Source organism: Haloprofundus salilacus, assembly GCF_020150815.1.
Taxonomy (GTDB): domain Archaea; phylum Halobacteriota; class Halobacteria; order Halobacteriales; family Haloferacaceae; genus Haloprofundus; species Haloprofundus salilacus.
This window is the reverse complement of the sequence record NZ_CP083723.1, coordinates 229,689-672,422: the sequence shown is the minus strand read 5'-3', so window position 1 is coordinate 672,422 and position 442,734 is coordinate 229,689. Positions and strand designations below refer to the sequence as shown.

Sequence of the window (442,734 nt, the reverse complement as noted above, 5' to 3'; positions counted from 1 at the left end):
CAGTCGAAGACGGCGAGATAGCACTCGCGACCGCTGTGGGGGCGCTCGAACGCGAAATCGACGACAGCGCGCTCTCCGTCGAACCCACGGAGTACCGTTGGAGTCGCGCGGAGTCGCCACCGCGGGATGCGCGACCCGATTCGATCGCCGAACCGCGCTCGCCGGTCGTCGTCGGGCGTGCACGACCACGGAAAGAATGGGAACAGTTCGTTCGCCCCCGAGTCAACCGCGAACTCGTACAGTCGCGTCTCGCTGCGTACCTCGACTTCGACGCGCGCGTCGAGCGACCACTCGGAGGCGGCGACAACACGGCCGACCCACTCGGCGACTCGCTTGCGATAGGTTCGGTATTTTCGACTCACAGCCGCCGGTCCGACGACGCGAAGGGCATTCGAGTCGTCCGTGTACTCGGCCATCACGCCGACTTCGGACGCGGCGGCGGCGAGTCGGTCGAGGTCGGTCGAACTCTCGACGGTGAGCGAGGCGGCGTCGCAGAGAAACGTCTGAGTGAGCGCGAGGTTGTACTGCCGCAGCAGGTCCGTGGGACCGACTTCCGGCGCGTCGTGGAGTCGCTGCTCGCGCTCTCTGTCCGCCCAGAGCGAGTCGGCCACATCGGCGGCGGAGATGCTGAACTCGTCGCCGACGGCCTCCATCACCGCCCGCCGCTCGCGGGCGTCGGTGACGAACCCCCGTTCGAACGCCGCCTCGCGGAGTGAGACGGGGTCGGCGGCCGGCTCGCGTTCGAACGCGAGTCTGTGATCGAGCAGTTTTCTGAGGCCGCGAACCAGCGTGTACGTCTCGTGGGTTTCCACGTCGCGGAGTGCCTCGTCGAGTTCCCCATGCGTCACGCCGGGCCGGTACGCGTCGAGGACGGCCCGCGCGACTTCGCGGTACTCCTCGGGCGGTCGGTAGACGGGCCAGATGTCGGGTTTTCGCCGTCGGGTTTCGAGCAGTTTCTTCGTGAGCATCGTCGGTGAGAACGTGAAGATCGGATCAGGAACGGCGTCGGTCGGCGGTGCGAGTCTCGCCGGTGTCGGCGGAGACGAGTTCGTAGAGGCGGGCGGATTTCTCCGAGGGGCGGAGGATGCGGCCGAGTCGCTGACGGTACTCCCGGTTGCTGCCGGTGCCGCTGAGGATGATGCCGACGTTCGCGTCGGGGACGTCGACGCCCTCGTCGAGCACCTGCGAACTGACGACGGCGTCGACGCGTCCGGATTTGAACCACGATAGAGTCGCGCGGCGCTCGTCGGTCGGCGTCTTGTAGGTGACGGCGGGAATCAGAAACCGGTCGGCGACGACGTGGACGAGGTCGTTGTAGCGGGTGAAGACAATGACCCGGTCGCCGTTCTCGCGGCACTCGCGCAGCAGCGAGGCGAGTTCGGCGAGTTTCGACTCGGCGTTGAACGCTATCTTTCGCGAGGTCTCGTGGGCGCGAATCGCCCGCCACGCCCGTGGGTCGTTGCCGCTTCTGACGACCAGATTCCGGTAGCCGTCCGGGCCGTCGAGCGAAACGTTGCTGAAGGCGACGTAGTTTCGGAAGACGGCCGCGTGTTCGTCGTACGCCTCGCGCTCGTCGGGCGTCAGGTCGACCGTGATTCGCTCAACGGTGTACGGCGAGAGATACTTGCCCGTGAGGTCGTCGGTGTCGATCTCGTACACCTTCCCGCCCAACAACCGTGCGAGTCGCGTGTGTCTGTCGTCGTCGCGCTCGTACGTCGCGGTCAGTCCCATCCGGGCGGGGGCGGCCATCCGCTCGGCGATGCGCTGGTACTTCTCGGCGGCGAGGTGGTGAACCTCGTCGAACAGGGCGAACTCGAAGCGGTCGCCGAAGCCGGCGGCGTGGGTGTACGCCGAATCGTACGTCGTTACCGTGATGGGGCCGAGGTCCTTCGCTCGCCCGGTGAACTCGCCGACCGGAACCTCGAAGCGCGCGAGTTCGTCGCGCCACTGGTCGACGAGTTCGAGCGTGGGAACTACGACGAGCGTCGGCCCCCCGACCGCGTCGATCGCCGCCATGCCGACGTACGTTTTCCCCGCGCCGGTCGGGAGGACGACGACACCCCGCTCGTCTCGCCGCCAGCTTCGAAGCGCCTCCGACTGATACGGACGGAGCGAGAGCGAACACGAGAGGTCCACGCCCGAAACGGCGTCGAGCACGTCGTCTTCGAACTCGACACCCGCCGCCCGAAGCGAGTCACGAATCGGCCGGTAGTGGAGCGCGTCCGCTCGCTTCGAGTCGAGTTCGAGCGCCGCGGCCGCCTTGTCGAACGCGTCCGACGAACCGTCGATTTCGATGGTTCCGTCGACGTACCGGAGTCGCATAACACGTACATGGGACCGAGACGCATGAACTCACGCATTGTACAAATTGTAGAAATTGTGTCTCTGTCAAAATGCTCAATATTTGATGGTTAGTCTGTGCCGTGCTGAATAGAAGACGTGTATCTCGCAAGGGAGTAGCCCAAAAGCGTGATTACTGGAATCGTTGAATCCAGAGAAAGTACTTAGCCCGCATTGTTAGTGCTATTACATGGATTCAACAAACACTTCAACACCACGCCCCCATCCCGACCCCGACCCATTTGCGAGATCCGTTGGAGATTTGGTGCAGTGAGGTGGGGAGCTACTCCCGTTTATTCTCTTGGTGTTGGTTGTTATCATGCTCGCTCGGTTCTTCTTCTACAGAGACGAATAGTTCACACGCGCTATTACGCTGTTAGTTCAACTGAGATGGAGAGAACTAAACGAGGGCCTCTTGAGAGATGTACCCTCTGAGCCGGTCACGCCACTCCTGACAGAAGTTGAGGTAGTCCGACATCTCCCTGCTGAACTCCCAGCGCGAATACAGCCGGGGGAATTCTCAAAAAGCGTTCACGTATCGGGGGCCGGAAGCGTAAACGAAAACGTCGATCCTTCTTCGGGTTCGGAGTTTACCCAAATCTCGCCCCCGTGGCGTTTGATGATTTGTCGACAGAGTGCGAGGCCGATCCCTGTCCCTTCGTACTCCTCGTGGCTGTGGAGTCGCTGGAACACCTCGAAAACCCGGTCTGCATCTTTTTGATCGATACCGATCCCCTTGTCACTGACCGAAATCATCCACTCGTCCTCGTCACGCGTTGCAGAGATTGACACTCGGGGTTTCTGCTCGCCGCTGTACTGGAGAGCGTTTTCCAGTAGGTTCTGGAAGAGTTGGCGGAGTTGGCTGGCGTCACCTCTGACAGTCGGTAGCGATTCAGCAGTGATTTCGGCACCAGCTTCGTCGATCCGGATACCGAGATCCGTCAAAACATCGTCCAGCACTGCCTCGAGATTGACCGAAACGAAGGATTGTCCCTGTGTTTCGACTCTGGAGTACGTAAGCAGCCCCTCGATCATTGCCTCCATCCTCTCGGCACCGTCAACTGCGAACTCGATGAATTCTTTGGCGTCTTCGTCGAGGTCATCGCTATACCGACGCTCTAGCAGCTGTAGGTAGCTCGTGACCATCCGTAACGGCTCTCGCAGGTCGTGGGAGGCTGCGTAGGCGAACTGCTGGAGGCGCTCGTTGGACTCTTCTAACTGACGCTGATACGTGTACCGATCAGTGATGTCGAAATGGGCAACAGCGACGTATCTCTGGTCACCGTTAGTGAACGATGCTGCCCGCATGAGAAACCAACGTTGTTTGTCGGGAGAGTGGCACGGATATTCGAACTCGAAGAGTTCTCGTTCGCCCGTTAGAATCTCGGATAACCCGGCGGCAGCCGTTTGTGCCGTCTCCGTCTCCGCTTGTCTGGTGATCGTAAGATAGTTGGTTCCGATTGTATCTGGTCGAAGTTCGATCTCATTCGCTTCGCCAAACTCCTGCCATGCGCGATTTGTATACAGGATCTTCCCTTCGTCATCGAGGATTGCAAAGTTGATCGGAAGTGTGTCTACGGCCGCTGGAATAAGAGCCTCTGGCTCCCGGCCATTCATATCCGTTTTCAGTTGACTGACAGAGATAAGCTTGTTCCCATTCTGGTTGCAGGCAACGAAACACTCTCTGTAGTCAACACGTGTTTTCTAACAAGCTCTCGGTAGTTCGTCGACTGCTACTAAATAGATAGCGCGAATGTAGCGCGAGGTTCTATTCGATTTGCGAAAGTTGTGACCACTTAAGTACAGGGGAAGCAGATACCGCACCCACCAACAGAAACAAGGTTAGAGGGACATCATGGGCAAGTATGGATGATTCTGACGAGCTACCGGGCTCTGACTCTGATCTGGCTATCGAGCGAGGTGAAAACTACGATCACGCTGAACACGGCCAAGTCAAAGTCACAGGGATTTGGAAAGGAGTCGAACAAATAGACAAGGCTCGTCACACCGATGAGAAGAACATCTTCATTGTCCGCTATTCCGCTGAAATCAACGGAGAACAGGTTGATGAACTCACCGATACGCTAGATGAGTTTCTCCAAGCGATTAACTGAGTTTTCAGCGGTCAATAAACAAATCTACTGAACGGTTGGTTCATTAACTTGGACGTGAAACGAACGAGACCGCCGCGCTGAACTCATCCTCTACATCTCGCACGTCGCCTCTGACAGTATCTGAGTAGGTTTCAGCGACTGAGCGGAATACAAGGTGCGTATTCGGGACGGAGACACCTCGAAACGGGAGTAAAGCAATCTTTTCAATAAATGAAACACACACCGCTCAAAATATACTGAACCGTAACGGTTTCTGCTCCGGTATCTGCTGCTGGATACTCTAAATATTTGAAAGTAGAATTATGTCCTCAGGAGGTGTTTTAGCACGGTAGAATACAAATGTCAACAAACGACGAAATTAAGACAGTCGGTCCCTCTGAACGGTATTTTTCGAACATTGGGGCCTTTGCGGCAATTTCGGGCCTTGTAGTCTATGGTGTTTCGTCATACATACACCCATGGACGCCGCCGCACCATACACACGCAGCCTTCTCGGACTATGCGGTCGAAGGAATCTGGGGGCTCTACCATCTAGGGGAGCTTCTCGGGATTCTGTTGATGTCTGCCGCAATCCTCGCGCTGGCCTGGCGGCTTCGCAGAGGCGTCGCCGGGGTGTGGGCTACCCTCGGTGGGGCTGCGATGGTGGTATGTGCAAGTGTCTACGCCGTCTTCATAGCGGTTGATGGCGTTGCCCTCGGAATTATGGTCGATCGGTGGGCAGCGGCAGGACCCGACCAACAGGAGCTGTTGTACGAGACGGCCTTCGCCGTTCGACAGATCGAAGGCGGGCTCTTTAGCCTCCAGTGGTTCATGTTCGGTGTCGCAGCGGGGCTCTTCGCGGGGCGTTTTTCGCTACCGCCGAGTCGCCGGTTCGCCCCAGCTGGTTCAGCGGCATGGGCTGGTTGAGCGTCGTCGCCAGTCTCGGAGCGCTCTCCTTCGGGATCGTCCAGGCGCAGACCGGGTACACTGACCTATCGATGGCCTTCCAAACTGGATAATCTCTAGGCGTAATTTGGGTTGTCGCCGTTGGAGTGTTCCTCTACCGGCATCCGGTACACATCGAAACCCTCGATGAGGTTTCCCACCGAGAGGGCGACGAGGAACGTCACGATCCGGCTAGCTGAAGGCGTCGAGACCGCTTTACGCCGCCTCAAATATGTGAAACCATCGTGATGACAACATCCTCTGTAATCAGCACGCTATATCTGTCACGTCCTGAGGATTTCAACAGAGCCGAAAGTGTATCTGGGGACAATCATCGCTCGAAACGATGTTGTTAACCGACGACCGTTGGCGACGCGAGGGAAAAAGAAACCGGACGCGTGCGATGACTGACGAGTAGACGACTACCGAGTTACTGGTACTCGGTGATGGTGAGCGTGTAGTCGCCGCTGCCGCTGTAGGAGTCGACGAGCACCGTCAGGTCCGCAGAGTCGTCGGGGTCGTCGATAGTGATGGTCTCCTGGCTGTCGGTCGTCCACGAGCGGTAGTCGTAGTCGCTCGTCGACGGGCACGACCCGGATCCTTCGTTGACGTAGAGGTCGAAGTCGGCGTCCGAGGGACCGGAGAGTTCGACGACGATCTTCGAGGGGCCGTCGTACTCGAAGCCGTAGCTCCAACACTTCGAGTCCCAGTAACCGCTGAGCGACCCGTCGACCGATGCCGACGTGGAGTCGCCGCTGCCGCCGTCGCTGCCACTGCCGGGTTCGGTCGTGACCGCGTTGCCGGCGTCGACGCGGCCGCTACCCTGTTCGTCGCTGGAGAGACCCACGTCGACGGCCGTGTTTTTGAGGTGTGTGCGGAGTTCCTCGTTCGTGAGCGAGAACTGTGCGAGCGTCAGCCCGGCGACACCGGAGACGACGGGCGTCGCCATCGACGTGCCGGAGATGCTGTCGTACTCGGTGCTCGTCGTCCACGTCGAGAGGACGTTCGAACCGGGCGCGGCGAGTTCGATCTCTGGGCCGACGTTCGAGTAACTGGCAAGCGACTCGTCCTCGTCGAGCGCCGAGACCGCGAGACACTCGCTGTACGCCGCCGGGTAGGAGACCGACGAGCCGTAGTCGTTGCCCGCGGCTGCGACGACGAGCGACCCGGCATCGTAGGCGTACGAGACGGCGTTTTTCATCGTGTCCGTGTAGCCGCCGCCGCCGAGCGAGAGGTTGATGACGTCCGCACCCTGGTCCGCGGCCCACTGGACGGCGTCGGCGATGTCGGCGGTCGACCCGCTGCCCTCCTCGGAGAGCGCGCGCCCCGACAGCAGCGTGGAGTTGCTGATGCCCGCGATGCCCTCGCCGTTGTCCGTCGTCGCTGCGGCGATACCGGCGACGTGGGTGCCGTGGTACTCGTCTTTGAGGACGTCCGGGTACGGGTCCGAGTCGTCGTCGACGAAGTCGTAGCCCTTGTTCGAGCCGAACTGGTCGGCGAGGTCCGGATGGTCGTACTTGACGCCCTGGTCGATGACGGCGACGGTGACATCGGAACTACCGAGCGTCGTATCCCACGCCACGTCGGCGTTGACCTGCTGCGGCGCGTACTGGTCGGAGTACCGCTCGTCCGACGGCGTATAAAGCGCTTCGAGCGTCTCGTTTTTCTCCGCGTACTTGACGTTCTCGCGATTCGTTACCGCCTCGACGAAGTTCTCTCGGGCGGCGTCGGACGCCTCCGACGGGAACTTCACGGCGACGTAGCTGAGCTGCTTGTTCTCGTGGACGATACGGGCGTTGCCCGGCACCGCGCTCTCGACCGCCGCGCGCGGACTGTCCGCCGTCTTCGAGACGCCGACGAGAATCTCGTCTTCCTTCGGACCGGGGTTGCGACCCGGCGTCGCCGCACCGACGCCGCTGAGGCCGACGAGACCGAGCGCACCGGTCGTCTTCAGGAATCCACGACGCTTCCACGAGGGAGTGTCTTTGTCTGACATAGCTGCGACTGAATGTAATGTCCAAATTACTTAATTATTTTCTTTACTATCAAATCTAGATAAACGTAATTTTTGAGAAACATTCTCGGCGAGTATGACCGTACAAACGGGGCTACGCGAATCAGCACGCCTATATTTTCCCGGAAAAATTCGAGCACATGGAGTTGCTCGGGCGGCTCACGGACGAGTCGGGGCGCGACAGAGGCGTCGCGCTGTTCGTCGACGGGCCGAACATTCTGCGCGACGAGTTCGACGTCGACTTGGACGACGTGCGGGAGGCGGCGGAGGGCGCGGGGCGTCTCGTCACGACCCGCCTGTATCTCGACGAACACGCGACACCGGGGCTGATTCAGGCGGCGGAGGCCCGCGGCTTCGAGGTGGTCGTCACGAGCGGCGACGTCGACGTGAAGCTCGCAGTCGACGCGACGCGCTTCGCCATCGAAGACGGCGTCGGAACGCTGGCCGTCGCCTCGCGCGACACGGATTTCAAGCCAGTCCTGGAGATAGCGAACTCGCAGGGCATCCGGACGCTCGCCATCGCGCCGGGGACGCACGGACGGTCGGACGCGCTCCGAAACGCGGCCACCGAGAGCATCACTCTCGGCGAGTAACGCCAGCGATGACGGTCGAATCAACTCGGACGAGCGTCTGCGACCACAGTCGAATCAACTCGGTCGAGGCGGCCAGATTTTTCCCGCTCTCGCACCGACAACGCCCATGGACGAACTCGGTACACCAGTTTTGGACAACCACCTACATCTCGACCCGCGGCACGGCCGGGGCGTCGAGGCCGTCGAGGAGTTCGCGCACCTCGGTGGGACCCACCTGCTCGTCGTCAACAAACCCTCGTGGCACCTCGGCGTCGAAACCGAGACGGGCGAGGACTTCCGCTCCGTGTTCGAGGAGACGCTCGGCGCAGTCGCCGAGGCGAACCAGGTGCTCGCCGGGCACGCGTGGCCGGTACTCGGCGTCCACCCCGGACTCATCACCCGCCTGACCGACGAACGCGACTTCGCGCCCGAGGCGGCGCGCGACCTGATGTGCGCCGGACTCGACGTCGCCGCCGAGTTCGTCGCGGAGGGCCGCGCGCTGGCGCTGAAATCGGGTCGCCCCCACTACGAGGTCTCGGATGTCGTCTGGGAGGCCTCCAACGACGTGCTGAAACACGCGCTCGCGCTCGGCGCGGAGCGCGACTGCGCGGTCCAGTTACACACCGAGGCGAGCGAGGACCTGACCGACATCGCCGAGTGGGCCGAGGCGCGGGGCCTCCCCGCCGAGCGCGTCGTCAAACACTACGCGGGCGGGACGCTCCGCGGCCTGACGCCGAGCGTGATGAGCGAGAAAGACCGCCTGCGCGTCGCCGTCGACGCCGACGAGCCGTTTCTGATGGAGACTGATTTCGTCGACGATCCGGACCGGCCGGGCGCGGTGCTCGGGCCGAAGACGGTTCCCCGCCGCGTCCGCTGGTTGCTCGACGAGGGTCACGAACGAGCGATGCGAAACGCGCACGTCGAGACGCCGAAGCACGTCTACGGCATCGACACCGAGTCGACGCTCGACTGACGCGACGCCGAACGGGGAACTGACGCGGCGTGGCGGGACTGATGAAGCGCGGCGTGACCAACAAAGCGCGCCGGGAGTGACGAGACGTGCCGGGGAGTAACGAAGCGAGGTGTGGAGTGAGACCGGCACGGGAACGCTGCGTTCAGACGAAAATGTCACTATATTTAATACTCTGTGGGCGGAGCGGCGCGTCAGACGCCGTCCAGTCGGCGAAATTCGCCGACGGTCACCCACCGGGTGAGGGGTTCACACGTTGCGTCCGCTGAGAAGAAAGGCATTTGAGTACTGCAGCGTTCGGGTGAGATATGGTTGACCCCGAGGAAACGTTCTACACGGAGGAACGCTGGCAGAACTGGCTCACCCGCGTCGAAGAGGAGGAGTTGGACCCGGAAAACGAGGACTCTGCGCGCCTGCTGTTGAACCTGCAGGACGACGCGGCTATCGCCGTCGCAAAAGTCGTCTCCGCCTACGAGGACGACGCCCTCGAAGAGGAGCGAGCGCTCGACGAAATCGCAAAGATTCGCGACATCGTCCTCGCCGAACCGTCGCTCGAGGACGAGGAGAAACTCATGCTTATCGACGGCGTCCAGACGAGTCTCGTCTGCGTCTTCTACGCCGCCGAGGAGTACGTCAACGGCGGCACCGTCGGCGACGCGCCCGTCGACGAGTACGTCCACGCCGCCGCCGACGCTGAGGCGGAGGACGATTTGGACGCCGCGCTGGGGTATCTCGTTCAGGCGGGCACGCACGTCATCGACGGCGCCGACCTCGACATGTCGGTCGCCGAGGAACTGGAGTACGGTCTCGTTTCCGAGTGGGTCAACGGTCTCGACAGTCTCCAGAGCGCGATGAGCGACCCCGAAGTCGTCGAAGACGACGAGTAACCGTCCGACGTACTGAAAGTCTTCGGAGCAGTAACCTTTACTGTCTCCACGACTTGTCCCGTCCATGAACTTTCGGGACGACCGACGCGCAGTCACCGTTCAGGTAGGCTCTATCCTCCTGTTCGGCATCCTGATACTCTCGATGTCGATGTATCAGGCGCAGGTCGTCCCGGCGGACAACGAGCGGGTCGAGTTCGACCACAACCAGCGCGTCCAGCAGGACATGCTGGACACGAGAAGCGCAATTCTGCGGAGCGCGGCGACCGACACGACACGACCGGTATCGATTTCTCTCGGGGTCAGATATCCCAACCGCGTTCTTTTCGTCAACCCGCCGCCCGTGAGCGGACGGCTTTCGACCACCGAGAGCGACGCCGACGGCATCGTCGTCGAAAACGCGAGAGCGCTCGACGGAGAGACCGCCGACTACTGGACAGGTGAGGACGTTCGTACGTTCGAGACGCGGTCGCTCGAATACGCCCCGGAGTACACCGAGTACCGCAACCCGCCGACGACGGTGTACGAGAACTCGGTGCTGTACAACGGCTTCGGCAACGGCGCGACGCTCCCGGAGAGCGAGCAGACGCTCGTGGACGGACGGCGCATCTCGCTCGTCGCGCTCGACGGGAAGGTATCGACAGCGCGCACAGGGAACGCGGCGCTGGACGCGCGACCGGTGAGCGCCTCGACGCGCACGACGACGGTGACGAGCGACGGCGACCCGATTCGAATCTCGCTCGCGACGGAACTCTCCGAGGAGAAGTGGCAGGAGTTGCTCGAGGACGAGGAGTACGTCACAGATCTCGGTGTCGCTGACGGCGTCCTGACGATTACGCTCGAAGCCGACCAGACGTACTCGCTCCGAATGGCGAAGATCGGCGTCGGGTCGGGCACGAACGAGGAGTCGGCCGCGTACGTGACCGACGTGGAAGGGAACGGCGCGACGGTTGACGCGGGAACGAGCCAGAATCTCGTCGTCGAGGTCCGCGACCGGTTTGGGAACCCGGTGAGCGGCGAGTCGGTGGACGCCGAGGTGACGACCGGCGACGGAACGGTCACGTTCCCGGAGGGGTCGACGACCGACGACGAGGGCCGCGTTCGCGTCGTCTACGAGGCGCCCGACAAATCTGCGCAGAACGAGGACGTCGAAGTCGAGGTCGGATACGGCGACGCCGAGGCGGAGTACGCGACGTTCGGGCTAACCGTGGCGAAAGGCAACGAAAAAGGCGGCGGTAACGGCGGTGGCGGCGGTTAACGCGGTGGCGGTGGGGAAGCTACAGGAACAGAACGGCGGACGGAACGAGGCCGGTCAGCACGAGATGTCTCTGGACACGGTGAACTCCAGTGACGATGTGGATATGCGGGGCGAGGGACTCACCGTCACTCTCCACTTCGCGGACGGGCCGAGTATGTCGACGACGTTCACCGTAGCGTCCAGAGTTCGACATCTGACGAACCCCCCATCGACAGGCCCATATACCGACGTTCAGTATCCCACACACATGACCGCAGTCGGAATCGACGCCGTCGAAATCTGGACGGGAAAGCTCGTGCTCGACCTCCCCGGTACGTTCGCCCCGGTGAAGGGCGAAGACCCCGAGAAGTACACGAAGGGAATCGGTCTCGAAGCCTCGTCGTTCCCCGACGTGTACGAAGACATCGTCACGATGGGCGCGAACGCGGCCAAGCGCCTGATGGATCGGCGCGGCCTCACGCCCGACGACATCGGCCGCATCGACGTCGCGACCGAGAGTTCCTTCGACAACTCCAAGCCGGTCTCGACGTATATCGCCGGCTGTCTCGAACAGCTGTACGAGGACGACTTCCACCACGCGAACAAAGGCGAGCGAAAGTTCGCCTGCATCGCCGGGACCCAGAGCTTAGACGACGCGTACAACTGGATTCGCGCGGGGCGCAACCGCGGACGGTCGGCGCTCGTCATCGCCACCGACACCGCGCTGTACGAACGCGGCGACCCCGGCGAAGCGACGCAGGGCGCAGGCGCGGTCGCGATGCTCATCTCCGAGGACCCCGACCTCGTCGAACTCTCCACCGAGCAGGGCTACGGCAGCGCCGACGAGACCGACTTCCTCAAACCGAACCAGCAGTTCCCGAGCGTCGACGGCAAGCGCTCGGTTCAAGTTTATCTCGCGCGCATGCGAGAGGCGCTCGAGGACTACGAGAGCGTCGCGGGCGACACCCACCCCGACGACTTCGAGTACATCCCGTTCCACACGCCGTTCCCCGGGATGGTCCGGAAGGCGGCGCTGCTCGGCTACCGCCACATGACCCGCGACACCGACGTCGAGGACGCGATGGCCGACGAAATCGGGCGCCAGCCCCGAGAGGCCGACTTCGGCTCGTGGGACGAGTACGAGGCGGCCATCCGCGACTACATGGACGCGCTGAAGCAGACCGACAGTTACCACGACTGGTACGCTGGGGCCATCGAACCGACGCTCGCCATCTCCGAGCAGGTCGGTAACTGGTACACCGGGTCGGTCCACATCGCCCGCGTCAGCGCGCTGAAAAACGCCGCCGAGGCGGGACGGTCCCTGTCGGGCGACCGGTTGCTCGTTGGCTCGTACGGCTCCGGCGCGCAGGCTGAAATTCACGCCGAGACCGTCCAAGACGGCTGGCTCGACGAGATTCGCGCGCTCAACGTCGACGACCTACTCGAACGTCGCTACGAACTCAGTTACAGCGAGTACGAGCAGATTCACGACGTTCACAACCACGTGAAAGAGATCGAAGTCGAGGAGTTCACCGCGCCGTCCGACGAGTTCGTCTTCACCGGATGGGGCCGGATGAACGAGCGCAAGTACGAGTACATCGAGTAGCTGCAAGTCGGATGGCTGCTCGACCCGTTTCAAAACCATTTGTATTCCTGCCCCGCGCCTATGCGAGTCGGTCCCGTACTTACACGTGGTGGGAGCAGATGTCTATTCACAACGAGACTGACGCCGACACGGACACCGGGAAGACAGATACCGACGCCGACGCGGGCACTGGGAGACTGGAGGACGACTCGAGGGACACCGGATTCGGCAGACGCCTCCTCGGCAAGTGGCGAATTTGGCTCGTCGTCCTCGTGAGCCTCGCCATCTTCGCGTGGTCGCTGCTCCCGAACCCGACGCCGCCGGGCTACACGGAGGTGTTCCTCGGCGTGGCCATTCTGGGGACCGCGTACGCCATCCAGAGCGCCCGAAACAAGTCGCTGTTTGGGTGAGCGGCGGCGAACCGGTGATTCCGTGCATCGGCGAGACGGTGAGTCGGTGAGCCCGAGCGGTCGGCGGTAGGAGCGCGGCGCGCTCAGAGTTCCCCGAACAACCGTGCGACCGGTCGACCGAACCGCGCAATCGCTTTTACCGCACGGCGGTACCGAAAGCCGTGACTGCCGACTCCGTAGACACCGACGCGCAGCGACGCAAACCGATTCGGCTCTCCTCCGGCGAGGAACTGGACCGCCTCGTGGCCGAGGAAGACTTCGTGCTCGCCGACCTCTACACGAAGGGCTGTACGCTCTGTCAGTCCATCGAACCGGTTGTCGGCAACGTCGCCCGCGCGACCGAGATCGCCGTCACAATGGTGAACCCGCGAGACGATCTCGGAGCTAATCGACTGCTTCGACGTGCGGAGCGTCCCGACGCTGCTGTTCGAGGATGGCGAGCTCGTCGGGCGACTCGCAGAGGGGGTTCCAAGGGACGGACGCGATACTCGAGTTCGTCGAGGTGCACAGCGAACGGGCGATTTCGGCCGAGTGAATCGGCCCTCACTCCGATAACCGAAGCAGTGAGCGCTACGCTTTTTGTTCAACCATCTATACACCGTCGCATGGTAGTGCCGACCAGTTCGCTGTGGGAGCTGTTCACTGAGTTGTTCGAGCGCGAGTACCGAGACGCCGTCGTCTACGGCGATTTCGAACAGGAAACGGTGTTGCACGAGGGGCGGATTCGCCTACTGGCGACCGGGTGGGTCGAACTCCCGAGCGGTCGCTTTCTCTCCCCGGAGTCGGTCCACCATATCGACACCAACCCGGCGGAGACGGGGTCGCGCCGGCGGTACTAAACTACTGAATGCGATAACGGGCGAAAACGGACGAAGGAGTCCGACTACGGCAACTCGCGCATCTCGTCGAGCATCTCGTCTAAGTCGCGGGTGGAAACGGCGAGCGAGAAGCCGTCGATGCGCGCGAGCGCCGGGGCGTGCTCCCAGAGGTCCTCCTGCTTGACGCCGTGGAGGACGACGGCGTTCGGTGTCGGATTGACGACGCGCATCGCGACCAGCGGCGACTCGCCGCGCGTCACGCCCGTGAACACCAGCGCGCGGTTCGTGCTCTGCCCGTAGAGGCGGTAGAACTCGTCGGAGGAGAGGCGCGTGATGGCCTGGATGCTGTCGATGACGGTGTGGCCGCTGACGGTGTCGTCGTCGCCGCGGACGAGTTCCGTCGCCTCCATCGCCTCGTAGAGGCGGTTCAGCGGTATCGACGTCGAGTACTCGCGCAGGTCATGGACGATGTCGCTCTCGAACCCCGCCGAGAGCACGCGGGCGTACTGGCGTATCCGGCCCCCGCCGCGCTGTTCGTCGATGTCGAGCAGCGAGTCGACCATCCGCCGGATGACGCCGATGCCCGGACTCTCGCGGCGGCCGCTCTCGTAGTCGGAGATGACCGACGACGACACCTCCAACTGCGCCGCCAGTTCGGTCTGGGAGACGTCGAAGTCGGTGCGCCACTTCCGGAGCGTAGCGCCCGGTTCGTCGCTGAGCGTCACCTCACCGGCGATGCGCCGGGCGAGGTCGTCTCTGGGTGTCTCGGTCACCGTCGCGGCCCTCCGGGGGCAGACTGCCACATACGCGGTGTGGGTCGGCGGCCGGGCAAAAGCTTATCGAAAGTGGGGTTCGACGAATGACGATATCCGGAGGCGACGCCGAAACCCCAGTCGACGGCGGCGCAACGTACATGGTCGCGCTGTACGACCTCAGTACGTGCCATCGACCGTCGTCCATCTCTCCGTCGGCGCGCTCGTCGGCGTCGCACTCCTCGGCGACGAGTTCGACCGCCGCGCGCTCGCCGTCGTTCTCGTCGCTGCCGCGGTGCCTGACCTCGACACGTTCTTCGGGTTCGCCCTCGCAGGCGCGCATCGCTCGTTGCTCCACACACTGCTGCTTCCGACGCTGCTGGGCGGCGCGCTGCTATACGACACCCGCGTTCGGGGTCGCTCGCGACTCCGCGACCGATTCGGCGGCCGCGGCGTCCGAGTCGGGTGGGCCGCGCTCGCGGCGCTCACGTTCGGCGGCATCTTTCCCGACCTGTTCACCAACGGCATCAACGCGTTCTACCCGCTCTACGACGGGTTCTACTCGATAAACGGACACCTCCACCTCTCGAATCGGCGCGGCGTCGTCCAGACGTTCGTCGAACTCGCGTCCGAGGAACCGCGGGCGACGACGGAGACGCGCCACTACCGGACGGGCGTCGACCCGTCGCCCGGCGCCGAACCCAAGAACGTCGAGCGAGTGTTTCCAGTCGTCTCCTCGGGAACGCAGTTAATGCTGGTGCTCGTGAGCGTCGTCGTGGTGGGTGCGCGCCTCCGTGAGAACGGGAGAACTCGGTGAGAGACTCCGAATCGGCGAAGTAGACGAATTCCCCGACTTCGAACCACTGATACCGCCGTTCGGTGATACGCCGTCATGGAGATTCGACCCTACGTGGCCGAGGAGTACGAGGCCCTCTGGGGACTGAAACGCGCCTTCGAACTCGGACTGGGCGACGGGACCGGCGGCGACGAGAAGCTCGAGACGTACGAGGCGAAACTCACCGACAAGTACCGCGAGAGGTATCGAGAGTGGGTCGACGACTGCGTCGCCGAAGACGAGCGGGCGGTTCACGTCGCCGAGGGCGACGAGGGAGAACTCGTCGGCTACGCGTTCGTCCTTCCGCCCTCGTTGTCGATGATCTGGGACGCGGCCGTGCTCAATGAAATCTACGTCGCGCCCGACCACCGCGGAACCGGCGTCGCCGACGAGTTACTGGAGGCGGCGCTGGACGCGGCGCGGGCGCAGGACCTCCCGCTCGACCGGATGGTGCTCGACGTCGACGGCGAGAACGAGCGCGCGCGGACGTTCTACGAGCGGTTCGGCTTCACTCACTGGGGCGAGATGGTCGCCCGCGAACTCTGAACGACACTGGCGACGACGCCTCCGAACGTCCCGAAGACGGCCGGGTAAACGACGCCGGCGACGAGGATGGCAGCGACGAAGTCGGGTTCGGCCGTCGCCGCCTCGCCGACGGGAACCGCGAAGAGAAACGCTCCGGCGACCGAGAGCGCGAAGTATCCGAGAAGCACCGACGCCCCCGCCTTCGCGCCCCCCGCGGCGTTTGCAGCGGCGTTCGACCGTGCGACGACTGCCCCGGCGAGAAAGAGCAGCACCGGCGGGAGCGCGTACAGAAGCGACGGGAACGCTTCGACTTCCGCAATGAAGTCGATTGCGCGCGACGCGCCGAGCAGACCCGGTATCTCCGCGTCGACGAAGTGGGCGTTGTAGAACACCCAGCCGACGGCTTTCCACGTCGCCGACTCGCCGCTGAAGACCTCCAGCAGTTGCTGTGCGGCGGAGTTCTGAATCTCCGAACTCGTGAGCGCGTACGTCAGCGCGTAGCCGAACACGTAGGCGACGGTCCCGGCGAGCGCGCCTACACCGGCAGTGAGAGCATCGAACCGGCCGCTGTTCGTCCCAGTCATATCCTCCTCGAACTGGTCGCATCAAAAGTGCTTTCTGGCCACGTGGTAGTTCGCCGAGATGTGTCGAATGAGCACACATAACGTAGAAAGACACGTTCAAGCCGTCGCCGACACTACGTCGCGACGATGATTCTTCGAGACGTGCTACTGTTCGACCGAGGTGAACTCCGCGAGGGGTCGATTCGCGTCGACGTCCCCGAACTGAGTCCGGAGGGGAGTCAGACGGCGTCTTCCGACGGCGACGCCGACACCGACCCCGGGACGATACTCGCCGTCGGCGACGCGGCGTCCGACGCCGACGGAGACGAGCGCGTGGTCTCGCTGCCGGGCCGAACAGTCCTCCCGGGTCTCGTCGACGCGCACGTCCACTTCTCGCTCTCCGGCGAGGCGAGCGTCGAAGACGTCGTCGACATGAGCGACGCGGAACTCGCGCTGGTCGAAGCCCGAAACGCCCGAAAGACGCTCGAATCGGGCGTGACCGGCGTCCGCGCGATGGGTGCGCGCGACGTGGACCCTACCCTGAAGCGCACAGTCGACGCCGGCTACGTGCCTGGCCCGCGGATGGTCGCCAACTGCCGCTCTATCACCATCACCGGTGGCCACGGTCACCACCTTGGCCGGGAGATAGACGGTCCCGCCGATGCACGGAAAGCGGTCCGCGAGCAGGTCAAACAGGGTGCAGAGTTCATCAAGTTCATGACCACCGGTGGGGTGACGACGCCCGGTAGCGACCCTAACGCGGTGGCGATGACCGACGAGGAACTGCACGCTGTCGTCGACGAGGCGCACCGCCGCGGCGTCCACGCGGCGACGCACGCCCACGGCGGCGAGGGCGTCAAAACCGCTGTCGCGGCGGGCGTCGACACTGTCGAACACGGGACGTTTCTGGACGACGAGGCCGTCGAGATGCTCGTGCGCGAGGACGTGACGCTCGTTCCGACGCTCTCCGCGCCGTACCACATCATCCGCAACACCGAGATAGCGACCGAGGAGAGCGCCAGGAAGACACGCGACGTGTACGAGCGCCACATCGACTCCTTCCGCCGGGCCGCTGAGGCGGGCGTCCGAATCGCCGGCGGCACCGACGCCGGGACGCCGTTCAACGCCCACGGGTCGAACGCGACCGAGATCTCGTTCATGGCTGAGTACGGGATGACCGAGTCGGAGGCGATTCGGGCGATGACCGAGACGGCCGCCGAAACCGTTGGTCTGGAGGGGTCGGGAACGCTCGAACCCGGTACTCATGCGGATTTGCTCGTCGTCGACGGCGACCCTACCGAGGACGTGACACTTTTGAACAACCCCGAAGCGGTGCTGAAAGGGGGCGAGGTCGTCGCCGGGTCCTTGCCGGACGGAAAGTGACGAGTCGGACGAAATTCAGCTGTCGTCCCACCGCATCCGGACCGTCGACTCGGCGTCGCAACCGGCCGCCCGCCACTGCTCCTGCGATATCGTGTAGTGCGTCTGGTCGACGACGTCACCGTCCGCCGTCGCCGCCGCGTTGCGGAACGTCCCGTCGCACTGACCGTCGAAGCACTCGACGTACCTCTCGATGGCGCGTCTGGAGTTTTCGTTCTCGAGGTCGTGCGCGACGCGGACGAGTTCGAGGTCCAGTTGCTCGAACGCGAGGTGCAACAGCGCCGCGGCGCGCTCGCCGGAGTAGCCGCGACCCCAGAATCGTTTTCTGAGCCAGAGACCGAGCGAAGCGCTGCGGCGGTCCCACTGAAGCGTCAATCCGCCGAATCCGGCGATTTCGCCCGCGCCGTCTTCACCCTCGCGCGGGCGGATGACGTAGTCGGCCTTCTTGTGTTTCTCGCGGTTCTCCTCGCCGCGGCGGAGGAACCCGAACGTCTCCTTCGGCGTCTCGTGCGGCGACCACGGCAAGTATCGGGTGACTTCCTCCATCTCCGGCGAGGATGACGAGCAGATGCGGTACAGTTCGTGCACGTCGACGTACTCCGGCGCTCTGGGTTCGAGTCGGAGGCGTTCCGTCTCGATGACCGTCGGGAAGAGGTCGCGCTCAGCCATACCGGACCTCCACGTCCGGCGTCTCGACCGTCTCGTCGTCGTCGGCAGCGCGCCACTCCTCCCGCGAGATGGAGTAGCGGTGGAGGTTCCACGCCTCTCCCGTCGTCGTCATCTCGGCGGGGACCCAGTTGCGGAGGATGCCCTCGTAGCGACCACCGAACCTGCCGACGTACTTTTCGATGGCGCGTTTCGACTGCTCGTTCTCCGGAGTGTGTTCGGGCGAAGCGAGTTCGAGGTCCAACTCCGCGAAGGCGAGTTCGAGCAGCGCCGCCGCGCGCTCGCCGGAGTAGCCGCGGCCCCAGAAGCGCGGCCGGAGCCACAGACCCATGATAGCCGTGCGCTTCTCCCACTGGAATCCGAGGCCGGTGACGCCAGCGAACTTCCCTGCGCCGTCTTCGTCCGCCTGCGGGCGGACGACGTACTGCGCCGCCTCACCGTTCTCCCACTGCTCGGCTTTCTCGTCGAGATAGTCGGCGCTCTCCTTCGGCGTCTCGTGCCGCGTCTGCGTGTGGTGACGCGTCACCTCGTCCATCTCCGCCGCCGACATCACGGCGTAGAAATCGTGCACGTCGACCGTGTCGGGACCGAGACGCTCCAGGCGGAGGCGTTCTGTCTCGACCGTCTCGGGGAACATACTCCGAGGTCACAGCGGGCGGGAAAAAGAGTTGCTCGGGTGTGACACAACGTCACGATGTCGGTATCGTCGTTCGAACGTTCGTTTCGGCGTCGACTGTCGTGTCAGGTTCGCGACGACCGCCACCGTTTTTCCCGTTCGCGTGATACACTCCACATGTCTAACCTCATTCGACTCCCGGACGTCCTTCGGTCCGGCACGAGACAGGGGAAACGATGGTAGACGTCGCCCTCTCGGTCGGGCGGATACTGCTCGCGCTGTTTCTCGTGGTTCTCAACGGCTTCTTCGTCGCCGCCGAGTTCGCCTTCGTGAAGATTCGCTCGACACAGGTCGAAGCGCTGGCCGAGGGAGGCGGTCGGTCCGCGAAAATCGTCAAGGAAGCGACCGACAACCTCGACGACTACCTCGCGGTCAGCCAACTCGGCATCACCATCGCCTCGCTCGGACTCGGCTGGATCGGCGAACCGGCGGTGGCGGCGCTCATCGACCCGATTCTGGAGCCGGTTCTTCCGCCGGAGACGCTCCACATCGTCACCGTCGGCATCGGCTTCGGCATCATCACGTTCCTGCACGTCGTCTTCGGCGAACTCGCACCCAAGACGCTCGGCATCCAGGAGGCCGAGCGCATCGCGCTGCTCGTCGCCGTACCGATGAAACTGTTCTACTACCTCTTCGTCCCGGGCATCGTGGTGTTCAACGGGACGGCGATCTTCTTCACCCGACTCGTCGGCGTCTCCCCGGCCTCCGAGACCGACGAGACGCACACCGAGGAGGAGATTCTTACCATCGTCACGCAGTCGGGTCGGAAAGGAGACGTGGAGATGGAGGAGGTGGAGATGATAGAGGCGGTATTCGACCTCGGCGACACCGTCGCGCGCGAAATAATGACGCCGCGTCCGGACGTGATGACGATCTCGGCAGAGACACCGCTGGACGAACTCCGGTCGACCGTCGCGAACGAGCGATACACCCGCTACCCTGTCGTCGAAACCGACGATCCCGGTCAAGTCGTCGGGTTCGTCCACGTCAAGGACGTGTTCCGGGCGGTCGAAGGCGGACGTCAAGAGACCGATCGACTCCGCGCCCGCGACATCGCCCGCGAGGCTATCGTCATTCCCGAGGACCGCGATATCGACGATATACTGGCGGAGTTCCGTCGGCGAAAAATCCAACTTGCCGTGGTTATCGACGAGTGGGGTGCCTTCGAGGGCATCGTCACTATCGAGGACGTCGTCGAGGAACTCGTCGGCGAGATTCACGACGAGTTCGACGCCGAGGCAACGGAGCCGACCATCGAACGACGCGACGACGGCGGCTACACCTTCGAGGGCCGCGTCGCCATCAACGAAGTCAACGAGGCGCTCGGCACAGCGTTCCAGAGCGAGGAGTTCGACACCATCGGCGGACTGGTGTTGAGCGAACTCGGGCGCGCGCCGAAATCCGGCGACCGAATACTCGTCGACGGGTACGCGCTGACGGTCGAATCAGTTGACGGTACCCGTATCTCGAACGTCGTCGTCCGAGAGCGTAGCGGGGACGAGACGCAGGGCGACGAACAGGACGAAGAGTAGCAGGCCGAAAACGACTGCTTCGGCGGTGGCGGCCGCTCACTTTCCCGTCTGCGCCTCCAGTTAGCCGGAGGCGACGAACGAGTCGACGTACTCCGCCGCCTGTACCTCGCCCTACTCGTCGGCCGACGACATCGACAGTTGAAAGAAAGTCGTCGTGCCTCGCGTCACGCTACCCGCGGACGCGAACGTCGAACGCCGTCGTAATCAACGCTCCCTCCGGCTTCGTCTGCAGGAACAGTCGGTACCGCCCCGGCGTCGGAAAGCGTGCGTCGAACGCGACGCGGCCGCTATCTGGCTCAGTCTCCTCCGGGTGGACGTGTAGATACGCGAGGTCGCCCTCGCGGAGCGCGACGAGGTGACCGAGCGCGCCGAGGTACTCTTCCAGTTTCCGGACCGGGTCGTCGCCGCGCCGAACCTCGAACGTCAACTGCGTCCGCTCTCGGGACGCGACTTCGTCGGCGAGCAGTTCGACCTCGTACTCACCCGCAGTCGCTCGGCGCGACGAGTCGGGCCGTTCGTCGGTCGGTTCCGGACCCGTTCCCGACGCGAAGAGGTCGAACCCGAGCGTCGTCGACTGTCCGTCCACGACGACGTCGACGAACGCGCGGTACACTCCCGGGGCCGGGAGCGCGAACCCGTCGACGCGCCACGTCCCTTCGGACTGGAGTTCCGGATGCAGATGCTGAAACCGGGTCAGATCCCGTCGGACGACGACGAGGTGGGACCGTCGTCCGTGCGTCTCCTCGAAGTCGGTGACGACCGATCCGTCGTCGTCGACGATGCGGAACGTCCAGTCGGTGCTCGATTCCGAGTCGAATCGGGTCTCGGAGGGTTTGAGGCGGAGCCCGTTCGCCGCGACGGCTAATCCGCCCGGCACGGCGTGTTCTCCCGACGCATAACCCCGCGTCTCGGTCGATGAGTCGTCGTAGTGGCCGCGGTCGCCGTGGTCGTCGTGGTCGTCGTGGTCGCCGTGTGTCGAGTGGTCATCCATGTCCGGACGGTCCAGAGAGAACAGTATACCGCTTCGCACTACCGTACAACAAAGTCCCAACGTCGGACTGTTCGACTTCGGAGTCGGTACACCGTCGTCGACGGCGAAGACCGAGACGCGACAGCCGCCGCTCCGCAACCACTAAACGCGCCACCTGCTTCTGTTCGAGTAATGGATTGGACGGAGAAGTATCGCCCCCGGTCGTTGTCGGCGATACGCGGCAACAACAAGGCCCGCGACCAGTTCCGCGAGTGGGCCGAGACGTGGGACGACCACGGCGACGCGGTCATCGTCTACGGCAGCCCCGGCGTCGGCAAGACCTCCGCGGCGCACGCGCTGGCCAACGACATGGGGTGGGAGACCGTCGAGTTGAACGCCTCCGACCAGCGGACCGCCGCCGTCATCGAGCGCTTCGCCGGTCGCGCGGCGATGAACGAGACGCTCGGCGGGTCGATCTCCGGCGGCTCCGGCCGACAGCTCATCGTCCTCGACGAGGCGGACAACATCCACGGCAACTACGACCGCGGCGGCGCGCGTGCCATCACGAAACTCGTCAAGGAGGCAGGCCAGCCGATGGTGCTCATCGCCAACGAGTTCTACGAGATGAGCCGCGGTCTGCGCAACGCCTGCGAGTCCATCGAGTTCCGCGACGTGAGCGCGCGCTCCATCGTCCCCGTGCTCCGCGACATCTGCCGACAGGAGGGCGTCGAGTACGACTCGGACGCGCTCCAGCGAATCGCCGACGCCAACAGCGGCGACCTGCGCGGTGCGGTCAACGACCTGCAAGCCGCCGCGGAGGGGCGCGACGAGATCACCGAGGAGTCCGTCGCGACGAGCGACCGCGATCGTTCGGTCGGCATCTTCGAGTTTCTGGACCAGGTGCTGAAAGAGGAGTCCCCGCAGCAGGCGCTGTACACCTCCTACGACGTGGACGAGACGCCCGACGACCTCACGAAGTGGGTCGAGGACAACATGCTCGACGTGTACGAGGGCGAGGAGGTCGCCCGCGCCTACGAGTTCCTCGCGAACGCCGACCGCTGGCTCGGCCGGGTCCGCGCGAGTCAGGACTACAGCTACTGGCGCTACGCGGGCGACAACCTCGCCGCGGGCGTCGCCGCCGGGCGCGACGACACCAAGGGCGGGTGGACGCGGTACGGCCGCCCGCAGTTCTGGCGCTCGAAGGACAAGACCGGCGACGACGTCGCCCGCCGCGTCGCCGAGTCGAGCGGCACGAGCATGAGCATCGCCCGGCGACGAATCGTCCCGTATCTCTCGGTGATGACCCACCACTGCAAGCCGCGGGACCTCACCGTCGCGATGGCGGCGTACTACGAGTTCGAGGAGAAACACGTCGCCCACGTCACCGGCAGCGGCGAGTCGACGAAGAAGGTGCAGTCCATCGTCGAGGACGCGCAGGAATTGCGCGAGAAGGCGATGGAGGCGCACTCCGGCGGCGCGTTCGCGGAATCGCCGAGCGACGCCGATGGGGACGCAGCGGGTACAGCCGACTCAACGCGGACCGCCGCGGACGACGAAGAGAAAACGGAAACGGACGAAGCGGCGGAGTCGGCCGACGACGACGCCGAAAGCGTACCCGCCGATGCCGACGTAGACGGCGAAGATGACCGCGACAGCGATGACGGTCAGGCCGGTCTCACCGACTTCTTCTGAGGCGGGCGGTCACCGTTCGTCCACCGGCCATCGACCGCCTATTCGACCACTCACCGATTCGTGGGACCCCCCGACTCCAGCGGGAGGTCGAAGTACCGGTTCTCGTCGACGGCCCGGAGGTCGGGGTCCGCCGCCAGCGCCTCGAGCGTCCGTCGAAACGCCGCCCGCGAGACGGCGACCTTGTGGTCGTAGTCGATGCTGTCGGCCTCGTCGGACTGCCCGGCGACTTCGTACAGCATTCCAGCGGCGTTGGTCTCCGGGGAGAGCGCGTCGAGGTACGACCCCCAGAGCGGTTCGTAGCCGTAGCGCGTCACCGTCCCGAACCGACCGTCTGCGGTGAGTTGGAGGGCGACGAGGGCGTTCAGCCGAAGCGAGCGCCGACTCGTCTCGGCGTCGAGAAACGGGTTGACGACGCTTTCGAGAGGCTCGTCCGGTTCGTACGACGGCGCGCGTTCGAGATACGACGGCCCGAACGCTCCCATGACGCTCAGGAGCGACGGGGTCTCCGTTCCCCGTCCGCGCGGCGCGACGCTCTTGTGGTGGTGCGTTATCGCCACGTCGGGGCGCGCATATCGGTAGGAGTCGACGACGGCGGCGACTTCCGGCGTGAGGCCGAGACCGCACCCGCGGAGGGGTACTCCCGGTACGTCCGGTCGTGTCGCCACCGGCGCTTGCCGTCCTCCTCGTACTGCGTCCACCCTCCGGACGCACGGTTTCGAGACGAACGACCCGCACCGGTGACTCCGGCGGTCGGGTCGAAGTCCCGGTTCAGGTCGTAGCCGGGAGCCCGGTCGCCGGTGTGGTAGTCGGGTTCGTGTCGGGAGTCGCGCTGTCGCCACGGTTGGACGTTCTCGCGGCGGGTCAGGCGTTCGGAGTCACCGTCGCCGTCGTCGTCGCGCGCGTACATCGCGCCGTCGGGGTTCGCCCGGGGGACGATGGTGAGCGTGAGTCCGTCGAGGATGCCGGCGTTGGCTTCGGGGTCGTCGACCAGTTCGCGAACGACCGCCAGTACCGCCTCGGTTCCGGCGGGTTCGTCGCCGTGTAACTGCGTCACGATGTGGACGTTCGTCCCGCCCTCGCCGATTCTGAGTTCCCACAGCGGGTCATCCCGACCGGCGGAGCGACCGATTCGCCGGAGTGCGACGAGTGACGACCGCTTGTCCAGCGACCGCAGTTCGGCCGCGAGTCGGTCGTTGGTGAGCGACGCGCGGTTGTTGGTTGTCTGTCTGGTCTCAACACACGTCGCGCCGACGACCGAGTTAGCGGCGCTCGTCGCCGAAGCGACGGTTGCTCCGACCGCCGCGAGGTACTGTCGCCGTCTCATGGCTCGAAATCCATCTCGGATGAATCGACTTTCGTAAGGAAGACGAATGTCCTAAACGTTTTTCGGGCTGAAGTAGAACGTACGCACTGCTGGAGTGTCGGTCGTGGCGGTATTCCGTCACGAAGCGAAGGAACCGACGCTCCAGCGTGCCGATTCGCGGGTCGTCGTGACGGGGCTTTAGGGCGAGCGCCGCGTCCGTGCTAGCGAGTCTTCGCCGCCGTTCGGCGTGCCGCTCGCGCGGCGTCGGGGGACGTTCCGGGCGGGTACGCGTCCTCGATTTCGTCGCCTGCCAGCGGAATCTGGAAGTAGGCGTTCTCGTTCACCTCGTCCAGCGTCGGATCGTCGGCCATCGCCTCGAACGACTCGACGAACCCCGCTCTCGACACCTCAACTTTCAGCCCGTACGCGCGCGAACCGACTTCGTCGGACTGCCCCGATACCTCGTAAAGCATTCCGGCGGCGTCGGTCTGCGGACACATCGCGTCGAGGTACGACCCCCACAGCGTCGTGTAGCCGTACCGTGTAACGGTGTCGAAGACGTCCCACGGCCCCTCCTCGGCGAGGCGGTCGGCCACGAGCGTGTTCAGCCTGAGCGACCGCTGGCTCGTCTCGCGGTCGATGAAGGGGTTGACGACGTCGGCGACCGGCTGGTCCTCCTTCGGGTCGTAGAACGGCGCGCGCTTCAGGTACGACGGGCCGAACGCGGCCATGACGCTCATCACCGACGGCTCCTTGCCCCTCTGTTCAGGGTCGCGCGGAATCCCCTGGTGGTGGTGCGTGATGGCGTAGTCTGGATCCGCCTCGAGGAACGACTCGGTGACCGCTCGAACCTCCGGCGTGAGCCTGAGACCGCTGGCTTTCAGCGTGTTGTCTCGATACGGCATGTCGAGTTGCCACTGGGGCTCTCCTTCACCGTCTTCTTCTTCTTCGATCTCCGTCCACCAGTCGGCCTCCGCGTCCTCCGGGGCGTCGAAGTCGGTCCGGATGTTGAAGTCGCGGTTCATGTCGTACCCCTCCGGCGGGTTCTCGGCGTTGTGGTAGTACGGCTCGTAGCGGGAGTCGTCGTCGTCCCACGACTGCGTGTTCTGTCGGCGGGTGATGCGCTCGGAATTACCGTCGCCGTCGTAGTCGCGCGCGTACATCGCGCCGTCGGGGTTGACCCGCGGCACGATGGTCAGCGACATGTTGTCGAGCACGTCCGCGAATCGGTCGGTGTTCGTGGTCAACTGCCTGAGGACGACGAGTATCGCCTCGGTTCCGGCGGGTTCGTCGCCGTGAATCTGGGTGATGAGGTGGACGTTCGTGTCGCCGTCGCCGAGTTGCACCTCCCAGAGCGGGTCGCTGCAGCCCGCCGACTTGCCGATCTGGCGGAGGTCGATGAGGTCGCTGTCCGCTTCGAGCTGCGCCAGTTCGTCGGCAAGTTGTTCGTTAGTGAGATACGCGCTGGGGTCGGGGACGTAGCCGTCGTCGCGCTGCTTTGCTCGGGTGGCGCCTGTGACGCCGGGCAGCGTCGCGGCCGCCGCGGCGAGTCCGGTCGATGTGAGGAACTGTCTTCGTTTCATGGTCGAATCGCGCACTTCGTATGTTCACACGATAAATGACTAAACATTTTGATTGAATCAGGGAAATTATCTTTGCGGAGAGTCTCGTCGACGGTACACACTCTCCGTCTGCAATCAGTGTCGGCGTACCGCCCTATCCGCCCGTCGAACGCGCAGGTTTTTGTGACGACTTCGCATACCTCGGCGCATGCGTGCCGCAGTCTTACGCGAGTACGGTGAACCGCTCGTCGTTGAAGAGGTAGACGCTCCCGACCCGAACCCGCACGGCGTCGTCGTCGACGTCGAGGCCTGCGGCATCTGCCGGAGCGACTGGCACGCGTGGCAGGGCCACGGCGAGTGGGCCGACGACCAAGTACCCGAAGGCCAGATTCTCGGCCACGAACCCGCGGGCCGCGTCGTCGCCGTCGGCGAGCGCGTCGACCACCTCCGCGAGGGCGACCGAATCGCCGTCCCGTTCAACCTCGGCGACGGCACCTGTCCGTACTGCCGGAACGGCCACGGGAACGTCTGCGAGGACGGGCTCTCGCTCGGCTTTCAGGCCGAGGCCCCCGGCGCGTTCGCCGAGCAGGTCCACGTCCCCTATGCCGACTACAACGCGATGCCGCTGCCAGACGGCGTCGCCGCTCGCGACGTGGCAGCCCTCGGCTGTCGGTTCATGACCGCCTTCCACGGACTCACGCACCGCGCCAACCTCCGAACGGGCGACTGGGTGGCGGTCCACGGCTGCGGTGGCGTCGGTCTCTCGGCGGTTCAAGTGGCGAACGCCGTCGGTGCGCGTGTGGTCGCCGTCGACATCGACGCCCGAAAGTTGGACCTCGCACGCGAGGTGGGCGCGGACGCCACCGTCGACGCGAGCGAACTCGACAGTCGCGGCGTGACGAGCGCGATTCGCGCCGAGACCGACGGTGGCGCGCACGTCTCCGTCGACGCGCTCGGCCTCGAAGAGACGTGCCGGAACTCGGTATTTTCGCTGCGCAAGCGTGGCACGCACGTCCAACTCGGGTTGACGACGGAGAAGGAGCGCGGCGAGGTGTCGCTGCCCACGGACAGAATGACGATGCAGGAGATCTCCTTCCTCGGCTCCCGCGGCATGCCGCCGACGCGCTACGAGGAACTGTTGGGTCTGTTGGCGACGGGCGACGTGGACCCCGGCGCGCTCGTGAGTCGCGAAGTGTCGCTCAACGAGGTGCCGGAGCGACTGGCGGCGATGACGAACTACGAGACGGAGGGTATCGAAGTCGTGATGGAGTTCTGAACGCCCGCTACCGCTTGCTTCCGGTTCCTAATCCCGGAATTGACGTCCGGTCCTCGACGTAGTTCATCAGCCGAGACGCCGTGATGACGAGCGCGAGGTAGAGCAGCGCGGTGATGGTGAACATCGCCGTGTAGCGGAAGTTCGAGGAGGCGATGTCGTTGGCGCGCTTGAACAGCTCGGGGACGGTGATGAACGCCGCCAGCGAGGAGTACTTGATGAGGTAGATGAGCTCGTTCGTCCACCCGGGGATGGCGAATCGGAGCCCCTGCGGGAGCACGACGTAGCGGATCGCCTGTATTTTCGAGAGACCGATGGCGCGCCCCGCCGTGAGCTGTCCGGTGTCGACGCTCTGCAGCGCCGAGCGGATGTACTCCGCCTGGTAGGCGGCGCTGTTGAGGATAAAGCCGACGAGCGCCGCCCACGCGGCGTTGTTGGCGAACACGCCGTCGAGGAAACCGGGGACGAGCCCCGAGAAGTTCAGCCCGTAGTAGAGCACGAACAACTGCGCGAGAAGTGGCGTCCCGCGCAGGAGTTCGGTGTAGACGAGCGAGACGTACTTCGTGAGGTTGCCGTAGACGCGGGCAACGCTCAGCGGCACGGCGATGAAGAAGCCGAAGAAGATGCCCACGACCGTGAGTACGAGCGTGAGCCACACCCCCTCTGAGAGTATCGGCAGATACTCGACGGCGAACGCGAGCGCGTCGAACGCCCCCGCGAGGCCCGGAACCCCCGCTCCGAGCGACTCGATCGTCGCCGGCGCGACGAACGGCTGGCCGACCGGCACGAGCAGGCCGCCGAGCCAGTCGTTGGCCCACCGAAGCAGGAGCCAGCCCCAGAAAACCACCCCGGCGGCGACGAGTAGCGCCCGCCCGACCGCGCCGGTCGAGAGGCGCGGTTCGCCTTCGCTCTCCCGGGTGGCGTCGACGACTGGTTCGCTCATGAGTGCATCTCGGTGATGCGCCGCAGGAACGACGCCGTGCGATCCTGTTCGGGGCGGTCGAACAGCTGTTCGGGCGGGCCGCGTTCGACGATGCGACCGCCGTCGAGAAACAGCATCTCGGAGGCGACAGAGCGCGCGAAGCTCATCTCGTGGGTGACGACGAGCATCGTCATGCCGCGCTCGGCGAGGTCGTGCATCACCTCCAGCACCTCCCCAATGAGTTCGGGGTCGAGCGCGCTCGTCGGCTCGTCGAACAGCATCAGTTTCGGCTCCATCGCGAGCGCGCGGGCGATGCCGACGCGCTGCTTCTGACCGCCGGAGAGCTCGCCGGGATACGAATCCGTCTGCGGCGCGAGTCCGACCATCTCCAGGTGTTCGTCAGCGCGCTTTCGTGCCTCCTCCTTGCTGAGGCCGAGGACGCGGCGCGGGCCGAGCGTGACGTTTTGTCTCGCCGTGAGGTGCGCAAAGAGGTTGAAGTCCTGAAACACCATCCCGACCTGCTTGCGGAGTTCGTTGACGTCCGCGTCCGGACCGGTCACCCGCTCGCCGTCAAGGTAGATGTCGCCGCTGTCGACTTCGGTGAGTCGGTTGACGCACCGGAGCATCGTCGACTTCCCCGACCCGCTCGGGCCGACGAGCACCGTCACGTCGCCCCGGTCCATCTCGAAACTGATGTCGCGGAGTACTTTCTCGGTCCCGTAGCTCTGGGAGACGCGGTCCACCTCCAGTAGATGTGTAGTATCGCTATCGCTCATCTGTGTCGACCTCCGTCTGACCGCTCGAAACGCGCGAAATCGCCGTCACGCCTGCTCACCGCCTGGTATCTCGTAGTACGACCCGACGAGATCCAGTCCCCGGTTCGTGACGAACGTCAGCACGAAGTAGATTGCGCTGACGAACAGCACGACTTCCAGCACGGCCGTCGTCTGCCGGACGAACAGGTCGTAGCTTCGCGTCAGCAGTTCGGCGAGACCGATGGCGAAGACGACGCTGGTGTCTTTGAGGACGATAGTCACCTCGTTCTGGAAGCCCGGAACCGACCGTCGGAGCGCCTGCGGGACGACGACGTAGCGGATGGCCTCGAGCTTGCTCATCCCAACCGAGCGCGCCGCCTCCAACTGTCCCTCGTCGACGCTCTGAATCGCGCCGCGGAAGATCTGCGACTGGTACGCCGCACTCCGCAGACCGAGACCCAACGCGCCCGCGATGAACGCGTCCGAGAGCGTCACGGTCACGTCGAACAGTCCGAGCGTGAGACTCGGTGTCGAGAAGACGAAGTACATGAAGATGAGGATGACGACGATGGGTGTCCCTCGAAGCACGATGCCGACGACTTCGACGACGAACCGACTCACCCGGCCGCCGTACACCTCCACGATACCCGCCGGGAACCCGACGAGAAAGCCGAGAAGCATGCTGACGACGGTGAGTGTCACTGTCAGCACTGCACCGACGAGGAGATACGGGGCGTTGTCGATGACGAACGCCCAGTCGCCCGTGGCCTGTGCGACGACCGTCGGGTCCATCCGTTACTCCCCGACGGCGGACGAGTTCGAGCTGTTCCCGGACTCGTTACCCGAGGACTCGTTGCCCGACGCTTCCTCGCCGGAGCCGCCGAACCACTCGTTGCGAATCTCCTCGTATCGGCCGCTGTCGCGGACCGCCTGCAGGCCCTCGTTGAGCGCGGAGACGACGTCGTCGTCGTTCTGTCGGAGACCGAAGCCGTAGCGCTCGCCCGTCTCGTAGACGAACGCGATTTCGACGTTGCGCTGGTCGGCGAACGTCTGCGCGACGGGCTGGTCGATGACAAGCGCGTCGACGTTGCCGTTTTCGAGGTCCTGCACCGCCAGCACGTAGTTGCCGTACGTGCGGAAGTTCGACTGCTGGATGTCGCCGTCGGCGACGAGTTCGTCTTCGACGACGCCCGCGCCGGTTGTCCCCTCCTGAGCACCGACGGTCTGCCCGGAGAGGTCGTCGAGCGACTGCGGACTGAAGTCGCCGTCGCCGCTGACCAGAATCGCCTGGTCGGCGTTGTAGTAGGGGTCCGAGAACGCGATCGTCTCCTGACGGTCCTCGGTGATGGTCATCGCGGCGGCGATGACGTCGATGCGGTCGTTCTGCAGCGCTGGGATGAGCGAGTCGAACTCGAACTCCTCCCAGGCGGCGAGCGTGTAGTCGGTCTCTTCGACGACCGCCGACAGCAGGTCGATGTCGAAGCCGACCAGTTCGCCCGACTCGTTTTTGAACTCGAACGGCGGGAATCCCGGCGCGGTTCCGGGGACGATCTCCATGTTTCCGCCGTCGCCGTTGCCGTTGCCGCCGTCGGTTCCGGTGTCGTTGCCGGATCCGCCGTCTCCGCCGCCACCGCCGTCGCCGCCGCTATCGACGGTGCATCCGGCGGTTGCGGTGATTCCCGCGACGCTGCTCGCCCCGACAAACTTCAGGTACGTCCGACGACTGACGCCAGACTGACCGTTCGACTTCATATCAATAGACGAGGCCGAGCAGACGTTTCAACTTTTCTTCCTGACGCGATACCACCACCCCGATTGATGTGTTTTTCAACCGAGAAAGTCACCGCACGAATAAAAATCATGGAATGTGGAGAGTCAGCGATTAGTCGCCGCTGACGCCGTGCGTCGGCGGCGTTCCGGCCGTCTCCGCCCGCCGAGCGAGCAACGTCGCCGCGGCGATGCTGACGAGTGCGAGACCAAGCAGCAACGCGTTGAGGTCGCGAACGAGCGCCGTGTACGCGACGAGGTCACGACCGAGGAGCGCGGAGACGACGACGAGGCCGAGCGCGGAGAGAACTAGCGGGCGGAGTCGCGCCACCGCCACCTGCGCGGCCGACGCCCGCGAGAGCCACAGCAGCGCCGCCAGCAGCGCCGCGACGACCGCCAGCGACGCGCCGATGAACACCGGTTGCGCCGTCGGTCCGTACGGAACGACGTCCCAGACGCGACTCGTCAGCGCCGCGAACGCGACGAGTATCAGCGCCGCCGGAAGCGCGAGGTTCACGCGTTCGAGTGCCGAGCGACGGAAGCGGCCCTCGTAGGCGCGCAGCGTGCCGTACGTCAGCGAGCCGAAGATGATCAGCGCGACGACGAAGTGGGCGGCCTGCGTCGGCACCGAGTAGCCGTTCGGAACGAGTCCGGACAGCGTCACCGTCACCGCGCCGATGCTCACCTGCAGCGGCAACACGGCGAGCGCGAGCGTCATCGACAGCTTGACGCTGCGGTTGCTCCCGCGCTTCCAGGCCCACGCGGCCGTCCCGAGAATCTGGAAGCCGACGACCATCGCGACGAGGCGGTGGAACCACTCGATGAAGCTCGGAACGGTCTGGGGTAGCAGGCCGTTGTCGCAGAGCGGCCACTGCGCGGAACAGGCGAGTCCTGAGCCGGTCGCGGCGGTGTAGATGCCCAACATCATGAGTAGTCCCGTCGACGCGGTGGTGAACGCCGCGAAGCGCCGGAACGAGAACCAGTCCGGGCGGGTGCGTGTTCTCAGCATAATTCCTAGCGCAGATTCGGGAACGAGCGTACTTAGACCTGTCCGAACGGTCATCTGGTCGGATCTTCGAACGCCCAGTCGTCGAGTCCGTCGGGTCGAGGACGAAGCCGGTGACCGCCTTCGACCGGTTGAAGTACGTGCCGCCGTTCAACTCGAACGTGACCGACCACACCGACGATACCGGGACCAACGAGAGCGGAAGCGTCGACGCGACCGATTCTGAGCGGCTGGCCGACCGGCGGCGGCGACTCGGCGAGTATCTCGACGAGACCGGTCTCGACGCCGTCTGGTTCGCCCGCCCGAACTCCTTCGCGTGGCTCACCGGCGGCGACAACGTCGTCAGCGCGACGGCCGACCTCGGCGTCGCCGCCGCAGGTTACGTCGTTGCGGAGAACGGAGACGCCGAAGACGGCGAGTTCCGCGTCGTCACCGACAACATCGAAGCGCCGCGCCTCGCCGACGAGGAACTCCCTGAGGAGTTTTCGGTAGAGTCGGGGCAGTGGTACGAGTCGTCGCTCGCGGAACTGGTCGCCGAACACTCGCCCGAGAGCGCCGCGGCGGACTTCGACGTCCCGGGGTTCGAGACGGTCGACGCCTCGGCGCTCCGGCAACCGCTCTCGCAAGGCGACATCGAAGCCTACCGGAAACTCGGCCGCGACACCGCCGCGGCCGTCGAGCAGGTCTGTCGCCAACTGGAACCCGAGGACACCGAGCACGAGGCGGCGTCGGCGCTGCGCGTGACCCTCTCGGCTCGCGGCATCAACGCGCCCGTCGTGCTCGTCGGCGGGGCCGAGCGCGCGCAGTCGTACCGCCACTACACGCCGAAACTCGAACCGCTCGGCGACTACGCGCTCGTCTCCGTGACCGCCGAACGCGGCGGTCTCCACGCGAGCATGACCCGGACCGTCGCGTTCGACCCGCCGGAGTGGCTCGCAGAGCGATTCCAGAACGCGGCGCGGGTCGAAACGACGGCGCTGGCGGCGACGCGCGACGTGGCGCGTGACGACGGTCAGGCGTCGGCGGTGTTCGAGGCGATTCAGAACGCGTACGAGCACGTCGACTACCCCGACGAGTGGCGAAACCACCACCAGGGCGGCGCGGCCGGCTACGCCGGGCGCGAGTGGTTCGGGAGTCCGACGGCCGACGACCTCGTCCGGACGCCGATGGCGTACGCGTGGAACCCGACGATTCAGGGCGCCAAGAGCGAGGACACGGTGCTCGTCACCGAGGACGGCTTCGAGGTGCTGACCAGGACCGGCGAGTGGCCGACGCAGGAGGTCGACGCCATCGACTCCGACGCCACTGTCGAGCGCCACGACGTACTGACGCTGTAGTCGTCGCCTCCCGGCCGTGCAGACGACCACGTAGACGACCGCGTGGTCGGTCGAATTCCGCCCTTTCGACGGCAACGTATTTGTCGTGTGGGTGAAATCATGCGACCGTGCCCTGGTACGCAATCGACGCAATCGACGACGCGATAGATTCGAGTCGTCGGTTTCTGTTCCCGTTCAGCCTCGGTCGGTGGCTCCGACTCGCAGTGATCGTCTTCTTCCTCGGCGCGCTGAGCACCGGCGGTAGTCCGCCGAACCTCGGCGGGTTCAGCAACGTCGGCGACGCGCCGACGCAACCGGGGCCGACGCCGGCGCCGCAGCCGACGCCGGACGTAGACCCCGGCACGCTCACCGAAATCGCCCTCCTCTTCGGTGGTCTCGTCGCGGTTCTCGTCCTCCTGAGTCTCCTGTTCGGACTCGTCGGCGACGTGATGCGCTTCGTCTTCCTCGACGCCCTCCGCACCGGAGACGTGCGCATCCGCAGTCCGTTCCGCCGTCGACTCGGCAAAGGCCTTCGACTGTTCGGTTTCAAGTTAATCCTCAACCTTCTCGTCGGTATCCCGATATTCGTCGGCGTCGCCCTCTTCGTGCTCGCGTTCGCCGCACCCGGACTCCTGTCCGGTTTCGGCATCGACCCCGGGATCTTCGCCGGACTCGGTGGCGCGGGCCTGCTGGCTGTGTTCGCCCTCGCCGCCCTCCTCGGCATCGTCGTCGGTCTGCTCGTCGGACTGACGGACACGTTCGTCACCGCGGTGATGCTCGTCGACGACGTCGGCGTCGTCGAGGGGTGGCGACGCTTCTGGCCGACGCTCCGCGACGAGTGGAAGCAGTACCTCGTCTACCTCGTCATGCGGGCCATCCTCGGCATCGGCGTCGGCATCGTCACCAGCATCGTCGTGGCGATCCCCGCACTCGTCATCGGCGCGGTAACCGTCATCGTCCTCATCGCCATCGCGAGTGCGTTCGGCGCGACGTTGTCGGTCGTGACCGCCGTGCTGGGTGCGCTGACGGTACTCGTCGCCCTGGTGGCGTTCCTCTTCGTCGCCCTCCCCGTCGGCATCGTGGTCCAGACGTACTTCCGAATGTACGAACTGATGGTGCTCGGGCGCTCGAACGAGGCGTTCGCGCTGGTGCCGCTTCCGGACGACGGCGACGGCGACCATGACGGAAACGACGGAGACGAGAACCGCGGGTACGGACCCGACGGCGACGACGGCGGCGCTGGCGGCGCTGGCGACGCTAGCGGATCTTCCAGCGACCGAACCGGCGACGGGAGACTCGGTAGCGACCGAAACGACGACCGGTCCGCCGACGAGCCGCCGTCGCGAGAATCGACGACCGACGACACGGCGCCCTCGGACGGTGACGACGCCGACGACGACGCCGAGCGGCGCGACGACCGCGATTCGGGTTTCTCGTTCGGCGGCGACGTCCGCTGAATTTCGTCGTTTGTCGAACTACGTTATCGACACTATTGCATAGCTTTTTGCCGACGGAGGGAGTCGCCGCAGCCATGGGGCTGGATGACGACGCACGGGAGTACCACCGACAAGCACCTCCCGGCAAAATCGAAATTTCGACGACAAAGCCGACGAACACCCAACGCGACCTGAGCCTGGCGTACTCGCCGGGCGTCGCCGCACCGTGTTTAGACATCGCCGACGACGCCGACGAAGCGTACAACTACACGGCAAAGGGGAACCTCGTCGGCGTCGTCTCGAACGGCTCGGCGGTTCTCGGTCTCGGCAACATCGGCGCGCAGGCGTCGAAACCCGTCATGGAGGGGAAGGGCGTACTGTTCAAGCGCTTCGCCGACATCGACGTGTTCGACATCGAACTCGACCGCGCCGAACCTGACGAAATAATCGAGTGCGTCTCCGCGATGGAGCCGACGTTCGGCGGCATCAACCTCGAAGACATCAAAGCGCCGGAGTGCTTCGAAATCGAGGAGCGCCTCCGCGAGCAGATGTCGATTCCCGTCTTCCACGACGACCAGCACGGGACGGCCATCATCTCGGGAGCGGCGCTGCTCAACGCCGCGGAGATCGTCGAGAAAGAGCTCTCCGAGCTCGACATCGTCTTCTCCGGTGCGGGCGCGAGCGCCATCGCCACCGCCCGCTTCTACGTCTCGCTCGGTGCGAAGCGCGAGAACATCACGATGTGTGACTCCTCGGGCATCATCACCGTCGACCGCTCCGACGAGGTCAACGAGTTCAAGCGCGAGTTCGCCGCCGACCGCCCGAACGGCAACCTCGCGGACGCGATGGAGGGCGCGGACGTGTTCGTCGGCCTCTCGGTCGCCGACATCGTCTCCCAGGAGATGGTGCGGTCGATGGCCGACAACCCAGTCATCTTCGCGATGGCGAACCCAGACCCCGAGATAACCTACGAGGCGGCCAAAGACGCCCGCGACGACACGGTCATCATGGCGACGGGTCGCTCCGACTACCCGAACCAGGTGAACAACGTGCTCGGCTTCCCGTTCATCTTCCGCGGCGCGCTCGACGTCCGCGCGACGGAGATAAACGAAGAGATGAAAGTCGCCGCGGCGAGGGCGCTCGCCGAACTGGCCCGGCAGGACGTGCCTGACGCCGTGGTGAAGGCGTACGGCGACCAGCCGCTGCAGTTCGGCTCGGAGTACATCATCCCGAAACCGCTCGATCCGCGCGTGCTGTTCGAGGTGGCTCCCGCCGTCGCACAGGCCGCGATGACCAGCGGCGCGGCGCGGAAGGACATCGACGTGACCGACTACGAGGAGCGTCTCGAAGCCCGTCTCGGCAAGTCCCGGGAGATGATGCGCGTCGTGCTCAACAAGGCAAAGTCGAACCCGAAGCGCGTCGCCCTCGCGGAGGGCACCGACGAGAAGATGATTCGCGCGGCGTACCAGATACAGGAGCAGGGCATCGCCGAACCCATCCTCCTCGGCGACGCGGACACCATCCGTACGACCGCCGCGGACCTCGGCTTGGAGTTCGACGCCACCATCGTCGACCCGGCAGGCGAGGACCACGAGCAGTACGGCGACCGACTCCACGAACTCCGCCGACGCAAGGGTATCACCCGGAGCGAGGCGGGCGAACTGATCAGCCGCGACAGCAACTACTTCGGCAGCGTGATGGTCGAACAGGGCGACGCCGACGCGCTCCTCACCGGTCTCACGCACCACTACCCGAGCGCGCTCCGGCCGCCGCTGCAGGTCATCGGCACCGCAGAGGACGCCGACTACGCCGCCGGCGTGTACATGCTCACGTTCAAGAACCGCGTCATTTTCGCCGCCGACACGACGGTGAACCTCGACCCGACGGCGGACGTGCTCGCGGAGGTTACGAAACACACCGCCGAACTCGCGCGCCGGTTCAACGTCGAACCGCGCGCGGCGATGCTGTCGTACTCGAACTTCGGCAGCGTCGACAACGAGGGGACCCAGAAGCCGCGCAACGCAGTAGACATGCTGCACGACGACCCCGAGGTCGACTTCCCCGTCGACGGCGAGATGCAGGCCGACACCGCCGTCGTGGAGGACATCCTCGAAGGCACCTACAACTTCACGGAACTCGACGAACCGGCGAACGTGCTCATCTTCCCGAACCTCGAAGCCGGGAACATCGGCTACAAACTGCTCCAGCGCCTCGGCGGCGCGGAGGCCATCGGCCCGATGCTTGTCGGCATGGACAAACCCGTCCACGTGCTCCAGCGCGGCGACGAGGTTAAGGATATCGTGAATCTGGCCGGCGTGGCGGTCGTCGACGCACAAGAGGAGTAGAGACTGATCGTCGGCGACGGCCGACTCTGGTTTTTCTTTTCATTGTCCTCGAAAATCATCGGAGAACACTAAGTACGAAACTGCTGAAGCGAGGCGGGACCTCCGAGTCTCGCAGACTACGCCCTCAAATTGTGGTCAGCAATGGCGGTATCATCGAGGACATAGCTTATAATCGAAGTTCTTAGAGATGGCTTTCTCTTCGATTGTAAAAGTCGCTATACCGCTATTGTTCTGTTCGCCTCCCCACTCCAGTTGCGTCTCCAGATTTCGAGTTGCGACAGTTATCGTAGGTTGCTGTCCATCTTCTATGATGTCTGCAGAGATCCAGCGCTCACCGCTGGGCAGTTCGGCCTCCCATTGCTCTTCGTCCACAGTGAGAGTGACCACTACCTCCGAATGGGTTGCATTAGAGATTACGACGTCCGCCGAACTGCCTGGGTGAAACCACGGTGGTGGCGCTCCACCTCCGGATTCATCAGTTCGTAGTTGACAGTACTGGTCTCGCCGAGTGCGTTCTTCACTTTCGACAGAAGTAGTACGTTCTTCGCTTCGATCCGTAGAACAACCTGCGAACGCGGCGATGGCACTTGCACACACGGATAACAGGTGACGCCGAGCGAGGGAGGGCATCGTATCATACTCTTTAAGCCGCGACATAAGCGCTTTCGCGGCGGCGAACGAAATGGCGACGAACACTCACGTATCGCTCTGCATCTCCAACCGCTTGCAGGTGTGGAAGAAGCGTCTTCGGTTTCACTTTTTTCTACTGTCTCACCCGAACGTCAACACCGCTAACCCGGCGACGTGGCCACCAATCAGCACGCCGCCGTAGACGACGAACGTCGCCGAGTCCGGCGGTGAGTACAGCGAGGCGTAGGTGAGGACGCCGAGAAGAGCGAAGCCCCAGTCGCGGTGTAGCACCGTCGACGAGACGACGCCGTCGCTCACGAGCGCGACCATCAGCGCCGGCAGCGAAACGGCGATACCGACGGCGACAGGGAGAAACAGCGCCACCTCCGCCAACCAGTACGGCCGATACGCCGGGACGAAGCCGCTCCGGAGGACGCCGAACTTGAGCAGTTCCAACAGCGCGGGGACGACGAGCGTTGCGCCGAGCGCGATGCCGACCGAACAGAGAACCGCCGAGAGTAGGTACAACCGACCCGTCCGCGCACCATGCGGACTCGTCTCGGAGCGGGCGTCCCAGAGCAGCGCCGCACCGGCGACGCAGACGCCGACGAGCGCCGCGACTTGCAGTTCGACGCCGAGCGAGACTAGCGGGTCGGTCGGGAGCGCGGTCCCCGCCGGAGCGTACGCGCTGAGCGCCGCGCGCTGGAGATCGATACCGGTCGCTCGAAACGCGAAGAGGGTCAGCGTGACGGCGGCCGAAAACAGGAGGGCCAGTTCGCGTGCCCGCGTACGAGCGGTCCGCAGAAGTACGCCACTACCTCTGGGACCCAGCTCCCGTACGCTATCTGTTTCGAGGACCATGCGAGCGGTATGCTCAACCTCGCTATCAATCTTCTCCCTCGGACAGCTCGTATCGGTGCGACGCGTCGTCAGAACCGATAGCGAGCTGAAATGGTCTCGAAAGCTCCCCGAGAGCGCAACCCCCTTCAGTCCGCCCGCACCGGTTCGCCGGTTCGCCGGTCCGCCGGTCCGCCGGTTCGTAAGCTGCTCGTCCGAACACGACTCGGATAGAGGTGTCGCCGTCAGTTTCCGCCGGCCTCGTCGGCGTCGACCTCGTCGGTGTCGGCGGCACTTCCCGTTCTGTCTGCGGAGTCGTCGGACGATTCGTCGACTGGTCGCGCAGGGTTGCCGACGACGGACGTTCCGGGAGGAACGTCGTCGACGACGACGGCTCCCGCCCCGACGCGAGCGCCTTCGCCGACAGTGATGGGGCCGACGAGCGTCGCGTTCGCGCCCAACACGACGTCGTCCTCGATGGTCGGGTGTCGCTTCGTCCGGCGCATCGAGTTGCCCCCGAGCGTGACGCCGTGGTAGAGAACCACGTCGTCGCCGATTTCGGCCGTCTCGCCGACGACGACGCCCATGCCGTGGTCGACGAACACCCGCCGACCCACCCTCGCCGCCGGGTGGAGTTCGACGCCGGTGAGAAACCGCGAGAGGTGCGAGAGCAGGCGGGCCGGGAGGTGGAGACCCGCGGTCCAGAGCGCGTGTGCGAGACGGTGTATCCAGAGCGCGTGGACTCCAGGATACGTGAGCAGTACTTCCGTGCGACTCAGCGCGGCGGGGTCGTTCTCCAGCGCAGCGCGGAGGTCTTCTCGGAGTCGCGTCCACGGTAGCGGCATCGCTCGAAGCGTCGTCGCTGCGGACGGATAGCTGTGTGCGTTTCGTCCGCGTCCGGCGCCGGCAACTCAGTCGCTTGCGGGGCGCTCCGCCCGCGACGGCGGGAGCACCCCGTCGCCGCCAACGTTCGGCGTTCCGAGCGGTTCGGGGAGGACGCATCGCTCGGGTTCGCGGTTCACGTGGGCGTACTCGGCGGGCGTGTTCGCCAGCACGTGCGCGGGGTTCTCGCGGCTGTCGATGCGCGCCGCCCGGAGGTCGTCGAATCCGGAGATGCGCGCGAGGATACCGCGCCAGTGGTTCTCGCTGCCGGCGGGGATCGGCGGCGTTCCAGCGGGGTTCCACGACGGGTCCGCCGCGGCGAGCGTCGCGGCGTTGACGTTCGCCGCAAGGTCGTCGTGGTCGATGAGGACGCCGACGCTCGCCGTCTTCGGAGCGCGAGCGGCCAGCACGTCCAGTCCGAGGTGGAGCGCGCGATACTCCGCGACGTTGTTGTTCGGGACCGCGTCCGGAAGCGAGACGCGGGCGACTCTGACGCCGTCGCGCGTCTCGATGACGGCCCCGAGTCCGCCGCCATCGGGACGGTACGACCCGTCGGTCGCGACGTAGAACTGGCGGTGGTGGGTCCGCGGCGGATGCGCGATGTGCGGAGTGGGCGACTGATCGAACAGATTCCTGAGCGATGACCGGCGGTGTGCGGCCATGTCGCACGCTTGGTAATTCCTATACTTAACTGTATTGCCGAAATGTCACGACAGGTGTAACTCACCGACGTATTGCGATTGGTCATACCATAGCATATATATCAGGGTAACACCCATCTATTTCCATGACTGAAGATAGGCAGTCACCTGTTAGCAGACGCCGTTACCTCCAGTTGGCAGGGGGCGCCGCAGCGACGGCCGCACTCGCCGGTTGTTCTGGCGACTCGGACGAACTTAACACCGACACCCCGGCAGACGGCGGTTCCGGCGGAAACCAGTCGGGCAACGACACGGGCAGCGACGGCGATGGGGACAACCAGAGCGACGGCGAGTTCGCCGTCACCATCACGCAAGGGCAGATGGACGCCGGTCTCGACCCGCACGACCACCGTGAGACGAACACTGACATCATCCTGATGCAGATTTACGAAGGCACGCTCGACCGTAACCGCGAGGGCCAGGTCGCGGAGGGCCTCGCGGAGAACTACGAGCAGGCGGAGCCGAACCGCGTCCGCCTCACGCTCCGCGAGGGAGTGACGTTCCACAACGGCGACGAGCTCACCCCCGAGGACGTCGCGTTCAGCATCAACCGTATCGTCAACAACGACGTCGGCGGATTAGCGAGCCCGCAGAGCGACCAGTTGGCCGGGATTACGGAGGCGCAGGTCGTCGACGGCGAACGCGCGGTCGACGTCATCTCCGACGGCGTCAACCCGATGGCCATCGGCCTGCTCGCCAGCTACGGCGACGTCATGCAGAAGTCGTGGGTGGAGTCCAACGACAGCAGCTACATCAACAGCCACGCCAACGGGACCGGTCCGTTCCAGTTGTCGAACTACACCCAAGACGAGAGCGTCGAGTACACGAAGTACGAGGATTACTGGCGCGAACCCGCCGAGGTCGACACGCTCACCATCAACGCGGCGTCGGAGTCGAGCACCCGCGTCAATCAGCTCGTCAGCGGCGAGACGGACATAGTCGAAAACGTGCCGCCACAGGAGGTCAGCCGCGTCAACAGTAACGACAACACGCGCATCGAGGCCGTCCCGAGTACGCGTATCATTTACAACGGGATGCGCTACGACGTCGAGCCGTTCTCGAACAGAAAGTTCCGGCGAGCGATGAACTACGCCATCGACCTCGAGACCATCGTCTCCGAAGTGCTGTCGGGCTTCTCGGACGCGACGGGCCAACCGACGCTCGAAGGGTTCACCGGCTACAACCCGGACATCGACCCGTACCCGTATGACGTCGAACAGGCCGAACAGCTGGTCGAAGAGAGCGGCTTCGCCGGTGCGACGCTCGAGCTGCACACGCCGGTCGGTCGCTACCTGAAGGACCTCGAGATCTCGCAGGCGGTCGTCGGCTACATCAACGAGCTCTCGAACGTCGAGGCGGAAGTGAACCAGCGCGACTTCGGTGAACTCGCCGCACAGCTCACGAGCGGCAACATCGAGGACATGCCCCACTGGTACCTCATCGGCTGGGGTAACGAGACGTTCGACGCGAGTCAGACGCTCATCCCGCTACTGACGACGGGCGGCGCGCTGTCGAGTTGGAGCAACGAGGAGTTCGACAACCTCGTGAACGAGGCGGGGAATACGGCCGATGCCGACCAGCGCGAACAGCTGCTTCGGGAGGCGAACCAATTGGCCCACGACGAGGCCCCGTGGATCTTCCTCAACCGACAGTACAGCGTCTACGGCGCGAGCTCTCGTATCGACTGGCAGGCACGCCGCGACGAGTCCATCAAAGCGTACGAGATTTCGCAGCCGCAGTAAGCGGCTACACGGACCTCTTTCGATCCAATCATGTCATTTGCACAATTCATAATCAAGCGGAGCCTACAGGGAATATTCGTCGTCTGGGGTGTCGTGACGGTGGTGTTTCTCTTGCGGTTCTCCACGCCGGGCGATCCCGTCAACTTCATCGCCCCCTTGGACGCCAGTCCGGAGCTTCGGCAACGCATCGCCGAGGAACTTGGACTGAACCAACCGCTGTACGTCCAGTATCTCGACTATCTCGCCGGTTTGCTCGCCGGTGACATGGGTTATTCGTACATCTCCGGGACGGAGGCGGCGACGCGCATCTTCGCTCGCGTCCCGGCGACAGTCGAACTTGCCGTCGCCGCGACGGTCGTCGCCATCGTCATCTCGATCCCGCTCGGCGTCGTCAGCGCGACGCGGCGAAACGAACCGGCCGACTACGTCGCGACGACGTTCTCGCTCACGGGAATCAGCACGCCGAACTTCTGGCTCGGCATCATGCTCGTCCTCGTGTTCGCGGTGCAGTTGAACTTCTTGCCGACGAGTCGCCGACCGATCGGGTTCGCTCCGGCGATGGGGTACCTGTTCAGCGGTAACTCTGCCGGAATCATCCTCTGGCTGCAGCACATCACGCTTCCGGCGATCACGCTCGGAACGTACTTCACGGCGCTCGTGACGCGCCTCACGCGGAGCGGGATGCTCGACGAACTCGGCAAGAGCTACGTTGACGCCGCCCGAGCGAAGGGCCTCCCCGAGACGCTCGTGCGCTACAAGCACGCACTCCGGAACACGCTCATCCCGGTCATCACCGTCCTCGGTCTCCAGCTGGGGACGCTCATCGGCGGCGCGGTCATCACCGAAGCGGTGTTCGCGTGGCCCGGACTCGGGACACTCGTCATCAACAGCATCAACACTCGCGACTGGCCGCTCATCCAGGGCTGTCTCATCGTCATCGGGTCGAGCTTCGTCCTCGTGAACATCGTCGTCGACGCGCTGTACGCGTACGTCAACCCACAGGTGGTGTACGACTGATGGTCGCTCCACGCACATGGCGGAACCTCCGCCGCGAACTCCGCAGCAGCATGCTTGCCAAAATCGGTATCGTGCTCGTCCTAGCCATCATCTTCGTGGCGATGTTTGCGCCGTTCATCGCGCCCTACGACCCGTATCAACAGGACTTGGCCAACTCGCAAGTGCCGCCGCTTGGGTTCAGCACGACCGAAAACGAGACGCGCTCGGAGATGGTCAACGGCAGCATCCAGGTCGTCGAAGAGGAGGTAACGGTGAACGCGACGATGGCTCACCCGCTCGGTACCGACGCGCTCGGCCGCGACATGCTCTCGCGGACTATCTACGGCGCGCGCACGTCGCTGCTCGTCGGCCTGTTCGGCACGCTGTTGGCGGTGCTCATCGGCGTCACCGTCGGTCTCGCCGCCGGCTACTACGGCGGCCGCGTCGACGACGGCCTGATGCGGATGTCGGACATCATGTTAGCGTTCCCGTCACTGGTGCTCGCCATCGCGCTCATCGGCCTGTTCGGCGGAGTGACGATGCGGATACCCGACCCGTTCGTCGCCGTCGGACTCGCCCCCGAGATGCCGCCGAACATCGTGTTGCCGGGGACCGTCGTCCTCGTCGTCGCGCTGGTGAACTGGGTGTGGTTCGCCCGCGTCGCCCGCGGCGAGGCGCTCAGCCTCCGCAGCGAGGAGTACGTAAAAGCCGCCCGCGCGCTCGGCGCGAGCGACCGCTCCATCGTGTTCCGTCACATCCTCCCCAACAGCATCACCCCCATTCTGGTGCTGGCAACGATCCAGGTCGCCGCCATCATCCTCCTGGAGAGTTCGCTGTCGTACCTCGGCTTCTCGGGGGCGAACCTCTCGTGGGGACTCGACATCGCACAGGGCCGTGACTACCTGGCGTCGGCGTGGTGGATCGCGTCGATTCCTGGCGTCGCCATAGTCTTCGCCGTCATCGGGGTCAACCTCGTTGGCGACTGGCTACGCGACGCGCTAGACCCCGGCATCGAAGGGGAAGGAGGCGTTTAGATGGACGAGATACTTAGAGTCAGAGATTTGAAGACGCGGTTCTTCACCGAGGAGGGACAGGTCAACGCCGTCGAGGGGGTCAGCTTCGACGTTCGCGACGGCGAGATATTCGGCATCGTCGGCGAGTCCGGCAGCGGCAAGTCCGTGACGGCGCTGTCGGTGATCGACCTCATCGAGTCGCCCGGCCGGGTTACCGGCGGCGAAGTGTGGTACCGAAACGCCAAGCTCGCAGACGAGTTCCGGGAGAAGAAACCCGACGCCGTTGACGGCAAGTTCGTCGACCTGCGGCGGTTGCCGAAAGGCGTCCGCCGGTCGCTCCGCGGCCCGTCGTTCAGCATGGTGTTTCAGGACCCGATGAGCAGCCTCAACCCCTCCATCACGGTGGGCGAGCAGATCGCGGAGGCCGTCGAGGTGCAGCGCCGCGCCCGCGCGAACCCGCGGAGCACTCGCTCGCGGACGCAGGGGTACGGTCTTGCGCAGTACCTCGTCGACAGCGTCGTCCCCGGCCGCGAGTACACGAGCGACGAGAGCAAGCGGCGAGCCATCGACCTGCTCGAGCAGGTCGGCATCCCCGACCCGGAGGCGCGCGCCGAGGAGTACCCCCACCAGTTCTCCGGCGGGATGCTCCAGCGGGCGATGATCGCACAGGCGCTCGCGGGCGAACCCGACATCCTCGTCGCCGACGAACCGACGACGGCACTGGACGTGACGATTCAGGCGCAGATTCTGAACCTGCTGCGCGACTTGCAGCGCGAGCAGGGCATGAGCATCATCATGATCACCCACGACCTCGGCGTCATCGCACGCATGTGCGACCGCGTCGGCGTGATGTACGCCGGGCAGATCGTCGAACGGGGGACGCTCGAAGATATCTTCGATGACCCGGTCCACCCGTACACCGAGGGACTGCTGGGGTCGATTCCGGACCTCGAAGATCCGTCGCCGCGGCTGTCGCCCATCGAGGGAAACGTCCCGAGTCTGCTCGACGCGGAGATGGGCGGCCGGTGTTACTTCGCTGACCGCTGTCCGAAGGCGATGGAGACGTGTCTCAACCCCATCCCCGAGTACGACACCGAAACCGGCGACGTCGTCGACGACGGGGCCGGTTCGGGGGCAGTCCACACCGCCCGCTGCGTGCTCGCGACCCGCGAGTTCGACCCCGGTGAGGCGCTCGCCGACGACTACTTCGGCGGGGAAGACGACGTCACAGAGCAGAAAACGCCTGAAGACGCCGCCGAACAGGAGGTGGTCGGCGATGACTGACGGGGAACCGTTGCTTCGCGTCACCGACCTGAAGAAGTACTACGGCGAGGGGAGTTCGCTGTTCCAGACGCTGCTCGGCCGCGAGTCCGAGAGCGTCAAAGCCGTCGACGGGATCAGCTTCGACGTCCACAAAGGCGAGACGCTGGGTCTCGTCGGCGAGTCCGGCTGCGGGAAGTCGACCACCGGCGAGACGCTGCTCCGCCTGCGAGAGGCGACCGACGGCCGCGTCGAGTTCGACGGAAAGAACGTCTACGAGATGGAGGGCGACGAGCGAACCGAGTTCCGCCGCCGCGCCCAGATCGTCTTCCAGGACCCGTTCTCGAGCCTCGACCCGCGGATGACCATCGGCGAGATAATCTCGGAGCCGTACCGCATCCACGACTTACCCGAGGAGTCGCCCGACGACGGGCGCTCGAAGCGCGAGTGGCGCATCGACCAGGCGGGCGAACTGCTCGAACGGGTCGGCCTCGCGGCGAACCACGTCGAGCGCTACCCCCACGAATTCTCCGGCGGCCAGCGCCAGCGCGTCGGCATCGCGCGGGCGCTAGCGCTCGAACCGGAGTTCATCGTCCTCGACGAACCCGTCTCCGCGCTCGACGTAAGCGTCCAGGCGCAGGTGCTGAACCTGCTCGACGACCTGCAGGACGAATTCGGCCTCACCTACCTCTTTATCGCGCACGACCTCTCGGTCGTCCGCCACATCTGCGACCGCGTTGCCGTCATGTATCTCGGCAACATCGTCGAACTGGGACCGACCGACGAACTGTTCGACGACCCGCAGCACCCCTACACACAGGCGCTGTTGGAGAGCGTCCCGCGGGCGACGACCGCCGAGAGCGGCCGACAGGTCGAACCGCTCGCGGGCGACGTGCCGAGTCCGCGGAACCCTCCGAGCGGCTGTCGGTTCCGCACGCGCTGCCCGCAGGTGATTCCGCCCGCGGACGTGACGCTCTCACAGAGAGCGTACCGCGAGGTGATGGACCTCAGAGATCGCCTCGAGCGCGGCGAGTTCGACGCCGAGGCGGCGTGGAGCGCCGCCGGCGACGACAGCGACAAACCGGGGTTCAAACGCCACCTCCGCGAGGAGTTCTTTGACCACGAACTGACCGGTGACGACGAAGCCGCCGTCGAGCAGGCGCTGGAGGCGCTGGCGACCGACGACACGGAGGAGGCTATCGCCATCCTCCGGGAGCGCTTCGAGAGCGTCTGCGAGACGACCCGGCCGCTGCTGCAGGAGCGCGACCACCCGTCGGCGTGTCACCTCTACGAGCAACCGGCGGACGCGCCCGTCGACCGCGAACCGGTGCGGGCACATCCTGAGACGGGCGTCGTCGGCGACGACGAGAGGGGTGCGGAAGCGGACTAACTCACGCGGCGGGGGCGGTACCGGTTCGCCGCGCCGCAAACGAAAACTACACACTGTCCGCCCGACCAGTTTCGTCGTGACCCAAACACGGAACGCGCTGCTGTTCTTGCTTCTGGCCGCCGTCTGGGGCTCCGCGTTCATGGCCATCAAGGCCGGTCTGGACGCGTTTCCGCCCGTACTCTTCGCCGCTCTCCGCTACGACATCGCGGGCGTGGTGATGCTGGCGTACGCGGCCTACGTCGTCGACGACCCGATTCCGCGAACCCGCGAGCAGTGGGCCGTCGTCGCAATTGGCGCGGTGTTTCTCATCGCTCTCTACCACATACTCCTGTTCGTCGGCGAGAACGGTCCCGTGACGAGCGCCGCCGCGGCGGTCATCGTCAGCCTCAGCCCCGTCCTGACGACGGTGTTCGCGCGGATGTTCCTCCCGAGCGAACGGCTGACCGCCGTCGGCGTCGTCGGCCTCCTGCTCGGACTCGTCGGCGTCGTCGTGCTCTCGAATCCCGACCCGGACGCGCTGCTGACGGGGGCGACGCTGTCGAAACTGCTCGTCTTCGGCGCGGCGACGGCGTTCGCGCTCGGGAGCGTCCTCACCCAGCGCATCGACGACGGCCTTCCGATCGAGACGATGGAGGCGTGGGCGATGCTCGGCGGCGCGGTGCTGATGCACGTCGTCTCGTTCGGAATGGGCGAGTCGCTCGGCGGAATCACGTGGACGACGCGGGGGGTCCTCGCGCTGCTGTACCTCTCGCTGGCGGCGAGCGCGCTCGGCTTCCTCGTCTACTTCGACCTGCTCGACCGACTCGGCGCGATAGAGATCAACCTCGTCTCCTACGTCGCACCCATCTTCGCGGCGATTTCGGGGTATGTCGTCCTCCGAGAGCCGCTGAACGCCGAGACGGCGCTGGGATTTCTGCTCATCTTCGTCGGGTTCGTGCTGCTGAAACGCGACGCGATTCGCGAGCAGTTGGTCGGCCGTCCGGTCGAAGCGTCGTAGCGCCCGTTCGCTGCGCAGTTATTCGGACGACTCCGCCCGCTCGGCTTCGGTCACTTCGCCAACCATCGACCAGCCGTCGTCCTCGGGACCCTTTCGCCCGAGCAGCACCGACTCGTTGTCCTCGCTCGTGATGAGTCGGTAGTCGGCGTCGTCGTCCACGCAGGTCCCTTCACCCTGAAACTCCCGCTGGAAGAACTGCGTTCCGGAGAACTGATAGACGGCGCTCGACCCGTCGGAGAGCGTCAGTCGAACCGGTTTCGGCGAGATGTTGTGGATACGCTTCGCGATGAGGTTGAGGTCGGCCATATCGCCCGAACGGTCGGGGTCGCGGGTAAAGAATCGGTCGGACGGGCGCGACGGACGGGGCGTCGGTCAGAGAGTCCGTGGAGAACTCAGTCGAACAACGCCGCGAGTTCGTCGCCCTCGATACCCGCCGAGAGCGCCAGTAAGAGCTTGATTCTGGCTTTCGAGGTCGGGAGGTCGCCGGAGAACAGCGCGCTGTGCTCGCGCAGCGTGACGCCGCCGCCGGGGGTGCCGTACACCTGGTCGGTCGGTCCGACGTGGCAGCGCGAACTGACGACGACGGGGAGGGTCTCGGTCGCACGCGCGATGGCATCGCCGAGCCTACAGGAGACGTTGCCGAGGCCGGTTCCCTCGACGACAACGCCGTCCGCTCCGGCGTCGACCGCTCTGTCGAGTTCGTCGCCGCCGACGCCGATACCGGAGTGGACGACCGGAACGGTCGCGGAGGCGTCGGCCGCCGCCGCCACCGGAAGCGACGCCGATCCCGGTCCCGAGGTGCTCTCGGCGGAGCGGTGGACGTGGGTCTCAGAGCGGGTGAACGTCGCGACTGGACCTTTCCCCGGCGACTTGAACGTCGACAGCGCGTTCGTGTGCGTCTTCTCTACGTCGCGGGCGGCGTGTAGTTCGTCGTCGAACGCGACGAACACGCCGGTGAACCGGGGCGAGGCGGCCGCCCTGACGGCCGTGAGGAGGTTCGCGGGCGCGTCGGTCCCGACCTCGTCGAAGCGACGCTGCGACCCGGTGACGACGACGGGAACGTCGGCGTCGACGAGAAGCGAGAGCGCGTACGCCGTGTCGGCGAGCGTGTCAGTGCCGTGCGTGACGACGAACCCGTCGGCGTCGGACGCGTCGACCGCCTCGGCGACGGCGGCGACGGCGGCGAACTGCATGTCGAAACCCGGATGTGAGGCGATTTCCTCGGCGGCGACCGTCGCGTACTCGTCGAGTTCGGGCACCGCCTCGACCAGTTCCGCGCCACGTTTCGCCGGCGCCGCTCCCGTCTCGCTCGGTTCGCTGGCAATCGTCCCGCCGCAACTCAGCACGCGTACGTCTGGCATAGTCGACTCTCGGAGGCCCGTCGGTTGACTGTTGTGCAGGCGGTGGTTTTTGTGGCTGCGTCGGGAGTGTGTCCGAATCTCCATCGTCGGAGGGCGATTCTCGACTGGGTTCGGGCGACTGGCGGGTATCTTCGCCGTGACGCTACTGGCCGTTGTCGTCGCGCGAGCCGCGGACAACATACGTCGGTCCTCTCGTCCGCGCTGGACGAGCCATTCAGTTCGTTCGATCGGCTGAAATGCTCGGTGAGAGAGACAGTCGTTTCCACGTGGAGAAAAAGGATGAGCGGCGGCGATAAACTTTTAAAACGCCTCTCAGGCCGTCGTGAAAGGTCAATTAGGAAACTGGTCAGCGCTAAAACTGACCGAACTGGCCTCAACGCTCTGTCCCCTATATGACCCCGTGAGCTATACGAAAAGGTGAGAGGCCCCATGTCGAACTCCTCCCCACTCAACACCGAACGCCCCCGCCAATCGGACAGCCTCGTCGACGAGTTTACGAACACCCTCGGCGGCCGCATCCTCACGCGACCAGTACAGTTCACGGCCTTCTGGGCCGCCATCGCCCTGCCGTTTTTCTACATCCCGCTCATCGCCGGAGAGACCTTCTTCGGCGTCGGGATGGAGCTACTTCCCCTGTTGTTCGTCGCCAACGCCGTCGCTCTCGTCGTCGGCCACGGACACAAGCAGTAATCTCCCGTCCCCGAACCCTCCTTCACCGCTTCGACCAGCTCGTCGTCCGTCGCAACGTCTCCTCTCTCGCCTTCTCCCCGTCTCCTCTCTCGCCTTCTCCCCGTCTCTCACCGTCCTCCCGCTCTCTCCTCTCTCGTCGGTTACGTTCGGTCCCATCCGAACGCGCGACTGCGGCCGAATCGGGGCGTTTTAACGCCCGCTCGTCGCACTGTTCTTCATGCCCCTCGACACGGTTTCGCTCGGTCGCACCGGGACGAAAGTGAGCGAACTCGCATTCGGCACGTGGCGTTTCGGCCGCGAAAACGACGACGGAGACCTCGAAGTCGGGCGCGACCGCGCCCACCGGTTGCTCGACGCCTACGCCGAGGCGGGCGGCAACTTCATCGACACCGCCGACATGTACGGCGAAGGTCGAAGCGAGGAGTACATCGGCGACTGGTTGGCCGACCGCGACCGCGAGGAGTTCGTCATCGCCTCGAAGATCTACTGGCCGACGCGCGAGGACCCCAACGGCCGCGGTCTGAACCGCAAACACCTTCGAAACAACGTCAACGAGATTCTCGAACGCCTCGGCACCGACTACGTCGACGTGCTCTACGTCCACCGCTGGGACGACGACACGCCCGCGCGGGAGTTCATGCGGACGCTCGACGAGTTCGTCCGCGACGGCAAAGTGAACTACCTCGGCGCGTCGACGCTCGAGCCGAACGCGTGGAAGATCGCGATGGCGAACGAACTCGCGGACAAGCGCGGCTACGAACCATTCTCGCTCTCGCAACCGCGGTACAACGTTGCGAACCGCGAGATCGAGGGGAACTACCTCGACATGTGCGACCACTACGACATCGGCGTCGTCCCGTGGTCGCCGCTCGCCGGCGGATTCCTCACGGGGAAATACGCTCGCGACGAGAAACCGCCGAAGGAGTCGCGGGCAGCCAACGACCAGCAGTTCGCCGACTCCTACCTGACGCCGGAGAACTTCGACGCGCTCGAAGCCGTCGAAGCCGTCGCCGAGGAAGTCGATGCGACGCACGCACAGGTGAGTCTCGCGTGGCTGATGCACCACGAACAGGTGACGGCGCCCATCGTCGGCGCGCGGACGACGAAGCAGTTGGAGGAGAACCTCGTCGCGGGCGACATCTCGCTCACCGACGCCCAGTTCCGGCGGCTCGCCGACGCGAAGTCCAACTGACGGCCGTCGCGACCCCGACGACCGCGGCGCGGTCCCAACCGATTTGTGTCGGCACCGGCAACCGACTACCATGAGCGAGAGCGAACCCGAGTCGGAACTCAACGCCGAGCAGTGGCGCGCGGAGGTCGAACGCCAGCGCGAACAGAAGAACGACTTCTTCGACGACCACCCGCAGTCGCCGATTCCGCCGGCGGAGCGGGAGTCGTTCGACGGGCTCGACTACTTCGACCCGGACCCCGAGTACCGCGTCGCGGCGACGGTGACGACCCACGACCGACCCGACCCCGTCGAGCTGGAGACGACGAACGGTCCGAACGTCCGCTACCTCCGCGTGGTGACGTTCGAGTTCGAAGCCAGCGCCGAGACGCAGACGCTCGCGGGCTACCGACAGGAGTCCGACGAGTCGAACTCGATTTTCGTCCCGTTCCGGGACAAGACGACGGGCCAGCAGACGTACCGCGGTGGCCGATACATGGAGTTCGAACCGAACCGGGAACTGGAGGACGGCGACGAAGTGGTTCTGGATTTCAACCTCGCGTACAGCCCCTTCTGCGCGTACAGCGAGACGTTCGCCTGCCCGCTCCCGCCCGAGGAGAACTGGCTCGACGTGGTGATTCCGGCGGGCGAGCGGTTCGAAGAATAAGTTGCGACGTTGAGAGCGTCGCTACGTGGAGAGAGTCGTCACGTGGAAAGCGTTGCCACGGAGTCGTTTCGAGGATACTACGTGACAGTTTCCGCGGCCGATGCGCCCGTACGGCGGTTCTCCTCGTCGAGTGCCGACGCGTAACCCCGGCCGTGGATTCGGGAGACGACGACGCCGACGTAGAAGCTGACCAACGGGGTTAGAAGCACTAGCGACCAGCCGATAACGGGTATCGCGGTGACGGCGCCGACGAGCGCGTTGATTCCGAGCGAGAGGACGAACGCGTACAGCCACTGGACTGCGTACCCCCGGTCGAACGCGACGCGTTTGACCCGTCCGAAGTCGAACCCCGCGCCGAGCGTCCCCTCGCGGGCGACGTTGAGCGTCCCGACGATGCCGAAGTAACCGAACGCGAGCGAGAGAAGCGTCGAGAGGAGCAGTCCGCCGACGATGCCGAGAACGCTCACGCCCATCGGCACGTTGCCGTCGGTCAACACCGGAATCAGCAGGAATGCCGACGTCAGTCCGAAGGCGAGCAACGGGACGAGCTGGTAGACCACGAGGACGACGGCCGCCTTCACGCCGTCGACGAACAGTGTCCCCCAGTCGGTGAGCGACGGGGGCGTCTCGTCGCCGCGCATGCTTCGGCGCGCGACGCGAAGGTAGTAGCCGAGGACGAAAAACAGCGGGATGAGAACAACCCCAGCGAGACTCAACACGCCGCCGACGAGGAGCGTCTTCACCCAGTCGTCAGCGTTCATCGGATAGCGGAGGTCGGCTTCGAGAGCTATGCTCATCGGTCCATCACGTCGGTTGCAGGCCGGCGGGATAATCGTTCCCCTCAGACGTAGAAACGTCGGAAACACCGGAAACGCCGAACGGAGGCGTGAGGGACCGACGGAACGAAAACGAAATTCATTATGTGCGTGACGAGAGAGTTGACGTATGGACGTAACACGCAATGGTACTCTCGGCCTCGGGATGATGGTCGCCGGAACGCTCGGCTTCGTGCCGACCGCACTCCCCTCGTCGACGTTCGCCGGCGTCGTCGGCGGCATCATCCTCGTCGTCGCGGCCGCACTGCTCACGGCCGGAACGTACCTCATCGGCACCGACGTGACCGGTCGGGCCGTCTAAGAGCGACTCCACCGTTTTTCCGCGACTCCGAACGGCGGAAGCCGTCGGTACTCAGTACGACCGCCGAGCGACGACCACCCCGGCGTCGTCGCGGACGACTACCTCGTCGCCGTCGTTGTTCCAGACCGGGCCGCTCGCCTCCCAGTAGAGTGTCTCGTCGGTGTTCACGCCGTCGCTGGTCCGGAGCGTCACCGTCTCGCCCGGGCCGAGCACGAATCCGTCGGGGAATCGGTACTCCTTGCCTGCCTCGTCCGTCACCGTCCACCCCGTCAGGTCGAGCGCCTCGTCGCCGGCGTTCCGGAAGACGACGTACTCGTCGTCGAGGTTCTGCCGGTCGTCGCCCGCCGCATCCTCGTGTATCTCGGCGACGACGAGTAGCGAGTCGCCGGAAGCGTCGGTACCACTGGAGTCCTCGCCGTCGGCAGTCTCCGACGAACCGCCGTCGGTCTCCGCGGGTGGACCACCGTCGTCGGTGGCGCACTCCCACAGCCCGCGTTGTACGCGCTGGGCGCTCGATTCGGCGTCGTAGTAGCGCTCGCGGGCGGTGAACTGGCTGTCGTAGACGCGGGCGTACCCTTCGGCGACGAGACCGTAGTTGAGGTCGACGCCGTCGACGACCACGTAGACGAGGAGGCGGTCGTAGTAGCCGCGTCGCGGTTCGTTCGCGTCGAACCGGAGCGTCACCTCGCGGTCGAGAAGCGCCTCCGTCGCGTAGTCGCTGGCGCGCTCGCCGTGGTCGTTCAGGCAGGCCCGACCGGCCGCAGTGTCGGGAACGCCTTCGAAATCAGCGGGGTCGCTCTCGCCGTACGTCTCGGGCGTGTCGACGCCGAGGAGGCGCGCGGTGTCGCGGGTGCCGTTCGGGTACGCGATTTTTATCGTATCGCCGTCAACGACGTCGACGACCGTCGCGGTTCGGTTCGGTCCCTTGCCGGGCAGCGGAACGTCGTCGGGGTCGGGAACGTCGCCAGAACTGGCGGCCTCGCCGCCGGTCGGTCCGGCCGGCGACTCCGATGGCGACGGAACGGACGGGGCGCCGACACAGCCCGAAGCGACGAGGACGAAACTCACTGCGAAGACGAGCAGTTGTCGGCGGAGCGAGGTCACGGCGGGGGTACGGAGCGGTTTCATATCACTCTCCCGCCCGGGAAGGCCGCGGGGTCCCACCGGGTCCGATTCTCACGAGAGCCGACTGTACCAGAATCGAAGCCACTCCGAGAGCGGTCCGCGCGTCCCCTCAACGTGGACGCGGACGGTACCGTCGAATCGCCACCGCGCGATTTCGGCGCCCGGTTCCATCCGCAGCGGAACGTCGATCTCCAGTTGTTCGAACCGGCATTCGAGGGTCTCCTGTCTATCGATTTCGGCGTCGATGACGTCCTCTATGATGTCGAACCACGTCTGCCCGGCCGCCGGGCGACGCGCAGGCGTTTGCTCGGCGTCCGTCGCGGTGTTCGAACCCATGAAGTACAGATACCCCGTACCGAGGCTTGTAACTTCGCCCGGAGAACGGGGCGGTCGACGCGAGCGCTGGTTCAGAGAGCGAGCAGAGAGACGACTCCCTAAAAAAAAAACCGCCAGATTTCTCCGGTCGAGCGAACGGTGTTCTCTCGAGGGCGGGGAAACGACGGGCTGACGTCGATTAGCGACCCCCAAAACGCGTTTAACAGGTAGTTCGACGAAACGCCGACGGCAGTATGCACATCGAAACTATGGGGGTAACGTCCCTACGAAGTATCAGAGTCGCCGTCGCGGCGCGGGTCCCCGCGCCCATCCGACGGCGCTCGTGGTGGCCTCGAACGGTCGCCATGGTGTGTCAGAGTCCGGGTTGTGTCACCCGGTCGTTTTGTGCAAGTGGGGGAACGGCTTCGTACGCCGTCTGCGCCTTTTTGTCGTACCCTGCCGAGGAGAGCGAGCGGCTCCTCGGCCCGCACGTCGACAGCGAATCCGGTTACGCTCGGCCGTCTCGATCGTCGTGACGACGTCGAGACGGAACTCGGAGGGAGCGCGACAGTGAATCACAGAATGCCCGGGGTGGGCTCCGAACCCACGATCTCCGCATATCCCAGGTTAGAGGCTCGGCAGGCCCCAAGGGGCGGAGGCTTCCAAGGCGATACCGCACCGAATCTCAGAACCCTATGAGTGCGGCGCTATGTCCAGCTAAGCCACCCGGGCTCGGTTTCACCTTGTCCGATGAGACTCTTGAAGCTTCCCATCTCGGTCCGGCGTGCGGCGGTTTCACACCGGGAGTTCCTGTTCGCCGTCGCACCCCCTGAATTTATCACGTGTGGCCGGGACACCCCTGCCATGAGTCTGCCGGAACTCGTCCAGACCGAACTGGGCGACGAACCAGTCGCTGCCCGGGTGAGCCTCGGCGGCGAGGACGGACTGTTCGTCACGCCGACGCGGACGCTCATCTACCGCTCGGAGGGACTGCTCTCCGACGAGTCCGTCGAACAGTACCCGCACAACGCCGAACGCATCTCCATCTCCGAGGGCGGTCGCACGTCGCGAAAGGCGAAAGTGACCCTCAACTACGGTCTCGACGGCGAGCGGTCGTTCGCGATTCCGTCAAAGCGCCTCCAGGACGCGCTACACCCCGTGCTCGCCGGAATTCTCAACGCCGCCGGAATCACCGACCCCGGCGAGACGGTGAAACAGACGTTCCGGTTCAGCGAACTCACGCTCGTCGTCACGAGCGACCGGGTCGTCAAACACATCGGCGCGCCCGTCTGGGACGAGGAGTTCGAGGAGTTCCACTACGACGACGTGACCGACCTCACGTTCGAGGACGGGAGCGTCGCCACCTCCGTCGTGCTCGCGCTCGGGACTCGCCAAGAGCGGTTCAAAGCGCCCAACGACGATGCGCGCGCCGTCCGCGAGACGCTGACCGACGCGCTCTGTACGTACCACGACGTGCCGACGCTCGACGCCTTCCGGAAGGCGAAGGCCCGAGAGTCCGAGACCGAACCGGCCGAGGATCGAAAGAACGTCTCCTTCGGTGATGGACCCGCGCCGTTGAAAGCCAACCCCTCGGAGTTGAGCGAGAAACCGAAGAACGCGACGCGGGCGGACGACCCGGTGGACCTTGACGACGGTAGCGTCGGCGTCGCAGACGGCGTCGCCGAGGCGACGGCGGAATCGCAGTCGGCCGCGCCGGCGAAGTCGACGGCGTCGACCGAGTCGGCGTCGACAGAGTCGGCGGAGACGACGACGTTCGAGGGGTCCGGTTTCGAATCGGCGAGCGACGAAACGACCGATACCGCCGAGGCAGCAACGCCAGCGCCAGCGTCGGCGGAAGCGAAGGCAACGGCGGCGACGAACGCCACGGCGGGCGCGTCGGCGACCGACGCCCGCGACGCCGACGGATTCGAAGAGCTGCAGGCGCAGATGGCGACGCTGACCAAGGCGGTCGAACGGCAGAACGAAGAACTACAGCGGCAAGCCGAACTGATTGAACGGCTCGTCGAAGAGCTCAGCCGCGGTCGGTAGCGAGGTCGGCTCGGAACGCCGACTGGTGGCCTCTCGCCCGCGTTCTCACTCACGCCCGGTGACTTTTCTGATGCACGACGAGCCGAACGGTCCGAGTTCTCCCGCCTCGAAGCGGATGAAGTAGCCCGTCGAAATCGTCGCCCGGCAGCGTCGGCAGTCGAACTCTCCCTCGCGCGTGACGACTTGACTCTCGAAACGAACGAACGTTCCACCTCGCCGCGTCAGAATCTTCGCCCCGTCGCGTTCGAGGATGCCGCGCTTCTCGGCCTCGTCGAGAATCTCGCGCGTCGTCGCCGGGTCCGTCGTCACCGTCTCGATGCGGTCGATAACCGCCGGGAGTTCCAACTCGTCGTGCTCGAGGTGCGCGAGCAACTCGAGAGCGAGTTCGATGCGCTCGCTTCGGGTGGCGGCGAGACCGTCTCCCGCATCCGCCGATCCGCCAGGCGCGTCGCCGTCGTCGGGCACGTCACCGGATTCCGGCGCGTGCGAGTTAACCGTTATCGTGTCGCGGTCGACGATGTCGACGACCGTCCCGCGTGCCCGTTCGGGACGCATTCGTCACTTCGTCTTCGCTTTGGAGCGCGTGCGTCACAGCGAGACAATCAACCGAGCCATAAGGAGTATGACCGCGGGCGGTGAAGCCGGCGTATGAACTGCGACGCGCACGCATCGTCTGCCGGAGCGAACACGGAGCGGTGTTGTTGAGTGTCGCGCCGAGCGTTTCTCGTCTCCACCGGCGCGGTGATCGCCCTCACGGCACTCGCCGCGTGGTTCGTCTCGCCCGAGACGCTGTTCGAGCGCCTCCGGTGGCTCGCGGCCGACCCGGTTCGGTTCGTCACCGTGCTGACGCTCGTCGCGCTCGTCCGACCGCTTCTGGCGTGGCCGACGACGCTTCTGGCCGTCGTCGTCGGCTACACGCACGGTCTCGTCTGGACGCCAATCGCACTTGCGCTCGTCGTCGTGAGCAGCGTCCCGCCGTACTTCTTCGGGCGTCACGTTCGCGGCGACAGCGGCCGGTTCGCGGCCGCAGGCGAACGGTTCGTCGACACGACCGGCAACGTCCGGAGCGTCGCCGCTAGCCGCCTCTTTCCGGCCCCGTCGGACATCGTCTCCGTCGGCGCGGGCATTGCCGACGTCCGACTCCGCTCGTATCTGCTCGGAACCGCACTCGGCGAAATCCCGTGGGTCGTCGGCGGCGTGTTCGTCGGCGGGTCGCTGGGCGCGTTGACGGCCGACTCGCTCACCGGACTGTTCGACGTTCGTCTCGTCGTCGCCGCGGCGGTCGTCAGCCTGTTACTGCTCGCGGGTCCGCTGTACCGCTACGCGTCGGAGCAGAACGTTAGGTTGCGATAATCGTCGCCCCGGACTTTATACCGGAGAAGGCGGCCAGACCCCGCGTGCGCTGAGAGCGGCCGTGAACCGGACGAGGCGGGTGTGCGACGACCCGGTCGCGGAGAAACGTATCCGTCGCCTGTTCGCTACAACCTACCCGACTCTAACAGCGACTCGCCCGTCATCTCCGGCGGTTGGTCGACACCGATGAGCGACAGCAGCGTCGGCGCGAGGTCGCAGAGCGACCCGCCGTCTCGAATCCGTTTGCCGCCGTCGTCGCCCGCCGGTGAGAGGTAGACGAGCGGAACCGGATTGTAGGTGTGCGCCGTGTGCGGCGCGCTCGGCGTCCCCATGTCGTCGGCGTTGCCGTGGTCGGCAGTGACGAGCGCGTGGCCACCGGCGGCGAGGACGCCGTCGAGGAGGCGGCCGAGCTGTTCGTCGACGGCTTCGACGGCTTCGACGGCGGCGGCGAAGTCGCCGGTGTGGCCGACCATGTCGGGGTTCGCGTAGTTGAGTACGAGCACGTCGGGGTCGTCGGACTCGATTATCGACAGCGCGGTGTCGGTCACCTCCTCGGCGCTCATCGCGGGCGTCGCGTCGTACGTCGGCACGTCGGGACTCTGGACGATGCGCCGAATTTCGCCGCCGAACTCCACCTCCCGACCGCCGTTGAGGAAGTAAGTGACGTGGGCGTACTTCTCGGACTCCGCGAGCCGTAGCTGCGTGAGACCGTTGCCCGCGAGCACCTCGCCGAGCGTGTTCCGCGGTTGCTCCGGCGGGAACGCTACCGGGAACTCGAACGTCTTGTCGTACTGGGTCATCGTCGCCAGGTGAATCGCCGGCGGCGTCGTCTCGAACGGCCACTCCGGGCGAACGTCGCCGAGCATCCGGACGAGTTGACGTGCGCGATCCGAGCGGAAGTTGAAGAAGAACACCGCATCGCCGTCTTCGAGCGCCGGACCGCCGCCGACGAGCGTCGGTTCGACGAACTCGTCGGTATCGCCGCGCTCGTATGACTGTTCGGCCGCTTCGACCGCCGTCGGCGCTACGCCGTCGGCCTCGCGGTTCACGATGGCGTCGTAGGCGCGCTTCGTCCGCTCCCAGTTCCGGTCGCGGTCCATCGCGTAGTAGCGCCCCGAGACCGTCGCCACGTCGCCGGTTCCGCAGTCTGCGACGACGGACTCCAGCGACGCGAGGTAGTCCGCGCCGCCCTTGGGGGCGGTGTCCCGACCGTCGGTGAACGCGTGGGTCACCGCGTCGACGCCGCGGTCAGCCGCCGCCTCGATGAGCGCGTACAGATGTTCCTGGTCGGAGTGGACGCCGCCGTTGCTGACGAGGCCCATGAAGTGGACGCGACCGCCGTGTTCCTCGGCGTAGTCGAACGCCTCGGTGATGACAGTGTTCTCGTAGAACGTTCCGTCGTCGACGCTGTCGTTGATTCGGGTGAACGCCTGTTTCACCACCCGGCCGGCGCCGATGTTGAGGTGGCCGACCTCGCTGTTGCCCATCTGTCCGTCGGGCAGTCCGACGCGCCGACCGCTCACGTCGAGCGTGCCGTACGCGCCGCTCTCCCGAAACCGGTCAAAATTCGGCGTCGCCGCGGCTTTCACGGCATCTCTCCGGTCGTGGTTGCCGAGTCCCCAGCCGTCGAGAACGACGAGTGCAGCCTGCATACGCACAGGTTCGCCGCCGACGCTAACTAGCCTTTGCATCCGGACGGTCCGCCGGCCAGTCTCCAGTGACCAACAAAGTCATAACGAGCGGTCTGAAAGGCCGACCGAATCGAGGGCTATGTCCGACGACGAACGTACCGACGACGACGCAGGTGAGGAACGGGCGACGAGTAACGACAGGCGAACGCGCTCGGACGCTGAGGGACGAACGGATACCGACGACCGGACGGACGCTGACGAGCGGGCACGCACCGACGAGCGAGAAAGCGCCGAGAGGCAGGCGGGCGGCGACCGAGCGATAGCCGACGAAGCGGTCGAAGACGGTGGCGTCGAGAGACGCGACCTGCTCAAACTCGGTGCGCTCACACTAGCCGTCGGCGGCGGAACCGCCGTCGGGGCGATGCTCTCGGCGGACCAGGACAGAGAAGGGTTAGGCCCGACGGAGTCGCCGCCGACCGCGTCGTCGAAAGAGTCGACCGCCGAATCCGAACATCGCGCGCTCGCAGAGCAGTTCGCGCCGGATCTGTACTTCGACGTCCGAGAGCTGTGGTATCCGACCGACCCGCGGCGGTACATCAGCGAGCGCGGCGGCGAAACCGTCGTCGACGGATTCGACGCTCTCGACGGCTACACGAAAGACCGCCGCGAGGCCGAGGCGCCGCCGGCGCCGACGGTGTTCTACAACGTCGTCGACTACCGGGATTCCTCGCTGTCGGTCGTCCAGTACTGGCTGTACTCCGCGTTCGACCAGTTCACGACCAACTTCCACTGGCACGACTGGGAGCTGTTTCAGGTGTTCGTCAACGGCGACACCGGCGACCCAGTCCTGTACACCGGGAGCGCCCACTCCAAATCCGTCCCGAACAACGAGTTCGTCGACCCCGAGGCCGACCGGCCGAGCGTCCTCTCGGAAGTTGGCTCCCACGCGAGCGCACTCGGCGTCAACGGGCGCCCGCGGACGTTTCAACGACTCGCGGGCGACGGGTTCATCGCCGACATCACGAACGAGGCGGTCGAGATCGGCGACCGGACCGTCCGCGTTCCGGCGGCGTACGGACTCCCCCGCGACGAGGGGCTTCGGATTCCGTACATCGTTCCGGAACTCGACGGCGCGCCGCTGTACGACCACGAGAGACTCCCGAACGTCTCCGCCGACGACCTGCTGTCCGGGTCGCTGGTCGTCCGCAACTTCGCCGAGTTGGCGAACCCGCCGGAGGATATCCCGCTGCGGGAGACCGGTCTCTCCTTCGGGTTCGACGCGGCGACCCGCGACGTGGAGGTCGAGTACGACCTCGTCTCCGCCGAGGACCTCCGCCACATCGACGGGTTCACCGGTCCGCAGCTGCGTTTCGAGTTCACCGTCCCGAAGTTCGTCGAGGATAGCTTCGCCCACCACCTCACTGCGACGACGGCTCCGCGGGAACAGCCGCGCTTTTCGGACCCGGTGGTCGACGTCACCGACCCCCAACACCGGGCAACGCTCGCCGAGCGCTACGGCGGCGTCGACTCCGACGAGACCGAGAATCGCGTCGTCGGCGTCGTCCGGGAGTTGACGACGCGGCCGTCGGCGGCCGAGGGCGAGACGAGCGGCGACGAGTCGACGGCGGACGACGAACCACCGACGGACGACGAGTTGACACCGACTAACGACGGAACGGTGACAACCGACGAAGAATCGACGCCGGCCGGTGACGGAGCACCGACGCCACCCTCGCTCCACGAATCGAACGTCGAGAGCGTCGCGCTCCTCGAAAGCGAGAACCCGACGGCCGTTCCGACGTGGAACGGCGTCGTCTCGTTCACGGGCGTCACCCGCGAGTCGCACCGACTCACCGTCAACGGGGCCGGGCGCGCGCCCTACGCCGAGACGTTCGAGTTCGACGGCGGGACGTACACCGCCGGCGTCGACGGCGTCGTCACCGTCGTCCCGAACGAGGAGGCGGTGAAAGTCCGCGCGGACGCCTCTCAGCAGTCGGGCATCACCAACGTCCGGTTCGAGGAGGACGTCGCCGGGCCGGTGTACGACGGGAGGCCCGACGGCGACGACCGCTTCGGCATCTACGTCAACCGCCACGGCACGTACACGGCAGAGGTCACCGACCGCGAGGGATCAGTCGGTGTGTTTCGCGTGACGCCGGGAACGAACGGGGCCTCCGGAGACGAACCGCTCACCATCGACGCTCCGGAGACGGGCAAGCGCTCGTTCGTCACGTTTCTGCAGTCGCTCTTAGACGAGATTCTGACGGGCGTTCGAGACGCCGTGGACGAACTCGGCCCGTTGCGGGAGCTTCTGCTAGCGCTCCTGCGACACGCCCGGCGACTCGTCGACGAAGCGCTCGAACTCGTCGACCGCGACGACATCGAGGAGGCGGGTGAGGAACTCGGTGTGCTCGCCGACGTGCTGAGGGTCACGGGGGAGAGCCTCGACGCGCTCGGGTGGGCACTCTCGGGGACGGCGGAGACGCGCCTCCGCAACCAGTTGGAGCAGGCGAGACGGCGCGCCGAGCAGGCCGTCGAGGTACCGGCCTGACGCAAGACACAGACGCTCCCACCGCAAGGCTTCGGGTCACCGTCGGCGTCTCGACAACTTTTACCGCGCACCGCCCATTCATCCGACGAATGGCGGGTGTGCGCCTCATCCCCGACCGATACGTCGAGTACTATCTCGGCAACGCCCCAAGTCTCGTCTGGTTGCTCGTCGTCAACGCGACGGCGTTTCTCGTCGGCGTGCGCTATTACGTCGAGACGATGCCCGCGGTATCGACGTTTCTGTGGCCGCTGTACGGCGATTCACCGACCGCACTGGCGCTAGGAACGCTCTCTCTGGCGACGCTGCTCCCTAACCTCGGCCGAGATATCGACGACGCGCCGCTGAACCGCCCGCTCGTCTACCTCCACACGCTGTCGTTCGTCTGGCTGGTGAAGTTCGGTCTCTGGACGTTCGTCGCGTTGAACCTCCGTCCCGACCTCTACTTCGGGTTTGGACTCTCGTCGCTGTGGAGTTACTGGGGCATCCTCCTCACACACCTCGGATTCGTCGTCGAGGCGGTGCTCATCGCCCGTATCGGGGCGACGACGCGGGGAGCGCTCGCGTTCGCGCTCGCGTTGGCGTTCGCGAACGACGCGTTCGATTACCTGTTCGGCTACCATCCGCCGCTTCGGTACGAACCGGGCGCGGGACTCGTCGTCGCTAGCGTGGCGATTTCGGTCGTCTCCGTCGCTCTCGCGGCTCGTTTCTTCGACAGGTTCCACGAGCCGACGGTCCGGAAGTAAGAGGAGATTACTGCCCAATTACACCGTCGCAGGCCAAGTCAGACTCTCGCTCGCTGATTCGAAACACACTGAACAGAACGAACCCGGAGTGAACGAAACGAACGGATATTCGTGTTTATGGGCGTACGCCCGGTAACGGAATTCGATGAAAGCCGTCTACGCCCTCCTCGTCACGGTGCTCGTCGTCGTCGCGACCGCTCCCGCTGCCGCGTCGGTCTCGACCGCCTCGTCAGCCTCGACCGCCGAGTCGACAGAACAGATCGAACCGGACGGCGAGAGCGAACTCGGCGACAACGTGACAGCGTTCGTCCAATCGACGACCGCAGAGACCCAAGGCGTCGTCGCAAACGAGAAGTGGGAAGCCGAGTTCGAGCGAAGCGGCGATCAGCGGGCCGTCGAACGACGAATCGACCGACTCGAAGCCGAACTCGTCGAACTGCGCGACCGCCGCGAGGCGCTGGCTGCGGCGGCCGAAAACGGGAGTATCCCCGAACCGATCTACTACGGTCGCCTCGGCCAACTGGACGGTGAACTGAGCGCCTTGGCCACCTCCATCGACGCGACCGAAGCGGCGGCCGACCGGGTCGGCGCGAACGCCAGTCGACTGTCGACGCTCCGCGCCGAAACGAGAGAGACCCACGCCAGCATCGCCGGACCGGGAGAGACGGTCGGACCGTCCGAACAGGCGCCGAATCGGGCCAACGGGACGGGCAACACCGACGGCACATCCGAGAGTCGGCAGTTGGTGGACACCGCTGTCGGGACGGCGGTTGACGGCCCCGAAACGCCGACTGACGACTCCGAGGCGCTCGGTCACGGCGCCGAAGACGGAGGAGACGCCGAAGACGCTACCAGAACGGAACGAAACGACGAGCAGAGACGGTCGCCAGGCGGCGAAACATCGCCCGTCGACTCGACAGCGCGCGTCGACGGAGAAGCGCTCGGGAAAGAAGACGTTCGGAGTCTCGATTCGTAACGACGGCGAACCGAGGAATCGACCGGAGCGGACGACGACGAGCGGAGGAAACAACGGTAGTCAGCCTTTTCAGTTCTCCCGGCTTATCTGTCGGCATGGACTCTGCGGTACTTCTGGATCTCCTCGGCAACGAGAACCGGCGACGCATCCTTCGCCTGCTCTCGCACAAGCCCTGCTACGTCACGGAGATATCCGAGTACCTCGGCGTCAGCCCCAAGGCCGTTATCGACCACCTGCGGAAACTCGAGGAGGCGGGTCTCGTCGAGAGCCGAACCGACGACCAGCGGCGGAAGTACTTCCACATCGCCCAGAACGTCCGCCTGGAGGTGAACGTCTCGCCGTACGGGTTCGGTACGAAAAGCGCGTATCCAGCGAGTCCGACCCTCGAACTGACCGGTCGCTGTTCGCATCTCAGCATCGACGCCGAACCCCGGCAGAACGGCGACGATCTCGAATCGCTAGCGCGGGAGTTCGGCCGCCTCGAAACCATCGAGAACGAGCTTTCGCTCGCGCAGCGCTGGGTTCACGGCCGGATGACCGACGTGCTCGACAGGCTGAACGAGCGCATCGGAACCGACGCCGACAGCCGATTCCACGCGAAGGTGCTCGCGGCTGTCGCCGGCGGTGCGACGAGCACGCTCGCCGTCGCCAAGGAGGTCGGCGCGCCCCCAGAGGTCGTCGAGCAGGTGCTGGACGCGCTGTCCGAGCGCGGCTTGCTCGCCCAGCGGAACGACAAGTGGACAGTTCAGTGAGCGCGGCGGCGAACGCGTCGTCGCGGCCTATATCTCCCGCGTGACGCCGTCGCGGAGGTCGCGCCCGAAGTAGTGGCCGACGAGCGTGACGAACGCGCCGACGGCAGCACCGACGCTGCCGAGCTCGACGCCGTGCTCCGAGAGGACGTTCACGGCGACGGGAAGAAACGCCCCGAGCGTCGAGAGCACGACGCTGAACACGCCGACGAGCGCCCCGGCGAGCGCGACTTCCACGTACCGCGGTCGCTCGGCGACGAGACCGACGACGAACGCGGCGGCGAACAGCCCGAGCGCGCGAAGCAGGAGGTTGACGCCGGGTATCGACCCGACGACGGGGACGAGACCGCCGAGGAACACGCCGACGAGCGAGAGCGCGAGCGCGAGAAGGAACGCTTTCGGCGCGAACAGTCGGCCGAGTCGGCTGGACGAGTCGCCGCTGTCGGAGGGGGACGGATTCGTGTGCGAGGACATACCGAGTGCTCGGTCCGCATCCGGTATCACTTTTGTGTTCGTTCTGATGAGCTGCGAGCGAAAGTCGGCGCCGCGTCGGTTCGGGTGCAGTCGATCGACGCGGGAGTCGTCCGCGAACGAGTGGATTCAAGTCCGCCGCGAGGGTATCCGCGATTATGAACGCAGGCGACCGCATCCGCGTCGAGCGCGGGGGCGTCACGAACGAGGGCGTGCTGATGCCGTCGACGACGGCCGACCACCTCGTCGTCAAACTCGACGGGGGGTACAACGTCGGTATCGAACGCGACGATGCCGAGGTCGAAGTACTCGAAAGCGGCGTCTACGACGTGGAGGACGCCCAGTCCAACGAGGGCGACAGCTCCGAGATCGAGTTCGACGACGACCTCCCGACGGTTTCGCTCATCTCCACCGGCGGCACCATCGCCTCCACCGTCGACTACCGCACCGGCGCGGTGACCGCGCAGTTCGACGCCGAGGACGTGCTCCGCGCGGTGCCGGACCTCGCGGGTCGGGCGAACTACCGCGGCCGCGTCGTCGCCAATATCCTCTCCGAAAACATGACACCCGAGGTCTGGCAGAAACTTGCGCGGGCGGTCCACGAGGAGATAGACGCGGGCGCGGACGGTGTCGTCGTCATGCACGGCACCGACACGATGCAGTTTTCGGCCTCGGCGCTGTCGTTCATGCTCGACACGCCGGTTCCAATCGTCTTCACCGGCAGCCAGCGCTCGGCGGACCGCCCCTCCTCGGACAACGTGATGAACGCGGTCTGCGCGGTTGAAGCGGCGAAGAGCGACTGCGCTGAAGTGCTCGTCTGCATGCACGCCACCGAGAGTGACGACGTCTGCGCGCTCCACCGCGGCACGCGCGTGCGCAAGAACCACACCTCGCGCCGCGACGCCTTCGAGACGGTCGGGGCGAAGCCGCTCGGCGTGGTCGACTACGAGAGCGAGGAAGTGACGTTCCGCCGCGAACACGCCGAACGCGGCGGGGTCGAACCCGACATCTCCCCCGACATCGACGGCGGGGTCGAACTCCTGAAGTTCACGCCCGGGATGGACCCCGCGGCGTTCGACTACCTCGACGGGAAATCCGGCGTGGTAATCGAGGGGACCGGTCTCGGCCACGTTCACACCGACCTCATTCCTCGTGTCCGTGAACTCGTCGACGAGGGGACGGTCGTCGCGATGACCAGCCAGTGCATCTCGGGTCGCGTCTGCGACCGCGTCTACGACACCGGCCGCGACCTGCTCGACGCCGGCGTCGTCGAGGCGGGCGATACGCTCCCCGGCACGGCGAAGGTGAAGCTGATGTGGGCGCTCGCGAACCTCGGCGATCCCGCCGACGCGATGGGACGGAACCTCGTCGGCGAACTGCAGGAGGAGTCCCGGCCGTGGACCTGACGGTCCGACAGGCACGACCCGAAGATTACGACGCGGTTGCGGCGTTCACGAGCGAGACGTGGGCAGAGCGCGGCGGGTCGGACTACATCCCGCGCATCTACCACGACTGGATCACGGGCGACAGCGAGCGCCAGCGGACGTTCGTTCTCGACGCCGAGGGCGACGCCGAGAGCCCGTCGGAGGAACTCGCGGGCATCTGTCAGGGCGTACTGCTCTCGGAGTACGAGGCGTGGGCGCAGGGGATGCGTGTCAACCCCGACTACCGAGGGCGGGGCGCGTCGATGCGCCTGTCGAAGGCACTGTTTGCGTGGGCGAAAGAGCGCGGCGCGACCGTCGCCCGGAACATGGTGTTTTCGTGGAACGTGGCGGGACTGGGCCAGTCGCGCGCGACCGGCTTTGCGCCCTGCGCCGAGTTCCGCTGGGGGATGCCGACGCCGGACGCCGACGCCGAACCCGCCCTCGCCGTCACGGCCGACGCCGACGCCGCGTGGTCGTTCTGGACCGGAAGCGACGCGCGCACGGACCTGAAGGGACTCACGCTCGACGCCGAGGAATCGTGGGCGGTGTCGGAACTCACCCGCGAGCGACTCCGAACAGCGGCCGACGACGACCGCCTGTTCGTCGTGAGCGAGGGCGGGACGCGCGGGTTCACGTTCCGGAACCGGACGTACGACCGACCGAACGACGAAGGCAGTTCAGAAAGATGGGCCGAGTACGCCGTCGGCGCGTGGGTGGATTCGGAGGCAGCGCGGGCACTGTATCGGGCGGTCGCCTGCGACGCTGCGAGCGTCGACGCCGAGAAGGTGCGTGTCCTGATTCCGGAGGGCGTACGCTGGGTGAGCGACACGGCGTACGCCCGCGTCGGCGTCTCCGACGAACCGGACTTCGTGATGGCGGCGGACCTGACGGACCCCGCCGTGGTCGACGACTGACGCGGCGGAGACGACGACCGACGAACCGCCGAGCGCAGAATAACGAGAACAGAAAGCGCGGTCATTCTTCGCTACGGTTAGCTGTTTCCGAACAGCCGTTCGCGCAGACTGCGCGTCCGCTTTTTCTCCGCGAGCAACACCGAGCAGTTCACCTCGTCGACGACGTTCAACACGAGGCTATCGGTGAACAACCGCGAGAGCAGGCCGCGCTCCGTCGCGCCGACGACGAGCATCGTCGCGTCCGCGGCGTGCTTGCCGATGGCCGCTTCGACGTCGCCCGCCTCGACGACCAGTTCGGCGTCTTCGAGACCGTGATCGGCCGCCCACTCTTCGAGGAACGCCCGTCCATCGGTCTCGTCGTCGGCGACGTGCAGGAGCGTCACCGTCGACACGTACTCCGTGCGAAGTAGTCTGGCGACGGCTGCCGAGAGGTCCGAATCCGGGCCGCCCGCCGTCGGCACGAGGATGCGCGACGCGTCGAAACCGCGGTCCCGGAGGACGAGGAAGTCGCAGGGAAGCGACCTCGCGAGTTCGTCGATCGCGCTCTCGGCGCGCCCCGGCGACCCGTGGGCGTCGGGTCCCCAGCCCATGACGGTCACGTCGGCGTCGTACGTTCGCGCGGCGTCGAACACCTCCTCGAACGTCCGGTGCGAGAGGATGGTGTGTGTCTCGACGGGGACGCCCAGTGTCTCGGCGTCGTCGCGGGCGCGTTCGAGAATGCGGTGGGCTGCGTCGTAGTCGCCTTGCCGCCGAGCGGCCTCCAGCGAGGTCTGGTCGGGAACCTGCTGGATGTTGACGGCGACGACGGTGCCGTTCTCCTGTTTGGCGATGGCGCTGGCGAGCGTGATGAGGTCGGTCTGGTGTTTGGGGTTCGCGAGCGGGACCATGACGCGGTAGTCGCCGCCGTCGGGTTTGACCGTGCTGGCAGCTGAGACGGCCGCGTCGGGCATTTCCTCCGAACGTGAGAGGATGTACCGACTGAGTAGCCCGCCCGTCTCGACTTTCTCACGCGCGTAGACGAAGTACCACACCACTGCGCCCAAGACGAACACCGCCGACAGCGCGATCTCGATGTCGTCCATGAACGCGACGAGTCCGAGTGACAGCAGCGCCCCTGCGATGGGCGTCACCGGGTAGAACGGCACGCGGAACTCCGGGTCGTAATCGACGGCGTCGGACTCGCGGAAGACGATGAGTGCGGCGTTCATCAGCGCGTAAACGATGAGGTGCAGTACGCTCGCCGCCTTCGCCAACACCGCAAGGTCCTGGCCCAAAGCCGAGATAAAGACGATGATGATGAGTCCGGTCACCAGAATCGAGCGGTACGGCGTCGCGAACCTCGGGTGAATCTTGTTGAGCCAGTTCGTGACGATTTTTTCGCGACCCATCGCGAAGTTGATGCGCGCAGACGCGAGAATCGAGGCGTTCGCCGATGACGCCGTCGCCAACAGCGCGCCGAGCGTCATCACCGTCGCCGCGGCGCCGGCGATACCAGCCGGGAACGCGACTTCGGCAGCTTGCGCGACCGGCGCATCCTGGCTCAAGTCGGTCCACGGGACGACGCCGAGCATCACCGTCACCAGGATGGCGTAGACGACGGTGACGAGCGCGACGCTGCCGATGATGGCGATAGGGAGATTACGGCCAGGGTTTTTGAGTTCCTCGGCGACGGTCGCGATTTTCGCGTAGCCGAGAAAGGAGACGAACACTAACGCGGTTCCCGGAAGGATGGCCCCGAAGCCGAAGGGGGCGAGACCGTCCTCGCCGGCGAGCGTCGCGTAGTCGAAGGAGCTCCACCCCGCAACGGCGAAGACGCCGAGAATCGCCAACAGAATGAGCACGATGACGGTCTGGACGCCGCCGGTCTCCTTCGCGCCGATGTAGTTGACGCCGACGAAGACAAACCCAGCGAGCAGCGCGCCCACCTGTATCGGCGAGAGAAACAGGACGCCGGGGAGGCCGACGAGTTCGGCGAGATACTGGCCGAAGCCGATACAGTAGAACGCGGAAGCGAACGCGAGGCCGACCCAGTCGCCGAGACCGGCGATAGACCCGAAAAGCGGGCCGAGCGCGCGGTTGACGTAGTAGTAGCCGCCGCCGGCTTTCGGCATCGCCGTGCCGAGTTCCGACACCGACAGCGCGTTCACCATCGCGATGAGACCGCCAACGACGAAGGAGACGACGACGATGGGACCCGCTTCCTGGGCGGCAACGCCCGGGAGGACGAAGATACCCGCGCCGATCATCGTCCCGATACCGATAGTCATCGCCGACAACAACCCGAGGTCCTTGGCTAACTCCTCGTCAGCCATCTTAGAACCACTCGGATAATACTTGCGGCGATGCTGTTCTCAGGAAAGACATGGCGAGTAGGTGGTTCTCGATCTGTTTAAATAGTTTGGAATGTCGTTCCCGCTTGGTTTTTAGGGACTGTCACGGTGTCGTGTTTCTCACAGCTACCGCCCCGGCTTAGGGTCGGGGAGCGAGACTACCGGTCGGTCCGCGTTCTCAACAAGCGACAGAGCCACATTCCCGGTCAGCCATTGAACTACTTTGCTGCCGCCGCGCGGGGTGAACACGACCGCGGACGCGTCTTCGTCGCTGGCGACGTCGAGGATGGTGTCCGCGATGTCCGTCCCGTAAGCGATACGTGTGGTCACGTCGACGCCGGCCTCGTCGGCCAGTTCGCGGACGACCGAGAACGCCTCGGCGGCGACTTCTTCGCGCTGTTCGACGGACGCTTTGTCCGGCGCGCCGCCGGCCTTCTCGACGACGTGGAGGGCCAGCAGCTCCCCGCCGACCGCCGCGATTCGAGGCAGTACGGCCCCCGCCGTCGTTTCGGCGTCGTCGACGCTGGCTACGGGGACGACCGGGCGGGCGAAAAGTGACGTGTTCCGGGACAAGTTGGACTCGCTCATAGCCGAGCGTACGAAGGAGAGTCGTATATGTTTCAGCATTCGAGTAGAGACGGACAGAAAGAAGGCATTCGGCGATCTGCAGACGACGAAGAATCTCAGACGGCGACGACCCACGCGCGGTAGTCCTCGCCATAGCCGTACACCTCGCGGATGGTCCGCTCGAAGAAGTCCGCGAGGCGGTTCGGGTCCGCGCGGGCGGTGATTCGGACGTTCGTCCCCTCAGCCTCCTCGGGTTGCTCCAGTTCGTCGATGCGGAACTCGGGGTAGTCGCCGACGAGCGTCTTCAGCCGGTCGAGTTCGGCGTCGGTGCAGTCGACGTTCACCGTCTGCTGGAAGAACTGCACCCACGGCGGCGTAGGGTCCGCGGTCTCGTCGAGTTCGGGTTCCTCGGCGGCGTCGACCTGAATCGTGAGAAAGTCGCTGGCGCGGGTTCGGTGCGCGGAGACGGCGTCGGCGAACAGCTTTCGGCGCTCAGACGGGTCGTCCGCGTCGAATCGGGTCATACGCGGACTGACGCGACCGAGCGGCAAAAATCCGGGCGATTCCGCGCTCCGTCGACGAGAATGGAGACGAGTTCGGGTGGTAAACTGCGCTTTCCGTTGGGGTGGTATCGGCGGCTATCTTCAGTTCTTTATCCCCGGAGGGAGATGGGGCAGATATGAGCGACAAGAAGGTGCTGTTACTCGGTGCCCCGGGCGCTGGCAAAGGAACGCAGAGCAAGCGACTCGCCGAGGAGTTCTCCCTCGAACACGTGACGACCGGCGATGCGCTCCGGGCGAACAAGGACATGGAGACCGAGTACGGCACGCCGCGGGAGTACATGGACGCGGGCGAACTCGTCCCCGACGGACTGGTCAACGAGATCGTCGAGGAGGCGCTCTCGAGCGCATCGGGGTTCGTCCTCGACGGCTATCCCCGGAACCTCTCGCAGGCGGAGTATCTCGACGAAATCACGAACCTCGACGCCGTCATCTACCTCGACGTGAGCGAGGACGAACTCGTCCGGCGCCTCACCGGCCGCCGCCTCGACCCCGAGACGGGCGACATCTACCACGTCGAATTCGACATGCCCGACGACGACGAGATCGCCGACCGTCTCGTCCAGCGCGACGACGACACCGAAGACGTGGTCCGCGAGCGCCTCCGCGTCTACGAGGAGAACACGGCCGAGGTCATCCAGTACTACCGCGACACCGGCGACCTCGTCGAAATCGACGGCGAGCAGACGCCCGACGAAGTGTTCGAGGACGTCACCGCCGCCGTCGACGACGCGTAGACGCCGGAGAGAACGGAACGCCGCACGAACGGCAGAAGACGGTTCGACCGACCGAGACGGCCCACGCCGCCGTCGTCGACGACCGCGATTCGAGCTTTCGACCGCGGAACGATACTAAAAGCTTCTTAACCGATGGTAGCCAATCTCCGGCAATGGCAAGAGTCGAATCGCGGGTTCGTTTGCTCGTCTCCGAGAACTCGGAGATGGAGCGGGCGATAGAGGTCGTCTTAGAGCGCGCCGACGCCGACGACGAGGTTCGGTGGGTCGACGTGCGCGACGACCTCTCGAGCGGCCAGTGGGGCCGCCTCATCGAGCAAGGTATCCTCATCGACGGCGACGAGGGGTTCCGCATCCAGGACCCCGACGCCGTTCGCGCAGGTCTCAACGGCAGCGCCGACTCGTCGGCGTCCTCGTCCTCGGCGTCTTCGTCGTCCGCATCGACGAGCGACGGTGACGAAATCGAGACGACGAAGTGGTCGAAGTGGGACAAAGGGGCGGCGGTCGTCACCGTCGGATTGTTCCTCGGCTACTCGGTCGCGGAGGTGCGTAACGTCGTCGGCGGGGCGTTCGACGTCTTCCTCGGACCGTTGGCCGAGATACTCCCCTTCTACGCCGTCGTGATGGTGCTCGCGATGGGCACCGGTCTCTACTCCACGATTTTGCAGGCGAACCTGATGGACATGGACAAGATGGGCCAGTACCAGTCGCGCATGAAGGACCTCCAGGACCGGCGCAAAGAGGCCCAGGAGAACGACGACGACGAGGCGCTGCAGGCGATTCAGGAGGAGCAGATGGAGGCAATGGGCGAGCAGATGGGGATGTTCAAAGAGCAGTTCCGCCCCATGGTGTGGATCATGTTCCTCACCATCCCGGTGTTCCTCTGGATGTACTGGGCGATCGGCATCGGCGGCAGCCCCGAACACGTGACGCTCGAGAACATCGTCATCCCGCTGGCCGGAGAGGTGTCGTGGAAGGAGGGCGTCGTCGGACCGATACAGACGTGGATCGTCTGGTACTTCCTCTGTTCGATGGCGTTCTCCCAGATCATCCGCAAAGGGCTGAACATCAGTACGACGCCGACCACGTCGTAACCGTTCGGCGTCCCGCTTTCGACTTTCAGTACCGGAACCGATCACCGAGCGACCGCTGCGATCGAATCGGCCCGCGAGCGACTGTGCGACGCGCTCGCGGTGTCGTCGCCAACGACAACACCTTTCAATTTCTCCTGCCGAGAGGGAGTATGTTGCTAACCGTCTCCGGCCCGCCGGGCAGTGGCAAGAGCACCACGGCGGTCGGACTCGCCGAGGCGTTCGGCTACGAACACATCTCCGGCGGCGACATCTTCCGCACGCTCGCCGAGGAGCGCGGGCTGTCGCCCGTCGAGTTCAACGAGCTCGCCGAGGAGGACGACCAGATAGACCGCGACCTGGACCGCCGCCTTTACGATATCGCCACCGAACGCGACGGGGTCGTCCTCGAATCCCGGCTCGCCGGGTGGCTGGCGGGCGACCACGCCGACTTCCGCATCTGGCTCGACGCGCCGCTATCGGTCCGCGCCGAGCGCATCGCCGACCGCGAGGAGAAATCCGTCGAAACCGCGCGAGCGGAGACCGAACGCCGCGAGGCCAGCGAGGCCAAGCGCTACATGGCGTACTACGACATCCCCATCGACGACCTCTCTATCTACGACCTCGTGCTCAACACCGCCCGCTGGGGACCGGAACCCGTCCTCGACACGCTCGTCGCCGCCGTCGAGGCGTACGACGCCGACGCCGACGAGGGAAAGTATCCGGTGACCGGCGTCCGCTACGAGTTCTGAGATGACGATGCGTGGCCCACCCGACGACCGCTCGGTCGACGAACTGCTCGAGTTCGGCGTCGTCAACCTCGATAAACCGCCCGGCCCCTCGGCCCACCAGGTCTCGGGCTGGGTCCGCGACCTCGCGGGCGTCGAGCGCGCCGCCCACGCCGGGACGCTCGACCCGAAGGTGACCGGCTGTCTCCCCATCCTCACCGGCGACGCGACGCGCCTCGCGCAGGTATTTCTCGAAGGATCGAAGGAGTACGTCTCGGTGCTCGAACTGCACAAACCCGCGCCGAGCGACCTCGAATCCGTCGTCGCCGAGTTCGAGGGCGAACTGTACCAGAAACCGCCGCGCAAGAGCGCTGTCTCGCGCCGCCTGCGCATGCGCGAGATATACAAGCTAGAAGTGCTCGAAGTGACAGAACGACAGGCGTTGCTCCGGATTCGCTGCGAGAGCGGGACCTACATCAGAAAGCTCTGTCACGACATCGGTCTGGCGCTCGGCACGGGCGCGCACATGGGTCACCTCCGCCGGACGGCGACCGACCCATTCGACGACACCGACCTTGCGAATCTGCACAACCTCGCCGACGCGCTGGCGTTCGCTGAAGAGGGCGACGAGTCGTTCCTCCGCGAGACCGTCGCGCCCGCCGAGCGAGCGCTCGACCATCTTCCGTCCGTCGTCATCGCCGACAGCGCTGCCGAACAGGTTGCCACCGGGGCACCCGTCTACGCGCCGGGCGTCCTCGACGCCGACGACGGCATCGAGCGTGACGAACTGCTCGCCTGCTACACGCCCGACGGGGCGGCGGTCTGTCTCGGACGGCTCGTCGGCGACCCCGACGCCGAACGGGGAACCGTCGTCGCGCTCGAACGCGTGCTCGTCTGAATCGTAATCACAGGAGACCTTCGTACCGCGAGAGAAGCAGCGGCAGCAGCGTCCAGTCGGTCACCGGTTGCCTCCGGGCCTCGTCGAGCGCGTCGTCGACCGGGAGCCGTCGAACCCGGGTGAACTCGTCGGCGTCTGTCTCTTTATCGCCAGGCGTGAGACCGGACGCGAAGACGATGCCGCGGCGTTTGCGGAGCCACGCGACGGGGTAACTCGTCTCCAGCAGTCGGAGCGAGTCGGCGCAGTAACCGGTCTCCTCACGGAGTTCCCGGGCGGCCGCCTCGGTGAGCGACTCCTCGCCTTCGACCGCTCCGACGGGACAGGAGAGCACCGTCTCGCCGAGCCGCGGTCGGTACTCCTCGACGAGGACGATTTTCGCCTCGTGTTCGGCGACGACACAGACCGAATCTCGGCTGTCTATCCAGAGTTGGCCCTCGATCTCGCCGTCAGGTCGGCGGAGGCGATCGTAGCCGACGCGGGCGTCGTCGCTCCCGACGGAGACCGTGCGAAGGAGGGACCACTCGTCCGAAGTCATCGAATGACGGTCGCCTCGTCGGCGTATAGTTAACCGGACCCTGACACCCGTCGGTACCGGACGGCACGGACACCGCGGCGAATCAGTGTGATGCTGCCGGTGACTCCGGGTTCCAGTGACTGGCTACCCGCCGGCAGCACGCCGAGAGAGTTTGGGACAGATGGTATTACTTTGGGTTTCGGAGATCGACATCGTACATTCGGGAAAAAGACCACAATTGCGACCGATCCCAGCACAGATTTGCAGTTATTGGACACTTTCATAGGGCTAGCCGCTGGTTCGCGCCGGGGAGGTGCTCGAAACAGGTTGGTCGACCGCTCCCGCGACGCGCGTCGAAGTAGGTGGTGCAGCGCCCCCGTCGCTTCTGCCGACGGACGCAGCCTTTTGTCGATACCGAGAGACGGGGCGCTATGAACGTCGGAACGGCCGAAGCGCGACCCGGAGAACTGACCCGTGGGTGGATGAACGCGACCGGACTGCCGACCGGCGGCGACGAGCGATTGCCAGTCGTCGTCGCCCGCGGCGAGAGCGACGGCCCGACGCTGTGGCTCACCGGGGGCGTCCACGGGGATGAGGCGACGGGCGTCGCCGTCGCGCACGACGCGATGCGCGAGGAACTTCCCCGGTTACTCTCGGGAACTGTCGTCTGCGTTCCGCTGGTCAACCCCGCCGGATTGCGTCGTAATGCTCGAACGTCGTACTACGCTGACGACGACCCGAACCGCTACTTCCCGGACCCCGAGAGCGACTCCACCCGACCGCCGAAGACGCAGGAGCGAATCGACCAACTGCTGTACGACGCGCTCGTCGACTCCGCGGACGCGCTCGTCGACCTGCACACCGCGCAGGTCGGGTCGGTTCCGTTCTCCATCCGCGATCGCGTGCTGTACGGCGAGAGACGGACGAAGGCCGAAGCCGAGTCGTTGGCCGACGAACTCGCCGGACTGGTCGACGCGTTCGGCCTGCCGGTTCTCACCGAATACCCCGCCGAGGAGTATCTCGACCAGGGGTTGCACCGCTCGACGGCGGGCGCGGCGCTGAACGCCGCCGGAGTTCCAGCGTTCACCGCGGAGTTAGGGGGACACAGCGTCGTCGAGGAGGACGTCCGCGCGGCGGGCGTCGCGGGCGTCTACGGCGTCCTCCGCGAACTCGGGATGGTAGAGGAGTTCCCCGACGGCGTCGACGAACTGGGAATCGGCGTCCCGCCCGCCCCGGTCGAGTATCCGGTCCGGCGCGCCGTCCACCCGCGGACGGAGACGGCCGGAGTAGTCCGCCACCGCGTCGACGCCGGGGACGTCGTCTCGGCGGGCGACGTCGTCGCCGACATCGTGACGCCGCACGGTGACCGGGTGGACACCGTCGAATCAGCGCACGACGGCTACGTTATCGGGCGATACGAAGGGTTAGCCGTCTACGAAGGCGACGCGGTGACGAGCATGGCCGTTCGCGACGACGACGAACTCGTGGTCCCGCGCGAGAGCGACGACTGAGGCGTAACGGTGGAGCGCGAAGCGCGTCGTCCGTCGCGTGTGAGACGCTACCGCGTCGCTGTCGGGCGATTTTCGCTGCCTCCGAAACGAAGGTATTAAACGAGGGTCGCCCGTTAGCCCAGATGCGGGACCGTAGGGTAGTGGTATCCTCTGCCGATGGGGTCGGTAGGACCTGAGTTCGAATCTCGGCGGTCCCACTTTTCCGACGACAACGTCGCGAGCATCGCGTAGCGACGAGACGGTGTTTCACGAGCAGAACTGGGTCAGATCCGACCGCGCAGGAGAAGCCGCAGGTCCGCAGCCAAACAGAGAACGCCGACGACGACGCCGAGAAGACCGAACCCCGACAGTTGCTCGTAGGTCGCGAGCACGTAGAGACCGCCGAGCGCGACGAAGACGTAGAGGCCGCGGAGGAACCAGCGCCAACCGATGTCGAGTGCGCCGGCGACGACGGCGAAGACGCCACTCAGAAGCTCTCCAACCAGCGACCCGAGCGCGTCGAAGAGTTCGTCAAAGAGTTCGTCGAAAATCATGCTAGATTTCACTGTGTCGAGTTCTGTCAGTTGAACGTTCCGGTCGGTTCCCGGCGGTTGCCCGCCGCATCTCTCCGTTCGGACGGTCGCCACCGCCGAGTGTGTCGACTGCCAACGCCGCGTTTCGACCGCTCTGTGGGCAAAATCCGGCGGTTATCTCCCCGCTAATCGACGGACGGGTCGGCGACGTGGCCGAGCGTCCAGTCGGAACCGGTAGGATTTTCAGAATGAAATTCTTAGGGACAGTATAAATTGAAGAACAGTCACTATTTCTTATCTATTTTCGCGTACCGAGCAAAATACCTATGAGACTGGGCGCCGGAAATTCCTCCGAGTCGGATAACTCGCGACAGCTAACCATCCCACAGGGGGGAAACTATCAATCAATGCGACAAGACACGAACGCCCACCACGCCCGCTCTCGACCATGAACAGGGACGGACTGCTCGCTATCGCCGTCGCGGTGTGCTGTCTCTTCTCGCTCGGGACGGCCGCCGGAACGCTCGACTCGTCGGTCCAGACGGACCCCGACGACGTAATCGACCTCGATTCGTCGATGCTCCCCATCGGGTCCGAACAGGCCGACGAACTGAAACAGCAGGTGGCAGACCCGTCACAGAGCGGCGACGCCGAGGCGTCGGCCGATAGCGAGTCGAGCGACTCCGACGCGGGTTGGGAGCAAGCCGAGGAGATCCTCGAGGCCGAGCGACAGGAGGCCCAACAGGAGCAGCAACAGCAGCAGGAGCAGCAGTCCCAGTCGCAGTCGGAGTCCGGCACCGGAGACAGTGTGCCCGAGGAGCCGTCGCTGTGGGAACGGCTGCTGGCGTTCTTGGAAGCGATGCTCCCGTTCGCCGTGCTGTTCGGGCTGCTCGTCGCCGCCTACACCTACCGCGACCGCCTCGCCGCCCTCGTCGGTCGCTGGTTCCCAACCTCCGACGACGGGTCGTCGACGACCGACGAACCGGTGGGCGACCCGAAGCCGAAAGACGACGTCTCCGCCGCCTGGTGTGAGATGCTCGCGTCCGTCGGACTCGAACGCGAGACGAAGCTCACGCCCCGCGAACGCGGCGAGAAGGTCGCCGAACGCGGCGAGGACGCCGAGGCCGTCTGGGGGCTCACCTCGCTGTACGAGAACGTCCGCTACGGCGGCGCGGCGGTGACCGACGAGCGTCGACAGCGCGCTCGCGACTACCTCCGCCGCTTCCGCGGCAACTCTGGAGGGGACCGATGAACGTCCGCCGTCTCCTCCTCGCGGGGACCGGTCTGGTCGTCCTCCTCGCCGGTGTCACCGGCGGGAGCGCGCTCCCCACGGACGGACTCGTCAAGTTGCTCGGCAACGACTATTTCCTGATGGCCGCGTTCGCGGTCGTCGGGCTGCTCGTCGCCGTCCCCGTACTCGTCTCCGGTCGGAGCGCCCGCCTCAAACAGGCGGAGATGCCCGAGGCCGAGCGACCCGTATCGGCCCCGTCGCCGGGCGAAGGGTTCGACGAGGCGCTGTCGGACTGGCGGCTCTCGATTCCCCTGATCGGACGCCGCCGGCGCGCGGCGCTCCGGGACCGCCTCCGCCGCGCCGCCGTGGAGACGCTCCGGACGACCGAAGGGTACGACCGAACCGAGGCCGAGCGACGCGTCGACGAAGGCACATGGACCGACGACGAGACGGCCGCCGCGTTCCTGCGAACCGAGTCGTCGCTGCGCGCCGATGGCGGCAATCCGTCGAAATCCCCACCGAGCGCGCGGAGTGCGCGAGGAGCCGCGCGTCGGACGGCCGAGGAAATCGCCCGAATCGCCGACGAGGGTCGACGGTGAGCGAGTACCAGACCCACAGGTGGCGGGGGGTCGTCGCGCTCTCGCTCGTCGCGGGCGCGGTCGGCTTGCTGGCGGATCGCCCGAACCTGCTCGTCCTCGCGGGCGTCGGCGTCGTGTTCGCGACGTACCCGCGACTCATCTCGGCACCGACGCCGGCGCTCGAACTCGACCGCCGGGTGAGCGACCGCTCGCCGAATCCCGGCGACGTGGTCGACGTGTCGGTCACGCTCCGAAACGTCGGCGAGAACACGCTCGCGGACCTCCGCATCGTCGACGGCGTGCCGGCGGCGCTGTCGGTCGTCGATGGGGCGCCCCGGCGTGGCGCAGCGCTCCGTCCGGGGTCGGCCGTCTCCTTCGAGTACAGCGTCGAAGCGAAGTCCGGCCAGCACAGTTTCGTCCCCGCGACGGTCGCTGCGCGCGACATCAGCGGCGAGCACGAGGTAGAAACGACGGTGAGCGACGAGACGGAACTCGCCTGTACGGGGCAGTCGGAGGCCCCGGCGGGTCGCGACGTGACGCTCGACACCGTCGGTCGGGTGCTCTCCTCGAACGAAGGGTCGGGGCTGGAGTTCACCCGAACCCGCGAGTACCGCCGCGGCGACTCGATGAGTCGGGTCGACTGGAAGCGGTTCGCCCGCTCGGGCGAACTGACGACCGTCGAATATCGAGAAGAACGGTCGATGTCGGTTGTGCTGCTCGTCGACGCGCGACCGGAGGCGTACCGCGCGCACGACGATGAACCGAACGCGGTCGTTCGCAGCGTCGCCGCTGCGAAACAGCTGCTCGAACCCCTATTCGGTGGGCGTAATCGGGTCGGCGTCGCCGCGTTCGGCCGCGAGTTCTGCTGGCAGGCGCCCGGCGGCGGCGCGAACCAGCGCGTCGAACTCCACCGCCTGTTCGAGACGCATCCGGCGTTCGCGCCGACGCCGCCGCGGGAGGCGCCGCCGCTGGACGAGCAGGTCGAACTGCTCCGACAGAGACTCGGCTCGAACACCCAGATATTCCTGTTCTCGCCGCTGTGCGACGACGACATCGTCACGGCGGCGCGGCGACTCGACGCCTACGGCCACGCCGTGACGGCGGTGAGTCCGGACGTGACCGACGAGACGACCGTCGGCGAACGCCTCGCGGCGACCGAACGGGCTGCGCGGGTGTCGACGCTCCGACGGACGGGCATCCCGACCGTCGACTGGGGACCGGACGCCCCGCTGGAGTCGGCGCTCGCGAACAACCGGAGGGCGATGGCGTGAGCGGCACCTTCGTCCGCAAACCCGCGCTGTTGAGTTCGACGCTGGCACTCCTCGTCGCCGCCGCGGCGACGTGGCACCTGACGGAGGGGACGTTCGGCGCGCTCGCGCTCATCGTCGCCGGATCCGTCGTCGTTGCCGTCGGGTCGGCGTTGCAGACGCGCCGCGAGACGGGCCTGCGCTGGGTTGTCGTCGGTGCGGGCGTCGTCGTCTCGCTCGTCGGCGTCGCGCTCGGCGCGACCGCTTCGAGCGAACCCGGCGCGCTCGTCCGCACGGTCCCGGGACTGCTCGGCGTCCTCGTCGTCGGACTGGCGCTCGCGCCGCTCCGGGGAGACGGCTCCCGCGGCCTCCTCAAGGCGGGCGCGGCGCTTTTGTTCCTCACCGTGCTGGTCAGCGGCCTGCTCGACCCCGAGACGCTCCAACCGTTACTCGTTGGGACGGTGGCAACGGTGCTCGTCTACGACCTCGGCGAACAGGCCATCAACGTCGGCGAGCAACTCGGCCGGGCCGCCGAGACGAAGAGCCTCGAAGCGACCCACGCGGTCGGGAGCGTCGGCGTCGGCGTCGCGACGGTGTTTCTTGGCGGCGAGGTGGCAACGCTCGGTTCCGGCGGGATGTCGCTGTCGGCGTTGGCGCTCGTCGTCGTCGCCGTGCTCCTGTTGGCGGCGGCGCTCCACGAGTGAACGGCGAGACTGAGTATCTACGGATACCGTCTCGTTTCCCTGAGATACGGTTTAGCGTATCCGCGGCGTAGTTCGAAGCAATTGACTCATTCCGACGTCCAGCGCATCGACGACGAACCATCGACCACAGCGAACTACTGATGGGAGAACTCTCACGACGAGGACTGTTAGCGTTAGTCGCGGCCGGAGCGACATCGACGCCGCACATCGAGAAGGCCCCCGACGGCGGATGGAACCAGTTTCGGCCGGGCGAGCGACTCCGCATCACGGGGGGCGAGACCGATGGCGACGGAGAGCCTCCCGCGTCGGCGTCGAAGTGGGACGTCTACCTCGGGACGACGCAGACCGACAACCTGCTCCCGTTCGTCTCGACGCAGGACGGGTGGCGACGGCACGGGCTGACGACGCCGTCGGTGAACACCGGCCGTATCCGCGGCGTCGCCGACCACGTCGTCCGCAACGACGACGAACTCGAACGCGCGTTCAAGAACCTCTCGGCCGGAGAGACCATCCGTATCGACCCGAAGAACGCGCCGTACCGGACGACGAGCTGGCTGGATGTCGACGCCGACGGCGTTACCGTCGTCGGGGCGGGCGTACCGACACTCGTCAAACCCGCCGACGAGGCGAACGTCGGCGGCATCCGCATCGGGCACAACTCCCGCTGCCACGACGTGACGGTTCGCGACGTGGGCTACCACGGCAACACCGAGAACCAGGACGACGCCGCGAAGAAACTCCACGGGATAATCGTCCGCGACGCGTCGAACGTCGTCCTCCGCGGGAACTCGGTGACGCGGACGCACCCGTACCGCGAACACGGCGACGGCGGCAGCGGCATCAGTGTCGAACGCGGCAGCCAGAACGTCAGAGTCGTCGACAACCGCATCCGCGAGTACGGCGACCGGGGCATCCAACTCGGCGGGCAGAACATCTTCGTCTCGGGCAACATCGTCACCGAGGGGACCGACCGCGCCATCGCCTGCGACCTCTGGTCGCCCGGCGGGACGAACGAAGTCGCAAACACGGTCATCATTACCAGCAACATCGTCGGCAACAGCCACCAAGGGAGTTTGACCGGCATCGCCACCGGCGCACCGGGCGCATCCGACGACGGCGCGCACGTCACCATCACCGACAACATCGGCTTCGGTTACCACAAGTCGTTCTGCCACGTCCGCGGCCCCGGCGCGGTTCACAACGTGACGATTCGGGGGAACGTGAGCGTCCACTCGACGGAGGGGCTCAGAACGAACCAAACGACGAAGTTCGCGGGCGTTGCCATCGACCCCGAGAAGGGCGGCCGCAACATCACCGTCGCCGGAAACAAACTGGTCGGCTACAGTCGTCACGGCGTCAACATCCAGAGTCCGGTCTCGGACTTCGAGGTGACGAACAACATCCTCACCGAACCCGCCGAAGTGGGCATTCGCATCAAGTGGGCGGAGAACGGGCGCGTCGACGGGAACACCGTCACCAGCCCGGGCGAGGACGGTATCCTCCTCGACGAGGCGAAGGCAGTGTCGGTCCGAAACAACCGAGTCCGCGGCGCGGTGCTGCCCGGCATCACCGTCGAAGGCGGTTCGGGCGGCGGTCACGAACTCGCGGACAACTACCTCCACCAGCGCGAAGACGCAGACCCCGAAGTCCCCGGCGTGTTGGTCGGCAGTTCCGAGACGGTGGTCTCCGGAAACACGATTCGACAGACCGGCGACGTAGCGCTACTCGAACTGCGCGGCGCGTCGCATAACCTCTATACGAACAACCGCGCTGTCAGAGACGAGGGGCAGGCTGGTTCGGTACGCGCGGCGCGCGCGTTACGCAGCGACGGCAGCCTGTGGCGAATCCAAAGCGCCAGCGCCCACGTTAGAGACCACACGCCCGCGTTCGACAGCCACCGGGGACTGACGCCGAGCGGTGGGACGCTCCGCGTCCAGTTCCAAAAACCGTACGTCCGCCGACCGAAACTCTCGTTCGGTCGGAGAGGCGGCGGTGTCGAGTCCGTGCGCTACCGCACGAACGACGCCGGGGCGTTCGTCGGCGCGACGCTCTCGGTGAGCGGCGACAGACCCGTCGACCTGTTCGTCGAGAGTCCGTGAGCCGACAGCGGCCTTTCCGAGGCCGTACGTTTACGTGGCTTCCTCGCGTATTCGGAGGCATGAACCTCGCGAACTACACCGACGACATCGGACCGGGGCTCCTCATCGTCGCCGGATTCGTGCTCTTTCTCATCCCCGAACCGGCAACGTCGACGCTCGGAATCGGGTTGATGCTGTTCGGTCTCGCCTACTGGTTCTACGAGTGGGGACGGCCGTAGCCGACGCAAAAATCTGGACCAAAAACTCAGTCGTCTCGCTTCACCGCCGGATTGGTGACGGCTCCGTTCGCCGCCGAGTCGAACGACTGGCCGTACTTCGCCAGCACGCCGGAGGTGTAGTTCGGCGGGTTTGGCTCCCAGTCGGTGCGGCGCTCGTCGAGTTCCCCGTCCGTCAGGTCGACGGCGAGCGTCCGGTTCGGGATGTCGACGGTCACCTCGTCGCCGTCTTCGAGTAGCGCGATTGCACCGCCGACGGCCGCCTCGGGCGCGACGTGGCCGACCATCGGTCCGCGCGTCGCTCCGGAGAACCGACCGTCAGTCAGCAGCGCCACGTCGTCCTCGTGGCCCTGCCCCACGACGGCGGCGGTGACGCCGAGCATCTCTCGCATGCCGGGGCCGCCCTGCGGTCCCTCGTTGCGGATGGCGATGACGTCGCCGGACTCGATTTCGCCCGACTGGACGTAGCGCATCGCGTCCTCCTCGTTTTCGAACACCCTCGCGGGACCGGTGTGGTGGAACGCGTCGTCGCCCGTCGCCTTGATGACCGCGCCGTCGGGCGCGAGGTTGCCCTTCAGAATTTTGATCGCCCCCTCGTCGTAGAACGGGTCCGACACTGGGCGGAGGAAGTCCGCGTCGATTCCGTCGTCGTCGATGTCGAGGTGGTCGAGTTCCTCGGCCATCGTCCGGCCGGTGACGGTCATCGCGTCACCGTGGAGCAGGTCGGCGTCGAGCAGCCGCCGGAGGACGACCGGTACGCCACCGACGTCGTGGAGGTCCTTCATCACGCGCGTGCCGCCGGGTTGCAGGTTCGCTATCTTGGGCGTGCGCCGGGAGATGTCGTCGAAGTCGTCGATGTCGAGGTCGATACCCGCCTCGGCGGCGAGTGCGAGGAGGTGCAGGACGGCGTTGGTCGACCCGCCCATCGCCACCTGCAGCGCGATGGCGTTCTCGAACGACTCCCGCGAGAGGATGTCGGAGGGGCGGCGCTCGTCCTCGACCGCTTCGAGCGCGAGTTCGCCGGCCCGTTCGGCGATCTCGTATCGCTCGTCGGACTCGGCGGGGGCGCTGGCGCTGCCGAGCGGCGCGAGCCCGAGCGCCTCGGAGATGGAGGCCATGGTGTTCGCGGTGAACATCCCGCCGCACGACCCCGCGCCGGGGCAGGCGTGGCGTTCGAGGTCGTCCAACTCGTCGGCGCTCATCTCGCCCTGCGCGTAGGTGCCGACGCCCTCGAAGACGTTCTGCACCGTCACGTCGCGGCCCTCGTGCTCGCCCGGGAGGATGGAGCCGCCGTAGAGGAACACAGTGGGGAGGTCGGTGCGGATGGCTGCCATCATCATCCCCGGGAGGTTCTTGTCGCATCCGGCGACGGTGACGAGCGCGTCCATCCGCTCGCCGAAGGCGACGAGTTCGACCGAGTCGGCGATGACCTCGCGGGAGATGAGCGAGGCTTTCATCCCCTCGGTCCCCATCGAAATGGCGTCGGAGATGGTGATGGTGCCGAACTCGATGGGCATTCCATCTGCACTTTCGACGCCGGCGATGGCGGCGTCGGCCACGTCGTCTAAGTGGACGTTACACGGCGTGATGTCGGCGGCGGGGTTGGCGACGCCGACCATCGGCGCCGAGAGGTCGTCGTCGTCGAAACCCATCGCGCGGAACATCGCTCGGTGCGGGGCGCGCTCGGCGCCCGACGTGACCGCCGAACTCGGCAGGTCAGGGTCTTTCTCGCCCGCGAAGCGGTCGGCATCGGCCCCTTCCTGACCCTCGTCCGGGTGCGGTTGCTGCTGGCTCATGTACCGCACTTACCGCGAGTGGGCTTAAATCGCCGCCACGAAACAATGCTTGCTGTCGGATTCGAGTCGGGTCGTCCGGTGACTCAGCTCCCGCCGCGACCGACTGCCCCGGCGACCCGTTCCGCGACCAGAACCGACATGTGTCGTGGTTGGGAGATGACCGCATGGCAGACCCGCTCGAGCTCGAAGATTTCTACGACCTCCGACGAATCCGGGACGTGGCCGTCTCGCCCATCGGCGACCGTGTCGCGTTCGTCGTCGCCGAGAGCGACCCCGACGCCAACGAGACGCGCAGATCGCTGTTCGTCGCGCCTACAGACGGGAGTCGGAAGCCGCACCGTCTCACCCGCGCCTCCGACGCCGGGTTGCCCGCGTGGGGACCGACGGGAGAACGACTCGCGTTTCTCGCGAGTCGCGACCGCGACGTGGCGCTCGAAGTCGGTCGAAGCGACGAATCGGGAGACGAAAGCGAGGTAGACGAGGACGGCGAAGAGAGCCGCGGCAGCGACGGTGATGAGGAGCCGAAACCACAGGTCTGGCTGTTCGACCTCGCGCTCGGCGGCGACGCCCGTCAAGTCACCGAGTTCGACGAGGGCGTCCGCGAGTTCGACTGGTCGCCCGAAGGGGACAGAGTGGTCGTCGCCGCGCGCGACCCGACCGAGGAGCAGCGCGAGTACCTCGACGACCGCCGCGACGGCGGCCCGGTCGAAATCACCCGCCTCCAGCACAAGCGCGACGGAATGGGCTTTTTGGACGACGTTCGGAGCTACCTGTTCGTCGTGGACGTGGCGACTAGGGAGTCACGACGACTCGACGACGCCTACGCCCGCGGGGCGATGAGCACTGGAGGCCTCCACCCGGCGTGGGGCGCGGACGACCGCATCGCCTTCCGGTCGTACCGCGGCGAGAAGCCCGACCACACGTTCGAGCAGGACCTCTACACCGTCGCGCCCGACGGCGGGAACCTCCGACGGCTCACCGACGGCGGCGTCGGCGTCTCGAACCCGCGGTGGAACGCGGCGGGCGAGCGACTCGCGTTCGACGGCGCGAACCCGACGAACACCTACCACCCGACCGAAGTGTACGTCGTCCGCGACGCCGAAGATTCGGAGCCGCGGTCGATTTCAGCCTCGCTGGACCGCACCCGGGCGCGGAGCGGTGCACCCGAGTGGGTGAGCGACGACGAGCTCCTCGCACCCGTCGGCGACGAGGCGCTGACCCGACTCGTCCGCCTTGACGCCGAGCGAGACGACCCAGAGCGCGCGTTCGAGAAGCAGGGGATCGACCGGACCGTCACCCGGTTCTCCGTCGGCGGCGACCGCGCCGTCGTCTGTCTGAGCCACCCGAGCGAGGGCGCGGACCTGTACGCGCTCGACACCGCCGACCTCGACGGGAGCGACCCGCTACGGCTGACGCGGTTGAACGACGACCTGCTGGCCGACGCCGCGCTGCCAACCTGCGAGCGAGTTCACTACGAAAACGGCGACGGAATCGAAGTGGAGGGACTCGCGTACCTCCCCGACGGGTTCGACCCGGAAGGGGAGAGTGAGGAGTCTCGACCGCTCATCGCTCACATCCACGGCGGTCCCACCGCCTACGACGCCCCCGGATTCAGCTTCGATTACAGCTACTGGACCGGCCGGGGCTACGTCGTCTTCAACGTCAACTACCGCGGCTCCACGTCGTACGGCCGCGCATTCAGCGAATCCATCCGCGGCGAGTGGGGACCGCGCGAGGCCGACGACATCGTCTCGGGCGTCGAGGAACTCGTCGAACGCGGGTGGGCCGACGCCGACCGCCTGTTCGTCTCCGGCTTCTCGCAAGGCGGCATCAACACCGCCTACGTCGTTACTCGGACGGATATGTTCGCCGCGGCCGCGCCCGAACACGGCATCTACGACTTCTACTCGCTGTTCGGTACCGCCGACTTACACCAGTGGTACGTCCACGACATCGGCCTGCCGTGGGAGAAATCCGAGGCGTACCGCGCCATCTCCAGTATCCACGACGTGGACGAAATCGACACGCCGCTTCTCGTCACCGCCGGCGGCGAGGACTGGCGCTGTCCGCCGTCGCAGGCCGAACAGCTGTACGTGAGCGTCCGTCGGCGCGGCGTCGACGCGAAACTCGTCGTCTACCCCGACGAGCACCACAACGTCGGCGCGCCCGAGCGGGCGACCCACCGCCTGCGCGAACTCACCGAGTGGTTCGAGAGCCACGACCCCGGCCGCGACGACGGCGACGGCGTCAAGAAAGGCGACGCGTAACGGCGCCGATTACTGCTCGTCGTCTCCGTTCCCCTCACCGTTCTCGCCGTTCGAACCGCTTTCGTCGCCCTCGTCGCGGGTCGCTAACCCAGCGAGGTGGCCCGCCTCGGGCACGATGATCTCCTCTGCGCCGAGGCGGGCAGCGTTCTCGCTCCCGGGCAGGCAGAACACCGGAACGCCGTCGGTGACACCCGCGGTGGTGCGGGTGCCGACGACGCGGGTACCGATTTCCTCGTACGACAACCGCCGAAACAGTTCGCCGAACCCCGGAAGTTCCTTCTCCAGAATCGGTTCGACGGCTCCGACGGTCACGTCGTCGGGTGTGACGCCGGTCCCGCCGGTGGTGACGACTACGTCGGTGTCGTCGCGGCTGACGAGTCGGTTGACCGTGCCCTGAACGCCGTCGTACTCGTCGGCGACGAGTTCGCGCGTGGCGAGTTCGTGACCCTCCGCCTCGAACGCGGCGGCGATGGCGTCGCCCGCCGGGTCGTCGTCGAGCGAGCGCGATGAGGAGACGGTGACGACGGCGAATCCGAGCGTCTCTACGTCGTGGTGGTGATGAGGGTCGTCGTCATGGTGGGGGTCGTCGTCATGGTGGGGGTCGTCGTCGCCGTCCGAGTCGTGGCTGTGGTGGTCACCGGTGTCTGACCTGTAGCCGAGCCGGTCGTCGGTATCCGACCTGTGACCGTCGCCGTGGCCGTGGTCGTCGTCGGGTTCGGTGCCGTGGTGCTGCTCGCCGAGGCCGCCTTCGTTTTCGCTCATGCGGGGTGGTTCGCACGGCGGCACCAAAACTCCGGGCGACGATCGGAGCGAGCGCGTCGCTGCGCCCGACGCCACGTATGTTTAATAGACGATGAACAACCGGCAAATCGTCGGACGGAAACACACAGTTTTGGCGCGCCGGGTGGTGGGACGCAGTATGAAGGCCGTCCAGTTCACGGAGCACGGCGACCGCGACGTAATCGAGTACGGCGACTTTTCCGACCCCGAACCCGACGCCGACGAGGTACTCGTCGACGTAAAGGCGGGCGCGTTAAACCACCTCGACATCTGGACGCGCAGAGGGATGCCCGGTATCGACCTGGAGATGCCGCACATCCCCGGCAGCGACGCCGCGGGCGTCGTCGAAGCCGTCGGCGAGGACGTCACTCGGTTCGAGGAGGGTGACCACGTCGCCGTCAGCGCGGGCGTCTGGTGCGGCCAGTGCGAGTTCTGCCGCGAGGGCGACGTCGCGCGCTGCGTCCGCTTCCACATCATCGGCGAACACGTGCGCGGCGTCCACGCCGAGAAAGCCGCCGTCCCCGAACAGAACCTCGTTCCCGTGCCGGACCACGTCGACTGGGAGGTCGCCGGGTCGGCGTCGCTCGTCTTCCAGACTGCGTGGCGCATGCTCCTCGACCGCGGCGGACTGGAGGCCGGCGAGAAGGTACTCGTCCTCGGGGCCTCGGGCGGCGTCGGCCACGCAGCGGTTCAGATAGCCGACTACGCGGGCGCGGAGGTGTACGCCACCGCCTCCAGCGAGGAGAAACTGAAGTACGCCGAGGAGTGCGGCGCCGAGCACGTCATCAACTACGAGGAGGACGACTTCGCGGCCGAGATTCGTGACCTGACCGGCAAGCGCGGCGTCGACATGGTCGTCGACCACGTCGGCGAGGCGACGTACCCCGACTCGCTGAAGAGTCTCGCGAAAGGCGGCCGCGTCGTCACCTGCGGGGCGACCACCGGCGGCAACCCCGGCGCGGGACTGAACCGCATCTTCTGGAACCAACTGTCGGTCATCGGGTCAACGATGGCGACGCCCGGACAGGTCGACGACGTGCTCGAACTCGTCTGGGACGGTACCTTCGAGCCGCGCATCCGAGAGACTCTGCCGATGAGCGAGGCCGAGCGCGCCCACGAGATGATAGAGAACCGTGAGGGCTTTGGCAAGGTGGTCGTAATACCCGACAGTGAGTACGAGTAGCGAGGAGTCTACGACGGGGCGGGAGACGGAGACGGACGGCGGGTATGTCCACCGACCCGACGGTGAACCGAACGCGGAACCGGAACCGTCGGGGTTCGGCGTCCGGGGGTGGGCGCTCGTCGCCGCCGTCGTGCTGTCGTTTCTCGTCGTCCCGGGCGTCATCTACCTCGTTCCCAGCGCGCCGGGCGAACTCGGGCTGTCGTTTTTCGCCGCCATGCTCGCATTACCGCTGGCTCCAGCGCTCATCCTCGGCCTGACGGCCGTGTGGTCGATGACGGCCGCCACTCGCGGTAACGAGTGACGAGAGTCGGCAATCAGCTATTTGGAGCCGTGCGGCGTACGAAAACCATGAACGAGCAGTATCGACGCCACGGATTGCCGCAACCGACGCCGCGACAGTCCCCGGAAGAAGTCGTCGAACTCCAGTTGGAGAGCCTCCGACACAACGACGAACCGTACCTCGACAGCGGAATCGAGACGACGTACGTGTTCGCCTCCGCGAAGCGCCGGCGCACGTCGGGGTCGCTCGAACGGTTCACCCGCACGGCGCGAAGCGACATCTACCGACCGCTGGTGGATCACGAGCGGGCGGCGACGACGCCGGTCGAGGTTGACGGCGACACCGCCAGACAGGAAGTCGTCGTCGTCGCGCCCGACGGGGAGGAGGTTCGCTATGAGTTTCAGCTATCGCGGCAGCGCGGCGGCGAGCACGACGGCTGCTGGCTGACCGACGACATCGCCCCCATGGAGTGAGGATGGCGAGTGATACAGACGCGGAGCGCGCACCGGTGACCGACGTTCCCGGCGAGTCCGTCTACGTCGAGACCAACGGCGTCCGGTTGCACACGATTCAAGCCGGTCCGGAAGACGGCCGGCTCGTCGTCTTACTCCACGGCTTCCCGGAGTTCTGGTACGGCTGGTGCGACCAGATTCGACCGCTCGCGAACGCCGGGTACCGTGTCGTCGTCCCCGACCAGCGCGGCTACAACCTCAGCGATAAACCCGACGACGTCTCGGCGTATCACATCGACGAACTCGCTGCCGACGTGGTCGGCATCCTCGACGCGCTCGACCGCGACACCGCCGCCGTCGTCGGCCACGACTGGGGGGCGGCCGTCGCGTGGTGGGTAGCGCTTCACTACCCCGACAGAGTCGACCACCTCGGAGTTCTCAACGTCCCGCACCCGACAGTGTTCCGACGGACGCTCAAACGGAGCTTCAGACAGAAGCTCCGGAGTGGCTACGTGGGCTTCTTCCAACTGCCGTTCGTTCCCGAGCGACTCGCGAAGGCGGGCGACTGGCGACTGGCCGTCCGGACGATGCGCGAGACGAGCGAACCGGGGACGTTCTCTTCCTCGGATTTCGAGCGCTACCGGCAGGCGTGGGGGCGCCCCGGCGCGTTCACCGGCATGCTGAACTGGTATCGCGCCGCCGCGCGCTCGCGGCCCGAACCAGAGAACGGCCACGTCAAACCGCCGACGCTCGTCATCTGGGGGGCGAAAGACCAGGCCCTCAAGAAGTCGATGGCCCGCGACAGCGTCGATATGTGCGAAAACGGCCGGTTGGTGATGCTCGAGGACGCGACCCACTGGGTCCAACACGAAGAATCCGTTCGAGTCAGCGAGCTGCTAAAGGAGTTTCTGGCGGAGTAGGTCGGGCCGTCTATTCTCGCGGTTCCGACCGCACCTCGCTCACCAGTCGACGACCTGTTTGTCGCGCCAGAACCTCCCGGCGGGACCCCCGGGGCGGAACCGGCAGAGCCACACCGGGGTCTCCGCGCCTTTTTCGACCGGCAGACTGGCGTTCTCGCCGCCCATGTCGGTTCGGACCCATCCGGGACAGACCGAGTTCGCCAGCAGTCCCTCGTCACCGTACTCGCCGTGGAGATACGCCGTCAGCCCGTTGAGTCCGGTCTTCGAGATTCGGTAGGCGGACGACCCGCCCGACTGCGGTTCCGTTATCGCGCCCATTCCCGACGAGACGTTGACGACGCGGCCGCCGAGGGCGGCGGTGAGCGCCGGGAGCGCGTACTTCGTGACGAGCACCGGCCCGCGGAGGTTCGTTGCGAGCGTCCGGTCGATTTCGGGCGTCCGCGCCGCCGCCAGCGACTCGCTCGGCCCGATGACTCCGGCGTTGTTCACGAGTACGTCGAGTCGGCCCTCGTCCTCGTCGATGGTCGCCATCGCCTCGTGCACGTCGCCCTCCTGCGTCACGTCCAGCAGCACGCGGCGCTGGTCGTCTGGAATGTCGTGGGTCGCGCTTCGAACGCCCGCGTACACCGTCGCGCCGAGGTTGGTCAGTTGCGCCGCGATTTCCCGGCCGATACCGCGGTTCGCGCCCGTCACGAGCGCCACCTGTCCGTCCAACGAGTCGTACAACTCGGGGTCGGGGGTCATCTACCGGCGCTTGGTCGCACGGAGGGATAGCTATTATCGAATCGCCGCTGCGTCTCCCGGCCGCTCGCCGAATCGTGCCGTCCCGACGGTCAGAGAGCCTCGACCTCGAGCGGCACGAACCGCTCGCCGGTCCAGCGCCACGCACCCATCTCGTCGCGCGTCGGCGAGACGACGAGGTAGACGTAGCCCTCCCACGTCGCCTCGCGGCGGTCCGTCTCGCTCGGTCGCGCCCGACTCTCGGGGTGAGAGTGGTAGAAGCCGACCACATCGTCGTCCGTCGCCTCGACCGATTCGATAGCTGAGAGCGTCGCCTCCGGGTCGAGTTCGTAGCGCGATCGCGGGTCGGCGGCGACGTTCGGCACCCGGCGAACGCCGGTCACGCGGTTCGGAGCGTCGCCGTCGGTTCGTTCGCCGCATAAGACGCCGCACACCTCCCGCGGTCCGCCGTCGGAACGCAGACCCTCGCGGGCGTGCGAGAAGATGGCGTCGGAGGCCGCCGTCGCCAGAAGCAGTCGTGTCGGCGGCATCGGCGCTCAGTCGAGGTCGCGACGCATCGCGATCTCGAACCACGGGCAGAGGCGCAGTTGGCGGTACCAGTCGGGGTGGTCGTGGAGGTGTTCGTAGTCGACCCACAGCAGGCCGGCGATCTCGTCCTCGTCGGGGTCGAGCGACACGTCGTCGAGCGTCAGCTTCAGCACCGAGCAGACCTCCCACTCGACGCCGTCGGCGCCGGAGACAGACGGATAATAGCGCTTGTACTCGAACTTGTCCGTCACGCGGAGGTCGGAGTACTGGTCGGGCGTGACGCCGAGTTCCTCTTCGAGACGCTGGCGGGTGGCCTCCTCCTGCGTCTGGCCGTCCTCGGGGTGGGAGGCGACGGTGCCGTCCCAGTGGGTGTCCCAGAGGCGCTTCGTGGGGGCGCGCTGGCCGAGGAGAATGCGGCCCCGGTGGTCGAAGACGAGCGCGGTGAACGCGCGGTGACGGATACCGTCGCCGGTGTGGGCGGTGAGCCGGTTAACGACCTCCTGCTTCTCGTCGTTCTCGTCGACGGCGACGACGTTCTGGCGGGCGTTCTTGTGGACCTCGTCTTCGTCGGCCGTGATCGATTCCGACCCCGTGCCGCTCGAATTCGCACTCATACGTGTTCCATCTGCGACAGGGGTCAAGGACTCTTCGATGCGACTTTCGCCGGGACCAGCACGGTTCGGTCGCCGGTGGCGAGCGTCGTCGGCGGTCGGTGGCGGTCAGCATCGGCGGTGGTCGTCGAGTATCGCCGACGGAGAGGAGACTCCTGTGGACGTACCGCGCGGTGACGAGAATCGGCGTATTCGGGGGAAGAACAAAGGGTTTGTAGCGACGTTATTCAGTGTGTTCTCCGTCGACCTGCACTCACACAGTCGGTTTTTCCACGGGTGGCGCGGACGCGCGACGCGCTACGACCCGCTCGGTCTGAAACTACACGCCGTCTTCGCCCGACTCCGGGGACTCGACGGGTTAGCCGTGACGAACCACGACTACACGTACTCCGCGGAGGGTGGGTTTCCGACCATACCCGGAACCGAGGTGACGACGACGGAGGGCCACGTCCTCGTCGTGGGACCGAACCCGCCGAGTCGGACCGAACCGAACGCGCTCACGCCGGGCGAATTGGTCGACCTCGCCCACGACCGCGGGTGCGCGACGATTCTGGCGCACCCGTTTCGAAACAGTTCCGCGCGCGACTCGGGGGCGGCCTTCGACGCGGTCGAACTCAACGGGAAGAACCCCGAACACATCGCGCGGACGCGGCGACTCGCCGAGGAACTCGACCTGCCGCTCGTCGGCGGCAGCGACGCGCACTACCCCATCGAAGTCGGGCGAGCGTACACCGAAATCGACGCCCCCGACCTCTCGCCGGAGTCGGTCGCCGACGCCATCCGCGAGGGGCGCGTCAACCCGGTCGTGAAGCTGAGTCCGGTCGACAAATTGCTGGCCGAGGCGTACACGCGCATCCACACGCACAAGAAGTGGCTCGAACCGATGCCGACGACGAGCGAACGACGAACCGACGACTGACCCGGTCCGCGGCTGCGAGAGCGGCAAATTCGGCTGTCCGGACGCTCAGTCGTCGTCCGGGTCCGGTTCGTACGCGTCGCCGACCGGCAGTTCGACGACGCCTTCTACTGTTTCGACCGTCAGCGACGACGTCTCGATCATCTCGCCGTCGAGGCTGAAGCGGAGCGACTCTCCGGAGAGGACGTCGAGATGCAGGGCGGGCGTCTTCAGACGGTCGATGTGTTCGGTCTCGTGGCCGAACAGACGGGAGGCGGCGGCCTGTCCGACGAGGTCGACGGTCGGCTGCTCCTCAACGACGGTCACGTCGAGCAGGCTGTCCTCCATGTCGGCCTGCGTGCGGCCCTCGACGGGGAAGCGACGACCGTTGCCGATGAGCACCGAGACGGCGTCGCCGGACCAGGATTCCTTCCGCCCGTGGGTGTCGATGTGCATGCGTATGCCGTCGAAATCGGTCATCACTCGGAGCGTGTTGACGACGTAGGCAGCGACGCCGAATCGCTCTTTCAGGTCCGAGGACGTCTCGCCGCTGGCCTCGGCGGTGAACCCACCGACGCAGGAGTTGAGAAACGCGCGAGTTCCGCTTGTCTCGTCGGCTTTGTCGGTCTCGTTGGTTTCGCCGGTCTCGTCGCCGTCTGCGGATTCGTTCCCCCGTCTCGCCCACGACGGTTCGTCCCCGCCCCACGTGACGACGCCGAGGTCAATTTGCCGTCGGTCGCCCGACTCGAACACCTCGAAGGCCTGTTCGACGCTCTCGACTCCGACGTTCTCGGCAAAGTTGTTCCCCGTTCCGCACGGGACGACGCCGAAGGTGACCTGGTCGAAGCCGTCCGCGCGGCGGATGCCCTCGATAACTTCGTTGAGCGTCCCGTCACCTCCGGCGGCCGCGACGAACTCAGCCCCGCTCTCGACGGCGTCGCGGGCGAACCGAATCGCGTCGCCGGCGGAGTCGGTTTCGTAAATCGAAAAGCCCTGTTCCGTGGCCAGACGGCGGACTTCGTGGCTGTGGTCACCGCTCCCGCTGTTCGGATGTAAGACGAGCGTCCGGTCGCTGTGCGCCGGGTGACCGCCATCGCTGCGCGTTGCTCGTGACGAGGTTCGCCTCACTCCGTTCGGCTCACTACCGTCACTTCGCTTCGTCTGCTCACGGGCCGAAGGCCCGCTTGACCTACCGCCGTCCGCACGGACGCACCGGTCGTCAGTCTCGGCCGTTGGCGTCGCCGAGGTGGAGTTCGCTGGGGACGGCATTGAGCTTGGTGACCGATACATCAGCGAGCGCGAAAACGTTGGGGGCCGTTATCCCTGGCCGAGACGCTCGTCGAGGATGAGTCGCGTCTTCGTGCTCTTGACCTCCTCCATCTCTCGGGCGCGCGTGATGAGGTCGTTCACCGCGCGCGTGTCGGCGGCGTCGACGACGAGGACGATGTCCTCCTCCCCAGAGACCTGCCAGACGAAATCGACCGTCTCCCAGTCGGCGAGTTGCTCCGACACCTCGCTCGTGTTGACGTTCATCTCGACCGAGATCTCGACCATCGCTTTGATGTTCCCCGTCCGGGTGGAGACGGTGAACCGTTCGATGACGCCCTCGGTGGTCATCCGTTCGACTCGGTTTCGAATCGTCCCCTCGGACGTACCGACGCGCTCGGCGATCTCCGTGTAGGGCGTTCGTGCATCCCGTCGGAGGACGTTCAGGATGCGGCGGTCTAGGTCGTCCATACACCGACGTGCACCGCGGGGCATATACCGATTACGAAATTCGTAACTTCGCTACGAAAGAAGCACTTATTACCCCCGGTCCCATGTGTTTCTCGTAATGTCGGACGCCTACATCGCGCTGGCTGACGGACGCGTCGTCGAAGGACGTGGCCGTGCGCCGGGACGCGCCCGCGGAGAACTGGTGTTCACGACCGCCTACACAGGATACGAAGAGAGCCTCACCGACCCCTCGTACGAAGAACAGGTTCTCACCTTTTCGTACCCCCTCATCGGAAACTACGGCGTCCGGCGAGAGCGATTCGAGTCCTCTCGCGTTCACCCGCGCGCAGCGCTCGCACGGGAGTTCACCGACGACGTCGCCCAGTGGCTCACCACCGAGGGCGTCCCCGCCATCGACCACCTCGACACGCGTGACCTCGTCACGACGGTCCGCGAAGAAGGGGCGATGAAGTGCGGTATCGCCGTCGGTCCCGACGTGACCCCCGAGGACGCGCGCGCGGAACTGGAGAAGTGCAAGGGGATGAGCGAGCACACCGACATCGGCTCACAGGTGACAGTTCCCGAGGCTCGCCACTACGAGGGCGACGGCCCGACCGTCGCGCTCGTCGACTGTGGGGCGAAAGGCTCCATCGTCTCCTCGCTGCGCGAACGCGGCGCGGACGTCCACGTCCTGCCGTACGACGTCTCCGAGAGCGACGTCGCCGCCGTCGATCCGGACGTCCTGTTCGTCTCGAACGGCCCAGGCGACCCGGCGAACTTCTCGAACGCCCAATCGCTGGTCGAAGCGTTCGTCGAGGACGACGACGTCGCCGTCGCCGGCATCTGCCTCGGCCAACAGATCGTCGCCCGCGCGCTCGGCGGCGACACCGAGAAGATGGCGTTCGGTCACCGCGGGGTCAACCAACCGGTCCGCGACCTCGATAGCGGCAAGGTCGTGATGACGACGCAGAACCACGGCTACACCGTCGCCGACCCCGGCGACCTCGACGTGACGCAGGTGAACGTCAACGACGACACCGCCGAGGGGCTGGCGAGCGAGGAACTGAACGTCATCACCCGTCAATACCACCCCGAGGCGAACCCCGGACCGCACGACTCGCTGGACTTCTTCGACGACGTGCTCGAACTCGGCGAGACAGCCGGCAAGCGTCGCCTCGTCGCGGACTGAGAGCCCCACGAGCGGTCACCGACGTTCCTTCTTTCGCGCTCGAACGCCGAGCGGTGTGTCTCGTACACGTGGATTCAGGCTTCCGTTTTACCCCACTTGTCGCAGTGGTTACTCTGATGGCTGACCCAACCGACGTTCAGACCGTCGAAGAGGGCGACGATTACTACCACGTTCGCTTCCGCGACCCCGACGAATTTGAGACGATTCGGACGCCCGACTGGGCCGCAAACGCCGCCCAGTCGGTGTCGGAGGGTAGTGAGGTTCGGACCGGAAAACGGGAGGGAAGCGACGACTGGGAGGTCGAGAGCGTGCTCATCAAGAAGCAAGCGGGTGAGGAGACAGCGCGAGACGAGGCGAAGAAAATCGTCGAGAAGATAGAGTCGTAGGGCAGTCCGGTCACTGGACTACCACGGTGCCGTCGCTGTTGACGGTCACCTCGTGTCCGAGGTACTCGAACGCGAGAGAGATTCCTCGGTCGCCGCCAGCGACGAGCGTGTCCAGCGCGTCGGGGTCGAGCACGTCGTACAGCGGGGTCTGTAACTCCAGTACCGGGAGGCCCTCGACCTCTGCTACCGCGCTGACGACTCCGACGCTCGGCAGTTCGTCGGTGTCGATTCGATACTCGTATATGTTTCCTGACGACACGAACGGAGTACGGTTCGGAACTGTATAAATAAATTGCCTCAAATCTCGATATGCGGATATTTGACCGCCAAGAAGTTCGTTTTTCGAAACCCAGTGTCCGGAAATCCGACGGAGTATATATACCGACACAGCTCAGTCTCGCTTTTCGAACTCGAAGTTTGCGAGCGGGCGGCGGTCCTCTCGTCTGATGAGATCCTCTTGAACGACCTCAAGACCGAGCTCGTCGAGTGCGAAGGCGATTCGAGTGATGTCGTCGTTGTCGACGCCGACGGCTTCGATGTGGACGTTTCGCTCGCCGGTCATCAGCGTCCGCACTTCGACGACGCCGGGGATATCGAGCGCCGCTTCGGCTAGCTCCTCGCGCTGAGTCACCCGCGCCGAACAGATGAAGATGTAGTGGTGCTGGCCGGGCGTCTGGTTGTAATCTATTTCAATCGTGTAGCCGTCGATAATGCCAACATCTTGGAGTCGGTCGATACGGTTCCGGACCGTGTTGTCGGAGACGCCGAGCGCCGCCGCCACGTCGGTGAACGACGTCCGGGCGTTTTTCTGGAGGAGATAGATGATTCCGCGGTCGAGCGTGTCGGTCCGCTCGTTCAGCGGGTCGGCGCCGGCGAAATCACCGGGGTCGGGAACGTCGTCGGAGTTCATCGGGGGTAGTCGCTCGTTCGACGGCACGGCCAATGAAGCTTCGGCGGCGACGGTGGCTGGTTTTACAGCGAACGTGACAGCGGCGAGAGGTTCGAGAGCAAACGCGCCCCCCGCGCCGCGCCGAGGGCGGCGTACCGTCCTCCGAGGGCGGCGCTCGTCTTCGCCGCCCGCCCGCCGAGTAACGCGCCAGTCTTGGCGGCTTTGCCGCTGAGCATCGCGCCCGCCTTCGCCGCCTTCCCGCTGCGGAGCGCGCCGAGTTTGGCGTAGTAGCCGCTCTGTCTGGCCGCGCCGATGGCGTAGTGGCGCGCGGAGACGGGGATGGGCGTTCGCCGGCCCTGTACCTCCGTCGAACCGCCGCAGATGGCGTCGAGAACCAGCGAGGCGTCGAGGTCCGCGCGCGTCGCGTCGGGAATCGTGAGTTCCGTGTACGCCCGCCCGACGAGCGACAGCGTGTGGGCGTCGCTGGCGGCGACGCCGGGGTAGCCGTGCGCGTCGGCGAAACGTCGCGCCCGTCGGTTCTTGTAACCCGTGAACAGCCACGAGTTGTACACCTCGACGGCGTCCGGCGTTCGGGAGGTGGCGGTCGGTTCGTCGGCGTCGGTACCGCCGTTGGTGTCGGCACGAGTATCGTCGCCGCCGTCAACGCCGTCCGCGGGGCTCGCCTCGGGCGTCTCGTTGCCGATGAGCGCGTCGAGCACCCGCCGTCTGACGCCGTGGCGACTCCGCTGGAACGGGTGCGGGACGATAGCGACGCCGCCGTGGTCGTGGACCCACTCGATCGTCTCGCCGTAGGGTCGTCGCGTCGGGGGCATCTCCTCGACGCCGATAGCGAGCAGATGGCCCTCGGCGGTCGAAACTTCGACGCCGGGAATGCCGACGAGACCGTACAGCGGCGCGAGATCGGCCGCGCGAAGCGACTCCTCGATGGCGTCGTGGTCGGTGATGACCACCGCGTCGAGACCGATTTCGGCCGCCTGCTCCAAGATGAGTTCGACCGGGTCGGTCCCGTCGTACGACGCCTCGGAGTGGACGTGCGGGTCGATGTGGAGGGTGAGCGACACTGTTATAGGAACTACGCGTGCTGCTATATAAATCATCTCGTCGCCGAACTGTCTCGACTACCGGACCGGTCTGCGGCGCGATAGCCGGTCTTTCGACAGGATGTAACCCGCCTCGATTTATAACAGAACAGTTACAAAAACGCGCTCCAGCGAACGGTTTTGTCTCTGGTACTCGTCACCGTCTCTTATGAGCACCGACACGCCGGACGCCGGGTCCGACCTCGTCGCAGTCGGCGACGAACGCGAACTGGCGGAAGCGGGCCGAAAACTCGTCAACGTCCGGGGGCGCGCGATAGCGCTGTTTCACCACGAGGGTGAGGTACGTGCAGTCGATAACCGCTGCCCACACATGGGCTTTCCGCTGACCGAGGGCAGCGTCGAGGACGGCATCCTCACCTGCCACTGGCACCACGCGCGGTTCGAACTCTCCTGCGGCGACACGTTCGACCCGTGGGCCGACGACGTGGAGAGCTACCCCGTCGAACTACGCGACGGAACCGTCTACGTCGATCCGCGACCGACGCGCGACGAACCGCCCGCTGACCACTGGGCGAACCGACTCGAGGACGGTCTCGAACAGAACCTCCGACTCGTCCTCGCGAAATCCGCAATCGGCCTCGTCGACGCGGGCGTCGACCCGAGCGAACAGGTGGAGACCGGAGTGCTGTTCGGCACGCGTTACCGCGAGGGCGGGTGGAGTTCGGGGCTGACTATCCTCACGGCGATGGCGAACGTCCTGCCGACGCTGCGCGACGAAGACGAGAAGCGCGCGCTGTACCAGGGCCTCGTCCACGTTGCCGCCGACTGCGCGGACCAACCGCCGAAGTTCGACCAGGAGTCGTTCGAGGCGCGCGACCTGCCGCATTCGCGCCTGAAATCGTGGTTCCGCGACTGCATCGAAGTTCGCGACGCCGACGGCGCCGAGCGCTGTCTGCGGACGGCTATCGCCTCCGGCGCCTCGCAGGCGGAGCTCACCGACATGCTTGTCTCCGCGGCGACGGACCACCGCTACCTCGACACGGGACACACGATGGACTTCGTCAACAAGTCCTGCGAGTCGCTCGATATCGTCGGGTGGGACCACGCCGAGCACGTCCTCCCGAGTCTCGTCGAGGGCCTCGCAACCGCCGCGCGGAGCGAAGAGCGCTCCTCGTGGCGACAGCCGCTAGACCTTGCCGCGATGCTCGACGACTCGTTCGACCGTCTCGCCGAGCTGCGCGCGGAAGGCGACGGGGAGGAGTGGACCGAACCCGACGACTTCACCGAGACGCTCCGCGACGACGACCCCGACCGCATCGTCGCCGCACTCGAAGGCGCCATCCGGCAGGGCGCGACCGTCGAGCAACTCGCCCGAGCGGTCGCTTACGCCGCCGCGACGCGCGTCGCGCAGTTCTCGACGGCCAACGAGTTCGCCGACTGGAACACTGTCCACCACACGTTCACCTACGCGAACGCCGTCCATCAGGCGAGTCAGCGAACCGACGCGCCGGAACTGTATAGAGGAGTTTTCGACGCGGCGGTCAACGTCTACCTCGACCGCTTCCTCAACACGCCCGCCGCGCCGATTCCCGAGCGGGGGGCAGAGAGCGCCGACTCCGACGAACTGCTCGGCGACCTCCGGATGACGTTCGAAATGGAGGGCGAGGTGAACGACGCCGGGCGCGCTGCCGCGCACTACCTCGACGCGGGCGGCGAGCTGTCGACGCTGAAGGCGCGGCTTGGCGAGGCGCTGCTCCGCGAGGACGCGGGGTTCCACACGTACCAGGCGCTGGAAGCCGGATTCGCGCAGATGGACGAACGCGAGGACTCCCCCGAGGAGGTTCGGACGCTCGCCGTCGCCGTCGCGCGCTACCTGTCGGCACACTTCCCGACGCGCCGCGAGCGCGAGCAGACGTTCACCATCGCCTCGCGGTTACAGCGCGGCGAGAAGATTCACGAAGAGGTCAGTGGAGACTGAACCGGTCGGCGAGAGCGCTCAGAACGACCCCGAAATCCGCTTACCGACCTTGACGCCGTTCCACAGCGCCAGGTGGACGCGCCCCTCGCCGGCGACCCAGTCGCCTGCGAAGAAGAGACCGTCGTCCTCGCCGCGGCGAAGAATCTCCTCGCTCGCGCCCGAGTTCGGTTGCGCGTAGCGCCAACCCTGGTCGTCAGTCCAGTCGAACTCGGCGAGTCGGTCGTCGTCCATCAGGTCGGCGACTTTCCCGGCGACGACGTCGGCCGTCTCCTCCAACGGTTCGTCGTAGTGTTCCTCGGACCACTGTGGAGCCATCTGAACGACCAACAGACTCTCGCCGTCGGGGACGTGGTCGCGCTTGCACTCCTCGCGCGAGAGCCACCCAATATCGTGTTTCTTGTCAGTGTTGACGAGCGCGTAGTACGGCACGTCCACCTCGAAGGGGTAGTGCAGCATCACCGAGCGAATCGTCCGATAGCGAACCGTGCCGACGGCCTCGCGCAGCGCCGGGAGATGTTCGCTGTGCCACTTCGTCTCCGCGAGGAGCGCGGCGGTCTGCGGGGCCGGCGGCGTCAGTACGAGCGCGTCGAAGGGACCGTACGACTCCCCGTCGGTGTCGACGAGGTACCACCGGTCGCCGTTGGCGTCCTCGTCGACGTGTTCGCGTCCGCTGCCGCGCTGGATGCGCTCAACGCGCGTCTCCCGGTGGACCGTCGCGTCCGTCCGCGCGAGGAGTCGCTTCGCGAGCTGCGTGATGCCCTCCTCCCACGTGTACTTCGTCTCCGGGTCGCGGTCGGACTCGGAGATCGTTCCGTCGGCGTCGAACGTCCACACCGGGTCGTCGAAGGCGACGAGTCCGTCGTCGCCAAGGGACTCTACGAGTTCGACGGTGTGCTCGTCGGCGTCTTTCAAGTAGTTCGCGCCGTGGTCGTAGCGGCAGTCGCTGCGGCGGCGCGTCGCCGCCCGGCCACAGACGCCGCGGCTCTTCTCGAGAACAGTTACGTCTGCCTCGGCGTCTCGGAGCGCGTACGCCGCGCCGACGCCCGCCGCACCCGCACCGACGATACAGACGGTTCGGGTCATCGTCCCTCCCAGTCGGTGTCGACCGTTGTGGACTTCGCCATTGGGAAAACGGTTGGCCGCGAGGCGCTAAAAGATTCGTTTGTCGGTGCGTTCGACGGCGGATGCTTTTTGGCATCTCGGTCGCCAGTACACGGCAGTGTACGATGCAATCATCTTCGACAACGACGGTGTGCTGGTGAGCCTCGTGGAGGTCGCCGTACTCGAACGCGCGGCCCGCGAAGCGTTCGTCGACTGCGGCGTTAACGACCCGCACGCAGACCACGTGGCGGCGATGACCCTCGGCGTCACGCCCGACGGTCTGACGGACGTCGCCGACGCCTACGGCCTCGACGCGGAGACGATCTTCGCCGCCCGCGACCGCTGTGCTTCGCGGGCACAGCAGGCGGAGATTCGCGCCGGACGGAAGGCGCTGTACGACGACTTCGACGTGGTTCGCTCGCTCGACCACCCGCTCGGCATCGTCTCCTCGAACCAGCAGGCGACGGTCGACTTCGTCCTCTCTCACTTCGACGTGGAACACCTCTTCGAGACGGCGTACGGCCGCGAACCCATCCCCGAGAGCGTCGCGCGAAAGAAGCCGAACACCTACTACGTCGACAGAGCCCTCGCGGACCTCGGCACCGAGAACGCGCTGTTCGTCGGCGACAGCGGCACCGACGTGCTCGCGGCGCACAACGCCGGACTCGACTCGGCGTTCATCCGTCGCGAACACCGCGCGGGCTACCCCCTCGACGTCGAGCCGACGTACGAGATCGAGTCGCTCGCCGGACTGCTCGACATCGACGGCGTGGCGGTCAGCGGCGACAGTGTCAGCGACGCACCGACGCCGTCTGTCGAAGCCGAGACGGAGACCACGGCCGACTCCGACGGAGGAACCGGCGCGTGAGCGGCCGCGAGACGACGCTCCCGCCGATCGGTCTCGGCACGATGGGACTCGACAGCGAGTCGGGCGTCGAGAGCGTCCGCACCGCGCTCGACGTGGGCTACCGACACCTCGACACGGCGCAGATTTACGACAACGAGGACGTGGTCGGAAAGGGACTCGCCGAGAGCGACGTCCCGCGCGAGGACGTCGTCGTCGCGACGAAAGTGTGGGCCGACAAACTCGGCTACGACGACGTGCTGTCGAGCACGACCGGAAGCCTCCAGCGTTTGGGTGTCGACTACGCGGACCTGCTGTACGTCCACCGACCTATCGACGCGTACGATCCCGAGCGGACGCTCGCCGCGTTCGACGAACTCCGCGACGCAGGCCGAATCCGACACGTCGGCGTGAGCAACTTCACTCTCTCTGAACTCGACGAGGCGCTCGACCTGCTGGATACGCCGCTTTTTGCCCACCAGACCGAGTTGCATCCGCTGTTCTACTCGCCCAAACTCGTTTCCCACGCGCAGGAAAACGACTACTATCTCGTCGCGTACTCGCCGCTGGCCGCCGGGAAAGTGTTCGAGGTGTCGGAACTCTCGGAGGTCGCCGAGAAGCACAATACCGACGAGGCAGCAGTCAGCATCGCGTGGCTGGCCGGGAAGGAGAACGTGGTTACGATTCCGAAGGCGAGCGGCGAAGAGCACATGCGGGCGAACCTCGCGGCCGTCGACCTCGATCTGGACGACGAGGACGTGGCGAAGATAAAGTCGATAGAGCGCGAGGAAGAGCTGTTTCCGGAGTGAGTCGATGGGCGACGAACGCGAGGAAACCGGTGCACCAACCCGCGAGTACGAGAAACTCGTTCGCGACGACATTCCCCGAATCATCCGCGAGAGCGGTGAGCGCCCGGTGACGAACGTCGCCGACGGTGAGGAGTATCGGCGTCGACTCGCCGAGAAGTTGGTCGAGGAGGCCGAAGAGTTCGCCGAAAGTCGCGATACCGAGGAACTGGCCGACGTATGCGAAGTCGTCGACGCGATTCGGGAGGCTCTGGGCGTCGACGACGCGGAACTCGACCGTCTCCGACGGGAGAAGCGCGACGCTCGCGGCGGATTCGGGAGAGGAATCGTGCTGGAACGGGTCGAACCCGTCGATGGCACTGAATTCGACACCGACGCCCGCGAGCAGAACCCCTAACCGGGTTCGGACCCTACTTCGAGCCATGAGCGAACAACAGACAGACCTCCCCAAATCGGACGACGAGTGGCGCGAGCGACTGACCGAGGAGGAGTACGAAATCCTCCGCGAGAGCGGTACCGAACCCCGGTTCAGCGGCGAGCACGTCGACCGCGACGACGACGGCGTCTACAAGTGCGCCGGCTGCGGCGAGGTGCTGTTCGACTCAAAGACGAAGTACGACTCCTCCTGCGGGTGGCCGAGTTTCTACGCCGCCGACGAGGAGAAGATAACCAAGTTGGAGGACACCAGCCACGGGATGCGCCGCATCGAGGTTCGCTGCGCGAACTGCGACGGCCACCTCGGCCACGTCTTCTCGGACGGTCCCGAACCGACCGGCAAGCGGTTCTGTATCAACTCGGTCGCGCTCGAGTTCGAAGAGAGCGACTGAGCGAACTCCGCCGAAGAATTAGTTTCCGCCGCCCGCACCGAACCCGCTCGGGGGTTTCTGTCGTTCGACCCACTCGACCGACTGGCCCTCCGTCTCTCCGCGCGACTCCGCCTCCGGGCGTTGGGCCAGTGCTGTCGCGTCGGCGGCGGAGAACACCGCGCCGTCGTCGTGAAACAGTCCGTTGATGCGGCCCCGCTCGCGCTGTTTTCGCATGTACGCCGGTTTGAGCATCAGCTGCCAGAAGAAGTCGCCGTCGAGCGCGCTCTGGCGGATTATTGGCGCGAGCGAGGCGTAGTTCGGGCGGAGCGGCGAGCGCGGACTCCGGCGGAGTCGCTGCCACTCGGTGAGCCACACCGGTTTGCCGTGTGCGCGGGCGAACGTCACCGCGTCGCGGATCTCCCGCCGCGCCTGTTTCTCGGTCGGCGGGAGATTCATGTGGAACTGGTACACGTCGGGCTCAGGGTCCGAGAACTGCTTGTTGTACCGGATGTCCTTACAGCCGACGGTCAGCGGGACCGACGGGGCCGCCTCGTTCGCGACCCGAAGCATCTCGCGGACGAAGCTTAGTCGCGGTCCCCACTCGCCGGGTTCGTTCATGATTTCGAGCGCGAGAACGACGTCGGGATCGGTACAGCGATTCATGACCCATCGCGTGAAGTTTCGCGGTCCGTCCCACTTCCACGGCTGCCGAACCGTCGCACCGGCGGGCGATTTCAGTGCGGGAGCGTCGCCGGTCGCCCGGCGTCGCGCTTTGGTCGGTTGTCTGCCGATGCTCTCGAACAGAACCGGGAGGACTCGGATGCCCCGGTTCTCCGCGTGAAGCAGGAAGTCGTCGAACGCGTCCGCGAAGGCGCGGCGGTTCTCGCGCCAGCGGTGGTAGCTGAGGATGACGCGAACGGCGTCGAGGTTCAGTCGGTTGGCGTAGTCGAGGTCGCTCGCCGCCCGCGCCGAGTCGTAGCCCGCCCACGTCTGGTAGTGGTTGTGCGCGCGCGTCGGAAAGTAGATCGCGCCACGAACGCCCGTCAACGATGCCATCGGCGGGTCGTTTGTGGCGCAAGAGTAAAACCTCACCCCCCACGGGTTTCACTCTCGGCGTCGTATTCCCCGGTATGTTCACCGACATCGATACGTCTCTCTCGCGGAACGTCGTCGGGTGGTGGGTGCTCACCCTCGCGCTCGGAGCGACGCTCCTGTTCGTCGCCTACTCGTTCGTCGGGACGCTCGCGCTCGGACTGTTCGCCTACTACGGGACGCGTCCGATATACCGCCGCGTCAGGAACTGGACGTCCTCAGACGGTATCGCGGCCATCTCGACGCTACTCGTCACGCTGTTACCGCTGTTTCTCGTCGTCGGGGCCGTTGCCCTCGTCGGACTCAACGAACTGAGTTCGCTCATCAACGGGCAGTTACAGGGACTGTTACAGTACCTCCCCGGTAATCGGAACCCCGCGCAGTTGGCGTCGGTCGTCGAGCAACCGGGACGCGTCTTCGACGCCCTCCGCGGCGGCCAGTTGCAAGGGGTGCTCTCCGCCGGCGTCGGCGTGCTGGGTGCCGTCGCGAACGGGCTTCTCCACCTCTCGCTGGCGTTCGCCATCGGCTACTTCCTGCTCCGCGACGGTGATCAGGTCGCCAACTGGTTCCGCTCGGACGTTGCCGAGCCCGGGAGCGCGGCGTACGGCTACGCGACGGCCGTCGACAAGGACCTGGAGACGCTCTACTTCGGCAACATCCTGCTCATCTTCGTCGTCGCGGTGCTGGCGACAGGGGTCTACTACGGGTACAACGCCGTCGCCCCGGACCCGGTGACCGTCCCGGTGGCGGCGCTTCTCGCGCTCCTGACCGGGTTGGCGACGCTCGTCCCCATCGTCGTCGGGAAAATCGTCTACGTGCCGCTCGTGCTGGCGCTTCTCGTTCGGGCGTTTCAGGCGCCAGGCGACCTGCTCGTCTACCCGCTCGGCCTTCTCGTCGTCTCGTTTCTCCTCCTCGACATCCTCCCGCAGACGGTCCTCCGGCCGTACATCTCCGGGCGGAAGATTCACACCGGTCTCGTGATGTTCTCGTACATCATGGGGACGATGCTGTTCGGCTGGTACGGGCTGTTTCTCGGACCGCTCGTGTTAGTGCTGTCGCTGCAACTCGTTCGCATCGCCTTCTCCGAACTGCTCCACGGCGAGTCAGTGACGCCGGAGACGACGATGGACGCGCTGGGGTCGACCCCGGAGACGGGTCCAGAGACGGACGCGGAGGCCAGCGGCGAGTGACTGCGGGGGAGAACGTCCGACCGTCGGGCGCGTACAGAGGTTCAAGCCCATCAATGACGTACGGTAACATATGACTGTAGGCCAACGCTCGGTGCGGCAGCGGACGGAACGGCGGCGCACGCACACCGCTCGTCGGTCAGAACGCCTACAGCAGGCGGAACTCGTCCGACTCCGCGAAGAGGTCGGGTGGTTGCGACGAGCGGTCGAGGCGTCCGACAGCCGTCTCGCCGGACAGTGCGTCCACTGCGACGGCGTCCTCCGAGTCGATTCCGACGTGCTCTCCTGCAGCGGCTGTAGCTACCGCCGGTATCTCTGACGGCGGCCCAGCTATTTCCGGATGCTCGCAGTATTCGCCGTATGGCTCTCGACCCCTACGTGGTCACGCTCACCATCCTCGGCGTCGCGATGCTCGGAGTCGCCGTCCTCCCGCGAATCATCTCCGAGCGCGCAATCTCGTTGCCGATGTTCTACGTCGCGCTGGGCGCGATAGTCTTCTCACTCCCGCTCGGCCTCCCGAACCCGAACCCGCTGGAGTACGGCACCGTCGCGGAGAAACTCGCCGAACTCGGCGTCATCCTCGCGTTGATGAGCGCCGGGCTGAAACTCGACCGCGCGCCGACTCTCAGGGGATGGGCGTCGACGTGGCGGCTGCTCGTCGTCACGATGCCGCTGTCTATCGCCGCCGCCGCGTTTCTCGGGTGGGGCGTCGCCGGCTTCGCAATCCCGACGGCCGCGCTGCTCGGGGCGGTGATCGCGCCGACAGACCCCGTACTCGCGTCGGAGGTGCAGGTCGAACCGCCGGGCGAGGGCGACGAGGCCGATATGGCCGAAGGGCAACCGGGGAAAGCCGACGAGGTTCGGTTCGCGCTCACCTCCGAGGCGGGCCTCAACGACAGCTTCGCCTTCCCCTTCACCTACCTCGCCATCGCTCTCGCTGCGAAGGGTCTCGCACCCGAGAACTGGTTCGGCGACTGGCTCGCCGTTGACGTCGCCTACCGAATCGTCGTGGGGCTGCTCGGCGGCGTAGTCGTCGGCTACCTCCTCGCGACGCTCGTCTTCCGCGTCACCGCCAAGACGCGACTCGCCCAGAGCGTCGAGGGTCTCGAAGCGCTCGGCGGGACGCTCGTCGCCTACGGCGTGACCGAGTTGGTCGACGGGTACGGCTTCCTCGCCGTCTTCGTCGCAGCGCTGGTGCTTCGGGGCGTCGAGCGGCGCCACGACTACAACGAGACGCTCCACAGCGTCGCCGAGAAGGGCGAACAGGCGCTGATGACGGTCGTCATGGTGCTGTTCGGCGGCGCGCTCGTTACGGGGCTGCTCGACCCGCTCACGCTCGTCGACGTCGCCGTCGCGCTGGCGATCGTCCTCGTCGTCCGCCCCGTCGCCGGCGTCGTCGGCCTCCTAGGCTTCAGCCGCGACTGGCGCGAGCGCGCCGCCATCGCGTTCTTCGGTATCCGCGGCATTGGGTCGTTCTACTACCTCGCGTACGCGCTGAACAGCGCCGCGTTCCCCGGGGCGCCGAGGCTGTGGGCACTCGTCGGCTGTATCGTCCTCTTCTCCGTCGTCGTCCACGGCGTGACGGCGACGCCGGCCGTCGATTGGGTTTCGGACCGCATCGACGAGCGCAATCATGATGCGCGCGCCGAGGAACAGGCGGCGTGACGAATCGCTCGAATTGACTGATTTCTGCCCTGTTACTTACGTATCTGGGAGCCGTATCTTGTCACATGGCATACAAAAACCCCTCCGATGGAAAGAAAGGCGGAAGCACACTCGGCCGACTCAATCTGCTGTCGCTCATCGCGCAGGCGGGACTGGCGTGGAAGCGCGGCAACATGAAACGCGCGGGACTACTCCTTGGCGCCGCCACCGTCGCGCGAAAGAGCAGAAAACTCTCGTACGCGATACAAGGGCTACTGACGCTCGACAGTCTCCGCAAGCGGATGAAGTAACCGAGCGTCGACCGTCGCCGCGGCATGATCCTCCTCGTCTGCGGGCCGCCGGGGGCCGGCAAAACGACCGTCGCGACGCGGGCCGCCGAGCGACTGGCGGCGGCGGGCGCGCCGTTCGAGGTGCTGCACTCGGACGACTTCTCGCGGCGGACGTACGAACGACTGTACGACCGCGTCGTCGAGCGCCCCGATGCGGATTGGCTACTCGACGGAACGTTCTATCACCGCGAGTGGGAGGAGCGGTTTCTGCAACTGCCAAACGCCCGTCTCGTCCACGTGACCGCGTCGCTGCAGACGTGTCTGGAGCGGAACTGCGCCCGCGAGAACGGCATCGACGAACGGGGTGTCTACGTCGTCCACGCCGAGTTCGACGAACCTGGGGCAGACGCCGACTTGACCCTCGACATCGACGAACTCGACGCCGACGAGGCGGCCGACGCGCTCGTCGATGCAGTCCGGCGGTGGCGCAGCGACGGCGACGGCTGACTCGGACGGGGTCAGTGACCGCCGACGGTCGGCGCCCGCGCGACACGACTCGGCGTTCGGGACGGGACCGTCGGCCACCCGTCCTCCCACACCATCCGGTCGAGCATCGGCACCCGGCGCGGCACCGCTCTCGACCACGCCCATGGGTTCGCCCGCTCGTACGCGTGGTAGAGCGTCCACCAGTCCCCGCTGTCGTCGACGACGACGGCGTTGTGGCCGGGCGCAGCGAAGGTGTCGTCGCCGCGGAGAATCGTCGTCCCCGGCGCTTCGAGCAGCGACTCCCCGACCCTGTTGCGGTACGGTCCCCGAAGCGAGTCCGCGCGGCTGACGACGACGTGATACGTGCTCTCGGCTCCGTCACAGCAGGTTCCGCGCGAGCCGAAGAAGTAGTACCGGCCGTTCCGCCGGACGACGTACGGCGCCTCAACGCCGTCGCCTGCAATATGAAACGGGTCGCCCGCGACCGACAGGCCGTTCGGCGTCAGCTGGACGCCGTAGATTCCGCGGTGGCTCCCGAAGAAGAGATACGGCGTACCATTCTCCACGTACGGGCAGGGGTCGATGGTGTTTGGGAGACCGATGTCGTCACTCTGCAGCACCTTTCCCCGGTCTTCGAACGGCCCGGCGGGTGTCTCGGAGGCGGAGGCGCCGATGGCCGGGTTTTCGTCGCCGAACCGCGTGAGCGAGTAGTAGAGAACGTACCGTCCGCCGATTCGCCTCACGTCCGGCGCCCAGAGACCGAAATTTTTCGACCTTCGCCACGCCGGAATCCGCCGGAGCGCCTCGCCGACGTACTCCCAACGGACGAGGTTACCGGAGCTGAGTATCGGAATCAGCCGCCGCGGTCGGGGACTGCTCCAGTCGTTGTACGTCCCGTAGGCGTAGAACGCCCCGTCGTCGTCGCGGACGACCGCCGGGTCGGCGAAGACGCGGTCGTAGACGGGGTTCCGGTACGTCGACCGCACGCCTCCGAAGGTGGCATCGGCGTCGACGGCATCGGCATTGACGTCGACACCGCCGATGTCGACCCCGCTCACCCCACAGAAACCGGCGAGCACCGAACCGCTCCGGTGAAGCAGCGTGCGTCGGAACACGTGTCAGCGAACGAGCGGCGGCAGCAAAGTTGTTCGGCGAACGGCCTCGACGCGAGACTGTCTCCGCGAACGGAATCGGTACTCGACACTCGGCTCAGGGTGCGTCCGCGCCGAGATTCTCGTACGATTCCAGCGTTTCGGGGTCGAGCGAGTAGTAGCGTTCCCACGCGGGCGCGAGGCTGACGACTCGCGTCTCGTCGACCGACCCCTCGGCGTGGCGGTGGTAGTGGCCGACGAGGCAGAGTTCCGGCGAGAGCGCCCGCAGCACCTCGTCGACCGGGTCGCAGCCGACGTCGCGGCCGCGTATTCGGAAGACGCCGTGCGGCGCCTGGTGGCAGAGCACCACGTCCGCGTCGCCGAGTGCCCTCGCGCACTCGATATCCTCGCTGACGAAGTGTCGGCGGCGCTCGCCGCGCAGTTCGACGCGCGGCCTGTCGTACTGCGTCGGTGCGTACGTCCCGGAGAGGCCGACGACGCGCAGGCCGTCGAGTTCGACCGCGGTGCTCGCCAGCAGGTGCGGCCGCGACGCGGTGAGCGAGGTGTCGCCGCGACGCATCGACTCGATGACGTCGAACGCCTCGTTGTTGCCGCCGACGAACCACGTCGGAACCGGGAGGTCGTAGTGGTGCAGGTCACCGAGCTGCAGCGCCGTTTCCGCCTCGACGGCCGGATTCTCTCGCGCGGCGCGGTAGGCAGCCAACAGCGCGCGGCGTTTCGCCGGGTCGTCGGCGTGGGCGTCTCCGAGAACGAGCATCGAAGTCGTGTCCTCCGGTGACCGTCGAAAATCCGTTTGCGGGGGCGCAGCATTCGGTCTCTACTCGCCGCCGTAGTCGGCGTGCAGGCGAATCTTCTCGTCGGTCACGCTGTCGATGGCGTCGCATCGGAGCGGGTACGTCTCCGCCTTCGACGGCCCCCATCCCAGTCGCCGTTTCGACTCGTCGTCGATGTCGCGGTCGGGTTCGACGTAGGCGGTTCCGTCCTCCACGTCGGCGACGAAGCCGACGTGCTCGCCAGTTCCGTCGAGGAGCGGTTTACCCTCGTCGTCGATCAGATCTGTAGACATGGCGTGGGAGGGAACGACGCCGAGTCGCGTATAGGTGTGGTCGGGTGAACCCGACGGCGGGCGCTCCCCTTCGGAGTCCCAGCTAACGCTGTTAGACCCCGAGACGAACCGTTCCTTCGGTGATGTCGCCGACGTGGCGGTCCCGAGGCGGTGTACCTCCTGGCTGACTGTGCCATCCCAGTTCAGTTCGTCGAGGATATTCGGGTCGGCGTCGGGTTCGATTTCGACGTACGGGTCGCCGTTCTCGACGCGTTCGGCCGTCCCGAGTTCGTTCCCGCTCTGCGAGAGCACGCGTTTTCCGACGTGCTTGTCGTGAAGTTCGCGACAATCGTGGCAGCGTTCGGCGGCCAGCCCCGAAGCTGTTGAGCCTACAAACTCGCAGTGGGTCGACGGGCGCGGCTCAGTTTGCGACGCGCCGCGCCCGGCTATTCGCGGCTCCGGAACGCCTCGTGGATGGCCCGTGCCCGCGTCTCGCCGACGCCTCCGATTCGCTGGAGGTCCGACACCGACGCTGAGAGGACGGCTTCGACCGTCGGGTAGGCGTCGTACAGCGCCGCCGCCGTCGTCGGGCCGACGCCCTCGATACAGCCGTACATCCGCTTCGTCACCGGTTCGTTCCGGTTCGGCACGGCGCCGGCGCGGAGCGACCGTGTCGACGGCGATTCAAGGTGCTTGCGGCCGATTCGAACCGCGACATCGACGAGGAGTCGTTGCGTGCCGCAGGGAATCACCGGCGTCGCGTCGCGGGCGGTGATGGAGGCCATCGACCCGCGGATCGCGCTCGCCCGCTCCTCGAACTCGTCCACGTCCGCGAGGTTCCCCTCCAGCAGGACGTAAGAGTGGGCGTAGGCGGCGTTCATCTTCTCGACCTGCTCGCCCAGCGTGGTTCCGGAGCGCCGAAACACTGAACTGGCGTAGTCGCGGACCGTCTTTCGCTCGAACGCCACACGAACCGAGTCGTCGGGCTCAGGCGTTCTGTCGCGTCGAACCGGCGTCTCGCGGACGTCGCCGACGACGATGTCGCCCGAGGCGAGTCGCGAGACGTTCACCGCCGCGACGTCCTCGTGGGCGCGGACCGCCGAGACGAGCGTCGACGGTTCTCTGTCGTCGACCGAGACCGAAATCTGCATCCGACGACGACTACTGCGACCACCGACACGAGTGTTCCGCCGACCGCGAACCGCTAGTCGCCGACCGCCAGCGTCAGCCACCGACCGCCGAGCGACGACTCCGCCACCTCCGCAGGCTGAACTCCCTACAGAATCCGTCGGTAGTCGTACTCGCCGCGGATGTGGTCGTGGAAGTACCGCCCGCGGGAAGACGCGTGGAGCAGTTCCTCGTACGTCTCCTCGGCGACGCCCTCGTATCGGTAGACCCCGCCGCTGTGAAACTCGAGTTCGAGCGCGCCCGCGTCCTCGTCGTAGCCGACGCTCCGCAGACTGCTCGAACTCACCGGCAGGCGGGTTGGCACGACGTGTTCGAGGCTGTCGTACGGGACGTACCCGACCTGTCGGTCGTCGCCGTCGTACAGCATCACCCCGTGGTCTCGCTCTCGGACCTCGGCGCACTCTACCTCACAGCCGTCCTTCGTCACCGCTTTCATAGTTCGGACGTCGGTGTCGAGACCCGTCAATCGTCGCCCTGACCACGAGTTCGGTCCGCCGCAGAGAATGTTAGAAAAGCGAGAGAACAGACAGGGGTATCTACCAGTACGTCCACCCTACGAGCATGAGTGTCAACGTCACGTTCACCGTCCCAACGAAGGACTGCGCGTTGGGGCGCTCGATCGGCGACGACCCGCAGACGCGCATCGAAATCGACAGGGTCGTCCCGACGGGAGACACGGTGATACCCTTCTTCTGGTTGCTCAACGGCGAGTCGGACGACTTCGCGTCGTCGGCCCAGTGCGAACCGGCCATCGACCAGATCAACATCGTCGACCGAGTAGATGACGGCGTCCTGCTTAGCGCGCGGTGGAACCACGAGGCTGCCGGAACGCTCCGCGGTATCGTGCAGAACGACGGAACCCTCCTCGAGGCGCGCGCCAACTCCGTCGAGTGGCACTTCTCAGTCCGGTTCGCCGACGGCGACAGAGCGACCGCGTTCACGCAGTTCTGCCGCGAGAACGAGATACCCATCTCGCTCACCCGCGTCTCCACCTCCGCGGACCGACGGCTCGACCCGCTCGGCGACATGACGCCCGAACAGCGGGAGGCGATGGCCGTCGCGTACCGTGCCGGTTACTTCGACGAGCCTCGTCGGATCACGCTCGACGAACTCGCGGCGAAGTTCGACATCTCCCCGCGCGCGGTCGCCGGACGGCTTCGACGCGGTCAAGCCAAACTCATCGAAGGCACCGGACTCGCCGACGGCAGTCGGCCGAAACAGGCGTAATCGGAGGATTGCGGGTCTCTCCCGGGGCCACGTATGAACGCCTTCATCCGTGAACGGCCAAGCCCAACCACGTTCGTCACGAACTATCGGCAACAATGGCGCCAACCGATGACGACCCCAGTATCACCCACCCGACCGGGGGACACGGCGAGAGCGACCGTCCCCTCGACGGGTCAGATCACCGCACGGCCGCGAACGACGTCGAACCGCCGACGATCGCCGTCGAGTACAGCGTAGACGACGACCAGTCGCTGAGCGAGGCGGTCGTTTTCGCCGTCGCCGAGGCCGAAGGCTGCACCGCGCTCGAACTCGACGAACCGCTGTACAACTGGATTGATCCGGACGCGCTTGACGCAGTTTTCAGACTTTCGAGAGAGGAGGTGACCGCCGACCGACTGTTTTCGTTCCGCGCCTACGGCCGCGAGGTGCTCGTCGTCGACAGACGGGCCGTGCACGTCTCGCATCCGGTGGACACCTGAGTTGTCCAATCTACGATGCCCGCAGCATCCACCGTATCGGCAACATTCACCGCAATAGCGGCGGCGACGAACATCGCCGAACATGATTCTGCAGGCCCACCGCCTTTGTCGCGTCCCGTTGCGTCGTCAGTATGGAGGAGCTTCTACAACGACTGACCGAGCGGTCGGGAGCCGACAAGGGGGACAACGGGAGAGTCGGCGTCGTCGCCGGGAGTATCGACTTCACGAACCAGCCCGCACTCGTCGGCGAGGCGGCGATGCGGAGCGGGTCTGACGTCGTTCGCGCGCTCACCCCGGAGGAGATATTTCCGATCGTCGCCGGCTACTCGAAGAACCTGCTCGTCAGTCGCTACGCCGACGACCGCCTCTCGGAGGAGTCGTTGGACGCCGCGCTGACGCTGGCCGACTGGAGCGACGCGCTCATCGTCGGTCCGGGGCTGTACGACCCCGAACCCGAGACGGTACAGCGTCTGATCTCCGAGGCCGACGTCCCCGTCGTCGTCGACGCCGACGCCATCCGTCCGGCGGTCGGGACGGACCTCGAAGGAACGATATTCACCCCCGACACCGACGAGACAGAACGCATCGAGGAGGAGTACGGCTCGCTTGACGATTTCGCGACGGAGACGGGCGCGACGGTCGTCCTGACGGGCGGCACGGACGAGGTGTTCGCGGAGGGCGTCCACTGGACGAACGAGACGGGGACGCCCGCGATGACCGTCGCGGGCACCGGCGACGTGCTCTGCGGTATCGTCGGCTCGCTCCTCGGACAGGGGTTCGACCACGTCGAGGCGGCGAAACTTGGCACGTGGCTCGTCGGTCAGGCGGGCGAACTCGCCGACGAGGAGTACGGAGACGGGCTGCTCGCGACCGACATCATCGAGCAAATTCCGGCGGCGATGAACTGACGAGACAGGCGGAAACGCGGTCGGCACGCGGGAGATTGCGGTCGATACGTCGAAGACGTCGTCGACGCGGTGGGGCACGGCGAAATCGGTCAAAATACGTAGTCTGAGAGATCGAACCGTCGGGTCCACAACGACTGGAGCGGGCCGATGAGAAACGGCGTGACATAGGCGAACGTGACGTCAACGGCAGCGACGCCGATGGAGAGCAAGAACACGGTCGGTGCGATGAGCGACCGGAGGACGATGAGTCGGGTCGTCCGGAGACCGAGTTCGGGTTCGAGGAGATCGTACGAGGCCGTATACCACCACAGAACCGTCGTGAGGATCCCGATTGTGGCCAGGTTGAGCGCGTAGAGCGTCCACGCAACCGCCCCGCCGTAGATGCCGAGTAGTTCCGTGGGGAACGGGAGAAACGAGACGAAAAGCAGGTAGACGAAATTCAAGTAGAGCAGGCGTCGGTCGTAGTCGACGACGTGGCGAAAGAGGTCGTGGTGGACGACCCAGTAGAGACTGACGCTGAAGAAACTCAGGAGGTAGCTGAAGACGAGTGAGCGCATCCCCCACAGGGCCGCCAACAGCTCCGCTCCGACCCGTCCATGAGGGAGGGACGGTACCTCGAACTGGAGGACGAGCAGTGTGAGGACGATGGCGAACAGGCCGTCGCTCAGCGCGTCGATTCGGCCCCTCGCGTCCGGTGCTTCGAGTTGACTCATCGCGAGGAGCGTCCACCGCGAGCGGTAAGCCACTACTGCCGAGGTCGGGAGTCGGCGGCGAGACACGAACATCAGTGTCTTGTGCCACTCGCTCGGAGAGAGACGTATGTCGTGGTTACTCCTCCTCATTGCGGGGGCGTTCGAGATGGTGTGGGCGCTCGGACTGAAGTACACCGACGGGTTCACCGAGTTCTGGCCGAGCGTCGGGACGCTCGCGGCGATGGCAGTGAGCGTCTACCTGCTCGCCCAAGCCGTCGAAAATCTCCCCGTGGGCACGGCGTACGCCGTCTGGACCGGTATCGGCGCGGCAGGAACCGCCATCGCAGGCATCTACCTGTTCGACGAACCGTTCACCGTCACCCGCATCGGATTCGTCGGTCTCATCGTCCTCGGCGTCGTCGGTCTGCAAGCGACCGGCGCGGGTCACTGACGGAAGAGCGTCGCCGGTAACCGGCGCCCGACGACTCGCCGACCGTCGACCTGTCGACCTGTCGACCGAACGCTCTTTTCGTCGGTCGTCGACTCCACCGTATGACCGGAGGTCGACTGTGGCCGTGACCGGGGTTCGACACGTCGTCCTCGTCGTCGCGGTCCTCTGTCTCTCGCAGACGTGTCTCGGCGTCGGGCCGACGCAGGTCGACGACGGCGGAGCGACGCCCATCGCCGAGTGTACCGAACTCACCGAACCCGGCCACTACGAACTGACGCGGAACCTCACGAGCGACACCGGGCGGTGTCTCGTCGTAAGTGCCAACGACGTCGTCGTCGAGGGCGACGGCCACGCGGTTCGCGGCGACGGACGCTTCGGCACTGCGGGCGTCGTCGTCGGGTCGTGGGAGCGCCCGACGAGAAACGTCACCGTCGAGAACCTCACCGTCTCGAACTGGGATGACTCGGTGCGAGCGACCCGCGTCGCGAACCTGCACGTCCAGGGCGTCGTGGCACGGGGGAGTCGAGTCGGGTTCTCGCTTCGAGCGGTCACGGAGAGCGTCGTCGCGAACACGACGGCGACGCGAAACAGCGTCTACGGCGTGTCGCTGTCGGACCGGAGTCGGTCGAACCGCCTCCGAAACGTCACGGCGACGGAGAACGCGCTGTTCGGCGTCCACCTCGTCGGCGACTCGACGAACACGACGCTCTCGGGCGTGTTGGCGGCGCGAAACGACCACGGCATTGCGCTCGTCGGGAGCCGAAACACGACGGTTCGGGACAGCCGTGTCGTCTCGAACCGTGTCGCGGGCGTCTGGAGTTCTTCGGCGCGCGGGACCCGGGTGACGAACACGACGCTGACGAACCGGCTGTACGGCGTCGCGCTGGCGGACGGCACCGCCGAGACGACGCTCGACGACAACACCGTCGTCGGCAACGCCGTCGGTGTCCGACTCCGCGACAGTGACCGAAACCGGATTCTCGACAATCGGGTCAGAAACAACCGCGACGGCGTCCTGCTCATCGAGAGCGACGGGGCACTCGTCACCCGCAACGTCCTGCGGAACAACAGCCGCGGCGTCACGCTGCTCGCGTCCGACGACGCGCGCGTCGTCGGGAACTCGTTCGTCGATAACGAGCGACGGGTCGTGGTTCGGCGCGGGAGCAAGAACGTCACGGTCGCGGACGACTGACCCCAACCGAACAGCGGCCGACCGTTTTCTCGCTGGCGCGCGTACGACCCGTATGAGCGACACGAGCGACCGTACGCAGAGCACAGTTCCGCCGGAAGTCGAGGAGCGAATCACCGCGAAGCCGATGATGGCGCACTTCGCGACGTGCGTCGACGGCCGACCGCACGTCGCCCCGGTCTGGTACCACTACGACGACGGGACGCTCGAACTGCTGACGACGGGCAAGAAACTCGCAAACGTGCGCCGGAACTCCCGCGTGGCCGTCTCCATACAGGAGGACGACGCGGGCGACGCAAAGTGGCGCGCCACGCTCCTCGGCACGGCGACGGTGGTCGAAGACGACGAGGAGACGGCGGCGGCGGCCCGGCGCATCAACCCGAAGTACGGCGCGGACCCGGACGCGTGGCCCGAGAATACGCTCGTCCGCGTCGACGTCGGGACTTCAACGTACGAGTCGTACTGACCCCGAGCGAGTCGTCGTCCGAGTCACCGTCGACGCGGCCAGTCCTGACCGACGGACAGTCAACCGTGTTAGTCTACGACACGGTTATCTCGGCAGGTGAACTCTAGAGTATCGTTACAAACAGGTATAGATGGAAGACAGACATGAAGACGAGATTTCCGCTCTCTAGAGGGTTGGGGCGGCCGCTGTCAGTGTACACCGACGAGGGAGAAGCGGTTCGGCACGCGACGTGGCTCGAACTGTTCTTCGACTTGGTCTTCGTCGTCGCCGTCGCCGAACTCGCGAGCCACCTCCACGGGAATCTAACGCCGGTAGAGGTAGGGCACTTTGCTACGCAGTTCCTGCTCGTCTGGTGGGTGTGGTTGGCGTACAGCTACTACGCGGACCTCTACGATACGACCGACACGTTCTCGCGGCTGGCGATGATCGTCGCGATGTTTCTCGTCATCTTCCTGTCGGAGACCGTTCCTGGCGCACTCCACGGTGAGTCGTTCGCGTTCGCGCTCGCCGTCTTCCTGCTCCGACTGTTTCTGACGGGACTCTATCTTCGCGCGCGCAGCATGGACACCGAGGCGAAGGCGTTTCACAACTACTGGATAGCCTCCGACGCGCTGACGACGCTCGTCTGGGGTATCTCGTTGTTCGTCCCGCCGCCGGGACGCTACGGGCTCTGGATCGCCTCGTTCGTCATCAGCATCGCCGGGGTGTTCGTCGTCTACCTCGGGTTCAGCGAGGTGCTCGTACAGGTTTCGCACTTCCCCGAGCGGTTGGGCCTCATGACGATACTGGTCCTCGGCGAGACCATCATCGCGGTGTCGGTCGGCACTGATCTCGAAGCGTCCCTCGGCAGCTTCGAGCCGATGATTATCGTCGTCGCGGCGTTCGGGTTCTCTATCTCTGTCTGCGCGTGGTGGCTCTACTTCCGACACTTCGACGAGCGCCTCATCGACCGCCTCCTGCGGGTCGAATCCGACGACTGGCTGCGTGCGAGAGAGCGCGGTCTCGTCTACGTCTTCAGCCACTACTTCGTCCACGCCGGAATCGTTGCCTCGGGGGTGGGAGTCGGCGCCGCCATCGAGGCGACGATACACCACCACGCGCTCGAACCCGGGGGCCTCCTCGCGCTCTGTCTCGGGACGGCGGCGTTCATGCTCGGAAGCGGCGTCTGTCACCGGGCGACGCCCTCAGCGATAGACACCATCGTGTTCAAGACACGGGTCGGACTGTCGACGGTGCTCTGTCTGCTCGTCTTCGTCGGCGGGGCGCTCGGACCGGTCACGCTCGTCGGCGTCATCTCGGTCGTCTTCGTCGCCGCCGTCGTCTTCGAGGAGCTACAACCCAGAGCGAGAACGACTCTGGCGGGGGTACGGGCGTGAGGAGAACGACGGCGAGACCGGCGACGACGGCGCGTCGAGAGCGGGTGGAGAACGAACGCGGAACGAACTCGAAGCGGACGGAGTGATCGGACATGGACGATATCATCGAGATGTGGAAAGACGTGCGGATGGTGATGCTCACCGTCGTCATCGCGGCGGTGTACGCGGCGGCGTTGATTCCGTCACAGGGACTCGTCATCCTGCCGCACCTGACGACCGTTCGGCCGGGAAACGTCTTCCCGGTCGTGTTCAGCCTGCTGTTCGGCCCGGCGGCGGCGTGGGGATCGGCGTTCGGTAACCTCTTCAGCGACGCGTTCAGCGGCACGCTCACTTGGGGTTCGGCGTTCGGGTTCGTCGGGAACTTCTTCTACGGCTTCGTCGCCTACCGACTCTGGGGGAACCTCGGCCGACTCTCCAGCGGCGAGGAGCCAACGATGGGTTCGACGAAACAACTCGTCGAGTTCCTCGTCGTCGCGTTCGTCGCCTCGACGCTGACGGCGGCCATCATCGCGTGGGGCGTCGACCTACTCGGACTCGTCCCGTTCTCGGTGTTAGCGGTCATCATCACACTCAACAACTTCGTCGCCGTCGCGCTCCTCGGGCCGCCGCTTCTGTATCTGCTCTACCCGCGCGTCAAGGAGGCGGGACTGCTCTACTCTGACCTGATGACGAGAGACGAACTCCGAGTCGTCTCGCAGCGGCAGTACAGGGCCGCAGTCGGGCTCGCCGTCGTCGCCGTCGGGTGGACCGCCGTGGGCGTCGCCGTCGGCGTCTTCTTCGACGGCGTCCCGTTGGGAACGATGCTCGGCAGCGAGGCGGCCGTCGGCGGGTCGTCGGTAGAGGCGGCCATCGGCGGCGTCGCGTTCGTCCTCGTTCTCGGGTTCGCCGCGCTCACGACCGAACGACTCTCGTCGCTCGTCGGCGGTGACGAAGCCGCGCCGGTCGAGGAACTCCTCGAAGTACCCAGCGACGATGCCCTGGACGACGTGTTCGACGACGCCATCGGCGAAGTCGTCGACGAGTCCGCAGAAGAAGTGAGCGACGAGTCGTACGAGTGATATTTATCGGGGTTGTTACGGTTCAGCGAGCGTCTCGTCGAACCAGTCGTATATTTCGCCGTGAGCGAGCGACAGGTTACCGACTTGGCAGTGCTCGCCCGCGCCCTCCTCGGTCGTGAACACGCGCGTCGTCGTCGGTCCCGCGACAGCGTCGGCGAACTCGTAGACGAGCGGGAGCGGAATCAGGTGGTCGTCCTCGCCCGCGAGCGCGAGCGTCGGGCAGGTGATTCGGTTGGCGACGTCGCGGAGCGAGTACTCGCGGAGCGTCCGACGGAGGTTCGCGGCGTCGGTGCCGAACACCCACCGCGAGTTCTCCATCCGCCAGCGCGACCCGGCGTCGACGCGCGCGCCGAGTGCGGCCATCGCGTTGACGAGTACGCCGGGAGCGTAGTCGACGAGCGCCGCGAGCCGTTCTTGACCGTGGGCCGCCGCTGACCAGAGATCGAAACAGTGGTCGAACGCGACGCAGGCGGCGATTCGGTCGTCGAAGGCTGCCGCCCGCGGCGCGTAGTACCCGCCCATACTCGCGCCGACGACGCCGATTCGGTCGGCGTCGACGCGCGGGTCGTCGACGAGCGCGTCCAGCACCGGCCCGAGAACGTTCTCCCAGTCGGTTCGCGCCTTGAGGCCCTCGATTCGGAGCGGCGCGCCCTGTCCCGGTCCGTCGAAGATAAAGCAACCGTAGCCGCGTTCGAGCGCGGCCGGGACGCCGCAGAGAAAGTACAGTTCCTCGGCGAGCGAGTCGAACCCGCCGAGGCAGACGACGGTCGGCCATTCGGACGGGCCGCCATCGGACGAGTTGCCGTCGGATGTATCGTCGCCGGCCGGGTCCCTGCCGGACGATCCGTCGGGGGTGAACAGATACCCGGGGAGCTGCGTGCCCTCGTACGGTATCTCGACCTCCTCGACCGAGGCGTCGAGGTAGTCGAGCGCGCGCTGGAACGCCTTTCGACTGCGCTCGTACGTCGGGACGCGGCGGGAGTCGTCGCCGTCGAGGAAGAACTCGGCGGTTCGATAGTAGTTGTGCGCCCGAAAGAAGGCGTCTCGGGCCGTCTCGTCGTGGTTCTCCGCTTCGGCGTACTCGCCGGCGACCGCGACCCGGTCGGCGGTGCGCCGCCACTCGGTGTACCATGCCTCGAAGTCGGTCCCGTCGATTCGCTCGACGGTCGCCAGACACTCGCCCGGTTCGGCTCCGCGGTACGTCGCGTACGCCATCGTCCGGAGCGTCTGATAGTCGAACGTCGGGTCCGAGAAGTGAACGCGCATGCAGGTCGTACCCGGCACCGGGTGATAACAGTTCATGCCCTGTTCGAGGCGGAGAGCGCTGTGCGGCGATGATACACCCTGAAACGCGATATCAATTCGTGTTGGAAGCGGTTCACGCCCGTCCGAACCGACGGACGCTCCGAGGACGAACTCGGAGCGAAATCCGCCGTCTCCGGGCGAAGAAACCGCTCCCTTCCCGTCGATAAGTTGCGCATACTGAAACGGGCGTGCGTCGCAGTACCAGAAGTGAGTTCAGCGACCAACGTCGTCGTCGTCGACATCGGCAGTACCCGCGTGCGATACGGCCGCGGGACGGAGAGAGGTCCCGTAGCGGTTCACGCAGAGCCCACCCGCGCCGACGCGCTGGCCGAGCAGTTGGTCGACGCCGTTGAGACCGTCCGTGCCCGGTCGCCCGGTCCGCTTCAGGGTGTTTCGGTCTCGACGACGGGACTGGTCGACGCCGAACGGGGCGTCGTCGCCGAGTTCGACGCCGACGACGGCACGAGACGGTACGATATTCCGCTCGCCGAGGCTGTCGACGACGCCTTCGGGCTGCCGACGGCCCTCCAGAACGACTGCACCGCCGCCGCGCTCGGCGAGTATCGGTTCGGCGAGGGTCGCGGCTACGACTCCGTCGCGCACGTCACCTTCGGGACGGGCATCGGGGCAGGGGTCGTCGAAGGCGGCCGAGCGATTCGAGGTGAGCGAGGCTACGCTGCGGAGGTCGGGTTGTTCTCCATCCGCGCCGACGGCGAACTATCGAGCAGCGGCGTACGGGGCGCCTGGGAGGCGTACTGCTCCGGGCGCGGGATACCGAACTTCGCTCGCCAGCTGCTCGCCGAGGACGAGCGGACGTCGTCGCTGCGCGAACTCGACGAGCTAACCGCACCGGTGGTGTTCGACGCCGCGGGCGACGGCGACGACGTGGCTCAGACGCTCCTCGACCGAATCGCCCGCTACAACGCCGCCGGAATCGGGACGCTCGTCAACGCCTACGACCCGGGTGTGGTGACACTCGGAGGTTCGGTCGCGCTCAACAACGCCGAGTGGATGCTCTCGGGAATCCGAGAACACCTCGACGACTACGTTCTCGCCGCCGACCCGCCGCCGGTGAGACTCACCATGCTCGGCGAAGATATCGAACTGTACGGCGCTGCCGCAGCGGTGCTCGGTCCGGCGGCAGAGACATCGTCGGTCGAACAGGTCGGAGACTGAGTCGGCCGGCAGCTTCGTATACGTGACTGTACGGCCGAAACCGCTTTGGCCGCATTGCCGCTCTGTGACGCGAGTCCCTCGCGGACCCGTATCTGTGTCTACTTCTCACTCGCTCGGTTCTTCTCCCTCCGACCGCTCTTCGTCGTCTCCGAGCGCCCGGCTGTACTCGTCGTAGAGGTCGTCGTCGAGCAGCTCCCGCAGCGCGTGGTCGCCGTCGGCGTCGCCCTCGGTCGCCATTCCGTACGCGAGGCCGAACCCGGCGCCCAGAATCGCCCCTCTCCGAGAACTCCCGAGACCGAGTTCCTCGCGGTCGGTCGCGTACCGGGCGCCCAGTTCGGCGCCGCGCGCGACGATGTCGGCGTCGAGTCCGGCGAGCCAGTGGGCGTACTCCTCGGGAGTCAGCGTCTCGGCGAGGTACGTCGACGCGCCGAGCAGACTCCCGAGCGCGCGGCCGTTCACGTTCGTCCGGTGGGCGTTGGCGGCCGCCATCCCGCCGGAGCGACGCGCCATCTCCAGCGGGTCGAGGTCGTCGAAGACGGTGTTCTCGTGGCTGCTCGCGTACGCGCCGACGGCCCCGCCGCCGATCACCGCACCCGAGAGCAGCACGGCCGTCGAGTAGCCGGCGGCGATGGCGGGGTTCGCTAGCGTCGCCCCGGTCGCGAGACCCCAGAGCGCGGCCTGCTTCGGGTCGGCGTTTCGGACCGTGTACTTCAGGTCGGCCACGCCTGACGCCGTCCGCCCTCTAACGCGGGCGAGCGGTCTGTTGGACTCGGAGGTGGGAACCGGGAAGTCGGCATCGGCCTCACCAGCATCGGTGTCGACGGTGTAGGCAGTGTCGGCGGTATCGGTCGTTCCGTCTGACGCTGCGTCGGACGACCCGACGGCGTCGAGTCCGCTCGCGACTCGGTCTCGGAGTCCGCCGACCGTCGACTGGAGACGGTCGACCGCACCGTCGTTCGCGGGTTCGGTCGTCACGGGCACCTCAACCTCGTCGTCGCCGAGTTCGGGTATCGCGGGGTGTCTCGTCTCGTCGTCGAAACACTCGATCAGTCGGTCCCGGAGGTCGGCGGTGTCGGTCGCTTCGGCGACCGCGCTGTCGACGGCGCTGCGGCGACTGTCGGGGAGGTCGGCGAACAGCGCTGACAGCGTCTCGAAGGCGTCGGAGTCGTCGGTCATCGAGGTGTGTACAACGCCGTGAGAGGTAAACGAAGGGGTCGACGCGAGGGTATCGGCATTACGAGGGTATCGACATCGCGACGGTCGCCCGATGCGGCGTCCAACAGTTAATGCGACGCGCTCCTTTCGGTGTGTCATGAGCATGAACCGTTCCCTCGACGCCCTCCGGTTGACGAAGCCGGAACTGGCGGTGTTCGTCTCGGGGGTCGCCAGCATGGGGCTGGAGATTCTCGCCGGGCGGATGATCGCGCCCCAGTTCGGCAGCAGCATCTACACGTGGGGGAGCATCATCGGCGTCTTCCTCGCCGCGCTCAGCTACGGCTACCACCGCGGCGGGAAACTGGCGGCCCGGCAGGCGACCAACGACCGCATGGCGCGGGTGTTTCTGCTGACGGCGGCGTACGTCGCCGGACTCATCTTTCTCGGCGACCTGCTGTTGCGGGCGACGTCGGGCTTTCCGCTTCCCAGTCGGTTCGCGTCGCTTCCGGCTATCACGCTGTTGTTCGGGCCGCCGACGTACCTCCTCGGCTACGTTAGCCCCTACGCTGCGGAACTCTCCGCGAAGAACGGATTGGGCGAGGCGTCGGGGCACGTCTACGCGCTCGGGACCATCGGCAGCATCGTCGGGGCGTTCGCGACGACGTACTTTCTCATCCCCTCGCTCGGCGTCGAACAGATAGCGCTCGTCTTCGGACTGCTCTCGGTCACGACGGCGCTCGTGCTCGCCCGCCCCGGTATCGACCGCGACCAACTCGTCTCCGGCGGATTCGTCGTTGTCCTCCTCGTCGCCGCAATCGGAAGCGGGGCCGCCGGACTCTCCGTCGAAGGTCGCGTCGTCTACGAGACGCAGACGCCGTACCAGGAACTGCAGGTCGTCGACCTCGGCGACACGCGGACGCTGTATCTCGACGGCCAGCGGCACAGCGCGATGGACAAGAGCGACCCCGACCGCCACGTCTTCGACTACACCCGGTACTTCCACCTCCCGCTCCTGATGAACGACGACGTAGACCGCGTGCTGTTCATCGGCGGCGGCGGGTTCACCGGCCCGAAACGGTTCGCCGAGGACTACGACGCCACCGTCGACGTGGCCGAGATCGACCCCGAGGTCATCGACGCAGCCGAGGAGTACTTCCGGGTCGAGGAGTCCGAGAACCTGAATATCTACAACACCGGCGGGCGGCAGTTCCTCCAGGAAACGAACCACACGTACGACCTCATCGTCCTCGACGCCTACCAGAAGGACAAGGTGCCGTTCGAGTTGACCACCGAGGAGTTCATGCGACTCGCGGACAGTCGACTCTCCGAGGACGGCATCCTGTTCGCGAACGTCATCTCCGCACCCACCGGCCCGGCGTCGAAGTTCTACCGCGCGGAGTACAAGACGATGTCGCAGGTGTTCCCGCAGGTGTACAGTTTCCCGACCGCTCAGGGGAGCGTCGTCCAGAACATCGAGGTCATCGCGACGAAGAACGAGTCGGTCGTCACCGAGGAGCAACTCCTCGCACGGAACGATCGCCGGGACATCGGCATCGACCTCGAGGGCGAGATACGGAACTACCAGCGGACGACCGAGACCGGCGACGTGCCGGTGCTGCGCGACGACCGCGCGCCCGTCGATAGCCTGCTCGACCCGATGGTCGGTCAGCGGTACGTGATTCAGCAGTCGAACGGGACGAATTCGTCAGGCGAGACGGCGGAGTCACAGTTCGCGTCGAATGGGCAAGAGCCGGGGACAGTCGACGCGCCAGCCACTCGACCACCCCTTCCGATAGCCGCTACCGTCGACCGAGAACAGGAAGTAACGAGCTAGCGAGCTCGTAGCTGAGAGGCGAGACTCGCCCGTCTCACCTCAGATTCATCTGTCTAGCCGTCTCGGCGGCGTGTTCGGTGACCTGTTCGATGCTCGCGTCAGACTGTTCGGCGAGGACGCGAGTCAGCATGCCGAGCTGCTGGCTGGTCGTCTCCTGAAGTCGCTCTTCGTCCACGTCGTTGGCGAAGTAGAATTCGTTGTCGCCGTCGTCGCTGACGAGGCCCACGTAGACGGAGACGGCTTCGCTCTCACTCACAGCGTCTGCGGCTTGCTGTTTTACGCGCTCGAACTCCGTCGTATCGCTGTCGTCGCTCATGGTCTTCGTTGGGGCTACTCGGAAGAAAAGTATCCGTGCCGAGAGTCGATCGCGGAATCAGTCGCCCGCGATCTTCTGTTGGTCGAACTGCTCGGTTGCCTGCGTGACCTCATCGAGCGCCTGCTCTTCCTCCCGGAGCGTCTCGGCTAAGACGTCGGCCGCCTCGTCGTGGCCGGTTTTCTCGGCCAGCGAGGTGATGCTCCCGTACGAGGCGATCTCGTAGTGCTCGGTCTTCTGTCCGACTTCCATGTTGTATCGGTCGAGCACGTCGCCCTCGTTCTCCTGCGCGAACTGTTCGTGTTCGTTTATCAGCGCCTTCACGACTTGCTCTTCCTTCTCCTGCGGTTCCTCGCCTATCTGCTCGAACACCTGCTCCAGTCGCTCGACGTGTCCCATCGTCTCGTCGCGATGTTCCGAGAACGCCTGACTGGCGGCCTCGTCGTTCGTCTGGTCGGCGAGGATCTCGAGCGCATCGACGAGTTGTTGTTCGGTGTAGTACAGCTCCTGTAGCCCTTCAATGAAGAGTTCGTCTATCGAATCAGTGGTCATGGTGTCCTCTACCTCAAGATTGGGTTCCCGATTCAATGAGCGGTGGGCCTGTATACGCAGGCGGTCGACGCCGAGGAGTACCGTCGGGTGTCCAGTCCACCAGTCCAGGGACGGTCGCTGAGCTAAACGCCGATGTCGACGCTCGGAACTCTTCGCTCTCGCCGGTACGAGAGTGGTGTCGAATACGGGTGGAAAACGGTGGTTTGTCTTTCGGTACTAGTTCGGCCTCGGCACTCGAACGAGCAATTATTACCGACCCAGGAAGGAGCGTATCTCCGCGTGGTCGTTTAGGTAAGTCGTTTTATACTCGCCATTCCGGTATCAATGAGCCCTGATTTCGTACTGTAGATGGTCATGACCGTACACCTTGCGGTCAGGGCCTTGGTCGACGTATCGATACGGCATGACCCAAGTCCTACAATATACGGACATCCGGTTATGGATCGGAAGTGGGATACTTTCCCTGGGATTGGGGGTGGGGTTGGGACTTTTGATTACCGCTAACTGGGATCGAATTTCGAAGTGGTTAGACCAGCGCCAATAGTATCTCATAGGGCTCGTCACCGCCGGGTGCCACCCTGACTCGGAGCGTCGTCGTCGGCTGTGTTCCGATATCGGAGCGCTCGCGGTCGTCGTTGAATTAGCTATCTGACGAACTGCCGGACGAGCTACCGAACGAACTGCTATCTCCGTCCACCTTTTCGCTAGCTTCTTCGGTCTTTTCGGCGGCTTTCTCGCCTGCCTTTTCGGTCTTCTCAGCGGTCTTCTCGCCTGCCTTTTCGGTCTTCTCGGCGGCTTGTTCGCTAGCCTTCTGGGTCTTTTCGGCGGCCTTCTCGCCCATCTTCTGGACCTGTTCGCCGGTCCTCTGCGACTCCTTCTCGACGCGTTCGGCCGCTGTCTCGCCGCTTTTCTTGATGGTCTCGGCGGTCCGCTTGGACATCTTCTCGGTCCGGTCGGCGGTCTTACTCATCATGCTCTTGAGATCCTTCGTCGCGTTCTTGGACTTCGCCATCCAGTAGCCGACCGCGAGGGCGCCGCCGATGAGCAGCATCCTCGGGATCGTCGCGAAACCTTTCGACTCGTCCGCCGGTCTGATTTCGACTGTCTTGTTATTTGAGCCTTTGATGACATCTACCACTGCTTGCTGAATCTCCTCGTCCATGCTGGCCTCCGAAGAGCCGGATGAACTTCTGAGCGTTGGGCGTTTCATGTATGCTTGTAAACTAGAGGGATGCCACACCGAAAAATGTTGTTGACGAGACAAAACTGTTGCGTGCCCCTAGGCGTGGGGAGGGGAGACAAAGGAGAACAGACACACGAATTGAAGGCCTCGGCACTCATAGGGTTCGTCACCGCCGGGTGCCACCCCGACTCGGAACGGTGCCGTCGTCATCGGCCGGTCGACGGTACCCGACGGCGATAGAAGTCAGTTCCCCTCCGTCGCCTCCACTCAGTAGCCCAGCCGTTCCAGCGTCTTCGCCAGCTCCACCGGATACCGCCCGCCGAACAGATACACGTGAACCAACAGCGGATACAGCCGATAGACGAACCGGCGGCGGTCGAAGAAACCCGATTCGATGCCGCGAGACTCCCGATACCGAGTGAAAAACGTCTTGCCGAACGTATCTGTCCAGTCGATGTACGCCAACTCGACCTCCGCGTGGGCGTAGTAACACGCCGGGTCGAGAAACGCACGAATCTCGTCGTCGCGAGCAAGGAGATTCGTCGTCCACACGTCGCCGTGAATCAGCGACGGCGCGTCGGGTTCGGCCAGCAAGGAATCGAGGTCCGCAGTGACCGTTTCGACGCGCTCGCGCAGCGACGCCGAGAGCGAGTCGTCCTCCTCGGCGAGGTCGGCGACGTGTCGCAGTCGATGTTCGGCGAAGAACTCGACCCACGACTCGGTCCACAAGTTCGGTTGGCGGACTGGGCCGGTGAGCGTGTCACGCGGGAAGCCGAACGCGTCCGCGTTCACGTCGTGAAGTCGGGAGAGGTGGTCCGCAGCGTCGCGTTCGGCCGCCGCCGAGAACGTCGACTCGCCGTCGACGTGCGACAGGACGAGCAGGCCCGAGTCCGCGTACAGGACATCGGGAACCGGGAGGTCGCTCTCATCGCCGAGATAGCGGAGCATGAACGCTTCGACGCCGAGGGGCGTGTCACCGACTTTCGCGACGACTGTCCGGCCGGCGGCGAGTTCGACGCGGTACACCGAGCCGATCATGCCACCGTCGAGTTCCGTCCGTTCGACCGGCTCCGCGCCAAGTTCGGCGGCCAGTTGATCGACGAGCGCGGGGTCCATGCGTTCGAATGCCGCAGGAGCGTTAAGGTCCCACCGACCGACTCGCCGACATGGCACGCCGACTTATCGTCGACACGGACACCGCGGGCGACGACACGCAGGCTGTCCTCATGGCCGCGCTCGCCGACTCCATCGAGTTGGAGGCGCTCACCATCGTCGCCGGAAACGTCGAGTTCGACTACGAAGTCGAGAACGCGAAGTACACGCTGGAACTCGCGGGTGCGGCCGACGATGTGCCCGTGTACGAAGGCGCGCGCCGTCCGCTCGTCAAGGAGTTCGAGCACGTCGACCACGTTCACGGCGACGGGGGTCTCGGTGGCGAACTCTACCCCGATACGGGAATCCCCTCCGCGGAGGGTCACGCCGTCGACAGAATCGTCGAGACGGCGCGTGAGTCGCCCGGCGAGGTCAACCTCGCCTGTATCGGGCCGCTGACGAACGTCGCGCTGGCGGTTCGCCGTGAACCCCAACTGAACGAACTGCTCGGCGAGGTGTGGGTGATGGGCGGAGCGGTCAACACGTTAGGCAACGACACGCCCGCCGCGGAGTTCAACTTCTGGGTCGACCCCGACGCCGCGAAAATCGTGATGGAGGAACTCGACGTGAACCTCGTCGATTGGGGGCTGACGCTCAGACAAGGCTCGTTCGAGGGGAGCGAACTCGAACCGTTCGAGGAGGCCGACACCCTCTACGCCGACTTTTTCACGACAATCACGCGCCATGCCCGCGAGTTCTCGAAGGAACGCCTCGGCGTCGACTCGACGACGCAACCGGACTCGCTGGCGGTCGCCTGCTTTCTGAACCCGGAGCTCGTGACCGAGGCGGGGACGTACTTCGTCGACGTCGACGAGCGAGAGGGGATGACCCGCGGGTACAGCCTGGTCGACGAACTCGGCATCACCGACGGCGAACCGCAGACCCGAGTCGTCGAGTCAATCGACGAGGCGGCGTTCAAACGGATGTTCTCGGATATGCTCCTGCACGGCAATCCGGAACGGTCGCTGTAGCCCGTCTCGACGCCGAACGCGACGGCAACCGGCGAACTCGTCGCGGGCACGTCTCGACGACGGTCTTACGGCCGGTCTTCGTCGGACCCACCGCTCGAACGTTTGTAATCTAGTCGCTTGGAGACGGTACGAGAACCGGTCACCGTCGAACGATGGCGTCACGATCAGTACAGAAATCGACTGAGAGTGGTCAGAGAAAGACCCAGAGGAGGCGAAAGACCGCGACCGTTAGACGGGGCGGGCGAACGCGAGCGAACCGCTGATGTTGTAGACGGACGCTCTCACGGTCTGGCCTTCCTGCGCGCCCGAGACGAAGACGGTGTACTTGCCGACTTCGGCGACGCCGTCGCCTTTGCGACCAGTGCCGGTGATCTCGAACTCGTACGTCTTGCCCTCTTCGAGCGTCGGTGTGTTGCGCGAACGCGAGGATGTGCGCTTCTGGACCGGCCGGAACGCGCCGCAGGCCTCACAGCGTAGCATCTGGACGCCGTCTTCGGTTCGGAGAACGGTGTCCGGCAGGCCGCACTCCGAGCAGATGACGAACTCGTCGGCGTACTCGCGGATGGCGGTGTCGAAGTCGGCGACGGTGAACGACCCGTTGTAACGGGCGCGCTGGCCGTCGAACTGCCCGTTCGTCGCGAACTGGCGCTGAATCGCGCTGTGGAGGTGTTCGGGATCGCGCGAGAGCGCTTCGGCGATGTCGCCGAGATTCGTCAGGCGCGTGAACGCGCCGTCGGTCTCGCCGACGGGGTCGGGGAATCGCAGTCGTTTGTCGTCGTTCGCTCGCGAGTCGGTCGCGTCCATAGCCCGGTCGAGAGATGCCTCGTAGTTCATATACGTTCGAGAAGCCAGGGACGTATAGTCGTTCCGTGTACCGTGGCTGCGATGCGCACTCGCGGAACGACCACAGCGACAGGAGCGACCGGTAATTCTCACACGATGGTGAGATATTCACTTTTGAGAGAATTTAATACACGTCCCACAATTGAAATACAGATAGCTTCATAATCATTCAGAAAAGGCACTGTCCACCGTGAGAGAAAACGACGACAAGGTAGACGGGCGCGACGGGGCTGCAGCGGTGAACGACGGCCAGCAATCTTCCGGAAACAGTTCCCGTCGACGGATACTAGCACTCGTCGCCGCAGGGACCGTCGGACTCGGTCTCGGCGCGGCGGCCCTCGACGAGAGGGGCGACGACGGGAGTCCGGCGGACGGAGCGACCGAAACGACCGCCGAGACGGAGTCGGAAGAGTCGACGGAGACGGCCGAAACCGAACGACAGACCTCGGCGGTCGCGACGACTTCCGGATTGACCGAGACAGCGACGCCGACGGGAACGGAAGCGTCCGCGGGGACGGGAGGTTCGGGCGGAGCGGGGGATTCGGTGGATTCCGGCGGTTCGGCGGAGACAGAGAGTCCGACCGGGACCGAACGTTCGGCGGCAACGGAGACGGAGACACCGGAAACGACCGACACCCCGGCCGAAACCGAGACGTCGACCGAAACACCGACCGAGACGCCCCGAGAGACCGACGCCCCGCCGGAGACCGGGACGCCGACCGAGTCGGAATCGCGGTGGCGCAGCGAAGTCTCGGTCCCGCAGGCACACAGCGACGCCGGAGGCGGCGTCGTCGACGGCAAACTGCTCTACTTTGGTGGGTTCGACTCCGGCGTCGAGTTGCAGGCGCAGAGACACGCGTTCACCTACGCGCCGTCGACTGCCGACGGTGACGGGACGTGGACCCGCGTCGAGGACCTCCCGAAAGCAGTGTGGGGGCCGTGTGGCGTCACCGTCGACGACCGGGTGTACAGTTTCGGCGGAGTGCTCACCCCCGAAGAGGGTGAGAACGTGCCGACCGACGACATTTTCGTCTACCGCGACGGCGAGGGGTGGCGCAATCTCACCGCCGAGACTGGCGTTCGGTGCCCCTACCCGAACTGGGGAATGGGCGGCGTCTACGACCCCGAGAGCGGACTCGTCTACTGCGTCACCGGCGGCACGGGCGACACGGACGCCGAGACGGCGACGAACCACGGCACCGGCGGGACGACCCACTGGTCGTTCGACGAACACCGACTGTGGGCGTTCGACCCCGAAGCCGAGGAGGTAGTCGACGCGGACCTCGCGCTGATCCCCGAGGCGAAGCGCTGGCCCGCCGTCGCACGCGTCGAGGTAGACGGCCGAACGAAGATTCACGCGATAGGCGGCGTCAAAAGCACGGCCGGGTCGACGGAGACGAACTTCCGCTACGACCCCGTCGACAACGAGTGGACTGAGGCGACGCCGACGCCGATTCCGGGTCACTACGCGACCACCGACGACCCGGTCATCGACAACCAGCTCTACCTCTCGCACGGCCTGTTCCGCGAGGGTGGTGAAGCGCCCTCAATCGACTCGTTCCGGTCGTTCTGCCACCGCTACAATCCCGAAGCCGACGAGTTCGACACGTCGCTGCCGGACGATGAGACGCCCCGAGTCGGCTGTGTCGACGGCGTCATCGACGGCCGGTTGTACGTCACCGGCGGTCACGTCAAACGGTACAACCAAGAGGGCTACCACGACTGCATGACCGTCGCGTCGTCGTTCGAGCCGTAACGCGACTCGAGGGACGCGCGAATCGGTGAGCGGACGAATCAGGCAGATTCGACGGGTCAGACGAACTGAAGAAATCGGACGATTCTGCGGCCGTTTCGCCCGTTGCAGCCGTTGAGACTGGGGCGTACTCCTAACGTTCCGGAGACAGAAACGTCGGCCATGCGAGAGAGCGATGACCAGGTCGACGAGCGCTCCGGAGCAGCGGCGGACGAGCCGAGTGACCGCAAGCAATCGTCGCTGAGTCGCTCCCGTCGCGGAGCGCTGGCGCTCATCGCGGCAGGTACCGTCGGACTCGGAGTCGGGACGGCAGCCCTCGATCGAACACCCGACGAGGAAGCCGCAGCCAACATCACCGAAACGTCCTCCGCCGCGACCGAGTCGGACGAACCGGCCGGGACGACCGGAACCGAACCGCCGCCGTCAACGGTCGCGACGAGCTCCGGACTGGTCGAAACCGGGACCGCCACACCGAGGGGGACGAGCGAGCCGACGAGTTCCGGAGAGTCCGGTGGTACCACCTCAGCTGGGGCCGACGAGTCCGCTTCGTCCGGCGCGTCGTCTGGTGACTCCGGCGGGTCGTCAGGAGCAGCGTCGACGACGGAGACCCCGACTCGGAACGAAACGCCGACGCAAACTCCGTCATCGACCGCTACCTCAACGCCGACTCGAACACCGACACCAACCGAGACACCGACGAAGACACCGACATCGACGCCGGCCGAAACGCCAGCGCAGGCACCGACTGAAACCCCGTCCTCGACTCCACCCCCGACCGAAACACCAACACCGACTTCGACACCGACGCCGACATCTACCCCGACCGAAACACCGACACCGACCTCCACTCCGACCGAAACGCCGACGCAGACTCCAACCCCGACGTCGACTCCATCACCGCCCGCGACGGGGGCGGAGTGGCGCACCGAAACGTCGGTTCCGCTCGAACAGAGCGACGCGGGCGGCGGCGTCGTCGACGGCAAACTGCTCTACTTCGGCGGCTTCGACTCCGGTGTCGAGTTGAACGCCCGGAAACGAACGTTCCTGTACGACCCCGCCGACGGCGACGGCGGCACGTGGACTCGCGTCGAAGAGATGCCGAAAGCGGTGTGGGGGCCGTGCGGCGTCTCCCTCGGCGACCGGGTGTTCAGCTTCGGCGGCGTTCTCACTCCCGACGAGGGCGAGAACGTGCCGACCGACGACATTTTCGTCTACCGCGACGGCGAGGGGTGGCGCAATCTCACCGCCGAGACTGGCGTTCGGTGCCCCTACCCGAACTGGGGAATGGGCGGCGTCTACGACCCCGAGAGCGGACTCGTCTACTGCGTCACCGGCGGCACGGGCGACACGGACGCCGAGACGGCGACGAACCACGGCACCGGCGGGACGACCCACTGGTCGTTCGACGAACACCGACTGTGGGCGTTCGACCCCGAAGCCGAGGAGGTAGTCGACGCGGACCTCGCGCTGATCCCCGAGGCGAAGCGGTGGCCCACCGTCGCACGCGTCGTCGTCGATGGCCGAACGAAAATTCACGCGGTCGGCGGAGTCAAGAGTACGGCCGGCTCGACCGACTCGAACTTCCGCTACGACCCCGTCGACAACGAGTGGACGGAGGCGACGCCGACGCCGATTCCGGGTCACTACGCGACCACCGACGACCCGGTCATCGACAACCAGCTCTACCTCTCGCACGGCCTGTTCCGTGAGGGCGGTGAGGCACCCTCGATCGACTCATTCCGGTCGTTCTGCCACCGCTACGACCCCGAAGCCGACGAGTTCGACACGTCGCTGCCCGACGACGATACGCCCCGAGTCGGCTGTGTCGACGGCGTCATCGACGGTCGCCTGTACGTCACCGGCGGTCACGTCAAGCGCTACGACGAGCAGGGCTACCACGACTGTACGACCGTCGCCTCGTCGTTCGAGCCGTGAGTCGGCGCGGATAGCACAGGAAGTCGTTTCGCCGAATCAGCTGTCGATACGTTCTCTCGCCGCGGCGACGAGCAGCGGCAGGTACACCGTCGCGTCGCCCTGCACGGTGACGTTCCGCGCCTCTTTCGTCAGCTTGCCCCACGAGCGTGCTTCGTCGAGCGTCGCGCCCGAGAGGCCGCCCGTCGAAGCGGGGTCCATCGTAATCTGGACCGCGTAGTCGTACGCGCCCGGCGTGACGAGCATCGTCTGGAGCGTGAAGTTCTTCGGGACGCCGCCGCCGACGAGCAGACAGCCAGCACGGTCGGCGTGGTACGCGAGATCGGTGAGCGGCGTCATGTCCTTCAGCGCGTCGAGCGTGAACTCGGAGGTCTGCGAGTACATCCACGCCTGCAGGCCGAACACCGAATCCTGCACCGCCGGGCAGTAGATGGGCACGTCGGACTCGTAGGCGGCCGCGGCGACGCCCGCGTCCTCCTCGATATCTTCGCGCTCGTTCACCTCGCTGTTCGCACGGCCGAGTTCCCGACAGAGGCGCTCGATGCCGACAGACCCCTCCGCCTCCAGCGGCGGGAACACCTCCGCACGGAGGTGCGACTCGAACAGTGCGAAGTGCTCCTGCGGCAGGTAGACGTTGTAGATGCGGTCGATCTCCTCTTCACGGAGCGTCTCGTCGTGCTTGCGCGGCGTCTTCCCCTCCGCGTGTTCTTGGCCGTGGTGGTGTTTGCCGCCGATTGCTTCGATAGAATCGTGGGTGAGGTTTGCGCCCGTCGTCACAAGCACGTCGACGTGCCCGTCGCGAATCAGGTCGGAGACGACTTTCCGCATTCCGGTCGGAACCATCGCGCCCGCCAGTGAGAGAAAGACCGTACAGTCGTCGTCGTCCAACATCTCGGCGTACACGTCTACGGCTTCGTGGACCGCCGCCGCGCCGATACCCGCCTTGCCGTACTCGTCGACGAGTTCCGAGACGGTCATCCCGCCGCGGACGTCGGTGTGACCGACGGGGTCGTGGTCGAACTCCTCGCGGTGTGGCGGGCGATATTCCGCGTGGCCGTCGTCTCCGTCGTCGCTTCCGTGGTCGTGGTCGTGATCGTCGTCGCTCATGTCTCCCGATGCGGCGGGGGACGGTTTCAACCACGCGGTCCGTCGAGGCGGCGGTTCGCGGCGGCGGTCGACACAGGAGATAGCAGTCAGTCATAGACGAAGAATGTCTGTAGCCCGACACGAAAAGGACTTACTCGTAGTCAGACTACTAGAGTTGTGGGTAAAGTCGAGAACAGCCACGGAGAGGCGGACGTTGCACTCGTCTCGGAAGCGACGGCTGTCGACAACGAGATGTTCGCAGTCCTCGCAGACGAACACCGACGGTTCGCCCTCTACACGCTCCTGCAGTTCCGGCAGTTGACGCTCGAGGAGTTGGCCGACGTCGTCGCCGGGTGGACGAACGCCGACGGCTGGCGAGCCGTCACGCGCGAGCAGCGGGACGCCGTCCTGCTGGCGCTCCACCACAACCACGTGCCGATGCTCGAAGCGGCAGGTTACGTCGAGTACGACGACGAGACCGACGAACTGTCGCTCGCCGCGCTACCAACGTCGCTGTACGATCTCGTGACGTACGCTCGGAAGCACGAGAGAGTGAGCGCCGGCGAACTGGAGCGACGCGACTCGACGGCGAACGACAGCGACGACGCGGAGAACGGCAGCGACACCGCAGACGGCGGAAGCGGCGAGACGTGACCCCAGCGCGCCGGCGATAGTCGCTGGGGCTTCGAATATCCGCGTAACTCGGGCCGTGACAGACGTTCCGCTCCCCGAGATGGAGGCACCGATGACACTCGAACAGTTTATCTCCGCTGTAGCGGTGCAGCGCAAGCAGATTATCGTGTACGCGCCCGACGAAGCGGCGGTTCCGGTCGAGCAGTTCGAGACGCGAAACGTCACCATCGAGCGACGCTCGCTGCCAAGCGACGGACCACCCGGGTTCGTCGTTATCCGCGAAGACGACGGGTTCGTGGGGTCGCTAGGTCTCGGCGAACTGCAACATCTCCTGACGCCGCCGATTCGCCGCCCGTGGTCCGACGGGGTCGAGACAAGTTACCGTGCGCTGTTCGAGATTCTCGACAACACGCTGTTCACGTCGTTCGACAAACGACAGATGGTCGCAGTGTCGCGCGAGATAGAGGAACGCGCGTGGCGCGTCGGTCACGGGACGCTCAGCTGCGGATTTCAGTCGACGGAGGCGCTCCGGAAACAGCAGTCGGTTTACGCTCGGTTGGTCGGAGGGACCGACCTCGACGTCCACATCTACGTCGGTGACAACCAAGGGGAGTGGCCGTTCGACGGCGCCACGTTTCACGTCGAGTCGAGCGACGAGGTGGGTCGGACGTGGTTCGTCGTCTTCGACGGCAGCACCTACACGATGGCCGCGTGTGCGCTCGTCGCGGAGGAGACCGAAGACGGCCGGTTCCGCGGTTTCTGGACTTACGACGAGGAACTCGTCCACGAGATACTGTCGTATCTCACGTCAACGTACGGGTGACGAGGTGCAGGGGGAGTGAACGGGGCGGACGAAGGAGTGAGCGGAGGGAGGAGTGAAACGGCGACGGCGAGAAAACGGCCGACTGAGAGTCGAACGGCCGACGACCGGTGCCGGGCCGACCGCGGAGACGAACGTTTATCAGCCGAAACGGAACCACTCTGCCGCGTGACCTGAACTATCGACGCGGTCAGGCCAGCGCGGGTGTACGACGACCCGGCCGCGTTCGAACGCCATCGTCTGTTCGCAATCGCTTCGAGTCTCCGGTCTCGTCGCGTCTCCATTTCATCGCTCTCCGACTCCCGTCGCGCTCACAGTCCCGTCGGATGGTCGGCGAACGTCGTCTCGACGCCCCAGTCGTCGAGTTGCGACGAGAGCGCGCGGACGCCGAACGTCTCGGTCGCGTAGTGACCGGCCAAGAAGACGTGTACTCCCGCCTCGCGCGCTTCATGGTACGCCTTCTGCTTCCCCTCGCCCGTCACGAGCGCGTCGACGCCGGCGTCGACGGCCTCGTCCAGCCAGTCGACCCCACTCCCGGTGACGATGGCGACGTCTTCGATCTCGTCGGGACCGAATTCGAGCACCTGTACGCCGCGATCACCCGTGTCAAGTTTGGCGTCGAGCGTCGTCGCGAGCTCCGCCGCGTCGACGGGATCGCTCGCGCGCCCCCGCTGACCGATGTGTTCCGGACCGAGCGCTCCGAACGGCTCTCGGTCGACGAGGCCCAGAACGTCCGCGACGCCGGCGGCGTTGCCGAGTTCCTGATTCCCGTCGAGCGGCAGGTGCGAGACGTATAACGCCACGTCGTTCTCGACGAGCGGCGCGATTCGTCGGTACTGCTTGCCGGTGACGCGCTCGATGCCGCCCCACGAGAGTCCGTGGTGTGTGATGAGGAGGTCCGCGTCCGCCTCCGCGGCCGCTTCGACGGTGGCGACGGCGGCGTCGACGGCGACGGCAGCCCGAGTTATCTCCGCCTCCTCGGGACCGACCTGCAGGCCGTTCGCGCTCGCGTCGATGTCCGCGTAGGCGTCGGTTCGAAGGGTCTCGTCGAGTCGGTCGGTGAGCGTCGAGAGGTGCATACTGGAACCGAGAACGGCCGGTCGCTTGTAACCCCCGCTACGGAAGCGCCGCCCGCAGTCGAACCCTGACGTCCCTTTTGGCCAACATACCACAGCCGTAGATGGCCGCCCCGACGGCGACGAGTGCGACGACTGTGGACTTGCGGTTGCAGCCCCCGCGATTATACGTCTGGCAAACGAATGCGAGCGAAACGAGGTGACTTACTTATGGGTAAGTTCCGCAGTGCGCTTCGCGTCTGGCGTCGACTACCGCGTCGAACGAAACGCAGTATCAAACGCAAGATGCGACGTGTGCTTCGCCGCTGACACGGCGGCGTCGCTCGCGTTTCTACGGAGAACTGGACCGGCAGCGACGGCTACTCGCTCGCCGCCGCGCGCTCGTAGACGAACTCTTTGAGAAGTTTTCCGGCGAGCGACGCGGCCTGTCCGTCGTCCCGGTCGTTCACCTCGACGACGTCGAACCCGTCGGCGGCGGGAGCGACGGCCCGAACCGCGTCGCGCATCTCCCGCGGCGTCAGTCCGAACGGTTCCATTGTCCCCGTTCCGGGCGCGAAGCCGGGGTCCGCGCCGTCGATGTCGACGCTGAGGTAAACCGAATCGTCGGTGTCGAACTCGGGAGACCAGTCGGCCACGTCATCGGGTTCGACGACGGTCACGTCGTCTCTCTCGGCGCGCTCCCACTCCTCGGGGGAACCGGTGCGCGCCCCGAGGATAATCGCCTCGTCGGCGGTATCGAGGACGCGTCTGGTAACGCAGGCGTGGCTCCACTCGTTGCCGTCGTACTCGCGTCTGAGGTCGAGGTGGGCGTCGAGACAGACGAACACGTCCGGGTCGACCGCGCGGACGCCCGCGGCGGTGACGGTGTGTTCGCCCCCGAGCGTGATGGGAACGGCGGCATCGCGGACGGCGTCACCGAGTTCGCCGCTCAGAAACTCGACGTACTCGGCGGCGTCGCTCCAGGCGTGGAGGTCACCTGCGTCGTAGACTGAGAGATCGGAAAAGAATTGGTCGGTTCGACGGTCGAAGTCGTCGAACGTTTCGGCGAACCGCCTGATGCGGTCGGGGCCGAAACGGGCCCCTGGTTGAAAGCTCGTCGAGATGTCCAGGGGCGCACCGACGATGACGAAGTTCGCGTCACTGCGTTCGGTAGTCGCCCCGGGGAACATTTAGACTATCTTCCGGTTGCCTTCGTACTCGAGGTACTCTATCTCGGTTTCGGGCGAGAAGTCCTCGTCCTCGGGGATGCGCATCGTGAACGTCTCGTACGTGTCGAGGTCCATCACCTGTGCGTCGTCACCGGTGACAGAGACAACCTGGCCCTGCTTCCGGTCGATGATCGGAACCCACACCTTCGCGTCCACAGGCTGGCTGAGACTGCGTTTCTTCCCGTCGAAGACGCCGCGTCCCTCGACGCGGGCCTTCGCACTGCCGTGCTTGCCCGGTTTGGCGGTGCTGTAATGGTTGATTTTACAGGGGGCGCTGTCCATCATGACGTAGCTGCCTTCCTGCAGTTCGCGAACCTGCTTCTGCTGTTTCGCCATACCAGCGACTTACCGAGGCCGCGGTATAAACGGTTTGGAAACGAGTCGTGCGGGCGGGTCTCACCCACGGAGACGGGGGTTCGAGGGCAACGCGCGGTGGCCGCGCGAGGACGCGGTAACGACGCGACGACCGCAGAGGACACAGTCGCGACGACGTCAGTCGCCGCGGCGTTCGCGCATGCTCTGGCGGGTGAACTGCGGACGGGCGCGGATGCCCTTGCGGCGCTTACGAAGCGACCGGTACAGTAAGAGGCCCACCGGCAGCGTGATGCCGACGGCGCCGGCGGCGAAGCGCCAGTCGTTGCCGAAGGAGTAGAGAATCGACGCCGAGAGCAACCCGACGGAGAACAGCATGCTGTACGCGATGCGCCGCGACAGCCGGTCGAACACGTCGTTTTTGTCCTCGATGCGGATGTTGACGGTGACGTTCTCGCGTTCGAGTTGGTCGAGCGTGCGTTCGAGCTTCGGCGGCACCGTGACGAGCGACTCCGTCGTCCGTTGAAGCTGTCGCCCGGCGTCTTGGACCACCTGTTTGGCCGTCTCTTCTCGATAACCGGTCTCCGAGAGGTAGTTCGTCGCGACTTCGATGAAGTCGAAGTCGGGATCGAGCGTCACGCAGACGCCCTCGACGACGGTGGCGACCCGGAGCACGAGCGCCATGTTCTGCGGCAGGCGCAGGGGGAACTCGTAGATGGTGTCTTCGACTTGCTGGATGACCTGCTGGACGCGGTACTGCTCGATGTCCTCGCCGCGCACGTCGGCGATGGCCAGCTCCATCACGTTCGCCATCACCTCGCGGTCGGCCTCCGGCGAGAGCGTCCCCATCTCGACGAGCGAGTCGAGGATGCCGTCGATGTTCTGGTTGGCGACGGCGATGTAGAACTCGACGATCTTATCCTGTACGTACGGGTCGACGGTACCGCTCATCCCGAAGTCGTAGAAGATGATCGACCCGTTCTCGTCGACGGCGAGGTTTCCGGGGTGGGGGTCGGCGTGGAAGACGCCGTCCTCGATTATCATCTGGAGGTACACCTCCTGGAGCGTCACGGCCAACTCGTGGCGGTCGATATCCATCTCGTCGAGCGTCTCGACGTCGCTTATCTTCACGCCCGGTTCGTACTCCATCGTGAGCACGCGCGGTCCCGAGCGGTCGTCGATGGGTCGGGGGATGACGATGTCGCGGTTGTCTTCGAAGTTCGAGCGAATCTCGACGAGCATGTCGCGTTCGCGGCTGTAGTCCATCTCCTCGCGGATGGTCTTCGCGAATTCGTCGGCGAGGCTGTCGAGCGAGAACGCCTGCCCCTCGCCGACGAACCGGGTGAGCACCGGAATCGACCACTTGACGACCCGGAGGTCGGCGTCGACGAGGTCCTCGATGCCCGGGCGGCGGACTTTGACGGCGACGCGCTCGCCGCCGTACTCGGCGAGGTACACTTGTCCGAGGCTCGCGCCGCTTATGGAGTCGCGGTCGAACTCGTCGAACGCCTCGTCGACCGGTCCGAGTTCGTCTTCGAGCACCTCGCGCGACTCCTCCCACGGGGCGGGCGGCACGTCGTCCTGCAGACTCGATAGCACGTCGATGTACGCCGGCGGGAGGATGTCGGGGCGCGTCGACAGCAGTTGCCCGAGTTTGATGAACGTCGGTCCGAGCGTCAACAGCGTGTCGAGCAGTACCTCAGCCCGTTCGACCTGCTCCTCGGTGGAGACCTGTCGCGACCGCCCGAACAGGAAGAACCGATTTCGGTCCCGCGTGTAGGCGACGATGAGCGGGAGGAATCGGCGGAAGACGACGAGGAACCGCCAGTAGGCCCGCAGATTGACCAGAGTAACCACCTACTCCGAAGAGTCGTCCGTTATGGGAATCGACCGCTCGGGGGCGGCCGTCCGCTTGGGGAGGTGGAGTTCGAGGACGCCGCGTTCTATTGACGCTTCCGCGCCGTCGCCGGAGGCGTCCGGCGGAAGCGGCAGTTCCGCGTCTAAGAACAGCGAACGGTCCTCGCGGAGGTAGCGGAACTCTTGGGGGAGGCTCTTCTCGCGGCGGGCTTCGATGACGATGCGACCGTTCTCGAATCGCACGTCAGCCGTCTCGGCGGTGACGCCGGGCAGGTCGACCACGAGCAGGTACGCTTCGTCGCTCTCCAACAGGTCGGCGAACACCGCTTTGGGCAGTTCCCGCAACGCGTCGCGCAGCGCTGACATGGGCGTAGTTACGGGTTGGGGGTCGAAAAACCCGGCGGTCGGAGCCACCTCGCGCGAGCGGCGGCGCGTGTCCTCGGTGCGGACGCGCAGACTTTCATGCAGGCTGGCGAACTTCCGCTCCCACGTAGAGGCTTTTGTCCCCGGGGTGACAAGGGAGGCGTATGAGCCACGACGACCTGCGACGCGCCGGATTCAAACACCGGACGCGCGTCGCCGACGCGCGAGAGCGACTGCTCGCGGCGGTCACCCCGCACGACCGAACCGAGCACCTGCCGCTCGTCGACGCGGACGGCCGAGCGCTCGCCGAGACGGTCGCCGCTGCCCGCGACGTTCCCGGCTACGACCGCGCGGCGATGGACGGCTACGCCGTCCGCGCCGAGGACACTTTCGGCGCGTCGGGGCGCTCTCCCGCCGTGCTTCGACTCAGTTTGGCGGGCGACGCAGAAACTGAGAACGGCGCCGCCCCGCGGGTGACCCCCGGCGAAGCCGCCCGCGTCCACACGGGGAGCGAAATGCCCGACGGCGCCGACGCCGTCGTGATGGTCGAACACACCGAGCGCGTGGGCGACGAGGTCGAGGTGTTCGACGCCCTCGCCGAAGGAGAGAACGTCGGCGACGCTGACGAGGACGTCGCGGCAGGACAGTCGCTGTACGACCCAGGCCACCGACTCCGGCCGTCGGACCTCGGCCTGCTGAAGTCGGTCGGCGTGCGCGAGGTGGAGACGTACGAACCCCCGCGCGTCGCCGTGATTCCGACCGGCGAGGAACTCGTCCAGCGTGACCCCGACCCCGGCGAAGTCGTCGAGACTAACGGCCTCACCGTCTCGAAACTCGTCGAACGCTGGGGCGGCGACGCGAGTTATCGCGACGTGGTGACCGACGACGAGGACGCCCTCCGCGACGTCGTCGAGTCGAACCTAGACCACGACGTGGTGGTGACGACCGGTGGGTCGTCGGTCGGCGAGCGCGACCTGACGTACGAGGTCGTCGCCGAACTCGGCGAGGTGTTTGTCCACGGCGTCGCGCTGAAACCCGGCCACCCCGTCGCGCTCGGCGAAGTCGACAACACTCCGGTCGTGATGCTCCCGGGTTACCCCGTCGCGTGCGTCATCAACGCCGTACAGTTCCTCCGCCCGGCGCTCAAGCGTGCGGGGACTCTACCGGACGACCACCCGCCGACGCGGGAGGCGACGCTTACGCGGAAGGTGCCGAGCGACCCCGGCGTTCGGACGTTCGCCCGCGTCCGGACCGAGGAAGGTGACGAAGGCCTCGAAGCGTCGCCGACGCGCGCGAGCGGGTCGGGCATCCTGTCGAGCGTCGCGCTCGCCGACGGCTGGGTCGTCGTCTCCGAGGAGCGCGAAGGACTGGAGGAGGGTGCGACTGTCGCCGTCGAGAACTGGGAGTGGTCCGCGTGAGCGAACGCCGGAAGACGTTCCCGCTTTCGTCGGTGCGCGGGCTGCGACTTCCAGGCTCTGTCGTGCGGGGTGAACTCACATGACGGAAAGAAAGGAGTTCCGCGACCTCGCCGACCCCGAAAAGGCCCACGCCGCCATCGCGTCGCTGGATCTCGAACCCGACCCCGAGTCGGTCCTGCTCGCAGAGGCGCGCGGGCGCGTGCTCGCCGACCGCGTCGACGCCGAACTCGACGTACCGGGGTTCGACCGGGCGTCGATGGACGGCTACGCGGTTCGGGCGAAGGACACCTTCGGCGCGGACGAGGCCGACCCCGAGACGCTCGAACTAATCGGGGCGGTCCACGCGGGCGTGGAACCCGACGTGACCGTCGAACCGGGGACGTGCGCCGAAATCTCGACGGGTGCGGTGATGCCGCCGGGCGCGGACGCCGTGGTCATCGTCGAGCGAACGGACGAACGCGGGGAGGGAGAAATTGAGGTTCGGACGGCCGTCGCCCCCGGCGACAGCGTGATGTTCGCGGGGGCGGACATCGCCGCCGGGGCGCGGGCGCTCGGTCCTGGGACGCTTCTCACGCCCCGAGAGATCGGCCTGCTGTCAGCGCTCGGGCACGACGAGGTGCCCGTCCGCGGTCGCCCGCAGGTCGGCATCGTCTCGACCGGCGACGAACTCGTTCGGCCGGGGGAGACGCTCCACAGCGCCCGCGGCCAGATTTACGACGTGAACAGCTACACCATCGCCGCGGGCGTCGAGGAGGCCGGCGGCGAGGCGAAGCTCTACCCGCACGCCGGTGACGACTACGAGGAGATGGAGCGGTTACTCCTGCGGGCCTCGGAGGAGTGCGACCTCGTGTTGTCGTCGGGGTCGACCTCGGCCTCGGCGGTCGACGTCATCTACCGCGTCATCGAAGACCGCGGCGAGTTGCTGCTGCACGGCGTCGCCGTCAAACCCGGAAAGCCGATGCTCGTCGGGCGACTCGAGAGCAGCGCCTACGTCGGTCTCCCCGGCTACCCCGTGTCGGCGCTCACCATCTTCCGGACGTTTGTCGCCCCCGCGGTTCGCCGCGCGGCGGGCGTTCCGGAACCGCAGACCGAGACCGTTCGAGGCGAGATGGCCGTCCGCGAACGCTACGGCGAGGGGCGGATGCGACTGATGCCGGTCGGCCTGGTCGAAGACGAAGGCGGCGAGACGCTCGTCTACCCCGTCGACAAGGGGAGCGGCGCGACGACGAGTCTCGTCGAAGCCGACGGCATCGTCGAAGTCCACCCCGACACCGAGTACCTCGCCGAGGGCGAGGAGGTGGACGTGATACTGTTCTCGTCGGACGTGCGCGCGCCGTCGCTTCTCGGCGTCGGCGAGGACGACCCGCTTCTCAACCGCCTGCTCGACCGTCTCGGGACGCCGCGGTATCTCCCGGTGGGAAGCAGAGAGGGGCTTCGACGGCTCCGCGACGGCGTCCCGGACGTGGCCGTCGTCGCCGGACCCGCGAAACGAGACGTCGACTCCGTTGACCTCGGCGGGTGGCGACGCGAGTGGGGACTCGTGGTTCCGAAGGAGAATCCGGCGGGCGTCGAGGGCGTGGCGAGTCTCGTCGACGACGATCTCCGCTTCGTCAACCGCGACTCGAACGCCGGACTCCGGACGAGTCTCGGTAACGCCGTCGCCGAACTCGCCGACGAACGGGGCGTCTCGCGCCACGACCTCGTCTCCCGAATCAACGGGTTCGACCGGTCGGTGAGAGCCTCCGAGAGTCCGGCCCGGCGCGTTCTCGCCGGCGACGCGGACGCGGGAATCGGCCTCCGGGCGACCGCCGACCGCCTCGGTCTCGGCTTCGTCCCGCTCGGCTGGCAGAACGTTCGCGTCCACGCCAACCCGAAGCGGACCGAAAAAACCAGCGTCGCCGCGCTCCGGGAGGTGCTCGGCGAGGCGAACGACCACCGCGAGGGCCTCTCAGGCTACGACGCCTCGGAGACGTAAGCCGCCCGAACGCGGGTTCCATTGCGAAACACTATCTTTTGAAAACAGGTTTCTGTTTCAGAATGTGAGAATAGCAGAAACGTATTTTATGTCACTCCCGAAAGGGCGGGTTATGTCAAACAGGGCGAAAGTGCTTCACGTTGACGACGATCCGAGCGTCACAGAACTCACGAATCAGTTGCTCGACCCGGAGGGAGACCGGTTCGAGTTGACGAACGCGTCGGACGGCGAAGCGGGACTGCAACTGCTCGAAGACGGCGAGTTCGACTGTATCGTCAGCGACTCGGTGACGCTTTCCGACGGCCGGCTGTTCGCCTCCGCCGTCCGCGAGAAGGAAGCGTCGATTCCGCTGGTGCTGTTCTCCGGGAAGTCGAGCGACGAACTCGCCGCCGAGGTGCGGATGACCGGGGCGAACGGCTACGTTCGGAAGTCGGACACGGAGAGTTTCGCCCATCTCCGACGCGCCATCGACGAGTCGCTGATGCTGGCCGACGACGACTGGGAACTGCTCGCCCACCACGACTGGACGGGTCCGCAGGAGTTGGTGACGACTATCGCCGCCGCGCTCGAATCGTACGACGGGGTGGCGGCGACGGAGGGCACGCCGTTGTTCGACGTCGTCGACACGGAGGCGCTCGCGCAACTGCTCGCGCCGGCTGCCGACGGGTCGCACCGCGAGTCGGTGTCCGCTCGGTTCACGTACCGCAATCACGTTTTCGCGCTGTTCGGCGACGGCCGCATACTGGTTCGCCCCCGGTAGTCGGTGACGGCGCTACGCGCTCGACAACTCTTCGAACGAGCGGATGCGGTAGTCGGCGAGCACGCACTGGCCCCGGCGTTCGGGGTCGTGTCGCTCGATGTGGATGCCGTCAAGTCCGGCGTTCCACGCCGCGCCGACGTCACTGGCACCGTCGCCAACGAGCACGCCTCGGTCGGCGTCGTCGACGCCGAGTTCGACCATCGCATGCGTTACCGGGCCGGGGTCGGGTTTCCAGCCGGTGTCGTCGGTACAGCAGACGACGGCGTCGAACCAGTCGCGGATGTCGAGGTGCGCTAACACCGGGTCGGCGAGAAACTGCTGGCAGTGGGTCACCAGACCGACCGGTCCGTCGAGTCCCGCGACGAACGCCTCCGCGTCGGGGTGGAGGTACGTCGCCTCGGCGCGGGCGAGCGGGTCTTCGACGGCGTGGAAGGCGGGCCAAAACTCCGCGGGATCGACCCCCCACTCGCGGAGTTGGGCGTCGCGAGCGCCGCCGAGACCGTGCCAGAGGATTTCGGCCTCGCGGTCGGAGAAGGGTCGGCCGAGTCGCTCGCCGACGCGGTCGAACGTCCGCCGGGTGTACGCCCACTCGGCGTCGATGAGCGTCCCGTCGAGGTCGAACAGCCAGAAGTCGTAGGCGTCGGAGACCATTTCGGACCGTTATATACCCCGTTCGCGGATAAAACGGTTCCGCCGATAGTCGCCGCGCGAGTGAGATGAGTCCGGTCGCCGAGGGTCGGCCAAATCGTCGAGGCTTGGCCGAATCCTCGGGAGTCGGCCGAATCGTCCAGACCGCCGGCCGGAGAGCCGTCGGCGGCGCGACGCTCACCGCACGCGAATCGAACTACCGAGGTACTTGTTGAGCACTTCGCTCACGTCGTCGGCGTTGAACCGGTCGAGGTCGTCGGCGATTTCGTCTTTCAGCGCCGCGAAGTACGCCTCGTCGGCGTCGAGTTCGCTGAACTGCACCGCCGTGACGGGGAGCGAGAGCCACCCTTCGGCCAGCGAGCGGGCGTGGCCGTCGTCGTTGACCTCGCCGCGCCACAGGTTGTGGAAAAAGAACAACCAGCCGTCGTCACCCGGCGTCGCCGCCGGTTTACGGACGACCGTCTCGAACTCGTCGGGAGCGACCGCTACCTCCGCCGGGTCGAGTCGGAAGCGGACGCGAAACACGTACGCCGCGTCCATCAGTACTCGTCGTCGAACAGCGAGGCGAGGCGCATATCCTGGTCGGTGATGCCGCCGGCTTCGTGGCTGGTAAGGCGGACTTCGACCTCGTCGTAGCGGACGATCATCTCCGGGTGGTGGAACTCCTCGTCGGCGACTTCCGCGACCTGCGTGGCGAACTGCACTCCCGAGAGATAGTCGTCGAACTCGTAGACGCGCACGATTTCGTCGTCCTCGCGCTCCCAGCCGTCGGGTAGTTGGCGTGCTATCTCGTCGTCGCCCAGTCGTTCGGCCATAGCCGGAGAGTCGGACGGTGGCTGGTTAACGTTTACCCGCGCTCGCAGTCGGTGGGAGCGAAAACAGTGATCAATCGAAAACAGCGTCAGTCGTCGGAGCACTGCTCGACGACGTGCGGCGGGACCTCCCCGTCTTCGGGCGTGTCACCCGCCTCGAACGGCTGCGCGCGGAACGTCGACCCGTCGCCGAACTCTGGGTTGAACAACTGCATCGCCGTCTGGATTGTCGTCCAGTCGTCGTCGGCTGCGGCGTCGCGAAGCGACTTCGTCGGCGCGGCGAGCAATTGGCCAACGAGGGCGTCGGCGAGCGCCTCGACCGTCTTGCGCTGCTCGTCGGTCATCTCGCCCTGCGCGTCGAGTTTTGACAGTGCGGTCTGGACCTCACGGCGTTTGACCGCCTCGGCGCTCTCGTACATCGTGCTGATGGCGTCGTCGGCGCGCTTGCGCTTGTAGGCGTCGAGCAACCGCGCGAGTTCGTCGTCTATCATCGCCTCGACGGCGTCGGTTTCCGAGCGACGGCGCGCTCGGGTCTCAGCGGTGACGCTTTCGAGCGCGTCGATGTCGCGGACGACGACGCCCGGAAGGTCGCTCGCCGACGGGTCGACGTCTCGGGGTTGGGCGATGTCGATGAGCACCGTCTCACCTGCGTCGGCGAGCGTCTCGCCGTCGAGGACGTAGCCGGTGCTGCTGGTCGCAGTGATGACTACGTCCGCCTCGCTGGCGGCAGTAGCGGCGGCGTCGAGGGCGACGGCCGTCGCGTCGGCGTCGACTTCGGCGGCGACGTGTTCGGCGTGGGGGACGGTCCGGTTGGCGACGAGCAGACGCTCGACGTTCGCCGAGTCGAGCGCGCGCGCCGCGAGCGTCCCCATCTCGCCCGCGCCGACGACGAGCGCCGTCGCGCCTTCGACGGTCGTCTCCGTCTCGGCGAGGCGGACGGCGGCGCTGCCGAGCGACACGACCCCTTCGTTTATCTTCGTCTCGGTGCGGGCGCGCTCGCCGACGTGGATGGCTTTCCGCAGGGCGTCTTCGAGCATCGTGCCGATGCCGTCGACGGCGCGGGCCTCCTCCTCGGCGCGGCGAAGTTGGCCGAGAATTTGATCCTCGCCGAGCACGAGCGACTCCAGTCCGGCGGCGACGCGCATAAGGTGGCGAAGGCTCGCCTCGTGGTCGAGCGTGACGACCGCACCGTCGCGCACGTCGGGGGCGAAATCCGCCAGCGCCGCTGCGCCGACGGCGGGTCGTTCGGTGACGACGTACGCCTCCGCGCGGTTGCACGTCTGGACGACGAACGCTTCTTCGACGCCGTCGCGCGCGAGGAGCTCCGAGAGGGTCGTCCGGACGTCGTCGCGGCACACCGCCTCTATCTCGTCGACGGTCGCGTGGACGTGCGAGACGCTCACGCCGGAGATGACGCCGGTTTCTTCCATCACGGGGACTCACCTCTGTTTCGTATCACGCGCTGGGCCTCTTTCCGGGCGTTGGATTCGCCCGTACGTAAAGCCTTCCAAACACGAGACGATTCGACGACCGCTCGAACCGCCGCCCGCCGCTCTGCCGGCGGGACGCCGTCGGCTTTCAGCTCCGCGCGAATCTCGCCGGTCAGCTCGGCCATCGCGCCCGCGCCGTCCAGTTCGGCCTCGATTCGCTCGCGGAGCTGTTTCGAGAGCGCCGGACTCCGCCCGCCAGTCGAGACGGCGACAGTCACGGGGTCGTCCTCGACGGTCGCGGGCACGACGACGCTTCCGGCGTCGCGGCCGCCAGCGCGGTCGGTTCTGTTCACGAGAACTCTGGCGTCGCGCGCCGCCGTTTCGACGGCTTCGTTCACTGACTCGTCGTTCGTCGCGGCGACGACTAATGCCGGGTCGAATCGGTCGAGCCACTCGCAAATCTCGTCGGGCGCGGGGGAGGCGCGAACCAGTTCCGCGTCGCCGAACTCCTGCTCTGCGAACTCGGGGCTGACGACGACGACGCGCGCCTCTCCGGCGAAGCGCCGCGCCTTCCGCGCGCCGACGGTCCCGCCGCCGAAGACGATGATCGTCTCGTCCGTGAAGTCGTGGAAGAGTGGAATCATGGGGTGCCGTGAAACGGTGAATCGGTCGGTCGTGTGCGCGCTCGACACACCACGAACCGAGTGAATCTGTCCGTCGTTCCGCTACTCACTCGTGTTCGCCTCCGCCCGTTCGGTCAGTCTGATTCCAGTCTTCTTCAGGATGCGCGTCGAGAACAGCGAGTCCCAGTCGTCGTCGCCGACGTCCCAGTACTCGCTCATCTTCTCGCGCACCTCCTGAATCCGCCGCTGGCTCTCGGCTTCGTCGCGCCCGTGGGTCATCGCGAAGAAGTTGTACGGCCAGACGCCTTCGTGTCGCGGGCGGCGGTAGCAGTGCGTGACGAAGTCGAGCGAGGCGACGGCGGGACCGACGGTCTCGACCACCTCGTCGGGGACGTTCCAGACGGTCATCCCGTTCTCGGTGTAGCCCAGCGCATAGTGGTTCGGGATGACGCCGACGCGTCGGACTTTCCCCTCCAGATCGAAGCGCTTGATGGTCTCGACGACCCACTCGGTTTCTGCGCCTATTGCGTCGGCCACATCGGCGTACGGCGTCTCCGTAACCGGGAGCCCGCCCTGTATCTCGACGATCAAGTCGCGTTCCTCGGGCGTGAGCGCCGTTCTGTCCGACGGTTCCACCTCGGGACCGAGGTGCGAGAGGTCGACGTCGCCGTCGGGAATCGGCCCATCGAGCATGAACTTCGCCTCGACTCGGAACTCGTTCAGTTTGGGGAGGTTGTACGTCTCCTGGCCGGTCTCGGACTCGATTTTGGCGAGCACGTCGTCGACGCGGGCTTCGTCCGCCACGCTGACGACGAACCACATGTTGAGGTGCGGGTGCTCGCGCTCGTAGTTGTGCGCGACTTCGCGGTGGGCGTTCACCTGATCGGCGATCTCCTCGAAACGCTCGGGCGGGGCGTGCATCGCGACGAGCGTCGCCGCGCCGCCGATGTTCTCGGCGTTGACAAGCGCGCCGAACCGCGTGAGGACGCCCTCCCCGTCGAGCGTCCGCACGCGCGCGAGTAATTCGTCCGCGGTGACGTCGACGCCGCGTTCGCGTAGCGCGGCCGCGGCCGGGTCGAACGGCCGTTCGACGACGGGGAATCCGCCCTGAAACGCGTTGATGATGGCGCGGTCGAGTGTCGAGAGCGTCACGTCCGCGTCCGCCTGTCTCATAGGCGACACTCCGGACGGAGGGAGAATAAGCGTCTCGAAGCCGCGCTGCGTCACACTGGGTTCGACGTTCGAACCACGAATCGGCGTCAGATACGTCGATACGGTTTTATTCGTCCGATAGTTATCTTCGGCCGAAAATGCAGCGTCGCACGTTCCTCGCCGCCGCCGGTGCCGCCGGAGTTACGGCGTTCGCTGGCTGTCTCGGCTCGTCGTCGTCCGGAACGCCGGACAACAACACCAACGGCTACGAAACCATCTCCGTCGACGGGTCGAACGCGCAGGTCCCACTCGCGCCGATAGACGACGTGTACCAGTGGTTCCAAGACGAGTCGGCGAAGTTCGTCGACGCCCGCGGGCAACGACAGTACGACGCCTCCCACATCAAGGGGGCGGTGCTCTCACCCGCTCCGGACGGACAGGCGAACGACCCGACCGGCGCCTGGGAGAAGTCCCAGCGTATCGTGACCTACTGCGGCTGTCCGCACCACCTCTCGTCGATGCGCGCCGCCTCGCTCATCGACTCGGGCTACACGGAGGTGTTCGCGCTGGACGAGGGCTTCTTCACGTGGCGCGACCGCGGCTACCCGCTCCAAGGGTCGGAAGTCGACGTGGAGCCTCCGTCGTACACCATCCGCGGACAGACCGACGCGTCGCTGGCGGGCCAGAACGCGTGGGCGCGACACGAGGCGTCCGGACAGCGCGAGGCCGGACCCATCGCCGACGACGGAAGCTTCGAACTCGTGTTGCACTTCTTCGACGTGACCGAGTCGTCGCCCATCGTCGTCGAGACGCCCGCCTACCGCGTCGAGCGCCCGCTCGGCGAACTCGCGGACACTGTCGTCACGAACGTAAATCGCTGAGCCAGTCGCCGCGGACGTGAATCGCTGGGTCAGTCGCCGCGGACGCCGGTCACTCGGTAGCCCATCTCCTCGATGTCTTCGACGATGGCCTCGTGGTCGGCGTCGGCTTCGTAGTAGAACACGAGGTTGAACGCGCCGTTTCGCAGGAGTTGCTGGCACTCCCAGACGAACTCGTCGTCCTCCAGCGTCAACCCCTGAAACTGGTTGGAAGCGAAGTTGGAGTCGTCGTTGCCGGCGTAGATGTACGTCTCGCCTTTCCCCGCGTGCTCGGCGATCACGTCGTTCAGTTCGACGGTGAGTTCGTGCATCTCCAGGTCCTCCTGCCCAGAGAGGTCGGTGTGGACGATGACGCCGTTGAGTTGGATGTCGCCGGGTTCCAGCAGGGCCTTCGTCCGCTTGTAGAGGTCCTCGTCGAGAATCTCGCTCATGGGCGAACCGTCGGGCGGCCGTGATAAACCCCTCACGGTTCCGTGCGAGTGGGTGCGAGTCGGCGCGAGCGCACTGGCGTATGGTGTGCGTAGACGTGTCGAACCCCGAACGCCCGGAAACGAGGGCACAAGACACATGTGGTGCGGGCGTGACGGTGTGGATATGTTCCGGCGGGTCCGGCGAGAGTTCGCATCGGGGTACGAGCGGTTGCTACGCGGCGAAGTCGGCGAGGGACCCACGCACGTCGCCATCATCCAGGACGGGAACCGGCGGTACGCCGAGCAAAACGGCGAGAACGCGCCGGACGGCCACCGTGCGGGCGCGGAGACGACCGAGCGCGTCCTCGACTGGTGTCAGGAACTCGGCATCGCCGAACTGACGCTGTACGCGTTTTCGACGGAGAACTTCGAGCGGCCACCCGAGGAGCGTGAACCGCTGTTCGACCTCATCGAGTCGAAACTGTACGAGTTCGCCGACGCGGACCGAGTCCACGAGAACGAGGTGTGCATCCGCGCCATCGGCGCCATCGACCGACTGCCAGAGCGGGTCAGAGACGCCGTCGACTACGCCGAACGACAGACTCGCGGCTACGACGAGTTCACGCTGAACATTGCGCTGGCGTACGGCGGACGCGCCGAACTGCTGGAGGCCGCCCGCGACGTCGCGCGCGCCGTCGACGCCGGGGACCTCTCACCCGACGACATCGACGTGGAGGAGGTCGAGCGCCGACTCTACCGCCGACCCGTCCGCGACGTGGACCTCATCATCCGGACCGGCGGCGACGAGCGAACCTCCAACTTCCTCCCGTGGCACGCGAACGGCAACGAGGCGGCGGTGTTCTTCTGCGCACCCTACTGGCCGGAGTTCTCGAAGGTCGATTTCCTCCGCGGCATCCGCACGTACGAGTCCCGCGAGGCGTCGTGGCAGCGTCACCGGACGAACCGGGCCGTCGCGCTTGTCAGGTCGCTGGCGGAGGCGGAACTGGCGGAGGCGAAGACCGTCGCCGGGCGACTCCGCGACCAACTCACGAGCGCTGGGGCCGCCGAGATAGACGAGGCGCTCGCGAACCACGAGACGGAACCGGCCGACTGAGCCGCTGAGCCTCTCGCCTTCGACGACGATCTTCGAACTACCGGCCAAACTTCCGTCGGTTTGCCCGCTTTGCTCGCTTCCCGACGGCGTTTGGACGTTTCGCTCGCACTCAACGTCTAAACTTCCGTTACTTCCGTGACGGCCTTCGGGCTACCGCCCGAAGCGCCGCTTTCGATCCTTGTAATCCAGCACCGCGCGGAGGTAGTCGCGCTTGCGGAAGTCCCGCCAGTTCACGTCGGTGAAGTACAGTTCCGAGTAAACCGACTGCCAGATCATGAAATCTGAGAGCCGCTCAGCCCCCGTTTTCAGCACGAGGTCCGGTTCGTCAGGGAAGACGAGTCGCCCCTCGATGTCCGTTTCGTCGATGTCTTCGGGGTCGAGTGTCCCGTCTTCGACTTCGCGGGCCAGCGAGCGGACCGCCTCGGCGAACTCGTGTTTGCCGCCGAGACCGATGCTCACCTGAATGGGGGCGTCGGCGCGTTCCGTGTCGTCGGGACTGCGGACGACGAGTTGTCGTGGGGCGTCGACATCGCGCAACTCCCGTTCGAGCGTCGGAACGACAGCGGGGTCGAGAACGCTCACCGAGACGGTGACGCGTTCGGCCCCGTACTCGAACGTCCACTCGAGGAACCGTTCGAGCGTCTCGTAAGCGCCTTTCTCCAACAGGTCGCGTTCGGTGATGACGACGGCGACGTGTCGGGGAGAGTCCGCCGTCGAGCGGCGGTGGCGAAGCGCGAGATACGTATCGTACAGGGCCACGGCTGGAAGTTGTCGTCGGGCCTCAAAAGCCCATCTCTCCGGCGGCCCGGTCGAGGGCGCTCGACGGCGGTCGTCCGTCACCAGAGCGGTCCGAGCGGTCTGAGCGGTCGGAGAGGGCCGAAGAACGGTCGAAGTCGGCCATGTCGGGAGGGTTAAGTGGTCATCGTGGATACCGATTGGTGTGACATCGACACTCCGACGCGCGGCCGGATTCGCCGCCGTCGGATCTCTCGCGCTCGCCACGCCCGCGCTCGGCGTCGCAGCGGCGGTTCCGTTCGCCGCCGTCGCCGCCGTCGCCGCGTTCGTCGGCGAGGACGGCCGTCTCTTCGAGCTGTTCGCCCGCCCGGGCGACCGCCAAGACGGCCGTCTGACCGGACTCTTGGGGTTCGCGCTCGCCGCAGCGGCGTTGGCGGTGTTGGCGACGGTGCCGGAGACGCGAATGCCCAGTAGCGCCTTCGTCGCCGCGGTCGTCCTCGTCGCCTACGGTAACCTCGGCGAGCAGTTAGTCTCCCGCTGGAACGACGGCGAGTTCCACGCCGTCGCCGGGTTCACCGTCGCCGGGTTTCTGGCGGCCGTTGGCGGGCAGGCGCTCGTCGTCTCGGTGACTCCGGAGACGCTGTCGGTTCCGAAACTTGGGTTTCTGGCCGCCGTCGGCGCGTTCGTCGCCGCGCTCCTTCGGGAGGTCCTCCTCAAACACGACGACCCGTTGGTGCTCGTCTCGACCGGCCTGCTGCTGTGGCTGTTCCACGAACTCCCTATCGACGTGTCGCCGCTGGAGGTCGGCGCAGCACTCGTGTTGACTATCGTCCTCGGCTACGTCTCGTACGCGCTCGGGACCGCGTCGGTTCCGGGGATGCTCACGGGCATCCTCCTCGGCGTGCTCACTATCGTGCTGGGCGGATTCGGCTGGTTCGCCGTTCTCATCACCTTCTTCGGTGTCGGCGCACTCTCGACGAAGTTCAAGTACGAATCGAAGCGCCAGCGCGGCGTCGCCGAGGAGAACGACGGCGCGCGCGGCAGCGGTAACGTCCTCGGCAACGCTGCCGTCGCGATGGTGGCCGTTCTCGGCTTCGCCGCGACCCAGCGAGCGAGCGTCGAGTTGCTGTTTCTGTTCGCGTTCGCCGGATCTCTCGCAGCGGCGATGAGCGATACGCTGTCGAGCGAAGTGGGCGGCCTCTTCGACACGCCGCGGCTCATCACTACGCTCCGCCCGGTCGAACCGGGAACCGACGGCGCGGTGACGTGGCAGGGCGAACTCGCCGGCGTCGTCGGGTCGGTGCTCGTCGCCGCCGTCGCCGCCATGCTGTTGCCGCTCGACCAGCCGGTCGTGAGCGCAGCCATCGTCGCACTCGGCGGTGTCGGCGGGATGACCGTCGACAGCCTCCTCGGGGCGACCGTGGAGGGCAACCGCATCGGCAATCAGGCGGTGAACTTCCTCGCGACGCTGTCGGGCGCCGTCGTGAGCGTCGCGCTCGCCGCCGTCCTCCTCTAACCCCGTGATTCGAACGGCTCGAGCCCCGGAGCGCTACACTCTCGCGTCGATGCAGTCGCTGCTCGCGGAACCAAGTCCGACACTACTTCACTGGGCCGTCCACGCGGGGAACGTCCTCGTCTCGACGGCGGACGAGCTGTCGGTCGAAACGCCGGTCGGCTATCTGCTGGCAGTGTACGGCGACGATGTCCACGTCGCCGAACTTGTCGTCGATCCCGAGCATCGCCGCGAGGGGCGAGCGAACGCGTTGCTCTCACACCTCCTCTCGTCGCTCGAAACGGGGACACGGGTCACCGTCGCCGTCGAACCTGGAAACGAGGCGGCGAGAGCGCTGTACGCGTCGATCGGATTCCGGCTGACGAGAAGAGACGAATCGTACTTCGACCGGGGACCGGCGCTGATACTCGCTCGTACGGCGTGATGTCCGGCGAGAGGCGTTCTCGATACGAAAACAGTGAGACAGCGTCACGTCACAAAGGCTATCAAGCCAGAACTGATAGCCAGATGTATGCGGACTCGCTGGATAATCGCGCTGCTGTTGCTCATCCCACTGAGCGACGCGCTGTTGCTCGTCCCCGTCGCAAGCGAGTTGGGCTTGCTCCCGACCGTCGCGCTCGTCGTACTTACCGGTCTAGTAGGGATGATGCTCGTCCGCGCGGAGGGGCGGACGACGCTCGCACGCATCCAGCAGCGGCTGGCGATCGGCGAACTTCCGGCGAACCAGCTGCTCGACGGCGGCCTGCTCATCGCAGCGGGCGCGTTTCTGCTCACGCCGGGGCTGATCACCGACGCGCTGGGGTTCCTGCTCGCGATTCCGGTGACGCGCTACCCGATTCGGACCGTCATCAAGCGCTACGTCGTGAAGCCGTATCTGGACAAGCAGGCCGACGGCTTCGTCTCCGGGGGCGTCTGGACCGGCGGCTTCCCGTATCCCGACGAGGATGACGACGACGTGTACGACGTCGGTTCGAACTCGTACCGTTTCGACGACGACGGCGACGCCGACAGATCAAACTGATTCTGCGGGCGACTTTCGGCAAAATACACCGCGGATAATCGATAGACGGCAGTGCCAGCGTCTGCCGCTGTAGTGCCAAACAGAAACCCTTAAACAAAACACCGCGCAACTACTGAATGCGCTCACTTGGGCCAATAGCTCAGTTAGGTTGAGCGCTCGGCTGATAACCGGGAGGTCCGCGGTTCAAATCCGCGTTGGCCCATCCCTTCGGTGACACCGAGTCACCCACGACGAAGGGCTGCAAACTCCCCAGCCAACTAATCTCGTTCCTACACCCGTGAGTTACGACGCTCGTCCCCCTGAATTCTCAAAACACAAAAACCGGCTCCGAACGACACCTACCCTGTCACGTCGAACGGCGGTTCCGCATCCTCCGGCAGCGGCGTCTCGTACGCGCCACTGCCGATCTCGGTCTCGAACTCCTCGCGCGCAGCCTCCACCGTCTCGGGGGTCGTCAGCAGGTCGTATGTCGCCCCGGCGAGCACTTTCGCGGTGAACGCGACGCCCTTCAGTCCGAAGTCGCCGTTGGCGGCGACGACCTGCCAGGAGTGGCCGGGTGCGCCGACGGGCCACGTCGCCGCCGTGAACTGGCCGGTCGGCGTGATCCAACTCACGTCGGCGACTTCCGTCGACCCGTGGGTCTGGTGGTCGTGGTCGAACGGTTCGACCGGGTCCGGATGCAGCGATTTCTCGCGGATCTCGTCGTACAGTTCGTCGGGGACGTTCGAGAGCCCCGACTCGATTCGGTCGTCCGGGACCGTCGCTTTCAGTTCCGCGGCGAACGCGTAGTTGGCGTCGTCGTACGGAATCGGGCCGACGGTCCGCATGTTCTCCCAGATGACCTCCGAGACCACGTCGTTGGCGCGGTAGTCGTAACACCCGGTGAGGAAGCGCTCGGAGACCTCGGTCTGCGTCATCATCGCCGCCGCCTCTGCGATGTCGCGGAGCCACTCGGTGTTGCGTTCGACCTCCTCGCGTTCCGGCGCGCGGACGTAGTGCCACACCGTCGCCTCCGCGGGGACGACGTTCGGCGCGTCGCCGCCGTCCGTGATGACGTAGTGCATCCGCGCGTCGTCGGAGATGTGCTCGCGCATGTACTCGACGCCAGTGTTCATCAGTTCGACGGCGTCGAGCGCGCTCCGTCCGGAGTCGGGCGACCCGCCCGCGTGCGCCGCCTCACCTTCGAACGTGAACATGACGGAGTCGAGCGCGTTCGACGAACCCATTCGGGGGGTGCTGAGGTCGCCGGGGTGCCACGTCAGCGCTGCGTCGAGGTCGTCGAAGACGCCCGCGCGGGCCATGTACGTCTTGCCGACCAGCGTCTCCTCGGCCGGACAACCGTAGAAGACGACGGTCCCGGAGATTCCGGACTCGTCGATGGCCTCCTTCACGGCGATGGCCGCCCCCGCGCCGGCGGTGCCGAAGAGGTTGTGGCCGCAACCGTGGCCGGGACCGCCCTCCTCGATAGGGTCGCGCTCGGATTCGATTCTCTGCGAGAGCCCTGGCAGCGCGTCGTACTCGCCGAGGATGCCGACTCGCGGGTCGCCCTCGCCGTAGGTGGCGACGAAAGCCGTCGGCATCCCGGCGACCCCGCTCTCGACCTCGAAACCCTCGCTTTCGAGCAGTTCGACGAGCGTCGCCGCCGACTGTTCCTCGTGGAGTCCGAGTTCCGGCGTCTCCCAGATTCGCTCTGCGACGTCGACGAGTCGCGGTTCGTTCTCGTCGACCCAGTCGAACACCGTTTCCTTGCCCATAGGTCACACACGACAAAACTCCCCATAAGCCTGCGTTCCGCGGAACGAGTCGCCGGTTCGCCACATCGTCGCTCGCCGCGGGTCGCTCCGGAGGGGATAGTTTGATACTGTCGGCTGGGAGAAACGAGAGCGTCGATGCGGCGTCCCAAACCACTCCCCTCGAATACGACCCGTCTGTTCCGCCGACGAGCGATCCGACTACCCATTCCGAACGCGGACGCCGAACTGGAGTTCCACCACAATATGCAAGCGGTCGCCGAATCGGTCGAACGGAAGGCGGAGATGGTCGCCGACCCGCGGGCGTCGGTCCACGAGGCGTGCGAACGGCAGTTCGAGCGCATCAGAGCCAGTTACGAGATCACGCTCGAACGTTTCGTCGGCGACGAGTACGAAGCGGTCGCTCACTCCTATTTCGACGGCGCCCGAGTCGACGGAGCGGCGGTCCTCGCGGGGTATCTCGTCGAGGCGCTGTGGCGACTCCAGCAGCTGTACTCGGTTTCGGACCTGACGTTTTTCCCGGTCATCCTGCGGTATCCGCGCTCGTGTACGATTAACGCGCGCTTCGTCCGCGGACAGATTTTCGAGAACACCGTGCTGTACGAATCCCCCGAGCACTCGGGAGTACGCCCGGACGAGGCGTACGCCGATGTCTACCACAGCGAGAGTCGGTGGTCGCAGAAGCAAGCGGCCCAACAGCTGGCGGCGAGCGCGCAGGCGATCCGCGACCGGTTTCCGGACCCCCGCGAGACACCGGTCGAGGAGCGACGCGCCGGCGGCATCGTGAGCGCGTTCGGACGACGGGGGTCGGAGTTCTCCTCGGGACTGGAACTCGTTGACGCGAACCCGGACCGCTTCGACGACGAGATAACCGAACCCCAGCTCGTCGCGGAGAGTCCGGCCGCCCAGCGCACCGAACGCGAGTGGCTCTCCCAAGACGCGACGCTCTTGTAGTCGGCTGGACTGTCCTCGTCGGTGTTTCCTCGACGTGTCGTCGGGAACGACGCACCGGCGTCGTCGGCGAGCCGCCGGAGCCGACGAACTGCCCCGCCGGTACGTCGGCGAAGCGACTCTCTCGCCGCGCGCAGCATCCGGAGCTGTTTCGATAGTGAGACACTGGCACGCCAATTCAAAAGACCTACTACAGCCACCTTCCGATGAACGAGAGAAACTGCATGAGACATCTGCGGAGAGCGTCCGAGGGAACGGCCGGAACCGACGTATTGGCACAATCGAACGGGGGGAACAGATGAGCGATTCGCCGTCGTTTTACGACCCGGCGGACACCCGTTCGGACGTTCACATCCCCGATTGCGAAGTGTGCGGCTGTGACGTGACGTTCATCGGCGTCACGCCCGCCGACTACGAGTACCACCTCATTCGTGACCACAACTATTTCCGCGGGTTCACGGCCTCGCAGTTGCGCTACGCCGTGAAGCGCGGCGTCGAACGGGCGGAAGCGCAGAACCGAGAAGTAGAGCGCTGAATTCGGCGTCAGATTGGGAGTCGCTCGACATCGGTTGGTTCCCCAGTTGTGTAACCTCGCGATTTCGCAGTGAGCTTTCCACCGCGTAACATATCTCGAATCGAGATTATCTAAAATCCGGTGCACTCGTCGTGTTACTACACTCTGTTATCAAAATACTGAATTATAATGCGCCTTGCGTGGCACCACCGTTTACGGTAGACGAAGACATGAGTGCCACAGAGTTCGCAACACACGAATGGTGGGAAGAGTATAAGAAACGAGTCAACGACGACCGAGAGATGACCGTTCGCGGTCATCAACAGTTCGACGAGAACTTCTATCTCGAAATCGGAGACGAGCGGTTCCTCGTGCAGATGGACGGCGGACGCATCGACGAGGTCGTCCCGAATCCCGGACTCAACGACGAGTGGTCGTTCGGCGTCGAGGGCAGTCGCGAGGCGTGGGAACAGTTCGTCGAGGAGACGCCGCCGGCGTTCAACCACGAGATAATCGCGTCGCACTACCGAAGCGCGGTCCGAAACGAAGACGACCACCTGATGCTCACGGGCAACAACAAGCGCATCTTCCAGAATCTCCGCGCGTTCCAGCGGACCTTGGACTTGATGCGACCGACCGAGGGAGGGAGCTAAGATGAGCGTCACCGACAACGAGGCCGTCGAGGAGATCACCGGTCGATACGTCCACATCACCGTCGGCGGCGTCGACCACCGCGTCTACTTCGAGGAGAACGGTCCCGAGGACGGGATTCCGCTGCTCTGTCAGCACACCGCCGGGTGTAACAACCAAGAGTGGCGACATCTGCTGACCGACGACGAAATAACCAACGAATTCCGCGTCATCGCGTACGACCTCCCGTTCCACGGGAAGTCCGTCCCGCCGACGAGTCAGCCGTGGTGGACCGAAGATTACACGCTGGACGCAAAGCAGTTCGCCGAGACCATCGTCGCCATCGCGGACGCCCTCGAACTCGAAGATCCCATCTACATGGGGTCGAGCATGGGCGGGAACATCACGCTCGAACTGGCCGACTGGCACCCCGAGCGGTTTCGGGCGCTCATCGGCCTCGAGTGCGGCGCGCACAGTCCCGGCTTCTACATCGACTGGCTCGACCACCCCGAGGTCAACACCTCGGAGGTTAACGCCTACTCCTGTTGGGGACTGATGGCCCCGCAGAGTCCGGAACAGACGCGTCGCGAGACGATGTATCTGTACGAACAGGGGGCGACGGGCGTGTTCAAAGGCGACCTCTACTACTACTCCGTCGACCACGATTACCGCGACAGACTCGACGACGTGAAGGCCGACCAGTGTCCGCTGTACATCGTCAACGGCGAGTACGACTACCTGACGACGCCCGACGACGGGCGCGAAACGGCCGAAGGCGTCGGCGACGGCGCAGTCGCGATGGAGATGGCCCGGATCGGTCACTTCCCGATGAGCGAGAACCCGGAGCTGTTCAACGCCTACCTCAGAGAGATACTCGACGACATCACCGGCAAGAGAGAGGGCAAGCTGCCGGACGTCATCGAACCCGACGACGTCGGCGTGGAACTGACGCCGACAGCGCCGACGGAGCAGAAGACCGAGAGCGACTGACCGCGCCGTCGTCTCCGTCCTTTTTTCGACGACCGCCGGTTCTGTCACTGATATTTGATATTCCACCTCACAGAAACTGATAAAGCAGATGAGTTACTCGGTACCGTCACACACAGACGAATGACGGAACAGAGTTCAAAACGGAACGTGATTTGCTGCGAAGAGACCTTGAACGGAAGCGTCCGACTGTACGACAGCGAGAACGACGACGCGTGGATTTGTTCTACGGAGACACTACTTCTCTCGTGGCAGACGTAACCATCCGAGACGCGATCACGGGTACGTCACCATGGCGTGAGTCGAGACGACGTCGCTAGCGCGATTCGACGAACGCAACGACCTGTTTCGAAACCTTCTGTCGACGAGTATCGCCGCAGCTGAGTGTCCGAGAAGGCACTCAATCGGGGCCAGAAGTCGTTCATTATCGCGCGACAACTGTCAGTTATCCATCCATTTTTTTTTTTCTCGTGACCACAACACATGATTCGAGATTGATATCCAATAGATAAAACACCAAAATCGAGCGACTGCGCCGAGATAGGTCGAACGTTTCTAATTCGTGTGATTAGACACTAAATATATATGGATGAATTCATTCGGTGTAGGGAAACACACCAATGAGACAGAACGTATCCGGGCAGGGTGTCACCGCCTGCGGCACATGGGTCCCTCGAACAGCGAGGAATAGTGCCCGCTTTCTACTGGTGTATTCGAGACAATCATGAACTTCAAAAATATGTTCAAGCGAGGGAGAATCGAGCGGTTTTACCTGTGAAACACTTGGGGCTCTGGATAACGCCGATTTCAGCTCCGGTGACACGATTTCGGTTGTCTGGGAAAATCCGGCAGTCGGTTCCACAACCATCATCGCCGAGTCCACGGCACCGTAGACTTCCACAACTGAACTAGCAGTTTTCGTTATTTATCACCCAACCACCAAGAGTGACAACCCAAGTACGCTGAGACCGTATTACCGATGTGGCAAAGGACAAAGACCTCGGTTCCATTTCCGGACTCCCGGACGAACTCGGCATCGACGACGACCTCGCGCGCACCCAGCAGGTACTGACAGTATCCGTCGACACGCGACGTTACGGCAAACCCGTCACGCTCGTGAAGGGCTTCGAGGGCGACACCAACGTGAAGGAACTCGCCTCGACACTGAAGCGGAAACTCGCCTGCGGCGGCACAGTCGAAGACGGCGTCATCGAGTTGCAGGGCAACCACAAGGAGAGAGTGCCAGACGTCCTGCGCGAGCAGGGTTACACCGTCGAAACCTAACTTCGAGGTTCGGCACAGGGCGACCGGTGCGTAGGCGTCCGGCGCGCGTAGGGAATGCGACGGCCGACGCACGCGGACGCGGGTATTTTCGACGTGTTGACCGTGTGATTTATTCGCCGTTGCTGAGATTTCTGACCTGATGGTCCACCAACACGTACCGCGGAGGTGTCGCTGATGGTCTCGTTCGCCGACCGACTCGCCGACGGGTGGGAGAAAGCGGAGCAGATGACGACGCTCGCGCTCGTCCCCGTCGTCGTCACGCTGACGAACTTCCAGAACATCGTCAACCTCCTCTCGGCGAGTCGCTACGGCGGAGGGATGACGTTCCTCATCCCGGCAGGCGTCGTCGACCTCTGGTCGTTCGTGAGCGTCCCGACACCGCAACAGAAGGAGGTCAACGTCAACATAAACGGCCTTCCGGTCGGCTCGCTCGAAGCGGCCGCGTTCAATCTCGCCCTCGTCTTCCTCACCACGCTCGTCCACGGCGCGCTCGTGGCGGGCTACTTCGGGAGCATCCGGGACGTACTCACCACCGGCGAGTACGACTTCGAACGGAACGTTCGACGGTACTTCGTGACGATGCTCGGCTACGGGTTGTTGCCCATTCTGGCGATGCTGCCGATGATATCTCTCGGACTCACGCTCGGTAATGCCATCGTGCCGTTGGTCCTCCTCTCGATACCGCTGATGCTCGCTGCAACCTACCTATTCGCAGCGACGCCGTATCTCGTCGTCCTCCGTGAGCTGACGCTCGCCTCAGCGCTGGTCGAGAGCTATCGAGTGACGACCACCGGCGAGTTCTTTCGTTTCGCGCTGCTGCTGGTCGCAGTGGGGCTTCCGCTGTCGCTCGCCCTCAGCACCGTCGTGCGACTGCTCGGCATCGTCGGCATCGTCGGCGGGGCGCTGCTCCTCGCGCCCGTCGGTCTCGCGTGCAACGCGGCGACGATGCGTCTCGTCGCGGACGTCGACCCCGAGTCGCCGTCGCTCGGAGCGTGGGATTACTCGCGGCGAGGAGACGACGAGACCGGTCCCGCGCCGACGAGGTGAAGGACTTGCCGACGAGGTGAACGGCGCGCCGGGTCAGAAGAACTCGCGGAGGTACACGTTCTCCGTCGGATACAGCGCGTCGAGCGTCGCAACCGCCTCCGCGGCGGCGGCATCGGCGTCGCCGACGCCCTCAACCGCGTCGATTCGGCCGTCGTCCCGGAGCGCCCGCGCCGAGCGCGCACCAACGAGAATCTGTGAGAGCGCGCCGACGCCGAGGCGGAGCGTCGGGGCGAAGTCCGTCGTCTCGCACGTCGCGCGTCCCTCGGCGGCGTGAATCTCGAACGCGCCGTCGTTCCACGCGCAGCGGTCGTCGGTCACCGCGAGCGCGACGGAGTCGGACGCGTCGTCGGGAACTGGCACCGATTCGACCGCGGCGCGAACGTCGACGACGCGGACCATCGGTCCCGAACGGCGTTCGACCGTCGCCGCGCGCGGGTCCGAAAGCCGGTAGAGCAGGTCGGCGCCGAGCGGTCCGTCGAAGCGGACGTGTTCGACCTGCGAGTCGTGGTCCCGGCAGAATCGGAGCAGGTTGCGGCGGGCCTCGGCGTCGACGCCGGCGAGTTCGCGCAGGTGCATCGTTTTCTCTTCCTCGGCGGCGTCGTTCTCGACGGTGTAAACGAGGTACCCTCGAAGGTCTCCGTCGTCGTTCTCCCACCCGTAGACGTAGGGGTTCGTCCCCCACGACTCGAAGACGCGGTGTCGCCACCAGCCCTCGGTCCGTCTGAGCGCGAGCGTCTCCGTCGCCGCCTCGCGGTGGACGGCGTCGAGCGCCTCGTACTCGTCGACGTCGACGCGGCGGAACCGGCCGCTCGCGTCGTCCGCGTCGCCGACCACCGAAGAGAGTTCGCCCGGCGGGAGCGTCGTCCGGTCGTAGGTGTTCGTCGTCGCCCAGCCGAATCGCGCGTAGAAGGCGTAGTCGAACGGCCACAGCGCCGAGAACGGAACTCCTTCCTCGCGGAGTTCGGCGAGAAACGCGTCGAGCATCCGGCCGATGTGTCCCCGTCGCCGCGTCTCCGGCGGGGAGGCGACGGCCGCGAGACCGCCGACGCGTCGGGACGACCCGCGAACCAGCATCGAGAAGTCGTACCATCCGCAGACCGCCCGGATGTCGTCGCTATCGAGGTCGGCGTCGGACGTCTCCTCGTCGGCGCCCGCGTACACCGCTCGCGACGAGAAAATGTCGGGACGCTCCGGCGGGTCGTCGTCGAGTTCCGGCCCGTCTTCCGGGCTGAACGCGTACTCCAGGATCCGTCGGTAGGCGTCTTCGTGCGCCTCCGGTAACGGTCTGTACTCCATGCCATGGCGTCGAAGTCGGCACACAAAGCCTTCGCGGTGGCGTGCGAGTCGGGCTCACGCGGGCCGGGATGACCCCGCCCCCGAAACCGAGTGATTCAGGGATATCGAGAGTTAACCCCCGGTATGGCCGAAAGCGACGACGGACTCATCACGCGGGACAACCTTCTCCTGATACTCATCCTCTTTACCGGTATCGTCGCGACGGGTATCGCACGGCGTACGCTGGGTGAACTCGGCTACAACGGAATAGGCGAAATCGTCTTCGTCGTGGGCTACGGCAGCATGATACTCGTCCTCTGGTACGGCTGGATTCGCCCGCTCGACATCACCGGCCCCTCTGAACGGGAGCGGACTGAGCGGTAGAACGGAACTTTAATGCCCGGTTCCGGGCCACTTACCGGTAAGGATGCTCCTGCAGATCATCGACAGCTTCCTGCTCAATTACAACGTGGGGCAGGCCCTGCTGCTCGGCTTTATCGTGCTGACGCTCGGTGCGATACCGCTCGGGTCGCGTCGGATTCTGGGTATCAACTTCGTCGTGTTCGGTCTCATCTTCGCGCTCACGCCGACGGACCTCGTGCCGGTACACTACCTGTTCCTCGGCATCACGCTGATGGTCGTCGGCCCGATGATTTACGTGACGGCCAACGAGTGACGCCCAGCGAGTGACGGACGACGCGACGACGGGCGACGCTCCGCGCTTCGCCAGCTTTTTCTCCCGACTCTGGATACCGCAGGCCATGATTACCGTGCGCGCGCCGGCGACCAGTGCGAACCTCGGAAGCGGCTTCGACGTGTTCGGCGTCGCGCTCGGTCGACCGGCGGACGTCGTCCGCGTCGAACGCGCCAGCGAGACGACCATCGACGTGACCGGCACCGGGAGCCGGTACATCCCCGAAGACCCCGACAAAAACACCGTCGGGGCCGTCGCCGAGGCGCTCGACGCGCCGGCGCACATTCGCATCGACAAGGGCGTCCGACCCTCGTCGGGTCTCGGATCGTCGGCCGCGAGCGCCGCGGGGGCCGCCGTCGCACTCAACGAACTGTACGGCCGCGGCCTCACCCGCGAGGAGCTCGTCTCCGTCGCCGCGAAGGGCGAGGCCGTCGTCTCCGGCGAGGCACACGCCGACAACGTCGCGCCTGCGCTGCTCGGCGGCTTCACCGTCGCCACCGACAGCGGCGTGACGAGCGTCGACGCGGAGGTGCCGGTCGTCGCCTGCCTCCCGGAAATCGCCGTCTCGACGCGCGATGCTCGTGGCGTCCTCCCCTCGGAAGCGACGCTCGACGAACTCGTCTCGACGGTCGGCAACGCGTCGACGCTCACTGTCGGCATGTGTCGCAGCGACCCCGAACTCGTCGGCCGTGGGATGGACGACCCGGTTGTCACCCCCGCCCGCGCGGCGCTCATCACCGGCTATGACGACGTGCGCGACGCCGCGCTCCGAACGGGCGCGACGGGCGTCACCGTCAGCGGCGCGGGCCCGTCGATTTTCGCCGTCTGTCGCCGCGGCAAACGCAGACGCGTCGCCGCGGCGATGGTCGAGACGTTCGGCAACGCGGGCGTCAACGCGCGAGCGTATCAGACCGAAGTCGGCGAGGGTGCGACGGTTCTCTGAGTCCGGGTCACGGCGGCATTGGGCGGAGGCGACGTGCCGTCCTCGCGGTCGGAACGCTTTTGTCCGCATCCTAACATTCACGATTAATGAAACGTGCACTCGTCGTCGTCACGGAATCGGAGCGCTCGAAGCAACTGGTTCGCGAAGCGGGCGAACTCGCCGCCGAGGTCGACGCCGAACTCGTCCTGCTCTCGGTCACTGCACAGTCGGCGTACGACGATACCCGCCAATCGACCGTCGACGCCGGCGCGCCGGAGTCTGCGTACTCGCTCGCCGACGCCCGAAACGACGCCGAGGAGCTCGCAGAGAGCGTCGCCGACGAGGTGCTCGCCGATCTAGACGTCGGCTACGAGACGGTCGGCGCGGTGGGTCGACTCGCGGACCGAATCCTCGGTATCGCCACCGAACTCGACTGCGACCACGTGTTCATCGCCGGCCGTCGGCGCTCGCCGACTGGGAAGGCGCTGTTCGGCGACGCGACTCAAGAGGTGCTGTTATCGTTCGACGGTCCGGTAACGGTGAGTCTCGGCGACGACTGACGAGCCGTCGCCTCCGGTTCTCCTTCCGTCTGCGTTAGCCGCTCAGACGCCGCGACCCTGCAGCTTCTCCTCGTCGGACATCTCGCTGTTCGACTGCCCCTTCATCCCCCTACCCACGTCGGTCGCGATGTCGGCGAGGCGCTCGGGGTCGTCCCAGTTGTTGACGGCTTCGACGATGGCCTCGCCCATCGCCTCGGGGTTCTCCGCGCCGAAGATGCCGGAGCCGACGAAGATGCCGTCGCAGCCGTGGTGCATCATCAGCGCCGCGTCGGCGGGCGTCGCGATACCGCCCGCGGCGAAGTTGACGACGGGCAGTCGACCCATCTTCGCGGTCTCGTGGACGAGATCTGCGGGCGCTTCGTTCTCGCGGGCCCACTTCTCGCGCTCCTCGTGGTTCTTCCCCTTGAGTTCGCGGATTGAACCCTTGATGGTGCGCTGGTGCTGGACGGCCTGGTTCACGTCGCCCGTCCCGGCCTCGCCCTTCGTCCGGATCATCGCAGCGCCCTCGTCGATGCGCCGCAGCGCCTCGCCGAGGTTGCGCGCGCCGCAGACGAACGGCGAGGTAAACTCGCGCTTGTCGATGTGGTACTCGTCGTCGGCGGGCGTCAGCACCTCGGACTCGTCGATCATGTCGACGCCGAGCGCTTCGAGAATCTGCGCCTCGGTGTGGTGGCCGATGCGGGCTTTCCCCATCACCGGGATGGAGACTTCGTCGATTATCTCGGTGACGTTCGCCGGGTCGGGCATCCGGGCGACGCCGCCGCGCTTGCGGATGTCGGCCGGCACGGCCTCCAGCGCCATCACGGCGACCGCGCCGGCGTCCTCGGCGACGCGGGCCTGCTCGCGCGTGACGACGTCCATGATGACGCCGCCTTTCTGCATCTGTGCGAAGCCTCGCTTGACGAGGTCGGTGCCGCGCTTGAGTTCGGTGAGGTCTGTCTCCTCGGTCATGACTGGACGTTGGGACGGGTTCACTTATCGGTGTCCTTCCGGCCAAACGGGGTCACGATGGCTTACATCTCCGAGGATGGGTGATTCGGACGAAGCACCGGCGTCGTCGAGTGTTCGAGCGTTCGCGCGTTCACGAGGCGTCGACCGTCCGCTCGAACTCCTGTATGGCCTCGTCGCTCCCGGCGACGAACATCTCGTCGCCCGACTCGATGACGGTCTCTTCGTCGGTGCGAACGATGCCACCGCGAGCGACGCCGACTACCGTCCACTCCCGGTCAGCGTTGCGGCGGGCGTCGCCCAGCGCCTCGCCCGCGAACGCCGACGCGTCGGCCCGGACGAGCCGAATCTGACCGACCGGGTCCATCACTCGTTCGCCGTGGACCTCCGCCGCGACGAGTCTGGCGCAGAGCTGCTGGATGGAGAGAACGTAGTCGGCTCCGGCTCTGAACGCCGGCGCCGTCTTCTCGGTGTCCGTCACGCGAACGAGTATCTCGACGCCCGGGGCCAGCGACCGGGCCATCGCCGTGGTCAACAGCGCGTCGGCGTCGTCGTCGACGGTGACGATGAGCGCCGAGGCGCCCTCGACGTCGGCCTCGCGGAGCGTCTCCGGTTCGGTCACGTCGCCGACCACGTCCGGGTCGCAGTCCGGCGATTCGTCGACGGTCGTCACCGGGACGTGCGCCGGCAGCGCCTCGACGGCGGCGGTGCCGCCCTCGCCGAGTCCCGCGACGACGACTCGTTCCTGCGACGTGTCGCGGGGGTTTCGCACGCCCGCCACCTCGTTTGCGACTTCGTCGAGTGTGTATTCCGGACCGGCGACGACGAGGACGGTGTTGGGGGTGAGTCGGTCCGTCGGCGACGGCGGCACGTGTAGCTCGCCGTCGAACCAGCCCGCGACCAGCGTGAGGTCCGGATGCGAGGCGAGCGGCGACTCCCGTATCTGGACGCCGTGGAGCGAACTTCCGCGTCGGACGAGCACCTCGCGAATCGTAACCGAGCCGGCGTCGACGGCGGTGTCGATGCTGACCGGCGTCGTCGCTTTCTCCGCCAGGCGTCGGCCGATGAGCGCGTGCGGCGCGACGCTCCGGTCAACGCCGATTTCGGCGAACGCGGCCTTGCGACGTGTCGAGTCGGTGAAGCTTATCACCCGTAGCTCCTCGTTCGCCTCCAGCGCCGTCAGGACGACGCTCGCGGTGCGCGTGCCGGCGTCGGTGATGAGCATCGACGCCTTCTCGATGGAGGCGCGGTCGAGGTCCTCGCGGTCCTCGGGGTCGCCGTTTATCGCCTGATAGCCGTCGTCGGAGAGGCGCTTGGCCTCTTCGTCGTCGGACTCGACGAGCACGTAGTCCACGTCGAGTTCTTCGAGTTCGTCGAGGAGAATCTCGGTGTCCCGCTGATACTCCGCGACGACCACGTGGTCGTTCTTGACGGAGAGGCGGTCGTCGAGCCGCAGCGGGGCTCGCTCGAACAGCGGGATGACGAGCACCCGCAGCGTGACGAAGCCGATGACGACGCCGGTGACCTGCATCGTGGCAACGAAGAGGTTCATCGCCGGGGTTCGCCACGGGGAGTCGGCGCCGTAGCCGGTCGTCGTCATCGTCTCGATGACCGTGTTGAGCGCCTGAAAGATGGAGCGCGGACGGTTTTCGAGCGTTCGCATCCCCCAGAAGTAGAGAAGGGTAAACGCGGCAACGACGGAGACAAGTCCGATTCCGTAGCTGATAACGAGGCGCTGGCGGCGAGTGAGGTCACGAAGACGGAGGCCCTTCAGATCGCGGAGTTCACGCATTTCGGAATCTACCCCTTAGTTGGCGTTCCACTATGAGGTAGTTTGGGACGACGGTCGTGTCGAAGCTGTCGGCTGGAATCCGCCGGGAACTCGCTTCGCTCGTTCTCGTGCTCCCGAATCCGAGACGACGGAACTGTCGGAGACCGCTACGCCTTTGACGACTCCATCCAACTCACGGCCATGTCTCTCGCGCGCGACGCCCGCGGACTGTTCGGCGACGACGGTCTCCCGTCGCCAGAGGGCCTCCCGCGGTGGCTCGCCCCACTCCCTCGGTGGTTGGAGAACGTCGGACTCAACCTCGTCTGGGTCGTCGTCGCCGTCAACCTCGCCGGGACGGCGTTCGGCTTCTGGTACTACCGCTTTCAGTTCGCTGAGACGCCGCTTGTGATGTGGCCGTTCGTCCCCGACAGCCCGGTGGCGACGCTCTTTATCGCGCTGTCGCTCGCGCTGTGGCGTGTCGGCCACACCAACGAGTATCTGAACGCCCTCGCCTTCTTCGGCTGTTGGAAACTCGGCTTCTGGACGCCGTTCACCCTGACAGTGTTCGCCGACGGCTTCCTCGCGTACACGGCGACTGCGATGTACCTCTTCCTCTTCTTCAGCCACCTCGCGATGGTCGTCCAGGCGTTTCTCGTCCACCGCTACTCGGATTTCCCGGTCGGCGCGGTGTTCGTCGCGCTCGTCTGGTACGGCGTCAACGACGTCGTCGACTACTTCGTCCCCGTCGTCGGCGACCCGCACCACACGATGCTGCCGTTCGCCGACTTCACGGCGGTCTACGGCGACGTGACCACGCTGCAACTCGCCGCCGCGGGCGCGGTGACCCTGACGCTCACCGCGACGTTCCTCGCGCTGTCGACGCGTGTGAAGAAGTTCGAGGTCGGCGCGCTCGACGGTCGGTGACCGTCGAGCGATCGGCCGCGAGCGCGGAGCGGCGGCGGCCCAGAGTTAACCCAGCGGCGCCCGAACTGTATCCATGAGTCTCTACGACCGACTCGCGGACCTCTCGCTCGTCGTCGACGACGAGTCACGCTCTCGTCGTGAGCGGACGACATCGGGCGGATTCGTTCGTTCGACCACCGTCTTCGCGCTGCTCGGCGACGGCGAAACCGGCCGCGGCGAGGACGTGACGTACGACACCGAAGACCACGATGCGCTCGCGAAGGCCCCGCCGTTCGACTTCTCCGGCGAGTACACGTTCGCGGAGTTCTCGGCGATGCTCGACGACGTGGACCTCTTTCCGACGAAGTCGCCCGAACGCGAGACGGGCCGCCACTACCGGCGCTGGGCCGTCGAGAGCGCCGCGCTGGACCTCGCGCTCAAGCAGGCGGACACGACGCTCGGCGAAGCGGTCGGTCGCGAGTACGACCCGGTTCGGTTCGTCGTGAGCACCCGGTTGGACGGCGAGGACGGGACGAGCACCGACCGCATCGGACAGATTCGGGCCGTCAATCCGGGAGTAGAGTTCAAACTCGACCCGACGAGCGACTGGGACGACGAACTCGTGACCGAACTGAGCGAGACGAGCACGGTTCGAATCCTCGATTTGAAAGGCCACTACCACGGGACGACGGTCGACCAGGACGCGGACGTCGCTCTCTACGAGCGGGTCCTTTCGGGGTTCCCGGAGGCCATCGTCGAGGACCCCGCGGTGACCGCCGAGACGGAGGCGATGCTCGAAGCGGAGGCGGAGCGTCTCTCGTGGGACGCACCTATCACCGGCGTCGAGAGCGTCGAGTCGCTGCCGTTCGAACCGCGGTGGCTCAACGTCAAGCCCTCACGGTTCGGCACCGTGGAGTCGCTGCTCGAAACCGTCGAGTACGCCGACGAACGCGACATCTCGCTGTACGGTGGCGGCCAGTTCGAGTTGGGCGTCGGCCGCACGCAGATTCAGCAACTCGCCTCGCTGTTTTACCCGGAGGGACCGAACGACGTCGCGCCCGGCGAGTACAACGACCCCGAGGTACCGACGACGGCCCCGCCGAGTCCGCTCGACGGCGTCGAGCCGGCACACGGGTTCGGGACAGTCGAAGAGAGCTAGTCGTTCTCGACGCCCGACTCGTCGTCGGCGTGGGCGCGGACCCACAGTTCGCCGATGCGCGAGAGCCGCGTTCTGTGTGACTTTCCGCGTTCGTCGCGTTCGATGTAGCCTTTCCCGCCGGGGCCGAGGCGGTCGACGTTGTAGATGACTTTAGAGCGGAAGCTGTCAGTGTACTCCTCGTTGAGTTCGCCCGCGAGCGTCTCGGCAAGCTCGGAGACGGACTCGAAGACGCCGTGTTCGCCGAGCGTGAACAGCACGAGTTCCTCGAACGGTTTGACGTTCGAGAAGGATGCGACTGGGAGTTCGACGATGTGGCGCTCGCCGATGCGTTTCGCGCCGATGGTCGTCCCGCGCTCGTCGAACTCCGACAGCAGTTCGGTCGCAGCGTCGAGTCGCTCGCGGAGGCGGTCCTCGTCGACGTCGCCGTCGGCGTTGGCGAGCAGGTCCGCGAGCACGTCCCGCTCGGCACGGAGTTCCTCGGCGAGCTCCGTCTCCAGATACTTCTCCGGCGCGGTGTAGTACGTGTGGATGCGCTCGCGGTCGGCCTGACGCTCGACCATGATGGAGTGAGCGGCGGTGGCGAACGCGAAGGAGACGGGCCGGGGCATCGCGCTGACGTTCACCCACACTTCGCCGCCGCTCGAGTCGTCGCGCTTGCCCTCCGGACCGTCGCGCTCGCCCGCTTCTCTCTCGCTCCCGCGGTCGAGTTCGGCGTTGATGAGGTCGTACGCCTGCTCGAAGGCGGCGTCGTAGTCGTACACGTCCGCGAGGACGAGGCGCTCGGTGGTCGCGCCGAGCAGGTTTTCGAAGTCCTTCTGCAGTTTCCCCGAGAGGCGTCGCGAGTACTCGACGTTGGCCTCGCTGCCGACCGCGCCCTCGAGGAGAATCACCCTGTCGACGTCTAGCTGGTCCCGGATGAGGGGGGCGATGAGCCGGTCGTAGTCGAAACCGACCGGCACGATGTGCGTCTGCATGGCTCTTTCTTGGGTGGATGGCGGTTAAACGAATGCGATTCGAGAGCCGACGACGCGCGCTCAGTCCGCGCTCAGGCCCTCCGTGAACATCGCGCGCTTCTCGTCGGGCGCGGGGGAGGTGACCGCCGAGACGCCGACGGTGAGGACGAGTCCGAGAATCATCCCGTAGAGCGCGGCGTCCCACCCGAAGTACGTCGCCGGGAGCGGGCCGAGCGAGTGGAGCGCGTAGAACGCCTGACTGCCGACGATGCCGGCGTACATCCCGTCTCGGGTCGTCCTCGTCCAGTACAGCGACACCAGCACGGGGAGCGCGAGTTGGGCGAACCCGCTGAACGCGAGATCCCCGACCTCGATGAGCGATCCCGGTCGGAAGAGGCTGGCGACGAACGTACCCACGGCGAAGACGGCGACGCCGACGCGGGCGACCCACCCCTCCTTCGCCTCGGTGGCGTCGGGTTCGACGAGGGGTCGGTAGAGGTCGCGCGTCAGGTACGACGACCCCGACAGCAGCATCGAGTCCGACGAGGACATCATCGCCGCCATCGCGCCTGCGACGACGAGCGCCGCGAACCAGACAGGCGTGTACTCGTTGAGGAGCACGGGGACGACGTTCGCGCCCTCGGGCACCTCGACGCCGAGACCCGCCGCCCACGTGCCAAGCATGAACGCCGGGACGAACAGCAGAACCACGAGAACCGGCCAGAGTGCGAACGACCGCTTCAGCACGCGGCCGGATTTCGCGACGAAGAAGCGCTGGTTTATCTGCGGGAACATCGCCACGCCGAAGGCGATGGTGACCGCCGTCGAGACGATGTACTGCGGCGAGTAGAGACCGCCGCCGAGCGCTAGTTCGTCCGCGCTGAAGCCGGCGTAGGCGGTCGCCGGACCGTCAATGGCGACGAGCACCCAGCCGACGGCGACCCAGACGATTCCGAGCATGAAGATGCCCTGGAGCGTGTCAGTCCACGCGACGCCGCGGAGTCCGGCGGCGGCGACGTACACCACCATGAAGACCGTAATGAGCGCCGCGCCCGCCCAGTACGGGACCGCGCCCTCCGTCAGGCCGACGACGGCTTCGCCTGCGCCCATCTGCTGGAGCATGATGTATGGAAACAGCCAGAAGAGGCTGATGCCGGCGACGAGCGCGCGGAGTCCAGTCGACCCGAAGCGGTCGCCGAGCATCTCGCCGAGCGTCACGTAACCGCGGGCGCGCCCGACGAGCCACTGCTTGTAACCGAGCACGTACCAGAGAATGGCGAAGAGGATGCCGTCCATCAGCCCCATCACGAGAATCCACTCGGGACCCGCCGCGTACGCAAGGTTCGGGCCGCCGAAGAACGTGAACGCAGAGAGTAGCGTCGCGAACGTCGTGAACAGCAAGACGACGGTACCGAGCGAGCGACTGGCGAGGTAGTAATCCTCCGCTCCCCGGTCGGTCAGGCGGTAGGCGACGAGTCCGACCGCCAGCGCAACGACGAGGTACGCGCCGACGACACCCATCTGGACGGCGAGTGAACTAACCACGGGTCACCCCCATCCCGCGGTCCCACGCCCCACGGGTGAACGCGTAGAACGCGAGGCTCGCGACGCCCATCCAGCCGACGTGCCACCAGAGCCACAGCGGCAGTCCGGCGACGACGCGCGCGTCTCCCCAGAGGAACCACGGAACTGCGAAGATGGCGAGCAGCGCAAACACCGCAATCCAGAGATAATCGGTTTTTTGTCGAGTCACGCTGTGTCATTTGTCACCTCGAGTTGTTAAGCGCTGCTAATTTGAGTTCAATTCGCTGCTTTGAAGAGTATTCTTCTTAATGTAAGATTACTGTCTCAAAGGCGCGTTCGCGGCCGTGAACCAGCGAGAACGGTCGGCGGTTCACCGGCGTCGGCGAGGAGTGCGATAGCTATATCCCGCCTGCAAAACTTATATACGGGGATGTGGACGGCCGTACCGCCCACATTTCACATCAACATCAATCACCGGTGATTCAATTATGGAAGACACTGCGAAATATCTCATACACGCTTCGGTGACCGCCGACGGGGTGGTCGAGCGGAGCGACGTGGTCGGGGCGGTCTTCGGGCAGACCGAAGGCCTCCTCGGCGACGATTTGGACCTTCGCGACCTCCAGCAAGGTTCGAAGATCGGACGGATAGACGTCGAAATCGACAGCGAGAGGGGTCAGTCGTTCGGGCGGATCACCATCGCTAGTAGCCTCGACAAAGTAGAGACCGCAATTCTAGCGGCCGCGCTAGAGACGATCACGCGTGTCGGTCCGTGTCAAGCACACGCGGAGATCGTTGACATCGAGGACGTCCGCAGCGCCAAGCGACGCGAGGTCGTCGACCGCGCGAAAGAACTGCTCTCGGAGGCGTTCGACGACAGCGTGATGACCAGCCGCGAAATCCTCGAAGAGGTGCGTGAGAGCGTCCGCGTCGAGGATATCACGGAGTACCACGGCTTGCCCGCGGGACCGCGGGTCGCCGACTCCGACGCCATCGTCGTCGTCGAGGGACGCGCAGACATTCTGACGCTGCTCCGCTACGGCATCAAAAACGGCGTCGCCGTCGAGGGGACCAACGTACCCGACGCCGTCGCCGAACTGACCGAGAACCGGACCGTCACCGCCTTCCTCGACGGGGACCGCGGCGGCGAACTCATCCTCCGCGAACTCGCGCAGGTCGGCGACGTCGACTACGTCGCGTTCGCGCCGCCGGGTCGCTCCGTCGAGGACCTCGCCCGTCACGAGGTGATGGCGGCGCTGCGCGGCAAAGTTCCGTACGACGCCGTCGACGACGACGCGGACGTCCGCTCGTCGGTCGCGGCGACCGACGGCAGTTCGACGCCCGCCCCGGAGCGGCCGTCGGACCCTCGAACGGAGTCGCCGGAGACGACTGACGCTCCGACGACTCCCTCCCCCGCTGTAGGGGAGACGACCGACGCCGAACAGGCGGAGAGCGAAACGGTTAACGGCGGCAGTGCTGCCAACGACGACGGTGCAGCCAACGGCGAAAACCCGACCAAGGGAGAGAGCGCGTCGGACGACGGCAGCGGAACTACCGCAGGCGCCGAGGCCGACTCGGACGCGGACGGCGACGCCGCTCAGTCGGCGCTCCCGCCGGAACCGAAGAGCCTCAGGGAGCACGTTACCGAGATAATCGACGAGTCGAGCGGTCTCGCTCGCTTGCTCGACGCCGACCTGGATCTCCTCGCGGAGGTCGGGAAATCGGAGGCGTTCGACGCCCTCGTCGACGCCGACAGGGTGCCGTACGCCGTCGTCCTCGACGGCGAACTCGACCAGCGCCTCCTCGACGTGGCCGCCCAGCGCGGCGTCGACCACGTCGTCGCGCGGTCGACCGGCGAGTTCGTGAAGAAACCCGTAGACGTGCGCGTTCGAACCGCCGCGCAGTTGCAGCGCGCGAGCGCGTAAGCGCAGAAACCTCGAAGCGCTTACCCGCGGCGCTCTCGGAGGGCGTGTATGGACGACGAGACGCGCGTCGAGTGGCGCGAGTGGGGACCGGTGGCGTTCGCCGAAGCGGCCGAGACGGAGCGTCCGCTGTTGCTGTCGCTGTCGGCGACGTGGTGCGCCGGGTGCCACGAGATGGACGCCGAGACGTACGCCGAACCGCGCATCGCCGCGAACGTCAACGACGACTTCGTTCCGGTACGCATCGACGTCGACCGGCACCCGCGCGTCCGCGAGCGGTATAACGTGGGCGGGTTTCCTTCTACGGTGTTCGCGACACCCTCGGGCGCGATTCTCTCGGGTGCGGGCTACCTCGGACCTGACGGGATGCGGCAGGTGCTCGACAGCGTCCGCGAGGCGTGGGCCGAACGCGGCGCCGACGGCGGACGCGTGCCGCGCGCGCTCGCCGACGAGCCGACGCCGGCGGGCGACCTCTCGCCCGCCGTCGAGGCGTATCTGGCGGGCCAACTCGGCGAGAAGTACGACGACGTCCACGCCGGGTGGGGCGACGACGCGAAGTTCCCGCTGCCGCGGACCGTCGAGTTCGCGCTCAAGCGCGAGCGAAATCAGGCGCTGCGGACGCTCGACGCAGTCCGCGACCACCTGTTCGACGACGTCTCTGGGGGTTTCTTCCGCTACGCGAGCGGCCGCGACTGGAGCGGCGTCCACCACGAGAAACTGCTCGACACGAACGCGGCGCTCGTCCGCACGTTCGCCGACGCCTACCTCTACACCGGCGACGACGCCTACCGTCGTCCCGCGAAGCGGACCATCGACTTTCTCACCGACGACCTCTGGACGGGCGTCGCCGTCGGCGGGAGCGTCGGTCCGGCCGCCGGGAGTGACTACTACGCGCTGTCGGCCGACGAGCGCGCCGAAGCCAGACAACCGCGGGTCGATCTGACCGCGTACGCGGGCGGCAACGCCCTCGCCGCCGAAGCGATGCTCACCTACGCGGGCTACACCGACGACGCCGACGCCGAGCGGTACGCCGAGCGCGTGCTCGACTTCCTCGAAACCGACCTCGTCGACGACGAGGGGGCGGTGACGCACTACCGCGCGGGCGACGATGTCGGGGAACGACTCCTGCTCGGCGACCACGCCCGCGTCGTCGGCGCGTTCGCGCGCGCACAGCAGGTGCTCGGCGAGGGACTGGGCGTCGCCGAAGCGGTCGCCGACAGGGCGATCGCGGAACTCCACGACCGCGGGTCGTTCCTCGACGGGCCGGGCGAGGGACCGGGGTTGCTCGATAGGCCGTTCCGGCCGTTGGACGACAACGTCGAGATGGCGGGGGCACTCTGCGACCTCGCAGTGTTGAGCGGAAACCCGAAGTATCGGGAGGTCGCCCGCGAGACGGTCGAGGCGTTCGCCGGGGCCGCTGACCGAATCGGCGTGCAGGCGGCCGACTACGGCGCGGTGGCGGCGCGACTCTGTCGCGACCCGCTCGTCGTCGCCGTCGCCGACGACCCCGGAAGCGACCTGCACCGGGCGGCGCTGCGCGTCGCCGACCACGAGAAAATCGTCGTGCCGGACGCCGACGCGCTGTTCGACGGCAGAGACGGCGTCGACGCCTACCTCGACCGCGGGACGGCGGCGGTTCTCGTTGGCGAGACCGTGCTGTCGGCGTCGACGCCCGAGGAACTGATGGCGCAGGTGTCGGCGGCGACCAGTCGCCTCGGCAGAAACAACTGAACGTCCCGGTTCGGCCGTGTAAACGTCCGGTGTGTTTATGCCTGCGGCGTGAGATGAACTCGCATGGCGACTCTCCGAGACCTCGGACTGTCCGAGTACGAGGCGCGTTCGTACCGAGCGCTCCTGCGAACCGGGCCGACAACTGCCAAGGAGTTGTCACGGGCGAGTGACGTGCCGATGGGGCGCATCTACGACGTGCTCAACAGCCTCGAACAGTACAGCCTCGTCCGGAGTCAGGCAGCGAGCCGACCGAAGAAGTACGTCGCCGTCGAACCCGACGCCGCACTCGACCGGTTACTCGAGGACAAGCGGCACGAACTCGAAGAGAAAGCCCAGCAGTACGAGGGAATCGTCGACGAGTTGGTCGACGAACTCGACGCGGGCGAACCCGTCGAGGGACAGTTCTGGACGGCCGCCGTCGGCCCAGCGGAGACGGTCGACCTGCTCGTCGAGCGCCTCGCGACGGCCGACGACCACGTCGTGATGGTGGCGGCGACGCCCTCCCCGCAGTTCGACCTTGGGACGGTGAGCGTGGCCGTCGTTGACGAACTGACGGCGGCGCTCGACCGCGGCGTCTCCGTCTCGCTTCTCATGACCCCGGAACTCGTCTCGACGCTCCCGCCGAGCGTCGGCGAGCGGTACACAGAGGGACTGTCGGAGCATCCGGAGTTCGAGGTTCGGACCAGCGAGAACGTGACGGGGACGTTCAACCTCATCGACGACGTGGAGGTGTGCATCGAAGTGCCGAACCCGCTGGACCCAGGCGAGGCGCTGGCGATGATAGACCTGAAGGACCCCGAGTTCGCCGCCGACGTCCGCGCGGTGTTCGACCCGCGCTGGGAGAAGGCCGACCCGCTCTCGCTTTAAATTTTCAGCTCGCTCCGCAACTGCTGCATCGTCACTTCGCGCTCGGCGTGGGCGTTGTGCTGGTGGATGGACTCGTCGTTCGACTGCTTCATGTGGATGACGGCGTCGTCAGGCAGTTGGTCGAACCGGTCGACGGCGTCCTCGGCCATCGAGCGCACGCAGTCCTCAACGAACTTCGCATTCGCGTGGGCGTGGTAGGTCATGTGGTCCTCGTCGGGACGCTTCGCGAGGTTGTAGATGCGCGCGCTCATCGAGTCGCGAGCCACGTCGATGATGTCCCCGAGGTCTACGTCCGGCGACCCCTCGCTCGTCACGGTGAACGTGGCGTGACCGCGCTGGGAGTGACCCGGTTGCGGAACCGCGTCGAGGAACGCCTCGACCGTCTCGTCGTCGACGCCGAGGTCGGCGAGTTCCTCGCGGGCGCGGGACGCGGACATCCCCTGCGAGCACGGGCAGACGGTCATCCCGGTGACGCGCGCGCCGATCTCCTCGCGCGTCCCCTCTTCGGTGGCGACGGCGCTGGCGATGATGGTCGCGGTTCCCTGCGTCTGCTTGTCGCTGGCGGGGGTCCGCTCGCGCGTGATGAGTTCGGCGGTCATCCGAACGTCGGCGGTAGAGGTGTAGTCGTGCTTTTCGAGGAGGCGCTCGGCGGCGTCGCCGCAGACGTCTTCGACGCGGTAGCTCGGCTCTTCGACGGCGGCTTCTAGCGTCTCGTCGATGACTTCCATGTTCCGACTCATGTCCGCGCCCTTACGGGTCGCCGGGAGGTCGACGAACACCTCGAACTCGGCCATCAGGACGATGGGTCGCTTGCCGTCTCGGGCGAGTTTCACGAGCTTTTCGACGCCCGTGACGCCGACCTGACTGAGGCCGACGGTGACGTCGGGCTGGCTTGCCTGCACGTCAGGCAACTGGTGACTCATTGTCCGTATCCAGGGACCGTCCGCGATTAGTGCTTTCGATAGCGTCACTCGGCCGACGAACGGCGGAACGACCCGGAGACAGTGTCTCACAGCGAACGAGAAGTGGACTCGCGAAGCGTTCTGTAACTGGTCGAATCACCTGCTCGAACCGAGGGTACTCTGGAACGAAAATCACCGTGAAATCCGCCAGATGCGCCGGTATTCGGGGGATTGGTCGACGACCGCTACGTTGAATCTCGAGAGCGCCGTAACTAATCCATCCCAAAGAGGGAACAAAATGACGCTCGCTATCGAAACGACTGGCCTGAAGAAATCGTTCGGAGAGACACGCGCGGTCGACGGCGTGGATCTGAAAATCGAACGCGGCACCGTCTACGGTCTCTTGGGCCCGAACGGCGCCGGTAAGACCACGATCATCCGAATTCTCGCGACGCTCCTCCGCCCGGACGCCGGCTCGGCGACCGTACTCGGCTACGACGTGGGCGACGACCCCGCGGCGGTTCGCGGAAAGGTGAGCCTCACCGGCCAGTACGCCTCCATCGACGAGGACCTTACGGGTCGAGAGAACCTCGTCCTCGTGGCCCGTCTCCTCGGGTTTCGGTGGCGGGAGGCACGAGCGCGCGCCGACGACCTGCTCGCGGCCTTCGGCCTCGCGGACGCGGCCTCTCGGCAGGTACGGACGTACTCCGGCGGCATGCGGCGGCGACTCGACATCGCCGCGAGCCTCGTCGTCACACCCGAGGTACTGTTCCTCGACGAGCCGACGACGGGACTCGACCCGCGGAGTCGAAATCAGGTCTGGAAGATCATCCGCGCAATCGCCGCCGGCGGAACCACCGTGCTCCTCACCACCCAGTACCTCGAGGAAGCGGACCACCTCGCCGACCGCCTCGCCGTCATTGACGACGGCCGCATCATCGCCGAGGGAACGAGCCAGGAACTGAAGGCCGAGGTCGGCGCGAGCAGACTTGACGTTCGCCTCCGTGACCCCGACCGGCGCAACGAGGCGAAAGCCATCTTGGGCGAGCTCCTCGGCGTCAAGTTCCACGACGGGGCCGACCGGGACGCGCTCTCCGCGAGCGTGCCGAACGACGAGAAGTCGGCCGAGGCGTTGTTAGCGCTCGCTAGGGCCGGAGTCGACATCGCCGAGTTCTCGCTCGGGCAGGCGAGCCTCGACGAGGTGTTCCTCGCGCTCACGGGGCGATTCGCCGAGGATCGACCGACTGCGGACCGAACGGCTGAGGTGACCGCATGAACGACGAGATTGCGCACCCCGACCTCCTCGCGGAAGAGCAACTCGGCGACGTCCTCTCGCGAACCGAGCGCCCGCCACGTGCGGGGGCGCTCTCGGCCTCGCTCACCCTCAGCTGGCGGGCGCTGCTGAAGATCAAGCACGTGCCCTTCCAACTATTCGACGTCACGGCGTTCCCGCTGATGAACACCCTGCTGTTCACCTTCCTGTTCGGGGGTGCGCTCGCCGGGTCTCCTCAGGAGTACATACAGTTCCTCCTGCCGGGCATCCTCGTCCAGGCCATCGTCTTCATCACCGTCTACACGGGTGTCGGGCTGAACACGGATATCGACAAGGGACTATTCGACCGCTTCCAGTCGCTGCCGATCTGGCAGCCCGCGCCACTCGTCGGGGCGCTCCTCGGCGACGTGTTGCGCTACTCCATGGCGGCGTTCATGGTCGTCGGTCTCGGTCTCCTCTTAGGCTTTCGACCCGGTGGTGGGGTGACGGGCGTGCTCCTCGCGCTCGGCCTCGTTCTCCTCTTCGCGTTCAGCCTGTCTTGGATCTGGATCGTCGTCGGGTTGACCGTCGAGAACCCCGAGTCCGTCATGACGACGAGCTTCCTGCTGCTCTTCCCGGTCACGTTCGTGAGCAACATCTTCGTCGACCCGGTGACCATGCCGGGCTGGCTACAGACCGTCGTCCGGCTAAACCCGGTCACGCACCTCGTCGACGCCGCCCGCGGCCTGATGCACGGCAACGTCGCGATAGGAGATGTGACGTGGGTGCTCGTCGCCTCAGTCATCATCGTCGCGGTGTTCGCGCCGCTCTCGCTCCGCATGTACCACAAGGAGCGATAACCAGAGAAACGGAGGCTCGCGGAGAAACCGCCGGCACTCCGCGTCGTCGACGTAGAGTCAGTCGACGAAGCAGAATCGGTCGTCGAATCAGGGCCAGTCGTCGCGCGTCTCTCCCTCGAAAGGGTCCTCCTCCGGTGCGTCGCCCGCGAGGTCCCAGTTCGCCGCCTCCGCCGCCTGTTCGAGCGGGAGGTACTCCCAGTCGGTCGCTTCGGCGAGTTCGCGGTCCTCGTCGGTCGTGCCGACGAACACGTGGCGGTCGGTGTCGAACTGGCGCTTGACGTTCTCCAGACTCTCCTCGACGCCGCGCGGTCCCGAGAAGAAATCCTGTCTGATGCGCTCCTTGCGCGTGAAGTTCGTCACGACGTACGTCGGTTTCTCGCTGACGACGCCGACGTATTTGGTCCACTGTCTGGCGTCGTTGAACACCATGTTCGGGTCGACGAGGCGCTTCAGCGCCTCCAACTCGAACGCGAGGGTCATATCGGTTGAGCCGCCGCCTTGCATACCAGTCTGTCGTCGTCGTCGGCCGAAAACGGCTTCGGTCCGTCCGGCGGGAGTTCCTCAGTGAACGCGGTAGTAATCGGTGAAAACGACGACATCCCCGCTCCGGAGGTTGGAGACCGAGGCGGTGTTCGTTAGCTGTCCGTTCGCTGCCGCGAGGACGTGTTGCTGTGCGCTCTCGTCTAACTCGTCGAAGTGTCGCACGCGCGCGCCTGCCGGAACGCTGTCCGTTCGCGTCACGGCGACCGTCGTGTTCGCCGACTGTGACATACGTCAACAATTAGCACGAGAAGTTATGAATCTTTTGGCAGCGCTAACGGTTGCGAAAGACAAGAGAACCGGGGCAGGAGACCGAGTTACTGCTCTTGGGTCGGCGCGAGGTTGTCGAGGTCGATCTGCTTCTCCAGAAGCACGTCCGCCTGGTCGGAGACGACGCGCTCTTCGCGCATCAGTTTCTTCAGCGCGCTCTGCGCGGAGAGGTCGCCGATGAGGACCCCGCCGACGACTTTGCCGTCTTTGAACGCGATGCGCCGCCACTCGGTGTCGGAGTACTTACGCTCGGCTTCCTCGTCGCCGATGGTCGGGTGGCCGAACGAGAGGAACGGGAAGTCGAAGTGGGTGATGGAGTACGACGAGACCCAGCGGAACTCCTTCTCCTCGCCGTGAACCATGTTGTAGCCCGCGATGGAACCCTGTTCGCGCGCGCTGCCCCACGACCCGTTCTGGGCGTACTCGCCGAGGATGGTGTCGTAGAAACGCGTCAGGTCGCCCGCGGCGTAGATGTCGTCGACGCTCGACTGCATGTACTGGTCGACGACGACGCCGTGGTCCTGCTTGACGCCCGTGCCCTGGAGAATCTCGGTGTTGAAGTTCAGGCCGATGGCGACGCCCGCCCAGTCGCAGTCGTAGCGGTCGCCGTTGGGGTCGACCGCGGCGGTGACGTGACCGTCGTCGTCGACCTCGAAGTGGTCGACGCCGCTGTCGAAGACGGGTTCGACGCCCACGTCGCGCATTGCCTCGTGCATGATTTCGGCGCCTTCCACCGAGAGCGCGTAGCGCCACCAGGCGTTACCGCGCATCAGGTACTTCGCGGAGACGCCCTGCGCGCCGCAGATGGCCGCGAGGTCGATGCCGAGTAAGCCGGCGCCGACGATGACGGCGTTCTCGCCCGCTTCGGCGGACTCGCGGATGCGCCGCGCGTCCTGAAACGTCCAGAAATGGCGGACGCCCTCGGCGTCGGAGTTGTCGACGGGCAACTGCGTCGGCGTGCCGCCTGTGGCGACGAGCAGTTTGTCGTACGTCAGCGTCTCGTCCTCGTGGGTCGTTATCTGGTGGGCGTCCGGGTCGATGTTCGTGACGTGCGTGTTGAGGCGCAGGTCGACGTCGCGTTCGTCGTACCACGACTCGTCGTGAATCGAGATCGGGGCCTCCGGCAGTTTGCCTTTGGCAAACTCTTTGATGAGAATTCGATTGTAGAGGGCTTCACCCTCGTCCGTGATAACGGTGACTTCGGCGTCCGGTGCCTCTTCGCGGAGCGTCTCTGCGGCGGAACTCCCCGCGATACCGTCGCCGATAATCACGTACGATTCGGTCATGTGAGGGAAGTTCGTAACGGGGGTTAATGTGGATTGCTATCCCGAGCATTCTCGCGCTCGACGCGGGAGGTGGCTGCCGAGACGGCGTCTCTTCGGCCGAGCATCGCTGTCGCCGCAGTTGTGTCGGTTATTCTTCACGAGTTGCGGCGTAGAGCGACCGCAGTGCCCGAAGTGTCTGTTCACATCAGAGACAGTCCAGTAACGCGAGGCGCCACTCGGTACCACGTCCGCACGCATAGTTGAAGTTTACCGGGTCCTAACGACCGACCATGAAACTCCGCCAGAACGTTCGACACTTCGCCGCCAAGCAGGCGCTCACGATGCCCGTCGTCGGCGACATCGCCACACGGAAACTCGTCGACCTCCACGTGAATATCTTCGCCAAGAAAGCCGAGGAGGGACGTCGTGAGGAGCGCGAACCGCACATGGAGGCGTTCTTCGGCTGCACATTCGACACGTACGTCGCTGCGCTGGACGCCGGGTTTCCGGAGGCGGAGGCGCGCGAAATCACGCACGTTCAGGCGAACTTCGACTTCTACAACCACGGCTGGACCGAGATGATGGAGTTCCCGGCCGACGAACTCGAAGCCCACTTCGAGCGCTACGAGGAGTTCTTCCGGCAGCACGACATCACCATCGCGGACCCGCTCGGCGAGTTCCGGGCGCGCGAGATCCCTGAGGCCCCGTCGACGCCGGAGAAACTCGACGACCCCGAACACCCGCACGCACAGGGCGGCTTCGCCGACGACGTCTACGTCGAAGGCGACGACGGCGAACTCCGCGTCGGCGGGCAGGAGGAACCCGAGGACGTGGATGTGCGTGCGGCTCCGGGCATGCAGGACCTCGACGACGAGGACGCGCGGACGTAGTCAGCCGGGGTCGAAAGGGCTATCTCGGCTGCGTACTGTGTATTTCGTTGACGTTTTCCGGAGTAAACCCCGGATATCGGCCTGTGACAGCCACTACATCTTTTGTATCACACGCTCGTTTAGCGTATATGGACGCGCGCACCGACGGCGGAAGAACGGACGAGGACGCCGTCGTGTCACTATCGGGAGTGTACAAAGTGTACGAACTCGGCGAGCCGGTACCGGTACTCGACGACGTGTCGCTGGACGTGCCACGGGGGTCGTACGTCAGCATCATGGGACCGAGCGGCTCCGGCAAGAGTACGCTTCTCAACCTCATCGGCTGTTTGGACACGCCCACCGCGGGCGAGATACGCATCGACGGAACGAACGTAACGAAGCTGTCGGACGCCGAGCGAGCGGATGTCCGCGGAACGAAAATCGGCTTCATCTTCCAGACGTTCAATCTGATGCCGCGACTGACGGCGCTGGAGAACGTCGCCATGCCGCTGGCGTTCCGGGACGTGTCGCGTGATGAACGGACGCAACGGGCCAAGTCGCTTTTGGCCGACGTGGGGCTAGAGGACCGTCTCGACCACAAACCGACCGAACTCTCAGGCGGTCAGCGCCAGCGCGTCGCCGTCGCACGCGCGCTCGTCAACGACCCGGCGATCATCCTCGCCGACGAACCGACCGGGAGCCTCGACAGCGAGACGAGCCGCCAGATAATGCGACTGCTCGAGGAACTGTACGACCGCGGGAACACGATTCTGATGGTGACCCACGAGCGGGATATCGCCGAACACGCCGAGCGAATCGTCCACGTCCTTGACGGCGAGATAGAACGCATCGAGGAGCTCGGGGGACAGCGTCGGATTCCGTCCGTGGACGAGGCCGGGAGCGTCACGAACGCAGGCGACGAAACGCCGGAGGGTGAAGCGTGGACCTCTTAGAGAACCTCCGGATGAGTTGGCGGAGCATCGTAGGCCACAAACTCCGCTCGACGCTGACGACGCTCGGGGTCATCATCGGCGTCGCCGCCGTCATCGCGTTCGTCACGCTGGGGGCGAGTCTCCAGGCGGACATCGTCAACACCATCGCCGGGAACAACCAGGACGTGATGTACGTCTCCGCGTCCTCGCAGACCGAAGGCGGCATTCCGCAACTCGGGCAGGGCGGACAGTCGGTGTTCACCCAGCACGACGTGGCCCAGATCCGACAGGTAGAGGGCGTCGCCGCCGCCGTTCCCGTCGGCGGCATCGCCACGTCGCAGGTGAGTTATCAGAACGACTCGGTCGGTAGGCAGTGGGTGACGGTGTCGAGACCGCAGTACTTCCAGTTGAAGGGCCAGCGGATTGTCGAAGGGAGATCGTACCGTGCCGGCCAGCGGGAAGTCGTCTTGAACCGACCAGCAGCGCAGATGTTCGCCGAGAACGTCACCGTCGGCGAGAACATCACGCTCGCGCGGGCCGCGAACGGACAGCCGATAAACGCGACCGTCGTCGGTATCGCGGAGGCGTCACAGGAGGGCGCGGGCGCGCTCACCGGCAGCGCACGACCGAGCATCTACGCGCCGACGAATCCGTTCTACGAGCGGACGGTCATCAGTCCGACCACGCAGGAGCAGCAACGGGTGTACTCGCAGGTGCTCGTCAGCGCCGGCAGCATTGAGGAGATAGAGGCGGTGCAGGGTCGAATCATCTCGTATCTCACCGAGCGATCCGACGCCCGGATTCTCAAAGCCGAGGGCTACCAGTTCGAGGTGACGACGTACGACCAACTCGTCGACCAGATACGACAGGTAAGTAATACGTTCACCGCCTACATCACCGGCATCGCCGTCATCTCACTCGTCGTCGGCGCCATCGGCATCGCGAACATCATGCTCGTCAGCGTCACCGAGCGAACCCGGGAGATCGGTATCATGAAAGCCGTCGGAGCCAAGCGCGGCGACATCATGCAGTTGTTCCTGCTGGAAGCGATACTGTTGGGGCTGTTCGGGTCGGTGTTCGGCGCGCTCGTCGGGATCGGCGGCGGCTACGCCGCGACGGTGCTCATCGACTTGCCGCTGCGGATTCGTCCGCTCTGGTTCGTCGTCTCCATCGTCGTGGGACCGCTCGTCGGCGTGTTCGCCGGCGTGTACCCCGCCTGGAGCGCCGCAACGGTCGACCCGATAGATGCACTCAGACACGAGTAGTAGTTTCAACGAGTCGTTTCCGCGACCGCATCCGCGGCCACATTCCGGAATATCTGCCGAAGTCGACTTCTAACGCCGGTCTATCGCCCGTACGTCGGCGAAACGCGCTCCGTGCCGGGAGCGTCGACCGAACCCGACCGGTCCGTTCGACCGTAGGGGAATCTTACCGGCGAGCGAGCGCAGAATGTCCGAAAGAGGCGCTGTCGGCGGCGCCTCTGCCGTATTTCAATTGGAAGTTTCCTCGGGCCGCCGCTTCGGTCAGGGGCGGTGAAACAGGAGCAAACTCGCGGCAACGATAGCGACGATTATTAGGGCGAAGCACGAAAGGAAGGTTGAATGAGCGCACGTTTTCGACCGACGGGAGCGGTTCCCGTCTCGGACCGTCTCGGGCGGGCCCCTCCGGTCGCCGGCCGCCTCGGGCGTTCCACCCGCTTCTCACGCCGAAGACGGGCACGGTCCACGCGCCGCTTCGAACAGTTCCGGTCCGCACGGGTCGGGGTCTAAGATGGTCTCCCGAACGGTCTTTCGAGCGGCGCTCGCGGCAGTCGTTGTCCTCTCGGCGCTGACGCTGGTCGCCGGGCAGCAGACCGCCGGTGCCAGCAGCGCCGACGCTTCCGGAGTGTTTCTCGACGGCGAGGGCGACTCCGTTCCGCCCGCCAACGGCACGACGGTGATCGCCACCGATTCCAGCGCCGTCCTCGCCGACGAAGGCGACACCCCGCGGACGAAATCCGAACTGGTCGCGTTCAACCCCGACGGGTCGACGCTGTACTACAACAGCACGTACAATCGGTACTGGGACGTCGACCCGAGCCCCGAAGGCGAGTACACGGTGCTGTACACCGCGTCGATGCATCTCGACGGCGAGGAGTGCTCGGCGACGACCGTCTGCACCCGGAACGTCGTCGAACGCGCCAACCTCTCGACGGGCGAGACGGAGCGCCTCTACTCGCGCATCACGCCGCACAAACACTCGACGCGCTGGCACGACGTGGACCGCGTCAACGAGACGCACTACGCCGTCGCCGACATCTACCGCGACCGGGTGTTCGTCTTCGACGTCGAGACCGGACTAACGACGTGGGAGTGGGAGGCTCAGCAGGAGTTCTCGCTCGAAAGCGGCGGGGAGTACCCGCGCGACTGGACCCACGTCAACGACGTGGAGGTGCTCGACGACGGCCGCCTGATGGTCAGCCTCCGCAATCAGGACCGCGTCGTCTTCTTGGACCCGCAGACAGGCCTTCAGGAGAACTGGACGCTCGGCGCGGAGGACGACTACGACACCCTCTACGAGCAGCACAACCCCGACTACATCCCCGAGAACGAGGGCGGCCCGGCCGTTCTGGTCGCCGACTCCGAGAACAACCGCGTCGTCGAATACCAGCGCGAGAACGGGACGTGGAACCGGACGTGGCAGTGGCAGGACGCACGGATGCAGTGGGTTCGCGACGCCGACCGACTGCCGAACGGCCACACGCTCATCTCCGACTCCAACGGCAACCGCGTGTTCGAGATAGACCGCAACGGCGAGATCGTCTGGCAGGCGGACGTCGCGTTCCCCTACGAGTCCGAGCGACTCGAAACCGGCGACGAGTCCAGCGGCGGCGAGAGCGCCGCGAGCCTCGGACTGCCGTCGCGAACCGTCGACGACACCGGCGGGGATGACAAAACGCTGCTGACGAGCGCGTGGCTCACGGTTCGGAGCGTCGTTCCGGGGTCGCTGCTCAACGGTATCGTCTACCTCGTTCCGGGGTGGATGGGACCGATCGAAGCGGGCGCGCTCGTCGCGCTCGTCGTCGTCGGCGTCGGGTGGGCCGTCCTCGAGTGGCGCTGGTCGCCGTATCGGCTTCGACTGCAGTCTCCCGCACGGCTCCGGAGAAAGTAACTCTCGATGATGGACCCACGAAAACTGACGAACACGGACGGTGTGAGACGACGACAGGAGTCGATGTTCGGCCGACTCGAGACTGTCGCCGGCGAGTTCGCGTGGCTCACGCCGGCGATCGTCGTCGCGCTAGCGACGTACACCGCGTACGTCGTCACCCACCCGTACCCCGCGTTCGGGGCGGGGCTGTTCCTCTACATGGCCGAACAGATACTCCGCGAAGGGTACGCGCTCCCGGCAGTCATCCCCCACTACACGCCCGAGGGCATCCCCTTCGCCTACCCGCCGCTGGGGTTCTACCTCGCGGCGGTGCTCCACGACGCGTTCGGACTCTCGTTTCTGACGATAAGCCGGTACGTTCCCGGTTTTCTGACCGTCGTCTACCTCGTGCCGTTCTACATGCTCGCGCGCGAACTGCTCCGCTCGGAGCGACAGGCCGGACTGGCGGCCATCCTCGTCGCCGTCGGCCCGCCGATTCTGCAGTGGCACATCTCCGGCGGCGGGTTCGTCCGCTCGCTCGGCGCTGTGTGGCTCTACAGCGGTCTCTACACCGGGGTGAAGCTGTTCACGACGCGTGACCGGCGGTGGCTCTGGCCGTCGATGCTCCTGTTCGGACTGACGATACTGACACATCCGGTGTACGTGGCGTTCTTCGGTCTGTCGTACATCTGGCTGTTCGTCTACTTCGACCGGAGTCTCACCGGTCTGCTCGAAGGCGCGGCCGTCGCCGGCGGCGGCATCGCGCTCGCCTCGCCGTGGTGGTTGACGGTGATCTCGAACCACGGCGTCGGCGTCTTCGCCGGGGCCGCGGGGACCCACGGCGGCATCGGCAAGCAACTGTTCGAGTTAGTGCCGACGTTCGTCCCCGGGTCAGCGTCGTTCAACCCGCCGGCGGTGCTGTTCTCCATCCGACCGGGGCTGTTCAACCTGCAGTCGTTCGGGATGATGATCACGTCAGCGTTCTTCGTGCTGTACATCTTCTCGGGCGTCTACCTCGCGTGGCGGCGCGAGTTCTTCCTCCCCGGCTGGTTCGCGCTCTGTATCGTCTTCGTCTCGAAACCGCGGTTCGTTTTCACGCTCGGCCCGCTCATGACCGCCGTCGTCCTCTTCGACGTGCTTCGTCTCGCCTATCGGCGGCTGTCGATATCGCCGCAGCGGCGCCGCCGGGCCGAACTGGCAACGATATTCCTCATCGCGATTCTCGGAATGAGTGTCTCGGTGTTCTACGCGGGCGGACACCTCGACTCGCACGCCGGAAGCACGTCGCAGCCGGCGTTCATCAACGGGTCGGACGTGGAAGCGATGGAGTGGGTCGACGAGAACACCGAACCCGACGCCACCTTCGTCGTCGTCGGCGACGCCGCCGAGTGGTTCCCGCTGTACACCGACCGGACGATTCTGGTCGGGCCGTGGGGGGTGGAGTGGCGCGGGCAGGCGCAGTACGAGCAGCAGCTCGGCCTGTTCAACCGCCTCTCGACCTGTCGGAGCGAAGCCTGTATCACGAAGTATCTCACCGAATCGGGGACGACGCCGGAGTATCTGTACGTCCCGAAGGGCGAGTACTCCATCCGCGGGATGGAGAGCATACAGTCGTCGGAGATGCGACAGGAGCTCGTCGACTCCGAACGATACGAACTCGTCTACGAGAACCGCGGCGCGATGGTGTTCGAACTCAGCGAGTGACGGGGAAGCGCATTCGAGTCGGCCGCTCGGGGAGCGCGGGACGGAAGTTGTCGACCGGAACACGTATTTCGGTTGTCCGGTTCGGAGTTCGCATGCCCGGAGCCGTCGTCACGAGTGGTGAGCGAGTCGCTCTCCGAACGTTCGAACCTGAGGACATCCCGTTTCTTCAGCGCGCGCACGCGAACCCCGAGATTCGATATCCCCTCGGCAGCCCGGTGAAGAGTCGAGCGGAACTCGAAACGTGGACCGACGACGAGGCGGTCCGACTCGTGGTCTCTCTCGACGCCGACGACGCGAGCCCCGGCGACGCCGACGAAGACCACGTGAGACCCATCGGCGTCGTCTCAGTGGAAGACGCCGACTGGCGTCGCCCCGAACTCACGTACTGGCTCGTCTCCGAAGTTCACGGCGAGGGCTACGGAAAAGAGTCGGTCTCGCTCCTCGTCGACTACGTCTTCCGCACCTACGCCCATCCGGCGGTTGGCGCGTGCGCGTACGAGTTCAACGACACTTCGCGCGGACTACTGGAGTCGCTCGGGTTCTCCGAAGAGGGGTGTACCCGGATGGACCGCTTCGTCGACGGCGAGTACGTCGACACCGTTCGGTACGGCCTACTCCGTCGCGAGTGGCGCCAACAGCGCGAAGAAAGCGGTGCGTGACTCAGTCGAGTCGACCTTTCTCGTCGATTCTGTCGGCGCACTCGTAGCCCGCGACGATGCCGCCGTTGAGGCTGCGCTCGGGGTACTGTGCGGCGCTGGCCATCCCCGCGTAGTAGATTCCCTCGCCGATGTCGTCGCCGAGGTCGTACGGGACGACCATGTCGCGGTAGCCGCGCTCGTAGACGGGCGCGGCGCGGGGGTTGCGCGCGAGGCGGAACTCGCTCACGAGGCGTCGGTGGAAGTTCGGGAACATCGTCTCCAACTCCGAGAGCCACGTCTCCTCGACCTCTTCGTCCGACATCTGCCAGAGTTCCTCCTCGTAATCCTGGATGTAGCTGGCGATGTACAGCAGGTGGTCGCCCCCGTAGCGCTCCGGCGGAACGAAGTTCGTGTGCTCGATGAGCGCGCCGAACGGCGCGTCGTGGGCGACGTTGAGCCAGTAGGTGTCGGTCAGTTGCTCGTCCATCGTCACGACGGCGCAGACCGCGCCCTGGAAGTCGATGTCGCAGCGGTAGCCGGTGAGGTCCTCTAAGACGTTCGGCATCGTCGCGCAGACGATGGCGTCGGTTTCGTACGTCGTCGCGGTCGAGTCGGGTTCCGCCGCTTCCGCGGCCGCGCTACCCACGGCCCCGCCGTCGGCGGCGGCCACAGCGTCGCCAGCGCCGTCCTCTTCGACCGTTATCGACTCCACGCCGTCGTCGCCAATCTCCAGTTCGGTCACGCGCGCGTTCGTGACGATGTTCTCGCGGCCGACGGCGTCGACGAGCGCGTCGACGAACGGCGCGAATCCGCCCTGGAAGTAGCCGAGAATCTCGCCGCGCAGCAGGTCGCGCTCGCCGCGGAATTTGACGCGGCCGAGGAGCCACGCCGCGCTCACGTCGTCCTTGCGACTGCCGAACTTCGCGTCGAGCAGAGGTTCGAAGAAGTTGTCGTAGACGTTCTGCGTCGTGTGGTCGACGATGAACTCCTTGAGCGGGACGTGTTCGAAATCCTCGATATTCTCGTAGGTGTCGAACTTCGGTCTCCCCTCGCGCACGTCTATCTCCTGGGTGAGCATCGTGAGACGGAACTTGTCGTAGACGTTGAGATGGGGGAACGCGAGAATCTCCCACGGCGTGTCCATCGGGTACACCTCGCCGTCGAAGTAGTAGCCGTTCTTGCCGACGAGCCACTCCAGTTTGTCGCCGACGCCGAGTTCCTCGGCGAGTTCGACGATGGTCTCCTCGGACTTCGAGAGGTGGTGGTAGAACTTCTCTATCGGGTCGCCCTTCGTCTCGTAGACGGCGGCCAGTCCGCCGACGTCCTCCGTCGCCTCGAAGACGCGCACGTCGTGACCGTGTTGCTGGAGACGATACGCGCAGGCGAGTCCGGCGATGCCGCCGCCAACGACGCTTATCATACCCGGTACTGCGACGTATCGAGGTAAGTCGCTTGTGGCTCGTTCGCCGCGGTAGGCGCTTGTTATCACTCCGTAGGTGGTTCTGCGACCACGGAGCTATTTGGCGCTCTCTCACGTATCCCCATCCATGGCAGATCAACCTGACGTTGACGTGGATGTCGAAGTAGAGGTGGAGGTCGACCGACAGGAACTCGAGATCGAAGTCGGCGAGACGCGGAGCGCCGAGGCCGAACTGGAGGTCGACGGCGTCTCCATCGAAGTCGAACTCGAGATCGAAGGCGTCGAATCCGAGAACGACGAGGAGGACGCCGAACTGAGCGAGTTCGAGGAGTCGACGGAGGACGTGGCGCCCGGCGGCGTCGACGCCGCGAGCGAGAGCGAGAACGACATCGAGGAGGCGGAGTCGGAAGAAGTGGGTGACGACGAAGACGACGAGGAGTGAGCAAGCGCGTTTTTTAAACCTTCGAGGCTGCAATCGAAGGTATGGCACAACCGCGCGTCCCCGGAGGCGGGGGCGACGAACTCGAACTTCCCTGCGGCGAGACCAAACACATCAGAGACCTCGATCTGGGGATGCGCGAGTTCGACTGCGCGTGCGGCGAGACGCACGCCGTCGTCACCGACTCGCACCCGCCCGAGCGGTTCGTCCCCGACTTTCTCGTCGAAGTGTTGCGCGAGGCGATCGAGACGACGAGCGAGGAGATGCCCGAGTTCGGCACGCCGCACCTGATGGGTATCGTCCTCGAAGAGTTCCCCGACCGGGTCGCGAGCGAGGACGTGAGCGAAGACCAGCAGGTCGGTTACGCGATGGTGTGGGTGACCGACTTCGACTCGCGTCGCCTCCACGAGATAATCGTCGAACTCATCGTCGAACTGATGGAGCACGCGGTGAGTCACGCCGACGACGACGACGCGCTCTCGCAGTTCGAGACGAAGATGCTGGAGTTCGACGTGAGCGAGTTCGTCGAGCAGTACCGCGCCCAGCGCGACCTGTCGTCGGACGACGTGTACGCGCAGTAACCCTCCGACTGCAGCGTCGACTGCAGCATCGTGTCGTTCGAATCGTCTTACGGAACGTAAGACTGTGTTTTGTTCGATACTGTATTCATATGATTCTGGTCTCTATCCACCTAGTGAGAGCGTCAGACGCCTGGCGTACGCAGTACTAAGAGCTTCGAAGGAGATTACACGTTTATGCACACCCATCGTGGGGAGTTCGAGCGTATCAAGGGTGTGCTCTCCGAGGCAGAGCAGCCGATGACCGCGCGCGAGATCACGTCGTCTCTCGAAGAGCACGAGAAGTTGAACAGTTCGCACCGCGTCGCGACGGTGCTCGGTCACTACGCCGAAAACGGCGGTGTGACCGTCATCCGCGGGACGCCGTACCGGTATCGACTCGACTGAACGGACGCCGTCGGACGGAGGCGCCGAAGGCGAGCGAACCGACCAAAACCGACCGACGGGCTGGCACGTCACACCGCAGCCGGCGCCAACAGTTATTGTAGCGACCACGTACGACGGAGTGGCTTCTGGTTCGAGTGTGAAATCGGAAGCCACGAACGACGTGCCCCCACACGTCGCTTCTACCGAGTCTCGGCGGCGTGAGGTCGTGGCTTTCGTCCGGAGTACACGGTTTCTCGGTGGCAAATTTCTGCGATTCGAGACCCGTCTTCGGTCTGAGAAGCAGGGGTCGCGGAGGGGATTTCGATATTCGAAAAGAGGCTGCGGATATCGCATTAATTCGCCGGGCTTATTACGATGTGCGAACTTTCGTGGAACGATGACCGACGAGGCACTCTCGACAGACGAGCGGGCGGCGTCCGACGACCGGACCATCCTGCTCATCGGTAGCGGCCCCATCCAGATCGGACAGGCGGCGGAGTTCGACTACTCTGGCGCGCAAGCGTGCCGGGCGCTCCGAGAGGAAGGAGCGCGAGTCGTCCTCGTCAACTCGAACCCCGCGACCATCATGACCGACCCGGAGATGGCCGACCGGGTGTACATCGAACCAATCACGACCGAAGCTATCTCCGAAATCATCGAGAAGGAACAACCCGACGGCGTCATCGCCGGACTCGGCGGTCAGACGGGACTGAACGTCACCGCCGAACTCGCTGAGGAAGGCGTTCTGGAGGAACACGACGTCGAAATCATGGGGACGCCGCTCGACACCATCTACGCGACGGAGGATCGCGACCTGTTCCGCCAGCGGATGGAGAAGATCGGCCAACCGATGCCGCGCTCGACGACCATCTCGCTCGACGAGGGCGAGTCGGTAACGAACCTCGACGAAGTGGCGCTCCGCGACCGCATCGACGCCGCCGTCGAGGAAGTCGGCGGCCTACCCGTCATCGCGCGGACGACGTACACCCTCGGCGGGTCGGGGTCGGGCGTCGTCAACGAGATGGATGAACTGGTCGAACGCGTCCGCAAAGGCCTGCGCCTCTCGCGCAACAGCGAGGTGCTCGTCACCGAATCCATCGCCGGGTGGGTCGAACTCGAGTACGAGGTGATGCGCGACGCCGACGACTCCTGCATCATCATCTGCAACATGGAGAATCTCGACCCGATGGGCATCCACACCGGCGAGTCCGTCGTCGTGACGCCCTCGCAGGTGATTCCTGACGACGGCCACCAGGAGATGCGGACCGCGGCGCTCGACGTCATCCGCGAACTCGGGATTCAAGGTGGCTGTAACATCCAGTTCGCGTGGCACGACGACGGCACCCCCGGCGGCGAGTACCGCGTGGTGGAAGTGAACCCGCGCGTCTCGCGCTCGTCGGCGCTGGCGTCGAAGGCGACCGGCTACCCCATCGCCCGCGTGACGGCGAAAGTCGCCCTCGGCAAGCGTCTCCACGAGATAGAGAACGAAATTACCGGCGAGACGACCGCCGCCTTCGAACCGGCCATCGACTACGTCGTGACGAAAGTGCCGCGCTGGCCTAAGGACAAGTTCGAGGACGTCGACTTCGAGTTGGGGACGGCGATGAAGTCGACGGGCGAGGCGATGGCCATCGGTCGGACGTTCGAGGAGTCGCTGCTGAAGGCGCTTCGCTCCTCGGAGTATGACCCGGCGGTCGACTGGGCGAACGTGAGCGACGAGGAACTCGAAGCGGAGTACCTCGAACGACCTACGCCCGACCGCCCGTACGCGATGTTCGAGGCGTTCGAGCGCGGGTACAGCGTCGCCGACGTGGCGGAACTGACGGGCATCGAGTCGTGGTACGTCGAACGCTACGGCCGCATCGTCGAATCGACCGTCGCCGCCGCCGAAGGTGACTTCTCGGCCGCCGCATCGTCGGGACTCACGAACGCCGAAGTCGCCGCGACCGCCGGCGTCGGCGTCGAGGAAGTTGAGATGAGCGTCCCGAACCGCTCGTTCAAGCAGGTTGACACCTGCGCCGGGGAGTTCGAGGCGTCGACGCCGTACTACTACTCCGCACGCCAGCCCGAGTTCCTCAACGGCGACCCGCTCGACGAGGTGCGCGTCGACCGCGACGCGACGAGCGTCGTCGTCGTCGGCGGCGGACCCATCCGCATCGGGCAGGGCGTCGAGTTCGATTACTGCGCGGTGCACGCGGTCCGCGCGCTCCGCGAGATGGGCATCGACGCCCACGTCGTCAACAACAATCCGGAAACCGTCTCGACGGACTACGACACCTCCGACGGCCTGTTCTTCGAGCCGATAACCGCCGAGGAGGTGGCCGACATCGTCGAGGTGACGGGCGCCGACGGCGTGATGGTGCAGTTCGGCGGCCAGACCTCGGTGAACGTCGGCGAACCGCTGGAGGAGGAACTCCGGCGGAGAAACCTCGACTGCGAAATTCTCGGCACCACCGTCGAGGCGATGGACCTCGCGGAGGACCGCGACCGGTTCAACGCGCTGATGGACGAGATGGGCGTCGCCCAACCGCGCGGCGGGACGGCGACCACCGAGGCGGAAGCACTCGAACTCGCCAACGACATCGGCTACCCTGTGCTCGTCCGCCCGAGCTACGTCCTCGGCGGCCGCGCGATGCGCGTCGTCGACGACGACGACGAACTGGAGACCTATATCCAAGAAGCCGTCCGCGTGAGCCCCGACAAACCGATTCTTGTCGACGAGTTCCTCGACGGCGCGATCGAACTCGACGTGGACGCCGTCGCCGACGGCAAAGACGTGATACTCGGCGGCGTGATGGAGCACGTCGAGTCCGCGGGCGTCCACTCGGGCGACTCCGCCTGCGTCATCCCGCCGCAGTCGCTCGACGCCGAGACGATGGGTCGCGTACGCGAAGTCACCGAGGACATCGCTCGCGCGCTCTCGACGGTCGGCCTGTTGAACGTCCAGTTGGCCGTGAAGGACCGCGAGGTGTACGTCCTCGAAGCGAACCCGCGCTCCTCGCGGACGGTGCCGTTCGTCTCGAAGGCCGCGGGCGTCCCCATCGCGAAACTCGCGGCGAAGGTGATGGCGGGCGCGACGCTCGCCGAACTCGACGCGGAGGAGCAGATTCCCGAGCACGCGAGCGTCAAGGAGGTCGTGCTCCCGTTCGACCGCCTGCCGGGCAGCGACCCCCGTCTCGGCCCAGAGATGAAGTCGACTGGCGAGGTGATGGGCACCGCGCGCTCGTTCGGCAAAGCGTACGGGAAGGCCCAGTCGGCCGCCGGGTCGCCGATTCCCGAGGGCGGAACGGCCGTCGCTAACTTCACGGGGGAATCGTTCCCCGCACCCGACGGCGCCGATGCCGACGCGCTCCGCGGGCGTCTCGCGGAGTTCTACGACCTCGCGACGTTCGACGACCTGACGGCCGCGATTCGTCGGGGCGAAGTCGACCTCGTCGTCTCCGACGACCGCGAGACGCTCGAAACCTGCGTCTCCGAGGAGGTGCCGTACTTCTCGACGGAGGCGAGCACCGAGGCGGCGCTGGAGGCGCTGTCGGTCCGCGACGAACCGCTCGACGTGATGGCCGTCTCTGACCGTCCGCGCCGGGCCGCCGAGTGGGGCCGTAACTGAGCGGTCGGTGCGCTCCCGCGCCCGTCAGCGTTTACTGACTATCCGTCGCCGGTGAGAAAGCCGTTATGCGGCCGGAACCCGTAAATACCGACACAGGACCGACCGTTGCACCGGGATTGGTGATCTGGTCACCATACAACTCGCGTGCCCGCAGCGGTCGGTCCTGACCTTTTCATCCGACCGCTGGCAGAACGAGCGTCACCTGACTGCTCGGTGTCCGACCGCCCGGTCAGTCGAGTTTGTTGAGCGCCTCGAAGAAATCCGAGGTCGGACCGGCGATGCGAAGCGGCGTCTCCGCCCGCCGAATCTCGACCTCCGTCGGCGGTGTGACGGGGTAGGAGTGTTTGCCGTCGCTGACGACGACAGCCTCGTCGGTGGCGGCGTCGCTGGCGAGACGTCCGCCGGTCGTTTTCTGTCCACCGACGGCGTTGACCGTCACGGTCACCGTGGCGTCGGGTGCGACGAGAAGCGGCGGCATCCCCTCGTCGGGACACATCTCGTTGACGACGAGGCCGCCGACGCTCGGGTGGACGAGCGGCCCGCGCTCGCTCAGGTTGTACGCCGTGCTCCCGGTCGGCGTTGCCACGAGGAGACCGTCGGCGTGACCGCCGGTGTACAGCGAACCGTCGATACGGACCTCCACGTCGATGCCGCCGCCGCGTCCCCTGCGGTCGCCCTGGACGACGACTTCGTTCGTCGCGGGGTCGCTTCGCCACCCGTCGCCGACGGCGACAAGTCGGGGGACGACCCGGACGCGCTGTTCGTCGTTGCGGACGGCGGCGACTTCCGCCATCACCGCCTCAACGGCGTCGTCGGGACCGACGGCGTTCAGGAAGCCGACTTCGCCGAGGTTGACTCCGAGAATCGGCGTGCCGTCCGCGCCGCTGGCCGCGAAGAGAAACGTTCCGTCGCCGCCGATACTGACGATGAGGTCGCAGTCGTGGAGCGTCTCGACCGGCCGGCCGTCGAGACCGAGCGATTCGCCCGTCGCCTCGTCCAGCGTCACCGAGACGTCCATCGTCGAGAGCCGCTCTCGAATCTCACCAGCGAGAGACGTCGCTCGACTATTTCCTTTCTGAGCGACGATGCCGACGTTCATGCCTCGACTTCGCCCGCGGCCGTCAAAAGCGCACCGTACGGGCAACATTGATACCGGCGGCATCCGACAAACAGACGATGAGCAGTCGACCGCTCGGGTGGGATCGTCGCGTCGGACCCGGCCGCGCCGCATTCGAGACGGAGGACCGATGAGCGGAGACGACGACTGGTTCGAGCGTGCGCTTCGCGAAGAGTCGGACGGAACCGACGAAACGGACGAACGCGAAGGCGGCCACGAGGCGGAGGAAGCGGAGACGGATGGCGAGAAGTCGGTCGAAGACGGCGTAGCACTCGAAGACGCGGGATCGACACCGTCGGTGGCAGACGACTCCAAACGTGACGGTGGAGACGACGTAAGCGGCGACAAGGCGTTCGGCGGAGGCGGAGGCGACTACGACTTCGGATTCGGGGACAGTGACGACTTCGGTGGAGGCGACGACGATTTCGGATTCGGCGAGTTCGGCGCCTCGGATTCGGGCGGTGGCGACTTCGGTTTCGGCGGCGATACATTCGACGACGCCGAGTTCGACGAGTCGTCGTTCGACTCCGACATCGAGCGCGTCAGAATAGGTATCGACGGTCTCGACGAGATGATTCTCGGCGGCGTGCCGAAGCGGTCGCTGATGGTCGCCATCGGAAGCGCCGGCACCGGGAAGACGACGTTCGGTCTCCAGTTTCTCGACGAGGCGCTGCGAAACGACGGGCGGGCGGTGTTCATCACGCTCGAACAGAGCCGCGACGCCGTGCTGTCGACGGCCGAGGAGAAAGGGTGGCCGTTCCGGCGGTACGTCGAGGAGGACCGCCTCGCCGTCGTCGAACTCGACCCCATCGAGATGGCCAACAGCCTCGCGAGCATCCGCAACGACCTCCCGGAACTCATCGAGGAGTTCGGGGCCGACAGACTCGTCCTCGACTCCGTGTCGCTGCTGGAGATGATGTACGACCACCCCTCGAAGCGGCGCAGCGAGGTGTTCGACTTCGCCCGCTCGCTCAAGCAGGTCGGCGTGACAACGATGCTCACCTCCGAGGCGAGCGAGGAGAGTCCGTACACCTCCAAACACGGCATCGTCGAGTACCTCACCGACGCGGTGTTCGTGCTGCAGTACGTCCGGCCGTCGAACTTCCGCGAGACGCGACTCGCTATCGAGATTCAGAAGATACGCGACGCCAACCACTCTCGGGAGACGAAACCGTACGAAATCACCCAGAACGGTATCAGCGTCTACCGGCAGGCGAACATCTTCTGAGCGAACGGTTCTCCGTGGTGAGTGTCAGTTCTAATTGACAGTCGGCCGACTTTTATCTCCTTTTACGTTGTACAGAGAGACACGTATGGCCGACAAAACTGAGAGCAAACAGGAGCAGACCAGGTCGCAGTTCGCAAGCTATCTGCGAAGTCTGGCCGACGAGTTGGAGTCGGGCGACGAAGTTCGACTGACCGTCGGAAACAAAGACGTGACCGTACACCCGCCGGAGTCGTTCGACACCGAAGTGACGGTGGTCGAGCGGTCCGCGGCACTTCGAGGGAACAAAGAGACGATCGAGCTCACCGCCGAGTGGACGGTGAAGTGAGATGGCGCTCATCGACAGCGTACTCATCGTACTCGTCAACCTGCTCGTCGGAGGACTCGGCCTCTACCTCGGGGTGAGACTGCTCATCGACAAGGAGGCGAGCTTCGGCTACGCGGTCGTGACGGCGGCCATCGGCGCGCTCGTCTGGGGTCTCGTCAGCTTCTTCTTCGGCTGGCTCCCGATAATCGGGCCGGTGTTGACGCTTCTGGCCTGGATCGGCGTCATCAACTGGCGCTACCCCGGCGGGTGGGGGAGCGCGACGGCCATCGGCGTCATCGCGTGGTTGGCCGCCGTCGCGGTGTTGTACGTCCTCAGCCTCTTCGGCCTCGTCGGCCTGACCGCGCTGGGCGTCCCCGGCGCCTGAACCAAGTCGCGAAACGTCGAAAAGCGAAACAGGAACAGTCGGCTCCGTCCGGTCGCGGACCTCCCTTTTCGCGGACGCCGCAGTTCCGGAGGACGGTGCGAGTCACGACGCACCACGGTCCGTACCCAACGTTTCGTTCACCTCTCCTGCAGTGAGCATCCACGCGACCGCCGCTCCGACGCCTCCGACTACAGCACCGAAAAGACCGAAGAACAGGCCCCGACCACGAATCTGAACGTCAACGCCAGCAGCACGAGATAGGGGTGACTCGGTTTCATACTCGGTTCGAAACTGTCGTGGGGTGCATTTGTAATGTAGCTGACAGGTACGTCGAGAGCGCTATGAGGTCACCGCTCGGCCGTCGTGTTCACCGTCCAGCAGTCACTCTCCCCGCACGACCGTCACGGTTACCGGCGACCGGCGGATAACGGCTTCGGTGACGCTCCCGAGCAGGATGCGCGAGACCCCGGTTCGCCCGTGACTACCCAGGACGATGTGGTCGAACTCGTCTTCCTCGGCGACGTCGAGAATCGTCTGCGTCGGCCGTCCGACCTCGGTCCGCATCGTCACCGACTGGTCGACTATCGACGCCGCGTCCGCGAGAAGCGACGACGAACGATCCTTCTCGCTTTCGAACCACTCCTCCGCGCCGCAGGGAATCCCGGCGCTCGGGTTGCCGCCCGCGTCCGCCGGGTTGATGACGTGGAGTATCGTCACCGCCGCGTCCGGCCACTCCTCGGCGACGAACGAGAGCGCGGCCGTCGACTGCGGCGACCCGTCGACCGGAACCAAGATACGTTCTATCATACCACGATATTGGTTCTCCTCGGAGTAAAATACGTTGCGGCGACGACGAGTTCTACAGAAGCACCGACGGCGACGAGATAGAGCAGAATGAGGAGTCTTCGAAACGAGTGCGGAAGCCGTAGGAGACAGCGAAACGGAATCGCACGACGTAGAGAGACTACCGCCCGTGGCGGGTCACGCACTTCGATAGGCCGATGAGTTCGACCGGTTCGGAGTTGTCGGGCGAGTAGACGACCATCTGGCCCTTCTCCATGTACGGCACCTTGCTTTCGAGGTTCGGTGGGATGTTCACCGACTTGATAGCGTCCTCGTCGCCGAGGTTCAACACGAGTTTCGTGTTTATCTGCTTGAACACGGAGTCGGCGATGTCCTGGGGGTCCTGCGTAATGAGGAACAGGCCGAGACGTTCCTTGCGCCCCTGTTTGGCTGCCTCGGTGAACTTCCCGATGACGTTTCGGGCCTGGACGCTGTCGGCGTCGGCGAGGAAGTTGTGCGCTTCGTCCATCCCCAGAACGACCGGCGTCTCGTCGATGCGGTCGTACTCGGGGTCGTTCGACAGTTTCTCATCGATGATCAGACTCGACACCGCGAGCACGACCATCTCCGCTGCCCGACTGTTCGAGACGTGGTACGTCGGGACGACGGTCAGTCCGCCGGGCCGGACGAGTTCGTGGACCAGGTCGGTGATGTCGCGTGCGTCCTGGTCGAACACGTCGTTTGCCGCCTTGGTCCGCGTCTTCCGCTTGACGGCGTCGAACGTCGCCTCGTGGACGTGGCCGGACTCGTTGAGCTCCTCGCGGAGCGCCGGGTCGTCGAGGAACGACTGGAAGCCTCGGTAGGTCCCGGACGGGTTCTGGCGGAAGAACCGGTCGAGCAGGAGCGTGAGTGCGTTGTACTGGTTGTCGTTGAGCGCCGCGCCCGCGACCAGCCACGGCCAGCGGCGCACCATCGAGAAGGGGATGGTGAAGCGGACGCGCTCGGCGCGGTGGCCCTCGCCAGGGTAGGAGGCGTCACCGACCTGCGGGACGAGCGCAGTCGTGTCGTCGTGGCCGCCGTAGGCGACGCTCTCGCGTTCGAGGCGACGGGCGAACTCAGGGTCGAGTTCGTCGTTGTCGTCGTGCATCTGCGCGTACTCGTCCTGCGGGTCGAACTGGACGACCGCGGGCCGCGCGGTGCGGCCGTCGCCCATCTCGTAGGCGCGCTCGTCGGCGAGATACTGGCGGAGGACGTTCTTCGACGCATGCGTCTTCCCCGACCCGGTTCCGCCCGCGACGAGCGTGTGTCGGAAGACCAGCGGGTCGCCCTCGCTGTAGTCGTCCTTGACGCGGTAGTCGATGGTCGGGGGGTCCGCGGCGGTGCGGACCTTCTCGCCACCGACCGAGAGATGGCCGAGGAAGACGCCGTTGCCCGGGATTTTCAGGCCGGTTTTGATCTCGTCGGCGTCGGTCGCCTCCGTCACCGTCGCGCCCGGTTTGGGTACGCGGTCGGTCATCCGGCGCTTCAGTTCGCCGCCGTCCTCGTACAGCACCGCGACGGGATCGAGCGCCGCGACGAACTTGTAGTCGCGTTCGGGGAACTCGGTCCGCCGCATCGCGCGGCGGGCGTGGATTTCGGTCGCGTCGTCGGCCTGGAACTCCTGGGCGTACTCCAGTCCCGTGATTCGGCAGAACAACGTCTCCGCGTCGGGGTAGGGGACGAGCAGATACTTGCCGAGGCGGACGGAGTCGCGGTTGCCGGTCGTGACGAACGCGCGAAGCGCGGTGTCGCGTTCGTCCTCGGCGACGCAGAGACCCTGCGAAACCGCGAGCGCACCGAGACCGCGGTCGGCATCCGTCGGGTCCACGTCGAGGCGGTCGAACGAATCCTCTGCGGCGTCCGCGGAAGCGTCCCCGCGGTCGTCGGGGGCGGAACCGTCGACGTCGGCGCTCCGTGACTCGTCGGGGGAACCGGCGTCGTCGCCGTCGCCGTCGTCAGGGTCGAATTCGGTGAAGTCACCGAGGTTGGACATATCTCGGGACACGACGCCCCCCATGATGGTCCTTTCCCTCCTCGGGACGAACCGCCGCACACCGCTTTTTACCCTCGCGTACGTATCCGAGGTATGCTCTTGGTGCGCGGACATGGCGGCGGGACGGCGCTCACGGGGACGATTTTCGAGCGCGGCGAGGTCGCCCCGTCGTTCAAGGGCGCGCCGAACGAGGACGCGCCGTACGTCTGGGTCTGCGACGAGTTCTACGAGGTCGAAAGCGGCGGGTCGCCGACCGAAATCGGAGGCGAGAGGATTCGCGTCGCCTTCGAGACGCCGATGCCCCGCGGGTTCGACACGCGTGACCAAGCGCTCGCCGCGGCGAAAGAACACGTCCGGACACAGTTCGCCCGCGTCGGCGTCGCCGAGGACGACGTGGAGATAGAGGTCGAGAAGACCGAACCCGGGCGTCGGTGACCGTCGCGTGCCGCGCGCTCGGCGCGCGTCCCCCTCAGAACTCGTCGCCCCACCGAACTCCGTCGTACGTCCGAACGTACTCCGAACCTACGTCCACCTCCAGCTTGCGGCGAAGCGACGCTTTCTCGTGAGCGCTGATCCGCGCGAGTTCGTCGGCTTTCGCGACGGCGGGCGGCGGTCCGCGCGACCCAGCGACGTCGCGCAGTATCTGTCGCGTCAGTTTCGCTCGTCGCTCGGGGTCGCGAGTGAACGCGTACGGCGATTCGACCTTGTAGAGCACGTCGTGGCGCGGGTCGTAGAGGACGAAGAACGTCACCTCGTACAGCTCCGGGTCAAGGTTCCGCTCGACGCCCAGCGCGTCGCCGTCGGCGGCGAGCGTCCGGTCGGAGCCACCGCGGGAGACGAACCACGAGGTGAACGTCAGGTCGTCTGTCCGGCGTTCGGCGTCGCCGTTCGCGTTCGACCCGTCTCGACGCTCCAACAGACGCGTGAACAGCGCCGTGTCGTCGGCCCACGGCGCGTCGACGCGTTTCGCCTGGAGCGTTCGCGTGATGAGTTTGGAAGCTGGATTCTTCACGAACCCCGCCAGCGGCACGTCGCGTTCGACGAACTGCTCGACGAGTCGGACGTAGTTCTCGACGATCTGCTGCGGTTTGGCCTCCTCGGCGAGTTCGCGGAGTTCCGCCTCGCGGTCCCGCCAGTTGAACAACTCCTTCGGGTAGATGGGACCGTCGAGGATCAGGAGGTCCGACACCTCGTCGGCGTGTCGGAGCGCGTGCTCGCTCTCGGCGAGGTACAGTGACAGCGCGTGGACGACGCCTTCGGCGTAGCGGTTCACCCGCGGCGACTGGAGCACTCGGAGGCGACTGTACCCCTCGTCGTGGGTCTGCCACTCCGTTTCGGGCTTGTCGTACGTGTCGTTCGTGTGCGCCGCGATGACGATGCTCCGAGAGCGATGCAGATCGAGATTCGACGGGACACTCGCCATCGCCGCGTGCGCCATGTCCATCACCAGACCGTTCTTGAACGTGGTCGGGTTGATGGTGCCGGAGTCGAGACCGTGGACCGTCGGAAACGGCCGTTCGGTGAGCGCCACGTCGTCAATGTCGGCCGCGCGGAGCGACCGTTCGCCGAGCGGTTCGACCACCGTCCGCCCGTCGTCTCGAAGCGGGTCGAGCCACTCCTCCCACACCGTCCGAGCGAGGTCCGTGTGGTCGGTGTCGTCGACGCTGTCGGCGAGCGTGCGGGCTAGCGCCGCGATACCGTCGACGTGGACGGGATCGAGAGTCATACCGGGAGTGGGTTTCTCATCCGATAAAAAGCCACGCGGTCGCTCGGTGGACGGTGGACCGTCGTGAGCGAAGCAGTAGGAACGTCGCTCGTTTCTGGCGTCTCGTCTCGGAAGCGTGAGACGCTGCGGTTCAGTCGGCGTTCTGCGGGGCCGAACGCGGCGACGGCGACTCGGACCCGGCATCGAACCGACCGCTGAACCGGTGCGGCGAGCGCAGTAGCGCGATGAGACTCCACATGACGCCGGTCAGAAGCGACCCGACGGCGGAGAGCGTCATGCCGAGCGTGAAGAAGGTGGTTCCGTAGACGACACCGATGGTGGCGGAGGGGAGCGTCGTTCCGAGCGGGACGTTCGCCATCGAATCTCGCAGCGTCGGCACAAGGACGACGAGTGAGAAGACGCTGCCTGCCAGGAAGATGAGATCCTGCCACATCATCGGTCGAACACCTCGACGATCGAACCTTTGGAGGGGGTGGTAATCATCGATTAGAGGGAGCCGACGGCGCGTGAAAAGACTTACTCATTATAGAGTAAATACAATCATGACCATTAAATTCGATGTTGACCGAGAGAACCCACGGTTAACCGAGAGCTGAGACGGGTTAACGAGGGCGAAGCACGGCCTCGAACACCGGCAGAATCCACTTCACCTGCGCACCGTCCTCGACGAAGACGAGCGTTCGCGGCGGCCGGACGGCTTTCGGGCGGACGCGAAGCCCCTCGGCGTCGGCGGCCTCGGCGGCGGCCGACGGTCCGACGAGAAACTCCACGCGCGCTCGGTCGGGTTGGACATACACCGCCGCGAGACGGGTTCGGGGTTCGGCGTCTTCGTCGGCACCGTCGTCTTCGTCGGCATCGTCGTCCTCGTCGTTCGTTTCGGACTCCGTCGTCTCCGCTGCGACGGCGGCGACGGCGTAGGCGAACGCGCCGTCGGTCGTCGCTTCGACGTCCGGGTCGGCGTCGACGACTCGGAGGCGGTCGGAGGAGCCGCCCCCTTCCAGTTCGGAGGCGAGCAACTGTGCGATTCGCTTGCCGTCGGTGAGCCGGCGTTCGACCATAGCGGAGAGAAGGCAGCGCGCGGTTACTTCGCTTCGGTTCCGGTGAGATCGGCGCGAACGGTTTCGGCGACGCCGTCGACATCGATACCTTCGCTTCGCGCCGAGAGGATGGCCGCCGTCTCCAGCGTCACGCCGAGACGGCGTTGGCGGTCGTTGACCGTCGCGACGGCGGTCTGTTTGTCGACGCCGGACGCGACGAGCGCGTCGAGCAGTCGCTCGAACGTCGACTGCTCGCGGAGGATGGACTCGTCGGGGACGAACTCGCGGGGGATTTCGACGTCGTCGGGATCGAACGCGGGGACGAGGTCGCCGTCGTCGCCGCGTTCAAGCAATCCGCGACCGACCGCCACGTCGACAAGGCGTTTGGCTTGGTCGGGCGAGAACCACCCGCGGTCCAGCGACAGCACGACGACGAACTCCCCCTCGCCGAGGCGTTCGCTCCCGCGCTGACGGAACGGGACGGCCGTTGCGGTCTTCAGACTCATCGAGGAGACGAGAGGGCGGCGGGCCACTAAAAGTTGCTACTCGGGTCGGTCCGAGGGTGGCGACGTGCGAACCAGAGGCGCGCGTCGGGGTGTGACGCGCGGCGATACAAGTTCGAGCGATTCAAGTAGTTGCTGGCAGTTCTTCGGGGTATGAAAGACCAAGGACGCTCCCAGCGGAAGCGGACCGGCGGTCGCCTCCGACCGTTCCGGAACAAGAAGCGCTACCAACTCGGCCGCGAACCGGCGGAGACGACCGTCGGCGAACCCCGGTTCCGGACCATCGACTCCCGCGGCAGCAACACGAAGATCCGCGCGCTGGCGACGAACGTCGCGCAGGTCGCGGAGGGCGGCGAGGTCAGCCAGGCCGACATCGAGAACGTCGTCGACAACCCCTCGAACGTCAACTACGCGCGCCGGAACATCATCACGAAGGGCGCAATCATCGACACCTCCGCCGGTCGCGCACGCGTGACCTCCCGTCCGGGCCAGACTGGACAGGTCAACGCCGTGCTCGTAGAGGAATAGAACACCCACCTTTCGACGCCCACCTTTTACGCTGCGCGAAACCGCGAAGCGGTTTCGCTCGGTAAAAGCTGGACCAAAAGCACTCCTCCCTCGCTTCACTTCGTTCCGCTCAGTCGTCGGCCCGCTCGATCACTGCGTTCGCTCGCGGAACAGAGAGTTAGCGAGAACAGCCTCCACAGGTCGCAAACAAGCAGTTCCACCACGAGCGAGGGCGCAGCCCGAGCGAGTGGGCCGAGGAACCCTCGAAGGCGCGAAGCGCCTGAGGGGGTGACGCTGTGCTTTTGTTTGATCTTTTGTCGAGAGGCGGCGAAACCGCCTCGCAGCGCAAAAGGTCGCTAGGGAGTGGGAGCAGCCTTCTGCAGCGCCGTTTCGGCGATGTTGCCGCCATAGTCGGCGCTGCGTGACAGCGAGTCGACGATGAGACCGAGCATCTGCGCGCGGACGGGGTCGAGGTCGCGGAGCAGTTCGTCGATGGTGCGCGCGTGCTCGTCTATCTCCTGGACCGACTCGCGGGCCTCGTTCGCGACTTCGGTCGCTTCAACGCTGTCGTCCGAGAAGAGCGCGTCCATCCCCGCGTCAACGACGGTGGTCGCGTCTTCGTGCAGTTCCCAGAGCGCATCGAGCACGTCGTCTTGAACCGGTTCTTCGATGTTGAGCGTCAGATGTGCAATCTTCGTCGCGTGGTCGGCGATGCGTTCGAGTTGCCGGGCGGAGGAGTGGTAATCGAAACAGACTTCCCGCGGGAGACCCAGCTCCTCGGCGGCTTTCGGCGTGCGAAGCGTCGCGCGGAAGATGCGCGAGACGACCATGTACAGTCGGTCGACGTCGTCGTCGCGCTGGATGACGTCTTGGGCCATGTCCATGTCGAGTTCGGCGAGCGCGGTCACCGCGTCTTCGAGCATCGACAGCGCGATGAGTCGCATCCGGGTGACGGCGTTGTGAATCGACAGCTCCGAGGAGTCCAACAGGTCGCGAATGACGATTCGGTCGCGGGTCTCCTCCAGCACTTCGAGACCGACGAGTCCCTGCGTCGCCTGTCGGACCGTCCGGCGCTGGTCGTTGGTGATGCGGCCGCTCTCGAGCGCGATGACGTCGAAGCCGCTGACGTACATCGTCATGACCGCGCGCACGAGTTCCTGGCCGTCGAGTTGCGAGATGTCGAGCGTGCCCTCGGTTCGCTCCTCCTCCGTTCGCGGGGTCAGAAACAGCGAGTCGCCCTCGGGGTAGAACTCGACTTCGCTCCCGGCGCTGACGCCGTTTTCGGTCGCCCACTCCTTCGGAATCGATACCGTGTACGTCGACCCGCCCGTCACCTGCACCTTTCGCGTCTCGACCATGTGCAGAAGTGGGCGTATCTAATTGATAAATTTACCTCTTATCTATATATTTGTCGCACGAGATATGGTGGTGTAACTATATTTGCCCGTGAGCGCGTGTAAGTCGTCCACCTTCGTGCACTCCGGAGAGCTCGGCGTGAACAGTTGGGCAAAACGGCGGCGCGGGGCATCGAAGAACACGGCTCTACCGCGGCGTATATCGTCATCTTCGAAACAATGTCATCTATATGTCTAATTCTCCGTGCCGACGACTATGTATACTCTTTCTCATACCCATATCTATATAGCTGTCATAGCAGGGTACTTATGTCTCAGTCGGCCATGAATGATTGATGACGCAGCAGACGTCGAAGGGGACAGACGGCGTATCACGGCGTAAATTCCTCGTCGGTGCAGGGACCGCAGGTGTGGTCGGCATCGCAGGCTGCACGACAAATCCGGGTGCGAGCTCCGGCAACTCGGGAGGAAACGGAAGCTCCGACAACGGGAATTCCGGCTCCGGCGACCTCTCGGGCGAGGTCATCATCAAGGGAAGCAGTACGGTGTACCCCGTCTCCGAGGCGATGGCCGAGGAGTTCATGAAGGAACACGACGTGAACGTCTCGGTCGACTCGACCGGCAGCGGTGGCGGATTCCAGAACCACTTCTGTCCCGGTAACGCCGACATCAACGGCGCATCGCGCCCCATCAAGGACAGCGAGAAGCAACTCTGCTCGGAGAACGGCGTCAAACCGGTCGAGTTCCAAGTCGCGAGCGACGCGCTCACCGTCGCAGTCAACAACAACGCCGACTGGGTCGACTGCCTGAGCTTCGAGCAGCTCTCGCAGATCTGGCGCCCCGACGGCGCGCAGAAGTGGAGCGACATCAACTCCGAGTGGCCCGACAAGGAGTTCGAGCTCTACGGTCCGGCTTCGTCGTCCGGGACGTTCGACTGGTTCATCGACAACGTCATCCAGGACGCCGACGCGATTCGCGACGACTACGAACCGACCGAGGACGACAACCGCATCATCCAGGGTATCGAGGGCTCGAAGTACGCGATGGGTTTCTTCGGCTACGCCTACTACGAGGAGAACAAGAACAACGTCAAAGCGGTGCAGATAAAGGAGAACGCGGACGGAAGCTGTACCGAACCGAGCATCGAGAACGCCAAAAACGGCGACTACCCGATGGCGCGCCCGCTGTTCATCTACGCGGCGCAGTCCTCGCTCGAAGAGAAAGAGCAGGTGTACGCCTTCATGGAGTACTACCTCAAACAGGCCGAGACGGACATCGTCAGTCGAATCGGCTACGTCCCCTCCAGCGCGGAGCTACGCGACGAGAACTTGAGCAAGCTCGAACAGTACAGCAGCAACTGAACCGACACCGCGACCCCTAATCTCAGGGGAAACACACGTTCACACCAATAAACAACACGAATCATGCCGCTTTTGAGGACGCACAACACAGTCACCACAAGATGAGCCAGGAAACCAACACGCCCGACTTCGTCGGCCAGTCGGGAATCCGCTCCGCGCGGGAGCAGAGCATCAAGTGGCTGTTGTTCGGCTGTGCGGCGCTTTCGGTCGCAGTCACTGCCGCCATCGTCGCGACGCTCCTGTTCGACGCGATCGATTTCTTCCTCGAAGTATCGCCGGTGGGATTCTTCCTCGGGACCGAGTGGAGTCCGACCATCAAAGAGGAGTTCGGCGTTCTTCCGCTGGTCGCAGGAACGCTGTTCGTCACCGCACTCTCCGCACTGATCGCGATTCCCGTCGGCGTCGCCTCCGCAACGTACCTGAGCGAGTACGCGAGCACCCAAACGCGGTCGATAATCAAGCCCGCGCTCGAAATCCTGGCTGGCATTCCAACCGTCGTCTACGGCTACTTCGCACTCGTCTACCTCACTCCCGCGCTCGAGTGGCTCGGACTCCCGCTGAGCACATTCAACGCCCTCAGCGCGTCAATCATGATCGGAATCATGATTATCCCGATGGTGTCGAGTCTGAGCGAGGACGCGATGAGCGCCGTCCCCGACTCGCTCCGACAGGCCGGCTACGGCATCGGGGCGACGAAACTGGAGGTGTCGACCGGCATCGTCATTCCGGCGGCGGCGTCCGGTATCTTCTCCTCGTTCATTCTCGCGATCTCACGAGCTATCGGCGAGACGATGATCGTCGTCGTCGCCGCCGGGATGCGACCCCGACTCGTCCCGAGTCCGTTCGAGTCGCTCGAAGTGATGACCGCCGCGATGGTTCAACTCGTAACGACGGACATCGCAGGCGGTTCGACCGCTTACAGAGCGATGTTCGCCATCGGTATCACGCTGTTCACTATCACGTTCGCAATGAATCTCGCCAGTTCGTTCGTCGCTTCGCGGTACCGGGAGGAGTACCAATGAACCGTCGTCGAAACGACGGCACGTCCGCAGGGGTGAGCGACTGATGGCGGCCGAGCAGGAGGGAGCGACCGGCGGTTGGTTCGGCGAATCCGAACATATCAGCCGCCTCCCCGGAAAGGTGTTCGCGGCGGTCTGTCTGTCGGCGACGCTGTTCGGCATCGTGATGGTCGCCGGACTGCTCGTCTACGTGACGAAGGACGCCATCCGTCCGTTCACCGCGAACCCCGGCTGGTTCCTCGTCTTCTTCCTCACGCTCGTCCTGCCCTCGGTCGCGGCGCTCGGCTACTACTCGCGACGAGGCGACGGCGAGGCGACAGTCGCGCTAACCGCCCTCGGCATTCCGTTCTTCGGACTGCTGCTCGGCAGCGGTGTGTTGCTGCTGTTTATCGACGTCCTCAGCGTCGTCGAATGGTTCGCATTCGTCGTCGCCGCCGTCGTCGCCGGAGGCGTCATCGTCGGTCATCGACGGCTCCGAGCGGGCGCATCGTTCGTCGAGGAGTTCGTCGTCGGTGCGGCCTCCCTCGTCGTGCTCGCGCCCTTGACGTTCGAGTTCGTCTCCACGTTCCCCACCGTCCCGCAAGCGTGGCTCATCTACCTGTTTACGTTCGGACTGAGCGGGGCGGTCGTCGGCGGTCTGATCGTCGCCCGGCGTCGAAACGACCAGCGAGCGGGAGCCATCGCCGCCGGTGCGTTGTTCGCGGTCGTGACTGCAGGTGTGTTCATCGACCCATCGACCGGAATCACGCCGCAGATATGGGTCATCCTCTTCACGTTCGCGGGTATGCCGACGGCGCTGTACGTCGAAGCTGTCGTCCGTAGCCGTCAGCGACGACCGCTCGGACTGCTGTTCCCGCTCATCGTTGTCGCCGGGATGCTCCTCGGTGCCGTGCTGGTCGACCTGCTCGGATTCGCCGGCCCGGAGGCATGGCTCGACTTCCAGTTCCTGACCAACGCCAACTCGCGGTTCCCCGAGGAAGCCGGCATCTACCCGGCGCTTATCGGGTCAGTGATGATGATGGTCGTCGTCGCCGTCTCGTCGTTCCCCATCGGCGTCGGCGCAGCGCTCTACCTCGAAGAGTACGCGCCCAACGACGGTCCGCTCGGAGTCCTCGTCCGCTTCATCGAGATAAACATCTCGAATCTCGCGGGCGTCCCCTCGGTCGTCTACGGGCTACTGGGACTGGCACTGTTCGTCAACTGGCTCAACTTCGCCAGCGGTATCGTCGTCGTCGGCGGGATGACCGTCGGACTGCTCATCCTCCCCATCATAATCATCTCGGCGCAGGAGGCGATTCGAGCGGTCCCGAGTTCGCTCCGCCAGGCGTCCTACGGGATGGGCGCGACCCGTTGGCAGACGATTCGGCGCGTCGTCCTCCCGGAGGCGCTGCCGGGCATCCTCACCGGGAGCATCCTCGCGTTCGGCCGCGCCATCGGCGAGACGGCCCCGCTGCTGATGATCGGGGCCGCGGCGTCGGTGTTCCAACCGCCGGACGGCTTCTTCGACATCTTCAGCGCGATGCCGCGGCAGATCTACGCGTGGGTCGGGCAACCGGCGTACGAGTTCCAGTACGGCGTGATGGCCGCCGGCGTCGTCACGCTCATCACCGTGATGCTGTCTATGAACGCCGCAGCGATACTTATCCGGAACAAATATCAGCGGAGGTCGTAAACAATGAGTAAGGAGAACATGACTACTTCCGAACCGAGCGCCGATAGCGACAGTAGCGTCGAATCGCAGACGTCGCCACGGCCCGGTTCGGAGGTGGTCGAAAGCGACAAACTGAACCGTCCGAAGCGAACCGAGACCGTCGTCTCGTCGAAGGATCTCAACGTCTTCTACGGGGAGACGCAAGCCCTGCAGAACATCGATATCGAGATTCCGAAGCGACAGGTGACCGCGATGATCGGCCCGTCGGGCTGTGGGAAGTCGACGTTCCTCCGGTGTATCAACCGGATGAACGACCTCATCGACTCCTGCCGAATCGACGGCGAACTCTACTTCGAGGGGAAGAACGTCTACGACGACGACGTCGACCCCGTCGCGCTCCGGCGACGCATCGGTATGGTATTCCAGTCGCCGAACCCGTTCCCGAAGAGCATCTACGACAACGTCGCCTACGGGCTCAAGATACAGGGTAAGACCGAGAACATGGACGAAGCGGTCGAACAGGCGCTCAGATCAGCGGCGCTGTGGGACGAGGTGAAAGACCGCCTCGACGAATCCGGTCTCGACCTCTCCGGCGGGCAACAGCAGCGACTCTGCATCGCCCGCGCCATCGCTGTCGACCCCGACGTCATCCTAATGGACGAGCCCGCGTCGGCGCTCGACCCCGTCGCCACCTCGCAGGTCGAAGACCTCATCGCCGACCTCGCCGAAGAGTACACCGTCGTCATCGTCACGCACAACATGCAGCAGGCGGCCCGTATCTCCGACAAGACCGCGGTGTTCCTCACCGGCGGCGAACTTGTCGAGTTCGACGACACTCAGAAGATATTCGAGAACCCCGAGAGCCAACGCGTCGAAGACTACATCACCGGCAAGTTCGGATAGTTCGGTATGCCGCGCGAGCAGTTCCAGCGCGACCTCGACGAACTGCGCGACGAAGTCCTCGCGATGGGCGAGACCGTCGTCGCCCGCTTTCGGAAGACGCTCTCTGCGCTCGAAACTCGCGACGCCGAGCGCGCGCGCTCGCTCGCCGAGCGCGACCACGAGATAAACGAGTGGTACCTCCGCCTCGAAAGTCGCTGCGTCGACCTCCTCGCGCTCCAGCAACCCGTCGCGGGCGACCTGCGGGTCGTCGTCGCCTCGTTCAAGATCATCACCGACCTCGAACGCATCGCCGACCTCGCGGCGAACCTCTGCGGCTACCTCCTCTCGCGGGAACGCGAACTGTTCCCGGACGTGAACTTGCAGGACCTCGGCGAACTCGCGGCCGAGATGGTCGAAGAAGCGCTGTCGGCGTACGCGCGCGAAGACGCCGACGCCTGCCACGCGGTCGCCGACCGCGACGACGAACTCGACGGTCTCTGCGAGCGCGTCGGCGAACTCGTCGTCCGCGACCTCGTCGAGTCCGACCCCGACGAACGGGACGAAACGCTGTTCGGCGAGGTGAATCGGTTTCTGCTCACAGTCCGCGACATCGAGCGGGTCGGCGACCACGGGGTCAACATCGCCGCTCGGACGCTCTACATGGTCGAAAGCGACGACGCGCTCATCTACTAGAACCTTTTACGCTGTCGCCGAAAGGCGCGCAGCGCCTTTCGAGACGACGAGAAACGCCACAGGCGTCTCTCGAACCGCGTTCGGGCGGCTACGCCGCACTCACTCGGTAAAAGGTTCATCAAAAACACTCGTCGTTCGCTTCACTCCGTTCCGCTCACTCCTCGGCCTGCTCGCTCACTCCGGAAGATCGAACCTCTTCCGTGCTCCTGTTCATTCTCTGCGGTCGCTCACAGGAACTCCGTTCGCTCGCGGAGCGAAGTGCCACTCTTCCGCCCGTCGTCCGCTGGTCCGAGCGCACGGTTACCGCACCTGCTGCTACGTCGAAGTACTGAATTGTGCCTCTCTTTTTGGAAGTTCACTCGCCACCTCCATTTAAGGCACAACATACATTACGCCGACCGACGCATGTCGGAGGTATGCCGCGCAACGAATACCAATCTCAGCTCGAATCTCTCCGTGAGGACGTTCTCTACATGAGCGAAGTCGTCAGCGAACGCCTCCGGATGGGGATGGACGCGCTCGAACAGAAAGACGACCAACTCGCCGAGGAGATAATCGAAGGCGACGCCGAGATAAATCGGATGTACCTCGACCTCGAACAGCAGTGCATCGACCTCATCGCCCTCCAACAGCCCGTCGCGGGCGACCTCCGCTTCATCGCGGCGTCGTTCAAGATCATCACCGACCTCGAACGTATCGCCGACCTCGCGACCAACCTCGGTCAGTACGCCAAGAGCGCCAAGCGCGACGTGTTCCCCGACGTCGACATCCAGCGAATCGGCGACCTGACGCTGGAAATGCTCGACGAGGCGATGGCGGCGTACGCCGACGACGACTCCGACGCCTGTTACGCTATCGCGGACCGTGACGACGAAATCGACGCGATGTGCGAGGCCGCCAGCGAAATCGTCGTCCGCGACCTCATCGAAGGCGAGGCCGCGGCCGACGTGGACATCGAGAGCTGGATGCAGGACGTCTCCCGACTCCTCCTGACGATTCGCGACCTCGAACGCGTCGGCGACCACGGGGTCAACATCGCCGCTCGGACGCTCTACATGATCGAGAACGACGACGAACTTATCTACTAGCACCTGTTCCGCTGCAGGCGCGCTTCGCGCGCCCTCGGCAAAAGGTGCATCAAAAGCACTTGTCGTTCACTCCAGCCGCTTCGCGGCTTCCGTTCTCTCCTCGGTCCGCTCGCTCGTTTCACTCGCTCGCGGTGCAGCGACTCGAACTCTCCGCACCGCCCTGCCTGCCGTCGGACCAACGCTTAATCGGTCGTAGCACGCAGTGCGGACATGGACGTGGCGATTCTCACGGTCGGCGACGAATTACTGGCCGGGGACACGGAGAACACGAATGCAACGTGGTTGGCCCGACAGTTGACCGAGCGAGGCGCGACGGTGACGCGGATTCTCACCGTCCCTGACGTGGAGTCGGTCATCGCGGAGACGGTTCGCGAGTGGAGCGACGACTACGACGCCGTCGTCGTCACCGGAGGTCTCGGCGGTACGCACGACGACCTGACGATGGACGGCGTCGCGGCCGCGTTCGATATCTCGCTTGCCGTCGACGCCGACGCGAGAGCGGACGTGCTCGAAACCGTCGCCGCGTTCCGCGAGGCGAACCCTGAACTCGCCGAGAACTACGACCTCGAAATCGACGCCGACGCGCAGGCGTCGATTCCCGACGGCGCGCGGCCGCTTCTCAACCCGACGGGTCTCTCGCCCGGATGCGTGATGGAGAACGTCTACGTCTTCCCCGGCATCCCGAGCGAGATGCACGCGATGTTCGAACTCGTCGCCGACGAGTTCGGCGGCGACGTGACCTCGCAGACGCTCCGAACCCCCGCGCCCGAGGGCGCGGTGACCTCCCAACTCGCGCAGGTCCGCGACCAGTATCAGGTCGCAGTCGGGAGCTATCCGACAAGCGGCGAGGAGTACAACCGGATCAAGGTGACGAGTCAGGACCCCGGAGCCGTCGACGCGGCGGTGGCGTGGCTACGCGAGCACGTGGAGATCGTCGAAGACGAGGAGTAGTGTCGTGCGGATTCGTCGCAAGTAGTCGTACCGCGAGCGAAGCGAGCGGGCCGACGACCGAACGGAGCGAGTGAAACGAGCGAAATGAGGGAGGAGTGCTTTTGATGAACCTTTTACCGAGCGAGGCCGCGAAGCGGCCGAGCGCAGTGTAAAAGGTTCTACTGGAAGCCGATCCGACCGCCGCTGCGTTCGGCGAACTGATCGCGGCCGCCGCCCTTGAACTGGTCCCGCATCTGCTCGTAGTAGTCCATCAGGTCCTCGGTGATAGTCGGGCGGACGTTTTCCATCGCCTTCCGGAAGTGCCGCATCTCGATCTCGTCGGCGTCGTCGTCCTCGCGGAGCGCCTCGATGGCCGCCTCGCGGGCGATGCTCTCCAAGTCGGAGCCGACGTAGCCGTCGGTTATCTCGGCAATCTCGCGGAGGCTCACGTCCGGCGCGAGCGGGCTGTTCTGCGTGTGAATCTTCAGAATCTGCTCGCGACCTTCCTCGTCGGGTTCGCCGATGAGCACGAGGCGGTCGAAGCGACCCGAGCGGATGAGCGCGGGGTCGATCATATCCGGCCGATTGGTCGCGCCGATGACCATCACGTCGCCCATCTCTTCGAGACCGTCGAGTTCGGTCAGCAGTTGATTGACGACGCGCTCGGAGACGTTGTTGCCCATCTCCTGGCCTCGACTCGGGGCGAGACTGTCGAGTTCGTCGAAGAAGATGACAGTCGGGTTCACCTGCCGCGCCTTGCGGAACGTCTGGCGGATCGCCTTCTCGGATTCGCCGACCCACTTCGACAGCAGTTGCGGACCGCGCACCGAGATGAAGTTCGCGTTCGTCTCGTTGGCGACGGCTTTCGCCATCAGCGTCTTGCCGGTGCCCGGCGGGCCGTACAGCAACACGCCTTTGGGTGCTTCGATTCCCATCCGGTCGAACTTCTCGGGCGTCGTTAGTGGCCACTCAACGGACTCCTTGACCGACTGCTTGGCGTCGGAGAGGCCGCCGACGTCGTCCCACGATATCTTCGGGAGTTCGACGAGTACCTCGCGCATCGCGCTCGGTTCGACTTCGCCGAGTGCGCCGCTGAAGTCCTTGCGTTTGACGATCATCCGGTCGATGAGGCTCGGCGGGATATCCTCCTCGTCGAGGTCTATCTCGGGGAGGTAGCGCCGCAGCGCCTTCATCGCCGCTTCCTTCGTCAGGCTCTCGATGTCGGCGCCGACGAAGCCGTGGGTCTCGTCGGCGAGGTGGTCGAGGTTCACGTCGTCCGACAGCGGCATGCCGCGGGTGTGGATCTGGAGAACCTCCTTGCGACCGACCTCGTCGGGGACACCGATTTCGATCTCGCGGTCGAACCGACCGGGGCGGCGAAGCGCCGGGTCGACGGAGTCGACGCGGTTGGTCGCCGCGATGACGATGACCTGACCGCGGGCTTCGAGACCGTCCATCATCGTCAGCAGTTGGGCGACGACGCGGCGTTCGACCTCGCCGGTGACGTCCTCGCGCTTCGGCGCGATGGAGTCGAGTTCGTCGATGAAGATGATGGCGGGCGACTCCTCCTTGGCGTCCTCGAAGATCTCGCGGAGCTGTTGTTCGGACTCGCCGTAGTACTTCGAGATGATCTCGGGACCGGCGATGGAGAAGAAACTCGCCGAGGTCTCGTTGGCGACGGCTTTCGCGAGCAGGGTCTTCCCGGTGCCGGGTGGGCCGTGCAAAAGCACCCCTTGCGGCGGCTCGATGCCAAGCTTCTTGAAGATCTGCGGGTGCTTCATCGGCAACTCGACCATCTCGCGGACGCGCTGAATCTCGCCCTGGAGGCCGCCGATGTCCTCGTAGGTGATGCCGCCCTGCGCGCGCTCGAAGCCCGAAATCGGCTCCTCGCGGAGTTCGACCTCGGTGTCTTCGGTGATGAGACAGACGCCCGATGGGTCCGTTTCAACGGCGATGAGCGGAATCGCTTGGCCCGGCGAGCGCATGAACGGGTGGTTCGTACTCGACATCACGGGAACGATGTCGCGTTCGACGACCGGCCGTTTCAGAATCTGGCGTTTGACCATTCCGGCGGCGTCGGATCCGAACTGGACGCTCGCCTCTTCGGGCGGCGCGAGCACCAGTTTGTTCGCCTTCTTCGCTTCGGCTTTCCGAATCGTCACGCGTTCGCCGATGCCGACGTCGGCGTTCTGGCGGGTGAAGCCGTCGATGCGGACGGTGTCGGTGTTCCAGTCCTGGCGGTCAGCGCGCCAGACCTTCGCAGCGGTCGTCTCACCGCCTTCGATTTCGATGATGTCGCCCGGTGAGAGCTTCAGGTGGAGAAGCGTGTCCGGGTCGAGACGGGCGATACCGCGCCCCGAATCGTTCGGGTACGCTTTCGCCACTTCGAGTTGGACTTCGTTCATAATGTACTCGCGGGGATACGTGCAGTTCGGCGGTCACACGGGATAAGTTCTTTGCTCCCGGGGGTTTCGGCCGTACTCAGCCCCGTTGAACGTATCAATGTCACGGTGTAGCACGGTACGACGCCGTCGTACATATCGCTACCGCCCCAACACTCGCGACTGACACGTCGCGAACGCGGCGAGTCGCCGTCGACGACGGGGGTTTTTCTCTCTCGCGGGGACTCATCCTGTATGGACACACTCGCGTTCGACGGGCGAATGGGTGCGAGCGGCGACATGATTCTCGCCGCGTTGCTGGCGGTCGGGGCGGACCCCGAAGCGCTGTCGCCGGTCGAGGAGGCGCTCGACGTTCGATACGAGGTCGGGTCGACGGTGAAAAACGGCATCAATTCGACGGCGGTCGACATAGTACTCGTCGGGGACGGAGACGGACGCGACGTCCATCATCACGACGACCACCATCACGACGACCACGAGAGTCATCACCATCATCACGGCCACGACGACCACGGCCACGACGACGGTCACCGCCACAGCCACGCGCATACCCACGCCGAAGGCGCGGGACCGCACCGAGCGTACGCCGAAGTCGTCGACATCGTCGAGTCGATGACGCTTCCGAGCAGCGCCGAGGCGAACGCCCTACGCATCTTCCGCATCCTCGGGGAAGCGGAGGCGTCCGTCCACGACACCGACCTCGACGAGACGCACTTTCACGAAGTCGGCGCGGACGACGCAATCGCCGACATCGTCGGCGCGTGTCTGTTGGTAGACGACTTGGGCATCGAACGCGTCGTGACTACGCCGCTTTCGACCGGCGGCGGCGAGGCATCGATGAGCCACGGCGTCTATCCGGTGCCGACGCCCGCCGTCGTCGAAATCGCCGAACGCGCCGACTGGTCGCTGAAGGGCGGTCCCGTCGAGGCGGAGCTGTTGACGCCGACGGGCGCAGCGATTCTCGCCCACCTCGCCGAGGGCGTCGACCACCTCCCGACGATTCGCGTTCGGGAGTCGGGCTACGGCGCCGGAGGGTACGACTTCCCCGACCACCCGAACGTGCTCCGGGCGCTCGTCGGCGACGGCGGAAGTCGACTCACGCGCGAGGAGATCACCGTGTTGGAGACGAATCTCGACGACGCACCGCCCGAAGTGCTCGGCGGACTGCAGGAGACGCTCGCCGACGCGGGCGCGCGCGACGTATCCATCCTCCCAGCGACGATGAAGAAATCCCGACCCGGTCACCTGGTGAAGGTCATTGTCCGTCCGGCCGACGCCGAGCGCGTCGCCCGCAAACTCGCCGAGGAGACCGGAACGCTCGGCGTGCGCGAACACGGCGCGGGCCATCGCTGGGTCGCTTCCAGAGTATTCGAGACGGCGACGCTGGAGGTCGACGGCGAGCGCTACGAGGTGAGCGTGAAAGTCGCCAGCGACGCCGACGGCGTCGTCTACGACCGGAGCGCCGAGTTCGACGACGCGATGGTCGTGACGCGGGAGACGGGACTGGCAGTTCGCGAGGTGATGCGGCGCGCGGAGAACGCGGTGTTCGAGCGGGCCGAGGAGTAGTCAGTTTTCGTCGTCATCGTCGGTGGCGTCGCCGTTGGCTGAGTCGGTCTCGTTGCTGCCGTCGCGGTCGTCGCTTCTCGCTCCGTTTCGGTGCTCGTCCAGCGCCTCGTCGATACTCAACTCGCCCGCGGCGACGCGACGCGCCAGCGACTCGTCTATCGACCGGTTTTGAGCCGAGCGCTTCCGAGAGCGGTCCTTGATGACCTGCAACTCGCCCGGCGTCGGCTCTATCTCCCGGGAGTCTACGCGGTCGCCCTCCAGACGGGCGATGTTGACCGCGGCGAGCACGTCGCCCATTCCGCGTGCACCCGTCCCGAGATACGGCGTCGTCCCCGTCTCGTCGACGAGTTCGACCGGCACGTCTTCGAGGTCGTTGACGATCTGGGCGCTCTGCAGGCGCGCCCCGTCGCCGACGCGGACGAGCGGGTCGACGGCGTCTCCGGCTTCGCGGCGAATCGCGTCGACCGCCTGCGAGAGCGGAACCTGAAACGCGGCGACGACCATCTCGCCGGAGAGGACGGCGATACCGGGCCGTGTTCCGGGGTCGACGCCGATAACCGTCCGGTCGCCGCCGCCGCGAAGGACCGCGAGCGCCTCCTCGACGGCCTTCCGAACGTCGTCGGCGGTCGTGCTGATGTGGGTCACGTCGGGCGACAGGTCGGTGACGGGGTCGTCTGGCGCCGTGACGAGGACGCTCGTCGTCTCCGGGAGTTCGTCGTCCAGGCGGACCGTCGTGAACGTCACGCCGCGCTCGCGCAGAGCGGAGACCGCCTCGTGGTACAGTTCGAAATCGTCCGTCGCGACGACTATCACGGCTCTCGTTGGACGCCGGGAAGCTAAAAAACACGGTCCGAAGCGCGCGGTCGGAGCCGAGAACCCGAGCCGGGCCGACCCAGTCACGCGCCTTGAAGCGGCGTCTGCGAGGCACGTCGGGGGCGTACCGGGGTCTTTTTCCGCCGACCGCGCCAACTCCGACCGTGACCGAAACTCTCTCCACGGGGTGTGCGCCGCTCGACGACCTGCTCGGCGGTGGTCTCGAACGCGGGACCGTGACGCAGGTGTACGGCGCACCGGCGGCGGGGAAGACGAACGTTGCGCTGTCGGCTGCCGTCGACGTCGCCGCCGCGGGCGGGACCGTCGTCTACATCGACACCGAGGGGCTCTCTATCGACCGGTTCCGCCAACTCGTCGACGCGCGCGTCGACGACGAGGAAACGTTCGAGAACGTCGCCTCGCGGGTCATCGTCACCGAAGCGTACGACTTCGCCGAACAGGAGGAGGCCGTCCGCGACGTCGAGGAGTTCGCCGAGCGAGCGGACCTCGTGGTGCTCGACAGCGCCACGGGCTTTTACCGCCTCGAACGCACGATGGAGGGTGAGGGCGGCGAGTCGCTCCGCCGCGTGGCGCGGCAGGTGACGCATCTGCTGTCGCTGGCGCGGAAACACGACATCGCCGTCGTGCTGACGAATCAGGTGTTCACCGACCCCGACACCGACCGAGCGCGGGCGCTTGGCGGCCACACGCTCGAACACTGGACCGGCGTCGTCGTCCGCCTCGACCGGTTCCGCGGCGGCAACCGCCGGGCGACGCTCGAGAAACACCGCTCGAAAGCCGCCGGAGAGAGCGCGACGTTCCGAATCACGGGGTCGGGACTGGAAGCGACAGAGGAGTTCTGAACTGGCGGATCGACGTTCGTTGTTGGTCTTATCGAAACCTTCAGTCGGTGATGGGTTTCGGCAGACTTGCTGACTACACAGCGCATACTCACCATCGAATCTATCTTAGACGATGGGCAACCGAGTCAGATAGAGGATATAGACCGTAGAGGGGGCAGTGCAGCAGAGTTACAACCAGTCAGGAGGGAGTTCGTCTTCATGGGTGGCCAACAGTTCGAGAAGGGGTTTGATTTCGTCAAAATTCTTCCCCTTCGAGACTTCGTGTTTATCTTCATTCCACACTATTAGTCCGTACTCTTCCAGTTTCGGAAGGTGAACGTGGTGCATTTTCACCAGACGTTCGAGACTAGTAGCCTCGTCCGCAGAGTCAGCGATGACGACCGGTGTATCGTTTTGGGGATTGTGATCCAACAATCCAACCAGCAGTTTGCGCCTCTGGACGTGAGCTAATGCATCAAGCGTCTCATCAAATGATAGATTTACAACCACTGACTTCATACTACCCATAACCGTTGTAGATGGTTAACGGAAGTCTTTTTCACAGAGAAATAGTGTTTTGATTAACTGAGTGACTATATATTCTGACAATTTCAGATGTTCGGTTTACCTTCACACCGGTGCTGCAGGATACAGCGCGTATTCAGTCTGCTTTGACTACCGGTTATCGAAGAGGGCACATTAGTGAGATGAAGTAAACGAAGCCTCCATGATGAATACATCCTCTGTATCCATCACGCATTTTCTCATCGACTACTGATGATTTCAACGGAGTCCAGGTGTTCTACCGAGAACGAGCGAGTTCCCGTGAGCGACCGCAGGGAGCGAACGGGAGCACGGAAGCGCGAAACTTTTCCGGAGCAAGTGAGCGGACCGACGACCGAGCGGAATCGTTCGAGACGGCTTTGTCGTCTCGTGATCGCGAAAATCGCCGCTGGCGATTTTCGAACCACGAAGTGAAGCGATGAAGGGGTGTTTTTGGTCCGAGAGCAGATGCTTCGCGTCTGCTCAGCCTTCGCGGCGAAGCCGCGAAGAGAGCTTTTACCGAGCGAGGGTGGCGTAGCCGCCCGAGCGCAGCGTAACAGGCCGCTTTACAGTTCGCCGAGTTTCCGCAGCAGCTGTCCGCGGTACTGCTCGTCGGCGTTGATGCCCTTCATCTCCAGAACGTTGCGTTCGAGCTTGTCGAGGGCGACGCGGAAGGCGTGTTCGGCGCCGTAGCCTTCCCCGGAGCCTGCGACCTGTCCGTGACTCGTCCGGAGTCTGATCTGCGCCTGGATGAGCGGCGTGCCACGGAGTTTCTCCTTGTGTTCGTGGAAGCGGAGGTGCGCGTGGTGGACCTGCATCTCCTGATACTTGTCGACGACCTGCGTGAGGCTCTCGACGAGCTCGGTCCGAGAGACGGTGTCGAGCAGGTCGACGTTCGTAATCTGGACGTCCATCTGCTCCTCTTCGGTGTAGGTGAGCGCCCGGAGTACGTCAGTCTTCGTGAGGACGCCGAGCACCTTCGAGTCGTTGTCCGATGGCGTGACTATCAGTCCGGCGATGTCGTTCTCGAACATCCGCGAGACGGCGTCCTTGACCGACTCACCGGAGTTCGTCGTGAACACCGGACTCGTCATCAGGTCGTAGACGGGCAGGTCGAGCATCCGTTCGAGATCGCCGCTTCGATCCCCGGTTCCCTGGCGAGCCTCGTTGCGGACGACGAATTCGGTGATGTCGTGCGTCGTCAGCACGCCGGTGAGTTTGCTGTTCTCGTTGAGAACGGGGAGCCGCGAGATGCCGTTCTCGCGCAGGCGGTTGATCGCCTGGCCGACGCTGTCCTCCTCGCGGATGGTCACCACGTCTCCGGTGTAGATCTGCTCGACGGTGAGCGCGTCCAGATTGTCGTGGACGGCTTCGAGAATTGCGTCGCTGGTGATGATTCCCCAGAGCTTCTCACCTTCGTACACCGGCGCGATCTGCGTGTCGCCTTCGATGAGCATCCGCGACGCTTCGCGAACGTCTTCGTGGCGGTCGATGCGCGGCGCGGAGCGCATCAACGCTGCGGCTTTCGTGTTATCTTCGATGTGCGACTGAATCAACTGCTTCTCGCCGACCACCCCGACGTAATCGCCGTCGTCGGTGATGATGATACCCTTCGGGTTCTCGCGCTCGAACGCAGACCGGACTTTCCCGAGTCGGGTGTCGGCCTCCAGTTCCACGAAGTCCTGGAGTGCTATGTCAGTAATGTCCATGGCCCAAGTGCCATCTACTCCTCCTGAGGCCTTGAAGGTTGTTTACCCCCCGGTGCTTTCCGATACCACGTCGTATACCCCGTGTGGTGTTCTCTATCATGGGGATTGGAGCGGTCGATACCGTCCGTCTCGTCGGCACGACGCTACCGGATATCGGCGTCTTCGGCCCGTATACGTACTTGGTGACCGAGGTGTTGTTCGGAAGCTTCGCTGCCGCTCTGCTCTGGCGGGCGAACGCGTTTCGGCGCGCGGCGACTACTGTCGCTGTCCTCTACCCCGTCGCCTACGTCTGGGACTGGTACACGCTCGAAGTGGGCGTGTTCTCGATTCCGCTTCGGACCGGCGTCGAACTGCTCGGCATCCCGTTGGAAGAACATATCTTCATGGTCGTGGTGCCGTCGCTCGTCATCGGCATCCACGAACTCGTTCACGGACCGCCGGGCGATGGAACGGCGAGGCCGCGAGGAAAGGGTGAGTCCGCGACGGAACGGAGTGAAACCCGAACGGGGGGCGCGACCGGTGACTCCGCGCGGCGGTCAGAAGGGACGACCAAACCGGGCGGTAACGACAGGCTATGAGTTCGGTAGGCGGCGTATGTCGATAAGGGAAGCCGTTCTACAGACTGGTAAGCGGCGTCAACGCCGCGGCTACTCACTATGGTTTTCGACGCAAACGCAGACGCGACGAACGCGCCCATCCCCGGCGAACAGACGCTCGTGCGAACCGCCGACCCGCTGCCCGCGTCGGCGCTGCCGCGAAGCGACCGGTTGCTCGTCGTGAGCGCCCGCCTCCACCCCAAGCGTCTCGAACGATTTCTCCGCGAGTCGGGGCGCGACCCGGCGAGCGCGACGCTCCTCTCGGTGTGGCCGGTCGAACTCGACTACGACGGCCCGGTCGACCTCTCAGGCATCGTCCACCCCGGCGACGTGACGGGCGTCGGGATGCGTCTCGTCGACGCGCTCTCGACGCTCTCGGAGGGTGACTGCGTCGCCACCGACGCACTCGGCGTGCTCAACATGTACTGCGAACAGGACGTGATCTTCCGATTCTTCTCGATGATGCTACAGAAGACCGCCGGGAGGCAGCTTCACGGCGTCCACGCGGTCCAGCCGGGTGTTACGCTCGACGGCGCGCTGGAGGCGCAGTTCGACCGGGTCGTCGACGCGCGGACGTAGGTCTGCGTCCACAGATATCGGAGTAGCGATGGGTTAGCCGGTCGCCTGCGCCCGTTGGCAGGTCGCGTGCAGTCCTTGGTGAGTTGCGTGCGCCCGAGTCGATAGCGCGCGACGGAACGAGGAGTTGACGGCGGTCAGAATATCGGGTCTCGCTCGCTGAGCATGAGTTGCCAGCTGTCGGGATCGGTGAGCGACAGGCCGTTCAGTCGCCACTCCCGACCGTCCGTCGAAACCGGTCGGGTCAGCATCGCGGTCGGCTCTCCTCGCAGCGCCGACATCGGGAGTTCGTCGTCGGCGAGAAACCCCGACTGCAACGCCGCCGAGCGGGGGAGCGTTGCTCTCGTCGCCTCTATCAGGTGGCTCCCTGGGTGGTCGGCCGCGACAGCGTGGAGCAACCGCTCGAACGCCGCGTTCCTGTCGGTCACGCCCATCGGTTGGGCCTCCATCAGGCTGGTGACGAGGAGACCGTTCTCGGTTCGGTGCGTGCCGGCGACGACGCCCGCGACGGGACCGTCGTCTCGGGCGACGTACGCGGTGTGGTTCCACTTCGGAACGTCGTACCGCCATCGGTAGAACGTCGGGTCGCGAGGGACGTGAATCCGGTCGGGGACGTTCTCGGCGTACAGCGACGCGAACTCCTCGGCGGGGACCGTCGAGTGGCGGGTGACCGCCATGTCCGAACTACGCGAGCGAAACTGCCGACAGCAGGCGAAGTACGCCCTGGACAACGCCTTCAGCGCTGCTTCGCAGGCGCGACCGAGTCCTCGGTCCTGACAGCGGAGCACGGCGTTCGGATTCTGCACGCGGAAGTACGACGGAAGGGTGGTCGCCTCCCTCCATCCGAGCTTCTTGAGACCCGGGCTTACGGCAGCGTTCGGGAAGTTGAAGAAGACCGACGGTTCGGCGTCGTCGTAGGTCTCGAACAGCCATCGAGCGAGTTTGGTGAACAGTCCGCGTTTCCGGTGGTCCTGGTGGACGAGAACGCTCGCGGGTTGCAGTCCGATCGTATCCATTCCCCTCGCCCGGAGCGGAAACACCATACACGGGAAGAATCCGACGGGCGTTCCCTCGTCCGTGGCGACGGCGATGGCCTTCTCGTCGAGATACGGACTCGAGTACCGCCACTCGAACCACTCCTCGTCGACCCCGAACCACTCCGACTCGAAGAGCTCGCAGAACGCCGCTCTGTCGGCGTCGACGTATCCCCGGATGCTGTACCTCTCCTGCTTCTGGCCCATCTCGTGACTAGAATTAGTGAAGGTACTTTGTTTTTCGTCCTCTGACATTACGAATTCCTACGTTTATCGTTCAGAACATACCGTTTGAGAACTATATTCGTTTGACGTACTAGTCAGTAGATCGGAGGAAAGCGATTGGGATTTTGAGACAGAACTGAACCGGGTTTGGGCAGATGATGAGCTTTAGTCGAACGCTCCTTTTGCTCACTTCGTTCGCAAGACTGCGCTCTCCCGAGTTCAAACTGCCCGCACAAAACGAACTAGCGGCTCGCAGTGTTGCTCGCCACAAAATGAGTGGGTTTGGGCAGATTTGAACTGCCGGCCTCCTCCATGTCAAGGAGGTGTCATAACCAGACTAGACCACAAACCCAGTCCGGCGCTCACTTGCTGAACGCAGTAACACGTATCCCGGCCGAGTAATTGAAGGTTTCGGAACGCGGTTCCGTCGGCGACTTTCGACGCGCTCAAGTACGGGCGACGGCGCGAGCGCCGACCGCGGCGACAGGCTTATACTGATGTACTGATTTGTACACTACAACACGAATACGTACATTGGTGTCCACCATGCAGGAATACATCGAACGCGTCACGGACGGGGAGGATCTGACCGTCGAGGAAGCGCAGGAGGCCGCAACCGCCGTTTTCGAGGGAGCGACGGAGGCGCAGATCGGGGCGTTGCTCGCCGCGCTCCGGGCGAAGGGAGAGACCGAAGCCGAAATCGCCGGGTTCGCACAGGGGATGCGCGACGCCGCCCGGACCATCTCGCCCGAACGGACGCCGCTCGTCGACACCTGCGGCACCGGCGGCGACGACTACGACACCATCAACGTCTCCACGACGAGCGCCATCGTCGCGGCGGGCGCGGGCGCAGCCGTCGCCAAACACGGCAACTACTCCGTCTCCTCATCGTCCGGAAGCGCCGACGTGCTCGAAGTCGCAGGTGTCGACGTAGCGGCCGAACCGCCGGCGGTCGAGCGCGCGATCGACCGCGACGGCATCGGTTTCATGCTCGCGCCGGTGTTCCATCCAGCCATGAAGGCTGTCATCGGCCCGCGAAAGGAACTGGGGATGCGGACGCTGTTCAACGTGCTCGGCCCGCTGACGAACCCCGCCGGGGCCGACGCGCAGGTGCTCGGCGTCTACGACGCCGACCTCGTACCGGTCATCGCGCGCGCGGTGTCGCACATGCCCGTCGAGCGAGCGCTCGTCGTCCACGGCGACGGGCTCGACGAAATTGCGCTCCACGGCGAGACGACCATCGCCGAAGTCGACGGTGACGAAATCACCGAGTACACGCTCGTACCCGAGGAGATGGGTCTCGACTCGGCGCCGATTTCGGCCGTCTCCGGCGGCACCCCCGAGGAGAACGCCGCCGCCCTCCGCGGCATCGTCGAAGGCGACGTGACGGGGGCGAAACGGGATATTATCCTCGCGAACGCGGGCGCGGCCGTCTACGTCGCCGGACTCGCCGACAGCATCGACGACGGCGTCGACCGGGCGCGCGAGGCCGTCGACTCCGGCGCGGCGGCCGAGAAACTGGAACGGCTCCGGGAGACGGCGGTCGAACCCACTCGGAGCAGCTGATGACGCGCGTCAAACTCTGCGGGTTCACCCGCGCCGCCGACCTGCGGGTCGCCGCCGCCGCCGGAGCCGACGCCGTCGGCGTCATCACCGAACTTCCCGAGCGCGTCGAGAGTCCTCGCGAAGTCGTGCCGAGTCGGGCGGCGGAACTCGTCGCCACGACGCCGCCGTTCGTGACGACCGTGCTGGTACTCATGCCCGAAACGCCCGAGCGCGCTGTCGAACTCGCTCGGCTGGTCGACCCCGACGTGCTCCAACTGCACAGCGAGTTCACCGTCGACGAACTCCAGTACATCCGCGCGGAGGCGAAGACGAAACTCGTCACCGCCATCGCCGCCGAAGACGCCAAAGATGCCGAACGGGCGCGCGATCTCGACCAGGTCGTCGACGCGGTGCTCCTCGACTCCGTGGCCGAGAACGGCGCGGGCGGAACCGGCGAGACGCACGACTGGGAGGCGACCGCGGAGCTGGCGAAGAAGCTCTGCTCGCCGGTCATCCTCGCCGGCGGGTTGACGCCCGAGAACGTCGAGGAAGCCGTCGAGACCGCCGACCCCTACGGCGTCGACGTGGCCAGCGGCGTCGAACTCACCGGCGGGATCAAGGACCACGACGCGGTCCGCGAGTTCGTCCGCCGAGCGAAACGGACGCAGTTCCGCGAGGAGGTCTCGCCGTGAGCCGGAGTTCGCTCGACCGGAGTCGCGAGTCGTTCGCGTCGCTGTTCGACGGCGTCGACGGCCCGGCCGTTGCGCGTGTCTCGGCGACGCTCGGTCTCCCGTCGACGCCGCCGCTGTCGGCGTACGCCGCGCTGAGCGACGAGAATGACTACGGTTTCCTTCTCGAGAGCGCCGAGAAGACGCCGTCGAGCGACCCCGACGGTGCGTTCAGCCCCGGGACGGCGACCGACCGTCACGCCCGCTACTCGTTCGTCGGCTACGACCCCGAAGCCGTCGTCACCGTCGACACCGACGGCGCGAGCGTTGAGGCGCTCGGCGGCCGCGCGGCGAGATACGTCGACCCCGACGAGGGTGACGTACTCGCCGCGCTCCGCGGCGCGCTCCCCGACGTCGAACGGGTCGGCTTCGATGACGACGAGGGAACCGCCCGCCAGCGCCTCGACGGCGGACTTGTCGGCTTCCTCGCGTACGACGCGGTGTACGACCTCTGGCTGGAGGAGGTCGGCGTCGAACGCCCGGACGCCCACGCCGATGAGACGGCGACACCGGACGCGCAGTTCGTGCTAACGACGAAGACGCTCGTCTTCGACCACGCCACCGACTCGGTGTCGCTCGTCTTCACGCCCGTCGTCGGTCCAGACGAGAATCCCGACAGCGTCTACGACGAACTCGACGCGGAGGCGACGCGCCTGCGCGAGAAACTCGCCGTGGCCGAGACGCCCGATCACGGCGGCTTTCGCAAGCACGGCGAGACGGCGGAATCGAGAGAGGCGTACGAGGCGGCGGTCCGCGAGACGAAACGGCACGTCCTCGACGGTGACATCTACCAGGGCGTCATCTCCCGGACGCGAGAGCTTCGGGGCGAAATCGACCCGCTCGGTCTCTACGCGTCACTGCGTGAGGTGAACCCCTCGCCGTACATGTACCTGCTCCGCCACGGCGACCGGACCGTCGTCGGCGCGAGTCCGGAGACGCTCGTCTCGGTGCGCGGCGACCGGGTCGTCGCGAACCCCATCGCCGGGACGTGCCCGCGCGGGAACAGTCCCGTCGACGACCGTCGCCTCGCCGGTGAGATGCTCGCCGACGCCAAAGAGCGCTCCGAGCACACGATGCTCGTCGACCTCGCTCGAAACGACGTGCGGCGCGTCTCCGAGGCGGGGAGCGTCCGCGTCGAGGAGTTCATGAACGTGCTGAAGTACAGCCACGTCCAGCACATCGAGTCAACCGTCTCGGGCAGGTTGGACGCCGACTCCGATGCCTTCGACGCCACTCGCGCGTCGTTCCCGGCGGGGACGCTCTCGGGCGCGCCGAAGGTCCGCGCGATGGAGATAATCGACGCGCTGGAGACGACTCCTCGGGGACTGTACGGTGGCGGCGTCGGCTACTACTCGTGGACCGGCGACGCCGACGTGGCCATCGTCATCCGCACCGCCACCATCGAGCGTGGGGGCGAAGAGGATTCGATTCGCGTGCGCGCCGGCGCGGGTATCGTCGCCGACAGCGACCCGACCGCCGAGTACGAGGAGACCGAACAGAAGATGGGCGGCGTGCTTGACGCACTCGAACGCATCGAAGCGCGCGGAGCAGACGACGAGCGGACCGCCGCGGAGGCGCCGCGATGAAGGTGCTCGTCGTCGACAACTTCGACTCGTTCACCTACAACCTCGTCGAGTATCTCTCGGAGACGACAGTCGAACGCGACGGTACCCGGAGGAGCGAATGCGAGGACGCGGACAAGCGCGAGGGCGCGGGCGAACGCGTCGACGTCGAGGTGCTGAAGAACACGGCGTCGCTCGACGAGATTCGCGCCGTCGACGCCGACGCCATCGTCCTGAGTCCGGGACCTGGACATCCGAAAAACGACCGCGACGTAGGCGTGACGCTCGACGTGTTGCGAGAACTGAGTCCCGAGGTACCGACGCTCGGCGTCTGTCTCGGTCTCGAAGCGGCGGTGTACGCGTACGGCGGCGAAGTCGGCCACGCCCCCGAACCCGTCCACGGGAAGGCGTTCGCCGTCGATCACGACGAAAAGGGGGTCTACGCGGGCCTCGAACAGGGCTTTCAGGCCGGTCGCTACCACTCGCTCGTCGCGACGACGGTGCCCGACTGCTTCGATGTCACGGCGACGACGGACCACGACGGAACGGAACTCGTGATGGGCGTGCGCCACCGCGAGTTCCCCATCGAGTGCGTCCAGTTCCACCCCGAGAGCGTCCTGACCGCCGTCGGTCACGAGGTCATGGAAAACTTTCTGGCGAACTGCGTCGCCGACGCGCCGCGGCCGACGGCGGACTGAAGCGTACCGCACGATGGACTGAGAGTTGCTGTACGGTAGACGACGAGCGTTACGACTGACGACGAGAACTCCGCGCGCCGCAGTCGCTCCGACAGGCGTTACAGCAGCCCGGGTGCGACCATCGAGACCACTACCAGCACGCCGACGACGACCAGCGCGATGGTCACGAGTCGCCACGCGAGACGGAGGAGGACGCGCCCGACGAGAACGACGGCCCCGAGTGTGAGCAGTCCGACGAACAGCGACCCGTACGGCGTCTCGCCGAGTGCAGTCTGTAACAGCAGTGCGACGGCGGGGAGGGCATCCATGGCTTCCGATAGTATCGCCGTCGGCATAAACGTGCGTCGGACAATAGTAAAATATACTACACGAGAAACAAACGAGCAGGGACGGAGCCGAAGCGGAACCCCCCTTTCCTTCCGCTGGACATTCCGCGGCAGGCTTGCGGTTCGAAGCGACGGAGAATCACTTTCACTGCACTCTGCACATCGTTATGTCGTCGCCGACTCGATAGACGGGTGAAGGCGAGTCGAGCCGACGGAACACTCAAAATTCGTATAAATCATTTAGTTGGTAATACCCGGCATCGAAAGCATTAATGGGTCACTGCCGTATCAAACGTTCCGTCATAGATGACGAGCCGGAATCGACAATATGCCCCACATGCAGCCACTCACATACCCACGAACGGAGGAGAGAGCGACAGATGAGTAACGCCGATCTGAGCGCGGACGAACTCGTGCTCCCGGTCAAGCGCACCGAGGGCGACACCCTCGAAGCGCGGATGACCTCGAACGCGTACAACAACATCCTGCCCGCGCGGTATCTCCGCAAGGACGCCGACGGCAACCTCACCGAGACGCAGGAGGAGCTGTTCGCCCGTGTCGCGAAGAACATCGCGCTCGCGGAAGCCGTCTACGAGGCCGAGCGACAGGAGGTCGACGTGACCGTCACGCCCGACCAGTTGAAGCCGGGTCACCCGCGCCGCGACGAACTCGCCGCCGAGGTGTTCGGCAAGGGCGTCACCGCCGGCGACAACGTCGAGACGGCGCTCTCCGTCTACAACGTCAACAAGTTCGCCTACGACACCGTCGTCCCCGAACTCCCCGACGAGATTCGGTCGACCGTCGAGACGCGGCGCGAGCAGTTCCAGGAGATAATGGAGATGCTCTCGTTCGTCCCGAACTCGCCGACGCTGATGAACGCGGGCGACGAACTCCAGCAGCTGTCGGCGTGTTTCGTCGATTCGCCGGGCGACGACATCACCGACATCCACCAGACGATGAAGGAAGCCGCCGAGGTGTTCCAGTCCGGCGGCGGCATGGGTTACGCGTTCTGGAAGCTTCGGCCCTACGGCGACGCAGTAGGCTCTACTGGCGGCATCGCCTCCGGTCCCATCACGTTCATGCGGACGTACGACCAGATGTGCGAGACCATCGCGCAAGGCGGCGCGCGCCGCGGTGCGCAGATGGGCGTCATGCGCGTCAGCCACCCCGACGTCATCCAGTTCATCCACGCGAAGAACAAGGACGTCTCGCTGGCGCACTCGCTGCGCCTCAACGACCCCGACGACTACACGCACACGAAGTTCGCCGACGCGCTCGACGAGGCGCGTGAACTCATCGACGAGGAGGGTCGGGTCCCCAAACACCTCCGCAACGCCGTCGAGGGTCACCTCTCGAACTTCAACATCTCCGTCGGCGTCACCGACGACTTCATGGAGGCGCTGTACGACGACGAGGAGTTCGTCTTCACCAACCCCCGGACGGAGGAACCGCACGTCGCGACGCCCGAGACGAAGGAACTGTACGAGATGTTCGGTCTCGGCGAGCACGTCGAAGTCGGCGAGGTGCTCTCGATTCCGGCCGCCAAACTCTGGGACCACATCGTCTCCGGCGCCCACGAGAACGGCGAACCGGGCATCATCTATCTCGAGCGCGTCAACAAACAGCACTCCTTCGACGTCGAGAAACACCCCGACCACCGCATCCTCGCGACGAACCCGTGCGGCGAACAGCCGCTGGAGGAGTACGAGGCGTGCAACCTCGGCCACATCAACCTCTCGACGCTCGCCGATCTCGACGCCCCCGACTGGCGCGTCTGGTCCGGGGAGCACCTCGAGGAGTACGACTCCCACCAGGAGGCTGTCGACGCGTTCCTCTCTGAGGCCATCGACTTCGAGGAGTTCGACCGCCGCATCGAACTCGGGACGCGCTTCCTCGAGAACGTCGTCACGATGTCGGACTTCCCCGTCGCGAAGATAGAGCAGAAGGTACGCGAGATGCGCAAGATCGGCCTCGGCGTCATGGGGCTTGCACAGCTCTACATCCAGCTCGGCATCCGCTACGGCTCCGAGGAGGGGAACGAGGTCGCGAGCCAGCTGATGACCCACATCAACCACCGTTCGAAGTGGGCGTCGCACGAGCTCGCCGAGGAGCGCGGTTCGTTCGACGACTGGGACGACTCGAAGTACGCGAACCCGACCGAGTACCGCCAGTGGTTCGAGCACCACACCGGTCTCGACGCCGACGAGTGGGCCGATGGCTTCCCCGTCCGCAACCACAACACGACGACTATCGCCCCGACGGGCACCACGTCGATGGTCGGTAACACGACTGGTGGCTGCGAACCCATCTACAACGTCGCCTACTACAAGAACGTCTCCGACGACGTGCAGGGCGACGAGATGCTCGTCGAGTTCGATGACTACTTCCTCCGCGTGCTGGAGGCCAACGACATCGACGTCGAGGAGGTCAAGCGCGAGGCGCAAGAGCAGATGGCGAACAACGAGTTCGACGGCGTCGACTCGCTGTCGACGGTTCCGGATTCGATTTCGGAGTTGTTCGTCGTTACCGCCGACCTCTCTGGGAAGGACCACGCCGCCGTGCAGTGCGCCTGCCAGCAGGGCGTCGACTCCGCCATCTCGAAAACCTGTAACTTCCCGAACTCCGCGACGAAGGAGGACATGGACGAAGTCTACAGGTACATCTACGACCACGGCGGCAAGGGCGTCACCGTCTACCGCGACGGCACCCGCTCGAAGCAGGTGCTGACGACGCGCGCCGACAACGCGGAGTTCGCTGACGAGGACGAGGCCGCCGAGGTCATCGCCGAGCAGATTCGCGAGGCGTTCGGCGGACTCGACGCGTTCCTCGAGAACGAGGAGGTGCGCGAAGCGCTCGGCGGCGACGTCGAGGAGTTCGTGGAAGCGACCCGCGAGGGCCGCGCCTACGCGCAGGAGCGACCCCGTCCGGACGTGCTCCACGGCGTCACCCAGCGCATCGACACGGGCTACGGGAAGCTCTACGTCAACATCAACGAGGACGAGGACGGCGAGCCGTTCGAGCTGTTCGCCACCATCGGCAACTCCGGCGGGTTCACCAACTCCTTCACGGAGGCGCTGGCGAAAGTCATCAGCTACTCGCTGCGCTCGGGCGTCGACCCGCGCGAGATCGCCGCCGACCTGCAGGGCATCCGCAGTCCGAAGGTCGCGTGGGACAAAGGCGAGCAGATCAACTCCATCCCGGACGCCGTCGGCGTGGCGATGCGGCGCTACCTCGACGGCGAGATCGAGAAGCCGTACCCCAAGCAGAAGAGTCTCACCGAGATCGAATCAGAGACGACCGACGTCGACGTTGACGCCGAGGAGGCCCCCGAACCCGACGGCGGGGCCTCGGTCTCGAACGGCGCGAAGTCGGACGCCATGGACGACCTGCTGGCCGCGGGCGAGAGCCCCGAGTGTCCCGAATGTGGGAACCTGACGCTGTACTTCTCGGAAGGCTGCAAGACCTGCGAGTCCTGCGGCTGGTCCGAGTGCTGACGTAACGCGCAGTAGACGGCTCTCGCCGCCTCATCTCTCGTCTTTTCTCCGCTTCTCTCCCTCTCTTCAGCGACGGTACCCGAGCGTTGTGACTCTCGTCTCGACGGCGTCGCCGAAATACGGCGACCTCGGCTAATACGGGTGGAGCCGATTCCGGAACCGTCTTCCGTCGATCTACAGCTCAGCGCCCGAGTCCAGCGCCTTCAGCACGATTTCGGGGTCGCGGTTCAGCGAGTGGACGCGATAGCTGCCTTTCTCGTAGCCGCCGCCGGTGTGGCGGCTCTCGGTGATTCCGAGGAACGACTGTTCTTTCAGGAGGCGGGAGACGCGGTCCCACGAGATGGGGTCGGAGCCCTCGTTCGCGCAGACCCGTTTGTACGTCGAGTAGATGTCCTGTTTTGCGAACTCCTCCTCGTCGCGGCGCATCGTCAGCGACGCGAGGGCGACGAGGATGTACTTCACGTGCGGCGTGCTGCCGGAGACGAGTTCGGCGAAGCGGTCGGCCTCCGCGCGCTCCATCGCGCTGTCGATGTGTTCTTCGAGCACCTGCGAACTGTCCGACTCCTCGGCGATCGCGCCCGCGTACCGGAGGATGTCGATCGCTTTCCGCGCGTCGCCGTGTTCGCGCGCGGCCAGCGCGGCGACCTTCGGAATCACGTCCGCCGACAGAACGTCGGGTTGGAACGCGTCGCGCCGATTTTCGAGAATCTGTCTGAGCTGCGTCGCGTCGTAGGGGTGGAAGACGAACTCACGGTCCTGCAGCGAGGAGTCGACGCGTTCGCCCATGGACTCGCGGTACTGAATCTTGTTGCTGATGGCGATAATGCCGACGTAGGAGTCGGTCTTGCCGGACTCCTCGGCGCGCGAGAGCGTCATCAGGATGTCGTCGTCGCCGTCGAGTTTGTCGACCTCGTCGAGGATGACGATGAGCGACCGCACGTCGTGGACGTCGAGGAGGTCCCAGACGTGTCTGAAGTACTCCGCCGCGCCGATGCCTTTCCGCGGAATCGAGAGCTCCGGTTCAAGCGTGTCGCGCACGCCGAGTGCGAGTTCGCGCGCCGCCCGCGTCTCGGTGTCGTCGTTCGAGCAGTCGACGTACTGGTAGATGAGGTTCACGCCGTTGTCGGTCGCTCGCGTGCCCGCCTCGCGAGCCATGTGTTTCGAGACGAGCGACTTTCCGGTTCCCGTCTTGCCGTACAGCAGGAGATTCCGCGGCGGACCGCCTCTGACCGCCGGGCCGAGCGCCTTGCCAACCGCCCGAATCTCGTCGTCGCGGCCGATGATTCGGTCGCGGTCCGGGACGTAGCCGACGCGGAGCAGTTCCTCGCGCGCGAAGATCGAACCGACGGCGAACGGGTCGCCGTCTTCGGGCGCATCGCATCGGCGACGGTCCCCCCCGTCGGTCGTAACCGCCCGCTCGACGTCCGGACGACCGTTCTGCGTCTCCGCACTCCCGGAGTCGATTGCGTTCTCCGTCGTCGCGTACGATCGGAGGTCGGCATCGTACTCGTCGACCCGTCGGCTGTCGCCGGACGACCTATCGTCATCGTCGGACGGCCGGTCGCGACTGCGACAGTCTCGTTTCCCTTCCTCCGAGTCGGTCATCGACTCACGTAGCCACGCGGCACCGAGATAAAACTGCCGACCTCGTACCGAGTGAACTTTGCGCAATTCCGACCGACGGCGCGAGGAGAGCGGCCGCCGTACCCCGCCGAGAAGGCGGTGATCCCCCACCCCCCGTACCGAGTGAATTCGAGTCCAGGGGGAGGGTGGGGTCGCGTCGCCAAGGCGGTGAAGACGCAGAGGTTGATAAACAACGCGCACTATGGTATCGTGGCACTCAGTAGATCTAGCTTCTCACCGCGTGAGCGAACCAACTGTACAATTTGTGTCTGTTGTTGTTTGCTTATACAGATAAATATATAATATACGCGAGTTGCTCACGCTGATTTCCGCTTTACGGGTTGGTGTTCTTCGTCACGTTTCACTCGGTTTGAGGGGTGACCGTCCCGCTCCTTTCCCGCGAGTTCGACGAAGCCCTCGGAGTTGAAATCAGTCGGTACGAGGGGTCCGTCTCCGGTTGCTCTTCGACCGCCCCCTTCGAGATCTGTCTCCGGTGGCTCTCTCGACCGGTTTGGTGCTCTCTCGATCACCTCTCGTTCGTTACCGCCGAACCGGTCGTCGAGCGATGACGGACGACGCCCGACTCCGTTCGACTTCACTCGGTTCGGGGGGTCTCTCCGGTCGTCACATAGAGGTCAAACTACTCGTCACCCGGAACTGATCCGTGACTGACGGACCGCGGGGTAGGATCACTGCATCTCCCTCTTTCGATTTTACTACTGACTTTCCGACTGTCAGCTGATGATACCAGTCCATAACCGTCCGGCAACAAAAGCGAAGAACATACAAATCCCGATGCGAAGTAGCGGTTATATGGGTTGGAAAGAGACGGCCGAACCAGTCTTAACGCGGATGCCTGCAGTCGAGCGTCCGGAGGGGCACGTGCCCTTCCGTCGCAAGCTCGGCTGGACCGCCGGGATTCTCGTGTTGTACTTCTTCCTCACGAACGTCACCCTCTTCGGGCTCGACGTGTCGACGCAAAGCGACCTGTTCGGGCGCTTCCGGTCTATCCTCGCCGGAGCGCAAGGGTCGATTCTCCAGTTGGGTATCGGACCCATCGTCACCGCGAGCATCGTCCTCCAGTTGCTCGGCGGTGCCGACCTGCTCGGGTTGGACACGAACGACCCGCGCGATCAGATTCTCTACCAGGGACTGCAGAAGTTCCTCGTCGTCGTGATGATCTGTCTGACGGGTATCCCGATGGTGTTCGCCGGGGACTTCCTCCCGCCGAGTCAGGCCGTCGCGAGCGCCCTCGGTATCAGCGCGACCGGCGTGCAGGTGCTCCTGTTCGCACAGATCTTCGTCGGCGGCGTCCTCATCCTGTTCATGGACGAGATCGTGAGCAAGTGGGGCGTCGGCTCCGGTGTCGGACTGTTCATCATCGCTGGCGTGAGCCAGCAGCTCGTCGGCGGGCTGTTCGCGTGGCCGTCGCTCGGCGGCGCGCCCGGCTTCATCCCGACGTGGTTCGCCATCCTCACCGGCAACCAACAACTGGCCGACGGTCAGCTGCTCACCGGCCCGGGGCTGCAGGCGCTGCTGTTCCAACCGGGACAGATTCTCGCGCTGTTCACGACGGTGCTCATCTTCGCCATCGTCGTCTACGCCGAGTCCGTCCGCGTCGAGATTCCGCTCAGCCACGCCCGCGTGAAAGGCGCTCGCGGTCGCTTCCCCGTGAAGCTCATCTACGCGTCCGTCCTGCCGATGATTCTCGTCCGCGCGCTGCAGGCGAACATCCAGTTCCTCGGGCGCATCCTCTACTCGCAGAGTCCCGCCGGCGCCAACGCGATTACGCTGTTCGGGACGTCGATGCCGTGGCTCGGTCAGTACGGCTCTAACGGACAGCCCGTAGGCGGACTGTTCTACTACTTCGCGCCGATTCAGGCCCCGCAGGACTGGCTCTGGTTCCTCGCCGGGACGGCGGCGGAGCCGTGGCAGATCTTCATCCGCGTCGCCATCGACCTGACGTTCATGGTCATCGGCGGGGCGATATTCGCCATCTTTTGGGTCGAGACGACCGGAATGGGTCCGGAGTCGACGGCGCGGCAGATTCAGAACTCCGGGATGCAGATTCCCGGCTTCCGTCGGAACCCGCAGGTCATCGAGAAGGTGATGGAGCGCTACATCCCACAGGTGACGGTCATCGGCGGCGCGCTCGTCGGTCTGCTCGCCGTCATGGCGAACATGCTCGGCACCATCGGACAGGTCTCCGGGACGGGGCTGCTGCTGACGGTCTCCATCACGTACAAACTGTACGAGGAGATCGCCGAGGAGCAGCTCATGGAGATGCACCCGATGATGCGCCAGATGTTCGGCGACTGAGCGAATCAGCCACCGAACGCAATCGACCGACAGTTCCGCATTCTTCTTCGTTTTATCCACCAGCGGTGAGTCAGCGTAAACAATTACGCCGTATACAGACCGTCTACACGTGAGTACGGCAATCCGGGTCTCCGACGAGATGAGATGAAACGAATGTAAAGAACTGGCGCTCGCTAGCCCGAAAACGAAGAAGCGGGTAGCGCGACGCTGCGCGTCTCGCGAGGGAGCCGAAACCGAAGCTTCCGCGTTCGACCCATTCAGGCCCCGCGATACGTTCAGTCGTCTCCTGTCGCGTTATCTTTCGCTTCCGCGAACGTGGCCCCGCCGCACTCCGAACACGTTCCCTCTTGGGTCGGAAGGATGATTATTCCCTTTTCGTCGATTCGCCCGGCGAATGGGGTTCCACAGTCGGTGCAGAGTACTACTTTTCTATCCATGATATACTTTAGACTCCTTTTGGTCGCCTTCTCTGGAAATCCGGTGCCTCCCGTCTTACTTTCGAAGCTATCGCTCAAGGAGAGGGAGCTCACAGGTTGACGTGGCGTCATTGTTCGGTTCCGGTGCACTTCGTTCGGCGGATTTCTACGAGCGTTCGCAGGCGTCGCTCCGAGATAACGCTACTGAATCTGTGTATTGTTTTCTGAATAAAAGCACGTCGTCGCCGTCGGACGGAGAGTTTCGCGATTCGCCCGCGCGAACAGTTCGAGTCGGCGTATCGTCGCCTTCTCCGTCGGGTCGACCGAACGGGCGGAAAGCGGAAGCGGGTGCGTGAGAGCGGCTGACTCGTTTGAACAGTCTCCTGCTAGCGGCAGTGACCGACCAGAGCCGTAACCGACCAGAGTAGCAAACAACACTAACCGGTTTACGCCGTCGTCGTGAACTATCGGTGATGCGCTCCGACCACACTAAGGAGTGGGAATACCATTGCCTGAGACCGCCGCGCGAAGAGACGAAGAAAGAAGCCGGCGACCCGACTAAGGAGTTGAACGACCTCGGGAAAGACGGCTGGGAACTCGCGGAGACGATAGCGTACACCGGCGGCGGCACGAAGTTTCTAATCCTCAAACGACCGGCGGAGTACGGCGAGGGGGAGGCTGATGAGTAACGGCGACGAAAGCGACATCGGGACGGCGAACACGATGCGCGGACGATCCGGAGAGAGCCGACTCAAAATCTGGCTGCTCTTTCGGACGAACCGGTTTGTGTTGACCGCGCTGCTCGCGTTGCTCGTCTTCGTGTCGTTTCTCGCGATCAGCGTCGCACTCGCCCCGTCACTTTCGAGCGAGATCAAATCGACCGACACCATCGAGACGGTGTTCTCGGCGATGATCGGCGTCATCGTCACCGGGACGACGCTGGTCGTCACCATCAGCCAGCTCGTCCTCTCGGCGGAGAACGGCCCGCTGGGCGACCAGCGCGAGCGGATGAGCGACGCGATGGATTTCCGGACGTACACGAAAGATCTCTTCGGCTCCGTCGTTCCGGTTGACCCGTCGGCGTTTCTCGCACGACTCGTCGGCGAAATCGAACGGCGAGCGGAGGTGGTTGACCGTCTGGTCGCCGAAACCGGCGATGACGAACTGATAGACCAGACGAGTGAGTTCATCGACAGTCTCCACGGAAACGCAACGGAGGTGCAAAACGAACTGGAAGGGTCGAGTTTCGGGACGTTCGACGTCCTGTTCGCCGCGCTCAACTTCAACTACAGTTGGAAGATCTATCAGGCCGAGCGACTTCGCGAGAACTACGCGTCGTCGATGAACGACGAGCAGAAGTACGCGTTCGACCAGTTGAAGACGGCCCTTTCGATGTTCGGCCCGGCGCGCGAACACATCAAGACGCTCTACTTCCAGTGGGCGCTCGTCAACCTCTCGCAGTACATCCTCTACGCGGCGGTGCCGGCGCTCATCGTCGCCGGCGGGATGTTAACGTTCGTCGGCGCAGAGACGTTCAGCGGGAGGTTTCTGACAATTCCGGTCATCACGTGGGTCGTCAGCGCCGCCTACACCGCGACGCTCGTCCCGTTCCTGTTGTTCACGTCGTACATCCTCCGCATCGCTCCCGTCGCCAAGCGGACGCTCGCCATCGGTCCGCTTATCCTCCGCGACTCCCAGCGATAGCGGTCAGAGCACGTCCCGAGACGCCAGGCGTCTGTTCGAGGGTGCGTCTGTTCGAGAGTCCGACGACGGGCCGCCCGCTCACCGCGGTAACCCGCTTCTAACACCGGCGTAATCCGCTTCAGAGGTGACCGTAATCCGCTTCGAACGTGGCCATAGCCTGCTCCGGACGTGGCTAGAACCCGGTTTAGTCGTACAATCCGGCGACCGTCCGCACCGACTCTCATCGAGTGGCATCGGCGTATCAACACCGGCAGCTACGATATCAAGAGTTACTAATCGGATAGCAGTGTTTATCAACGAGGGGCCGTTGATTGTTAAACAGAGCATGGGTCTTCACAACCGCAGAGCGGTACTCGGTCTGGGCGCTGGCACACTCGTCGCTGCGCTCGCGGGGTGCGTCGGTGCAGGAGGCGGCTCGTCTACGGGCGGTACCGGTGGCGACGGCAAAACGACCGTGCAGTCGTCGTTCTTCGTTCTCTCCGACTTCGCGGCCAATGTCGTCGGCGACGTCGCGACGGTCGAGAACCTCGTTCCGTTCGGCCAACACGGCCACGGCTGGGAACCCGGTCCCGACGTCCAGCGGTCGGTGTTGGAGTCCAACGCGTTCGTCTACATGGGCGAGGGGTTCCAACCGTGGGCCGACGACGTCGTCACGAACCTCGAAGACGCCGACAGCGACATCGCGGTCATCGAGGCCCGCCACGACGTCGACCTCCTGTCGGCACCAGGAACCGGCGACGACGGCGACGAACACGGTCACGACGACAACGGAAACGAGAGTCACGACGAGGGTACTCACAACGAGAGCCACGACGACGTACACGAGGGCAACTACAGTGACGACGGTCACGAAGAGGAGGAACACGGCGACGACGGCCACGACCACGGGGCCGCCGACCCCCACTTCTGGCTCGACCCGACGCGCGCTGCGACGGCCGTCGAGACCATCCGCGACGGTCTCGTCGAGATGGACCCCGGCAACGAGTCGACGTACGTTGACAACGCCGATGCCTACGTCGCGACGCTGAACGACCTCGATTCGACGTTCGAGGAGGAACTTTCGGGACGCACGCGCGAGGACGTGCTCGTAGCCGGGCACAACGCCTTCCAGTATCTCGGCGAGCGCTACGAGTTCCACGTCCACTCGCTGACCGGTCTCGCCCCGGACGACCAACCGACGCCGCAGGACGTCACCCGGGCGCAGGAACTCATCGCCGAACACGACATCAGTCACGTCCTCGCGCCGGTGTTCGAGTCCGACCGCGCCGCGATGCAACTCGTTGAGGAGACGGACGCAACGGCGGCGCTACCGCTGACGCCGGTACCGACGCTGAAACCCGAGTGGGAGGAAGACGGCTGGGGCTTCGTCGACGTGATGACCGAGGTAAACCTCGCCAGCCTCCGAACGGCGCTGGGGGCGAAATGAGCGAGGACGGAGCGAGCGGAGACATGACGAGCGAAAACGAGACCAGTGGGACCGAACGCGCAGGCGACGCCGTCGGCGAGAACTCCGTTATCGAGGTGAACGACGTGACGTTCGGCTACGACGGCGTGGCGGTTCTCGAGGACGTGTCGCTGACCGTCGGCTCCGGGGAGTTCCTCGGTCTCGTCGGCCCGAACGGCTCCGGGAAGAGTACGCTCTTGCGACTCATGCTGGGCCTTCACTCGCCGAGCGCCGGCACCGTCCGCCTGTTCGGCGAACCTGCCGAATCGTTCGCGGCGGGCGAGCGCCTCGGCTACGTCGCCCAGGACGTCGCGACGGCCGCGACGGGGATGCCGATCACGGTCCGCGAAGTCGTCGAGATGGGTCGCTACCCGCACGTCGGGTTCGGGCGTCTCGGGGCGACCGACCGCCGAACCGTCGCCGACGCGCTCGACACCGTCGGCATCGCCGACCTCGCCGACAAGCGCCTCGCGCGCCTCTCGGGGGGCCAGCGCCAGCGGGCGTTCATCGCGCGCGCGCTCGCGAGCGACGCCGATCTCTTGGCGCTCGACGAACCGGCCGTCGGCGTTGACGCCGACTCCAGAGAGGCGTTCTACGACCTACTCGCCGAGTTGAACGCCGACGGTCTCACCGTCGTCCTCGTCGAACACGATATCGGCGTCGTCACCGACCGCGCCACCACTGTCGCCTGTCTCAACCGCCGACTGTTCTTCCACGGCGAGACCGACGGCTTCGACGAGAGCGACGCGCTCTCGGCCGCGTACGGCGCGAACCAGCGGGTGCTCCACCACGACCACAGCCACGGCGACGTCGACAACGTCAACCACACCGGCCACGACCACCGACCATGACCGCGTTCGTACTCTCCCCCGCGCTCTTCGCGTCGACGCTTTTCGTCGTCGGAATCGCCGAGACGGTCGTTCGCCTGCTCGGCGACGGGATGTGCGACGTCGCCGGACCGCTCGGTGTCGAGATGCTCTGCTACCCGTTCATGCAGCAGGCGTTCGTCGCCGGTCTCTGCGTGGGCGTCGTCGCGCCGCTCGTCGGCAGTTTCCTCGTCCACCGCGACATGGCCTTCATCGGCGACACACTCGCGCACACCGCCTTCGCAGGCGTCGCAATCGGTCTCTTCCTCGGGACGGCGTTCGACCTCGGTATCTCGCCGTACCTCTCGGCGCTGGTCGCCGCCGTGCTTGCGGCGCTGCTCATCGAACTCATCTCGGAGTACACCGACGCCTACGGCGACGTGTCGATGGCGATAGTCCTTTCGGGCGGGTTCGCGCTCGGCACCGTCGTCATCAGCCTCACCGACGGCGGCATCGCCGTCGGCATCAGCCAGTACCTGTTCGGCAGTCTTTCGACGGTGACGCTGGAGAACGCGTCGCTCCTGTTGATCCTGAGTGGCCTCGTCGTCGGCGTCGTCGCCGCGACGTACAAGCAACTGCTGTTCGTCACCTTCGACGAGACGGCCGCGCGCGTCGCGCGGGTGAACGTCGAGCGCTACTCGCGCCTGCTCATCGTCCTCACCGCCGTCGTCGTCGTCGCAGCGATGCAGATCATGGGCGTCATCCTCGTCGCGGCGATGCTCGTCGTCCCAGTCGCCGCCGCCGCGCAAATCGCGCGGAGCTTCCGCGAGTCGGTGCTTCTGGCAGTCGTCGCGGGCGAACTCGCCGTTCTACTGGGACTCACGGCATCGTACCAGTACGGCGTCGCCGCGGGCGGGAGCATCGTTCTCGTGGCGATCGGCGTGTACGCGATCGTCGTCGTCGCCGACGGCGTTCGTTCGGCACGCCTCGGACGCGGCGTCGCGAGCGGGTCGAAGACGCCCACCGCCGCCGACGGCGGTGAGACGGCTACCGAAGCGGAAAACGAGTCGTAGTCGAGGTCAGGAGGCTGCCGGTCGGAGTCGTCGTTTCGGGACGTTGCGGCCGTTATTCCGCGTCGGCTAGCGGGCCGAAGTCGTCGACGGGCATCACCGAGTAGTCGACGGTGAGCGTGTCTCTGGTCGCGCGCACCTTCCCGACGAACGTCGAAATCTCTTCGAGCGTGCCTTCGAGGACGAACAGTTCCATGCAGTAGTGCGAGCCGACGTGGCTGTGGAAGTTGGAGGCGACGAGGTTCTCGTGTTCGTGGCGCAGTTGCATCATCCGCTCTTCGACGCTCGTCGTCTCGTAGTTGAAGAGGACGGTGACGACGCCCATCAGGTCGCGGTCCTCCAGGCGCGTGTCCTCGAACTCGCCGAGGAGGTTGCGTGACGCCTCGCGGACGACCTCGCTGCGGCCCGTGTAGCCGTGGTCGTCGGCGAACGCGTCGATGCGGGCGAGCAGTTCTTCGGGCATTGAGACGCTGACGACGGTCATGTATTAACTCAGTGCCGCTCGGCTATTAGGAGTTATTATCCCCTCGTCGTTGCGTCGCTGGCGCGAACTCGCCGCGTGTCGGCCGTCGTTGTCGAACCGCCGCGCTTCGGCCGTCAACGAGAAATCGCCGACGCCCACAGTTATATCAAGGGTGTCTGCTACCCCCTTGGTATGCAAGGGCCTCCGGAGACGCCGCGCCGTGAGGCGGTCGACACCGTCCACGGTCAGGAGGTTGTCGACCCCTACCGCTGGTTGGAAGCCGAGTCGACCGAAGTACAGCAGTGGGTCGACGCGCAGAACGAGTACGCCGAGTCGGTGCTCGACGTACCCGCGAGGCGCGTCCTCGAAGCGCGGTTCGACGAACTCGCGCGCGTCACCGACTACGGAACGATTCGTCCCGCCGCCGGCCGGTACTTCCAGCGCGTCAAAGCGCACGACGACGAACAACCGGTGCTGTGCGTCCGTGACTCGCTGCAAAGCGACCGCCGAACGCTCGTCGACCCCAACGAGTGGTCCGAGGACGGGACCATCTCGATGGACTGGTTCGTCCCCCACCCCGACGGGGAGTTTCTCGCCTACGGCGTCGCCGCCGGCGGCGACGAGCAGTACGACGTTCGCGTCGTTGACGTCGTCTCCGGCGACCAAGTCGACGAACTCGTTGACGTAGGCCGCATCTCCGCGACCGGGTTCGCGTGGACCGCTGACGGCTTCTACTACGTCAGCACCGGAACCCGCGCCGACGACGGCGTCCGACAGCTCGACAAGGAGGTCAGACACCACGTTCTCGGGTCGCCGGCGGACACCGACGCGCTCGTCGTCGACGAGTTCAAAGAGCAGGTCTGGCCGGTGCTCGAAGCCGACGACGACGTGCTGGTCGTCCAGTACTACGAGGGCTGGGACCGCTCGGAGGTGTACGCGCTCAGCGAGACGCCTCGCGCCGGACGGACCGAGCCGGTCGACCTCGTCCCCGTCGTCACCGACCTGGAGGCCACGTTCGAACCGAGCCTCCGCGACGGCTACCTCTACCTGCTGACCGACTACGAGGCGCCGCGCTCGCGGCTGCTCGGGTGCGACGTCGAGACGGCGCTCTCGGGCGACGCCCACCCCGACGAGATGGACGTCGTCATCCCCGAGCACAAAGAGATTCTCCGGGAGATCGCCCTCGGCGACGACCGAATCGTCGCTCACTACCACCGCAACGCCTACTCCGCGCTGTCGACGTTCACCCGCGACGGCGAACGCGTCGGCCACGTCGAACTCCCCGAGTACGGGGCCGTCGCCGGGACGTACGCGTGGGACGGCGAACTGTTCTACACCGTCGAGTCGTTCCAGCACCCGCCGCGGGTCTGCTGTGTGGACCTCGAAACCGAGGAGACGCACGTGCTCGACGAACCCGAGGCCAGAGTCGACGCAGACCTCGACGTGAAACAGGAGTGGTTCGAGTCCGACGACGGAACTCGGATTCCGGCGTTCGTCGTCCACCGCTCGGATCTCGACCGCGACGGCGAGAACCCGACGATTCTAACGGGCTACGGCGGCTTCCGCGTCAACCGGACACCGACGTTCAACCGCTTTGCCGTCCCGTTCCTCGAAGCGGGCGGCGTCTACGTGCTCGCGACGCTCCGCGGCGGCGCGGAGTTTGGCGAGGAGTGGCACGAAGCGGGCCGCCGCGAGAACAAACAGAACGTCTTCGACGACGCCATCGCCGTCGCCGAGGGACTCGTCGAGCGGCGGTACACGAAACCGGAGCAGTTGGCCGTCTCCGGCGGGTCCAACGGCGGCCTGCTCGTCGGCGCGCTCATCACCCAGCGGCCGGACCTGTTCGGCGCGGCGCTCTGTCTCGTCCCGCTCTTGGACATGCTCCGGTTCCACAAGTTCCTGCTCGGTCCGTCGTGGACGACGGAGTACGGCAACCCCGACGACCCGGTCGCCTACGAGTACATCCGCGCGTACTCGCCGTACCACAACGTCAAGGAGGCGGCGTACCCGGCGACGCTGTTCACGACGGCGGCAGGCGACACCCGCGTCCACCCGAGTCACGCCCGGAAGATGGCCGCGCGACTCCAGTCGGCGAACACCGGCGACGAACCGATTCTCCTCCGCACCGAGGAGAAAGCTGGTCACGGCATCGGGAAACCGACGTCGATGTACGTCACCGAGCAGGCCGAGCAGTGGGGCTTCCTCTGTCACTCCCTCGGACTCGACGCCGACGACCTCCGGTCGGCCCAGCGGCCGCCGTCGGCGTAGTCCGGTTCGACCGTTCTCTTCGATTCGCCGTCTCCCCGTCTCTTTCGAACTGTCTGCGCGGCAAGTGTTTAGCCCCCCGCCCCCGTATCCTGTGCCATGAGCGACCCGAGCGTCATAGAGGAAGAACTCCGCGGCAACGGTATTAGCGTCGAGGAGGTTCTCGTCGGCGACGAGGGAGACAGCGGCGTCGACCTGACGTACATGACGGCGTTTCCCGCAGCGCGCGTCAACCACCGCGAAGTCGGTCAGGCGCTGACTGCGTTCATCGACCTCGCGCAGGCGGATGAGTGGGACCCAGAACCGGTCCACGCGACGTCGATTCGGACCGACAACGACGTGCAGGGTCGCTGGCGGGCCGAAGCCGAGTGGTTCGAGGACTACCTCTCCTACGACCTCTCCGACGAGGATTTCTCCGAACTCGTCCTCGACACGCTCGAAGAGGAACCGTCTGCGTTCGTCGGAGGCGACAGATGAGCCGAGAGACCGGCGCGTGGCGACACCGCGGGAGCGACGACGCGACGCCCGGCGAAGAGCGCCGCCCCTCCCGGTACGAGTTCTCGAAGGTTCGCGTCCGGTTCGACAGCGACGGTCAGCGGTGCGTCGGGTCGCTGTATCGCCCCGACCGACCGAAGAACCCGCCGCTTGTTCTGATGGCCCCCGGGTTCGGCTCCGAGCGGGAGTTCGGCCTCCCCGTAGTCGCAGAGCGGTACGCCGAGCGCGGCTACGCCGTCTTCAGCTTCGACTACCGGCATTTCGGCGACAGCGAAGGTAAACCGCGGAACCTCGTCAGCCCCGCGCGACAGGTCGCCGACTGGCGGGCCGCCATCGAACACGCCCGCGAACTCGACGGCGTCGACGCGAACCGACTTGTCCTCTGGGGGTCGTCGTTCGCGGGCGGCCACGTCCTCGAAGTCGCCGCCGGAGAACCGCACGTCGCGGCGGTCGTCGCGCAGGCCCCGTTCGTCGACGGGCGGTCACTGACGCTCGGGAAGGGATTGAAGTACATCGCGAAGGCGCTCCCGCTCGCTCTCGCGGACAAACTGCTATCGGTCGTCGGACGCTCGAAAACCGTCCCCATCGTCGGCACGCCCGAGGAGTTCGCCGTGCTGAACGAACCCGGCGCGAAGACCAGCTACTTCGACCTCGTCCCCTCGGAGTCGCTGTGGGAGAACGAGACGCCCGCGCGGGTGTTCCTCTCGCTTCCGGGGTACCGCCCGGTGACGAAGGCCGAGGAGGTCCACTGCCCGACGCTCGTCATCACGGGCGAACACGACGAGATCGTCTCCGCCTCGGATGTCGAGAGCGCCGCCGCGAAGCTCCCGAACGGGACGTTCGTCCGGATGCCCGTCGATCACTTCGACCCCTACGAGGGAACAGCGTTCGAGGAGTCGCTCGGCCACCAGTTCGCGTTCCTCGACCGCGTTCTTGGCGACGAGTAGCCGCTTCACCGTGCGTTCGTCGACCTCGCGGTGAGCCTCGTCGACTGAGCGACGCTGGCGGTTCTCTCCCACTTTTTCCGTACTCGTTCGCAACCTTCCGCAACCTTTCGCAGTGACGCAACCCTCTTTTCGGTCACCTGCGTCTCTCCGCTATGACCGTCTCTCGCACGGTAGAACTCGAAGGCCACATCATCGACTCGGGGATGATGGGCCGCTGTTTCGGCATCGTGATGGATCTCGGCGGCTCGTTCGAAGTCGAGGAGTTCGAGGTCGGCCGCCACAAGGACGCCACCTCGTACTGCCGGCTGCGCGTCTCCGCCGACACCGAAGGCGACCTGCAGTCGATTATCCACGAACTCCACCAGAGCGGCGCGAACCCTGCCGACCCGCGCCCGGCCTCGGTCGAACCCGCTCCCGGTGACCGGGTCGTCCCCGCCGGCTTCTACTCCACGACGAACCACCCGACCGACGTGTACTACCGCGGCGAGTGGATTCCGGTCGAAAACATCGAGATGGACTGCGCCGTCGTGATAGAGGAGTCAGAGGACGGCGAACTCAGCGCCCGGACGAAGGTGCTGAACGCGATTCGGGAGGACGACCTCGTCGTCGTCGGCGAGTCGGGTATCAGAGTGAAACCGCCGGAGCGACCGCGCGACGCCTCGGGACCGTTCGGCTTCATGCAGGGCGGCGTCTCCTCCGAGCGCCCCTCCGAGTCGCTCATCCGCGAAGTCGCCGAGGCGCTCGTCGAGACGAAGCGCGAGGGAGGAAACGTGCTCGTCGTCGCCGGCCCGGCGCTCATCCACTCCGGCGCCGGCGACGCGCTCGCCGACCTCGTTCGCGAGGGGTTCGTCGACGGTCTCTCGGCGGGCAACGGGTTCGCTACACACGACATCGAGCGCGGCCTCTACGGCACCTCGCTCGGGATGGACATAGAGACGATGGAACACCCGCGGAAGGGCCACAAACACCACATCTACACCATCAGCGAAGTCGTCCGCGCGGGCGGCATCCGCGAGGCCGTCGACGCCGGACTCATAAAGGATGGCGTGATGTACGAGTGCGTCGAGAACGACGTGGAGTACGTGCTCGCGGGGTCGATTCGCGATGACGGACCGCTCCCGGACACCATCACCGACGCCGTCGAGGCGCAGAACGCCATCCGCGAGCAGGCCCACGAGGCCGACCTCGTGCTGATGCTGTCGACGTTGCTGCACTCCGTCGCCGTCGGCAACTGCCTCCCGTCGACGACGAAAACCGTCTGCGTCGACATCAACCCAGCGACGGTCACACAGCTCCTAGACCGCGGGTCGTCGCAGGCTATCGGCATGGTGACCGACATCGGGACGTTCGTCCCCGCACTCGCCGAGAAAGTGTTCGAAGCCGAGGCCGAGAAGTAGACCCCCAGCCACGCCGCCTCACACTGTCTGCTCTTTTCACGGCGAAACTACACAAAACATTTAACGTGGACACGTGTCCGCCGTGACATGAACCGTGAAACGGCGTTCGTCGCCGCGGCCGCCGTCGTGGTCGCGGCGTCGCTCGTCGCCGCCGCGGTGGTCCCCGGTGCTCTCGCCGACCCGACCGACGATGGGCCGCTCCGTCCCGGTCCCGTGCAGGTCGAGGAAGTCCCCATCACCCCTGGCGACGCGACAGGCGAGACGGCCACGTTGGTCGTCGAAGCCAGACTCAGCCACTGGGGGAACCCCACCGAGAACGTCACCGTACTGTTCCGCGCAGCCGACAGCGAGTCGAATCTCGTCGAGACGAGTCGCAGCGTCGACGTGGGCACGCTCACTGGCGACCGCGAGACGCCCGTCCGCGCTAACCTCACCGTCGCCCGCGAGGGCGGCTACGAGATAGAGACTGTTGTATACCGCGACGGCGAGCGAGTCGACCGCGCGAGTAGACGCGTCAGCGGCCTCGAAGCGCTCACGCCTCCATACGCGGAGTCGAACGTGGCCTTCGCGGAGTCGACGGGGCTGCAACCCGTCTCCGTCGCCGTCGGGTCCGCCGACGGCGATCGGGTGAGCCTCGACCTCTCGGCGGCGCTGACCAACGGCGGCGACGAACCGACCGGCGACCTCGAAGTGACGTTCGTCGTCCGACAGGCGGAGTCGAACGTCGTCGCCGACCGGGTCACCGTCCCCGTCGGCGAGATTCGTGCCGGGCGAACATCGACCGCCGACGCCTCCGTGACGGTGCCCGACGAGTACAACTACTACGTCGACGCCATCCTCTGGCGCGACGACGTCCACGTCGACTCCGCACAGAGTGTGGCGAACCTCGACCCGACCGAGCGCATCAGTCCGAACGTCACCGAGCGGGAAGTCGAGTTTGAGGTGGAGGACTTCGAGTCCAACGACGGTAACGGCGGCTACGACGACGGCAGAGGCGTAGAACGGACGACGTCAACCGACACGCCCGGGTTCGGCGTCGTCGCCGGCGTCGTCGCCCTCCTCGCGGCGACGCTCCTCACCCGGAGGCGGTCCGCATGAGCGAACCCGACGAACACACGATTACAGAGATGAACGCAGACGATAACCCCCCAGAACGAACTGACGGTGGAACGAACGCGGGCAGCGAGACGAGCGCGGACGCCACCGTCGGCCGGTCGGGCCGCAACGTGCGGACGCTGCTCAACTACGCCGCCTTGGCGGTGCTGGTACTGTTCGCGCTCGTCGCGTCGATACAACTGTACACTGCCGTCGGCGGCGTTATTGATCGATGGGTCGCCTCGGAGTACCGAATCTTCTTCCGCGGCGCGTTCAACCTCGTCGTGCTGCTGCTTTGCGTCGGCGGCATCTCGCTGCAGCTTCGACGGCTGGACTGACCGGCAGACTCGCCGTTTTCGCTCGAAGTTTCATCGACTCACCAACACGAGACACTCCAGAAAGCCTATGAGTGGCCCGCCGACCCCACCACCATGGACCCGACGACGGGCGCGATGGACCCGCGAACGAAGCGGCAGCGCGAGTGCGCCATCGCCGTCCCCCGAAGCGAGAAGGACGCGGCGGTCGAACTGATTCGCGAGGACATCCTCGCGGAACTCACCGAGGAGTGCCCCGAGTGCGGTCACTACGCGGTGCTCTCGTCGTACGAACCGACGTTCTTCGACGGTCGCGACCCCGAGAAAATCTCGATAGCGTTCACCTGTCCCTCCTGCGAGTGGCCGCTCGGTCTCGACTTCTGATCCGCCGCCTCGAACCGAGCTCAGAGCGCGACCCACGCCGCGAAGACGGTGAGGCCGCCGAGAGACGTGCTCGCCACGGCGTGGACGCGGAGGCGGTCGAGCAGCGCGTGGGCGTCGCCATCGACGCTGAGTGCCTCGTGAATCTCACTGCCGAGTTCGCACCGAGGAAGGAAGTCCATCGCCACGTGGAGGAAGACGCCCGCGGCGAACCCGAAGACGACGCCCCGCACCGCGGGCGTCGCCGGAAGGACGACGATGCTCGACAGGATGGCCGCGAGACCGACACCCGCCGCGGGGAGCAACAGTACTGACCACTCGCGACCGGCGCGGCGTAGTCGCGTCGCGGCGGCGTACCCTGCCGGACCTTTGTGCGAGACGATGGCGAGGCCGAGCGTCAAGCCGACCTCCATGTTGCCGTAGACGATACCGATGATGGCGCCCGCCGAGAGCGCGTGCGCCGACAGTTCCGTCACGGTCCGATCCAACGGCAGGTCGAGGTGGGCGAGACGGTGGCCGACGGTGTGTGAGCCGAAGCCGACGAGCAGGCCGAGCGCGACGCCGAACCCGCCGTACTGCGGGACGTCGCCGCTGACGCCGATTGCCTGCGGGAGCAGAAAGACGGCCGCGCTGGTTATCATCGCGCCACTGGCGAGACCGTAGCCCCAGACGAGGGCGCCCGCGCGCTCTTCGGTTCGCCGCGCGCCGAGCCATCCCGCGACGGCCATGGCGAGAAACGCCACCCACGAAATGACGAGGAGGTCTGTCGCGCCGCGCCGCAGCGCGAGCGCTGAGAGACCGACCAACAGCGCGACCGAACCAATTCCTATCGCCGAGCGTCGTTGCACGTTGTGAACCGGGAGACTGAGATTAATATGGCCGTCGGTTCTCGGAGGAGGTCCCCACCCGAGTTCGGCCGCGTCGCCGCCTCACCGCGTCACCGCCGCCGCCGAAGTCACCACTGCCTCACCGCGTCGCCTTCTTCCACGTCCGCAGGTCGAGAATCTCGCCGTCGAGATCTGCGGCGTCCGCCTCGGTCGCCGCCCAGACGAACATCGCCGCCGTGTCGCCGGGGTCGCGGCCCTGTCCGTCGGTGAGGTCGGTGGCGACGAGACCCGGGTCGACGACGCCAACGGTCTGCGGCAGGTCGGCGGAGAACCCCCGAGACAGCGCCTCGCTAGCGGCTTTGGAGACGGCGTACGCGCCCATCCCGGCTTTCGCCTCGCGGGCGACCGACCCGGAGGGAACCAGCACTCGGGCGTCGTCGGCCATATGGGGGACCGCCTCCTTGACCGCCGCGAACACCCCGCGGACGTTCGTCCGCATCGTGTCGTCGAAGCGCGCGTACGACTCCTCGGCGGTCGGCATCTCGCCGGGTGTGCCGTGGTTGACGCCCGCGCAGGTGACGAGCACGTCTATCGGTCCGCCCTCGCGCGCCGCCCGCTCCATCAGCCGCTCCATGTCGAACTCGTCGCGCACGTCGGCGCGTTCGGTGAGTATCGTTCCGCCACTCTCATCGACTTCGTCGGTGAGTTCCGCCAGCGCCTCCTCGTCGCGGGCGCAGGCGACGACATACGCCCCTTCGGCGGCGAACGCCGCTGCGACGCTCCGCCCGATTCCCCGACTCGCACCCGTAACGACCACCGTCTTCTCGTCCATGGTTTTCGGTTCGTGGACGAACACCTAAAGGTGCGTCTCCGGCGCGGAGAGATGCGTATCCTTTTGTCGGTGGCCGTATCCGTGATGGTATGCCGCACGGTTCCGATATCGTAACGTTCGACGCCGACGCCGTCGTTCGGGCTGCCCGCGGAGCCGCCGACGGGCCGATCTACTCGTTGGCCGTTTACACGCCGGAAGCGTACGAACTGCTCCACGTCGACGACGTCACGCTCACGTTCTACCGCGACGAAGAGCAGATGCTCGCGCACTTCGACCAGATACACGACTACGCCGGCATCGACTTCGCCGAGATAGAGCTGTTGACCGAGGAGCTGTTCCCGATAGCCGACCGCGTCGACTACGTGACGACGGCGATGAACTACCTCAAGTTCCTCCGCGTCTACTTCGACCGGGAGGGAATCTTTCTCGCGCTAGCTCCCGACGAGCCGGTGACTCCCGTCATCGAGGCGCTTCGAGAGGTCGTCGACGAGACGACGAGCAGGTCGGAAGACGGCGAGTCGGCGTCGTAGATCGGCGTCATAGGCCGGCGGGGAGTCAGCGTCGTAGGTCGGAGGGATGTCGGCATCGCAAGCCAGCGAGGAGTTGCCGCCACGGTTCGGTTCCGCGTAACCGAAACCGTGCGACAGTGACACAGTCAGTCGTTTTATGCTCTGAACGCTTCTAGTACGTGTCATGACCTTCCCATCGACCGGCGACGTCGACGCCGACGCCCCCGCCGCGGACGCCGGACGGCGGTTCGGGTCGGGTCTCGACGGCGACCGCGACCGCGTCCGCGACGACCTCTCGTCGCTGTCGGGGCAGTCCGTCATCGTAGTCGGCAGCGGGTTCGGCGGTCTCTCGACGGCCTGCTACCTCGCAGACGCCGGGGCCGACGTCACCGTGTTGGAGAAAAACGAGCAACTCGGCGGACGCGCCAGTCGATTGGAAGCCGACGGCTTCCGCTTCGATATGGGACCGTCGTGGTATCTGATGCCGGACGTGTTCGAGGACTTCTTCGGCTACTTTGGGAAGCGGCCCACGGAGTACTACGACCTCGAGCGACTCGACCCCCACTACCGTATCTTCTTTAAGGACGGCGACCGCGTGGACCTCGTTCCCGACATGGAGACGAACAAACTGCTGTTCGACTCTTACGAGGAGGGTGCGGGCGAGACGCTCGAACGGTACCTCGAAAAGGCCGAGCGAAACTACCGCATCGGGATGGAGCATTTCGTCTATAAAGACCGTCCCCGCTTGCGCGACTACGTCGACACCGACGTGTTCCGCCACTCGTGGGGCCTCTCGCTCGTCGGGTCGATGCAGGGCCACGTCGAGGAGTACTTCGACCATCCGAAACTCCAGCAGATAATGCAGTACACGCTGGTGTTTCTCGGCGGTGCGCCGTCGAACACCCCGGCGCTGTACAACCTGATGAGCCACGTCGACTTCGAACTCGGCGTCTACTACCCCGAGGGAGGCATCGCCGCCGTCGTCGACGCGATAGTCGACCTCGCCGAGGAACTCGGCGTCACCTTCCACGCCGGCGACGCAGTCACCGAGATTCGGGGCCGCGAGGGGGGGTTCGTCGTCCGCACCGAGTCCGGCGCGGAGTACCTCTCGGACCTCGTCGTCTCCGACGCCGACTACGCCCACACCGAACAGGAACTCCTCCCTCCCGAAAAACGACAGTACGATGCCGACTACTGGGACTCGCGGACGTACGCGCCCTCGGCGTACCTGCTCTACCTCGGCGTCGAAGGCGACGTCGAGGAGTTGGCCCACCACACGCTCGTCCTCCCCACCGACTGGGAACCGCACTTCGAAACGATCTTCGGTGACCACTCGTGGCCCGACGACCCGGCGTACTACCTCTGCGTCCCGTCGAAAACCGACGACTCCGTCGCGCCGGAGGGCCACAGCAACCTGTTCGTCCTCGTCCCCGTCGCCGCCGGACTGGACGACACGACCGAGATTCGCGACTCCTTCCGCGAACTCGTGCTCGAAGACATCGCCGAGAACACCGGCGTCGACCTGCGCGACCGCATCGTCTTCGAGAAGTCGTTCAGCGTCGACGACTTCGCCGAGCGCTACAACAGCCAGCAGGGGACGGCGCTCGGCATGGCGCACACGCTCCGCCAGACGGCGCTGCTGCGGCCGCCGCACCGCTCGAAGAAAGTGCCGGGTCTCTACTTCACCGGGTCGTACACGACCCCCGGCATCGGCGTCCCGATGTGTCTCATCAGCGGTCGACTCACCGCCGAGTCGATGGCGAGGCACTCCGGGCGCGACAACGCCCGGCTGTCTAAATACGCCGAGGACAAGATCGTTCGGCCCGACGGAGAAATTAGCGAAGTGAACGACGCCGCCTACGGCGACGCCGGTTCCGGCATCTCCGGCACAGGTGCCGGCGGCGAATCCGAGGCTGGCGGCGAACCCGAGGGCGACGTGGCTCCGGCCGAACGAGAGTCGACGGGTCGAACGAGCGACTGATGGGTCGTCTCGGCTACCTGCTGAAGCTCTCTCGCCCCCGCTTCTGGTTCTACCTCGCGGGACCCGTCGTCGTCGGCGTCGCGTTCGCAGCCGACTCGGTTTCAGAACTGTTTGCGCCGCTCGCGCTGGCGCTGTTCGGCTACTTCCTCGTCCCGGGGAACGTGCTGCTGTACGGCGTCAACGACGTGTTCGACGCCGACATCGACGCGAAGAACCCGAAGAAAGACGACAAGGAAGTCCGATTCGGCGGCGACTCGGTCGTCGTCGCTGTTGTCGTCGTCTCCGGTCTCCTCGGTCTCGCGCTGTTCGCGGTGACCCCACGCGTGGCGTGGGTCTGGCTGGCAGCGCACTTCTTCCTCGCTATCGAGTACAGCGCCCCGCCGCTTAGGTTCAAAACCACTCCCCTCCTCGACTCGATTTCGAACGGGCTGTACGTACTGCCCGGCGTCGCCGCCTACGCCGCCGTCGCGGGCGAGAATCCGCCGCTTTCGGCCGTGCTCGGCGGGTGGCTCTGGACGATGGGGATGCACACGTTTTCGGCGATCCCCGACATCGAACCCGACCGCGAGGCGGGCATTCGGACGACGGCGACCGTGTTGGGCGAGGCGCGGACGTACGCCTACTGCGCGGGCTGTTGGCTCGCCGCGGCGCTCGCGTTCGCCGCCGTCGACCTCCGCATCGGCCTGTTGCTCATCGCGTATCCGGTCGTCGTCTTCGCCATCTACTGGTCCGACGTCGACGTGTCGCGGGCGTACTGGTGGTACCCCGTTTTGAACACGGGCGTCGGGATGGTGCTCACGATGGGCGCGCTCTGGAGGTTGCTGTATGGCTGATACGGCGTCGACAGTCTCCGAGCGACTGCCGTCGACCCGAAGCGAGATGGAGGCGCGACTCGACCGACTCATCCGCGACAATCGGTTCACCATCTCGGTCGTCTTCCCGCTGGTCGGCGGGGTACTGCTGGTCGCGAGTCGGCTCGGCCTTCTTCCGCCACCCCTCGCGTTCAACGCCTTCCTCATCCTCCTCGGGACGGCCGTAATGCGCTCGCCGCTCGTCGTCGGGACGCTGCCGCTGTTCGACCGTCGGGCGGTCGCGGGCGTCTCGGGACTTGCGCTCTACGCGTACGCCATCGAGTACACGGGCGTGAAGACGGGGTGGCCCTACGGCGAGTTCCACTACGGCGTCGACCTCGGGCCGACCGTCGAGGGGATTCCCCTCGGGTTGCCGATCTTCTTCCTCCCGCTGGTGATGAACTCGTACCTGCTCTGTCTGCTGCTGTTGGGCGAGCGCGCCGAGAACGCGCTCGTCCGCCCGCTGACGGTCGTCCTGGCCGTGCTGGCGATGGACGTGGTGCTCGACCCCGGCGCAGTCGCGCTCGGCTTCTGGGTGTACCCCGGCGTCTCGCCCGACGGCGGCTTCTACGGCGTCCCGCTCACGAACTACGCGGGGTGGGTCCTCAGCGCCACCGTCGCAGTCGTCACGCTCGACTGGGCGTTCGACCGCCACGCGCTGCTGGCGCGACTGTCGCGCTGCGAGTTCATGCTCGACGATCTCGTGAGTTTCGTCATCCTCTGGGGGAGCGTCAATCTCGTTTTCGGCAACTACGTTCCCGCGGCCGTCGCGGTACTCTTTGGCGTCGGTCTGCTTCGGACCGACCGGTTCAACGCGGGGCTGTTGAGGCCGTCGTGGCTTCGGTGAGTTCGATTACGGGAAGAAGAGCGTTTACGCGTTCAGCGCGTCGGCAGTCGGTCGGGTCGGCCGCCCGGTCCGGCAGTCGCCGACCCGCGGTACGAGACGGAGCTGACGCGCCAGAAGACGGCTTCGGGGTCTTTCGTCCACATCCAGTGGTAGCGCGTCCGGGCGAGTAAACTCAGTTTTCGGAGCGTCCCCAACTGCGGCGTCTTCGAGAGCACGTCGTAGTTGCGCTCGCGGATAAGTCGGTGGTGGTCGGCGTACAGCACCGCCGCCAGCAGCACTGCGAACTGGCAGTCCTCGGGGAGGTACTTGATGCCGGCGACGCCCTCGCGGTAGAGCGCCTCCGTCCGGTGGAGTTCCGACTCCATCGCGGTGGTAAAGCTCTCGGAGAGCTCGTGGCGGCGAATCTGCGTCTCCGTCACGTCGTGGTCGTCGAGCGTCGTCTGCGGGAGGTAGATCCGGTCCCGCTCGTCGATGTCCTCGCGCACGTCGCGCAGGAAGTTTGACATCTGGAACGCCTCGCCGAGTTTCGTCGCGTGCGGGAGCGCCTCGTTACGCTCTTCGGGGCCCATCACGGCGGTCATCATCCGACCGACGGCCGCCGCGGAGCCGTCCATGTACGCCTCCAGATCCGTGTACGTCTCGTATCGACTCTTCGTGATGTCGGTGCACATCGCGTCGACGAACCTGTTGACGTCCGCGTCGTCGATGCCGTACTGTTCACGCATCTCCGAGAACGCCGACAGCACGGGATTGTCCGTCTCCGCCTCACCGAGCGCGGCGGCGCGAAGTCGTTCAAGTTCGGCTCGTTGCTCGTCGGGCGTCGCGTCGCCGGCGTCGTCGACCACCTCGTCGGCCAGTCGGAAGAATGCGTAGAGGACGTACGTCGCACTGCGGACCCGCTGGGGGAGAAGTCGCGTCGCAAAGTGGAACGTCTTTCCAGTCCGCTGTTGTATCGCTTTGCTCCGGGCGACGCGGTCGTCTCTCACCATGGAAACGTACCCTGCGGTTGCCCTGTCCATCGTCTACTCGGGTCACAACAGCGCATTAGCTACGGATGGTTAAGGAATGCAGGCTCATAATCATTAGTACCGATACAGGTTGGGTGCGGTCGGGGGTCCGCCCCTCCGATCGCGGCTCGGTACCTCCCGACGTCGGCGCCACCGGAACCGTTACCAGAACGTGTCGCTGCAGTCGTAGACGACGCCGTGGGTCGGACAGACGTACTTGCAGTGGCGGTGCTGCATCGACGCGCCGCAGAACGGGCAGGGTCGCCCGCGCGGCGTCTCGTCGGCCGTTTCCGTCGCCCCCGACCGAGTCTGCTCCGTCGGCCGATCTGCGTCTTCTCTCGTCTCGGTCACGTAAGCACGTCGGCGCGCCAACGGTTTGGTTGTTGCTCTCGGCGGTGAGAACGCTCCGACTCGGAACGCCGCAGGGCGTACCTTCCCCGACTCGGAACCGCCGGCGCATCCGCTCTCGACGGAGATAAAGAGAGAAACCGTGTGCGAACGACGGAGTTACTCGTCGTCTTCGGCGTCTTCGTCTTCCTCGGCCGCTTCGGCCTCGGCGACGAGGTGTTCGCCGTATTCGGAGAGAACGGCGCTGCCGCCGTTCTCTTCGAGGTCCTCGACGGCCGTCGACGTGAACGCGTCGGCGACGACGTGCAGTTCGTTGCGGACCTGCCCGCCGCCGAGCACTTTCACGACGTCGGTGTCGCTTCGCGCGTCGACGACCTCGCGGGCGTCGAGGCGGTAGCCGTCACCCTCCTCGTCGGCGAGGCCGTCCGCGGCGTAGAGCGCGGCGTCCTCGTCGAGCTTCTGCAGGCGCACCTCGACGACGTCGAGCTGTGCGTCCTCCGGGCGGGTGAAGCCGTGTTTGCCGAGCGGTTCGTAGTTGTGGAACTCGTGTTTCGAGCGTCCCGCGCGGCCGCGGCCACCGCGGTGACCGGCGCCGCGCCGATTCTTGTGCGTGCCGCCGCCGTGGGTTCGCGAACCGCGCTGTCGACGTTTCTTGGATGTCATTATCGCATCGCCTCCAGGAGGTTGTCGATCTCCTCGGTCTCGTGCGTGCCGAGTTGGCCGCCTTCGCTGGTCGGGTGCTTGAGCCCCTTGTGCCCGCCGCGTGGCGGGTGGAGTCGCAGCGACGGGGCGAGACCCTGCTCGCGCAGCGTCGTCTCCTCGTCGACGAGCGCCTCCGCGAGCGCACCGATATCGTCGTAATCGGTGTGCTCGGCGACGTAGTCGTCGTCGACGTCGGCGTCGCCTTCGAGCGGTTCCGCGCGCTTGCGCAGGAGCGTCTCGACGACCTCCGCGCTCGGTTCGCCGTGGGCGACGTACTCGTTGACCTTCGTCACCATGCCGCGGTAGGTGTCCGTCTCGGGGACGAACGCGCAGTGGTTGACGCCGTGGATGTTGAGCATCTTCAGGGTGTCGTGCACCGCACCGCTCATGTTCACGTCGCCGCGGATCTGGACGACTGCGCGCATCACTCGTTCACCTCACGCTGGACTTCGCGGGCGTGCCGCGGCGTCCGGGATTGGGAGGCGTTCTGCAGCGCGTTGTAGGTCGCCTTCGCGAGGTTGACCGTCGTCCGGGTGTTACCGTCGGACTTCGTCCACGCGTCCTGGATGCCGGCGAGCTCGAGGATGCTGCGGACGGTGGGCGCGGCCGCGAGGCCGAGACCCATTGGCGCGGGGATGATCTCGACGGTCACCGACCCGGCTTTGCCCTCGGCTTTCCGGGTCAGCGAGTGAGTACCGCCCGCGCGGTCCTCCCACGACCCCGAGCCGCGGTCGACCTTGATGATGTTCAGCTTTGCGACGTCGATGGCCTTCTGAATCGCCGAGCCGACCTGGTCGTCTCGGGCCTCGGCGTAGCCGAGGAACCCGTCGCGGTTACCGACCGCACAGACGCACCGGAACTTCACCCGGCGGCCGGAGTCGGTCATCCGCTGGACCATGTTGATGTCGAGCACGTCGTCGTCCAGTCCGGGGAGGAGCTGGTCGACGATCTCGGGCTCTTTCAGCGGCAGGCCCGTGTCGAGCGCCTGCTCCATCGACGTGACGTCGTCGTTCTGGACCATGCGGCCGAGGCGCGTTCGCGGCTCCCAGCCGTTGTTGTTTCTGCTCATTCGTCGTCCTGTAGTTGTTCGAGCACGTCGTCGAAGTGCTCGGGTAGTTTCTTGGCGTCGAACTCCCCGCCGTACAGCGGCTCGTCGAGCTGTTCCGCGTACTCGGCGATGTGTTCGCCGCGGTTACGCGACCAGTCGGCCAGCACGCTCTCGTTGTGCGGGATGTCGAGGCCAGCGTCTATCGCTCCTTCCTGAACGGCGAACACCTTGTTGCCGGGCGTCGCCGTGTTCAGGCCGATGTCGAGGACGGCCTCTTCGAGGCCGGCTTCGACCGCTCGCTTGCCCACGAGGTAGCCCGTCAAGTACGCGCTCGGGACGTTGCCCGTAGGGGCTTCCCAGCCGTACTCGGCGAGATCCTCGGAGGAAGCGGCGGCGTGTGTGTCGTCGCCGTCGGGTCCGGGGGTTACCAGCTGCGCCCTGACGTGCTTGTTGCTGACGCGGGCTACGAGCCGCGGCTTGCCGGATTTCAACAGGCGCAACCGCTGATGGTAGTCGGTCCGGACCTCGCGACGGCGTCGCATCGGTACCTTGTATCGTGGTCCTGTCGCCATCTATTGGTCCTCCAGTTCGATTTCGTAGTTGTTCCGTGCGTACGCTTCGAGTCGGTCGACGCTCTCGAACTCGCCACCGCTGGCCTTGTTGTAGAGCTCGCGGTACTGGGTTCGGTTCAGCGGACCGTCGTCGCGCAGTTCCTTGAGCCGGCTGCGCTGGGCGCGAATCCGACTCATCCACTCGTCTTTCGAGTCTCGCCGCGCGCCGGCCTTCCCTTTGCGGGTGCCGGGACCGCTGCGGTGGCCGTAGTCGCGCTTGGCCTGCCGCTCGCGGGCGCGTCCGCGCGAGTTGGACTTCGCGTCCGTCGCGCGGATGGTGCCACTGTCGACGAGGTCACGGATGTCCTCGCGGGTGATGGCTTCGGCGATCTCGCTCTGTTCGTCAGGGTCGAACCAGACGCGGCTCTTTCCGACGTCGAGGACGTCGGCGGCCATGCGTCGTTGTGCGCTCAGATCCGTCATTGGTCGACCTCCACTTCGACGTACGTCGGGTTGAGGACGCGGATCTCGCGGTCCTCGCAGACGTCTTCGATGCGCTCGCGCTTGCGAGCGCCGACTTTGCTGGCGATGCGGACGGCCTGCGTGTCGCCGTCGACGCCTTCGAGGTCGTCCACGTTGTGGACGCGAACTTCCTCGAAGCCGCTCGGGTGCAGACCGCGGGCGGCCTTCGGCGTGCGGTAGCCCGCTTCCACCATCGAGCCTTTGCCCTTGATGCCGCGTCGCTGCTTGGAGAGTCCGCCGCGCGGCTTGCGCCACGACTCGGGGACTCGCTTCTTCATGTAGTACTTCTGGCGGCGGAACGCGGGCATGCCCTCGCGGTGCTTCTGCCCGAGTGCGCGCGCCGTCTCGTCGTCGAGGTCGGGCGTCTTGTCGGCGTGGCCGCGGGGACGGAGCTCCGTCTCGACATCCTCTTCGGCCTCCTCGGCTTCTGCCTCGGGTTCGCCCTCGTCTTCGACTTCGGCCTCGGTCTCCTCGGAGACTTCGAGTCCGCCGACGTCCGCTTTGATGCGGGCCGCCAGCGCGTTGCCGATGCCTTCGACGTCGGCGAGTTCCGACTGGCTCGCCGCCTTGACGTCCTCGACGGACTCGTAGCCGGCTTCCTGCAGTGCTTCGGCCTTGCTCGGTCCGACACCGCTGATCTCTTCGAGTGTCTCTGGTTCGTCGTCGGCCATTTATGCACCACCTGCCTGTGGCTTCTCGGTGATGTAGACGCCGTCTTGGAACACGCGAGTGTCCTTGTCGGTGACGCGCGTCAGCTGTTCGATGGACGCGGCGGTCTGCCCGACGGCTTCCTTGTCGGAACCCGTCAGGATGACCTCCTCGCCGTCAATCTGTACGTCGGTGTCGCCGCGAATCTTCGCGCGGCGCGGTGCCTTCTCACCGAGGAAGTTCTCGATGACCACCTCGTCACCCTCAACGTTGACCTGCATCGGGAAGTGAGCGTAGTAGACCTCCATCCGGTACTCCCAGCCTTCGGTGACGCCGTGGAGCATGTTGCGAACGTGGCTCTCGAACGTCCCGACGGTCGCGTTGGTCTTCGCGTTCTCGGTGTCGCTTTCGACGACCACGTGGCCGTCCTCGACACCGACGGAGATGTCCGGATACCAGAGCCGTCGCGTGACGGACCCGTTCGGTCCTTCGACTGTGAGGTCGAGGTGGTCTACCTCGGCGGAGGCGTCGTCTGGAATTTCGATTTCGACTCTGCTCATGTTAGTAGACGTATGCGATTACTTGGCCACCAACGCCCTGTTCGCGGGCCTCGTAGTGGCTCATGACGCCGTGGCTCGTCGTGACGATGAGCGCCCCGTAGTCACGGGCGGGGAGGAATCGCTTCTCCCACTTCTCGAACTCGCCAGCGCCCGCGGAGTAGCGGGGCTTGACTGCGCCACAGTGGTTGATAGCGCCTTTCAGTTCGACCTCGAACCGACCGGCTCGACCGTCGTCGACGAACTCGAAGCCGTCGATGTACCCGCGGTCGTAGAAGACCTCGAGAACCGAGCCGATGATGTTCGAGGCGGGTTGTACCTCGTGGGACAGATGCCCAACGCTCTCAGCGTTGTCCACGCCGGAGAGCGCGCTGCTGAGTGGATCGTTGTCAGCCATTGTTATCGATACTTCTTGAATCCCATCTCGCGGGCGATCTCGCGGAAGCACTGCCGGCAGAGATTGATGTCGTACTTGCCGACGAGCGCCTGTTTGCGACCGCACCGGCGGCACTCGTGGCGCTGGCCGGTGCGTTGCGTGGCGTGTTCGCCCGTCGCGTCTGTTTCACTCTCGCTCATTGTTCAACCTCTACGTCGAACGACTCCTCGAGGAACGCGACGGCGTCCTCGGGGGTCAGGCGGTGGCGGGAGGGGATGCTCCGCGTCACCTGGTCTCGCTTCGCGACACGGTAGCCGGGGCGGACGAGGTTGACCGTTACGTCCAGCCCGTAGATACCGATCTCGGGGTCGTACTCCTGACTCGGGAACTCGGTGTGTTCTTCGACACCGAAGCTGAAGTTGCCCGTGTCGTCGAAGTTGCTCTCCGAGAGGTCTGCCAGCGGCAGCGCCTTTTCGAGGAACTCGTGGGCCGTCTCGCCGCGAAGGGTCACCTTCGCGCCGACGGGCGTGCCGATGCGGACGCCGAAGTCCTGTCCGGCGCGCTTTGACGTGGTGCGGACGCTCTCCTGGCCGGTGACGCTCTCGATGATGTCCTCGGCGTTGGCGAGTTCGCGGCCACCCTGGCCGATGCCCATGTGGACGACGACCTTCTCGATGCGCGCTTGGCGCATTTCGTGCGTGGATTCGCTCATTCGTCGTCACCTCCGGTGGTGGTGACTTCCGGTTCGCCGCCGGTGAAGTTCTCGTCGATGACGACGACGTAGTCGGCGACCGTCTCGAAGCCATCCCCGTCTTCCTGCTCGACGGTGACGGTGTTCTCACCACTGCCGAGCGTGACGGTGATGTCCGATATCTGTCCGATCTCGCCCGAGTGCGCGCCGTCGACGGCCGTCACGAGCGCGCCTTCCTCGTACGGGAAGTGCGCGACGATCTCCTTCGACTCGTTGTTGACGACGACCGAGTCGCCGCTGCTGTACTCGGAGGCGTCGTCGAGACGGAGGTTCGTTCCGTCGTGCAGCGTCAGTTGGAACGCGCCGCCGGCGACCTGGCGCTTGCCGACGATCTTGCCGAGGCGGCTGGACGCGGCGTCCGCGTCGATGGCGGTCAGCGCGAGGCGGCCACCCTCGTCGGGGAAGACGCGGTAGTACTCCTCGCGGGCGGTGAACGCCACGATGTCGAACATGCCGATGGGTCGGCGTTCGTCGGAGACGCGGTCGCCGTTGACCAGGACGCCCCCTTCGTTGAGCGCGTAGCGCGCTTCCTTCTTCGTGTCGACGTAGCCGAGCACGTCCCGCAGCAGGATGAGCAGGGGAACGCCCTGCTCGCCGTGCGGACCGGCGCCGGCTTTGACCGTCCAGACCTGTTCTTTCCGTTCGACCGGCCACGAGTTCGGGACCGAGAGTCGCTTCTGGTGCTTCGTCATTCTTCGCCCTCCAGACGCGCTTCGCGGCGCTCGTCTTCGAGGTCCAGTTCGGTCACGCGGACGTTCGAGGTGTCGACCGGCCGCGGGACCTCTTCCCCGTCGGCCTTCTCGACGACGACGCCCTCGACGGTGATGACCTCGCGTTTGAGGTCGACATCGAGCACTTCGCCCGTCTCCCCGGCGTCGTCGCCGCGGAGTACCTCGACGGTGTCGCCCGCGTTCACGCGAACGTTGCGTCGGCCGTACTCCTCGCGGAGATCCGACGACAGCGTCGCGCGGACCTGCTTGTGTCGCTCGTGCAGCGGCGCGTCGCGGTTCTTGGTTCGCTGTTTGCGTGGTTGCTTACTCATGCTATACGATCATCGTAGCCGTGGATGCGATGCTCCCGAAGCGCTCGGCGACTTCCCGCGCGATGGGACCCTTGATTTCGGTCCCGCGAGGCTCGCCGTTCTCGTCGATGATGACGGCGGCGTTGTCCTCGAACTTCACGCGCGTGCCGTTGGGGCGGCGGATGGATTTCCGCTGCCGCACGATGACGGCTTCGAGCACCTGTCGACGCATTTCGGGGGTGCCCTTCGTGACCGAGACGGTCACTTTGTCGCCGACGCCCGCTTTGGGGTGTCGGTTCTTCGTTCCGGAGTAACCGGCGACGCTGATCACTTTCAGCTCGCGGGCTCCGGTGTTGTCCGCACAGGTGATGAGTGAGCCTCGTTCGAGACCCTGTGTGACGTCAGCCTTCAGCGCTTCCATCACGCATCACCCTCTTCGTCTGCCTCGTCGGCAGCTGCCGCTTCGGGGGCCGTGAGGCCCTCGGTCACGTCCAGCGACGCGATTTTCTCGACGACCACGTGCGATTTCGTCTTCGACAGCGGTCGTGTCTCTGCGATTCGAACCGTATCGCCTTCCTCGAGCTCCACGCACGGGGGTGCGTGGGCGGGAACGCGACTACGCCGCTTCATGAAGCGGTCGTACTTGGGAACGCGAACGTCGTATTCGCGCTCCACGATGACGGTTTTGTCCATGTCTGTGGAGGCGACGGTGCCCTCGAGCGTCTGTCCGCGCACGGCAAGCGAGCCGTGGAACGGGCAGTTCGCATCGGAGCAGGTCTCCTCCGGTTCTGGTACGTTCAGTCCTATCGCCATGTAGATTCACCTACGTTTTCGGTGCGCAATGCGGGTCGTGAGAGCAGATTTGCACCATCCACCGTAACGTAGACTACGCCCTCGCAGTCGCCGGACGGCACCGTGCCGTCCGACGAGCCCTCGCGGGTCGACCCAGACTGACCGGCTAAATCACCGGCAGTTTCCGACTCCTGTTTGGACGTAGACCCCGGGGCCTTGCGGCGTCGTCGGCGCGTGTCCGACGACTCGTCGAGGCGGTCTCGACGGTTCCCGGCGGCTTCATTTGTGCGCGACGGCCCGGTTGTCGGACCGCCGCTCTGTCGTTCGAGCGCGAACTCGAACGTCGTTCCGCGTTTCGGCACCTGAACGACCCGAGCGCCTCGCTCGGCGACCTCGTCGCCGAACAGTCGAGCGGCAGCGGGCACGTCGCAGTCGACGTGCAGCGTCTGCATCGTCTCGACGACGACACGACCGACTATCCCGACGAGGTCGGGGTTGTCGGCGGCGGCCACCCGGACGGGCAGACCGTTGAGTTCGTGTCGCGTGAGGCTCTCGGGCGTCAGGGCCATCTTACTCCTCGTCGCCCTCTTCGTTCTGGATGGTCTTGATGCGGGCGATCGTCCGGCGAATCTCGCCGATTCGACCGGGGTTCTCCGGCGCGCCACCCGCGGCCTGGACGGCTCGGGCGTTGAGGAGTTCCGTCTCGAGTTCCTCGACTTCGGCCTCGCGCTCGGCGGGCGTCATGTCGCGGATCTCTTCGGGGTAGAGGATGGCCATCTACTGACCCTCCTCCTCTTCGTCGGCTTCCATCTCGGCGACGAGGTCGGCGGCCTCCTGCTCGACTTCCTCGTCGAGTTCGGAGAGCTCCGTCTCCACGTCGTCGGTCGCCTCCTCGTCGGCGTCAAGCTCGTGCTCTTCGTCGTCGACATCGCCGGTCGCGACCGGCTCTTCCTGCGGCTTCGCGGTCTCGCCGGACTCCTGGACGACCTCCTCGACGACTTCCTCGTCGATGGCGTCCTGCGCGTCGTCCTCGCCGGCGTGTTCGGCGGGCACGTCGTCGGCGTCCTCGCCGACGTCCGGCACTTTCTCGTCGTCGGGCTCTTCGAGGAGGTCCTCGACGCCCTCGGTGTCGGCGATCTGTTCGACCGCCTCGACCTCGACGTCCTCGGCGACGGAGAAGTCGTCGGGGAGCTGCGCTCCCGGCGGGATGATCTTCACCGTCACGCCGATGGTACCGAGCTTCATCACGGCGACGCCCTGACCGGTGTCGACGACTTCCTCGGCGGGTTCGCCGTTGTGCTTGATGTAGCCGCGGTTGAACTTCTCGTCGCGCGAGCGAGCGCCGGTGACCTTGCCGTTGAGCTTGATCTCCGCGCCGAGCGCGCCCGCGTCCATGATGCGGTCAATGGTCGTGTGACCAGCTTTGCGGAAGTACCAGCCGCGTTCGAGCGCGTTCGCGAGTCGGTCCGCGACGATGCGCGCGTTCAGGTCCGGTTCGTCGACCTCCTGGACGTCGATCTGGGGGTCGTCGAGGTTGAACCGCTCCTCGAGCTGACGGGTGACCTTGCGGATGTTCTTGCCGCCCTTACCGATGACCATGCCGGGCTTCTCGGCTTTCAGGACGATCTGGGTCCCCATCGGCGTCTTCGCGACGTCCATGCCACCGTAGCCGGCGCGGCCGAGTTCGGTCGCGAAGAACTCGTCGATCTGGGACTTCTGGAGTCCGTCTTCGATGAACTGATGTTCGTCTGCCATTATTCTTCGACCTCCTCGATGATGAGTTCCACGTCGACGAGCGTCGTGTTCCACGGGTCGGCTCGTCCGAACGCGCGGGGCTTGCGCCCCATCTGCTCGTCGACCTTGTGGGGGGCGACGTGTTTGATGACCATCGATTCGCCGTCGAATCCCTGCTCGTTGGCGTTGTTACGCGCGTTCTCGAGTAGCTTCAGGAAGTCCTTCGAGGCTTTGTTCGGGTAGCGACCCGCGTCCCACCCGTCGATGTCGCCTTTGTGGCCGACGCCGGAGTTGTGCTGCTTGAACGGCACCGACTGCTTTTCGTCGATGACGTCCTGCAGGTACGACTCGGCGTCGTCGACGCGCTTGCCTTTGATGGCGCGCGCGATGGCCTTGCTGTGCTTCAGGCTGATGGGCCGCTCCCGGAGCATGGCTTTCGCCGTCGTGTCGGGGTCGGCCTCGACGCTGTAGTTGATTCCCATGGGTTATTTGAGTGGCACGAACTTCGAGGACCGGGTCGCACCGATACCGGCCTGTCCGTGTTCGACCGAGTTCCGGGTGAGCTGGAACTCGCCCAGGTAGTGGCCAATCATCTCGGGCTGCACCTGAACGCGCTCGAAGCTCTGACCGTTGTACACCGCGAACGTCAGCCCGACGAACGCAGGCACGACGGGCATGTCGCGCAGGTGCGTCCGAATCGGGTTGTTCGCGGTCTCCTCTTCGGTCTTGTCCCGGGCTTTTTCGAGCAGTTTCTCGTGCTCGACGCCCAGGCCACGGTTGATGGTTCGCCGCTGACGCGCGGGGAGCAGTTCTGCGACCTCGTCGAGCTCCATGTCCTGCAGCTCGTCGAGCGTGTGGCCGCGGTAGGTGAACTCGCCCTCGCGGCCGGTGCGGTAATCTGTGCTCATTTGTTACGACCTCGTCCGGTACGTTTCGATGCGATGTCTCCGACCTTCCGGCCCGGCGGCGCGTTCCGCGAGACGGATTTCGGCTTGCCGGGGTGCTGTCGGCCGCCGCCACCGAACGGGTGGTCGACGGCGTTCATCGCAACACCGCGGACGCGCGGGTACTTGGTACCGCGCGAGCGCATCTTGTGGTGTTTCTTCCCCGCCTTGACGAACGGCTTCTCCGTCCGGCCGCCGCCGGCGACGACGCCGATGGTGGCGCGGCACTGCGGGTTGAGTCGCTTGACCTGACCGCTGGGCAGCTTCACGACCGCGACGCGCTTGTCGTGGGTCAGAAGCTGCGCCGAGACGCCGGAGGCGCGGGCGAACTTGCCGCCGTCGCCGGGCTGACGCTCGACGTTGCAGACCGGAATCCCCTCGGGGATTTCGGCCAGTGGGAGCGTGTTACCTGGCTTGATTTCGGCGGAGACGCCGACCTGGATGGTCTCGCCGACGTTGACGCCCTCGGGCGCGAGCACGAGGCGCTGGTCGCCGTCGTCGAATTCGACGTTGGCCAGCGGCGCGCTGCGCGCGGGGTCGTGTTCGATGTCGACGACGGTTCCGGAGATGGTGTCGCCGTCCGTCGCTTCCTTCTTGTGTCCGAGCTCGGCCTTGTAGCGGTGCGACGGCGCGCGGAACGTCGACGAGCCGCGTCCGCGACGTTGGCCTTGAATTCTACGTCCCATTTAGAACACCCCGATCCGCGAGGCGATTTCCTGTGCGTCGTCGTCCTCCGAGAGACGCACGGTCGCCTTCTTCGTGCCTTTCGGCGTGACCTGCGTGTTGATATTCGCGACGGTCACGTCGTAGCGCGATTCGATCTCCTCTTCGATCTCCGGCTTGGCGGCGTCGATGTCGACGATGAACTGGAGCTTGTTGTCGAAGTCCATCTCGTTCATCGCCTTCTCGGTGACCAGCGGGTGTCGGATGACGCTCATCGGTCGGCCACCTCCTCGACGGCGCTCTCGGTCCAGAGAGTCAGTCGACCGGCGTGGGTGCCAGGCGCGAGGTCCTCGGTGTTGACCTCCGCGGCGGTGACCACGTCGACACCAGCGAGGTTGCGCGCCGCCTTCGACGGCTCCTCGCTCGTGACGAAGAGGATGGATTTGGGTCGCTTGTACTTGCGACCGCGGGCCTTCCCCTGTCCGGCGCGGACCTTCCGGTCCTCGGCGCGCTCGATGTCGGCGTCGACGCCGAGCGCTTCGAGCAGCGAGAGGACCTCCTGGGTCTTCACGAGCTCTTCGAACTCGTCGGAGACGACGAGCGGGAGTTCGACGCTGTCGTCGAATTGGTGCCCGCGCTCGGCGACGAGTTCGGCGTCGGTTGTCGCCGCGATGGCCGAGCGGACCGCCAACCGGCGCTCCTTCTTGTTGATCTTCTTTCCGTGCTCCTTTTCGGCCTTCGGCGGGTGCGCTTTGCGCCCGCTGACGGCCTGCGGGACGCGGCGCGCGCGCCCGTTCTCTCGGGGCACGTGCGCCATCCCGCGGCCGCTGCCGAGCGACTCTGCCGGGGTTCGCATCCCGGCGAGGGGGTCGGCTCCATAGGCCTGCGTTCGGTTCGCCTGTGCGGCGAGGACGGCGCGCTTGATGAGGTCCGGACGGTACGTCGTCTCGAAGACCTCCGGAAGCTCGAGCGTGCCGGCGTCGTCGCCGTTCAGGTCCTTGATTGTTGCTTCCATTCGTTAGTCACCCCTGGTTGGACGCGGTGGAGACGTAGCGCACCTCGGGGTCGAGGCGCGGTTGGTCGTTCGGTCGGATGGCCGGGCGGAAGCGCAGGAGGCGCTTGTTCGGGCCCGGGAGCGAGCCCTCGACGAGCGCGTAGTCGCCGTCGACTTCGCCGTAGTTGACGAAGCCGCCGTCGACGGACGCGTCGTCGCCGTTGCCCATCGCGACGAGGCGTTTGTTCAGTTCGGTGCGCTGGTGGTACCCCATCTGACCCTGCTGGGGAACCGTCGAGCGGACGCGGCTCGGGTTCCACGGGCCGAGGTTACCGATGCGACGCCGCCATCCCTGGCGGGCGTGCTTGCCTTTGCGCTTCTGGACTCCCCAGCGCTTGACGGGACCCTGCGTCCCCTTTCCTTTGGTGACGCCAGCCGCGTCGAGGTACTCGCCCGCGCGGAAGACGTCGGCCATCGCGTGCTCGCCGCCCTCTTCGAGGAGGTCGAGCGCGAAGTCGGCGCGTTCGTCGAGCGAACCGCCGCCGACGCGAGTCTCCATCACGTCGGGTTTCTTCTTCGGGACGTTCTTCAGGCCGCTCGGGACGGTGTGGGTGATGACCCGAAGGTCGTCGACCTCACCGGCTTCGAGGCGGCTGCGGAGGTCGTCTGTGTCCTCCTCGAACGTGACTTCTGACGGGAGGTCGAGGACGCGGTCGAGGTCCTCGTCGAGCTCGGGGGCCCAAACCTCCGTGATCGGTTTCTGTCCGTACGGCGTGTTCTGGTAGGCTCGGAGTGCAACGGCGCGCATCGGCGGGGTCTCGACGACCGTGACGGGAATGGACTCTTCCATCCCCTCGCGGGCCGAGTTCGCCGTGTCGTTGACCATGACGACGTGGGTCATTCCGGCTTTGTAGCCGGCGAAGCCCTGCAGCGCAGGGGACCCCTCGTCGTCGGGCCACGACTTGATGCGCGGAACCTCTTTGGCTGCGCGCGTACGCGGGCCGAAGCCCATCGAGCCTTTTCGTGGTCTGCTTGGTTGTGGCATTGTATCACTCCGTGAGTGTTAGGCAGGCGAGTGAGGCGAACATCGCTTCCTCCGTCCGCACCACTTCGCTGCCCTGTCGCGGAACCGTATTGAGCCAGAGGTCGAACCCCGGACCGGGTTCGACTCGGTTGGTCGCCGACTCCTCGTCGGCGACGGCTTCGGGCGGAAACCCGAAGATGTCCGGAAGCCCTCTCTCGGGCGAACCGAAGGCGACGGTCATTCCGTCGGCGGTCCGTCCGGCCAGCGTCGCTAACCGCCCGACGGACAGTTCCTGTCCGAATCGGGAGGTGGCGATTTTCACGCCGGCGTCCTCACGGCCGAGCACTTCCGACAGGTCCATGCGCTCGACGACGAACCCCGGCGGGGTTTCGTCGACGATGCGTGCACGGACCGGTTCTCTCGAAGAGATCCTGACGGTGACGCGCTCTCCCTCTTCGGCCTCCACGTTCGGAGGCGTGTAGAGGGAGATCGGGTGTTGCAGTCCGCAATTGACCCGGACGCGACCTTCAGGTCCGACCTCGGTCACGATTCCCTGTGTTAACGACCCCGAATCGTCGGATTCGGAGCCGGTCCGTGGCGAGACACGGAGCGGCGGTAGCACGCCGGCGTACCGTAACTCGTCGCGCTTGCCCCACGCCTCCTGTCGGAGGTAGGGGGGCGTCGCGGCGTATTCGAGCACGGTAGCGACGAAGTCGCCACCCCAGCGGCGTTCGCCTTCCCCGTCGGGGAAGACGACCAACCGGTCCGCCCGGAACACGGTCGCCGCGCGGGCGACGTAGCCGATTTTGCGAGTTGCCTCGCGTTTGTCCTCGGCTTCCCGGACGAGCGACGACGGCACGCATACGGTGAGTGTCATGCCGTCGTTTGGGTGTCTCGCCACTAGACTGTGACGTTGCTATCCGATACGCACTAAAAAGGGTAGCGGAATCCAAATGGCCGTGAGACGCGCTCGCATGACTGTTGACGACACATTCTGCCGATTCGGGGAGTGCGAATTACCCCCACGCCCGCTATCGATTCGGGTACAATTCGCAAGCCTTATCAACAAATGCGTCGATTGTGGAAATGCAGCAGTTAGGCGCTGGTAGTGTAGTGGTATCACGTGACCTTGCCATGGTCACAACCTGGGTTCAAATCCCAGCCAGCGCACTTCTACGATTTCAATACTCTGAGCAGGGCGCTTCATCGCCCTGCGAAGTTCTGATTCCGTGGGTGGGGCACGGGATTTGAAGCACGGAACGAACGAGCCCAAGCGAGCGAAGTTCAGGCGGTTCAAATCCCAGCCAGCGTACTGCTCCGAACATCGCACCGTGAGTGTCACATCATCGACGGACTCCAACTCGGAGCACCGACACCGTCACCTGATCTCGGTTACTCGGCTCGAATCTGAGATACGTCCGCAGTACTTGCATCGACCCCGACCGTTGTTTCGCGGGCTGATAATCGAGACAACGCCTTTACAACTGGGGGGCGTTGGAACAGATGCAGTCGCACTGCGCTGGTAGTGTAGCGGTCAACACGCGGTCGTTTCCACGGCCGCAACCCAGTGTTCAAATCCTGGCCAGCGCACTTCTTCGATTTCAACGCTCCGAGCGACACGTCTCCTCGCGCCGAGAACGCTCCTCGAAATCTCACAGTCAACCGGGGCGGCGTGTGGCCCACAAGTTGATAACGACCGCTCGCGACGCGGCAGTCGCTGTCGACGAAGCGTCAAGAGTACGGTAACGCATCCGAAACCGTTCGAGGGGACCGTGACAAAGGCTGGAGTTGTCGCTTCGTCGGCGCACTGAGGGAAGTCCACCGACCGGCCGAGACGGACTGACGTCGCCGGGCACGCGAGCGTCGTCGCAGTCCGCACCCGGTCGGGAGCGATCGCACGAATCGGCGCGACGATGCACACAGCTCGTCGTGTCCGTCGTTTTTTCCGTCGATACCGGAACGGTCATTCCGCCGGCGGGCAGTCCATCCGATATGAAGTCCGAGTCCGTCACGACGGCGCGTCAGTACTACGAGGACCTCGACCCGGACGGTCTCTGGGAGCTAGAGACGGCGACGGTGACGCGAGACGAGATCATCGAGTTCGCCGAGCGGTACGACCCGCAACCGTTCCACGTCGACGAGGACGCGGCGCGCGAGTCGATGTTCGACGGTCTCATCGCGAGCGGTCTCCACACCTACTGCGTCTGCAACCGTCTGGCTACGGAGGCGTTCTTCCACCAGGTCGCGTTTCTCTGCGGCCGCGGCCTCGCCGACTTCCGGTGGCACCGTCCGGTGCGACCCGGCGATACGCTCTCGGGATGGGTCGAACTCGGCGAGATGCGCGTCTCCGAGTCCGACCCCCAACGCGGTTACGTCGACGTGGAAATAACCGGCGTCAATCAGGACGATGAGGTCGTCATCTCGTGGACCGCGCAGGCGCTCGTCGCCCGGCGGCCGCAGTAACGCCGCCTCTCACTCGGCACGTCGCTGCCGCCGTCCGGCGTGCCGCTGCCGCCATCTGGCGTGTCGCTACCCCCGTTGCACCGCTATCGTCGCCCGTCGTTGTCGAAGTCGAGGCCGTCGACTCCGTCGTCATCGTTGTTACTCTGGAGCGTCGCGTCTTCGTTGACGCCGAGCGAGAGCGTCTCTCCGGTCTCGATGCGCGTGAGACCGTCGAGGTCGCAGAGCGACGCGACTGCGGACTCCGGAACTGTGACCAACACTGCCTGGAACTGCAGGTCGCGTTCGACAGTGCCGTCCGCTTCCCGAACCCTCGCTTCGAGCGCCTCCCGGTCTGCGTCGTCACCAAGTTCGACGACCAAGGTCGTCTCCTCGCCGTCGATAGGGTCGTCGCGCATCCGACGAACGGGGTGTGAGAGATACATGTGGGTAGGTATCCGGTCGCAGGCAAAACGAGTCCGGTTCCCGTCGATACGGTCGATACAGTCAGTCCTCGGTCCAGTAGTACAGTTCCTCCCGCGGCGTACCACAGTCGGAACAGGAGACCGGAAACGCCTCCAAATCCCCGGTCTCGCCGCAGCGGTGACAGTGCCAGACGAGGTAAGCTTCGCGAACTCTGTGCTAGTTAGTCGTTCGTTGCGGACGACCACTCGGCGTGGATCGACCCGGCGGCAGTCGAGTCACTAGTGAGTCGATAGGTGCGTAGTTTCGTGTTTGTTAATATCTATGCACATGTCTTTAACCACGCATCTCGCCGGTTACTCCTCGTCGCGGACGGACCACCGAAGTTCGAGACCGTATCCGCCGTCGCGGAGGCGAAGGAGTGACCCGTCAGTCTCGGTTGCGATTCGCTGCGGTCGCGGGAGCGTCACGGACTCCTCGCCGACCTCGATAGTTATCTCGTCGGCAGCGTCGAGCAAGCGGTTCAGTTTGGTCAGCGCCGCGGCGAGTTCCTGCTTGTCGGCCCGTTCTGCAGTGTGCTCCGGGCGAACGCCGCCGATGACTGGTTCGATGCTCACGTCGGCGCTGCGGTTCGAGAGGACGGCGTTGAGAGCGACGCCGACGAGGACGACGAGACCGCTGAAGTAGAGCCACGTCAAGACGAGCAGCACGACCGCAAGGAGATTGGCGGGACCGTCGCTGCTGGAGGCGGCGTAGTACCGGAAGAAGAACTGGAAGACAGTCAGGCCGACGGCGGCGAACACCGTCCCCGGGAGGATTTCAGCGACACTCACGTCGGTGTCCGGAAAGATGTAGTACATCGGCAGAAACGTCAGCGTCAACCCGCCGACGAGAAGGAGTAACTGGGCTACTCGGCCCACAACTCCGTACTGTTCGAGGGCGAAACGCTGGGTGGTAATGGCCGCGAAGATGGCGACGCCGACGGTACCGAGGACGATGGTGGCGTCGAGTATCTGGTCGCGGAACGTGTTCTCGGTCTCCGTCTCGTAGATATCCGAAAACGCCGTGTCGAGACCACGGAAGATTCGCATCGCCCCCCAGAGCAGGAAGACGACGCCCACGATGGAGAGACTCGTCGATCCGCTCGCGTTCGAGAGGTCCTGAATCAGTTGGTCGCCGGTCCCCGGTGCCAACATCGCTTCGACGAGCGACTCGAATCCATCCTGGAATGAACGGTTGCCGACCGCCGAGAACGCCGCGAGCGCGAGCGCGAAGAACGGAAACAGCGAGACAAACGCGTGGTAGGCGATGCTTCCGGCCAGAAACGTGAGTTTCTCGACGCGTATCTCGTGGACGAGCGCGCGCCCGACCGTCACTACGCGCTCACGCGAAGGAGACATTATCGTGCGTACGACGATGAGGGCAAAAAGTCCGCCGGGGTCGCGACGGGGTCGCCACCTTGATGCGGTTAACTGTCGAAGTTCCGTCCGTGCCCTCCGATACGACAGACCGACAGGTGCGTCAGGACGCCGAGAAACGAGACGGTGACGAACGAAACGCCCGCCGCCTGCGAACCTCGACGCGCCGGCGAATGCTAACTGGTTTGGGTGCTGTCGCCGCCACGACCGTCGCAGGCTGTCTCTCCGGAGAGAGTTCCGAAAGCGCGTCCAGCAACGATATCGACGCCTGCAGCACGTGGGCGACGAATCACGGTGACGGCGCTCTCCTCAACAACGGTGCGCACATCCAAGCCGACGACGAGAACGTCGTGCTGGTGATTCCGCTGCGACAGGAACGAATCGAACAGTCCGGTGTGTCGTACGTCGAGGCGTACCAGCGCGGGCGCGACTCGCCAGCGTTCGTCGTCCCCGTCCGTGCGGAACACGAACCGAACGCGCCGCAGGGGAAGTATCCCGACTCCGGTATCATCGAGTACGAGCAGACGCTCGGTCCACGCCCCCAAAACGGCGTCTACCGACTCGACGGCGTCACCGCAGACGGGAGCGTCGTCGACACCGTCACCGTCGAGTTCAACTGCGCCCGACGGAGTCGTGGTGGCACTGAGACCGACCCGCAAAGTTAGGCCGCTGGCTGCGGACCCGTCACGTATGACAGTCATAGCACTGCTGAGCGTCGCACCCGTGAAAGAAGAGAGCATGGCCGCCGACGTGGCCAAGGCCGTCGCCGCGCTCGACGAGTTCGACGTGGAGTACGAGACGAACCCGATGGGAACCGTCGTCGAAGCCGACGACGTCGACACGCTCCTCGACGCCGTCGCAGCGGCGCACAAAGCCGTCGACGCCGACCGAGTGAGCACGTTCCTCAAAATCGACGACAAGCGGACGAGCGACCGACGAGCACAGGAGAAAGTCGAGGCCGTTGAGCGCGAACTCGGTCGGGAAGCGCGAAGCGGAACCGAGTGAACGCCCGGCTTCTACCGTAAGCGGCCCTCGTAGTCGCTTTTAGTCGTAGTATTCGCCGAGGTAGTCGACGATGTCGTCGCTCTCGTACATCGTCTCCCCGCGCGCGTGGTCGACGAGGTACGGGATCTGGTCCTCGCCGCCGAGCGTCGTGAGTTCCTCGTGCGTCTGCTCGTTCAGCACGTCGCCGTCGTGCGTTCGCGGGTTGTGGATAACGTACGAGACGCCGAGCTCCGACAGTTTCTGGCGCGCTTTCTCGGAGTACGGACAGCCTTCGGCCTGGTAGAGTTCGAGCATCGCAGGGAGTGGTCGACGGCCAGTAAGTAATAGGTGGTCCGGACGTTCGGTCGCCCGCACGGTCGGTCCCACCTCGCACGTCGACTGTCGAACGCCGACCGCCAAACCCTTTATCCGAATGGGCGCAACCGAAGGTATGGACAGTCTCAATCGGATGGCGATAGAACTCGTCGACGAGGCGCTCGACTTCGCCGACGAGTTGAACGTCGGCGCGTACGAGTTGGAGTCGGGGGCGACGGTGCTGGACTTCGGCGTCGACGCGACTGGCGGCGTCGAGGCCGGGTTGCTGCTGACCGAAATTCAGACCGCCGGTCTCGCCACCGTCCAGACGCGGATGGGCGAGGTCGACGGCGCGCCGATTCCGCACGTCGAACTGTCGACGGACCACCCCGCGATCGCGCTGCTCTGTTCGCAAAAGGCTGGCTGGGAGCTCGAATTCGAGCGGTTCGACGGTCTCGGCAGCGGTCCGGCCCGCGCGCTCGTCGGTCAGGAGTCGGAGTTCGAGGCCGTCGGCTACTACGACGAGTTCGACCTCACCGTCCTCGCCGTCGAGAGCATCGACCTGCCGGGCGACGAGGTGGCCGAACACGTCGCCGAACTCGCGAAAGTCGAACCGAGCGCCGTCTTCCTGCCGACGTTCGCCGTCGGCTCCATCGCAGGGAGCGTCAACATCGCCTCCCGGGCCGCCGAACTCGCCGTCTTCCGCCTCTTCGAACTTGGCTACGACCCCCGAGACATCCTCTCGGTCAGCGGCAGCGCGCCCATCGCCCCCGTCAGCTACGACGAGGGCGTCGCGATGGGCCGGACGAACGACGCGCTCGCCTACGGCGGCAAAGTCCACCTGACGGTCCGCGACGAGTTCGACCGCTTCGACGAGGTCCCGTCGACGGCCGCCGACGAATACGGCACACCGTTCGAGGACATCTTCGCCGAGTACGACTGGGACTTCTCGCAGGTTCCGGTGTCGGCGTTCGCGCCCGCGAAGGTGACCGTCGACGTCGTTGACGGCTCGACGCGCGTCTTCGGCGAGACGGACGAGGAACTGCTCGCGGAGTCGTTCGGCCTCCGCGAACTCTGAACCGTGCGGTTCAAACTCGTCCCGCCCGTGCCCGACGATTTGGGCGTCGTCGCGGACGCCCAGAGAGCGGTCCCGCTGGTTCCCGACTCCGAGGACGACTGCTGCGAGCGCCTGATGCGCCGCGTCGGCTTCCCGAGTCGCGACGCCGCCCGCACGTGGCTGACGTTCCTCCGGGCGCTGGAACTGGCCGTCGAGATGCCGACCGGATTCAAGCGTACCCGGACGGATCCGACGCCCGACCACCTGCGCGACGCGTTTGTCCGCCGAGTGTTCACCGCAGAGGAGTTGCTCGCGGTGTTGGACGACGCCGAACGTCCCGTTAGCGCCGACGAAGCGTACGATCGCGTCCGCGGCCGGGTGCCGCAGTGGGAGCACTTCAAGAACCCGAACCGGTGGGAGGAAATCTGGCGTGAACGTGTCGGCGACGTACTGGAGTGGTTCGTCTTCCTCGACCTGGCCGAGCGTCGAGGAGACGACTACGTCCGGGACTGAAATTAGAGTCGTCGCTCACGACGGACTTCCGCTCACGAGCGCCGCCGAGCGAACACGTCACCGACGTAGCTTCCGGCGAACGTCCCGCCCGCGCCGAGACCGACCGCAACCGTCTGACCGGCGCCGAACGCCCCGACGGCATAGACGACGACGGTTCCGACGACCAGCGCGCCGAGAGAAGCGACGAACGCCGCCGCGCTGTCGAACGATTCGGGACTGTCGAACCCGCCGAACGCCTCCGCTCGGAGCAGCGGTATCGCCACCGCGACGCCGGCCACGATAGCCAGCGGCCCGTCGAGACCCGCCGTTCCCAGTATCGCCGTCGCGATGCCCGCGAGCAACGCCCCGGCGAGGATCGAGACGACTCGTCGCCGTTCCATAGGTCGGATAGTCGCTTCGAGGAGAAGGAAGTTCCGGGACGGTGACGCTGCGTCGACCGAAGTTCGTCGTGTACTGCCCTCAGTCGTAGTGAACGTCGGTGACGGTGCCGACGCCTTTGCTCTGGCCCTCGCGGAAGACGAACCGCTGGCCCTCCTCGACGAGGTACGGTCGGAACTTGAACTCGACGCGCGACTTGCCGGTGTCGCCCGGCAGGAGGCGACCCTCTTCGGGGTGGAACACGGCCGCCTCGCTGATGGTTTCGAGGTGGATGACCGGTTCGTAGCCCGTGCCGATGCGCGTCGGATGGTTGAGCACCATCACGTCCGCCTCGAACGACCGCACCGGGCGCGGATTCGACGACCGCGGGACGAGCACCATCCCGCGCTCGATTTCGGCCTCCTTGACACCTTTGAGCGCGATGCCGACGATCCGACCCGCCTTCGCCTCGTCGACGCGGTGGTAGTGCATCTCGATGGAGCGCACCTCCACGTCACGGAAACTCCCGTCGGGCATCGGCCCGAGCAGCAGTTCGTCGCCCGCCTCGACGGTGCCGGAGTTCACAGTGCCGGAAGCGACGGCGCCGACGCCGGTGACGCTGTAGCTCCGGTCGATGTACATTCGGAACTGCCCCTCGTCGATGCTCGTCTTCGGCAGCGTCTCGAACAGGTGGTCGAGGTCGTCGAGACCCTCCATCGCGACGGCACTCGTCCGGAGGATGGGGACGACGGAGTCGCTTATCTCCTCGACGGCGGCGTCGACGCCGTAGCGTTCGACCGGCAGCGGGGTCTTGCCCACGTCGCGGAGCAGTCTCTCGACCTCGTGTTCGACTTCGGCGACGCGTTCGTCGCTGACGGCGTCGACTTTCGTAATGGCGACTATCGTCGGCAGTTCGGTCGCGAGCAGGATGCCGAGATGCTCGCGCGTCGTCTTCGTCGGCCCGTCGTCGGCGGCGACGACGAGCAGTCCGTAGTCGAGTTTCTGACCGACGAGTCCTCGGATGGTCGTCCGGAGCCACGGTTCGTGGCCGACGGTGTCAACGAATGAGACGAGGCGGTCCGCCTCCTCGACGATGTGGGCGCGGTCGCTCTTACGGTGGGGGTTACGCATGTGGACCGGGCCGTCGTCGTCGAATCCGTAGACGGCGTACGAGAGGTCCGCCGAGAGGCCGCGTTCGACCTCGTGCGGTTGCACGTCGAGGAATCCGCGCGTGCCGCCGTCGCCGTCGTCGGCCTGTCCGGTGACGAGCGACCCGACGAGCGTGCTCTTTCCGTGGTCGACGTGACCCGCGGTGCCGACGACGATGTGTTCCTCGTCAGTTTCGAGCATCGCGCCCTCGCGGATGGTCGCGACGCCGACGAGACCCGCATCCGGACCGTCGCCGACGCCCCACGTGTCGACGTCCTCGATGTGCGCACCCGCCTCCTCGGCGAGCAGCGAGAGCACGTCCATCGACTCGGAGAACGCGTCCGCCGAGATGCCGGCGATGCCGCCGTCGTCCGTGACGCCGACGACGTACGTTGCCTCGCCCTCGCCGGAGAGCACTCGGTGTCGGAGTTGGGCGGCGAGACTCTCCATGCGTCCGCCGGAGAGGTGGACCTCTTTGGAGAGTCGTTCCTTGAACTCGATGTAGCCGCCTTCCTCTTCTCCGCGCTGTAGGGCCTCCTCTAAGGCGGCCCGGTCGGCGCTCATGGGCGGCCGTAAGCGTCGGTTTGCTAAAACCTTTTTCGTGTTGTGGGTAGCCATGCCACGGGTCCGCTATCGAGCGCTACGGAGTCCGTTGCAAACGGCCACGCTCGGAGAGATTCGCGTCTCCCTGAAACACGGGACGAGTCCGAACAAGGCCCAACGGTGGCGATACCGGCGAATCAATGCACGAATCGAGACGACGCCGAAAGTCGCCGACGGGTACTGAAGTTGGCCGCTGGTGCGGGCGGGGCAGCGTTCCTCGCGGGCTGCGGTTCTCCTGGGGGAGACGCGGGCAACCGGATGACGCACCGCGGGAGAGCGCTCCAGGAGACTCACTCGTTCAGCGACTCGTACGCACGGTTCACCCGCTTGAACGACTCCTCGTCACCGCTGTCGGTGTCGGGGTGTACTTCCTTGACCTTCGAGCGGTAGGCGCGTTTGACCTCGTCGGCGCTCGCGCCCGGTTCCAAGTCGAGCGCGCGGTACGCCTCCGCGCGGGTCGGCCCCCGCGTCGGCCGCGTCGCGCCCGTTCCCCCATTCGTTCGCCCCCCGGCGTTCGCACCGCCGCGCGCCCGTCGTCGGTTCTCGCGGACGTTCTCGCGTCGTGCCCCCGTGCCGAATCCGGACGGTCCCTGGCGAACCCGGCGCTGCTGCGTCCGCTCGGCGAGTCGGCCGCTCGCCTGGTACCACATGAAGTACGTCGTCAGACCGAAAGGGACAGCGAGAAAAAGCAGGAACAGCTGATAGCTCAGTCCGAGAACCGCGAGGAGAACAGTGATCCCCGCGAAGACGGCAGCGAGCCCCATGATGAGCTGATCGCGGTCCACGGCTCTGATACGAACCGCACGGACCTAAGGCTCCCGCCCCGATTCGGAATGTCGGAGATATCGCCTCGGGAGCCCTGCCCAGCGCTCAAGTGATTCCGTGTTGTACGCCGCGTATGAGTATCAGCGGTGTCTGTCAAGTGTGCGAGTCGGCGGAAGCGGACCAGAACTGTCCGAACTGCGGCGCGATGGTCTGCGACGACCACTACGACCGCGAACTACGGGTCTGCGTACAGTGCGCGTCCGCGGCGCGACAGGCTGGCGGCGATACGAGTAAAATCGACCAATCCGACGTGATGCGATGACCCAGTCGGAGGACGAAATCGCGTCGGAGCCGTACGTCTGCGAGACGTGCGGCAAGGAGTTCGAGAGCGAGGAGGCGCTCGAAGCACACCTTCGCGACGCCGGGCTGGTCGACTGAGGAACCGTTGCCGGTCGCCCAGTAGCGTGAGACGGTCGCTACCAGCGCGTCAGCGGTACTCGTTGAGTCGCGTCTTCATCCGCCGAGCGGCCTGTCCGGCGGCCTTGTCGAACCCTTCGCCCTCGCCGGCGAAGATGATGCCCCGTGAGGAGTTGACGAGACCGACGCCGTCCGCCCGAAGGCCGAACTCGACGGCCGCCTCCGCGTCGCCGCCCTGCGCGCCGACGCCGGGGACCAGAAACGGCAGGTCGGGAACCTGCTCGCGGAGCGACTCCAGTTCCTCGGGGGCCGTCGCGCCGACGACCAACCCGACGTTGTCGTTGCGGTTCCAGAGATCCGCCAGCGCCGCGACCCGCTCGTAGATCGGTTCGCCCGTGTTGAGTTCGAGGTCCTGCAGGTCTGTTGCGCCGGGGTTCGAGGTCCGACAGAGGACGAAGACGCCCTTATCATTGCGCGAGAGGAACGGTTCGAGCGAGTCGCGCCCCATGTACGGGTTGACCGTGATGGCGTCGACGTCGTCGAGCAGTTTCGCGTACTGTCGCGTCGTGTTGCCGATGTCGGCGCGCTTGGCGTCCAAGAGGATGGGAACGTCCTTTCCCTCGGCGTAGGCGATGGTCTCGCGCAGCGAGCGCCACCCTTCCTCGGACTCGTAGAACGCGGCGTTCGGCTTGTAAACGGCGGCGTGTTCGTGCGTCGCGTCGATGATGCGGCGGTTGAACGCCCACTGCGGCAGGTCCTTCTCCTGCAGGTGCTCGGGGATGCGCGACGGGGCGGCGTCCAACCCGACGGAGACGACGCTGTCAATCGTCGCGATGCGGTCGGCCAAGCGGTCGAAGAAGTTCATTAGCGGGGCGTCGAACGGGGGGAGACTAAGTGTTGCTCTTCGGCGGGGCGGAGAACCCCAGCGGAGATCCGTCACCGGGGTCGATTCGGTCGCCGGCTACCCCGTGTTCTTCATACCGGCGGCGATACCTTTCACCGTCAGTCGGAGCGTCTGCTCCTCCTCGGTCGTTCGGTGAGTCTGCGCCAGCAGGTGCGTCTGCAACAGGTTCAGCGGGTCGACGTACGGGTTGCGGCGGCGGAGGCTCTCGTCCAACCACTCGCGCGTCAGCAGCGATTCGCGGCCGGAGATCGAGAGTACGAGGTCGGTCGCATGGTCGTACTCGGCTTCGATGCGCCCGAAGAACTCCTCGCGCAGCGAAGCGTCGGCGAGTTTGGCGTACTCGGCGGCGATTTCGAGGTCCGTCCGCGCCAACGACAGCGCCGCGTTGTCGAGCATCGTCCGGAAGAACGGCCACTCGTCGTGCATCTCTTCGAGCGTCTCCTCGTCGCCGCCCTCGTCGAGGTACGCGTCGATACCCGACGCCAGCGAGTACCACCCGGGGAGTATGCAGCGCGACTGCGTCCACGAGAACACCCACGGGATGGCGCGTAGGTCCTCGACAGTGCGCTCGCCCGACCGGGAGGCCGGCCGAGAGCCGAGGTTGAGATTCTCGATGACGGTGATGGGCGTCGCCTGTTCGAAGTAGGAGACGAAGCCGTCGGTTTCCAGCAGGTCGCGGTACTCCTGTCGGGCGGCGGCGGCCATCGCGTCCATCGCCTCGACCCACTCGTCGGGGACGTGCTCTTTCGGTTCGTTCAGCGCCTTGTAGCGCGAGCGAATCTGCGCGTCGAGCATTTGTTCGAGGTTGCGCTCGGCGATTCGCGGGTTGGCGTACTTCTCGGCGATGGCTTCGCCCTGCTCGGTGAACTTGATCTGCCCCGACACCGTCTCGTTCGGCAGCGCCAGCATCGCCTGGTTCATCGGGCCGCCGCCGCGCGAGATTGAACCGCCGCGGCCGTGGAACAGACGCATGTTGACGTCGTGCTCGTCGGTGATGTCGGCGAGGCGGCGCTGGTTCTTGTAGAGGTCCCAGTTCGCCGCGAGGAAACCGTTCTCCTTGTTCGAGTCGGAGTAGCCGAGCATGATCTCCTGCAGGCCGCCCCGGGCGGCCAGTGCCTTCGAGTACGCTTCGTTCTCGAACAGCGTGCCCATGATTCGGCGCGCGCCGTTGAGCGCGTACTCGGTTTCGAGCAGCGGGACGATGTCGATGCCGCAGTGGTCGGGCAGCGAAACGACGCCCGCCTGGTCGGCGAGGAACAGCACTTCGAGGACGTGACTCGGCTCGTCGGTCATCGAGATGGCGTAGGTGTCGATGGCACTGACGCCGTACTCGCGCTGCCAGTCGCCGAGTTTGCGGAACCGGCGGAGTACCCGCGCCGTCTCGTCGGAGAACTCGTCCAACTCGTCGAGATCAACGACCGGTTGCTCCTGCAGGACGGCCTCGGTGAGCAGTTCGACGCGCTCGTCTTCGTCCATCGAGCGGTACTCGATGCCCTCGACCGCCAACGCCTCCGCGATGGCGCTGGTGTGTTTCTCGCGGTGGTCGCGCAGGTCGAGGCTCGCGAGGCTGAAACCGAACGTGTCGACCTGTCGCATCAGCGGTTCGACGTACGCAGAGACGACGCGCTCGGCCCCGTTGAGTTTCAGACTCGTCGCGATGACTTCGAGGTCGGCGGTCAGTTCGGCGGCGTCGTCGTAGCCCTCGGGTCGAACGTCCTCGACGCGTTCGAGGCGCTCGCGCATCAGTTTCAGCTTCTGGCGGTACGGTTCGTCGGGGTAGCGCGTCGTCGCTTCCTCGGCCGCGCCGGGCAGTCGCTCGCGGTCGGCTTCGAGCGACTGCTCGAACGCCGCGCCGACGTCGATCCGATTGCCGTCCTGACTCAGCACGCCGGAGAGGCGCTTGAGCGCGTTTCGGTAGCGCTCGAGGACGACCGACCGCTGGCGTTCGAGCGTCTCCTCGGTCACGTCGACGGTGACGTAGGGGTTGCCGTCGCGGTCGCTGCCCGCCCACGAGCGGAACTCGAACAGCTTCGGGACCTGCACCTCGTTGCCGTACGTCTCCGAGACGATGTCCTCGAGTTCGCTGTACACCTCGCCGGTCACGTCGAACAGCGTGTTCTCGAGGTACCACTGGACGTTTCGGGCCTCGTCGGTTGGTTCGGGTCGACGGTTGCGAACTTGCGCGGTCTGCCAGAGGCTCGTCACCTCGGCATCGATCTCGTGCCACGTCTGGTTCTGTTCCTGGTCGGTGAGTCGGCGCTCGTCCAGCGTCTCCAACTGTCCTGCGATGGACCGGAGCTTCGACTTCACCGTCTTCCGACGGGCCTCGGTGGGGTGGGCGGTGAACGTCGGTTCGACGAGCACGTCGTCGAGAACCCGCTGGACGGTGTCGGCGTCGGCGCCGTCGTCGGCGAGTGCGGCGACGGTGTCGACGAGGCTGTCGTCGAGCGTCCCCTCCTGGGAGCCGCGTCTGACCGCGCGGACGCGTTCGCGCTCCTCAGCGAGGTTGATGAGTTCGAAGTACGTTGTGAACGCGCGAGCGACGACGCTCTCGTCGCCCGACCGAAGGCCTCCGAGCACGTCGTACAGCTTCTGTCTCGACTCCGCGTCGCCCTTCCGATAGCCGATGGCGTTCGTTCTGAGCTCTTCGACCGTCTCGAACGCTTCGGTGGACGTCTGCCCCTCTAACACGTCGCCCAACAGCGCACCGAGTTCGCGGACGTCCTGCCGAACCGTCCGGTTGTGCAGGTCCATATGCCTGTGTACGAGTGGCACGGGTAAAAGTCCGCGACACTCGCCGAAAAATTGCCTCGGAATCGAGTACATTCGCGGATTGCACTCAGTCTCCCGTCGAGAGAGGTAGTGCGGGCGAGAAAGGGGAGTGGCTGCGATACCGTCGACGGACCGCCGCGGGCGCAGTGACCGCGGCGAGTAGGTCACGCGATGCGGAAAAAAGCTCGCTAAGTCTCCGATATCGGTCAGCGGAGTCGAGAGCCGTCGCTCCGGATTCGTTTTCCGTGACGGCGACGGAACCGCCACCCACTTCGTCAGTCTTTTTATCGGTCACCCCAACCCTCCGGTATGAGCGATAGCGACAAGTACCCCGCCGAATCCGGGCGGCGTCGGTTCGTGAAAGGCGTCGTCGGGGGCGCAACTCTCGCGGGCGTGGGGGCCCTCGGGACGACCACTATCAACGCGGCGACGAACGCCTCGGGTGCGGGTGGCGGTTCGACGCAGGCGTACTCCATCGAGAACGTCGCGGGACCGGCGCCGCGCGGGATGCCCCAGATACCCATCGAGATCGACGATGAGGGCTACATCAAAGGCATCTGGCCCGAAGTCCAGACCGTCGAACAGAACGGAGTCGAGGTCCAACTCGCACGGATGCAGCTCGGCGGCACCACCTACTCCTCCGAGTGGTTCCAATACTGCGGTGTCGAGTCGTACGAAGGGCTCAACCCCTCCTACGAGAGCGACAACTACTTCCTCTCGGGCTCCGCGCCGCCGTACTCCTGGCAGCAAGAGGAGAAATCCGAAGGTGACCGGTTCAACATCAGCGACTTCGAGGACTACGAGACGTGGGGCAACGGCATCGGACAGGCCGGTATAGGGAAACCGGCCTCCGGGACGTGGCGCTCCGAGGACGCCGAAGACGTCATCCCGATTCAGATGATTCGGAGCAAGCGTATCGAGGAGGCGGCGAAGAACAACCAGTGGCTGCAGGCGAGCACCTCTCAGGGCGTCATCGCGTGGCTCAACAAGTGTACGCACTTCTGTTGCGTCCCGGGGTATAAGACGACCGGCTCGTCCGCGACGTTCGGCGGCGCGAACGCCGTGTACTGCCAGTGCCACCAGTCGGTGTACGACCCCTTCAGCATCGTCCAGACGCTGTTCGTCGCCCGGCCGCGGCCCGAGTAACGCCGACGCTCACCGGGACCCGCCGACCCCATCTCCTCCCTCGCGTTTCTCGACAGTACGCGAACGTAGTCGCCGCACTGCCGATTCGTCGTCTTCCAGATGTCGCTTTTCTCTCTCGAACGCACGATTCCGAAGGGCGAACAGGCAGCGCACCGTTCGCACTCGCGAGAGGCCGCGCCGCGCACCCGCCTCGACACCCTCGCGGCCGTCGTCAGGTCACGCCGCGAGGTGGCCGCGTTTCCGGTGATTAACCTTCGCCGTCGCTGACGGCCCTCACCCGCCACTCACGGGCGGGAACAGCGCGAGTTCATCGCCCTCGGCGACTGGAGTGGCGAGGCCCTCGCCGGTGAACACGTTCTCGCCGTTTCGGAGGACGTTGATGTGGTCGCGCAGGTCTCCGTCGTCGTCGAGGACGCGCGCTTCGAGCGCCGGGTACGACGAGAGGAGTTCGTCGAGCGCGTCGCCGACGGTGTCGCAGTCGGCGTCGAGCGAGACAGTCCGACTCCCAGTCGTCTCCGCGAGGTCCGCAAAGAGCTTCCACTGCATGCGCGCTACTCGCCGCGCAGTCGACATGAGGGTTGCGGGGTTCGGAGACGAGAGAACTCGCACCGCCGAGCGTGCTCGCATCGCCGGGCGTTCCGACGGTCAGTCGTCGTCGTCGCCGCCGCTCACGGCGCCCGCCGCCGTTCCGACGGTCCGCTCGAGTCGGCGGAGTTCGTCCGGGCGGGCGATGACGTAAAGCGTCTCGCCCGGCGAGAGCGACCGCGAACGCGGCGGAATCGCCTCGACCGCACCGTTCGGCGGGCGAACGGCGACGACGGTGGTCGCGAGGTCGCCCACCGTCGCGTGGGTCTCGGAGTCGGTCTCGGCGACGGTGACGACGCCCATCGTCTCGTCGGCGGTCCGAAGCAGTGCCGCGAACTGGCGGTCGACGCCGGGGTCGACCGGGAGCGTGACGAGGCGATACGACTCTCCCCGGTCGAGGCGGTCGACGTCCGCCTCGTCGACGGCGAGCGTCGCCACGTCGTCGGCCGTCGCGCGGAGTTCGCCGGTGAGCGCTCGCGTCGGGCCGTCGTTGCCGGAGCGCCACACCTGCACGGTGTCGCCCGGACTCGCGTCGAACGCCGGGTCGCCGCGAACCGCGACGGCGACGCCGCCGGGGGCGAGCGTCGGACCGATACCGGCCAGACGACTGCCGAGCGCGAGATACTCGACCTCGCCCTCCTCGGTCAAATCGAGGTCTACGTGGCCGACGCCGTAATCCTCGCGGAGGCGCGCGACGAGTCGCTCGCGGAGTTCCGCGACCGTGAGTCGTCGCGGGAAAAGCAGCGTCTTGCCGGCGAGCGACTCCTTCGTCGCGTCGGCGACGGGGTCGTACTCGTCCATGTCGTCGATCTCCTCGGGGAGCGTCACCGAGATGACGCGCCCGACAGAGCGGACGACTCGGCTCACCTCGCCTTCGAGTTCGCGGACGCCCGAGAACGCGAAAACGTTCGTCGCGAGCGCGTCGCCGAGTTGCGCTCCGATGGGCGCGGCGACTGCGGCGGCCGCGAGCGCGCCGAGGTTGAACAGTACGTTTCCGACCAGAAAGAGGTCGTCGCTGCCGCTGCCGCCGACGGCGAAGTCGCTTAACTTGGCCGTATTGAGGTAGAGGACGACGGCCGACAGTCCCAGAAGCACGGTGAGTCCGCGCGGCGGCCTCTGTCGGAAGTACCAGCGGTAGACGATCGTCCCGGCGGCAGCGACGACGGCGGCTGCGAACGCGAGGCCGAGGATGTAGAACGCGTCGCCGACGAAGCCGGTCTCGGCGCCCATCGGTCCGTCCGCTGGCGTGAGTTGGAGCGCGACTAGCGGTCGGAGCGACGGGACGAGGGCCGTCACGCGATCACCTCCTCGAACGACGCCAGCGCAGCGGGCGTTCCGACGACGAACAGTTCGTCGCCCGCCGCCAGTTGCGTGTCGCCGCGGGGAGCGAAACGCCACCGGTCACGGCGGACCGCGAGGACGGCCACGTCGTAGGCGTCGCGGACGCTCGCCTCGCCGAGTGTCGTCCCGTCGAGCGCGCCGCCGGCGCGGACCGACAGTCGCTGGACGCGCCGTCCGGCGCGGCGGAGCAGCGTCGTCAACTCGAACTCGCGGCGCGTCCCGCGCGAGCGGACGACCACCTGCGGCGCGTCCGCCGTCAGCAGCGCCTCCGCGTCGGGGCGGGCGACGGCGACGGTGAGGCGACCCTCGCCGCCGGCGGCGACGGGCGCAGCGGGTTCGGTCACCGGCGATTCGTCGTCTTCGTCGCTTTCGTTGCCGGCCGCCCCATTCTCGTCCGTTGCATCGAGCGGGTCTGACGCGGGCGACGCCGGTTCGACGGCTTTCACCGCGACGACGGTTCCGTCGACGGTTCGGTCGGCTGTGCGAAGCGTCACCGACTCCCCGCGGGCGACCCCCGTCGGGACGAGCGTCTCGACGGAGACGGCGCGCTGCCCCGGCGAGAGGCGCTTCGAGAGGCCGCCGACCGGCGGGGCGGCGGAGAGCGTTGCGCGGGCCTGCTCGTCGAGCGTCACCGTCACCTCCGCGAGGTCGAAGTCGGTTCGCAGTCGCTCCGTGAGTCGGGTTTCGAGCTCCGACAGCGGGACGTCCGCCGGGAACGTCCACTCACCGTCTCGCAGTTCCGTGCGGAGCGCGGGCGGGAGCGGCGGGTATCCTTCGATGTCGTCGACTTCGCCGGCAACGGTCACCGTCACCCGGCGACGCCCGCCGACGAATTCGACCACGTCGCCCGAGAGCGTTCGCTCGCGGAGCGACTTGAGCGTGATACGTTTCGGAAGGGTGCTGCCGAGTTTGTCACCCTGCGCGTGCGCGTACAGCGACAGCATCAACACGACGAGGATGGCGATAGTGAGCGCGATGCCGTGCTGTCCGTCGGTGAGCGTAGAGTCGGTCAGCGCCAGCAGGCCGCCGTTGGCGCCCGCGATACCGAGCGCGAGCACGACGACACCGAACCCGGGGATGGAGACGCCGGTGAAGTACTTGAAGACAAAGCCGAGACCCGCGGAGACAAGCGCGGGGATGATTCCCGTGAGAACACCGAGGTAGAGGCCTCGCAGCACCTCGACCGGTATCGACTGCTCCATAGCGTCGCCACAGGCGGACCGAATAAACCTCTACCGAACCCGGTACGTCGGTTGCTCCACCGACCCGAGGGCGAGGCTCCGCGACGGATCCGATTCGGGCGCATTTATGTGCCGCTGTCGCCGAACGCGATGGCATGGAGGTGAATCGGGAGCGGCTCGGAGCGCGACTCGCCGTCGGACTCACGTTCGCAGCGGCGATGCTATCGATCGTCACCGGCGTCGCCGGGTTCGGCATCCTCGGTCTCGACGTGCCGAGCGTCACCGGCCCGCTCGCGGCGTACGTCCCGGCGTTCGTCCAGCGGGCGGCCGCGTTCACCGGCGCGTTCACCGGCTTTCTCCTGTTGGCGAGCGTGTTCACGCTCCGCAACGGCCGCCGCCTCGGATGGTACCTCGCGGTGCTGCTGCTGCCGTTGGCGGCCACGCAAGGGCTGTTGCAGTCGAGTCCGCTCGCGTACCCGCTGGTCGTCCTCTCGCTTCTGGCGCTGCCCGTCGTGCTGGTGAACTACCGGCACTTCGAGGAGCGCACCGAGTTGACGACGACCCAGCAGGCGGCGCTGGCGGCAATCGTCCTCGCCCAACTGTATGGGACGGTCGGCACGTACGTCCTCCGCGACGAGTTCGGAAGCGTCGTGACGCTCGTCGACGCGTTCTACTTCTCGCTCGTCACCGCCAGCACCGTCGGCTACGGCGACGTGACCCCGGCGAGTCAGGCCGGGAAACTGTTCGTCGTCTCGGTGCTCCTCACCGGAACAGCGAGTTTCGCCGTCGCCCTCGGGGCGCTTTTGACGCCAGCCATCGAAGCCCGGTTCGCCAGAGCGCTCGGACGCATGACAGACACACAACTCTCACTCCTAGAAGATCACGTTCTCGTTCTCGGCTACGGGGACCTGACGGAACCGATTATCGAAGAACTGCAGGAAAAATGCGAGTTCCTCGTCGTGACGCCCGACCCCGCCCGCGCACAGGAACTCACAGAGCGGAACATCTCCGTCCTCACCGCCGACCCGAGCGACGAGGAGCCGCTTGCCAAAGCGGGCGTCGCCGACGCGCGCGCCGTCGTCGTCGCGACGAACGACGACGCCCAGGACGCGCTGGCGATTCTCACCGCCCGACAGATGAACCCCGACGTGACCATCGTCGCGGCCGCCGCCCAACGGCGGAACATCCCGAAACTGAAACGAGCGGGCGCGGACACGGTCATCAGTCCCGCCGCGCTCGGCGGACATCTACTGGCGGCCTCCGCCCTCGGCGGTGAAGGAGCCGAAGACGTCGCCGACAGGCTGTTGCACGACCGCTCGGTCGAGCCGTGAACGCCCGAGTCAGTTCGGGTCGCCGCGGTCGACGACGGCGAGGTCGCAGTCGAGCGAGTCGAGTCGCTCGAACGTCGGCGGCGAGATGAACCGCGAGGCGGCGCTTCGGTCGCCGCTAGAACCGATGACGACGAGGTCGTAGGCACCGGCGTTGGCCTCGATGAACGACTCGACCTCCGCGCGGGCGACGCGCGTCTCGACGTGCCCCCGCGTCGTCTCGACGAGTTTCGCGAGCGTGTTCTCGGCGACGCGGCGTTCGGCCTCGGCGTCGATACAGGTGCAGACACTGACGTTGCCGTCGGGTTCGGCGAGTCGCTCGGCGAAATCTATCATCGCGTGCGCAGTGTCGCCGGGTCGCGAGACGGTCACGAGCACGCGTCGCCACCGCTCCTTGCCGGTACGAGATCGGAACGCCACGGCGTCGGTCGGTCCCCGGAAGATGGTGCGAACGACGTCCGAGAGGTGACCGTCCTCGCTCTCGAACGGGACGACAACGAGGTCGCAGTTCGTCTCGCGGGCGGCGCGAACGGCGACCGTTCCGGGGGATCCGCTCGCGACGACCGCCTCGCAGGGGATACCGATTCGCGTCCGAATCCGCTGGGCTTCGGTCTGCAACCGAGACGCGGCGTCTTCGACCGTCTCGGCGGTCTCTCCGTCGGCGTCGGTCTCGGTATCCGAATCGACGTTCACCGAGACGACGCTCGCGGAGGACGACACCTCGTCGTCGAGCATCGCCCGCTCGGCGGTGGCCCGTTCGGGGTCGTCGAGCACGTCGAGGAGGACAACTTTTCCGGCTTCGTGGGCGGCGGCGAGGCGCGCGCCGAACAGCGCCGTCTTCGTCGCCGTCTCGCCGCGCATCGGGACGAGAACGTGGTCGTCGCCGCGGGTGGTCCCGTACAGGTACTGCGCCCGGCGTTCGTAGAATCGCGAGCGCCAGAGCGCGAAGACGGTCGCGACGACGGCTCCGAGGCCGACGACGGCGACGAGATACTCCCACGGCTCGGCGTCGGCGGCGACGAGGACGAGCAGTGCCGTCGAGTACGCCGCCGGCTCCTCCACGTCGAGCCCCCACGTCACCGCCCCGGCGAAGAAGATGGCGAGCGCCGCGCTAACCGGGCTGACGGTGGTCGACTCGACGGGACCTAACAGGGCGGCGGCGACTACCTGCGCGAGCCATCCCGCGGCCGCGCCCGCCGCGAGTCCGGCGACGAACTGGACCGGGTCCGCGTACCGACCCTCGGGGTTCGCAAAGAGCGTGTACGTGCCCGACGCCAGCGGCGGAAAGAGGAGAAACGAGAGCGCCGTCAGGTTAGAGATGTGAGTGACGAGCGCGATGAGAAGCGGGACGAAGACGAGCACCGAGAGGTGGACGAGGTTGCTCGTGGTCTCCATCCACCGCCGGAGTTCGCCGAGTTCGCGTCGTTCGACGCGCCGGACGCGCCGAAGCATATCGGCGATTCGCGCCACCACCCGGTCGAACATCCTCAGGCGACGGTCGTCACTGCGCGTAGTGTGATGGCAATGGCGCGCTCGACGTTGTTCTTCGCCTTCTCCGGGAGTTCCTCGTCGGAGTCCGCGCCCTTCTGCGTCCCCTTCACGAGGTTGCCGTCGACGGTGCAGATGGCTCCGGCGCGCATCCCCTTGCGGCGGGCGAGCGCGAACACCGTCGCCGCCTCCATCTCGATGGCGAGTAGGTTCGCCGCGTTCCACTCCTCGACGTACTCGTCGGACTCGTTGTAGAACGCGTCGTCGGAGACGATGGGACCGACGTGGACGTCTTCGTCGTTGGCCTCCGCCGAATCGACGAGCGCCGTCAGCACCTCGTAGTCGGGGACCGCCGGGTACACCGGCGACTCGTAGCGCTTCGAGGTTCCCTCCTCCTTGGCTGCGCCGGTCGCGACGATCATGTCGCCGATTTCGATGTGCTCCTGCAGCGCGCCGATGGTGCCGACACGAATCACCGTGTCGACGCCGACGCGCGACAGTTCCTCGACGGCGATGGCGGCGGAGGGACAGCCGATACCGGTCGAACAGATGGTGAGCGCGACGCCGTCGTACTCGGCGTTGACGATCTTGTACTCGCGGTTCTGCGAGACTTCCTCGACGTTCTCACACTGCTTCGCGATTCGGTCGACGCGACCCGGGTCACCGGGTACGAGCGCTATGTCGTGTACGTCTCCCTCCTCGACGAGCAGGTGCGGCTGTTTTGCCATATCCGAGGGTCACAGGTAGTCGGGAAAAACTGATTGGTCTCTCGTGTCGCCTCCCGAGCTCAGCCGTACCGCTGCAACAGTTCACGCTCCTCGGCGATGAGTTCGCTCACGCCGTGGGTCATGATGGCTTCGCCGAGCGCGGTCGCGACGTAGTACGAGTAGAGGCCGTCCTGGCCGCGTTCGCGACGCTTTCGGTTCGCCACCAATCCCACGTCGACGAGTTTGTCGAGGTGGTAGTGCAGGCGGTTCGAGGGACTGTCGAGGCTCTCTGCTAACTCGCTCGCGCTCAGTTCGCCCTCGCGCAGCAGTTCGGCGAGCACGCGGTAGCGCGTCTCCTCGCCGATGGCGCGCTGCATCGCGAGATACTCGCTCAGCGTGAGGACGCCGTCCTCGGGAAGTTCGGGGATGTGGGGGTGTTCGGCTTTGGACATGGCGACCACTTGCTGTTTCTCAGTAGCAGTTAGTGTCACATAACACTTCTTGAGTCAACGTCCCCTGAAACAGCCGCCATTTTTATACTACCCCTCCGAGAACCACTACCAAAGATGCGCGACTACCTCCTCGACACCCTCCCGCCGACGACCTACCGGCGCTTCCTCGTCTACCTGATGGGACCGTACAAGGGCCACCGCGGCGAGGACAGCGAGATGTTCGCCTTCCTCGAACGCCTGCGCGACGATTTGCGAGATGTCGGCTTCAACGCGTTCCTCGCCACCGACGCGGACATCGAGTTGGAGGAGATGGACGCCGGGACGCAGTCGCTGCAGTTTGCCCGCGCCAGCAACGCCGTCGTCTTCGTCGTCCCCGGCGACGGACGGAACCTCGGCGTCGGCATCGAAGTCGGGGCGGTGCTGGAGGACATGTCCGATCGCGCGCATGAACGAGTGCTGTTCGTCCACGAGTCCGGCGTCCGGAGCGCGATGATCCGCGCCGTCGCCGACCGCTGGGACGCGACGGTTCGGTCGTACGACGACGAGGCGGAGCTCGTCTACGGGATTCGGGTGTTCGCTCGGGACGTGATGCGCCGCGAGGGGAGCGGCGAGTTGTCGTTTCCGCCCGAGGAGTGAGCTTCAGACGACGGCGAACAGAAACGGAGCGACGACGGCCAGCGCCGCGCCGAAGACGAGCGACGAGCGGAGCCACTGTCCGCGAACCGCGGTCGACTGCTCCTCGTAGATGTCGCCGCCGGCGCGCGGGAGGACGAAGTGGGCGAAGAAGACGTAGATGAACGAGACGACGACGCCCACGGCAACCAGATGCGACAGGAGGTCGACCCCGCCGAGCGAGACCACGCGGGGGACGACAGTCTCGCCGAACGTCAGCACGACGGCGTAGAGAACGCCCGCGAGCAACCCGGCGCCGTGGTGGACGACGGTGGCGTCGCGGAAACTCACCGCGTCCGGGGTCGTTCGGCGCAGCACCGACGCGGCGACGTAGGCGGGGGTGAAGCCGCCCTCCTGTCGACCCATCGGCGCGTCCATGACGACAGCCGCGACGAGACCCGCCAGCGCACCCAGTGCAAGGCGAATCATCGACGCGACGCCGCGCGTCGCCGCTAGGTCGAGGACGGTGTCGGCGAGCATCACCCCGGAAAAGTCTGTACTATCGTATAAACGTGCGGGAGGACAATCGACGGTTCTGACAGGTAGGCGAACAGAAATAGTTGGTGTCAGTCGGCGCTAGTCAGCGTAAGTTGGTGTCGTCGTCGTCAGTCGGTGTCAATTGTCGCGCCGAGCAGTCGGTCGACAGCGTCCCAATCGAGTGTCGTTCGCGCGCCGAGCGACGACGCCGCGAGCGCGCCGCAGGCGTTGGCGACGGCGAGCGCCCGGTCGTAGCCGCCGCCGCCGAGACGACTCGCGAGGAACCCCGCGGCGAACGCGTCGCCCGCACCCGTCGTGTCGACAGTGTCGACGGCGAACCCCGGGTGCGTGTGTGTCTCCGTCGACGTGCGGACCTCCGCGCCGCGCGGCCCGTGTTTCAGCACAAACGTCCGGCCCTCCGGCGAGAGGTCGGCGTCAAGCGCCGCCGCCGCCTCGCGGTCGTTGAGAAACACTACGTCCGCGCCGTCGAGCGCGCCCTCGAACCCTCGGTCGCCGACGCGCCGACCGGGGTCGAAACTGACCGGCACGCCGACCGCGTGCGCGCGGTCGACCAACGTCGCCGCTGTCTCGGGGTCGTGGCTCGTCAGGTGGAGGTGGTCGGCGGCCGCGAGTCGCTCCGCCGCGAGGTCGGTAGCGGAAAAGGCTTCGTTGGCGCCGTCGCGGCCGAGCACCATCACGCGCCCGTCGTCGGCGACGACGAGATATTTGACGGCGGTCGCTCCGTCCGCTCGCACCAGCGTCTCGCAGTCGACGCCTGCGTCGGCGAGTTCTGCTCGCACCTCCGTTCCGTGGTCGTCGTCGCCGACGCTCCCGAAAAGAGTTGTCCGGACATCGAGTCCGGCGAGACCGCCGGCAACGTTCGCGGCGCTGCCGCCGCCCGCGCCGGTCTCCGCCTCGATAACCGCTTCGCCGTCCGGCTCGGGGAGGTGGTCGACGCGGAGCGTCACGTCCCAGTTGACGTGACCGGCGCAGATGACGCGGGGCATGGGACGACTCTCGGCCGCCGGCGAGAAAAAGCCACCCGACGCGGCGGTCGGCGAGGAACAGAGTCAGGCGACGGCGAAGAGGATGAGGTTGTGAACGCCCGGTCCCAGACCGACGGCCGCGACGAGCGCCAAGAGCAGAAAGCCCTCGCTCGGTTCCTCGCGAACGTAGTCGGCCATGAGCGAGACCACGACGCCGGCGAGAAGCAGTTTCACCGTGACGAACAGCCACCCGGTCCCGACGAGGTCCGCAGTCGGCAACTCGGCGGCGAACTCGAAGATGAGCCGCGAGAGCGGCGTCCGCTCGCCGAACGAGAGGATATCGAGACCGACGGCCGTCGAGACGCCGTCGAGGGTGTGGCCGAACACCGCCAGCGCACCGGCCCACCGGGTGAGGGCCGTCTCGGGGCGAACGGCTTTCAGCGCGACCCACGCCGCCGCGCCGAGGAGGAGCGAGACGACGAGCGCGACGGTCGACCAGAATGGCTGGAACGACCCCGCCGAGAGCGCCGAGGCGAGCGGGAGGCCGACGGCGGGAACCGTCGCGACGACGCCTGCGACAGCGACCGAGGTCGGGACGGGCCGGTTCAACGAGTCGGCGACGACCCAGACGCCGCCGGCGACGACGGCGACGGAGAGATACACCGACGGCGTCCCCATCAGCGGTTCGATTACAGGAGGGAGCGTCCCGAGCGCGTAGGCGACGTGGAGCGCCGACCCAGTGACCATCCACGGGGCGAGCGCGAGCACGTGGCGGTCGGTGAGTGCGGGTCGACGCCGATACAGCGCGTAGCTGACGACGGAGAGACCGACAACGAGCGCGAGGAGATACGGCGGCGGCGGCAGCGCGAAGCCCTCGGGCAACACCTGCATGAGGCGAGGAGTGTCGGGCCGCCGTGAAAGCCTTACCGAACGCTGACGACGCGGTCGTCTCGGGAGACAGTGGACAGCTCAAGAGGCGGTAACAGCTCGGGAGACGGCGGCCAGTTCGGAAGGCAGTGGACATCTCGCCGGGCAAAACACGTCACGGCGGTCTCCGGCGGGATTTTAACGCCCGCCGCCGTGGGGTCGCCATGGAGCGCAGCGAACTCGCCGCCCGCATCGACCACACCGTCCTCGGCCCGGAGACGACGCTCGACGACGTGGACGGAGTCCTCGACGACGCCGTCGAGTACGGGATGAACGCCTGCATCCCGCCGTGTTACGCCGCCGAGGCCGCCGAGTACGCGCCGGACGTGACGCTCGCGACGGTGGTCGGTTTTCCGCACGGTCAGCACTCGACGGAAGCCAAGCGCGCCGAGGCCGTCGACGCGTGGGACCGGGGCGCGGACGAACTGGACATGGTACTCAACGTCGGTCGCCTGAAGGCGGGCGAGGACGAGGCCGTCGAAGCCGACATCGCCGAAGTCGTCGCCGCGGTGCCGGTTCCGGTGAAAGTCATCATCGAGACAGCGCTTTTGACCGACGAGGAGAAGCACCGCGCCTGCGAGGCGGCGAGACAGGCCGACGCCGCGTTCGTGAAGACCTCGACCGGCTTCGCTGACGGGGGCGCGACGGCTGAAGACGTGGAACTGATGGCCGAGTACCTCCCCGTGAAAGCCAGCGGCGGCGTCGGCAGTTACGAGGAGGCGATGGCGATGTTCGAGGCGGGGGCCGAGCGCATCGGCGCGTCGAGCGGCGTCGAAATCGTCGAGGGCGCGCCGGAGTAAGGATGAACGAGGAGTACCAACTCGACGAGGTCGACCGCCGAGTCATCCACGCGCTGATGGCGGACGCGCGCAACACGTCCGCGCCGACCATCGCCGAGGGCCTGGGCGTCTCCGCCGGGACGATCCGCAACCGAATCGCCCGACTGGAGGAGGCGGGCATCATCAAGGGCTACTACGCGCACGTCGACTTCGAACAGGCCGACGGTCGACTGACGAATCTCTATCTCTGTAACGCGCCCGTCGCCGAGCGGGAGTCCGTCGCCGCGAGAGTGCGAACCGTCCCGGGCGTCGTCCACGTTCGGGAGCTGATGACCGGCCGCAGAAACCTCCACGTGCTCGCCGTCGGGGAGGACATCGCCGACCTGCGGCGCGTCGCGCGGGCGCTCTCCAGCCTGGGAATCGAAATCGAGGACGAGGATCTCGTACAGGCGGATTCGTACCTCCCGTACGCGCCGTACGAACCCGAAGAGGACGAACGTCGCGGGACGCTCTCGGACTTCGTCAGCCTCACCGGGGGCTCCGAAATCGTCGAGGCGACTATCGGCGAGGAGGCGCCCATCGACGGGTTGACGCTGTCGGAGGCGGGCGACCGAGGGCTGCTCGACGCGGATACGCTCGTTATCTCGGTCGACCGCGGCCAGAGCGTCGTGACGCCGCGGGGCGATACGGTCCTCCGGGCGGGCGACGAGGTGACGCTGTTTTCACGCGGCGACGTTCCCGACGAGACGCTCGCCGCGCTCCGGAACACGGAGTAGTTCGGCGACCGACGTTCGCTGACGACGGCACGAGGACGCTTTCCGCACGATATGGAGGAACCGCGAGTGACGACGCCGCCGTCTCCCTCACCGTACCCGTCGATATATGAACTACTGCTCGATGCCTACCTCATTTAAATACTCGTTTTCGTTTCGAGTAGATTTCAGTCGGTTGAGTTATGTACCCCGACACGATACGGTCGAGCATGAGAATTCGAACCGAGAGGAACGAGAGACGACGTCGCGGCGACGCACCGGTCGCCATCGCGCGGCCGCGACCGACCAAGCCGCTATGAAGCTACGAGAGACAGCCGTTCGATGCGAGAAACGGACCGTAGACGGACCGGCGGGAGGACACGATGGCTGACGAGGAGTTAGCCAAGGACCTCGGGTTGTTGTCGGCGATGACTATCGGTATCGGGACGATGATCGGCGCGGGTATCTTCGTCCTCCCGGGCGTTGCCGCCCAGGAAGCGGGTCCCATCGTCGTCGTCTCCTTCGTCGTCGGCGGTCTCATCGCGATGGTGAACGCGCTGTCGGTGTCGGAACTCGGCACGGCGATGCCGAAAGCCGGCGGCGGCTACTACTACGTCAACCGCGCGCTCGGCCCGCTTTTCGGGTCTATCGCCGGTCTCGGCGACTGGGTCGGCCTCGCGTTCGCTTCTGCGTTCTACTGTATTGGCTTCGGCCAGTATCTCGCCGAACTCGTTGGCCTCCCCGGCGTCCTGTTTCTCTCGCCGATACAGGTGGGCGCGCTGCTCGCTGGATTCGTCTTCGTCGGCGTCAACTACATCGGCGCGAAGGAGACCGGCGGCGTCCAGACCGTCATCGTGCTCATTCTGTTGGCGATTCTCGGCGTCTTCGCCGTTGCGGGGTGGAGCTCCTTCGACTACGCGACGCTCGCCGGCGAGGACGGTCTCGCCCCCTTCGGCTTCGGGGCCATCCTTCCGGGAACCGCGTTAGTGTTCGTCTCCTTTCTCGGCTACGCGAAAATCGCGACCGTCGCCGAGGAACTCAAAAACCCTGGCCGTAATCTCCCTATCGCCATCATCGGCAGCGTCGCGCTCGTCACCGTCGTCTACGCCATCCTGGTGACGGTAATGCTCGGCGTCGTCCCGTGGACCGACTTGAGCCAGGATGCGCCGGTCGCGCAAGCTGCCGAAGTCGCGTTCCCGGCTGGTATCGCCGGCGCCGCGGCGACAGTGATGACGCTCGGCGCGCTGTTGGCGACGGCGTCATCGGCGAACGCCTCGATTCTCGCGTCTGCGCGCATCAACTTCGCGATGGGTCGCGAAAAAATCGTCACGAACTGGCTCAACAAGATTCACCCGAGGTTCGCGACGCCGTACCGCTCGATTCTGGTGACCGGACTCATCATCATCGTCTTTATCTCGGCTTTGGGCCAGGACCTTGCGGTGTTGGCGAAGGCGGCGAGCGTACTGCACCTCATCGTTTACGCGCTGATGAACGCCGCACTCATCGTCTTCCGCGAGTCCGACGCCGTCGATTACGACCCGGAGTTCCGCGTGCCGTTCTACCCGGTGACGCCCATCGCAGGGGCGCTGCTGTCACTCGGACTCGTCGCGTTCATGGACGACATCGAGATCGCGCTGTCGGCGGTGTTTGTCCTGGGCGCAGTGGTGTGGTACTTCGTCTACGCGCGTGAGAAAGTCGAGACAGGCGGGCTACTCAGTCGGTACATCCTCTCACGTTCGGAGGAGATGCCCGACGCGGCCGTCTCAGCTGCCAGCACGGTCAAACCCGACGGCGGCGACTACCGCGTCATGGTCCCGCTCTCGAACCCGCGAACGGAGAAACACCTCATCGAACTCGCGAGTCTGCTGGCGACGGCTCGCGGCGGGACAGTCGAAGCCGTTCACATCGTCACCGTCCCGGACCAGGTGCCGCTGTCGGCCGGGGCCGAGCGCGTCGAGCAGATCGACGCCGAATCCGAGAAGTTGCTGGCGGCCGCCCGCGAGGACGCGGAGACGTTCGGCGCACCCGTCGAGACGCAGACCATCGTCTCTCACCGCTCCGTCGAGGAGGTGTTCGACGCCGCCCGCGACCACCGCGCTGACCTCGTCGTGATGGGCTGGGGCGGCTCGCCGTTCTGGTCGGCCGGCCGCGTCGAGGGGACGCTCGGCGAACTCGCCGGGAACCTGCCGTGCGACTTCCTCGTGCTGAAAGACGAGGGGTTCGACCCCTCTGACGTGCTGGTCCCGACGGCAGGCGGCGGCGACTCCGACCTCAGCGCAGAGGTCGCGCGCGTCCTGCTCAACCAGGGTTCGAACGTCTCGCTGCTCTACGTCGTCGACGGCGAGGACGAGCGCGAAGCGGGCGAGACGTTCCTCCGCGAGTGGGCCGAAGAACGGGACATCGAAGACGCCGAGATTCGCGTCGACGTCTCCGGCGACGTCGAGGGTGCCATCGGCCGCCACTCCGAGGAGATGTCGATGGTCGTCATCGGCGCGACCGAACGCGGCCTGCTCTCGCGACTGTTGACCGGGTCGCTCGTCTACGACATCGTCGACGAGGTGGAGTGTTCGGTGCTGCTCGCCGAGCGCCCGAGCGAGCGGTCGCTGCTCAGCCGGCTGTTCGGCTCCGGGTCGGCGTCGGACGACGACTGAACGACCGCTCCCGACCGGAGTCCGTGCCCGTCGTCACTTTTACTCGATAGCGTACGCCCGTGATTTATCTTCAGTAGTGGTCAGCGCGAAAACCGCGCCGTCGGCGACGGCGAGACCCTCCTGAACGCCGCCCTCCAGATCGAACGACCACCGTTTGGCGCCGAATCGAACGTCGTCGACGCCGACGCCGCCGTCGAGCGCGTAGGCATCCACGCGGCTCTCGCCGCCGACGTAGAGTATCTCGCCCGCTGCGGCGGGTCCCGAGAAGTAGTCGTCCCCGACTGTCCAGCGGGTTTCGCCCGAAGCCGCGTCGACTGCGGTAAGTCCCGTCCCGTCGGTGCCGAAGACGGCGTCGTTCGCGACCACGAGCGACCGGTGGGCGGTGACGGCGTCGCTCTCCCAGCGGGGCGTTCCGGCGAAGGCGCCGGACTGAAGTCGCGCGAGGGGGCCGCCGAATCCCCCGGCGAACACGTCGCTGTTTTTGACCGCGAGCGCCTGCACCGCGCCGCCGAGTTTGGTCCGCCAGTAGCCGCGCTCTCCGTACGGGTCGAGCGCGTACACCTCGCCGCCTTCGGTTCCGACCGTCAGGACACCGTGCCGCGCGACGAGTCGAGTTGCGACACCGAAGACGTTACGTCGCCACTGCTCGTCGCCGGATTCGGCATCGAACGCGTATATCGTCCCGTCGCTATCGCCGACGAAGAACGCCTCGCCGTGGCGGTCGAGCGTCGGCACTGTGGCGGCACTGGCGTCGGTTTCGGCGGTCCACAGTTCCTCGCCCGTCTCCGCGTCGACGGCGAACGCTCGCCCGCCGCCCGACGCGGTGTACACGGTCCCCCCGTGGACCAACGGCGAGCGGAGATAGTGGTCGTCTTCGTCGCCGGCGTGCCAGCGCTCCTCGCCCGACTCTGCATCGAGTGCGAGGAGATCACCGGAACACGGGACAAAGACGGTTCCGTCCGCGACGACGGGGCGTCCCGTCGGAAGACCGGGAAGCTCGGTCGACCACCGCTCCGTGGGATTTGAGTGCGGACCGACCGGGTTCGGGTTGTAACTCGTCCACCCAGCGTCGAACGCGGGTCGGGGCCAGTCTGCCTGCGTATTTTCGTCGCCACGTGCGGCCGTGTCGGGTTCTGAACCGCGATACTCCGACGCGATACATCCGGCTACGCCGAAGCTTCCCGCCGCACCGACCGCCGCGAGAACCTGTCGTCTAGAGGGCATCACTGACCGTGCGTCCGGACTCGTGATATATTTTCGGAAGGACACGAGACGCTCGAAAGCAGTCTCGAAGACGGCCTACGAACCGCCCCCAATCGTCGCGCTTTTGCCCGCAGACCCGATACCACCCACAAGCGAATGGCCCGGTACCACATCGAAACCTACGGTTGCACGTCGAATCGGGGTGAGAGCCGTCACATCGAGCAGGCGCTGCGCGACGGCGGCCACCACCCCGCCGACGGACCCGAGGAGGCCGACGTGGCCATCCTCAACACCTGCACGGTCGTCGAGAAGACCGAGCGCAACATGATTCGCCGGGCGCAGGAACTGGAGAAGGAGACAGCGGACCTCATCATCACCGGCTGCATGGCGCTCGCGCAGGGCGACGAGTTCCGCGAGGCTGGCATCGACGCCGAGGTGCTCCACTGGGACGATGTCCCGAACGCGGCGATGAACGGCGAGTGTCCGACCGTCACCCCGGACACTCAACCCGTCCTCGACGGACAGGTCGGCATCCTCCCCATCGCCCGCGGTTGCATGTCGAACTGCTCGTACTGCATCACGAAGTTCGCCACCGGGCGCATCGACTCGCCGCCCGTCGAGGAGAACGTCGAGAAGGCTCGAGCGCTCGTCCACGCCGGGGCGACGGAGATCCGCGTCACCGGCCAGGACACCGGTGTCTACGGCTGGGACACGGGTGAACGAAAGCTTCCGGAACTACTCGACTGCATCTGCGACATCGAGGGCGACTTTCGGGTTCGAGTCGGGATGGCCAACCCGGGAGGTATCCACGGCATCCGCGAGGAACTCGCCGAGGTGTTCGCGGAGAACGAGAAGCTCTACAACTTCATCCACCTCCCCGTCCAGTCGGGCAGCGACGACGTGCTCGAAGAGATGCGGCGACAGCACCGCGTCGACAAGTTCCTCGACATCGTCGAAGTCTTCGACGACAAACTCGACTACTGGACGCTCTCGACGGACTTCATCGTCGGCTTTCCCACCGAGACCGAGCACGACCACGCCCAGAGCATGGCCTTGTTCAAGGAGATTCGCCCCGAGAAGGTGAACATCACGCGTTTCTCGAAGCGCCCCGGGACGGACGCCGCCGACATGAAAGGTCTCGGCGGCACAATCAAGAAAGAGCGCTCGAAGGCGATGTCGGAACTGAAGATGGAAATCGTCGGCGAGGCGTACGAGGCGATGGTCGGCACACAGCAGGAGGTGCTCGTCGTCGAGGAGGGCGTCGGCGACTCGGTGAAATGTCGCGACGGCGCGTACCGACAGATTATCGTCCAGAACGCCTCGGACCACGGCGTCGAACCCGGCGACTTCCTCGAAGTCGAGGTGACGGGGCACCAGACCGTGTACGCGTTCGGTGAACCAATTTAACGGTCGGTAGTGGGAGAAAGCATTTACCAACACACCTGACAGTCTTGAGTGATGACGCCCTCCAGACGTCACTTTTTGCGTGCGACCGGACTCGCAGCGGTCGGTCTCACCGCCGGGTGTACCGCCCTCCCGACAGAGTCGGGAGACGACGGCAGTTCGTCGACGACGGCGACGCCGACGACCAGTCCCGACCCGTCCGGGGAGAACAGCACGACCCCGGCATCGAACGCGGCGTTCACGCTTCCCGAGTCGTCGATACGAACGCTCGGCGACGTGCAGGTCGCCGTCGCGAACCCGACCGTCGAGAAGGCGGTCGCCTACGACTCTATCATGGGGTCCGGCGGCGTGCTCGCCCCCGAGGACCGACAGTTCGTCGTCGCCGAGGTGCAAAGCGACGACGGATCGGGCGTGAACGCCGTCGCGGAACCCGAATACGACGCGTTCGAGCTATCAGCGGCGGGAACGACGTACTCCGCGGTCAAAGTTGAGACACGGACCGAAGGCGCGTACACGACGATGCTCGCCGGACGCGGGGAGATTCAGTACGACGACCCGTACGCGTATCCCGAGAGCGAACAGGTCGGCTGGGTGGTCTTCGAACCACCGTCGCCGCTGGACGCGAACGACGCCACGATTCGTTGTCGACGCGGCGACGACACCGCCGAGTGGTCGCTTCCGGCGGACGCCGTTTCAGAACTCAGGCGTCGCGCGCCGACGTTCGAGTTGCAATCATTCGAAACCGAAGTGATAAACGACGGTACGAGCGTCGAACTCTCGCTGGTCGCCGAGAACGTCAGTAACGTCGATGGCGAGTTCCTCGCGGCGGTGTACTGGCCGACGACCGGCATCGCCGACGACGACGAGTCGACCGTCGTTCGCGACAACGTCGACGCGGGCGGACACGTCGAGTGGAGCCAGGGCTTCAGCACCGAGTACACCGGCGGCGAGGACGGACTCGTGACCGCGAGCGTCGACGGGATGGTCTCGGCGTCGGAGACGGTCGACCTCGGGACAGCGTCGACGACGGAAACGACCGCCGATTCGAGCGACTGAACCGACACCGTCCCGCAACGCTCTTGCTTACTGCCACGCACTCCCGAATAGATGCCTCGTTCCCTCCTCTACGACGTCCTCCAACCCGTCGCCGCCGTCATCGCGGTGTTTCTCGTGCTCGTGTTGGTGACCGGCGTGTGGCCGCCGATGGTCGCCATCGAGAGCGGGAGCATGGACCCGCACATGCAGAGAGGCGACATGGTCGTCGTCACCGCCACCGACCGGTTCTCGGGGTCGGGCGCCGACGCGGCGGGGGTCGTGACCACCGACGACGACGGCGACTACCGGCGCTTCGTCGGCGACGGCGACGTGATAATCTACGAGGCACCGAACCGCGGAACGCCGATAATACACCGCGCCCGCTTCCGGGTCGAGGCAGGCGAGAACTGGTACGACCGGGCGAATCGGTCGTACCTCCCGGTAACCGCCGATAGCTGCGACGAACTCCGGAACTGCCCCGCGCCGTACGACGGCTACGTGACGAAAGGCGACGCGAACGACCACTACGACCAGGCGAAAGGTATCGCCCCCGTGGTCAAACACGAGTGGATCCGCGCGAAAGCGGGACTCCGCCTCCCGTGTGTCGGCTGGGTTCGCCTCGTCGTCGAAGGGTCGGCGACGCTCGACGACGTCGGTTGCCCGTAACCCCTCGGCGTCCGGACCGGCCGACCCTCGATCCACCCCAATCTACACTTAGCTACTCGTGGTACCGCCGGCCGTGTCAGGAACGAGAGAAAGCGGTGACCCCGTTTCTCGGGAGTTTTTCGGTGTGCTCGCCGCACTGGGGGTCGTCGGCGTGGCGCTGTTCGCCGTCGCTGGCGTCTGGCCGCCGATGGTCGCCGTCGAGAGCGCGAGCATGCAACCGAATCTCGACAGGGGTGACCTCGTCTTCGTCACCGACGTCAGCCGCTACGACGACGGGACGGCCGGTCCCGACGGCGTGACGACCGTCGAGGAAGCCGAATCGAGCGCCTACGAGCGATTCGGCGAACCGGGCGACGTCGTCGCCTTCGACGGTCCCGAGCGGGACGGCGCGCCGACGCTCCGCCGGGCGCACTTCCGCGTCGAGGCGGGCGAGAACTGGTACCAACGCGCCGACTCCTCGGCGATTCCGCCCGGCGTCGACGACTGCACGGAACTGGCCAACTGCCCCGCTCCGCACGCCGGATACGTCACGAAAGGCGACGGCAACGAGTACTACGACCAGGCGACCGACTCCATCGACCCGGTGCGGACCGAGCAGGTTCGCGCGAAAGCGAACGTCGGCGTGCCGATGCTCGGGTGGCTTCGCCTCGTCGTCACAGGTGTGCTCTGAGTGAGCGAGAAGAGCGCTGTCGGAGATTTACCGTCGTCGGCTGTCGACGCCCGTCCATCTCGCTAACCGGTCTGTTTCGTCGTCGTCTTTCCACTCGCCGAGCTCCTTCGGATCGATGTGGACGAACACGTCGTCGACCTCCGAAATCTCGCGGATCGACGTGACCACGTCCGTCTCGATGTCATGCGCCTCGCGGACGGTCATGTCGCCTTCGACTTCGATGTGGAGGCTCACGTCTATCTCCGGGCCGACGTAGTGCGCGACGACGTCGTGCGCGCCGCGAACGTCTTCGTGCGAGAGCGCCCGGCGAAGGATTTCGCCGCGGAGGTCCTCCGGCGGCGCACGGCCGACGAGATAGTCGACGTTGTCGCGGACGATTTCGTAGCCGGTGTAGCCGATGCCGACGGAGACGACGGCGGCGGCGACCGGGTCGAGAACCGGAACGCCGACCCGGGTGCCGAGTACGCCGACGAGCGCCGCGCTCGCGGTGAGGATGTCGTTTCGGTTGTCGAGCGCGGCGGCGACGAGCGCAGGCGAGTTCTGCGCCTCGCCGACCCGGAGGCAGTACTGGTAGAGAACGTACTTTACGAGGGCGCTGGCGACGAGGACGCCGACGGCGGTGAGACCAACGGTCCCGCCGTAGCTACCCGTGAGCACTGACTGGACGGCTTGCCACAGCACCGCACCGCCCGCGGCGAAGATGCCGACGGCAACGAACAGCGAGACGAACGGTTCGATTCGCTCGTGGCCGTGGGGGTGGTCGAGATCCGGCGGTTGCGTCGTGATGTAGAGACCGGCGAGGACGACGAAGCTGTAGACGGCGTCCGAGAGGCTGTTGACCGCCTCCGAACCGACGGCGAGGCTTCCGGTGGGGTACCACACCGCCCCTTTCGCCACGGCGAGCGCGAGGTTGGCCGCGAGGACGACTACCCCGACGCGCCTGACGACGGTCTGCCGGTCCATCGGTCGTCGTAGGACACCGTCGCTCAAAGGTGCTTTGAACTGACCGTCAGCGCTGGTGATTCGCCCAGCGCGAGGCGTGTCACAGACAGCGGGTGGTTCGGCGGCAGCGGACGGTTCGCCGGCGGTCGACGGTTCGGCGGCGGACCGTTCGCCGAGAGATGGGAGCGAACACGAGTTCCCGTCGCGTCAGTCGAACCGAAGCTGGACGGCGTCGTCGTCGCCTCTGCTCGCCGCGCCGTCCTGCTCGGCGAACGCGTCGTGGAGGCGGTCGTAGCTATCTTCGAGCGCTTCGACGAGCACTTTCGTGTCGCCGATGACAGGCATGAAGTTCGTGTCGCCGGACCACCGGGGGACGACGTGGGTGTGAACGTGATCGTCGATAGAACCGCCGGCGGCACCGCCGAGGTTGAGTCCGGCGTTGAACGCGTCCGGACCGGAGGCGGTCCGAAGCGCCTCGAACGTCCGCTGTTTGAGGCGCGCGTGGTCGAGCAGGTCCGCGTCGTTGAGGTCGGCGTACTCGCCGGTGTGACGGTAGGGGATGACCATCACGTGGCCGGGGTTGTACGGATAGTTGTTCAGGAGGACGAAACAGCGGTCGCTCCGCGCGACGATGCGGTTCTCTCTGTCGGCGTCGTCCTCGGAGAGCGTGCAGAACGGACACCCGCCGTCGCTGCCGTCGGTGTCGCGTTCGACCCACTCGATGCGCCACGGCGCGAACAGTTGGTCCATGGTACGGTCTTAGTCGCCACTCGCTTAGGCGTATCTCACCGCCGACGTCAGTTCTACTCCGCAACTGCCGGTCGCCTCGGACGACGCCGGGAGGTCCGCACGAACGTCGACAGTTCTGTACGACCGCCGACGGTTCCGGACGCGAACGGTTCCGGGTAGGCGTCGACGGATTTGCACGAACGCTGATGGTTCTACACGAACGCCGGCAGTTCTGCACGGACGCGACGGCCCACACGACCGCGGCGACCGATACCGAGAACGGCGACGAACGGGGTCGACGACGGTTTTACCGTCCGTCTTACGCCGATAAACCGTTTGAACAGTACCCCTCCGAACGGGGGGTCATCCCGACGCCGTCTTGCGATGAACGGTCGAAAATCGATGGAACGGAGATGTGTCTTTATTCGTAATTCACCCATACTGTTGCCTGAAATGGCGACGAAACCCGAACCCGATGGGGTGGCAGAGACGTGTGACCGCTGCGGGCGGGAGACGACTCACAACGTCCGTGTCGAAATTCGAACCGAGAGCCAGAAGCGGGAGAACGCGGAGTTCTCGCGCGAACCCTACCGCATCTCGGTCTGCGGCGTCTGCGGGACGGAGAAGACCCAGCGGATGAACAACGCGTAGTGAACGGGTTCGGTTTTTCCCGGCGTTCGAAGCACCCGAGAGCGGCGACGTTCCGCGTTCCCCGCCGGGGAGCGTACGAAACCACGGACAACGTCCCCGACGGACGGCCCCGTCGGTTTACGTCTCACGCTCGCGGCGAACGTGGTGGCCTGTGAGCGGTTTATCCGCGTCTCGCCCCAACTGCCGGATATGGTCTCGGTAGGCGACGACGCACTCGAGTTCACGAACAAAGTGGCAAACGGCGACGTCGAGGAGTTCACGCTCTCGGAGCGGGTTGACGACGGTTCGCTCGTACTCGCGTTCTTCCCGGGCGCGTTCACCCCGCCGTGTACGAACGAGATGACCTCGCTCGAAGAGCACATCGACGAGTTCGAGGAAGCCGACGCGTCGGTGTACGGTCTGAGCGCCGACTCGCCGTTCACGCTGAACGCGTTCCGCGAGGAGTACGACCTCTCGTTCCCGCTCGTCAGCAACATGAGCCGGGAGACGATTCAGTCGTACGACCTCGAAATCGACGTCGAAGAACTGGGTCTGCACGGCGTCGCGAACCGCGCGGTGTACGTTGTCAACGACGACAGCGAAATCACCTACGCGTGGGAAGCCGACGAACCGGACAACGAACCGGAGTACGACGAACTGCTCGGCGCCGTTGGCGCGTAAGCGGCGACCGGCCGAAGCCGTCGAGACGATTCTTTTCACAGGACCGAAGCGGAGTTACGTGCGTTTCCGCAGCTACCGGCTCAGTTGGTCGTAATCTCGCACCCGTCCTCGGTGACGATGACGGTGTGTTCGGCCTGGCTGACGAGACGGCTATCCTCCTCCTTCAGCACCGGGTAGCCGTGGAGAACGTGGTTCTGTTCGAGGCGGCGAATCGCCATCTCCGCGCGGGGAACGTCGAGCCACCGGGCCGCGAAGGGGAGCGTGCGGTAGTGCTCTTTCACGTGGTCGAGCACCTGTCGAGCCTGTCGGTTGCGGACCGAGCGGTCGTTTTCGAGGCTGTAAATCTCGGTTTTCGCACCCTCGGTCACTTTGCCGCTGCCGTCGGTCGCGAACGGTTCGACGGCGACCACGTCGCCGACTTGGAGTTCGACGCCGCGCTCCGCGCCGCGGTTGGGGATGTTCGGCCCGGTGTGGGCGTCCCACTGCTCGACGCCGTGACCGGAGAGGTTCAGAATCGGCGTGTAGCCGTAGCCGCGGATCACGTCCTCGATCTCCGCGCCGACGGCACCCGTCTCCACACCGGGTTCGATAGCGTCGAGTGCGGCGGCGAGCGCCTCCTCGGAGGCTTCGACGAGTTCGGGGTTCCCCGTAAGGTCGACGGTGACGGCGGCGTCGGCGACGTAGCCGTCGACGTGGACGCCGACATCCAGACAGACCATCTCCTCGCCGAACTCGGTGTCGTCGTCGCGGGCGGGCGTCGCGTGCGACGCCTCCTCGTCGACGCTGATGTTGACCGGGAACGCCCACCCCCCGCCGAGTTCCTTGATGCGCGATTCGGCGTACTCGGCGACTTCGAGCTGCGTTACGCCTGGTTCGATCATCTCCGCGGACTCGTCCAACACGGTTCGGAGGATGTCGCCCGCCTCGCGGTACTTTTCGACCGTCTCGTCGTCGAGATGTCCGATGCTCATACCCGCAGGCTTTGACCGACCGGGGCAAAGAGGTTGCGGGACAGCGGGGCGACGCAGTGGAGCGACACGCCGGGCCGCCCCCGACGAGGAACCGGTACCGGCGGCCGAGAGCCACAATCGCGAGTTGACGGTCGACCACGACGACGTGTTCGTCGACGACCAGTGAGTCGCGTCGCGCCGGCGGTTCGGCGGACGTTCATCGGGGTCGGCAGACGCCGTTCCCAAACCGGCGTCCTGCGACGAGCGAGGCGGTCAATCTCCGGCGACCGAGATCCGTCGCGCGGCCTCGTTCGAGCCGCCGAGAATGTCAGTCTACAGTCAGTAATTAGAGCTTTTCGCAGAAAACCCGGTGACGGTACAGTGACAGGCTAGCGAGATAAGCTCCGCATGTGGGGTGAAAACAGCCGTTCTGGTTTATTATCGAATCAGCGGTGTTTGAAAGCGTGAGTTCCACAACCATACGGACGGCCGTCGCGTTAGTAACCGCGCTTCTGCTGGTAACAGCAGGCGTTCAACCCGCGATGGGCGGTGCGGCGACGACGGCAGACGAGAATGTAACGTTCACCGACGTTTCGGTGAGTGAGCTACAGGTAGACGGCGGAACCGTCGAGAACGTCACGGTCGAGCGGTTAGTCGTCCAGCAGGTGGAGATCGGTGACCAAGGGACCGTCGAGGAGGGTGTCTTCGAGGACGCCTCCTTCGACAGCATCCAGGTCAGCGGCGTCTCCATCGAGGATATCGAGGTCCAGGACGACGACATCAACGAGGCCCAAGCGCGCGGCTACCTCGACTCGAACGAGAGCGTCGGTAGCGTGGTCATCGGCACTCTCCGCGTCGACACGCTCTCGGTCAACGACGTGAGCGTTGAGGACGACCAGACCGGTCTCCTCTCGAACGACAGCGCGTCCGACGGCTCGACGGCCAACGAGAGCGACTCGGCGGCCAACGAGAGCGACTCGGCGGCCAGTGAAAACGATTCGATGGCCGGCGAGGGCGACTCGGCGCAGACGGGCGACTCCAACGCGACGACGGTCCTCGTCCGCGAGGTCAACGTCGACGAAATGGAAGTCGACTCGCTGACCATCCAGACGCTCCAGCAGTCGACGCCGACGCCATCGGCGTTCGACGACATGGAGGGAACGGAGAACTTCTCGCTCGGTGAGAACACCGACCAAGCGCTGCAGGCTATCGACCGAGCGGAGATGGCTATCGACGAAAACCGCGAGCAGTTCACCGACGAGCAGTACGTTCAGCTGAAGACGGAGCTTGCGAACGTCCGCGAGGCGATAGAAGACGGTGAAGTGACCGAGGAGGAATCCCAGGAACTCACCGACTCCACGGAGACCATCCGCTCGACGCTCGACGAGTCTAACGTATCCGACGACCAGGTCCAGGGCGCGGTCGATCGATTGCCCGACGACGCCCGGCAGGTCGGTGACGGCGCCGGCGGCAACGTCGTCGTCGTCGACGCCGTCGACGTCGGCACCGCCGAAGTCGAGTCGATGACGACCGGCACGACGTCGGTTCGCGTCGCGCCGCAGTGGGACAGTCTCGCCGTCACCGGCGTCGAAGGACCGTCCGAAATCTCGGCCGACGAGACGTACAACGTCACCGTGACGGTGGTCAACCCGACGAACGAGACGGTCGCAGACAGCATCTCCTACCGCGCCGGTCTCGGCGCACCGACCAGTGAACTGGTCGTGCTCGAACCCGGCGAGACTCAGCAGGTAGAACTCGAAGTCCGCGGCCCGAGCCAGACCGCACTCGAGCGGACGAACTCGCCGCAGCACATCGTTACCACGTCGAAGACGACCTACACGGTTCCCGTCTCCGCCAACGACACCGCACCCGGTAACAGCGGCGACGCCGGGAACGACAGCGGCAACGGAAACAGCGGCGGTAACGGAAACAGCGGTAACGACAGCGGAAACTAACTGACGACCTCTCGTCGAAGCAGATCTCTTTTTTCGGCGACGACTCGACCGGAGAGCGACGCGTCCGCGAACGACCGGACGACCGCAGTCACCGCAACGCGGCGCTCGTTGCGACGCTCGTCTGCATCCCGTCGGTGTTGAACGCGCTTCCCGCCCCATTGTCGTCGAGAACGATGACGCCGGCGTCGGAACCGGTGAGTTCGCCGAACTCCGCCATCGCGCGGTCGGCGGCCGCCTGCGCGCCCAACCCCGCTTCGAGGTGTCGAACCGCCCGGCGCGAGAGCGTCGCCTTCGCGATGTCTTCGCCCGCACCGGTCGCGCTCGCGCCGCCGGCAGGCGCGCAGTAGAACCCCGAGCCGATCTGAGGCACGTCGCCGACGCGTCCGGCGAGGGCGAACCAGCGCCCGCCTGTCGAGGTGGCGGCGGCGAACGTCTCGCCGTCGCCGGCGACGGCCCCTACCGTGTCGTGGCCGCCAAACCGTTCGCGGAGCCACTGCAGATGTTCCGCGGGGCTTCCCTCGGGGGCGTCGCTGTCGTTCCAGCGCTCACGACTCTTCTCGGTCAGGAGGTCGACGCCCGTCTCGACGCCGTAGTCTGCCGCGAGGTCGACGGCGTGGTCGCCGACGACGAGGACGTGCGGCGTCTCCTCGGCGACGACGCGCGCCGCAGAGACGGCGTGTTCGACGCCCGCCATGCTCGCTGCCGCGCCCGTTTCGCGGTCGCTGGTCATCACGCCCGCGTCGGTTCGGACGACGCCGTCCGACTGGACCGCGCCTCCGACACCCGCGTTGAACCGGTCATTCGACTCCAGAAGCTTCACTGCCTCCTCGACGGCGGAAAGCGGCGTCGACAGCGCCGCGCCGGTCTCGGCCGCCTCGTCCAACGTCGCCTGTCGGGGTTCGGGTTCGTCCGGCGTGCCGCCCGCGCCGCCGTGTACGATGACGTGCATGTCGAACTCACGGTTCACCGGACCGCCATATGTAACAGACTCATTTGCGACGGTCGGCGACCCGAGGAAACCATTCGTTTCGAGCACGGCGCTTTCGGGGTGATGGGACACACTGCGGTCAGGTGGCGTGGACGCTCCTCCGTCACTGACTCTCGACCGCTCAAAAAAGAGACCGCACCGGGCCCGCAGTACGGGCCGAGTCGTCGGTTCTCGATCAGTCGTCGGAGCTAGGCTGCTGGGACTGGTCGTTCATGCTGGGCGCGGCGCGCTTGCTCTGGCTGGCCCACTGGTCGATGTTCTCGCCGACCCAGCCGCGAGCGCCGAGACCGATGGCGAGGCCGAGACCGATGGCGATGGCGGCACCGATGCCGTACGCCACGGCCCGCGCGAGGATGTACAGCACCTGCACGTTGAACCCCATCGTGTCGAGACCGATGACGAGTACCGTGAAGTAGAGGAACATCCGGACGCCGTCGGCCAGTATCGTCGAGACGCCACCCTGGGAGGTCGCGGAACTCTGCCGGACCACGCGGGCGATGAAGTCGGCGACGACGAAGCCGAGGATGATGACGGCCAATCCGGCGATGAACGCGGGCAGGTACGAGACAGCCGTCGTTATCCACTGCGAGAGCACGGTGATGGCGAGCGCGTTCGCCGCCGCGAGAATGGCGAGCAGGTAGACGTACCACGCCGCCAACTTACCGAACGTGTTCGAGACGGCTTGCTCGCTGTTTCCGAGCGCGCGGCCGACTGGCGTTCGGAGTACCATCTCATCGAGTTCGCTTCTATCGACGATCGCGGAGACGACTCGGGCGACGACGCGCCCGATTATCCACCCGATGAGGAGGATGATGGCTGCGCCGATGAGTCGCGGGATGAACGCGATGATCGTCGAGATGGTCTCCTGGAGGAAATCCGGGATACCGAACTGCAGGACGACGAACAGCGGAACCAACGCCGCGTTCGTCGTGTATTCGTTGTCATTGCACGTACCGATGTTTGTCTTCGACATGGGCACGTGGAGAAACGGCCCCAAGAGACTTTAACTCGTTGCCTAAGGCCATGAAATAATCGCAGAGTAGTAGCTATCCGGCCCTGTTATCTCGACTTCGCCCGGTTCGAGAGGCATTCTCTCGGCGAGTTAGCTACCGAAAGCGCCGAAATAGTTATTCAGCGCTTACGCGTCGCTGCGTCAGCCGTCCGAAATTCGAGAGATTCGTCCACGCAGGCACGTCTTAGGAAATATTGGGCTTTACATCCCAGTCCTGCAGACACTCTGTGAGAAAACGTCGGCCGAGGTGTGCGGTTACCACAGAGGCCAGCCGCCCGTGTTACGTGCTAGCGTCGGCGTGTTCGGCAAAATATTACCGCCGGAACTGCAGAACGGCAGGCCTTTTACGCTGCCTCGAAAACTCACCGTTGTTCATGAGCTACGATCAGGTCAAGGTCCCTGAGGAGGGCCAGAAGATTACGGTCGCCGACGAGGAGGCCGGCGAACTCGACGTTCCGGAGAACCCCATCATCCCCATCATCCACGGGGACGGAATCGGTACAGACGTCGGTCCGGCCGCGCAGAAAGTACTCGACGCCGCCGCAGAGGCGACGGGCCGCTCTATCTCCTGGATGCGCGTCTACGCCGGTGAGTCCGCCCGCGAGAAGTACGACGAGAACCTCCCAGACGACACGGTCAACGCCATCAAGGAGTTCAACGTCGCCATAAAGGGTCCGCTGACGACGCCCGTCGGCGCGGGCTTCCGTTCGCTCAACGTCGCGCTCCGCCAGAAGCTCGACCTGTACGCGAACGTTCGCCCGACCTACCACATCGACGGCGTCCCGTCGCCGGTCAAACATCCCGAGAAGATGGACATGGTCACGTTCCGAGAGAACACCGAAGACGTGTACGCCGGTATCGAGTGGGAAGCCGGCACCGACGAAGTCGAGAAGGTCCGGAACTTCGTCGAAGACGAGATGGGCGCCACCGGCGTCATCCACGACGGTCCCGTCGGCATCGGCGTCAAGCCCATCACGGAGTTCGGCTCGAAACGCCTCGTCCGCGAGGCCATCGACTACGCCATCGAGAACGACCGACCCTCGGTCACGCTCGTCCACAAGGGCAACATCATGAAGTTCACCGAGGCGGCGTTCCGCGACTGGGGTTACGAGGTTGCTGAGGAGGAGTACGACCAGACCATCACCGAGGACGAACTCTGGGAGGAGTACGACGGTGAGCGTCCCGAGGACAAGATCGTCGTCAAGGACCGTATCGCCGACAACATGCTCCAGCAACTCCTCACACGCACGGAGCAGTACGACGTCATCGCGACGATGAACCTCAACGGCGACTACATGTCCGACGCCGCCGGCGCGCAGATCGGCGGCCTCGGCATCGCGCCCGGCGCGAACTTCGGTACCGCCCGCTGTCTCGCCGAACCGGTCCACGGCAGCGCGCCGAAGTACGCCGGTCAGGACAAGGTCAACCCGACGGCGATGATCCTCTCCGGTCGCCTGATGCTCGAGTACATGGGCTGGAAGGACGCCGGCCAGCTCGTCAAGGACGCCGTCGAGGAGACGATCTCCTCCGGTAACGTGACCTACGACCTCCACCGCCAGATCGAGGGCGGCAACAAACTCGCCACGAGCGAGTTTGCCGACGCAGTCGTCGAGAACATTGAAAAGCTCTCGTAGAGAGCTTTTCTCACCTTCGCGGCGGAGCCGCGAAAACATACGGAAGCTGTCGTAGGGAGTATCCCGGCTAATCGGTAAATCTCCGGTTTTTCGCGGGTGAACGTTCCGACAGAGACGTTCAAAGACGACGATCTACTGTTCCTGCTGGGAACTCGTAATCCCTTCTCGGCGACTCGTCGGGCGGCTTTCTCGAACGTTACTCCTGCCAGTCGGGATTCACGCGCGGCGGGCTGAAGATGTCGACGCCGCGGACGGGTTCGTCGCCGCGGTTCTCGGCGCTATGGGGTTCGCCGCCGGGGATGACGTAGGAGTCACCCTCGGTGACGCGAATCTCCTCCCCGTCGACGACGAACGTCAGCGTTCCCTGGGTGATGTAGCCCGTCTGCTCGTGCGGGTGATCGTGTTCGGGCACCGAGGCCCCAGCGGCGATGTGGAAGTGCTGGACGCTCATCTCCTCGCCCGCGGCGAGTTGCGCGAGGTGAACGTCGGGCACTGCTTCGGTCGTCTCTACGTCCGACAGCGACAGTCGTTCCATAGACTGTGACTGCGCTCCGACCGAATAAAGCTAGCGCGGCGCACGGAGTTCCGCGTACGGCGTCGGCCGTTCGATGACGACGTTGACCACCGCGCCGAGGAGGACGAGGATGCCCCCGAGGTAGAGCCACGTCACGAACAGCAACACCGCGCCGAGGACGCCGTAGGCCTGGTACTGCGAGGCGTTCTGCGCGTAGTACAGAAAGCCCAGTTGGAGGAGAATCCACCCACCGGCGGCGACGACGGTGCCGGGGACGATGTGTCTGAACGTGACGGGGACCGGCGGGAGGATGTAGTATATCGGCAGGAGAATCAAGACGAGGAGTACGAAAAGCGAGAGCGTCGTCACGATCGCCGGGTAGGGAATCGAGAGGTCGACGAACGTGACGACGATACCTGCGCCGGCCATGAGTCCGATCGCGACGAGTACGACGACGAGCACGAGCAGTCCGTCGAACAACCGTCGGAAGAAGCCGATGGAGTGGAAGCTACCGTACACTTCGCCGAACGCCTGCGAAAGACCGCGAAACATCTTCAACGCCCCCCAGAGCAGGAATCCGAGACCGGCGATACTCGCGCCTCTACGACCCGCGGAACTGGTCAACGCCTGTTCGAGCACCTGTCGGCCGCTCTCGGAGGTGTACGCGCTCACCTGGTTCAGTAGTTGCGTCACCACTTGGCCCTCGCCGAGAAACGTGGCGACGGCGAACACGAGGATGGTTAGCGGAATGAGCGACTGGAGCGCGTAGTGAGCGAATCCCGCCGCGAGAAACGTGATATTTCGGTCGCGCGCGACGCGGACGACGGTTCGAAGCGTACTGGTCACTCCCACAGATGGTCACTGCTCACGGACAAACGGCAACGCTTAGGAGTAAATCGTTTCTGCCGGGTCGCGGTGACAGTCGCCTCTGTCGATAGTTTCGGGGGCGAGCAGTAGATTCAAACCCGCCGCCCGACCACAGCGAGACATGTACGCCGTCGTCGGCTGTAACGGGTGTTCGAACATCTGGATAATTGAGAACCCGCGCGAACAGGCGTCGGCGCAGTGTTCGCGCTGCGGCAAGCGCCACCAGACGAAGAAGCTCCGGCAGATGTACACCGCCGAGGACCACGACGCCGCCCGACAGGTCCGCTCGGCGATACTCGCAGAGAAGCAGGGCGCGTCGGAGGCGTTCTCGAACCTCGACTCAGTCTCGGAGATGGAGACGCAACTCGACGACGCCCACATCTCCGACCACGAGTATCTCGAACGGTCGGGTCTCGACGCCGAGGAAGTCGCCGCCGCGGGCGATACGTCGTCGCGGTCCACGTCTTCGAGCAAATCGCGGCGCGAACTCGTCGAGGAGGCAGTGAAAGAGCAGGAGCGACCCACAGAAGAGGAAGTCGTCAGCTACGCCGCAGAGCGCGGCGTCCCCGCGGAGAAGGCGCGAGACATTCTGGAGAAGCTCACGCTCGGCGGCGAGGTGTCGGAGAGCCGCGGACGGTACCGCTCGCTCTGAGAGATGCGACGGGCTCTCTCCTCGCCCGGAGCTACCGACCCAGTTCCTCGTGGGCGCTCGACAGATGCCGCGACCCGAGCGCCGCCAGAAGCGAAAGTTCGCCCGCGAGCGACCCGACGGCGATAGCTTCGGCGAGCGCGTCAGCGTTCGCTCCGGCGGGGTCGCCGCCGCCGCGGACGCCGAGCACGTCCAGTCCTTCAGCCTGCGTCGGCAGTTTCGTGCCACCGCCGACGGTGCCGACTTCGAGACTCGCCAGCGAGACGGAGACGTAGAGATCTCCGCCCTGTACTTCGGCCGTCGTGATGGCGTTCGAGCCTTCGACGACCTGCGCGGCGTCCTGCCCGGTCGCGAGGAACATCGCGGCGACGACGTTGGCAACGTGGGCGTTGAAACCGAGGCTTCCGGCTTTGGCGCTGCCGACGAGGTTCTTTCGCGTGTTGATTTCGGCGACGGCTTCGGGGGTCGTGTGGAGTCGCTCTTCGACGATCTCGCGCGGAATCGTCACGTCCGCCGTGACACTTCTCCCTCTACCCTCGACGGCGTTGATGGCGGCGGGTTTCTTGTCAGTGCAGAGGTTGCCCGACAGCGCAACGAGCGAGGCCGTCGTCTCCTCCTCGACCACGTCGCAGGCGGCCTGCGTGGCGATGGTGACCATGTTCATCCCCATCGCGTCCTTCGTGTCGTAGCGGAAGCGCAGAAAGACGGAGTTGCCGACGACGTACGGCGTTACGTCCAACAGTTCGCCGTGATTGGTCGTCTCTTCGGCCGCTTCTTTCAACGCTGGTTCGTTGTCGCGCACCCACGAGACGAGCGCTTCGGCCTCGACCACGTCGGCGACGCGGAAGACGGGTGCGCGGGTCATGCCGGACTTAGTAACGCGCGCTCGTGCGCCGCCCGCGGCGTCGACGACAGAGAGGCCGCGGTTGACGGAGGCGAGCAGCGCCCCTTCGGTCGTCGCCAGCGGGAGGTAGCGCTCGCCGGAGAGCGCGCCGCCGTCGACCGTGACGGGGCCGACGACGCCCAGCGGAATCTGGGCCGCGCCGACCATGTTCTCGATGTTCGGGTCGGCCTGCTCGGCCGGGAAGCTGTAGTCGCCGACGGCGTCGAGCGACGCATCCGACTGTTCTTCGACGAGGAGTCGGCGGGCCGCCGCCGCGGTGTCGGCGTCGGCGTGCGCTTCGAGTTCGTGGAGTCTGAAATCGCCGTCGCGGACGCGGTCGGCGAGGGCTTCGGCCTCGGCGGCGTCCGGATTCGGCGCGGCGGAGTCGGTCATGGGGGACAGTTCGTCTCGGCGGTCGCTAAGGAGTATCGATTCGATTTCTCGAGTATCGGAACGCGGACGACGCCGGGACTGCCCGACGCCGACGCGTACTTTTAAAATGAGTTGGGGACGAACTTACGTGCAACCTCGCTCGGGTCACCAAAACCCTCGGTTCGAGGCCGAACGACGTTGCTATTCGCGTAACAACAGTGGAGTTGTAGTAGCGGAAACCACAGTTATCTTATATTTATTTGCGGCTTTCGAGTCGGTGATGAACGAAACGGCTCCGGAGCTTGTCAGTGTCGGCTTGTACGATGATATACTGGGCGTGCTCGCGAACGAGCGTTGAGAAGCGCCCCGTAGCGAATGGCCGTTCAGTTAGCGAACCGCCATCTCGTTAGCGACACGTCCCCCAGCGACCGTCGCCGCGAACCGAAAAGCCGGTTCCCGAACGATTTTGGCGCTCCCACGCGCCAGCACCACCATGACCGACGCCGCAGACCTCGTACTCGTCGACGGGGAGATTCACACTCTCACCGACGACGCCGCGGGTCGAACCGCCGAAGGCGACGACGCCGACGAGGTGTACGACGCGCTCGCCGTGCGAGACGGCGACATCGTCCGCCTCGGATCGACGTACGACGTGGAGTTCCTCGCCGGGGCAGAGACCGAAATCGTCGACCTCGACGGCCGCGTCGTCCTCCCTGGCTTCGTCGACGCGCACGTCCACCTCTCGATGACCGGCCGATACCTCGTCCACGCGAACCTCTCGGGGGCGTCCGGACCCGACGAGGCCGTCGACCGCCTGCGCGAGCGCGCCGCCGACGTGGGTCCGGACGACTGGATTCAGGGCTATGGCTACGACGAGAGCGCGTGGACCGAGTCGCGCTATCTCACCCGCGAGGAGCTCGACGCCGTCTCGGACAGTCGGCCTGTCGTCGCGTTCCGTGAGGACATGCACGTCGCGTCGCTCAACTCGGTTGCGCTCGACCGCTGTCGCGACGGGATGCCCGACGGTGACGTGCAGACCGAGGGCGGCGAACCGACCGGCGTCGTCGTTGAGGAGGCCGTTGACCCCGTCTTCGAGGCCGTTGAACCCGACGTCGGAGATATGCGAGAACTGCTTGACGCCGCGCAGCGTCGGGCCAACGAACTCGGCGTGACGGGCGTCCACGACATGGTCCGGCACTCGCGCGCGCCGCAGGTATACCGCGAGATGGACCTCGCGGGCGACCTCTCGCTTCGCGTCCGCGTCAACTATTGGGCCGACCACCTCGACGCGCTCTGCGAGGCGGGGCTGCGGACGAACCACGGCAGCGAGATGGTCCGGACGGGCGCGATAAAGAGCTACACCGACGGGAGTTTCGGCGGTCGGACCGCGAAGCTCTCGGAACCGTACAGCGACGCCGACGGGGCGACTGGCCAGTGGGTCGTCGGTCCCGAGGAACTGAACGACATCGTCGCCCGCGCCGACGACGCCGGCTTTCAGGTGACGGCGCACGCTATCGGCGACGAGGCCGTCGACGCCGTGTTGGATGCCTACGCGGACACCGAGAACCCAAGAGAGATGCGCCACCGCGTCGAACACGTCGAACTCGCCTCCGACGAGGCTATCGAGCGGTTCGCCGAGATGGGGGTCGTCGCCTCCGTCCAGCCCAATTTCTTGAAGTGGGCCGACGAGGGCGGACTGTACGAAGCGCGACTCGGCGACAGACGAACGGAAACGAACCGTTACCCCGCGTTGCTCGACGCGGGCGCGCCGCTCGCGTTCGGGTCGGACTGCATGCCGCTAGACCCGCTTTTGGGCGTCCACTGGGCGGTCAACGCGCCCGCCGAGAGCCAGCGTCTCGGCGTCACCGAGGCGCTGCGGGCGTACACGCTCGGCGCGGCGTACGCCGGATTCGACGAGAATTGGCTGGGAACCGTCGAGGTGGGTAAACGAGCCGACTTGACCGTTCTCGACGACTCGCCGTGGGAACGGTCGGACGCGATTTCCGACATCGACGTGGCGATGACCGTCGTCGACGGTGACGTGGCGTACGACGGGCGATAGTCTCGGTCCGATATCGAGCGAGAGTACCTCTCTCGCCTTTCGACTATCGGGCCAGAGCGTTCTTTCCGTCGCTTCCCTAGAAGGGAGGTGCGGACTGACATTCAGGGACGGGTGTGGCCACCCATCTCGACTCCCGCTCCCGCAAACGCTTCGGCTCTCGTTCCCGCGGACGTTCACCGGGCGACGCCGTAGTCGCCGCCCGACCCTCTCGGAGCCGTGTTCGTCACCCTCGACTCACGTGTCCGTACTTCAGGAGGGCGACGAACACCGACCCGCCGACTGCGTTGCCGAGCGTCGCGAGTACCAGGAACCGGCCGTAGTCGGCGAACGTTATCTCGGGGGCGATAAACAGGCCGAACAGCACCTCAACGTTGCCTGCGATGGAGTGCGGGAGGTGGAGGATGCCGATGGAGGCCGTCACGAGCCAGACGATGAGCACGCGGCTCATCGTCCCCTGCGCGGCGGTGACGAGCCACGAGAGCAGTCCCATCAACCAGCCGGCGAGGACGGCCGACCAGAACATCCCCGAGCTGCTGTGGTGGACGAGTTTCTCGGCGACGGTGACGAACGATTCGGGGTTGGCGACGCCGAGGTCCGGGATGACGGTCACGACGAACGCCGTGAACACAAGTCCGCCGAGCACGTTGCTCGCGAATATCACCGACCAGAGCCGTCCGAGGTCGCTCCACGAGGCCTGTCCGTCGATGACGGGGAGCACCGCCAGCGTCGTGTGTTCGGTGAACAGCTCCGACCGCCCGAGAACGACGAAGATGAAGCCGATGGAGTAGGCGCTGGCGAGCAGCACTTCGGTCGGCAGGTCGCCGTAGCTGCCGGCGGAAAGCGTGAGCACGACGGCCATCAGCAGCGGTCCGAACCCGATGTCGAGCCCCGCCGACAGCCCCGAGAGAAACAGCCCGTCGAGTTCGCGGTTCATCTCGTGTAACCCCTCGTCGATCTGCATCTCGAGGATCTCGCGCACCGGAAGCTGCTCGCCGAAGAATCGTGCCGGCGTCTCGCCCCCGTCCGGTTCAGCCACAGTACCGACCGCCTTTGATCGCGACGAGCGATGGAGTCGATGGCGTAACCATATCGAAAAGACGGTCGCCTCGTACGTAATTATTCGGCACAGTGCGGTACCCGCCGACGGAACCGAAAATCTACACGTCGCTTCGTCGCGTCGAGATAGTGCTGCGTCCTGCGTTGGTTCGGCGGTTCGGCGATTCGGCGGGCTACTCTTCGGCCGCGCCGACCGGCCGCGCACAGCCATCTACGTCGAGGACGTTCAGCGAGTCGTCGAGGACGACACACATCGAGTCGCCGCCGCAGGGGATGTCGAGTCGGACCTCCAGAGGGTCGCAGGAGACGATTTCGGTCCGCCGGTCGCTGACGCACCACGGGAACGTCCAGAACGGCCGCGTGCTCAAGTCGACGCCGCGCTCGGCGTGGAACGTCATCACGTCGGCGTTGTCCAACAGGTTGAGACCGACGGCTGAGTGCAGGCGGTTGTGACACCGGCGGCACTCGTGGGTCACCTGCACGTCGAGACCGGGATACTCGGTCTCTCGGCTGAGCGTCGTCTCCATCCGACCCATGCACTCGGGACAGACGCCGTCTGCGGCCAGACAGTAGTGGTGGCGGACGTGGTGGTGGAACGCCTGCAGCAGTTCTTCGGGCGTCCGGTCGTCCAGCCCCCCCGGGGGGAACGGGTAGCTGACGTGTATCGTCCCGCAGTCGCCGCAGGCGATGGTGAGCCGTTCCTCGGCGTACCACGCCTGCAGGTCGCCGCCGCAGTCGTAACAGTCGCCCTCGGCGTCGAACGGGTCGAGTTCGGCGCGGTCGGTGAACGTCCCCGCGAAGACGGCGCGGACCACCTTCCAGCCGGGGTAGCGAAAGGAGTACCCCTCGTCGGTTCGGCGGACGAAGTGGTCAGTGAGCTTCTTCAGGTGGTAGTTGAAGTGGGCGCTGTCGTCGATGTCGACGCGATCGTACAGTTCCGAGAACGACACCGGTTCTTCGGAGCCGTCCTCGTCCAAAAGCGCCTGAAGAATCTCGATTCGCGTGTCGTTGCCGAGGAGGGCGAACGCCTCAGCAGGGGCGATGCCGGCGTCGTCGGGGACCGCCGACTCGCTTTCGACAGGTTGGCTCATGTCAACACGTTTCGATGCCCGGGACAAAACCGTTGCGTCCCTTGGTCTCGTTACTGAAGTTCGCTTCAGTGACGACGCCGAGGGCAGGCGGCGAACAGCTATCCGTCTGGAACCGGACTACCCTCCCGAGATGAGCTCCCCCACCGATCACCCCGAGGAGGCACCGTCCGGCTGGGAGACCGAGGAGAGCGACGACGACGTTCGCTCGTGGCTCGGTCCCGACGAGCGCGTCGTCTGCACCCGAGAAGGCGACGGCTGGACCGCGTACTCCGTGCCGCGCGACGAACTCGCGGCGTCGCATCAGACCCCGCTGACCGAGAACCCGACGGAGTTCGACAAGGCGCTCTCGGCGGCGCGCGACTACATGGAACGCAACGACGACGCTGCGTAGCGGAGCGGAAGCGCGCGAGTCGGGTTAGCCTGACAGCGCCCGCTCGATACCCCGTCGAATCCGGTCTTCGTCCGGAACGTACTCGTCCTCTCTGGCGAACAGCGGGTACGGCACGTCGTAGCCCGTGACCCGCTGGACCGGCGTTTCGAGGTAGTAGAGCGCCCGGTCGTTGATGCGGGCGATTATCTCGGCGGCCATTCCTCCCGTTTTGGGCGCTTCGTGGACGACGACACACCGACCGGTCTTCCGAATCGACTCTAGCACCGTCTCGGTGTCGAAGGGGACTATGCTCCTCGGGTCGATAACCTCGACGCTCGCGTCGACGTCCTCGGCCGCGTCGAGCGCGCGGTGGCGCATCGCTCCCCACGCCACCACCGTCACGTCCTCGCCCTCCTGAACCACGTCGGCCTCGCCGAGCGGGACTGTGTGGTCGCCGTCGGGAATCTCCTCGCGGAACGCTCGGTAGAGGCGCGTCGGCTCGAAGAAGACGACCGGGTCCGGGTCGCGGATGGCGGTCGTCAGCAGTCCCTTCGCGTCGGCGGGGGTCGACGGGACGACGACTTTCAGCCCCGGGGTGTGAGCGTATCCAGCCTCGAAACTCTCGGAGTGGTGTTCGAGCGCGTGGATGCCGCCGCCGTACGGTGCGCGGATGGTCATCGGACAGTTGAGTTCGCCGCGCGTCCGGCTCCGCAGGCGGGCGACGTGCTGCTGTATCTGGTGGAACGCCTGCAACATGAACCCCGAGAACTCGATCTCGGGGACAGGCGTGAAGCCGTAGGCGGCGAGACCGACGCCGAGGCCGACGATACCCGCTTCGGCGACCGGGGCGTCGTAGACACGGTTCGGGTACTCGTCGATGAGCCCCTGCGTCGCTCTGAAGACGCCGCCGTTTCTGCCGACGTCCTGCCCGTAGACGACGACTCCCTCGTCGCGTTGCATCTCCTCGAACAGCGTGTTTCGGACGGCCTCGACGAGTCGCTGCTTATCGGCCATCGTTTTCCCCCCTGAACGCGGCGCGCTGGCGCTCTAACTCCGGAAACTTCGCCTCGAAGACGTAGTCGAACATCTCCTCGGGGTCGACCGCCTCGCGTCCCTCGTTCGCCAGTCGGATCTCCTCGCGGAGTTCGTCTTCGACGGACGCCTCGACGTCCGAGATACGGTCGTCGTCCAGAACCCCGCGGTCGCGGAGGTACGTCTCGAACCGCGCGATGGGGTCGCGCGTCTCCCACTCGTCTTCCTCCTCCTCTTTGCGATACACGGACGGGTCGTCGGAGGTGGTGTGCAGCGAGCGGCGATATGTTAACGCCTCGACGAACACCGGGTTGCCGTCGCGGGCGCTCTCGAGGGCGTCGCGAACCACCGCGTAGGTGCCGAGCACGTCGTTTCCGTCGACCTGGACGCCCTCGATACCGGCGGCGACGGCTTTCTGCGCCAGCGTCTCCGCGCGGGTCTGCTGCGCGCGGGGGACCGAGATGGCGTACTGGTTGTTCTGACAGAGAAAGACGGTGTGGGCGTCGAAGACGCCGGCGAGGTTGGTCGCCTCGTACACGTCGCCCTCCGAAGTCGCACCGTCGCCGAAGTAGACGAGCGACGCGGCACTCTCGTCGGCGATCTCCTGTGCCCACCCCAGTCCGGCCCCGTGCAGCGCCTGCGACCCGACCGGAATCGACGGCGGCATGTTCCGACTCTCGCGCGGAGTCGCAGCGCCTTCTTCCATCCCCATCGCGTACCACAGCAGCATGTGCGGCGGCGTCTCCCGGGCGAGGTAGGCGGGGCTCTCGCGGAACGACGTCACCATCCAGTCCTCGTCGGCGAGCGCGTGGGCGCTGCCGACCTGCGCGGCCTCCTGTCCGGTGGCGGGCGCGTACGTTCCGAGCTCACCCCGTCGCTGGAGGGCGATAGCGCGCTCGTCGAGCCGCCGGGACCGTTTCATCGTCCAGTACATCTCGAGCAGGTCGTCCTCGGAAAGCTCCGGGTCCAACTCCGAGTCGACGCTCCCGTCGGGGGCCAACACCTCCACGTGGTCTATCGAGTGTTCGAAGACAGTTTCTCGCGGCATGAGTATGGAACTGTACAGCGAGGAGATACTTAGTACAAAGTCGAGAGTGGGACGTGAGCCCTCGTCGGCGTCCGTCGACCGGCGGGGAGGGGTGAACTACTCCGCCGTCGGCGACGGCCGCGAACCGATAGCTTAGAACGGTTGACGCCGGTTGGTCACGCCGGAAGATGGTCCGGTTCAGCGTCTACGCCAAATACTTCGCCTACGTGACGACGACGTACGCGAGTTTCACCGCCGCCATCTGGATTCTGTTCGTTCGCGCGCAAGGGCTCTCGTTCGCGGAGGTCGGGCTTCTCAACGCAGTCTGGTGGGTCGGACTCGTCGCCGCCGAGATACCGACGGGCTACGTCGGCGACCGAATCGGGCGACGCAACGGCATGCTCGTCGGAACCGTCGTCGTCACGCTCGCGACCGCCGGGATGGGGCTGTCGACGACGTTCTGGGAGTTCGCGCTTGTCTACGGGGGCTGGGCCGTCGGCCAGACGTTCCGCTCCGGCAGCGACGACGCGTGGCTCTACGAACTGCTGGCCGAACGGAACGCGACCGCGGAGTTCGCCGCCGTCAAGGGTCGCGCGACGGCGCTCGGTCTCGCTGTCGGCGCGCTGACCGCCCCCGTAGGCGGGGCGCTGGCGGACGACAGCTTTCGGTTGCCGTTCTTCGCGACGGCGGCGGTGACGGCGCTCGGCATCCCCGTGCTTCTGTCGGTGCCGGAGACCGGCGACGAAGACGCCGACACCTTCACCGTCGCCGCGGCGGTCCGCGTGATTCGCGAACGGCTCGCGAGGCCGCCGCTGCGGGCGTTCGTGCTCTACTTCGCGCTGCTGTTCGGCGTCGTCCAGATGACGTACATCTTCGACCAGCCAGTCGCTCAGGACGTCGCGCTCGCGGCGGGCGTCCCCGAGTCGGCGACGAAAACCGCCGTCGGTGTCGTCTACGCGGGGTTCACGCTCGTCGCCGCCGCCGTGAGCTACCGGACCGGTTGGCTCCGCCGCCGGGTCGGCATCCGTCGCTGGTTCGCCGCGGTGCCGTTCCTCGTGGGCGCGCTGTTCGCGGCGCTGTGGGTCGCGCCGATCCTCGCCGTTCCGGCGTTCTTCGTTGCCCGCGCGGTCAACACCGCCTCGGTCACGCTCGGCAACCAGTATCTGAACGACCGCATCGACTCGGTCGGCCGGGCGACGGTGCTCTCCTCGGCGTCGATGGTTTACTCGCTGGCGGCGGTCCCGTTCGAGGTTATCGGCGGCGTCGTCGCCGACGCGACGTCACCGCTCGGCGCGCTGGCGCTGTTCGGTGTCGTGTTGGTCGTCGGCGCGGGGGCGATGCGGGCGCTGGGACGACCCGTCGCCTGACCGACGGAGACGCCGACTGTGTGCGTCTGCTACGGGCCGCTCTCGCGAAACACGGCGGCGGCGGTTCGAACCGAGTCCCCGCCGAGCGTCGCGACGCCCGCCGCGAGACCGAGCGTCGAGAGTAGGAGAACCTCCCACGCCGCGAGCGGGTCGCCGCTCGCCAACCGCGGGAGCGTCGCGCCGAGCAGCGAGAAGAGGAGCGCGACGGCAACGACCGTGCGGGTTTGACCCCGTCTCGCAGCGCTCTCGGCGTTTTCGTCACTTCCGACGCTCCCGTCCCTTTCGTCGCTTCCGGCGCTCCCGGCGCCCTCCCTGTTTTCGGCGGTCGCGTCTCCGCCGATGTTCTCGGGGTCCTCCGAGGCCTCGCTGCTCTCGGTGTTCTCGTCGCTTTCGCCGTTCTCGCCTTCGTCGGCGTCGCTCATCGTGCACCTCCGCCAACGCGACGGTATCTCTCGTGCTGTTCGTCGAAACGCCTTTGTCGTAAACGCGTCTTTCTCCACATGCTCAATCCTCCTCAGGGGAACGAGCACTGCGTCGGTGTCCCACCACCGACGACTGCTGATGCTCGCGTTTTACTCAGACGGCTCTCGCTGCAATAAGCGCAAGCCAACCACGGTGAAAGTAATTACGCGGTCGAGACCGCGTCGAAATTACCCGTTCGGGCGCTCAGACCTGGTTCCACGGCGCGTCGTCGAAGTCGACGATGCGCTCCTCGCGATCGAGCGCGTCGATGGTCGAGACGTCCTTGTCGTCGAGTTCGAGTTCCTTCACCTCGAAGTTCTGGCGGATGTGGTCCTCGCCGGTCGCCTTCGGGATCGGCGCGACTTCGTCCTTCGAGAGCAACCACGCGAGACTCACCTGCGCGGGCGTCGCCTCGTGCTTCTCGGCGACGTCTTGAATCTCGGGGACTTCGGCGACGTCGTTGCGGGCGATGGGACAGTACGCGACCAGCCAGTGGTCGTCCTCGCGGGCGTACTCGCGGAGCTCCTCCTGCTGGAGCATCGGGTGCATCTCGACCTGGTGAGCGAAGATGGGCGCGTCGAGGTGGTCGTTCGCCTCGTCAAGTTGGTCGGGGCGGAAGTTGCTCAGACCGACGTGCTCGATGACGCCCTCGTCGCGGAGTTCGTCGAGCGCCGGAAGCGTCTCCTCGGGGTCGTAGGTGTTCAGCGGCCAGTGGACGTACAGCAGGTCGATGGTGTCGACACCGAGTTTCTCGGCGCTCTCACGGCCCGTCTCGATGACGTCGTCGTAGCCGAGATTCGCGGTGTCGAGTTTGGTGGCGACGAACAGGTCGTCTCGGTCGATATCCGCCGAATCGATCCCGTCGCCGACGGCTTCCTCGTTGTCGTAGCCCTGCGCGGTGTCGATATGGCGGTAGCCGACGTCGATGGCCGTCTCGACGCTCGTCGCGCACTGGTCGAGGTCCGTGTTCTGGTACGTGCCGAGTCCGAGTCGCGGAAAGTCCATGGGTCCACTTCGAGGAGGCGACGCCAAAAGTCTCCGGTCTCGGCAGAGTCGTCTGCTTCGCGCCCGCCCAGTGAGAGGCGCCGCAACGCCCAACATCCGCGCTCTCGTACGGTGACACATGTCCGAACTCGTCATCTACGGCTCGTACGGGTACACTGGGTCGCTCGTCGCCGAAACGGCTGTCGAGCGTGGCCTCGACCCGATTCTCGTCGGCCGAGACGCCGAGAAGGTGACCGACCAAGCCGACGAACTCGGGGTTCGCGCCCGCGTCGCCTCCCTCGACACCGTCGCCGACCGCATCGGCGACGCCCACACCGTGTTGAACTGCGCCGGGCCGTTCTCGGAGACGGCCGAACCGATGGTCGATGCCTGCCTCGAGGTGGGGGCGAACTACCTCGACATCACCGGCGAGATTCAGGTGTTCGAGCGCCTGAAACGCCGAAGCGACGAGGCCGAGGAGGCGAGTGTCACGCTCCTGCCGGGGGTCGGGTTCGACGTGGTGCCGACCGACTGTCTCGCCGCCCACCTTGCCGAGCGGCTGCCGGAGGCGACCCACCTCGCGCTCGGCTTCGACACCTCGGGGTCGCTGTCGACGGGGACGCTGAAGACGGCTATCGAGGGTCTCGGGGAGGGCGGTGCGATTCGCGAAGACGGCCGACTCCACCAGGTTCCGAGCGGGTGGAAGACGCGCGAGATCGACTTCGGTCGGGGGTGGCGCACTGCCGTCACCATCCCGTGGGGCGACGTCTCGACGGCGTACACGACGACAGGCATCCCGAACGTCGAGGTGTACTCGACGTTTCCGGAATCGACGCGGCGGACGATGAAACTCCAGCGGTATCTCGCTCCGCTGCTCGACACGAAACGGGCGAAACGGCTGCTCAAACGGCTGGCCGACCGCTACGCAGAGAACCCGAGCGCCGAGGAGCGAGCGGACGCGACGGTGTACGTCTGGGGCGAGGCGACCGCCGAAGACGGCGAACGCGTCGTCTCGCGGCTCCGGACGCCGCACGCTTACGCGCTCACGGCCGAGACGGCGGTGCTCTGCACGGAGAAGACGCTCGACGACGACGCGCCGACGGGCTATCAGACGCCCGCGAGCGCGTTCGGTGCCGACCTGATTCTGGAGGTACCGGGCGTCGAACGAACAGACGAGGACGTGCGGGCGGAGGACGGGGATATCCGGGCGGAAAACGAGTAGACGCGAACGAGGCGGCGGAGACGGCGGACGTCGACGAGTAACCGTCAGTCGAACAGTCGAACCGGTTCGATTTCGTACTCCTCGAAGTGGTCGAGAAGCACCGGCAATCGCTCTCTGAGTTCGCGCGGGCGGTGGGAGTCGGTGCCGACTGTGAACCCGACGCCGCGTTCGAGCAGCAGTTGGAGAAGCGGCGGCGAGGGGTGAATCTCTCCGTAGTCGCGAAGGACGCGCCCGGCGTTGATTTCGGGAACCGTCCGCGAGCGTTCGAACGCGTCCGCGACGCGCTCGTAGTGACTCGGGGTGGCGTAGCCGCGGAGCGCGGGGTTTCGTTCGACCAGGTCGACGTGGGCGGCGATCTCGAACAGTTCCGAGTCGACGAGCGAGACGAGCTTGTCGAAGTAGTCGTCGACGTACGTCTGCTGTTCGGTCTCGGACTTCGCCGCGAAGAAGCCCTCCGTGTGGACGTTGGTCCCGTCGAGGCGGTGGACGCTCCCGACGGCGTAGTCGAACCCAGCGTCGTCGAGGAAGGTGCGAATCTCGTCCTCGTCGCGCGGGTCGTAGTCCATCTCGACGGCGTCGAAGATGCGGACGTCGAACTGCTCGCGGAGCGAGTCGATGGCCGCCCGTCGACGCGGGTACGTCAGGTCGAGGTTGAATCCGAGCTGGTACGTTCGCTCTCGGGCCTCCTCGCGAGCGGAGGCGTTGCAGTGGTCGGCGAACCCGACGGCGTCGAGTCCGGCGTCCTCGGCGGCGCGCAGCATCCGATAGAGGAACTTGCCGTCCGAGTACGTCGAGTGAACGTGGTAGTCGTGAGTCGGCGGCACGTTCGTCCATAGACGGGCAGGCGGATAGACGTTTCTGCCGGCCGGCGTCAGGAATGATTGATGGTGTCGTACTTTGAAACCAGCGAGCGGTTTCGACGGCGAAAGTGGCACAGAAACAGCAGAGACGGGGCGCAGAATCGGTACTCGGCTTACCCCTCAGAAAGCGTGGATTTGTGGGCCTCTCGCAAACGTTTGCACGTGACGAAACGTTCTTCAACGGGCCTCGCGCACAGTCGGTATGCCGACGGAACCCGACACGGGATACAACCCGAACTTAGGGAGGAAGTTCATTTTCGTCACCGGGGGTGTGATGTCCGGACTCGGCAAAGGAATCACGGCAGCCAGCACCGGGCGCTTGCTGTCGAACGCCGGGTTCGATGTCACCGCGGTGAAGATAGACCCCTACCTGAACGTGGACGCAGGAACGATGAACCCGTACCAGCACGGGGAGGTGTACGTGCTGAAGGACGGCGGAGAGGTCGACTTGGACCTCGGGAACTACGAACGGTTCCTCGGGGTCGACATGACCTCCGACCACAACGTCACCACGGGCAAGACGTACCAGCACGTCATCGAGAAGGAGCGCGCCGGCGACTACCTCGGGAAGACGGTCCAGATCATCCCGCACATCACCGACGACATCAAGCGGCGCGTCCGCGAGGCCGCCGAGGGGACCGACGTCTGCCTCGTCGAGGTCGGCGGCACGGTCGGCGACATCGAGTCGATGCCGTACCTCGAAGCGCTCCGCCAGTTCGCCCACGAGGAGGACGAGGAGGACATCCTGTTCATGCACGTCACGCTCGTCCCCGACTCGAAGAACGGCGAGCAGAAGACGAAACCCACCCAGCACAGCGTCAAGGAACTGCGGAGCATCGGTCTCCAACCCGACATCCTCATCGGGCGCAACCAGAACCGCCTCGACATCGAGACGAAGGAGAAGATCGCTCTGTTCTGCGACGTGCCGACGGAGGCCGTCTTCTCGAACCCCGACGTCGACGACATCTACCACGTCCCGCTGATGGTCGAGGAGGAGGGTCTCGACGAGTACGTGATGGAGCGACTCTCACTCGACGGCGAGGCGCTGCCCGAAGGCGAACGCGACAACTGCTGGCGCCAACTCGTGACGCGCAACCGGGAGGGGTCCGTCGATATCGCGCTCGTCGGCAAGTACGACCTCGAAGATGCCTACATGTCCGTCAGGGAGGCGCTCAAGCACGCCGGCATCGAGACCGGCGTCGAGGTGAACGTCCACTGGGTCGACTCCGACGAGATGCGCGACCACCACGCCGAACGGTTGGAGAACGCCGACGGCATCGTCGTCCCCGGCGGGTTTGGCTCCCGCGGCACTGAAGGGAAGATAGAGGCCATCCGCTACGCCCGCGAGAACGACATCCCCTTCCTTGGTCTCTGTCTCGGCTTCCAGATGGCCGTCGTCGAGTACGCCCGCAACGTCCTCGGCTGGGAGGACGCGCACTCGGCCGAACTCGACCCCGATACCGAGTACCCCGTCATCGACCTCCTGCCCGAGCAGTACGACCTCGAGGAGATGGGCGGGACGATGCGCCTCGGCGCGCACGACACCGATATCGAACCCGAGACGCTCGCTCACCGCGTCTACGACGCCGACACCTGCACGGAGCGTCACCGCCACCGTTACGAGGTGAACCCCGAGTTCTTCTCGGATCTCGAAGCCGGAGCGTTGACGTTCTCGGGGAAGTCCGGTAACCGCATGGAGATAGTCGAACTCGGAGATCACCCCTACTTCCTTGGCACGCAGTTCCACCCTGAATACCGCTCACGCCCCGACAGGGCGAGTCCGCCGTTCGTCGGTCTCGTCGAATCGATTCTCGAACGGACGGAGCAACTCGAGGAGGTCGAAGCCTGATGGTCGACGCCGAGTCGTTCATCGAGGAAGCCGTCGCCGAAATCCGAGACGAAGTGGGCGACGCCAACGCGGTCATCGCGCTCTCCGGCGGCGTCGACTCCTCGGTCGCTGCCGCGCTCGCCTACCGCGCCATCGGCGAGCAGCTGACGCCCGTCTACGTCGACACCGGCCTGATGCGGAAAGGCGAAACCGAGGGCATCCGCGAAATATTCAGCTTCATGGAGAGCCTCCGCGTCGTCGACGCCCACGAACGGTTCTTCGACGCGCTTTCGGGCGTCGTCGACCCCGAGGTCAAACGGGAGGTCATCGGCGAGCAGTTCATCCGCGAGTTCGAGCGCGAGGCGAAGGAGACCGACGCCGACTACCTCGTGCAGGGGACAATCTACCCCGACCGCATCGAGAGCGAAGGCGGCATCAAGTCGCACCACAACGTCGGCGGTCTGCCCGACGTGGTCGACTTCGAGGGCATCGTTGAACCCGTCCGCGACCTCTACAAGGACGAAGTCCGCGAGGTCGCCCGCGCGCTCGATTTGGAGGAGGTCGTCGCCGAGCGGATGCCGTTCCCCGGACCGGGCCTCGCGGTCCGCGTCATCGGCGAGGTGACCCAGGAGAAAGTCGAAGTGGCGCGCGAAGCCTGCCACGTCGTCGAAGAGGAGTTAGAGGAGTACGACCCGTGGCAAGCGTTCGCCGCCGTCGTCGGCAAAGGCACCGGCGTGAAGGGCGACAACCGGGTCCACGGCTGGATCGTCGCCGTCCGCTCCGTCGAGAGTCGAGACGGGATGACCGCCCGCGCTCAGGAACTCAGTTGGGAGACGCTCCAGCGCATCCAGAGCCGAATCACCGGGACGAACGACAACGTCGCACGCGTCGTCTACGACGTGACGCACAAGCCGCCCGCGACCATCGAGTACGAGTGAGATGAAGGCGATACTCTGCGGTCCCGACGAAGACGGACTGGCCGACGCGCTCGCCGACGAGGGCGTCGAACTCGCGCGCATCGAGGGCGTCGTCACCCGCCCGGCGCTCGAAGACGCCGGTATCGTCGAAGCCGAGCTCGTCGTCCTCACCGACGTAGCGGAGGCGACGGCGATTCCGCTGGCGAAGGAACTGAATCCCGACGTTCGCGTCGTCGTCTACGCGAACCAGTCGTTGCCGGAGTTCGCAAAGGGACAGGCAGACCTCGCGGTCGACCCGAAACTGCTCTCGGCGTCGGTCGTCGCCGAGGAACTCGTCTAACTCGCGTCCGCTCGCTACCCCGCTTCTTGCTCGTCCGACACCGCCCGCTTTCCCGCTTCGATACCCGCGTCGCCGCCACCCTCGGCGTTGTACGCCTTCGCGAACGTCTCGGCGGCGTCGAGCGCTGCGTCGTCGCCGTGTACTTCGGCGAACGGCTCCACGTCGCCGAAGTTCGACGTCTCCTCGCGAGCGACCGCGAGGCGGTAGGTGTCGGTCTCGGTGTGTTCGGTGTTCGGCTCCGACGGCATCGCTACGAGCGTCGCGCCGTGGTCGACGTGCCGGAAGACGGTGACCGGCCGAGGGTCGTACTTCTGGTCGACGAACTCGGAGTCGGACTCCTCGTACCAGCCGTCGGGAATACGGTCTGTGTCCATCGTGGAACGTACGGAGGCGAGCGAGGTAAACGACGGGACGGGTCGGAACGACGTTCACGCTCGATGATGCGCTCGCGCGCCGCGGCGCGACACCACGCTTATTCACCGCGCCGCCGTCGTCACGCGCATGACACTCGACCGACTCGAAGACCTCGACCCAGAGGAGGGAGCAGTCGAGACGGCAGAACTGGTCGTCACCGACGACGTGCTGGTGAAGACGTTCGCGCTCGGCCCCGACGCGGAACTCTCGGCGCACGAGCACGCCGACAGCACGAACGTCTTTCACGTCCTCCGCGGGACCGTAACCGTGATTCAGGGCGACGACGAGGAAGCGGTCGACGCGCCGGGCGTTGTCCTCCACGAGCGTGGTGTCGTCCACGGCGCGCGCAACGACACCGACGAGGTGGCCGTCTTCACCGCGAGTCTCTGTCCGCTGCCGTCGTAGTCAAAAAAACACCGTCCAGCGTTGCCACCGTCGAAATCCCGATACCACGACGTTCCCAACGGCGTGCCATGACGCGCGTCACCGCCTTCGGGCGACTCCACTTCGGCTTCTGTAACCTGAGTCTCGCCCACGAGCGGTTGTACGGCGCGCTCGGCGTCGCACTCAACGCGCCCGAACTCGTCGTCGACATCGTTCCCGACGACGCGGTGACGGTCGACCTCGCCGCGGGCGTCGACGCGCGGGCCGAGACCGTTCGCGAGTACGCCGCCCGCGCGACCGAGTTGCTCGACGTTCCCGGTGCGAGGGTTCGCGTCGAGTCGTCGTTGCCGCGGCACATGGGTCTCGGCAGCGGGACGCAACTGGCACTCTCCGTCTTTACGGGCGTCGCGTTAGCGTACGACCGCGCACCCGACGTTCGGGCGAACGCGCCGGCGTTGGGCCGCGGCGGTCGCTCCGGCGTCGGCGTCGCGGCGTTCGAGTCGGGGGGATTCGTCCTCGACGCCGGCCACCCGACGGCGCGCTTCACCGCCGACAGACCCGCGGACGGCGAGTGGGACGTTCCGGCGGTGGCCGCCGCGCATCGCCTCCCCGACGACTGGCGGTTCTTGGTCGTGCTCCCAGACGCCGCGCCCGGGAAGAGCGACGCCGACGAGGACGCGAGCATGCGCGCTGCCGTCGAACGCGCCGACCCGACTATCGCCGACAGGGTTGCGGGAACCGTCGTCAGAGAAGTGCTGCCCGCCGTCGCGGCCGACGCCCCCGAGCGGTTCGGCGAGGCAGTCGCCGAAATCGGCCGCCTCAACGGCGCGTGGTACGCCGACGAACAGGGCGGCGTCTACCGCCCGCCGGTCGGCGAGCTCGTCGCGTCGCTCTCCGACGCCCCGTCGGTGTACGGCGCCGGGCAGTCCTCGTGGGGGCCGGCGGTGTACGGCGTCACCGACGCCGCGCGCGCCGACGCCGCGCAGGAAGCCGGCGAGACGGCGCTGGCGGCGGCCGGACTCGACGGCGACGTGTTCGTCTCCGTGCCGCGGAACGTCGGCGCACGAATCGAGTGACGAACGTGTCGAGATCATGGACTGTTCGGCGTAACGACTATCCCGGCGGCCGCCGACGGGCGGGCATGGAGAACATCCCCTTCGGCGTCTCGCGCTTCGACTCCGTCATCGGCGGGGGCGCGCCGCCGGGCAACGTCGTCCTCCTGTCGGGCGAGTCCGGGGCAGGCGCGCGGGAGTTTCTGCAGACGAGTGCGGCGATGAACGGGCTGGCGCACGCCGACGACGACCTGTTCGAGTTGTACTACGGCGCTCTCGGCGGCAACACGCGCCTCCCCGAGGAGGTACACTACCTCTCGTTTACGACCGACGAGGAGTACATCGGCCGGGAGATGGCGTATACGATGGCCGACGACATCGTCGACGCCGCGCTCTCGAAGATTCGATTTCGCGACTTTTCCGCCGAGTACTTCCAGTTGAGTCCGATTCCCCGCGAGTGGTACGTGGGCGAGACGTCCACCATCCGCGACTTGGGGAAGCAACACAGTCGCGAAGACGTGCTGAGCGCGCTCGGCGAGTATCTCGGCGAACACGCGCCCGGGAACCTGGTCCTCGTCGACTCCATCACCGACCTCGTCGGCGCGATCTCCGAAAATATGTCCTGGTCGGACATCGCGATGGTGATGAAAGGTCTCCGAAAGGCCGCCCACCAGTGGGGCGGACTAATAATCCTGCTCGTGAACGAGGAGACGCTCGGTCCGCAGGAGTTAGGGCTGTTGACCGACGCCGCAGGTGGGACGCTCCGCTTCCGGTGGGAGTCCGGTGGGTCGAAACGCGCTCGGACGATGGTCGTCGAGGAGTTCCGCGGCGTCCTCTCGCGCATCGAGGGCGAGAACATCGTCCGTTTCGAGGTCGAAATCGCGGAGTCGGGACTCGACGTGAGCGACGTTCGAAAGATACGGTGAGCGAAGCTTTAAGACACGAGACGCACAGAGCTATTTCAGATGGCTGACGACCGGGCGGAACCGAGCGACGAGGCGGCGTTAGAGTCGACGGCACCGGTCGAGTCGCAACGCGACGGGAAAGAAGGGACCGAAAACGGCGCCGACGCGCCGGAGGCGGAGGTATTCGCCGACCGCTCGGCCGACGGCGAACAGCCGTCGGACGCGGACCTCTCGGACGTAGATCCCTCGGAGTTCGAGTCGGCGCTCGACACGCTCACGACGCGACTCGACGCGCTCGACGACCGGGTCGACGGCGTCCAGTCGAACGTCGACGAGAAAATCGACGACGTTCGCAGCCGGGTCGTTCAGGTGAAGCGCGAGACGGACGAAAAAGCGCCGAACGACCACGAGCACCCACAGATTCGGCAGGCTGCGGCGCGGGCGAACGCCGACGTAGAATCGCTCGAACGGCGGGTCGAGGCGCTTTCCGAGACCATCGACTCGGAGTTAGTAGAAGAATCGGAGACGTTCGAGGAACTGTTCGACCGGGTCGACACGCTGGAGCAACGACTGACGACGCTCGCGCGGACGACGGTCGACCTTCGCGAGCGGATGTCCCGAGCGGAGTCCGCAGCAGCGGACCGACGCGCGCTCGACGAGTTTCTCGAAGCCGCGCACCGAAACGGCGTGAGCAGGGCCGTCTGCGCGGACTGCGGCGAGGCGGTGCATCTGGGCTTGCTCTCGTCGCCGACGTGTCCGCACTGCGGGGCGTCGTTCGCCGGCGTCGAACCCGCGAGCTGGCCGTTCGGGTCGGCGACGCTGACGATCGAAGCCGAATCGGAAACTGACACTCCCCTCCCGCTGACCGACGCCGATGTCTGAGGACCGCCCCGACGGCGTCGGCCGAAACGGCGAAGGCGAGCGAAACGACCACGACGGCGGTGTCGACCGCCTCGACGCGCGGAGCGACGACGAACCCGACCCGTTCGACGAACTCCCGACGTACGACGCCGACGCCGCGGACCCGTGGGAGTCGCTCGAATCGGCCGTCGATGACGGAGTCGGTGGCGACGGAACCACCGGCGCGGACACGTTCGACGCCTCGGTCGTCGACGAGTGGGCCGACGCCGTCGCGGAAGGGGACGCCGCCCTCGATGCGCCGAACGCCGACACGACGCCCGCCGTCGAAGCCGACGAGGGCGAGACGTACGTCGTCTCGAAGCGCCACTACTGCCAGACCTGCCCGCACTTCGAGTCGCCGCCGGAGTTCGGCTGTTCTCACGAAGGAACCGACATCGTCGAGACGGTCGGCTTCGAGCGCTTTCGGGTCCGCAACTGCCCGATAGTCGACGACGAGAGCAGCGCCGGAACCAGTCGGCGGTCGGCGCACGCCGTCGCAGACGCATCCGGAGACGGGAGCGCCCGACACGACGACGGGCGACGGGACGGGTCGGATCGAAACGGCTCCGACTGACCTTTGGGGCCGGAGCGAGTAGGCGACGGTATGCAGTTCTGCGACGACTGCGGTTCGATGATGGTGAACCAGGACGGCGCGATGGTCTGTACCAGTTGCGGCGCGAGCGCCGACCGCGACGAGGAGCGCGCCGCCGAGTTCGTCTCCACTGAATCGCAGACCGACAGCGAGGTCATCGAGACCGAGGAGGGCGCGGACTTTGAGGGGAAACCGACCGCCAACGACGTGACTTGCGACAAGTGCGGTCACGGCGAAGCGTGGTACACCATCAAGCAGACCGCGTCGGCCGACGAACCGCCGACGCGGTTCTTCAAGTGCAAGTCGTGTGGGAAGCGGTGGCGCGGGTACAACTAGTCACGCAAACTTCGACACCAGAAACTCGCCCACAGTCTCCGCCACCTTCGCCGACTGGCCGATGAAGAAGTGGTCGGCCTCCATCCCGACGACCTCACAGTCGAGTTCGCGCGCCCCGTCGACGACCGGTTCCCACTCTGCGGTCCTGTCGCGCGTGGCGTACACCACCTGCACCGGCGCGCGAATCTCGTAGAGCGCGGCCGCCGCGTCGAGGTCAGCAGGGAGCCGAGCGGCCGGAGCAAGCGCGCTCACGGCCACCGGGTCGACGGTGTCGCGGGCGGCGGCCGCGGCGAGGAGCGCGATCGCGCCGCCGAAACTGAAGCCGAACAAAGCTACAGAATCGTACCGCTCGGCGGCCCAGTCGAGCGCGTTCAACGCGTCGGTTCGCTCGCCGCGGCCCTCGTCCCACGCGCCGTAGTCGAAGCGGAGGCAGTCGACTCCCGCCTCGGTGAGCGCGTCGGCGACGGCGACAAGTCGTTCGTCGCCGCGGTGGCCGCGGTGTTGGGGGTGCGGCGGGCAGGCGACGACCACGTGGTCGAACGGTTCGTCGTTTTCGTCGTTATCGCTGCTCTCGTCGAGCGTTCCGCGAACGTCTCTCCCGCCCGGAATCAGCACTGTCTCCGAATCTGTCACGGGAAACCTTGTTCGCATGAGGTTTTAAGGCCAGCGTACACAAGGTGGAGATATGGGAATACTCTCGCGGATGTCGTACGTCGTGCGGTCGAAAATCAACGCCCTCCTCAACCGCGCGGAAAACCCGAACGAGACGCTCGACTACTCCTACGAGCAGATGCGCGACGAACTCCAGGACGTCAAGCAGGGGATCGCCGACCTGACGACCCAGAAGAAGCGACTGGAGATACAGAAACGCCGTCTCGAAGAGAACGTCGAGAAGCACAACGAACAGGCCCGCGAGGCCGTCCGACAGGACCGCGAGGACCTCGCCCGGAAAGCCTTAGAGAAGAAACAGTCGAAGATGACCCAGATCGAGGAGTTGGAGGGTCAGATCGCGCAACTGCAGAACACGCAGGACGACCTCGTCGACAAGAAGAACCAGCTGGAGAACCGCATCGAGGAATTCCGCACGAAGAAGGAGACGATGAAGGCACGCTACGAGGCGGCGGAGGCGTCCACCCGCGTCTCGGAGGCGATGACCGGCGTCGGCGACGAGATGGAGGACGTGGGCCGCGCCATCGAACGCGCTGAGGAGCGGACCGACGACATGGAGGCGCGCTCGGCGGCGATGGACGAACTGCAGGACACGGGCGCGTTCGACGACGCGCTATCGGACAAGGACTCCATCGACCGGGAACTCGACTCGATGCGAAGCGGCGGCGAAGTCGACAGCGAACTGGAGACGCTGAAGGCCGAGATGGGCAAGTCGTCGAGCACCGAAGCGGACGACACTGCCAGCGACGAGGAGATAGACGCCCAACTGGAGGAGTTGGACTCCGAGGAGGCGAGCGGCGACGCCGAAGCCGAACTCGAAGATCTGGAGAACGAAGAGGAGTCGCGCGCGGAGTAGCCGACGTTCGGAATCGGAGCGGAGTCGTCGGGTCCCCCGGCTCCGCGGTCGTGCCGCCACGAGTTCTATATGCCGCCTTGCCGAACAGTCCGTATGGTTGATTCCGACGACTCGAGTCCCAAAGACACCATGCGGGGCCGAGTCGAGGAGAGTCGCTGGAAGCTTTGGTTTTTGATGAACGCCAACCGATGGGTCGTCGCGGGTATCGTCGCCTTCGGGATCTTCGCTACGCTCGTCCTACTGGGGTACGCGCAACTCGCGCCGATTCGCCGCGTCATCTCCAACTACAACGCGCTGTGGTGGCTGTTCTCGCCGATGGTGAACTCTGTCGTCACGGGTGTTACCCTCGTCGTCACGTTCAATCAGCTCGTTCTCTCGCAGGAGTTGGGGCCGCTCGGCGACCAGCGCGGCCGGATGAGCGGGTCGCTCGACTTTCGCGAGGACGTTGAGGCGTACGTAGACGGGAACATCATGCCACCCGACCCCGCCTCGTTTTTGGAGACACTGCTAGACGGCCTGCAAACGCACGCCAACGACCTCGGCGACGCTGTGTCGGACGAGCGTGACGAAGAGGCCAAAGAGAACATCCGAGACTTCGTCGAGAGCCTGACCAACAACGCGACCGCGGTCGGCGAACAGCTCAACGAAGCCCAGTTCGGGACGTTCGACGTGCTGTTCGCCGCGCTCAACTTCAACTACTCGTGGAAGATATACGAAGCGCGGCAACTCGAACAGAGCTACGACGATCTCACCGACGAGACCCACGAGGCACTGGCCGACGTCATCGACGTGTTGAAGTTCTTCGGCCCGGCCCGCGAGCACTTCAAGACGCTTTACTTCCAATGGGAACTCGTCAACCTCTCGCGCGTCCTGCTCTACGCCGCGCTTCCCGCGCTCGTGGTGACCGTTTCGATGATGCTGTACGTCGACCCGACGCAGTTCCCGGGGCGGACGCTCGGTGTCGACAACCTCGTCTGGATCGTCTCGGCGGCGACAACGGTGACGCTCGCACCGTTTCTGCTCCTGCTGTCGTACATCCTCCGCATCGCGACGGTCGCAAAGCGGACGCTCGCCATCGGGCCGTTCATCCTCCGAGAGACCGACCGAACGGACGACATCAGCTGGGACTGAGAAACGAGACGGTCGGGGCCGGGAGAAAAATTCCCGGCACGGATCGTCTCACTCCCGCTATCGGAGTCGTGCGCCGGTTCCCGTCTGCCCCACGTCTTCGAGACGAATTGTCCCTTCCGAGAGATCGACGCCGGCGTACGGGTCCGACGAGAGCAGGAGCGACCCGTCGAGGTCCGCATAATCGAGAAGCGGCGCCAGGTGGCATGCGGCGGCGATAGCGGCGTTCGTCTCGACCATACAGCCGAGCATCACCTCCAGACCGTGCGCCCGTGCCGTGTGAATCATCCGATTCGCCTCTCGCAGGCCGCCGCACTTCATCAGTTTGATGTTCGCGATGTCCGCACGGTCTGCGATCGCCGGTACGTCGGCGAGCGTGACGCAGGACTCGTCTGCGGCGACGGGGAGCGCGCTGCGCTCGTAGACGAACTTCAACCCCTCGGGGTCAGACGCCGGAACCGGTTGCTCGAGAAACTCCACGTCGTGGTCGGCGAGCATCTCGCTCTTCCGGACGGCCTCGTGCGGCGTCCACGCCTCGTTGGCGTCGACGCGGAGCGTCGCCTCGGGCGCGGCGTCGCGGACGGCTTCGACGAGCTCTTCGTCGCGGTCGGTGCCGAGTTTGATCTTCAGCACGCTGTACCCCGAATCGACGGCATCCTCGGTCTTCTCGCGGACGCGCTCGGTCGTGTCGAGACCGATAGTAAAGGAGGAGGGCGGACAGTCGTCGGGATCGAGGCCCCACATCCGGTAGAGCGGAACGCCGAGGCGCTTGGCCGCGAGGTCGTGTAAGGCGATGCTGACCGCGCAGCGGGCGGCCGGGTTCCGTTCGACGCGCTCACGCATCCGGCGCTCGATGCGGTCGAAGGCGTGGGGGTCGCCGACGCGCTCGACCACGTCGAGCAGTTCCGGCAGCACCGCCTCGACGGTGTCGGCTGTCTCGCCGTAGTGTCTCGAAGGGGCGGCCGCGCCGACGCCGGTCATCCCGCCGCCGTCAGTGAGTTTTACGACGACGTTCTCGGCGACCTCCTGCGTCGAACGGGAGATGGTGAACGGGTGTTCGAGCGGCAGTTCGACGCGCTCGAACTCCGAGGTGAGAATCACCGAAGCGCCTCCAGAATCTCGTCGCACCCGAAGCGGACGGGGTCGCTCGCGGGGACGCCGAGTTCGTCCCCGTACTCCTCGGCGGCGGCCGCGGCGTCGGCGTCCGAGAGCGCCGACGTGTTGAGCGCCCCGGCGACGACTTCGGTCTCGTGGACCGCCGACCCGAGCGACTCGTAAAGGTCGACGTACTCCGACAGCGGCGGGAGCGAGAACGACTCGTAGCCGTGAATCGCCTCGCGGCCCGCCTCGTGGCAGAGCACGAGTTTGTCGGCCATCGACCCGTGGAGGATGCCGCAGGTGACCGCCGAGTACGCCGGGTGGACGATGCTTCCTTGCCCTTCGACGAACAGCATCTCGTGGTCGTCGCCGATTTCGAGAATCATCTCTTCGACGGCCCCCGCGGTGAAGTCGCTCACTACGCGGTCGATGGGATGGCCCCACCCCGAAATCATGATTCCCGTCTGGCCGGTCGGGACGAACGCCGCGTCGATACCCGCCTCGCGGGCGGCCTCGACCAGTTCGAGCGTCGCCGTCATCTTCCCGACCGAACAGTCGGTGCCGACGGTGAGCACCACCTCCGCCGACACCTGGTCGGCGACGCCCTGCGCGACGGTGAGGTCGGGGTCGGGCTTGCGCACGTCGACGAGTTCGACGCCGTGGTCGGCGGCGAGCGCGGCGAACTCCTCGTCGTCTTCGAGGAAGTAGTGAAGTCCGGCGATAACGTCGCAGCCGGATCCGATGGCGGCGCGAACGTCCGGCCGCCACGTCTCGTCGAACCCGCCGCCGATGGGCGCGATACCGACGAGGAGCGCGTCGACCGTTTCGGGCTTCGATACGTCCTCGAACGAGGCGACGACGGGCGCGTCGGGCAGGTCCGCCCGGTGGTCGCGGACGCGCGTTCCGGCGCGGTCGCGGTCGAGTACGGCGACGATTTCGTCGTTTCCGTAGCGCATTACGCCCGTCGCGGTTTTCGCGCGGTCGGGGAACTTCTCGTGGGCGAGGACGACAATACGGCGACTTTCGGTCCCGGTAGCGGTCATATCCGGGTGCACGCGGCAGGATGTGATAAATCGGTTGCCAGCGGTTCGATGTGCCGCAACGCTACACGAGTGCCGACCGAAGCGGCGAGAGCTACAGAAGTGAGAGTTTCGTCGCCCAGAAGTCGCGGAATCCCTCGTCTAAAGCCTCCTCGGGCGATCCGCCCGCGTCGCTCGTCGCGGTCACGTCGACGGCGTCGCGCAATTCGCGGACCACCTCGCGGTCGCCGACGAGAATCGTCGTCTCGGCGTCGCTGTCGGCGATCGCTTCGCGACACTTCTCGACGTGGTCGGCTATCTGACCGTCGCGGATGCGCTCGAATCGCGACTGCGAGAACCCGCCCTTCGAGTGTTTCTCCTTCACGTCGCTCTCGAACCCGCGCTCGGAGAGGCGCTCGCGGCCGTCGTACTCGCCGAGCGCGAACAGGTCGGCGCGGGCGACGGCGAACGCGAAGCGACCGGTCGGTCGGAACCACGACGCCTCCACCCGGAACGACTGGCCCCACTCGCAGACGCGCTCGGGGGAACGCGGCGGCGAGAGCGCCGCGTTCACGAGTCCGGCGTCGTCGGTGTAGACGAGACACGGCGCGGCGCGACGGACCAGTGCTGCGCGTTCGCCAAGCGCCTCCTCGACAGCGTCCGGCACCGAGTCGTCGCCGACCATCGCGGTGAGCGCTCCCTCCTGACCGGTCCGGAACGAGCGGAGACGGTCGAGCACCTCGTCGAGGCGAGCGCCGCGGAGCGTCTCGGTTCCGCGAAAATCCAGCTCTGACTCCTCCTCGCCCTGCAGTCGCTCAACCCGGTCGTCGAGTTCGGCGATGCGGTCTTCGAGACGGTTGACACGCTCTTCGGCCTCCTGTCGGGCGGTGACGGCGTCGGCTCTGCGCTCCTCTTCGGCGGCGGCGCGGCGTTCGAGGTGGTGCTTCTCCTCCTCCAGTTCCTCGATGCGCCGCTTCAACTCGGCGCGGCCGAGCAACTCGTCGAGCATACCCCGAGAGGTGGGGGCCGGGGACTTCAACTGCGGGGGTCGGCGGCGAGTGGAGTCGCGCGGGGACGCCAGCGGTCCGCTCAGGTACCGGTCGGTGCCTCGTAGCCGGCGTATCGGAGCAGTTCGGAGGCGCGGTCGGCCGTCGCGAGGAACACCTCACAGGAGTCCGGCAGGTCGTCGGTCGCCATCGATTCGGGGAGCGCGAGCGTCCCCGTCGGCACGTCGTCGTCGCCGAGGACGGGGAAGTGAGTCGTGTCGAGTTTCATCACCAGCGGCGCGTCGAGTCGCTCGACGCCATCGCCGGTGAGGTACAGTTGCTCGTTCATCCGCTCGTGGTCCGCTCGGTGGATCGTAGGGCGGTCGCAGTCGTGTGGTTCGACGTACAGTTTACCGAGGTAGTAGCCGCTGGAGAATCGTTCGAACATCTGTGCATGTGACTGTCTACCACTCTCGCATATAAGCGTTTCCGCGACGATTTATGTCGACGCGCAACCACAGTGGACGGCCCTAAAAAACGACTGTCGGTGCCGAACTATCGGTAAATCGCGACCGATTCGAGGACGACGTCCTCTGTCGGTTTGTCGTTGCGGCCGGTTGGCACCGAACCGATTTCGCGGACGACGTCCATCCCGTCGATGACCTTCCCGAACACCGAGTGGCGGCCGTCGAGGTGCGGCTGGGCGTCGAGCGTGATGAAGAACTGCGAACCGTTCGTGTTCGGACCGGAGTTCGCCATCGAGAGTACGCCGGGACCGTCGTGGCCGAGTTCGTCGTGGAACTCGTCGTCGAACTGGTAGCCGGGACCGCCGCGACCGGTTCCGGTCGGGTCGCCGCCCTGAATCATGAAGCCCTCGATGATGCGGTGAAACTGCACGTCGTCGTACAGCGGTTCGCCGTCTTTCGTCTCGCCCGTCTCGGGATCCGTCCACTCCTTCTGGCCCGTCGCGAGACCGACGAAGTTCTCGACGGTGCGCGGAACGCGCTCTTCAAACAGTTCGACGGTGATGTCGCCGTGATTGGTTTTGAGTACCGCTGTCGGGTTGTCAGGGTTCTCCTGGTCGGCCATACCCGTCCCGTTGACTCCGGGGGTGAAAAGCCCGTTGACGTGTCGCCGTCGGGAACGGCGGCGGCGCCTCGGCCGATGCATCGAGCGACGCCGAAACGGGGCGAGAGAGCGACCGTACAGACGGGATCGCTGGTCGGCGCTACGCCGTCGACCGACCCCTCGCCGCCACCGCGTACCAGACCGCGCCCGCGAGGGCGACGAGCGTCAGTCCGAGGAGAATCCAGCGGTGGTAGGCGAACAGGTCAAGCCGCGAGAGCGACAGGACGACCTCGTGGCGGACCGAGAGAGCCCAGAACGCGGCGACGATAACCATCGCGACGCTCCCACCGAGGGCGACGCCTGCGAGCGTGGCCGGACTCATCGAGGTGAGCGGTCCGGCCCCGACGACGAGGAGGACGAGTACCCCGAGCACACCGACGGTGAGCGGGCCGAGAACCGACGCAGAGTAGTACACCCAGATGCCAGTTCCTCGGTCTAAAAAGGGGAGGAAGACGGCGAGAAAGACGCCGAGCGAGGCGAGAGCGACGAGGAGACGAGGCGCTGCTCGCGCCGAGCGTTCGGGTGTGGACTGGTCGGCCACCGTCATACCGTCACCCCGGTCGGTTTTCCGTCGCTGTCGGGCGCTAGGTTCGTCACACTACTCGTCCCCCTCGGGTCGGGGAAACGCGACGAACGACTGCCGCGAGACGACGAACGGATCGTAGACGGACTGGTGACACGGACAGTAGATGCCGTTCGCGGCGCCGAATCGCGCGCTCGCCGGGTCTATCTTGTAGCCGGGGACGCAGCAGAAGTGGGTGCATTTGTCGAGGATGGCGATGAACCCCTGTTGGGTGCTGGCCCGCATCCACTGGTTGTCCTGCGCCGCTCGCTCGATGCGGACGCTTCTGATGAGTTGGACGGGGATGACGGCCGCAGAGTCTTCGACGTTCGTCGACCGCCACGTGACGAGTGCGGGCTTGCCGACGCCCTCCTGACCGATTCCGTTCCCCCACGTCTCATAGTCCTCGAAATCTGCGACGTTGACTCGGTCGTTCGGCGACACCTCCTGGTTCTGCCACTCGTACTGACTGGACTCAGCGTATCTGAAGTAGTTGTCCTCCTCGGTCGTCGGGTCGACGCCCGGGGCGGTCTCGACGCCGCAGTACTGGAACCACTCGTTGCTGTACACAATACCGCCCAACTGCGTTCGAGCGACCGGTGCCGCGTCGGCGCCGCCGCCGACGGTCTCCACGGACGGCCAGACGCCCCGGAGGTAGCCTTCGTCGTCGATTTCGACGGGTATCTGTGGCATTCCCCTGGGTGCCGGACCGCCGACGACGTCGATACCGTAGTACTCGGTGATTCCGCCACCTTCGCCGGTCGGATTCGTCGTCAGGTCGACCGTCGCCTCACCGATCACCGCGAGTCCGGTGAGCGCGCTGGCTCCGACGACCCCTTTGACGAACCGCCGCCGTTTGGTCGGCGACGGGTAGACATCGGTATCGACGTCGCTCATCGGCGCCCCCGCGATTCTCCGGGCACTGCGGTCGGCCGTTCGCTTCGAAGTTCACTCGGGTGCATAGTGTTCGCCTCCCGTCGACTCGGGTACGAACTGCACCGTAGGGACGTGTATGAAGATTAGTAGCTGTCGTCGCCGGTGAGAGACGCCCCCTCCGAAGATTCGCGTCCGCGAGACGACCCGGACGGTTCGAGCGACCCGAGAGACGCTGGACCGACGAGGTGACTCTGAGCAGACGGCATCGACGGCGACGGGACCGTGTCGGTAGCGGTGTCAACGGCGGCAGCACCGTATCGCTAGTGGTGTCGACGGTGCTCTCGGTGTCGGAGACGAAAGCGGTACGGTGAGACGATGAGGATCCCATCGGCGGCCCCCAACTGTCTCATCGACAGATATTTCCAGAGCGCCTGATCCTGGTGTGGTACATGATACAAATCGACGCGGCACGTCGGCGACTCCGGCGTGAGACGCGATGAGCACGCTCGATGCGCTTCGGCGCGTGAGCCGATTCGCGAGCAAGTACTTCGTCGTCTGGGTGCTGCTGTTCTCGGGCGTCGCGCTGGCCACGCCGAACACCTTCACTTGGATCGCCCCCTACATCTCGCCGTTACTCGGCGTCATCATGCTCGGCATGGGACTGACGCTCACCCCCGAGGACTTTCGCAGACTCGTCGAGCGCCCGCGGGACGTCGCAATCGGCGCGCTGGCGCAGTGGCTCGTCATGCCGGCCGCGGCGTACGGCTTGACCGTCCTACTGGCGCTACCGCCGGAACTCGCGGTCGGGGTCATCCTCGTCGGCGCGGCGCCGGGCGGCACGGCGTCGAACGTAATGACCTACCTCGGGAAGGGCGACGTTGCGCTGTCGGTCGCCATCACCACGGTGACGACGCTCGCCGCGCCGGTCATCATGCCCGCGTGGGTCGTTTTCCTCCTGGGCGAACAGCTGCAGGTGACGTTCTTCGAGATGTTCACGAGCATCGTCCAAATCGTCATCATTCCGGTGGTGCTCGGGTTCGCGCTCCGCTACGTCCTCGACCGACGGGCACCCGCCGTCGCCGAGGCGGGACTGGACGTCTTCCCGGCGGTGAGCGTCGCGGCTATCGTCGCCATCGTCGCCGCCGTCGTCGGCCTGAACGTTGAGAACATCCTCACGGCCGCGGCGGCGGTGGTCGTCGCCGTCGTCGTGCACAACGCCATCGGCCTCGGTGCCGGTTACGGCGTCGGACGCGCGACCGGGATGTCCGAGGACCGCGCCCGGACCTGCGCATTCGAGGTAGGTCTCCAGAACAGCGGGCTCGCTGTCGCACTGGCGACCGCCTTCTTTAGCCCGGCCGCTGCGCTCGCCCCGGCGCTGTTCAGCGTCTGGCACAACGTCTCCGGGCCGGCGCTAGCGAGCTACTTCTCTTCCGTCGACGACCGCGAGCCAGGGGCCGCGACGGCGACCGACCGGTGAGCGGCTCCAGCACGTCTGGCGCTGTTTGTGATGACAGCCCGCGTGCACAAGACCGTCACCGAGGACGAAGTTCGGCTGGACCGGCTCCCGTAGGACTTGACCACCCGCGAGACGCTTCGGTCGCTGACCCCGTTTTCGCGCCACCGCAGCCGCCACCCGCAGATACATCACCCCTCACGCCGAGTGAAAATCATGCACACCGCAGAGCGACTCACGCTCACGCGACTCCCCTCGGGTGTCCCCGTCGAGACGACGGTTCACACCTACGAGGGCGACGAAGACGGGCCGACGCTGTACGTCCAGGCCGCACAGCACGGCCGCGAGGTCAACGGCACCGAAGTCCTGCGCCGCCTCCACGAGCGACTCGACCACGACGAACTGAAGGGACGAGTAATCGCCGTCCCCGTCGCCGACCCGCTCACGTTCGACTACGTCTCCTACACCACGCCCGAAGTCATCGACTCCGTCAATCCGAACATGAACCGCGTCTGGCCGGGCGACGCAGACGGGTCGCTCCACCAGCGAATCGCCGCCCGCCTCTGGGAGTACGCGGGAGAGGCCGACGCTATCGTCGACCTCCACACCGGTAGTCCCGACATGCTCACCCACACCGTCTACCTCGAGGGCGACGAGGAGTCCCGTGCGCTCGCCGAGGCATTCGGTACGGAACTGCTTCTCGCGGAGGCCGCGGGCGACGACGCCGACACGGAGTGGAGCGAGCGTAACTTCGGCGGGAAACTCCGCGTCGCCGCTACGCGCGAGGGCATCCCCTCCATCACGCCGGAACTCGCGCACAACAAGCAGTTGGTCGAACCGGCCGTAGAAGCAGGTGTGGAAGGAATGTTCGGCGTCCTCGAACACATGGGGATGCGCGACGCCGAGGGAGGCGGAGACGAAGAGGAATGGAACGGCACCGTCGCGCGCAACCACCTCGGCCGCGTGAAAGCCGCCGACTCGGGGCTGTTCCTCGTCGACGACGACGTCGAACTCGGCCAGTCGGTCTCCTCGGGCGACCACCTCGGACGCCTGTTCGACCCGACGACGTACGAAGTCCTCCAGGAAGTCGAAGCCGACCGCGACGGCGTGCTCTACTCGGTCGCGTTGGAGTCGACGGTGACGGCGGGGCAGACGCTCGTCGGCGTGGCGCTGCTGGACGTCGAATAATCCGGCGTTCGTCGTTCACCACAGAAGACATATACCGACTGCACCGGAGCAACGACCATGCAGCGCCGCGCCCTCCTCGCCTCGTCGGCGTCAATGCTCGTCGGCCTCGCCGGCTGTCAGTTCGCTCCGAGCGACGAAGACCTCGCGGAGGCGACGCAGTCGGAAACGTCGATGGCGACTCCGGCCGAGACGGAGGCGGAAACTCCGGACCCGACGCTGGTCGGGGACTCGCCGGGTGAATCACGCTTTGCCGACGAGTCGTGTCCCAACGACGTTGACGGCTGTTACCACGAGTCAACCGCCGAGACAGCGATCTACCTCCGACCGTCTGCGGAAGAAGTCGAAATAGGCGACGAAGCCGAGTTCTCGCTGGTCAACCGACTGGACGGGCGAATCTCCATCAATCCCTTCGCATGGACCATATGGCGCGAACGCGACGGCGGGTGGGAGAACGTAGACGTCAGAGAGATGATTGAGGAACCGGCCGACCAAATTCCCTCGGGCGAGTCGTGGACGTGGACGGTCCCGGTCGACACCGAAGGTGACCGAACGTACGACAGCGACCGGGCGGCTGTTGGCGTCGAGTTCGAGTCGGGGCGGTACTGTCTGGATGCCAGCAGGGCTGTTTGGGGCGTCGACACCGACCGGGTAGCGTTGGGTGCGCTGTTCGAGGTCGTCTAACGTCCCGTGACTCAGAGCTCGCAAATCGTCTCGCACGTCACGTCGACGCCGATGTCCAGCGACGCCTCGTCGATGTCGAAGTACGCGGTGTGGTGGCCCGCCGGGTTCGACGCGCCGATGCCAACGTACGAGGCCGTCCCGCCGTTTCGCTGTACCTCGCGGATGAGATACGAGGCGTCCTCGCTGCCGCCGAACGGTTTTCGCTCCTTGATCTCGTCGACTGAGTCGACCTTCTCGGCGGCAGCCGTCACCGCGTCGACCATCTCCGCGTCGTTCTCGAACGTCGTCGTCTTCCCGTAGAGACTCGTCTCGAACTCGCAGTCGTGCATTGCGGCGGCGTGTTCGACCACGCGGTTCGCCTTTTCAAGCATGTACTCGTTCAGTTCGGCCGTCTCGCCGCGCACCTCGACGCGGAGGCGCGCTTCCTCGCTGATGACGTTCTGGGCGTTCGGCGAGTGGACCTGCCCAACGTTGATGCGGGTCGCGCCGTCGGCGTGCCGCGGGATGGCGTAGAGGTTCTGTACTGCGGTCGCCAGCGCCTGCATCGCGTTCCGGCCATCGTTAGGCGCGCCGCCGGCGTGGGCGGGTTCGCCGAGGAACGTCACGTCGAGTTTCGCGTTCGACAGCGGGTTGTCGTAGCCTGCGACGACCGTCCCTGTCTCCTCGCCGAGTCCGAGGTGGAGCGCGACCATGTGGTCGACGTCGTCGAAGTGACCCGCCTCGCTCATCGGTTTCCCGCCGCGGCCGCCCTCCTCGGCGGGTTGGAAGAACAGTTTGAGTGTGCCGTCGAAATTCCCGATTTCGTCGAGTTTACGGGCGATGCCGACGCCGATGGCGGTGTGGCCGTCGTGGCCGCAGGCGTGCATCTCGCCGGGGTGTTTCGACCCGAACCCCTCGCGGGCGGGGCGGTGGTCGTCGTCGGTCGCCTCCTGTCGTTCGAGCGCGTCCATGTCGACGCGGACGCCGACGGTCGGTCCCGACCCGTCGCCGTACTGCTTGGTCGCGACGAGTCCCGAGACGCCGTCGAGCCTGTCGAGGTACGACTCGGGCGCGCCGAGGTCGCGGGCGCGCTCCTCGGCCGCGGCGAGTTCGTCGTCGGAGGGGACGCCCAGTCGGCCGTCGACGTTTACGGCGTCAGGTCCGAGACGGAGGTCGAAGCCGCGGCCGTCGAGTTCCTCGGCAACGAGCGCGGTCGTTCGGAACTCCTTCCACCCCGCCTCGGGGTAGGTGTGCAGGTCGCGTCGAATCTCGGTGAGCGAGAGGTTCTCGATGGACATGGCTCGCTCTGCGGTGGCGCAGTACAAAACAGGTGGTGTCCCGACAATCGAGGGACTCGTTGGAGGGGAGTCGAGGGGGGTGAGAGGAGACGCAAAATGCGGGAAGCGAGAGCGGATGAAGGTGCGAGAGAAGGGACGAGAAACGAGCCTCAGAACGCGCGCAGGTCGTCGAGTACCGCCTCGGCGCTGCCGTCGGCGATGGCGTCGCGGGCCATCTCCAGCCCGGTTTCGAGGTCCTCGGCGTCCTCGCGGGCGAAGATACGGAACGCCGCGTTCAGCGCGACGGCGTCGGCGAACTGGTCATCGCGGTCGCCGGAGACGACGTCCTCGGTGATGCGCGCGGAGTCGGCGGCGACGTCGCCGACTTCGAGATCTTCGCTCTCGAACTCCATCCCGTAGTTCGGCGTCTCTATCTCGTAATCCTCGAACTCGCCGTCGGTCCACTCCGCCACCTTGGTGTACCCCGGGCGGATGTCGTCGTACCCCTCCATTCCCTGGAACATGATGACGCGGTGGAGGTCGTGGTGCTCGCTCGCCTCGAACGTGTCGGTCACCTTCTTCGCGAACGCGAGGTGGTAGAACGACCCGAGGTGGACATCAGCGTTGGCGGGGTTCGCCAGCGTCTCGATGGTGTTGACGAACGTCCGGACACCCATCTGGTCGCGCCGGTCGAAGAGGTCGTGGACCGCCGGGTTGAACGCCGGCTGGTAGTAGAAGCCGAAGCCGGTCTCGTCGACCATGTCGGCCGACTCTCGGGGTTGGAGTTCGGTCCTGACGCCGAGTTCGTCGAGGACGTGCTTGTACGCGTCCTGTTTCTGGGTCGGGACGCGATCGCCCGAGTGCGTGACGACCGGCGTGCCTGCTGCCGCCGCGACGACGCCCGCGGCGACGCCGAGAATCGCCGTTCGGCCCTTCCCGTCGTAGTTCGCGCCGCAGTCGACAGGGTCGGCATCTGGTTCGGCGTACTCGACGCGCGCGCACATCTCGTCGGTGTACGCGGCGAGTTCTTCGGGGTTGTTGCGCTTCCACCGGTTCGCGAGCCAGAACGCGCCGAGCGTCGTGGAGTCCGGTTCGCCCGCGAAGATGCGCCGCATCGCCTCTCGAGCCTGCTCGCGGGTGAGGTCGTCGGCCGATTTGTGTCCGGAGCCGCAAACTTCCGTCATCAGCCGTTTTAGCGGCCACTCGCCAAACTCCTGGGTCGCGTTCGTCATAGGTGCGGCTTGGGACGGCCGGAGCAAAAACGTCCCGCTCTCCGCCGAGAATCTCGTCGAAGAGTCGGGTAAGCGAGCGGCGACCCGACGACAATCCGACGACTCGACAACGACCTGCTGACTCGACGAGACTCACCTCGCTTTCGACGCTGCGGGGCGCTCTGCGTCGCTCGTCGCGCGGAGAGTCCGAAACTGGTAGGTTCACCCCGTTCTAACTCCGGGCGATGGGTCCCGTAGACGCCGATTGGCGTACCGACCTCGACGATGTCGACGCCGCGCTCGTCGACGAATACCAGAGCGAGTTTCCCGTCGTGGCGCGGCCGTTTCGCGTCGTCGGCGACGAACTCGGTATCTCCGAGGACGAGGCGCTCTCGCGGGTCGAGCGACTCCGCGAACGGGGGGTGTTCCGACGGTTCGGCGCGGTGCTCAACCCGCCGGTCATCGGCAGTTCGACGCTCGCGGCGGTGAAAGCGCCCGAAGAACGGTTCGACGAGGTGGCCGAGGTGATAAACGGCTACCGGCAGGTGAACCACAACTACCGCCGCGACCACGAGTGGAACATGTGGTTCGTCGTCACCGCGGGGTCGCGGGAGACGCGCGACCGGATTCTGGCGGACATCGAGGAGCGAACGGGGTGCGAGGTGCTGAATCTCCCAATGCTCACCGACTACTACATCGACCTCGAGTTTCCGGTGGTCAACGACGACAGATTCGCGAGAGAGAGTCTCGCCGAAACCGCGGTGAGCGCCACCCGCATCAGCGAGGAGGCGACGGGCGGCCTCTCGGAACTGGAAGCGAACCTTCTGCTCGAAATCCAGGACGGCTTCCCGCTGTCTGCGACGCCCTACGCGGATATCGCCGACGCCGTCGGCGCCGACGTCGACGACGTGCTGGCGGCGGTCAAACGATTGCTCGACGACGGCTGTATCAAGCGCATCGGCTGCGTCGTCAACCACGTCGTCACTGGCTTTCGGAACAACTGCATGGTCGTCTGGGACGTACCCGACGACGAACTCGACGCCCGCGGCGAGCGCGTCGGCGCGCTCCCCTACGTGACGCTCTGTTATCACCGGCCGCGCCGCCCCGAGCAAGGGTGGCCGTACAACCTCTTCACGATGATTCACGGCCGTGAAGCCGATATCGTCGACGAGAAGATAGACGAACTGGCCGCGGAGTTTCTGCCGTTCGACCACGAGCGACTCTACTCGACGGAGACGCTCAAACAGACCGGTGCGCAGTACGACGAACTGGTGGGCGGGGAGAAATGAACGGATCGAAGACGGGGAAGACGGGCGTCGAACCGGTGGAGAGCGAGGCGGCGCGCGAGGACGCCTTCGCCGTTCGCGAGGCGGTGTTCGTCAACGAGCAGGGCGTTCCGGAGGAACTGGAGTGGGACGAGCACGACGACGCCGTGGGAACGCTGCAGTTCGTCGCCTACGACGGCGGAGAACCGGTCGGCGCGGCGCGTCTCCGCCGCGTCGACGATGACGACGGCGTTCGGAAAGTCGAACGCGTCGCCGTCCTCGAAGCCGAGCGCGGGAACGGGTGGGGAAAGCGACTGGTCGAGGCGCTCGAACGCGCCGCCAGCGACGGCGGCGTCCGAGAGCTACGGCTTCACGCCCAGACCCACGTCGAGACGTTCTACCGCGACCTCGGCTACGAGACGACGAGCGACGTGTTCGAGGAGGCGGGAATCCCGCACGTCGAGATGTGGAAATCGCTGTGAGTCGGCGGCGGACGGTCACCGACGCGGGACCGACAGACGAAAGTTCGACCTGCCGCTATCTCCGCTTGATGAGCGACGACGGCGTCAAAAAGCCGAGCGAGTTCGGCGGGGAGGGTCCCCCTGTAGCGGAGAAGCCGTACAAGATAATCTTCGAGGCCAACAAGTGCTTCGGCGCGGGACGCTGCGCCGAGGTCGCCGACAACTGGGAGATGGATCTCGCCTCCGGGCTGGCGAAGGCAAAGTCGTACTACGTCGGCGAGGACGAACTCGACGAGAACGTTCGGGCCGCCGAGGTCTGTCCAGCGAAAAAAGGCGAGGGCGTCATTCACGTCATCGACCGCCGCACCGACGAGGAGATCGCGCCGAACCCCCACGGCGACGGGACGTTGAGCGTCGATTGGTGAGCGCCGCGACAGGCCAACGACGGACCGGCGACGAGTCGCCGTCGGAGCGGATCGTCAGTCGTTCAGCGAAGCCGTTCCGTCTCCGGTGACGAACCGCGGGTTCTGCGAGGGCATCGTGTGTGCCTCGAACCCGGAAACGCGGTCTCGGACGCCTAAACTATTCTTGAGGTTGTACGCGGCGAGATGGGACGGTCCTCCACGAGCGTCGTCACGACTCGTACATTAGCGACTGTCGTCTGTCGAGGTGTTCGCCGGTGTCTCGGACGAACGAAGTGTGTCCGAGGCAGGCCGAACGAGATTCGGCTGAGTCTCTGACGAGCGAAGCGGGTCAAAGGCGAGACGGAGGTCGGTCCCGTCTCCGATGACCAACGCGTACCGAAACCGACTTGCGGGGGACGACAGTACGACAGGGTGCGCGAGGGTGGCTGAGCTAGGCCAAAAGCGGCGGGCTTAAGACCCGCTTCCGTAGGGATTCGCGAGTTCAAATCTCGTCCCTCGCATCCGCTTTTCGACGCCGTGCGCGGCACCGCGACGCCGACGCTGCCGGAGCCGAAACTCACGCTTTCCGACAGGTCCCAACTTACACAAGCCCGGCTAATAACATCTAATTAGAGCCATGAGCGACCTCGCCTCGACGGTCCCGAGCCGGTTCGACCTGATACTGCTCGTGATGGGTATCGCGCTCTTTGGCGGTGGGGCGCTCGGAGCGTTGACGGTCGTTCCGTTCTCGCTGGCCGGCGGTGCCGGGACGGCCGTCGCATCGGCGGCGATGTTCGACGGACTGGCGAGACATCCGCCGACGGACCCTTAGCGTGAAGTTCTGCGAGGCGTTGCGCGAATGGTCGAAGACGAGACGCCGAGCGACCGCTCGGTTTCTCTAGTACGGGCGTCTGATACGGCGAGACTCGCCGCTCGTCGGTGGTTGTGTCGTCCGAAAGGGGAAAACGCCGCACCCGTGAGAAAAGCAAGGGTGCAGCGTTTGCCGCCCTAAATTGGTCCCCGCTGACGCTTCGGCCCTCCAAAGCGAAGCGTCACCTGAACCCAGAGCCCCTGTGTACTTAAGCATGGCGCAGACGGCAGCCTGAGGGGGGTGACCGGTCAGTCAGTTTGAGAGTCACCGTCGCCTGTTTGCCGGAGTCGAGCCACCGGTCGTCTCGACCAACACGATAGCGGCCGTCTGGCACCACGACCATTTCGGCCAGCACGCTGTCAGTTGTTGTGCGGCTCCGCAGACGCCGTCGCCTGCGCCGCCCACAGCGACGCGTACTCGCCGTCGGTGGCGTGGAGTTCCCGATGCGACCCGCGTTCGGCGATTCGCCCGTCGTCGAGGACGAGAATCTGGTCGGCGTTCGTCACCGTCGAAAGGCGGTGTGCGATGACGAGCGTCGTCCGGTCCTCGGTGAGTCGGTCCAGCCCGCGCTGGATGCGTCGTTCGGTCTCGGTGTCGACCGCCGACGTCGCCTCGTCGAGGATGAGAATCGGCGCGTCCGCCAGCGCCGTGCGCGCGATCGAGAGTCGCTGGCGCTGGCCGCCCGAGAGCTTCACCCCGCGCTCGCCGATGCGAGTGTCGTAGCCGTCGGCGAGTTCTTCGATGAACTCGTGCGCCTCCGCGACTTTCGCGGCGTCGACCATTTCCTCGTCCGTTGCGTCGAACGCCCCGTACCGGAGGTTCTCGGCGACAGTGCCGTCGAAGAGGAACGTCTCCTGACCGACGTAGCCGATAGCGCCGCGTAACTCGGTGACCGGGGCGTCGCGCACGTCGACGCCGTCAACGCGAACCGACCCGTCGTCGACGTCATAGAGCCGCGGAAGGAGCTTCAGAATCGTCGACTTGCCTGCCCCCGTGGGACCGACGAGCGCGAGCGTCTCCCCCGGTTCGACGACGAAGTTCACGTCGTCGAGCACCCGCTCGTTCTCGTCGTAGGAGAAGGAGACCGCGTCGTACTCGACGCGCCCCTCAACGGCGCCGAGCGAAACGGGGGCGTCCGGGTCGTCGATGCTCGTCGGCAGGTCGCGGAGCGCATAGATGCGCCGCGTTGATGCGAGCGCGTTCTCGTACCACTCGACGATGCTGCCCGACTCGCTGACCGGCGCGACCAACTCCCGGGCGAGCGTGACGAACGTGACGAACGTCCCGACCTGCAACGCCCCGCTGGCGTACGGCGGCGGGCCCACGACCAGCCAGTAGCCGCCGACGGCGAACGTCGCCAGAAACGTCATTCCGCCAATAAACTGCATCCCCGGTTGGTAGATGCCCGAGAGTTTGATGACGGTCATTATCTGGTCGAAGTACTCCTGTGAGGCGCTGCGGACGCGCTCGGCCTCGTACGCTTCCGTCGCCGTGGTCTTGATGAGGTCGATACCCGAGAGGTTGTTCTCCAGTCGGATGTTGAGACCGCCGACGCTTGACCGGACAGCGGCGTAGACGGGTTCGACGCGCGTCATGAACCAGTAGGTGAAGCCCGCGAGCACCGGGACGAAGACGAGCGTGACGACGGCGAGTTGCCAATTGAGGTAGAACAGCACGCCCGCGATGCCGAGCACCATCACGACGAGACGGATGGTGCTCTCTAGGGCGTTGTCGAAGAACATCTCCAGATTGTTCACGTCGTTGTTTAGCACTGACATTATCTCGCCGGTCTGCTTGTCGTCGAAAAAGGCCATGTCGAGCGCCTGCATCCGCTCGTACGTGTCGGTCCGGAGAAAGTGCTCGATGCGGTGTGCGAACAGGTTCAGCGTCACAGTCCGCCCCCACGACGCCACCGCGGCGACGACGAACGCGATCGCGATGAGCGTTATCGACAGCGCCAGCTGCCCCGGCACCCCCGGCGGGAGCCACGCGTCGGGGACGAGCGGGAGGCTGTACGCGCTCGGACCGGACTCGACGGCGTTCAGCGTGACACCGAGAAGGAGGGGCGGGACGAGATTCGCCGCCCGGGAGAGGAAACTCGTCAGGACGCCGAGCGTCAACCACTGTAGCTCCGGCATTCCGTACTCGGCGAACACCCGCTGTATCGGGCGTTCGACGTCGGCGGCGAGCGCTTGAAACGGCGCGTCTGCGTCGGTCACTACACGCTACGGGTCACGCGGACGACAAAATCCCATCGCAATCGGTGCGAGAGGGCGGGTTTTTCTCCGTCGGGTCTCACTGCTTCGCCGGGTGGTCTTCGCGGAGCCGACGCTGCCCCGCGCCGAGGACGTTCTCGCGCAGCGTCTCGCCTTCGTACGCCTCGCGCACTAACCCGCGCTCGCGGAGGACGGGCACGACGAGGTTCACGAAGTCGTTCAGCGTCCCCGGTCGCGTAATCTCCTTGACGTTGAAGCCGTGGACGCCGACCTCCTCGAACCAGTGCTGGAGTTCGTCGGCGACCTGCTCGGGCGTGCCGACGACGACCGGCGACGTAGAGCCGAGCCCCGAGAACTCGGCGACTTCGCGGACGGTCCACTCGCGGTCGGGGTCGTTCTTCGTGAACGCGTTCATCGCGCCCTGAATCGCGTCCGTCTCGATGTGTTCGACCTTCTGGTCGGGGTCGAGTTGCGAGAGGTCCATGTCCAAGAATCCCGACAGCATGGTGAGCGTCCCCTCGGTGCTGACGTGTTCGCGGAAGCTCTCGTGTTTCTCGTGCGCGAGTTCCTCCGTCTCGCCGACGATGGGGACGATACCCGGGAAGAAGAGCAGCGAATCGGGGTCGCGGCCGCGGTCGGCGGCCCGTTCGCGCATGTCCTCGATGTAGCTTCGGGTGCCCGCTTCGGTCGGCTGGCTCACGAAGACGGCTTCGGCGTTGTCGGCGGCAAAGTCGCGGCCGCGGTCCGACGACCCTGCCTGATACAGCACGGGCGTCCGCTGCGGCGACGGCTCGCAGCTGTGCGGGCCGGGCACCGAGAAGAACTCGCCGTCGAAGTCGATGGCGTGGACCTTCTCGGGGTCGGCGTAGACGCCGCGCTCGCGGTCGGCCACGACGGCGTCCTCCTCCCAGCTCTCCTCCCAGAGCGCGTAGCAGACGTCCATGAACTCGTCGGCGCGGTCGTATCTCGTTTCCCTGTCCATCCGCTCGTCGAGGCCGAGGTTCTCGGCGGCGCTCTCCAGGTAGGAGGTGACGATGTTGAACGCGACTCGCCCGTCGGTGAGGTGGTCGAGCGTCGACAGTTCGCGCGCGAGTTGGTACGGGTGAGTGTACGTCGTCGACCGGGTGACGGCGAAGCCGAGATGGTCTGTCACCTCGGCCATTGCGGGGACGAGCGCCTGCGGGTCGTTCGCGGGGGTCTGAATGGCGTTCCGGATCGCCGAATCCCGATCGCCGCCGTACACGTCGTAGATGCCGCGCACGTCGGCGAAGAAGATGGCGTCGAAGCCGCCGCGTTCGGCGGTTCGCGCGACTTCGGTCCAGTAATCGCGGTCAGTGTAGCGGTGCGACTGGTCACCTGGGTACGTCCACCGCCCCGGCGAGACGTGCTCCACCGAGTTCATCGTGAAGAGGTTGAGGTGCATCCGCTCGGTCATTGGCGGAGACAGGAGTCAGAGACAGTAATAGGTGGGCGATACCGGCGGCTCACGTGGGGTAGCGGCGACGGAGAGCGAGGCCTGGCTACGATTCGTGCTGACGGACGGCGGCGGCGAACTGCGAGTGGAGATAGGGATTGCCGTCGTCGTCGCGCTGAATCAGCGTCCCACCGTGGACCTGCTCTTCAAGCGTGTCGACGCGCTTGGAGACGGTGCGGTCGGTGTAGCCGGTCGCCTCGGCGAGTTCCTCGTCGGTGAGCGGGCCGTCGGCCTCGGCGAGGGCGACGAGAATTTCCCACTCGGATTTCTTCAGGCGGTCGTCGAGGAGTTCGACGAGCCGGTCGACGCTGTTTCGAGCCTCTGTCTCAGCCATACATTGAACAGACAACATACTGCGTTGAAATGGCTTGCGTGTTGGCGCCGGAAAATCACGTCAACCGGGCACAATCGTCTGATCCACGAGTTCGACCGGGCCGAGGGGTCGCGGAAACCGAGACGGCGTCCCGTCTCGGCGGAACGAACCCGCCGCTCAGCAGGAACAGTAGTAGTCGCGACGGCTGAACTCTGTCTCCAGCAGTTTCGCGGTTGGTTTCGGGTCCGAGGGCCGGTAGACGCCCGTCGTCAGCGTCCCCGACGATTCGAAGCTTCCGGCGGCGAGCGCCTCCCAGTCGTCGCCCGAAAGCACGTCGCGGAGCGAGTCGTCCGTCGACAGCAGCGTCAGGTAGTCGCGGAGGTAGACCCAGCGCCCGTCGTCGACGGAGTCGGCCGCGCTCGCGACGTCGTAGCTCACATCGTCGACGACCGACGAGTACGCGGCCAGCGGCAGGTTCGCCCCGACGGCGACGGGCATGGATATCCACTTCCACGGGCGCGTGTTGATGTCGAGGAGGACGTACTCCTCGCGGTCGGCGTCGTAGACGAACTCTGACTCGCTGATGCCGTGATAGCCCGTCCGCTCCAGCACCGACAGCGCACGCTCGCGAATTTCGGGTCGGTCGGTCGTCTCGACCACGCAGGAGGTGCCGAACGCCAGCGGGTAGCGGACGCGCGCGTTACCGACGACCGAGAGAGTCTCGCCGCCAGGTGAGACGTATGACGCGAGCGACATGTCGCGGCCCTGCGCGATGTTCACTTTCTCCTGTGCGAGCAGTTCGATGTCGGCCGCTTCGGCAGCTTCGAGCGTCTCGTACAGCTCCTCGCGGTCGCCGACTTCCAGCACGTTCGTCCCGAGCGCCTCCTCGCCCTCGCGCTTCAGCGCGGGTTTGAGCACGAACGGGAAGCCGAGCGCCTCCGCGGCAGCGTCGGGGTCGCTCTCGTCGAGCCAGTACGTCTCGGGGTACGGAACCTCCAACTCCTCTGCGAGACGGTAGAGCGACGACTTGTCAAGCACGGCGTCGATCCCCTTCTTGTCCGAGAAGGGCCGACGGACGCCCTCGGGTTCGGTGTCCGCGAACGCGTGGACCCACTCGTCCATACAGCCGAACGCGACGAGGTCGGTGCCAGCGGCGTCGGCGAGCGCTTCGAGGTCTTTCTTGAACCCGTCACTGTCGTCCAGCGGGTAGGTGACGCGCCCGGCGAAGTCGATCGCCTCCGACGGCGGTGCGACGCCGTCGCCGGAGCGGTCGAGCGCGATGACCGGCACGCCGTGGGCGTCGAGCGCCCGTGCGACGCTCAGTCCCGTGATGTGCGCGTTGGCGACGACGGCCGGCGGGCGGTCGAACGTCGCCTCGGCGACGGCCTCTAGCAGGTCGTCGGTTTCGAGAAAGCGGTCTGCCATGCGCGGTCGTTTCGGTGCGACCGATAAAAGCCCGTCAATAGCGGACAGCGGGGCCGATATCTGGGTTCGGGTTGCAGGTCGTCTGCCGACCCGTCTCAGGGTGCGACGAACGCCTCGCCGTAGATTGGAACGGTAAACAGCAGGAGCGCGAGCGCGGTGACAAGGGCAGTTACGGTGGCTACCCGTCGCTTCGTGGAGCAGTCGGCGTAGGCGATGTAGCCCCCGAGGACAACTATCGCGAGTTGCACGGCGAGTTCGACGTACGACGCTGTGTGACCGAGAACGCCCGGTCGGAGCAACAGTATCAGCATCGTCCCGGAGAGGGCGGTCCCGGCCGCCATCGCCGCGGTCGTAGTCGCGCGCCGACCGACGGCTCTCGCCGCGAGCGCGGTCAGCGCGACGTTGAGGAGGATTCGCAGGCCGACGAACGCCGCCAGACCGGCCGGGTTCGACCACCCCGGAAAGAGCCACTCGAACATCTGTCGAGCGAAGAGTTTCCGGACTCTTGTAAGTAGATTGTCGTCACTCGGTGTGAACGTCGGCGAAAACGTCTCGGTCGGATGCCTCGTATCGACGGCCGATGAATCTCCGAGTCCTCAAAGCGCGGCCGGGCGAGACGAACCTCGTCCGACTCTCCGGCGACGCGTTCTCGTCGCTGTCGTTGGAGGCGGGTGACGTCGTTCGCCTCCGAAACGGTGACCGGAGCGCCATCGCCGCCGCGTATCCGGCAGACGGAGAGGTGGTTCGACACGCGGACATCGACGCGCCGTGGGTGATGACCGACGGCGCGTTTCGGATAAATCTCGGCGTCAACCTCGGCAACGAGGTTTCGGCGACGACGGTCGACCCGACGGACGCCGAGCGTTCGACGTTCGCGATGCCGAAACTCCCTGCCACGCCGCGTATCGAAGAGATGGTCCACAACCAACTCCGCTCGCTGCCGGTCGAACTCGGACAGACGATTTTTCTGAGAAAGGGCGTCGGGGAACGGTACAGGGGCGGTCCCGCGCGGGTCGAGGCGACGACGCCCGACGCGCCGGTGAGAATCACCGCTGACACTGAAATCACGCTCACGCGTCTCGACCTTTCGGAGTGGTGACCGGCCCGCCCAACGCGAGTCGTTTTTCTCCCGCGAGCCCCTTCTCCCACCGATGACCGACGTTCCCGACCGCGTGCACCGCGCCTTCCGCGACCACGCGTCGTTCGAGAGAGTAGACGAGACGACGTACGAATCCGTGAAGACGCCGTTCGAGGGCACGGTCGAGGTGTCGCCGGGCGAAGACGGCCGCGTTGTCTATGACGTGACCGTCCGCGTGCCGATGCTCGACGAGGTGACCAACGACGAGGTGGCCGACGTGGTCGAGGAGGGCTGGTACGAGACGTTCGAACTCCGCGTCGTCGACGTGGGCGGCGTCACCGCCGTCGAACGCGACCTCGACCCGGAGGTCGCGGAGGAAGGCCGCCACGCGACCGTCGAGCTGTCGTTCGAGGACATCAACGAGCGGCGTGGCGTCGACGACGCGGGCGCGCTCGTCGACTTCGTCGAGGGGACGTATGCCCAGGGTATCATCCCCGGCTATGACTACACTGAACCGGTGTCGTCGATGCTCTCGCAGGCGTATCAAGCCGGAGGGAGCGACCCCGCCGAGTAGCACGAAAGGAGCGCGTAGCGTGCTGTGCCGTACCGCTCGCGCGGACGGGCGGTCGCGTTCAGTCCATCGAGATGTACGTCTGGGTGTCCTCGACCCCGTCGATGCCCTGTATCTCGGTCGCGGAGATGTTCTTGACCTCCGCGGGCGTGTCGACGGTCACCTTGGCGATGATGTCGACGTCCCCGGCGACGATGTGGGCGTCGACGACGCCGTCGAGCGACGAAATCTCGTTGCGCAGTCGCTCGGCCTCGCCGGTGTTGGCTTTCACCATCACGTAGGCGGTGACCATTCTCAGTCACCCCCCACGGCGGCGGCCATTGAACTGTCGCCGACGAGCAGTTGGCGCACCTCGTCAAGCACCGAGAAGTCCGCGAGCACGGCCACCCGGTCGCCGGTCTCCAGCGAGTCGTCGGGGAGCGGAATCCCCATTGAAGCGCCGTCTTTGCCGAACGCGAGGATGCGCGACTCCGACGGGAGCGCGACCTCGCTTATCGTGTAGCCGTTCATCGGCGACTCCTCGGTGATCGTGATGAGAAGCACCTGGAGGCTCTGGGCGATGTCGGCGATGGCGCGAATCGACCCGCCGAGCAGCGCGTTCTTTGCGCCGATAGCGCCGAGTCGTTCGGGGTAGACGATCTCGTCCACCTCCTTGGCGTACTTCTGGTAGATCTCCTCGCGGTAGTCCTCGTCGATGCGCATCACCGTCCGACAGCCGTAGTGCTTGCCGATCATGCAGGCGGCGAAGTTGACGTTGAGGTCGCTCGTGAGCGCGCCGAGCGCGTCGGCTTCGTCGACCCCTGCCGACTCCAGTATCGGCTCGCGAGAGCCGTCACCCTCGACGACCTCGAAACCGTTTGCGCGAGCGCGCTCGGCCTGATCTCCGTCCTGTTCGATGAGCGTCACGTCGTTGCCTTCCTCCCGGAGGACGCGCGCCGTTCGAAGTCCGACACGACCGGCACCAATGATAACGAACCGCATGGAACGGCGTACGTCGGCGGGGGAGAATAACCTTACCCCCGTTCGCCGACGTGACCCGGGGGAAACTTTTTGCCACGTTACCGAGTAACACACCACGATGGTTCACGCGTTCATCATGGTGAAGACGGGGGCCGGAGAGTCCGAGCAGTTGGTCGCGCCGATCCGAGAGCTCGAACGAGTGGCGGAGGCGCACATCGTCGCGGGCGCGTACGACCTCATCGTAGAGGTGGACGCCGAGGAGGTGTACGACGTTCTCAAGACCGCTTCGTCGGAGGTTCAGAGCCTTCAGGGCGTCACCGACACGAAGACGTACATCTCGCTCGACGACTGAGCGGAATCGGGAGCCACCGACAACAACTGTTTGAACCGCCCAAACGTAGTTTCCTCATGCGACTTCTGTTCCGCGCGTTTGCGGTCGTAGTCGGGTTGTCGCTCTTGGCGTTCTACGCGGTGCTCGCCCTCCTGACATACCAGTTTCTGCTCCTTCTCTGGTCCGTCCGTCCTGACCCGGCGGTGAGCGTCGCCCTCGTCTCCGCCGTCGTGCTCCTGACGGCGTGGGCCAACTACCGCTTCGGAGTTCCGAGACTGCTGGCGAGCGTCGACGCGATGCCGCTCGCTCCCGAGCGCGCGCCGGCGCTCTACCGCCGGCTCGACGCGCTCTGCGACCGAATGGAGATCGCGACGCCGGCGGTGTACGTCGCCCGCCTCGCCGCGCCGAACGCGTTCGCGCTCGGCGGTCCGAGAGACGGTATCGTCGTCGTCGACCGGTCGCTGTTTCGGATGCTCTCAGCCGACGAGTTCGAGGCGCTGCTGGCGCACGAACTCGCGCACCTGGAGGGGTACGACGGTCTGGTACAGATGTTCGCCATCAGCGCGCTTCGAACCGTCGTCGGCGTGCTCGCGCTGGCGCTCCTGCCGGTCGCGCTGTTTTTCGAAGGCGTCGCCCGGGCGACGGCGTGGGTGCGCGGGACGCCGACGGCGACGCCGCTCTCGAACGACGAGTACGGCGCCGCAGGCGTCGTGACGCTGGTCGCCGTGGGCCTCACCCTGTTCGTCCGCGCGTACTCGCGACGCCGGGAGTTCGCCGCCGACGACCGGGCCGTCGAGGTGACGGGTCGACCGCTGTCGCTCGCTCGCGCGCTCCACCGACTGCAGCAGGCGACCGAGTCGCCGTTGAGCCTGTTTTTCGGAATGCCGACGCCGACCCCCGCGCCAGCGGACGACACGCAACTCGGCCGACTGCTGTCGACGCATCCACCGCTGGAGGCGCGTATCGAACGGTTGGTCAAGAAGGCCGAACAGCGAGACGCGGCGGCGCGGTCGATTCCGATTCGGTGACCCGTTTTCGAACTGTCGACCCGTTATCGGTCGAGTTCCTGCGGGTCGTGGTTCGCGATGGAGTCGTGCATCGCCTCGCGCTGGGCTTCGAGTTCCGGCGGTAGCTCCTCGTAGACAAAGTCGAACAGTTCGTCCGGGTCGGTACGCGGGCCGGACTCAGCGGTTTCAACGGCCTCGGCCAGTTCCTCGTTCGCGTTTTCGTACACTTCTTCGACGAACGCGTCGTCGACGACGCCCTCAGCGCGGAGGAACTCCTCGAACCGCTCGAGCGGGTCGCGGGTCCGCCACTCGGGGAGGTCCGGGTCGTCGTCGCGGTAGACGGAGGGATCGTCGGCCGTCGTGTGCGCGCCGCGGCGGTACGTGAGGCTCTCTATCAGCACGGGAGTCCCGGCTCGGGCGGCTTCGAGTCCCTGCTCGACCGCGTCGCGGACGGCCAGCGGGTCGTTGCCGTCGGCCTGCACGCCCTCGATGCCGTACGCCTCGGCTTTGACGGCTATCGACTCGCTGGCGGTCTGTCGCTTCCGCGGCAGCGAGATTGCCCAGCCGTTGTTCTCGCAGAAGAAGACGACAGGCGCGTCGAAGACGCCCGCGAAGTTCAGCGCCTCGTGGAAGTCGCCCTCGCTGGTCGCGCCGTCGCCGAAGCAGACGAGCATCGCTTCGTCGTTCTCTCGGTAGTCGCGCGCCATCCCCGCGCCGACGGCGTGCGGAATCTGGCTGGCGATGGGAACCGCTTGGGGAAAGACGGGGACGTCATGGTCGGAGTGGTACTCGGGGTAGCCGCGGCGATAGCGGAGGATGTCGCTCATCGGGACGCCGCGGGCGATCTGGAGGGCGTTCGAGCGGTACGTCGGGAAGAGCCAGTCGTCGTCGGCCATTGCGTGAGCCGCGCCGACCTGTGACGCCTCCTGGCCGAGATACGGCGGGTAGCCGCTCATCCAGCCGCGCCGCTGTAGCGCGAGCGCGCGCTCGTCGAATCGCCGTGTCCGAACCAGGTCGACGTAGGCTGCTCGAGCGTCGTCGGGCGAGAACGGCGACTCCGACAGGGACCGTTCGTCGATGAGTCGGTGCATGACACACGTGTGGGCGATTATTCGTGATAAAGTGAGTCGGTTCGGGACGAGGGGACGACTGTCGACTCGATGGCCGTCGACGCGAGACGGAGGAGACGCCGCGTTCCGACAGTCCAAAGAGCGCGCGCCCCGTAGGCGGGGTATGGTCTCGGTCCTCGGTCTGGTCCTACTCGGGGTTGCGTTCCTCGCGCACACGTTCGTCGCAGCGGTGATGACGCGATTTCTCCGCTTGCGCCTGAACACGCAGTGGGGGATGGTGCTCTACGCCGTCGTCCTCATCCCGTTCGCGCTGCTGGCGCTGACACTGGTCACGGGCCAACTCGTTCCGATCGAACTCGGCCAGATGGGCGTACTCGGCCTGCTCGTCGGCATGCCGCTGGCGCTCGGCTTCACCATCGACGTGCTCTACATGCCGTCGCCGGACGAATACAGCGTCCCCGACACTCGCTGAGTACAGTGCCCTCGACACTCGTTCGGTACCGCGTCTCCGACATCCGCCGAGTACAGCGTCCTCAATACCGCTGAGGGCGTCGCGGCTACGTTAACGCGGCGGCCGACCCGCCGCTCTCGTTTCTCGCCGTCTCGACCCACTCGGGTCGTTCCACCTCCGTCGACCCGAGGTCGGTGATGCGCACCCGCTCGGTTATCCGCACCGACGTTCCACCTCGTTCGGTCTCGTACTGCAGTTCGTACGACCGGACGACGCCGGAGTAGTCGACTCGTGCCGTGAGCGTGACGTTTCGGAGCTCTCGCCCGTCGAAAAGGAGGCTCCGTTCCGAGGCTTCCAGCCGGTGGACGGAACGGTCGACTGTCTCGGGGGCGACGCTGACGTTCAACACGGTGAAGAGGCTGTACAGGCGGTCCGCGTACGTACCGTCCGAGAACAGCTCTCCGTTGGTCTCTCGGCTGTAGGTGTAGCTGACCTCGCCGTCGTTCGCACCGCTGCGCGCGGCGTACTCGGACACGTTCGGGTCGTACCAGTAAACGCGCGGACGATACTCGTCGTCCGTACGAGAGTCGCCAGTCTGCTCGGCGAGTCGTCGCCCGTCGTCCGCCACCCGAACGACGTAGCTACGGTTCGAGAGGAGACTCCCGTTTTCGGCGGCCGTTACCTGCGTCCGCATCGCCGCCGTCCGCGACCGGGACTCCACGGATCGGCGGTGCGTCGACGCGAGCGCCTCCGCGTCCTCGACGCCGTCGCTCGTCAGTCCAGGCGCGAGCCACCGAGCGGAGTCGTTCGTCCGATTCTCGCTCGGCGGCGTCGGCGATTCGTCGCCGAGAATGCCGCCGCAGCCCGAGAGGAGAAGGAGGGAGACAACTGCGAGCGAAGCGATTCTGGAAGGCATTACCGAAACGTCCGAAGCGTGATACATCAACCTGACGCCGCGCCGACAGAGCAACCCACGTCGATCGTGCAAAGTGCACGCCCGCTCAGTCGTCGTGAGTGGCGACGAGTCGGTCGACGGCGTCCTCGACGCGGTCGATGACTTCCTCGGGTGATTTCGTCGCGTCGACGCGGACGAACCGGTTCGGTTCGGCGTCGACGAGTCGCTCGTAGTTCGCCCGAACCGAGGCAAGATACTCGGCTTGCTCGAACTTGTTAGTCGCGCCGCTTCGCGCCGCCGCTGTCTCGGGGTCGACGTCGAAGTAGATGGTCGCGTCCGGCGGTCGGGTGAAGGCGGCGTGGATGCCGCGGATGTACTCTAGCGGGCGGTTTATCTCGGTTCGCTGGAGTTCGACCGCCTGATACGCGTACCGAGAGTCGGAGTAGCGGTCGGAGACAACGAGTTCGCCGTCAGCTAGCGCGGGGCGAATCACCCGCGATAGGTGGTCGGCGTGGTCGGCGGTGAACAGAAACAGCGAGGCGAGCGGGTCGGCGTCGTCGTCGCCGATGGCGCGGTTGACCGCATCGCCGTACCACGAGTTCGTCGGTTCGCGGGTGAAGACGGCGTCGGGGTGCGAGTCGTGTAGCGCCTCCCACACCGTCGTCTTCCCGCTGCCGTCGAGTCCCTCCAGCGTAATGAGCATGTCCGGGTGGAGTCGGTGGCCGCGCTTAAGCGTTGATAGCTCTCCGCGCGGAGTACGTCCGCGACCTCATCACGGAAACGGCTGCTTCGACCGGGTAGCACGGTCGGCTGCGAGCGAATCGCGCGGTAGCTTTACGTTCAGTCCGTCCGACAGTATGCGTATGAACGTGCTCGTCGTCGGCGGAACGGGGTTCGTCGGAACGCACCTCGCGGCGGAACTGCTCGACCGCGGCCACGAGGTGACCGTGCTGTCGAGGAGTCCCGAGGACGACGACCTGCCGCCGGGCGTCGAAACTGCCCGCGGCGACGTGACCGCCTACGACTCCATCGAAGGTGCGTTCGAGGGACAGGACGTCGTGGTCAATCTCGTCGCGCTGTCGCCGCTGTTCAAGCCAAAGGGCGGCAACGAGAGACACTTCGAGGTCCACCTCGGTGGCACCGAGAACGTCGTGAAAGCCGCCGAAGCGCACGGCGTCCCGAAACTCGTCCAGATGAGCGGAATTCACGCGGACCCGAACGCACCGACGGCGTACCTCCAAGCGAAGGGACAGGCGGAAGAAGTCGTCAAGAGCTCGGACCTCGACTGGGTGATGTTCCGACCCACCGTCATCTTCGGCGACGGCGGTGAGTTCCTGCCGTTCACAAAAAAAGTCTCGCCTCCGTACCTGACGCCGCTTCCGGGCGGCGGTAAAACCAAGTTCCAACCGATATGGGTCGGAGATATCGTACCGATGCTTGCCGACGCCGTCGAGAGTGACGAACACGACGACCACATCTACGAAATCGGTGGTCCCGAGAGATTGACGCTCGCGGAAGTAGCGAAGAAAGTGCACGGTGCAAACGGACGCTCGGTGAACGTCATCCCGGTGCCGATGGCTCTCGCTGGCATCGGTCTCAGCATCGGCGGCAAGATCCCCGGATTCCCGATGGGCGCAGACCAGTACCGGGGCCTGCAGTTTGACCTCTCGACAAGCGACAACGACGTCGGCGCGTTCGGTAGAGACGAGCGTGACCTGAAGACGCTCGACGCGTATCTCGGGGAGTCATCCCGGTGAGCGGCCAGTAACTTCGGCTTACCTTCGATATTTTACGCGTTCTGGACGGGCGAGAACACCGAGAGACGGAGGGTTCTCGGTGGAGAGAGATATTCACCGATTTTAACGATCTGGGGCCGAGAGACTGCCGTTCAGGTGGTCCGTAAGCACTCCTTACTGTCGACTGATCGTCAGAGAGTAACATGCCTGAAAATCACAGTTTACTGACTTTCTACCATCATAAGGCTTATATCGACATTCGTACTGGCTTTCACACAATGACGAGGGGAGCGAAAGCATGAAACTGGCAATGATCGGCTTCGGGCAAGCCGGTGGCAAGATCGTCGACAAATTCGTCGAGTACGACCAGCGACACGGCAGTGACATCGTCCGGGCGGCGGTCGCGGTCAACTCCGCGAAGGCGGACCTGATGGGGCTGCGCAACATCCCAAAGGATCAGCGTGTGCTCATCGGGCAGTCGCGGGTCAAAGGTCACGGTGTCGGCGCGGACAACGAACTCGGCGCGGAAGTCGCCGAGGAGGACATTGACGAGGTGCAGGGCGCCATCGACAGCATTCCGGTCCACGAAGTCGACGCGTTCCTCGTCGTCTCGGGTCTCGGCGGCGGCACCGGCAGCGGCGGCGCGCCGGTCCTCGCGAAACATCTCAAGCGCATCTACACCGAACCCGTCTACGGTCTCGGCATCCTCCCGGGTAGCGACGAGGGCGGCATTTACACGCTCAACGCCGCCCGCTCGTTCCAGACGTTCGTCCGCGAAGTCGACAATCTGCTCGTCTTCGACAACGACGCGTGGCGCAAGACCGGCGAATCGGTCCAGGGCGGCTACGACGAGATAAACGACGAAATCGTCCGCCGCTTCGGCATCCTCTTCGGCGCTGGCGAGGTCCAAGCGGGTCAGGAAGTCGCCGAGAGCGTCGTCGACTCCTCCGAGATCATCAACACGCTCTCCGGCGGCGGCGTCTCCACCGTCGGCTACGCCTCCGAATCCGTCGAGGAGAAGCAGTCCGGCGGACTCCTCTCGCGGCTGACCGGCAACGGCGGCGACGACGACACGCTCGACACCGCCCACACGACGAACCGTATCACGAGTCTCGTCCGCAAGGCTGCGCTCGGACGGCTGACGCTCCCCTGTGAGATCGAAGGAACCGAGCGCGCGCTGTTGGTTATGGCTGGTCCGCCGCAGCACCTGAATCGGAAAGGTATAGAGCGCGGCCGCAAGTGGCTCGAGGAGCAGACCGGGAGCATGGAGGTTCGCGGCGGCGACTACCCCGTCACCGGGAGTGGCTTCGTCGCGAGCGTCATCCTGCTTTCGGGCGTGACGAACGTCCCCCGTATCAAGGAACTCCAGCAGGTCGCCATCGAGGCGCAGGACAACATCGACGAGATAAACCGCGAGAGCGACAACAACCTCCAAAATCTGGTAAACGATGACGAAGACGAACTGGAATCGCTCTTCTAAACTCGCCGCGCTCGTTGCCTGTGCGCTCCTCCTCTCGGCGTTCGCCGCTCCGGCGGCCGCCGTCTCGGTCGCCGAGGAGAACGTTCCGGCGGAGGGTGAGGTCGGAGAGCAGGTCAGTGCGACGGTGACGCTCGGCCAGTTGTACCAGAACCCGCAGTGGAACACGTGGTCGGTCGCCGGCGAGACGAATCTCACCGACGTGACGTGGACGGTGACGTACTACGACCAGACCGGTTCGAAGGTCGGCAGCGACGAGTTCGACGGGCAGAACTTCACCGGCGCGACCGTCTCCTCGAACGACGGCGTCAGCGAAGTCGACGTGAAAGTCACCGGCACGGTGCCGGAAGTGACGGAGTACGACTACGAGGACGAGCAGTCGTTCCTCCTCATGGGACTCTCGCAGTCGCGCGACGGCGGCGCGAGCAACGAGATCGGCTCGTGGGAGACGCACCACTACACGACCGAGAGCGCCGAAGCGCGCGCGGCCATCGAAAATGCCGAGGCGGCTATCGAAGCGGCCGGCGGTGCGGACACACAGCAGGCCGAACAGTCGCTGACGCAGGCGATTCGCGCGTACGACGGGAACAACCCTGACTTCGACCTCGCGGTCGAACTGGCGAACGAAGCCGAAGACCAAGCCGGATCCGCCCAGCAGTCGAGTCAGACGATGCAGATGGCGATGTACGCCGTCGGCGGTCTCGTCGTACTCCTGCTCGTCGCGGGCGGCGTGTTCTGGTACCGCTCGAACCAGACCACGTACGATAAACTGGGATAACCCCCTCTCTTCTCTCATGGACGTTCTCGTCCCGTACGCAGCGACTCGGCCGAAGACGCGCCTCGCGGAGGTTCTCAACTCGGCCGAGCGAGAGTCGTTCTCGCGGGCAATGCTCGCTGACGTCGTCGATGCCGTCGCCGAAACCGGCGCGGAACCGACCGTTCTCGCGACCGCTCCGGTCGAACTCGACGCGCCCGTCGTAGTCGACGACCGACCGCTCTCTGCGGCGGTCAACGACCGACTCACCGCGACCAGCGACCCGACCGACCACGACGCGACCGACGACGAGCGACGCGACGGCGACGTCGCCACAGAGGCGACGCGACGGCGACGCGAAGACGACCCGACGGCAATCGTGATGAGCGATCTCGCCGTCGCCACCCCGCGAGTACTCTCTCGCTTTCTCGAATCGAGCGGTGACCTCGTCGTCGCCCCCGGACGCGGCGGCGGGACGAACGCGCTCGTCGTCCGTCACCCCGACTTCTACGTCGACTACCACGGCGCATCGTATCTCGACCACCTCCGAATTGCCCGCTCTATCGGTGCGACCGTCCGCGAGTTCGACTCGATGCGCCTGTCGACCGACGTCGACGAACCCAACGACCTCGTCGAGGTGTTGCTCCACACCAACGGGCGGGCGCGCGACTGGCTCCTCGACGCCGGATTCGATGTCGACTCGCGCGATGGCCGCGTCGGCGTGCAACGCGAACGTTGAAGTGCGAGAGCGCGGCCAGCTCTCCGCGTGACCTGACGCGCAGTCGCGAGGGCGTCGAGGCGGGTGCGCGGCGAACCCCTCGCGATACGAGGAGACGCCGAAACGTTGCCTGTTCGCCAACTCGCGATCGTACCCCTGCCCTCCCCCCTCGCGGGTTGCCGGGGAGTGATACGTTTTTGTTCGGTGGCGTACCACGCCTCAACGTGTTTCCCGCGGCCGACGAGTACGACGTAGACATCGCCGTCGACGACGCCGAGGTGGAGCGACTGCTGTCGGTGACGCCCGACGACGCGGACGCCGCTCCGGCGCTGACCTACGCGCGGAACGTCTTCCTCCCGTTGACGACGGCGTGTCGCTACACCTGCACGTACTGTACCTACTACGACGTGCCGGGACAGGCGACGCTCATGTCGCCAAAGGACATCCGAGAGACGCTCCGCATGGGCGCTGACGCGGGCTGCACGGAGGCGCTCTTTACGTTCGGCGACAAACCAGACGCGCGCTACGAGGTGATTCACGACCAGCTCGACGAGTGGGGTTACGACTCGATTCTCGACTACCTCTACCACGCCTGCGAAATCGCGCTCGAAGAGGGACTGCTGCCGCACTCAAACCCCGGTGACCTCACCGAGTCGGAGTTCGAGCGCCTGCGCGAGGTCAACGCTTCGATGGGCGTGATGCTGGAGACGACCGCCGACGTGTCGGCGCACTCGGGGACGCGCCGGAAGACACCCGGCCAGCGCCTGAACACCATCCGCGCCGCCGGACGCGCGAACGTGCCGTTCACCACCGGACTCCTCGTCGGTATCGGCGAGACGTGGCGCGACCGCGCCGAGAGCCTGCTCGCAATCCGCGAACTCCACGAGCGCCACGGCCACGTCCAGGAGGTGATCGTCCAGAACGTCGTCCCGAACGAGCGCTCCGACTACGAGACGCCGAGCGTCGAGACGATGCGCCGCGTCGTCGCGATGGCGCGCGTCACGCTCCCCGAGGAGGTCTCAGTGCAGATACCGCCGAACCTCTCGCCCGCCCGCGAACTGCTCGACTGCGGCGTCGACGACCTCGGTGGGGTGTCGCCGGTGACGGACGACTACATCAACCCCGACTACGGGTGGCCCGCGCTCGAGGAACTCCGCGACATCGCCGCCGGTGCCGGCGTCCCGCTCCGCGAGCGGTTGCCGGTATACGAGCGGTTTCTGCCGTCGGATCTCGGTGGAGACGGGGGAAACGCGCACGACGACGTGACGGAGCGGTCTGTGTTGTCGGCCGCCGCGGGGACAGAGTGGCTCTCGACTCGGATTCACGCGGCGCTTCGCGCCGACGACGACGCCGGCCGGCGCTACCGGGCGCTGCTTTCAGAGTAGGTGGTAGCCTCGACGCGCCGTTCGACTCGCTCGACAACGCCGCAGAAGGCGCGAAAACGGTTCGATTAGGTGAGTTCTTCCCGGGAAGTAATGACGTGACGGTGCGAACGTAGGGTGTACATGTCGTTTCAGTCAGTCGCTACGGTCGCCTTACAGACGATACCGATAGAAGGGCTCACGCTCGGCGAACTTATCCAACAGTATCTCGTTCCGGCGGTGCTGTTCGTTCTCGGCATCGCCGTCACGCTCGTTCTCGGACGGGCTGTTCTCGTGCCGCTCGTCGACCGCGTGCTCAGACAGCAAGGCCACGACGAGACGGTTCGCACTCTCGCGGACAGCCTTATGGCTGCGGTCGTCTGGGTGCTCGCGCTCGCGGTCGGTCTCATGCTGGCCGGGTTCGGCACCGTCATCGCCGCGCTCGGCGTGTTCGGAGGGGCGCTCGCACTCGCGGTCGGCTTCGCCGCGCAGGACCTGCTCGGCAACTTCGTCGCCGGAATCTTCATCCTCAAGGACAAGCCGTTCGAGGTCGGCGACTGGATCGAAGTCGGCGACATCACGGGCCGCGTCGAGGACATCGACCTCCGGGTCACGCGCGTCCGGACGTTCGACAACGAGCGAATCACCGTCCCGAACGGCGAACTCGCAAACAACCCGCTGAAGAACCCCGTCGCCTACGACCGCCTCCGACAGCAGTTCGTCTTCGGCATCGGCTACGAGGACGACATCGACCAGGCGAAGGCCGCGATTCTCAACGAGGTCGGTCGGATCCCCGAGGTGCTCGACGACCCCGCACCCGACATCCGTGTGACCGAACTGGAGGACTCCTACGTCGGTCTCAACACGCGCTTCTGGGTCGACAACCCGAACCGCTCGGATTTCGTCCGCGTCCAATCCGACGTCGTCCAGAACGTCAAAGAACGACTCGACGCCGAGGGTATCGACATGCCGTACCCGTACCGACAGCTCACGGGCAGCGTCGACCTCGGCGGTGAACTGACGACGCAGCGCGCGCAGACGCCCGCCGACGACTGAGCGCGGACGCCGTCCGTCGTCGGCCTGCGTCAACGTCGACTCACTCGGCCAACCACGGCGCGAGATCCGGGACCCGCTTTCTGACGGCGGCGTAAACGACGGCGACGACAAGCGTCGCCGCCGTCAGTAGACGGACCGGCCCCTCGAAGAGAAAGAGACCGGGAAGCGACAGCACCGCCGTCAGCGCGAGGTCCTCCGGCGACCCGTCCCACCGGATGAGTCGCTTCGGCCGGAGCCATCGGTCGAGCGGGTGGACGAAGACGGCGTGCTCGGAGGTGTTCTCCCACGGACGGAGTTCGTTGCCGCCGCAGAACCAGTCGGCGACGGAGTGGACTGCCGCCGAGAGAAAGAAGAAGAAGGCGGCGAGTGTCGCCGTCGTCGGCACGAGAACGGCGAGAACGCCCGCCAAAGCGACTGCTCCCCAGTAGTAGACGGGGAAGTGCAGCGTCTTTCGGTGGACGCCGACGAACAGGTCGAGGTCCGGGAAGACGCCCCCGGCCATCGCGCTCACGGCGGCGAGCGGCGCGAGTTCGGGCGCGAAAATCGCGAAAGGGGCGGCGATGACGACGCCCGTCGCGATGTGGGTTGGGCTCATCATCGCGCGGTCGGCCTCACTCTGGCGACTCCCGGCGGTCGAGCATCGGCGTCCCGTCGGCGCGCGGGCCGAGCATCGGGCCGTGTGGGCCGTCGTCGGGGTCGATTCGGCGGCGCGTCCGGTAGTCGGTCGACCGCTCGACCGGAGGGCGGCCGATGGCCGACAGCATCTCGACGTAGTCGTCGAACGAGCGGAACTCGCCGTACTCGCCGCCCGCGCGCTTAGTGATCTCCTCGGAGAGAATCGTCCCCATGAAGTCGTTCGCGCCGCAGTTGAGCAGTTTCAGCCCCTTCTCGTCGCCGTACTTCACCCACGACGACTGGACGTTGTCGACGTTGTCGAGGAAGAGGCGGGACACCGCGATGAGTAGTTCGTCCTCGGCGTCGGAGGCCCCGCCGGTGACGACGCCGCGCTCGTACAGCGGCGTTTGCTGGTGGACGAACGACAGCGGGACGAACTCGGTGATACCGCCGGTTCGGTCCTGCAGGTCGCGAATCTCCTTCAGGTGCATCACGCGGTGCATTTCGTTTTCGACGTGGCCGTACATGATGGTCGCTGTCACGTCCAGTCCGGCCGAAATCGCTCCTTCCATCGCGTCGACCCACCCCTGCGAGTCGATTTTCCCCGGACAGATGACCTCGCGCACCTCGTCGACGAGAATCTCGGCCGCGGTTCCGGGCGCAGAGTCGAGTCCGGCATCCCGGAGTTTGTGGTAGACGGACTCGTAGGACCAGTCGGTGCCGCGGCGAGCGTGGTACGCCTCCTCGGGTGTCATCGAGTGGAGGTGAACGCCGCCGACCGACATCGCCTCCATCTGTTCGAGGTACGTCCCGGGGTCCGTCTCGTAGCGCTCCGGCGGCTTGTAGTTCACCGTCCGCGCGGCGTCGTCGTAGTCGCGCAGAATCTCGTGGTGTTCGTCGTCGAGCGCGAACGCCGGATGGAGTCCCGATACCGACGTCACCTCGTAGATACCCGTGTCGAGGGCGTCTTCGACGACGGCTCTCGACTCCGCGGGCGTCTTCGTGAAGCCTCCGTGGTCGGCGCTGGAGTCGCTCTCGAAGGCGTGAGAGCTGTCCTTGAAGTTGCAGAACAGACAGCCGGTGTTGCACGCCGTCGTTACGTTGTTGTTGAGGTTCGCGACGAACGTCACGTCCTCGCCGACGACGTCGGCGCGGCGGCGGTCGGCGGCCTCCAGCACGAGTTCCTTGCGTACCGGGTCGATTCCGTCGTTCTCGGTACCGGTAGTCAGCAGTTCGACGCCGTCGTCGACGGTGAGTCGCTCGCCGTCTCGGGCTTTCGCCAGCGCGTTCTCGAACGACTGGTCCGTCTCGGGCACGTATTCGAAGTCGAACGCCGTCGGCCCAGTCGGACCGCGCCCGGCGTCCGGCGCTGGCGCGTCGCTCATAGGAACTCCCACCGCCGCGACCGGTAAAAGTCAGGTGGTCGTCGGCAACCCGCACCCCGAAAGTCGTCACTCGCACGAGCGTCACCCATCGCCTGTCACGCAACTGCCCGCTCAGTCGTGGACGAGCACGTCCAGCACGTCCGGTCCCGGACGAGAGACGGCCGCTCGAACCGCGTCCTCGATCTCGTCCGGCGAGTCGACTAGCCGACCGCGAGCGCCGTGGCTCTCGGCGTTCGTCGGGATGTCGACCGCCGGTTCGAAATCCATGCCGACGAACTCGTAGTCATCCTCGTCGCCGCCGAACAGGCCGAGTGCGTTGTCTTTCAGGATGCGGTAGTTTCGGTTGTCGGAGACGACGACGGTGAGATCGAGGTCGTAGCGCGCCGCCGTGTACAGCGTCTGCGGATAGTAGAGGTACGAGCCGTCGCCGACGAATCCGAGGACGGTCCGCGGGTCGTCGCGCTGGCTCTCGGCGACAGCCGCGCCCACAGACGCCGGGAGTCCGTAGCCGAGACCGCCGCCCTTGTTCGAGACGTACTGTTCGGGTGCGAACGGCCATCGTGTGAGCATCACGTACTTCGAGGTGACGCCCTCGTCGACGACGTAGGCGTCGGGGACCGCGGCGCGAATCGCATCGACTAGCTCGGCTTTCGAGGCGCGGGGGTCGTCGGCGTCGTTCGAATCCCCGGTCCCGAGCGAGCGCAGCCGTTGTTCGACCGCCTGCTTCGTCGCGTCGACGCGTTCGAGTCGCGCCTCGCGTTCGTCGTCGCCGACGCGCTCACGAACGCGCACCGCGAGTTCCGAACATACGAGGCCGACGTCGCCCAGCACCGCCGCGTCCGCGGGCTGATTCTTGCCGAGTTCCCAGGCGTCGGGACCGAGGTGGAGACACGTCGCGTCGTCGGGGACGAGCGGCTTCTCGTGGCGCGTCAGCGTCGTGTGCGTGGAGATTCCGGCAAAGACGAGCGTGTCGGTGTCCATCAACGTCGACGCGAGTCCCTCGTCCGGCGGCACGTGCGACACCCACTGCGGGTGGTCGCCGGGGAAGTTCACCTCGCAGGAGAGAATCTCCCCGTGGACGCGCGTTCCTGCCGCCTCTGCGAGTTCGACGGCGGCGTCCACCGCGTCGACTCCGGCGCGAGCGACTTCGTCGCCGACGACCAGAACGGGGTCGTCAGCGTCGGCGAGGAGATCGGCGGCGCGCTCCAATTGCGTCGGGTCGCCGCGACCCGCGTTCGGAACCGGTCCCAATCGCTCCGGGTCGGCGTCGGTCTCGGTCATCATCACGTCCAGCGGCAGTGCGAGGAACACCGGACCGGTCGGCGGCGTGAGCGCGACGCGGAACGCCCGGCGGAGCATCGTCGGGAGCGCGGTCACGTCGCGCACCTCGTCGGACCACTTGCAGAACTGGTCGGCCAGTTCGCGGAGGTCGCCCGAGAGGATGGGTTCCTCGTGGCGGAAGTCGGTACTGTGGTTGCCCGCGGTGACGATGAGCGGTGCGCCGGCGACGCTCGCGCCGTAGAGGTTGCCGAGACCGTGCGCGAGTCCCGGCGTGACGTGGAGGTTGACGACGCCGACCGGCAGAACGTCGGAGTCGTGGTGGCTGTGATACCGGCGGGTACTCGCGTAACCCGCCGCCGCGCCGACGGCGACGTCCTCGTGGAGGCCGAGAACGTAGTCGAGATTGCTGTCCTCCAGCGCCCGCATCACCGGTAGTTCCGTCGTACCGGGGTTGCCGAAGAGGTGCGTGACACCGTACTGTTCGAGCGCGTCGACGAAGAGATCCGCGCCGGTGTAGCCGTCGGTCATACGGTAAGGGTGCGGTCGCGAGGCTAATACTCTCGGGTGTCGGTGGCAGTCAACACATTCTCCGAGAGCCCCCCAACGATCCACCCCACGCGGCGCGGACGTTTATCAGCGATAGCGGGACCAAACCCCGTATGAGCTGACGAACTGCCGCGAGTCGGTCGAGGGCGGGTGCGCAACGCGCCACTCGCGGGCGAAGTCGAGTTGCCTGTCAGCAGCTACTCCGTACCGTCGAGAAATGTCTGTAGCTCGTCACGGTACACGTCGGGTCGGTCCTCGGTCACCCAGTGGTACGCTCGGTCGAGTTCGACGAACTCCGTCGAGTCGACGTCGTCGGCCAGTCGTTCGGCGTACGAGACGGGTTGGAACTGGTCGTCACCGCCCCACAGCAGCAGTGTCTCCGCCGCTATCGCATCGTAGTCGAGTTCGGTCGTATGGTTCGTGTTCGTCGAGACGGCCGCCCGTGACAGCGCCGTCTTCCCGCCGTCGCCGAGCCACGGCGCTTTCATCCCCTCGACGAACGCCGGGTCCGGGTCGTCCTCGTACAACCCGTCCTCGAACGCGCCGTCGAGTTGCGCTTCGAGTTCGTCGTCGTCCATCTTCTCGGCGTTCTTGGGCACGCCGAGGGACGCGACGAACTCCACCGGCCACGAGTCGTAACAGACGGCGTTCGATAACACTAGTCGGTCGACGGCGTCGGGGTTGTGCGTGGCGTAGCGAAGCGCCACGCCGCCGCCGATGTCGTGGCCGACGAGCGTGACGGAATCGACGTTCAGTTCGTCGAGTAGCGACTCCAACATCGCCTCCTGCGCGCGAATCGAGCGGTCGAACCCGTCGCGCATCGTCGAGTTTCCGTAGCCAACGAGATCTGGGGCGACGACGTGCCGAGATTCGGCGACTGCCGAGGCGACGCCGCGCCAGAGGAACGACCATGTCGGGATGCCGTGGAGGAAGACGACCGGAGGCTCGTCGTGGTCCGTCCCCGCTTCGTAGTAGGCGACCCGGAGTTCGTGGTCGTCGACTTCGACCGTCGTCGTCTCCTGCGCGTCGCTCCACTCCTCGTGCGTCGAGGTGTCGTCCATGTGACAAGCGATGGCGAGGAGCACAAAGTAGGTCGGGCCTGATCTGTCATCTGGGGTTCCGCCGAGCGAGCGGAGTCGAACCGCGTCGGCGGACAAGCATACACGTGCATAAAATAGGCTGACGAAATCGAACTATAAAGCACGAAAGTGAAACATTGATACGCCGGGCGGTCGCGTGTTCAGTTATGACGAGCGTCAAGGAGTTCCGCGTGACCGAGGAACCGACGGCCGACTCACTCGGCCGGGGGAGCTTCGTCTTCACCGACGACTACTCGGTCTTCGACTGGGGGAAGATGCCCGACGAGATCCCGGGGAAAGGGGCGAGTCTCTGTACGATGGGCGCGTACAACTTCGAGTTGCTCGACGTGAACCACATCCCGACGCACTATCGGGGAGTGGTCGAAGACGGCGAGGAACGCGAACTCGGCGAGACGACCGAACCACCGCGCGAGATGGCTATCAATCTCGTACAGGTGCCGAACCTCCGGTACGAAGACGGCTACGACTACGAAGGGTTCTACGACGCAGTCGGGAACAACTACCTGATCCCGCTCGAAATCGTCTTCCGGAACACGGTTCCCGTGGGGTCGAGCCTCCGGTCGCGCGGTGACCCCGCCGACTACGGTCTCGACTACGACTCGTGGCCCGACGGGGTGGTGGAACTCCCCGAACCGGTCGTCGAGTTCTCCACGAAGTTCGAAGAGCGCGACCGCTACCTCTCGCGGGACGAGGCCGACGCCATCTCCGGCCCGGCCGAAATCGACCGCCTCGAAGAGTTGGCGTTCGCGGTGAACCACATTCTCACCGAGCGCGCCGACCGCGCGGGACTCGTCCACGAGGACGGGAAAATCGAGTGTCTCTACCACGACGGATCGATAGAAGTCGCGGACGTAGTCGGAACGTTCGACGAGAACCGATTCAGCTACGAAGGACAGGAGATGTCGAAGGAAGTCGTTCGGCAGTACTACAAGCGCGAACATCCGGAGTGGGTCGACGCCGTGAGCGACGCAAAAGCCGAGGCGGACCGGCGCGACGATCCGGATTGGCGCGCGTTGTGCGACGCCGAGCCACCGGCGCTCCCCAACTCAGTCGTCGACACCGTTTCGGAGATGTACGCCGCCGGGACGAACGCGTACACCGACTACGACTGGTTTGGCGCACCCGAACTGGACGAGGCCGTCGACGCGGTCCGCGATCTGTAGCGGTCGATTTTTGGGGTTTTCGGCGGTCAGTCGTCGCTGGCGTCGGCTTCCGCTCGCTTGCGAACCGCCGACGGCAGTTTCCCGTCGACCGGACGGTCCGGGTTCGCTTCCTGCGCTTCCCGCGAGAGACCGAGTTGGTAGTCGATGTCGTCGCTGTCGCGAAGACTCGTCCGCCCGCGGTGGACGGTCAGCGCGTCCTCGAGGTGGAGTTTGACCGCTTCGAGCAGCGCGTCGGCTTCGAGCGGTTGCCCGCGTTCTTTTATCTCGGCGACCGTCGCATCGTCGGGCACGTCGAAGGCGCGCTGTGTGATGATGGGTCCCTGATCGAGGTCGGTCGTCACGTAGTGGGCGGTGACGCCTGCGATTCGGACGCCCTCTTCCTTCGCCTGCCGGTAGGCGGCTGCGCCGGGGAACGACGGGAGGAGGCTCGGGTGGATGTTGATGATGCGGTCCTCGTAGCGGAAGACGACGTTCGGCGAGAGGATGCGCATGTAGCGGGCGAGAACGATGAGGTCTACGTCGTACTCGTCGAGCAGGTCGAGCAATTCCCCTTCGTCGGCGCCGCCCTTCTTGTCGCCGATGTCGTGAAACGGCACGTCGTAGTGTTCGGCGAGCGGTTGGAGGTCGTCGTGGTTCCCGATGACGACGCCAATGTCGGCGCCGAGTTCGTCGTTGGCCCACGCCTCGAACATCGCTTCGAGGCAGTGCGACTCCTTCGTCACGAGGACTGCGAGACGTTTCGTCTCGCGGTCGGCGGGGAACCGAACGCGAATGTCCACGTCGAGTTCGGTCGCAAGTTCGTCGAGCGTCGCACGGAGCGTCTCGGGCGTGCACACCATCTCGCTCGTGTCGGCATGCAGCGTCATCCGGAAGATTCCCTCGCGGACCGCCTGGTCGATATCTTCGATGTTGATACTGCGGTCGAATAGAAGAGACGTAATACGCGCGACGAGGCCCGTCTTGTCCTCGCCGATGACAGTAATCTCAGTCAACTCTCGGGTCATGCTCTCATCACCTGGGAACCGGGAGTGAACACGTGGTAATGTGGGCCATAACTGAGTATACGTCTTCCGTTCGCGACAACGATTCGCGCGCACAAGCGACGATTAATTAGTCGATAGGCGCCCGCTTTCCAGCATTTTTGGACAATACACCGATTACACAAATTAACGCTCACGAGTGATATTCGGCCCCGACGGTCGCTCACGAACGACACGAGAGAGCGGATCCTCGTTCGCGCCTCGCCCGAGCGATATACACAAACGTGACTATTGTCGCACATCCAAAAGCCATTTTACCCACGACCGCGCAGAGTCGGACGATGACCGCGTACACCGCGACGGTGACCGTCCGACTGAAGCGTGGCGTGTTGGACCCCGAGGCGGAGACGACGAAGCGCGCGCTCGAACGACTCGGCTTCGAACTGCAGGGGTTGCGCTCGGCGGACCGCTTCGAGGTGGACGTCGACGCCGACTCCGCCGCGGACGCCGAGGAACGCGCCGACGAGATGGCCGAGCGACTGCTGGCGAATCCGACTATCCACGACTACGACGTGGTGGTCGAGGAAGCCGAATGACGGTCGCCGTAGTACAGTTCGGCGGGTCGAACTGCGACCGCGACGCGGTGGCGGCGCTCACCCACCTCGGCATCGACACTGAACGCGTCTGGCACGAGGACGGTCTCCCGGAGGACGCGACGGGCGTGATGCTCCCCGGCGGCTTCTCCTACGGCGACTACCTCCGCGCGGGCGCGATGGCCGCCCAGTCCCCCATCATGAACGAGGTCCGTGACGCCGCTGAACGCGGCGTTCCCGTTTTAGGTGTCTGCAACGGGGCGCAGGTCGGCTGCGAGTCGAGACTGACAGAGGGTGCGTTCACGACGAACCGGAGCGCGCGCTTCCAGTGCGAACTCGTCCACCTGCGGGTCGAGAACGCGGAGACGCCGTGGACCGCCGCCTACGACGAGGGCGAGGTCATCGAGGTGCCCATCGCCCACGGCGAGGGTCGCTTCGAGATATCGGTCGAGCGGTACGAAGCGCTCGAAGCAGCGGGCAGAGTGCTGTTCCGCTACTGCGACGCCGACGGCAACGTCACCGACGAGGCGAATCCGAACGGGTCGACCGCCAACGTCGCCGGGATTCTCGGCGAGCGAGCGAGCGTCGCGGTGTTGATGCCGCACCCCGAACGCGCGACGCTCGCCGACGTGGGGGGAACCGACGGCGCGGGCATCCTTCGTGGCTTCGCGGAGCAGTAACCGCGATCGCGGAAGCTACGTTTTGAAGAACCAGTATACGGCGACGAGGATAGCCGCAGTTATCCGAAGGAACCAGTTCGGCCCTACAACCCCCTCGAGAAATAGTGAAAGAAATACGGTGTAGAAAGAGGAAAGAACGGACCGTCGAGACGAGGCGGAACTCGGAAGAATCCGCTATTAGCTCTAGAGTGTCGAATAGGGAACGGCACTGTCGAATACTCCCTCCCGCTGGGCCGAATCGGCCAAACCGCTCCTGCACCGGTTGCGACTCGAGCGAGAAAGGGTGAGCCTCACGTCGTCACTGGCACGGGCGAGTCGGTCGATATCCAGCCTTCAGCGTTCTGCTCATCGCGAATCTCCAACCAGCCGTCGGAGCAGTACACCGCCTTGTAGCTTCCTTGCGTCTGTTTCATAGTCGAGATGTCGAGACGACCGACGGGCGGTAAGTCCGCCGTCGCAGGGCCGTCCGACTGCTACTCGGGCGTAGTACGGCATCCGGTATCACTATGAACAGCCTACGCGGGCGTAAACGGCCGCTTACACGGGTGGGAGAGCCGTTACCGAGTTCGTCGAGAAAGCGACTGTACGTCTACGCCATCTCGGCTTCTGGCCGTGCCAGTCGCCGTCTCACTTCGCCAGCGGCATCGCGTAACTCGTCTCCTCTTCGACGACGGCGCGCCACGTCCCCTTGCAGTCGCAGTCGACCTGCTCGAACACCGATGGGTCCTGTCGGAGGTCGAAATCCTTGATCGCCTTCTGGACGAGGTCGTCGCACTCGCCGCAGTTGTGCGGGCCGCGGTCGGAACCGTGGCCGACGGGGTCAGAGACGACGATGGCGTCGGCGTCGGCGGTGTCGCGAAGTACCTCCGCAACCGACCAGAGCCACGGTGGGCGGTAGCCGCCGCGGAAGTGGAGTTCGTCGACCATCGTGTAGCGCTGGACGTTACACGGGTTCATCGAGACGGTGTGGGCGTACTCCGCGCAGCGTCGGACGGAGGATTTCATGTCCTCGATGGCCTCCGACTCGGAGAGGAACGGCGGCTTCATCAGGAGGTAGGCTTTGATGCCCGCGCCCGCGGCGTCGGCCTCCTCGCTGGCGGCGATGAAATCGTCGAAGGCGAAGTACTTGTTCACGCAGTCGCGGCGGACGCGGTCAGTCGCGGTTTCGAGACCGACGGCTACGTCGGTGTCCAACCCCCGCGAGACGAAGTCGTCGAGTTTCTCGCGGTCCACGAAGTCGGGCAGCGACTCGACGACGATGCGCTCGCGGTCCGAGAACGTCTCGGCGATGGCCTCTCGGGTCTTGGCGGGGACTTCGCGCTCGTCCAAAAACGACCCGGAGGTGTAGATTTTGATTAGTGGCGACTTCTCGTCGGCGCGTTCTGCCTCGTGGTCGAGACAGACCTGAATCTGGTCCATCAGCGCCTCGTGTTCGACCGTGCCGCCTTCGACGGACTCCGCGACGTAGCCGCACATCGTACAGCCGCCGGCGCGTGCCCAGCGACAGCCGCCGGTGTTGAGGATGATGGTGAGCGACTGGTAGACGCCACTCGGCGTGTTGTCCTCGTCTATCCACACCCGCGTCGGTTCGTGCGGGTCGTAGTGTTTCTCCTTGAGGCCGCGAATCTCGCGCATCACCTTGTTGTGCGCGTCCATTCCGCGCCCCCGTTCGTACACATCGGGACTCGGTTCACTCATTGCGCCGGAGTAATCCGTCCGCGGGTATATCGGCTTCGTCTGGGCGGAGCGTCGGCGGTGGTAGTTCGGCGGAGCGTCAGCAGTAGTGATTTGGCGGAATGTCAACGGTGGTGATTCGGTCGAGCGCCCGCTGCGACGCGAGATCCGAGAGCGCCGGAGGAGAGCCGGCGCCGCTACCGGCGGGCGATGAGGTCGACGCGCGTCAGTGAGACGGCGACGAGCACCATCGAGACGGCGACGAGCAGGAAGACGACGCTGATGACGTTCACCTCGGGGGTGACGTTGTACCGAATCTGGTCCCAGATGTAGACCGGGAGCGTCGACTGGCCCGACCCCTTCACGAAGTAGGTGAAGACGAACTCGTTGAACGAGATGGTGAACGCCAGGAGACCGCCGGCGAGGATGCCGGGGAAGACGTTCGGGAGCGTCACCTGCAGGAACGTCTGCAGTTCGTCGGCACCCAGATCCTTCGAGGCCTCTTCGAGCCCTCGGTCGAACGTGAGGAACGTCGGGATGATGACGAGCGTCGCGAAGGGAATGGTCCGGACCACGTGGGCGACGACGATCTCCCAGTAGCTCGACCCGAGGTCGACGGTGCCGAAGAACAGCACCAGCGCGACGCCGGTGACGACGAGCGGAACGACGATAGGGAGCGTCGCCAGCAGCTGGATCAAACTCCGCCCCCGGAACGCGAACCGGTCGACAGTATAGGCGATGAGCGTCGAGAGCGTGACCGTCACGAGCGTCGCTACGACGCTGATGCGCAGCGTCAGCCCGATGGCCTGGATGGCGGTGTCGTTCGAGAGGAAGACGCCGTACCACCGCAGCGTCAGCTCCTGCGGGGGGAACGAGAGCACGCCGCCTGCCGCGAACGACATGACGACGAGCACTCCGATGGGGAGCCAGAGGAAGGCGAAGACCGCGACCGTCACGACCTGCGCCAGGCGCTCGCCGTGCTGCTGGAGGAACCGCTCGACCGGCAGGAGCGCGCCGTCGAGCAGGCTCATTGGCCGTCACTTCCCTGAAGGTTCCCCGCGCCGACGCGGGCACCGAGCACGAGCAGGACGACGACGACGGCGGAGATGACGATGCCGATGGCCGCGCCGAAGGGGTAGTTGAACGCCGATTTGAACTGGTTCTCGATGACCATCCCAATCATGATGTTGTCCGTCCCGCCGAGCAGCCGCGGCGTGATGAACGAGCCGAACGTGGGGATAAAGACGAGGATGACGCCCGTGACGACGCCGTCGAGCGTCGTCGGGAGCGTCACCGTCAAGAACGCTTTCAGCGGCCCCGCGCCGAGGTCCTTGGCAGCCTCGATCAGGTCGGGATCCATGTTCGACAACGACGCGTAGAAGGGGAGCACCGCGAGCGGCAGCCAGACGTAGGTGAAGCCGACGAGCACGGCGGTCTGCGAGTAGAGCACCCCGATGGGCTGGTCGATGACGTTCAACAGCAGGAGCGTCGAGTCGAGGACACCGCCGCTCTGCAGGATGTTTATCCACGCGTACATCCGGATGATGTAGCTCGTCCAGAATGGGAGGATGACGAGCAGGAGCAGCAGCGTCGTTCGCCGCGAGAATCGGACGATGCTGTACGCCAGCGCGTAGCCGACGACGGTGACGACCGCGGTCACCTGTACGGTGACGAGTAGCGTCCGCCAGAGGACAGTACGGTAGGTGTCCGAGGTCAGGAAGTTCGTGTAGTTGTCAAGCGTGAACGGGCCGTTGATGTCGCCTGCCCGAAAGGAGATGACGAGCATCGTCAAGATTGGCAGCGCGAAGAACAGCACGAGAAACGTCGTCGGCGGTCCCGCGATGAGCCCTCTCCGGACCCGCGGGTGCTCGCGCGCGAAGTCGGTGATTCCGCGTACGCGACCGGCGAGACCGCCGGGCCCTCGCTCCGTCGACTCGGTATCGCCCATCAGTCCCCCTCCGCGGTCAGTTGGCCTGTCTCGGAGGAGTCGGCCGCCTCGGCCGGGAACAGGTGCACGTCGTCGGCGTTCCACCCGACGACGACCTCGTCGTCGACGGCGAACTCCTCGCCGCGGACGTTCGCCGTGAGCGTCCCCCAGGGCGTGTCGACGGTGTAGACGACGTCGCTGCCGTGGTAGCTCCGTGTCCGGACGGTGCCGGTCGACGCGAACGCGCGCGACTCGGTGGCCGTCTCGGAGAGGCGGACCTCATGCGGTCGGACGCAGAGCGACACTCGGTCGCCGGCGCTCCACCGGCCCTCGGCGGGCGCGTCGACGGCCGCGGTTCCGGTGGCGGTCTCGACGACCAGCCGTTCGTCGTCACGGCCGCGGACCGTCGCGTCGACGGCGTTGACGTCGCCGATGAAGTCCGCGACGAACGCGGTCGCCGGCTCGTCGTAGAGCTCCTCGACCGCCCCGATCTGTTCGACGTGGCCGTCGTTGAGTACGACGAGGCGGTCGGAGACCGACAGGGCGACCTCCTGGTCGTGCGTGACGTAGAGGAACGTGATTCCCGTCTCCGACTGGATGCGCTGTAGCTCAGTCTGCATGTGCTGGCGAAGCTTGCGGTCGAGCGAGGAGAGTGGCTCGTCGAACAGCACGAGCGCGGGCTCGTTCACGAGCGCGCGAGCGAGCGCGACACGCTGCTGTTCGCCGCCACTGAGCTCGTCGGGGTCGCGGTCGCCGTAGCCCTCGAGGTGGACCATCTCCAGCATCGCCTCGGTCCGCTCCTTGCGCTCGGCCTTCGGGACGCTCGACTGTTTCAGCCCATAGCCGATGTTCTCCGCGACCGTGAGGTGCGGAAAGAGCGCGAGGTTCTGGAACACCATGTTCAGGTCGCGCTCGAACGGCGGCGTCCCGATCACCTCGGCGCCATCGAGTTCGATTGAGCCCGCCGTCGGCTCCTCGAAGCCCGCGACCATCCGGAGAATGGTCGACTTCCCCGACCCGCTCGGCCCGAGAATCGAGACGAACTCGCCGTCCTCGATGTCGAACGAGGCCTCGTTCACCGCGGTCAGGTCGCCGAACTCCTTGGTCAGATTGCGAACAGTGAGCAGTGACATTGCTATCAGGCGGCTTTGACCGCGGTCCAGATCTCGTCGAACCGCGAGCGGACTTCGTCGGAGAGCGTCTCCTGGAAGATGAGGTTCCAGCTGTCGGGCCAGTTCGTGAACTCGCGGTCCTCTTTGGAGAGCTGGTCCTCGATATCGACGGCGGGCATGTAGCCCATCGTCTCGAACAGTTTGGCCGCGTGTTTCTTCTGGGACCCCCAGTTAGTGAACTGGAGGCTAGCCATCGGGTTCGGCGCGCCTTTCGGGATGACAAAGAGGTCGCTCGTGAACATCGCCCCCTCCTCGGGAGCGGTGTAGTGGACCGGTGCGCCCTCGCCGAACCGGGCGGTGTACGTTCGGCCCATCGTCAGCGGTCCGGCGACGACCTCCTCGTTGACGAAGAGGCTCATCCCCTGCTGGTAGTCGCCCCAGTAAGTGCGCAGCAGCGGCTTCTGCTGTTTGAGCACCTCCTCGATCTCGCCGAAGTCGTCGGGCTCGACGGGGTCCTGTCCGGTGTACAGCGCCGCGATCTGACAGGAGACGGTGCTGTTGTCCCACATCATGATCTGTCCTTCGAGCGACTCGTCCCAGAGAACGTCCCACGATGACGGGGCGCTGTCGAAGTGCTCGTCGTTGTACGTCAGCGGGTAGAGCACCAGCGCCTCGGGGATTGCGTACACTTTGCCGTCCTGCTGGTACGAGCTTACGTCCTTGACGCGGTCAGTGATGTTCTCCCACGCGGGCATGATGTCGACCGGGAGTTCGTGCAGGTAATCGTTCTCAATCGACCGCTCAACCCAGTTCGTCGTCGCGGCGATGTTGTCCATCTCCTCGTTCCCGGCCTGAAGCCTCGAGTACCACTGGTCCGGCGAAGAGAAGCCGCTGTTGGTGACGGTGACATCGAACTGATTGCCGAACTCCTCCTTGGCGTACTCCGCCCAGTCGTCGTACCAGTTCCAGAGGTTTAGATTGCCTTCGAGGTCCTCCGGCGGCCACTCCGTGACGTCCATCGGCGTCCGCGAGTCGCCGCCGTCCCCGCCGCCGAGACATCCGGCGAGCCCTGCCGCCGCTGCACCGGCGGTCGCCTTCAGCACGTTTCGGCGCCCGAGTACGTGATTGCGTGTCATGGAACCACTTTCTGCGCCCCTGTTAAATAGCTTCGCGAAACAAATGGTGACATTTGAGCAACAATAACGGGAGACGGTACCGGAGTGTCACGAGAGTTCACCGAAAGACGGTTCTCTCGTGAGTTTTCGAATGCCGTTCAGTCGTCGGGGAGCACCTTCCCCGGATTGAGCGTCCCGTTCGGGTCGAGTGCTCGCTTCACCGTTCGCATCGTCCTGACCCCCGCCTCGCCGTGTTCCGAGCGCAGGAACTGCCGCTTGCCGCGACCTATGCCGTGTTCGCCCGTCGCGGTGCCGCCCATTTCGATGGCCAGGTCGACGACCTCGGCGAAGACGCGCTCGCCGAGCGCTACAGCCGCTTCGTCGCTCGGGTCGACGAGCACGTCGAAGTGGACGTTGCCGTCGCCCGCGTGGCCGAAGCAGGGAATCAGCAAGTCGTGGTGCTCGGCGAGCCGAGCGACGCCGCGCAGGAGCTCCGGATAGCGGCTGACGGGGACGGCCACGTCGCCGGGGTGGACCGACTGGAGGTCGGGGTCGAACGCCCGCACGGCGTCGGCGAGCTCGCGGCGGAGTTCCCAGAGGTCGTTCAGCGCTGCACCGTCGGCGGTCTCGAATGCGATGGGGTCGTGGGCGGCGACGACCTCGCGGCAGAACTCGAGTTCGGTGTCGACGCCGTGGTTCGCGCGGAGTTCAACGAAGAGCATCGGCCGGTCCGGCAGCGACGCGCCGACGTAGGCGTTGGCGATGCGTGCGCTCGCCGCGTCGAGCAGTTCGATGGCGGAGACGTCGACGCCGGAGCGGACGACGTCGGCCACCGCCGCCGCCGCGTCGTCGACGGTCTTGAAGACCACCCGTGCGCCGCGGACCTGCTCGGGGAGGCCCGCGAGGCGGAGCGTCGCTCGCGTGACGACCGCGAGCGTCCCCTCGCTGCCGACGACGAGGTCGCGGAGGTTGTAACCGCTCGACGTCTTCGCGGCCTTCGTTCCGACGGTGAGCACCGTCCCGTCGGCGAGGACGACTTCGAGCTCGCGCACCCAGTCGCCGACCGTCCCGTACTTCACCGTGCGCATCCCGCTGGCGTCGGTCGCAATCATCCCGCCGACGGTGGCGATGTCACCCGACGTCGGGAGCGGGGGGAAGAAGAGCCCGTGGCCGGCGACAGCGTCATCGACCGCCGCACCGACGACCCCTGGTTCGACGTCAACCTGCAGGTCGTCGGGTCGAGCGTCGAGGACGCGGTCCATCCGGGTCGTGTCGAGGCTGACGCCCCCGGCGGTCGGCACCGCGTTCCCCTCGATGCCGGTGCCGGCGGCGTAGGGCGTGACGGGCACCCCGCGCTCGTCGGCGGCGGCGAGGACCGCGGCGATGTCGGCCGTCGACTCCGCCCAGACGACCGCGTCGGGGGGTGCGGCCTCGCTCTCCTTCGTCCCCCAGTCGGTGCCGCGGTGGTCCCTGTCGGCCGCCGCGAACGACACCTGGTCGTCGCGCAGGTCGAGCTCCGCGAGAAACGAACAGTCCGTAGTCATGGCAAACGGTCGCACAGCGTCGTCTTAACACTGTGGGACCGACCCGACCGACCGAGCGCCACGGAGCCGCAACCGTTCGGCTCGCTGACTAAACTCCGACCGGGTCGCCAAATTTATCACGTCGTTGCTCGCACGAACAGGAAACCATCTCCCATCTATGACATTCGCTACCGAGTACGACGACGACCTTCGGACGTTCGTCGAGACTTTTCTTGCGTTCGACACGACCGACCGGAACGAGCGCCCGGCCCAGGAGTGGCTAGCGGCCCAGCTGGAGGAGTTGGGCTTCGAGACCTACGTCTGGACGGCCGACCCCGAGCGCCTCGCCGGGCACCCCTCGTTCCCCGACGACCTCTCCGCTGAGGCGGTCGCCGACCGTCCCAGCGTCGGCGGCGTACTGGAGTTCGGCGACCCCGACGCCGGGCCGACGCTCGTCTTCAACGGCCACGTCGACGTCGTTCCTGCGGAGGCCGACCAGTGGTCGAGCGACCCCTTCGAGCCGACGTGGGACGAGGCGCGCGAGCGGCTCACGGCCCGCGGCGCGGCCGACATGAAGTGCGGGACAGCGGTCGGTATCTTCGCCGCGCTGGCGGTGCGCGACGCCGTTGAGTCGGGCGAACTCGACCTCGACGGCCGACTCGTCGTCGAAAGCGTCGCCGGCGAGGAGGACGGTGGCGTCGGCGCGGCGGCGGCTGCGATGGACAATCCGTACCCCTTCGAGCGCGACGCCGCAATCGTCACCGAGCCGACCGAGCTCGAGGCGCTGGTGGCGACGGAGGGCAGCGTGATGATGCGCCTCGAACTCGCCGGCCGGTCGGCGCACGCGGCGCGGACGTGGAACGGCGAGTCGGTCCTCCCGCACTTCGAGCGCATTCGGGCAGCGTTCGAGCAACTGGAGGCCGAGCGCGCCGAGCGCGTTACCCACCCGCTATACGAGCGCTTCGAGAACCCGTGGCCTGTCAACATCGGCACCGTGCAGGCCGGGTCGTGGGCGTCGAGCGTGCCGGCGTCACTCGTCGCCGAACTCAGACTCGGCGTCGCGCCGGTAGAGACCGTCGACGAGGTCGAGGCCGAGTTTCGCGCGGCGCTTGACGATGTCGTCGCCGACAGCGAGTGGCTCTCGGCGCATCCGCCGACGTTCGAGCGCTTCTCCGTGCAGTTCGAGGCGGCGGAGATATCCCCCGACGAACCGGTGGTCGCCGCGCTCCGGGGGTCGATGCGCGAGCACGGACTGCCCGACGCCGAGCCGCTCGGCGAGACGTACGGCGCGGACTCGCGGCACTACGTCGCCGCGGGCATCCCGACGGTGCTGTTCGGACCGGGCTCGATAAATCAGGCGCACTTCCCCGACGAGACGATACAGTGGTCGGAAGTGCTCGACGCGGGCGAGGTGCTCGCGGAGACGGCCCGGCGGTTCCTCTCTTCTGCGACATAGCGCGGGATCCTCCGCGTTCACCGTCGGCGACGTTCGACTGCCGCCGACGTTCGATTACCGACGCTCGGCACTACGAACACTCGCCACTACCGACGTCCGCCGCCAACGTTCGTCGCTATCGACGCCCGACGACGACGCTCACCACCAGCGGTTCTCGGCGAGATTGTCGAGCGCCTCCCGGAGCGTCGGCTCGTTCCGCGAGAAGGTGAACCGGACCCAGTCCGCTTCCCCGTCGGTGTAGAAACTGCTGCCGGGGACCGTCGCTACGCCGGCCTCACGGACGAGTCGGCGGGCAAACGCCGTGTCGCTCTCGTCGGTGCCGTAGCGGACCATCACGTAGTACGCGCCGTCGGGGACGACCGGGTCGAGACCGACGTCGGCGAGGCCGTCGCAGAGCAGATCGCGTCGGGCCTCGTAGGAGTCCGAGAGCTCCACGTAGTAGTCGTCGGGCAGCGAGAGCGCCTCAACACCGGCCCGCTGAAACGGCGTCGGCGCGCAGATGCTCGTGTAGTCGTGTATCTTGCGCAGTTCCGCCGAGAGGCAGTCGGGCGCGAGCGCGAATCCGACACGCCAGCCGGTGACGCTGTAGGTTTTCGACATCCCCGTACAGACGACCGTCCGCTCGGCGAGGTTGCCGACGGTCACCGGGCTCACGTAGTCGTCGGCGTAGACGATGTGCTCGTATATCTCGTCGGTGACGACGACGAGGTCCTCCGCCTCGGCGACGGCCGCTATCTCGCGGAGCTCGTCGCGGCCGAACACCTTCCCGGTCGGGTTCTGTGGGGTGTTCAACAGGAGCACCGACGCGTCCTTCGCGGCCGCCCGCAGTTCGTCGGGGTCGACGGTCAGCCCGTCGGTGATGTCGATGGGGACGCCCCGCGCCCCCGCGAAGCGGATCGCCGGAATGTAGCTCTCGTACGTCGGTTCGAAGTAGATGACGCCGTCGTCCTCGCCGCAGAGTGCGAGCAGCGTGGACATGATCGCCTCACTCGTCCCACAGGTGACGGTTACCTCCGTCTCAGGGTCGTAGCGGACGCCCTTCCACGCCTCGTAGCGGTCGGCGACGGCTTCGCGGAGCTCGGGGAGCCCCCACGTGAGCGTGTACTGGCTGCTTGAATCGATGGCCTCCTTCGCGGCAGCCTTCACCGCCGGCGGCGTCTCCTCCTCGTCGGGAATCCCCTGCGAGAGGTTTATTGCACCCTCCCGCAGCGCCGCTCTGGTCATCTTGCGGATGACCGACTCGTTCACGCCGCTGGTCCGGTCGGCTCCGACGCGTAGCCCCGGTCCGAGTGTCGTTGGCATGGCCAAGGTCCTCGGAGACAGTATTTAAATTGCCACGCCACCTGTGAGTCAGTTTTCAGAACACTTCACGGGAACGACCGAGAGGCGCGACGGTCGCCGATTCGGCGGTCGCGACAGTCATCTATTCGACGGTTGCGACGGTGGCGACGGTCGTCTGCGCTTCGTCCGCCGTGACCCCTTCCGCCGGAGCTATTTACGCGCGCAACCCTCACCGGACGTATGCGCCGACGCGCGCTCCTCGCAGCGATCGTCGCCGGTCTCACGACGACTGCGGGGTGCGGCGACCGGTTCCCCGAAAGTGACGACGAGACGACAACACCCTCGTTGGAAACGGAAGCGGCGACCACAGCAGACGTGTCGGAGTCGACGAGGGAAGAGTCGGCCGAGGAACCGCGGTCGGACCAGCGAATCGCGGTCAGAAATCTCCGCCGCGAGGCGACGTACGTCACACTCGTCGTCGAACGTGCGGCCGACGGGGTGACGGCGTTCGCGGAGAGTCGGACGTTCCCGTCGGGACAGGAGCGCCGCTTCCCGGAGATACCCTTGGCCGAGGGTCGCTACCGCGTCCTCGTCGAGACGGACGCGGGCGACCGGACCGAGTTCGAGTGGACGGTCGTCGCCGAGTTAGAGGGGCTGGCGGTCGACGTCGACGAGTCGGAAACCGTCTTTCGGCGGTTCGCCCGCTGTCGTCCGGACTGCCCGCTCTCGCTCGGCGGGACGGCGACCGAAGACCTGCCGCTGACCGGCAGCGGCGTCTCGCTGTGGTACCAGCCCGCGGTCGTGACGCTGGACAATCCGACCGTCGAGGAGCGACGGGTCTCGCTTGCAGTGTCGCTCTCGGGGCAGACGCTGCTCGACTACCGCTATCGCGTGCCCGCCAGAAGTCGCCTTACGGTCCCGACGACGTACCGAAGCGGCACGTACACCGTCGTCGTCGGCGACGAAACCGGGGAAAATCGCGACGAAAACGATGGGCAGCGAACCGAGACGGAGTGGCATGTCCCCCAGGAGTTCGAAAAGCGGGTCGTCCTCGGGCCGAGCCGGCGGGTCACCTGCGGGGACGCGAACCCGGTGCTGTGGCTCGACAACCGCGGCGACGTTCGGCAGACCGTCCGGATACGCGTCGAGGGTGACGATGGCGACGGCGGCGACGGAAGCAGCGTGAGCGACCGGAACGACGACCGCGTGACGCTGTTCGACGAGCGACGAACCGTCGCGCCCGACGAGCGTCGAGAGCTTCGCCCCGTCGCCGAGGCGGGGCAGTACGAACTCACCGTCGAAAGCGAGACGGGGGCTTCGGCGTCGACGACGTGGTGGGCGTGCCCGCCGCACAGTCCGATTACCGTTCTTGTCGACGACGGAGGATTCTTCCTCGACCAGGGAATCCCGCGCTGAGCGACGCCACCACACGGTGGACGCAAGGGAAAACGAGATGCTGGCCCGACGGCGGGTTCATACGGCTCCGCGGCGGACGGACGTGTATGCGACGGCGACGACTGCTCGCGGTCCTTGCGGTCGGTCTCGCCGGACTCTCCGGGTGCGGCGGGTCCGACAGCGACCCGAACGCGGAACCGGCGCGGGCGGAGGACACTGGTCCGTACCGGGGAGCGGGTGCGTTGCTCCCCACGCCGCGCGGCGTGCGGGTGCGAAACGCCGGCGTCGACGAGCGGTACGTGACGCTCGCCGTCGACGACCTTCGGAGGGGCGAAAGCGACGGCTCCGCGTCGGCCGACTCGTCGACCGAAGCGTTCCGTGCGAGCGCGACCCTCTCTCGTGCCGGGACGGTTACGTACCCGGCGATCGTCGCGACCGCTGGTACGTACCGCCTCTTCGTCGAGACGGCGGACGGACGGCGAGCGATTCACGACTGGGTCGTAGAGGGAGCGCGAAGCGACCTCGACGTGGCGCTCGACGAGGACGAGGTCCGCTTCACACCGGTCGTCACCTGCACGCCGACGTGTCCGCCCGTCTCCCGCGCCGTCGGGGAAGCCGCGCCCGGTGACCCGGTCGACCGACCCACCGTCGGCGCAAGTTCCGCCGTCAACGAGGCGTTCGGTCCCGGTCCGGCCCTCCGCGTCGACAATCGGGGCGTCGGGTGGCGAACCGTTCGAATCTCATTCGCGGCGGCCGGGAGGGCCGTTACGTCGCGCTACAGTATCCCCCCCGACGCGCGTCTCGTCCTCCCCGTCGGCGGCCGCGACCGGGCGCTCTCGGTAACCGTCGCCAGCGAGGGGTCGACCGCGCGGACAACGTGGCCAACGGTCGTCCCGGAGCTGTTCGCGACGGTCACCGAGGAGGGCGTCGAGTTCGGCTGTGGCGGCGACAGCGGCCGCTGCCACCTCGTCAACGATGACGACGAGTCTCACGATGTGACGGTCCGAGTCGACCCGCTGACCGACGGGGCTCGGACGATCGAGCGGTGTTACCGCCTCAACGCCGGGGGGTACGCGAGCGACGCAGCCCTGTTCGACCACCTCGGTCCGTTCGCGCTGACCGTTCGGGCGGACACCGGGTCGAGCGAGCGCTACGACTGGCTCACCTGCCCGTCCGTCGGTCCATGGTACGTCGTCGTCGACGGAGAGGGTCGGGTTCGGGTGTCGCAACCTGTACCGTCGTCGGTCGCCGGATGACCGCCGGATGACCGCCGGATGACTCAGCCGTATTGGCGAATCACCGCGACGGCGACGAGCCACAACCCGGCCCCGAGCGCCGCACCGACGCCGTTGGCCGCGGCGTCGAGGAGGTCGAACTGTCTGGCGGGGATGAACCACTGGACGAGTTCGATGCAGAGTCCGTAGACCGCCCCGCCAAGAAAGCCGCCGGCGGCCGCTCGCTCGGTGCTCGGGGTGAGCGCGTGGGCGAGGGTCCCCGCAACGGCGGCGTAAGCGGCGGCGTGTAACCACTTGTCTGCGCCGACGAGTCCGAACGGACCGAGAGTCGGGACACCGTCGCCCGGCGGCGTGACAACGGAGGCGACGAAGACGCCGCCCGCGACAAAGAGGACGGCCGCCCATCGGAGACCGAGCGAGAGCGTCGATGAGCGAGCAGGAGTCTGCGAGGAGGCCGATGACATCGCCTCCGACTGGTTCCGCCGCCCGAATAAGCCTCCCGCTCCAGCGGCGACGGTGCGGGAGAGAGGGCCCGCGGTTCCGCGAAAAGGCGCAGACGGCGACCGGTGTAACCGAACACGGTTACGTTGGTGCGGCAACAGCTAACGAACTGGAGGCCTATTATAATCATAGTACCTTACAATGACTGAACTAGGCGGATTCCAAGACCACGTAGGAAGAGTCGACCTCACGTCGGGCGAGGTGGCCTACGAGGGTATCGACGAAGAGGACGCGCGCAAGTACATCGGCGCGCGCGGCCTCGGGGTAAAGTACGTCTTCGACGCCGGGCCGGACGTCGACCCGGACGGGCCGGAGAACCGACTCGCGTTCATGAACGGCCCGTTGACGGGGACGCAGACGGTAATGAGCGGCCGCATCGCGGTCGTCACCAAGTCGCCGCTCACCGGCACCGTCACCGACTCCCACCACGGCGGTTGGTCCGGCGCGCGACTGAAGTGGTCCGGCTTCGACGGTCTCGTCTTCGACGGCAAAGCCGAGGAACCGGTTTATGCGTACGTCGAGGACGGCGAGGTCGAACTCCGCGACGCTTCTCACCTCTGGGGGGAGGGCGTCCACGACACCATCGAAGCCATCGACGACGAAGTCGACGGCTCCGTCGGCAAGAACGTCTCCGTGATGGCCATCGGTCCCGGCGGCGAGAACGGCGTGCGCTACGCCTGCATCGTCAACGAGGACGACCGGGCGTCGGGTCGCGGCGGCACCGGCTGCGTGATGGGTTCGAAGAACCTCAAAGCAGTCGTCGTCAAATCCGGCACCCGGATGCCGAAACCCGCGGACCCCGAGACGTTCCAGAAGGGCTACCAGCAGGGGATGCAGGCGATCCAGGAGTCCGACGTCACCGCGCCGAACGAGGGCGGGCTCTCGATGTACGGGACGAACGTCCTGATGAACATCACCGAGGAGATGGACGGCCTCCCAACGAAGAACGCGAAGTACACCTCAACGCGGAGCTTCTCCGAGAGCGAGGGGACGACCATCGACGCGGAGGAGGTCTCCGGCGAGAACGTCCGCGAGAACATCCTCGTCGACGAACCGACGTGTCACTCCTGTCCGGTCGCCTGTAAGAAGGAAGTCGAGGTGACGACGATGCACAAGGGTGAGGAAATGAACGTCCGCATGGAGTCCTACGAGTACGAGTCGGCGTTCGCGCTCGGCCCGAACTCCGGACACACCGAGCGCGACGATATCGCGCTCATGATCGACCGCTGCAACGACATGGGCGTCGACACCATCGAGATGGGCAACATGATGGCCATGGCGATGGAGATGTCCGAGGAGGGCAAACTCGACGACGTGGGGACGCTCGACTGGGGCGACTCCGAGACGATGGTCGACATGATCGAGCGCGTCGCCCAACGCGAGGAGGGCCTCCCGGACCTGATCGCCGAGGGCGCGAAGCGCATCGCCGACGAGAAGGACGCTGAGGAGAACTCGCTGGCCGTCAAGGGTCAGACGATTCCGGCGTACGACCCGCGCTGCATGAAGGGCATGGGCATCGCCTACGCCACCTCGAACCGCGGGGCGTGCCACCTGCGCGCCTACACCCCGGCCGCCGAGATTCTCGGCATTCCGGAGAAGGTCGACCCGTACGCGTGGGAGGGGAAGGGCGAACTCACCGCCACGTTCCAGGACCTCCACGCCATCTCCGACAGCTTCGACATCTGCAAGTTCAACGCCTTCGCGGAGGGCATCGAGGAGTACGTCATGCAGTACAACGGCATGACGGGTCTCGACGTGACCGAGGACGAACTCATCGAGGCGGGCGAGCGCGTCTACAACCTCGAACGCTACTACAACAACCTCGTTGGCTTCGACGGCTCCGACGACTCGCTGCCGGCGCGCTTCCTCGACGGCGAGGGCGGCGTCGCCGGACAGGGCGCCTCCGAAGGCGAGTTCTGCGAGCTCGACGAGATGAAGGAGGAGTACTACGACCACCGCGGCTGGGTCGACGGCGTCGTCCCCGACGAGAAACTCGACGAACTCGGAATCGACGTCGGTCCCGGCACGGGCGTCAGCAGCAGCAGCGACTCCCCTGCCCCCGCCGACGACTAAGCGAGCTGTCGGAATCTGAACTTTTTTGCGAGGCTCGCGGGACCGAGAGCCATGAGCGTGCGCCCTCCCACCGACGGCTAGTCCCGGAGCGACTCCAGTACGACAACAGGCGACGGCAACGGTGAGTCGGAAGCCGACGAGTCGGAAGTCGTGTTCAAACGAGCCGCCGTCTTCCTCGGCGTCTCCTCCTTGTCGCCTTCGCAGTCGTCAGTCCGGGGTCGCTGGTCGCACTCGCGAACGTGCTCCCGCTACTCGCTATCGTCTTCCTGCTCTACCGACTCGTCCAAGAAATCGCCCGCGTTGCCGACGCACTTGAACGATAGCGAGCGACGACTACGAGAGTCGTTGTGGCGACAGTCACGGAAGCGACCGACAGAAAGATTCAGAACCGAACGTTTTTATGAAACCCATATGACAGTCAGGACGTGAGTTCCCACCAGTCCCCGCCCTCCGTCTACGACCTCCTCAACAGCGTCGGTCTGTACGTCGTCGTCGCCCTCGTGGTTCTCCTCCTCCTCTCCATCCTCGTCTTTCAGGAGTTGCTCATCGTCGTCTGGTTCCTTCTCGCGTCAGTGTCGCTGTACTTCGTCTACAGGTTTCTCCTCGCGTTCGAGCAAATCGCCGACGCCGCACAGCGGTTCACCGCCGTCCGTGAGCGCGAGGCCGAGGACCGCCCGTAAACTGCTCACGTCTCGGCGGGCCGCTGCGGGTTGAACCGCAGTTCCGCGCGGCGGGCGAGCGCCTGGTTCATCCAGTCGTAGTCCAGCGGCGTCTCGTCGGTGACGACGAAGCGCGCGAGCAGTCCCGACACCTCTTCGCGGTTGACCAGGCGCGTCCGGTCGTCGTCCAGCGGTTCGAGTTCGAAGGTGTGTCGACCCGTGAACAGTCCCGGGACGCCGAGACTCCCGACCCACTGCAGGGTGCGTTCGGGGACGAGTTCGGTCACCTCGCAGCGGAGCGCCGAGTTTCGCCGCCCCGTCGGTTCGACGTGGATTTTCACGATGCTTCCTTCGGCCACTTCGCCGCTCGCCTCAGTGATATACGGGTTCCACTCGTGGTAGGCGTCGAGGTCAGTGAGCACGTCCCAGACGATGCTCGGCGGGGCCTCGATGTCGATAGAAGTGTGTACGTGCTTCATAAACTACGAAGATAGGCTCTTCGAGCGAATAAGCGTCGCGCGTCGGCGTACGGTTGAAAGCGACGACGGCGGAGACGAAGACGGCAACGACGACGGCGGAACTGGTGACGACGACGGCACGGGCAAAAGTGAAAGCGACAATGGAGACGATAACAGTGCGATTTTTGGTACTCGGTAGCTCACCACGTACTGTGAGCGCAGAGAAATCGACTCGGCCGGGCAAGTCGACCGAGGAACTCAGGCGCATCTATGGCGACGCCGCGGGGCAGTTCGACCGCGCGGAACCGCTCGACCGCCTCCTCCTCGGCCGGAGTCGCCGCCGTCTCTTCACGCGGGCGAGCGGCCGCGTTCTCGACGTCGGGTGCGGGACGGGGGCGAACTTCCCCTACCTGCCCGCGGGTGTCTCGATCACCGGCGTCGACCTCAGTCCGGAGATGCTCGAGCGGGCGCGTCATCGTGCCGACGAACTCGGACTCGACGTGACGCTCGAAGAGGCGGACGCCGCGAACCTCCCGTTCGACGACAACAGTTTCGACACAGTCGTCTCGTCGCTGTCGACGTGTACGTTTCCCGACCCCGTCGCCGCGCTCGGGGAAATGGCGCGCGTCTGCGAGGCGGACGGTCGGATACTGCTGCTTGAACACGGGCGGAGTCACGTCGAACCGCTCGCCAAACTGCAGGACCGCCTCGCCCCGTGGCACTTCGAGCAGATGGGCTGCCGGTGGAACCAGGTCCCCGCCGACGTCGTCGCGGAGGCGGGGTTGGCCGTCGAAGGCGTTCGACGGCGCTATCTTGGCGTCGTCACAGAACTCGTCGCCGAACCGAGCCGGTAGTCAGAGCCGTCCCGCCGGTCGGTCGACGAGGCGACGTTTCTCGGGCGCAGTCGCGACGACCGGGAGCAACGCGGCCGCGAGTACCGAGGTGACGATTGCCACGAGGACAATTATCGTGTAGAGCGCTGGCGTCAGCAGGCCGAGGGAGAGACCGATAGTCGCGACGACGATTTCGAGTGCGCCGCGGGCGTTCAGTCCGACGCCCATCGCCAGCGCGTCGCGGCGGCCGAAGCCGGCGACGAGCGCGCCGCCGGTGACGCCGACGAGTTTGCCTACGGTGGCGACGATAAGCAGCGCCGCACCGACGAGCGCCACCGCCGGATCGACCAAAAGCGAGAGGTCGGCTCTGAGTCCCGCGGTGCCGAAAAACAGCGGGGCGAACACACCCAACGAAACGTCTTCGAGGACACGACGCGCTTCGACGTCGAGCGCGTCGCGACCGACGGCGACGCCGGCCAGCAGCGCGCCGAGCGTCGCCTCGAAGCCGAACGCGGCGGTCAGAGACCCCGCGCCAAGGGCGAACGCGGCGACGACTGCAACCTGCGTACGCGGGCCGGCATCGGTGGACCCGGCCCGCCGGAGTATCGCCGACGCCCCACGCCGACCGACGGTGAAGGCGAACGCGGTGAACAGACAGAGCGTGAGCAGCGAAACGCCGACGGCGTCCACGTCGAACCGGCCGCTCTGGACGAAGCCGATGACGAGCGAGAGCAGGAGCCAACTGGCAAGGACGGTGAGCGTCGCCGACGCGAGCATCACCTGTCCGACGGGTCGAGCGGCGAGGCCCGTCTCAACGAGGATGTGAGCGATGACGGGGATGGCCGAGATGCTCATCGCCGTCGCGAGAAAGAGTGCGAGACCGAGTCGATCGGTCGGGTCGACGACGAGGAACGCCGGGAGCAGCCCCGTGACGCCGAGACCCAGCGCGAACGGCACCGCGACGCCTGTCGTCGAGACGAGTGCGGCGCTGCCGGCCCGCCGTCGCAGTCGGTCGATGTCCATCTCCAGTCCCGTCGTCAGCAGGAGGAAGACGACGCCGAGCCACGAGATGGCTTCGAGGAGGTGGAACTGTTCGGCGGTCGACGGAAACAGCGTCTCAAACGTCCCCGGCGCGACGATGCCCAGAAGCGACGGGCCGAGGACGATGCCGGTGAGCAGTTCGCCGACGACCGCCGGCATCCCGACGACCCGGGCGAGTCGACCCAGAAGCAGCGCGACCGAGAGGATGACGAACAGCTGGGCGAACAGCGTCAGGAGTACCTCGCCCTCCAGCGGCGCTATCACGGGGATTCGTTCGACGAGCGGACGCTTAGTTCCGAGTCCGCGTCGACTTGACAGTCCGTGCGAGTTATAGGAGAAACTGCAGCGCCCACAGCGCGCCCATCCCGACGCCGATGGTCGCGAGCACGCTCTCGGTTCGCCACGCGACGACCGCAGCCACCGCACCCGCGAGCAGTCGCTCGTTGGTGAGCGTGCCGACGACTGTCGGTTCTATCGTCACGACGGCCGGGAAGACGAGCGCGGCCAACACCGCAGGCGGGACGTACCGAAGCGCCGCACTGATGCGCGGCGGAACGGTCCCGGCGGACGCCGACCCCTCCGCTTCACCGGAGCGGCGTTCGAGCCCGCCGAACAGCGCGATGAACGAGAAGCGAATCGCGAACGTCAGCACGCCGATGGCGAGGACGACGGCCCACACCGTCGTCGCCGGGTACGACGTGGTCATCGCCGACCACGCTCCGCGAGGAGTCCAGCGACGATACCTGCCGTCGCCCCGACGAGCAGGCCGAGGTTCAACGGCAGACCGGCGGCGACGACGGCGACGACGCCGCCGCAGACGCCCGCCGTAATTGTCGGAACGTCATTCATCGCCGGGACGAGAAGCGCCAGAAAGACCAGCGGGACGGTGAAGTCAAGCCCCCAACTCTCGGGAACGCCAGTTCCGAGGACGAGACCGGCGACGGTTCCCAACTGCCAGACGACCCAGAGGCTCACCCCGACGCCGAGATAGTACCAGCGGCGGTCTGCGGTCGACAGTGCGTCGGTTTCGGCGGCGGAAGCGTCCGACTCGCCCGACCCGGACCCTCCGGTCGCGTCGTCAAGCGCACCGTAGTGCGCCACCGAGAGTGCGTACGCCTGGTCGGTGAGAAAGTATGCCAGAAACGCCTTCGAGCGACCCGCCAGCGACCGGAAGTACGGCGCGATGGAAGCCGAGTACATCAGCATCCGGAGGTTGATGACGACGGCGGTGAGGACAACGACCGCAAGGGTGGCGTCGTCAGCGAGCAGTTCGATCGTCGCCAACTGCGACGCGCCGGCGAAGACGAACACCGAGAGACCGACCGCCTGAAGCGCCGACAGCCCCGCGTCAACGGCGGCGACGCCGAAGACGACGGCGAACGGGACGATGCCGAGAAACAGCGGCAGCGCGTCCCGGACGCCGGCCCGGAGTTCCGTGGGAACGTTCATGTACACTCTCGGAACACCGGCAGGGAAACTACTGTCTATCCGGCAACGAGTGTCACCAACGACGGCTCTGCCCCGACTTCACGCCACCGAGTTTCCTCTGACTAAACGCCGACGACCGCGGCTTCCCTGATTTCGAGCGCCGAGCCGAACTCCTCTCGGCGGTCGCTCCGCCGCCCGAGTCGACGCAACTGCTCTTCGTGGGTTCGGCGGAGCGCGTCGGCTTCTCTTCGGTCGAGACCGAGTCGCTCGCCGACCTCGGCCCAGTGGCCGGTCGACACGAAGAACGCCGCGTACTCGTCGGTCTCGTCCACGAGTTCGTAGCTTCGGCGGTACTCCTCAATTCGTCCGCCGAGGTCCGCCTGCGCTCGCGTCAGAAGCGTCGGGAGGCGTTCCGGCGGTACGCTCGCTTTCGCGCCCGCCAGCAGCATGATCTGGCCCTCGATGGGGACGTCTTCGATGTCGACGACGGCAGATTCGGCGTCGCCGGCGGGCGCGTCGGAGTCGTCCTCTCGATTCCCGTTTCGGTCGTCGGTCACGTCACCCTCCGGCGCGCATCGCCTTCTGGGAGAACTGCTCGACGAGCGGATCGAGCGTTTCGGTGTCGCCCTCGAAGACGAGTGTCACCTCGGTGATGTCGAGCGTGGGACCGATGTCGACCTTCTGCGAGGAGAACGTCGCTTCCCAGTCGTCGCCGACGACGCGGTTCTCCTCGACGCGTTCGCCGCCGAGGTTCGTCAGGTAGTGCGCGGCGAGGCGCTCGGAGATACCCCGGAACGACTTCTCGACGGTCTTTGTCGCTCCAGCGGTGCGCTCGTCGCTCATCTCAGCCTCCGGCTACCGGGGGGAAGACGCTCAGCGTGTCGCCGTCCTCCATCGTCGTCTCGATGCCCTCCATGTGCAGCACTTCGCGGCCGTTCTTCAGCACGTTTATCTGCGGTCTGAGGTCACCGTCTTCGAGCAGTTGGCCGTCGAGTCCGTCGAACTCCGTTTCGAGCGCCGAGAGCACGTCGCCGACGGCGAGGTTATCGTCGTACTCGCGCTCGATGGTCTTCTGTCCGACGGCCTCGCGAAACGTCGCGAAGAACCGCAGTTCGAGTCGCATAGTCGCAGAAAGCGTGGTATCGGTAAAAAGCTGTGCCGGGCGGCAGTTCGCGCGCCCGAGCGCCCCGCTCTCGGTCACAGCAGGAGACTCACCGCCATCGCCACCAGAAACAGTCCGATAGCGGCGACAATGAGCGCGTTCGAGACGTTTCGCACTCGCGCCGACGACGTTCGGGGGTCGGGCGCGGAGTCCCGCGTCACCCACATCACACCGCAGACGCCGCCGATCGCGACGAGCAGTACCGCCACCACGTACACCGTGTTCAGTATTCCGGCCATGTGTGAAGAGTTCGCATGGCAGACACAAAAACGGTACGGCGACAGCAGCGGACGGGTTGCGAGACCGGCTCGGCGACCCGAGTGGGAACTTCGCAAGTCGACGACGTGCCAACATATATCGGAGTCGGTAGCCGAGAGTGAACCATGCGGATGGAACTTCGGGTGTGCAAGCACTGTTTCGAGGGCGAACACGGGAACCCGCAGAAGACGGCCGTCACGGAGGATATGGTGCGCTGTGCCCGCCGCGTCCGCGAGTACAAGGACCTCATCGGTCTCGACTCGCTGTACGTGACGATGGTCGAGGAGGGCGACCCCGGCGGCGCGGAGGAACTACCCGCCATCGTCGCCCGTATCGAGAACGACCAGATATCGCTCTCGGACACCCAGCTGGTGATGGAGGACGACGACGGCAACATGCTCGTCTACCCCGAACCGAAGGACGTCCTCGAAGTGCTGACGCGCAACATCGACCAGATCAGCCAGCACACCAGACAGGACGTGACCGTCGAACTCTCGACCGAGGGCGCGGAACTGCTGTCGGCGTGAGGCGAGACACACCGCGTACCGAGTGAATTCGGCGGTCAGTGCAGGGGGAACGCTCATAACAAACGGAGAGAACAGTCGACCGTGTACCAAGCGCCCTCCCCGACGCACGGTTACGTGCCCGTCGTTGTCGCGTTCTGGCTATACCTTGCAGTCGCCGGAGCCGTCGCGCTCGGCGCGCTGGAACTCGGCGTCTCCGATGGCGGAGCGCTTCTGGTCTTCTTGTTCTCGGCGGCGGTTCTCCTCAAACCGTTCGTCCGCGTCTTTCGGCGATTGACGCCGAAGAGACGCCGCGAAGAGTAACTCTCCGGGGGACGACAGCAGTCGACACAAATTGCTTCGACGAACAACCGCAGTTTCACCCTGTTGTACGAGAATCGCGGAGTAATTCTCGGATGAGGTGTGAGCGGAAGCCGCGGAGCGGCTGAAATGAACGACGAATGCTTTTGGTCCGAGAGCAGGAGCTTCGCGTCTGCGAAGCCTTCGTGGCTAAGCCGAAGAGAAATTTTGTCGAGGGGCGGCGAAGCCGCCCCGCAGCGCAAAAGTGGGTGTTCTAGTCGTCGTTCGGCCGTCCACCGTCGGTAGCGGCCGGCGCGCGGGCCTCTTCCTCCAGTTGCCGCTGCCAGCGGACGCGCATCAGATTGCCGTACATCTGCAGCGCCATCCCGATGAACAGCACCAGAATCCCGACGTTGATGCCGACGGTCAGAAGCAGGTCTGTCGGCCCGCCACCGACGGCGAGTTCGCGCGGGACTGGGTAGCCCTCGTCGAAGATACTGCCGACGAGCACGCTGACGATGCCGATGACGGTGAGCACGCCCATGACGTTCGTCGCCCACCCCCACGACGGCGCGAGGCTGAGCTGGCTGATGCCCGTCGAGTCGTGGTCGGTGTCGGCGTGCTCCTCCGGAATCAGCTTCCGGGGGATGAACGCTTTCACCTCGACCGGGTAGAACGCCGGGTGGAAGCCGTGCTCGAAGATGTGGAACATCACGCCCATCAGCATGATAACGCCGAGCAGGCCGTGGAAGACGACAAACGCCATCGCTGCCGTCTTCGTCGCGAAGTACTGCATCACCCCGGTCTTGCTCCAGATGAGCAGCCCCGAAATCGTGAGCAGCGTCAGTTCGATCGAGAAAATGTAGACGACGCCCTTGCCGATGTACGACAGCAGCGGCACCTCGTCGGATTTGTAGCCGGCGAACTGCCGGGCGTTCGGGTGGCGCTCGTCGGCCATCCCGAGGACGAACTTGAAGTCCTGAATCGCGGCGGCCACATCGTCGGGCCCTATCAGAATCTGTCGGAAGTTGCCGCGGCCGGTGCTCGTCGTTATCATCATCAGCATCCAGAAGACGATGAGCACCACGAGACCGAGACCCGCGATGCGGTGGACCGCAGTCACGCCGGTGCTGCCGCCCATCAGCGTGACGAGCCACCAGAGTTCGTCGTTGAACATCAGTCCGTACCCCGAGAAGAACAGGATGAACACGTCCAGCGCCAACAGCGTGTGGAACGTCGTCGTCATCCGGGTGAACTTCCCGTGGTCTAAGTTCGTCATCGATCGTCACCTCCCGGGTCGCGGGCGGTGTTGTCGGCGCTCGCGTTCGCGCCGCCGGCGACGTTCGCGCCGTCGCTCGGTCGGCCGCCGTCGGCGACGGCGTCCGCATCGGAGTCGTAGCGCGCCGGTTCGCCAGGTTGCCGCATCCGCGAGGCGAGGCGGCGGAACGCGCCCCAGTGGACGAACACCATGACGAGGATGAAGATACCCATCAGCACGTCGGCCGCGTGGACGAACGCGATGAGGAAGTCGAGCGCCGGAATCGTGTTGCCGGCGCGCCAGTCCGCGCCGATGCCGCCGCCTTCGACGGTCGGACCGACGCGGAACAGCGCCTCGGCGTTGTAGGCGAACCCCGACGCCCACCAGACGACGACCGCGGTGACGGCTATCGCGATGACCGCGTTGACGGCTATTGCCAGCACGCTGTAATCTCTCGTCTCGGGCAGCGAACGGCTCATTGGAACTCCCTCGCGCCCTCCTCGCCGAAGATGATCTCCATCGCCTCCTGATTGAAGAAGGAGGCGCTGCCGCGCTTGTCGAGTTCCTCGGCTATCTGTCCGGTCGTGCCGACGAGGATAGCGTCGGTCGCGCACTCCTCGGCGCAGGCCGGACCTTTACCGACATCCTGGCGCTCCTCGCACATCGTACACTTGTCCATCGTGCCGCCGGTGCCGAACAGTTTCGCCGATCCCTCGTCGGCATCGGGGAACTGCGGCGCGCCGAACGGACACGCCGACAGGCAGTACTGACAGCCGACGCAGAGGTCGTCTCGGACCTCGACGAAGCCGTTGTCCTTCTTGAACAGCGAATCGGTCGGGCAGACCGAGACGCAGGGGGCGTTCTCGCAGTGGTAACACTGCATCGGCACGCTCGTCTCGCCGGGCGACTGCCCCTGCTTGAGCGCCTGTGCGCTGTTGGCATTGAGGCCCGCCGCGGCCTCCTTGCCTTCGAGCATCGTCGAGATGCTGATACGCTGCTCGTTCCGCGGAACGTCCCACGTTCGTTTGCAGGCGACGACGCAGCCGCCGCAGTCGATACACGCCTCCACGTCGGGGAAGATTCGCGCGTCCTCACCGACGCTCATGACGCCCTGGCCCATCACTTGTTTCGAGTTGTTTGTTGACATAGCATTACCTCATTGAACAGTTTTCGAGTCACGGACGTCGAAATCTTTCTGCAGGCCGACGCCATCACGGTCCTGCGGGAACGTGAGGTCGGTATCCATATTTAGCCTCTCGAGCAGGTCGGTAGTCGCCTTCTGGATTTTCACCATCGCAGGCTTCGTTTCCTGCATCTGGGTCTCGACATCGTACCCGCGGGACGTGATGAGATTCACGCTGTCCCCGATGGCGAACGGTGCCATTCCGTCGGGGTACTTGTCCTCTAGACTCTTCCCGTGGTAGACACCACCCCAGTGGAACGGCAGGAACGTCTCTTTCTCGTTCGGTCGATGGGTTACCCGCGCCTTCACGAGGATAGACCCCCGGTCTGTCGTCGAGACGACGACAAGGTCACCACCGTCGATGCCAATTTGCTCGGCCAGATTCGGATGAATTTCGGCGTACATGTGCGGCTGAAGGTCGGCTAGGAAGATGTTCGAGCGCGACTCGGACCCACCACCCTGATGTTCGACCTGGCGTCCGGTCGTCATGATGATGTTCATGCCCTGCTTTTGCGCCGCCGTAGTCGCTCGTTTCTGGACCTCCGCATTGTTCTGGTCAAGCCGATAGAAGTTCGTCTGCTTACCATTTGCGGGCCACTTTTCAACCAAGTCCGGGCGCGGACTCTCGACCGGTTCGCGGTGGACGGGGACGGTGTCCAAGAAGTCCCAGGCGACACCGCGGGCACGCCCTCGACCGGTCGGTGGATCAGGCTGCTTGACGTCGAACGGCTCGTACTCCTTCGGGTTGACGTCGGCGCCGCGCTTCTTGAGCTCCTTCGCAGCATCGTAGGGCGATTTGTCCGCTCGAAGCGCGTACTCGTACGGAATCGAAAGCGAGTCGGGATTCGTGACATCCTTCGGCCACGCAGTGGAGAAGTTGGGGTACTCCGGAACGCCCTTTATCTCCTTGCCACCATACCAGTCCGGGTTGTACGGCGCTCGAAGCATTTCTAGACCTTTCTGGCCTTGCTGCTTCACCGTCTCCTTGAACGGGTACTCTTTCTGAATACCCTTTTCGTCGCTCATCTTCTTCCACTCTTGCGGCGTCGGCGCTTTCGTTCCCCAGCGGGCGCGGAAGTCTTGGCCGCCCTCGCGCGGGTCGATATCAGCGCGCCAGATGATGGGCGTACCTGGATGTCCTTCACCCCAGCACGGCCACGGGAGCTGCCAGTACTCGCCGCTGACCGGGAGCCCAGGCTTGTCGACCTTTAGGTCTTCCGTGCTGAACGCCCAGTCGTACTCGTACTGGCGCTGGAGACGCTCGGGATCTTGCTGATAGCCAATGGTGCGCACTCCGAGATTGATTTCGCGGAGCGCATCCTCGTAGGTGGAACGCCCGTTGAACAGGCCGTTTCCGCTTCCCCAGTCGAAATGCTCGCCGAATCCGAGCGCGTCGGCGAACAGTTGGATGATCTCCATGTCCGTCTTGGAGTTGTGGCCCGGCGGTCGGACGGGGTTGCGCCACTGCACCGAGCGGTGGGAGTTGGTAACGGTGCCGTGGTGTTCGTACTGGCTCGACGCCGGTAATAGGATGACGCCGTCGTCGCGGTTGTGCATCACCGACGCCAACGACGGGAACATGTCCACGACGACCAGCAGGTCGAGGTTCTCCAACGCCTTCTTCTGCTGGTCCATCTCGCTGATGGAGTTCGTGGAGTGTCCGTCGTAGATGGCCGCCTTCACCTTGTTCGGCTGGTAGAGTTCGGACTGGTTCAGCCGGTCCTTCTTGTCGAGGGCTGCCTCGAACCACCGGGCGACGGTGAGTCCGTTCTGGAGCATCATCGATCGGCTGGTGATCGCGAGGCCCTCGTTCTCGAAGGTGGACTCGGAGCCGCCCTGCGCCTCGTACTTCTCCTTCGACATCATCTCGAAGCGATCGTACATCTCTGATATGGAGATGCTCCCGCTGGTCCACGGGCTCTCGTTCCAGACGTCGGTCCAGTAAGCCCACGACCCCGGCGAGTCATTGGAGTAGTACCCCGGAAGGATGTGGCTGTTCGGGCCGAGGTCGGTCGCGCCCTGGACGTTCGAGTGGCCGCGCATTACCTGCAATCCGCCGCCGCTGCGGGCCGCACAGCCCGACCCGAGGCTCGTCAGCGCGTACGAACGGATGTTCTGGGTCCCGTTGTTGTGCTGGGTTCCGCCCATCGCCCACTCGATCTGGACTTTCGGCTTGTTCTCGATGATGAGGTCGCCGAGCTCCTGGATGTCATCCTTGCTCACCCAAGTGATGTCTTCGACTGTGTCGAGGTCGTATCTGTCGAGTTTGGCGTCGACGTCGGGCCACCCTTGGACCCGGTCGTTGATCATCTGCTGATCGAGTTCGCCCTGCTCGCGAAGGTAGCGGATAATCCCCATCATCAGCGCAACGTCCGTACCGGGACGGATACGGTAGAAGTAGTCAGCGTGTGCCGACGTCTTCGTGTACCGGGCGTCGACCGAGACGATCGTGCCGCCGCGTCTCTGACCCTCGAGGATGTGTTGCATCGCGATTGGGTGAGCCTCGGCGGGGTTTTGCCCGATGATGATGTCGAGGTCGTAGTTCCGGTAGTCGTTTATCGTGTTCGTCATCGCACCGTAGCCCCACGTGTTTGCGAGACCGGCGACGGTCGTGGAGTGGCAGATGCGCGCTTGGTGGTCGACGTTGTTTGTTCCGAAAAACGCGGCGAGTTTACGGAAGGCGTACGCCTCCTCGTTAGCGTGGTGGGCGCTTCCCAGCCACATGACACTATCCGGGCCGTACTCGTCGCGGATACGCAGGAGTTCGTCGCCGATTTCGCCCATTGCTTCGCCCCACGAAATCTTCTTCCACTCGCCCTCTTCGAGTTTCATAGGGTGTTTCAGTCGTTTCGGCGAGTGTTCACTGCCGTAAATCGCTGCACCTTTCGAGCAGAGCGAACCGTTATTGACTGGGTGTTCGAACCACGGTTCCTGGCCGACGAACGCGTTGCCCTTCCGCTCGCCTTTGAACCCGCAGCCGACGGCGCAGAAGTTACAGATCGTCTTTACAAGTTCCCCTTCCGTATCTGCGCCGTCCTCTTCGTCACTTTCGCCCTGAGCGAGCACCTGACCTGTTGCGCTTCCTCCCAACGCGAGTGCGCCGGCGAGCGCGCTAGCCTTCATGAACGACCGACGGTCGAGATCCAGCGAAACGGGTTCCGAACTCATGGTCCCCACCTATCTTTCAACTGCGGTGATTGTCCACTGTTATCTATGCACATGCTCAAATGTCCGGCATGTTTAATAATGAGTGTTATGGTGGAACTGGGATACAGTCGCCAGTTATTATCGTTCCCTCTATTAATTCTTCGAGTAAGAGAAAATGCACGAAATACAAGACGGCATGAAGAATTGTCGGAGAAAAGAATAGAATTCGCTACTCTACGGTTCGGTGACGCGTTTCGGTACCGTTGGCGAAGTGAACTCCGAAGAGATCGACTCAGACCGCCTTTAGATCATAGTCTCACGGGAACACTTGGACCGCTCGCCGTAGGCTAAGCGGTGATCCGCTAGCGAAGATTCGATCAGATGTTGAGAGCTGCTACTCTCTTGACCGAATCGCTCGCTCGATTTCCTCCCAGTCGAATTTGATGTCACCGTCGACTTGGGCATCGTTGATTTTGTGTGGGGCAGAGCCGTGATCCCAGAGCTCAAACCCGGCGTACGTCTGGGTTCCGACGCTCGGTCGCCAACCGCTGTCTTTGTGTGTCATACTTTAACATAGACTGCCAGTGGTTTAGGCGTTACCCCGTCTTTCAGCGTGAACTACCCCACCCTACCGCTCTCCTTTTGGCTCACGCTTGAGGGTGGGGCTTCCTGTTTCCACGGAATCTGGCGAACGCGCTTTGCAGACACCGAGGTGTCCACAGCGAGCGCAGTCTCCACAGGCGTTAACGAGAGCAAAGCTCTCGTTCGCACATCAGAATCGCCTTGCGATTCTGAGGACGTTGATTCGGAGCGTCCCGCTCCTAACCGCTTTTTGATACCGCGAGAAAGAATGTTCCACGCCGCGTTCACATCTCTATCCGCCTCAAACCCACACGCCGGACACGAGTGTTCGCGCACCCACAGCGGCTTGTCCGTCGAAACGCCGCAGGACGCACACTCTTTCGTCGTTCCGTGCGGATTCACGGTGACGAAGTGCGTTCCTTCACGTTCGCACTTGTATTCGAGCAACGAGAGGAACGTTCCCCACGCTGCACCTGCTCGGTTCCGCGAGTTGCCCGGTAGTTCGACCAAGCCTTTCGCATCCAAGTCCTCGACCGCCACGAGGTCGTACTCTCGGGCGTAGTAGTTCGAGAGCTTGTGGAGGAAGTCACGACGCTTGTTCTTCAGGTCGCCGTGGCGTTCGGCCACGACACGGCGTTGTTCCTCCCAGTTGTTCGACCCGTGTTGTTTCCGCGAGAGGTCGCGCTGTGCGCGTTCCAACCGCTCGCGCTCGTCGGACAGGTCGAGCGATTCGACCGCAGTTCCGTCGGTGTCGTGGGCGTACTTGAGTATGCCAACGTCGATACCGACACACCGCTCGGGATTCTCCGGTTTCGCGGGCGGGTCGTCCGGGGTTTCGACGCCGAGGATGGCGTACCACTTGCCGGTGGGTTCGCGTTTGACCGTGATGGTCTTGATTTCGGCGTCGTCGGGAACGTCGCGGTGGAAGGTGATGGGGATTTCTCCGAGTTTTGAGAACCATAGTCGCGTTCGACCGCTCGTGTTCTTGAGCTTGAAGCCGGACTGACTGTAGGTGAAACTGCGGTACTCGCTCGGTGCCTTCCATTTGAGCGTCCCAACGCGGTAGCCGTTCCCTTTTCGCCCTCGGAGCGTCGAGAGGTTGTCGTACAACCGCTGTACGACTTTCTGTAGGACTTTCGAGTGAACGTCTCTCAGGTCGTTCCACCACTTCTTGAGACTCGGCAGAAGTTTCTGTTCGGAGTACGCCGAAGTGTCGTCGTTTCGGTTGAGTCGGTAGAGGAAGTGGTTGTAGACCTGTCTACAGGTATCGACAGTCCACGCTAACTGTTCTGCGAGAGCGTCGGACGGTCGGAGTCGATACCTGTAGTTGTAGTTCACGAGCGTTCTTCGATGAGTTCATCAAGTTTCTCTTGGACGAACGAGGACAGACTCAGGTGGTTCTCCTGAATCCACTCCTCTTGATCGTCGCGGATAGAGATGGTCTTGCGCGTTGCCACACCATAATTTATGCAAACCACGTACTAAACGGTTGCGATTACGTGGGGCTGTGGGTTGAGTGTCGAACGTGTCCGAGAACTGTGCGGCGCTGTATCCCCTCCCTACTCGCTCGCTTCGCTCGCTCGGTGAGGAAGGGGCCTTAGCGCCTCAATTCAGGTAATTCAAGGTGGTACCTCCGACTTCAAGAAGCGAACGTAGCGAACGAGTTGGGTGGGGTAGTTTACTTGCTACTCAACGAGCGGTCGGCGGGCTCCGATTGTGGCTACCATGACCACCGTGGCTGGCCCAATAACGTTCCAAAACCACGGAGTTCTTCTGTCAACTCTCTCCCTGAAGAGATATTTCGTTTATTTTGAATCCTGTCGGCGCGCAAAGGCTTTCATGTGTGGTAAGCTATCACACGAGTATGAACGTCGGCGCCTTTGTGTGCTCCTGCGGCGACACCTGCGACATCGACCTCGAACGAACGCGAGACGGCGTCCGCGACGTGGACGTGGTCGCCAGCTCGACGCTGCTGTGCGAAGACGGTCTCCCCGCGATGGCACAGCTCGTCGACGAGTACGAACTTGACCAGTTGCTCGTCACTGCACCCGACGATGGCTGTCAGCGCCGCTTCCGGGCGCTCGCTGAGGAGAAGGGGCTCCATCCGGAGGCCACCTCGTTCGTCGACCACCGCGCGGGCGCGGGCTGGGTCCATGACCGCGACGCCGCGACTGACAAGACCGCCCGCCTGTTGAACGCGCGTCGCGCCGGACTCGAACACGAGGCGGCGAGTCGGAGCGTCACCCAAGACGCCGGAGACGCCGTCGTCGTCGTCGGCGACGCCGAGACGGCCGCCGCGCTCGCAGACTCCGCCAAGGTGACGCTCGTCGCCGACGGCCGCGATTTCCACGATTCGGACGTCGATCTCTCGGATGTGACCGTCGAACGCGGGCGCGTCGTCGGCGTCGAGGGTGAGTTCGGCGAGTTTCGACTCACGCTCCACTCGGAGGTGACAGACGACTGCGTCTCCTGTATGAAGTGCGTGAAGGAGGGTCCTGAGGGGATGTTGACGCGCTACCCGGTCGACATCGACCCCGATGCCCCTGGCGGCGAGTGGGAGCAGTGCTGTCCAACAGACGCTATCGACCGCTCCGGCATCGAGCGGGCTATCGAAGTCGACCAAGTGGTGTATCCCGAGGGCTCGTCCGCGGCGCGCGGCGGCCGACTCGGCTACTACACCGGCCCCGTTGACGCCGGAACTGTCGCCGCCGTCGAGAGTCTACTCGGCGGCGTCACAAAGCCGAAGCATCTCGACCTCGACCTCGACGTCTGCGCGGCGGGCGAATCCAGCCAGCAAGGCTGTACCGCCTGCACCGACGCCTGCCCGCACGACGCCGTCCGACGGCCGACCGTTGACTCCGTCGAGTTCGACGAGGTGGCGTGTCAGGACTGCGGCGCGTGCACGAGCGCCTGCCCGACGGGCGCGACGATGCTCCGCGAACCGTCGAACGAGCGCCTCGCCCGCGAAGTGGAGGCGCTTCTCGACGTGGAGGAGCAAGGCGGCGGCTGGCTGTTCAGCAGAGGCGAGAAAGGCATCGAGACGCCCGTCGTCGCCTTCGTCTGCTCGGAGCGTGCCGCCGACGCGCTCCGCGCCTACGGCCGCCGCGCGGCGAGCGGAACCGACCTCACCTACCCGCCCGTCCTCCCCGTCTCGGTGAACTGCACCGACACCGTCGGCGAGGCGCACGTGCTCCACGCGCTCGCCGCGGGAGCCGACGGAGTCGCCGTCGTCGGCTGCGGCGACAGCTGTCTGCACTCCGGACCGGACCCGAAAGCCGAACTGGTCGAGCGACTGAACCGCGCGACGGCCGACCTCGGCCTCGGCGACAGAACCGCGTTCTTCGCGCCCGACCCGGCCGAACACGAATCGTTCGTCGCCGAATTGGAGGCGTTCGTCGACGGCCTCTCAGAGACGCCGATTCCGGCGGGCGAACACCGCGCGACGGGCGTCGTCCGCGACGATAAGCCGAACCCGGCGTTCAACACACACGATTGGGCGCTCGAAAGCGTCCGCGCCATCGTCGCCCGCACCGACCCCGACCGGGACGTGATTCGAGGGCTGGAGACGTTCGGACTGATGGACGTGAGTGAGGCGTGCAACCTCACGCCCACCTGTTCGACGCTCTGTCCGACCAACGCCATCCGCCGGACCGACGACGGTGACCTGCAGTTCAGCCACGAGGACTGCGTCAACTGCGGGCTATGTGAAGAAGGCTGTCCGGAGACGGCCATCACCATCGAAACCGGGTTGGATCTCGCTCGCCTCCCCGAACGCAACAGCGGCGAACGCTGGGAGACGGTATACGAGGGCGAGATGGTCGAGTGCGTCCGCTGCGGGAAACCGTTTGCCAGTCGGGGCTCCATCGAGAAAGTGAAAGGCGAGGTCGGCGACGTGGTCGAAGGAATTGCGCCGGGCGCCGACGCCAGCGTCTTCGACTACTGCGGAGACTGCCGTGCACGCCTCCTGTTCGAGAACGGAGGTGCCCAGTGATGGACGACGCCGCCGTCTACGACGCCCGCCTCGAACTCGTGGATTTTGTCATCGAGGTGTTCTGGGACGTACCCGACGAGACGTTCGTCGCGAACTTACTCGGCGATGGCCTCCAGTTGCCGGACGCGAAAGTCAACACCTCGTTAGACGAGGGGTTCGACCTGCTCAGAACGTTCGTCGCGAACAACGACGGACGCGACCCGGCAGCGGTTCGAGATGAACTGGCGCAGGAGTACACGCGCGTGTTCGTCGGGCCGCGCCCGCCCGTCCTGGCGCACGAGACGTACTACCGCGATGACACCGACTTCATCGGTGAGGGGCTCGCGCAAGTCGAAGCGAGTTACGCCGCCGCGGGGTGGAAGCCGCCGGAGGAGTACGGTGAGGAGAACGACTTCATCGCCGTCGAACTCGCGTTCCTCCGGTACCTCGTCGAGCGGCAGTTTCATGGGGCGGAGGAGGCGTTCGGCTACGAGCGCGTGTTCCTCGACGAGCATCTCGCGACGTGGCACGAGGCGTTCGTCGACGACGTGCTCAACGAGACGGAGGAACCGCTGTTCCGGGCGGCGGCGCTCGTCTTCGCCGGTTTCGTCGAGTTCGAGGACGAACTCGTCGCGCAGATGATCTCCTAACTCGTCGCGCAGATGGTCTCCAAACCGGCCGCGCCGCTCACGGTGCGTAAGTACCGATTGTCAGCCAGCAGCCGAGCACAAGAACGACTTGCTGAGTCTCCGCCCCCCATCAGATCCGCAGAGCGGAAGACGCTGACAATCGAATCGGCGTTCGCCTTCCCCTGTAGAAAACCTGATTCCATAACAGATTGGGACGCGATCGAACGCGGTGCCGTCGACGTGGCAGCGACGCTCAACCTCGGTCGGCGATGTCGACGTGGCAGCAACGCTCAGCGTCGGTCGGCGGCGTAGACGACGCCGAACCCCGACGCGACGGAGAGACAGAGAAACGCCATGGTCACGGGCATCAGCAGGCTCATCGCCTGCTCCATACGGAAATACCATTCCCACGTCGCGTACGACTCGGCGACGATGGCGACGACGGCGACGCCCAACACAGATAGGCAGAGACCGACGACGGAGACGACGGCGAAGCGCCGAAGCGCGGTGACGTAGCGGCTACGCATCGAACCACCACCGCGAGACGAGTAGCGTCGCCGTCAACGGAATCAGCGGGAGCAGCAGCGCTCCGACGAAGACGCCCATGTAGCTTATCGTCGATTCGAGATGTATCGCCCAGTGCCACGTCCCCTTCAGTTCGGCGATGACGGCGACGGTGCCGACGACCAGAAGCGAACAGCATAGCAGCGTCGCGAGCGAGTACACCGTTACCCGGAGGTAGTAGAGCGTCGTCTCGGCGCTCGGCGCAACGGCCGCCACCGACCGAGAAGCGCCGCTCACGAGACGTACTCCCCGTACGCGCGGTAGGCGTCGTACGCGACGAATCCGAGGACGACGGCTCCGAGTCCGAGCGAGAGGAGGGCGACTTCCAGCGGAAGCGGCCCGTTGATGCCGGTCGCACCCTGCACGTGGAGTGGTGTCGGAAGCATCGTTGTCGAGAGTTGTGCGAGCGAGCGAATAAATGTACTGTCGGTGGGAGTTTCGGACCGACGACGTGACAGTTCTCCGAGGCGACAGACAGCTTTTTGCGAACAGCGGTACTGAGCTACCAGACGCCGTGGTTTCACGACGCACCGCGCTCAGTCATCTCGCGGTCGTGACAGGAACCGTCGGTCTCTCGGGCTGTAGCCGCCTCCTCGACCCGGCGACCGGCCCAGGCGTCGACGGCCTCTCGGCCAATCCGCGCAGCGACCGCCTCCCGGACCGCCAATTCGCCCAGAACGAGTACCTACCGACCGACGACGTGGGCAACCACCTGCAGGCGCGCTACCGACGTATCCTCCTGTTAGACCTCCAGCGAGAGCCGTCGGTCGAAGACGCGCGGACCGTCGAACAGGCGATGCGGACGCTCGAAGCGGCGTACAACTGGCACCACGAGGGTCTCTTTCACACGTTGGCGTGGGGGACGAACTACTTCGAGCGCATTGGCGAACTCTCGCGCGTCCCCATCGACCCGCCGCAAGTGCTGTCGCGGACCGACGACCCCGATCTCCAGTCGTTCGACGCCGCGCTCGTGTTGGAGAGCGACCTCCCGTCGCACCTCGCAGCTGCCGAGAGCGCGCTGTTCGGCTCCCGAAAGCGCCTCGGCGGCGAGTCGGTCGACCACCGTCTCGGCGACGTGTTCCGGGTTCGCGGGCGTCGAACCGGCTTCCTCGGCGAGGGACTCCCCGCGGAACACGCCGACGCCGAGGGCGTCCCCGGCGACGCGCTGACCGGCGACGAGCAGATGTTCATGGGCTTTTTCTCCGGGCGCAATCGGACACAACCCAGAGAGGAGAGCGTCGCTATCCCCAATGGGCGATTCGTCGACGGGACGACGATGCACCTCAGCCGCCTAACGGTGAACCTCCGCGACTGGTACGGCACGCTCGACGAAAACGAGCGCATCGCGCGGATGTTCTCCCCGGAGTTCACCGAGGACGACGTGGCGAAATTCACCGACGACGTACCCTTCTCGAATCAGGTCCGCGAACACGCCCGCGACCACGACGTCGTCGGTCACCACGAGAAAGTCGCGCAGGTCCGCCGCGACGACACCGACGAACCGTTAGTGCTGCGACGCGATTTCAATACCGTCGACGGCGGTAAACCGGGCGTCCACTTCGTCACCTTCCAGCGGAAACTCGACCACTTTCGGCGGACGCGAAAAGCGATGAACGGCTGGTACGTCCGCGACGATAGCCCGGACATCACCGACCGCGAACACAACGGGATTTTGAACTTCATCCGCGTCACGTCGCGAGCGAATTTCTACGTCCCCGCGCGGAACGACCGCTCGTTCCCGCTGCTGTGAATTGTTCGCAGTCCCTCGATTGATAGTTGGTGCGTTGAGCGACGTGGTTCGCCGCAATAATCCGTCGAGAGGGTCACTTCGGCGGCGCGCTCGATGGTCGCTTTGCATCGTCGTCGAGAAAGACGCGGGCGAACAGGTCGACGTGGAGGCCCAACACCGTCGCCTCGTCGACGCCGGTGTTCTCCGCGTGTTTCGACAGTAACTTGGCCAACTCGTCGCTGGGATCGTAGCGAAGTTCGCCGTCTTCAACCGTGAACTCAACCTCGTGTACGCCCGAGACGAGATGTTCGACTTCCAGAAGCGCCTGTTCGGCTTTCACTTCGAGTGCGTCTTCGGTCTCCATGAGGCGGATATCGGCCCACTCCTCGGCCGCCTCGTGGAACCGATCGCTGAGCGGGACGACGAGCGTCAAAACGACACCCCTCCCTCGTCGGCGAAGGCGACGGTCCAGAGCGTCTGCTCCTCGCAGACCGGACAGCGCATCGTCAGCGACGACTCGTCGAAGCGCCCGAACTGTCCGAGTTGGCCGCACTCGGTGCACTCGAACTGCGTCATCTCTCCGGCGGCCACGTGCTCGGCGCAGGGTCGGACTCGCCGAGTTCACCGAAGAGGACGAGCAGGACGCCGACGAAGACGACCATCACGACGATTCCGACGAGCCCGCCCATCGCGCCCGTCCCGAGCGTCGGGGTGGTCCACGCCAGCGGCGATTCGACGAGCGAGAACACTCGTAGCGCGGTGAGCGTCAGCCACGCCATCGCGGCGAGGATGCCGAACGTGAGCACCCACGATTGGCGGAATCCATTTCTGAGACTCATACTGTGTGCTAGTGCGTGTCGGAGTCACAAAAGTTTACGTCTAGTTTCAGGCGTTCCGGCGGTTCGTCGCCTCGCTGCCGCTCTCGGAACAGTCACTAGTGCGGTCGTCGTCACTGCCGCTTGACGCTGCTGTCGTCGCTCCCGCTGACATCGCCGTTCTCGCCGCCGCCGTTCTCTCCGCTTTCGTTCCCGTCGACGAGCGGCCACCCAGCTTTTTCGGCGGCCGTCTCCAGGGGGACGAACTCCCACCCGCTCTCCTCGGCGATGTAGTCGTCGACGCCCGCGACGCCGACGACGACCATCCGCTCGGCGAAGAACATCGAGCGTTCGTCGATACCAGCCAGTCGCTCCGCCGGGCCGGTGCCAGTGCCGTTGAAGAAGTCCGCGTCGACGACCGACTCGCGCTGGAACTTGGTGATGACGTGCGCGTCCACGTCGCCGACGATACCGAGCCAGTCGGTCCACCCTTCGGCGTCGGCGAACGCGGCGGCGGGGTTCTCCAGCCGTTTCACCGCTTCGTACGTCAGCGCCATCGTCATCTCGGAGGGACCGCTGCCGTGCGGTCCCGTCGGTTCCGGTTCCGTTTGCTCGCCTTCGGCCGCGGCGTCGTCATCGACGCTTCCCGTCGCCGCGCCGCCCGCGCCGCCGCCCTGGATGGGGATGCCGACCGGAGCGTCGTCGTTCGTCCGCGGAACCCGTGGAATCGCGCTGTGGTCGGCGTCGGAGTCCCGGGGGGTCGCGCCGGAGTCGGAGGCCGCACCGGAGGCGGAGGTCTCGGGATCGAGCGTCTCGGAGTCGGAAAGCTCAGTATCTGCGTCGGTTAGTTCGGCACCGGTTTCGGCCTCGTTCTCGCCCTCACCGTCGCGGGTCTCCAGTGTCTCGTCTTCGGGGTCGCCCTCGCCCTTCCAGAACCAGTCGCCGCGATTCGGTTTCTCCGCGTCGCTGTCGGTCGATACGTCCAGTTCGTCGAGGTCGATGCTATCTGTCATCTGTCTCGTGTTCGTTGTCCGCGGTGGTCGTGGTCGGTCCGTCCGCCCCTGCGGGGTCGGGAGTCGCCGTTTCGTCCGCCAGCGGCGTTTCGTCGTCGACGACGCTGCCGAGACCGAGCCGCTCGACTGTCGCTCGGGTCGGGCGACCGTCGGGTCCCCAGCCGCGAACGGCATAGTAGGCGTCGAGCAGTCGCTCGAACGTCTCGGGGTCGACGGCGCGTCCGGCCGCCGGGCCGTCGGTAAGGGGTCGGCGCAGCGCCTCGGGGAGCGCGTCGTCGCTCCGGTCGAAGCCTTCGCGCACGTTGAACAGGCGGACGAGCGTCCAGATGCGCTCGCCGGTTCGGCTCAGTTCCTCGGCGTCGTGCGGGAGACCGACCGCGGCCAGCCACTCCCGGCCGAGGTCGTCCCACATCGTCTCGCCGACGAAGTCGTCGACGACGAGGCTCCACAGGACCGAGCGAATGGTCTGCGCTCCCGCGACGGCTTCAACCGCGTCGGCGTCGTCCCACGCCTCGAACACCTCGCGCTCGACCGGACGGGCGCGGCGGTGGCAGGCCCCCCGGTCGCTCGTCGCGTACGCCAGCGCCATCCCGACCGCTCCGCGGGGGTCGTACGATGGCAGTTCCATCGATTTGACCGTCGGCACGAGGTCGTCGCCGCCGTACCGGCGCGCGGCGTCGGCGACGCCGTCGGCCAGCGCGTTGGCCAGTTCGCCGTCGCGCGAAGCGATGGCGACGAGTAGTCGCCGCGCCGCCTCGTCGTCGCCGAACCGAACGTCGGTCTCGACGAGTCCGGCGTCATCGGCGCGGACGGCCCACGCGACGGCGTTTCCGGCGCTGATCACGTCGACGCCGAGGCGGTCGCACGTCGCGCCAAGCGCCGCAACGGCGTCGAACTCGTCGACACCGAGTCCGGCCCCGAGCGTCATCGGTGCGGCCCCACGCGGGACGCTTTCGTGCTCGCCGTCGTCGGTCGGAACGCGGAACCCGCCGGGGGTGGCGTCGTCCTCGCGTTCTCGACCGACGGCGGCCTCGCGGGCGGCCTCGATACCAATGTCGTCGGCCTCCTCGAACCGACCGCGCTGCCAGCCCTCGGTGGCGAGCACGCCGACTTCGTTGGCGAAGTCGACGCTCTCAAGCGTCTCCCCGGCCGCCTGCCAACGCCCCGTGTTGTGGTCGCCGTAGGCGCGCTCGTACCGGTCGCGCACGTCGCGAAGTGCGGGCGGTATCTCGGGGGCGTCGCCGCGTGCGACGACGGCTTTCAGTCGTTTCGACCCCATCACCGCGCCTGCACCGCCGCGTCCGGCGTGGTGGTTGCCGCCGTCGGAGGCGATGGTGGCGTAGGCCACTGTCGACTCACCCGCCTGGCCGATGCAGGCGACTGCGGCGTCGGGGAACGCTGCGTCCGTCTCGACGGTGTCGCGGCCCCACAGGTCGTCGGCGGGTTCTATCGTCGCCGCGCCGTCGTCGACGACGAGGGTGACCGGCCGCTCCGCGCGACCGGTGATGAGGACGCCGAGACAGTCGTCTAGCGACCCGGCGAGGCGTTCGGGGAACGACCCGCCGCTGTAGGAGTCGAGAAAGCCGCCGGTGAGCGGCGACTTCGTCACCGCCGCGTAGCGCGTCTCGCCCGGGAGATATCCCGAGAGCGGGCCGAGCATGAAGGAGAGAAGATTGTCGGGACCCAGCGGGTCGACGCCGGGGGCGAGGTCGGCGTAGAGGTAGCGTGCGCCCAACCCCTTCCCGCCGAGGTAGTCGCGTCGCCACTTCTCGGGGACGCGCTCTCTCTCGACGGTCTCCGCCGAGAGGTCCACCCGCAGCACGGTGTCGCGCATGGGGGTTGTCATCTGGTTTATAAATGATGCTTGGTAGCAATAAGCGTTGGCGGCGCGGCCCGGCGCAAGAGGCATACCTCATCCCCTCGAATCACCGCTCATGCGCACGGCAGTCATCGTCGCCGGCGGTCGTTCGACCCGCTTCGGCGACGCCGACAAAGCGACCGCTGACCTCGCCGGAACGCCGATGATTCGCCGCGTCGGCGACCGACTCGCCGGTGTCGTCGACGCGCTCGTCGTCAACTGCCGCGCCGACCAGCGGGCGGCGATTCGCGACGCCTTCAGCGACTATCCGCACCCCGTTTCCATCGCCGAGGACGAGACGCCCGACGAGGGTCCGATGTCGGGGATTCGGACCGGTCTCCGCGCCGTTTCGGGCGAATACGCCGTCGTCGTCGCTTGCGACATGCCGTTCGTCAACCCCGACGTCGTCGCGTACCTGTTCGAGCGCGTCGAAGGTCACGACGCGGCCGTGCCGCAGTTGGACGATCAGTGGTTTCAGACGACGCACGCCGTCTACCGGGCGGACTCGATGGCCGACGCCTGCGACGCGGCGCTCGCGGAAGGTTCGCGGAAGATTATCGACCCGCTGTTCGAGTTGGATTACGTCGTCGTCGACGAGAGCGAGATTGCCGAGCACGGGAGCCTGCAGACGTTTGAAAACCTGAACACGCGTGAGGAGTTCGAGGAAGCCGCGCAGGAGTTCGAATAAGACGGCGGCTGGACGGAGTTACTCTACCACGCCGACTACCGCATCCTCTCGGTTCATCCGCGCGAGCACCACCTGCTCCACTCGCCCGCCGGCGCGCTCCAAGATTTTCGACGCGATCTCTCTCCCCACATCGGCCAGTTGTTCGTCGTCAACTTTGTTCACGACCGGAACCGCCGTTGCCCCCTCCGGAACTCGCTTCAATCCCCCCTCGTCGCTGGCGAGCACGGCCGCGACCGTTTCAGTCGTAATCGCGTTGCCCACGTCGATTCCCGCAATTTCGGCGACTCGCTCGGGGCGGTGCACCATCTTCTCGTCCAGCGGTTCGCCGACGACGTGCGCGCTGGCGATAGGGAGCACCGTCGCCGTCTCGTCGGGAATCTGCGGTTCGCGGTCGCTCGGCGCTTTGAAATCGCGCATCCGTGCGCCGTCGGCTTTGACGAGCACCGGTCCGTCGTGCGCCGCGGCGAGGCGGTCGAGGAGTTCGTTCTCGTAGCCGTGATACCGCACGTCGTCGGCCTGACCGGGGACGAGGCCGAGTGGAAAGTCGTCGAGCGTTGCTTCTTCGAGGGCAGCGAGCGGGTCGTCGGTTACGACGACTTCTTCGACGTTCTCTTCGAGCGAGGGAATCGGAATCCGGACCGACGCAGTGACGACGGCCCGGTCGAGACGCGACGCGAGCGCGTACAGTGTCGTCTTTTTGCCGCCCGCGCCGACGACGCAAGTCATCCCCTCGCGTGCGGCGAGTGCGTCGGCGAGTCGCATGCGACGCTACCGCTTTCCGAAGCGGATGCCATCCTCGACGAGGCGGTGGTTCCGCTCGCGGTCGATCTGGTCGGTGAGCCAGTCGATCTCGTACAGCTGCAGCATCAGATCGGCGTGGAGGTTGCGCCACGCGATGGCGTAGATGGGCGACTGGCCCCACGCGCGAAGCTCCGGGACGAACTCGTCGTAGCGTTCGAGTTGCGACTCCAGTCGTTCGAGCGCGTCCGTGACGTACTCGGCGGCCTCGGCCTCGTCGGCGGCCTCGTCGATGGCGCGGTTGATGCGCGACTCGATGCCGTCAACCGCATGCTGCATGTCCTGTGCGGCCGCGTCGCTGTCGTCGGGTAGCGAGTCGAGGATGCGACGGGGAACGCCGAGTGAAACGTGCTCCATGGCTCGAAATCACGCGGCCACGTCTAAAAAGTTCGCTCGCCCGCCGCCGCGTCCGAGAACCCCCCAGTCGTCGGACGGCGCGACGGGTGTCGGCCGGAGTCGACTGATACGCCGACGGAAACGGTGCCGTGGCGTCGGTACCGCGGGTCGACGTCAGCCGGTTGACGAGTTCGGCGCGTTCTGCCTACTGGCGCTTCGCCGCGTTCGGCGGAACCGGTGGTCCGCCAGCGACTCCCAGATGTCCTCCGCCGTACTCCGCGACCCGCCGCCTCCCGGCGAGGTGAAGTGACGGCGAGGGCCGCCCCAGTGGTCGGTCGCGTTGGACGGTTGGCTTCGCGTCTGTCCCCACATCTCGCCTTCGATAACGTCGGAGCGAGCGGTGAGGTGGTCAACGAGCGCGCCGATGCGCACCGGAATCTCGGTCACCTCCGACTCGCGTTGTTTCGGGTCGGCGACGGTGTTTATCCACTCCATCGCCTCGACGAATGCGGTTATCGCCGACGAGCGCGTCTGCGTGAACCCGATGGTCGTCGCGCTCGTCGCCTCGCCTGCGCACTCACGACAGTACAGTTCCCACTCTTGATTCGGCAACCGAACGGCGTGCAGCGAGAGACGCCAGCGTTCGGGGACGAAGGTAGCCTCGTCCGCCGAGAGCTTCTCGCACATCCAGCCGTTCGGTGCGACGATATCAGTGGCTGTAGCGACCATCTTCGATCCCCCCGTGAGTACCTTCCTCCGCAACCATCTGCGCTCGGATCGTTTGCGCGAGGCGCTTCGGTACGGTACCCTGTCGACGGAGATCGCTGCCGTGGTATTGGATCTGTGACATGGCTTGTCTGTCGGCCCGGTCCGGAGGCCCGGTTCCGGTGGCCGTGTTCCGACGGAAGTGCTTACAGCGCGATATCGAATAAATAGCCACAACTGTCCACCTGATAAATAGCCAGTTGGTGCACGTTATGGGGTGATGAAACCAACCGCAAGCGTCGATTCGTCCCGGCGTGATACGGCCTCGGGAGTGATTCACAGACCACGGGGAGCCTGTACGGATTCACGACTGTTTCAGAGAAATTCGACGTTTCGGGGGAAAATTCAGAATTCCGGCGTTAGAGGCCTTTTTGGGCCGCGAATACGCCGCCAAAATTCCTTGCGTGAACGGTCGTGAACGGTCGTTCCGCTCGTTATTTCTCGTCGACGTGACGGACCTCGGCGGCGACGCCGCGGGTCGATTCAGCCATCTCCGGACCCGACATCTCCGCTCTGGCGACGGCGAACGCCTTCGGGCCGTCGACGACAACCTCGTCGCCCGGACGGATCTCCTCGTCGGCGTCGACGACGCCGGGCGCGAGCACGCTCCCGTGGGGGACGAAGCCGTCTATCTCGATTCGCTTCGTCGGCGCGTCGGAGGCGTCCCACAGTCGCGCGCCGGCGAGCGTAAAGGAGAGCACGCCGTACTGCGGCACCATCGTCGCCAGCTGCTCGCCGTCGGCGTCGCGGACCTGTAGTTTCGGGTAGCGACTGGTCATCCGGATGTCCGCGTTCGAGAAGAGCGCGTCGCCCGCGCCGTCGCCGAATTGGTAGTCGGCGATGGCTTTCACCGTGTTGTGCTCGCGCTCTCGTTTCCGATATTTCGGCTCGTCCGCGAGCGTCGACGCGAGGTTCGCCAGCGACTCCGTCGTCGTCGGGTGGTCCTCGACGGTGTACTCGAACGGCATCTCAACCCGCTTTTCGACACGCTCGACGATGTCTCGGTACCCCTCCGGCGGGACGTGCGCGACGACGCGCGGGTACTCGTTGCGTTCGAGGTAGCGCCCCAACACTTCGGCGACGAACCGCTTTTCGTCTTCGGACCACCGGCCCGTCACCACCGAGTCGTAGTGCTGGGCGGGGTAGGTGAGTTCGAGTTCCTGCGGGACGACGCCGATGGGCGAGGTCATCGACACCTGGTGGGCGCGGAACTGGATAGCGTCGTGGTACTGGCCGTGGCTCTGGGACTCGCTGTACGGCTTCCGGGCAGAACACGGGACGAGCACCAGCGGCGAGTCAAACCGATTTCGATATCTGGTCGTCACCCGCTCGGCGAAGCGCTGAATCTCGACGCGGCGCAGCGAATCTTCGGTCGCGGCGGTGAGTTCCGAGTCGCGGATGACCGGCGTGCGCTGTTCGAGGTAGCTGTACTGCTGGTCGAACTCGCGGAACGCCGCCGTGAGCCACACGTTGTGACGCGCCTGTCCCTCTACGTAATCACGGAGTCGGCCGTCGCGAATCCGGCGTCGTACGCGGGCGAGTTCCGCCCGCAGGACGTTGACGTTGTGTCCGGCGCAGTCCTCGCGGGTGAACTCCTCGACGCCGCCGAGACAGGCCGAGCAGGCGCACGGGAGTTCGTCGAGATCTTCGAGGAAGTATTCGCCGTCGCTCGTGAGATATTTCCCCTCGAACCCTTTCACTCGGGCGCGCTTGGCATCCACGAGGTCAACTCCCGCGTACGCGAGCGTCGCGACGTTCGTGGGCGTAGCGACGCCGGAGAGATACAGCGCGGTGTCGGCCGGCAGCGACGCGCGGGCTTCGATAACTGCATCTTTGAACGCGGCGGCGTGGCCGACGAATCCGTGAGCGTCCGAGAGAATGTATGCGTCCGCTCCCACTTCGCGGGCGGCGTCGGAGGCGACGACGGCCGCGCTCGGGTAGTCGGTGTCGGGGTAGTCGACGGCGAACGACTCCTTGACCTCCTCGCGGGTTCCTGCGGGAAAGCCGCGGTGCGGGAGCACGGTCAGTCGGTTCTCGTCACCCTCGGGGGCCTCGCGTTCGGCCGCCCAGAGGCTCCCGGTGTCGTCGACCACGTCGTCGACGAGCGCGGGCGTCGGAAGCGACTCCGAGAGACGGAGTTCGCCGAGGCGGGCCGCCCCGTCGCGGGCGTGCACCTCGAAGTAGTCGGTCATGGTCGCTCTCTGCGACGGAGGGTGAACTATCTTGCTTTATGTGGTCAGAACCGCGGCGCATCGACGCCCGTCGCTCGAACCGGACCGAGACGGGAGTCGGCCGCTGTCACTCGTCGAGTTCGGCCGCTTCGTCGCCGGATTGGGTCGACTCGTCGCCGACAACGCCCGACAACGGTTCGAGCGTCACCGACTCGGGGACGAGTTCGAGCGCCGCGGCGGTCCACCCGTTGTAGGCGAGCGTGAACGACACCTCGGGGTTCTCGGCGACGAGCGCTGCGACGCCCTCTGCGGCCGTTTCCCGCGCCGCGTCGTCGAGTCGGCCGGGAACTTGGGCGTTCAGCGGATACGTGTCCGAGAGCGCACCGGGGAACGGACCGAACGGGGCGAGGACCTTCCAGACGGCGTCGTAGTCGCTCTCGGAGGGCGTCCCGCCCTCGGTCAGGAGCACGTCGTTATACGCCGCGAGGTCCAGACGCGCGAGGCGGCGGTGGTGTCGCCGAACTTCGGGCCGCGTCGCGCTCTCGTGCGAGAGGTGGAAGAACGACCCTTTCGCGGCGGGGTCTGATTGTTCAAGCTGATCGGCGTGGTCGAGAAGCGCCCGATAGCCGTCGAGCATCGCCGGGTGGCCGCGAGCGCGGACCTCGACCAGTTCGAGCAGGTTTCCCGCGCGGATGGCCTGTTTGATGCGGCGAATCTCGGCGAACGTGACGTGGAGATTGTGTTCGGCTAGCAGGCGTTCGGTATCGGCGTCGTTGGCCGCTCTGACTTCGTCGGGCGTGTGCGACGCACAGACCGGACAGGAGCACGGGAAGTAGTCGAGGTCTTCGAGGTGTTCGGTGCCGCGGACGGTGAGGTAGCGCTCGTCGCGAGCGTACAGCGCGTAGGCGGCGGAGTCGAACAGGTCGCAGCCCATCGCGACGGCGAGCGCGAACATCATCGGGTGGCCCGCGCCGAACAGGTGGACCGGGCAGTCTGCGCCGAGTCCGAGCTTGGCGGCGGCGACGGCGTCAACCATGTCGTCGTAGCGGTACGCGTTCATCAGCGGGACCACCGCGCCGACGGGGAACACGTCAAGGCTCGTCGCGTCTGCGTGGCGGGCGGCGCGCTCTCTGAGGTCCGGGTAGGTCGACCCCTGCACGGGGGCGTTGACGAGCATCTCACCCGCGTCGAACGCCTCGGCGTCGGCAAGAGCTTGCTTGGTGATTTCGAGTTCCTCCTCGGCCTGCTCGCGGGAAACGTCCGGCGGCGTCGGGATGTCGACGGGCGTCCCGATGTCCGAGCCGATATCCTTCTGGAACTGCAGAATCTCGGTCGTCGTCACGTCGATGTCGCCGTACTCTGCCAACTGGAACGAGCCCGAGTCAGTCATGATGGCGCCGGAGAAGTCGAGCATCTCGTGGAGACCGACGTCCAGCGCCGCCTCGCGGAGGTCGTCGGTCTTGCGGATGATGTAGGAGTTCGTGATGAGAATCTCCGCGCCGAACTCCGACTGGAGGCGGGCGGGCGAAATCGTCTGGACGTTGGGGTTAATGACGGGCAACAGGGCCGGTGTCTCCACGGTCACCCCGGCGCGCGGCACGGTGAGTCGGCCGATGCGTCCGGCCGCGTCACCCTGCCGCTGCTCGAAACAGTCGCGCATATACGGCGGCGTTTCGGCGGCGCGTCGGTAAGAGTTGCGTTCCGGCGGTACGGGGAACTGTGACGGGCGATTCGACTACGGCCGCGCGAGTTCGTACTGCAACACGCCGAGCGACGTGCGCCCGTCTCGAATCTCGTTGTCGACGACGGCGGCCAGAAGGTCCTCGTACTCCATCGTCACCGGGCGGATACTCTCGTTGAAGTCGAGTCGCTGCTCGGCGGTCGGTTCGCATCCGCGGGCGACGAAGTAGTGGTGCACCGAGTTAGCGATGCCGTTGGCGGGTTCGGCGACGTAGAACTCGTCTATCGAGTCGGCTTCGTACCCCGTCTCCTCGGCGAGTTCGCGGCGCGCGGCGGCAGCGAGATCGTCGTCTTCGGGTTCAGTGCCCCCTACGGGGAGGCTACGGTTAACGTGGCCGACGGCCTGCCGCCACTCTTCGACGAGCACCACGTCGCCGTCGGGGGTGAACGGCAGAATCACGACCGCGGGCGGCTCGTCGACGTAATGAAACTCTGTCTCCGTCCCGTCGGGCAGGCGCACGTCGTCCATCCGAATGTCGAATCCGGGGCAGGAGTAGTCAATTCGCGAGTCCGTCGTCTCCCAGTCGAGGATGTCCGCGTCGTCGACATCGTCGGCGTTGTCGATGTTGTCGGCGGTGTCGTCCATATCTCGTCGTCCGACGGTGAGCGGAAAAATCGTCCGGTCGGGGAGTCGATGGCCAGACGGCCCTACCTTCGTCGTCTCGCCGCGAACGTCGAGCGCGCGGCCGTGCCGAGACCCGCGAAGACGAGACCCAGGGAGACGAGCGTGACGACGATGTGGATTTCGGCGATCCAGAATGGAAGCGGCATACTCGTCCGTAACACCTGCAGGAGGAACGAGATGCCCGGGACATGGTTGGTGCCACCGGTCGTGGACACTCCCTCGCCCGCGTCGCTCTGCGCGGCCGCGTTGTACGGTTGGCCGCCGACCGTCTCGCCTTCGGGGAGGCGCTCGGCTTCGTACGGGATGTACTCGGTTCGGACGCTCCAGACGGCCTCACCGGACTCGTTGACTTCGACGATGCGCTGGTTCGCGGAGTCGGTGATGAGCGTGTTGCCGTTTTCGAGGCGGTCAGCGTCGCGCGGCCACGCGAATTCGACGCCCTCGGCGCTCGTGAGCTCCCACGCGACGCTCCAATCGCCGTCGTCGCCGCGGTGGAGTTCGACGATGCGGCCGTTCTCGGAGTCGGCGACGAGTATCGTGTCGTTGTCGAGCCACTGCGGATTGTGCTGGCGGTTCAACACCGAGGGATCGCCGACGCGGCCGTCGTCTGGGTTCGGGTCCTCGTTGACGACCTCGACGACGCCCTCGCCGCGCTCGACAACGAGCAGTTGGTTCGCGTTGCGGACCGAGACGAGGTATCGGTCCTCGCCGACGTGGTCGACGTCGTTGATGTGGAGCCAATCCTCGCGCGTCGGGTCGTCGGGACCGTCGGTGTAGAACTCGCTGGCGTTCCACTGCCAGGTAACTTCGCCGCCCTTGACGGTCATGATGCGCTCGTTCTCCATGTCGCTGACGAGGAACTCGCCGGAGGGGAGTAACTCCACGTCGTGGACTTCACTGTTCGCGCGCGTGCGAACGGGGAAGCTAAACTCGCTGACGACTTCGGGGTTCTCGCCGGGTTCGATGATACGGAACCCGGTGTGAGTACACGGCGACTCGTACGGGCCGCAGTCGTCGTATCCGCTGTCCATGAACCCCGCCATGACGCTGCCGTTGTCGAGCATTGTCACGTCGAAGTAGCTGTCGGCGTCGGCGAGTTCCCATGCCTTCCCGTCGTCTTCGAGGAGGTAGACGCTGCCGTAGTCGTGGAGACCGGTCCCGCCGCCTTGCGAACCGACCAATGTCTGTCTCGTCTCGTTCGTACCGTTGTCGTGGCTTCCCATCGCACCGATCGTCGGTGCGGTAGCGGCGCTGACGACCACCATCGCCACGAAGAGTGCGACGCCCGCGAGAACGAGGGCGGCACTCGTGCGTTTCGTAACCATCGGGATGCCGATACGTGTCGCGTGGGCAACGATGAAAGCTTCGGGTGACGGCCGGTCCCGTCAGATCGGGCTCGTCTCGATGCGACTTAACCCGGACCCTTCAGTCGGTTCCGGAGCATACGGTTCGCACCGCTGACGAACAGACCGAGGTCGTCGACGTGCGTGTAGTCGAGATACGGGTCGTCGTAGAATGACGAGAGCATCTCCCGGGCTGTCGCCCCGAGCGTCGGGCGTTCGACGTGCGGCGAATCGTCGCGAAAGAGGCTGATTACGTAGCCGAGTTCGCCGCGAAGCGAGTGGCTTCCGCTGTCGATGTCGTAGCTCGGGTCGATTCGGTCGGCCTCGCCGGTCGCCGCCTGCCAGTAGTAGTGCGGGAAATCTGCGCCCGCGTGGACCGTCGCCGGGAGCGACTGCCACATCCGGGGGTTGATCTCGGTGAGCACGAACTCGCCGGTCTCGTCGTCCTGCATGTACTCTATGCACGCGAGGCCGTGCCAGTCAAGGTGGTCCAGCAGTTTCCGCGCCGTGTCTTCGAGTTCCTCAATGTAGACGGATTTGCGGTAGACGCCGCCCCCGCCGATGTACGAGTCGCCGCGAATCTGCCGGTGTTGGAACGTCGCCAGCGGTTCGCCGTGGTCGTACAGCGCGGCGAACATGTACTCGTCGGAACTCGCCACGTACTCCTGGACGATGGGATCGTGCTCCATCTCCTCGAGGATGCAGTCGATGTCGGGCGACTCGCCGGGCGAGAGGTGTTTGATGCTCTTGACCTTCGAGGACTCCCTCGGCGAGTGGGTGTCGACGTAGCCGTCGGTGAGGAGGTTGTACCGCGACTTGATGATGAGCTCCGGTTCCCAGTCGTCGACCTCGCTGAGCAGTCGCGTCTCCGGCACCGGGACGCCGGCTTCCTCGGCGGCGGCCGCCAGTTCCAGTCGGTCCTGAGAGCGCCGGAGCACGTCGAACGGCGGGGCGACGAGGTTGACGACTTCCTCGAACTCGTCTCTGTACTTCGAGAAGATGTACGCGTCCTCCTCCCGCGAGGGGACGATAGTCCGGACGTCGGGGCGCGAGGCGATGCCGAGGAGGGCGTTCTTGTAGCCGACGAGGTCGGCATCCGGCGCGGGCAGCGAGAGACGCTCTCCGCAGTGTCGGGAGGCGAACACTGGCGGATCGTTGTATTCCGACGCGACGATGGTGTTTATTCCGCGCCGTCCGAGCGACCGTATCGTGGGATACGTGCGCGACGGCCCGAGTCCGGACGGAATCAACACCGATTCCTTCGTCCCGCGGCTTCTTGTCATACCAGTCAATGCAACGTCAAAAGACATTAACCCATTGCTGAGTTTCGGGTGGTGAGTATGTCCATAACTCGGGTTTCGAGAAGTAATAGGGTAGTTTATGGTAAAATCGTCAGTCCGGCAAGCGATCGCTGCAGACGTACGGAGCGGGCGAATAAAACGCCTTGAACGCTTGAAAGCGTACGCTACGGACGTTTATCCCGACGTTAGCGGTGCGGAGTCCGACGGTGTAGGACCCGCAGATTCCGAGATACCGGGCAGACGGACCATCGTGAGTTCGTTTTGTCTTTTCGCACAGTTTGAGAGACTGACGTTTCGCTTCGCTCGTGGTGGCGCCGTTCGCGCCGAAGCCACGTGGTGACCTCGCTAACGCTCGTCGAGGAGAAATGCGGGAGAAGTGGGCCGGCGCAGATTCGAACTGCGGTTACGGCCACCCGAAGGCCGAAGGATACCAAGCTACCCCACCGGCCCGCAAGACTGAGTTGCCCGGGCCGATGTTTAAGGGTTGCGAAAGACGGGGTTCCCCGTTACGCCGCGTCGAAGTACAGGTGCGCGTGCAACGCACAGCCGGGGTTGAACTCCGCGCTGCAGGACGGACACGCGTGGTCGGCGTCGAGGTACGCCGCGACGGTGAGTCGTTCGCCGCAGACGCCGCACAACACCGCCGGTTCGTCGAACCGACCGAGAGACCACCGCTCGGGTTCGTGGTCGGCGAGGGTCTCGTGACACTCGAAACACGGATGGTAGACGCCGCAGCACGGAAATTTAATCGCGATGACGTCGCGGTCGGCGTGGTAGTGCTCGCACCGCGTCTCGGCGTCGACGTCGACGCCGCAGAGTGGAACGTCGAACCGATTGTCGAACTCGGCGGAGTCGCCGTCGACGGTCGTCGGGTCATCGCAGTCGTCTACTCCGGTCGTCATCAGTATCGGGTGTAGGCGTCGGTGTCGAGATAGTTATGCGCGACGGTGATGGCGTGGTCGGCGTGGAGGATTTCGGGCCCGAGACGCACACGTTCGTCCGCGGCCGCCGCGAGTGCTTCGGCCTCCTCGTCGGTGAAATTGTGGTGGTCCGAGAGGATGAACGCCGGATCCTCCGGGGGGTCGACGTCGACGACCGGGTCGCCGTCCTCGTGCAGTTGCACCACGGTCGACTCGGCGGCGACGGAGTCGAGCGTCGCCTCGAACCCCATCCGGTAGAGCGAGACGCCGGGACTGCTCTCGGCGGGCATGTGGCCGATGGCCTCGTCGCGCGCGTCGAGCGCCTTCCGAATCAGCGCCGCGGTGCTTCGCTCGTCGGGGTTTAGCCGTCGGAGCTCCGCACCTTCGAAGCGGACTGTGTACTCGTCGCCGAGAACGAGGTGCGCGCGGACGTCCTCGCGAATCGCGTGCGAGAGAAAAAACGCGGAGTTGACGCACCGACAAAGTACGTCGAGGCGACCCGCGCCTCCGGCGATGTCGTCGAGCGAGAACTCGGGCGTCGTCGGCGCGTCGTGCCCGGTGATGATGAACTGGCGCATACTGGGAGATGCCGGCGGGGCGGCCTTGGCTCTGTCTACTCCATGGCGTTACCGCTCGTGTTTCGCGTCGGTCGCGTCTCGGACGGGCGCCGGTCGCGCTTGGATTTGATCACCGCCGCGACGACTGTCGTTCGAAACTACACACCCATCTTCGGTTGAAATTTCCATATATAGTTACTGTATATATCCACTTTTTGTTCGAAACACCGGACGACCGGGGTTCAATCAACCGTTTCAATAGAGGTAATTCGTGACAACGACGGAATGAGAGTCAAAAATAAACAAACTGTAGAACCATTTAGAATATAAACCGATATATGTGGCAGTTAATAGTGCACACTCGTCCAAAACTGGCCCTTATTGTTAAATTCTGTTGAGAGATACGCCCCGGGAGCGTTAGGTATTTATATAATCGGGTAAGAGCAATGTGTATCCTTCGCGAGTGATGTGACAGCGCATGACGAAAGACAACAACTCCCAACTGATCAATCGACGTCGGATGCTGCAGGGGCTCGGCGTCGCAGGTATCGCAAGTGTAGCTGGCTGTTCTGGCGGCGGTGGCGGAGACGGCGACGGCTCCGGCAACCAGAGCGGCGACGGTTCCGGAAACCAGAGCGGTGACGGCTCTGGCGGTGGACAGTCCTCCCAGGGCGGTCAACTCAAGATGGCGCTCGTCAAGAGCCCGCTCGAGTTCGACCCCATCGTCCTCAACGACGTGCCGTCCGCACAGGTCTCCCAGAACATCTTCGAGGGCCTTTACGAGTACGACGAGTCGACCGGACTCGTCCCCGCGCTCGCGGCGGGCGAGCCGGAGGTCAACGACGACGGAACGGTGTACACCGTCCAGATTGCCGAGGGCGCAACGTTCCAGAACGGCGACCCCGTCACCTCCGAGGACGTGAAGTACTCCTTCGAGGCACCGGTCAAGGAGGAGACCGAGAACGCCTCCGAGGTGAACATGGTCGACACCATCGACACGCCGGACGAGAAGACGGTCACGTTCAACCTCTCGTACCCGTACGGCGCGTTCGGTGAGACGACGCTCGCGTGGAGCATCGTCCCGAAAGCCGTCCGCGAGGAGGACCCCGACGCGTTCAACAACAGCAAGCCCGTCGGCTCCGGTCCGTTCGAGTTCGACGAGTGGCAGGAGGGCCAGTTCGCCCGTATCACCCGGTACGACGACTACTGGGGCGACCTGACGCCGAACCTCGAATCGGTCGAGTTCGTCCCCGTCGAGGAGTCGACGACCCGCGTGACGACGCTTCGCAACGGCGAGAACGACATCATCGAGGAGATTCCGCCGAAACTCTACTCCTCGGTCGAGCAGATTCAGGACGCCGAGATCCAGGAAGTGCCCGGCATCGGCTACTTCTACATGGCGTTCAACTGTGCGGAAGGCCCGACGGCGGACCCCAAGGTTCGCGAAGCGGTCGACTACTGCTTCGACATGGACCAGGCGGTCTCGAACTACGTCGAGCCGACCGGTGTGCGCCAGTACAGCCCGCTGCCGCAATCGATTGTCGACGACTGGGGCTTCGACCTCGGCCAGTGGGAGCAGATCCCGCACGGAAAAGACATCGAGCAGGCCAAACAGCTGTTCAACGAGGCCGGCGTCAGCCAAGACTACTCGTGGCGCATCATCGTCCCGCCGGACGACAAGCGTGAACAGATCGGCGTGACGGTGTCGAACGGGCTGCAGGAAGCCGGCTTCAACGCCGAAGTCCAGCGGCTCGACTGGGGTGCGTTCCTCGAACAGTACATCTCCGGTAGTGAGGACGATTACAACATCTACACGCTCGGGTGGTCCGGTTCGCCCGACCCCGACGCGTTCACTTACTACATGTTCGGCGCGACCGAGGACACCCTCGGCGTCACCGACGGGACGTTCTACCACGACTCGAGTCAACGCGCGAAAGAGGCGACCGAGAAGTTCGTCCAGGCCCGCGAGATCAACGACCAAGAGCAGCGCAAGCAGTTGTACAGCGAAGGCATCACGACGGTCCTCGAAGACCGCGCGCACCTTCCGGCGTACAACCTCAAGAACAGCTACGGCGTGAAGAACTACGTGAAGGACTTCGCGGAGCACCCGGTGGACAGCTTCCACCTCGCGTCGAGCCACAACAACACCTCGATCAACAAACAGTAGACTCGCCACAGCCCGAGTCTTCTCGTTCAGTATTTAGATAACTAACCCGTGGAAACCATTCAGAAGCGTACTGCCGCAGGCTGCAATCAGGGATGACAGACAGCAATGAGTAGACTTCGATATACGATTGGACGACTTCTGCAGGCGATTCCCGTCCTGCTCGGAGTTGTGACCATCACGTTCCTTCTGACCGATGCGATTCCGGGCGACCCGGTGAGCATCATGCTCGGCCCGTCGCCGAGTGCACAGCAGGCCGACGCCATCCGAGCGAAGTTCGGCCTCGACCAACCACTGTACGTTCGGTACTTCAACTACCTCTTCGACGTAATACAGCTAGAACTCGGCGAGAGCCTCTACTATGGGGTACCGGTAACCCAGAAAATCATGGAGCGCCTCCCCGTGACGATGCTGCTCATGGTGTCGAGTTTCACGTTCGCGCTCGTGACCGCGGTTCCGCTCGGCATCATCTCCGCGAAGCGGCGAAACAAGCCGACTGACCACATCTCGCGCATCGTCGCGCTTCTGGGCGTCAGCACCCCGTCGTTCTGGATCGGCCTGATGCTCATCATCGTCTTCGCGTACAACGTCAGCTGGTTCCCGGCGACTGGGCTGGTGATGCCGTGGGCACCGCCGTCGGCGATCGACGGCGCGTCGAACCGAATCGACGTCATCGTCACCACGATCAGACATCTGGTACTGCCGACCATCACACTCGGCACGCTCCAGATGGCGGCGTTCACCCGCATCGAGCGCTCCTCGATGCTGGAGGTACTTGGCGAGGAGTACGTCAAACTCGCGCGCGCCTACGGCGTCAGCGAGGGGAAAATCCTCCGCAAGCACGCATTCCGTAACGCACAGCTCCCGCTCATCACCATTGTCGGCCTCCAGCTGACGACGGCGCTTGGCGGCGCCGTGCTGACCGAGACCGTCTTCTCCATCAACGGGATGGGACGGTTGGTCATTACGGCGATTCAGAACCAGGACTTCCTCTTGGTGATGGGGACGACACTGATGTTCGGTGTCGTCTTCGTCGTCGGCGTCATCATCACGGACCTCTCGTATGCGTACGTCGACCCGAGAGTCTCCTTCGAGGGAGGTGACTAACCTATGGCGCCCGATACATCCACTCCACAGAACATCGACAGTCCAGAGGGCGGCGCGGCCGACGAACCGCAGGACGACGAGTTCGAGGCCCGCGTCGGTCTCTGGTACACCGTCTCGCAGATCAAGCGTGACCCGACGGCGTTGGCCGGACTTGTTCTTGTCTCGGTTGTAACCGTTATCGCAGTATTCGCGTACGTCGACAGCGTCTTCCTCGACTACTGGTTCGCCAACACGTTCTGGTACAACCCCGAAAGCGACCCCTCGCAGGCGGAGATTCTGCTCCCGCCGTACGGGTTGACGAACGAGATCTACCCGACGACGCCCGGGACACTCGAACACCCGCTCGGCACCGACCACCGCGGCCGCGACATCGCTGTCCGGCTGTTCTACGGCACCCGCATCGCTATCACGGTCGGCATCGTCTCGACCGGCATCGCGCTGGTGCTTGGGACGCTCGTCGGCGCGGTCGCCGGCTACTACGGCGGCTGGATCGACGACGCGCTGATGCGCGCCGCCGAGACGCTGTTCGCCATCCCGTTCCTCGTGCTCGTCATCGCGTTCATGGCCGCCTTCGGGCGTAACCTCACGTTCGCGATGATCGGTGTCGGTATCGCGACGATTCCGACGTTCGCACGCCTCATCCGCTCGCGGGTGCTGAGCGTCCGCGAAGAAGATTACATCGAGGCGGCGAGAGCCGCCGGGGTGCGCGACAGAAACATCATCCTCAGACACATCGTCCCGAACAGTTTCGCGCCGGTGCTCGTGCAGGCGACGCTGCAGGTCGGTATCAACATCCTCATCATCGCCGGCCTCTCGTTCCTCGGCTACGGCGCACAGCCCCCGACGCCGTCGTGGGGACAGATGCTCGCGGCATCCCGGCAGTACATGCTGCCGGACCCGTGGTTCAGCATCTGGCCCGGCATCGCCATCCTCATCACGGTGGTCGGATTCAACCTCGTCGGTGACGGCCTGAGAGACGCACTCGACCCACGGATCAACAACTGATGGCAGAACCACTACTCACCGTCGAAAACCTGCAGACACAGTTCTTCACCGAGGAAGGCGTCGTCCGTGCGGTGGACGGCATCAGCTTCACGGTGGAAGAAGGAGAACTCGTCGGCCTCGTCGGCGAGTCCGGAGCGGGCAAATCCGTCGCGACGAGTTCGATCATGCGACTCGTCGAGGAACCCGGCGAAGTCGTTGGCGGCACCGTCAAGTACCGCGACAAGGTCATTATCGACTTCGAGGAGGGACCGAACGGCGAGCGCCGCCCCTCCGACGAGATGCTGTCGAACAAACAGATGCGCGACGAGATTCGCGGCAACGAGATCGCCATCATCTTCCAGGACCCGATGGAGGCGCTCAACCCCGTCTTCACCGTCGGCAGCCAACTGAGGGAGTTCATCGAGATAAACCGCGACGTCTCCGGCAAGGAGGCCAGAGAAATCGCCGTCGACATGCTCCGTGAGGTCGGCATCCCCGAACCCGAGGAACGCTTCGACAGCTACCCCCACCAGTTCTCGGGCGGGATGCGCCAGCGCGTCCTCATTGCGATGGCGCTCTCCTGTGAGCCGAGCCTCATCATCGCCGACGAACCGACGACGGCGCTCGACGTCACCGTCGAGGGGCAGATTCTGGACCTCGTCGACGAACTCCAGGCAAAGTACGGAACGAGTTTCCTCTGGGTGACCCACGACATGGGCGTCGTCGCCGAAATCTGCGACCGCGTCAACGTGATGTATCTCGGCGAGATTATCGAGCAGGCGGAGGTCGACGACCTGTTCTACGAGACGAAACATCCCTACACGGAGGCGCTGCTGGACTCGATGCCGCGTCCCGACGAGACGGTCGACGAACTCAATCCGATAAAGGGCGTGATGCCGGAGGCGATTAACCCGCCGCCGGGCTGTCGGTTCCACACCCGCTGTCCGGACGCCCACGAAGTGTGTCGCCGGACCCGACCCGTCTATCAGGACGTGAGCGGGCCGGAGGGGTACCCGCACCGTGTCTCCTGCGTGAAGTACGAAGACGTCGGCTACGAGGACTCCGAACCGCTGGACACGGAGGCGACCGCCGCGTTCGGCGGCGAACTCGTCGAGACACGAGGTGAGAGCGATGAGTAGCACGACAACTCAAACGGACGAGCGAGAAGACCAAGAGACGATACTCCGCGTCGAAGGACTGACGAAACACTACTCACAGGGGGCGGGGTTGCTCGACAGCTTCTTCCCGAAACCGAAGGTGAGAGCCGTCGACAACGTCTCCTTCGAGATCGAACGCGGCGAGACGCTCGGACTCGTCGGCGAGTCCGGCTGCGGGAAGTCGACGCTCGCGCGCACGGTGTTGAAGCTCGTCGAACCGACCGACGGCGCTGTCTACTTCAACGGCCGCAACATCGCCGAACTCTCCGGCGAGCAACTGCGCCAGCAGCGCCAGGACATGCAGATGATCTTCCAGGACCCGCAGTCGAGCCTCGACCCCCGGATGAAGGTGGGGACTATCGTCGAGGAACCGATGCGCGCCCACGACCTCTACGAGGGCGAACGCGAGGAGCGCGCCCGCGAACTGCTGGAGAAAGTCGGTCTCGACCCGCAGCACTACAACCGCTACCCCCACCAGTTCTCTGGCGGTCAGCGCCAGCGGGTAAACCTCGCGCGGGCGCTGGCGGTCAACCCCGACTTCATCGTCTGCGACGAACCCGTCTCCGCGCTCGACGTGTCGATTCAGGCACAGGTGCTGAACACGATGCAGGACCTGCAGGACGAGTTCGGTCTCACCTACCTCTTTATCGCGCACGACCTCTCGGTCATCCGCCACATCTCAGACCGCGTCGCCGTGATGTACTTGGGGCAGATGGTCGAACTCGCCGAGACCGAAGAGCTGTACGAGAACCCCCAGCACCCATACACGCAGGCGTTGCTCGGGTCGATTCCAGTTCCGGACCCGCGGGTGAAAGGACGTCGCGGCTTACTCGAGGGCGACGTTCCCTCGCCTATTGAACCGCCGTCGGGCTGTCGGTTCCGGACGCGCTGTCCGAAACTCATCGCGCCCGACGGGTACGACTTCACCGAGCGCGAATGGAGCGACGTGCGCGCCTTCATGCGGGCGGTTACCCGGCGAACGTTCGAGGTTGAGACCGAAGGCCAACTGCGAAGTGAGTTCTTCGAGAAGGGTACGCCCAGCGGCGAAGCCGGCGACATCGTCGAGACGGCTATCGACTCGCTTTTGAGCGACGAGTGGGAGCAGGCCGAAGAACTGCTCCGCGAGTCGTTCGCCGAACCGAGCATCTGCGCGCAGGAGAAACCCGACTACACCGTCCCGACGCAGTACGGGACGGGGGTACACCACGCGGCGTGCCACCTCCACCGTGACAGTATCGAGAGCAGCGCTAACGCGGACTGAGCGCAGGTCACTCCACTTTTAGCCGATTTCGATTTCTACGGCGTCGCTTAGGCGACCGTCTCCGGTCGCGACGAACGCACCGATTTCGTGAACCCCCGGGTTCGGGAGTTCCCACGTCGTCCGGTCGCCGACGCGTTTGAGGTGGCCGTTCCACGTCCGTTCGATAACTTTCGTCTCCTTGGCGCGGAAGGCGAACGAACCCGGGGTGTCGCTCAGATAGCGCGGTTCGTCGCTCCCCTCTAACTGGCCGTCGACGGTCCACCCCCAGAGCCGTCGCTTCGGTGTCGCCACCGTCACCGGAACGGGCAGCCGATTCCGAATCGTGATCGTGAGTTCGACCGGGTCGCCCCGTTCGTACCGACGCCGGTCTGTAGCGACGTCGACCGACAGTCCGCGGCGCGCGAGCGATTGCGGGACGAACTGGCCGAGTCGCTCCGCGAACGAACTGCCGCCTTCGTCGAACCCGTAGCGGTCCTCGCGGTCCGACGAGGCGGACTCCCTCCGTGGCATACGCGTTCGTATCGAGCGTCTCGCAGATGGCTCTGTCGAACCACGATTAGGGAACTCGAATAGCGAATGAAACGAGCCAATCGTTAGAAGTCAGTCTCAATACCATCACCAACGCTAACTGAAGAACGGTTCTCTCGGTTCGGTTGAGACCGGGATACATTCACCCAGAGATGTGCCTCCCGGTATGCGTTTTCTACTGTTGGCTCTGCAGGCGGCTCAGATTTGTAGAGAAGATACGTGAGTCGGAGCCGCTCACCCGTGAGTTGCGGTTGAATTGTATGATTGAGTTGCCAAGACTCGTTGTGCTCAAGGTGTGTCTCAAACTGATGTAATCGCTCTTCTTCGAGAACCGTTGTTGAGTTATTCGAGACGCTAACTCGTTGCAATTCCACGACGAGAGAATAGTTGACTGGCTCATGCTCTTGATTCCCGATTCCGACATACAGCGACGTTGGCTCACCTTGCGTCAGGTTTGCTGGATAGTTGTCTGCGACGAGTTCACCGTCGTCATTTTCCGTTAAGAGATACAGCTCAGAGAACGATTCACCCTCTTTGGGGACAGCAACCGCATAGCCGACACTGGTGACCGCAAGCATGACACTAATTGCGAGGAGAACGTTCAATGCCGCATCAGTCTTCGTATCCGGTTCAAGTAGCTCGACTCTTGCCGACGCAATCCACTCACGATATGGCACTGAGAACTGCTCTTCTGGAGGGAGTGCTTGACGACGTTTTGCAGCAACGATCGTCGAAATGAGCGTAAACCCGCTCAGTGAGATGACGATCGGAACTAAGCGAATCCCCCACGGAGTGAAATTGAGGATGAGTCCAATGAGTGGCGAGATTGCGATACTCGTCCCGAATGAAAGGGCAACGCGTTCGATCCCATCGATACCACCCTCTGTAATCCCTAGTTTTTCTCCATCTGAATCTGGAGTGACCTCGCCTGCTTCCGGAAAGAGTGCGGCAATAAACGCATAGCCGGGGATAAATAACACGAACGGAAGCCCCAGCGCAATTCGCAGTGGCGTCTCACTAATTACTGGAAAGAGCACAGCAATGCCCGTCGCAAGGACAACCATCACTATGGCTGCCAGATCTGCAGGCAGTGTCCGGATTCCAGCTGGCAAGAGTAGGCGCCAGTCGAATTCGCGACTCACAATTGCTCGTACAGGTACCCTGTGAAAAATGAGTCGGTATGAGTGTCACGATGAGTGACACTGAGTCGTTATAGAGCACCGAATGTGTTCTAAAGATAACAGCGAGAGTTCCACGGGTCACCTGACCCGTGGTCGTTTACCGCTTGGAATTCCCCCGGCTTCCAGCCGAGGAGGACGTCAGGATCGAAGAACCAGTACTGCCAATATCCACTCCACTCTTGCCAGTATTCTCGTCAATCGGATGTAACGACGCTGCTATCATCGCTACCGACAGTGTCTAAAAGCAACTCAATAGCATCGAGTACTTCGGATGCATTTTTTTCGGAGAGTTTCTCGCGGCGATATGCTGCCTGTTCGTAGGCGGCTGTAAGCTGCTGGAGCGCCGTGAGATCGGTGTTCTCTCCGTTCTGATCTGCAACCGTCTGATACCATTCCCAGTGTGTCTGCTGTTTTTGCCCGGTGAGATTTAATCGTGCAGAGACGCGTTCGCGTACTGCAGCGTAGCCCAACTCTACTGCATGGTCTGGGCGTCCATCGTTCAGGGCTTCTCCTGCGAGAGTAAGACGTGATACGGGCTCAGCTGACGCGGCAGAATCGTCGGCAGTAGACTTCGGCTCTGAACGGTCTTGGTCTCCTGTGACGACCACCTCTTCCGCGTTGACGTCTTCGTTGTTGCGACGCCACCACCAGAATATCCCACTCGCGAGCACGAGAACGGCTGCACCAATTACAATACCAACTCGCGTCTTCTCGCCTACGAAACCACCAAATTGACTATTGCTTTGACTCTCACCAGCAGCTCCCGAACTACTGAGTGCGACTTCAGTAGTCGCACGTGATCGCTCAAGATTCGTTCCTTCACTGGGGAACACGGCAGTAAAACCGAGTGTCGCGTTCGTGTCATCGAACGACGCTGTCGACACATCTGCCTGGAATCGTCCAGTCCGATCCGTCGTTGCCGTAGCGACGACACTGCCGTCATGTCTCAGAAGGATCTCTTGTTTTGGTAGCGTCGTTCCATTCTCTGTTGAGAGTACTCCCGAGAGCGTTACTGATGACGGCGATGACTGTGAGCCTGAAACATTCAGTCGCGTCTCTGTGGTTTCGACTGAAACGGTACTCACGTGCTCGTCTGCGACGACTGCTTGCGACTGTGAAGGCGTCGAGATGGTGAGTGGCTGGTCACCTGCAGGGATGTCCGCTGGGAGCGATTCAGAGAGCGAGAATGATCCTGAGTCAGTTGTCTGGACGGTCCCGAGTTCGACCCCACCAAGCGAGACGACGAGTGGAATCTCGCTAACAGATTGGTTCTGGACTGCGAGCGAACCAGACACCGTTACTGGTTCATCAAAGCGTGCAGTCTCTGGTGATTCTGTAAGCGAGATGGCGGCAGTCACTGGCTCAACTGACGTATTCAGCGTCGCATTTGATCCGTAGTAGACGGACGTCTCTGTAGGAACATATCGGACTGTAATGTCTGTCTCACCCTGTGGCAGCGTCCGTGGGCGAAATGAGGTTTCGATGCGTCCGTTTGCATCAGTTTGGGTCTGAATCCGCTGTGATCCAATGGTAAGGACGATATCTCGATTTGACAGCGGCTCTCCGTCGGTAGTCGTCAGCTGTCCGGTAATCGAAAGCGGGTTGAGATACGACGTCTGCGATTGTTGGCTTGTGAGCGTCAGTGAGGTCTCAACGAACTCCGATTCTCTGATATCGGTTTGTTGAGCACTGATATTCTGCGTGATGTTGCTGACGCGGTCTTGGCTCTCAGTGGTGTCCACACCGGTTCGATTCCCGAGGCGTTCATACGACCGTGTGAGATCCGAGCCGCTTTGGCTGACATTCGGCTCGTGCTGTTCTAACTCACGGGCAAGCTGTCGTGCCCGTTCCTCGTTTCCATTCTGCTTTGCGTCTTGGTACTCATCGTATGTTTCACGATACGATTGCACCGCAGTCGTGTACTCATCTTGTTCGTCGTGGGTGCGTTCGAGTTGGTTTCCCGCGCCAGTGGGTCCTTCGACATCGACATATTTGTCGAGTAAGTCGTTGTACTCATCGCCGAGAAGGTCACGTGCTCGTTGATACTCACCTTGCTCGATCTCGACTGTTCCCTGGCCGAGTCGCGAGACCATTTTCTCGATAAGGTATGCGCGGAGTTGGTCTGTATCGCCATCGCGTCCAACGAGATCTGGATTTTCGTGGCGAACAGAGCTATTGTTCGACGAGTTCTCAATCTGCGTATAGTCGTCTCCGACTGCGAATACTGAATGTGTAGCCCCTGGCGTATCGCTTGCAGCTACCACGACGGGGGCAAAGAGAGTGCTCGCTAAAAGAAGCGAACACAAAAACACCACAAACACTCGGTTGTGGAGCGGAGACGAGCGATTCACGAGTGGGTCGAACAAGTGGAAGTATATATTATCTTTCTTCTCTCGAAAACCGGGACGGACGAACAGAACATTCAATTGTCACGGGTAATACCCACATAGCAATGCGGCTCACTCGAGAAGGCACTGGAGTTGTTGTACTGCTTGCAGCGATGGCAGTACTCTCCGTTCTTCTCGACCGGCTTACGCTCTTGTTTGGTGTTGCTGTCATCGGTGCGTGGTTTCTCATCTACCAGTGGTCCGTTGTCAAGGCGTTCATCACCGCCAATGACGGTCTTTCTGTAGAGCTTACTCCACATCAGTCTCGCCAACTCGTCAATGAAGACGTCACCATTACACTGCAACTCACAAAACCCACGGACACAGCAGTCTCGCTTACTGCAATCGCACCATCCCCTATCGGTGCAAGCAGTTCCTCTCGAGAAGACCGGCTCGTCATCGTCTCTGAAGATGAGGCGACTGCAGCGACGACGTTCTCCCATCAGTATCCCGTTGCTGGCCAACACGTCCTCCCTCCGATTGAACTCACCTTCAGCGATCGGCTTGGACTATTCTCGGAAAAACGCCACTTCGAGACTAACACGCAGATTCAGATTACTCCGCGAGCACCACGTTCGATGCACGTCGGTCAAGCAGGAGAACGGGTGACCGCTGCGTATGGTGACACGCCATCAGGCCAGCGTGGTGGAGGGTTACTTCCACTTGTCCTCAGAGAGTACACCGCAGATGACTCTGCAGGGCAAATCGATTGGAATGCTACCGCTCGGCTTGGAACACCGTACGTTACTGAGTACGAACAGGAATCAGACTATGAGACCATATTCGTCATCGATCACCGCGCATCGATGGCCGTCGGTCCACCCGGTGAGACCAAATTCGATTATGCACGCGATCTCGCACTGAGCTTCATTGAGGC

Annotated in this window: 462 protein-coding genes, 8 tRNA genes and 5 pseudogenes (2 of these 475 running past the window's edge); 238 read left to right on the top strand and 237 right to left on the bottom strand. The window is 65.4% G+C overall.

Annotated features, from left to right (window positions below):
• The 3 genes from LAQ58_RS03365 to LAQ58_RS03355 form a co-directional block, all read right to left on the bottom strand.
• Nucleotides 1–968: the 5' portion of a DUF790 family protein gene (locus LAQ58_RS03365; protein ID WP_224449216.1), read on the bottom strand. The gene continues 598 nt to the left of window position 1, outside the view; the window shows 968 of its 1,566 coding nt (coding positions 1–968); the start codon lies at nt 966–968; its stop codon lies off the left edge, out of view.
• 25 nt (nt 969–993) lie between these two features.
• On the bottom strand, nt 994–2,322 hold the full coding sequence (locus tag LAQ58_RS03360) for a DEAD/DEAH box helicase family protein (RefSeq protein WP_224449215.1): 1,329 nt from the start codon (nt 2,320–2,322) through the stop codon (nt 994–996).
• 549 nt (nt 2,323–2,871) lie between these two features.
• Nucleotides 2,872–3,957 carry a PAS domain-containing sensor histidine kinase gene (locus tag LAQ58_RS03355; RefSeq protein WP_224449214.1) on the bottom strand — a complete coding sequence of 362 codons (1,086 nt, stop codon included), beginning with the start codon at nt 3,955–3,957 and terminating at the stop codon, nt 2,872–2,874.
• A 248-nt stretch (nt 3,958–4,205) separates the two neighbouring features.
• On the opposite strand from LAQ58_RS03355, the gene LAQ58_RS03350 reads away from it, so the two are divergent.
• Together LAQ58_RS03350 and LAQ58_RS03345 are read left to right on the top strand one after the other, a co-directional pair.
• Nucleotides 4,206–4,454 carry a hypothetical protein gene (locus tag LAQ58_RS03350; RefSeq protein ID WP_224449213.1) on the top strand — a complete coding sequence of 83 codons (249 nt, stop codon included), beginning with the start codon at nt 4,206–4,208 and terminating at the stop codon, nt 4,452–4,454.
• Between the two features lie 339 nt (nt 4,455–4,793).
• Nucleotides 4,794–5,360 carry a hypothetical protein gene (locus LAQ58_RS03345; protein WP_224449212.1) on the top strand — a complete coding sequence of 189 codons (567 nt, stop codon included), beginning with the start codon at nt 4,794–4,796 and terminating at the stop codon, nt 5,358–5,360.
• A gap of 448 nt (nt 5,361–5,808) precedes the next feature.
• Here the strand turns inward: LAQ58_RS03345 and LAQ58_RS03340 are convergent, their stop codons facing one another.
• Nucleotides 5,809–7,374, bottom strand: a complete 1,566-nt coding sequence (locus LAQ58_RS03340) for a S8 family serine peptidase (protein WP_224449211.1) — start codon at nt 7,372–7,374, stop codon at nt 5,809–5,811.
• 158 nt (nt 7,375–7,532) lie between these two features.
• Here LAQ58_RS03340 and LAQ58_RS03335 point away from each other — a divergent pair, with 158 nt between their 5' ends.
• From LAQ58_RS03335 to LAQ58_RS03300, 8 genes and pseudogenes are all read left to right on the top strand, one after another.
• Complete coding sequence (locus LAQ58_RS03335) at nt 7,533–7,985, top strand: NYN domain-containing protein (RefSeq protein ID WP_224449210.1); 453 nt, start codon at nt 7,533–7,535, stop codon at nt 7,983–7,985.
• 106 nt (nt 7,986–8,091) lie between these two features.
• Nucleotides 8,092–8,937, top strand: a complete 846-nt coding sequence (locus tag LAQ58_RS03330) for a TatD family hydrolase (protein WP_224449209.1) — start codon at nt 8,092–8,094, stop codon at nt 8,935–8,937.
• 305 nt (nt 8,938–9,242) lie between these two features.
• Nucleotides 9,243–9,821: a DUF2150 family protein gene (locus LAQ58_RS03325; protein WP_224449208.1), complete on the top strand. Its 579-nt coding sequence runs from the start codon at nt 9,243–9,245 to the stop codon at nt 9,819–9,821.
• Nucleotides 9,822–9,885: 64 nt separating this feature from the next.
• Complete coding sequence (locus LAQ58_RS03320; protein ID WP_224449207.1) at nt 9,886–11,076, top strand: Ig-like domain-containing protein; 1,191 nt, start codon at nt 9,886–9,888, stop codon at nt 11,074–11,076.
• Nucleotides 11,077–11,323: 247 nt separating this feature from the next.
• The gene (gene hmgB, locus LAQ58_RS03315; protein ID WP_224449206.1) at nt 11,324–12,661 is read left to right on the top strand and encodes a hydroxymethylglutaryl-CoA synthase; all 1,338 of its coding nucleotides are present in this window, start codon (nt 11,324–11,326) and stop codon (nt 12,659–12,661) included.
• Nucleotides 12,662–12,759: 98 nt separating this feature from the next.
• Nucleotides 12,760–13,050, top strand: coding sequence for a hypothetical protein (locus LAQ58_RS03310; protein ID WP_224449205.1), 291 nt, complete (start codon nt 12,760–12,762; stop codon nt 13,048–13,050).
• A gap of 161 nt (nt 13,051–13,211) precedes the next feature.
• Nucleotides 13,212–13,585 (top strand): annotated as a pseudogene (locus LAQ58_RS03305) (thioredoxin family protein).
• A 70-nt stretch (nt 13,586–13,655) separates the two neighbouring features.
• The gene (locus LAQ58_RS03300; RefSeq protein ID WP_224449204.1) at nt 13,656–13,889 is read left to right on the top strand and encodes a hypothetical protein; all 234 of its coding nucleotides are present in this window, start codon (nt 13,656–13,658) and stop codon (nt 13,887–13,889) included.
• A 44-nt stretch (nt 13,890–13,933) separates the two neighbouring features.
• Here LAQ58_RS03300 and LAQ58_RS03295 read toward each other — a convergent pair whose 3' ends face one another.
• Complete coding sequence (locus tag LAQ58_RS03295) at nt 13,934–14,641, bottom strand: helix-turn-helix domain-containing protein (protein WP_224449203.1); 708 nt, start codon at nt 14,639–14,641, stop codon at nt 13,934–13,936.
• Between the two features lie 166 nt (nt 14,642–14,807).
• Between LAQ58_RS03295 and LAQ58_RS03290 the strand changes: the two genes are divergently transcribed.
• Complete coding sequence (locus LAQ58_RS03290; RefSeq protein WP_224449202.1) at nt 14,808–15,437, top strand: metal-dependent hydrolase; 630 nt, start codon at nt 14,808–14,810, stop codon at nt 15,435–15,437.
• Nucleotides 15,438–15,512: 75 nt separating this feature from the next.
• Entirely contained in the window at nt 15,513–16,001 is a 489-nt protein-coding gene (locus LAQ58_RS03285; protein WP_224449201.1) for a GNAT family N-acetyltransferase, read from the top strand.
• On the opposite strand, the gene LAQ58_RS03280 is transcribed toward LAQ58_RS03285, so the two are convergent.
• Nucleotides 15,968–16,564 carry a DUF7978 family protein gene (locus LAQ58_RS03280; RefSeq protein ID WP_224449200.1) on the bottom strand — a complete coding sequence of 199 codons (597 nt, stop codon included), beginning with the start codon at nt 16,562–16,564 and terminating at the stop codon, nt 15,968–15,970. The genes LAQ58_RS03285 and LAQ58_RS03280 overlap by 34 nt on opposite strands.
• 126 nt (nt 16,565–16,690) lie before the next feature.
• Between LAQ58_RS03280 and LAQ58_RS03275 the strand changes: the two genes are divergently transcribed.
• Complete coding sequence (locus LAQ58_RS03275) at nt 16,691–17,926, top strand: metal-dependent hydrolase family protein (RefSeq protein WP_224449199.1); 1,236 nt, start codon at nt 16,691–16,693, stop codon at nt 17,924–17,926.
• A gap of 15 nt (nt 17,927–17,941) precedes the next feature.
• Here LAQ58_RS03275 and LAQ58_RS03270 read toward each other — a convergent pair whose 3' ends face one another.
• Nucleotides 17,942–18,592: a GNAT family N-acetyltransferase gene (locus LAQ58_RS03270; protein WP_224449198.1), complete on the bottom strand. Its 651-nt coding sequence runs from the start codon at nt 18,590–18,592 to the stop codon at nt 17,942–17,944.
• On the bottom strand, nt 18,585–19,226 hold the full coding sequence (locus tag LAQ58_RS03265; RefSeq protein WP_224449197.1) for a GNAT family N-acetyltransferase: 642 nt from the start codon (nt 19,224–19,226) through the stop codon (nt 18,585–18,587). Before LAQ58_RS03265 ends, LAQ58_RS03270 begins: the two co-directional genes overlap by 8 nt.
• A 215-nt stretch (nt 19,227–19,441) precedes the next feature.
• On the opposite strand from LAQ58_RS03265, the gene LAQ58_RS03260 reads away from it, so the two are divergent.
• The gene (locus tag LAQ58_RS03260) at nt 19,442–20,797 is read left to right on the top strand and encodes a hemolysin family protein (protein ID WP_224449196.1); all 1,356 of its coding nucleotides are present in this window, start codon (nt 19,442–19,444) and stop codon (nt 20,795–20,797) included.
• 169 nt (nt 20,798–20,966) lie between these two features.
• Here LAQ58_RS03260 and LAQ58_RS03255 read toward each other — a convergent pair whose 3' ends face one another.
• On the bottom strand, nt 20,967–21,788 hold the full coding sequence (locus tag LAQ58_RS03255) for a hypothetical protein (protein ID WP_224449195.1): 822 nt from the start codon (nt 21,786–21,788) through the stop codon (nt 20,967–20,969).
• Between the two features lie 171 nt (nt 21,789–21,959).
• On the opposite strand from LAQ58_RS03255, the gene LAQ58_RS03250 reads away from it, so the two are divergent.
• Entirely contained in the window at nt 21,960–23,459 is a 1,500-nt protein-coding gene (locus tag LAQ58_RS03250) for a replication factor C large subunit (RefSeq protein WP_224449194.1), read from the top strand.
• A gap of 50 nt (nt 23,460–23,509) precedes the next feature.
• Here LAQ58_RS03250 and LAQ58_RS03245 read toward each other — a convergent pair whose 3' ends face one another.
• The 3 genes from LAQ58_RS03245 to LAQ58_RS03235 all read right to left on the bottom strand — a co-directional run bounded on the left by LAQ58_RS03245 (nt 23,510) and on the right by LAQ58_RS03235 (nt 26,345).
• Entirely contained in the window at nt 23,510–24,016 is a 507-nt protein-coding gene (locus LAQ58_RS03245; protein ID WP_224449193.1) for a hypothetical protein, read from the bottom strand.
• A complete protein-coding gene (locus LAQ58_RS03240) occupies nt 24,007–24,783 on the bottom strand; it encodes a M14 family zinc carboxypeptidase (protein ID WP_224449192.1) in 777 nt (258 codons plus the stop codon). The genes LAQ58_RS03245 and LAQ58_RS03240 overlap by 10 nt, the downstream gene beginning before the upstream one ends.
• A gap of 200 nt (nt 24,784–24,983) precedes the next feature.
• Nucleotides 24,984–26,345 carry a M14 family zinc carboxypeptidase gene (locus LAQ58_RS03235; protein WP_224449191.1) on the bottom strand — a complete coding sequence of 454 codons (1,362 nt, stop codon included), beginning with the start codon at nt 26,343–26,345 and terminating at the stop codon, nt 24,984–24,986.
• Between the two features lie 187 nt (nt 26,346–26,532).
• On the opposite strand from LAQ58_RS03235, the gene LAQ58_RS03230 reads away from it, so the two are divergent.
• Complete coding sequence (locus tag LAQ58_RS03230; protein ID WP_224449190.1) at nt 26,533–27,600, top strand: zinc-dependent alcohol dehydrogenase family protein; 1,068 nt, start codon at nt 26,533–26,535, stop codon at nt 27,598–27,600.
• Between the two features lie 7 nt (nt 27,601–27,607).
• Here the strand turns inward: LAQ58_RS03230 and LAQ58_RS03225 are convergent, their stop codons facing one another.
• The 5 genes from LAQ58_RS03225 to LAQ58_RS03205 form a co-directional block, all read right to left on the bottom strand.
• Nucleotides 27,608–28,540 carry an amino acid ABC transporter permease gene (locus tag LAQ58_RS03225; RefSeq protein ID WP_224449189.1) on the bottom strand — a complete coding sequence of 311 codons (933 nt, stop codon included), beginning with the start codon at nt 28,538–28,540 and terminating at the stop codon, nt 27,608–27,610.
• Nucleotides 28,537–29,295, bottom strand: a complete 759-nt coding sequence (locus LAQ58_RS03220; RefSeq protein WP_224449188.1) for an amino acid ABC transporter ATP-binding protein — start codon at nt 29,293–29,295, stop codon at nt 28,537–28,539. The genes LAQ58_RS03225 and LAQ58_RS03220 overlap by 4 nt, the downstream gene beginning before the upstream one ends.
• Nucleotides 29,296–29,340: 45 nt before the next feature.
• Nucleotides 29,341–30,066, bottom strand: coding sequence for an amino acid ABC transporter permease (locus LAQ58_RS03215; protein ID WP_224449187.1), 726 nt, complete (start codon nt 30,064–30,066; stop codon nt 29,341–29,343).
• Between the two features lie 3 nt (nt 30,067–30,069).
• Nucleotides 30,070–31,026: a basic amino acid ABC transporter substrate-binding protein gene (locus LAQ58_RS03210; protein ID WP_224449186.1), complete on the bottom strand. Its 957-nt coding sequence runs from the start codon at nt 31,024–31,026 to the stop codon at nt 30,070–30,072.
• A 130-nt stretch (nt 31,027–31,156) separates the two neighbouring features.
• Nucleotides 31,157–32,050, bottom strand: coding sequence for a COX15/CtaA family protein (locus LAQ58_RS03205; RefSeq protein WP_224449185.1), 894 nt, complete (start codon nt 32,048–32,050; stop codon nt 31,157–31,159).
• Nucleotides 32,051–32,277: 227 nt separating this feature from the next.
• Between LAQ58_RS03205 and LAQ58_RS03200 the strand changes: the two genes are divergently transcribed.
• From LAQ58_RS03200 to LAQ58_RS03190, 3 genes are all read left to right on the top strand, one after another.
• Nucleotides 32,278–33,384 (top strand): M24 family metallopeptidase, encoded by a 1,107-nt coding sequence (locus tag LAQ58_RS03200; RefSeq protein WP_224450208.1) that lies wholly within the window; start codon nt 32,278–32,280, stop codon nt 33,382–33,384.
• A gap of 107 nt (nt 33,385–33,491) precedes the next feature.
• Nucleotides 33,492–34,820, top strand: coding sequence for a DUF7544 domain-containing protein (locus LAQ58_RS03195; protein WP_224449184.1), 1,329 nt, complete (start codon nt 33,492–33,494; stop codon nt 34,818–34,820).
• 74 nt (nt 34,821–34,894) lie between these two features.
• On the top strand, nt 34,895–37,144 hold the full coding sequence (locus LAQ58_RS03190) for an NADP-dependent malic enzyme (protein WP_224449183.1): 2,250 nt from the start codon (nt 34,895–34,897) through the stop codon (nt 37,142–37,144).
• Between the two features lie 150 nt (nt 37,145–37,294).
• Here LAQ58_RS03190 and LAQ58_RS03185 read toward each other — a convergent pair whose 3' ends face one another.
• The 4 genes from LAQ58_RS03185 to LAQ58_RS03170 form a co-directional block, all read right to left on the bottom strand.
• Nucleotides 37,295–37,531 carry a hypothetical protein gene (locus tag LAQ58_RS03185; protein ID WP_224449182.1) on the bottom strand — a complete coding sequence of 79 codons (237 nt, stop codon included), beginning with the start codon at nt 37,529–37,531 and terminating at the stop codon, nt 37,295–37,297.
• 384 nt (nt 37,532–37,915) lie between these two features.
• Complete coding sequence (locus LAQ58_RS03180; RefSeq protein ID WP_224449181.1) at nt 37,916–38,635, bottom strand: twin-arginine translocase subunit TatC; 720 nt, start codon at nt 38,633–38,635, stop codon at nt 37,916–37,918.
• A gap of 221 nt (nt 38,636–38,856) precedes the next feature.
• Nucleotides 38,857–39,456 carry a serine O-acetyltransferase gene (gene cysE, locus LAQ58_RS03175; protein ID WP_224449180.1) on the bottom strand — a complete coding sequence of 200 codons (600 nt, stop codon included), beginning with the start codon at nt 39,454–39,456 and terminating at the stop codon, nt 38,857–38,859.
• A 66-nt stretch (nt 39,457–39,522) separates the two neighbouring features.
• A complete protein-coding gene (locus tag LAQ58_RS03170; RefSeq protein ID WP_224449179.1) occupies nt 39,523–40,155 on the bottom strand; it encodes a ribonuclease H family protein in 633 nt (210 codons plus the stop codon).
• A 125-nt stretch (nt 40,156–40,280) separates the two neighbouring features.
• On the opposite strand from LAQ58_RS03170, the gene LAQ58_RS03165 reads away from it, so the two are divergent.
• The 6 genes from LAQ58_RS03165 (at nt 40,281) to LAQ58_RS03140 (ending at nt 47,592) form a co-directional block, all read left to right on the top strand.
• Nucleotides 40,281–41,936 carry an ABC transporter substrate-binding protein gene (locus LAQ58_RS03165; RefSeq protein WP_224449178.1) on the top strand — a complete coding sequence of 552 codons (1,656 nt, stop codon included), beginning with the start codon at nt 40,281–40,283 and terminating at the stop codon, nt 41,934–41,936.
• A gap of 30 nt (nt 41,937–41,966) precedes the next feature.
• Nucleotides 41,967–42,953, top strand: coding sequence for an ABC transporter permease (locus LAQ58_RS03160; RefSeq protein ID WP_224449177.1), 987 nt, complete (start codon nt 41,967–41,969; stop codon nt 42,951–42,953).
• Nucleotides 42,953–43,966, top strand: a complete 1,014-nt coding sequence (locus tag LAQ58_RS03155; RefSeq protein ID WP_224449176.1) for an ABC transporter permease — start codon at nt 42,953–42,955, stop codon at nt 43,964–43,966. The genes LAQ58_RS03160 and LAQ58_RS03155 overlap by 1 nt, the downstream gene beginning before the upstream one ends.
• Nucleotides 43,967–45,229, top strand: coding sequence for an ABC transporter ATP-binding protein (locus tag LAQ58_RS03150; protein ID WP_224449175.1), 1,263 nt, complete (start codon nt 43,967–43,969; stop codon nt 45,227–45,229).
• Entirely contained in the window at nt 45,222–46,595 is a 1,374-nt protein-coding gene (locus LAQ58_RS03145) for an oligopeptide/dipeptide ABC transporter ATP-binding protein (protein WP_224449174.1), read from the top strand. The genes LAQ58_RS03150 and LAQ58_RS03145 overlap by 8 nt, the downstream gene beginning before the upstream one ends.
• Before the next feature lie 76 nt (nt 46,596–46,671).
• Nucleotides 46,672–47,592: a DMT family transporter gene (locus LAQ58_RS03140; protein ID WP_224449173.1), complete on the top strand. Its 921-nt coding sequence runs from the start codon at nt 46,672–46,674 to the stop codon at nt 47,590–47,592.
• A gap of 18 nt (nt 47,593–47,610) precedes the next feature.
• Here the strand turns inward: LAQ58_RS03140 and LAQ58_RS03135 are convergent, their stop codons facing one another.
• Nucleotides 47,611–47,898, bottom strand: coding sequence for a DUF8072 family protein (locus tag LAQ58_RS03135; RefSeq protein WP_224449172.1), 288 nt, complete (start codon nt 47,896–47,898; stop codon nt 47,611–47,613).
• A gap of 86 nt (nt 47,899–47,984) precedes the next feature.
• Nucleotides 47,985–48,953, bottom strand: a complete 969-nt coding sequence (locus tag LAQ58_RS03130; RefSeq protein ID WP_224449171.1) for an asparaginase — start codon at nt 48,951–48,953, stop codon at nt 47,985–47,987.
• A 429-nt stretch (nt 48,954–49,382) separates the two neighbouring features.
• Here LAQ58_RS03130 and LAQ58_RS03125 point away from each other — a divergent pair, with 429 nt between their 5' ends.
• The 3 genes from LAQ58_RS03125 (at nt 49,383) to LAQ58_RS03115 (ending at nt 51,478) form a co-directional block, all read left to right on the top strand.
• Nucleotides 49,383–49,643: a DUF8028 family protein gene (locus LAQ58_RS03125; RefSeq protein ID WP_224449170.1), complete on the top strand. Its 261-nt coding sequence runs from the start codon at nt 49,383–49,385 to the stop codon at nt 49,641–49,643.
• A 217-nt stretch (nt 49,644–49,860) separates the two neighbouring features.
• Nucleotides 49,861–50,835: an aldo/keto reductase gene (locus tag LAQ58_RS03120; RefSeq protein ID WP_224449169.1), complete on the top strand. Its 975-nt coding sequence runs from the start codon at nt 49,861–49,863 to the stop codon at nt 50,833–50,835.
• A gap of 70 nt (nt 50,836–50,905) precedes the next feature.
• Nucleotides 50,906–51,478: a DUF1684 domain-containing protein gene (locus LAQ58_RS03115; protein WP_224449168.1), complete on the top strand. Its 573-nt coding sequence runs from the start codon at nt 50,906–50,908 to the stop codon at nt 51,476–51,478.
• A gap of 77 nt (nt 51,479–51,555) precedes the next feature.
• Here LAQ58_RS03115 and LAQ58_RS03110 read toward each other — a convergent pair whose 3' ends face one another.
• On the bottom strand, nt 51,556–52,275 hold the full coding sequence (locus tag LAQ58_RS03110) for a DUF4013 domain-containing protein (RefSeq protein WP_224449167.1): 720 nt from the start codon (nt 52,273–52,275) through the stop codon (nt 51,556–51,558).
• A gap of 148 nt (nt 52,276–52,423) precedes the next feature.
• Here LAQ58_RS03110 and LAQ58_RS03105 point away from each other — a divergent pair, with 148 nt between their 5' ends.
• Nucleotides 52,424–52,615 (top strand): DUF8178 family membrane protein, encoded by a 192-nt coding sequence (locus tag LAQ58_RS03105; RefSeq protein WP_224449166.1) that lies wholly within the window; start codon nt 52,424–52,426, stop codon nt 52,613–52,615.
• A gap of 51 nt (nt 52,616–52,666) precedes the next feature.
• On the opposite strand, the gene LAQ58_RS03100 is transcribed toward LAQ58_RS03105, so the two are convergent.
• From LAQ58_RS03100 to LAQ58_RS03090, 3 genes are all read right to left on the bottom strand, one after another.
• Nucleotides 52,667–53,743, bottom strand: a complete 1,077-nt coding sequence (locus LAQ58_RS03100) for a lamin tail domain-containing protein (RefSeq protein ID WP_224449165.1) — start codon at nt 53,741–53,743, stop codon at nt 52,667–52,669.
• A 48-nt stretch (nt 53,744–53,791) separates the two neighbouring features.
• On the bottom strand, nt 53,792–54,076 hold the full coding sequence (locus LAQ58_RS03095; protein WP_224449164.1) for a hypothetical protein: 285 nt from the start codon (nt 54,074–54,076) through the stop codon (nt 53,792–53,794).
• Nucleotides 54,077–54,638: 562 nt separating this feature from the next.
• Nucleotides 54,639–54,787, bottom strand: a tRNA-Met gene (locus LAQ58_RS03090).
• Nucleotides 54,788–54,919: 132 nt separating this feature from the next.
• On the opposite strand from LAQ58_RS03090, the gene LAQ58_RS03085 reads away from it, so the two are divergent.
• Nucleotides 54,920–56,104, top strand: a complete 1,185-nt coding sequence (locus LAQ58_RS03085; RefSeq protein WP_224449163.1) for a DUF7115 domain-containing protein — start codon at nt 54,920–54,922, stop codon at nt 56,102–56,104.
• A 45-nt stretch (nt 56,105–56,149) separates the two neighbouring features.
• Here the strand turns inward: LAQ58_RS03085 and LAQ58_RS03080 are convergent, their stop codons facing one another.
• Complete coding sequence (locus tag LAQ58_RS03080) at nt 56,150–56,569, bottom strand: DUF5830 family protein (RefSeq protein WP_224450207.1); 420 nt, start codon at nt 56,567–56,569, stop codon at nt 56,150–56,152.
• A 240-nt stretch (nt 56,570–56,809) separates the two neighbouring features.
• Here LAQ58_RS03080 and LAQ58_RS03075 point away from each other — a divergent pair, with 240 nt between their 5' ends.
• On the top strand, nt 56,810–57,457 hold the full coding sequence (locus LAQ58_RS03075) for a TVP38/TMEM64 family protein (RefSeq protein WP_224449162.1): 648 nt from the start codon (nt 56,810–56,812) through the stop codon (nt 57,455–57,457).
• Nucleotides 57,458–57,582: 125 nt separating this feature from the next.
• Here LAQ58_RS03075 and gpmI read toward each other — a convergent pair whose 3' ends face one another.
• Nucleotides 57,583–59,109: a 2,3-bisphosphoglycerate-independent phosphoglycerate mutase gene (gpmI, locus tag LAQ58_RS03070; RefSeq protein WP_224449161.1), complete on the bottom strand. Its 1,527-nt coding sequence runs from the start codon at nt 59,107–59,109 to the stop codon at nt 57,583–57,585.
• Nucleotides 59,110–59,227: 118 nt separating this feature from the next.
• Between gpmI and LAQ58_RS03065 the strand changes: the two genes are divergently transcribed.
• The 4 genes from LAQ58_RS03065 to LAQ58_RS03050 all read left to right on the top strand — a co-directional run bounded on the left by LAQ58_RS03065 (nt 59,228) and on the right by LAQ58_RS03050 (nt 64,110).
• Nucleotides 59,228–61,639, top strand: a complete 2,412-nt coding sequence (locus tag LAQ58_RS03065; protein WP_224449160.1) for a hypothetical protein — start codon at nt 59,228–59,230, stop codon at nt 61,637–61,639.
• A gap of 89 nt (nt 61,640–61,728) precedes the next feature.
• The gene (locus LAQ58_RS03060) at nt 61,729–62,382 is read left to right on the top strand and encodes a DUF1405 domain-containing protein (RefSeq protein WP_224449159.1); all 654 of its coding nucleotides are present in this window, start codon (nt 61,729–61,731) and stop codon (nt 62,380–62,382) included.
• Nucleotides 62,383–62,527: 145 nt separating this feature from the next.
• Complete coding sequence (locus LAQ58_RS03055) at nt 62,528–63,358, top strand: hypothetical protein (RefSeq protein ID WP_224449158.1); 831 nt, start codon at nt 62,528–62,530, stop codon at nt 63,356–63,358.
• Nucleotides 63,359–63,453: 95 nt separating this feature from the next.
• Nucleotides 63,454–64,110: an ArsR/SmtB family transcription factor gene (locus LAQ58_RS03050; protein ID WP_224449157.1), complete on the top strand. Its 657-nt coding sequence runs from the start codon at nt 63,454–63,456 to the stop codon at nt 64,108–64,110.
• A 27-nt stretch (nt 64,111–64,137) separates the two neighbouring features.
• Here LAQ58_RS03050 and LAQ58_RS03045 read toward each other — a convergent pair whose 3' ends face one another.
• Nucleotides 64,138–64,581 carry a hypothetical protein gene (locus tag LAQ58_RS03045; RefSeq protein WP_224449156.1) on the bottom strand — a complete coding sequence of 148 codons (444 nt, stop codon included), beginning with the start codon at nt 64,579–64,581 and terminating at the stop codon, nt 64,138–64,140.
• 155 nt (nt 64,582–64,736) lie between these two features.
• On the opposite strand from LAQ58_RS03045, the gene gatD reads away from it, so the two are divergent.
• Together gatD and LAQ58_RS03035 are read left to right on the top strand one after the other, a co-directional pair.
• Complete coding sequence (gene gatD, locus LAQ58_RS03040; RefSeq protein WP_224449155.1) at nt 64,737–65,984, top strand: Glu-tRNA(Gln) amidotransferase subunit GatD; 1,248 nt, start codon at nt 64,737–64,739, stop codon at nt 65,982–65,984.
• Nucleotides 65,981–66,916 carry a GNAT family N-acetyltransferase gene (locus tag LAQ58_RS03035; protein WP_224450206.1) on the top strand — a complete coding sequence of 312 codons (936 nt, stop codon included), beginning with the start codon at nt 65,981–65,983 and terminating at the stop codon, nt 66,914–66,916. The genes gatD and LAQ58_RS03035 overlap by 4 nt, the downstream gene beginning before the upstream one ends.
• A gap of 77 nt (nt 66,917–66,993) precedes the next feature.
• Here the strand turns inward: LAQ58_RS03035 and LAQ58_RS03030 are convergent, their stop codons facing one another.
• The 3 genes from LAQ58_RS03030 to LAQ58_RS03020 form a co-directional block, all read right to left on the bottom strand.
• On the bottom strand, nt 66,994–69,228 hold the full coding sequence (locus tag LAQ58_RS03030; RefSeq protein WP_224449154.1) for an amino acid permease: 2,235 nt from the start codon (nt 69,226–69,228) through the stop codon (nt 66,994–66,996).
• A gap of 144 nt (nt 69,229–69,372) precedes the next feature.
• Complete coding sequence (locus tag LAQ58_RS03025; RefSeq protein ID WP_224449153.1) at nt 69,373–69,834, bottom strand: universal stress protein; 462 nt, start codon at nt 69,832–69,834, stop codon at nt 69,373–69,375.
• Between the two features lie 95 nt (nt 69,835–69,929).
• Nucleotides 69,930–70,337: a DUF7975 family protein gene (locus LAQ58_RS03020; RefSeq protein ID WP_224449152.1), complete on the bottom strand. Its 408-nt coding sequence runs from the start codon at nt 70,335–70,337 to the stop codon at nt 69,930–69,932.
• A gap of 155 nt (nt 70,338–70,492) precedes the next feature.
• Here LAQ58_RS03020 and LAQ58_RS03015 point away from each other — a divergent pair, with 155 nt between their 5' ends.
• From LAQ58_RS03015 to LAQ58_RS03000, 4 genes are all read left to right on the top strand, one after another.
• On the top strand, nt 70,493–71,110 hold the full coding sequence (locus LAQ58_RS03015; RefSeq protein WP_224449151.1) for an adenylate kinase: 618 nt from the start codon (nt 70,493–70,495) through the stop codon (nt 71,108–71,110).
• A gap of 152 nt (nt 71,111–71,262) precedes the next feature.
• Complete coding sequence (locus LAQ58_RS03010) at nt 71,263–72,201, top strand: DUF106 domain-containing protein (protein ID WP_224449150.1); 939 nt, start codon at nt 71,263–71,265, stop codon at nt 72,199–72,201.
• Nucleotides 72,202–72,350: 149 nt separating this feature from the next.
• Nucleotides 72,351–72,929, top strand: a complete 579-nt coding sequence (cmk, locus tag LAQ58_RS03005) for a (d)CMP kinase (protein WP_224449149.1) — start codon at nt 72,351–72,353, stop codon at nt 72,927–72,929.
• A 1-nt stretch (nt 72,930) separates the two neighbouring features.
• Nucleotides 72,931–73,803 (top strand): RNA-guided pseudouridylation complex pseudouridine synthase subunit Cbf5, encoded by an 873-nt coding sequence (locus LAQ58_RS03000; protein WP_224449148.1) that lies wholly within the window; start codon nt 72,931–72,933, stop codon nt 73,801–73,803.
• Nucleotides 73,804–73,810: 7 nt separating this feature from the next.
• Here LAQ58_RS03000 and LAQ58_RS02995 read toward each other — a convergent pair whose 3' ends face one another.
• Nucleotides 73,811–74,338 (bottom strand): NUDIX hydrolase, encoded by a 528-nt coding sequence (locus LAQ58_RS02995; protein ID WP_224449147.1) that lies wholly within the window; start codon nt 74,336–74,338, stop codon nt 73,811–73,813.
• A gap of 410 nt (nt 74,339–74,748) precedes the next feature.
• Here LAQ58_RS02995 and LAQ58_RS02990 point away from each other — a divergent pair, with 410 nt between their 5' ends.
• Together LAQ58_RS02990 and LAQ58_RS02985 are read left to right on the top strand one after the other, a co-directional pair.
• Entirely contained in the window at nt 74,749–75,828 is a 1,080-nt protein-coding gene (locus LAQ58_RS02990; RefSeq protein ID WP_224449146.1) for a succinylglutamate desuccinylase/aspartoacylase family protein, read from the top strand.
• A 126-nt stretch (nt 75,829–75,954) separates the two neighbouring features.
• Nucleotides 75,955–76,025 (top strand) — tRNA-Pro (locus LAQ58_RS02985).
• A 66-nt stretch (nt 76,026–76,091) separates the two neighbouring features.
• Here the strand turns inward: LAQ58_RS02985 and LAQ58_RS02980 are convergent.
• Nucleotides 76,092–76,361, bottom strand: a complete 270-nt coding sequence (locus LAQ58_RS02980; RefSeq protein ID WP_224449145.1) for a hypothetical protein — start codon at nt 76,359–76,361, stop codon at nt 76,092–76,094.
• Nucleotides 76,362–76,788: 427 nt separating this feature from the next.
• On the opposite strand from LAQ58_RS02980, the gene LAQ58_RS02975 reads away from it, so the two are divergent.
• The 6 genes from LAQ58_RS02975 to LAQ58_RS02950 all read left to right on the top strand — a co-directional run bounded on the left by LAQ58_RS02975 (nt 76,789) and on the right by LAQ58_RS02950 (nt 82,417).
• Entirely contained in the window at nt 76,789–77,592 is an 804-nt protein-coding gene (locus LAQ58_RS02975; protein ID WP_224449144.1) for a DUF4129 domain-containing protein, read from the top strand.
• Complete coding sequence (locus tag LAQ58_RS02970; protein WP_224449143.1) at nt 77,589–78,170, top strand: DUF7269 family protein; 582 nt, start codon at nt 77,589–77,591, stop codon at nt 78,168–78,170. Before LAQ58_RS02975 ends, LAQ58_RS02970 begins: the two co-directional genes overlap by 4 nt.
• A complete protein-coding gene (locus tag LAQ58_RS02965; RefSeq protein WP_224449142.1) occupies nt 78,167–79,420 on the top strand; it encodes a DUF58 domain-containing protein in 1,254 nt (417 codons plus the stop codon). The genes LAQ58_RS02970 and LAQ58_RS02965 overlap by 4 nt, the downstream gene beginning before the upstream one ends.
• Nucleotides 79,417–80,100 (top strand): DUF7519 family protein, encoded by a 684-nt coding sequence (locus LAQ58_RS02960; protein ID WP_224449141.1) that lies wholly within the window; start codon nt 79,417–79,419, stop codon nt 80,098–80,100. Before LAQ58_RS02965 ends, LAQ58_RS02960 begins: the two co-directional genes overlap by 4 nt.
• Before the next feature lie 140 nt (nt 80,101–80,240).
• On the top strand, nt 80,241–82,199 hold the full coding sequence (locus tag LAQ58_RS02955) for a right-handed parallel beta-helix repeat-containing protein (protein ID WP_224449140.1): 1,959 nt from the start codon (nt 80,241–80,243) through the stop codon (nt 82,197–82,199).
• A gap of 59 nt (nt 82,200–82,258) precedes the next feature.
• On the top strand, nt 82,259–82,417 hold the full coding sequence (locus LAQ58_RS02950) for a hypothetical protein (RefSeq protein WP_224449139.1): 159 nt from the start codon (nt 82,259–82,261) through the stop codon (nt 82,415–82,417).
• 26 nt (nt 82,418–82,443) lie between these two features.
• On the opposite strand, the gene ilvD is transcribed toward LAQ58_RS02950, so the two are convergent.
• Complete coding sequence (ilvD, locus tag LAQ58_RS02945) at nt 82,444–84,210, bottom strand: dihydroxy-acid dehydratase (RefSeq protein ID WP_224449138.1); 1,767 nt, start codon at nt 84,208–84,210, stop codon at nt 82,444–82,446.
• A 164-nt stretch (nt 84,211–84,374) separates the two neighbouring features.
• On the opposite strand from ilvD, the gene LAQ58_RS02940 reads away from it, so the two are divergent.
• Entirely contained in the window at nt 84,375–86,477 is a 2,103-nt protein-coding gene (locus LAQ58_RS02940; protein WP_224449137.1) for a S9 family peptidase, read from the top strand.
• A gap of 9 nt (nt 86,478–86,486) precedes the next feature.
• On the opposite strand, the gene LAQ58_RS02935 is transcribed toward LAQ58_RS02940, so the two are convergent.
• A complete protein-coding gene (locus LAQ58_RS02935) occupies nt 86,487–87,239 on the bottom strand; it encodes a MogA/MoaB family molybdenum cofactor biosynthesis protein (protein WP_224449136.1) in 753 nt (250 codons plus the stop codon).
• 157 nt (nt 87,240–87,396) lie between these two features.
• Here LAQ58_RS02935 and LAQ58_RS02930 point away from each other — a divergent pair, with 157 nt between their 5' ends.
• The 4 genes from LAQ58_RS02930 to LAQ58_RS02915 are packed head-to-tail and all read left to right on the top strand — an operon-like array spanning nt 87,397 to nt 90,092.
• A complete protein-coding gene (locus tag LAQ58_RS02930; RefSeq protein ID WP_224449135.1) occupies nt 87,397–88,440 on the top strand; it encodes a zinc-binding dehydrogenase in 1,044 nt (347 codons plus the stop codon).
• Nucleotides 88,427–88,741, top strand: coding sequence for a DUF7977 family protein (locus tag LAQ58_RS02925; protein WP_224449134.1), 315 nt, complete (start codon nt 88,427–88,429; stop codon nt 88,739–88,741). The genes LAQ58_RS02930 and LAQ58_RS02925 overlap by 14 nt, the downstream gene beginning before the upstream one ends.
• Before the next feature lie 47 nt (nt 88,742–88,788).
• Nucleotides 88,789–89,193 (top strand): DUF4864 domain-containing protein, encoded by a 405-nt coding sequence (locus tag LAQ58_RS02920; RefSeq protein ID WP_224449133.1) that lies wholly within the window; start codon nt 88,789–88,791, stop codon nt 89,191–89,193.
• 2 nt (nt 89,194–89,195) lie between these two features.
• Nucleotides 89,196–90,092, top strand: coding sequence for an alpha/beta fold hydrolase (locus tag LAQ58_RS02915; protein WP_224449132.1), 897 nt, complete (start codon nt 89,196–89,198; stop codon nt 90,090–90,092).
• Between the two features lie 39 nt (nt 90,093–90,131).
• Here the strand turns inward: LAQ58_RS02915 and LAQ58_RS02910 are convergent, their stop codons facing one another.
• From LAQ58_RS02910 to LAQ58_RS02900, 3 genes are all read right to left on the bottom strand, one after another.
• Nucleotides 90,132–90,836: an SDR family NAD(P)-dependent oxidoreductase gene (locus LAQ58_RS02910; RefSeq protein WP_224449131.1), complete on the bottom strand. Its 705-nt coding sequence runs from the start codon at nt 90,834–90,836 to the stop codon at nt 90,132–90,134.
• A gap of 89 nt (nt 90,837–90,925) precedes the next feature.
• Entirely contained in the window at nt 90,926–91,363 is a 438-nt protein-coding gene (locus tag LAQ58_RS02905) for a desampylase (protein ID WP_224449130.1), read from the bottom strand.
• A 6-nt stretch (nt 91,364–91,369) separates the two neighbouring features.
• Nucleotides 91,370–91,975, bottom strand: a complete 606-nt coding sequence (locus tag LAQ58_RS02900; protein WP_224449129.1) for an NUDIX hydrolase — start codon at nt 91,973–91,975, stop codon at nt 91,370–91,372.
• 229 nt (nt 91,976–92,204) lie between these two features.
• Between LAQ58_RS02900 and LAQ58_RS02895 the strand changes: the two genes are divergently transcribed.
• Nucleotides 92,205–92,891 carry a PHP-associated domain-containing protein gene (locus LAQ58_RS02895; RefSeq protein ID WP_224449128.1) on the top strand — a complete coding sequence of 229 codons (687 nt, stop codon included), beginning with the start codon at nt 92,205–92,207 and terminating at the stop codon, nt 92,889–92,891.
• A gap of 45 nt (nt 92,892–92,936) precedes the next feature.
• Here the strand turns inward: LAQ58_RS02895 and LAQ58_RS02890 are convergent, their stop codons facing one another.
• Together LAQ58_RS02890 and LAQ58_RS02885 are read right to left on the bottom strand one after the other, a co-directional pair.
• On the bottom strand, nt 92,937–93,995 hold the full coding sequence (locus tag LAQ58_RS02890) for a diacylglycerol/lipid kinase family protein (RefSeq protein WP_224449127.1): 1,059 nt from the start codon (nt 93,993–93,995) through the stop codon (nt 92,937–92,939).
• A gap of 189 nt (nt 93,996–94,184) precedes the next feature.
• On the bottom strand, nt 94,185–94,604 hold the full coding sequence (locus LAQ58_RS02885) for an Lrp/AsnC family transcriptional regulator (RefSeq protein WP_224449126.1): 420 nt from the start codon (nt 94,602–94,604) through the stop codon (nt 94,185–94,187).
• 97 nt (nt 94,605–94,701) lie between these two features.
• Between LAQ58_RS02885 and carA the strand changes: the two genes are divergently transcribed.
• Nucleotides 94,702–95,772 (top strand): glutamine-hydrolyzing carbamoyl-phosphate synthase small subunit, encoded by a 1,071-nt coding sequence (gene carA, locus LAQ58_RS02880; protein ID WP_224449125.1) that lies wholly within the window; start codon nt 94,702–94,704, stop codon nt 95,770–95,772.
• Nucleotides 95,773–95,888: 116 nt separating this feature from the next.
• The gene (locus tag LAQ58_RS02875) at nt 95,889–96,158 is read left to right on the top strand and encodes a hypothetical protein (RefSeq protein ID WP_224449124.1); all 270 of its coding nucleotides are present in this window, start codon (nt 95,889–95,891) and stop codon (nt 96,156–96,158) included.
• A gap of 10 nt (nt 96,159–96,168) precedes the next feature.
• Here LAQ58_RS02875 and LAQ58_RS02870 read toward each other — a convergent pair whose 3' ends face one another.
• The 3 genes from LAQ58_RS02870 to LAQ58_RS02860 all read right to left on the bottom strand — a co-directional run bounded on the left by LAQ58_RS02870 (nt 96,169) and on the right by LAQ58_RS02860 (nt 98,165).
• Nucleotides 96,169–96,417, bottom strand: coding sequence for a HalOD1 output domain-containing protein (locus LAQ58_RS02870; RefSeq protein ID WP_224449123.1), 249 nt, complete (start codon nt 96,415–96,417; stop codon nt 96,169–96,171).
• A gap of 132 nt (nt 96,418–96,549) precedes the next feature.
• Nucleotides 96,550–97,068, bottom strand: coding sequence for an Lrp/AsnC family transcriptional regulator (locus LAQ58_RS02865; protein WP_224449122.1), 519 nt, complete (start codon nt 97,066–97,068; stop codon nt 96,550–96,552).
• Nucleotides 97,069–97,130: 62 nt separating this feature from the next.
• Nucleotides 97,131–98,165, bottom strand: a complete 1,035-nt coding sequence (locus LAQ58_RS02860) for a PHP-associated domain-containing protein (RefSeq protein WP_224449121.1) — start codon at nt 98,163–98,165, stop codon at nt 97,131–97,133.
• 151 nt (nt 98,166–98,316) lie between these two features.
• Here LAQ58_RS02860 and LAQ58_RS02855 point away from each other — a divergent pair, with 151 nt between their 5' ends.
• Nucleotides 98,317–100,086 (top strand): Rieske (2Fe-2S) protein, encoded by a 1,770-nt coding sequence (locus tag LAQ58_RS02855; RefSeq protein WP_224449120.1) that lies wholly within the window; start codon nt 98,317–98,319, stop codon nt 100,084–100,086.
• An 18-nt stretch (nt 100,087–100,104) separates the two neighbouring features.
• Here the strand turns inward: LAQ58_RS02855 and LAQ58_RS02850 are convergent, their stop codons facing one another.
• Nucleotides 100,105–101,169: an NAD(P)/FAD-dependent oxidoreductase gene (locus LAQ58_RS02850; RefSeq protein ID WP_224449119.1), complete on the bottom strand. Its 1,065-nt coding sequence runs from the start codon at nt 101,167–101,169 to the stop codon at nt 100,105–100,107.
• Between the two features lie 136 nt (nt 101,170–101,305).
• Between LAQ58_RS02850 and LAQ58_RS02845 the strand changes: the two genes are divergently transcribed.
• The 4 genes from LAQ58_RS02845 to msrB are packed head-to-tail and all read left to right on the top strand — an operon-like array spanning nt 101,306 to nt 103,664.
• Nucleotides 101,306–102,055 carry an HAD family hydrolase gene (locus LAQ58_RS02845; protein WP_224449118.1) on the top strand — a complete coding sequence of 250 codons (750 nt, stop codon included), beginning with the start codon at nt 101,306–101,308 and terminating at the stop codon, nt 102,053–102,055.
• Nucleotides 102,052–102,840: an aldo/keto reductase gene (locus LAQ58_RS02840; protein WP_224449117.1), complete on the top strand. Its 789-nt coding sequence runs from the start codon at nt 102,052–102,054 to the stop codon at nt 102,838–102,840. The genes LAQ58_RS02845 and LAQ58_RS02840 overlap by 4 nt, the downstream gene beginning before the upstream one ends.
• Nucleotides 102,841–102,844: 4 nt before the next feature.
• Nucleotides 102,845–103,234, top strand: a complete 390-nt coding sequence (locus LAQ58_RS02835; RefSeq protein WP_224449116.1) for a nucleoside triphosphate pyrophosphohydrolase — start codon at nt 102,845–102,847, stop codon at nt 103,232–103,234.
• A 25-nt stretch (nt 103,235–103,259) separates the two neighbouring features.
• Complete coding sequence (gene msrB, locus LAQ58_RS02830; RefSeq protein WP_224449115.1) at nt 103,260–103,664, top strand: peptide-methionine (R)-S-oxide reductase MsrB; 405 nt, start codon at nt 103,260–103,262, stop codon at nt 103,662–103,664.
• Nucleotides 103,665–103,682: 18 nt separating this feature from the next.
• On the opposite strand, the gene LAQ58_RS02825 is transcribed toward msrB, so the two are convergent.
• Entirely contained in the window at nt 103,683–104,699 is a 1,017-nt protein-coding gene (locus LAQ58_RS02825; protein ID WP_224449114.1) for a glycoside hydrolase 5 family protein, read from the bottom strand.
• Nucleotides 104,700–104,773: 74 nt separating this feature from the next.
• On the opposite strand from LAQ58_RS02825, the gene LAQ58_RS02820 reads away from it, so the two are divergent.
• The 5 genes from LAQ58_RS02820 to LAQ58_RS02800 all read left to right on the top strand — a co-directional run bounded on the left by LAQ58_RS02820 (nt 104,774) and on the right by LAQ58_RS02800 (nt 108,363).
• Nucleotides 104,774–105,925, top strand: coding sequence for an AI-2E family transporter (locus LAQ58_RS02820; RefSeq protein ID WP_224449113.1), 1,152 nt, complete (start codon nt 104,774–104,776; stop codon nt 105,923–105,925).
• A 70-nt stretch (nt 105,926–105,995) separates the two neighbouring features.
• A complete protein-coding gene (locus LAQ58_RS02815) occupies nt 105,996–106,241 on the top strand; it encodes a hypothetical protein (protein ID WP_224449112.1) in 246 nt (81 codons plus the stop codon).
• A gap of 41 nt (nt 106,242–106,282) precedes the next feature.
• The gene (locus LAQ58_RS02810; RefSeq protein ID WP_224449111.1) at nt 106,283–107,587 is read left to right on the top strand and encodes a cation:proton antiporter; all 1,305 of its coding nucleotides are present in this window, start codon (nt 106,283–106,285) and stop codon (nt 107,585–107,587) included.
• Between the two features lie 65 nt (nt 107,588–107,652).
• Entirely contained in the window at nt 107,653–107,877 is a 225-nt protein-coding gene (locus tag LAQ58_RS02805; RefSeq protein ID WP_224449110.1) for a hypothetical protein, read from the top strand.
• Between the two features lie 24 nt (nt 107,878–107,901).
• Nucleotides 107,902–108,363, top strand: a complete 462-nt coding sequence (locus LAQ58_RS02800) for an AAA family ATPase (RefSeq protein ID WP_224449109.1) — start codon at nt 107,902–107,904, stop codon at nt 108,361–108,363.
• Nucleotides 108,364–108,374: 11 nt separating this feature from the next.
• Here the strand turns inward: LAQ58_RS02800 and LAQ58_RS02795 are convergent, their stop codons facing one another.
• The 5 genes from LAQ58_RS02795 to LAQ58_RS02775 all read right to left on the bottom strand — a co-directional run bounded on the left by LAQ58_RS02795 (nt 108,375) and on the right by LAQ58_RS02775 (nt 112,123).
• Nucleotides 108,375–109,457: a family 43 glycosylhydrolase gene (locus tag LAQ58_RS02795; RefSeq protein WP_224449108.1), complete on the bottom strand. Its 1,083-nt coding sequence runs from the start codon at nt 109,455–109,457 to the stop codon at nt 108,375–108,377.
• Between the two features lie 94 nt (nt 109,458–109,551).
• Nucleotides 109,552–110,211 carry a metallophosphoesterase family protein gene (locus tag LAQ58_RS02790; protein WP_224449107.1) on the bottom strand — a complete coding sequence of 220 codons (660 nt, stop codon included), beginning with the start codon at nt 110,209–110,211 and terminating at the stop codon, nt 109,552–109,554.
• Between the two features lie 60 nt (nt 110,212–110,271).
• On the bottom strand, nt 110,272–110,811 hold the full coding sequence (locus tag LAQ58_RS02785) for a hypothetical protein (RefSeq protein ID WP_224449106.1): 540 nt from the start codon (nt 110,809–110,811) through the stop codon (nt 110,272–110,274).
• A gap of 134 nt (nt 110,812–110,945) precedes the next feature.
• On the bottom strand, nt 110,946–111,650 hold the full coding sequence (locus LAQ58_RS02780) for a helix-hairpin-helix domain-containing protein (protein WP_224449105.1): 705 nt from the start codon (nt 111,648–111,650) through the stop codon (nt 110,946–110,948).
• Between the two features lie 125 nt (nt 111,651–111,775).
• Entirely contained in the window at nt 111,776–112,123 is a 348-nt protein-coding gene (locus LAQ58_RS02775; protein WP_224449104.1) for a KTSC domain-containing protein, read from the bottom strand.
• A 125-nt stretch (nt 112,124–112,248) separates the two neighbouring features.
• Here LAQ58_RS02775 and LAQ58_RS02770 point away from each other — a divergent pair, with 125 nt between their 5' ends.
• The 3 genes from LAQ58_RS02770 (at nt 112,249) to LAQ58_RS02760 (ending at nt 114,301) form a co-directional block, all read left to right on the top strand.
• Entirely contained in the window at nt 112,249–112,914 is a 666-nt protein-coding gene (locus LAQ58_RS02770) for a helix-turn-helix domain-containing protein (RefSeq protein ID WP_224449103.1), read from the top strand.
• A gap of 95 nt (nt 112,915–113,009) precedes the next feature.
• Nucleotides 113,010–113,393 (top strand): HalOD1 output domain-containing protein, encoded by a 384-nt coding sequence (locus LAQ58_RS02765; RefSeq protein WP_224449102.1) that lies wholly within the window; start codon nt 113,010–113,012, stop codon nt 113,391–113,393.
• 131 nt (nt 113,394–113,524) lie between these two features.
• Nucleotides 113,525–114,301 carry an NAD(P)H-hydrate dehydratase gene (locus LAQ58_RS02760; protein ID WP_224449101.1) on the top strand — a complete coding sequence of 259 codons (777 nt, stop codon included), beginning with the start codon at nt 113,525–113,527 and terminating at the stop codon, nt 114,299–114,301.
• Nucleotides 114,302–114,390: 89 nt separating this feature from the next.
• Here the strand turns inward: LAQ58_RS02760 and LAQ58_RS02755 are convergent, their stop codons facing one another.
• Complete coding sequence (locus LAQ58_RS02755; RefSeq protein WP_224449100.1) at nt 114,391–115,014, bottom strand: TMEM175 family protein; 624 nt, start codon at nt 115,012–115,014, stop codon at nt 114,391–114,393.
• 106 nt (nt 115,015–115,120) lie between these two features.
• On the opposite strand from LAQ58_RS02755, the gene sugE reads away from it, so the two are divergent.
• The 5 genes from sugE (at nt 115,121) to LAQ58_RS02730 (ending at nt 119,533) form a co-directional block, all read left to right on the top strand.
• The gene (gene sugE / locus LAQ58_RS02750) at nt 115,121–115,444 is read left to right on the top strand and encodes a quaternary ammonium compound efflux SMR transporter SugE (protein WP_224449099.1); all 324 of its coding nucleotides are present in this window, start codon (nt 115,121–115,123) and stop codon (nt 115,442–115,444) included.
• Between the two features lie 118 nt (nt 115,445–115,562).
• Nucleotides 115,563–116,636, top strand: coding sequence for a right-handed parallel beta-helix repeat-containing protein (locus LAQ58_RS02745; RefSeq protein ID WP_224449098.1), 1,074 nt, complete (start codon nt 115,563–115,565; stop codon nt 116,634–116,636).
• 52 nt (nt 116,637–116,688) lie between these two features.
• A complete protein-coding gene (locus LAQ58_RS02740; protein WP_224449097.1) occupies nt 116,689–117,099 on the top strand; it encodes a pyridoxamine 5'-phosphate oxidase family protein in 411 nt (136 codons plus the stop codon).
• A gap of 143 nt (nt 117,100–117,242) precedes the next feature.
• Nucleotides 117,243–118,475 carry a low temperature requirement protein A gene (locus tag LAQ58_RS02735; protein ID WP_224449096.1) on the top strand — a complete coding sequence of 411 codons (1,233 nt, stop codon included), beginning with the start codon at nt 117,243–117,245 and terminating at the stop codon, nt 118,473–118,475.
• Nucleotides 118,476–118,567: 92 nt separating this feature from the next.
• On the top strand, nt 118,568–119,533 hold the full coding sequence (locus LAQ58_RS02730; RefSeq protein ID WP_224449095.1) for a QueT transporter family protein: 966 nt from the start codon (nt 118,568–118,570) through the stop codon (nt 119,531–119,533).
• A 15-nt stretch (nt 119,534–119,548) separates the two neighbouring features.
• On the opposite strand, the gene LAQ58_RS02725 is transcribed toward LAQ58_RS02730, so the two are convergent.
• Nucleotides 119,549–120,799: an alpha/beta hydrolase family protein gene (locus LAQ58_RS02725; RefSeq protein WP_224449094.1), complete on the bottom strand. Its 1,251-nt coding sequence runs from the start codon at nt 120,797–120,799 to the stop codon at nt 119,549–119,551.
• 246 nt (nt 120,800–121,045) lie between these two features.
• On the opposite strand from LAQ58_RS02725, the gene LAQ58_RS02720 reads away from it, so the two are divergent.
• The gene (locus tag LAQ58_RS02720) at nt 121,046–122,014 is read left to right on the top strand and encodes an ROK family protein (RefSeq protein WP_224449093.1); all 969 of its coding nucleotides are present in this window, start codon (nt 121,046–121,048) and stop codon (nt 122,012–122,014) included.
• Nucleotides 122,015–122,119: 105 nt separating this feature from the next.
• Here the strand turns inward: LAQ58_RS02720 and LAQ58_RS02715 are convergent, their stop codons facing one another.
• On the bottom strand, nt 122,120–123,190 hold the full coding sequence (locus LAQ58_RS02715) for a hypothetical protein (protein WP_224449092.1): 1,071 nt from the start codon (nt 123,188–123,190) through the stop codon (nt 122,120–122,122).
• A 136-nt stretch (nt 123,191–123,326) separates the two neighbouring features.
• Here LAQ58_RS02715 and LAQ58_RS02710 point away from each other — a divergent pair, with 136 nt between their 5' ends.
• Nucleotides 123,327–125,003 carry a spermidine synthase gene (locus tag LAQ58_RS02710; RefSeq protein WP_224449091.1) on the top strand — a complete coding sequence of 559 codons (1,677 nt, stop codon included), beginning with the start codon at nt 123,327–123,329 and terminating at the stop codon, nt 125,001–125,003.
• Between the two features lie 34 nt (nt 125,004–125,037).
• On the opposite strand, the gene LAQ58_RS02705 is transcribed toward LAQ58_RS02710, so the two are convergent.
• The 4 genes from LAQ58_RS02705 to LAQ58_RS02690 form a co-directional block, all read right to left on the bottom strand.
• Nucleotides 125,038–125,319, bottom strand: coding sequence for a DUF8113 family protein (locus LAQ58_RS02705; RefSeq protein WP_224449090.1), 282 nt, complete (start codon nt 125,317–125,319; stop codon nt 125,038–125,040).
• 57 nt (nt 125,320–125,376) lie between these two features.
• Nucleotides 125,377–125,868 (bottom strand): YciE/YciF ferroxidase family protein, encoded by a 492-nt coding sequence (locus LAQ58_RS02700; protein WP_224449089.1) that lies wholly within the window; start codon nt 125,866–125,868, stop codon nt 125,377–125,379.
• Between the two features lie 640 nt (nt 125,869–126,508).
• Nucleotides 126,509–127,030 (bottom strand): hypothetical protein, encoded by a 522-nt coding sequence (locus tag LAQ58_RS02695; RefSeq protein WP_224449088.1) that lies wholly within the window; start codon nt 127,028–127,030, stop codon nt 126,509–126,511.
• A 288-nt stretch (nt 127,031–127,318) separates the two neighbouring features.
• Nucleotides 127,319–128,167, bottom strand: a complete 849-nt coding sequence (locus LAQ58_RS02690; RefSeq protein WP_224449087.1) for a fructosamine kinase family protein — start codon at nt 128,165–128,167, stop codon at nt 127,319–127,321.
• Between the two features lie 50 nt (nt 128,168–128,217).
• On the opposite strand from LAQ58_RS02690, the gene LAQ58_RS02685 reads away from it, so the two are divergent.
• Nucleotides 128,218–129,174: a nucleoside hydrolase gene (locus LAQ58_RS02685; RefSeq protein WP_224449086.1), complete on the top strand. Its 957-nt coding sequence runs from the start codon at nt 128,218–128,220 to the stop codon at nt 129,172–129,174.
• A gap of 228 nt (nt 129,175–129,402) precedes the next feature.
• Here the strand turns inward: LAQ58_RS02685 and LAQ58_RS02680 are convergent, their stop codons facing one another.
• Nucleotides 129,403–130,008: a translation initiation factor IF-2 subunit beta gene (locus tag LAQ58_RS02680; RefSeq protein ID WP_224449085.1), complete on the bottom strand. Its 606-nt coding sequence runs from the start codon at nt 130,006–130,008 to the stop codon at nt 129,403–129,405.
• 199 nt (nt 130,009–130,207) lie between these two features.
• On the opposite strand from LAQ58_RS02680, the gene LAQ58_RS02675 reads away from it, so the two are divergent.
• Together LAQ58_RS02675 and LAQ58_RS02670 are read left to right on the top strand one after the other, a co-directional pair.
• On the top strand, nt 130,208–131,773 hold the full coding sequence (locus LAQ58_RS02675) for a Kelch repeat-containing protein (protein ID WP_224449084.1): 1,566 nt from the start codon (nt 130,208–130,210) through the stop codon (nt 131,771–131,773).
• 159 nt (nt 131,774–131,932) lie between these two features.
• Nucleotides 131,933–133,705, top strand: a complete 1,773-nt coding sequence (locus LAQ58_RS02670) for a Kelch repeat-containing protein (protein ID WP_224449083.1) — start codon at nt 131,933–131,935, stop codon at nt 133,703–133,705.
• 36 nt (nt 133,706–133,741) lie between these two features.
• On the opposite strand, the gene LAQ58_RS02665 is transcribed toward LAQ58_RS02670, so the two are convergent.
• Nucleotides 133,742–134,809: a deoxyhypusine synthase gene (locus LAQ58_RS02665; protein WP_224449082.1), complete on the bottom strand. Its 1,068-nt coding sequence runs from the start codon at nt 134,807–134,809 to the stop codon at nt 133,742–133,744.
• Between the two features lie 156 nt (nt 134,810–134,965).
• Here LAQ58_RS02665 and LAQ58_RS02660 point away from each other — a divergent pair, with 156 nt between their 5' ends.
• Both LAQ58_RS02660 and LAQ58_RS02655 read left to right on the top strand, forming a co-directional pair.
• Complete coding sequence (locus LAQ58_RS02660; protein ID WP_224449081.1) at nt 134,966–135,442, top strand: DUF7344 domain-containing protein; 477 nt, start codon at nt 134,966–134,968, stop codon at nt 135,440–135,442.
• 55 nt (nt 135,443–135,497) lie between these two features.
• The gene (locus tag LAQ58_RS02655) at nt 135,498–136,244 is read left to right on the top strand and encodes a DICT sensory domain-containing protein (protein WP_224449080.1); all 747 of its coding nucleotides are present in this window, start codon (nt 135,498–135,500) and stop codon (nt 136,242–136,244) included.
• Between the two features lie 308 nt (nt 136,245–136,552).
• Here LAQ58_RS02655 and LAQ58_RS02650 read toward each other — a convergent pair whose 3' ends face one another.
• The 5 genes from LAQ58_RS02650 to LAQ58_RS02630 form a co-directional block, all read right to left on the bottom strand.
• On the bottom strand, nt 136,553–137,320 hold the full coding sequence (locus LAQ58_RS02650) for a Nif3-like dinuclear metal center hexameric protein (protein ID WP_224449079.1): 768 nt from the start codon (nt 137,318–137,320) through the stop codon (nt 136,553–136,555).
• 356 nt (nt 137,321–137,676) lie between these two features.
• Nucleotides 137,677–138,486, bottom strand: a complete 810-nt coding sequence (speB, locus tag LAQ58_RS02645; RefSeq protein WP_224449078.1) for an agmatinase — start codon at nt 138,484–138,486, stop codon at nt 137,677–137,679.
• Complete coding sequence (locus LAQ58_RS02640; protein WP_224449077.1) at nt 138,487–138,861, bottom strand: translation initiation factor IF-5A; 375 nt, start codon at nt 138,859–138,861, stop codon at nt 138,487–138,489. It lies immediately after the preceding gene.
• Nucleotides 138,862–139,017: 156 nt separating this feature from the next.
• Entirely contained in the window at nt 139,018–140,694 is a 1,677-nt protein-coding gene (locus tag LAQ58_RS02635; RefSeq protein ID WP_224449076.1) for an ABC1 kinase family protein, read from the bottom strand.
• A complete protein-coding gene (locus LAQ58_RS02630) occupies nt 140,695–141,060 on the bottom strand; it encodes an Hsp20/alpha crystallin family protein (protein ID WP_224449075.1) in 366 nt (121 codons plus the stop codon). It lies immediately after the preceding gene.
• Between the two features lie 161 nt (nt 141,061–141,221).
• On the opposite strand from LAQ58_RS02630, the gene LAQ58_RS02625 reads away from it, so the two are divergent.
• The 3 genes from LAQ58_RS02625 (at nt 141,222) to LAQ58_RS02615 (ending at nt 145,210) form a co-directional block, all read left to right on the top strand.
• Complete coding sequence (locus LAQ58_RS02625; RefSeq protein ID WP_224449074.1) at nt 141,222–142,475, top strand: molybdopterin molybdotransferase MoeA; 1,254 nt, start codon at nt 141,222–141,224, stop codon at nt 142,473–142,475.
• A 79-nt stretch (nt 142,476–142,554) separates the two neighbouring features.
• Nucleotides 142,555–144,450 carry a molybdopterin biosynthesis protein gene (locus LAQ58_RS02620; RefSeq protein WP_224449073.1) on the top strand — a complete coding sequence of 632 codons (1,896 nt, stop codon included), beginning with the start codon at nt 142,555–142,557 and terminating at the stop codon, nt 144,448–144,450.
• Nucleotides 144,451–144,562: 112 nt separating this feature from the next.
• The gene (locus LAQ58_RS02615) at nt 144,563–145,210 is read left to right on the top strand and encodes a HalOD1 output domain-containing protein (RefSeq protein WP_224449072.1); all 648 of its coding nucleotides are present in this window, start codon (nt 144,563–144,565) and stop codon (nt 145,208–145,210) included.
• Nucleotides 145,211–145,222: 12 nt separating this feature from the next.
• On the opposite strand, the gene LAQ58_RS02610 is transcribed toward LAQ58_RS02615, so the two are convergent.
• The 6 genes from LAQ58_RS02610 to ahbB (LAQ58_RS02585) all read right to left on the bottom strand — a co-directional run bounded on the left by LAQ58_RS02610 (nt 145,223) and on the right by ahbB (LAQ58_RS02585) (nt 149,896).
• Nucleotides 145,223–145,861 (bottom strand): HAD family hydrolase, encoded by a 639-nt coding sequence (locus LAQ58_RS02610; protein WP_224449071.1) that lies wholly within the window; start codon nt 145,859–145,861, stop codon nt 145,223–145,225.
• 174 nt (nt 145,862–146,035) lie between these two features.
• Entirely contained in the window at nt 146,036–146,398 is a 363-nt protein-coding gene (gene lwrS, locus LAQ58_RS02605) for an LWR-salt protein (RefSeq protein WP_224449070.1), read from the bottom strand.
• The gene (locus tag LAQ58_RS02600; RefSeq protein ID WP_224449069.1) at nt 146,398–146,673 is read right to left on the bottom strand and encodes a 4a-hydroxytetrahydrobiopterin dehydratase; all 276 of its coding nucleotides are present in this window, start codon (nt 146,671–146,673) and stop codon (nt 146,398–146,400) included. Before LAQ58_RS02600 ends, lwrS begins: the two co-directional genes overlap by 1 nt.
• A gap of 86 nt (nt 146,674–146,759) precedes the next feature.
• Nucleotides 146,760–148,100, bottom strand: coding sequence for a glutamyl-tRNA reductase (gene hemA, locus LAQ58_RS02595; protein ID WP_224450205.1), 1,341 nt, complete (start codon nt 148,098–148,100; stop codon nt 146,760–146,762).
• On the bottom strand, nt 148,100–148,744 hold the full coding sequence (locus LAQ58_RS02590) for a precorrin-2 dehydrogenase/sirohydrochlorin ferrochelatase family protein (RefSeq protein ID WP_224449068.1): 645 nt from the start codon (nt 148,742–148,744) through the stop codon (nt 148,100–148,102). The genes hemA and LAQ58_RS02590 overlap by 1 nt, the downstream gene beginning before the upstream one ends.
• A gap of 81 nt (nt 148,745–148,825) precedes the next feature.
• The gene (gene ahbB / locus LAQ58_RS02585; RefSeq protein ID WP_224449067.1) at nt 148,826–149,896 is read right to left on the bottom strand and encodes a siroheme decarboxylase subunit beta; all 1,071 of its coding nucleotides are present in this window, start codon (nt 149,894–149,896) and stop codon (nt 148,826–148,828) included.
• 137 nt (nt 149,897–150,033) lie between these two features.
• Here ahbB (LAQ58_RS02585) and LAQ58_RS02580 point away from each other — a divergent pair, with 137 nt between their 5' ends.
• Nucleotides 150,034–150,756, top strand: a complete 723-nt coding sequence (locus tag LAQ58_RS02580; RefSeq protein WP_224449066.1) for a rhodanese-like domain-containing protein — start codon at nt 150,034–150,036, stop codon at nt 150,754–150,756.
• A 29-nt stretch (nt 150,757–150,785) separates the two neighbouring features.
• Here the strand turns inward: LAQ58_RS02580 and LAQ58_RS02575 are convergent, their stop codons facing one another.
• Nucleotides 150,786–151,184, bottom strand: coding sequence for a DUF5778 family protein (locus LAQ58_RS02575; RefSeq protein WP_224449065.1), 399 nt, complete (start codon nt 151,182–151,184; stop codon nt 150,786–150,788).
• A 163-nt stretch (nt 151,185–151,347) separates the two neighbouring features.
• On the opposite strand from LAQ58_RS02575, the gene uppS reads away from it, so the two are divergent.
• Nucleotides 151,348–152,277 (top strand): polyprenyl diphosphate synthase, encoded by a 930-nt coding sequence (uppS, locus tag LAQ58_RS02570; RefSeq protein WP_224449064.1) that lies wholly within the window; start codon nt 151,348–151,350, stop codon nt 152,275–152,277.
• Nucleotides 152,278–152,427: 150 nt separating this feature from the next.
• Here uppS and LAQ58_RS02565 read toward each other — a convergent pair whose 3' ends face one another.
• Complete coding sequence (locus LAQ58_RS02565) at nt 152,428–153,036, bottom strand: undecaprenyl diphosphate synthase family protein (RefSeq protein ID WP_224449063.1); 609 nt, start codon at nt 153,034–153,036, stop codon at nt 152,428–152,430.
• 181 nt (nt 153,037–153,217) lie between these two features.
• On the opposite strand from LAQ58_RS02565, the gene LAQ58_RS02560 reads away from it, so the two are divergent.
• The 4 genes from LAQ58_RS02560 to LAQ58_RS02545 all read left to right on the top strand — a co-directional run bounded on the left by LAQ58_RS02560 (nt 153,218) and on the right by LAQ58_RS02545 (nt 155,748).
• Complete coding sequence (locus tag LAQ58_RS02560; RefSeq protein WP_224449062.1) at nt 153,218–154,528, top strand: DUF92 domain-containing protein; 1,311 nt, start codon at nt 153,218–153,220, stop codon at nt 154,526–154,528.
• Nucleotides 154,529–154,577: 49 nt separating this feature from the next.
• Complete coding sequence (locus tag LAQ58_RS02555) at nt 154,578–154,949, top strand: GNAT family N-acetyltransferase (RefSeq protein ID WP_224449061.1); 372 nt, start codon at nt 154,578–154,580, stop codon at nt 154,947–154,949.
• Nucleotides 154,950–155,036: 87 nt separating this feature from the next.
• Nucleotides 155,037–155,546: an FxsA family protein gene (locus tag LAQ58_RS02550; RefSeq protein ID WP_224449060.1), complete on the top strand. Its 510-nt coding sequence runs from the start codon at nt 155,037–155,039 to the stop codon at nt 155,544–155,546.
• Nucleotides 155,547–155,674: 128 nt separating this feature from the next.
• A tRNA-Ile gene (locus tag LAQ58_RS02545) sits at nt 155,675–155,748 on the top strand.
• Nucleotides 155,749–155,884: 136 nt separating this feature from the next.
• Here LAQ58_RS02545 and LAQ58_RS02540 read toward each other — a convergent pair.
• On the bottom strand, nt 155,885–157,300 hold the full coding sequence (locus LAQ58_RS02540) for an amidohydrolase (protein ID WP_224449059.1): 1,416 nt from the start codon (nt 157,298–157,300) through the stop codon (nt 155,885–155,887).
• 135 nt (nt 157,301–157,435) lie between these two features.
• Here LAQ58_RS02540 and LAQ58_RS02535 point away from each other — a divergent pair, with 135 nt between their 5' ends.
• The 6 genes from LAQ58_RS02535 (at nt 157,436) to LAQ58_RS02510 (ending at nt 162,710) form a co-directional block, all read left to right on the top strand.
• Entirely contained in the window at nt 157,436–158,251 is an 816-nt protein-coding gene (locus LAQ58_RS02535) for a hypothetical protein (RefSeq protein WP_224449058.1), read from the top strand.
• A gap of 295 nt (nt 158,252–158,546) precedes the next feature.
• Entirely contained in the window at nt 158,547–158,783 is a 237-nt protein-coding gene (locus LAQ58_RS02530) for a hypothetical protein (protein ID WP_224449057.1), read from the top strand.
• Between the two features lie 281 nt (nt 158,784–159,064).
• Nucleotides 159,065–159,415: a hypothetical protein gene (locus LAQ58_RS02525; RefSeq protein ID WP_224449056.1), complete on the top strand. Its 351-nt coding sequence runs from the start codon at nt 159,065–159,067 to the stop codon at nt 159,413–159,415.
• A gap of 1 nt (nt 159,416) precedes the next feature.
• Nucleotides 159,417–160,382 carry an alpha/beta fold hydrolase gene (locus LAQ58_RS02520; protein ID WP_224449055.1) on the top strand — a complete coding sequence of 322 codons (966 nt, stop codon included), beginning with the start codon at nt 159,417–159,419 and terminating at the stop codon, nt 160,380–160,382.
• A gap of 978 nt (nt 160,383–161,360) precedes the next feature.
• The gene (yciH, locus tag LAQ58_RS02515) at nt 161,361–161,663 is read left to right on the top strand and encodes a stress response translation initiation inhibitor YciH (protein ID WP_224449054.1); all 303 of its coding nucleotides are present in this window, start codon (nt 161,361–161,363) and stop codon (nt 161,661–161,663) included.
• A 174-nt stretch (nt 161,664–161,837) separates the two neighbouring features.
• Entirely contained in the window at nt 161,838–162,710 is an 873-nt protein-coding gene (locus LAQ58_RS02510; RefSeq protein ID WP_224449053.1) for a hypothetical protein, read from the top strand.
• A 33-nt stretch (nt 162,711–162,743) separates the two neighbouring features.
• Here LAQ58_RS02510 and LAQ58_RS02505 read toward each other — a convergent pair whose 3' ends face one another.
• A complete protein-coding gene (locus LAQ58_RS02505) occupies nt 162,744–164,006 on the bottom strand; it encodes a GNAT family N-acetyltransferase (protein WP_224449052.1) in 1,263 nt (420 codons plus the stop codon).
• Between the two features lie 123 nt (nt 164,007–164,129).
• On the opposite strand from LAQ58_RS02505, the gene LAQ58_RS02500 reads away from it, so the two are divergent.
• The 4 genes from LAQ58_RS02500 to LAQ58_RS02485 all read left to right on the top strand — a co-directional run bounded on the left by LAQ58_RS02500 (nt 164,130) and on the right by LAQ58_RS02485 (nt 166,161).
• The gene (locus LAQ58_RS02500; RefSeq protein ID WP_224449051.1) at nt 164,130–164,369 is read left to right on the top strand and encodes a DUF7996 family protein; all 240 of its coding nucleotides are present in this window, start codon (nt 164,130–164,132) and stop codon (nt 164,367–164,369) included.
• 43 nt (nt 164,370–164,412) lie between these two features.
• On the top strand, nt 164,413–164,661 hold the full coding sequence (locus LAQ58_RS02495; protein WP_224449050.1) for a DUF8006 family protein: 249 nt from the start codon (nt 164,413–164,415) through the stop codon (nt 164,659–164,661).
• An 85-nt stretch (nt 164,662–164,746) separates the two neighbouring features.
• The gene (locus tag LAQ58_RS02490; RefSeq protein ID WP_224449049.1) at nt 164,747–165,622 is read left to right on the top strand and encodes a homoserine kinase; all 876 of its coding nucleotides are present in this window, start codon (nt 164,747–164,749) and stop codon (nt 165,620–165,622) included.
• 86 nt (nt 165,623–165,708) lie between these two features.
• Nucleotides 165,709–166,161 carry a universal stress protein gene (locus LAQ58_RS02485; protein ID WP_224449048.1) on the top strand — a complete coding sequence of 151 codons (453 nt, stop codon included), beginning with the start codon at nt 165,709–165,711 and terminating at the stop codon, nt 166,159–166,161.
• Between the two features lie 42 nt (nt 166,162–166,203).
• Here the strand turns inward: LAQ58_RS02485 and pdxS are convergent, their stop codons facing one another.
• On the bottom strand, nt 166,204–167,112 hold the full coding sequence (pdxS, locus tag LAQ58_RS02480; protein WP_224449047.1) for a pyridoxal 5'-phosphate synthase lyase subunit PdxS: 909 nt from the start codon (nt 167,110–167,112) through the stop codon (nt 166,204–166,206).
• A gap of 130 nt (nt 167,113–167,242) precedes the next feature.
• Nucleotides 167,243–168,901, bottom strand: a complete 1,659-nt coding sequence (locus tag LAQ58_RS02475; protein ID WP_224449046.1) for a potassium channel family protein — start codon at nt 168,899–168,901, stop codon at nt 167,243–167,245.
• Nucleotides 168,902–169,081: 180 nt separating this feature from the next.
• Here LAQ58_RS02475 and LAQ58_RS02470 point away from each other — a divergent pair, with 180 nt between their 5' ends.
• Nucleotides 169,082–169,804, top strand: a complete 723-nt coding sequence (locus tag LAQ58_RS02470; protein ID WP_224449045.1) for a DUF1405 domain-containing protein — start codon at nt 169,082–169,084, stop codon at nt 169,802–169,804.
• A 73-nt stretch (nt 169,805–169,877) separates the two neighbouring features.
• Nucleotides 169,878–170,942, top strand: a complete 1,065-nt coding sequence (locus LAQ58_RS02465; RefSeq protein ID WP_224449044.1) for an enolase-like domain-containing protein — start codon at nt 169,878–169,880, stop codon at nt 170,940–170,942.
• On the opposite strand, the gene LAQ58_RS02460 is transcribed toward LAQ58_RS02465, so the two are convergent.
• Genes LAQ58_RS02460 through LAQ58_RS02450 form a run of 3 tightly spaced genes read right to left on the bottom strand, consistent with a single transcriptional unit; the run spans nt 170,939 to nt 173,648 of the window.
• Nucleotides 170,939–171,916 carry an HFX_2341 family transcriptional regulator gene (locus tag LAQ58_RS02460; RefSeq protein ID WP_224449043.1) on the bottom strand — a complete coding sequence of 326 codons (978 nt, stop codon included), beginning with the start codon at nt 171,914–171,916 and terminating at the stop codon, nt 170,939–170,941. The genes LAQ58_RS02465 and LAQ58_RS02460 overlap by 4 nt on opposite strands.
• Nucleotides 171,917–171,976: 60 nt before the next feature.
• Nucleotides 171,977–173,440 carry a sodium:solute symporter family protein gene (locus LAQ58_RS02455; protein WP_224449042.1) on the bottom strand — a complete coding sequence of 488 codons (1,464 nt, stop codon included), beginning with the start codon at nt 173,438–173,440 and terminating at the stop codon, nt 171,977–171,979.
• Entirely contained in the window at nt 173,433–173,648 is a 216-nt protein-coding gene (locus tag LAQ58_RS02450; RefSeq protein ID WP_224449041.1) for a DUF3311 domain-containing protein, read from the bottom strand. The genes LAQ58_RS02455 and LAQ58_RS02450 overlap by 8 nt, the downstream gene beginning before the upstream one ends.
• Nucleotides 173,649–173,907: 259 nt before the next feature.
• Here LAQ58_RS02450 and dnaG point away from each other — a divergent pair, with 259 nt between their 5' ends.
• The 3 genes from dnaG to LAQ58_RS02435 all read left to right on the top strand — a co-directional run bounded on the left by dnaG (nt 173,908) and on the right by LAQ58_RS02435 (nt 177,939).
• Nucleotides 173,908–175,344 carry a DNA primase DnaG gene (dnaG, locus tag LAQ58_RS02445; protein WP_224449040.1) on the top strand — a complete coding sequence of 479 codons (1,437 nt, stop codon included), beginning with the start codon at nt 173,908–173,910 and terminating at the stop codon, nt 175,342–175,344.
• A gap of 48 nt (nt 175,345–175,392) precedes the next feature.
• Nucleotides 175,393–177,072: a DUF255 domain-containing protein gene (locus tag LAQ58_RS02440; RefSeq protein ID WP_224449039.1), complete on the top strand. Its 1,680-nt coding sequence runs from the start codon at nt 175,393–175,395 to the stop codon at nt 177,070–177,072.
• Between the two features lie 63 nt (nt 177,073–177,135).
• Nucleotides 177,136–177,939: a TrmB family transcriptional regulator gene (locus LAQ58_RS02435; protein ID WP_224449038.1), complete on the top strand. Its 804-nt coding sequence runs from the start codon at nt 177,136–177,138 to the stop codon at nt 177,937–177,939.
• On the opposite strand, the gene mptA is transcribed toward LAQ58_RS02435, so the two are convergent.
• Nucleotides 177,936–178,862 (bottom strand): GTP cyclohydrolase MptA, encoded by a 927-nt coding sequence (gene mptA, locus LAQ58_RS02430; protein WP_224449037.1) that lies wholly within the window; start codon nt 178,860–178,862, stop codon nt 177,936–177,938. The genes LAQ58_RS02435 and mptA overlap by 4 nt on opposite strands.
• 277 nt (nt 178,863–179,139) lie before the next feature.
• On the opposite strand from mptA, the gene LAQ58_RS02425 reads away from it, so the two are divergent.
• Together LAQ58_RS02425 and LAQ58_RS02420 are read left to right on the top strand one after the other, a co-directional pair.
• Nucleotides 179,140–180,117 (top strand): ATP-binding cassette domain-containing protein, encoded by a 978-nt coding sequence (locus tag LAQ58_RS02425; protein ID WP_224449036.1) that lies wholly within the window; start codon nt 179,140–179,142, stop codon nt 180,115–180,117.
• Nucleotides 180,114–180,953: an ABC transporter permease gene (locus LAQ58_RS02420; protein ID WP_224449035.1), complete on the top strand. Its 840-nt coding sequence runs from the start codon at nt 180,114–180,116 to the stop codon at nt 180,951–180,953. Before LAQ58_RS02425 ends, LAQ58_RS02420 begins: the two co-directional genes overlap by 4 nt.
• Before the next feature lie 87 nt (nt 180,954–181,040).
• Here LAQ58_RS02420 and LAQ58_RS02415 read toward each other — a convergent pair whose 3' ends face one another.
• The 3 genes from LAQ58_RS02415 to LAQ58_RS02405 all read right to left on the bottom strand — a co-directional run bounded on the left by LAQ58_RS02415 (nt 181,041) and on the right by LAQ58_RS02405 (nt 183,049).
• The gene (locus tag LAQ58_RS02415; RefSeq protein ID WP_224449034.1) at nt 181,041–181,457 is read right to left on the bottom strand and encodes a DUF7124 domain-containing protein; all 417 of its coding nucleotides are present in this window, start codon (nt 181,455–181,457) and stop codon (nt 181,041–181,043) included.
• 57 nt (nt 181,458–181,514) lie between these two features.
• On the bottom strand, nt 181,515–181,724 hold the full coding sequence (locus LAQ58_RS02410) for a DUF7979 domain-containing protein (protein ID WP_224449033.1): 210 nt from the start codon (nt 181,722–181,724) through the stop codon (nt 181,515–181,517).
• Nucleotides 181,725–181,810: 86 nt separating this feature from the next.
• On the bottom strand, nt 181,811–183,049 hold the full coding sequence (locus LAQ58_RS02405) for an NAD(P)/FAD-dependent oxidoreductase (protein WP_224449032.1): 1,239 nt from the start codon (nt 183,047–183,049) through the stop codon (nt 181,811–181,813).
• A 269-nt stretch (nt 183,050–183,318) separates the two neighbouring features.
• Here LAQ58_RS02405 and LAQ58_RS02400 point away from each other — a divergent pair, with 269 nt between their 5' ends.
• From LAQ58_RS02400 to LAQ58_RS02375, 6 genes are all read left to right on the top strand, one after another.
• Entirely contained in the window at nt 183,319–183,918 is a 600-nt protein-coding gene (locus LAQ58_RS02400) for a DUF6149 family protein (RefSeq protein ID WP_224449031.1), read from the top strand.
• 128 nt (nt 183,919–184,046) lie between these two features.
• Nucleotides 184,047–184,850 carry an ABC transporter ATP-binding protein gene (locus tag LAQ58_RS02395; RefSeq protein ID WP_224449030.1) on the top strand — a complete coding sequence of 268 codons (804 nt, stop codon included), beginning with the start codon at nt 184,047–184,049 and terminating at the stop codon, nt 184,848–184,850.
• Nucleotides 184,838–186,094, top strand: a complete 1,257-nt coding sequence (locus tag LAQ58_RS02390) for an ABC transporter permease (RefSeq protein ID WP_224449029.1) — start codon at nt 184,838–184,840, stop codon at nt 186,092–186,094. Before LAQ58_RS02395 ends, LAQ58_RS02390 begins: the two co-directional genes overlap by 13 nt.
• A gap of 505 nt (nt 186,095–186,599) precedes the next feature.
• On the top strand, nt 186,600–187,979 hold the full coding sequence (locus LAQ58_RS02385; protein ID WP_224449028.1) for an arylsulfotransferase family protein: 1,380 nt from the start codon (nt 186,600–186,602) through the stop codon (nt 187,977–187,979).
• A gap of 6 nt (nt 187,980–187,985) precedes the next feature.
• Nucleotides 187,986–189,662: a hypothetical protein gene (locus tag LAQ58_RS02380; RefSeq protein ID WP_224449027.1), complete on the top strand. Its 1,677-nt coding sequence runs from the start codon at nt 187,986–187,988 to the stop codon at nt 189,660–189,662.
• 92 nt (nt 189,663–189,754) lie between these two features.
• Nucleotides 189,755–190,321, top strand: a complete 567-nt coding sequence (locus tag LAQ58_RS02375) for a GNAT family N-acetyltransferase (RefSeq protein WP_224449026.1) — start codon at nt 189,755–189,757, stop codon at nt 190,319–190,321.
• 1 nt (nt 190,322) lies between these two features.
• On the opposite strand, the gene LAQ58_RS02370 is transcribed toward LAQ58_RS02375, so the two are convergent.
• Complete coding sequence (locus LAQ58_RS02370) at nt 190,323–191,720, bottom strand: NAD(P)/FAD-dependent oxidoreductase (protein WP_224449025.1); 1,398 nt, start codon at nt 191,718–191,720, stop codon at nt 190,323–190,325.
• 127 nt (nt 191,721–191,847) lie between these two features.
• Here LAQ58_RS02370 and LAQ58_RS02365 point away from each other — a divergent pair, with 127 nt between their 5' ends.
• The 4 genes from LAQ58_RS02365 to carB all read left to right on the top strand — a co-directional run bounded on the left by LAQ58_RS02365 (nt 191,848) and on the right by carB (nt 196,713).
• Complete coding sequence (locus LAQ58_RS02365) at nt 191,848–192,162, top strand: hypothetical protein (RefSeq protein ID WP_224449024.1); 315 nt, start codon at nt 191,848–191,850, stop codon at nt 192,160–192,162.
• 41 nt (nt 192,163–192,203) lie between these two features.
• Nucleotides 192,204–192,740, top strand: coding sequence for a DUF5815 family protein (locus LAQ58_RS02360; RefSeq protein ID WP_224449023.1), 537 nt, complete (start codon nt 192,204–192,206; stop codon nt 192,738–192,740).
• Between the two features lie 174 nt (nt 192,741–192,914).
• Nucleotides 192,915–193,124: a hypothetical protein gene (locus LAQ58_RS02355; protein WP_224449022.1), complete on the top strand. Its 210-nt coding sequence runs from the start codon at nt 192,915–192,917 to the stop codon at nt 193,122–193,124.
• Between the two features lie 376 nt (nt 193,125–193,500).
• On the top strand, nt 193,501–196,713 hold the full coding sequence (carB, locus tag LAQ58_RS02350; RefSeq protein WP_224449021.1) for a carbamoyl-phosphate synthase large subunit: 3,213 nt from the start codon (nt 193,501–193,503) through the stop codon (nt 196,711–196,713).
• A gap of 229 nt (nt 196,714–196,942) precedes the next feature.
• On the opposite strand, the gene LAQ58_RS02345 is transcribed toward carB, so the two are convergent.
• Complete coding sequence (locus LAQ58_RS02345) at nt 196,943–197,812, bottom strand: NAD(+)/NADH kinase (protein ID WP_224449020.1); 870 nt, start codon at nt 197,810–197,812, stop codon at nt 196,943–196,945.
• Between the two features lie 148 nt (nt 197,813–197,960).
• Between LAQ58_RS02345 and LAQ58_RS02340 the strand changes: the two genes are divergently transcribed.
• From LAQ58_RS02340 to LAQ58_RS02330, 3 genes are all read left to right on the top strand, one after another.
• Nucleotides 197,961–199,058 carry a KaiC domain-containing protein gene (locus LAQ58_RS02340; RefSeq protein ID WP_224449019.1) on the top strand — a complete coding sequence of 366 codons (1,098 nt, stop codon included), beginning with the start codon at nt 197,961–197,963 and terminating at the stop codon, nt 199,056–199,058.
• A gap of 85 nt (nt 199,059–199,143) precedes the next feature.
• Nucleotides 199,144–199,383, top strand: coding sequence for an amphi-Trp domain-containing protein (locus tag LAQ58_RS02335; protein WP_224449018.1), 240 nt, complete (start codon nt 199,144–199,146; stop codon nt 199,381–199,383).
• 1 nt (nt 199,384) lies between these two features.
• Entirely contained in the window at nt 199,385–199,747 is a 363-nt protein-coding gene (locus LAQ58_RS02330; RefSeq protein ID WP_224449017.1) for a hypothetical protein, read from the top strand.
• Nucleotides 199,748–200,128: 381 nt separating this feature from the next.
• On the opposite strand, the gene LAQ58_RS02325 is transcribed toward LAQ58_RS02330, so the two are convergent.
• Together LAQ58_RS02325 and LAQ58_RS02320 are read right to left on the bottom strand one after the other, a co-directional pair.
• Entirely contained in the window at nt 200,129–200,554 is a 426-nt protein-coding gene (locus LAQ58_RS02325; RefSeq protein ID WP_224449016.1) for a universal stress protein, read from the bottom strand.
• A 157-nt stretch (nt 200,555–200,711) separates the two neighbouring features.
• Nucleotides 200,712–202,562, bottom strand: coding sequence for an ATP-binding protein (locus tag LAQ58_RS02320; RefSeq protein WP_224449015.1), 1,851 nt, complete (start codon nt 202,560–202,562; stop codon nt 200,712–200,714).
• A 93-nt stretch (nt 202,563–202,655) separates the two neighbouring features.
• Between LAQ58_RS02320 and LAQ58_RS02315 the strand changes: the two genes are divergently transcribed.
• Nucleotides 202,656–202,997, top strand: a complete 342-nt coding sequence (locus LAQ58_RS02315; RefSeq protein ID WP_224449014.1) for a DUF7113 family protein — start codon at nt 202,656–202,658, stop codon at nt 202,995–202,997.
• 34 nt (nt 202,998–203,031) lie between these two features.
• On the opposite strand, the gene LAQ58_RS02310 is transcribed toward LAQ58_RS02315, so the two are convergent.
• The 4 genes from LAQ58_RS02310 to LAQ58_RS02295 form a co-directional block, all read right to left on the bottom strand.
• Nucleotides 203,032–204,288: a DNA double-strand break repair nuclease NurA gene (locus LAQ58_RS02310; RefSeq protein WP_224449013.1), complete on the bottom strand. Its 1,257-nt coding sequence runs from the start codon at nt 204,286–204,288 to the stop codon at nt 203,032–203,034.
• Nucleotides 204,289–204,418: 130 nt separating this feature from the next.
• Nucleotides 204,419–204,724, bottom strand: a complete 306-nt coding sequence (locus LAQ58_RS02305) for a hypothetical protein (RefSeq protein WP_224449012.1) — start codon at nt 204,722–204,724, stop codon at nt 204,419–204,421.
• Nucleotides 204,725–204,890: 166 nt separating this feature from the next.
• Nucleotides 204,891–205,346: a DUF7993 family protein gene (locus LAQ58_RS02300; protein ID WP_224449011.1), complete on the bottom strand. Its 456-nt coding sequence runs from the start codon at nt 205,344–205,346 to the stop codon at nt 204,891–204,893.
• Nucleotides 205,347–205,369: 23 nt separating this feature from the next.
• On the bottom strand, nt 205,370–205,831 hold the full coding sequence (locus LAQ58_RS02295; RefSeq protein ID WP_224449010.1) for a DUF2240 family protein: 462 nt from the start codon (nt 205,829–205,831) through the stop codon (nt 205,370–205,372).
• Nucleotides 205,832–205,981: 150 nt separating this feature from the next.
• Here LAQ58_RS02295 and LAQ58_RS02290 point away from each other — a divergent pair, with 150 nt between their 5' ends.
• Entirely contained in the window at nt 205,982–206,356 is a 375-nt protein-coding gene (locus LAQ58_RS02290; RefSeq protein WP_224449009.1) for a 30S ribosomal protein S8e, read from the top strand.
• A 335-nt stretch (nt 206,357–206,691) separates the two neighbouring features.
• Here the strand turns inward: LAQ58_RS02290 and LAQ58_RS02285 are convergent, their stop codons facing one another.
• Nucleotides 206,692–207,693 (bottom strand): phosphate signaling complex PhoU family protein, encoded by a 1,002-nt coding sequence (locus LAQ58_RS02285; protein ID WP_224449008.1) that lies wholly within the window; start codon nt 207,691–207,693, stop codon nt 206,692–206,694.
• 332 nt (nt 207,694–208,025) lie between these two features.
• Between LAQ58_RS02285 and LAQ58_RS02280 the strand changes: the two genes are divergently transcribed.
• The 7 genes from LAQ58_RS02280 (at nt 208,026) to LAQ58_RS02250 (ending at nt 215,335) form a co-directional block, all read left to right on the top strand.
• Nucleotides 208,026–209,051, top strand: coding sequence for a PstS family phosphate ABC transporter substrate-binding protein (locus tag LAQ58_RS02280; protein ID WP_224449007.1), 1,026 nt, complete (start codon nt 208,026–208,028; stop codon nt 209,049–209,051).
• A gap of 101 nt (nt 209,052–209,152) precedes the next feature.
• The gene (gene pstC / locus LAQ58_RS02275) at nt 209,153–210,073 is read left to right on the top strand and encodes a phosphate ABC transporter permease subunit PstC (protein ID WP_224449006.1); all 921 of its coding nucleotides are present in this window, start codon (nt 209,153–209,155) and stop codon (nt 210,071–210,073) included.
• Nucleotides 210,074–210,116: 43 nt separating this feature from the next.
• Nucleotides 210,117–211,742 carry a phosphate ABC transporter permease PstA gene (pstA, locus tag LAQ58_RS02270; RefSeq protein ID WP_224449005.1) on the top strand — a complete coding sequence of 542 codons (1,626 nt, stop codon included), beginning with the start codon at nt 210,117–210,119 and terminating at the stop codon, nt 211,740–211,742.
• A 3-nt stretch (nt 211,743–211,745) separates the two neighbouring features.
• Entirely contained in the window at nt 211,746–212,624 is an 879-nt protein-coding gene (pstB, locus tag LAQ58_RS02265) for a phosphate ABC transporter ATP-binding protein PstB (protein ID WP_224449004.1), read from the top strand.
• A 6-nt stretch (nt 212,625–212,630) separates the two neighbouring features.
• Nucleotides 212,631–213,296 carry a phosphate signaling complex protein PhoU gene (phoU, locus tag LAQ58_RS02260; RefSeq protein WP_224449003.1) on the top strand — a complete coding sequence of 222 codons (666 nt, stop codon included), beginning with the start codon at nt 212,631–212,633 and terminating at the stop codon, nt 213,294–213,296.
• 416 nt (nt 213,297–213,712) lie between these two features.
• The gene (gene phoU, locus LAQ58_RS02255; protein ID WP_224449002.1) at nt 213,713–214,384 is read left to right on the top strand and encodes a phosphate signaling complex protein PhoU; all 672 of its coding nucleotides are present in this window, start codon (nt 213,713–213,715) and stop codon (nt 214,382–214,384) included.
• Nucleotides 214,385–214,594: 210 nt separating this feature from the next.
• Nucleotides 214,595–215,335, top strand: a complete 741-nt coding sequence (locus LAQ58_RS02250) for a competence/damage-inducible protein A (protein ID WP_224449001.1) — start codon at nt 214,595–214,597, stop codon at nt 215,333–215,335.
• A 158-nt stretch (nt 215,336–215,493) separates the two neighbouring features.
• On the opposite strand, the gene LAQ58_RS02245 is transcribed toward LAQ58_RS02250, so the two are convergent.
• The gene (locus tag LAQ58_RS02245; RefSeq protein WP_224449000.1) at nt 215,494–217,719 is read right to left on the bottom strand and encodes a CDC48 family AAA ATPase; all 2,226 of its coding nucleotides are present in this window, start codon (nt 217,717–217,719) and stop codon (nt 215,494–215,496) included.
• Between the two features lie 231 nt (nt 217,720–217,950).
• Between LAQ58_RS02245 and larC the strand changes: the two genes are divergently transcribed.
• Nucleotides 217,951–219,282 carry a nickel pincer cofactor biosynthesis protein LarC gene (larC, locus tag LAQ58_RS02240; protein ID WP_224448999.1) on the top strand — a complete coding sequence of 444 codons (1,332 nt, stop codon included), beginning with the start codon at nt 217,951–217,953 and terminating at the stop codon, nt 219,280–219,282.
• Here larC and LAQ58_RS02235 read toward each other — a convergent pair whose 3' ends face one another.
• On the bottom strand, nt 219,283–220,095 hold the full coding sequence (locus tag LAQ58_RS02235; protein WP_224448998.1) for a hypothetical protein: 813 nt from the start codon (nt 220,093–220,095) through the stop codon (nt 219,283–219,285).
• Between the two features lie 164 nt (nt 220,096–220,259).
• Between LAQ58_RS02235 and radB the strand changes: the two genes are divergently transcribed.
• Entirely contained in the window at nt 220,260–220,958 is a 699-nt protein-coding gene (gene radB / locus LAQ58_RS02230; RefSeq protein WP_224448997.1) for a DNA repair and recombination protein RadB, read from the top strand.
• 168 nt (nt 220,959–221,126) lie between these two features.
• Here radB and LAQ58_RS02225 read toward each other — a convergent pair whose 3' ends face one another.
• Together LAQ58_RS02225 and LAQ58_RS02220 are read right to left on the bottom strand one after the other, a co-directional pair.
• Complete coding sequence (locus tag LAQ58_RS02225) at nt 221,127–221,456, bottom strand: hypothetical protein (protein ID WP_224448996.1); 330 nt, start codon at nt 221,454–221,456, stop codon at nt 221,127–221,129.
• A gap of 590 nt (nt 221,457–222,046) precedes the next feature.
• Complete coding sequence (locus LAQ58_RS02220) at nt 222,047–223,189, bottom strand: CBS domain-containing protein (RefSeq protein ID WP_224448995.1); 1,143 nt, start codon at nt 223,187–223,189, stop codon at nt 222,047–222,049.
• Between the two features lie 98 nt (nt 223,190–223,287).
• Between LAQ58_RS02220 and LAQ58_RS02215 the strand changes: the two are divergent.
• Nucleotides 223,288–223,623, top strand: a pseudogene (locus LAQ58_RS02215) (lycopene cyclase domain-containing protein); the annotation flags it as partial.
• A gap of 222 nt (nt 223,624–223,845) precedes the next feature.
• Nucleotides 223,846–224,364, top strand: coding sequence for a DUF7504 family protein (locus LAQ58_RS02210; RefSeq protein ID WP_224448994.1), 519 nt, complete (start codon nt 223,846–223,848; stop codon nt 224,362–224,364).
• Between the two features lie 134 nt (nt 224,365–224,498).
• Here LAQ58_RS02210 and LAQ58_RS02205 read toward each other — a convergent pair whose 3' ends face one another.
• Together LAQ58_RS02205 and LAQ58_RS02200 are read right to left on the bottom strand one after the other, a co-directional pair.
• Nucleotides 224,499–225,650, bottom strand: a complete 1,152-nt coding sequence (locus LAQ58_RS02205) for a GNAT family N-acetyltransferase (RefSeq protein ID WP_224448993.1) — start codon at nt 225,648–225,650, stop codon at nt 224,499–224,501.
• 247 nt (nt 225,651–225,897) lie between these two features.
• A tRNA-Val gene (locus LAQ58_RS02200) sits at nt 225,898–225,972 on the bottom strand.
• Nucleotides 225,973–226,166: 194 nt separating this feature from the next.
• Here LAQ58_RS02200 and trpD point away from each other — a divergent pair.
• From trpD to trpG, 4 genes are read left to right on the top strand one after another with little or no spacing between them, the layout of a single operon-like run.
• Complete coding sequence (gene trpD / locus LAQ58_RS02195; RefSeq protein ID WP_224448992.1) at nt 226,167–227,186, top strand: anthranilate phosphoribosyltransferase; 1,020 nt, start codon at nt 226,167–226,169, stop codon at nt 227,184–227,186.
• Nucleotides 227,186–227,857: a phosphoribosylanthranilate isomerase gene (locus LAQ58_RS02190; protein WP_224448991.1), complete on the top strand. Its 672-nt coding sequence runs from the start codon at nt 227,186–227,188 to the stop codon at nt 227,855–227,857. The genes trpD and LAQ58_RS02190 overlap by 1 nt, the downstream gene beginning before the upstream one ends.
• Nucleotides 227,854–229,479, top strand: a complete 1,626-nt coding sequence (gene trpE, locus LAQ58_RS02185; RefSeq protein ID WP_224448990.1) for an anthranilate synthase component I — start codon at nt 227,854–227,856, stop codon at nt 229,477–229,479. The genes LAQ58_RS02190 and trpE overlap by 4 nt, the downstream gene beginning before the upstream one ends.
• A complete protein-coding gene (trpG, locus tag LAQ58_RS02180; RefSeq protein WP_224448989.1) occupies nt 229,476–230,153 on the top strand; it encodes an anthranilate synthase component II in 678 nt (225 codons plus the stop codon). The genes trpE and trpG overlap by 4 nt, the downstream gene beginning before the upstream one ends.
• A 98-nt stretch (nt 230,154–230,251) precedes the next feature.
• Here trpG and LAQ58_RS02175 read toward each other — a convergent pair whose 3' ends face one another.
• On the bottom strand, nt 230,252–230,461 hold the full coding sequence (locus tag LAQ58_RS02175; RefSeq protein WP_224448988.1) for a DUF8029 family protein: 210 nt from the start codon (nt 230,459–230,461) through the stop codon (nt 230,252–230,254).
• Nucleotides 230,462–230,859: 398 nt separating this feature from the next.
• Here LAQ58_RS02175 and LAQ58_RS02170 point away from each other — a divergent pair, with 398 nt between their 5' ends.
• Entirely contained in the window at nt 230,860–233,973 is a 3,114-nt protein-coding gene (locus tag LAQ58_RS02170) for an adenosylcobalamin-dependent ribonucleoside-diphosphate reductase (protein WP_224448987.1), read from the top strand.
• 174 nt (nt 233,974–234,147) lie between these two features.
• Here the strand turns inward: LAQ58_RS02170 and LAQ58_RS02165 are convergent, their stop codons facing one another.
• A complete protein-coding gene (locus tag LAQ58_RS02165; protein WP_224448986.1) occupies nt 234,148–235,578 on the bottom strand; it encodes a Cdc6/Cdc18 family protein in 1,431 nt (476 codons plus the stop codon).
• Nucleotides 235,579–236,409: 831 nt separating this feature from the next.
• Between LAQ58_RS02165 and secY the strand changes: the two genes are divergently transcribed.
• The 6 genes from secY (at nt 236,410) to LAQ58_RS02135 (ending at nt 243,358) form a co-directional block, all read left to right on the top strand.
• On the top strand, nt 236,410–237,915 hold the full coding sequence (gene secY, locus LAQ58_RS02160; protein WP_224448985.1) for a preprotein translocase subunit SecY: 1,506 nt from the start codon (nt 236,410–236,412) through the stop codon (nt 237,913–237,915).
• A gap of 889 nt (nt 237,916–238,804) precedes the next feature.
• Nucleotides 238,805–239,020 (top strand): Sp36 family protein, encoded by a 216-nt coding sequence (gene sp36 / locus LAQ58_RS02155; protein ID WP_224448984.1) that lies wholly within the window; start codon nt 238,805–238,807, stop codon nt 239,018–239,020.
• Nucleotides 239,013–240,035, top strand: a complete 1,023-nt coding sequence (locus tag LAQ58_RS02150) for a DUF7972 family membrane protein (protein WP_224448983.1) — start codon at nt 239,013–239,015, stop codon at nt 240,033–240,035. Before sp36 ends, LAQ58_RS02150 begins: the two co-directional genes overlap by 8 nt.
• A 325-nt stretch (nt 240,036–240,360) precedes the next feature.
• Complete coding sequence (locus LAQ58_RS02145) at nt 240,361–241,461, top strand: metal ABC transporter substrate-binding protein (RefSeq protein ID WP_224448982.1); 1,101 nt, start codon at nt 240,361–240,363, stop codon at nt 241,459–241,461.
• Between the two features lie 23 nt (nt 241,462–241,484).
• Entirely contained in the window at nt 241,485–242,330 is an 846-nt protein-coding gene (locus LAQ58_RS02140; RefSeq protein ID WP_224450204.1) for a metal ABC transporter ATP-binding protein, read from the top strand.
• The gene (locus tag LAQ58_RS02135; RefSeq protein ID WP_224448981.1) at nt 242,327–243,358 is read left to right on the top strand and encodes a metal ABC transporter permease; all 1,032 of its coding nucleotides are present in this window, start codon (nt 242,327–242,329) and stop codon (nt 243,356–243,358) included. The genes LAQ58_RS02140 and LAQ58_RS02135 overlap by 4 nt, the downstream gene beginning before the upstream one ends.
• 52 nt (nt 243,359–243,410) lie before the next feature.
• Here LAQ58_RS02135 and LAQ58_RS02130 read toward each other — a convergent pair whose 3' ends face one another.
• Nucleotides 243,411–243,839, bottom strand: coding sequence for a CopG family ribbon-helix-helix protein (locus LAQ58_RS02130; RefSeq protein ID WP_224448980.1), 429 nt, complete (start codon nt 243,837–243,839; stop codon nt 243,411–243,413).
• A 171-nt stretch (nt 243,840–244,010) separates the two neighbouring features.
• Here LAQ58_RS02130 and LAQ58_RS02125 point away from each other — a divergent pair, with 171 nt between their 5' ends.
• The 7 genes from LAQ58_RS02125 to LAQ58_RS02095 all read left to right on the top strand — a co-directional run bounded on the left by LAQ58_RS02125 (nt 244,011) and on the right by LAQ58_RS02095 (nt 250,715).
• Nucleotides 244,011–246,086 carry a prolyl oligopeptidase family serine peptidase gene (locus tag LAQ58_RS02125; protein WP_224448979.1) on the top strand — a complete coding sequence of 692 codons (2,076 nt, stop codon included), beginning with the start codon at nt 244,011–244,013 and terminating at the stop codon, nt 246,084–246,086.
• Nucleotides 246,087–246,182: 96 nt separating this feature from the next.
• On the top strand, nt 246,183–246,560 hold the full coding sequence (locus LAQ58_RS02120) for a DUF8159 domain-containing protein (RefSeq protein ID WP_224448978.1): 378 nt from the start codon (nt 246,183–246,185) through the stop codon (nt 246,558–246,560).
• Nucleotides 246,557–247,525, top strand: a complete 969-nt coding sequence (locus LAQ58_RS02115) for an alpha/beta hydrolase (protein WP_224448977.1) — start codon at nt 246,557–246,559, stop codon at nt 247,523–247,525. Before LAQ58_RS02120 ends, LAQ58_RS02115 begins: the two co-directional genes overlap by 4 nt.
• A gap of 152 nt (nt 247,526–247,677) precedes the next feature.
• Nucleotides 247,678–248,922 carry an ornithine cyclodeaminase, nickel-pincer nucleotide-dependent gene (locus LAQ58_RS02110; RefSeq protein WP_224448976.1) on the top strand — a complete coding sequence of 415 codons (1,245 nt, stop codon included), beginning with the start codon at nt 247,678–247,680 and terminating at the stop codon, nt 248,920–248,922.
• Between the two features lie 87 nt (nt 248,923–249,009).
• Entirely contained in the window at nt 249,010–250,020 is a 1,011-nt protein-coding gene (locus tag LAQ58_RS02105) for a DUF7490 domain-containing protein (RefSeq protein WP_224448975.1), read from the top strand.
• The gene (locus tag LAQ58_RS02100; protein ID WP_224448974.1) at nt 250,017–250,355 is read left to right on the top strand and encodes a DUF8060 family membrane protein; all 339 of its coding nucleotides are present in this window, start codon (nt 250,017–250,019) and stop codon (nt 250,353–250,355) included. The genes LAQ58_RS02105 and LAQ58_RS02100 overlap by 4 nt, the downstream gene beginning before the upstream one ends.
• Nucleotides 250,356–250,448: 93 nt before the next feature.
• Nucleotides 250,449–250,715 carry a hypothetical protein gene (locus LAQ58_RS02095; protein WP_224448973.1) on the top strand — a complete coding sequence of 89 codons (267 nt, stop codon included), beginning with the start codon at nt 250,449–250,451 and terminating at the stop codon, nt 250,713–250,715.
• 20 nt (nt 250,716–250,735) lie between these two features.
• Here the strand turns inward: LAQ58_RS02095 and LAQ58_RS02090 are convergent, their stop codons facing one another.
• Together LAQ58_RS02090 and LAQ58_RS02085 are read right to left on the bottom strand one after the other, a co-directional pair.
• The gene (locus LAQ58_RS02090) at nt 250,736–251,560 is read right to left on the bottom strand and encodes a ZIP family metal transporter (protein ID WP_224448972.1); all 825 of its coding nucleotides are present in this window, start codon (nt 251,558–251,560) and stop codon (nt 250,736–250,738) included.
• A 118-nt stretch (nt 251,561–251,678) separates the two neighbouring features.
• On the bottom strand, nt 251,679–252,371 hold the full coding sequence (locus LAQ58_RS02085; protein ID WP_224448971.1) for an SDR family NAD(P)-dependent oxidoreductase: 693 nt from the start codon (nt 252,369–252,371) through the stop codon (nt 251,679–251,681).
• Between the two features lie 89 nt (nt 252,372–252,460).
• On the opposite strand from LAQ58_RS02085, the gene LAQ58_RS02080 reads away from it, so the two are divergent.
• The 4 genes and pseudogenes from LAQ58_RS02080 (at nt 252,461) to cruF (ending at nt 256,559) form a co-directional block, all read left to right on the top strand.
• Nucleotides 252,461–252,901 carry a hypothetical protein gene (locus LAQ58_RS02080; protein WP_224448970.1) on the top strand — a complete coding sequence of 147 codons (441 nt, stop codon included), beginning with the start codon at nt 252,461–252,463 and terminating at the stop codon, nt 252,899–252,901.
• Between the two features lie 163 nt (nt 252,902–253,064).
• A pseudogene (locus tag LAQ58_RS02075) lies at nt 253,065–254,648 on the top strand (phytoene desaturase family protein); the annotation flags it as partial.
• Between the two features lie 212 nt (nt 254,649–254,860).
• A complete protein-coding gene (locus tag LAQ58_RS02070) occupies nt 254,861–255,694 on the top strand; it encodes a prenyltransferase (RefSeq protein WP_224448969.1) in 834 nt (277 codons plus the stop codon).
• On the top strand, nt 255,687–256,559 hold the full coding sequence (cruF, locus tag LAQ58_RS02065) for a bisanhydrobacterioruberin hydratase (RefSeq protein ID WP_224448968.1): 873 nt from the start codon (nt 255,687–255,689) through the stop codon (nt 256,557–256,559). The genes LAQ58_RS02070 and cruF overlap by 8 nt, the downstream gene beginning before the upstream one ends.
• Nucleotides 256,560–256,591: 32 nt before the next feature.
• On the opposite strand, the gene LAQ58_RS02060 is transcribed toward cruF, so the two are convergent.
• The 26 genes from LAQ58_RS02060 to LAQ58_RS01935 form a co-directional block, all read right to left on the bottom strand.
• Complete coding sequence (locus LAQ58_RS02060; protein ID WP_224448967.1) at nt 256,592–257,548, bottom strand: phytoene/squalene synthase family protein; 957 nt, start codon at nt 257,546–257,548, stop codon at nt 256,592–256,594.
• A gap of 180 nt (nt 257,549–257,728) precedes the next feature.
• Nucleotides 257,729–257,917, bottom strand: coding sequence for an HVO_2523 family zinc finger protein (locus LAQ58_RS02055; protein ID WP_224448966.1), 189 nt, complete (start codon nt 257,915–257,917; stop codon nt 257,729–257,731).
• Between the two features lie 156 nt (nt 257,918–258,073).
• Nucleotides 258,074–258,577, bottom strand: coding sequence for an uL15m family ribosomal protein (locus LAQ58_RS02050; RefSeq protein ID WP_224448965.1), 504 nt, complete (start codon nt 258,575–258,577; stop codon nt 258,074–258,076).
• Entirely contained in the window at nt 258,577–259,041 is a 465-nt protein-coding gene (gene rpmD / locus LAQ58_RS02045) for a 50S ribosomal protein L30 (protein WP_224448964.1), read from the bottom strand. The genes LAQ58_RS02050 and rpmD overlap by 1 nt, the downstream gene beginning before the upstream one ends.
• Nucleotides 259,041–259,685, bottom strand: coding sequence for a 30S ribosomal protein S5 (locus tag LAQ58_RS02040; protein ID WP_224448963.1), 645 nt, complete (start codon nt 259,683–259,685; stop codon nt 259,041–259,043). Before LAQ58_RS02040 ends, rpmD begins: the two co-directional genes overlap by 1 nt.
• Nucleotides 259,682–260,236 carry a 50S ribosomal protein L18 gene (locus LAQ58_RS02035; RefSeq protein ID WP_224448962.1) on the bottom strand — a complete coding sequence of 185 codons (555 nt, stop codon included), beginning with the start codon at nt 260,234–260,236 and terminating at the stop codon, nt 259,682–259,684. The genes LAQ58_RS02040 and LAQ58_RS02035 overlap by 4 nt, the downstream gene beginning before the upstream one ends.
• A complete protein-coding gene (locus LAQ58_RS02030; RefSeq protein ID WP_224448961.1) occupies nt 260,237–260,698 on the bottom strand; it encodes a 50S ribosomal protein L19e in 462 nt (153 codons plus the stop codon).
• Nucleotides 260,695–261,408 carry a 50S ribosomal protein L32e gene (locus LAQ58_RS02025; RefSeq protein WP_224448960.1) on the bottom strand — a complete coding sequence of 238 codons (714 nt, stop codon included), beginning with the start codon at nt 261,406–261,408 and terminating at the stop codon, nt 260,695–260,697. Before LAQ58_RS02025 ends, LAQ58_RS02030 begins: the two co-directional genes overlap by 4 nt.
• The gene (locus LAQ58_RS02020; protein WP_224448959.1) at nt 261,409–261,945 is read right to left on the bottom strand and encodes a 50S ribosomal protein L6; all 537 of its coding nucleotides are present in this window, start codon (nt 261,943–261,945) and stop codon (nt 261,409–261,411) included.
• A gap of 1 nt (nt 261,946) precedes the next feature.
• Nucleotides 261,947–262,339 carry a 30S ribosomal protein S8 gene (locus LAQ58_RS02015; RefSeq protein WP_224448958.1) on the bottom strand — a complete coding sequence of 131 codons (393 nt, stop codon included), beginning with the start codon at nt 262,337–262,339 and terminating at the stop codon, nt 261,947–261,949.
• Nucleotides 262,340–262,341: 2 nt separating this feature from the next.
• Nucleotides 262,342–262,518 carry a 30S ribosomal protein S14 gene (locus LAQ58_RS02010; protein ID WP_224448957.1) on the bottom strand — a complete coding sequence of 59 codons (177 nt, stop codon included), beginning with the start codon at nt 262,516–262,518 and terminating at the stop codon, nt 262,342–262,344.
• The gene (locus LAQ58_RS02005) at nt 262,515–263,030 is read right to left on the bottom strand and encodes a 50S ribosomal protein L5 (RefSeq protein WP_224448956.1); all 516 of its coding nucleotides are present in this window, start codon (nt 263,028–263,030) and stop codon (nt 262,515–262,517) included. Before LAQ58_RS02005 ends, LAQ58_RS02010 begins: the two co-directional genes overlap by 4 nt.
• The gene (locus LAQ58_RS02000) at nt 263,027–263,761 is read right to left on the bottom strand and encodes a 30S ribosomal protein S4e (protein WP_224448955.1); all 735 of its coding nucleotides are present in this window, start codon (nt 263,759–263,761) and stop codon (nt 263,027–263,029) included. Before LAQ58_RS02000 ends, LAQ58_RS02005 begins: the two co-directional genes overlap by 4 nt.
• Complete coding sequence (rplX, locus tag LAQ58_RS01995; protein WP_224448954.1) at nt 263,758–264,111, bottom strand: 50S ribosomal protein L24; 354 nt, start codon at nt 264,109–264,111, stop codon at nt 263,758–263,760. The genes LAQ58_RS02000 and rplX overlap by 4 nt, the downstream gene beginning before the upstream one ends.
• Nucleotide 264,112: 1 nt before the next feature.
• Nucleotides 264,113–264,511 (bottom strand): 50S ribosomal protein L14, encoded by a 399-nt coding sequence (locus LAQ58_RS01990; protein ID WP_224448953.1) that lies wholly within the window; start codon nt 264,509–264,511, stop codon nt 264,113–264,115.
• Nucleotides 264,511–264,903 carry a 30S ribosomal protein S17 gene (locus LAQ58_RS01985; RefSeq protein WP_343217950.1) on the bottom strand — a complete coding sequence of 131 codons (393 nt, stop codon included), beginning with the start codon at nt 264,901–264,903 and terminating at the stop codon, nt 264,511–264,513. Before LAQ58_RS01985 ends, LAQ58_RS01990 begins: the two co-directional genes overlap by 1 nt.
• Nucleotides 264,894–265,451 (bottom strand): ribonuclease P protein component 1, encoded by a 558-nt coding sequence (locus tag LAQ58_RS01980; RefSeq protein WP_224448952.1) that lies wholly within the window; start codon nt 265,449–265,451, stop codon nt 264,894–264,896. The genes LAQ58_RS01985 and LAQ58_RS01980 overlap by 10 nt, the downstream gene beginning before the upstream one ends.
• Nucleotide 265,452: 1 nt before the next feature.
• Nucleotides 265,453–265,659: a 50S ribosomal protein L29 gene (rpmC, locus tag LAQ58_RS01975; RefSeq protein WP_224448951.1), complete on the bottom strand. Its 207-nt coding sequence runs from the start codon at nt 265,657–265,659 to the stop codon at nt 265,453–265,455.
• Nucleotides 265,660–266,637 (bottom strand): 30S ribosomal protein S3, encoded by a 978-nt coding sequence (locus LAQ58_RS01970; protein ID WP_224448950.1) that lies wholly within the window; start codon nt 266,635–266,637, stop codon nt 265,660–265,662.
• A complete protein-coding gene (locus LAQ58_RS01965) occupies nt 266,637–267,098 on the bottom strand; it encodes a 50S ribosomal protein L22 (protein WP_224268245.1) in 462 nt (153 codons plus the stop codon). The genes LAQ58_RS01970 and LAQ58_RS01965 overlap by 1 nt, the downstream gene beginning before the upstream one ends.
• Nucleotides 267,099–267,101: 3 nt before the next feature.
• Nucleotides 267,102–267,524: a 30S ribosomal protein S19 gene (locus LAQ58_RS01960; RefSeq protein ID WP_224448949.1), complete on the bottom strand. Its 423-nt coding sequence runs from the start codon at nt 267,522–267,524 to the stop codon at nt 267,102–267,104.
• Nucleotides 267,521–268,246, bottom strand: a complete 726-nt coding sequence (locus LAQ58_RS01955; protein WP_224448948.1) for a 50S ribosomal protein L2 — start codon at nt 268,244–268,246, stop codon at nt 267,521–267,523. The genes LAQ58_RS01960 and LAQ58_RS01955 overlap by 4 nt, the downstream gene beginning before the upstream one ends.
• On the bottom strand, nt 268,247–268,498 hold the full coding sequence (locus tag LAQ58_RS01950) for a 50S ribosomal protein L23 (protein WP_224448947.1): 252 nt from the start codon (nt 268,496–268,498) through the stop codon (nt 268,247–268,249).
• Nucleotides 268,495–269,238, bottom strand: a complete 744-nt coding sequence (rpl4p, locus tag LAQ58_RS01945) for a 50S ribosomal protein L4 (protein ID WP_224448946.1) — start codon at nt 269,236–269,238, stop codon at nt 268,495–268,497. The genes LAQ58_RS01950 and rpl4p overlap by 4 nt, the downstream gene beginning before the upstream one ends.
• Before the next feature lie 7 nt (nt 269,239–269,245).
• On the bottom strand, nt 269,246–270,262 hold the full coding sequence (locus LAQ58_RS01940) for a 50S ribosomal protein L3 (protein ID WP_224448945.1): 1,017 nt from the start codon (nt 270,260–270,262) through the stop codon (nt 269,246–269,248).
• Nucleotides 270,263–270,266: 4 nt separating this feature from the next.
• On the bottom strand, nt 270,267–271,118 hold the full coding sequence (locus LAQ58_RS01935) for an RNA methyltransferase (protein WP_224448944.1): 852 nt from the start codon (nt 271,116–271,118) through the stop codon (nt 270,267–270,269).
• Nucleotides 271,119–271,340: 222 nt separating this feature from the next.
• Here LAQ58_RS01935 and LAQ58_RS01930 point away from each other — a divergent pair.
• The 3 genes from LAQ58_RS01930 to LAQ58_RS01920 all read left to right on the top strand — a co-directional run bounded on the left by LAQ58_RS01930 (nt 271,341) and on the right by LAQ58_RS01920 (nt 272,704).
• A tRNA-Gly gene (locus tag LAQ58_RS01930) sits at nt 271,341–271,411 on the top strand.
• A 346-nt stretch (nt 271,412–271,757) separates the two neighbouring features.
• Nucleotides 271,758–271,831, top strand: a tRNA-OTHER gene (locus LAQ58_RS01925).
• A gap of 402 nt (nt 271,832–272,233) precedes the next feature.
• Nucleotides 272,234–272,704, top strand: coding sequence for a MaoC family dehydratase (locus tag LAQ58_RS01920; protein WP_224448943.1), 471 nt, complete (start codon nt 272,234–272,236; stop codon nt 272,702–272,704).
• Nucleotides 272,705–272,787: 83 nt separating this feature from the next.
• Here the strand turns inward: LAQ58_RS01920 and LAQ58_RS01915 are convergent, their stop codons facing one another.
• From LAQ58_RS01915 to LAQ58_RS01910, 3 genes and pseudogenes are all read right to left on the bottom strand, one after another.
• Entirely contained in the window at nt 272,788–273,126 is a 339-nt protein-coding gene (locus LAQ58_RS01915) for a hypothetical protein (protein WP_224448942.1), read from the bottom strand.
• Nucleotides 273,127–273,187: 61 nt separating this feature from the next.
• A pseudogene (locus LAQ58_RS19040) lies at nt 273,188–273,307 on the bottom strand (DUF7130 family rubredoxin-like protein); the annotation flags it as partial.
• A 152-nt stretch (nt 273,308–273,459) separates the two neighbouring features.
• Nucleotides 273,460–274,503, bottom strand: a complete 1,044-nt coding sequence (locus tag LAQ58_RS01910) for a YhjD/YihY/BrkB family envelope integrity protein (protein ID WP_224448941.1) — start codon at nt 274,501–274,503, stop codon at nt 273,460–273,462.
• Nucleotides 274,504–274,592: 89 nt separating this feature from the next.
• Here LAQ58_RS01910 and LAQ58_RS01905 point away from each other — a divergent pair, with 89 nt between their 5' ends.
• Complete coding sequence (locus LAQ58_RS01905) at nt 274,593–275,186, top strand: hypothetical protein (RefSeq protein ID WP_224448940.1); 594 nt, start codon at nt 274,593–274,595, stop codon at nt 275,184–275,186.
• Nucleotides 275,187–275,211: 25 nt separating this feature from the next.
• Nucleotides 275,212–275,526, top strand: coding sequence for an MTH1187 family thiamine-binding protein (locus LAQ58_RS01900; protein WP_224448939.1), 315 nt, complete (start codon nt 275,212–275,214; stop codon nt 275,524–275,526).
• Between the two features lie 39 nt (nt 275,527–275,565).
• Here the strand turns inward: LAQ58_RS01900 and LAQ58_RS01895 are convergent, their stop codons facing one another.
• On the bottom strand, nt 275,566–275,820 hold the full coding sequence (locus LAQ58_RS01895) for a glutathione S-transferase N-terminal domain-containing protein (RefSeq protein ID WP_224448938.1): 255 nt from the start codon (nt 275,818–275,820) through the stop codon (nt 275,566–275,568).
• A gap of 136 nt (nt 275,821–275,956) precedes the next feature.
• Between LAQ58_RS01895 and mch the strand changes: the two genes are divergently transcribed.
• Together mch and LAQ58_RS01885 are read left to right on the top strand one after the other, a co-directional pair.
• On the top strand, nt 275,957–276,898 hold the full coding sequence (mch, locus tag LAQ58_RS01890; RefSeq protein ID WP_224448937.1) for a methenyltetrahydromethanopterin cyclohydrolase: 942 nt from the start codon (nt 275,957–275,959) through the stop codon (nt 276,896–276,898).
• Nucleotides 276,899–276,901: 3 nt separating this feature from the next.
• Nucleotides 276,902–277,390: a double winged helix-containing putative transcriptional regulator gene (locus tag LAQ58_RS01885; protein ID WP_484494507.1), complete on the top strand. Its 489-nt coding sequence runs from the start codon at nt 276,902–276,904 to the stop codon at nt 277,388–277,390.
• Between the two features lie 32 nt (nt 277,391–277,422).
• On the opposite strand, the gene LAQ58_RS01880 is transcribed toward LAQ58_RS01885, so the two are convergent.
• The 3 genes from LAQ58_RS01880 to LAQ58_RS01870 form a co-directional block, all read right to left on the bottom strand.
• A complete protein-coding gene (locus LAQ58_RS01880) occupies nt 277,423–277,770 on the bottom strand; it encodes a hypothetical protein (protein WP_224448935.1) in 348 nt (115 codons plus the stop codon).
• Nucleotides 277,771–277,849: 79 nt separating this feature from the next.
• Nucleotides 277,850–279,460 carry a GTPBP1 family GTP-binding protein gene (locus LAQ58_RS01875; RefSeq protein ID WP_224448934.1) on the bottom strand — a complete coding sequence of 537 codons (1,611 nt, stop codon included), beginning with the start codon at nt 279,458–279,460 and terminating at the stop codon, nt 277,850–277,852.
• Between the two features lie 329 nt (nt 279,461–279,789).
• The gene (locus LAQ58_RS01870; RefSeq protein WP_224448933.1) at nt 279,790–280,284 is read right to left on the bottom strand and encodes a J domain-containing protein; all 495 of its coding nucleotides are present in this window, start codon (nt 280,282–280,284) and stop codon (nt 279,790–279,792) included.
• A gap of 113 nt (nt 280,285–280,397) precedes the next feature.
• Between LAQ58_RS01870 and LAQ58_RS01865 the strand changes: the two genes are divergently transcribed.
• A complete protein-coding gene (locus LAQ58_RS01865; RefSeq protein WP_224448932.1) occupies nt 280,398–280,586 on the top strand; it encodes a hypothetical protein in 189 nt (62 codons plus the stop codon).
• Nucleotides 280,583–280,702 (top strand): C2H2-type zinc finger protein, encoded by a 120-nt coding sequence (locus tag LAQ58_RS01860; protein ID WP_224448931.1) that lies wholly within the window; start codon nt 280,583–280,585, stop codon nt 280,700–280,702. Before LAQ58_RS01865 ends, LAQ58_RS01860 begins: the two co-directional genes overlap by 4 nt.
• A 49-nt stretch (nt 280,703–280,751) precedes the next feature.
• Here LAQ58_RS01860 and pyrF read toward each other — a convergent pair whose 3' ends face one another.
• Together pyrF and ppc are read right to left on the bottom strand one after the other, a co-directional pair.
• A complete protein-coding gene (gene pyrF, locus LAQ58_RS01855) occupies nt 280,752–281,546 on the bottom strand; it encodes an orotidine-5'-phosphate decarboxylase (protein WP_224448930.1) in 795 nt (264 codons plus the stop codon).
• Between the two features lie 96 nt (nt 281,547–281,642).
• Nucleotides 281,643–284,339 (bottom strand): phosphoenolpyruvate carboxylase, encoded by a 2,697-nt coding sequence (gene ppc, locus LAQ58_RS01850; protein WP_224448929.1) that lies wholly within the window; start codon nt 284,337–284,339, stop codon nt 281,643–281,645.
• A 327-nt stretch (nt 284,340–284,666) separates the two neighbouring features.
• Here ppc and LAQ58_RS01845 point away from each other — a divergent pair, with 327 nt between their 5' ends.
• Both LAQ58_RS01845 and LAQ58_RS01840 read left to right on the top strand, forming a co-directional pair.
• On the top strand, nt 284,667–285,503 hold the full coding sequence (locus tag LAQ58_RS01845) for a ubiquinol-cytochrome c reductase iron-sulfur subunit (protein ID WP_224448928.1): 837 nt from the start codon (nt 284,667–284,669) through the stop codon (nt 285,501–285,503).
• Between the two features lie 99 nt (nt 285,504–285,602).
• Nucleotides 285,603–285,770 (top strand): hypothetical protein, encoded by a 168-nt coding sequence (locus tag LAQ58_RS01840; protein WP_224448927.1) that lies wholly within the window; start codon nt 285,603–285,605, stop codon nt 285,768–285,770.
• A gap of 6 nt (nt 285,771–285,776) precedes the next feature.
• On the opposite strand, the gene LAQ58_RS01835 is transcribed toward LAQ58_RS01840, so the two are convergent.
• From LAQ58_RS01835 to LAQ58_RS01825, 3 genes are all read right to left on the bottom strand, one after another.
• Nucleotides 285,777–286,049: a ubiquitin-like small modifier protein 1 gene (locus LAQ58_RS01835; protein WP_224448926.1), complete on the bottom strand. Its 273-nt coding sequence runs from the start codon at nt 286,047–286,049 to the stop codon at nt 285,777–285,779.
• 99 nt (nt 286,050–286,148) lie between these two features.
• A complete protein-coding gene (locus LAQ58_RS01830; protein WP_224448925.1) occupies nt 286,149–287,384 on the bottom strand; it encodes a DUF8167 domain-containing protein in 1,236 nt (411 codons plus the stop codon).
• A complete protein-coding gene (locus LAQ58_RS01825; RefSeq protein ID WP_224448924.1) occupies nt 287,381–288,631 on the bottom strand; it encodes a potassium channel family protein in 1,251 nt (416 codons plus the stop codon). The genes LAQ58_RS01830 and LAQ58_RS01825 overlap by 4 nt, the downstream gene beginning before the upstream one ends.
• Nucleotides 288,632–288,765: 134 nt before the next feature.
• On the opposite strand from LAQ58_RS01825, the gene LAQ58_RS01820 reads away from it, so the two are divergent.
• The gene (locus tag LAQ58_RS01820; protein ID WP_224448923.1) at nt 288,766–289,941 is read left to right on the top strand and encodes an NAD-binding protein; all 1,176 of its coding nucleotides are present in this window, start codon (nt 288,766–288,768) and stop codon (nt 289,939–289,941) included.
• 9 nt (nt 289,942–289,950) lie between these two features.
• Here the strand turns inward: LAQ58_RS01820 and LAQ58_RS01815 are convergent, their stop codons facing one another.
• The 3 genes from LAQ58_RS01815 to LAQ58_RS01805 are packed head-to-tail and all read right to left on the bottom strand — an operon-like array spanning nt 289,951 to nt 292,585.
• On the bottom strand, nt 289,951–291,390 hold the full coding sequence (locus LAQ58_RS01815) for a universal stress protein (protein WP_224448922.1): 1,440 nt from the start codon (nt 291,388–291,390) through the stop codon (nt 289,951–289,953).
• 35 nt (nt 291,391–291,425) lie between these two features.
• Entirely contained in the window at nt 291,426–292,154 is a 729-nt protein-coding gene (locus LAQ58_RS01810; RefSeq protein ID WP_224448921.1) for a guanosine phosphorylase, read from the bottom strand.
• A 59-nt stretch (nt 292,155–292,213) separates the two neighbouring features.
• Complete coding sequence (locus tag LAQ58_RS01805; RefSeq protein WP_224448920.1) at nt 292,214–292,585, bottom strand: winged helix-turn-helix domain-containing protein; 372 nt, start codon at nt 292,583–292,585, stop codon at nt 292,214–292,216.
• A gap of 114 nt (nt 292,586–292,699) precedes the next feature.
• Between LAQ58_RS01805 and LAQ58_RS01800 the strand changes: the two genes are divergently transcribed.
• On the top strand, nt 292,700–293,221 hold the full coding sequence (locus LAQ58_RS01800; protein ID WP_224448919.1) for a DUF7509 family protein: 522 nt from the start codon (nt 292,700–292,702) through the stop codon (nt 293,219–293,221).
• 3 nt (nt 293,222–293,224) lie between these two features.
• Here LAQ58_RS01800 and LAQ58_RS01795 read toward each other — a convergent pair whose 3' ends face one another.
• The 3 genes from LAQ58_RS01795 to LAQ58_RS01785 form a co-directional block, all read right to left on the bottom strand.
• Complete coding sequence (locus LAQ58_RS01795; protein ID WP_224448918.1) at nt 293,225–293,737, bottom strand: hypothetical protein; 513 nt, start codon at nt 293,735–293,737, stop codon at nt 293,225–293,227.
• Nucleotides 293,738–293,862: 125 nt separating this feature from the next.
• A complete protein-coding gene (locus LAQ58_RS01790) occupies nt 293,863–294,741 on the bottom strand; it encodes an ATP-dependent ribose-1-phosphate kinase (RefSeq protein WP_224448917.1) in 879 nt (292 codons plus the stop codon).
• A 63-nt stretch (nt 294,742–294,804) separates the two neighbouring features.
• Nucleotides 294,805–295,611, bottom strand: a complete 807-nt coding sequence (locus LAQ58_RS01785) for a DUF63 family protein (protein WP_224448916.1) — start codon at nt 295,609–295,611, stop codon at nt 294,805–294,807.
• Between the two features lie 200 nt (nt 295,612–295,811).
• Here LAQ58_RS01785 and deoC point away from each other — a divergent pair, with 200 nt between their 5' ends.
• From deoC to LAQ58_RS01770, 3 genes are all read left to right on the top strand, one after another.
• A complete protein-coding gene (gene deoC, locus LAQ58_RS01780; RefSeq protein ID WP_224448915.1) occupies nt 295,812–296,447 on the top strand; it encodes a deoxyribose-phosphate aldolase in 636 nt (211 codons plus the stop codon).
• Between the two features lie 2 nt (nt 296,448–296,449).
• Entirely contained in the window at nt 296,450–297,202 is a 753-nt protein-coding gene (locus LAQ58_RS01775; protein WP_224448914.1) for an Lrp/AsnC family transcriptional regulator, read from the top strand.
• A gap of 359 nt (nt 297,203–297,561) precedes the next feature.
• A complete protein-coding gene (locus LAQ58_RS01770) occupies nt 297,562–299,829 on the top strand; it encodes an amino acid permease (RefSeq protein ID WP_224448913.1) in 2,268 nt (755 codons plus the stop codon).
• A 39-nt stretch (nt 299,830–299,868) separates the two neighbouring features.
• Here LAQ58_RS01770 and LAQ58_RS01765 read toward each other — a convergent pair whose 3' ends face one another.
• Nucleotides 299,869–301,053: an outer membrane protein assembly factor BamB family protein gene (locus tag LAQ58_RS01765; RefSeq protein WP_224448912.1), complete on the bottom strand. Its 1,185-nt coding sequence runs from the start codon at nt 301,051–301,053 to the stop codon at nt 299,869–299,871.
• Between the two features lie 135 nt (nt 301,054–301,188).
• On the opposite strand from LAQ58_RS01765, the gene LAQ58_RS01760 reads away from it, so the two are divergent.
• From LAQ58_RS01760 to LAQ58_RS01745, 4 genes are all read left to right on the top strand, one after another.
• Nucleotides 301,189–302,439, top strand: a complete 1,251-nt coding sequence (locus LAQ58_RS01760) for a tRNA (N(6)-L-threonylcarbamoyladenosine(37)-C(2))-methylthiotransferase (protein ID WP_224448911.1) — start codon at nt 301,189–301,191, stop codon at nt 302,437–302,439.
• Between the two features lie 51 nt (nt 302,440–302,490).
• A complete protein-coding gene (locus LAQ58_RS01755) occupies nt 302,491–303,492 on the top strand; it encodes a hypothetical protein (protein WP_224448910.1) in 1,002 nt (333 codons plus the stop codon).
• A 51-nt stretch (nt 303,493–303,543) separates the two neighbouring features.
• Nucleotides 303,544–304,137 (top strand): S26 family signal peptidase, encoded by a 594-nt coding sequence (locus LAQ58_RS01750; RefSeq protein ID WP_224448909.1) that lies wholly within the window; start codon nt 303,544–303,546, stop codon nt 304,135–304,137.
• Nucleotides 304,138–304,261: 124 nt separating this feature from the next.
• A complete protein-coding gene (locus tag LAQ58_RS01745) occupies nt 304,262–304,807 on the top strand; it encodes a S26 family signal peptidase (RefSeq protein ID WP_224448908.1) in 546 nt (181 codons plus the stop codon).
• Between the two features lie 27 nt (nt 304,808–304,834).
• On the opposite strand, the gene LAQ58_RS01740 is transcribed toward LAQ58_RS01745, so the two are convergent.
• Together LAQ58_RS01740 and LAQ58_RS01735 are read right to left on the bottom strand one after the other, a co-directional pair.
• Nucleotides 304,835–305,770, bottom strand: a complete 936-nt coding sequence (locus LAQ58_RS01740) for a cation diffusion facilitator family transporter (RefSeq protein WP_224448907.1) — start codon at nt 305,768–305,770, stop codon at nt 304,835–304,837.
• Between the two features lie 186 nt (nt 305,771–305,956).
• Complete coding sequence (locus tag LAQ58_RS01735) at nt 305,957–306,499, bottom strand: HIT family protein (RefSeq protein WP_224448906.1); 543 nt, start codon at nt 306,497–306,499, stop codon at nt 305,957–305,959.
• Nucleotides 306,500–306,931: 432 nt separating this feature from the next.
• Between LAQ58_RS01735 and LAQ58_RS01730 the strand changes: the two genes are divergently transcribed.
• Together LAQ58_RS01730 and LAQ58_RS01725 are read left to right on the top strand one after the other, a co-directional pair.
• On the top strand, nt 306,932–307,129 hold the full coding sequence (locus tag LAQ58_RS01730; RefSeq protein WP_224448905.1) for a DUF7835 family putative zinc beta-ribbon protein: 198 nt from the start codon (nt 306,932–306,934) through the stop codon (nt 307,127–307,129).
• A 189-nt stretch (nt 307,130–307,318) separates the two neighbouring features.
• Nucleotides 307,319–307,789, top strand: a complete 471-nt coding sequence (locus LAQ58_RS01725; protein ID WP_224448904.1) for a redoxin domain-containing protein — start codon at nt 307,319–307,321, stop codon at nt 307,787–307,789.
• An 80-nt stretch (nt 307,790–307,869) separates the two neighbouring features.
• Here the strand turns inward: LAQ58_RS01725 and map are convergent, their stop codons facing one another.
• Complete coding sequence (map, locus tag LAQ58_RS01720; protein ID WP_224448903.1) at nt 307,870–308,760, bottom strand: type II methionyl aminopeptidase; 891 nt, start codon at nt 308,758–308,760, stop codon at nt 307,870–307,872.
• On the opposite strand from map, the gene LAQ58_RS01715 reads away from it, so the two are divergent.
• The gene (locus LAQ58_RS01715; RefSeq protein ID WP_224448902.1) at nt 308,753–308,926 is read left to right on the top strand and encodes a hypothetical protein; all 174 of its coding nucleotides are present in this window, start codon (nt 308,753–308,755) and stop codon (nt 308,924–308,926) included. The genes map and LAQ58_RS01715 overlap by 8 nt on opposite strands.
• A gap of 277 nt (nt 308,927–309,203) precedes the next feature.
• Nucleotides 309,204–310,694: a cupredoxin domain-containing protein gene (locus tag LAQ58_RS01710; RefSeq protein WP_224448901.1), complete on the top strand. Its 1,491-nt coding sequence runs from the start codon at nt 309,204–309,206 to the stop codon at nt 310,692–310,694.
• Nucleotides 310,695–310,782: 88 nt separating this feature from the next.
• Here LAQ58_RS01710 and LAQ58_RS01705 read toward each other — a convergent pair whose 3' ends face one another.
• Both LAQ58_RS01705 and LAQ58_RS01700 read right to left on the bottom strand, forming a co-directional pair.
• Nucleotides 310,783–311,643, bottom strand: a complete 861-nt coding sequence (locus tag LAQ58_RS01705) for an isoaspartyl peptidase/L-asparaginase (protein WP_224450203.1) — start codon at nt 311,641–311,643, stop codon at nt 310,783–310,785.
• Nucleotides 311,644–311,857: 214 nt separating this feature from the next.
• Nucleotides 311,858–312,655, bottom strand: a complete 798-nt coding sequence (locus LAQ58_RS01700; RefSeq protein ID WP_224448900.1) for a mechanosensitive ion channel family protein — start codon at nt 312,653–312,655, stop codon at nt 311,858–311,860.
• Nucleotides 312,656–313,068: 413 nt separating this feature from the next.
• Here LAQ58_RS01700 and icd point away from each other — a divergent pair, with 413 nt between their 5' ends.
• Entirely contained in the window at nt 313,069–314,328 is a 1,260-nt protein-coding gene (icd, locus tag LAQ58_RS01695) for an isocitrate dehydrogenase (NADP(+)) (RefSeq protein ID WP_224448899.1), read from the top strand.
• Nucleotides 314,329–314,524: 196 nt separating this feature from the next.
• On the opposite strand, the gene LAQ58_RS01690 is transcribed toward icd, so the two are convergent.
• Together LAQ58_RS01690 and LAQ58_RS01685 are read right to left on the bottom strand one after the other, a co-directional pair.
• Entirely contained in the window at nt 314,525–314,863 is a 339-nt protein-coding gene (locus tag LAQ58_RS01690; RefSeq protein WP_224448898.1) for a cupin domain-containing protein, read from the bottom strand.
• A gap of 30 nt (nt 314,864–314,893) precedes the next feature.
• Nucleotides 314,894–315,688 carry a YihY/virulence factor BrkB family protein gene (locus LAQ58_RS01685; RefSeq protein ID WP_224448897.1) on the bottom strand — a complete coding sequence of 265 codons (795 nt, stop codon included), beginning with the start codon at nt 315,686–315,688 and terminating at the stop codon, nt 314,894–314,896.
• Between the two features lie 142 nt (nt 315,689–315,830).
• On the opposite strand from LAQ58_RS01685, the gene LAQ58_RS01680 reads away from it, so the two are divergent.
• Nucleotides 315,831–316,361 carry a DUF5817 domain-containing protein gene (locus LAQ58_RS01680; protein ID WP_224448896.1) on the top strand — a complete coding sequence of 177 codons (531 nt, stop codon included), beginning with the start codon at nt 315,831–315,833 and terminating at the stop codon, nt 316,359–316,361.
• Nucleotides 316,362–316,392: 31 nt separating this feature from the next.
• On the opposite strand, the gene hmgA is transcribed toward LAQ58_RS01680, so the two are convergent.
• Nucleotides 316,393–317,634 (bottom strand): hydroxymethylglutaryl-CoA reductase (NADPH), encoded by a 1,242-nt coding sequence (gene hmgA / locus LAQ58_RS01675; RefSeq protein WP_224448895.1) that lies wholly within the window; start codon nt 317,632–317,634, stop codon nt 316,393–316,395.
• 472 nt (nt 317,635–318,106) lie between these two features.
• On the opposite strand from hmgA, the gene LAQ58_RS01670 reads away from it, so the two are divergent.
• Entirely contained in the window at nt 318,107–319,675 is a 1,569-nt protein-coding gene (locus LAQ58_RS01670) for an amidohydrolase (protein ID WP_224448894.1), read from the top strand.
• 223 nt (nt 319,676–319,898) lie between these two features.
• On the opposite strand, the gene LAQ58_RS01665 is transcribed toward LAQ58_RS01670, so the two are convergent.
• The gene (locus LAQ58_RS01665; protein WP_224450202.1) at nt 319,899–320,636 is read right to left on the bottom strand and encodes a formate/nitrite transporter family protein; all 738 of its coding nucleotides are present in this window, start codon (nt 320,634–320,636) and stop codon (nt 319,899–319,901) included.
• Nucleotides 320,637–320,904: 268 nt separating this feature from the next.
• Nucleotides 320,905–321,822, bottom strand: a complete 918-nt coding sequence (locus LAQ58_RS01660) for a winged helix-turn-helix domain-containing protein (protein ID WP_224448893.1) — start codon at nt 321,820–321,822, stop codon at nt 320,905–320,907.
• Nucleotides 321,823–321,952: 130 nt separating this feature from the next.
• Between LAQ58_RS01660 and LAQ58_RS01655 the strand changes: the two genes are divergently transcribed.
• The gene (locus tag LAQ58_RS01655; RefSeq protein ID WP_224448892.1) at nt 321,953–322,213 is read left to right on the top strand and encodes a hypothetical protein; all 261 of its coding nucleotides are present in this window, start codon (nt 321,953–321,955) and stop codon (nt 322,211–322,213) included.
• Between the two features lie 24 nt (nt 322,214–322,237).
• On the opposite strand, the gene LAQ58_RS01650 is transcribed toward LAQ58_RS01655, so the two are convergent.
• Entirely contained in the window at nt 322,238–323,206 is a 969-nt protein-coding gene (locus LAQ58_RS01650) for an alpha-ketoacid dehydrogenase subunit beta (RefSeq protein ID WP_224448891.1), read from the bottom strand.
• Entirely contained in the window at nt 323,196–324,272 is a 1,077-nt protein-coding gene (pdhA, locus tag LAQ58_RS01645) for a pyruvate dehydrogenase (acetyl-transferring) E1 component subunit alpha (protein WP_224448890.1), read from the bottom strand. Before pdhA ends, LAQ58_RS01650 begins: the two co-directional genes overlap by 11 nt.
• A 4-nt stretch (nt 324,273–324,276) precedes the next feature.
• On the opposite strand from pdhA, the gene LAQ58_RS18880 reads away from it, so the two are divergent.
• Together LAQ58_RS18880 and LAQ58_RS01640 are read left to right on the top strand one after the other, a co-directional pair.
• Nucleotides 324,277–324,408, top strand: a complete 132-nt coding sequence (locus LAQ58_RS18880) for a hypothetical protein (protein ID WP_255594984.1) — start codon at nt 324,277–324,279, stop codon at nt 324,406–324,408.
• Between the two features lie 31 nt (nt 324,409–324,439).
• Nucleotides 324,440–325,618 (top strand): MFS transporter, encoded by a 1,179-nt coding sequence (locus LAQ58_RS01640; RefSeq protein WP_224448889.1) that lies wholly within the window; start codon nt 324,440–324,442, stop codon nt 325,616–325,618.
• Nucleotides 325,619–325,647: 29 nt separating this feature from the next.
• Here LAQ58_RS01640 and LAQ58_RS01635 read toward each other — a convergent pair whose 3' ends face one another.
• Both LAQ58_RS01635 and LAQ58_RS01630 read right to left on the bottom strand, forming a co-directional pair.
• Nucleotides 325,648–326,040 (bottom strand): hypothetical protein, encoded by a 393-nt coding sequence (locus LAQ58_RS01635; RefSeq protein ID WP_224448888.1) that lies wholly within the window; start codon nt 326,038–326,040, stop codon nt 325,648–325,650.
• Nucleotides 326,041–326,284: 244 nt separating this feature from the next.
• Entirely contained in the window at nt 326,285–327,085 is an 801-nt protein-coding gene (locus LAQ58_RS01630) for an aldo/keto reductase (protein ID WP_224448887.1), read from the bottom strand.
• Between the two features lie 118 nt (nt 327,086–327,203).
• On the opposite strand from LAQ58_RS01630, the gene LAQ58_RS01625 reads away from it, so the two are divergent.
• Nucleotides 327,204–328,286 carry a saccharopine dehydrogenase family protein gene (locus LAQ58_RS01625; RefSeq protein WP_224448886.1) on the top strand — a complete coding sequence of 361 codons (1,083 nt, stop codon included), beginning with the start codon at nt 327,204–327,206 and terminating at the stop codon, nt 328,284–328,286.
• Nucleotides 328,287–328,330: 44 nt separating this feature from the next.
• Here the strand turns inward: LAQ58_RS01625 and LAQ58_RS01620 are convergent, their stop codons facing one another.
• Nucleotides 328,331–329,110, bottom strand: a complete 780-nt coding sequence (locus LAQ58_RS01620) for a PHP domain-containing protein (protein ID WP_224448885.1) — start codon at nt 329,108–329,110, stop codon at nt 328,331–328,333.
• 238 nt (nt 329,111–329,348) lie between these two features.
• Here LAQ58_RS01620 and pyrG point away from each other — a divergent pair, with 238 nt between their 5' ends.
• From pyrG to LAQ58_RS01605, 3 genes are read left to right on the top strand one after another with little or no spacing between them, the layout of a single operon-like run.
• On the top strand, nt 329,349–330,995 hold the full coding sequence (gene pyrG / locus LAQ58_RS01615) for a glutamine hydrolyzing CTP synthase (RefSeq protein WP_224448884.1): 1,647 nt from the start codon (nt 329,349–329,351) through the stop codon (nt 330,993–330,995).
• Nucleotides 330,995–331,912 carry a glutamine-hydrolyzing GMP synthase gene (gene guaA, locus LAQ58_RS01610; RefSeq protein WP_224448883.1) on the top strand — a complete coding sequence of 306 codons (918 nt, stop codon included), beginning with the start codon at nt 330,995–330,997 and terminating at the stop codon, nt 331,910–331,912. Before pyrG ends, guaA begins: the two co-directional genes overlap by 1 nt.
• 1 nt (nt 331,913) lies before the next feature.
• Nucleotides 331,914–332,231: a DUF7126 family protein gene (locus LAQ58_RS01605; RefSeq protein ID WP_224448882.1), complete on the top strand. Its 318-nt coding sequence runs from the start codon at nt 331,914–331,916 to the stop codon at nt 332,229–332,231.
• 14 nt (nt 332,232–332,245) lie between these two features.
• Here the strand turns inward: LAQ58_RS01605 and LAQ58_RS01600 are convergent, their stop codons facing one another.
• Nucleotides 332,246–332,605: a hypothetical protein gene (locus tag LAQ58_RS01600; RefSeq protein WP_224448881.1), complete on the bottom strand. Its 360-nt coding sequence runs from the start codon at nt 332,603–332,605 to the stop codon at nt 332,246–332,248.
• Between the two features lie 127 nt (nt 332,606–332,732).
• Between LAQ58_RS01600 and LAQ58_RS01595 the strand changes: the two genes are divergently transcribed.
• The 6 genes from LAQ58_RS01595 (at nt 332,733) to LAQ58_RS01570 (ending at nt 336,814) form a co-directional block, all read left to right on the top strand.
• The gene (locus LAQ58_RS01595; protein WP_224448880.1) at nt 332,733–333,050 is read left to right on the top strand and encodes a cupin domain-containing protein; all 318 of its coding nucleotides are present in this window, start codon (nt 332,733–332,735) and stop codon (nt 333,048–333,050) included.
• 68 nt (nt 333,051–333,118) lie between these two features.
• Nucleotides 333,119–334,105, top strand: coding sequence for a beta-ribofuranosylaminobenzene 5'-phosphate synthase family protein (locus LAQ58_RS01590; RefSeq protein WP_224448879.1), 987 nt, complete (start codon nt 333,119–333,121; stop codon nt 334,103–334,105).
• A gap of 65 nt (nt 334,106–334,170) precedes the next feature.
• Nucleotides 334,171–335,007: an RAD55 family ATPase gene (locus LAQ58_RS01585; RefSeq protein ID WP_224448878.1), complete on the top strand. Its 837-nt coding sequence runs from the start codon at nt 334,171–334,173 to the stop codon at nt 335,005–335,007.
• 39 nt (nt 335,008–335,046) lie between these two features.
• Nucleotides 335,047–335,868 carry a GumC domain-containing protein gene (locus tag LAQ58_RS01580; RefSeq protein ID WP_224448877.1) on the top strand — a complete coding sequence of 274 codons (822 nt, stop codon included), beginning with the start codon at nt 335,047–335,049 and terminating at the stop codon, nt 335,866–335,868.
• Nucleotides 335,861–336,460 (top strand): DUF8135 domain-containing protein, encoded by a 600-nt coding sequence (locus LAQ58_RS01575; protein ID WP_224448876.1) that lies wholly within the window; start codon nt 335,861–335,863, stop codon nt 336,458–336,460. Before LAQ58_RS01580 ends, LAQ58_RS01575 begins: the two co-directional genes overlap by 8 nt.
• A gap of 30 nt (nt 336,461–336,490) precedes the next feature.
• The gene (locus tag LAQ58_RS01570; protein WP_224448875.1) at nt 336,491–336,814 is read left to right on the top strand and encodes a transcription factor S; all 324 of its coding nucleotides are present in this window, start codon (nt 336,491–336,493) and stop codon (nt 336,812–336,814) included.
• On the opposite strand, the gene LAQ58_RS01565 is transcribed toward LAQ58_RS01570, so the two are convergent.
• A complete protein-coding gene (locus LAQ58_RS01565; RefSeq protein ID WP_224448874.1) occupies nt 336,815–337,447 on the bottom strand; it encodes an alpha/beta hydrolase in 633 nt (210 codons plus the stop codon). It lies immediately after the preceding gene.
• A 52-nt stretch (nt 337,448–337,499) separates the two neighbouring features.
• On the opposite strand from LAQ58_RS01565, the gene LAQ58_RS01560 reads away from it, so the two are divergent.
• Nucleotides 337,500–338,339, top strand: coding sequence for a PspA/IM30 family protein (locus LAQ58_RS01560; RefSeq protein ID WP_224448873.1), 840 nt, complete (start codon nt 337,500–337,502; stop codon nt 338,337–338,339).
• Between the two features lie 93 nt (nt 338,340–338,432).
• Nucleotides 338,433–339,470 (top strand): DUF7972 family membrane protein, encoded by a 1,038-nt coding sequence (locus LAQ58_RS01555; RefSeq protein ID WP_224448872.1) that lies wholly within the window; start codon nt 338,433–338,435, stop codon nt 339,468–339,470.
• A gap of 57 nt (nt 339,471–339,527) precedes the next feature.
• On the opposite strand, the gene LAQ58_RS01550 is transcribed toward LAQ58_RS01555, so the two are convergent.
• From LAQ58_RS01550 to LAQ58_RS01520, 7 genes are all read right to left on the bottom strand, one after another.
• On the bottom strand, nt 339,528–340,568 hold the full coding sequence (locus LAQ58_RS01550; RefSeq protein ID WP_224448871.1) for a dipeptide epimerase: 1,041 nt from the start codon (nt 340,566–340,568) through the stop codon (nt 339,528–339,530).
• The gene (locus LAQ58_RS01545; protein WP_224448870.1) at nt 340,565–341,608 is read right to left on the bottom strand and encodes an N-acetyltransferase DgcN family protein; all 1,044 of its coding nucleotides are present in this window, start codon (nt 341,606–341,608) and stop codon (nt 340,565–340,567) included. Before LAQ58_RS01545 ends, LAQ58_RS01550 begins: the two co-directional genes overlap by 4 nt.
• Before the next feature lie 91 nt (nt 341,609–341,699).
• Nucleotides 341,700–342,593, bottom strand: a complete 894-nt coding sequence (locus LAQ58_RS01540; protein WP_224448869.1) for a Vms1/Ankzf1 family peptidyl-tRNA hydrolase — start codon at nt 342,591–342,593, stop codon at nt 341,700–341,702.
• Between the two features lie 80 nt (nt 342,594–342,673).
• A complete protein-coding gene (locus tag LAQ58_RS01535; protein ID WP_224448868.1) occupies nt 342,674–343,018 on the bottom strand; it encodes a DUF5802 family protein in 345 nt (114 codons plus the stop codon).
• A 107-nt stretch (nt 343,019–343,125) separates the two neighbouring features.
• Nucleotides 343,126–343,659, bottom strand: coding sequence for a peptidylprolyl isomerase (locus LAQ58_RS01530; protein WP_224448867.1), 534 nt, complete (start codon nt 343,657–343,659; stop codon nt 343,126–343,128).
• A 139-nt stretch (nt 343,660–343,798) separates the two neighbouring features.
• Nucleotides 343,799–344,245, bottom strand: a complete 447-nt coding sequence (locus LAQ58_RS01525) for a DUF7548 family protein (protein WP_224448866.1) — start codon at nt 344,243–344,245, stop codon at nt 343,799–343,801.
• Nucleotides 344,246–344,296: 51 nt separating this feature from the next.
• A complete protein-coding gene (locus tag LAQ58_RS01520) occupies nt 344,297–345,157 on the bottom strand; it encodes a ubiquinol-cytochrome c reductase iron-sulfur subunit (protein WP_224448865.1) in 861 nt (286 codons plus the stop codon).
• Nucleotides 345,158–345,632: 475 nt separating this feature from the next.
• Between LAQ58_RS01520 and LAQ58_RS01515 the strand changes: the two genes are divergently transcribed.
• The 3 genes from LAQ58_RS01515 to LAQ58_RS01505 all read left to right on the top strand — a co-directional run bounded on the left by LAQ58_RS01515 (nt 345,633) and on the right by LAQ58_RS01505 (nt 348,458).
• Nucleotides 345,633–346,613 (top strand): bile acid:sodium symporter family protein, encoded by a 981-nt coding sequence (locus LAQ58_RS01515; RefSeq protein WP_224448864.1) that lies wholly within the window; start codon nt 345,633–345,635, stop codon nt 346,611–346,613.
• A gap of 192 nt (nt 346,614–346,805) precedes the next feature.
• The gene (locus LAQ58_RS01510; RefSeq protein WP_224448863.1) at nt 346,806–347,777 is read left to right on the top strand and encodes a succinylglutamate desuccinylase/aspartoacylase family protein; all 972 of its coding nucleotides are present in this window, start codon (nt 346,806–346,808) and stop codon (nt 347,775–347,777) included.
• A gap of 57 nt (nt 347,778–347,834) precedes the next feature.
• On the top strand, nt 347,835–348,458 hold the full coding sequence (locus LAQ58_RS01505; RefSeq protein ID WP_224448862.1) for a hypothetical protein: 624 nt from the start codon (nt 347,835–347,837) through the stop codon (nt 348,456–348,458).
• An 11-nt stretch (nt 348,459–348,469) separates the two neighbouring features.
• Here LAQ58_RS01505 and LAQ58_RS01500 read toward each other — a convergent pair whose 3' ends face one another.
• Together LAQ58_RS01500 and LAQ58_RS01495 are read right to left on the bottom strand one after the other, a co-directional pair.
• Complete coding sequence (locus tag LAQ58_RS01500; protein ID WP_224448861.1) at nt 348,470–349,735, bottom strand: amidohydrolase; 1,266 nt, start codon at nt 349,733–349,735, stop codon at nt 348,470–348,472.
• A gap of 149 nt (nt 349,736–349,884) precedes the next feature.
• Entirely contained in the window at nt 349,885–350,946 is a 1,062-nt protein-coding gene (locus LAQ58_RS01495; RefSeq protein ID WP_224448860.1) for an anthranilate phosphoribosyltransferase, read from the bottom strand.
• A gap of 224 nt (nt 350,947–351,170) precedes the next feature.
• On the opposite strand from LAQ58_RS01495, the gene ahbB (LAQ58_RS01490) reads away from it, so the two are divergent.
• The 5 genes from ahbB (LAQ58_RS01490) (at nt 351,171) to LAQ58_RS01470 (ending at nt 353,887) form a co-directional block, all read left to right on the top strand.
• On the top strand, nt 351,171–352,214 hold the full coding sequence (ahbB, locus tag LAQ58_RS01490; RefSeq protein WP_224448859.1) for a siroheme decarboxylase subunit beta: 1,044 nt from the start codon (nt 351,171–351,173) through the stop codon (nt 352,212–352,214).
• Nucleotides 352,211–352,672, top strand: coding sequence for a GNAT family N-acetyltransferase (locus tag LAQ58_RS01485; RefSeq protein WP_224448858.1), 462 nt, complete (start codon nt 352,211–352,213; stop codon nt 352,670–352,672). The genes ahbB (LAQ58_RS01490) and LAQ58_RS01485 overlap by 4 nt, the downstream gene beginning before the upstream one ends.
• A 68-nt stretch (nt 352,673–352,740) precedes the next feature.
• Entirely contained in the window at nt 352,741–353,076 is a 336-nt protein-coding gene (locus LAQ58_RS01480; protein WP_224448857.1) for a ferredoxin, read from the top strand.
• Nucleotides 353,077–353,491: 415 nt separating this feature from the next.
• Nucleotides 353,492–353,576: transfer RNA gene (locus LAQ58_RS01475), tRNA-Leu, on the top strand.
• Nucleotides 353,577–353,692: 116 nt separating this feature from the next.
• Complete coding sequence (locus LAQ58_RS01470; protein WP_224448856.1) at nt 353,693–353,887, top strand: DUF8015 family protein; 195 nt, start codon at nt 353,693–353,695, stop codon at nt 353,885–353,887.
• Nucleotides 353,888–354,285: 398 nt separating this feature from the next.
• Here LAQ58_RS01470 and LAQ58_RS01465 read toward each other — a convergent pair whose 3' ends face one another.
• The 5 genes from LAQ58_RS01465 to LAQ58_RS01445 form a co-directional block, all read right to left on the bottom strand.
• Nucleotides 354,286–356,145, bottom strand: coding sequence for an ABC transporter ATP-binding protein (locus LAQ58_RS01465; protein WP_224448855.1), 1,860 nt, complete (start codon nt 356,143–356,145; stop codon nt 354,286–354,288).
• 76 nt (nt 356,146–356,221) lie between these two features.
• The gene (locus LAQ58_RS01460) at nt 356,222–357,577 is read right to left on the bottom strand and encodes an LLM class flavin-dependent oxidoreductase (protein ID WP_224448854.1); all 1,356 of its coding nucleotides are present in this window, start codon (nt 357,575–357,577) and stop codon (nt 356,222–356,224) included.
• Nucleotides 357,578–357,662: 85 nt separating this feature from the next.
• On the bottom strand, nt 357,663–357,950 hold the full coding sequence (locus LAQ58_RS01455; RefSeq protein WP_224448853.1) for a winged helix-turn-helix transcriptional regulator: 288 nt from the start codon (nt 357,948–357,950) through the stop codon (nt 357,663–357,665).
• Nucleotides 357,951–358,106: 156 nt separating this feature from the next.
• On the bottom strand, nt 358,107–359,354 hold the full coding sequence (locus LAQ58_RS01450; RefSeq protein ID WP_224448852.1) for a carboxylate--amine ligase: 1,248 nt from the start codon (nt 359,352–359,354) through the stop codon (nt 358,107–358,109).
• Nucleotides 359,355–359,449: 95 nt separating this feature from the next.
• Nucleotides 359,450–359,833, bottom strand: coding sequence for a hypothetical protein (locus LAQ58_RS01445; RefSeq protein ID WP_224448851.1), 384 nt, complete (start codon nt 359,831–359,833; stop codon nt 359,450–359,452).
• A 101-nt stretch (nt 359,834–359,934) separates the two neighbouring features.
• Here LAQ58_RS01445 and LAQ58_RS01440 point away from each other — a divergent pair, with 101 nt between their 5' ends.
• Nucleotides 359,935–360,453 (top strand): CDC48 family AAA ATPase, encoded by a 519-nt coding sequence (locus LAQ58_RS01440; protein WP_224448850.1) that lies wholly within the window; start codon nt 359,935–359,937, stop codon nt 360,451–360,453.
• 52 nt (nt 360,454–360,505) lie between these two features.
• A complete protein-coding gene (locus LAQ58_RS01435) occupies nt 360,506–361,006 on the top strand; it encodes a DUF5813 family protein (RefSeq protein WP_224448849.1) in 501 nt (166 codons plus the stop codon).
• A gap of 58 nt (nt 361,007–361,064) precedes the next feature.
• Here LAQ58_RS01435 and LAQ58_RS01430 read toward each other — a convergent pair whose 3' ends face one another.
• A complete protein-coding gene (locus LAQ58_RS01430) occupies nt 361,065–361,295 on the bottom strand; it encodes an Lrp/AsnC family transcriptional regulator (RefSeq protein ID WP_224448848.1) in 231 nt (76 codons plus the stop codon).
• Between the two features lie 2 nt (nt 361,296–361,297).
• Nucleotides 361,298–361,984 (bottom strand): potassium channel family protein, encoded by a 687-nt coding sequence (locus tag LAQ58_RS01425; RefSeq protein WP_224448847.1) that lies wholly within the window; start codon nt 361,982–361,984, stop codon nt 361,298–361,300.
• A 97-nt stretch (nt 361,985–362,081) separates the two neighbouring features.
• Between LAQ58_RS01425 and LAQ58_RS01420 the strand changes: the two genes are divergently transcribed.
• Both LAQ58_RS01420 and LAQ58_RS01415 read left to right on the top strand, forming a co-directional pair.
• Nucleotides 362,082–362,315, top strand: a complete 234-nt coding sequence (locus LAQ58_RS01420; protein ID WP_224448846.1) for an Lrp/AsnC ligand binding domain-containing protein — start codon at nt 362,082–362,084, stop codon at nt 362,313–362,315.
• Between the two features lie 56 nt (nt 362,316–362,371).
• Complete coding sequence (locus tag LAQ58_RS01415; RefSeq protein WP_224448845.1) at nt 362,372–363,322, top strand: M48 family metallopeptidase; 951 nt, start codon at nt 362,372–362,374, stop codon at nt 363,320–363,322.
• 23 nt (nt 363,323–363,345) lie between these two features.
• On the opposite strand, the gene LAQ58_RS01410 is transcribed toward LAQ58_RS01415, so the two are convergent.
• Nucleotides 363,346–364,392, bottom strand: a complete 1,047-nt coding sequence (locus tag LAQ58_RS01410) for a thiamine pyrophosphate-dependent dehydrogenase E1 component subunit alpha (RefSeq protein WP_224448844.1) — start codon at nt 364,390–364,392, stop codon at nt 363,346–363,348.
• A gap of 142 nt (nt 364,393–364,534) precedes the next feature.
• Between LAQ58_RS01410 and LAQ58_RS01405 the strand changes: the two genes are divergently transcribed.
• On the top strand, nt 364,535–364,843 hold the full coding sequence (locus LAQ58_RS01405) for a DUF7991 family protein (protein ID WP_224448843.1): 309 nt from the start codon (nt 364,535–364,537) through the stop codon (nt 364,841–364,843).
• Nucleotides 364,844–364,928: 85 nt separating this feature from the next.
• Here LAQ58_RS01405 and LAQ58_RS01400 read toward each other — a convergent pair whose 3' ends face one another.
• Both LAQ58_RS01400 and tmk read right to left on the bottom strand, forming a co-directional pair.
• The gene (locus LAQ58_RS01400; protein ID WP_224448842.1) at nt 364,929–365,738 is read right to left on the bottom strand and encodes a DUF7537 family lipoprotein; all 810 of its coding nucleotides are present in this window, start codon (nt 365,736–365,738) and stop codon (nt 364,929–364,931) included.
• 85 nt (nt 365,739–365,823) lie between these two features.
• Complete coding sequence (gene tmk, locus LAQ58_RS01395) at nt 365,824–366,420, bottom strand: dTMP kinase (protein ID WP_224448841.1); 597 nt, start codon at nt 366,418–366,420, stop codon at nt 365,824–365,826.
• Between the two features lie 160 nt (nt 366,421–366,580).
• On the opposite strand from tmk, the gene LAQ58_RS01390 reads away from it, so the two are divergent.
• From LAQ58_RS01390 to LAQ58_RS01365, 6 genes are all read left to right on the top strand, one after another.
• Nucleotides 366,581–367,474 carry a complex I NDUFA9 subunit family protein gene (locus LAQ58_RS01390; protein WP_224448840.1) on the top strand — a complete coding sequence of 298 codons (894 nt, stop codon included), beginning with the start codon at nt 366,581–366,583 and terminating at the stop codon, nt 367,472–367,474.
• A 277-nt stretch (nt 367,475–367,751) separates the two neighbouring features.
• The gene (locus tag LAQ58_RS01385) at nt 367,752–368,933 is read left to right on the top strand and encodes a tubulin/FtsZ family protein (RefSeq protein WP_224448839.1); all 1,182 of its coding nucleotides are present in this window, start codon (nt 367,752–367,754) and stop codon (nt 368,931–368,933) included.
• Nucleotides 368,902–369,708: a hypothetical protein gene (locus LAQ58_RS01380; RefSeq protein WP_224448838.1), complete on the top strand. Its 807-nt coding sequence runs from the start codon at nt 368,902–368,904 to the stop codon at nt 369,706–369,708. The genes LAQ58_RS01385 and LAQ58_RS01380 overlap by 32 nt, the downstream gene beginning before the upstream one ends.
• A gap of 16 nt (nt 369,709–369,724) precedes the next feature.
• A complete protein-coding gene (cofC, locus tag LAQ58_RS01375) occupies nt 369,725–370,423 on the top strand; it encodes a 2-phospho-L-lactate guanylyltransferase (RefSeq protein ID WP_224448837.1) in 699 nt (232 codons plus the stop codon).
• A 203-nt stretch (nt 370,424–370,626) separates the two neighbouring features.
• Nucleotides 370,627–371,787 carry a 7,8-didemethyl-8-hydroxy-5-deazariboflavin synthase subunit CofG gene (gene cofG / locus LAQ58_RS01370; protein ID WP_224448836.1) on the top strand — a complete coding sequence of 387 codons (1,161 nt, stop codon included), beginning with the start codon at nt 370,627–370,629 and terminating at the stop codon, nt 371,785–371,787.
• Nucleotides 371,788–371,907: 120 nt separating this feature from the next.
• The gene (locus LAQ58_RS01365) at nt 371,908–372,819 is read left to right on the top strand and encodes a mechanosensitive ion channel family protein (RefSeq protein ID WP_224448835.1); all 912 of its coding nucleotides are present in this window, start codon (nt 371,908–371,910) and stop codon (nt 372,817–372,819) included.
• Between the two features lie 40 nt (nt 372,820–372,859).
• Here LAQ58_RS01365 and LAQ58_RS01360 read toward each other — a convergent pair whose 3' ends face one another.
• The 4 genes from LAQ58_RS01360 to LAQ58_RS01345 all read right to left on the bottom strand — a co-directional run bounded on the left by LAQ58_RS01360 (nt 372,860) and on the right by LAQ58_RS01345 (nt 377,707).
• Nucleotides 372,860–373,417 (bottom strand): metal-dependent hydrolase, encoded by a 558-nt coding sequence (locus tag LAQ58_RS01360; RefSeq protein WP_224448834.1) that lies wholly within the window; start codon nt 373,415–373,417, stop codon nt 372,860–372,862.
• Nucleotides 373,418–373,430: 13 nt separating this feature from the next.
• A complete protein-coding gene (gene cofH, locus LAQ58_RS01355; RefSeq protein WP_224448833.1) occupies nt 373,431–374,819 on the bottom strand; it encodes a 7,8-didemethyl-8-hydroxy-5-deazariboflavin synthase subunit CofH in 1,389 nt (462 codons plus the stop codon).
• 111 nt (nt 374,820–374,930) lie between these two features.
• Nucleotides 374,931–376,628 carry a thiamine pyrophosphate-binding protein gene (locus LAQ58_RS01350; RefSeq protein WP_224448832.1) on the bottom strand — a complete coding sequence of 566 codons (1,698 nt, stop codon included), beginning with the start codon at nt 376,626–376,628 and terminating at the stop codon, nt 374,931–374,933.
• A gap of 215 nt (nt 376,629–376,843) precedes the next feature.
• A complete protein-coding gene (locus tag LAQ58_RS01345; protein ID WP_224448831.1) occupies nt 376,844–377,707 on the bottom strand; it encodes an alpha/beta fold hydrolase in 864 nt (287 codons plus the stop codon).
• A gap of 185 nt (nt 377,708–377,892) precedes the next feature.
• On the opposite strand from LAQ58_RS01345, the gene LAQ58_RS01340 reads away from it, so the two are divergent.
• Nucleotides 377,893–378,909 carry a phosphoribosylaminoimidazolesuccinocarboxamide synthase gene (locus LAQ58_RS01340; protein ID WP_224448830.1) on the top strand — a complete coding sequence of 339 codons (1,017 nt, stop codon included), beginning with the start codon at nt 377,893–377,895 and terminating at the stop codon, nt 378,907–378,909.
• A 26-nt stretch (nt 378,910–378,935) separates the two neighbouring features.
• Here the strand turns inward: LAQ58_RS01340 and LAQ58_RS01335 are convergent, their stop codons facing one another.
• Nucleotides 378,936–379,913, bottom strand: a complete 978-nt coding sequence (locus LAQ58_RS01335; protein ID WP_224448829.1) for a formyltetrahydrofolate deformylase — start codon at nt 379,911–379,913, stop codon at nt 378,936–378,938.
• Nucleotides 379,914–380,230: 317 nt separating this feature from the next.
• Here LAQ58_RS01335 and purS point away from each other — a divergent pair, with 317 nt between their 5' ends.
• Complete coding sequence (purS, locus tag LAQ58_RS01330; RefSeq protein ID WP_224448828.1) at nt 380,231–380,485, top strand: phosphoribosylformylglycinamidine synthase subunit PurS; 255 nt, start codon at nt 380,231–380,233, stop codon at nt 380,483–380,485.
• Nucleotides 380,482–381,162, top strand: a complete 681-nt coding sequence (purQ, locus tag LAQ58_RS01325) for a phosphoribosylformylglycinamidine synthase I (protein WP_224448827.1) — start codon at nt 380,482–380,484, stop codon at nt 381,160–381,162. Before purS ends, purQ begins: the two co-directional genes overlap by 4 nt.
• Before the next feature lie 290 nt (nt 381,163–381,452).
• Here purQ and LAQ58_RS18875 read toward each other — a convergent pair whose 3' ends face one another.
• From LAQ58_RS18875 to LAQ58_RS01295, 7 genes are all read right to left on the bottom strand, one after another.
• A complete protein-coding gene (locus LAQ58_RS18875) occupies nt 381,453–381,575 on the bottom strand; it encodes a hypothetical protein (protein ID WP_255594981.1) in 123 nt (40 codons plus the stop codon).
• Between the two features lie 214 nt (nt 381,576–381,789).
• A complete protein-coding gene (locus tag LAQ58_RS01320) occupies nt 381,790–382,860 on the bottom strand; it encodes an archaeosine biosynthesis radical SAM protein RaSEA (RefSeq protein WP_224448826.1) in 1,071 nt (356 codons plus the stop codon).
• Between the two features lie 173 nt (nt 382,861–383,033).
• A complete protein-coding gene (locus LAQ58_RS01315; protein WP_224448825.1) occupies nt 383,034–383,867 on the bottom strand; it encodes an ABC transporter permease in 834 nt (277 codons plus the stop codon).
• Nucleotides 383,864–384,784 carry an ABC transporter permease gene (locus LAQ58_RS01310; protein WP_224448824.1) on the bottom strand — a complete coding sequence of 307 codons (921 nt, stop codon included), beginning with the start codon at nt 384,782–384,784 and terminating at the stop codon, nt 383,864–383,866. The genes LAQ58_RS01315 and LAQ58_RS01310 overlap by 4 nt, the downstream gene beginning before the upstream one ends.
• On the bottom strand, nt 384,784–385,896 hold the full coding sequence (locus tag LAQ58_RS01305; protein WP_224448823.1) for an ABC transporter ATP-binding protein: 1,113 nt from the start codon (nt 385,894–385,896) through the stop codon (nt 384,784–384,786). The genes LAQ58_RS01310 and LAQ58_RS01305 overlap by 1 nt, the downstream gene beginning before the upstream one ends.
• 5 nt (nt 385,897–385,901) lie before the next feature.
• Nucleotides 385,902–387,011 (bottom strand): ABC transporter substrate-binding protein, encoded by a 1,110-nt coding sequence (locus tag LAQ58_RS01300; protein ID WP_224448822.1) that lies wholly within the window; start codon nt 387,009–387,011, stop codon nt 385,902–385,904.
• A 137-nt stretch (nt 387,012–387,148) separates the two neighbouring features.
• On the bottom strand, nt 387,149–388,534 hold the full coding sequence (locus LAQ58_RS01295) for an FAD-binding oxidoreductase (protein WP_224448821.1): 1,386 nt from the start codon (nt 388,532–388,534) through the stop codon (nt 387,149–387,151).
• A gap of 157 nt (nt 388,535–388,691) precedes the next feature.
• Here LAQ58_RS01295 and LAQ58_RS01290 point away from each other — a divergent pair, with 157 nt between their 5' ends.
• A complete protein-coding gene (locus tag LAQ58_RS01290; RefSeq protein WP_224448820.1) occupies nt 388,692–389,969 on the top strand; it encodes a M20/M25/M40 family metallo-hydrolase in 1,278 nt (425 codons plus the stop codon).
• 138 nt (nt 389,970–390,107) lie between these two features.
• Here the strand turns inward: LAQ58_RS01290 and LAQ58_RS01285 are convergent, their stop codons facing one another.
• Nucleotides 390,108–391,193, bottom strand: coding sequence for a pyridoxal phosphate-dependent aminotransferase (locus tag LAQ58_RS01285; protein WP_425490725.1), 1,086 nt, complete (start codon nt 391,191–391,193; stop codon nt 390,108–390,110).
• A gap of 297 nt (nt 391,194–391,490) precedes the next feature.
• Here LAQ58_RS01285 and LAQ58_RS01280 point away from each other — a divergent pair, with 297 nt between their 5' ends.
• Together LAQ58_RS01280 and LAQ58_RS01275 are read left to right on the top strand one after the other, a co-directional pair.
• Nucleotides 391,491–392,666 carry an Ig-like domain-containing protein gene (locus LAQ58_RS01280; protein WP_224448818.1) on the top strand — a complete coding sequence of 392 codons (1,176 nt, stop codon included), beginning with the start codon at nt 391,491–391,493 and terminating at the stop codon, nt 392,664–392,666.
• A gap of 86 nt (nt 392,667–392,752) precedes the next feature.
• A complete protein-coding gene (locus tag LAQ58_RS01275; protein WP_224448817.1) occupies nt 392,753–393,901 on the top strand; it encodes an Ig-like domain-containing protein in 1,149 nt (382 codons plus the stop codon).
• A gap of 23 nt (nt 393,902–393,924) precedes the next feature.
• On the opposite strand, the gene LAQ58_RS01270 is transcribed toward LAQ58_RS01275, so the two are convergent.
• Nucleotides 393,925–394,344 carry a VanZ family protein gene (locus LAQ58_RS01270; protein WP_224448816.1) on the bottom strand — a complete coding sequence of 140 codons (420 nt, stop codon included), beginning with the start codon at nt 394,342–394,344 and terminating at the stop codon, nt 393,925–393,927.
• A 178-nt stretch (nt 394,345–394,522) separates the two neighbouring features.
• Between LAQ58_RS01270 and LAQ58_RS01265 the strand changes: the two genes are divergently transcribed.
• Together LAQ58_RS01265 and LAQ58_RS01260 are read left to right on the top strand one after the other, a co-directional pair.
• The gene (locus LAQ58_RS01265) at nt 394,523–396,454 is read left to right on the top strand and encodes an aldehyde ferredoxin oxidoreductase family protein (RefSeq protein ID WP_224448815.1); all 1,932 of its coding nucleotides are present in this window, start codon (nt 394,523–394,525) and stop codon (nt 396,452–396,454) included.
• Between the two features lie 425 nt (nt 396,455–396,879).
• Nucleotides 396,880–397,134, top strand: coding sequence for a DUF8066 domain-containing protein (locus LAQ58_RS01260; protein ID WP_224448814.1), 255 nt, complete (start codon nt 396,880–396,882; stop codon nt 397,132–397,134).
• A 5-nt stretch (nt 397,135–397,139) separates the two neighbouring features.
• Here LAQ58_RS01260 and LAQ58_RS01255 read toward each other — a convergent pair whose 3' ends face one another.
• Nucleotides 397,140–397,592, bottom strand: a complete 453-nt coding sequence (locus LAQ58_RS01255) for an SRPBCC domain-containing protein (protein WP_224448813.1) — start codon at nt 397,590–397,592, stop codon at nt 397,140–397,142.
• A 191-nt stretch (nt 397,593–397,783) separates the two neighbouring features.
• On the opposite strand from LAQ58_RS01255, the gene LAQ58_RS01250 reads away from it, so the two are divergent.
• Nucleotides 397,784–398,425 carry a class I SAM-dependent methyltransferase gene (locus tag LAQ58_RS01250; RefSeq protein WP_224448812.1) on the top strand — a complete coding sequence of 214 codons (642 nt, stop codon included), beginning with the start codon at nt 397,784–397,786 and terminating at the stop codon, nt 398,423–398,425.
• Here LAQ58_RS01250 and LAQ58_RS01245 read toward each other — a convergent pair whose 3' ends face one another.
• The 7 genes from LAQ58_RS01245 to LAQ58_RS01215 form a co-directional block, all read right to left on the bottom strand.
• Complete coding sequence (locus LAQ58_RS01245; RefSeq protein ID WP_224448811.1) at nt 398,426–399,709, bottom strand: cation:proton antiporter; 1,284 nt, start codon at nt 399,707–399,709, stop codon at nt 398,426–398,428.
• A 64-nt stretch (nt 399,710–399,773) separates the two neighbouring features.
• Complete coding sequence (locus LAQ58_RS01240) at nt 399,774–400,151, bottom strand: AzlD domain-containing protein (RefSeq protein ID WP_224448810.1); 378 nt, start codon at nt 400,149–400,151, stop codon at nt 399,774–399,776.
• A complete protein-coding gene (locus LAQ58_RS01235) occupies nt 400,148–400,894 on the bottom strand; it encodes an AzlC family ABC transporter permease (protein WP_224448809.1) in 747 nt (248 codons plus the stop codon). Before LAQ58_RS01235 ends, LAQ58_RS01240 begins: the two co-directional genes overlap by 4 nt.
• Before the next feature lie 101 nt (nt 400,895–400,995).
• Nucleotides 400,996–401,430 (bottom strand): DUF8048 family protein, encoded by a 435-nt coding sequence (locus LAQ58_RS01230; protein ID WP_224448808.1) that lies wholly within the window; start codon nt 401,428–401,430, stop codon nt 400,996–400,998.
• 1 nt (nt 401,431) lies between these two features.
• On the bottom strand, nt 401,432–401,716 hold the full coding sequence (locus tag LAQ58_RS01225) for a MoaD-like domain-containing protein (RefSeq protein WP_224448807.1): 285 nt from the start codon (nt 401,714–401,716) through the stop codon (nt 401,432–401,434).
• 1 nt (nt 401,717) lies between these two features.
• Entirely contained in the window at nt 401,718–401,996 is a 279-nt protein-coding gene (locus tag LAQ58_RS01220; RefSeq protein ID WP_224448806.1) for a ubiquitin-like small modifier protein 1, read from the bottom strand.
• Between the two features lie 74 nt (nt 401,997–402,070).
• Nucleotides 402,071–402,274, bottom strand: coding sequence for a hypothetical protein (locus LAQ58_RS01215; RefSeq protein WP_224448805.1), 204 nt, complete (start codon nt 402,272–402,274; stop codon nt 402,071–402,073).
• Nucleotides 402,275–402,418: 144 nt separating this feature from the next.
• Between LAQ58_RS01215 and LAQ58_RS01210 the strand changes: the two genes are divergently transcribed.
• Nucleotides 402,419–402,820, top strand: a complete 402-nt coding sequence (locus LAQ58_RS01210; protein WP_224448804.1) for a hypothetical protein — start codon at nt 402,419–402,421, stop codon at nt 402,818–402,820.
• A gap of 81 nt (nt 402,821–402,901) precedes the next feature.
• On the top strand, nt 402,902–403,120 hold the full coding sequence (locus LAQ58_RS01205) for a hypothetical protein (protein ID WP_224448803.1): 219 nt from the start codon (nt 402,902–402,904) through the stop codon (nt 403,118–403,120).
• 250 nt (nt 403,121–403,370) lie between these two features.
• Here LAQ58_RS01205 and LAQ58_RS01200 read toward each other — a convergent pair whose 3' ends face one another.
• The 7 genes and pseudogenes from LAQ58_RS01200 to LAQ58_RS18870 form a co-directional block, all read right to left on the bottom strand.
• Nucleotides 403,371–404,375 carry a cytochrome b/b6 domain-containing protein gene (locus tag LAQ58_RS01200; RefSeq protein WP_224448802.1) on the bottom strand — a complete coding sequence of 335 codons (1,005 nt, stop codon included), beginning with the start codon at nt 404,373–404,375 and terminating at the stop codon, nt 403,371–403,373.
• Complete coding sequence (locus LAQ58_RS01195) at nt 404,372–404,833, bottom strand: hypothetical protein (protein WP_224448801.1); 462 nt, start codon at nt 404,831–404,833, stop codon at nt 404,372–404,374. The genes LAQ58_RS01200 and LAQ58_RS01195 overlap by 4 nt, the downstream gene beginning before the upstream one ends.
• The gene (locus tag LAQ58_RS01190; RefSeq protein ID WP_224448800.1) at nt 404,830–405,501 is read right to left on the bottom strand and encodes a 4Fe-4S dicluster domain-containing protein; all 672 of its coding nucleotides are present in this window, start codon (nt 405,499–405,501) and stop codon (nt 404,830–404,832) included. The genes LAQ58_RS01195 and LAQ58_RS01190 overlap by 4 nt, the downstream gene beginning before the upstream one ends.
• Before the next feature lie 9 nt (nt 405,502–405,510).
• Nucleotides 405,511–408,705 carry a formate dehydrogenase subunit alpha gene (locus LAQ58_RS01185; RefSeq protein WP_224448799.1) on the bottom strand — a complete coding sequence of 1,065 codons (3,195 nt, stop codon included), beginning with the start codon at nt 408,703–408,705 and terminating at the stop codon, nt 405,511–405,513.
• A gap of 373 nt (nt 408,706–409,078) precedes the next feature.
• Complete coding sequence (locus LAQ58_RS01180) at nt 409,079–409,249, bottom strand: hypothetical protein (RefSeq protein ID WP_224448798.1); 171 nt, start codon at nt 409,247–409,249, stop codon at nt 409,079–409,081.
• Nucleotides 409,250–409,312: 63 nt separating this feature from the next.
• Nucleotides 409,313–410,604, bottom strand: a pseudogene (locus LAQ58_RS01175) (RNA-guided endonuclease InsQ/TnpB family protein).
• Complete coding sequence (locus LAQ58_RS18870) at nt 410,601–410,723, bottom strand: hypothetical protein (RefSeq protein ID WP_255594979.1); 123 nt, start codon at nt 410,721–410,723, stop codon at nt 410,601–410,603. The pseudogene LAQ58_RS01175 and the gene LAQ58_RS18870 overlap by 4 nt, the downstream one beginning before the upstream one ends.
• Before the next feature lie 407 nt (nt 410,724–411,130).
• Here LAQ58_RS18870 and LAQ58_RS01170 point away from each other — a divergent pair, with 407 nt between their 5' ends.
• Both LAQ58_RS01170 and LAQ58_RS01165 read left to right on the top strand, forming a co-directional pair.
• On the top strand, nt 411,131–413,257 hold the full coding sequence (locus LAQ58_RS01170; protein WP_224448796.1) for a hydrogenase iron-sulfur subunit: 2,127 nt from the start codon (nt 411,131–411,133) through the stop codon (nt 413,255–413,257).
• Nucleotides 413,257–413,886 (top strand): TorD/DmsD family molecular chaperone, encoded by a 630-nt coding sequence (locus LAQ58_RS01165; protein ID WP_224448795.1) that lies wholly within the window; start codon nt 413,257–413,259, stop codon nt 413,884–413,886. Before LAQ58_RS01170 ends, LAQ58_RS01165 begins: the two co-directional genes overlap by 1 nt.
• 269 nt (nt 413,887–414,155) lie before the next feature.
• On the opposite strand, the gene LAQ58_RS01160 is transcribed toward LAQ58_RS01165, so the two are convergent.
• Genes LAQ58_RS01160 through LAQ58_RS01150 form a run of 3 tightly spaced genes read right to left on the bottom strand, consistent with a single transcriptional unit; the run spans nt 414,156 to nt 414,815 of the window.
• Nucleotides 414,156–414,392: a hypothetical protein gene (locus tag LAQ58_RS01160; protein WP_224448794.1), complete on the bottom strand. Its 237-nt coding sequence runs from the start codon at nt 414,390–414,392 to the stop codon at nt 414,156–414,158.
• Nucleotides 414,385–414,666 carry a hypothetical protein gene (locus tag LAQ58_RS01155; RefSeq protein WP_224448793.1) on the bottom strand — a complete coding sequence of 94 codons (282 nt, stop codon included), beginning with the start codon at nt 414,664–414,666 and terminating at the stop codon, nt 414,385–414,387. The genes LAQ58_RS01160 and LAQ58_RS01155 overlap by 8 nt, the downstream gene beginning before the upstream one ends.
• Nucleotides 414,663–414,815, bottom strand: coding sequence for a hypothetical protein (locus tag LAQ58_RS01150; protein ID WP_224448792.1), 153 nt, complete (start codon nt 414,813–414,815; stop codon nt 414,663–414,665). Before LAQ58_RS01150 ends, LAQ58_RS01155 begins: the two co-directional genes overlap by 4 nt.
• Before the next feature lie 128 nt (nt 414,816–414,943).
• Between LAQ58_RS01150 and LAQ58_RS01145 the strand changes: the two genes are divergently transcribed.
• Entirely contained in the window at nt 414,944–416,179 is a 1,236-nt protein-coding gene (locus LAQ58_RS01145; protein ID WP_224448791.1) for a DUF7405 family protein, read from the top strand.
• Between the two features lie 73 nt (nt 416,180–416,252).
• Here the strand turns inward: LAQ58_RS01145 and LAQ58_RS01140 are convergent, their stop codons facing one another.
• From LAQ58_RS01140 to LAQ58_RS01120, 5 genes are all read right to left on the bottom strand, one after another.
• The gene (locus tag LAQ58_RS01140) at nt 416,253–416,591 is read right to left on the bottom strand and encodes a hypothetical protein (RefSeq protein WP_224448790.1); all 339 of its coding nucleotides are present in this window, start codon (nt 416,589–416,591) and stop codon (nt 416,253–416,255) included.
• Complete coding sequence (locus tag LAQ58_RS01135; RefSeq protein ID WP_224448789.1) at nt 416,588–416,734, bottom strand: hypothetical protein; 147 nt, start codon at nt 416,732–416,734, stop codon at nt 416,588–416,590. The genes LAQ58_RS01140 and LAQ58_RS01135 overlap by 4 nt, the downstream gene beginning before the upstream one ends.
• Entirely contained in the window at nt 416,731–416,997 is a 267-nt protein-coding gene (locus LAQ58_RS01130; protein ID WP_224448788.1) for a hypothetical protein, read from the bottom strand. The genes LAQ58_RS01135 and LAQ58_RS01130 overlap by 4 nt, the downstream gene beginning before the upstream one ends.
• Before the next feature lie 110 nt (nt 416,998–417,107).
• Nucleotides 417,108–417,986 carry a DUF7124 domain-containing protein gene (locus LAQ58_RS01125; protein WP_224448787.1) on the bottom strand — a complete coding sequence of 293 codons (879 nt, stop codon included), beginning with the start codon at nt 417,984–417,986 and terminating at the stop codon, nt 417,108–417,110.
• Nucleotides 417,976–419,832, bottom strand: coding sequence for an aldehyde ferredoxin oxidoreductase family protein (locus LAQ58_RS01120; protein ID WP_224448786.1), 1,857 nt, complete (start codon nt 419,830–419,832; stop codon nt 417,976–417,978). The genes LAQ58_RS01125 and LAQ58_RS01120 overlap by 11 nt, the downstream gene beginning before the upstream one ends.
• An 88-nt stretch (nt 419,833–419,920) precedes the next feature.
• Between LAQ58_RS01120 and LAQ58_RS01115 the strand changes: the two genes are divergently transcribed.
• On the top strand, nt 419,921–420,532 hold the full coding sequence (locus tag LAQ58_RS01115; RefSeq protein ID WP_224448785.1) for a molybdenum cofactor guanylyltransferase: 612 nt from the start codon (nt 419,921–419,923) through the stop codon (nt 420,530–420,532).
• 18 nt (nt 420,533–420,550) lie between these two features.
• On the opposite strand, the gene yqeC is transcribed toward LAQ58_RS01115, so the two are convergent.
• The 11 genes from yqeC to trmY all read right to left on the bottom strand — a co-directional run bounded on the left by yqeC (nt 420,551) and on the right by trmY (nt 431,109).
• On the bottom strand, nt 420,551–421,294 hold the full coding sequence (yqeC, locus tag LAQ58_RS01110) for a selenium cofactor biosynthesis protein YqeC (RefSeq protein WP_224448784.1): 744 nt from the start codon (nt 421,292–421,294) through the stop codon (nt 420,551–420,553).
• 6 nt (nt 421,295–421,300) lie between these two features.
• Nucleotides 421,301–421,687, bottom strand: a complete 387-nt coding sequence (locus LAQ58_RS01105) for a DUF7971 family protein (RefSeq protein ID WP_224448783.1) — start codon at nt 421,685–421,687, stop codon at nt 421,301–421,303.
• A gap of 153 nt (nt 421,688–421,840) precedes the next feature.
• Nucleotides 421,841–422,395 (bottom strand): hypothetical protein, encoded by a 555-nt coding sequence (locus LAQ58_RS01100; RefSeq protein WP_224448782.1) that lies wholly within the window; start codon nt 422,393–422,395, stop codon nt 421,841–421,843.
• 470 nt (nt 422,396–422,865) lie between these two features.
• Nucleotides 422,866–424,623: an archaeosine synthase subunit alpha gene (arcS, locus tag LAQ58_RS01095; RefSeq protein ID WP_224448781.1), complete on the bottom strand. Its 1,758-nt coding sequence runs from the start codon at nt 424,621–424,623 to the stop codon at nt 422,866–422,868.
• Nucleotides 424,624–424,729: 106 nt separating this feature from the next.
• Nucleotides 424,730–426,262 (bottom strand): tRNA guanosine(15) transglycosylase TgtA, encoded by a 1,533-nt coding sequence (gene tgtA / locus LAQ58_RS01090; protein WP_224448780.1) that lies wholly within the window; start codon nt 426,260–426,262, stop codon nt 424,730–424,732.
• Nucleotides 426,263–426,337: 75 nt separating this feature from the next.
• Nucleotides 426,338–426,928: an NUDIX hydrolase gene (locus LAQ58_RS01085; RefSeq protein WP_224448779.1), complete on the bottom strand. Its 591-nt coding sequence runs from the start codon at nt 426,926–426,928 to the stop codon at nt 426,338–426,340.
• 62 nt (nt 426,929–426,990) lie between these two features.
• The gene (locus LAQ58_RS01080; protein ID WP_224448778.1) at nt 426,991–428,292 is read right to left on the bottom strand and encodes an arylsulfotransferase family protein; all 1,302 of its coding nucleotides are present in this window, start codon (nt 428,290–428,292) and stop codon (nt 426,991–426,993) included.
• Nucleotides 428,293–428,378: 86 nt separating this feature from the next.
• Nucleotides 428,379–429,593, bottom strand: coding sequence for a carboxylate--amine ligase (locus tag LAQ58_RS01075; protein ID WP_224448777.1), 1,215 nt, complete (start codon nt 429,591–429,593; stop codon nt 428,379–428,381).
• A 395-nt stretch (nt 429,594–429,988) separates the two neighbouring features.
• Nucleotides 429,989–430,061 (bottom strand) — tRNA-Pro (locus tag LAQ58_RS01070).
• 56 nt (nt 430,062–430,117) lie between these two features.
• Nucleotides 430,118–430,513, bottom strand: a complete 396-nt coding sequence (locus LAQ58_RS01065) for a CHY zinc finger protein (protein ID WP_224448776.1) — start codon at nt 430,511–430,513, stop codon at nt 430,118–430,120.
• On the bottom strand, nt 430,513–431,109 hold the full coding sequence (gene trmY / locus LAQ58_RS01060) for a tRNA (pseudouridine(54)-N(1))-methyltransferase TrmY (RefSeq protein WP_224448775.1): 597 nt from the start codon (nt 431,107–431,109) through the stop codon (nt 430,513–430,515). Before trmY ends, LAQ58_RS01065 begins: the two co-directional genes overlap by 1 nt.
• Nucleotides 431,110–431,566: 457 nt before the next feature.
• On the opposite strand from trmY, the gene LAQ58_RS01055 reads away from it, so the two are divergent.
• The 5 genes from LAQ58_RS01055 (at nt 431,567) to LAQ58_RS01035 (ending at nt 437,761) form a co-directional block, all read left to right on the top strand.
• Entirely contained in the window at nt 431,567–433,255 is a 1,689-nt protein-coding gene (locus LAQ58_RS01055) for an ABC transporter substrate-binding protein (protein WP_224448774.1), read from the top strand.
• A 105-nt stretch (nt 433,256–433,360) separates the two neighbouring features.
• Nucleotides 433,361–434,359 carry an ABC transporter permease gene (locus tag LAQ58_RS01050; RefSeq protein ID WP_224448773.1) on the top strand — a complete coding sequence of 333 codons (999 nt, stop codon included), beginning with the start codon at nt 433,361–433,363 and terminating at the stop codon, nt 434,357–434,359.
• A gap of 3 nt (nt 434,360–434,362) precedes the next feature.
• Nucleotides 434,363–435,364: an ABC transporter permease gene (locus LAQ58_RS01045; protein WP_224448772.1), complete on the top strand. Its 1,002-nt coding sequence runs from the start codon at nt 434,363–434,365 to the stop codon at nt 435,362–435,364.
• Nucleotides 435,364–436,482 (top strand): ABC transporter ATP-binding protein, encoded by a 1,119-nt coding sequence (locus LAQ58_RS01040; RefSeq protein ID WP_224448771.1) that lies wholly within the window; start codon nt 435,364–435,366, stop codon nt 436,480–436,482. Before LAQ58_RS01045 ends, LAQ58_RS01040 begins: the two co-directional genes overlap by 1 nt.
• Entirely contained in the window at nt 436,475–437,761 is a 1,287-nt protein-coding gene (locus LAQ58_RS01035) for an ABC transporter ATP-binding protein (protein ID WP_317988539.1), read from the top strand. The genes LAQ58_RS01040 and LAQ58_RS01035 overlap by 8 nt, the downstream gene beginning before the upstream one ends.
• An 18-nt stretch (nt 437,762–437,779) precedes the next feature.
• On the opposite strand, the gene LAQ58_RS01030 is transcribed toward LAQ58_RS01035, so the two are convergent.
• From LAQ58_RS01030 to LAQ58_RS01020, 3 genes are all read right to left on the bottom strand, one after another.
• On the bottom strand, nt 437,780–438,271 hold the full coding sequence (locus LAQ58_RS01030) for a DUF7974 family protein (protein ID WP_224448770.1): 492 nt from the start codon (nt 438,269–438,271) through the stop codon (nt 437,780–437,782).
• An 83-nt stretch (nt 438,272–438,354) separates the two neighbouring features.
• A complete protein-coding gene (locus LAQ58_RS01025) occupies nt 438,355–439,431 on the bottom strand; it encodes a DUF1616 domain-containing protein (RefSeq protein WP_224448769.1) in 1,077 nt (358 codons plus the stop codon).
• A 233-nt stretch (nt 439,432–439,664) separates the two neighbouring features.
• Nucleotides 439,665–441,734 carry a DUF4129 domain-containing protein gene (locus LAQ58_RS01020; RefSeq protein WP_224448768.1) on the bottom strand — a complete coding sequence of 690 codons (2,070 nt, stop codon included), beginning with the start codon at nt 441,732–441,734 and terminating at the stop codon, nt 439,665–439,667.
• Between the two features lie 188 nt (nt 441,735–441,922).
• Between LAQ58_RS01020 and LAQ58_RS01015 the strand changes: the two genes are divergently transcribed.
• Nucleotides 441,923–442,734 carry the 5' portion of a DUF58 domain-containing protein gene (locus LAQ58_RS01015; protein WP_224448767.1) on the top strand. The gene runs 646 nt beyond the window's last position, so only the first 812 of its 1,458 coding nucleotides appear in the window; it begins with the start codon at nt 441,923–441,925; the stop codon falls past the right edge of the window.

Bases quoted from the DNA above. Each gene is read 5' to 3' on its own strand.
- LAQ58_RS03360 (WP_224449215.1), bottom strand. From the start codon at position 2,322: ATGCGACTCCGGTACGTCGACGGAACCATCGAAATCGACGGTTCGTCG.
- LAQ58_RS03355 (WP_224449214.1), bottom strand. From the start codon at position 3,957: ATGAATGGCCGGGAGCCAGAGGCTCTTATTCCAGCGGCCGTAGACACA.
- LAQ58_RS03350 (WP_224449213.1), top strand. From the start codon at position 4,206: ATGGATGATTCTGACGAGCTACCGGGCTCTGACTCTGATCTGGCTATC.
- LAQ58_RS03345 (WP_224449212.1), top strand. From the start codon at position 4,794: ATGTCAACAAACGACGAAATTAAGACAGTCGGTCCCTCTGAACGGTAT.
- LAQ58_RS03340 (WP_224449211.1), bottom strand. From the start codon at position 7,374: ATGTCAGACAAAGACACTCCCTCGTGGAAGCGTCGTGGATTCCTGAAG.
- LAQ58_RS03335 (WP_224449210.1), top strand. From the start codon at position 7,533: ATGGAGTTGCTCGGGCGGCTCACGGACGAGTCGGGGCGCGACAGAGGC.
- LAQ58_RS03330 (WP_224449209.1), top strand. From the start codon at position 8,092: ATGGACGAACTCGGTACACCAGTTTTGGACAACCACCTACATCTCGAC.
- LAQ58_RS03325 (WP_224449208.1), top strand. From the start codon at position 9,243: ATGGTTGACCCCGAGGAAACGTTCTACACGGAGGAACGCTGGCAGAAC.
- LAQ58_RS03320 (WP_224449207.1), top strand. From the start codon at position 9,886: ATGAACTTTCGGGACGACCGACGCGCAGTCACCGTTCAGGTAGGCTCT.
- hmgB (WP_224449206.1), top strand. From the start codon at position 11,324: ATGACCGCAGTCGGAATCGACGCCGTCGAAATCTGGACGGGAAAGCTC.
- LAQ58_RS03310 (WP_224449205.1), top strand. From the start codon at position 12,760: ATGTCTATTCACAACGAGACTGACGCCGACACGGACACCGGGAAGACA.
- LAQ58_RS03300 (WP_224449204.1), top strand. From the start codon at position 13,656: ATGGTAGTGCCGACCAGTTCGCTGTGGGAGCTGTTCACTGAGTTGTTC.
- LAQ58_RS03285 (WP_224449201.1), top strand. From the start codon at position 15,513: ATGGAGATTCGACCCTACGTGGCCGAGGAGTACGAGGCCCTCTGGGGA.
- LAQ58_RS03280 (WP_224449200.1), bottom strand. From the start codon at position 16,564: ATGACTGGGACGAACAGCGGCCGGTTCGATGCTCTCACTGCCGGTGTA.
- LAQ58_RS03275 (WP_224449199.1), top strand. From the start codon at position 16,691: ATGATTCTTCGAGACGTGCTACTGTTCGACCGAGGTGAACTCCGCGAG.
- LAQ58_RS03270 (WP_224449198.1), bottom strand. From the start codon at position 18,592: ATGGCTGAGCGCGACCTCTTCCCGACGGTCATCGAGACGGAACGCCTC.
- LAQ58_RS03265 (WP_224449197.1), bottom strand. From the start codon at position 19,226: ATGTTCCCCGAGACGGTCGAGACAGAACGCCTCCGCCTGGAGCGTCTC.
- LAQ58_RS03260 (WP_224449196.1), top strand. From the start codon at position 19,442: ATGGTAGACGTCGCCCTCTCGGTCGGGCGGATACTGCTCGCGCTGTTT.
- LAQ58_RS03255 (WP_224449195.1), bottom strand. From the start codon at position 21,788: ATGGATGACCACTCGACACACGGCGACCACGACGACCACGACGACCAC.
- LAQ58_RS03250 (WP_224449194.1), top strand. From the start codon at position 21,960: ATGGATTGGACGGAGAAGTATCGCCCCCGGTCGTTGTCGGCGATACGC.
- LAQ58_RS03240 (WP_224449192.1), bottom strand. From the start codon at position 24,783: ATGAGACGGCGACAGTACCTCGCGGCGGTCGGAGCAACCGTCGCTTCG.
- LAQ58_RS03235 (WP_224449191.1), bottom strand. From the start codon at position 26,345: ATGAAACGAAGACAGTTCCTCACATCGACCGGACTCGCCGCGGCGGCC.
- LAQ58_RS03230 (WP_224449190.1), top strand. From the start codon at position 26,533: ATGCGTGCCGCAGTCTTACGCGAGTACGGTGAACCGCTCGTCGTTGAA.
- LAQ58_RS03225 (WP_224449189.1), bottom strand. From the start codon at position 28,540: ATGAGCGAACCAGTCGTCGACGCCACCCGGGAGAGCGAAGGCGAACCG.
- LAQ58_RS03220 (WP_224449188.1), bottom strand. From the start codon at position 29,295: ATGAGCGATAGCGATACTACACATCTACTGGAGGTGGACCGCGTCTCC.
- LAQ58_RS03215 (WP_224449187.1), bottom strand. From the start codon at position 30,066: ATGGACCCGACGGTCGTCGCACAGGCCACGGGCGACTGGGCGTTCGTC.
- LAQ58_RS03210 (WP_224449186.1), bottom strand. From the start codon at position 31,026: ATGAAGTCGAACGGTCAGTCTGGCGTCAGTCGTCGGACGTACCTGAAG.
- LAQ58_RS03205 (WP_224449185.1), bottom strand. From the start codon at position 32,050: ATGCTGAGAACACGCACCCGCCCGGACTGGTTCTCGTTCCGGCGCTTC.
- LAQ58_RS03190 (WP_224449183.1), top strand. From the start codon at position 34,895: ATGGGGCTGGATGACGACGCACGGGAGTACCACCGACAAGCACCTCCC.
- LAQ58_RS03180 (WP_224449181.1), bottom strand. From the start codon at position 38,635: ATGGTCCTCGAAACAGATAGCGTACGGGAGCTGGGTCCCAGAGGTAGT.
- cysE (WP_224449180.1), bottom strand. From the start codon at position 39,456: ATGCCGCTACCGTGGACGCGACTCCGAGAAGACCTCCGCGCTGCGCTG.
- LAQ58_RS03170 (WP_224449179.1), bottom strand. From the start codon at position 40,155: ATGGCCGCACACCGCCGGTCATCGCTCAGGAATCTGTTCGATCAGTCG.
- LAQ58_RS03165 (WP_224449178.1), top strand. From the start codon at position 40,281: ATGACTGAAGATAGGCAGTCACCTGTTAGCAGACGCCGTTACCTCCAG.
- LAQ58_RS03160 (WP_224449177.1), top strand. From the start codon at position 41,967: ATGTCATTTGCACAATTCATAATCAAGCGGAGCCTACAGGGAATATTC.
- LAQ58_RS03155 (WP_224449176.1), top strand. From the start codon at position 42,953: ATGGTCGCTCCACGCACATGGCGGAACCTCCGCCGCGAACTCCGCAGC.
- LAQ58_RS03150 (WP_224449175.1), top strand. From the start codon at position 43,967: ATGGACGAGATACTTAGAGTCAGAGATTTGAAGACGCGGTTCTTCACC.
- LAQ58_RS03145 (WP_224449174.1), top strand. From the start codon at position 45,222: ATGACTGACGGGGAACCGTTGCTTCGCGTCACCGACCTGAAGAAGTAC.
- LAQ58_RS03135 (WP_224449172.1), bottom strand. From the start codon at position 47,898: ATGGCCGACCTCAACCTCATCGCGAAGCGTATCCACAACATCTCGCCG.
- LAQ58_RS03130 (WP_224449171.1), bottom strand. From the start codon at position 48,953: ATGCCAGACGTACGCGTGCTGAGTTGCGGCGGGACGATTGCCAGCGAA.
- LAQ58_RS03125 (WP_224449170.1), top strand. From the start codon at position 49,383: ATGTCGAACTCCTCCCCACTCAACACCGAACGCCCCCGCCAATCGGAC.
- LAQ58_RS03120 (WP_224449169.1), top strand. From the start codon at position 49,861: ATGCCCCTCGACACGGTTTCGCTCGGTCGCACCGGGACGAAAGTGAGC.
- LAQ58_RS03115 (WP_224449168.1), top strand. From the start codon at position 50,906: ATGAGCGAGAGCGAACCCGAGTCGGAACTCAACGCCGAGCAGTGGCGC.
- LAQ58_RS03110 (WP_224449167.1), bottom strand. From the start codon at position 52,275: ATGAGCATAGCTCTCGAAGCCGACCTCCGCTATCCGATGAACGCTGAC.
- LAQ58_RS03105 (WP_224449166.1), top strand. From the start codon at position 52,424: ATGGACGTAACACGCAATGGTACTCTCGGCCTCGGGATGATGGTCGCC.
- LAQ58_RS03100 (WP_224449165.1), bottom strand. From the start codon at position 53,743: ATGAAACCGCTCCGTACCCCCGCCGTGACCTCGCTCCGCCGACAACTG.
- LAQ58_RS03095 (WP_224449164.1), bottom strand. From the start codon at position 54,076: ATGGGTTCGAACACCGCGACGGACGCCGAGCAAACGCCTGCGCGTCGC.
- LAQ58_RS03085 (WP_224449163.1), top strand. From the start codon at position 54,920: ATGAGTCTGCCGGAACTCGTCCAGACCGAACTGGGCGACGAACCAGTC.
- gpmI (WP_224449161.1), bottom strand. From the start codon at position 59,109: ATGCAGGCTGCACTCGTCGTTCTCGACGGCTGGGGACTCGGCAACCAC.
- LAQ58_RS03065 (WP_224449160.1), top strand. From the start codon at position 59,228: ATGTCCGACGACGAACGTACCGACGACGACGCAGGTGAGGAACGGGCG.
- LAQ58_RS03060 (WP_224449159.1), top strand. From the start codon at position 61,729: ATGGCGGGTGTGCGCCTCATCCCCGACCGATACGTCGAGTACTATCTC.
- LAQ58_RS03055 (WP_224449158.1), top strand. From the start codon at position 62,528: ATGAAAGCCGTCTACGCCCTCCTCGTCACGGTGCTCGTCGTCGTCGCG.
- LAQ58_RS03050 (WP_224449157.1), top strand. From the start codon at position 63,454: ATGGACTCTGCGGTACTTCTGGATCTCCTCGGCAACGAGAACCGGCGA.
- LAQ58_RS03045 (WP_224449156.1), bottom strand. From the start codon at position 64,581: ATGTCCTCGCACACGAATCCGTCCCCCTCCGACAGCGGCGACTCGTCC.
- gatD (WP_224449155.1), top strand. From the start codon at position 64,737: ATGAACGCAGGCGACCGCATCCGCGTCGAGCGCGGGGGCGTCACGAAC.
- LAQ58_RS03030 (WP_224449154.1), bottom strand. From the start codon at position 69,228: ATGGCTGACGAGGAGTTAGCCAAGGACCTCGGGTTGTTGTCGGCGATG.
- LAQ58_RS03025 (WP_224449153.1), bottom strand. From the start codon at position 69,834: ATGAGCGAGTCCAACTTGTCCCGGAACACGTCACTTTTCGCCCGCCCG.
- LAQ58_RS03020 (WP_224449152.1), bottom strand. From the start codon at position 70,337: ATGACCCGATTCGACGCGGACGACCCGTCTGAGCGCCGAAAGCTGTTC.
- LAQ58_RS03015 (WP_224449151.1), top strand. From the start codon at position 70,493: ATGAGCGACAAGAAGGTGCTGTTACTCGGTGCCCCGGGCGCTGGCAAA.
- LAQ58_RS03010 (WP_224449150.1), top strand. From the start codon at position 71,263: ATGGCAAGAGTCGAATCGCGGGTTCGTTTGCTCGTCTCCGAGAACTCG.
- cmk (WP_224449149.1), top strand. From the start codon at position 72,351: ATGTTGCTAACCGTCTCCGGCCCGCCGGGCAGTGGCAAGAGCACCACG.
- LAQ58_RS03000 (WP_224449148.1), top strand. From the start codon at position 72,931: ATGACGATGCGTGGCCCACCCGACGACCGCTCGGTCGACGAACTGCTC.
- LAQ58_RS02995 (WP_224449147.1), bottom strand. From the start codon at position 74,338: ATGACTTCGGACGAGTGGTCCCTCCTTCGCACGGTCTCCGTCGGGAGC.
- LAQ58_RS02990 (WP_224449146.1), top strand. From the start codon at position 74,749: ATGAACGTCGGAACGGCCGAAGCGCGACCCGGAGAACTGACCCGTGGG.
- LAQ58_RS02980 (WP_224449145.1), bottom strand. From the start codon at position 76,361: ATGATTTTCGACGAACTCTTTGACGAACTCTTCGACGCGCTCGGGTCG.
- LAQ58_RS02975 (WP_224449144.1), top strand. From the start codon at position 76,789: ATGAACAGGGACGGACTGCTCGCTATCGCCGTCGCGGTGTGCTGTCTC.
- LAQ58_RS02970 (WP_224449143.1), top strand. From the start codon at position 77,589: ATGAACGTCCGCCGTCTCCTCCTCGCGGGGACCGGTCTGGTCGTCCTC.
- LAQ58_RS02955 (WP_224449140.1), top strand. From the start codon at position 80,241: ATGGGAGAACTCTCACGACGAGGACTGTTAGCGTTAGTCGCGGCCGGA.
- LAQ58_RS02950 (WP_224449139.1), top strand. From the start codon at position 82,259: ATGAACCTCGCGAACTACACCGACGACATCGGACCGGGGCTCCTCATC.
- ilvD (WP_224449138.1), bottom strand. From the start codon at position 84,210: ATGAGCCAGCAGCAACCGCACCCGGACGAGGGTCAGGAAGGGGCCGAT.
- LAQ58_RS02940 (WP_224449137.1), top strand. From the start codon at position 84,375: ATGGCAGACCCGCTCGAGCTCGAAGATTTCTACGACCTCCGACGAATC.
- LAQ58_RS02935 (WP_224449136.1), bottom strand. From the start codon at position 87,239: ATGAGCGAAAACGAAGGCGGCCTCGGCGAGCAGCACCACGGCACCGAA.
- LAQ58_RS02930 (WP_224449135.1), top strand. From the start codon at position 87,397: ATGAAGGCCGTCCAGTTCACGGAGCACGGCGACCGCGACGTAATCGAG.
- LAQ58_RS02920 (WP_224449133.1), top strand. From the start codon at position 88,789: ATGAACGAGCAGTATCGACGCCACGGATTGCCGCAACCGACGCCGCGA.
- LAQ58_RS02915 (WP_224449132.1), top strand. From the start codon at position 89,196: ATGGCGAGTGATACAGACGCGGAGCGCGCACCGGTGACCGACGTTCCC.
- LAQ58_RS02910 (WP_224449131.1), bottom strand. From the start codon at position 90,836: ATGACCCCCGACCCCGAGTTGTACGACTCGTTGGACGGACAGGTGGCG.
- LAQ58_RS02905 (WP_224449130.1), bottom strand. From the start codon at position 91,363: ATGCCGCCGACACGACTGCTTCTGGCGACGGCGGCCTCCGACGCCATC.
- LAQ58_RS02900 (WP_224449129.1), bottom strand. From the start codon at position 91,975: ATGAGTGCGAATTCGAGCGGCACGGGGTCGGAATCGATCACGGCCGAC.
- LAQ58_RS02885 (WP_224449126.1), bottom strand. From the start codon at position 94,604: ATGGACGACCTAGACCGCCGCATCCTGAACGTCCTCCGACGGGATGCA.
- carA (WP_224449125.1), top strand. From the start codon at position 94,702: ATGTCGGACGCCTACATCGCGCTGGCTGACGGACGCGTCGTCGAAGGA.
- LAQ58_RS02875 (WP_224449124.1), top strand. From the start codon at position 95,889: ATGGCTGACCCAACCGACGTTCAGACCGTCGAAGAGGGCGACGATTAC.
- LAQ58_RS02865 (WP_224449122.1), bottom strand. From the start codon at position 97,068: ATGAACTCCGACGACGTTCCCGACCCCGGTGATTTCGCCGGCGCCGAC.
- LAQ58_RS02860 (WP_224449121.1), bottom strand. From the start codon at position 98,165: ATGATTTATATAGCAGCACGCGTAGTTCCTATAACAGTGTCGCTCACC.
- LAQ58_RS02855 (WP_224449120.1), top strand. From the start codon at position 98,317: ATGAGCACCGACACGCCGGACGCCGGGTCCGACCTCGTCGCAGTCGGC.
- LAQ58_RS02850 (WP_224449119.1), bottom strand. From the start codon at position 101,169: ATGACCCGAACCGTCTGTATCGTCGGTGCGGGTGCGGCGGGCGTCGGC.
- LAQ58_RS02835 (WP_224449116.1), top strand. From the start codon at position 102,845: ATGGGCGACGAACGCGAGGAAACCGGTGCACCAACCCGCGAGTACGAG.
- msrB (WP_224449115.1), top strand. From the start codon at position 103,260: ATGAGCGAACAACAGACAGACCTCCCCAAATCGGACGACGAGTGGCGC.
- LAQ58_RS02825 (WP_224449114.1), bottom strand. From the start codon at position 104,699: ATGGCATCGTTGACGGGCGTTCGTGGCGCGATCTACTTTCCGACGCGC.
- LAQ58_RS02820 (WP_224449113.1), top strand. From the start codon at position 104,774: ATGTTCACCGACATCGATACGTCTCTCTCGCGGAACGTCGTCGGGTGG.
- LAQ58_RS02815 (WP_224449112.1), top strand. From the start codon at position 105,996: ATGACTGTAGGCCAACGCTCGGTGCGGCAGCGGACGGAACGGCGGCGC.
- LAQ58_RS02810 (WP_224449111.1), top strand. From the start codon at position 106,283: ATGGCTCTCGACCCCTACGTGGTCACGCTCACCATCCTCGGCGTCGCG.
- LAQ58_RS02805 (WP_224449110.1), top strand. From the start codon at position 107,653: ATGGCATACAAAAACCCCTCCGATGGAAAGAAAGGCGGAAGCACACTC.
- LAQ58_RS02800 (WP_224449109.1), top strand. From the start codon at position 107,902: ATGATCCTCCTCGTCTGCGGGCCGCCGGGGGCCGGCAAAACGACCGTC.
- LAQ58_RS02790 (WP_224449107.1), bottom strand. From the start codon at position 110,211: ATGCTCGTTCTCGGAGACGCCCACGCCGACGACCCGGCGAAACGCCGC.
- LAQ58_RS02780 (WP_224449105.1), bottom strand. From the start codon at position 111,650: ATGCAGATTTCGGTCTCGGTCGACGACAGAGAACCGTCGACGCTCGTC.
- LAQ58_RS02775 (WP_224449104.1), bottom strand. From the start codon at position 112,123: ATGAAAGCGGTGACGAAGGACGGCTGTGAGGTAGAGTGCGCCGAGGTC.
- LAQ58_RS02770 (WP_224449103.1), top strand. From the start codon at position 112,249: ATGAGTGTCAACGTCACGTTCACCGTCCCAACGAAGGACTGCGCGTTG.
- LAQ58_RS02765 (WP_224449102.1), top strand. From the start codon at position 113,010: ATGGCGCCAACCGATGACGACCCCAGTATCACCCACCCGACCGGGGGA.
- LAQ58_RS02760 (WP_224449101.1), top strand. From the start codon at position 113,525: ATGGAGGAGCTTCTACAACGACTGACCGAGCGGTCGGGAGCCGACAAG.
- LAQ58_RS02755 (WP_224449100.1), bottom strand. From the start codon at position 115,014: ATGAGTCAACTCGAAGCACCGGACGCGAGGGGCCGAATCGACGCGCTG.
- sugE (WP_224449099.1), top strand. From the start codon at position 115,121: ATGTCGTGGTTACTCCTCCTCATTGCGGGGGCGTTCGAGATGGTGTGG.
- LAQ58_RS02740 (WP_224449097.1), top strand. From the start codon at position 116,689: ATGAGCGACACGAGCGACCGTACGCAGAGCACAGTTCCGCCGGAAGTC.
- LAQ58_RS02735 (WP_224449096.1), top strand. From the start codon at position 117,243: ATGAAGACGAGATTTCCGCTCTCTAGAGGGTTGGGGCGGCCGCTGTCA.
- LAQ58_RS02730 (WP_224449095.1), top strand. From the start codon at position 118,568: ATGGACGATATCATCGAGATGTGGAAAGACGTGCGGATGGTGATGCTC.
- LAQ58_RS02725 (WP_224449094.1), bottom strand. From the start codon at position 120,799: ATGCGCGTTCACTTCTCGGACCCGACGTTCGACTATCAGACGCTCCGG.
- LAQ58_RS02715 (WP_224449092.1), bottom strand. From the start codon at position 123,190: ATGACCGACGACTCCGACGCCTTCGAGACGCTGTCAGCGCTGTTCGCC.
- LAQ58_RS02710 (WP_224449091.1), top strand. From the start codon at position 123,327: ATGAGCATGAACCGTTCCCTCGACGCCCTCCGGTTGACGAAGCCGGAA.
- LAQ58_RS02705 (WP_224449090.1), bottom strand. From the start codon at position 125,319: ATGAGCGACGACAGCGATACGACGGAGTTCGAGCGCGTAAAACAGCAA.
- LAQ58_RS02700 (WP_224449089.1), bottom strand. From the start codon at position 125,868: ATGACCACTGATTCGATAGACGAACTCTTCATTGAAGGGCTACAGGAG.
- LAQ58_RS02695 (WP_224449088.1), bottom strand. From the start codon at position 127,030: ATGGACGAGGAGATTCAGCAAGCAGTGGTAGATGTCATCAAAGGCTCA.
- LAQ58_RS02690 (WP_224449087.1), bottom strand. From the start codon at position 128,167: ATGGACCCCGCGCTCGTCGATCAACTGGCCGCCGAACTTGGCGCGGAG.
- LAQ58_RS02685 (WP_224449086.1), top strand. From the start codon at position 128,218: ATGGCACGCCGACTTATCGTCGACACGGACACCGCGGGCGACGACACG.
- LAQ58_RS02680 (WP_224449085.1), bottom strand. From the start codon at position 130,008: ATGAACTACGAGGCATCTCTCGACCGGGCTATGGACGCGACCGACTCG.
- LAQ58_RS02670 (WP_224449083.1), top strand. From the start codon at position 131,933: ATGCGAGAGAGCGATGACCAGGTCGACGAGCGCTCCGGAGCAGCGGCG.
- LAQ58_RS02665 (WP_224449082.1), bottom strand. From the start codon at position 134,809: ATGAGCGACGACGATCACGACCACGACCACGGAAGCGACGACGGAGAC.
- LAQ58_RS02650 (WP_224449079.1), bottom strand. From the start codon at position 137,320: ATGCACCTCTCGACGCTCACCGACCGACTCGACGAGACCCTTCGAACC.
- speB (WP_224449078.1), bottom strand. From the start codon at position 138,486: ATGTTCCCCGGGGCGACTACCGAACGCAGTGACGCGAACTTCGTCATC.
- LAQ58_RS02640 (WP_224449077.1), bottom strand. From the start codon at position 138,861: ATGGCGAAACAGCAGAAGCAGGTTCGCGAACTGCAGGAAGGCAGCTAC.
- LAQ58_RS02630 (WP_224449075.1), bottom strand. From the start codon at position 141,060: ATGTCAGCGCTGCGCGACGCGTTGCGGGAACTGCCCAAAGCGGTGTTC.
- LAQ58_RS02625 (WP_224449074.1), top strand. From the start codon at position 141,222: ATGAGCCACGACGACCTGCGACGCGCCGGATTCAAACACCGGACGCGC.
- LAQ58_RS02620 (WP_224449073.1), top strand. From the start codon at position 142,555: ATGACGGAAAGAAAGGAGTTCCGCGACCTCGCCGACCCCGAAAAGGCC.
- LAQ58_RS02615 (WP_224449072.1), top strand. From the start codon at position 144,563: ATGTCAAACAGGGCGAAAGTGCTTCACGTTGACGACGATCCGAGCGTC.
- LAQ58_RS02610 (WP_224449071.1), bottom strand. From the start codon at position 145,861: ATGGTCTCCGACGCCTACGACTTCTGGCTGTTCGACCTCGACGGGACG.
- lwrS (WP_224449070.1), bottom strand. From the start codon at position 146,398: ATGGACGCGGCGTACGTGTTTCGCGTCCGCTTCCGACTCGACCCGGCG.
- LAQ58_RS02600 (WP_224449069.1), bottom strand. From the start codon at position 146,673: ATGGCCGAACGACTGGGCGACGACGAGATAGCACGCCAACTACCCGAC.
- hemA (WP_224450205.1), bottom strand. From the start codon at position 148,100: ATGGAAGAAACCGGCGTCATCTCCGGCGTGAGCGTCTCGCACGTCCAC.
- LAQ58_RS02590 (WP_224449068.1), bottom strand. From the start codon at position 148,744: ATGATTCCACTCTTCCACGACTTCACGGACGAGACGATCATCGTCTTC.
- ahbB (WP_224449067.1), bottom strand. From the start codon at position 149,896: ATGAGACAGGCGGACGCGGACGTGACGCTCTCGACACTCGACCGCGCC.
- LAQ58_RS02580 (WP_224449066.1), top strand. From the start codon at position 150,034: ATGCAGCGTCGCACGTTCCTCGCCGCCGCCGGTGCCGCCGGAGTTACG.
- LAQ58_RS02575 (WP_224449065.1), bottom strand. From the start codon at position 151,184: ATGAGCGAGATTCTCGACGAGGACCTCTACAAGCGGACGAAGGCCCTG.
- uppS (WP_224449064.1), top strand. From the start codon at position 151,348: ATGTTCCGGCGGGTCCGGCGAGAGTTCGCATCGGGGTACGAGCGGTTG.
- LAQ58_RS02555 (WP_224449061.1), top strand. From the start codon at position 154,578: ATGCAGTCGCTGCTCGCGGAACCAAGTCCGACACTACTTCACTGGGCC.
- LAQ58_RS02550 (WP_224449060.1), top strand. From the start codon at position 155,037: ATGCGGACTCGCTGGATAATCGCGCTGCTGTTGCTCATCCCACTGAGC.
- LAQ58_RS02540 (WP_224449059.1), bottom strand. From the start codon at position 157,300: ATGGGCAAGGAAACGGTGTTCGACTGGGTCGACGAGAACGAACCGCGA.
- LAQ58_RS02535 (WP_224449058.1), top strand. From the start codon at position 157,436: ATGCGGCGTCCCAAACCACTCCCCTCGAATACGACCCGTCTGTTCCGC.
- LAQ58_RS02530 (WP_224449057.1), top strand. From the start codon at position 158,547: ATGAGCGATTCGCCGTCGTTTTACGACCCGGCGGACACCCGTTCGGAC.
- LAQ58_RS02525 (WP_224449056.1), top strand. From the start codon at position 159,065: ATGACCGTTCGCGGTCATCAACAGTTCGACGAGAACTTCTATCTCGAA.
- LAQ58_RS02520 (WP_224449055.1), top strand. From the start codon at position 159,417: ATGAGCGTCACCGACAACGAGGCCGTCGAGGAGATCACCGGTCGATAC.
- LAQ58_RS02510 (WP_224449053.1), top strand. From the start codon at position 161,838: ATGGTCTCGTTCGCCGACCGACTCGCCGACGGGTGGGAGAAAGCGGAG.
- LAQ58_RS02505 (WP_224449052.1), bottom strand. From the start codon at position 164,006: ATGGAGTACAGACCGTTACCGGAGGCGCACGAAGACGCCTACCGACGG.
- LAQ58_RS02500 (WP_224449051.1), top strand. From the start codon at position 164,130: ATGGCCGAAAGCGACGACGGACTCATCACGCGGGACAACCTTCTCCTG.
- LAQ58_RS02495 (WP_224449050.1), top strand. From the start codon at position 164,413: ATGCTCCTGCAGATCATCGACAGCTTCCTGCTCAATTACAACGTGGGG.
- LAQ58_RS02490 (WP_224449049.1), top strand. From the start codon at position 164,747: ATGATTACCGTGCGCGCGCCGGCGACCAGTGCGAACCTCGGAAGCGGC.
- LAQ58_RS02485 (WP_224449048.1), top strand. From the start codon at position 165,709: ATGAAACGTGCACTCGTCGTCGTCACGGAATCGGAGCGCTCGAAGCAA.
- pdxS (WP_224449047.1), bottom strand. From the start codon at position 167,112: ATGACCGAGGAGACAGACCTCACCGAACTCAAGCGCGGCACCGACCTC.
- LAQ58_RS02475 (WP_224449046.1), bottom strand. From the start codon at position 168,901: ATGCGTGAACTCCGCGATCTGAAGGGCCTCCGTCTTCGTGACCTCACT.
- LAQ58_RS02470 (WP_224449045.1), top strand. From the start codon at position 169,082: ATGTCTCTCGCGCGCGACGCCCGCGGACTGTTCGGCGACGACGGTCTC.
- LAQ58_RS02465 (WP_224449044.1), top strand. From the start codon at position 169,878: ATGAGTCTCTACGACCGACTCGCGGACCTCTCGCTCGTCGTCGACGAC.
- LAQ58_RS02460 (WP_224449043.1), bottom strand. From the start codon at position 171,916: ATGCAGACGCACATCGTGCCGGTCGGTTTCGACTACGACCGGCTCATC.
- dnaG (WP_224449040.1), top strand. From the start codon at position 173,908: ATGGAAGACACTGCGAAATATCTCATACACGCTTCGGTGACCGCCGAC.
- LAQ58_RS02440 (WP_224449039.1), top strand. From the start codon at position 175,393: ATGGACGACGAGACGCGCGTCGAGTGGCGCGAGTGGGGACCGGTGGCG.
- LAQ58_RS02435 (WP_224449038.1), top strand. From the start codon at position 177,136: ATGGCGACTCTCCGAGACCTCGGACTGTCCGAGTACGAGGCGCGTTCG.
- mptA (WP_224449037.1), bottom strand. From the start codon at position 178,862: ATGAGTCACCAGTTGCCTGACGTGCAGGCAAGCCAGCCCGACGTCACC.
- LAQ58_RS02425 (WP_224449036.1), top strand. From the start codon at position 179,140: ATGACGCTCGCTATCGAAACGACTGGCCTGAAGAAATCGTTCGGAGAG.
- LAQ58_RS02420 (WP_224449035.1), top strand. From the start codon at position 180,114: ATGAACGACGAGATTGCGCACCCCGACCTCCTCGCGGAAGAGCAACTC.
- LAQ58_RS02415 (WP_224449034.1), bottom strand. From the start codon at position 181,457: ATGCAAGGCGGCGGCTCAACCGATATGACCCTCGCGTTCGAGTTGGAG.
- LAQ58_RS02410 (WP_224449033.1), bottom strand. From the start codon at position 181,724: ATGTCACAGTCGGCGAACACGACGGTCGCCGTGACGCGAACGGACAGC.
- LAQ58_RS02405 (WP_224449032.1), bottom strand. From the start codon at position 183,049: ATGACCGAATCGTACGTGATTATCGGCGACGGTATCGCGGGGAGTTCC.
- LAQ58_RS02400 (WP_224449031.1), top strand. From the start codon at position 183,319: ATGAAACTCCGCCAGAACGTTCGACACTTCGCCGCCAAGCAGGCGCTC.
- LAQ58_RS02395 (WP_224449030.1), top strand. From the start codon at position 184,047: ATGGACGCGCGCACCGACGGCGGAAGAACGGACGAGGACGCCGTCGTG.
- LAQ58_RS02385 (WP_224449028.1), top strand. From the start codon at position 186,600: ATGGTCTCCCGAACGGTCTTTCGAGCGGCGCTCGCGGCAGTCGTTGTC.
- LAQ58_RS02380 (WP_224449027.1), top strand. From the start codon at position 187,986: ATGATGGACCCACGAAAACTGACGAACACGGACGGTGTGAGACGACGA.
- LAQ58_RS02375 (WP_224449026.1), top strand. From the start codon at position 189,755: ATGCCCGGAGCCGTCGTCACGAGTGGTGAGCGAGTCGCTCTCCGAACG.
- LAQ58_RS02370 (WP_224449025.1), bottom strand. From the start codon at position 191,720: ATGATAAGCGTCGTTGGCGGCGGCATCGCCGGACTCGCCTGCGCGTAT.
- LAQ58_RS02365 (WP_224449024.1), top strand. From the start codon at position 191,848: ATGGCAGATCAACCTGACGTTGACGTGGATGTCGAAGTAGAGGTGGAG.
- LAQ58_RS02360 (WP_224449023.1), top strand. From the start codon at position 192,204: ATGGCACAACCGCGCGTCCCCGGAGGCGGGGGCGACGAACTCGAACTT.
- LAQ58_RS02355 (WP_224449022.1), top strand. From the start codon at position 192,915: ATGCACACCCATCGTGGGGAGTTCGAGCGTATCAAGGGTGTGCTCTCC.
- carB (WP_224449021.1), top strand. From the start codon at position 193,501: ATGACCGACGAGGCACTCTCGACAGACGAGCGGGCGGCGTCCGACGAC.
- LAQ58_RS02345 (WP_224449020.1), bottom strand. From the start codon at position 197,812: ATGAACGTCGGCATCGTCGCTCAGAAAGGAAATAGTCGAGCGACGTCT.
- LAQ58_RS02340 (WP_224449019.1), top strand. From the start codon at position 197,961: ATGAGCGGAGACGACGACTGGTTCGAGCGTGCGCTTCGCGAAGAGTCG.
- LAQ58_RS02335 (WP_224449018.1), top strand. From the start codon at position 199,144: ATGGCCGACAAAACTGAGAGCAAACAGGAGCAGACCAGGTCGCAGTTC.
- LAQ58_RS02330 (WP_224449017.1), top strand. From the start codon at position 199,385: ATGGCGCTCATCGACAGCGTACTCATCGTACTCGTCAACCTGCTCGTC.
- LAQ58_RS02325 (WP_224449016.1), bottom strand. From the start codon at position 200,554: ATGATAGAACGTATCTTGGTTCCGGTCGACGGGTCGCCGCAGTCGACG.
- LAQ58_RS02320 (WP_224449015.1), bottom strand. From the start codon at position 202,562: ATGTCCAACCTCGGTGACTTCACCGAATTCGACCCTGACGACGGCGAC.
- LAQ58_RS02315 (WP_224449014.1), top strand. From the start codon at position 202,656: ATGCTCTTGGTGCGCGGACATGGCGGCGGGACGGCGCTCACGGGGACG.
- LAQ58_RS02310 (WP_224449013.1), bottom strand. From the start codon at position 204,288: ATGACTCTCGATCCCGTCCACGTCGACGGTATCGCGGCGCTAGCCCGC.
- LAQ58_RS02305 (WP_224449012.1), bottom strand. From the start codon at position 204,724: ATGATGTGGCAGGATCTCATCTTCCTGGCAGGCAGCGTCTTCTCACTC.
- LAQ58_RS02300 (WP_224449011.1), bottom strand. From the start codon at position 205,346: ATGGTCGAACGCCGGCTCACCGACGGCAAGCGAATCGCACAGTTGCTC.
- LAQ58_RS02295 (WP_224449010.1), bottom strand. From the start codon at position 205,831: ATGAGTCTGAAGACCGCAACGGCCGTCCCGTTCCGTCAGCGCGGGAGC.
- LAQ58_RS02290 (WP_224449009.1), top strand. From the start codon at position 205,982: ATGAAAGACCAAGGACGCTCCCAGCGGAAGCGGACCGGCGGTCGCCTC.
- LAQ58_RS02285 (WP_224449008.1), bottom strand. From the start codon at position 207,693: ATGGTCGAGACGCGAAAGGTGCAGGTGACGGGCGGGTCGACGTACACG.
- LAQ58_RS02280 (WP_224449007.1), top strand. From the start codon at position 208,026: ATGACGCAGCAGACGTCGAAGGGGACAGACGGCGTATCACGGCGTAAA.
- pstC (WP_224449006.1), top strand. From the start codon at position 209,153: ATGAGCCAGGAAACCAACACGCCCGACTTCGTCGGCCAGTCGGGAATC.
- pstA (WP_224449005.1), top strand. From the start codon at position 210,117: ATGGCGGCCGAGCAGGAGGGAGCGACCGGCGGTTGGTTCGGCGAATCC.
- pstB (WP_224449004.1), top strand. From the start codon at position 211,746: ATGAGTAAGGAGAACATGACTACTTCCGAACCGAGCGCCGATAGCGAC.
- phoU (WP_224449003.1), top strand. From the start codon at position 212,631: ATGCCGCGCGAGCAGTTCCAGCGCGACCTCGACGAACTGCGCGACGAA.
- phoU (WP_224449002.1), top strand. From the start codon at position 213,713: ATGCCGCGCAACGAATACCAATCTCAGCTCGAATCTCTCCGTGAGGAC.
- LAQ58_RS02250 (WP_224449001.1), top strand. From the start codon at position 214,595: ATGGACGTGGCGATTCTCACGGTCGGCGACGAATTACTGGCCGGGGAC.
- LAQ58_RS02245 (WP_224449000.1), bottom strand. From the start codon at position 217,719: ATGAACGAAGTCCAACTCGAAGTGGCGAAAGCGTACCCGAACGATTCG.
- larC (WP_224448999.1), top strand. From the start codon at position 217,951: ATGGACACACTCGCGTTCGACGGGCGAATGGGTGCGAGCGGCGACATG.
- LAQ58_RS02225 (WP_224448996.1), bottom strand. From the start codon at position 221,456: ATGAAGTCAGTGGTTGTAAATCTATCATTTGATGAGACGCTTGATGCA.
- LAQ58_RS02220 (WP_224448995.1), bottom strand. From the start codon at position 223,189: ATGGACATTACTGACATAGCACTCCAGGACTTCGTGGAACTGGAGGCC.
- LAQ58_RS02210 (WP_224448994.1), top strand. From the start codon at position 223,846: ATGGTTTTCGACGCAAACGCAGACGCGACGAACGCGCCCATCCCCGGC.
- LAQ58_RS02205 (WP_224448993.1), bottom strand. From the start codon at position 225,650: ATGTCAGAGGACGAAAAACAAAGTACCTTCACTAATTCTAGTCACGAG.
- trpD (WP_224448992.1), top strand. From the start codon at position 226,167: ATGCAGGAATACATCGAACGCGTCACGGACGGGGAGGATCTGACCGTC.
- LAQ58_RS02190 (WP_224448991.1), top strand. From the start codon at position 227,186: ATGACGCGCGTCAAACTCTGCGGGTTCACCCGCGCCGCCGACCTGCGG.
- trpG (WP_224448989.1), top strand. From the start codon at position 229,476: ATGAAGGTGCTCGTCGTCGACAACTTCGACTCGTTCACCTACAACCTC.
- LAQ58_RS02175 (WP_224448988.1), bottom strand. From the start codon at position 230,461: ATGGATGCCCTCCCCGCCGTCGCACTGCTGTTACAGACTGCACTCGGC.
- LAQ58_RS02170 (WP_224448987.1), top strand. From the start codon at position 230,860: ATGAGTAACGCCGATCTGAGCGCGGACGAACTCGTGCTCCCGGTCAAG.
- LAQ58_RS02165 (WP_224448986.1), bottom strand. From the start codon at position 235,578: ATGACCGACTCGGAGGAAGGGAAACGAGACTGTCGCAGTCGCGACCGG.
- secY (WP_224448985.1), top strand. From the start codon at position 236,410: ATGGGTTGGAAAGAGACGGCCGAACCAGTCTTAACGCGGATGCCTGCA.
- sp36 (WP_224448984.1), top strand. From the start codon at position 238,805: ATGCGCTCCGACCACACTAAGGAGTGGGAATACCATTGCCTGAGACCG.
- LAQ58_RS02150 (WP_224448983.1), top strand. From the start codon at position 239,013: ATGAGTAACGGCGACGAAAGCGACATCGGGACGGCGAACACGATGCGC.
- LAQ58_RS02145 (WP_224448982.1), top strand. From the start codon at position 240,361: ATGGGTCTTCACAACCGCAGAGCGGTACTCGGTCTGGGCGCTGGCACA.
- LAQ58_RS02140 (WP_224450204.1), top strand. From the start codon at position 241,485: ATGACGAGCGAAAACGAGACCAGTGGGACCGAACGCGCAGGCGACGCC.
- LAQ58_RS02135 (WP_224448981.1), top strand. From the start codon at position 242,327: ATGACCGCGTTCGTACTCTCCCCCGCGCTCTTCGCGTCGACGCTTTTC.
- LAQ58_RS02130 (WP_224448980.1), bottom strand. From the start codon at position 243,839: ATGACCGTCGTCAGCGTCTCAATGCCCGAAGAACTGCTCGCCCGCATC.
- LAQ58_RS02125 (WP_224448979.1), top strand. From the start codon at position 244,011: ATGCAAGGGCCTCCGGAGACGCCGCGCCGTGAGGCGGTCGACACCGTC.
- LAQ58_RS02120 (WP_224448978.1), top strand. From the start codon at position 246,183: ATGAGCGACCCGAGCGTCATAGAGGAAGAACTCCGCGGCAACGGTATT.
- LAQ58_RS02115 (WP_224448977.1), top strand. From the start codon at position 246,557: ATGAGCCGAGAGACCGGCGCGTGGCGACACCGCGGGAGCGACGACGCG.
- LAQ58_RS02110 (WP_224448976.1), top strand. From the start codon at position 247,678: ATGACCGTCTCTCGCACGGTAGAACTCGAAGGCCACATCATCGACTCG.
- LAQ58_RS02105 (WP_224448975.1), top strand. From the start codon at position 249,010: ATGAACCGTGAAACGGCGTTCGTCGCCGCGGCCGCCGTCGTGGTCGCG.
- LAQ58_RS02100 (WP_224448974.1), top strand. From the start codon at position 250,017: ATGAGCGAACCCGACGAACACACGATTACAGAGATGAACGCAGACGAT.
- LAQ58_RS02095 (WP_224448973.1), top strand. From the start codon at position 250,449: ATGGACCCGACGACGGGCGCGATGGACCCGCGAACGAAGCGGCAGCGC.
- LAQ58_RS02085 (WP_224448971.1), bottom strand. From the start codon at position 252,371: ATGGACGAGAAGACGGTGGTCGTTACGGGTGCGAGTCGGGGAATCGGG.
- LAQ58_RS02080 (WP_224448970.1), top strand. From the start codon at position 252,461: ATGCCGCACGGTTCCGATATCGTAACGTTCGACGCCGACGCCGTCGTT.
- LAQ58_RS02070 (WP_224448969.1), top strand. From the start codon at position 254,861: ATGGGTCGTCTCGGCTACCTGCTGAAGCTCTCTCGCCCCCGCTTCTGG.
- cruF (WP_224448968.1), top strand. From the start codon at position 255,687: ATGGCTGATACGGCGTCGACAGTCTCCGAGCGACTGCCGTCGACCCGA.
- LAQ58_RS02060 (WP_224448967.1), bottom strand. From the start codon at position 257,548: ATGGTGAGAGACGACCGCGTCGCCCGGAGCAAAGCGATACAACAGCGG.
- LAQ58_RS02050 (WP_224448965.1), bottom strand. From the start codon at position 258,577: ATGACATCCAAGAAACGTCGACAGCGCGGTTCGCGAACCCACGGCGGC.
- rpmD (WP_224448964.1), bottom strand. From the start codon at position 259,041: ATGCGCGCAGTCGTCCAGATCCGCGGCGACGTGAACATGAGCGGTGCG.
- LAQ58_RS02040 (WP_224448963.1), bottom strand. From the start codon at position 259,685: ATGAGCAGAAACAACAACGGCTGGGAGCCGCGAACGCGCCTCGGCCGC.
- LAQ58_RS02035 (WP_224448962.1), bottom strand. From the start codon at position 260,236: ATGGCGACAGGACCACGATACAAGGTACCGATGCGACGCCGTCGCGAG.
- LAQ58_RS02030 (WP_224448961.1), bottom strand. From the start codon at position 260,698: ATGACGGATCTGAGCGCACAACGACGCATGGCCGCCGACGTCCTCGAC.
- LAQ58_RS02025 (WP_224448960.1), bottom strand. From the start codon at position 261,408: ATGGCCGACGACGAACCAGAGACACTCGAAGAGATCAGCGGTGTCGGA.
- LAQ58_RS02020 (WP_224448959.1), bottom strand. From the start codon at position 261,945: ATGAGCAGAGTCGAAATCGAAATTCCAGACGACGCCTCCGCCGAGGTA.
- LAQ58_RS02015 (WP_224448958.1), bottom strand. From the start codon at position 262,339: ATGGCTGACAACGATCCACTCAGCAGCGCGCTCTCCGGCGTGGACAAC.
- LAQ58_RS02010 (WP_224448957.1), bottom strand. From the start codon at position 262,518: ATGAGCGAGAGTGAAACAGACGCGACGGGCGAACACGCCACGCAACGC.
- LAQ58_RS02005 (WP_224448956.1), bottom strand. From the start codon at position 263,030: ATGAGCGAATCCACGCACGAAATGCGCCAAGCGCGCATCGAGAAGGTC.
- LAQ58_RS02000 (WP_224448955.1), bottom strand. From the start codon at position 263,761: ATGACGAAGCACCAGAAGCGACTCTCGGTCCCGAACTCGTGGCCGGTC.
- rplX (WP_224448954.1), bottom strand. From the start codon at position 264,111: ATGAGTAAGCAACCACGCAAACAGCGAACCAAGAACCGCGACGCGCCG.
- LAQ58_RS01990 (WP_224448953.1), bottom strand. From the start codon at position 264,511: ATGGAAGCGCTGAAGGCTGACGTCACACAGGGTCTCGAACGAGGCTCA.
- LAQ58_RS01985 (WP_343217950.1), bottom strand. From the start codon at position 264,903: ATGGCGATAGGACTGAACGTACCAGAACCGGAGGAGACCTGCTCCGAT.
- LAQ58_RS01980 (WP_224448952.1), bottom strand. From the start codon at position 265,451: ATGGCCCTGACGCCCGAGAGCCTCACGCGACACGAACTCAACGGTCTG.
- rpmC (WP_224448951.1), bottom strand. From the start codon at position 265,659: ATGGCCATCCTCTACCCCGAAGAGATCCGCGACATGACGCCCGCCGAG.
- LAQ58_RS01970 (WP_224448950.1), bottom strand. From the start codon at position 266,637: ATGGCAGACGAACATCAGTTCATCGAAGACGGACTCCAGAAGTCCCAG.
- LAQ58_RS01965 (WP_224268245.1), bottom strand. From the start codon at position 267,098: ATGGGAATCAACTACAGCGTCGAGGCCGACCCCGACACGACGGCGAAA.
- LAQ58_RS01960 (WP_224448949.1), bottom strand. From the start codon at position 267,524: ATGAGCACAGATTACCGCACCGGCCGCGAGGGCGAGTTCACCTACCGC.
- LAQ58_RS01955 (WP_224448948.1), bottom strand. From the start codon at position 268,246: ATGGGACGTAGAATTCAAGGCCAACGTCGCGGACGCGGCTCGTCGACG.
- LAQ58_RS01950 (WP_224448947.1), bottom strand. From the start codon at position 268,498: ATGAGCGTCATCCGACACCCGCTGGTCACCGAGAAGGCGATGAACGAG.
- rpl4p (WP_224448946.1), bottom strand. From the start codon at position 269,238: ATGGAAGCAACAATCAAGGACCTGAACGGCGACGACGCCGGCACGCTC.
- LAQ58_RS01940 (WP_224448945.1), bottom strand. From the start codon at position 270,262: ATGCCACAACCAAGCAGACCACGAAAAGGCTCGATGGGCTTCGGCCCG.
- LAQ58_RS01935 (WP_224448944.1), bottom strand. From the start codon at position 271,118: ATGACACTCACCGTATGCGTGCCGTCGTCGCTCGTCCGGGAAGCCGAG.
- LAQ58_RS01920 (WP_224448943.1), top strand. From the start codon at position 272,234: ATGAAGTCCGAGTCCGTCACGACGGCGCGTCAGTACTACGAGGACCTC.
- LAQ58_RS01915 (WP_224448942.1), bottom strand. From the start codon at position 273,126: ATGTATCTCTCACACCCCGTTCGTCGGATGCGCGACGACCCTATCGAC.
- LAQ58_RS01910 (WP_224448941.1), bottom strand. From the start codon at position 274,503: ATGTCTCCTTCGCGTGAGCGCGTAGTGACGGTCGGGCGCGCGCTCGTC.
- LAQ58_RS01900 (WP_224448939.1), top strand. From the start codon at position 275,212: ATGACAGTCATAGCACTGCTGAGCGTCGCACCCGTGAAAGAAGAGAGC.
- LAQ58_RS01895 (WP_224448938.1), bottom strand. From the start codon at position 275,820: ATGCTCGAACTCTACCAGGCCGAAGGCTGTCCGTACTCCGAGAAAGCG.
- mch (WP_224448937.1), top strand. From the start codon at position 275,957: ATGGACAGTCTCAATCGGATGGCGATAGAACTCGTCGACGAGGCGCTC.
- LAQ58_RS01880 (WP_224448935.1), bottom strand. From the start codon at position 277,770: ATGGAACGGCGACGAGTCGTCTCGATCCTCGCCGGGGCGTTGCTCGCG.
- LAQ58_RS01875 (WP_224448934.1), bottom strand. From the start codon at position 279,460: ATGAGCGCCGACCGGGCCGCCTTAGAGGAGGCCCTACAGCGCGGAGAA.
- LAQ58_RS01865 (WP_224448932.1), top strand. From the start codon at position 280,398: ATGAGTATCAGCGGTGTCTGTCAAGTGTGCGAGTCGGCGGAAGCGGAC.
- LAQ58_RS01860 (WP_224448931.1), top strand. From the start codon at position 280,583: ATGACCCAGTCGGAGGACGAAATCGCGTCGGAGCCGTACGTCTGCGAG.
- pyrF (WP_224448930.1), bottom strand. From the start codon at position 281,546: ATGAACTTCTTCGACCGCTTGGCCGACCGCATCGCGACGATTGACAGC.
- ppc (WP_224448929.1), bottom strand. From the start codon at position 284,339: ATGGACCTGCACAACCGGACGGTTCGGCAGGACGTCCGCGAACTCGGT.
- LAQ58_RS01845 (WP_224448928.1), top strand. From the start codon at position 284,667: ATGAGCGATAGCGACAAGTACCCCGCCGAATCCGGGCGGCGTCGGTTC.
- LAQ58_RS01840 (WP_224448927.1), top strand. From the start codon at position 285,603: ATGTCGCTTTTCTCTCTCGAACGCACGATTCCGAAGGGCGAACAGGCA.
- LAQ58_RS01835 (WP_224448926.1), bottom strand. From the start codon at position 286,049: ATGCAGTGGAAGCTCTTTGCGGACCTCGCGGAGACGACTGGGAGTCGG.
- LAQ58_RS01825 (WP_224448924.1), bottom strand. From the start codon at position 288,631: ATGGAGCAGTCGATACCGGTCGAGGTGCTGCGAGGCCTCTACCTCGGT.
- LAQ58_RS01820 (WP_224448923.1), top strand. From the start codon at position 288,766: ATGGAGGTGAATCGGGAGCGGCTCGGAGCGCGACTCGCCGTCGGACTC.
- LAQ58_RS01815 (WP_224448922.1), bottom strand. From the start codon at position 291,390: ATGCTTCGGCGCGTCCGGCGCGTCGAACGACGCGAACTCGGCGAACTC.
- LAQ58_RS01810 (WP_224448921.1), bottom strand. From the start codon at position 292,154: ATGGCAAAACAGCCGCACCTGCTCGTCGAGGAGGGAGACGTACACGAC.
- LAQ58_RS01805 (WP_224448920.1), bottom strand. From the start codon at position 292,585: ATGTCCAAAGCCGAACACCCCCACATCCCCGAACTTCCCGAGGACGGC.
- LAQ58_RS01800 (WP_224448919.1), top strand. From the start codon at position 292,700: ATGCGCGACTACCTCCTCGACACCCTCCCGCCGACGACCTACCGGCGC.
- LAQ58_RS01795 (WP_224448918.1), bottom strand. From the start codon at position 293,737: ATGCTCGCCGACACCGTCCTCGACCTAGCGGCGACGCGCGGCGTCGCG.
- LAQ58_RS01790 (WP_224448917.1), bottom strand. From the start codon at position 294,741: ATGCCCCGCGTCATCTGCGCCGGTCACGTCAACTGGGACGTGACGCTC.
- LAQ58_RS01785 (WP_224448916.1), bottom strand. From the start codon at position 295,611: ATGCAGGTGTTGCCCGAGGGCTTCGCGCTGCCGCCGCCGCCGTATCTC.
- deoC (WP_224448915.1), top strand. From the start codon at position 295,812: ATGGAGCGCAGCGAACTCGCCGCCCGCATCGACCACACCGTCCTCGGC.
- LAQ58_RS01775 (WP_224448914.1), top strand. From the start codon at position 296,450: ATGAACGAGGAGTACCAACTCGACGAGGTCGACCGCCGAGTCATCCAC.
- LAQ58_RS01770 (WP_224448913.1), top strand. From the start codon at position 297,562: ATGGCTGACGAGGAGTTAGCCAAGGACCTCGGGTTGTTGTCGGCGATG.
- LAQ58_RS01765 (WP_224448912.1), bottom strand. From the start codon at position 301,053: ATGCCCTCTAGACGACAGGTTCTCGCGGCGGTCGGTGCGGCGGGAAGC.
- LAQ58_RS01760 (WP_224448911.1), top strand. From the start codon at position 301,189: ATGGCCCGGTACCACATCGAAACCTACGGTTGCACGTCGAATCGGGGT.
- LAQ58_RS01755 (WP_224448910.1), top strand. From the start codon at position 302,491: ATGACGCCCTCCAGACGTCACTTTTTGCGTGCGACCGGACTCGCAGCG.
- LAQ58_RS01750 (WP_224448909.1), top strand. From the start codon at position 303,544: ATGCCTCGTTCCCTCCTCTACGACGTCCTCCAACCCGTCGCCGCCGTC.
- LAQ58_RS01740 (WP_224448907.1), bottom strand. From the start codon at position 305,770: ATGGACCGGCAGACCGTCGTCAGGCGCGTCGGGGTAGTCGTCCTCGCG.
- LAQ58_RS01735 (WP_224448906.1), bottom strand. From the start codon at position 306,499: ATGGACCAACTGTTCGCGCCGTGGCGCATCGAGTGGGTCGAACGCGAC.
- LAQ58_RS01730 (WP_224448905.1), top strand. From the start codon at position 306,932: ATGGCGACGAAACCCGAACCCGATGGGGTGGCAGAGACGTGTGACCGC.
- LAQ58_RS01725 (WP_224448904.1), top strand. From the start codon at position 307,319: ATGGTCTCGGTAGGCGACGACGCACTCGAGTTCACGAACAAAGTGGCA.
- LAQ58_RS01715 (WP_224448902.1), top strand. From the start codon at position 308,753: ATGCTCATACCCGCAGGCTTTGACCGACCGGGGCAAAGAGGTTGCGGG.
- map (WP_224448903.1), bottom strand. From the start codon at position 308,760: ATGAGCATCGGACATCTCGACGACGAGACGGTCGAAAAGTACCGCGAG.
- LAQ58_RS01705 (WP_224450203.1), bottom strand. From the start codon at position 311,643: ATGCACGTCATCGTACACGGCGGCGCGGGCGGCACGCCGGACGAACCC.
- LAQ58_RS01700 (WP_224448900.1), bottom strand. From the start codon at position 312,655: ATGTCGAAGACAAACATCGGTACGTGCAATGACAACGAATACACGACG.
- icd (WP_224448899.1), top strand. From the start codon at position 313,069: ATGAGCTACGATCAGGTCAAGGTCCCTGAGGAGGGCCAGAAGATTACG.
- LAQ58_RS01690 (WP_224448898.1), bottom strand. From the start codon at position 314,863: ATGGAACGACTGTCGCTGTCGGACGTAGAGACGACCGAAGCAGTGCCC.
- LAQ58_RS01680 (WP_224448896.1), top strand. From the start codon at position 315,831: ATGTACGCCGTCGTCGGCTGTAACGGGTGTTCGAACATCTGGATAATT.
- hmgA (WP_224448895.1), bottom strand. From the start codon at position 317,634: ATGACCGACTCCGCCGCGCCGAATCCGGACGCCGCCGAGGCCGAAGCC.
- LAQ58_RS01670 (WP_224448894.1), top strand. From the start codon at position 318,107: ATGACCGACGCCGCAGACCTCGTACTCGTCGACGGGGAGATTCACACT.
- LAQ58_RS01665 (WP_224450202.1), bottom strand. From the start codon at position 320,636: ATGCAGATCGACGAGGGGTTACACGAGATGAACCGCGAACTCGACGGG.
- LAQ58_RS01660 (WP_224448893.1), bottom strand. From the start codon at position 321,822: ATGAGCCAACCTGTCGAAAGCGAGTCGGCGGTCCCCGACGACGCCGGC.
- LAQ58_RS01655 (WP_224448892.1), top strand. From the start codon at position 321,953: ATGAGCTCCCCCACCGATCACCCCGAGGAGGCACCGTCCGGCTGGGAG.
- LAQ58_RS01650 (WP_224448891.1), bottom strand. From the start codon at position 323,206: ATGGCCGATAAGCAGCGACTCGTCGAGGCCGTCCGAAACACGCTGTTC.
- pdhA (WP_224448890.1), bottom strand. From the start codon at position 324,272: ATGCCGCGAGAAACTGTCTTCGAACACTCGATAGACCACGTGGAGGTG.
- LAQ58_RS18880 (WP_255594984.1), top strand. From the start codon at position 324,277: ATGGAACTGTACAGCGAGGAGATACTTAGTACAAAGTCGAGAGTGGGA.
- LAQ58_RS01640 (WP_224448889.1), top strand. From the start codon at position 324,440: ATGGTCCGGTTCAGCGTCTACGCCAAATACTTCGCCTACGTGACGACG.
- LAQ58_RS01635 (WP_224448888.1), bottom strand. From the start codon at position 326,040: ATGAGCGACGCCGACGAAGGCGAGAACGGCGAAAGCGACGAGAACACC.
- LAQ58_RS01630 (WP_224448887.1), bottom strand. From the start codon at position 327,085: ATGGACTTTCCGCGACTCGGACTCGGCACGTACCAGAACACGGACCTC.
- LAQ58_RS01625 (WP_224448886.1), top strand. From the start codon at position 327,204: ATGTCCGAACTCGTCATCTACGGCTCGTACGGGTACACTGGGTCGCTC.
- pyrG (WP_224448884.1), top strand. From the start codon at position 329,349: ATGCCGACGGAACCCGACACGGGATACAACCCGAACTTAGGGAGGAAG.
- guaA (WP_224448883.1), top strand. From the start codon at position 330,995: ATGGTCGACGCCGAGTCGTTCATCGAGGAAGCCGTCGCCGAAATCCGA.
- LAQ58_RS01605 (WP_224448882.1), top strand. From the start codon at position 331,914: ATGAAGGCGATACTCTGCGGTCCCGACGAAGACGGACTGGCCGACGCG.
- LAQ58_RS01600 (WP_224448881.1), bottom strand. From the start codon at position 332,605: ATGGACACAGACCGTATTCCCGACGGCTGGTACGAGGAGTCCGACTCC.
- LAQ58_RS01595 (WP_224448880.1), top strand. From the start codon at position 332,733: ATGACACTCGACCGACTCGAAGACCTCGACCCAGAGGAGGGAGCAGTC.
- LAQ58_RS01590 (WP_224448879.1), top strand. From the start codon at position 333,119: ATGACGCGCGTCACCGCCTTCGGGCGACTCCACTTCGGCTTCTGTAAC.
- LAQ58_RS01585 (WP_224448878.1), top strand. From the start codon at position 334,171: ATGGAGAACATCCCCTTCGGCGTCTCGCGCTTCGACTCCGTCATCGGC.
- LAQ58_RS01580 (WP_224448877.1), top strand. From the start codon at position 335,047: ATGGCTGACGACCGGGCGGAACCGAGCGACGAGGCGGCGTTAGAGTCG.
- LAQ58_RS01575 (WP_224448876.1), top strand. From the start codon at position 335,861: ATGTCTGAGGACCGCCCCGACGGCGTCGGCCGAAACGGCGAAGGCGAG.
- LAQ58_RS01570 (WP_224448875.1), top strand. From the start codon at position 336,491: ATGCAGTTCTGCGACGACTGCGGTTCGATGATGGTGAACCAGGACGGC.
- LAQ58_RS01560 (WP_224448873.1), top strand. From the start codon at position 337,500: ATGGGAATACTCTCGCGGATGTCGTACGTCGTGCGGTCGAAAATCAAC.
- LAQ58_RS01555 (WP_224448872.1), top strand. From the start codon at position 338,433: ATGGTTGATTCCGACGACTCGAGTCCCAAAGACACCATGCGGGGCCGA.
- LAQ58_RS01545 (WP_224448870.1), bottom strand. From the start codon at position 341,608: ATGACCGCTACCGGGACCGAAAGTCGCCGTATTGTCGTCCTCGCCCAC.
- LAQ58_RS01540 (WP_224448869.1), bottom strand. From the start codon at position 342,593: ATGCTCGACGAGTTGCTCGGCCGCGCCGAGTTGAAGCGGCGCATCGAG.
- LAQ58_RS01535 (WP_224448868.1), bottom strand. From the start codon at position 343,018: ATGTTCGAACGATTCTCCAGCGGCTACTACCTCGGTAAACTGTACGTC.
- LAQ58_RS01530 (WP_224448867.1), bottom strand. From the start codon at position 343,659: ATGGCCGACCAGGAGAACCCTGACAACCCGACAGCGGTACTCAAAACC.
- LAQ58_RS01525 (WP_224448866.1), bottom strand. From the start codon at position 344,245: ATGACGGTGGCCGACCAGTCCACACCCGAACGCTCGGCGCGAGCAGCG.
- LAQ58_RS01520 (WP_224448865.1), bottom strand. From the start codon at position 345,157: ATGAGCGACGTCGATACCGATGTCTACCCGTCGCCGACCAAACGGCGG.
- LAQ58_RS01515 (WP_224448864.1), top strand. From the start codon at position 345,633: ATGAGCACGCTCGATGCGCTTCGGCGCGTGAGCCGATTCGCGAGCAAG.
- LAQ58_RS01510 (WP_224448863.1), top strand. From the start codon at position 346,806: ATGCACACCGCAGAGCGACTCACGCTCACGCGACTCCCCTCGGGTGTC.
- LAQ58_RS01505 (WP_224448862.1), top strand. From the start codon at position 347,835: ATGCAGCGCCGCGCCCTCCTCGCCTCGTCGGCGTCAATGCTCGTCGGC.
- LAQ58_RS01500 (WP_224448861.1), bottom strand. From the start codon at position 349,735: ATGTCCATCGAGAACCTCTCGCTCACCGAGATTCGACGCGACCTGCAC.
- LAQ58_RS01495 (WP_224448860.1), bottom strand. From the start codon at position 350,946: ATGACGAACGCGACCCAGGAGTTTGGCGAGTGGCCGCTAAAACGGCTG.
- ahbB (WP_224448859.1), top strand. From the start codon at position 351,171: ATGGGTCCCGTAGACGCCGATTGGCGTACCGACCTCGACGATGTCGAC.
- LAQ58_RS01485 (WP_224448858.1), top strand. From the start codon at position 352,211: ATGAACGGATCGAAGACGGGGAAGACGGGCGTCGAACCGGTGGAGAGC.
- LAQ58_RS01480 (WP_224448857.1), top strand. From the start codon at position 352,741: ATGAGCGACGACGGCGTCAAAAAGCCGAGCGAGTTCGGCGGGGAGGGT.
- LAQ58_RS01470 (WP_224448856.1), top strand. From the start codon at position 353,693: ATGAGCGACCTCGCCTCGACGGTCCCGAGCCGGTTCGACCTGATACTG.
- LAQ58_RS01460 (WP_224448854.1), bottom strand. From the start codon at position 357,577: ATGACCGAGCGGATGCACCTCAACCTCTTCACGATGAACTCGGTGGAG.
- LAQ58_RS01455 (WP_224448853.1), bottom strand. From the start codon at position 357,950: ATGGCTGAGACAGAGGCTCGAAACAGCGTCGACCGGCTCGTCGAACTC.
- LAQ58_RS01450 (WP_224448852.1), bottom strand. From the start codon at position 359,354: ATGGCAGACCGCTTTCTCGAAACCGACGACCTGCTAGAGGCCGTCGCC.
- LAQ58_RS01445 (WP_224448851.1), bottom strand. From the start codon at position 359,833: ATGTTCGAGTGGCTCTTTCCGGGGTGGTCGAACCCGGCCGGTCTGGCG.
- LAQ58_RS01440 (WP_224448850.1), top strand. From the start codon at position 359,935: ATGAATCTCCGAGTCCTCAAAGCGCGGCCGGGCGAGACGAACCTCGTC.
- LAQ58_RS01435 (WP_224448849.1), top strand. From the start codon at position 360,506: ATGACCGACGTTCCCGACCGCGTGCACCGCGCCTTCCGCGACCACGCG.
- LAQ58_RS01430 (WP_224448848.1), bottom strand. From the start codon at position 361,295: ATGGTCACCGCCTACGTGATGGTGAAAGCCAACACCGGCGAGGCCGAG.
- LAQ58_RS01425 (WP_224448847.1), bottom strand. From the start codon at position 361,984: ATGCGGTTCGTTATCATTGGTGCCGGTCGTGTCGGACTTCGAACGGCG.
- LAQ58_RS01420 (WP_224448846.1), top strand. From the start codon at position 362,082: ATGGTTCACGCGTTCATCATGGTGAAGACGGGGGCCGGAGAGTCCGAG.
- LAQ58_RS01415 (WP_224448845.1), top strand. From the start codon at position 362,372: ATGCGACTTCTGTTCCGCGCGTTTGCGGTCGTAGTCGGGTTGTCGCTC.
- LAQ58_RS01410 (WP_224448844.1), bottom strand. From the start codon at position 364,392: ATGCACCGACTCATCGACGAACGGTCCCTGTCGGAGTCGCCGTTCTCG.
- LAQ58_RS01405 (WP_224448843.1), top strand. From the start codon at position 364,535: ATGGTCTCGGTCCTCGGTCTGGTCCTACTCGGGGTTGCGTTCCTCGCG.
- LAQ58_RS01400 (WP_224448842.1), bottom strand. From the start codon at position 365,738: ATGCCTTCCAGAATCGCTTCGCTCGCAGTTGTCTCCCTCCTTCTCCTC.
- tmk (WP_224448841.1), bottom strand. From the start codon at position 366,420: ATGCTCATTACGCTGGAGGGACTCGACGGCAGCGGGAAGACGACGGTG.
- LAQ58_RS01390 (WP_224448840.1), top strand. From the start codon at position 366,581: ATGAACGTGCTCGTCGTCGGCGGAACGGGGTTCGTCGGAACGCACCTC.
- LAQ58_RS01385 (WP_224448839.1), top strand. From the start codon at position 367,752: ATGAAACTGGCAATGATCGGCTTCGGGCAAGCCGGTGGCAAGATCGTC.
- LAQ58_RS01380 (WP_224448838.1), top strand. From the start codon at position 368,902: ATGACGAAGACGAACTGGAATCGCTCTTCTAAACTCGCCGCGCTCGTT.
- cofC (WP_224448837.1), top strand. From the start codon at position 369,725: ATGGACGTTCTCGTCCCGTACGCAGCGACTCGGCCGAAGACGCGCCTC.
- LAQ58_RS01365 (WP_224448835.1), top strand. From the start codon at position 371,908: ATGTCGTTTCAGTCAGTCGCTACGGTCGCCTTACAGACGATACCGATA.
- LAQ58_RS01360 (WP_224448834.1), bottom strand. From the start codon at position 373,417: ATGATGAGCCCAACCCACATCGCGACGGGCGTCGTCATCGCCGCCCCT.
- cofH (WP_224448833.1), bottom strand. From the start codon at position 374,819: ATGAGCGACGCGCCAGCGCCGGACGCCGGGCGCGGTCCGACTGGGCCG.
- LAQ58_RS01350 (WP_224448832.1), bottom strand. From the start codon at position 376,628: ATGACCGACGGCTACACCGGCGCGGATCTCTTCGTCGACGCGCTCGAA.
- LAQ58_RS01345 (WP_224448831.1), bottom strand. From the start codon at position 377,707: ATGGACGACACCTCGACGCACGAGGAGTGGAGCGACGCGCAGGAGACG.
- LAQ58_RS01340 (WP_224448830.1), top strand. From the start codon at position 377,893: ATGACGAGCGTCAAGGAGTTCCGCGTGACCGAGGAACCGACGGCCGAC.
- LAQ58_RS01335 (WP_224448829.1), bottom strand. From the start codon at position 379,913: ATGACCCGAGAGTTGACTGAGATTACTGTCATCGGCGAGGACAAGACG.
- purS (WP_224448828.1), top strand. From the start codon at position 380,231: ATGACCGCGTACACCGCGACGGTGACCGTCCGACTGAAGCGTGGCGTG.
- purQ (WP_224448827.1), top strand. From the start codon at position 380,482: ATGACGGTCGCCGTAGTACAGTTCGGCGGGTCGAACTGCGACCGCGAC.
- LAQ58_RS18875 (WP_255594981.1), bottom strand. From the start codon at position 381,575: ATGAAACAGACGCAAGGAAGCTACAAGGCGGTGTACTGCTCCGACGGC.
- LAQ58_RS01320 (WP_224448826.1), bottom strand. From the start codon at position 382,860: ATGAGTGAACCGAGTCCCGATGTGTACGAACGGGGGCGCGGAATGGAC.
- LAQ58_RS01315 (WP_224448825.1), bottom strand. From the start codon at position 383,867: ATGAGCCTGCTCGACGGCGCGCTCCTGCCGGTCGAGCGGTTCCTCCAG.
- LAQ58_RS01310 (WP_224448824.1), bottom strand. From the start codon at position 384,784: ATGGGCGATACCGAGTCGACGGAGCGAGGGCCCGGCGGTCTCGCCGGT.
- LAQ58_RS01305 (WP_224448823.1), bottom strand. From the start codon at position 385,896: ATGTCACTGCTCACTGTTCGCAATCTGACCAAGGAGTTCGGCGACCTG.
- LAQ58_RS01300 (WP_224448822.1), bottom strand. From the start codon at position 387,011: ATGACACGCAATCACGTACTCGGGCGCCGAAACGTGCTGAAGGCGACC.
- LAQ58_RS01295 (WP_224448821.1), bottom strand. From the start codon at position 388,534: ATGACTACGGACTGTTCGTTTCTCGCGGAGCTCGACCTGCGCGACGAC.
- LAQ58_RS01290 (WP_224448820.1), top strand. From the start codon at position 388,692: ATGACATTCGCTACCGAGTACGACGACGACCTTCGGACGTTCGTCGAG.
- LAQ58_RS01285 (WP_425490725.1), bottom strand. From the start codon at position 391,193: ATGACCAGAGCGGCGCTGCGGGAGGGTGCAATAAACCTCTCGCAGGGG.
- LAQ58_RS01280 (WP_224448818.1), top strand. From the start codon at position 391,491: ATGCGCCGACGCGCGCTCCTCGCAGCGATCGTCGCCGGTCTCACGACG.
- LAQ58_RS01275 (WP_224448817.1), top strand. From the start codon at position 392,753: ATGCGACGGCGACGACTGCTCGCGGTCCTTGCGGTCGGTCTCGCCGGA.
- LAQ58_RS01270 (WP_224448816.1), bottom strand. From the start codon at position 394,344: ATGTCATCGGCCTCCTCGCAGACTCCTGCTCGCTCATCGACGCTCTCG.
- LAQ58_RS01265 (WP_224448815.1), top strand. From the start codon at position 394,523: ATGACTGAACTAGGCGGATTCCAAGACCACGTAGGAAGAGTCGACCTC.
- LAQ58_RS01255 (WP_224448813.1), bottom strand. From the start codon at position 397,592: ATGAAGCACGTACACACTTCTATCGACATCGAGGCCCCGCCGAGCATC.
- LAQ58_RS01240 (WP_224448810.1), bottom strand. From the start codon at position 400,151: ATGACCACGTCGTACCCGGCGACGACGGTGTGGGCCGTCGTCCTCGCC.
- LAQ58_RS01235 (WP_224448809.1), bottom strand. From the start codon at position 400,894: ATGAACGTTCCCACGGAACTCCGGGCCGGCGTCCGGGACGCGCTGCCG.
- LAQ58_RS01225 (WP_224448807.1), bottom strand. From the start codon at position 401,716: ATGAGCGACGAGCGCACCGCTGGAGCGACAAAGACCGTCGAGAAGTCG.
- LAQ58_RS01220 (WP_224448806.1), bottom strand. From the start codon at position 401,996: ATGCGACTCGAACTGCGGTTCTTCGCGACGTTTCGCGAGGCCGTCGGA.
- LAQ58_RS01215 (WP_224448805.1), bottom strand. From the start codon at position 402,274: ATGGCCGGAATACTGAACACGGTGTACGTGGTGGCGGTACTGCTCGTC.
- LAQ58_RS01210 (WP_224448804.1), top strand. From the start codon at position 402,419: ATGCGGATGGAACTTCGGGTGTGCAAGCACTGTTTCGAGGGCGAACAC.
- LAQ58_RS01200 (WP_224448802.1), bottom strand. From the start codon at position 404,375: ATGACGAACTTAGACCACGGGAAGTTCACCCGGATGACGACGACGTTC.
- LAQ58_RS01195 (WP_224448801.1), bottom strand. From the start codon at position 404,833: ATGAGCCGTTCGCTGCCCGAGACGAGAGATTACAGCGTGCTGGCAATA.
- LAQ58_RS01190 (WP_224448800.1), bottom strand. From the start codon at position 405,501: ATGTCAACAAACAACTCGAAACAAGTGATGGGCCAGGGCGTCATGAGC.
- LAQ58_RS01185 (WP_224448799.1), bottom strand. From the start codon at position 408,705: ATGAGTTCGGAACCCGTTTCGCTGGATCTCGACCGTCGGTCGTTCATG.
- LAQ58_RS01180 (WP_224448798.1), bottom strand. From the start codon at position 409,249: ATGACACACAAAGACAGCGGTTGGCGACCGAGCGTCGGAACCCAGACG.
- LAQ58_RS01170 (WP_224448796.1), top strand. From the start codon at position 411,131: ATGAACGTCGGCGCCTTTGTGTGCTCCTGCGGCGACACCTGCGACATC.
- LAQ58_RS01165 (WP_224448795.1), top strand. From the start codon at position 413,257: ATGGACGACGCCGCCGTCTACGACGCCCGCCTCGAACTCGTGGATTTT.
- LAQ58_RS01160 (WP_224448794.1), bottom strand. From the start codon at position 414,392: ATGCGTAGCCGCTACGTCACCGCGCTTCGGCGCTTCGCCGTCGTCTCC.
- LAQ58_RS01150 (WP_224448792.1), bottom strand. From the start codon at position 414,815: ATGCTTCCGACACCACTCCACGTGCAGGGTGCGACCGGCATCAACGGG.
- LAQ58_RS01135 (WP_224448789.1), bottom strand. From the start codon at position 416,734: ATGACGCAGTTCGAGTGCACCGAGTGCGGCCAACTCGGACAGTTCGGG.
- LAQ58_RS01130 (WP_224448788.1), bottom strand. From the start codon at position 416,997: ATGAGTCTCAGAAATGGATTCCGCCAATCGTGGGTGCTCACGTTCGGC.
- LAQ58_RS01125 (WP_224448787.1), bottom strand. From the start codon at position 417,986: ATGACAGATAGCATCGACCTCGACGAACTGGACGTATCGACCGACAGC.
- LAQ58_RS01120 (WP_224448786.1), bottom strand. From the start codon at position 419,832: ATGACAACCCCCATGCGCGACACCGTGCTGCGGGTGGACCTCTCGGCG.
- LAQ58_RS01115 (WP_224448785.1), top strand. From the start codon at position 419,921: ATGCGCACGGCAGTCATCGTCGCCGGCGGTCGTTCGACCCGCTTCGGC.
- yqeC (WP_224448784.1), bottom strand. From the start codon at position 421,294: ATGCGACTCGCCGACGCACTCGCCGCACGCGAGGGGATGACTTGCGTC.
- LAQ58_RS01105 (WP_224448783.1), bottom strand. From the start codon at position 421,687: ATGGAGCACGTTTCACTCGGCGTTCCCCGTCGCATCCTCGACTCGCTA.
- LAQ58_RS01100 (WP_224448782.1), bottom strand. From the start codon at position 422,395: ATGGTCGCTACAGCCACTGATATCGTCGCACCGAACGGCTGGATGTGC.
- arcS (WP_224448781.1), bottom strand. From the start codon at position 424,623: ATGACCGACTACTTCGAGGTGCACGCCCGCGACGGGGCGGCCCGCCTC.
- tgtA (WP_224448780.1), bottom strand. From the start codon at position 426,262: ATGCGCGACTGTTTCGAGCAGCGGCAGGGTGACGCGGCCGGACGCATC.
- LAQ58_RS01085 (WP_224448779.1), bottom strand. From the start codon at position 426,928: ATGGACGACACCGCCGACAACATCGACAACGCCGACGATGTCGACGAC.
- LAQ58_RS01080 (WP_224448778.1), bottom strand. From the start codon at position 428,292: ATGGTTACGAAACGCACGAGTGCCGCCCTCGTTCTCGCGGGCGTCGCA.
- LAQ58_RS01075 (WP_224448777.1), bottom strand. From the start codon at position 429,593: ATGACAAGAAGCCGCGGGACGAAGGAATCGGTGTTGATTCCGTCCGGA.
- LAQ58_RS01065 (WP_224448776.1), bottom strand. From the start codon at position 430,513: ATGACGACCGGAGTAGACGACTGCGATGACCCGACGACCGTCGACGGC.
- trmY (WP_224448775.1), bottom strand. From the start codon at position 431,109: ATGCGCCAGTTCATCATCACCGGGCACGACGCGCCGACGACGCCCGAG.
- LAQ58_RS01055 (WP_224448774.1), top strand. From the start codon at position 431,567: ATGACGAAAGACAACAACTCCCAACTGATCAATCGACGTCGGATGCTG.
- LAQ58_RS01050 (WP_224448773.1), top strand. From the start codon at position 433,361: ATGAGTAGACTTCGATATACGATTGGACGACTTCTGCAGGCGATTCCC.
- LAQ58_RS01045 (WP_224448772.1), top strand. From the start codon at position 434,363: ATGGCGCCCGATACATCCACTCCACAGAACATCGACAGTCCAGAGGGC.
- LAQ58_RS01040 (WP_224448771.1), top strand. From the start codon at position 435,364: ATGGCAGAACCACTACTCACCGTCGAAAACCTGCAGACACAGTTCTTC.
- LAQ58_RS01035 (WP_317988539.1), top strand. From the start codon at position 436,475: ATGAGTAGCACGACAACTCAAACGGACGAGCGAGAAGACCAAGAGACG.
- LAQ58_RS01030 (WP_224448770.1), bottom strand. From the start codon at position 438,271: ATGCCACGGAGGGAGTCCGCCTCGTCGGACCGCGAGGACCGCTACGGG.